General features: G+C 73.4%; 386 protein-coding genes, 13 tRNA genes, 1 other RNA gene, 5 pseudogenes and 2 riboswitches (2 of these 407 running past the window's edge). Of the genes and pseudogenes, 210 read left to right on the top strand and 195 right to left on the bottom strand.

From position 1 onward, the window contains the following. Nucleotides 1-563 carry the 3' portion of a fumarylacetoacetate hydrolase family protein gene (locus IF129_RS04825; protein ID WP_191208105.1) on the top strand. The gene continues 295 nt to the left of window position 1, outside the view, so the window shows 563 of its 858 coding nt (coding positions 296-858); the start codon falls outside the window, past its left edge; it ends in the stop codon at nucleotides 561-563. Between the two features lie 71 nt (nucleotides 564-634). Here the strand turns inward: IF129_RS04825 and IF129_RS04820 are convergent, their stop codons facing one another. The 4 genes from IF129_RS04820 to IF129_RS04805 all read right to left on the bottom strand — a co-directional run bounded on the left by IF129_RS04820 (nucleotide 635) and on the right by IF129_RS04805 (nucleotide 3,911). Then, nucleotides 635-1,702: a Gfo/Idh/MocA family oxidoreductase gene (locus tag IF129_RS04820; protein WP_381480148.1), complete on the bottom strand. Its 1,068-nt coding sequence runs from the start codon at nucleotides 1,700-1,702 to the stop codon at nucleotides 635-637. A gap of 46 nt (nucleotides 1,703-1,748) precedes the next feature. Beyond that, nucleotides 1,749-2,528: an HAD-IIA family hydrolase gene (locus tag IF129_RS04815; protein ID WP_191208103.1), complete on the bottom strand. Its 780-nt coding sequence runs from the start codon at nucleotides 2,526-2,528 to the stop codon at nucleotides 1,749-1,751. An 83-nt stretch (nucleotides 2,529-2,611) separates the two neighbouring features. Then, a complete protein-coding gene (locus tag IF129_RS04810; protein ID WP_191208102.1) occupies nucleotides 2,612-3,244 on the bottom strand; it encodes a class F sortase in 633 nt (210 codons plus the stop codon). Nucleotides 3,245-3,287: 43 nt separating this feature from the next. Continuing rightward, nucleotides 3,288-3,911: a hypothetical protein gene (locus IF129_RS04805; RefSeq protein ID WP_191208101.1), complete on the bottom strand. Its 624-nt coding sequence runs from the start codon at nucleotides 3,909-3,911 to the stop codon at nucleotides 3,288-3,290. Nucleotides 3,912-4,164: 253 nt separating this feature from the next. On the opposite strand from IF129_RS04805, the gene IF129_RS04800 reads away from it, so the two are divergent. From IF129_RS04800 to IF129_RS04790, 3 genes are all read left to right on the top strand, one after another. Further along, nucleotides 4,165-5,202 (top strand): glycoside hydrolase family 6 protein, encoded by a 1,038-nt coding sequence (locus IF129_RS04800; RefSeq protein WP_191208100.1) that lies wholly within the window; start codon nucleotides 4,165-4,167, stop codon nucleotides 5,200-5,202. A 228-nt stretch (nucleotides 5,203-5,430) separates the two neighbouring features. Beyond that, the gene (locus tag IF129_RS04795; RefSeq protein WP_191208099.1) at nucleotides 5,431-7,152 is read left to right on the top strand and encodes a Dyp-type peroxidase; all 1,722 of its coding nucleotides are present in this window, start codon (nucleotides 5,431-5,433) and stop codon (nucleotides 7,150-7,152) included. 191 nt (nucleotides 7,153-7,343) lie between these two features. Then, nucleotides 7,344-9,254 carry a galactose oxidase early set domain-containing protein gene (locus tag IF129_RS04790; RefSeq protein ID WP_191208098.1) on the top strand — a complete coding sequence of 637 codons (1,911 nt, stop codon included), beginning with the start codon at nucleotides 7,344-7,346 and terminating at the stop codon, nucleotides 9,252-9,254. Between the two features lie 105 nt (nucleotides 9,255-9,359). Here the strand turns inward: IF129_RS04790 and IF129_RS04785 are convergent, their stop codons facing one another. From IF129_RS04785 to IF129_RS04775, 3 genes are all read right to left on the bottom strand, one after another. Continuing rightward, nucleotides 9,360-11,315 (bottom strand): radical copper oxidase GlxA, encoded by a 1,956-nt coding sequence (locus tag IF129_RS04785; protein WP_191208097.1) that lies wholly within the window; start codon nucleotides 11,313-11,315, stop codon nucleotides 9,360-9,362. A 118-nt stretch (nucleotides 11,316-11,433) separates the two neighbouring features. Beyond that, on the bottom strand, nucleotides 11,434-13,506 hold the full coding sequence (locus IF129_RS04780; RefSeq protein ID WP_191208096.1) for a glycosyltransferase family 2 protein: 2,073 nt from the start codon (nucleotides 13,504-13,506) through the stop codon (nucleotides 11,434-11,436). A gap of 348 nt (nucleotides 13,507-13,854) precedes the next feature. Continuing rightward, entirely contained in the window at nucleotides 13,855-14,025 is a 171-nt protein-coding gene (locus tag IF129_RS04775) for a hypothetical protein (RefSeq protein ID WP_191208095.1), read from the bottom strand. A gap of 338 nt (nucleotides 14,026-14,363) precedes the next feature. On the opposite strand from IF129_RS04775, the gene IF129_RS26870 reads away from it, so the two are divergent. Further along, nucleotides 14,364-15,365, top strand: coding sequence for an aromatase/cyclase (locus IF129_RS26870; protein ID WP_191208094.1), 1,002 nt, complete (start codon nucleotides 14,364-14,366; stop codon nucleotides 15,363-15,365). 36 nt (nucleotides 15,366-15,401) lie between these two features. Beyond that, a complete protein-coding gene (locus tag IF129_RS04765) occupies nucleotides 15,402-16,673 on the top strand; it encodes an acyltransferase domain-containing protein (protein WP_191208093.1) in 1,272 nt (423 codons plus the stop codon). Nucleotides 16,674-16,742: 69 nt separating this feature from the next. Here the strand turns inward: IF129_RS04765 and IF129_RS04760 are convergent. Beyond that, nucleotides 16,743-16,816: transfer RNA gene (locus IF129_RS04760), tRNA-Lys, on the bottom strand. 266 nt (nucleotides 16,817-17,082) lie between these two features. Between IF129_RS04760 and IF129_RS04755 the strand changes: the two genes are divergently transcribed. Further along, nucleotides 17,083-17,991 (top strand): glycoside hydrolase family 19 protein, encoded by a 909-nt coding sequence (locus IF129_RS04755; protein ID WP_191208092.1) that lies wholly within the window; start codon nucleotides 17,083-17,085, stop codon nucleotides 17,989-17,991. A gap of 214 nt (nucleotides 17,992-18,205) precedes the next feature. Here the strand turns inward: IF129_RS04755 and IF129_RS04750 are convergent, their stop codons facing one another. Both IF129_RS04750 and IF129_RS04745 read right to left on the bottom strand, forming a co-directional pair. Then, nucleotides 18,206-18,964 carry an IclR family transcriptional regulator gene (locus IF129_RS04750; protein WP_191208292.1) on the bottom strand — a complete coding sequence of 253 codons (759 nt, stop codon included), beginning with the start codon at nucleotides 18,962-18,964 and terminating at the stop codon, nucleotides 18,206-18,208. 202 nt (nucleotides 18,965-19,166) lie between these two features. Continuing rightward, the gene (locus IF129_RS04745) at nucleotides 19,167-20,468 is read right to left on the bottom strand and encodes an MFS transporter (protein ID WP_191208091.1); all 1,302 of its coding nucleotides are present in this window, start codon (nucleotides 20,466-20,468) and stop codon (nucleotides 19,167-19,169) included. A 71-nt stretch (nucleotides 20,469-20,539) separates the two neighbouring features. Between IF129_RS04745 and IF129_RS04740 the strand changes: the two genes are divergently transcribed. Continuing rightward, a complete protein-coding gene (locus IF129_RS04740; protein WP_191208090.1) occupies nucleotides 20,540-21,598 on the top strand; it encodes a GlxA family transcriptional regulator in 1,059 nt (352 codons plus the stop codon). Nucleotides 21,599-21,648: 50 nt separating this feature from the next. On the opposite strand, the gene ehuA is transcribed toward IF129_RS04740, so the two are convergent. Genes ehuA through ehuB form a run of 4 tightly spaced genes read right to left on the bottom strand, consistent with a single transcriptional unit; the run spans nucleotide 21,649 to nucleotide 24,779 of the window. Next, nucleotides 21,649-22,473 carry an ectoine/hydroxyectoine ABC transporter ATP-binding protein EhuA gene (gene ehuA / locus IF129_RS04735; RefSeq protein WP_191208089.1) on the bottom strand — a complete coding sequence of 275 codons (825 nt, stop codon included), beginning with the start codon at nucleotides 22,471-22,473 and terminating at the stop codon, nucleotides 21,649-21,651. Next, nucleotides 22,463-23,110, bottom strand: a complete 648-nt coding sequence (gene ehuD, locus IF129_RS04730; protein WP_191208088.1) for an ectoine/hydroxyectoine ABC transporter permease subunit EhuD — start codon at nucleotides 23,108-23,110, stop codon at nucleotides 22,463-22,465. The genes ehuA and ehuD overlap by 11 nt, the downstream gene beginning before the upstream one ends. Continuing rightward, a complete protein-coding gene (gene ehuC, locus IF129_RS04725) occupies nucleotides 23,107-23,856 on the bottom strand; it encodes an ectoine/hydroxyectoine ABC transporter permease subunit EhuC (RefSeq protein WP_191208087.1) in 750 nt (249 codons plus the stop codon). The genes ehuD and ehuC overlap by 4 nt, the downstream gene beginning before the upstream one ends. Next, entirely contained in the window at nucleotides 23,853-24,779 is a 927-nt protein-coding gene (gene ehuB, locus IF129_RS04720) for an ectoine/hydroxyectoine ABC transporter substrate-binding protein EhuB (RefSeq protein WP_191208086.1), read from the bottom strand. The genes ehuC and ehuB overlap by 4 nt, the downstream gene beginning before the upstream one ends. Nucleotides 24,780-25,006: 227 nt before the next feature. Between ehuB and IF129_RS04715 the strand changes: the two genes are divergently transcribed. Further along, entirely contained in the window at nucleotides 25,007-25,549 is a 543-nt protein-coding gene (locus IF129_RS04715) for a hypothetical protein (protein ID WP_191208085.1), read from the top strand. A gap of 31 nt (nucleotides 25,550-25,580) precedes the next feature. Continuing rightward, nucleotides 25,581-25,654 (top strand) — tRNA-Lys (locus tag IF129_RS04710). Between the two features lie 82 nt (nucleotides 25,655-25,736). Here the strand turns inward: IF129_RS04710 and IF129_RS04705 are convergent. The 3 genes from IF129_RS04705 to IF129_RS04695 form a co-directional block, all read right to left on the bottom strand. Beyond that, nucleotides 25,737-26,240 carry a DUF3830 family protein gene (locus IF129_RS04705; protein ID WP_191208084.1) on the bottom strand — a complete coding sequence of 168 codons (504 nt, stop codon included), beginning with the start codon at nucleotides 26,238-26,240 and terminating at the stop codon, nucleotides 25,737-25,739. Between the two features lie 82 nt (nucleotides 26,241-26,322). Continuing rightward, entirely contained in the window at nucleotides 26,323-27,747 is a 1,425-nt protein-coding gene (locus tag IF129_RS04700; RefSeq protein ID WP_191208083.1) for an amidase, read from the bottom strand. 12 nt (nucleotides 27,748-27,759) lie between these two features. Next, the gene (locus IF129_RS04695) at nucleotides 27,760-28,722 is read right to left on the bottom strand and encodes a D-2-hydroxyacid dehydrogenase (protein ID WP_191208082.1); all 963 of its coding nucleotides are present in this window, start codon (nucleotides 28,720-28,722) and stop codon (nucleotides 27,760-27,762) included. Nucleotides 28,723-28,965: 243 nt separating this feature from the next. Between IF129_RS04695 and IF129_RS04690 the strand changes: the two genes are divergently transcribed. Continuing rightward, complete coding sequence (locus IF129_RS04690; protein ID WP_191208081.1) at nucleotides 28,966-29,898, top strand: maleate cis-trans isomerase family protein; 933 nt, start codon at nucleotides 28,966-28,968, stop codon at nucleotides 29,896-29,898. 73 nt (nucleotides 29,899-29,971) lie between these two features. Next, nucleotides 29,972-30,718, top strand: a complete 747-nt coding sequence (locus IF129_RS04685; RefSeq protein ID WP_191208080.1) for a maleate cis-trans isomerase family protein — start codon at nucleotides 29,972-29,974, stop codon at nucleotides 30,716-30,718. Between the two features lie 22 nt (nucleotides 30,719-30,740). Here the strand turns inward: IF129_RS04685 and IF129_RS04680 are convergent, their stop codons facing one another. Then, entirely contained in the window at nucleotides 30,741-32,504 is a 1,764-nt protein-coding gene (locus IF129_RS04680; RefSeq protein WP_191208079.1) for a putative bifunctional diguanylate cyclase/phosphodiesterase, read from the bottom strand. A gap of 309 nt (nucleotides 32,505-32,813) precedes the next feature. Here IF129_RS04680 and IF129_RS04675 point away from each other — a divergent pair, with 309 nt between their 5' ends. After that, a complete protein-coding gene (locus IF129_RS04675) occupies nucleotides 32,814-34,091 on the top strand; it encodes a M6 family metalloprotease domain-containing protein (protein ID WP_381480311.1) in 1,278 nt (425 codons plus the stop codon). 90 nt (nucleotides 34,092-34,181) lie between these two features. On the opposite strand, the gene IF129_RS04670 is transcribed toward IF129_RS04675, so the two are convergent. The 6 genes from IF129_RS04670 to IF129_RS04645 all read right to left on the bottom strand — a co-directional run bounded on the left by IF129_RS04670 (nucleotide 34,182) and on the right by IF129_RS04645 (nucleotide 39,466). Beyond that, nucleotides 34,182-34,255: transfer RNA gene (locus tag IF129_RS04670), tRNA-Lys, on the bottom strand. Continuing rightward, complete coding sequence (locus IF129_RS04665; protein WP_191208078.1) at nucleotides 34,246-34,833, bottom strand: hypothetical protein; 588 nt, start codon at nucleotides 34,831-34,833, stop codon at nucleotides 34,246-34,248. Before IF129_RS04665 ends, IF129_RS04670 begins: the two co-directional genes overlap by 10 nt. Nucleotides 34,834-34,973: 140 nt before the next feature. Continuing rightward, entirely contained in the window at nucleotides 34,974-35,324 is a 351-nt protein-coding gene (locus tag IF129_RS04660) for a hypothetical protein (protein WP_191208077.1), read from the bottom strand. Between the two features lie 82 nt (nucleotides 35,325-35,406). Further along, the gene (locus tag IF129_RS04655) at nucleotides 35,407-36,774 is read right to left on the bottom strand and encodes an AAA domain-containing protein (RefSeq protein WP_191208076.1); all 1,368 of its coding nucleotides are present in this window, start codon (nucleotides 36,772-36,774) and stop codon (nucleotides 35,407-35,409) included. Beyond that, nucleotides 36,771-38,276, bottom strand: coding sequence for a hypothetical protein (locus IF129_RS04650; protein ID WP_191208075.1), 1,506 nt, complete (start codon nucleotides 38,274-38,276; stop codon nucleotides 36,771-36,773). The genes IF129_RS04655 and IF129_RS04650 overlap by 4 nt, the downstream gene beginning before the upstream one ends. Continuing rightward, entirely contained in the window at nucleotides 38,273-39,466 is a 1,194-nt protein-coding gene (locus IF129_RS04645) for a hypothetical protein (protein ID WP_381480156.1), read from the bottom strand. Before IF129_RS04645 ends, IF129_RS04650 begins: the two co-directional genes overlap by 4 nt. Nucleotides 39,467-39,523: 57 nt before the next feature. Here IF129_RS04645 and IF129_RS04640 point away from each other — a divergent pair, with 57 nt between their 5' ends. Beyond that, the gene (locus tag IF129_RS04640; RefSeq protein ID WP_191208074.1) at nucleotides 39,524-40,129 is read left to right on the top strand and encodes a histidine phosphatase family protein; all 606 of its coding nucleotides are present in this window, start codon (nucleotides 39,524-39,526) and stop codon (nucleotides 40,127-40,129) included. Nucleotides 40,130-40,160: 31 nt separating this feature from the next. Here the strand turns inward: IF129_RS04640 and IF129_RS04635 are convergent, their stop codons facing one another. Beyond that, complete coding sequence (locus IF129_RS04635; RefSeq protein WP_191208073.1) at nucleotides 40,161-41,618, bottom strand: hypothetical protein; 1,458 nt, start codon at nucleotides 41,616-41,618, stop codon at nucleotides 40,161-40,163. Nucleotides 41,619-41,839: 221 nt separating this feature from the next. Here IF129_RS04635 and IF129_RS04630 point away from each other — a divergent pair, with 221 nt between their 5' ends. Both IF129_RS04630 and IF129_RS04625 read left to right on the top strand, forming a co-directional pair. Further along, complete coding sequence (locus IF129_RS04630; RefSeq protein WP_224754239.1) at nucleotides 41,840-42,313, top strand: hypothetical protein; 474 nt, start codon at nucleotides 41,840-41,842, stop codon at nucleotides 42,311-42,313. 89 nt (nucleotides 42,314-42,402) lie between these two features. Beyond that, nucleotides 42,403-43,275: a spermidine synthase gene (locus IF129_RS04625; RefSeq protein ID WP_191208072.1), complete on the top strand. Its 873-nt coding sequence runs from the start codon at nucleotides 42,403-42,405 to the stop codon at nucleotides 43,273-43,275. A gap of 52 nt (nucleotides 43,276-43,327) precedes the next feature. Here the strand turns inward: IF129_RS04625 and IF129_RS04620 are convergent, their stop codons facing one another. Further along, nucleotides 43,328-43,948 (bottom strand): hypothetical protein, encoded by a 621-nt coding sequence (locus IF129_RS04620; protein WP_191208071.1) that lies wholly within the window; start codon nucleotides 43,946-43,948, stop codon nucleotides 43,328-43,330. A gap of 50 nt (nucleotides 43,949-43,998) precedes the next feature. On the opposite strand from IF129_RS04620, the gene IF129_RS04615 reads away from it, so the two are divergent. Then, nucleotides 43,999-44,700, top strand: a complete 702-nt coding sequence (locus tag IF129_RS04615; RefSeq protein ID WP_191208070.1) for a response regulator transcription factor — start codon at nucleotides 43,999-44,001, stop codon at nucleotides 44,698-44,700. Continuing rightward, the gene (locus tag IF129_RS04610) at nucleotides 44,697-46,103 is read left to right on the top strand and encodes a HAMP domain-containing sensor histidine kinase (RefSeq protein WP_191208069.1); all 1,407 of its coding nucleotides are present in this window, start codon (nucleotides 44,697-44,699) and stop codon (nucleotides 46,101-46,103) included. Before IF129_RS04615 ends, IF129_RS04610 begins: the two co-directional genes overlap by 4 nt. 88 nt (nucleotides 46,104-46,191) lie before the next feature. Here the strand turns inward: IF129_RS04610 and IF129_RS04605 are convergent, their stop codons facing one another. From IF129_RS04605 to IF129_RS04590, 4 genes are all read right to left on the bottom strand, one after another. Next, entirely contained in the window at nucleotides 46,192-47,622 is a 1,431-nt protein-coding gene (locus IF129_RS04605; RefSeq protein ID WP_191208068.1) for a GH1 family beta-glucosidase, read from the bottom strand. A gap of 110 nt (nucleotides 47,623-47,732) precedes the next feature. Next, nucleotides 47,733-48,641 (bottom strand): carbohydrate ABC transporter permease, encoded by a 909-nt coding sequence (locus tag IF129_RS04600; RefSeq protein ID WP_191208067.1) that lies wholly within the window; start codon nucleotides 48,639-48,641, stop codon nucleotides 47,733-47,735. 10 nt (nucleotides 48,642-48,651) lie between these two features. Further along, complete coding sequence (locus IF129_RS04595; protein WP_191208066.1) at nucleotides 48,652-49,653, bottom strand: carbohydrate ABC transporter permease; 1,002 nt, start codon at nucleotides 49,651-49,653, stop codon at nucleotides 48,652-48,654. 8 nt (nucleotides 49,654-49,661) lie between these two features. After that, complete coding sequence (locus IF129_RS04590) at nucleotides 49,662-51,002, bottom strand: ABC transporter substrate-binding protein (RefSeq protein ID WP_191208065.1); 1,341 nt, start codon at nucleotides 51,000-51,002, stop codon at nucleotides 49,662-49,664. A gap of 398 nt (nucleotides 51,003-51,400) precedes the next feature. Between IF129_RS04590 and IF129_RS04585 the strand changes: the two genes are divergently transcribed. Both IF129_RS04585 and IF129_RS04580 read left to right on the top strand, forming a co-directional pair. Further along, nucleotides 51,401-51,973 carry a M23 family metallopeptidase gene (locus tag IF129_RS04585; RefSeq protein ID WP_191208064.1) on the top strand — a complete coding sequence of 191 codons (573 nt, stop codon included), beginning with the start codon at nucleotides 51,401-51,403 and terminating at the stop codon, nucleotides 51,971-51,973. A 114-nt stretch (nucleotides 51,974-52,087) separates the two neighbouring features. Continuing rightward, nucleotides 52,088-52,699 (top strand): dihydrofolate reductase family protein, encoded by a 612-nt coding sequence (locus tag IF129_RS04580; protein ID WP_191208063.1) that lies wholly within the window; start codon nucleotides 52,088-52,090, stop codon nucleotides 52,697-52,699. Between the two features lie 66 nt (nucleotides 52,700-52,765). Here IF129_RS04580 and IF129_RS04575 read toward each other — a convergent pair whose 3' ends face one another. Continuing rightward, on the bottom strand, nucleotides 52,766-53,455 hold the full coding sequence (locus IF129_RS04575; RefSeq protein WP_381480313.1) for an SACE_7040 family transcriptional regulator: 690 nt from the start codon (nucleotides 53,453-53,455) through the stop codon (nucleotides 52,766-52,768). Nucleotides 53,456-53,548: 93 nt separating this feature from the next. On the opposite strand from IF129_RS04575, the gene IF129_RS04570 reads away from it, so the two are divergent. The 4 genes from IF129_RS04570 to IF129_RS04555 are packed head-to-tail and all read left to right on the top strand — an operon-like array spanning nucleotide 53,549 to nucleotide 59,356. Continuing rightward, nucleotides 53,549-55,165 carry a carboxyl transferase domain-containing protein gene (locus IF129_RS04570; RefSeq protein ID WP_191208288.1) on the top strand — a complete coding sequence of 539 codons (1,617 nt, stop codon included), beginning with the start codon at nucleotides 53,549-53,551 and terminating at the stop codon, nucleotides 55,163-55,165. Nucleotides 55,166-55,212: 47 nt separating this feature from the next. Continuing rightward, complete coding sequence (locus tag IF129_RS04565) at nucleotides 55,213-57,246, top strand: acetyl/propionyl/methylcrotonyl-CoA carboxylase subunit alpha (RefSeq protein ID WP_191208287.1); 2,034 nt, start codon at nucleotides 55,213-55,215, stop codon at nucleotides 57,244-57,246. After that, entirely contained in the window at nucleotides 57,243-58,187 is a 945-nt protein-coding gene (locus tag IF129_RS04560; RefSeq protein ID WP_191208061.1) for a hydroxymethylglutaryl-CoA lyase, read from the top strand. The genes IF129_RS04565 and IF129_RS04560 overlap by 4 nt, the downstream gene beginning before the upstream one ends. Nucleotides 58,188-58,192: 5 nt before the next feature. Further along, the gene (locus IF129_RS04555) at nucleotides 58,193-59,356 is read left to right on the top strand and encodes an acyl-CoA dehydrogenase family protein (protein WP_191208286.1); all 1,164 of its coding nucleotides are present in this window, start codon (nucleotides 58,193-58,195) and stop codon (nucleotides 59,354-59,356) included. Between the two features lie 76 nt (nucleotides 59,357-59,432). Here IF129_RS04555 and IF129_RS04550 read toward each other — a convergent pair whose 3' ends face one another. From IF129_RS04550 to IF129_RS04535, 4 genes are all read right to left on the bottom strand, one after another. Then, entirely contained in the window at nucleotides 59,433-60,197 is a 765-nt protein-coding gene (locus IF129_RS04550) for a class I SAM-dependent methyltransferase (protein ID WP_191208060.1), read from the bottom strand. A gap of 70 nt (nucleotides 60,198-60,267) precedes the next feature. Next, entirely contained in the window at nucleotides 60,268-60,864 is a 597-nt protein-coding gene (locus IF129_RS04545; protein ID WP_224754237.1) for a methyltransferase domain-containing protein, read from the bottom strand. A 57-nt stretch (nucleotides 60,865-60,921) separates the two neighbouring features. After that, a complete protein-coding gene (locus tag IF129_RS04540; protein WP_318153542.1) occupies nucleotides 60,922-61,200 on the bottom strand; it encodes a hypothetical protein in 279 nt (92 codons plus the stop codon). Beyond that, nucleotides 61,193-61,687: an ATP-binding protein gene (locus IF129_RS04535; RefSeq protein WP_345602196.1), complete on the bottom strand. Its 495-nt coding sequence runs from the start codon at nucleotides 61,685-61,687 to the stop codon at nucleotides 61,193-61,195. Before IF129_RS04535 ends, IF129_RS04540 begins: the two co-directional genes overlap by 8 nt. Before the next feature lie 137 nt (nucleotides 61,688-61,824). On the opposite strand from IF129_RS04535, the gene IF129_RS04530 reads away from it, so the two are divergent. Then, nucleotides 61,825-63,156, top strand: a complete 1,332-nt coding sequence (locus tag IF129_RS04530; RefSeq protein WP_191208059.1) for a tetratricopeptide repeat protein — start codon at nucleotides 61,825-61,827, stop codon at nucleotides 63,154-63,156. Between the two features lie 8 nt (nucleotides 63,157-63,164). Here IF129_RS04530 and heR read toward each other — a convergent pair whose 3' ends face one another. The 4 genes from heR to IF129_RS04510 all read right to left on the bottom strand — a co-directional run bounded on the left by heR (nucleotide 63,165) and on the right by IF129_RS04510 (nucleotide 66,214). After that, nucleotides 63,165-63,947: a heliorhodopsin HeR gene (gene heR, locus IF129_RS04525; RefSeq protein WP_318153541.1), complete on the bottom strand. Its 783-nt coding sequence runs from the start codon at nucleotides 63,945-63,947 to the stop codon at nucleotides 63,165-63,167. Between the two features lie 179 nt (nucleotides 63,948-64,126). Beyond that, the gene (locus IF129_RS04520) at nucleotides 64,127-64,564 is read right to left on the bottom strand and encodes a glutaredoxin domain-containing protein (protein WP_191208058.1); all 438 of its coding nucleotides are present in this window, start codon (nucleotides 64,562-64,564) and stop codon (nucleotides 64,127-64,129) included. A gap of 237 nt (nucleotides 64,565-64,801) precedes the next feature. Continuing rightward, nucleotides 64,802-65,320, bottom strand: a complete 519-nt coding sequence (locus IF129_RS04515; RefSeq protein ID WP_191208057.1) for a hypothetical protein — start codon at nucleotides 65,318-65,320, stop codon at nucleotides 64,802-64,804. A 153-nt stretch (nucleotides 65,321-65,473) separates the two neighbouring features. Next, nucleotides 65,474-66,214, bottom strand: a complete 741-nt coding sequence (locus IF129_RS04510; protein ID WP_191208056.1) for a class I SAM-dependent methyltransferase — start codon at nucleotides 66,212-66,214, stop codon at nucleotides 65,474-65,476. Nucleotides 66,215-66,552: 338 nt separating this feature from the next. On the opposite strand from IF129_RS04510, the gene IF129_RS04505 reads away from it, so the two are divergent. The 4 genes from IF129_RS04505 (at nucleotide 66,553) to IF129_RS04490 (ending at nucleotide 69,508) form a co-directional block, all read left to right on the top strand. Further along, entirely contained in the window at nucleotides 66,553-66,831 is a 279-nt protein-coding gene (locus IF129_RS04505) for a hypothetical protein (protein WP_191208055.1), read from the top strand. A gap of 31 nt (nucleotides 66,832-66,862) precedes the next feature. After that, entirely contained in the window at nucleotides 66,863-68,689 is a 1,827-nt protein-coding gene (gene glmS / locus IF129_RS04500; RefSeq protein WP_191208054.1) for a glutamine--fructose-6-phosphate transaminase (isomerizing), read from the top strand. A 101-nt stretch (nucleotides 68,690-68,790) separates the two neighbouring features. Beyond that, on the top strand, nucleotides 68,791-69,060 hold the full coding sequence (locus tag IF129_RS04495) for a type II toxin-antitoxin system Phd/YefM family antitoxin (RefSeq protein ID WP_191208053.1): 270 nt from the start codon (nucleotides 68,791-68,793) through the stop codon (nucleotides 69,058-69,060). Then, the gene (locus IF129_RS04490; protein WP_191208052.1) at nucleotides 69,050-69,508 is read left to right on the top strand and encodes a type II toxin-antitoxin system VapC family toxin; all 459 of its coding nucleotides are present in this window, start codon (nucleotides 69,050-69,052) and stop codon (nucleotides 69,506-69,508) included. Before IF129_RS04495 ends, IF129_RS04490 begins: the two co-directional genes overlap by 11 nt. A gap of 399 nt (nucleotides 69,509-69,907) precedes the next feature. Here the strand turns inward: IF129_RS04490 and IF129_RS04485 are convergent, their stop codons facing one another. Continuing rightward, complete coding sequence (locus IF129_RS04485) at nucleotides 69,908-70,438, bottom strand: universal stress protein (RefSeq protein ID WP_191208051.1); 531 nt, start codon at nucleotides 70,436-70,438, stop codon at nucleotides 69,908-69,910. A gap of 1,006 nt (nucleotides 70,439-71,444) precedes the next feature. Here IF129_RS04485 and IF129_RS04480 point away from each other — a divergent pair. The 3 genes from IF129_RS04480 (at nucleotide 71,445) to IF129_RS04470 (ending at nucleotide 73,523) form a co-directional block, all read left to right on the top strand. Next, on the top strand, nucleotides 71,445-72,686 hold the full coding sequence (locus tag IF129_RS04480) for a helix-turn-helix domain-containing protein (protein WP_191208050.1): 1,242 nt from the start codon (nucleotides 71,445-71,447) through the stop codon (nucleotides 72,684-72,686). A gap of 37 nt (nucleotides 72,687-72,723) precedes the next feature. Then, entirely contained in the window at nucleotides 72,724-73,323 is a 600-nt protein-coding gene (orn, locus tag IF129_RS04475; protein WP_191208049.1) for an oligoribonuclease, read from the top strand. A gap of 127 nt (nucleotides 73,324-73,450) precedes the next feature. Next, nucleotides 73,451-73,523: transfer RNA gene (locus IF129_RS04470), tRNA-His, on the top strand. A 180-nt stretch (nucleotides 73,524-73,703) separates the two neighbouring features. Here the strand turns inward: IF129_RS04470 and IF129_RS04465 are convergent. Next, nucleotides 73,704-74,072 (bottom strand): cupin domain-containing protein, encoded by a 369-nt coding sequence (locus tag IF129_RS04465; RefSeq protein WP_191208048.1) that lies wholly within the window; start codon nucleotides 74,070-74,072, stop codon nucleotides 73,704-73,706. A gap of 165 nt (nucleotides 74,073-74,237) precedes the next feature. Between IF129_RS04465 and IF129_RS04460 the strand changes: the two genes are divergently transcribed. Both IF129_RS04460 and IF129_RS04455 read left to right on the top strand, forming a co-directional pair. Continuing rightward, entirely contained in the window at nucleotides 74,238-75,395 is a 1,158-nt protein-coding gene (locus tag IF129_RS04460) for an acyl-CoA dehydrogenase family protein (protein ID WP_191208047.1), read from the top strand. Between the two features lie 7 nt (nucleotides 75,396-75,402). Then, nucleotides 75,403-76,293: an acyl-CoA thioesterase gene (locus IF129_RS04455; protein ID WP_191208046.1), complete on the top strand. Its 891-nt coding sequence runs from the start codon at nucleotides 75,403-75,405 to the stop codon at nucleotides 76,291-76,293. A 46-nt stretch (nucleotides 76,294-76,339) separates the two neighbouring features. Here IF129_RS04455 and IF129_RS04450 read toward each other — a convergent pair whose 3' ends face one another. After that, the gene (locus IF129_RS04450; protein ID WP_224754235.1) at nucleotides 76,340-77,167 is read right to left on the bottom strand and encodes a phosphatase; all 828 of its coding nucleotides are present in this window, start codon (nucleotides 77,165-77,167) and stop codon (nucleotides 76,340-76,342) included. A 114-nt stretch (nucleotides 77,168-77,281) separates the two neighbouring features. On the opposite strand from IF129_RS04450, the gene speB reads away from it, so the two are divergent. Further along, complete coding sequence (gene speB, locus IF129_RS04445) at nucleotides 77,282-78,262, top strand: agmatinase (protein WP_191208045.1); 981 nt, start codon at nucleotides 77,282-77,284, stop codon at nucleotides 78,260-78,262. Nucleotides 78,263-78,889: 627 nt separating this feature from the next. Further along, nucleotides 78,890-80,221, top strand: a complete 1,332-nt coding sequence (gene gdhA, locus IF129_RS04440) for an NADP-specific glutamate dehydrogenase (RefSeq protein WP_191208044.1) — start codon at nucleotides 78,890-78,892, stop codon at nucleotides 80,219-80,221. Between the two features lie 24 nt (nucleotides 80,222-80,245). Here the strand turns inward: gdhA and IF129_RS04435 are convergent, their stop codons facing one another. Together IF129_RS04435 and IF129_RS04430 are read right to left on the bottom strand one after the other, a co-directional pair. Next, entirely contained in the window at nucleotides 80,246-81,148 is a 903-nt protein-coding gene (locus tag IF129_RS04435) for a helix-turn-helix domain-containing protein (RefSeq protein ID WP_191208043.1), read from the bottom strand. A gap of 86 nt (nucleotides 81,149-81,234) precedes the next feature. Beyond that, nucleotides 81,235-81,531: a DUF397 domain-containing protein gene (locus IF129_RS04430; RefSeq protein WP_191208042.1), complete on the bottom strand. Its 297-nt coding sequence runs from the start codon at nucleotides 81,529-81,531 to the stop codon at nucleotides 81,235-81,237. A gap of 196 nt (nucleotides 81,532-81,727) precedes the next feature. On the opposite strand from IF129_RS04430, the gene IF129_RS04425 reads away from it, so the two are divergent. From IF129_RS04425 to IF129_RS04400, 6 genes are all read left to right on the top strand, one after another. Then, nucleotides 81,728-82,516, top strand: coding sequence for an ATP-binding protein (locus IF129_RS04425; RefSeq protein WP_191208041.1), 789 nt, complete (start codon nucleotides 81,728-81,730; stop codon nucleotides 82,514-82,516). 79 nt (nucleotides 82,517-82,595) lie between these two features. Beyond that, a complete protein-coding gene (locus IF129_RS04420) occupies nucleotides 82,596-86,540 on the top strand; it encodes an ABC transporter ATP-binding protein (protein ID WP_191208040.1) in 3,945 nt (1,314 codons plus the stop codon). Nucleotides 86,541-86,708: 168 nt separating this feature from the next. Then, entirely contained in the window at nucleotides 86,709-88,088 is a 1,380-nt protein-coding gene (locus IF129_RS04415) for an ABC transporter substrate-binding protein (RefSeq protein WP_191208039.1), read from the top strand. Nucleotides 88,089-88,153: 65 nt separating this feature from the next. Further along, a complete protein-coding gene (locus tag IF129_RS04410; protein ID WP_191208281.1) occupies nucleotides 88,154-89,002 on the top strand; it encodes a carbohydrate ABC transporter permease in 849 nt (282 codons plus the stop codon). Continuing rightward, entirely contained in the window at nucleotides 89,002-89,844 is an 843-nt protein-coding gene (locus IF129_RS04405) for a carbohydrate ABC transporter permease (RefSeq protein WP_191208038.1), read from the top strand. Before IF129_RS04410 ends, IF129_RS04405 begins: the two co-directional genes overlap by 1 nt. A 4-nt stretch (nucleotides 89,845-89,848) precedes the next feature. Then, nucleotides 89,849-91,033, top strand: coding sequence for an ABC transporter ATP-binding protein (locus tag IF129_RS04400; RefSeq protein ID WP_191208037.1), 1,185 nt, complete (start codon nucleotides 89,849-89,851; stop codon nucleotides 91,031-91,033). 12 nt (nucleotides 91,034-91,045) lie between these two features. On the opposite strand, the gene IF129_RS04395 is transcribed toward IF129_RS04400, so the two are convergent. Continuing rightward, complete coding sequence (locus IF129_RS04395) at nucleotides 91,046-91,549, bottom strand: NUDIX domain-containing protein (RefSeq protein ID WP_318153540.1); 504 nt, start codon at nucleotides 91,547-91,549, stop codon at nucleotides 91,046-91,048. 140 nt (nucleotides 91,550-91,689) lie between these two features. Between IF129_RS04395 and IF129_RS04390 the strand changes: the two genes are divergently transcribed. Beyond that, nucleotides 91,690-93,135: a S28 family serine protease gene (locus tag IF129_RS04390; protein ID WP_191208036.1), complete on the top strand. Its 1,446-nt coding sequence runs from the start codon at nucleotides 91,690-91,692 to the stop codon at nucleotides 93,133-93,135. Between the two features lie 100 nt (nucleotides 93,136-93,235). Here IF129_RS04390 and IF129_RS04385 read toward each other — a convergent pair whose 3' ends face one another. The 4 genes and pseudogenes from IF129_RS04385 to IF129_RS04365 form a co-directional block, all read right to left on the bottom strand. Further along, complete coding sequence (locus tag IF129_RS04385) at nucleotides 93,236-94,213, bottom strand: ribokinase (RefSeq protein WP_191208279.1); 978 nt, start codon at nucleotides 94,211-94,213, stop codon at nucleotides 93,236-93,238. After that, a pseudogene (locus IF129_RS26125) lies at nucleotides 94,210-96,228 on the bottom strand (ABC transporter permease/substrate-binding protein). The gene IF129_RS04385 and the pseudogene IF129_RS26125 overlap by 4 nt, the downstream one beginning before the upstream one ends. Nucleotides 96,229-96,300: 72 nt before the next feature. Beyond that, a complete protein-coding gene (locus IF129_RS04370; protein WP_191208034.1) occupies nucleotides 96,301-97,881 on the bottom strand; it encodes a sugar ABC transporter ATP-binding protein in 1,581 nt (526 codons plus the stop codon). After that, a complete protein-coding gene (locus tag IF129_RS04365; protein ID WP_318153560.1) occupies nucleotides 97,869-98,852 on the bottom strand; it encodes a LacI family DNA-binding transcriptional regulator in 984 nt (327 codons plus the stop codon). The genes IF129_RS04370 and IF129_RS04365 overlap by 13 nt, the downstream gene beginning before the upstream one ends. 334 nt (nucleotides 98,853-99,186) lie before the next feature. On the opposite strand from IF129_RS04365, the gene recD2 reads away from it, so the two are divergent. Together recD2 and IF129_RS04355 are read left to right on the top strand one after the other, a co-directional pair. Further along, nucleotides 99,187-101,427 (top strand): SF1B family DNA helicase RecD2, encoded by a 2,241-nt coding sequence (recD2, locus tag IF129_RS04360; RefSeq protein ID WP_191208032.1) that lies wholly within the window; start codon nucleotides 99,187-99,189, stop codon nucleotides 101,425-101,427. Nucleotides 101,428-101,594: 167 nt separating this feature from the next. Continuing rightward, nucleotides 101,595-102,911, top strand: coding sequence for a citrate synthase (locus IF129_RS04355; protein ID WP_191208031.1), 1,317 nt, complete (start codon nucleotides 101,595-101,597; stop codon nucleotides 102,909-102,911). A gap of 332 nt (nucleotides 102,912-103,243) precedes the next feature. Here the strand turns inward: IF129_RS04355 and IF129_RS04350 are convergent, their stop codons facing one another. The 3 genes from IF129_RS04350 to IF129_RS04340 all read right to left on the bottom strand — a co-directional run bounded on the left by IF129_RS04350 (nucleotide 103,244) and on the right by IF129_RS04340 (nucleotide 104,294). Beyond that, the gene (locus IF129_RS04350; RefSeq protein ID WP_191208030.1) at nucleotides 103,244-103,462 is read right to left on the bottom strand and encodes a heavy-metal-associated domain-containing protein; all 219 of its coding nucleotides are present in this window, start codon (nucleotides 103,460-103,462) and stop codon (nucleotides 103,244-103,246) included. 79 nt (nucleotides 103,463-103,541) lie between these two features. Then, the gene (locus IF129_RS04345) at nucleotides 103,542-103,739 is read right to left on the bottom strand and encodes a helix-turn-helix transcriptional regulator (RefSeq protein ID WP_191208029.1); all 198 of its coding nucleotides are present in this window, start codon (nucleotides 103,737-103,739) and stop codon (nucleotides 103,542-103,544) included. 210 nt (nucleotides 103,740-103,949) lie between these two features. Next, complete coding sequence (locus tag IF129_RS04340) at nucleotides 103,950-104,294, bottom strand: hypothetical protein (protein WP_191208277.1); 345 nt, start codon at nucleotides 104,292-104,294, stop codon at nucleotides 103,950-103,952. 135 nt (nucleotides 104,295-104,429) lie between these two features. Here IF129_RS04340 and IF129_RS04335 point away from each other — a divergent pair, with 135 nt between their 5' ends. Both IF129_RS04335 and IF129_RS04330 read left to right on the top strand, forming a co-directional pair. Beyond that, nucleotides 104,430-106,514, top strand: a complete 2,085-nt coding sequence (locus IF129_RS04335) for an FUSC family protein (protein ID WP_191208028.1) — start codon at nucleotides 104,430-104,432, stop codon at nucleotides 106,512-106,514. Between the two features lie 49 nt (nucleotides 106,515-106,563). Beyond that, nucleotides 106,564-107,874 (top strand): DUF4185 domain-containing protein, encoded by a 1,311-nt coding sequence (locus IF129_RS04330; RefSeq protein ID WP_191208027.1) that lies wholly within the window; start codon nucleotides 106,564-106,566, stop codon nucleotides 107,872-107,874. On the opposite strand, the gene nhaA is transcribed toward IF129_RS04330, so the two are convergent. Further along, nucleotides 107,858-109,276 (bottom strand): Na+/H+ antiporter NhaA, encoded by a 1,419-nt coding sequence (gene nhaA / locus IF129_RS04325; protein WP_191208026.1) that lies wholly within the window; start codon nucleotides 109,274-109,276, stop codon nucleotides 107,858-107,860. The two genes, IF129_RS04330 and nhaA, sit on opposite strands and share 17 nt — an antisense overlap. A 312-nt stretch (nucleotides 109,277-109,588) precedes the next feature. Here nhaA and IF129_RS04320 point away from each other — a divergent pair, with 312 nt between their 5' ends. The 4 genes from IF129_RS04320 to IF129_RS04305 all read left to right on the top strand — a co-directional run bounded on the left by IF129_RS04320 (nucleotide 109,589) and on the right by IF129_RS04305 (nucleotide 118,388). Continuing rightward, nucleotides 109,589-110,683 (top strand): PucR family transcriptional regulator, encoded by a 1,095-nt coding sequence (locus IF129_RS04320; protein ID WP_191208025.1) that lies wholly within the window; start codon nucleotides 109,589-109,591, stop codon nucleotides 110,681-110,683. Nucleotides 110,684-110,823: 140 nt separating this feature from the next. Continuing rightward, entirely contained in the window at nucleotides 110,824-111,480 is a 657-nt protein-coding gene (locus IF129_RS04315; RefSeq protein WP_191208024.1) for an OB-fold-containig protein, read from the top strand. A gap of 50 nt (nucleotides 111,481-111,530) precedes the next feature. Continuing rightward, nucleotides 111,531-113,462, top strand: a complete 1,932-nt coding sequence (locus IF129_RS04310; protein ID WP_191208023.1) for an SPFH domain-containing protein — start codon at nucleotides 111,531-111,533, stop codon at nucleotides 113,460-113,462. 93 nt (nucleotides 113,463-113,555) lie between these two features. Beyond that, entirely contained in the window at nucleotides 113,556-118,388 is a 4,833-nt protein-coding gene (locus tag IF129_RS04305; protein ID WP_224754233.1) for a DNA repair ATPase, read from the top strand. On the opposite strand, the gene IF129_RS04300 is transcribed toward IF129_RS04305, so the two are convergent. Genes IF129_RS04300 through IF129_RS04290 form a run of 3 tightly spaced genes read right to left on the bottom strand, consistent with a single transcriptional unit; the run spans nucleotide 118,378 to nucleotide 121,296 of the window. After that, nucleotides 118,378-120,327: a M48 family metallopeptidase gene (locus IF129_RS04300; protein WP_191208021.1), complete on the bottom strand. Its 1,950-nt coding sequence runs from the start codon at nucleotides 120,325-120,327 to the stop codon at nucleotides 118,378-118,380. The two genes, IF129_RS04305 and IF129_RS04300, sit on opposite strands and share 11 nt — an antisense overlap. Continuing rightward, nucleotides 120,324-121,103 carry an RNA polymerase sigma factor gene (locus IF129_RS04295; protein ID WP_191208020.1) on the bottom strand — a complete coding sequence of 260 codons (780 nt, stop codon included), beginning with the start codon at nucleotides 121,101-121,103 and terminating at the stop codon, nucleotides 120,324-120,326. Before IF129_RS04295 ends, IF129_RS04300 begins: the two co-directional genes overlap by 4 nt. Next, the gene (locus IF129_RS04290) at nucleotides 121,081-121,296 is read right to left on the bottom strand and encodes a hypothetical protein (protein ID WP_191208019.1); all 216 of its coding nucleotides are present in this window, start codon (nucleotides 121,294-121,296) and stop codon (nucleotides 121,081-121,083) included. The genes IF129_RS04295 and IF129_RS04290 overlap by 23 nt, the downstream gene beginning before the upstream one ends. A gap of 184 nt (nucleotides 121,297-121,480) precedes the next feature. Between IF129_RS04290 and IF129_RS04285 the strand changes: the two genes are divergently transcribed. Continuing rightward, nucleotides 121,481-122,464, top strand: coding sequence for a winged helix-turn-helix domain-containing protein (locus IF129_RS04285; RefSeq protein WP_191208018.1), 984 nt, complete (start codon nucleotides 121,481-121,483; stop codon nucleotides 122,462-122,464). Between the two features lie 5 nt (nucleotides 122,465-122,469). Here IF129_RS04285 and IF129_RS04280 read toward each other — a convergent pair whose 3' ends face one another. From IF129_RS04280 to IF129_RS04250, 7 genes are all read right to left on the bottom strand, one after another. Next, nucleotides 122,470-124,218: an ABC transporter ATP-binding protein gene (locus IF129_RS04280; RefSeq protein WP_191208017.1), complete on the bottom strand. Its 1,749-nt coding sequence runs from the start codon at nucleotides 124,216-124,218 to the stop codon at nucleotides 122,470-122,472. A 132-nt stretch (nucleotides 124,219-124,350) separates the two neighbouring features. Beyond that, nucleotides 124,351-124,737, bottom strand: a complete 387-nt coding sequence (locus IF129_RS04275; protein WP_191208016.1) for an SH3 domain-containing protein — start codon at nucleotides 124,735-124,737, stop codon at nucleotides 124,351-124,353. Between the two features lie 132 nt (nucleotides 124,738-124,869). Then, complete coding sequence (locus IF129_RS04270; protein WP_191208015.1) at nucleotides 124,870-126,690, bottom strand: serine hydrolase domain-containing protein; 1,821 nt, start codon at nucleotides 126,688-126,690, stop codon at nucleotides 124,870-124,872. Between the two features lie 46 nt (nucleotides 126,691-126,736). Continuing rightward, on the bottom strand, nucleotides 126,737-128,029 hold the full coding sequence (locus IF129_RS04265; RefSeq protein ID WP_191208014.1) for an exo-beta-N-acetylmuramidase NamZ family protein: 1,293 nt from the start codon (nucleotides 128,027-128,029) through the stop codon (nucleotides 126,737-126,739). A 20-nt stretch (nucleotides 128,030-128,049) separates the two neighbouring features. Beyond that, on the bottom strand, nucleotides 128,050-129,876 hold the full coding sequence (locus tag IF129_RS04260) for a glycoside hydrolase family 3 protein (protein ID WP_191208013.1): 1,827 nt from the start codon (nucleotides 129,874-129,876) through the stop codon (nucleotides 128,050-128,052). A 53-nt stretch (nucleotides 129,877-129,929) separates the two neighbouring features. Further along, the gene (locus IF129_RS04255) at nucleotides 129,930-130,583 is read right to left on the bottom strand and encodes a peptidoglycan recognition protein family protein (RefSeq protein ID WP_191208012.1); all 654 of its coding nucleotides are present in this window, start codon (nucleotides 130,581-130,583) and stop codon (nucleotides 129,930-129,932) included. A gap of 82 nt (nucleotides 130,584-130,665) precedes the next feature. After that, on the bottom strand, nucleotides 130,666-131,577 hold the full coding sequence (locus IF129_RS04250; RefSeq protein ID WP_191208011.1) for a lysozyme: 912 nt from the start codon (nucleotides 131,575-131,577) through the stop codon (nucleotides 130,666-130,668). Between the two features lie 519 nt (nucleotides 131,578-132,096). On the opposite strand from IF129_RS04250, the gene mgtE reads away from it, so the two are divergent. Both mgtE and IF129_RS04240 read left to right on the top strand, forming a co-directional pair. After that, nucleotides 132,097-133,464: a magnesium transporter gene (gene mgtE, locus IF129_RS04245; RefSeq protein WP_191208010.1), complete on the top strand. Its 1,368-nt coding sequence runs from the start codon at nucleotides 132,097-132,099 to the stop codon at nucleotides 133,462-133,464. A gap of 67 nt (nucleotides 133,465-133,531) precedes the next feature. Beyond that, nucleotides 133,532-134,386, top strand: coding sequence for a metallophosphoesterase family protein (locus tag IF129_RS04240; RefSeq protein WP_191208009.1), 855 nt, complete (start codon nucleotides 133,532-133,534; stop codon nucleotides 134,384-134,386). Here the strand turns inward: IF129_RS04240 and IF129_RS04235 are convergent. From IF129_RS04235 to IF129_RS04215, 5 genes are all read right to left on the bottom strand, one after another. Continuing rightward, a complete protein-coding gene (locus IF129_RS04235; protein ID WP_191208008.1) occupies nucleotides 134,360-135,622 on the bottom strand; it encodes a helix-turn-helix domain-containing protein in 1,263 nt (420 codons plus the stop codon). The genes IF129_RS04240 and IF129_RS04235 overlap by 27 nt on opposite strands. A gap of 191 nt (nucleotides 135,623-135,813) precedes the next feature. After that, nucleotides 135,814-137,163 carry a carbohydrate-binding protein gene (locus tag IF129_RS04230; protein WP_191208007.1) on the bottom strand — a complete coding sequence of 450 codons (1,350 nt, stop codon included), beginning with the start codon at nucleotides 137,161-137,163 and terminating at the stop codon, nucleotides 135,814-135,816. A gap of 90 nt (nucleotides 137,164-137,253) precedes the next feature. After that, a complete protein-coding gene (locus IF129_RS04225) occupies nucleotides 137,254-138,243 on the bottom strand; it encodes a LysR family transcriptional regulator (RefSeq protein WP_191208006.1) in 990 nt (329 codons plus the stop codon). A 38-nt stretch (nucleotides 138,244-138,281) separates the two neighbouring features. Then, nucleotides 138,282-139,931: a sigma-70 family RNA polymerase sigma factor gene (locus IF129_RS04220; protein WP_191208005.1), complete on the bottom strand. Its 1,650-nt coding sequence runs from the start codon at nucleotides 139,929-139,931 to the stop codon at nucleotides 138,282-138,284. A 186-nt stretch (nucleotides 139,932-140,117) separates the two neighbouring features. After that, nucleotides 140,118-140,193 (bottom strand) — tRNA-Arg (locus IF129_RS04215). 305 nt (nucleotides 140,194-140,498) lie between these two features. Here IF129_RS04215 and IF129_RS04210 point away from each other — a divergent pair. The 6 genes from IF129_RS04210 to IF129_RS04185 all read left to right on the top strand — a co-directional run bounded on the left by IF129_RS04210 (nucleotide 140,499) and on the right by IF129_RS04185 (nucleotide 149,273). After that, the gene (locus IF129_RS04210) at nucleotides 140,499-142,085 is read left to right on the top strand and encodes an ATP-binding protein (protein ID WP_191208276.1); all 1,587 of its coding nucleotides are present in this window, start codon (nucleotides 140,499-140,501) and stop codon (nucleotides 142,083-142,085) included. Further along, nucleotides 142,082-144,352: a GTPase gene (locus IF129_RS04205; protein ID WP_318153539.1), complete on the top strand. Its 2,271-nt coding sequence runs from the start codon at nucleotides 142,082-142,084 to the stop codon at nucleotides 144,350-144,352. The genes IF129_RS04210 and IF129_RS04205 overlap by 4 nt, the downstream gene beginning before the upstream one ends. Before the next feature lie 557 nt (nucleotides 144,353-144,909). Then, nucleotides 144,910-146,403 carry a thioester domain-containing protein gene (locus IF129_RS04200; RefSeq protein WP_191208004.1) on the top strand — a complete coding sequence of 498 codons (1,494 nt, stop codon included), beginning with the start codon at nucleotides 144,910-144,912 and terminating at the stop codon, nucleotides 146,401-146,403. Nucleotides 146,404-146,537: 134 nt separating this feature from the next. Continuing rightward, entirely contained in the window at nucleotides 146,538-148,202 is a 1,665-nt protein-coding gene (gene ettA, locus IF129_RS04195) for an energy-dependent translational throttle protein EttA (RefSeq protein ID WP_191208003.1), read from the top strand. A gap of 5 nt (nucleotides 148,203-148,207) precedes the next feature. Continuing rightward, nucleotides 148,208-148,645, top strand: a complete 438-nt coding sequence (locus IF129_RS04190; RefSeq protein ID WP_191208002.1) for a thioesterase family protein — start codon at nucleotides 148,208-148,210, stop codon at nucleotides 148,643-148,645. Further along, nucleotides 148,617-149,273: a hypothetical protein gene (locus tag IF129_RS04185; RefSeq protein ID WP_224754232.1), complete on the top strand. Its 657-nt coding sequence runs from the start codon at nucleotides 148,617-148,619 to the stop codon at nucleotides 149,271-149,273. Before IF129_RS04190 ends, IF129_RS04185 begins: the two co-directional genes overlap by 29 nt. Before the next feature lie 42 nt (nucleotides 149,274-149,315). Here the strand turns inward: IF129_RS04185 and IF129_RS04180 are convergent, their stop codons facing one another. From IF129_RS04180 to IF129_RS04130, 11 genes are all read right to left on the bottom strand, one after another. Continuing rightward, on the bottom strand, nucleotides 149,316-149,720 hold the full coding sequence (locus tag IF129_RS04180; protein ID WP_318153536.1) for a globin: 405 nt from the start codon (nucleotides 149,718-149,720) through the stop codon (nucleotides 149,316-149,318). 75 nt (nucleotides 149,721-149,795) lie between these two features. Then, nucleotides 149,796-150,956 (bottom strand): ABC transporter permease, encoded by a 1,161-nt coding sequence (locus tag IF129_RS04175; RefSeq protein ID WP_224754231.1) that lies wholly within the window; start codon nucleotides 150,954-150,956, stop codon nucleotides 149,796-149,798. Continuing rightward, nucleotides 150,953-151,684 carry an ABC transporter ATP-binding protein gene (locus IF129_RS04170; RefSeq protein WP_191207999.1) on the bottom strand — a complete coding sequence of 244 codons (732 nt, stop codon included), beginning with the start codon at nucleotides 151,682-151,684 and terminating at the stop codon, nucleotides 150,953-150,955. Before IF129_RS04170 ends, IF129_RS04175 begins: the two co-directional genes overlap by 4 nt. Nucleotides 151,685-151,766: 82 nt before the next feature. Continuing rightward, nucleotides 151,767-152,870: an FHA domain-containing protein gene (locus IF129_RS04165; RefSeq protein WP_191207998.1), complete on the bottom strand. Its 1,104-nt coding sequence runs from the start codon at nucleotides 152,868-152,870 to the stop codon at nucleotides 151,767-151,769. Nucleotides 152,871-152,906: 36 nt separating this feature from the next. Then, nucleotides 152,907-154,292 (bottom strand): VWA domain-containing protein, encoded by a 1,386-nt coding sequence (locus tag IF129_RS04160; protein WP_191207997.1) that lies wholly within the window; start codon nucleotides 154,290-154,292, stop codon nucleotides 152,907-152,909. Nucleotides 154,293-154,320: 28 nt separating this feature from the next. Next, complete coding sequence (locus tag IF129_RS04155; RefSeq protein ID WP_191207996.1) at nucleotides 154,321-155,712, bottom strand: PP2C family protein-serine/threonine phosphatase; 1,392 nt, start codon at nucleotides 155,710-155,712, stop codon at nucleotides 154,321-154,323. A gap of 2 nt (nucleotides 155,713-155,714) precedes the next feature. Then, nucleotides 155,715-158,261, bottom strand: coding sequence for a serine/threonine-protein kinase (locus tag IF129_RS04150; protein WP_191207995.1), 2,547 nt, complete (start codon nucleotides 158,259-158,261; stop codon nucleotides 155,715-155,717). Further along, on the bottom strand, nucleotides 158,258-159,559 hold the full coding sequence (locus IF129_RS04145; protein WP_191207994.1) for a coiled-coil domain-containing protein: 1,302 nt from the start codon (nucleotides 159,557-159,559) through the stop codon (nucleotides 158,258-158,260). Before IF129_RS04145 ends, IF129_RS04150 begins: the two co-directional genes overlap by 4 nt. A 69-nt stretch (nucleotides 159,560-159,628) precedes the next feature. Beyond that, nucleotides 159,629-160,696, bottom strand: coding sequence for a glutamate ABC transporter substrate-binding protein (locus tag IF129_RS04140; RefSeq protein WP_191207993.1), 1,068 nt, complete (start codon nucleotides 160,694-160,696; stop codon nucleotides 159,629-159,631). Between the two features lie 17 nt (nucleotides 160,697-160,713). Then, on the bottom strand, nucleotides 160,714-162,135 hold the full coding sequence (locus IF129_RS04135) for a hypothetical protein (RefSeq protein WP_318153535.1): 1,422 nt from the start codon (nucleotides 162,133-162,135) through the stop codon (nucleotides 160,714-160,716). 186 nt (nucleotides 162,136-162,321) lie between these two features. Continuing rightward, a complete protein-coding gene (locus tag IF129_RS04130; protein WP_191207992.1) occupies nucleotides 162,322-162,861 on the bottom strand; it encodes an HNH endonuclease in 540 nt (179 codons plus the stop codon). 273 nt (nucleotides 162,862-163,134) lie between these two features. On the opposite strand from IF129_RS04130, the gene IF129_RS04125 reads away from it, so the two are divergent. The 8 genes from IF129_RS04125 to IF129_RS04090 all read left to right on the top strand — a co-directional run bounded on the left by IF129_RS04125 (nucleotide 163,135) and on the right by IF129_RS04090 (nucleotide 170,859). Further along, nucleotides 163,135-164,097 carry a mechanosensitive ion channel family protein gene (locus tag IF129_RS04125; RefSeq protein ID WP_191208272.1) on the top strand — a complete coding sequence of 321 codons (963 nt, stop codon included), beginning with the start codon at nucleotides 163,135-163,137 and terminating at the stop codon, nucleotides 164,095-164,097. Between the two features lie 88 nt (nucleotides 164,098-164,185). Beyond that, a complete protein-coding gene (locus IF129_RS04120; RefSeq protein WP_191207991.1) occupies nucleotides 164,186-165,466 on the top strand; it encodes a 6-phospho-beta-glucosidase in 1,281 nt (426 codons plus the stop codon). Beyond that, nucleotides 165,457-166,518, top strand: coding sequence for an N-acetylglucosamine kinase (locus tag IF129_RS04115; protein WP_191207990.1), 1,062 nt, complete (start codon nucleotides 165,457-165,459; stop codon nucleotides 166,516-166,518). Before IF129_RS04120 ends, IF129_RS04115 begins: the two co-directional genes overlap by 10 nt. Nucleotides 166,519-166,551: 33 nt before the next feature. Then, nucleotides 166,552-167,298 (top strand): TSUP family transporter, encoded by a 747-nt coding sequence (locus tag IF129_RS04110; protein ID WP_381480182.1) that lies wholly within the window; start codon nucleotides 166,552-166,554, stop codon nucleotides 167,296-167,298. A gap of 34 nt (nucleotides 167,299-167,332) precedes the next feature. Continuing rightward, on the top strand, nucleotides 167,333-167,911 hold the full coding sequence (locus IF129_RS04105; protein WP_191207989.1) for a hypothetical protein: 579 nt from the start codon (nucleotides 167,333-167,335) through the stop codon (nucleotides 167,909-167,911). A gap of 313 nt (nucleotides 167,912-168,224) precedes the next feature. Next, nucleotides 168,225-168,506, top strand: coding sequence for a hypothetical protein (locus tag IF129_RS04100; protein ID WP_191207988.1), 282 nt, complete (start codon nucleotides 168,225-168,227; stop codon nucleotides 168,504-168,506). Next, on the top strand, nucleotides 168,506-170,581 hold the full coding sequence (gene malQ / locus IF129_RS04095; RefSeq protein ID WP_191207987.1) for a 4-alpha-glucanotransferase: 2,076 nt from the start codon (nucleotides 168,506-168,508) through the stop codon (nucleotides 170,579-170,581). The genes IF129_RS04100 and malQ overlap by 1 nt, the downstream gene beginning before the upstream one ends. Nucleotides 170,582-170,628: 47 nt before the next feature. Continuing rightward, nucleotides 170,629-170,859, top strand: coding sequence for a hypothetical protein (locus IF129_RS04090; RefSeq protein WP_191207986.1), 231 nt, complete (start codon nucleotides 170,629-170,631; stop codon nucleotides 170,857-170,859). A 136-nt stretch (nucleotides 170,860-170,995) separates the two neighbouring features. On the opposite strand, the gene pepN (IF129_RS04085) is transcribed toward IF129_RS04090, so the two are convergent. The 3 genes from pepN (IF129_RS04085) to pepN (IF129_RS04075) all read right to left on the bottom strand — a co-directional run bounded on the left by pepN (IF129_RS04085) (nucleotide 170,996) and on the right by pepN (IF129_RS04075) (nucleotide 177,431). Continuing rightward, nucleotides 170,996-173,572: an aminopeptidase N gene (gene pepN, locus IF129_RS04085; protein WP_191207985.1), complete on the bottom strand. Its 2,577-nt coding sequence runs from the start codon at nucleotides 173,570-173,572 to the stop codon at nucleotides 170,996-170,998. Nucleotides 173,573-173,655: 83 nt separating this feature from the next. Continuing rightward, a complete protein-coding gene (locus IF129_RS04080) occupies nucleotides 173,656-174,678 on the bottom strand; it encodes a hypothetical protein (protein ID WP_191207984.1) in 1,023 nt (340 codons plus the stop codon). Between the two features lie 149 nt (nucleotides 174,679-174,827). Next, nucleotides 174,828-177,431, bottom strand: a complete 2,604-nt coding sequence (pepN, locus tag IF129_RS04075) for an aminopeptidase N (RefSeq protein ID WP_191207983.1) — start codon at nucleotides 177,429-177,431, stop codon at nucleotides 174,828-174,830. A gap of 172 nt (nucleotides 177,432-177,603) precedes the next feature. On the opposite strand from pepN (IF129_RS04075), the gene IF129_RS04070 reads away from it, so the two are divergent. Continuing rightward, the gene (locus IF129_RS04070; protein ID WP_191207982.1) at nucleotides 177,604-178,233 is read left to right on the top strand and encodes a mycothiol-dependent nitroreductase Rv2466c family protein; all 630 of its coding nucleotides are present in this window, start codon (nucleotides 177,604-177,606) and stop codon (nucleotides 178,231-178,233) included. Between the two features lie 140 nt (nucleotides 178,234-178,373). On the opposite strand, the gene IF129_RS04065 is transcribed toward IF129_RS04070, so the two are convergent. Both IF129_RS04065 and IF129_RS04060 read right to left on the bottom strand, forming a co-directional pair. Next, nucleotides 178,374-179,018, bottom strand: a complete 645-nt coding sequence (locus IF129_RS04065) for a superoxide dismutase (protein ID WP_191207981.1) — start codon at nucleotides 179,016-179,018, stop codon at nucleotides 178,374-178,376. Nucleotides 179,019-179,161: 143 nt separating this feature from the next. Beyond that, nucleotides 179,162-180,586 carry an amino acid permease gene (locus IF129_RS04060; RefSeq protein WP_191207980.1) on the bottom strand — a complete coding sequence of 475 codons (1,425 nt, stop codon included), beginning with the start codon at nucleotides 180,584-180,586 and terminating at the stop codon, nucleotides 179,162-179,164. 282 nt (nucleotides 180,587-180,868) lie between these two features. Here IF129_RS04060 and IF129_RS04055 point away from each other — a divergent pair, with 282 nt between their 5' ends. The 4 genes from IF129_RS04055 to IF129_RS04040 all read left to right on the top strand — a co-directional run bounded on the left by IF129_RS04055 (nucleotide 180,869) and on the right by IF129_RS04040 (nucleotide 184,935). After that, nucleotides 180,869-181,468 carry a biotin transporter BioY gene (locus IF129_RS04055; protein WP_191207979.1) on the top strand — a complete coding sequence of 200 codons (600 nt, stop codon included), beginning with the start codon at nucleotides 180,869-180,871 and terminating at the stop codon, nucleotides 181,466-181,468. A gap of 209 nt (nucleotides 181,469-181,677) precedes the next feature. Next, nucleotides 181,678-182,796 carry an ICP22 family protein gene (locus IF129_RS04050; RefSeq protein WP_191207978.1) on the top strand — a complete coding sequence of 373 codons (1,119 nt, stop codon included), beginning with the start codon at nucleotides 181,678-181,680 and terminating at the stop codon, nucleotides 182,794-182,796. A 121-nt stretch (nucleotides 182,797-182,917) separates the two neighbouring features. Beyond that, nucleotides 182,918-183,847, top strand: a complete 930-nt coding sequence (locus IF129_RS04045) for a hypothetical protein (protein WP_191207977.1) — start codon at nucleotides 182,918-182,920, stop codon at nucleotides 183,845-183,847. A gap of 152 nt (nucleotides 183,848-183,999) precedes the next feature. Next, the gene (locus IF129_RS04040; protein WP_191207976.1) at nucleotides 184,000-184,935 is read left to right on the top strand and encodes a hypothetical protein; all 936 of its coding nucleotides are present in this window, start codon (nucleotides 184,000-184,002) and stop codon (nucleotides 184,933-184,935) included. A 66-nt stretch (nucleotides 184,936-185,001) separates the two neighbouring features. On the opposite strand, the gene clpX is transcribed toward IF129_RS04040, so the two are convergent. The 5 genes from clpX to IF129_RS04015 all read right to left on the bottom strand — a co-directional run bounded on the left by clpX (nucleotide 185,002) and on the right by IF129_RS04015 (nucleotide 189,814). After that, the gene (clpX, locus tag IF129_RS04035; protein ID WP_191207975.1) at nucleotides 185,002-186,288 is read right to left on the bottom strand and encodes an ATP-dependent Clp protease ATP-binding subunit ClpX; all 1,287 of its coding nucleotides are present in this window, start codon (nucleotides 186,286-186,288) and stop codon (nucleotides 185,002-185,004) included. A 150-nt stretch (nucleotides 186,289-186,438) separates the two neighbouring features. Further along, the gene (locus IF129_RS04030; protein ID WP_191207974.1) at nucleotides 186,439-187,119 is read right to left on the bottom strand and encodes an ATP-dependent Clp protease proteolytic subunit; all 681 of its coding nucleotides are present in this window, start codon (nucleotides 187,117-187,119) and stop codon (nucleotides 186,439-186,441) included. A 94-nt stretch (nucleotides 187,120-187,213) separates the two neighbouring features. Beyond that, nucleotides 187,214-187,819 (bottom strand): ATP-dependent Clp protease proteolytic subunit, encoded by a 606-nt coding sequence (locus tag IF129_RS04025; RefSeq protein WP_191208270.1) that lies wholly within the window; start codon nucleotides 187,817-187,819, stop codon nucleotides 187,214-187,216. A gap of 274 nt (nucleotides 187,820-188,093) precedes the next feature. Continuing rightward, nucleotides 188,094-189,512, bottom strand: coding sequence for a trigger factor (tig, locus tag IF129_RS04020; protein ID WP_191207973.1), 1,419 nt, complete (start codon nucleotides 189,510-189,512; stop codon nucleotides 188,094-188,096). 225 nt (nucleotides 189,513-189,737) lie between these two features. Continuing rightward, a tRNA-Pro gene (locus tag IF129_RS04015) sits at nucleotides 189,738-189,814 on the bottom strand. A gap of 78 nt (nucleotides 189,815-189,892) precedes the next feature. On the opposite strand from IF129_RS04015, the gene IF129_RS04010 reads away from it, so the two are divergent. Beyond that, a tRNA-Gly gene (locus IF129_RS04010) sits at nucleotides 189,893-189,963 on the top strand. A gap of 144 nt (nucleotides 189,964-190,107) precedes the next feature. Here IF129_RS04010 and IF129_RS04005 read toward each other — a convergent pair. Then, on the bottom strand, nucleotides 190,108-190,302 hold the full coding sequence (locus tag IF129_RS04005; protein ID WP_191207972.1) for a hypothetical protein: 195 nt from the start codon (nucleotides 190,300-190,302) through the stop codon (nucleotides 190,108-190,110). A gap of 343 nt (nucleotides 190,303-190,645) precedes the next feature. On the opposite strand from IF129_RS04005, the gene IF129_RS04000 reads away from it, so the two are divergent. Next, nucleotides 190,646-191,809, top strand: a complete 1,164-nt coding sequence (locus tag IF129_RS04000; protein ID WP_224754229.1) for an acyltransferase family protein — start codon at nucleotides 190,646-190,648, stop codon at nucleotides 191,807-191,809. Nucleotides 191,810-191,824: 15 nt separating this feature from the next. Here the strand turns inward: IF129_RS04000 and IF129_RS03995 are convergent, their stop codons facing one another. After that, the gene (locus tag IF129_RS03995; RefSeq protein ID WP_191207970.1) at nucleotides 191,825-192,979 is read right to left on the bottom strand and encodes a PP2C family protein-serine/threonine phosphatase; all 1,155 of its coding nucleotides are present in this window, start codon (nucleotides 192,977-192,979) and stop codon (nucleotides 191,825-191,827) included. A gap of 113 nt (nucleotides 192,980-193,092) precedes the next feature. Between IF129_RS03995 and IF129_RS03990 the strand changes: the two genes are divergently transcribed. Continuing rightward, nucleotides 193,093-194,325 carry a GNAT family N-acetyltransferase gene (locus IF129_RS03990; protein WP_191207969.1) on the top strand — a complete coding sequence of 411 codons (1,233 nt, stop codon included), beginning with the start codon at nucleotides 193,093-193,095 and terminating at the stop codon, nucleotides 194,323-194,325. Here IF129_RS03990 and IF129_RS03985 read toward each other — a convergent pair. Both IF129_RS03985 and IF129_RS03980 read right to left on the bottom strand, forming a co-directional pair. Further along, the gene (locus IF129_RS03985; protein ID WP_191207968.1) at nucleotides 194,313-195,134 is read right to left on the bottom strand and encodes an Fpg/Nei family DNA glycosylase; all 822 of its coding nucleotides are present in this window, start codon (nucleotides 195,132-195,134) and stop codon (nucleotides 194,313-194,315) included. The genes IF129_RS03990 and IF129_RS03985 overlap by 13 nt on opposite strands. Nucleotides 195,135-195,165: 31 nt before the next feature. Further along, nucleotides 195,166-195,654 (bottom strand): ribose-5-phosphate isomerase, encoded by a 489-nt coding sequence (locus IF129_RS03980; protein WP_191207967.1) that lies wholly within the window; start codon nucleotides 195,652-195,654, stop codon nucleotides 195,166-195,168. A gap of 90 nt (nucleotides 195,655-195,744) precedes the next feature. On the opposite strand from IF129_RS03980, the gene folC reads away from it, so the two are divergent. The 15 genes from folC to obgE all read left to right on the top strand — a co-directional run bounded on the left by folC (nucleotide 195,745) and on the right by obgE (nucleotide 214,913). Further along, the gene (folC, locus tag IF129_RS03975; protein ID WP_191207966.1) at nucleotides 195,745-197,292 is read left to right on the top strand and encodes a bifunctional tetrahydrofolate synthase/dihydrofolate synthase; all 1,548 of its coding nucleotides are present in this window, start codon (nucleotides 195,745-195,747) and stop codon (nucleotides 197,290-197,292) included. Then, the gene (locus IF129_RS03970; protein WP_191207965.1) at nucleotides 197,292-197,636 is read left to right on the top strand and encodes a DUF4233 domain-containing protein; all 345 of its coding nucleotides are present in this window, start codon (nucleotides 197,292-197,294) and stop codon (nucleotides 197,634-197,636) included. Before folC ends, IF129_RS03970 begins: the two co-directional genes overlap by 1 nt. 103 nt (nucleotides 197,637-197,739) lie before the next feature. Next, complete coding sequence (gene ndk, locus IF129_RS03965) at nucleotides 197,740-198,153, top strand: nucleoside-diphosphate kinase (RefSeq protein WP_191207964.1); 414 nt, start codon at nucleotides 197,740-197,742, stop codon at nucleotides 198,151-198,153. 318 nt (nucleotides 198,154-198,471) lie between these two features. Continuing rightward, nucleotides 198,472-199,491 carry a rod shape-determining protein gene (locus IF129_RS03960; RefSeq protein WP_191208269.1) on the top strand — a complete coding sequence of 340 codons (1,020 nt, stop codon included), beginning with the start codon at nucleotides 198,472-198,474 and terminating at the stop codon, nucleotides 199,489-199,491. A gap of 127 nt (nucleotides 199,492-199,618) precedes the next feature. Next, complete coding sequence (mreC, locus tag IF129_RS03955; RefSeq protein ID WP_191207963.1) at nucleotides 199,619-200,707, top strand: rod shape-determining protein MreC; 1,089 nt, start codon at nucleotides 199,619-199,621, stop codon at nucleotides 200,705-200,707. A gap of 3 nt (nucleotides 200,708-200,710) precedes the next feature. Beyond that, on the top strand, nucleotides 200,711-201,463 hold the full coding sequence (gene mreD, locus IF129_RS03950) for a rod shape-determining protein MreD (RefSeq protein WP_191207962.1): 753 nt from the start codon (nucleotides 200,711-200,713) through the stop codon (nucleotides 201,461-201,463). Nucleotides 201,464-201,476: 13 nt separating this feature from the next. Beyond that, nucleotides 201,477-203,636 (top strand): penicillin-binding protein 2, encoded by a 2,160-nt coding sequence (gene mrdA, locus IF129_RS03945; RefSeq protein ID WP_191207961.1) that lies wholly within the window; start codon nucleotides 201,477-201,479, stop codon nucleotides 203,634-203,636. Then, nucleotides 203,636-204,823, top strand: coding sequence for a rod shape-determining protein RodA (rodA, locus tag IF129_RS03940; protein ID WP_191207960.1), 1,188 nt, complete (start codon nucleotides 203,636-203,638; stop codon nucleotides 204,821-204,823). The genes mrdA and rodA overlap by 1 nt, the downstream gene beginning before the upstream one ends. Before the next feature lie 194 nt (nucleotides 204,824-205,017). Continuing rightward, entirely contained in the window at nucleotides 205,018-206,943 is a 1,926-nt protein-coding gene (locus tag IF129_RS03935; protein WP_191207959.1) for a TIGR03960 family B12-binding radical SAM protein, read from the top strand. A gap of 5 nt (nucleotides 206,944-206,948) precedes the next feature. Beyond that, nucleotides 206,949-207,509, top strand: a complete 561-nt coding sequence (locus tag IF129_RS03930; protein ID WP_191207958.1) for a GNAT family N-acetyltransferase — start codon at nucleotides 206,949-206,951, stop codon at nucleotides 207,507-207,509. 61 nt (nucleotides 207,510-207,570) lie between these two features. Beyond that, nucleotides 207,571-208,371: a TIGR03936 family radical SAM-associated protein gene (locus IF129_RS03925; RefSeq protein WP_191208268.1), complete on the top strand. Its 801-nt coding sequence runs from the start codon at nucleotides 207,571-207,573 to the stop codon at nucleotides 208,369-208,371. Between the two features lie 239 nt (nucleotides 208,372-208,610). Continuing rightward, entirely contained in the window at nucleotides 208,611-212,480 is a 3,870-nt protein-coding gene (locus tag IF129_RS03920) for a ribonuclease E/G (protein WP_191207957.1), read from the top strand. Nucleotides 212,481-212,742: 262 nt separating this feature from the next. Beyond that, a complete protein-coding gene (rplU, locus tag IF129_RS03915) occupies nucleotides 212,743-213,063 on the top strand; it encodes a 50S ribosomal protein L21 (protein ID WP_191207956.1) in 321 nt (106 codons plus the stop codon). 14 nt (nucleotides 213,064-213,077) lie between these two features. Next, nucleotides 213,078-213,335: a 50S ribosomal protein L27 gene (gene rpmA / locus IF129_RS03910; protein ID WP_191207955.1), complete on the top strand. Its 258-nt coding sequence runs from the start codon at nucleotides 213,078-213,080 to the stop codon at nucleotides 213,333-213,335. A gap of 135 nt (nucleotides 213,336-213,470) precedes the next feature. Then, nucleotides 213,471-214,913 carry a GTPase ObgE gene (gene obgE / locus IF129_RS03905; RefSeq protein WP_191207954.1) on the top strand — a complete coding sequence of 481 codons (1,443 nt, stop codon included), beginning with the start codon at nucleotides 213,471-213,473 and terminating at the stop codon, nucleotides 214,911-214,913. A gap of 3 nt (nucleotides 214,914-214,916) precedes the next feature. Here obgE and IF129_RS03900 read toward each other — a convergent pair whose 3' ends face one another. Continuing rightward, nucleotides 214,917-217,019, bottom strand: a complete 2,103-nt coding sequence (locus IF129_RS03900) for a hypothetical protein (protein ID WP_191207953.1) — start codon at nucleotides 217,017-217,019, stop codon at nucleotides 214,917-214,919. Between the two features lie 312 nt (nucleotides 217,020-217,331). Between IF129_RS03900 and proB the strand changes: the two genes are divergently transcribed. From proB to IF129_RS03875, 5 genes are all read left to right on the top strand, one after another. Beyond that, nucleotides 217,332-218,483: a glutamate 5-kinase gene (proB, locus tag IF129_RS03895; protein WP_318153533.1), complete on the top strand. Its 1,152-nt coding sequence runs from the start codon at nucleotides 217,332-217,334 to the stop codon at nucleotides 218,481-218,483. A 236-nt stretch (nucleotides 218,484-218,719) separates the two neighbouring features. Further along, nucleotides 218,720-219,169, top strand: coding sequence for a hypothetical protein (locus IF129_RS03890; RefSeq protein ID WP_318153532.1), 450 nt, complete (start codon nucleotides 218,720-218,722; stop codon nucleotides 219,167-219,169). Nucleotides 219,170-219,251: 82 nt separating this feature from the next. Next, nucleotides 219,252-220,550 carry a glutamate-5-semialdehyde dehydrogenase gene (locus IF129_RS03885; RefSeq protein WP_191207952.1) on the top strand — a complete coding sequence of 433 codons (1,299 nt, stop codon included), beginning with the start codon at nucleotides 219,252-219,254 and terminating at the stop codon, nucleotides 220,548-220,550. 74 nt (nucleotides 220,551-220,624) lie between these two features. Further along, the gene (locus IF129_RS03880) at nucleotides 220,625-221,224 is read left to right on the top strand and encodes an SCO2584 family spore wall biosynthesis protein (protein ID WP_318153531.1); all 600 of its coding nucleotides are present in this window, start codon (nucleotides 220,625-220,627) and stop codon (nucleotides 221,222-221,224) included. 83 nt (nucleotides 221,225-221,307) lie between these two features. After that, on the top strand, nucleotides 221,308-222,426 hold the full coding sequence (locus IF129_RS03875) for an SCO2583 family membrane protein (protein WP_191207951.1): 1,119 nt from the start codon (nucleotides 221,308-221,310) through the stop codon (nucleotides 222,424-222,426). 18 nt (nucleotides 222,427-222,444) lie between these two features. Here IF129_RS03875 and IF129_RS03870 read toward each other — a convergent pair whose 3' ends face one another. After that, nucleotides 222,445-223,548 carry a M48 family metallopeptidase gene (locus tag IF129_RS03870; protein WP_191207950.1) on the bottom strand — a complete coding sequence of 368 codons (1,104 nt, stop codon included), beginning with the start codon at nucleotides 223,546-223,548 and terminating at the stop codon, nucleotides 222,445-222,447. A gap of 171 nt (nucleotides 223,549-223,719) precedes the next feature. Here IF129_RS03870 and IF129_RS03865 point away from each other — a divergent pair, with 171 nt between their 5' ends. The 13 genes and pseudogenes from IF129_RS03865 to IF129_RS03805 form a co-directional block, all read left to right on the top strand. After that, nucleotides 223,720-223,887 carry a hypothetical protein gene (locus IF129_RS03865; protein ID WP_191208301.1) on the top strand — a complete coding sequence of 56 codons (168 nt, stop codon included), beginning with the start codon at nucleotides 223,720-223,722 and terminating at the stop codon, nucleotides 223,885-223,887. A 40-nt stretch (nucleotides 223,888-223,927) separates the two neighbouring features. Beyond that, on the top strand, nucleotides 223,928-224,557 hold the full coding sequence (gene nadD / locus IF129_RS03860; protein WP_191207949.1) for a nicotinate-nucleotide adenylyltransferase: 630 nt from the start codon (nucleotides 223,928-223,930) through the stop codon (nucleotides 224,555-224,557). A 13-nt stretch (nucleotides 224,558-224,570) separates the two neighbouring features. After that, the gene (locus tag IF129_RS26865; RefSeq protein WP_191207948.1) at nucleotides 224,571-226,481 is read left to right on the top strand and encodes an LCP family protein; all 1,911 of its coding nucleotides are present in this window, start codon (nucleotides 224,571-224,573) and stop codon (nucleotides 226,479-226,481) included. Nucleotides 226,482-226,613: 132 nt separating this feature from the next. Further along, on the top strand, nucleotides 226,614-227,030 hold the full coding sequence (gene rsfS, locus IF129_RS03850) for a ribosome silencing factor (RefSeq protein WP_191207947.1): 417 nt from the start codon (nucleotides 226,614-226,616) through the stop codon (nucleotides 227,028-227,030). Continuing rightward, nucleotides 227,030-227,665 (top strand): histidine phosphatase family protein, encoded by a 636-nt coding sequence (locus tag IF129_RS03845; protein WP_191207946.1) that lies wholly within the window; start codon nucleotides 227,030-227,032, stop codon nucleotides 227,663-227,665. The genes rsfS and IF129_RS03845 overlap by 1 nt, the downstream gene beginning before the upstream one ends. 102 nt (nucleotides 227,666-227,767) lie before the next feature. Continuing rightward, nucleotides 227,768-227,840 (top strand) — tRNA-Ala (locus IF129_RS03840). A gap of 209 nt (nucleotides 227,841-228,049) precedes the next feature. Next, nucleotides 228,050-228,283 (top strand): hypothetical protein, encoded by a 234-nt coding sequence (locus tag IF129_RS03835; RefSeq protein ID WP_191207945.1) that lies wholly within the window; start codon nucleotides 228,050-228,052, stop codon nucleotides 228,281-228,283. 151 nt (nucleotides 228,284-228,434) lie between these two features. Beyond that, nucleotides 228,435-228,507: transfer RNA gene (locus IF129_RS03830), tRNA-Ala, on the top strand. 182 nt (nucleotides 228,508-228,689) lie between these two features. Further along, complete coding sequence (locus IF129_RS03825; RefSeq protein WP_191207944.1) at nucleotides 228,690-229,343, top strand: hypothetical protein; 654 nt, start codon at nucleotides 228,690-228,692, stop codon at nucleotides 229,341-229,343. A gap of 386 nt (nucleotides 229,344-229,729) precedes the next feature. Further along, nucleotides 229,730-230,113 (top strand): hypothetical protein, encoded by a 384-nt coding sequence (locus IF129_RS03820; protein ID WP_224754228.1) that lies wholly within the window; start codon nucleotides 229,730-229,732, stop codon nucleotides 230,111-230,113. A gap of 124 nt (nucleotides 230,114-230,237) precedes the next feature. Continuing rightward, nucleotides 230,238-231,083, top strand: a complete 846-nt coding sequence (locus tag IF129_RS03815; RefSeq protein WP_191207942.1) for a DegV family protein — start codon at nucleotides 230,238-230,240, stop codon at nucleotides 231,081-231,083. Between the two features lie 153 nt (nucleotides 231,084-231,236). Then, the gene (locus tag IF129_RS03810; protein ID WP_191207941.1) at nucleotides 231,237-232,322 is read left to right on the top strand and encodes a ComEA family DNA-binding protein; all 1,086 of its coding nucleotides are present in this window, start codon (nucleotides 231,237-231,239) and stop codon (nucleotides 232,320-232,322) included. Then, nucleotides 232,319-234,835: pseudogene (locus IF129_RS03805) on the top strand (ComEC/Rec2 family competence protein); the annotation flags it as partial. The gene IF129_RS03810 and the pseudogene IF129_RS03805, both read left to right, overlap by 4 nt. Here IF129_RS03805 and holA read toward each other — a convergent pair. Next, complete coding sequence (holA, locus tag IF129_RS03800; protein WP_224754227.1) at nucleotides 234,828-235,820, bottom strand: DNA polymerase III subunit delta; 993 nt, start codon at nucleotides 235,818-235,820, stop codon at nucleotides 234,828-234,830. The pseudogene IF129_RS03805 and the gene holA sit on opposite strands and share 8 nt — an antisense overlap. A 69-nt stretch (nucleotides 235,821-235,889) precedes the next feature. On the opposite strand from holA, the gene IF129_RS03795 reads away from it, so the two are divergent. Together IF129_RS03795 and IF129_RS03790 are read left to right on the top strand one after the other, a co-directional pair. Further along, on the top strand, nucleotides 235,890-236,135 hold the full coding sequence (locus IF129_RS03795) for a hypothetical protein (RefSeq protein WP_191207939.1): 246 nt from the start codon (nucleotides 235,890-235,892) through the stop codon (nucleotides 236,133-236,135). Between the two features lie 128 nt (nucleotides 236,136-236,263). Beyond that, nucleotides 236,264-236,755: a pyridoxamine 5'-phosphate oxidase family protein gene (locus tag IF129_RS03790; protein ID WP_191207938.1), complete on the top strand. Its 492-nt coding sequence runs from the start codon at nucleotides 236,264-236,266 to the stop codon at nucleotides 236,753-236,755. Nucleotides 236,756-236,828: 73 nt separating this feature from the next. On the opposite strand, the gene IF129_RS03785 is transcribed toward IF129_RS03790, so the two are convergent. Together IF129_RS03785 and lepA are read right to left on the bottom strand one after the other, a co-directional pair. After that, nucleotides 236,829-238,721, bottom strand: coding sequence for an AMP-dependent synthetase/ligase (locus IF129_RS03785; RefSeq protein ID WP_191207937.1), 1,893 nt, complete (start codon nucleotides 238,719-238,721; stop codon nucleotides 236,829-236,831). Nucleotides 238,722-239,190: 469 nt separating this feature from the next. Then, a complete protein-coding gene (lepA, locus tag IF129_RS03780) occupies nucleotides 239,191-241,059 on the bottom strand; it encodes a translation elongation factor 4 (protein WP_191207936.1) in 1,869 nt (622 codons plus the stop codon). Between the two features lie 199 nt (nucleotides 241,060-241,258). Here lepA and rpsT point away from each other — a divergent pair, with 199 nt between their 5' ends. Then, a complete protein-coding gene (rpsT, locus tag IF129_RS03775) occupies nucleotides 241,259-241,525 on the top strand; it encodes a 30S ribosomal protein S20 (protein ID WP_191207935.1) in 267 nt (88 codons plus the stop codon). A 228-nt stretch (nucleotides 241,526-241,753) separates the two neighbouring features. On the opposite strand, the gene hemW is transcribed toward rpsT, so the two are convergent. Genes hemW through IF129_RS03760 form a run of 3 tightly spaced genes read right to left on the bottom strand, consistent with a single transcriptional unit; the run spans nucleotide 241,754 to nucleotide 244,640 of the window. Further along, nucleotides 241,754-242,986 (bottom strand): radical SAM family heme chaperone HemW, encoded by a 1,233-nt coding sequence (hemW, locus tag IF129_RS03770; protein WP_191207934.1) that lies wholly within the window; start codon nucleotides 242,984-242,986, stop codon nucleotides 241,754-241,756. A 22-nt stretch (nucleotides 242,987-243,008) separates the two neighbouring features. Continuing rightward, on the bottom strand, nucleotides 243,009-243,860 hold the full coding sequence (locus IF129_RS03765) for a DUF3097 domain-containing protein (RefSeq protein WP_191207933.1): 852 nt from the start codon (nucleotides 243,858-243,860) through the stop codon (nucleotides 243,009-243,011). A gap of 48 nt (nucleotides 243,861-243,908) precedes the next feature. After that, entirely contained in the window at nucleotides 243,909-244,640 is a 732-nt protein-coding gene (locus IF129_RS03760) for an MBL fold metallo-hydrolase (RefSeq protein WP_191207932.1), read from the bottom strand. Between the two features lie 206 nt (nucleotides 244,641-244,846). Here IF129_RS03760 and hrcA point away from each other — a divergent pair, with 206 nt between their 5' ends. The 7 genes from hrcA (at nucleotide 244,847) to IF129_RS03725 (ending at nucleotide 250,895) form a co-directional block, all read left to right on the top strand. After that, entirely contained in the window at nucleotides 244,847-245,863 is a 1,017-nt protein-coding gene (hrcA, locus tag IF129_RS03755) for a heat-inducible transcriptional repressor HrcA (protein WP_191207931.1), read from the top strand. Then, nucleotides 245,864-246,991, top strand: a complete 1,128-nt coding sequence (dnaJ, locus tag IF129_RS03750; RefSeq protein ID WP_191207930.1) for a molecular chaperone DnaJ — start codon at nucleotides 245,864-245,866, stop codon at nucleotides 246,989-246,991. Between the two features lie 70 nt (nucleotides 246,992-247,061). Further along, a complete protein-coding gene (locus IF129_RS03745; protein WP_191208264.1) occupies nucleotides 247,062-248,117 on the top strand; it encodes a nitronate monooxygenase in 1,056 nt (351 codons plus the stop codon). Next, on the top strand, nucleotides 248,114-248,851 hold the full coding sequence (locus IF129_RS03740) for a 16S rRNA (uracil(1498)-N(3))-methyltransferase (protein ID WP_191207929.1): 738 nt from the start codon (nucleotides 248,114-248,116) through the stop codon (nucleotides 248,849-248,851). Before IF129_RS03745 ends, IF129_RS03740 begins: the two co-directional genes overlap by 4 nt. 30 nt (nucleotides 248,852-248,881) lie before the next feature. Continuing rightward, a complete protein-coding gene (locus IF129_RS03735; protein ID WP_191207928.1) occupies nucleotides 248,882-249,235 on the top strand; it encodes a histidine triad nucleotide-binding protein in 354 nt (117 codons plus the stop codon). 57 nt (nucleotides 249,236-249,292) lie between these two features. Then, nucleotides 249,293-250,210 (top strand): ribonuclease Z, encoded by a 918-nt coding sequence (locus IF129_RS03730; RefSeq protein ID WP_191207927.1) that lies wholly within the window; start codon nucleotides 249,293-249,295, stop codon nucleotides 250,208-250,210. Between the two features lie 28 nt (nucleotides 250,211-250,238). Next, nucleotides 250,239-250,895, top strand: a complete 657-nt coding sequence (locus IF129_RS03725) for a maltokinase N-terminal cap-like domain-containing protein (RefSeq protein ID WP_191207926.1) — start codon at nucleotides 250,239-250,241, stop codon at nucleotides 250,893-250,895. Between the two features lie 24 nt (nucleotides 250,896-250,919). Here the strand turns inward: IF129_RS03725 and IF129_RS03720 are convergent, their stop codons facing one another. After that, nucleotides 250,920-252,218: a family 4 glycosyl hydrolase gene (locus IF129_RS03720; RefSeq protein ID WP_191207925.1), complete on the bottom strand. Its 1,299-nt coding sequence runs from the start codon at nucleotides 252,216-252,218 to the stop codon at nucleotides 250,920-250,922. Here IF129_RS03720 and IF129_RS03715 point away from each other — a divergent pair. The 7 genes from IF129_RS03715 (at nucleotide 252,217) to era (ending at nucleotide 258,572) form a co-directional block, all read left to right on the top strand. Further along, the gene (locus tag IF129_RS03715; protein WP_191207924.1) at nucleotides 252,217-253,326 is read left to right on the top strand and encodes a carbohydrate kinase family protein; all 1,110 of its coding nucleotides are present in this window, start codon (nucleotides 252,217-252,219) and stop codon (nucleotides 253,324-253,326) included. The genes IF129_RS03720 and IF129_RS03715 overlap by 2 nt on opposite strands. A gap of 110 nt (nucleotides 253,327-253,436) precedes the next feature. Beyond that, on the top strand, nucleotides 253,437-254,459 hold the full coding sequence (locus tag IF129_RS03710; RefSeq protein WP_191208263.1) for a PhoH family protein: 1,023 nt from the start codon (nucleotides 253,437-253,439) through the stop codon (nucleotides 254,457-254,459). Nucleotides 254,460-254,507: 48 nt separating this feature from the next. Next, nucleotides 254,508-255,005, top strand: a complete 498-nt coding sequence (ybeY, locus tag IF129_RS03705) for an rRNA maturation RNase YbeY (RefSeq protein WP_191207923.1) — start codon at nucleotides 254,508-254,510, stop codon at nucleotides 255,003-255,005. 7 nt (nucleotides 255,006-255,012) lie between these two features. Further along, a complete protein-coding gene (locus tag IF129_RS03700) occupies nucleotides 255,013-256,326 on the top strand; it encodes a hemolysin family protein (RefSeq protein ID WP_191207922.1) in 1,314 nt (437 codons plus the stop codon). 75 nt (nucleotides 256,327-256,401) lie between these two features. Beyond that, entirely contained in the window at nucleotides 256,402-257,169 is a 768-nt protein-coding gene (locus IF129_RS03695) for a hypothetical protein (protein ID WP_191207921.1), read from the top strand. Nucleotides 257,170-257,202: 33 nt separating this feature from the next. Further along, nucleotides 257,203-257,553 (top strand): cytidine deaminase, encoded by a 351-nt coding sequence (locus tag IF129_RS03690; RefSeq protein WP_191207920.1) that lies wholly within the window; start codon nucleotides 257,203-257,205, stop codon nucleotides 257,551-257,553. Between the two features lie 86 nt (nucleotides 257,554-257,639). Further along, nucleotides 257,640-258,572, top strand: a complete 933-nt coding sequence (gene era, locus IF129_RS03685) for a GTPase Era (protein ID WP_191207919.1) — start codon at nucleotides 257,640-257,642, stop codon at nucleotides 258,570-258,572. Nucleotides 258,573-258,647: 75 nt separating this feature from the next. Here the strand turns inward: era and IF129_RS03680 are convergent, their stop codons facing one another. Together IF129_RS03680 and leuA are read right to left on the bottom strand one after the other, a co-directional pair. After that, nucleotides 258,648-259,361, bottom strand: a complete 714-nt coding sequence (locus IF129_RS03680) for a TerB family tellurite resistance protein (protein WP_318153530.1) — start codon at nucleotides 259,359-259,361, stop codon at nucleotides 258,648-258,650. Nucleotides 259,362-259,546: 185 nt separating this feature from the next. Further along, nucleotides 259,547-261,265 carry a 2-isopropylmalate synthase gene (gene leuA, locus IF129_RS03675; RefSeq protein ID WP_191207918.1) on the bottom strand — a complete coding sequence of 573 codons (1,719 nt, stop codon included), beginning with the start codon at nucleotides 261,263-261,265 and terminating at the stop codon, nucleotides 259,547-259,549. Nucleotides 261,266-261,501: 236 nt separating this feature from the next. Between leuA and IF129_RS03670 the strand changes: the two genes are divergently transcribed. Both IF129_RS03670 and recO read left to right on the top strand, forming a co-directional pair. Next, nucleotides 261,502-261,765: a protealysin inhibitor emfourin gene (locus IF129_RS03670; protein ID WP_191207917.1), complete on the top strand. Its 264-nt coding sequence runs from the start codon at nucleotides 261,502-261,504 to the stop codon at nucleotides 261,763-261,765. A gap of 102 nt (nucleotides 261,766-261,867) precedes the next feature. Next, entirely contained in the window at nucleotides 261,868-262,617 is a 750-nt protein-coding gene (gene recO, locus IF129_RS03665) for a DNA repair protein RecO (protein WP_191207916.1), read from the top strand. Between the two features lie 159 nt (nucleotides 262,618-262,776). On the opposite strand, the gene IF129_RS03660 is transcribed toward recO, so the two are convergent. Next, nucleotides 262,777-263,367 (bottom strand): TetR/AcrR family transcriptional regulator, encoded by a 591-nt coding sequence (locus IF129_RS03660; protein WP_318153529.1) that lies wholly within the window; start codon nucleotides 263,365-263,367, stop codon nucleotides 262,777-262,779. Nucleotides 263,368-263,521: 154 nt separating this feature from the next. On the opposite strand from IF129_RS03660, the gene IF129_RS03655 reads away from it, so the two are divergent. Both IF129_RS03655 and IF129_RS03650 read left to right on the top strand, forming a co-directional pair. Continuing rightward, nucleotides 263,522-264,541 carry an aldo/keto reductase gene (locus IF129_RS03655; RefSeq protein ID WP_191207914.1) on the top strand — a complete coding sequence of 340 codons (1,020 nt, stop codon included), beginning with the start codon at nucleotides 263,522-263,524 and terminating at the stop codon, nucleotides 264,539-264,541. 380 nt (nucleotides 264,542-264,921) lie between these two features. Continuing rightward, on the top strand, nucleotides 264,922-265,746 hold the full coding sequence (locus IF129_RS03650) for an isoprenyl transferase (RefSeq protein ID WP_191207913.1): 825 nt from the start codon (nucleotides 264,922-264,924) through the stop codon (nucleotides 265,744-265,746). An 86-nt stretch (nucleotides 265,747-265,832) separates the two neighbouring features. Here IF129_RS03650 and IF129_RS03645 read toward each other — a convergent pair whose 3' ends face one another. Beyond that, the gene (locus IF129_RS03645; RefSeq protein ID WP_191207912.1) at nucleotides 265,833-267,215 is read right to left on the bottom strand and encodes a glycine--tRNA ligase; all 1,383 of its coding nucleotides are present in this window, start codon (nucleotides 267,213-267,215) and stop codon (nucleotides 265,833-265,835) included. A gap of 156 nt (nucleotides 267,216-267,371) precedes the next feature. Here IF129_RS03645 and IF129_RS03640 point away from each other — a divergent pair, with 156 nt between their 5' ends. The 5 genes from IF129_RS03640 to dusB all read left to right on the top strand — a co-directional run bounded on the left by IF129_RS03640 (nucleotide 267,372) and on the right by dusB (nucleotide 271,817). Next, nucleotides 267,372-268,430, top strand: coding sequence for a metal ABC transporter substrate-binding protein (locus IF129_RS03640; protein WP_381480203.1), 1,059 nt, complete (start codon nucleotides 267,372-267,374; stop codon nucleotides 268,428-268,430). A 50-nt stretch (nucleotides 268,431-268,480) separates the two neighbouring features. Beyond that, complete coding sequence (locus IF129_RS03635; protein ID WP_191207910.1) at nucleotides 268,481-269,266, top strand: metal ABC transporter ATP-binding protein; 786 nt, start codon at nucleotides 268,481-268,483, stop codon at nucleotides 269,264-269,266. Then, nucleotides 269,263-270,141, top strand: a complete 879-nt coding sequence (locus tag IF129_RS03630; protein ID WP_191207909.1) for a metal ABC transporter permease — start codon at nucleotides 269,263-269,265, stop codon at nucleotides 270,139-270,141. The genes IF129_RS03635 and IF129_RS03630 overlap by 4 nt, the downstream gene beginning before the upstream one ends. Nucleotides 270,142-270,235: 94 nt before the next feature. Continuing rightward, on the top strand, nucleotides 270,236-270,664 hold the full coding sequence (locus IF129_RS03625) for a Fur family transcriptional regulator (RefSeq protein WP_191207908.1): 429 nt from the start codon (nucleotides 270,236-270,238) through the stop codon (nucleotides 270,662-270,664). Nucleotides 270,665-270,683: 19 nt separating this feature from the next. After that, entirely contained in the window at nucleotides 270,684-271,817 is a 1,134-nt protein-coding gene (gene dusB, locus IF129_RS03620; RefSeq protein ID WP_191207907.1) for a tRNA dihydrouridine synthase DusB, read from the top strand. On the opposite strand, the gene IF129_RS03615 is transcribed toward dusB, so the two are convergent. After that, nucleotides 271,763-273,205 (bottom strand): MGH1-like glycoside hydrolase domain-containing protein, encoded by a 1,443-nt coding sequence (locus tag IF129_RS03615; protein ID WP_381480317.1) that lies wholly within the window; start codon nucleotides 273,203-273,205, stop codon nucleotides 271,763-271,765. The genes dusB and IF129_RS03615 overlap by 55 nt on opposite strands. Nucleotides 273,206-273,941: 736 nt before the next feature. Between IF129_RS03615 and ppdK the strand changes: the two genes are divergently transcribed. Further along, nucleotides 273,942-276,686, top strand: a complete 2,745-nt coding sequence (gene ppdK, locus IF129_RS03610) for a pyruvate, phosphate dikinase (RefSeq protein WP_318153527.1) — start codon at nucleotides 273,942-273,944, stop codon at nucleotides 276,684-276,686. Nucleotides 276,687-276,822: 136 nt separating this feature from the next. Here ppdK and IF129_RS03605 read toward each other — a convergent pair whose 3' ends face one another. The 12 genes from IF129_RS03605 to IF129_RS03550 all read right to left on the bottom strand — a co-directional run bounded on the left by IF129_RS03605 (nucleotide 276,823) and on the right by IF129_RS03550 (nucleotide 291,335). Continuing rightward, the gene (locus tag IF129_RS03605; protein WP_191207906.1) at nucleotides 276,823-277,977 is read right to left on the bottom strand and encodes an alkaline phosphatase PhoX; all 1,155 of its coding nucleotides are present in this window, start codon (nucleotides 277,975-277,977) and stop codon (nucleotides 276,823-276,825) included. 199 nt (nucleotides 277,978-278,176) lie between these two features. After that, complete coding sequence (locus tag IF129_RS03600) at nucleotides 278,177-279,508, bottom strand: transglycosylase family protein (protein WP_191207905.1); 1,332 nt, start codon at nucleotides 279,506-279,508, stop codon at nucleotides 278,177-278,179. A 3-nt stretch (nucleotides 279,509-279,511) separates the two neighbouring features. Then, a riboswitch (cyclic di-AMP (ydaO/yuaA leader) is annotated at nucleotides 279,512-279,689 on the bottom strand. A 451-nt stretch (nucleotides 279,690-280,140) separates the two neighbouring features. Next, nucleotides 280,141-281,091: an aldo/keto reductase gene (locus tag IF129_RS03595; RefSeq protein ID WP_318153526.1), complete on the bottom strand. Its 951-nt coding sequence runs from the start codon at nucleotides 281,089-281,091 to the stop codon at nucleotides 280,141-280,143. 110 nt (nucleotides 281,092-281,201) lie between these two features. Continuing rightward, nucleotides 281,202-281,582 carry a nitrite reductase small subunit NirD gene (gene nirD, locus IF129_RS03590; protein WP_191207904.1) on the bottom strand — a complete coding sequence of 127 codons (381 nt, stop codon included), beginning with the start codon at nucleotides 281,580-281,582 and terminating at the stop codon, nucleotides 281,202-281,204. Continuing rightward, nucleotides 281,579-284,134 carry a nitrite reductase large subunit NirB gene (nirB, locus tag IF129_RS03585; protein WP_263576198.1) on the bottom strand — a complete coding sequence of 852 codons (2,556 nt, stop codon included), beginning with the start codon at nucleotides 284,132-284,134 and terminating at the stop codon, nucleotides 281,579-281,581. The genes nirD and nirB overlap by 4 nt, the downstream gene beginning before the upstream one ends. Before the next feature lie 59 nt (nucleotides 284,135-284,193). Further along, nucleotides 284,194-285,525: an NAD(P)/FAD-dependent oxidoreductase gene (locus IF129_RS03580; protein WP_191207903.1), complete on the bottom strand. Its 1,332-nt coding sequence runs from the start codon at nucleotides 285,523-285,525 to the stop codon at nucleotides 284,194-284,196. A gap of 77 nt (nucleotides 285,526-285,602) precedes the next feature. Next, a complete protein-coding gene (locus IF129_RS03575; protein WP_191207902.1) occupies nucleotides 285,603-286,844 on the bottom strand; it encodes a cytochrome P450 family protein in 1,242 nt (413 codons plus the stop codon). Further along, complete coding sequence (locus IF129_RS03570; RefSeq protein WP_224754223.1) at nucleotides 286,841-288,235, bottom strand: cytochrome P450; 1,395 nt, start codon at nucleotides 288,233-288,235, stop codon at nucleotides 286,841-286,843. Before IF129_RS03570 ends, IF129_RS03575 begins: the two co-directional genes overlap by 4 nt. Continuing rightward, entirely contained in the window at nucleotides 288,232-288,882 is a 651-nt protein-coding gene (locus IF129_RS03565; protein ID WP_191207901.1) for a GTP-binding protein, read from the bottom strand. Before IF129_RS03565 ends, IF129_RS03570 begins: the two co-directional genes overlap by 4 nt. Beyond that, a complete protein-coding gene (locus IF129_RS03560) occupies nucleotides 288,860-289,228 on the bottom strand; it encodes a DUF742 domain-containing protein (protein ID WP_191207900.1) in 369 nt (122 codons plus the stop codon). Before IF129_RS03560 ends, IF129_RS03565 begins: the two co-directional genes overlap by 23 nt. After that, nucleotides 289,225-289,671 carry a roadblock/LC7 domain-containing protein gene (locus IF129_RS03555; RefSeq protein WP_191207899.1) on the bottom strand — a complete coding sequence of 149 codons (447 nt, stop codon included), beginning with the start codon at nucleotides 289,669-289,671 and terminating at the stop codon, nucleotides 289,225-289,227. The genes IF129_RS03560 and IF129_RS03555 overlap by 4 nt, the downstream gene beginning before the upstream one ends. After that, the gene (locus IF129_RS03550) at nucleotides 289,668-291,335 is read right to left on the bottom strand and encodes an ATP-binding protein (protein ID WP_191207898.1); all 1,668 of its coding nucleotides are present in this window, start codon (nucleotides 291,333-291,335) and stop codon (nucleotides 289,668-289,670) included. The genes IF129_RS03555 and IF129_RS03550 overlap by 4 nt, the downstream gene beginning before the upstream one ends. A 566-nt stretch (nucleotides 291,336-291,901) precedes the next feature. On the opposite strand from IF129_RS03550, the gene IF129_RS03545 reads away from it, so the two are divergent. Further along, the gene (locus IF129_RS03545; protein WP_191207897.1) at nucleotides 291,902-292,615 is read left to right on the top strand and encodes a helix-turn-helix domain-containing protein; all 714 of its coding nucleotides are present in this window, start codon (nucleotides 291,902-291,904) and stop codon (nucleotides 292,613-292,615) included. Here IF129_RS03545 and IF129_RS03540 read toward each other — a convergent pair. Then, on the bottom strand, nucleotides 292,605-293,000 hold the full coding sequence (locus IF129_RS03540) for a VOC family protein (protein ID WP_191207896.1): 396 nt from the start codon (nucleotides 292,998-293,000) through the stop codon (nucleotides 292,605-292,607). The two genes, IF129_RS03545 and IF129_RS03540, sit on opposite strands and share 11 nt — an antisense overlap. A gap of 122 nt (nucleotides 293,001-293,122) precedes the next feature. Between IF129_RS03540 and cutA the strand changes: the two genes are divergently transcribed. Both cutA and IF129_RS03530 read left to right on the top strand, forming a co-directional pair. After that, nucleotides 293,123-293,443, top strand: a complete 321-nt coding sequence (gene cutA, locus IF129_RS03535) for a divalent-cation tolerance protein CutA (protein WP_191207895.1) — start codon at nucleotides 293,123-293,125, stop codon at nucleotides 293,441-293,443. Continuing rightward, nucleotides 293,440-293,862: a gamma-glutamylcyclotransferase family protein gene (locus IF129_RS03530; protein WP_191207894.1), complete on the top strand. Its 423-nt coding sequence runs from the start codon at nucleotides 293,440-293,442 to the stop codon at nucleotides 293,860-293,862. The genes cutA and IF129_RS03530 overlap by 4 nt, the downstream gene beginning before the upstream one ends. On the opposite strand, the gene IF129_RS03525 is transcribed toward IF129_RS03530, so the two are convergent. Then, nucleotides 293,846-295,024, bottom strand: coding sequence for a S8 family peptidase (locus IF129_RS03525; protein ID WP_191207893.1), 1,179 nt, complete (start codon nucleotides 295,022-295,024; stop codon nucleotides 293,846-293,848). The genes IF129_RS03530 and IF129_RS03525 overlap by 17 nt on opposite strands. A gap of 230 nt (nucleotides 295,025-295,254) precedes the next feature. Here IF129_RS03525 and IF129_RS03520 point away from each other — a divergent pair, with 230 nt between their 5' ends. Together IF129_RS03520 and IF129_RS03515 are read left to right on the top strand one after the other, a co-directional pair. Continuing rightward, complete coding sequence (locus IF129_RS03520) at nucleotides 295,255-297,282, top strand: hypothetical protein (protein ID WP_191207892.1); 2,028 nt, start codon at nucleotides 295,255-295,257, stop codon at nucleotides 297,280-297,282. Nucleotides 297,283-297,301: 19 nt separating this feature from the next. After that, nucleotides 297,302-298,831: an ABC transporter substrate-binding protein gene (locus tag IF129_RS03515; protein WP_191207891.1), complete on the top strand. Its 1,530-nt coding sequence runs from the start codon at nucleotides 297,302-297,304 to the stop codon at nucleotides 298,829-298,831. Nucleotides 298,832-298,876: 45 nt separating this feature from the next. Here the strand turns inward: IF129_RS03515 and IF129_RS03510 are convergent, their stop codons facing one another. After that, nucleotides 298,877-299,056: a hypothetical protein gene (locus IF129_RS03510; RefSeq protein WP_191207890.1), complete on the bottom strand. Its 180-nt coding sequence runs from the start codon at nucleotides 299,054-299,056 to the stop codon at nucleotides 298,877-298,879. A 185-nt stretch (nucleotides 299,057-299,241) separates the two neighbouring features. Here IF129_RS03510 and IF129_RS03505 point away from each other — a divergent pair, with 185 nt between their 5' ends. Both IF129_RS03505 and IF129_RS03500 read left to right on the top strand, forming a co-directional pair. Continuing rightward, on the top strand, nucleotides 299,242-299,943 hold the full coding sequence (locus IF129_RS03505) for an HD domain-containing protein (protein ID WP_191207889.1): 702 nt from the start codon (nucleotides 299,242-299,244) through the stop codon (nucleotides 299,941-299,943). Nucleotides 299,944-300,032: 89 nt separating this feature from the next. After that, complete coding sequence (locus IF129_RS03500; protein ID WP_191207888.1) at nucleotides 300,033-302,801, top strand: SpoIIE family protein phosphatase; 2,769 nt, start codon at nucleotides 300,033-300,035, stop codon at nucleotides 302,799-302,801. Between the two features lie 29 nt (nucleotides 302,802-302,830). Here the strand turns inward: IF129_RS03500 and IF129_RS03495 are convergent, their stop codons facing one another. Then, nucleotides 302,831-304,936, bottom strand: a complete 2,106-nt coding sequence (locus IF129_RS03495; protein WP_381480319.1) for a molybdopterin oxidoreductase family protein — start codon at nucleotides 304,934-304,936, stop codon at nucleotides 302,831-302,833. A 284-nt stretch (nucleotides 304,937-305,220) separates the two neighbouring features. Between IF129_RS03495 and IF129_RS03490 the strand changes: the two genes are divergently transcribed. The 3 genes from IF129_RS03490 to IF129_RS03480 all read left to right on the top strand — a co-directional run bounded on the left by IF129_RS03490 (nucleotide 305,221) and on the right by IF129_RS03480 (nucleotide 308,744). Continuing rightward, on the top strand, nucleotides 305,221-306,018 hold the full coding sequence (locus IF129_RS03490; protein ID WP_191207886.1) for a sirohydrochlorin chelatase: 798 nt from the start codon (nucleotides 305,221-305,223) through the stop codon (nucleotides 306,016-306,018). A 33-nt stretch (nucleotides 306,019-306,051) separates the two neighbouring features. Next, nucleotides 306,052-307,356: a deoxyguanosinetriphosphate triphosphohydrolase gene (locus IF129_RS03485; protein ID WP_191207885.1), complete on the top strand. Its 1,305-nt coding sequence runs from the start codon at nucleotides 306,052-306,054 to the stop codon at nucleotides 307,354-307,356. 128 nt (nucleotides 307,357-307,484) lie between these two features. Continuing rightward, nucleotides 307,485-308,744 carry an NAD(P)/FAD-dependent oxidoreductase gene (locus tag IF129_RS03480; RefSeq protein ID WP_191207884.1) on the top strand — a complete coding sequence of 420 codons (1,260 nt, stop codon included), beginning with the start codon at nucleotides 307,485-307,487 and terminating at the stop codon, nucleotides 308,742-308,744. A gap of 97 nt (nucleotides 308,745-308,841) precedes the next feature. Here the strand turns inward: IF129_RS03480 and IF129_RS03475 are convergent, their stop codons facing one another. Further along, entirely contained in the window at nucleotides 308,842-309,147 is a 306-nt protein-coding gene (locus tag IF129_RS03475; RefSeq protein ID WP_191207883.1) for a YtxH domain-containing protein, read from the bottom strand. 157 nt (nucleotides 309,148-309,304) lie between these two features. Between IF129_RS03475 and IF129_RS03470 the strand changes: the two genes are divergently transcribed. The 4 genes and pseudogenes from IF129_RS03470 to IF129_RS03455 all read left to right on the top strand — a co-directional run bounded on the left by IF129_RS03470 (nucleotide 309,305) and on the right by IF129_RS03455 (nucleotide 312,341). Beyond that, nucleotides 309,305-309,377: transfer RNA gene (locus IF129_RS03470), tRNA-Asn, on the top strand. A 179-nt stretch (nucleotides 309,378-309,556) separates the two neighbouring features. Further along, nucleotides 309,557-309,633: transfer RNA gene (locus IF129_RS03465), tRNA-Ile, on the top strand. 558 nt (nucleotides 309,634-310,191) lie between these two features. After that, nucleotides 310,192-310,917, top strand: a pseudogene (locus IF129_RS03460) (transposase); the annotation flags it as partial. A 256-nt stretch (nucleotides 310,918-311,173) separates the two neighbouring features. Beyond that, nucleotides 311,174-312,341: pseudogene (locus IF129_RS03455) on the top strand (IS3 family transposase). A 290-nt stretch (nucleotides 312,342-312,631) separates the two neighbouring features. Here IF129_RS03455 and IF129_RS03450 read toward each other — a convergent pair. Further along, the gene (locus IF129_RS03450) at nucleotides 312,632-314,893 is read right to left on the bottom strand and encodes a ParB N-terminal domain-containing protein (RefSeq protein WP_318153525.1); all 2,262 of its coding nucleotides are present in this window, start codon (nucleotides 314,891-314,893) and stop codon (nucleotides 312,632-312,634) included. Nucleotides 314,894-314,895: 2 nt separating this feature from the next. After that, nucleotides 314,896-315,723 carry a hypothetical protein gene (locus IF129_RS03445; RefSeq protein WP_191207882.1) on the bottom strand — a complete coding sequence of 276 codons (828 nt, stop codon included), beginning with the start codon at nucleotides 315,721-315,723 and terminating at the stop codon, nucleotides 314,896-314,898. Between the two features lie 340 nt (nucleotides 315,724-316,063). On the opposite strand from IF129_RS03445, the gene IF129_RS03440 reads away from it, so the two are divergent. After that, nucleotides 316,064-316,597 (top strand): hypothetical protein, encoded by a 534-nt coding sequence (locus tag IF129_RS03440; protein WP_191207881.1) that lies wholly within the window; start codon nucleotides 316,064-316,066, stop codon nucleotides 316,595-316,597. Between the two features lie 448 nt (nucleotides 316,598-317,045). Beyond that, nucleotides 317,046-318,779 carry an ATP-binding protein gene (locus tag IF129_RS03435; RefSeq protein WP_191207880.1) on the top strand — a complete coding sequence of 578 codons (1,734 nt, stop codon included), beginning with the start codon at nucleotides 317,046-317,048 and terminating at the stop codon, nucleotides 318,777-318,779. 78 nt (nucleotides 318,780-318,857) lie between these two features. On the opposite strand, the gene dndE is transcribed toward IF129_RS03435, so the two are convergent. From dndE to dndB, 4 genes are read right to left on the bottom strand one after another with little or no spacing between them, the layout of a single operon-like run. Next, nucleotides 318,858-319,235 (bottom strand): DNA sulfur modification protein DndE, encoded by a 378-nt coding sequence (gene dndE, locus IF129_RS03430; RefSeq protein ID WP_191207879.1) that lies wholly within the window; start codon nucleotides 319,233-319,235, stop codon nucleotides 318,858-318,860. Next, entirely contained in the window at nucleotides 319,225-321,219 is a 1,995-nt protein-coding gene (gene dndD / locus IF129_RS03425) for a DNA sulfur modification protein DndD (RefSeq protein WP_191207878.1), read from the bottom strand. Before dndD ends, dndE begins: the two co-directional genes overlap by 11 nt. Beyond that, the gene (gene dndC / locus IF129_RS03420; RefSeq protein WP_191207877.1) at nucleotides 321,206-322,726 is read right to left on the bottom strand and encodes a DNA phosphorothioation system sulfurtransferase DndC; all 1,521 of its coding nucleotides are present in this window, start codon (nucleotides 322,724-322,726) and stop codon (nucleotides 321,206-321,208) included. Before dndC ends, dndD begins: the two co-directional genes overlap by 14 nt. Continuing rightward, nucleotides 322,723-323,853, bottom strand: coding sequence for a DNA sulfur modification protein DndB (gene dndB, locus IF129_RS03415; RefSeq protein WP_318153524.1), 1,131 nt, complete (start codon nucleotides 323,851-323,853; stop codon nucleotides 322,723-322,725). Before dndB ends, dndC begins: the two co-directional genes overlap by 4 nt. An 83-nt stretch (nucleotides 323,854-323,936) precedes the next feature. Here dndB and dndA point away from each other — a divergent pair, with 83 nt between their 5' ends. After that, nucleotides 323,937-325,079, top strand: coding sequence for a cysteine desulfurase DndA (gene dndA / locus IF129_RS03410; protein WP_191207876.1), 1,143 nt, complete (start codon nucleotides 323,937-323,939; stop codon nucleotides 325,077-325,079). A gap of 492 nt (nucleotides 325,080-325,571) precedes the next feature. On the opposite strand, the gene IF129_RS26675 is transcribed toward dndA, so the two are convergent. Continuing rightward, a complete protein-coding gene (locus tag IF129_RS26675) occupies nucleotides 325,572-325,751 on the bottom strand; it encodes a hypothetical protein (RefSeq protein ID WP_263576193.1) in 180 nt (59 codons plus the stop codon). Continuing rightward, nucleotides 325,748-326,404: a DNA phosphorothioation-associated putative methyltransferase gene (locus IF129_RS26670; protein WP_263576192.1), complete on the bottom strand. Its 657-nt coding sequence runs from the start codon at nucleotides 326,402-326,404 to the stop codon at nucleotides 325,748-325,750. Before IF129_RS26670 ends, IF129_RS26675 begins: the two co-directional genes overlap by 4 nt. A gap of 662 nt (nucleotides 326,405-327,066) precedes the next feature. Here IF129_RS26670 and IF129_RS03400 point away from each other — a divergent pair. Beyond that, nucleotides 327,067-327,135: transfer RNA gene (locus tag IF129_RS03400), tRNA-Ile, on the top strand. Nucleotides 327,136-327,983: 848 nt separating this feature from the next. Here IF129_RS03400 and IF129_RS03395 read toward each other — a convergent pair. Together IF129_RS03395 and IF129_RS03390 are read right to left on the bottom strand one after the other, a co-directional pair. Beyond that, entirely contained in the window at nucleotides 327,984-328,397 is a 414-nt protein-coding gene (locus IF129_RS03395; protein ID WP_191207875.1) for a hypothetical protein, read from the bottom strand. A 281-nt stretch (nucleotides 328,398-328,678) separates the two neighbouring features. After that, nucleotides 328,679-329,284: an XRE family transcriptional regulator gene (locus tag IF129_RS03390; RefSeq protein ID WP_318153523.1), complete on the bottom strand. Its 606-nt coding sequence runs from the start codon at nucleotides 329,282-329,284 to the stop codon at nucleotides 328,679-328,681. Between the two features lie 617 nt (nucleotides 329,285-329,901). On the opposite strand from IF129_RS03390, the gene IF129_RS03385 reads away from it, so the two are divergent. The 3 genes from IF129_RS03385 (at nucleotide 329,902) to IF129_RS26115 (ending at nucleotide 332,766) form a co-directional block, all read left to right on the top strand. Then, the gene (locus IF129_RS03385) at nucleotides 329,902-330,141 is read left to right on the top strand and encodes a DUF7848 domain-containing protein (protein WP_191207874.1); all 240 of its coding nucleotides are present in this window, start codon (nucleotides 329,902-329,904) and stop codon (nucleotides 330,139-330,141) included. Between the two features lie 806 nt (nucleotides 330,142-330,947). Then, a complete protein-coding gene (locus tag IF129_RS03380; RefSeq protein WP_191207873.1) occupies nucleotides 330,948-332,147 on the top strand; it encodes a Cmx/CmrA family chloramphenicol efflux MFS transporter in 1,200 nt (399 codons plus the stop codon). Between the two features lie 187 nt (nucleotides 332,148-332,334). Further along, entirely contained in the window at nucleotides 332,335-332,766 is a 432-nt protein-coding gene (locus IF129_RS26115) for an excalibur calcium-binding domain-containing protein (RefSeq protein ID WP_318153522.1), read from the top strand. Between the two features lie 13 nt (nucleotides 332,767-332,779). Here the strand turns inward: IF129_RS26115 and IF129_RS03370 are convergent, their stop codons facing one another. Next, nucleotides 332,780-333,637, bottom strand: coding sequence for a cupin-like domain-containing protein (locus IF129_RS03370; protein ID WP_191207871.1), 858 nt, complete (start codon nucleotides 333,635-333,637; stop codon nucleotides 332,780-332,782). A 235-nt stretch (nucleotides 333,638-333,872) separates the two neighbouring features. Continuing rightward, on the bottom strand, nucleotides 333,873-334,907 hold the full coding sequence (locus IF129_RS03365) for a beta-ketoacyl-ACP synthase III (RefSeq protein ID WP_191207870.1): 1,035 nt from the start codon (nucleotides 334,905-334,907) through the stop codon (nucleotides 333,873-333,875). 272 nt (nucleotides 334,908-335,179) lie between these two features. On the opposite strand from IF129_RS03365, the gene IF129_RS03360 reads away from it, so the two are divergent. The 7 genes from IF129_RS03360 to IF129_RS03330 are packed head-to-tail and all read left to right on the top strand — an operon-like array spanning nucleotide 335,180 to nucleotide 343,818. Beyond that, the gene (locus IF129_RS03360) at nucleotides 335,180-335,926 is read left to right on the top strand and encodes a phytanoyl-CoA dioxygenase family protein (RefSeq protein ID WP_191207869.1); all 747 of its coding nucleotides are present in this window, start codon (nucleotides 335,180-335,182) and stop codon (nucleotides 335,924-335,926) included. A gap of 14 nt (nucleotides 335,927-335,940) precedes the next feature. Continuing rightward, nucleotides 335,941-337,959 carry a carbamoyltransferase family protein gene (locus IF129_RS03355; RefSeq protein ID WP_191207868.1) on the top strand — a complete coding sequence of 673 codons (2,019 nt, stop codon included), beginning with the start codon at nucleotides 335,941-335,943 and terminating at the stop codon, nucleotides 337,957-337,959. After that, the gene (locus tag IF129_RS03350; RefSeq protein WP_191207867.1) at nucleotides 337,946-338,851 is read left to right on the top strand and encodes an acetaldehyde dehydrogenase (acetylating); all 906 of its coding nucleotides are present in this window, start codon (nucleotides 337,946-337,948) and stop codon (nucleotides 338,849-338,851) included. The genes IF129_RS03355 and IF129_RS03350 overlap by 14 nt, the downstream gene beginning before the upstream one ends. After that, complete coding sequence (gene dmpG, locus IF129_RS03345; protein ID WP_318153521.1) at nucleotides 338,848-339,927, top strand: 4-hydroxy-2-oxovalerate aldolase; 1,080 nt, start codon at nucleotides 338,848-338,850, stop codon at nucleotides 339,925-339,927. The genes IF129_RS03350 and dmpG overlap by 4 nt, the downstream gene beginning before the upstream one ends. A 59-nt stretch (nucleotides 339,928-339,986) precedes the next feature. Then, nucleotides 339,987-342,050: an arginine--tRNA ligase domain-containing protein gene (gene argS, locus IF129_RS03340; RefSeq protein ID WP_318153520.1), complete on the top strand. Its 2,064-nt coding sequence runs from the start codon at nucleotides 339,987-339,989 to the stop codon at nucleotides 342,048-342,050. Between the two features lie 20 nt (nucleotides 342,051-342,070). Next, nucleotides 342,071-342,832: an SDR family NAD(P)-dependent oxidoreductase gene (locus tag IF129_RS03335; protein WP_191207866.1), complete on the top strand. Its 762-nt coding sequence runs from the start codon at nucleotides 342,071-342,073 to the stop codon at nucleotides 342,830-342,832. Continuing rightward, nucleotides 342,829-343,818: an ornithine cyclodeaminase family protein gene (locus IF129_RS03330; RefSeq protein ID WP_381480218.1), complete on the top strand. Its 990-nt coding sequence runs from the start codon at nucleotides 342,829-342,831 to the stop codon at nucleotides 343,816-343,818. Before IF129_RS03335 ends, IF129_RS03330 begins: the two co-directional genes overlap by 4 nt. Before the next feature lie 49 nt (nucleotides 343,819-343,867). Here IF129_RS03330 and IF129_RS03325 read toward each other — a convergent pair whose 3' ends face one another. From IF129_RS03325 to IF129_RS03305, 5 genes are all read right to left on the bottom strand, one after another. Then, the gene (locus IF129_RS03325) at nucleotides 343,868-344,377 is read right to left on the bottom strand and encodes a MaoC family dehydratase (RefSeq protein ID WP_191207865.1); all 510 of its coding nucleotides are present in this window, start codon (nucleotides 344,375-344,377) and stop codon (nucleotides 343,868-343,870) included. Between the two features lie 77 nt (nucleotides 344,378-344,454). Further along, nucleotides 344,455-345,336 carry an HpcH/HpaI aldolase/citrate lyase family protein gene (locus IF129_RS03320; RefSeq protein ID WP_191207864.1) on the bottom strand — a complete coding sequence of 294 codons (882 nt, stop codon included), beginning with the start codon at nucleotides 345,334-345,336 and terminating at the stop codon, nucleotides 344,455-344,457. Then, entirely contained in the window at nucleotides 345,333-346,586 is a 1,254-nt protein-coding gene (locus tag IF129_RS03315; RefSeq protein WP_191207863.1) for an 8-amino-7-oxononanoate synthase family protein, read from the bottom strand. The genes IF129_RS03320 and IF129_RS03315 overlap by 4 nt, the downstream gene beginning before the upstream one ends. Before the next feature lie 46 nt (nucleotides 346,587-346,632). Further along, nucleotides 346,633-347,913 carry a glycosyltransferase family 4 protein gene (locus IF129_RS03310; protein WP_191207862.1) on the bottom strand — a complete coding sequence of 427 codons (1,281 nt, stop codon included), beginning with the start codon at nucleotides 347,911-347,913 and terminating at the stop codon, nucleotides 346,633-346,635. Beyond that, the gene (locus IF129_RS03305; RefSeq protein WP_191207861.1) at nucleotides 347,910-348,989 is read right to left on the bottom strand and encodes a hypothetical protein; all 1,080 of its coding nucleotides are present in this window, start codon (nucleotides 348,987-348,989) and stop codon (nucleotides 347,910-347,912) included. The genes IF129_RS03310 and IF129_RS03305 overlap by 4 nt, the downstream gene beginning before the upstream one ends. 814 nt (nucleotides 348,990-349,803) lie before the next feature. Between IF129_RS03305 and IF129_RS03300 the strand changes: the two genes are divergently transcribed. Both IF129_RS03300 and IF129_RS03295 read left to right on the top strand, forming a co-directional pair. Further along, the gene (locus IF129_RS03300; protein WP_191207860.1) at nucleotides 349,804-350,037 is read left to right on the top strand and encodes an acyl carrier protein; all 234 of its coding nucleotides are present in this window, start codon (nucleotides 349,804-349,806) and stop codon (nucleotides 350,035-350,037) included. Nucleotides 350,038-350,336: 299 nt separating this feature from the next. Next, nucleotides 350,337-350,981 (top strand): TMEM175 family protein, encoded by a 645-nt coding sequence (locus tag IF129_RS03295; RefSeq protein WP_318153519.1) that lies wholly within the window; start codon nucleotides 350,337-350,339, stop codon nucleotides 350,979-350,981. A 39-nt stretch (nucleotides 350,982-351,020) separates the two neighbouring features. On the opposite strand, the gene IF129_RS03290 is transcribed toward IF129_RS03295, so the two are convergent. The 3 genes from IF129_RS03290 to IF129_RS03280 form a co-directional block, all read right to left on the bottom strand. Further along, nucleotides 351,021-352,796 (bottom strand): ATP-binding SpoIIE family protein phosphatase, encoded by a 1,776-nt coding sequence (locus IF129_RS03290; protein ID WP_381480222.1) that lies wholly within the window; start codon nucleotides 352,794-352,796, stop codon nucleotides 351,021-351,023. 145 nt (nucleotides 352,797-352,941) lie between these two features. Next, complete coding sequence (locus tag IF129_RS03285) at nucleotides 352,942-355,101, bottom strand: SpoIIE family protein phosphatase (RefSeq protein WP_191207858.1); 2,160 nt, start codon at nucleotides 355,099-355,101, stop codon at nucleotides 352,942-352,944. An 84-nt stretch (nucleotides 355,102-355,185) separates the two neighbouring features. Then, a complete protein-coding gene (locus IF129_RS03280; protein WP_318153518.1) occupies nucleotides 355,186-355,767 on the bottom strand; it encodes a hypothetical protein in 582 nt (193 codons plus the stop codon). Nucleotides 355,768-355,977: 210 nt separating this feature from the next. Here IF129_RS03280 and IF129_RS03275 point away from each other — a divergent pair, with 210 nt between their 5' ends. The 3 genes from IF129_RS03275 to IF129_RS03265 all read left to right on the top strand — a co-directional run bounded on the left by IF129_RS03275 (nucleotide 355,978) and on the right by IF129_RS03265 (nucleotide 359,067). Next, nucleotides 355,978-356,814 carry an SAM-dependent methyltransferase gene (locus tag IF129_RS03275; RefSeq protein ID WP_191207857.1) on the top strand — a complete coding sequence of 279 codons (837 nt, stop codon included), beginning with the start codon at nucleotides 355,978-355,980 and terminating at the stop codon, nucleotides 356,812-356,814. Between the two features lie 213 nt (nucleotides 356,815-357,027). Continuing rightward, nucleotides 357,028-357,435 (top strand): rodlin, encoded by a 408-nt coding sequence (locus IF129_RS03270; protein WP_191207856.1) that lies wholly within the window; start codon nucleotides 357,028-357,030, stop codon nucleotides 357,433-357,435. Between the two features lie 180 nt (nucleotides 357,436-357,615). Continuing rightward, on the top strand, nucleotides 357,616-359,067 hold the full coding sequence (locus IF129_RS03265) for an FGGY family carbohydrate kinase (protein WP_191207855.1): 1,452 nt from the start codon (nucleotides 357,616-357,618) through the stop codon (nucleotides 359,065-359,067). 13 nt (nucleotides 359,068-359,080) lie between these two features. On the opposite strand, the gene IF129_RS03260 is transcribed toward IF129_RS03265, so the two are convergent. From IF129_RS03260 to IF129_RS03205, 12 genes are all read right to left on the bottom strand, one after another. After that, nucleotides 359,081-360,322, bottom strand: a complete 1,242-nt coding sequence (locus IF129_RS03260) for an RNA polymerase sigma factor (RefSeq protein WP_191207854.1) — start codon at nucleotides 360,320-360,322, stop codon at nucleotides 359,081-359,083. Nucleotides 360,323-360,454: 132 nt separating this feature from the next. Then, entirely contained in the window at nucleotides 360,455-362,377 is a 1,923-nt protein-coding gene (dnaG, locus tag IF129_RS03255) for a DNA primase (RefSeq protein WP_191207853.1), read from the bottom strand. Between the two features lie 55 nt (nucleotides 362,378-362,432). After that, the gene (locus IF129_RS03250; protein ID WP_191207852.1) at nucleotides 362,433-362,897 is read right to left on the bottom strand and encodes a GNAT family N-acetyltransferase; all 465 of its coding nucleotides are present in this window, start codon (nucleotides 362,895-362,897) and stop codon (nucleotides 362,433-362,435) included. A 21-nt stretch (nucleotides 362,898-362,918) separates the two neighbouring features. Continuing rightward, nucleotides 362,919-363,710, bottom strand: coding sequence for an FkbM family methyltransferase (locus IF129_RS03245; protein ID WP_191207851.1), 792 nt, complete (start codon nucleotides 363,708-363,710; stop codon nucleotides 362,919-362,921). Next, nucleotides 363,707-363,919, bottom strand: coding sequence for a Trm112 family protein (locus IF129_RS03240; protein ID WP_191207850.1), 213 nt, complete (start codon nucleotides 363,917-363,919; stop codon nucleotides 363,707-363,709). Before IF129_RS03240 ends, IF129_RS03245 begins: the two co-directional genes overlap by 4 nt. Beyond that, the gene (locus IF129_RS03235) at nucleotides 363,909-364,988 is read right to left on the bottom strand and encodes a DMT family transporter (protein WP_318153517.1); all 1,080 of its coding nucleotides are present in this window, start codon (nucleotides 364,986-364,988) and stop codon (nucleotides 363,909-363,911) included. Before IF129_RS03235 ends, IF129_RS03240 begins: the two co-directional genes overlap by 11 nt. Before the next feature lie 2 nt (nucleotides 364,989-364,990). Continuing rightward, nucleotides 364,991-365,734, bottom strand: a complete 744-nt coding sequence (locus IF129_RS03230) for a class I SAM-dependent methyltransferase (RefSeq protein ID WP_191207849.1) — start codon at nucleotides 365,732-365,734, stop codon at nucleotides 364,991-364,993. Continuing rightward, entirely contained in the window at nucleotides 365,731-367,062 is a 1,332-nt protein-coding gene (locus IF129_RS03225; protein ID WP_191207848.1) for a condensation protein, read from the bottom strand. Before IF129_RS03225 ends, IF129_RS03230 begins: the two co-directional genes overlap by 4 nt. Further along, nucleotides 367,059-371,378, bottom strand: coding sequence for an alpha-(1->3)-arabinofuranosyltransferase domain-containing protein (locus IF129_RS03220; protein ID WP_191207847.1), 4,320 nt, complete (start codon nucleotides 371,376-371,378; stop codon nucleotides 367,059-367,061). Before IF129_RS03220 ends, IF129_RS03225 begins: the two co-directional genes overlap by 4 nt. Further along, on the bottom strand, nucleotides 371,362-372,102 hold the full coding sequence (locus tag IF129_RS03215) for a class I SAM-dependent methyltransferase (protein WP_191207846.1): 741 nt from the start codon (nucleotides 372,100-372,102) through the stop codon (nucleotides 371,362-371,364). Before IF129_RS03215 ends, IF129_RS03220 begins: the two co-directional genes overlap by 17 nt. Before the next feature lie 5 nt (nucleotides 372,103-372,107). Next, on the bottom strand, nucleotides 372,108-373,322 hold the full coding sequence (locus tag IF129_RS03210; RefSeq protein WP_191207845.1) for a glycosyltransferase family 4 protein: 1,215 nt from the start codon (nucleotides 373,320-373,322) through the stop codon (nucleotides 372,108-372,110). Nucleotides 373,323-373,627: 305 nt separating this feature from the next. Further along, on the bottom strand, nucleotides 373,628-374,575 hold the full coding sequence (locus IF129_RS03205; protein ID WP_191207844.1) for a DUF3068 domain-containing protein: 948 nt from the start codon (nucleotides 374,573-374,575) through the stop codon (nucleotides 373,628-373,630). 323 nt (nucleotides 374,576-374,898) lie between these two features. On the opposite strand from IF129_RS03205, the gene IF129_RS03200 reads away from it, so the two are divergent. Both IF129_RS03200 and IF129_RS03195 read left to right on the top strand, forming a co-directional pair. Further along, nucleotides 374,899-375,183, top strand: coding sequence for a hypothetical protein (locus IF129_RS03200; protein ID WP_191208300.1), 285 nt, complete (start codon nucleotides 374,899-374,901; stop codon nucleotides 375,181-375,183). Next, a complete protein-coding gene (locus tag IF129_RS03195) occupies nucleotides 375,180-376,394 on the top strand; it encodes a helix-turn-helix domain-containing protein (RefSeq protein ID WP_191207843.1) in 1,215 nt (404 codons plus the stop codon). Before IF129_RS03200 ends, IF129_RS03195 begins: the two co-directional genes overlap by 4 nt. A gap of 33 nt (nucleotides 376,395-376,427) precedes the next feature. Here the strand turns inward: IF129_RS03195 and IF129_RS03190 are convergent, their stop codons facing one another. Then, nucleotides 376,428-376,886, bottom strand: a complete 459-nt coding sequence (locus IF129_RS03190) for a MarR family winged helix-turn-helix transcriptional regulator (protein WP_191207842.1) — start codon at nucleotides 376,884-376,886, stop codon at nucleotides 376,428-376,430. Nucleotides 376,887-376,981: 95 nt separating this feature from the next. Here IF129_RS03190 and IF129_RS03185 point away from each other — a divergent pair, with 95 nt between their 5' ends. Next, nucleotides 376,982-377,998, top strand: a complete 1,017-nt coding sequence (locus IF129_RS03185) for an NADP-dependent oxidoreductase (protein ID WP_191207841.1) — start codon at nucleotides 376,982-376,984, stop codon at nucleotides 377,996-377,998. Between the two features lie 88 nt (nucleotides 377,999-378,086). Next, on the top strand, nucleotides 378,087-378,512 hold the full coding sequence (locus IF129_RS03180) for an organic hydroperoxide resistance protein (RefSeq protein WP_191207840.1): 426 nt from the start codon (nucleotides 378,087-378,089) through the stop codon (nucleotides 378,510-378,512). A gap of 106 nt (nucleotides 378,513-378,618) precedes the next feature. Here the strand turns inward: IF129_RS03180 and IF129_RS03175 are convergent, their stop codons facing one another. Together IF129_RS03175 and IF129_RS03170 are read right to left on the bottom strand one after the other, a co-directional pair. Continuing rightward, nucleotides 378,619-379,629: an alcohol dehydrogenase catalytic domain-containing protein gene (locus IF129_RS03175; protein WP_318153514.1), complete on the bottom strand. Its 1,011-nt coding sequence runs from the start codon at nucleotides 379,627-379,629 to the stop codon at nucleotides 378,619-378,621. 61 nt (nucleotides 379,630-379,690) lie between these two features. Further along, nucleotides 379,691-380,608: a GDSL-type esterase/lipase family protein gene (locus IF129_RS03170; RefSeq protein WP_191207839.1), complete on the bottom strand. Its 918-nt coding sequence runs from the start codon at nucleotides 380,606-380,608 to the stop codon at nucleotides 379,691-379,693. A gap of 267 nt (nucleotides 380,609-380,875) precedes the next feature. On the opposite strand from IF129_RS03170, the gene IF129_RS03165 reads away from it, so the two are divergent. Then, nucleotides 380,876-381,370, top strand: a complete 495-nt coding sequence (locus IF129_RS03165) for a DUF3145 domain-containing protein (protein WP_191207838.1) — start codon at nucleotides 380,876-380,878, stop codon at nucleotides 381,368-381,370. A 70-nt stretch (nucleotides 381,371-381,440) separates the two neighbouring features. Here IF129_RS03165 and fabF read toward each other — a convergent pair whose 3' ends face one another. From fabF to IF129_RS03140, 5 genes are all read right to left on the bottom strand, one after another. Beyond that, nucleotides 381,441-382,706 carry a beta-ketoacyl-ACP synthase II gene (gene fabF / locus IF129_RS03160; protein WP_191207837.1) on the bottom strand — a complete coding sequence of 422 codons (1,266 nt, stop codon included), beginning with the start codon at nucleotides 382,704-382,706 and terminating at the stop codon, nucleotides 381,441-381,443. 81 nt (nucleotides 382,707-382,787) lie between these two features. Further along, a complete protein-coding gene (locus IF129_RS03155) occupies nucleotides 382,788-383,036 on the bottom strand; it encodes an acyl carrier protein (RefSeq protein WP_191207836.1) in 249 nt (82 codons plus the stop codon). Nucleotides 383,037-383,114: 78 nt separating this feature from the next. Further along, nucleotides 383,115-384,122 (bottom strand): ketoacyl-ACP synthase III, encoded by a 1,008-nt coding sequence (locus IF129_RS03150; RefSeq protein WP_191207835.1) that lies wholly within the window; start codon nucleotides 384,120-384,122, stop codon nucleotides 383,115-383,117. A gap of 13 nt (nucleotides 384,123-384,135) precedes the next feature. Then, nucleotides 384,136-385,074, bottom strand: coding sequence for an ACP S-malonyltransferase (locus tag IF129_RS03145; protein ID WP_191207834.1), 939 nt, complete (start codon nucleotides 385,072-385,074; stop codon nucleotides 384,136-384,138). Between the two features lie 94 nt (nucleotides 385,075-385,168). Continuing rightward, nucleotides 385,169-386,374, bottom strand: coding sequence for a PucR family transcriptional regulator (locus IF129_RS03140; protein WP_191207833.1), 1,206 nt, complete (start codon nucleotides 386,372-386,374; stop codon nucleotides 385,169-385,171). A 115-nt stretch (nucleotides 386,375-386,489) separates the two neighbouring features. Between IF129_RS03140 and IF129_RS03135 the strand changes: the two genes are divergently transcribed. Next, a complete protein-coding gene (locus tag IF129_RS03135) occupies nucleotides 386,490-387,164 on the top strand; it encodes a pirin family protein (protein WP_191207832.1) in 675 nt (224 codons plus the stop codon). Nucleotides 387,165-387,193: 29 nt separating this feature from the next. Here IF129_RS03135 and IF129_RS03130 read toward each other — a convergent pair whose 3' ends face one another. The 6 genes from IF129_RS03130 to aceE form a co-directional block, all read right to left on the bottom strand. Next, nucleotides 387,194-388,006 carry a serine hydrolase domain-containing protein gene (locus IF129_RS03130; protein ID WP_191207831.1) on the bottom strand — a complete coding sequence of 271 codons (813 nt, stop codon included), beginning with the start codon at nucleotides 388,004-388,006 and terminating at the stop codon, nucleotides 387,194-387,196. A 59-nt stretch (nucleotides 388,007-388,065) separates the two neighbouring features. Continuing rightward, nucleotides 388,066-388,986 (bottom strand): DUF4429 domain-containing protein, encoded by a 921-nt coding sequence (locus tag IF129_RS03125; protein WP_191207830.1) that lies wholly within the window; start codon nucleotides 388,984-388,986, stop codon nucleotides 388,066-388,068. A gap of 45 nt (nucleotides 388,987-389,031) precedes the next feature. Next, entirely contained in the window at nucleotides 389,032-389,775 is a 744-nt protein-coding gene (locus IF129_RS03120) for an alpha/beta hydrolase (protein ID WP_224754220.1), read from the bottom strand. Then, the gene (locus IF129_RS26110; protein WP_224754219.1) at nucleotides 389,772-390,290 is read right to left on the bottom strand and encodes a hypothetical protein; all 519 of its coding nucleotides are present in this window, start codon (nucleotides 390,288-390,290) and stop codon (nucleotides 389,772-389,774) included. The genes IF129_RS03120 and IF129_RS26110 overlap by 4 nt, the downstream gene beginning before the upstream one ends. A gap of 85 nt (nucleotides 390,291-390,375) precedes the next feature. Then, nucleotides 390,376-391,047, bottom strand: coding sequence for a TetR family transcriptional regulator (locus IF129_RS03115; protein ID WP_191207829.1), 672 nt, complete (start codon nucleotides 391,045-391,047; stop codon nucleotides 390,376-390,378). 467 nt (nucleotides 391,048-391,514) lie between these two features. Continuing rightward, a complete protein-coding gene (gene aceE / locus IF129_RS03110) occupies nucleotides 391,515-394,247 on the bottom strand; it encodes a pyruvate dehydrogenase (acetyl-transferring), homodimeric type (protein ID WP_191207828.1) in 2,733 nt (910 codons plus the stop codon). Nucleotides 394,248-394,701: 454 nt separating this feature from the next. Between aceE and IF129_RS03105 the strand changes: the two genes are divergently transcribed. The 5 genes from IF129_RS03105 (at nucleotide 394,702) to IF129_RS03085 (ending at nucleotide 398,680) form a co-directional block, all read left to right on the top strand. Beyond that, nucleotides 394,702-395,142: a DUF3052 domain-containing protein gene (locus tag IF129_RS03105; protein WP_191207827.1), complete on the top strand. Its 441-nt coding sequence runs from the start codon at nucleotides 394,702-394,704 to the stop codon at nucleotides 395,140-395,142. 139 nt (nucleotides 395,143-395,281) lie between these two features. After that, nucleotides 395,282-395,740 (top strand): peroxiredoxin, encoded by a 459-nt coding sequence (locus IF129_RS03100; RefSeq protein ID WP_191207826.1) that lies wholly within the window; start codon nucleotides 395,282-395,284, stop codon nucleotides 395,738-395,740. 172 nt (nucleotides 395,741-395,912) lie between these two features. Then, complete coding sequence (locus tag IF129_RS03095; protein ID WP_191207825.1) at nucleotides 395,913-396,488, top strand: TerD family protein; 576 nt, start codon at nucleotides 395,913-395,915, stop codon at nucleotides 396,486-396,488. A 158-nt stretch (nucleotides 396,489-396,646) separates the two neighbouring features. After that, nucleotides 396,647-397,798 (top strand): DUF475 domain-containing protein, encoded by a 1,152-nt coding sequence (locus tag IF129_RS03090; RefSeq protein WP_191207824.1) that lies wholly within the window; start codon nucleotides 396,647-396,649, stop codon nucleotides 397,796-397,798. Nucleotides 397,799-397,921: 123 nt separating this feature from the next. Beyond that, a complete protein-coding gene (locus IF129_RS03085) occupies nucleotides 397,922-398,680 on the top strand; it encodes a Tellurium resistance (protein ID WP_191207823.1) in 759 nt (252 codons plus the stop codon). Nucleotides 398,681-398,701: 21 nt separating this feature from the next. Here the strand turns inward: IF129_RS03085 and IF129_RS03080 are convergent, their stop codons facing one another. Continuing rightward, on the bottom strand, nucleotides 398,702-399,625 hold the full coding sequence (locus IF129_RS03080; protein WP_191207822.1) for a TerD family protein: 924 nt from the start codon (nucleotides 399,623-399,625) through the stop codon (nucleotides 398,702-398,704). Between the two features lie 252 nt (nucleotides 399,626-399,877). On the opposite strand from IF129_RS03080, the gene IF129_RS03075 reads away from it, so the two are divergent. The 3 genes from IF129_RS03075 to IF129_RS03065 are packed head-to-tail and all read left to right on the top strand — an operon-like array spanning nucleotide 399,878 to nucleotide 404,333. Next, a complete protein-coding gene (locus IF129_RS03075) occupies nucleotides 399,878-401,092 on the top strand; it encodes an HpcH/HpaI aldolase/citrate lyase family protein (RefSeq protein WP_191207821.1) in 1,215 nt (404 codons plus the stop codon). Continuing rightward, nucleotides 401,092-403,518: a phosphoribosyltransferase gene (locus IF129_RS03070; RefSeq protein ID WP_191207820.1), complete on the top strand. Its 2,427-nt coding sequence runs from the start codon at nucleotides 401,092-401,094 to the stop codon at nucleotides 403,516-403,518. Before IF129_RS03075 ends, IF129_RS03070 begins: the two co-directional genes overlap by 1 nt. Next, nucleotides 403,515-404,333 carry an HAD family hydrolase gene (locus IF129_RS03065; protein WP_191207819.1) on the top strand — a complete coding sequence of 273 codons (819 nt, stop codon included), beginning with the start codon at nucleotides 403,515-403,517 and terminating at the stop codon, nucleotides 404,331-404,333. Before IF129_RS03070 ends, IF129_RS03065 begins: the two co-directional genes overlap by 4 nt. A 15-nt stretch (nucleotides 404,334-404,348) precedes the next feature. Here IF129_RS03065 and IF129_RS03060 read toward each other — a convergent pair whose 3' ends face one another. Beyond that, the gene (locus IF129_RS03060; RefSeq protein WP_191207818.1) at nucleotides 404,349-404,564 is read right to left on the bottom strand and encodes an FmdB family zinc ribbon protein; all 216 of its coding nucleotides are present in this window, start codon (nucleotides 404,562-404,564) and stop codon (nucleotides 404,349-404,351) included. Between the two features lie 21 nt (nucleotides 404,565-404,585). Further along, nucleotides 404,586-405,851, bottom strand: a complete 1,266-nt coding sequence (locus IF129_RS03055; RefSeq protein ID WP_191208249.1) for a coiled-coil domain-containing protein — start codon at nucleotides 405,849-405,851, stop codon at nucleotides 404,586-404,588. A gap of 144 nt (nucleotides 405,852-405,995) precedes the next feature. Between IF129_RS03055 and IF129_RS03050 the strand changes: the two genes are divergently transcribed. Next, a tRNA-Val gene (locus IF129_RS03050) sits at nucleotides 405,996-406,070 on the top strand. Between the two features lie 73 nt (nucleotides 406,071-406,143). Here the strand turns inward: IF129_RS03050 and IF129_RS03045 are convergent. After that, nucleotides 406,144-406,449, bottom strand: a complete 306-nt coding sequence (locus IF129_RS03045; RefSeq protein WP_191207817.1) for a hypothetical protein — start codon at nucleotides 406,447-406,449, stop codon at nucleotides 406,144-406,146. Nucleotides 406,450-407,036: 587 nt separating this feature from the next. Here IF129_RS03045 and IF129_RS03040 point away from each other — a divergent pair. Both IF129_RS03040 and IF129_RS03035 read left to right on the top strand, forming a co-directional pair. Beyond that, complete coding sequence (locus IF129_RS03040; RefSeq protein WP_224754216.1) at nucleotides 407,037-408,014, top strand: NADPH:quinone oxidoreductase family protein; 978 nt, start codon at nucleotides 407,037-407,039, stop codon at nucleotides 408,012-408,014. Nucleotides 408,015-408,072: 58 nt separating this feature from the next. Then, nucleotides 408,073-408,744 (top strand): TetR/AcrR family transcriptional regulator, encoded by a 672-nt coding sequence (locus IF129_RS03035; RefSeq protein ID WP_191207816.1) that lies wholly within the window; start codon nucleotides 408,073-408,075, stop codon nucleotides 408,742-408,744. A gap of 33 nt (nucleotides 408,745-408,777) precedes the next feature. Here the strand turns inward: IF129_RS03035 and IF129_RS03030 are convergent, their stop codons facing one another. Next, the gene (locus IF129_RS03030; RefSeq protein WP_191207815.1) at nucleotides 408,778-409,932 is read right to left on the bottom strand and encodes a choice-of-anchor A family protein; all 1,155 of its coding nucleotides are present in this window, start codon (nucleotides 409,930-409,932) and stop codon (nucleotides 408,778-408,780) included. Between the two features lie 161 nt (nucleotides 409,933-410,093). Here IF129_RS03030 and IF129_RS03025 point away from each other — a divergent pair, with 161 nt between their 5' ends. Next, a complete protein-coding gene (locus tag IF129_RS03025) occupies nucleotides 410,094-410,597 on the top strand; it encodes a GNAT family N-acetyltransferase (RefSeq protein ID WP_191207814.1) in 504 nt (167 codons plus the stop codon). A gap of 4 nt (nucleotides 410,598-410,601) precedes the next feature. Here IF129_RS03025 and IF129_RS03020 read toward each other — a convergent pair whose 3' ends face one another. Further along, the gene (locus IF129_RS03020; protein WP_191207813.1) at nucleotides 410,602-412,656 is read right to left on the bottom strand and encodes an MDR family MFS transporter; all 2,055 of its coding nucleotides are present in this window, start codon (nucleotides 412,654-412,656) and stop codon (nucleotides 410,602-410,604) included. Between the two features lie 223 nt (nucleotides 412,657-412,879). Between IF129_RS03020 and IF129_RS03015 the strand changes: the two genes are divergently transcribed. Continuing rightward, nucleotides 412,880-413,560, top strand: coding sequence for an HAD-IA family hydrolase (locus IF129_RS03015; protein ID WP_191207812.1), 681 nt, complete (start codon nucleotides 412,880-412,882; stop codon nucleotides 413,558-413,560). A gap of 59 nt (nucleotides 413,561-413,619) precedes the next feature. Here IF129_RS03015 and IF129_RS03010 read toward each other — a convergent pair whose 3' ends face one another. After that, complete coding sequence (locus IF129_RS03010) at nucleotides 413,620-414,204, bottom strand: TMEM165/GDT1 family protein (RefSeq protein WP_191207811.1); 585 nt, start codon at nucleotides 414,202-414,204, stop codon at nucleotides 413,620-413,622. A gap of 391 nt (nucleotides 414,205-414,595) precedes the next feature. Between IF129_RS03010 and IF129_RS03005 the strand changes: the two genes are divergently transcribed. Continuing rightward, nucleotides 414,596-415,273: an HNH endonuclease family protein gene (locus IF129_RS03005; protein WP_191207810.1), complete on the top strand. Its 678-nt coding sequence runs from the start codon at nucleotides 414,596-414,598 to the stop codon at nucleotides 415,271-415,273. 47 nt (nucleotides 415,274-415,320) lie between these two features. Here IF129_RS03005 and IF129_RS03000 read toward each other — a convergent pair whose 3' ends face one another. Beyond that, a complete protein-coding gene (locus tag IF129_RS03000) occupies nucleotides 415,321-415,941 on the bottom strand; it encodes a superoxide dismutase family protein (protein WP_224754215.1) in 621 nt (206 codons plus the stop codon). Between the two features lie 176 nt (nucleotides 415,942-416,117). Between IF129_RS03000 and IF129_RS02995 the strand changes: the two genes are divergently transcribed. The 3 genes from IF129_RS02995 (at nucleotide 416,118) to IF129_RS02985 (ending at nucleotide 418,197) form a co-directional block, all read left to right on the top strand. Further along, nucleotides 416,118-416,750: a DedA family protein gene (locus IF129_RS02995; protein WP_381480237.1), complete on the top strand. Its 633-nt coding sequence runs from the start codon at nucleotides 416,118-416,120 to the stop codon at nucleotides 416,748-416,750. A 67-nt stretch (nucleotides 416,751-416,817) separates the two neighbouring features. Beyond that, nucleotides 416,818-417,342 carry a GNAT family N-acetyltransferase gene (locus tag IF129_RS02990; protein WP_191207809.1) on the top strand — a complete coding sequence of 175 codons (525 nt, stop codon included), beginning with the start codon at nucleotides 416,818-416,820 and terminating at the stop codon, nucleotides 417,340-417,342. 150 nt (nucleotides 417,343-417,492) lie between these two features. Further along, a complete protein-coding gene (locus IF129_RS02985) occupies nucleotides 417,493-418,197 on the top strand; it encodes a hypothetical protein (protein WP_191207808.1) in 705 nt (234 codons plus the stop codon). Nucleotides 418,198-418,236: 39 nt separating this feature from the next. Here IF129_RS02985 and IF129_RS02980 read toward each other — a convergent pair whose 3' ends face one another. Then, the gene (locus tag IF129_RS02980) at nucleotides 418,237-418,563 is read right to left on the bottom strand and encodes an antibiotic biosynthesis monooxygenase family protein (protein ID WP_191207807.1); all 327 of its coding nucleotides are present in this window, start codon (nucleotides 418,561-418,563) and stop codon (nucleotides 418,237-418,239) included. A gap of 145 nt (nucleotides 418,564-418,708) precedes the next feature. On the opposite strand from IF129_RS02980, the pseudogene IF129_RS02975 reads away from it, so the two are divergent. Then, a pseudogene (locus IF129_RS02975) lies at nucleotides 418,709-420,781 on the top strand (bifunctional glycosyltransferase 87/phosphatase PAP2 family protein); the annotation flags it as partial. On the opposite strand, the gene IF129_RS02970 reads toward IF129_RS02975, so the two are convergent. The 5 genes from IF129_RS02970 to IF129_RS02950 are packed head-to-tail and all read right to left on the bottom strand — an operon-like array spanning nucleotide 420,692 to nucleotide 426,348. Then, a complete protein-coding gene (locus IF129_RS02970) occupies nucleotides 420,692-421,573 on the bottom strand; it encodes an ECF transporter S component (protein ID WP_191207806.1) in 882 nt (293 codons plus the stop codon). The pseudogene IF129_RS02975 and the gene IF129_RS02970 overlap by 90 nt on opposite strands. Further along, nucleotides 421,570-423,192 (bottom strand): ABC transporter ATP-binding protein, encoded by a 1,623-nt coding sequence (locus tag IF129_RS02965; RefSeq protein ID WP_191207805.1) that lies wholly within the window; start codon nucleotides 423,190-423,192, stop codon nucleotides 421,570-421,572. The genes IF129_RS02970 and IF129_RS02965 overlap by 4 nt, the downstream gene beginning before the upstream one ends. Next, nucleotides 423,189-424,331: a CbiQ family ECF transporter T component gene (locus IF129_RS02960; RefSeq protein ID WP_191208245.1), complete on the bottom strand. Its 1,143-nt coding sequence runs from the start codon at nucleotides 424,329-424,331 to the stop codon at nucleotides 423,189-423,191. The genes IF129_RS02965 and IF129_RS02960 overlap by 4 nt, the downstream gene beginning before the upstream one ends. Beyond that, nucleotides 424,328-425,017 (bottom strand): SCO2322 family protein, encoded by a 690-nt coding sequence (locus IF129_RS02955; protein ID WP_191207804.1) that lies wholly within the window; start codon nucleotides 425,015-425,017, stop codon nucleotides 424,328-424,330. Before IF129_RS02955 ends, IF129_RS02960 begins: the two co-directional genes overlap by 4 nt. Then, nucleotides 425,017-426,348, bottom strand: a complete 1,332-nt coding sequence (locus IF129_RS02950; protein ID WP_191207803.1) for a prenyltransferase/squalene oxidase repeat-containing protein — start codon at nucleotides 426,346-426,348, stop codon at nucleotides 425,017-425,019. Before IF129_RS02950 ends, IF129_RS02955 begins: the two co-directional genes overlap by 1 nt. Before the next feature lie 147 nt (nucleotides 426,349-426,495). Continuing rightward, nucleotides 426,496-426,651, bottom strand: a riboswitch (cobalamin riboswitch). A gap of 238 nt (nucleotides 426,652-426,889) precedes the next feature. Between IF129_RS02950 and lanKC the strand changes: the two genes are divergently transcribed. The 4 genes from lanKC to IF129_RS02930 all read left to right on the top strand — a co-directional run bounded on the left by lanKC (nucleotide 426,890) and on the right by IF129_RS02930 (nucleotide 433,368). Beyond that, nucleotides 426,890-429,514, top strand: a complete 2,625-nt coding sequence (lanKC, locus tag IF129_RS02945; RefSeq protein WP_191207802.1) for a class III lanthionine synthetase LanKC — start codon at nucleotides 426,890-426,892, stop codon at nucleotides 429,512-429,514. Nucleotides 429,515-429,570: 56 nt separating this feature from the next. Continuing rightward, the gene (locus IF129_RS02940; RefSeq protein WP_191207801.1) at nucleotides 429,571-429,690 is read left to right on the top strand and encodes a SapB/AmfS family lanthipeptide; all 120 of its coding nucleotides are present in this window, start codon (nucleotides 429,571-429,573) and stop codon (nucleotides 429,688-429,690) included. A 179-nt stretch (nucleotides 429,691-429,869) separates the two neighbouring features. After that, nucleotides 429,870-431,570 carry an ABC transporter ATP-binding protein gene (locus IF129_RS02935; RefSeq protein ID WP_191207800.1) on the top strand — a complete coding sequence of 567 codons (1,701 nt, stop codon included), beginning with the start codon at nucleotides 429,870-429,872 and terminating at the stop codon, nucleotides 431,568-431,570. Then, nucleotides 431,563-433,368, top strand: a complete 1,806-nt coding sequence (locus IF129_RS02930) for an ATP-binding cassette domain-containing protein (protein ID WP_191207799.1) — start codon at nucleotides 431,563-431,565, stop codon at nucleotides 433,366-433,368. Before IF129_RS02935 ends, IF129_RS02930 begins: the two co-directional genes overlap by 8 nt. Here the strand turns inward: IF129_RS02930 and IF129_RS02925 are convergent. Then, nucleotides 433,291-433,893, bottom strand: a complete 603-nt coding sequence (locus tag IF129_RS02925; RefSeq protein ID WP_191207798.1) for a LuxR C-terminal-related transcriptional regulator — start codon at nucleotides 433,891-433,893, stop codon at nucleotides 433,291-433,293. The genes IF129_RS02930 and IF129_RS02925 overlap by 78 nt on opposite strands. Before the next feature lie 232 nt (nucleotides 433,894-434,125). Further along, on the bottom strand, nucleotides 434,126-434,806 hold the full coding sequence (locus IF129_RS02920) for a TetR family transcriptional regulator (RefSeq protein WP_191207797.1): 681 nt from the start codon (nucleotides 434,804-434,806) through the stop codon (nucleotides 434,126-434,128). A gap of 253 nt (nucleotides 434,807-435,059) precedes the next feature. Between IF129_RS02920 and IF129_RS02915 the strand changes: the two genes are divergently transcribed. The 3 genes from IF129_RS02915 to IF129_RS02905 are packed head-to-tail and all read left to right on the top strand — an operon-like array spanning nucleotide 435,060 to nucleotide 438,281. Next, the gene (locus IF129_RS02915; protein ID WP_191207796.1) at nucleotides 435,060-436,409 is read left to right on the top strand and encodes a glycosyltransferase family 4 protein; all 1,350 of its coding nucleotides are present in this window, start codon (nucleotides 435,060-435,062) and stop codon (nucleotides 436,407-436,409) included. Nucleotides 436,410-436,467: 58 nt separating this feature from the next. After that, nucleotides 436,468-437,217 carry a class I SAM-dependent methyltransferase gene (locus IF129_RS02910; protein ID WP_191207795.1) on the top strand — a complete coding sequence of 250 codons (750 nt, stop codon included), beginning with the start codon at nucleotides 436,468-436,470 and terminating at the stop codon, nucleotides 437,215-437,217. Next, a complete protein-coding gene (locus IF129_RS02905) occupies nucleotides 437,214-438,281 on the top strand; it encodes a prenyltransferase/squalene oxidase repeat-containing protein (RefSeq protein ID WP_191207794.1) in 1,068 nt (355 codons plus the stop codon). Before IF129_RS02910 ends, IF129_RS02905 begins: the two co-directional genes overlap by 4 nt. Nucleotides 438,282-438,377: 96 nt before the next feature. On the opposite strand, the gene IF129_RS02900 is transcribed toward IF129_RS02905, so the two are convergent. The 3 genes from IF129_RS02900 to IF129_RS02890 form a co-directional block, all read right to left on the bottom strand. After that, entirely contained in the window at nucleotides 438,378-439,271 is an 894-nt protein-coding gene (locus tag IF129_RS02900) for a DUF5336 domain-containing protein (RefSeq protein WP_191207793.1), read from the bottom strand. Nucleotides 439,272-439,467: 196 nt separating this feature from the next. Next, complete coding sequence (locus IF129_RS02895) at nucleotides 439,468-440,397, bottom strand: N-acetylmuramoyl-L-alanine amidase (protein ID WP_191207792.1); 930 nt, start codon at nucleotides 440,395-440,397, stop codon at nucleotides 439,468-439,470. A gap of 1 nt (nucleotide 440,398) precedes the next feature. Next, on the bottom strand, nucleotides 440,399-441,040 hold the full coding sequence (locus IF129_RS02890; protein ID WP_381480242.1) for a class I SAM-dependent methyltransferase: 642 nt from the start codon (nucleotides 441,038-441,040) through the stop codon (nucleotides 440,399-440,401). A 157-nt stretch (nucleotides 441,041-441,197) separates the two neighbouring features. Between IF129_RS02890 and IF129_RS02885 the strand changes: the two genes are divergently transcribed. Further along, nucleotides 441,198-442,055, top strand: coding sequence for a MaoC/PaaZ C-terminal domain-containing protein (locus IF129_RS02885; protein WP_191207790.1), 858 nt, complete (start codon nucleotides 441,198-441,200; stop codon nucleotides 442,053-442,055). 30 nt (nucleotides 442,056-442,085) lie between these two features. On the opposite strand, the gene IF129_RS02880 is transcribed toward IF129_RS02885, so the two are convergent. Then, entirely contained in the window at nucleotides 442,086-442,244 is a 159-nt protein-coding gene (locus tag IF129_RS02880; protein WP_191207789.1) for a hypothetical protein, read from the bottom strand. A gap of 131 nt (nucleotides 442,245-442,375) precedes the next feature. Continuing rightward, nucleotides 442,376-443,722, bottom strand: a complete 1,347-nt coding sequence (locus tag IF129_RS02875; protein WP_224754214.1) for a hypothetical protein — start codon at nucleotides 443,720-443,722, stop codon at nucleotides 442,376-442,378. A gap of 241 nt (nucleotides 443,723-443,963) precedes the next feature. Between IF129_RS02875 and IF129_RS02870 the strand changes: the two genes are divergently transcribed. Genes IF129_RS02870 through IF129_RS02860 form a run of 3 tightly spaced genes read left to right on the top strand, consistent with a single transcriptional unit; the run spans nucleotide 443,964 to nucleotide 446,715 of the window. Further along, nucleotides 443,964-444,821 (top strand): Nif3-like dinuclear metal center hexameric protein, encoded by an 858-nt coding sequence (locus IF129_RS02870; protein ID WP_191207788.1) that lies wholly within the window; start codon nucleotides 443,964-443,966, stop codon nucleotides 444,819-444,821. Continuing rightward, entirely contained in the window at nucleotides 444,818-445,561 is a 744-nt protein-coding gene (locus IF129_RS02865; protein ID WP_191208243.1) for a zinc ribbon domain-containing protein, read from the top strand. The genes IF129_RS02870 and IF129_RS02865 overlap by 4 nt, the downstream gene beginning before the upstream one ends. 8 nt (nucleotides 445,562-445,569) lie before the next feature. After that, complete coding sequence (locus IF129_RS02860; RefSeq protein ID WP_191207787.1) at nucleotides 445,570-446,715, top strand: bifunctional RNase H/acid phosphatase; 1,146 nt, start codon at nucleotides 445,570-445,572, stop codon at nucleotides 446,713-446,715. A gap of 22 nt (nucleotides 446,716-446,737) precedes the next feature. Here the strand turns inward: IF129_RS02860 and IF129_RS02855 are convergent, their stop codons facing one another. After that, on the bottom strand, nucleotides 446,738-448,552 hold the full coding sequence (locus IF129_RS02855; RefSeq protein WP_191207786.1) for an acyl-CoA dehydrogenase: 1,815 nt from the start codon (nucleotides 448,550-448,552) through the stop codon (nucleotides 446,738-446,740). Nucleotides 448,553-448,654: 102 nt separating this feature from the next. Next, nucleotides 448,655-449,476, bottom strand: a complete 822-nt coding sequence (yaaA, locus tag IF129_RS02850) for a peroxide stress protein YaaA (RefSeq protein ID WP_191208242.1) — start codon at nucleotides 449,474-449,476, stop codon at nucleotides 448,655-448,657. A gap of 64 nt (nucleotides 449,477-449,540) precedes the next feature. Between yaaA and IF129_RS02845 the strand changes: the two genes are divergently transcribed. The 6 genes from IF129_RS02845 to IF129_RS02820 all read left to right on the top strand — a co-directional run bounded on the left by IF129_RS02845 (nucleotide 449,541) and on the right by IF129_RS02820 (nucleotide 455,797). Then, nucleotides 449,541-451,010 carry an RNB domain-containing ribonuclease gene (locus IF129_RS02845; RefSeq protein ID WP_191207785.1) on the top strand — a complete coding sequence of 490 codons (1,470 nt, stop codon included), beginning with the start codon at nucleotides 449,541-449,543 and terminating at the stop codon, nucleotides 451,008-451,010. A gap of 25 nt (nucleotides 451,011-451,035) precedes the next feature. Next, nucleotides 451,036-451,443, top strand: an RNA gene (gene rnpB, locus IF129_RS02840) — RNase P RNA component class A. Between the two features lie 450 nt (nucleotides 451,444-451,893). Then, complete coding sequence (locus IF129_RS02835; RefSeq protein ID WP_191207784.1) at nucleotides 451,894-453,207, top strand: hypothetical protein; 1,314 nt, start codon at nucleotides 451,894-451,896, stop codon at nucleotides 453,205-453,207. Between the two features lie 345 nt (nucleotides 453,208-453,552). Further along, nucleotides 453,553-454,488 (top strand): helix-turn-helix domain-containing protein, encoded by a 936-nt coding sequence (locus IF129_RS02830; protein WP_191207783.1) that lies wholly within the window; start codon nucleotides 453,553-453,555, stop codon nucleotides 454,486-454,488. Then, nucleotides 454,485-454,676: a DUF397 domain-containing protein gene (locus tag IF129_RS02825; protein ID WP_191207782.1), complete on the top strand. Its 192-nt coding sequence runs from the start codon at nucleotides 454,485-454,487 to the stop codon at nucleotides 454,674-454,676. Before IF129_RS02830 ends, IF129_RS02825 begins: the two co-directional genes overlap by 4 nt. A gap of 230 nt (nucleotides 454,677-454,906) precedes the next feature. Further along, nucleotides 454,907-455,797 carry a PhzF family phenazine biosynthesis isomerase gene (locus IF129_RS02820; RefSeq protein WP_191207781.1) on the top strand — a complete coding sequence of 297 codons (891 nt, stop codon included), beginning with the start codon at nucleotides 454,907-454,909 and terminating at the stop codon, nucleotides 455,795-455,797. A 26-nt stretch (nucleotides 455,798-455,823) separates the two neighbouring features. On the opposite strand, the gene IF129_RS02815 is transcribed toward IF129_RS02820, so the two are convergent. Together IF129_RS02815 and IF129_RS02810 are read right to left on the bottom strand one after the other, a co-directional pair. Beyond that, nucleotides 455,824-456,069: a hypothetical protein gene (locus IF129_RS02815; RefSeq protein WP_191207780.1), complete on the bottom strand. Its 246-nt coding sequence runs from the start codon at nucleotides 456,067-456,069 to the stop codon at nucleotides 455,824-455,826. A 56-nt stretch (nucleotides 456,070-456,125) separates the two neighbouring features. Beyond that, nucleotides 456,126-456,383 carry the final stretch of a DUF5701 family protein gene (locus IF129_RS02810; protein ID WP_191207779.1) on the bottom strand. It continues 426 nt past the right edge of the window, so the window shows 258 of its 684 coding nt (coding positions 427-684); the start codon falls outside the window, past its right edge; its stop codon occupies nucleotides 456,126-456,128.

Below are 456,383 nucleotides of genomic sequence, written 5' to 3'. Positions count from 1 at the left end.
TGGTCTTCCTCAAGGCCCCGGACACCGTCGTCGGCCCGCAGGACACCGTCCTCGTGCCGCGCGGCAGCGAGAAGACGGACTGGGAGGTCGAACTCGCCGTCGTCATCGGCCGGACCGCCCGCTACCTGGAGACCGACGAGCAGGCGCGTGCCGCGATCGCGGGCTACACGATCACCCACGACGTCTCCGAGCGGGCGTTCATGCTGGAGCGCGGCGGTCAGTGGGACAAGGGCAAGAACTGCGAGACGTTCAACCCGCTCGGCCCCTACCTGGCGACGCCCGACGAGATCCCCGACCCGCAGGCGCTCGGCCTGCGCACGTGGGTCAACGGCGTGCTGCGGCAGGACGGCACGACGGCCGACCAGATCTTCTCCGTGGCCGAGGTCGTGCGCCACCTCAGCCAGTTCATGACGCTGCGTCCCGGTGACGTCGTCAACACCGGGACACCGGCCGGGGTGGCGAACGGCAGGCCGGAGCCCAAGCCCTTCCTGCGGGCCGGCGACGTGGTCGAGCTGGAGGTCGACGGCCTGGGGCGGCAGCGCACCGAGCTGAAACCGGCGTGAGGCCGGCGTGAGGGCGTTCCCGCCCGCCTCCACCGCGGACGGCGGGCGGGGACGGCCGGCGGGCGGCGGCGTCAGGCCAGGGTGACCGTCACCCGGCGGGCCGCCGAGTGCCGGGCCGCCTCCAGGACCCGCAGCGTGTCGGCCGCCTCCAGCGCGGTCACCGGCGGCTCCCCGCCCGAGCGCAGCGCCTCGGCGACGGCGGCGTAGTAGGCCGGGTAGTCACCCGGCAGCGAGGGGACGGGCGCCGCCTCGGCCACGGTGCCGAGCGTGCCCCACGCGGACGGGGGCTCCACACCCCACTCCGGCCCGCCCGGCCGCTCCCCGGCCCGCAGGGCGTCCTCCTGCGGGTCGAGCCCGTGGGTGACGAAGGCCGCCCGGTCGCCCAGCACCCGCAGGCGCGGCCCGTGCTGGGCCGCCAGGGCGCTGACCCACAGGTGGGAGCGGACGCCGCCGGTGTGGAGGATGGCGATGAACGTGTCGTCGTCGGCCTCCGCCCCCGGGCGCAGCACGTCGGACTCGGCGTAGACGGTCGCGGCCGGGCCGAAGAGCGCCAGCGCCTGGTCCACCACGTGGCTGCCCAGGTCGTACAGGAGGCCGCCGACGTCGGCGGGGTCGCCGGACTCGCGCCAGCCGCCCTTCGGCTTCGGCCGCCAGCGCTCGAAGCGGGACTCGAACCGGTGCACGGTCCCCAGGTCGCCCCGGTCGAGCAGGGCCCGCAGGGTGCGGAAGTCGGCGTCCCAGCGGCGGTTGTGGAAGACGGAGAGCAGGAGCCCGCGCTCCTGGGCGAGCGCCGCCAGGCTCTCCGCCTCGGAGGCCGTGGCGGCCAGCGGCTTGTCCACCACGACGGGCAGTGCGGCCCGCAACGCCCGTTCGGCGAGCGCCACATGGGTGCGGTTGGGGGTGGCGACGACGACGAGGTCGAGCGCGCCGGTGTCGGCGAAGAACGCGTCGGCGTCGGCCACCGTCCGGACGCCGGGGTGGTCCTCGCGGGCCTGCCGGGCCCGTTCGGGGCGGGAGGTGACGACGGTGTGGAGGCTCAGGTCCCGGGAGGCCGCGATCAGCGGCGCGTGGAAGGCGGAACCGGCCAGTCCGTACCCGATGAGCCCGACGCGCAGGGGAGATGCGTTCATCGGGCCCATGGTAGGGCGCACCGTCCGGCCCGCGACCGGTGCGCCCCGGGGCGGATCAGGCCAGGTCGACGAGGTCGGCGATGGAGTCCACCACGGTCGTCGGGCGGAAGGGGTAGCGGTCGATGTCCTCCTTGGCCGTCAGCCCGGTGAGGACGAGGAACGTCTCCATCCCGGCCTCCAGCCCGGCCAGGACGTCGGTGTCCATCCGGTCGCCGATCATGGCCGACGTCTCCGAGTGCGCCCCGATGGCGTTCAGCCCGGTGCGCATCATCAGGGGGTTCGGCTTGCCGACGAAGTAGGGCTCCCTGCCGGTGGCCTTGGTGATCAGCGCCGCGACGGAACCCGTGGCCGGCAGCGCCCCCTGGGGGGAGGGGCCGGTGTTGTCGGGGTTCGTCGCGATGAACCGGGCCCCGTCGTTGATGAGGCGGATGGCCTTGGTGAGGGCCTCGAAGGAGTACGTCCGGGTCTCGCCCAGGATGACGAACTCGGGGTCCGCGTCGCTCAGGACGTAGCCGACGTCGTGCAGCGCGGTCGTCAGGCCCGCCTCGCCGATGACGTACGCGGTGCCGCCCGGGTGCTGCTGGTCGAGGAACTTCGCGGTGGCGAGCGCGGAGGTCCAGATGTTCTCGGCGGGCACCTCCAGACCGATCCGGTTCAGCCGGGCGTGCAGGTCGCGCGCGGTGTACATCGAGTTGTTGGTCAGCACCAGGAACGGCTTGCCGGACTCGCGCAGCTTCGTGATGAAGACATCGGCCCCGGGCACCGGCACGCCCTCGTGCATCAGGACGCCGTCCATGTCGGTCAGCCACGATTCGATCGGCTTGCGTTCGCTCATGCGGCCCATGCTATGCACCGCCCCCGTCCCCCGACATGCCCGGGACACATGCCGAGACGGCCACCGCCCCGCGGCGGAGCCCGTCAGGCGGTCGTCGAGCCCGTGAGGTAGGCGGAGACGACGACGTTCGCCGTGTAGGCACCGGCCTTCTCGTCGAACGTGCCCCCGCAGGTGATGAGGCGCAACTCCGCCCGGCCCTCGTGCCGTTCCCCGTAGACCCGCTCCGCGTCGAACCCGTCGCGCGGCACGACCTCGACGTCCTCCACGGTGAACTCGGCGGCCGTGCCGTCGGCCCGCGCCACCCGCACCGCCACGCCCGGCTCCAGGGTGCTCAGCTCGTAGAAGACGGCGCGGTCGGTCTCGGTGTCCACATGGCCGACGAGCAGGGCCGCGCCGTCCTCGCCCGGCGCCGGGCCGCCCGCGTACCAGCCGACGGTGTCGGCCTCCGCCAGCGGCGGCGGATCGACGGCGCCGTCCCGGTCGAGTCCCCGGGGGACGACGACGGCGTCCACCCCCAGTTCGTCGATGACGACCCGCTGCGGCGCCGCCCGCTCCCGGAGGGGCTCGGTGGCCGGGGGCAGGGCGACGCGTCCCTCGTCCCGGACCCGCTCGGAGGTCGCGACGTCGCGGGTGGCGCCGGGCGGCGCCGTGTCGGAGATGTCCTTGCCCCACAGCCACAGGGCCAGCAGCAGCACCGCCCAGGCCGTGCCCGTCATCACCCGCCCGGTGCCCGAGGAGCGCCCCTCGCCGGACACGGCGTCAGCCGTCGGCGCCGCGCCGTGCCACCAGGCGCCGCCGCACGACGGCGAAGCCGGCCAGACCCACGGCACCGGCCCCGGCGAGCCCGAGGGCGACGGACGCCGAGGCGTCGTCGTCCTCGCCCGCCGTGCCGCCCCCGCCCGCGCGGACGGGGGCCACCGGCCGCTCGTGGTGCCCGTCGCGGCCCCCGTCGTGGTGCGTCGGTTCCGGGTGGGGCCGCCCGCCGACGACGAAGACCGAGCCCTCGGCGATCCCGCGCTTGAGGTTGCCCGTCTTGTCGTAGCAGTCGACGGTGATGCCGTAGCGGCCCGGTTCGGCGGCGGCGCGGATGCCCGCGTGGCCGCTCAGGGTCTGGTCGGCGGTCTGCGTGAGCGTCACGGTGGCGACGAAGGCGCGTGAGCGGGCCAGCGCCTTGTCCCCGTCGCAGGAGTCCACCCGCAGCGCGACCTGCCCGCCGGCCCGGACCTTCGCCGGGGTCACGACGACCGACCCGGAGTACTCCGGGTCCACCGGCCCCGTCCGGTCGGCCGCGGCGGGCCCGGCTCCGGACAGCGTGAGGGCGGCGGCGCCCACCGTCAGCAGCGCGGTACGGAACGTCACCCTCGTGGGGCATGCGGTACTCATGGCGAACCTCCGGGTCGATGCCCTTCGACCGTGCCCCGCCCTCCCGGCGGCGGCACGCCCGGCGCGGCCGAACGGGTTTCCGGCCGCCGGTGCCGATCCGCCCGACGGCACACCTAGGCTCGGGAGCGACCGGTCCCGGCGGACACCACCGTCGGGCCGGGTGAACCGGGGCCCGCGCCGGGACGTTCCGGACGGTCTTGCGAGAATCGAGCGACGTGGGGCACACCGCCCCACGTGTGGCGAGGGGGAGTGGATGTACGGCACGGACGCCGCCCGCAGGACGCGCACCGGGGCGCTCGCCGGAACGGCCGCGCTGGCGGCCATGGCGCTGCTGGGCGCCTGCTCCTCCTCGGACGGGGACGAGGACGGCCCGCCCCGGAAGGAGTCGCCCGCCTCCGGGGCGGCCGAGGACCCGGGTCCCTTCTGGGTGAACCCGGAGAGCAAGGCCGCACAGGCACTGGCCGAGGCCCGCCAGGACGCGCCCGGGGAAGCGGAGCTCGTCGAGGCGATCGCCGGGCGCCCCGCGGGGCAGTGGATCGGCACCGAGGACCCGGAGGGGGAGGCCCGTCGGCTCACCGAGGCCGCGGCCGAGGCGGACCGCACGCCGCTGCTCGTCCTCTACAACATCCCCCACCGCGACTGCGGCCAGTACTCCAAGGGCGGGGCCGAGAGCGCGGACGCCTACCGCGCCTGGATCGACCGCGTGGTGTCGGGCATCGGCGACCGGGAGGCGTGGGTCGTACTGGAGCCGGACGCCCTGCCGCACCTCCTCGTCCCCGGCTGCGTCCCCGCCGAGCTGCACGACGAGCACTACGCCCTGCTGTCCGAGGCGGTGGCGAAGCTGGGCGCGCTGCCCGACACCCGCGTCTACGTCGACGCGGGGAACCCGCAGTGGGTGCGCGACCCCGGCGGCATGGTCGAGCCGCTGCGCCGGGCGGGCATCGAGCAGGCCGACGGCTTCTCGCTCAACGTCTCCAACTACCAGACGACCGAGGCCAACGCGGAGTACGGGAAGCGGCTGTCGTCGATGGTCGGCGACAAGCCCTTCGTCATCGACACCAGCCGCAACGGCAACGGGCCGGTGCCGGGGGACGAGGCGGAGGAGGCGTGGTGCAACCCGCCGGGCCGCGCGCTCGGTCGGCCGCCGACGACGGAGACGGGCGACGAGCGGATCGACGCCTTCCTGTGGGTGAAGCGCCCCGGGGAGTCCGACGGCACCTGCCGGGGCGGCCCGCAGGCGGGGGAGTGGCACCACGCGTACGCCCTGGAGCTGGCGCGCAACGCGCGATGACGCACCGGGCCGCGCGCGGAGCGCACGAGCGCGCGGCACCGTCGGCGCGCACTCCCGGCGCTCGCTCGGGCGCTCCGCGGCACGTCGGCGCGGGCTCCACGCCGCGCGCGCCCGCCATGCGGGCGGAACGGCTTGGGCACAGGGCGGATTCCCCGGGAACGGACCCCGCGGGGCGGTGACGGAGGGTAGACGGGGGGCAGTGTCCGCCCACGCCCACGGGAGCCCCGCATGACCATGGAAGCCGTCAGGATCGACTTCGACAAGGAGACCGGGATCGGCCCGGCCGACCGGGAGGGTGCGTTCGACCCGGCCGAACGCCGCCTCATGGAGGACCTCCAGGGCAACATCCTCAAGAGCCACGGCCGGGGGCACAGCCGCCACCTGTTCGTCCGGTTCGACTCGGCCGACTCGGCCGACGCCACGCGCCGCGACCGGGGCCGGGCCTGGCTGGCGGACATGGCCGACCGGGTCACCACCGCGATGAAGCAGTGGGACGACTCCCGCAGGCGGGCCGCCCTGTTCGCCGCCGCCGGCTTCGGGCCGCTGGGCGTCTCCGTCGGCCTCCGCTTCGCCGACGGCCCACGGCTCACGCTCGACGCGCAGGCGGGCCTGTTCGGCGGCTCGGTCGGCGCGGGGCTCGGGGGCGCCCTGTTCGGCGGCACGGCCGGGTCCGGAAGCGACCGCGGCGGCGCCCGGCCCGACCCCGACGGCGGTCACGACGGCGACGGCGGGGGCCGCCTCGTCGATCCGGAGGCCCTCCTGGAGGCGGAGTTGGCCAGGAACCCCAGCGACGTCTTCGTCAACCTCATGCTCTCGGCGTCCGGTTACCGCGCGCTCGGTTTCACCCGGCTCCCGGCGGACGAGGCGTTCGTCCGCGGCAGCCGGGACGCCGCGACGCTGACGAAGCTCTGCGACCCTCCGGTGGAGCAGTGGCACCGGGGTTTCCGGGAGAGCCTGCACGCGTTGGTGATCGTCGCCGACGACGACCCGGAGCGGGTGCAGCGGACGGCGGAGGAGATCCGGGCCGACCTGCTCGCCGCCCGCGCCGGGCGCGTCGTGCACGAGGAGGCGGGCAAGGTGCTCCGGCTGCGTCCGAACGGGCCCGCGCGTGAGCACTTCGGCTTCGCCGACGGCGTCAGCGAGCCGCACTTCCTGGCCAAGGACGTCGAACGGGCGAAGAAGGAGGAGGGGCACAGCGTGTGGCACCCGGGCGGGCCGCTCAGCCTGGTCCTCGCCAAGGACCCGGGCGGTGACGCGGAGACCGGGTACGGCTCGTTCGTCGTCTACCGCAAGCTGGAGCAGGACGTCCCGCACTTCGACGCGCAGCGCCTGAGGCTCGCCCGTGCGCTGGCGGAGGCCGACGGCCGGGCGGAGCCGCACGAGGGCGACAAGGAGCTCGCCGGCGCGTACATGGTCGGCCGCTTCCGCAACGGCACGCCCGTCAACCTGCCGGCCACCGCGGCCGGGGTGGACGCCCCCATCCCGAACGACTTCGACTTCTCCGGCGACCAGGACGGCCTGAAGTGCCCCTACCAGGCCCACACCCGCAAGACGAACCCGCGCGGTGACACCGTCTGGCGGTTCGGCGGCACCCTGGAGGAGGAGCGCAGGCGCCGCATCGCCCGCCGTGGCATCTCCTACGAGGGCGACGGCACCGTCGGGCTGCTGTTCCTCTGTGCCCAGGCGGACATCGCCGAACAGTTCGAGTTCATGCAGGACCGCTGGTGCAACGACGTCGACTTCGTCGCGGGCGGCGTGGACGGCAAGCCCTCCACGGGGCAGGACCCGGTGGTCGGGGTCGGTAGCGCACAGACGCCGACGCACTGGCCGAGGAAGCACGGCGTCGCGGGGGAGAAGGTGACGGTCTCGCTGGCCGAGTCGGTGACGCTGCGCGGCGCCGAGTACTTCTTCGTCCCCAGCCGCAGCTTCCTGCGCGGCGCGCGCGGCTGATCCGTTCGCCGTCCGTCCGCCGCCCCGGCCCGGGCGGCGGACGGACGGCCGTCCACGCGCCACCACCGGGGCGCCGCCTCCGCGACATATGCCCCTGGCGAATGCTTTCTGCACTGTCCTTCTGCGACTTTATGTCGCGTTGTCGTTACCCTGCGTGGCGTATCGCCGCTCGCGCTCCCGAGGAGGAGTCCATGGCCCATCGCACGATCCCGGGCACCGCCACCGCCTGTTCCCTGTTGTCCGCCGCCACGCTGCTCACGGCGCTCACCGCCGGACCCGTCGCGGCCCACGGCGGCGGCGACCACCACGACGAGCCGGCACCGCGCGGCGTCCTGGTGCCGGAGGTCAGCGCGGAGGAGGTGGCGGCGCAGTTCGACCCCGCCGAGGCCGCCGCCATCGGACGGGAGCACGCCGAGGCCCACGCGCGCACCCGGGCCGCCGCGAAGAACACCTCCGACTACCCGCAGACGACCCGCACGAACAGCCTGCGGTGGCTCACCGAGGACCAGCGGAAGAAGAACGCGGCCTTCGCCCCGAAGGAGTTCGGCCGCTTCACCGAGTTCTTCCCCTCGCCCGACTACGGGGTGCACATCGCCCAACTCCCCACGGGCAAGGTCCTGCTCTTCTCCTTCGAGCCGGTCGAGGACAACCCGAACCGGGAAACGGCGCCCACCCAGATCATCGGCGCGCGGAACGCGGGGCGTGCCTTCCTGTGGGATCCGCGCCGGGGCACCGGCCCCGACGCCTTCACCGCCGCCCACCCGCCGGTCATCGACATGCCGGACGGCCGGGGCGAGAAGCGCAGGGCGCCGTTCTTCTGCGCCGGCCACTCCTTCCTTCCCAACGGCATGCTCGGGGTCTTCGGCGGCAACCTCGGCGGCAACGGGGGCTCCGGCGCCAAGCTCTCGCTCCTCTACGACCCGTGGAAGGAGGAGTGGCTGCGCCAGGACGACATGGCCGTCGGCCGCTGGTACCCCACGGTCGTGACGGCGGCCGACGGACGCCAGTACATCTTCTCCGGCCAGTCCGAGCGCGGCTGGGGGACGCCGACCGAGGTCGTCGAGCGCTTCCCGGCGCAGGGGCGTCCCGTGCCCATGAGCACCGGGGCCAGGATGATCGGCGACCCGGTCGAGCGGCTCACCGTCGAGGCCCCCTTCCGCCACGACTACCCGCACACCTTCGCGCTGCGTGACGGCCTCATCCACGCCCTGGGCCGCGACTCCGACCAGCAGTGGGCCTTCGACCCGGTCCGCCAGACGCGGAGGACCCTGCCGAACCTGCCGGACCGCCCGCAGGGCCGCAAGCAGGTGGAGCGCTGGTACGGCTCGGCCGTCCCGCTGCCCAACGGCACGCTCGGCCCCGACTCCGTCCTGTACATGGGCGGCGACGCGAACGACCCGACCACCTACCTGCTCAAGGACGACACCTGGACCAAGTCCGGCTCCAAGGCGTTCGGCCGCACCCAGGACAACACCCTGATCCTGCCCGACGGCAGCCTCTTCACCGTCAACGGTGCCCCCGACATCCGCGACTACGGCAACGGCCCCTACAACCCCAACGCCGACCAGAAGTACCGCAGCACCGAACTGCGCGAGCCGGGCGGCGGCTGGCGCCTGGGGCCCGTCCAGCGGCTGCCGCGCGGCTACCACTCCAACGCGGTCGTGATGCCGGACGGCCGCGTCATGATCACCGGTGACGAGCTCCAGCAGATCGCCAACGACCCCGACATCACCGACGACATGCACGGCACGGTCGAGATCTACGAACCCGCCTACCTGCATCGCGGCGAGCGTCCCCACCTGGGCCGGGCACCGAAGCGGATGCTCCGCTACGAGCAGCACTTCACGGTCGGCTCCCGCACGGCGGGGGACGTGGAACGGGCGGTGATCCTGTCCCCGTCGACGGCCACGCACTCCGTCAACACCAGCCAGCGCCACCTGGAGCTGGAGATCGTCCGGCGCGGCCAGGGCACCCTGGAGCTCAAGGCGCCGCCCTCGCCCGAGGACGCGATCCCGGGCTTCTACATGCTGTTCCTCCTGGACGAGGACGGCGTGCCCAGTACCGCGCAGTGGGTCCGGTTCGGCCCGCCGCGCGCCGGCTGAGCCGCGCCGCCGCCCGCGTCACGGCGGCGTGACGGCAGCGGCACGGCGGCCACGGCGGACGGACCGGTCTCGGGGGCCGGACCGTCCGCCGGTCGCTCAGCCGTCCTACCCCGCGTCCCCGGGGCCGGGCACGTGGACCCAGACCGACTCCGAGGGGACGCCCTCGGCGTCGATGACGTTGACCATGTAGTAGCCCGGGGGCACGAGGGTGGGGTCCTCCGGGAGGGTGACGCTGACCCCGTCGGCCGTCGTCGTGAACTCCAGCTCCACCGAGCGCTGCTCGACGTTCGTCACGTGCGTGAAGGAGCTGGGCCGGATCAGCCGCGCCTCCGCCACCGCCCCCGCGTCCTTCGAACGGAACTCCGCGCTCCCGCCCAGTTCGACGACCTGCGTCTCCTCGGCGTCGTCGACCAGCTCCGGGCGGTCGCCCTGGAAGAGGTAGGGCGGCTCGTACACGTCGATCTGCTGCTCGAACTCGCCGGGCTTGGTGTTCGCCTCGTCGGCGAAGAGCGAGTCGGAGCCGAAGGTCATGACCCGGCCGTCGGGCAGCAGCAGGGCGCCGGAGTGGTAGTTGCGGCCCACCAGCGGTTCGGCCACCGGACGGGAGCTGTTGGTCTCCACGTCGTAGAGCTCGGCCTTGAGGACGTTGCTGTCGCTCAGCCCCCGGTAGCCCCCCGAACCGTTCGTCGTGAGCACGGTGTCGTCGGGCAGGATGACGCTGCTGGGGTAGCGGACGGGCTCGTACAGGTCGGGGCCGTCCTCGAAGCGGGGCAGGTCCTGCTTCAGGTCCACGATGCGCGTCTTGTCGGTGACGGTGTCGCTCTCGCCGATGCCGCCCCCGCCGAGGACCATGTAGCGCTGGTCCTGCGCGGGCGGCAGCAGCACCCCCATGGCGGTCTCCAGCGCGTCGGGGTCGCTGAGGCCGGGGACGGGCTCGAACTCGTCCGTCCGCCAGTCCCACAGGCCCGGCGTGCGGCCCTCGTCGGCCGGGCCGTAGCCGGAGCTGGTGCCGGTGTAGAACAGTTCACCGCCCTGGGCGAGGAACAGGCCCGGGTAGGTGGGGAAGTAGCGCTCGTAGGGGAGGGTCTCCCACTCCTTCGTCTCCGGGTCGTAGACCTCGACCTTCTTGGAGACCTCGCCGATGTCGTCCAGGCCGGAGACGGAGATGACGCGGCCGTCCTCCAGCGTGGTCAGCGTCGGGTACCAGCGGGCGTCCTCCATCGGGTCGACCTTGACGTACTCCTCGGCGATCGGGTCGAACTCGTAGGAGTCGCGGATGCCCTGGAAGTCCTTCTTGTCGAAGGACAGCTTGTTGGCCATCCCGTAGACGTTGCGCTGGTCCTCGCCCTCCAGGCCCATGACGACGTACTGCTCCGTGGCGCCGGTGGAGTACTTCTCGCCCTTCCGCTCGGCCTCCACGTAGATCCGCGCCTGGCTGGCGGTGACGGTGACCTCGCCGGTCTCCGGGTCCTCCGTCTTCTCGGCCCGGGGCACGAGCAGGGAGTCCTGGCTGAGGAAGACCTTCCCGCTGTCCTTGCCCCGGAACTTGGTGCCCTTGGGCAGCGTCATCGGCTCGTCGGGGTTCTCGTTGCTGACGATCATCAGACCGCCGGCCTTCTCGACGTCCCCCTCCAGCGTCTCGTACCGCTTCGTGCCCCCGGCCACGAGCAGGTTGCCGTCGGGGAGCTGGGTGTGCCCGGCACAGAACATGTCGGCGGGGGTGGGGACGTTGGTGAAGGAGTCGTCCTTCGGGTCCCACAGCACGCTGCGGAAGGTCTTGGCGTCGAACTGCTCGGCGTCGTTGCCCGAACCGGCGATGAGCAGCACCTTGCCGGTGTACAGCAGCGCCGCGTGGATGGTGTTGATGCGGTACTCGTCGGGAACGTCCAGCACGTGCCACTTGCCGTTGTCGGCCTTGTACGCGGGCTGGTTGATCTTGTACTCGTGGTACTGCTCCGAGCCGTAGCGGATCAGCCAGGGCGCGTTCATCCCGGCGACGGCGAGCAGCGCGGCCGTCGAGATCGCTATCCGCTTGGTACGGCGGCTCGGACGGTATTTCACGGTTCGGACTCCTGGCGGACGTGCGGTGGCGTGCGGACGGGGTGGTGCGGGGCCCGGTGGGGGCGCGCGGGCCGTGGCGGTGCGCGCCCGGCGCGGGCTCCCCGCGGGGGGCGGCGGGTCAGGCGCGCGGGGCCGGGTGCCGGGGGCGGCGCACGGCGATCTGGATCGTGTCCTCGGGGCTCGCGGCGGGCCGGTGGGGGCCGCCCACCGAGGCGTCCTCGGTGCGGGGGCCGGGCACGGTGGCCTCCGCACCGTCCGGCGCCGCCGCTTCCTCGGCGGCCGGGCCGGTCGGCCCGGACGACGAGTCCGGCCCGGACGACGAGGCCGAGTCCGCCGGGGCGTCCGGCGTCCGGCCCTGCTGCCGGCGCCGCTTCAGCTCCCTGCGGACGGTGACCTGCCAGCCGATGATCGGCGCCGCCGTGATCAGCAGGGCCAGCGCGGCCCAGGTGATCATCGCGGGGTGGTCGTGCCCGAGGAAGAACGACCCCACCAGGGAGCCGCCGAAGACGGCGATGAAGAACAGGTGGATGCGGAAGGTGCCCATGAGCGTGTCGGGGCTGGCCGAGTCGCCCTTGGGCGTCACGACGAACTTGCTCTTGCGGCGCAGCACGGCGTCCAGCAGCGACCGGGCGTAGATGGGCGCGGAGAGCGCCGACATCAGCATGCCCGCGAGACCGCCCGAGCCCTCCGGCTCGTGCGGGGAGACGTTGTGCCGCCGGTTCCAGATGTACAGGCCCACCTGGAGGGCCGAGGCGTTGCCGTAGAGCATCATCCAGATGACCGGGTCGATCTGTACGCCGGAGGCGCCGAGGCCGAGGAAGAGGGCGCAACTGAGCGCCGCCAGAATCCAGTTCAGCGCCGAGATCGGGTAGAAGATGATCATCATCGTGTAGTTGAAGAGCTTCCCCGCGGGCAGGGAGAAGAAGCCCTTCCAGTACTGGCCGAGGATCGTCTCGTAGGTGCCGCGCGACCACCGGAGCTGCTGGGTGAAGAAGTCGGTCCAGGCGTTGGGGCCCTCACCGACGGCCAGCACGTCCGGGGTGTAGACCGAGCGCCACTTCCGGCCGGTCACGGGGTTGCGGTGCCGGTGCATCTCGAAGCCGGTGGCCATGTCCTCGGTGATCGAGTCGTACAGGCCGCCGATCTGCTTGATCGCCTTGATCCGCACGGCGTTGCTCGTGCCGACGAACATCGGGGCGCCGTAGCGGTTGCCCGCCCGCTGGATCAGCGCGTGGAAGAGGAACTGCTGGCTCTCGGCGGCCTTGGTGACGAAGTTGTCGTAGTTGCCGTAGACCTGCGGCCCGATGACGAAGCCGACGTCGGGGTCGCGGAAGTAGCCGAGCATCCGCTCCAGGTAGTTCGCCAGGGGGACGTGGTCGGTGTCGACGCCGGCGAAGAAGTCGTAGTCGTCCCCGTGGGCGTCGAGCCAGGCGTTGTAGTTGCCGTGCTTGGTCTTGGCCCGGAAGGCGCCCTTCGGGGTGTTCCAGCGTTCCACGCCCTTGCGGCTGAAGTGGCGCACCCCCAGCCTCGCGCAGACGGCCTTCACCTCGGGGTCGTCGCCCTCGTCGAGCAGCCACACGTGCATCGTGCCCCGGTGGCGGATCTTCACGGCCGCCTCCAGGGTCTTGGTGACCATGGAGAGGGGTTCCTTGCCGGGCACGAACGAGGTCAGGAACGCCACGCGCGTGCCCGCCTCGGGCACGACGGGCACCGGGTCGCGGGCGACGAGCGTCGCGTGGGAGTTGGAGAGCACGTTGAGCGTGCGGAACAGCTCGATGAGACCGATCGCGACGAGCATGACGACGTCGAGGGCCAGTACCAGGTCCGAGACGGAGCCCTCGTCCCGCTGGGTCCAGTGCTGCGGCTGCATCAGCCACAGGAAGAGGCCGAGGGAGAGCAACGGCGCGGCGGCCAGCAGCAGTCCGGCCCGGACGCGGTGCGGCTCGTCACCCAGCAGGCTGCGGTAGCGCACGCGGTAGGGCGCGTCCGGGTCGGGGCGGGTGAGCGGTCCGGCGAGCCGGCTGTAGTGCTCGTAGTCGTAGCGCGGTGGCGCCTTGCGCGGCCAGCGCAGGCCGCGGCCGAGGGAGTGCTCGCCGGTACGGGAGCCGCGCGGCTCCCGCAGGACGCGCAGCTTCGTCGTCCGTGACGGGTCGTTGTCCGCGGGCGGCCGGGAGTCGCCTGCTGCCGTCATGTGTCCATCCCCCCGCACGCAGGGTTGTGCGTGACGTCGTTCGGGTCTTGCCTCCCCGCCTGTACGAAGACAGGAAACGGGGCGCACCGGTTCCCGGAGACCCCCAGGATGTGGACGGACCCCCACCGCGCATGAGATTCGACCGGTGACCGGCGCGTCAGCTTCGCGAAACCCTCACATGATCGCAAGAGTGTGATGACCTGATTGCGGGTGTTGGCGTGCGAATGCCCGGATGAATGTGATCAAAGTGATGTGCGGCGCCCCCGGCCGCCCGCCCCACCGCGTCTCCCGTACCGGGCCGTGCGGACGGGCGCGGAACCCCGGGGGCCGCGACGCCCCCGGGGCCGGTCAGTCGATGCCGCGCCAGATGTGCGGCTCGCCGCTGTTCTCCTCGTCCTCACCCGCGAGCAGGGCCAGGACCACCGGTGCGGCCTCGATCCCCGTGGCCCCCTCGCCCCCGGCCGCGTACGTGCCGAGCGGCGTGGGGCCGGGCTCGGGCCCGGACGGCCTCGTGGTCACGTCCATCAACGTCACTGCGCGTCAACTCCCTCGGACATACGGTCGGGCAGCACGACTCAGTGTGCGCGAGCGGCGCGTCCGCCGCGACCGGACTCGCGAGAAAAACCGCAGGTGGCACGCAGTGCCGGGCATGGCGGCCCGGGATGCCGAGCAGCAGGTCCACCCGGTTCGGACGGTGGCGCACGCCGGTCGCGAACCGGCCGAAGCCCGGCGGAACGCCCGGCGCGGCAGCCGGTCCCGGATCACTCGAACGGGCGATCGGGTTCGAGTGGGGTTCCATCGTCGGCGGAGACGCTGGTGTGCGCGGGGCCCGTGGGTGAGGCGAAGGGGAGGCCGACGTGACACGACCAGAACCCGGCAGCACGGCGGACGTGACGGTCGACCGCACGGTGGGGATCGACGCGCCCCCCGGCGCCGTCTACCGGCTCATCGCCGACATCACCGGCTGGCCGCAGATCTTCGCCTCCATCGTGCACGCCGAGGTCGTCGAGGACCGGCTCGTCGGCCGGGCCGTGCGGGAACAGACCGTCCGGGTCTGGGCCCTGGCCGGGGAGCGCGTCGAGAGCTGGACGTCCCGTCGCATACTCGACCCGTCCGCCGGGGAGGTCTGCTTCGAGCAGATCGTCACCGCCGAGCCGGTGCTCCGCATGGGCGGCCGCTGGCGGATCGAGCCCACCGACGACGGCGCCACCCGGCTCGTCCTGAGCCACCGCTACCGGACCGTCCCCGGGGACGCCGCCGCGGCCGGACGCGTCGCCGAGGCCGTGGCGGACAACAGCGCGACCAGCATGGCCGCCCTGCGCAACCACGCCGAGCTGGGCGAGCGGCACGACGCCCTCCAGTTCGCCTTCCGCACCGCCGTGGACATCGACGGCAGCACGGAGGACGTCTACGCCTACCTCCAGCAGGCCGAGCGGTGGCCGGAGCGGCTGCCGCACATCGTGCGCACCCGCGTCACCGGGGCCGGAGAGGGCCTCGCCCATCTCGACATGGACTCCCGCACGCCCGACGGCCGCCTGCACCACACCGTCTCCGTCCGCGTCTGCTTCCCCGACCGGCACACCATCGTCTTCAAGCAGCGGCGCCTCCCCGTGGTCATGAGCGCCCACACCGGTCGCTGGCAGCTCGCCGAGGTGCGCGCCGCCTCGGGCGCACCCCGGGTGCGGGCGACCGCCTGGCACACCATCACCCTCGACCCCGAGGGCGTCCGCGGCACCTACGGGGTCGAGGCCACCACCGCCGAGGCGCGGCGGCACCTGCGCGCGGCCCTCAGCACCAACAGCGGCGCCACGCTCAGCCACGCCAAGCAGTACGCGGAAGCCGCCCGCACCGGAGCGTGACCGGAACGGAACCGCTGACTCGACGAGGAGCAGGAGATGACCAGAACCCCGGTCGGTGCCGCAGGGGCGGCGCCGGACGAGGAACCGGGCGCCGAGGCGTTCGGCGCCTGGCTGCTGGAACGGCTCGCCGCCTACCTGGGACGCCCGATCGGTCCCGACACCCCCTTCGCCGAGGCCGGACTGGACTCCGTCGCCGCGCTCGGCCTGTACGGCGACATCGAGGAGAAGTACGGACCCCTCATCGACCCCACCGACATCCAGCTCTACCCCACCGCCCGCGAGCTGGCCCGCTTCCTCGCCCTGCGCACGCCCCGCCCGCTCAACCGCCGCAGCCGGGTGCGGGCCGCCTTCGTCTTCACCGGACAGGGCTGCCAGCACCCGCACCTGACCTCGGGCCTGTACCTGCACTCGACCGGCTACCGGGGGCACCTGGAGGAGGCCGCCGACGCGCTCGTCCCCTTCCTGGGCGGACGCTCGGTGGTCGAGCTGATCCTCAGCGGCGACCCGGCCGTGCACCAGACGGCGTTCACCCAGCCCGTCCTCTTCGCCATCGGCTACGCCCTCGCGCGCATGCTGGAGGAGTCCGGGGCGCTGCCCGTCGCGGTGGCCGGCCACGGAGTCGGCGAGTACGCCGCCGCCGTCGTCGGCGGGGCCCTCCCGCTCCACGACGCGGCCCGGCTCGTGGCGCTGCGGGGCGCCTTCATGCAGCACCTGCCGGCCGGCGGCGGGATGCTGGCCACCGGCGCCACGGCCGAGCGGGCCACCGAGGCGGCGGCCGGCGAACCGGACGTGAGCGTCAGCGCGTACAACGCGAACCGGGCCACCGTCCTGTCCGGCGGCCTGCCCGGGCTGGAGCGCGTCGCCGGGCGGCTCGCCGCCGACGGCGTCGCCTGCCGGTACCTGCGGGTGGCGCACGCGTTCCAGTCCCCGCTGATGGAGCCCGTCGTACCGCGCTTCGCGGCCGTCGCCCGCCGCGTGCCGGGCGGGTCGCCCCGGCTGCCGTTCTACTCGACGGTGACGGGTGCGGCGGCCGACGGCCCCCTGGACGCCGCGTACTGGACACGGCAGATCACCGAGCCGGTGCGGTTCGCCGACGCCGTCCGGCACCTGGTGGCCGAGCACCGCCCGACGCACCTCGTCGAGATCGGGCCCCGGCCCGTGCTGCTGCCCTTCCTGCGCCGGCTCGGCGGTGCCGAGGGCCCGGCGTGCCTGCCCGTCTGCCGGGGGCCGCGGACCAACGCCGTCGACCTCGCCGGTGTCCTCTCCGCCCTGGAGGCGGGCCCCTTCGCGGGGGCACTGGCCGCCTGACCGGCGCCCCGGCGGCCGACGAGGCCGGGCAACGCGAGAGGCCCCCGTCGTGGACGGGGGCCTCAGCGGTGCGCCGCCAGGGACTCGAACCCCGGACCCGCTGATTAAGAGTCAGCTGCTCTAACCAACTGAGCTAGCGGCGCGGACGTGCGTCATCCTACCGCGCCCCGGACGGTGCCAGCGCGTTCCTCTGGGACGTCGTGGTGACTGTTGTGTTGGGTGTGTGGGCGTCATGACGTGGGGTGGGCCGCGAGTTCTCGCACCCTGGTGGACGTCCGGGTCCGGGGCGGGGACGACGCGGTCGGCCGTGCGGGCCCGGCCCCATAGCCTTGGTCTATACCTTGACTGGTACAGACCAATGCCCTTGACTGCCCCCGTCAAGCACGGGGGTCGTGGGAAAGGGTGATCGATGAAGCAGCGGATTCTGGCCTTGCTCGCGGCGGCCGGCCTGATCGGCGCGCTCGCCGTACTCGTACCGAGCTTCACCGCCAGTGCGGCCCCCGCGTGCGAGGCGGCCTGGCAGAGCGGCAAGGTCTACGTCGGAGGCGACGTCGCCTCGCACAACAACACGAACTGGCGGGCCAAGTGGTGGACCCAGGGCGAGACGCCGGGCACCGGCGGCTCGGGCGTGTGGGAGAGTCGGGGCTCCTGCGCCGAGGACGGCAGCACGGACCCCACGCCGGAGGAGCCCGGCGACGGTGAGTTCCTCGTCTCCCAGGCGCAGTTCGAGCAGATGTTCCCGAACCGGAACCGCTTCTACACCTACCAGGGCCTCACGGCGGCGCTGGAGGCCTACCCCGGCTTCACCAACACCGGGAACGAGACGACCCGCAAGCGGGAGGCCGCCGCGTTCCTCGCCAACGTCAGCCACGAGACCGGCGGCCTCGTCCACATCGTCGAGCAGAACCAGGCCAACTACCCGCACTACTGCGACCAGAGCCGGCCCTACGGCTGCCCGGCCGGGCAGGCCGCGTACTACGGGCGGGGCCCGATCCAGCTCAGCTGGAACTTCAACTACAAGGCCGCGGGCGACGCGCTGGGCATCGACCTGCTGAACAACCCCCACCGCGTGCAGAACGACGCGGCGGTCGCCTGGAAGACGGCGCTGTGGTACTGGAACACCCAGTCCGGCCCGGGCACGATGAGCGGCCACCACGCGATGGTGAACGGGCACGGCTTCGGTGAGACGATCCGCTCCATCAACGGGGCCCTGGAGTGCGGCGGCAGGAACCCGGCGCAGGTGCAGAGCCGCATCGACAACTACCAGCGGTTCACGCAGATCCTCGGGACGACGCCGGGGAACAACCTGAGCTGCTGACCCGTCGGCTGACGCGTCGGCGCGCAGCGGGCGCGAGGGCGGTGGCCGCGGGCAGTGCGGCGGCCACCGCCGGGACGGCGAACCCCCGGGCGCCGGGATCGAAGACCCTGATGGCCATCGACTGGTCCTCAGCATCCGTAGCTGGACCAACTCCCGACCTTCGGGCGATGGGGACAGCACGGTCCTTCTCCTGGGGCGGTGGTTGAAGAACAAGCTAGATGCACAGCGACAGCAGGACGGGCGCCGCCTGCTCGTTCAGCTTCCGGGCGGCCGACCGCAGCCGGTGGGCGTGCTGGATGGGCATCGACAGCGCGAGGCAGCCCACCGATGCGCCCGCCGTCAGCGGCACCGCGGCGCACACCGTGCCGACGGCGTACTCCTGCAGGTCGAGCACCGGCACCGTCGGCGGTCGGCTGTCGAGCTCCGAGAACAGCGCCCGCTCGTTCGTCGTCGTCCGGGAGGTCAGGCGGATGGTCTTGTGCCGCGAGAGGTGGTCGCGGCGTCCGTCGTGGTCGAGCTGGGTGAGCAGCGCCTTGCCGACGGCGCTGGCGTGCGCCGCCGCCCGGAAGTCCACCCACTCGGCGACCGGGGGCGCGTGCGCGCCCGCCGCGAACTGGGTGATCCGGACCTCCCCGTCCTCGTAGCGGCTGATGTAGACGGCGGCGCCGATGTCGTCGCGCAGCTCGGCCAGCTTGGACTGCAGTTGCATCCGCAGCTCCCGTCGGTGGTCACCGGAGGCGCTCAGTCGGCTCAGCGCCTCGCCGCAGACGTAGCCGCCGTCCGGCAGCCGTTCGACGTAGCCCTCGGCGCGGAGCATCTCCAGCAGTTGGCCCAGTTCGGCGGGCGGCAGGCCCGCACGCCGGGCCAGCGCCTCCCGCGTTATGCCGCCGCCCGTCCGGGAGACGGCCTCCAGCAGCCGCAGGGCGTACTGGACCGAGCGGAAGGGCGCGGCGGGTACGGGCTTCGGCATCACCACGGTGGCCCCCTTGGAGGTTGTGACCGCTGGAGCTGTGACCGTCAGCGCCGTTGCTGTCGCGTCACGTCACAGGTGTGGCTTTCACGATAACCGCCAACCACCGACCCGGAACCGGTCGTTACGACGATCGGCATATGCCACTGACCAGGGAGGAGACGCGGAACGACCGGAGGGGCCGACCCGGGGATCCGGCGGGGCCTCACGCGGCGGCCGCCCGCCGCACCACGAGGGAGAGCAGCACGGCGGGGGCGCACAGGGTGCCGACGGCCACCCACACGAGGTCGTAGCTGCCGAAGACGTCACGGGCCACACCGCCCAGCACGGCGATCACCGCGGCCCCGACCTGGTGGCCCGTGCTGACCCAGCCGAAGACGATCGCGCTGTCCGCCCCGTAGTGCTCCCGGCACAGCGCGATCACCGGCGGCACCGTCGCGAGGTCGAGCAGCCCGAACAGCACGACGAAGACCATCAGCGGCGGCTGGACCGTCGGCGCGAGCAGGGCCGGCAGGGCGAGCAGCAGGACGCCGCGTCCGGCGAAGTACGCCGCCAGCAGCCGCCGCGCGTCGTAGCGGTCGGTGAGCCAGCCCGACAGCAGGGTTCCGGCGACGTTGCAGAGCCCGAGGGCCGCGAGCAGGGACGCCGCGACGGTCGTGGGCATGCCGTGGTCGTGCGCGGCGGGGGTGAAGTGCGTCCACAGGATGCCGTTGGTCGAGGCGCCGCAGATCGCGAAGGCGCCCGCCAGCAGCCAGAAGGTCGGGGTGCGGGACGCCCGGCGCAGGACCCGCAGGGTGCGTCGCGCGGCGCCGGGGACGGGCGGCGTCCTCGGGACCACCCGGGGCGCGCCGTACGGGGGCAGGCCGACGTCCGCCGGGTGGTCGCGCAGCAGCAGCGCGGCGAGCGGGGCGACGGTCAGGGCGGCCAGCCCCACCGTCACCACGGACGGCCGCCAGCCCAGGTTCTCCGTGATCCAGGCGAGGCCGGGCAGGAAGACGGTCTGTCCCACGACGCTCGCCGAGGCCAGCGCCCCGGTGACGAGTCCCCGGCGGTGGACGAACCAGCGCAGGGTGACCGTCGCGGCGAACGCCATGGCCAGCGAGCCGGTGCCGAGGCCGACGAGCAGTCCCCAGTAGAGGGTGAGCTGCCAGGCGGCCGTCATCGTCGGGGTGAGGGCGGCACCGGCGGCCATGAGGACCAGGGCGCCGCTGACCACGCGCCGCATGCCGAACCGGTCCATGAGCGCGGCCGCGAAGGGCGCGGTCAGCCCGTACAGCACCATGTTGACGGAGACGGCGAAGCCGATGGAGCCCCGGGACCAGTCGTACTCCTCGTGCAGCGGGTCGACCAGGAGCCCGGGGAGTCCGGACAGCGCGCCGGTGACGGTGATCGCGAGCGCCGCCACGGCGGCCACCCACCACGCGCGGTGGAGCCGGGTGCGTCGCGGTCCGGAGGGGGGCTGCGGCGGGGTGGCCGGCGCCGGGGCCGGCGTCGTGAGCGAGGTCATGCGATCGATCCTCGGTTCCGGGCTGCGCCGGTTCGAGTGGCCTGATGGCCATGATGTGAAAGAATCGGGCCATGACCCCCGTGACCGCAACGACCGCAGCGACCCCCGTGACCGCCGTGCCGCCGCACCATCCCGAACGCCCCCGGCACCGGGTGGCCGTCCTCGTCCGGGACGGGCTCCTGCCGATCGAGCTGGGCCTCGTGCACCGGCTGTTCGGCACCGCGGAGGCGCCGGACGGCAGCCCGCTCTACGAGGTGGTCACGTGTGCGGCCGAGCCGGGGCAGGTCCGGACCGACACCGACGTCACCGTCGGCGTGGCGCACGGCCCGGAGATCCTGGAGGACGCCGACACGGTCGTCGTCCCGGCCGCCGACGAGGACTACACGCGCGACGACACCGCGCTTTCCCCCGCCCTCCGCGCGGCCCTGGCCGGGATCCGGCCCGGCGCGCGGGTGGCCTCGATCTGCACCGGCGCCTTCGTGCTGGCCGCCGCCGGGCTGCTCGACGGCCGCCGGGCCACCACGCACTGGAGCTCCGCCGACCAGTTCCGCGGCCTCTTCCCGGCCGTCCGCCTCGACCCGGACGTCCTCTACACCGACGACACCGGGGTGCTCACCTCCGCGGGGGTCGCCGCCGGCATCGACCTGTGCCTGCACATGATCCGCTGCGACCACGGGACGGCCGTGGCCGGCGCCGTCGCCCGGCGCTCCGTCGTCCCGCCGCACCGGGAGGGCGGCCAGGCGCAGTTCATCCAGCGGCCGGTGCCGCGTGAGGTGGGCGCCGGATCGACCGTGCGGGCACGGGCCTGGGCCGCCGAGCGGCTGCACGAGCCGCTGACGCTGCGGCAGCTGGCCGAGCGGGAGGGGATGAGCGTGCGGACGTTCACCCGGCGCTTCCGCGAGGAGGTCGGCGTCTCGCCGGGCCGGTGGCTCACCCAGCAGCGCGTGCTGCGGGCCCGGCACCTGCTGGAGGAGAGCGACCTGCCGGTGGACCGGGTGGCCGCCGAGGCGGGGTTCGGCACCGCCGTCTCGCTGCGGCAGCACCTCCAGGCCGCGCTCGGCGTCTCCCCGAGCGCCTACCGGACGACGTTCCGCTCCCCGGACGGCGCGCCGGCCCCGACGGACGGCTGAGCGCGCGGCCCCACCGGGGTCGCGCGCTCAGCGTGCCGTCCGGGCGCCGCTCAGAGGATGGCGCTCAGGAACTCCCGGGTGCGCTCGTGCTCCGGGTCGTTGAACATCTTCTCCGGCGGACCGGACTCGATGACCTTGCCCTCGTTGAACATCAGCACGTCGTCGGAGATGTCCCGCGCGAAGCCCATCTCGTGGGTGACGCAGAGCATGGTGATGTCCGTGCTGTGGGCGATGTCGCGCAGCACGTCCAGCACGCCCGCGACCAGCTCCGGGTCGAGGGCCGACGTCACCTCGTCCAGCAGCAGCACCTGCGGGCGCATCGCCAGCGCGCGGGCGATGGCCACCCGCTGCTGCTGGCCGCCGGAGAGCTGGAGCGGGTACTTGTCGATGTGCTCGGTCAGGCCCACCAGCTCCAGCAGCTCCCGGGCCCGCTGCTCGGCCTCGTCCTTGGACAGGCCGAGGACGTGCACCGGCGCCTCGGTGATGTTGCGCAGCACCTTCATGTTGGGGAAGAGGTTGAACTGCTGGAAGACCATGCCGATCTTCTTGCGCACCTCCCGGACGTGCTTCTCACCCGCCGGGACGAGCTTGCCGCCCCGCTCCTCGTGGGTGAGGTAGTCGCCGTCGACGGTGATCGTGCCCTCGTCGGGCGTGAGCAGCGTCATGAGCAGCCGCAGGATCGTCGTCTTGCCGGACCCGGACGGGCCGATGAGCGTGACGTGCTTGCCGGCCGAGACGCTGAACTCCAGGTCGTCCAGGACGACGTTGTCGCCGAACCGCTTGGTGACGTTGTCGAAGCGGATCAGCTCGCTGCCCGCCGCTCTGGACTCGGGCTGTGCTGCGTCCTTCTGGGAAGGGGTGAAGTCACTGGACAAGACGACGCTCCAGGGCTCGGATCAGAAGTGAGGCCGGGTAGGCGATGACGATGAAGGCGACGCCCACCACCGCGTAGGCCTCGATGGTGAAGGTGGCGTTGCTGAAGGCGCGGGCCTCGCCCAGCATCTCGAAGGCGCCGATGACCGCGATCATCGGCGAGTCCTTCAGCATGGCCACGACGTAGTTGCCGAGGGCCGGGACCACGCGGCGGAACGCCTGCGGCAGGATCACCGACGTCCACGTGCGGCGGCGCGGCAGGCTCAGCGCGGTCGCGGCCTCCCACTGCCCGGCGGGAACACCGTCGATGCCGGCCCGGTACACCTCGGCGGTGTACGTCGAGTAGTGCAGACCCAGGCCGACGATGCCGGTGGCGAGCGCGGACATCGAGATGCCCATCTCGGGCACCACGTAGTAGAGGAAGAACAGCTGCACCAGCAGCGGCGTGTTGCGGATGAACTCGGTGATCGAGAGCACCGGCCAGCTGATCCACTTGCGGTGCGAGCGCTGCAGGATGGCCCAGACGAGGCCGAGGGTGAAGGCCAGGAGGCTGCCGATGGCGAGCGCCTGGAAGGTGACGACCACACCGTCCCAGAAGTAGGGCATGAAGTCGCTGACGACGTCCCAGTTCCAGTTCATCCCTGGCCTCCCGCCGTGCCGGCCCTCGCCTGTGACATTTCACCCTCGGGGTTCAGCTTCCGGCTCAGCAGACCGGACAGCGGGCCCTTCTTCGGGGTCTGGCCCAGCCCGGCCTTCGCCTTGCGCTCCAGCGCGCGCATGCCGCGCGTCAGGGCGAACGCGATCACGAAGTAGCAGACGAGGAGCAGGGTGTAGGCCGGGGCGCTCTCGCTCGTGGCGAGCCGGGAGAGGTTCCCGGCGAACGTCATGTCCGCCACCGAGATGACCGAGACGAGCGCGGTGCCCTTGAGCAGCTCGATGAGCAGGTTGTTGAACGGCGGGATCATCTCCGGCCACGCCTGCGGCAGCTCGATGCGGCGCAGGCGCTGGCCCCGGGTGAAGCTGAGCGCGATGCCCGCCTCCCGCTGTGCGGCCGTGACGGCCTGGAGCGCGCCGCGCACGATCTCGGAGCCGTAGGCGCCGTAGGTCAGGCCCAGGGCCAGGACGCCCGCCGCCATCGGCACGAACTGCCAGCCGAACATGAGCGGGAAGGCGAAGGCCATCCAGAGCATGAAGACCAGGGCGGAGGTGCCGCGGAAGATCTCGAAGTAGGTGCCGGCGACGAACCGCACGATCCACAGGCGGTGTGTGCGCGCGATGCCGACGCCGAAGGCCACCACGGCGGCCAGGGCGGCGCTGTAGAGCGTCACCTGGATGGTGATCCACACGCCGGGCAGGAACCACTCGGTGAAGATGCCTGAACTCATGAGCACAGCTCCTCGGCGGTGAGGTCAGTCATCTCGGCCTTGGTGAAGCCGTAGGGCCTGACGATCTCGAGCAGCTCCTCGTAGTCGTTCTCCTTGAGCTTGTGCAGTTCCTCGTTGAAGGCGTCGCGGAGGTTCTTCTCCGACAGCCGGAACGCGGTGCCCCCCGCGCCGTAGGCGGGCTCGCCGTCGACGACCGGCTGGAAGGGCTCCGTGGACTCCGCCCGGGGGCTGTTCTCCACCACTCCCTGCACGGTGACGTTCGTTCCGGCGAAGGCGTCCACCCGGCCCTGGACGACGGCGTCGAGCCCGGCGACCTGGTCGGGGAGGATGAGGATGTCCGAGATCCCGGCCGCCTCGGCGTAGGAGACCTGCGCGTACGCCTCGCCGCTGGCCAGCCGCAGGCCCTGGTCGGCGATGTCCTGGTAGCTCTGGATGTTGTTGGGGTTGCCCGCCGGGACGATGAACGCGTCGAGCATCAGGTAGTCCGGATCGGAGAAGAGCACCTGCTCGCACCGGACGGGATTGATGTACATGCCCGCGGACACCACGTCGAACTGCTGGGCGTTGAGCCCGGGGATCAGGGCGCTGAACTCGGTGGGCACCGGCTCGATCCGGGGCACGCCCAGCCGCTCGAAGATCACCTTGGCGATGGCCGGGGCCTCGCCCGCCGCCTCCCCCTCTGAGTTGATGTAGCCGAACGGCGGCTCGTTCGCGATGCCGATCCGGACGTTCCCGCGATCCCGGAGCCTCTCCAGGAGATCGCCACCCTCCACTTCCCCCTCGGCGGGTGCCTTGCTGCACCCGGCTGCACCCAGAAGACCCAGCGCCGCCGCTCCGCCGAGCAGCGTGCGGCGGCTGATGGGTCTTCTCCCGATGCCACTGGATTCGCTCAATGTCTGGAACTTCCTCGGTGGTGGAGCCATGGGCGCGCGGCTACCCAGACGCGTTGAAGATATGCCCATCTCTTTCAGCCGTGATCAGGTGGTAACCCTGTCGTGGCCCGTTCGGGGTACGGGCCCTTCCCTCAGGGGGTGTTGTGGGTCGCGCCCCCACGGCGCGGACGCCGGGAGCGGGTCGCGTCGGCCGTCGCGCGGCACGTCGGCGCGCGCCGTACCGAAGGCGAAACAGCGGCTATGTCATGATTTGGCCCATGCGGACGTCCTGGCAGGCCGACGAGTGCACGGCATCCGACCCCGGGGGAGCGGCGGGCCCCACGGCCGACACGGCGGCGGGACGTCTCCTGCTCGCCCTCCGGCACGGCAACCAGCTCGCCTTCGACACCGGCCTCGCGGAGCTGGAGTGCGACGAGCGCACCCGTGATCTGGTCGCCGCGCTGTGCCGCGTCGCCGGTGACGCCGTCCGCCGCGCCCACCCCGCGCCCGAGGCGGGCGACCGCGTCCTGCGCCGGCTGGCCGCGTCCGCCGCCGCCCCGCCCGGCGAGCGGTGGGTGGAGACGGACGAGGACGCGGCCCCGCACGTGGCCGTCCTCATCGAGGCCGTCGAGCAGAGCGACACCGAGGCCGTCCAGGACCTGGTGCGGGCCACTCCGGACACCACCTTCGTCCTCGGCAAGCTGGTGCACGCCGTGTCCCTCCTGCTCCCCGCCGTGCCCCGGCCCTACCTGCGCCGGGTCCTGGCCGAGCTGCGGGACCGGGACGCCGCCTGGTCACGGGCACCCCAGGACATCGGGTAGGATTTTCCTGCCGGTCACCGCACCGGCGCCCGCGCCGCTAGCTCAGTTGGTTAGAGCAGCTGACTCTTAATCAGCGGGTCCGGGGTTCGAGTCCCTGGCGGCGCACCTGACCGAGGGCCCCCGCTCACGCGGGGGCCCTCGGCGTTGCCCGGAGCGTGGTCCGAGCCGCGGTCCGGCCGCGTGGCTTTCAGGACGCCCGGCGGAACGAGAGGGTCTCGCCGATCGCGCCCGACCGCCACAGGTCCTGGCAGGCTTCCGCCATCCGGTCCAGCCCCTCCACCACGGCGCCCCACACGATGCCGGGCACCCAGCCGGCGTCGCCGTTGATCAGCAGGTTGTTCCGCTCGTAGAACAGCGCCAGGTCCACCACCGTCGCCCGCCCCTGGTGCCGGGCGTCCGTCTCGTAGCCGTAGGACGACGTGCCGAGCTGGACGTCGGTGAACGTGAAGTAGCACAGGTCGCCCGGGATCGGGGTGATCGTCGGGTTCTCCAGCGGCGGCTCCTGCGGGGCGAAGGGCGGCACCAGCGCGTAGATCTCGTTGCGTGCGTACTTGGCGTGGTAGACGTCCCCGCCGAGCGGAAGCGCATCCCACACCGCGGCACAGGTGACGGGCGCGCGGTCGTCCAGCAGCTTGGCGGTGCAGCGCACCCCTCGCTTGTCGAGCGACACCTCGATGAAGCGGTCGGCCATCGTCTCTCCTCGGCGGGTCGGGCGGGTCGGGGAACGGGCGGATCGGACGGGCGGCGGGGCGCGGCCGGGCCGCCGCGAGCGATCAGGGACGGGCCGCGCTCTCGGCCGGCAGCGGGGGCGCGGGCAGCCGGGGGACCGCCGTGCCGTACAGGGCGTGCGCCGCGCGCAGTACCAGCGCGTCGGCGTGCCGGGCCCCGACGAGCTGGACGCCGATGGGCAGCCCCGCCCCGTCCAGTCCGCACGGCACGCTCGCGGCGGGCTGCTGGGTGAGGTTGAAGGGGTAGCTGAAGGGCGTCCACTCCGTCCACCGCCGGTGCGGCGAGCCCTTGGGGACCTCGACGCCGATCTCGAACGCCGTGTCCGGCATCGTCGGCGTCACGAGGAGGTCGTAGCGCTGGTGGAACGCGCCGAGCCGGGCCCCGAGCGCCATCCGGACGTCGACCGCCGCCAGGTAGTCCAGCGCCGAGTGGCGGGCGCCCTCCTCGATCACCTCCCGCAGGCCGGGGTCGAGCCGGGCACGCTGCTCCGGGCCGAGGTGCTGGGTGACGCGGGCGGCCCCGCTGAACCACAGCACGTGGAAGGCGTCGAGCGGGTCCTCGAAGCCCGGGTCCGCCTCCTCGACGTGGGCCCCGAGCTCCTCCAGCGTCTCCACGGCCCGCCGCACGGCGGCGGCGACCTGCGGACGCACCGCCACCCGGCCGCCGAAATCGGGGGAGTAGGCCACCCGCAGCCCGGCCACCCCGCCCGCGAGCTGGTCCCGGAAACTGCCGGGGAACGGCGCGAGCGCCGACCAGTCCCGGGGGTCGCTCGCTCCGATGACGTCGAGCAGCAGCGCCGCGTCCGCCGCGTCCCGCGTCATCGGGCCGACGTGCGCCAGCGTCCCGAAGGCGCTCGCCGGGTACAGCGGCACCCGGCCGTAGGTGGGTTTGAGCGCGAAGATCCCGCTGAACGCCGCCGGGATGCGCACCGATCCGCCGCCGTCGGTGCCCAGGGCCAGCGGCCCGGCCCCGAGCGCGACGGCCGCCGCGCCGCCGCCGCTGGAGCCGCCCGCCGTGCGGCCCGGGTCGTAGGGGTTGCCGGTGGCGCCGTGCCGGGGGCTGTCGGTGACGCCCTTCCAGCCGAACTCCGGGGTGGTCGTCTTGCCGAGGAACACCGCGCCGTGTTCGCGCAGCCGCGCCACGGACGGGGCGTCCTCCTCCCAGGGACCTGCGCCCGGGACCGTCCACGACCCCTTGAAGGTGGGCGCGCCGCGTTGCAGCAGGATGTCCTTGACCGTCACCGGGACGCCGTCCACCAGCCCGGCGGGCGCACCGCGCCGCCAGCGCTCGGCCGAGGCGCGCGCCTGTTCCAGTGCGGTGTCCCCGTCGATGCGCACGAAGGCGTTCACCCGGGGGTCCACGCCCTCGGCGCGCTCCAGCGCCGCCCGCGTGACCTCCACGGGCGAGAAGTCACCCGCGGCGTATCCCGCGACGAGCCGGCCCGCCGTCAGGGCGGTGAGATCGGTCAACGCGTCCTCCCGTCAGTGCGCCGGGACGTAGCCCAGCCGCTTGTCGACGATGTTGAGCAGCGGCCTGCCCGCCGCCCAGTGGTCGAAGTTGTCGCAGAACTGCTCGGCGAGGTCGCGCCGCCAGCCCAGCGTGTCCCCGCTCATGTGCGGGGAGATCCACAGCCCCGGCACGTCCCACAGCGGGCTCTCGGGGCCCAGGGGCTCCTCCCGCAGGACGTCCACGGCGGCCCCGCGCAGCCGGCCGGTGCCCAGGGCGTCGACGAGGTCGGCGGTGACGACGTGCGCGCCCCGGCCGATGTTCACGAACGCCGCCCCGTCCTTCATGCGGGCGAAAGCCTTCGCGTCGAAGAGACCGTCGGTGGCGGGGGTGAGCGGGGCCGCGCAGACCACCCAGTCGGCTTCCGGGAGAAGGCCGTCCAAAGCCTCGAAGCCGTTCACGTGACCGAATTCCGCGTCCCCTTCCCTGGCCGTGCGGCCGACGAGTTCCACCGAGACGCCGAGGGCCAGCAACGTCCGGCCGATGGCCCTTCCGATCGGCCCCGACCCGACCACGACCGCGCGCGTTCCCCCGACCCGCATGGTCTCCCGATGCTGCCATCGGTGGGAACGCTGCAATTCCCATGAACCGGCAAAATCCTTGGCCATGGCCAGGACCCACCCGGTGACGTATTCGGCGATGGGCTGGTCGAAGACGCCCCGGGCATTGGTGATCACCGTGTCCGACCCCGCCAGCTCCGGCAGCAGCCGGTCCACGCCCGCGCTCGCGGTGTGCACCCACGACGGCCTCGGACCGTCCCCGGGCCAGGCGCGTTTCACCGCGTCGGAGAGGAAGTTCCACACCAGCAGGACGTCCGCCTCGGGCAGTGCGGCGGCCAGCCCCGACTCGTCGGTGCGGAGCACCCGCGCCCGCCCCGCCAGCCGCCGGAGATCCGGCGGCGGGTCGTCGTCGAGCACCAGGACGCGGGGTTCTGCCATGGGTGGGAAACCTCTCGGAAACGGAGCGGTGATGGAGTGGTGATGGAGGGGCGGGATACTCGGTGGCACGGCCGGAGTACGGCATCGGGTGAAGGATTGACCACGGTAGGGATCGGAAACTACCTTCGTCAATGAAGGCATCTGATCCTGCGTCTCCGGCTTTCCGCCGGTCTGCGTTTTCTTCTCTGCTTCTCCTCTTGTTGCGGCCATAGGCCATCCCTGCGTCTGTTTGAGGGGCTCGCAATGGATGTCTCGTTTCTCGGCGGTCCCGGTCCACAGCGCGGTGTGGGGATCGTGGCCCCTTTCGATTTCGCGCTGGATCGCGAGCTGTGGCGCTGGGTCCCCGACGACGTCTCGCTGCACCTCACCCGGACCCCGTTCGTGCCCGTGGAGGTGAGTCTCGACCTCGCGCGGCTGGTCAGCGAGCACGCCACGCTGCGCGAGGCCGTCCAGGCGCTGACGGCCGTCTCGCCGGAGGTCGTCGCCTACGCCTGCACCTCGGGTTCGTTCGTGGGCGGGCAGGCCGGGGAGCTGGCGATGTGCACGGCCATGAACCTCGCGGGCGAGACGCCGGCGCTGACCACCTCCGGCGCGCTGCTCCAGGCGCTGCGCGAGATCGACGCCCGGCGCGTCGCCCTCGTCACGCCGTACACCAAGTCCGTCACCGACGCCCTGGAGGACTACCTGGGCGAGGCGGGCATCGAGGTCACCGGCCGCTGCTACCTGGGGCTCACGCGGGAGATCTGGCGCGTCCCCTACCGGGACGTCACCGGCATGGCGCGGGAGGCGACGGCGGACGGCGAGCCGGACGCCCTGTTCATCAGCTGCACCAACCTCCCCACCTACGACGTCATTCCGCAGTTGGAGGCCGAGCTGCGGATGCCGGTGCTCTCCGCCAACCAGGTGACCGTCTGGTCCGCGCTGCGCAGCATCGGCAAGCAGGCGGTCGGCCCCTACCAGGCGCTGCTGGACCCGGTCGCCAGACGCGGCCCGGCCGCGATGTCCGGCCTGCCCTCACCCGCCGCGCCCGAGGACGACGCGCGGGAGGCACCCCACGCGCCCCCCGAGGTCGCCCTCGCGGGCTCGGCCCTGCCCTGCCCGGAGCCGGAGCTCGCCGACCCGCTGGTCGAGCCCGCCTTCCCCGACGACCTGACGGGCGGCCAGCCGCCGCTCTGAGAGCGCGGTCCCGTCCGCGCCGTTCGCCCCCGTCCGCATCCGCACCAGCCCCCACCTGCGACAGGAGTGGTTCATGCAGCACGCCGCCCGGCACCCGGCCCGGCACACCGTGGGGTTCCTGTACCCCGGGTACTCGGCCGAGGACGACTACCCGAGGCTGGAGGCCCTCCTGCGCGAGGCGGGGGCCGACGTCTCGCTGCCGCTGGTCCACACCGACATCGGGGAGGACGCGCACCGCGTGGACGCGCTGCTCGAGATGGGCTCCGCGCCCCGCCTCGCCGACGGCATGACGGCCCTGGCCGGCCGGGGCGCGCACGCCGTGGTGTGGTCGTGCACGAGCGCCAGCTTCGTCTTCGGCTGGGAGGGCGCGCACGAGCAGGTGCGCGCCCTGTCCGCCGTGGCCGGGCTGCCCGCGTCGAGCACGTCCTTCGCGTTCGCGCACGCGGTGCGGGCCCTGGGCGTCAGCCGGGTCGCCGTCGCCGCCACCTACCCGACGGACGTCGCGGAGCACTTCGGGGCGTTCCTCAAGGCCGCCGGGATCGAGGTCGTCTCGCTGCGGGGCAGCGGCGTCATCACAGCGGCCGAGGTCGGCACCTGGGGCCGCGCGGAGGTGCTCGCGATGGCCACCGCCGGGGACCACGAGGCGGCGCAGGCCGTGCTGCTGCCGGACACCGCGCTCCACAGCGCCGACCACCTCACCGAGCTGGAGGCGGCGCTGGGCAAGCCGGTGCTGACCGCCAACCAGGTCACCGTCTGGGAGGGGCTGCGGCTGGCGGAGGTGGCGGTGCGCACCGACCGGCTGGGCGCCCTCTTCCGCTGACGCCCGCCCCGGCCCCGCGCGGTCAGCGCGCGGCGCTGAGGAGGGCGGAGATGCGGTCGGCGGCGACGGGCTTGGAGTAGTGCCAGCCCTGGCCGGTGTCGCACCCGATCCGGCGCAGCCGCTCGGCCTGCGCCGGCCCCTCCACGCACTCGGCCGTGACCGTCAGCCCCAGTTTGTGCGCGAGGTCGACCAGGGACGTCACGATCGTCTCGTCGGCCCGGTTGGTGCGTCGCGCGCTGCCGGGCTGGAAGCCGCGCACGAACGTGCCGTCCAGCTTCAGGGCCCGCACCGGCAGCCGGCTCAGGTAGGCGAGGTTCGAGTAGCCGGTGCCGAAGTCGTCGATGGCGATGCGCACGCCCATCTCGGACAGGGCCTGGAGGGCCCGCAGCGGGCGTCCCGCCGAGCCCATCACCTCGTTCTCGGTCAGCTCCAGTTGCAGCAGGCCCGGTGGCAGCCCGGTCTCGCGCAGGACGTCGGCGACGTCGGCGACGAGGTCGGAGTCCCAGACCTGCCGCACGGCGACGTTCACCGAGACGTACAGCGGTACGCCGCTGTGCTCCAGCTGCCAGCGCCGGGCCTGGCGGCACGACTCGGCCAGCGCCCACCGGCCGAGGGGCACGATGGCGCCGTTCTCCTCGGCGAGCCCGATGAAGTCCTTCGGGCCGATCATCCCGAACTGGGGGTGCCGCCAGCGGACCAGTGCCTCGACGCCGCGCAGCGTCTCGTCGGCCAGACCGACGATGGGCTGGAACTCCAGCGCGAACTCCCCCCGGTCCACGGCGGGCCGCAGGGTGCTGGAGAGGGCCTGCCGGGTCATGCGGTGGGCGTTGCGCTCGGGGTCGAAGAGCGTCCAGCGCGCCTTGCCGTCGGCCTTCGCCCAGTAGAGCGTCGTGTCGGCGGCCTGCATCAGCTCGGTGGCGCTCGTCCCGGTGGTGGGGCGCTCGACGACACCGATGCTGGCGGAGACGGTGTGCCGCTGCCCGGCCAGCCGGAAGGGACGCGTCTGGAGCTCGGCGAGGACGGCGTCGGCGAGGTCCGTCAGCTGCCGCGTCCCGGTCGAACTCTCCACGAGCAGGGCGAACTCGTCACCGCCGAGCCGGGCGACGAGGTGTCCGCCGCGCGGCCCGGCGGCGCAGTGCACCAGCCGCTGCGCGACGAGGTCGAGCAGTTCGTCGCCCGCGCGGTGCCCGAGGGTGTCGTTGACCGCCTTGAAGCCGTCCAGGTCGAGGTAGCACAGGCCGATCCGGCCGGTGGCGCTCTCGGTCAGGGCGGCGGCCAGCCGCTCGAAGAAGAGCACGCGGTTGGGCAGCTTCGTCACCGGGTCGTGCATCTCCAGGTGGCGCAGCCGCTCGCGCAGTTCGCGGTGCTCGCTCACGTCGGTGACGGACAGCAGGGCGGCGTTGCCGGGCGTCCCGGCGGGGGCCAGGCTGATCTCCGCCCACAGCAGGGTTCCGTCGGGGTGCTTGAGCCGCCGGGTGCAGCGCACCTCGGCCCGCTCGCCCCGCAGGACGGCCGCGCAGGCGGTGCGGGTGCGGCGGTCCAGCCCCAGGTGCGTCAGCTCGGTCAGCGGGAGCCCGTCGAGCGTCCCGGCGGGGGTGTCCAGGAGCCGGGTGAACGCCGGGTTGGCGGCGACGATCCGGCCCGCCCGGTCTACGAGGGCCATCGCCAGCCGGGCGCTGTCGAAGGCGGCACGGAAGCACGGGTCGCGGTGACTCTCCGTGGCGGGGTGCGGTGGGGCTCCGGTGGCGTGCGGGCCGTCGCCCGGCGCGTCCAGGGTTGCGTTCACCGATCGCTCCCGGAGGGTCTGGTCACTGGAAAGTCAGCCGATCATAGGGGCTTTCGGGTGGAGCGGGCCAGCAGCGCCCACCGCCGGGACACCCGCAGGGGGGCGGGCGCGCACGCCAGTGCGAGCCCCGCGGGGCGTGCGGACGGCGCACGGCGTGATGACGGTGGGTGATGCTCCGGCCATGGCCCGCCCGGCCTAGTCCAACGCGACGGAGCAGGGCATTTCGCCACAGAGTGGACGAGGAATCGGCATCCCGACCGGGCCTGTTTCTCGGAGGTTCCCGTGCGATCGACGCGCCTCGCACCCCCTGTGCACCGGCTGTTCCGGATACCGGCGGGCGGGCCGCCGCGCCACCGGTCCACCCGGCGCGCGGGCCGGGGACGGCTGCGCCGCTCGGCGGCGGTCCTCACCGTCCTCGCCGCCGTGGCCGGCACCTCCTCCTTCGCGGGTCCCGCCACCGACGCCGACCGGACGCCGCCCTGCGCGCTCCAGCGGACCGACGCCCACCACTCGCTGGGGCTCGACACCTGGAACGACGCCTACGTGCGCCCCGAGCGCACCGTCGACGCGATGATGGTGTTCCTCTCCTTCCCCGACTCCGAACCGCTGATCACTCCGGGCCGGCTCGCCGCCGACCACTTCCCCGCCACCGGCGCCTTCTTCGAGCGCGCCTCCTACGGCCGCTTCGACCTGCGCCTGCACGCGGCCTTCCACTGGGCCGAGATGCCCTCCCCCTCCGAGCGCTACGGCATAGCACGCGACTGGGACGCCGAGGACCGGGCCGCCTACCTCCGCGACGCCATCGACGTCGTCGACCCGCAGCTCGACTTCGGCGACTACGACGTCGTCTACTTCGTGGCCGACCCCGACGCGCCGGGCGTCGAATCCGACGCGACGAAGGTCGTCAACTTCCGCGAGCCCGTCTCCGTGGACGGCACCGAGCTGCGCCGCATCGTGACCGTCTTCGAGCGGTTTCCCGCCGACCGCAACGTCCTCGCCCACGAGACCGGGCACGTCTTCGACCTGCCCGACCTGTACAACCGGCCGCAGGACGGCAAGGGCGACTGGGACACCTACGTCGGCGACTGGGACCTGATGGGCAGCCAGTTCGGACTGGCCCCGGACCCCTTCGGGTGGCACAAGTGGAAGCTCGGCTGGCTCGACGACGAGCAGGTGGACTGCGTCGGCGGCCCCGGCACCTCGATCCACGCCCTGCAGCCGCTGGGCCGCGCGCCGGGCGGCGCCGGCCCGGGCGGCGGGACCCGGCTGGCCGTCGCGCGGACCGGGCCGAGCGAGGTCGTCGTCGCCGAGGTGCGTGAGCCCGTCGGCAACGACGAGCGGCTGTGCCGGCCCGGAGTGCTGGTCTACCGGGTGCGCAGCGACACCGCCTCGGCGGGCGGTCCCGTCGAGGTGCTCGACGGCCACCCGCGCACGGCGGCCTGCCGCAGCACCTCCGTGCACGCCCCGCTCGCGGACGCCCCGCTCGGGGTGGGGGAGAGCCTGTCCGTGGACGACGGCGCGGTGCGGGTCACCGCACTGGACCGCTCCCCGACGGGGGAGTGGACGGTGCGGATCACCCGGACCTGAGGCCCGGCCGGCGGGCGTGCGGACCCGGCCCGGCCATGCCCGGCCATGCGCGAAGGCCCCCCGCTGCTGCGGAGGGCCTTCGGCCGTCTGTGCGCCGCCAGGGACTCGAACCCCGGACCCGCTGATTAAGAGTCAGCTGCTCTAACCAACTGAGCTAGCGGCGCCTGCTGACGTCGTAGACCTTAGCACCAGCATCGCCGGGAGCGGAAATCGATAGGTCCCGCCCGTGCCCCCGACCTGCGCGGACCGTCCGTACCGCCGCCCAGAGCAGCTCCCGGGCGCCCGTGGGGCGGGCCGCGGGCGTGCCGTCCGGGGGGACGAGCCAGCGGGTGCCCGACCCGCCGGGGAGCGGCGGTGCCGGAACGCCCACGACGTCCCCGGGCCCGTAGCCGAGCAGCGCGGGGACGGCCTCCGCGCCCGGCTGGCCGTGCCACTCCTCCCAGCGCAGCAGCGCGGGCAGCCGCCGCGCCGTACCGGGCCGGGCGAAGAACAGCGCCCGCCCCCGGTCCACGGCCACCGGACCCGTCGCCACGCCGCCGGCCGACGCCAGGTGCCCGACCATCCGGCGGCCGAACACCGCCGGGACGCTCACGACGTCGAAGACCGTGCCGCACGGCAGCGGCTGTGGCCGGTCGGGGAACGCGGCCCACAGCGCCCGGACGCTGCGCGGGAAGGGGCTGGCCGAGGCGAGCCAGGCGGCGGTGTCGGGCGGGGGGGCGTCCGCGCAGAAGGAGATGCTCATGACATATACATGTACCCGGAGTGCTCGCGTCCTCACTCAAGATGAGCGAAAGCCGGACACGCCGCCCCCACCTGCGCTACCGTACGCCGCTCCGCCCGCCGCGCCGTATCGGGTGCCGGCCCCGGCCCCGGGCGCCTCGCTCAGGGGCTGCCGTCGGGGGTCGCGTCGCGCAGCAGCTGCTTGCCGAAGGCGACCATGCGGCGCGTGTAGTCCTCCGTCCACTCGGCGCGGTCCGCGATGGCGGCGTCCGGCAGCCGGTCGAAGCGGCGCGGGTCCGCCAGCTGCGCGGCCGCCATCGCCTGGTACTCCATGGCCCGGTCCGCCGCCGCCTGGAAGGCGACCGCCAGCTCCGTCGCACGCGACAGCAGCTCCCGCGGGTCGGCGATCGACTCCAGGTCGAAGAAGTGCTCCGCCTCCTCCGCGCTCGCGGCGGGCTCGAAGATCAGCGGGGCGGGCCGCCGGAAGGAAGGAGCCGAGTCCGGCTCGGGCATGAACGTACCTCCACGTCGTAGACCGACGACCATTGTCCCGCGAACCCCCGCGAACTGTCTGCCCCCGGGGCCCGCCCGTGGTTCAGGCGGGCACCCGGTGCGCGGACAGCTCCGCGAGAACGGCCTGCTGGGCGGCCCAGCCGTCGGGGAAGCGGACGTCCACCCCGAGCTGCACCGGCTCCGCCGAGGGGTGCTCGTCGAGCAGCTCCGCGACGCCCGCCCGGCACACCACGACGCACGCGTGCCGGTGCCGGGAGGCCAGCACGCACAGCCGGCCGGTCTCCAGGTGGAACGCCGTGGCGTCCGGCCGTCCGGACAGCGGGTGCAGCACCACGGTGACGTCGTACTCGCGGCCCTGGAGCCGGTTGGCGGTGTCCACCGTGACGCCCTCCACCCCGCGCCCGGCCAGGGCCGTACGGACCGCCGCCGCCTGGTCGCGGTGCGCGGTGCCCACCGCGACCCGGTCGGCCGTCAGGGGTGCCGGCCCGGTGCCGCGCTCGTCGGCCGTCAGCCCCGCGCGCTCCAGCAGCCGGTGCACGACGGCGGCGACGGCGGCGACGGCCTCCGGGTCCGTGCGCGGCGTGTGGCGGGCGGGCAGCTCCAGCAGCCCCCAGCCCGCGTCGGCGGCCGTGTCCAGCACCCGGTCGACGGCCGAGCCGTCGCCGCGCACGCCGAAGGCCAGCCGCCGGTCCCCGGGCCCGGTGCCGCTGCGGAACGGGGTGTAGGGGTAGAACGCCGAGGACACCAGCGGTGCCGCCGAGGCGGGCAGCCGCCACGACACCGGCAGCCGGTGCTGCGGCAGGCCCGGGTGGTGGGCCAGCAGGGCGGAGACGGCGCTCGCCGACGGGTCGTAGGACAGGCCGGCCCACTGCTCCGTGCCGACCTGGCTGAACGGGTCGAGCTGCCCCGGGTCGCCGACGAACAGGGCCCGCTCGAAGAGCCGGGCGACGGCCAGCAGCGCGTCGGAGCGCATCTGGTACGCCTCGTCGACGATGGCGTGCTGCCACGGCTCGGCGACGGCGCCACCCTGCACGTGCGCCCACTTCGCGGCGGTGGACACGACGACGGCCTGCTCCGCCAGGTCGGCGATCTTCGCCGAGGCGCGGACGGCCGGGTGGCGGTCCAGCGCCGCGTCGTAGGCGGCCGGGTCGCTGCTGTGCAGCCGCCCCACGGGCAGGTCGGGATCGGCCACGGCCAGCCGGTCCACGAGGTCGTCCACCTGGGCGTTCGTCTGGGCGACGATCATCAGCGGGCGGCCCGCGGCGGCCAGCTCGCGGGCGGCGCGCACCACCAGCGTCGACTTCCCCGCGCCGGGCGGCGAGTCCACGACGACGCCGCGCTCCCGCCCGTGCAGGGTGTCGGCGAGGATGGCGGCGGTGGCGGCGGACGCGGCGGCGCCCGGGTCGTCCCCGGCCGTCCGCGCGCCGGTCACGGATGCGGAGACCGTCAAAGCAGGTCCTCCTCGGTGGCGGGGTCGGGGGGTTCGGGCCGGGCCTCGCCGGGCGGGCCGCCGTGCGTCCAGGGGGTGTCCTCCGGGTCCGGAAGGTCGGGGCCGCCGCGCGGGTGGTGCTCGAACAGCGTCCAGCACACGGCCTCGCCCGGCTCCGGGACGCTGCCCGGCGCCGGCTCCTTCCCGCGCCCCATGCCCCCGGTGAGCCGGACGGTGACCAGGCCGGGACCGGGGAGCTCCGCGCACTCGCCCGGCTGGGCCCGGCCGTCGGCTAGCGCCCGCCACACCTTCGTGCCCGCGCCGAGCTGCGGGGCGTCGTCCGTGCGGAGCGTCACCAGGGGACGCGGCATGGGCCGTCTGCCCGTCGAGTACGCCGGACGCACCTCCGTCACCGTGCCGCTGAACGCCTCGCCGGCCAGCCGCCGGGCGGCCATGACCAGCGGATCGTCCAGGGCCTCCTGCGCGGCCAGCCGGGCCTGGTCCCGCTCGCGGGCGGCGAGTTTGCGGGCCGCCGTCACCGCGTCGTCGCGCCGGGGCTGCGGCGGCTCACCCGCCCGCAGCCGGTCGCGGTGGGCGGTGTAGGACCAGCGGTCCCCCTCCCAGCGTCCGGCGACGCGTTCCCCCGGCGGCAGCTCCCGCAGCAGCGCGAGCGCCTCCCACATCGCGTCCCAGGTCGGGCGGAGCTGCCCGGCCAGGGCGTTCCTGATCTCGACGTCCGCCCCGAAGACGCCGGCGTCGTAGCGGGCCACGGCGGGGGCGAGGACCCTGTTGTCGAAGGCCGGATCGGTGGCGGGACCGGCCGGGGGCACCAGCAGCCGCCCCGCCTCGTCCCGTGCCGTCTCGGCCCGCAGCGCGGCCTCGGCGCCCCCCGGCCCGTCGGCGCGGAGCCAGCCGAGCAGGGCGCCCAGATGCTGGTCCTCCAGCGCGCTCTGGCCGGTGGCCCAGTGCCGGGTCAGCAGGTCGGTGGCGGCCAGCAGCAGCGAGGAGCCGGGCACCCGGGACCGCTCGCCGTAGTGCGTGAGCCAGCGTCCGAGCAGCGGCACCCGGGCGGGCGCGGGATACGGCGTGTCCGGATCCTCCTCGGCGGTGCGGCGGAAGCGCATCGAGCGGCCCAGCAGCCGGACGAAGGCGACGCCGCCGGAGTTCGGCACCAGGAGCTGCGGGGCGTCCCGGCACAGCTCGGCCTCCTCGCCGGAGCGCCGGGCGACGGCCTCCACCTCGTCCTGCGCCGACTCCAGGTGCGGCAGCATGACGTCGGCGAGCTCGGCGAGGAAGCGGAACCGCAGGTCACGGTCGCGCGGCTGGGCGACGGTGAGCAGCACCGGCTCCTCGGGGTCGGTGCCGAGCAGGGCGCCGAGCGGGGCCCCGGCCTCACCGGCCGTCGTCAGCGGGACGAGCACCAGCGGCCGGTCGGTCAGGTGGCGGTGCCGGACGGTCGCCAGCGGCCGGGCCCGTCCGGCCGCCGCGGCCTCCATGCGGGCGAGGGTGGCGAGCAGCGTCATCGCACCCCACCCGCCCGGGCCGACGCGCCGCCCAGCGCCTCCGCGCGGAGCCGGGCGGCGCGGCGCAGCGCGGTCACCGCCGGGTCGGCCCCGGCGTCCGGCGTGGCGCCCATCTGGGGGGCGTCCCCGTGGGCGGCGGCCAGCACGGCCTCGATGGTCGTCAGCGACCCGAGCTCCCCCCGGACGGCCCGCCCCAGCACCGTGACGTCACCGGCCTCGCGCGCCCGCGCCCGGCAGTGGAAGGCCAGCTCGCAGGTGGCCAGGCACTCGGGGGCGTAGGCGGCGGGCACCCGGGCCACGGCGTCGGCCAGCTCCTCGCCCGGCCGCTCGGGGTCGAAGGTGACGTCCGGCGGCAGCTCGGCGGCGATGTCCGTCAGCCGGGTCAGCCGCGCGAGCTGGCGGCGGACGGCCGCGAGCTGGCGGCGCAGGTCGACGGCGGCGGCCGTGGGCAGGTTGGAGAAGTCCTTGGGGCACACCAGCAGGACGACGTCCGCGAGCCGGTCGGCGTCCCCGCGCTCCTCAAGGGCCAGCGCGTACACGGCCGCCTGCCGCACCGCGCCGCCGACCTTCGCCGGGTCGGCGGTGCCGTCCAGGATGGGGAAGGACTTGACCTCCACCACCGTGCGGGTGCCGTCCGGCGCGACGACGAGGGCGTCCGGCTCCAGGTGGACGGGCGAACCGGCGACGCGCAGCTCCAGGATCGGGTGCACCAGCACCGTCCACACCCCCGCGCCCGCCGCGTCGGCCTCCGCCAGGGCGAGCGCGGTGCGGGCCGCGCGCCCGGCGGGGCCGTCCGCCGTGAGGTCGGGCTGCTCGACGGCGGCGGGCTCGGGGGAGCGGTCCGCGGTGGCGGCCCGCAGCATCCGCACCAGCGCGGCGCAGCCGTCGGCGTGCACCCGTGCCTCGAAGGCGTGGCCGCGCGAGAAGGCGAACTGGGACTGGCCGAACGGCGCGGGCGCGCCCAGCGCGCGGGCCAGGGCCGTCTTGTCCACCCCGGCGCCGTCCAGCAGGGCCCGGCGCCGGCAGCCGGGGTTGGCGGCCAGCGCGGACAGGGCCCGGGCGTCCAGCGGCCGGGGCGGGTGCCCGTCCCCGCGCAGCCGCGCCAGGCGCCGCCGCAGACCGTCCGTGCCCTGCGCGGGCACGGTGGGCCGGCCGCCATCCGGACGTGGTGAGTGGTTCACGTGCGTCACCCGGGGCAGTCTGGCATCTTCGGCTGACAACGCGTACGACCGGGAGGTTCCCCGCCCATGGCTCCGCGCATTCTGCTCGTCCGGCACGGTGAGACGGAGTGGTCGCGACTCGGCCGGCACACCGGACGCACCGACCTCCCGCTGCTCGACGAGGGCCGCCGGACGGCGAAGCTGCTCGGCGAGCGGCTGCACCGCTCCCCCTGGAACGGGCTGCCGGACGTCGAGGTCCGCACCAGCCCCCTCAGGCGTGCGGCCGAGACCTGCGAGCTGGCCGGTTTCGGTGCCCGCGCGCGGCCCTGGGACGTCCTCATGGAGTGGGACTACGGCCGGTACGAGGGGCTGACCAGCGAGCGGATCAGGGAGGAGGCCGGGCCGGACTGGGTGATCTGGCGGGACGGCGCGCCGGGTGGCGAGACGCTCGCCGAGGTCACGGCCCGGGCCGACGAGGTGGTCGACTGGGCGCGCTCGGCCGACCGGGACGTCCTGGTCTTCGCCCACGGCCACCTCCTGCGGGCGCTCGGCGCGCGCTGGCTCGGCCAGGACATCGGCTTCGGGGCCCGCATCGGGCTCGCCGCCTGCGGCTTCTCCGTGCTCGGCTGGGCCTACGGCGAACCGGCCCTCAGCCGCTGGAACGACACCGGCCACCTGGATCCCCGGAGCTGAACCCCGCGGGGGGAGAGAACGCGGCCGGTGCCTACGCCTCCCGCACGCGGTCGAGGAACAGGGCGACGTCCGGCTCCCGCTGGTGCGGCAGCAGCCGCCGGGCGGTGCGCCGCAGCATGGCCTGGACGCGGGAGGAGCGCACGGACGTCATCAGGTCCAGCGCCCGTGCGCCGTGCGCGGCGGCCTCGTCGGGGGCGTGCGCGGCCGCCAGGTCGTCGGCCAGCTCGGCTGTGAACAGGGCGGTGTTGCGCACGAAGTGCGGCGACTGGAGGGCCACGGCCCGGCGGGCGCACACCTCGGCCCTGCGGTAGTCGCCGAGGGCCGCCCAGCACTGTGCCTCCAGGCCGGCGATCTCCGCCTCGCCGAAGAAGCTCATCCACTCGGGGTCGGCCTCGGAGGGGCCCCGCGCGAACAGGTCGTGCGCCCGGCCCAGGGCCTCCTGGCAGCCGGAGCGGTCGCCCAGCCCGCTGCGCCCGCCCGCCTCACGCAGCGTCAGCAGCGCCAGCAGCCGGGGGGAGCCCAGCCCGGCGGCGGCCCGCCGGCCCGCCTGCGCCGCGCGGACCGCTTCGCGGGGGCGGCCGGCGTCACGGGCGAGGAACGCGGTGTTGCTGAAGGCGTGCGCCTCCAGACCGGCGTCCCCGGCGACCCGGGCGGTGGCCAGGGCTTCGGCGTAGTGCGAGCGGGCGTCCTCGACGCGGCCCGAATCGTGAGCCAACCAGCCCACCGAAAGGGCCAGTTCACCGGCTCCGCTGTGCAGCCGGTCGGCGACCGACTGGCGGCGGACACCGGCGTCGAGCAGCCGGTAGGCGCCGCGCAGCGCGGTGCCCGCCTGCCGGTACAGGGCGCCCGCCCCGTGCTGGTCGTCGATCAGCCGGATGCGGCGCACCGCCTCCTCGACGGCCTCGGCCTCGCTCTCACCGGCCCTGCCGGTCACGCCTGGCGCGGCCCAGGCTTCGGCCTGCCCCGGGTTCGGCCCCAGGGTCGCGGCCAGGGCGGCGGTGCCGCCCGTCATGAACGCGCGACGCAGCACGTCGCTCTCCTCGTCAGTGTGCAGAAGGGTCTGGGTGGGGTCGGGGGCGAGCGGGTCGTCCGTCACCTCCGGCTGCCCCGGTGCCTGGGGAGCACGGGGCCGTGCGGCTGCCGTCCCGTCGGCGTGCGCGCCCCGGCCGCGCGCCCTCCGCCCCCGGACGGCCTCCCGGGGCGCGAACCCCAGATCGGTCAGGGTGCGCCCCGGGAACATGTGCAGGAACACGCGTTCATAGGCGTAGTTGGGGCACCGGATCTCTCCGGCCTCCACCCGCCCGACGTATCGGGCGTCGCACGATACCCGCTCCCCGATCTCGCGCGCCGCCCGCCGGACGGCGGCCGCGAACTCCCCCGGGGAGCGCGGTCCGCGCAGCTCCCGGAACGCGGTGTTGGGCCGCGGTGCCGGGGCGCGGTACGGCGGAACCGGGCCGGAACCCGATGACGTAGAAGGTGACGACGCCATGCCCCGGAAGGTACACGGTGTGAGACCTGCGCCACACCGGTTCGTCCACGCGGGGCATCAACCGGCCGCTTCCCGTGGGCTTCTGCCGTGCTCCGCCGCGTTCTGCCATGTTCTGCCATGAAGCGCCATGCTCCGCCGCCGCGTGCGCCGTAGCCCCGAGGGGGGTCGACCCGTTGGACTCGGCACGAAGCACAGCTGCGTGAGGCGGAGGAGTGGTCCCCTTGCTGGACACCGACGGACCGCGAACCACGGCACGGTCAGGCCCGCACCCGGGCCGCGGTACCGGACCGGCGGACACCGCACGGACGGACGTCGTCCGGCCCAGGCCCCCGCGGCCCGTCGCCGGGGAACCGTGCGACCTGGTCACCGTCCCGGCCCGGGAGGGTCTGGAGGCCGCCGACATCCTGCGGCTGTGGGACAGCGCCGGCCCCGTGCTGCACGACGGCACCGGAGCCACCCTCGGCTTCCTCGTACCACCGGGGACCGCCGACGGCTGGGACGTGCCGGGCAGCGCCTGCGCCCCCACGCACGTCCCGGCCGCCGGGGGCGGGCGTGCCACCCCGCCGCCCGTCACCGGCGCGTGCTGGCTCCTTCCCCCGGAGGGCGCCGGCGCCCCGGCCACCGAACCCGCGCTGCTGCGCGCGGCCCTGCGGGAGGCGGCCCGCGTCATCGAGGTGGCCGAGCGCTGCCGCTGACGTCCGGCGGCGGCCCGCGCACCGACGGCGCCGTCGGCCGGGGCGGGCCCGCCGTGCGCCCGGCGCGCGTCGGCCGGGATACTGGGCCCATGACGAGCAGGTCCGGGCAGCGGCAGCGGGGCGGCCGCGCGGCGGTCACCGAGCGGGTGGCCGGCGGCCTGGCCCGGCTGGAGCCCGACCCGGACCGGCCGCGGGGCTGGACGCTGACGCTCGACGGGGCGCCGCAGTCCGCCGTCGACCTCGCCGACCCCACCCACCTCGGCTTCGCCTACCAGCGCCGCATCGGGCACGCCGCCGACGTCGCCGTGGCGCCCGCGCCGGGACGTCCGCTGCGCGCCGTGCACCTGGGCGGCGGCGCGCTCAGCCTGCCCCGCTACGTCGCCGCCACCCGTCCCCGCTCGACCCAGCAGGTCGTCGAGGTGGACCGGGAACTGACCGCGTTCGTGCGGCGGGCCCTGCCGTGGGACGCCGGCCAGCGCATCCGGGTGCGCGGCGCCGACGCCCGCGCCGGGCTCGCCAAGGTGCCCGACGGGTGGGCGGACCTCGTCGTCACGGACGTCTTCGACGGCGCCCGCACCCCCGCGCACCTGGGCACCGTCGAGTTCCTGGCGGACGTGCGCCGGGCCCTGGCCCCCGACGGGCTGTACGCCGTCAACGTGACCGACGGGCCCCCGCTGGCCCACCTGCGGGCCCAGATCGCCACCGTGCTGGCCGTCTTCCCCGAGGTGTGCGTGACGGCCGACCCCGCCGTGCTGCGGGGCCGCCGCTTCGGCAACGCCGTCCTGCTGGCGGCCGCCCGGCCGCTGCCGGTGGCGGAACTGACCCGGCGGGCCGCCGCCGACCCCCACCCGGCCCGGCTCGAACACGGCCGCGCGCTGGCCGACTTCACCGGCGGCGCCCGTCCCGCCACCGACGCCACCGCCCGCCCCTCCCCGCCGCCGCCCCCGGGCACCTTCGCCTGACGCGGCCCGCCTCCGGGGGCGCCGACGCCCCGCGCCCCGCCGCCGGGTGCGGTCAGCGCTCGTCCACCTGCACGCGGGGCGGTCCGTCGTGCCAGGTGCAGAAGACCGACGAGGACCGGTCGCCCCGGCTGAACGTCACCCGCACCCACTGCTCCTGGGTCCACACCCGCACCTCCCAGCCGGAGTGCGGGGTCGCCGAGACGAGCGACGCCGAGTCGGCGCGCAGGTCGAAGGCGACGCGCCCGCCGTCGGCGGTGTAGCTGCGCACCTCGCCCCGGTCCTCCCCGGGCGCTTGCGCGGGGGCGTCCTCGGGCGTCTCTCCGGCGGTGGGCTCCCCGGTCGGCGTCGTCTGCGAGGTCGCGGACCCGGGGGACTCCTCGCCCGCGCCGTCCGCCCCTTCGCCGCTGCCGGGGGCGCCGTCCCCGTCGTCGGGGGCGGCGGGTGACGCGGGTTCCGGCGGCGCGGGGGAGCCGGGCGGCCGGTGCGTGGCGGAGGAGGCGACGGGCGGCGTCCCCGAGGCCGACTCGGCGGCGTCCGCCCGGGCGACGGGCGTCGTCACCGGCGGGTCGTAGGCCGTGCCGGTCATGACGGTGTGCACACCGAACCACGACAGCGTCACCGCCGCTCCGGTGGCCAGGAGCCAGGCCCCGCCCTGGAGCCATCCTTGTCGCATCGCCTCACCCTAATGGCGGAGCGGTCAGCAAGGTGCGTACCGTGCCGCGCATGGCACGCGTCCTCGTCGTCGAAGACGACCCGTTCGTACGGTCCGCCCTGATCCGCCACCTGGGCGAGGCCGGGCACAGCGTCCGCAGTGTCGGGACGGCCCTCGCGGCGCTGCGCGAGGTCGCGCAGATCGGGTTCGACGTCGTCGTCCTCGACCTCGGGCTGCCGGACCTGGACGGCGCCGAGGCGCTGAAGATGCTCCGGGGCGTCACCCAGACGCCCGTCATCATCGCGACCGCGCGGGACGACGAGGCCGAGATCGTCCGGCTCCTCAACGACGGCGCGGACGACTACCTCGTCAAGCCCTTCTCCGTGGAACACCTCTCGGCCCGCATGGCGGCCGTGCTGCGCCGGGCGGGCGGCGGCAGCGGCGGCCCGGCGGCCGGGACCGTCCTGCGCGTCGGCGGGCTGGCCGTCGACCCGCTGCGCCGCCGGGCCCACCTCGACGGCACGCCGCTCGACCTGACCCGGCGTGAGTTCGACCTGCTCGCCTTCCTCGCGGCCCGCCCCGGCGTCGTCGTCCCGCGCAGGGACCTGCTCGCGGAGGTGTGGCGGCAGTCCTACGGCGACGACCAGACGATCGACGTCCACCTGTCCTGGCTGCGCCGCAAGCTGGGCGAGACGGCCGCCCGCCCGCGCTACCTGCACACCCTGCGCGGCGTCGGCGTCAAGCTGGAGGCACCGGCGGAGGCGGCGCGGTGAGATGGGCGCTGGTGAAGGTGTCGCTGGCGGTGACCGCGATGGTGGTCATCGCCTTCGCCGTCCCGCTCGGCCTGGTCGTGCGCGAGCTGGCCCGCGACCGCGCGTTCGCCGACGCGGAACGCCAGGCCGCCGCCGTCTCCCCGGCGCTGGCCATCACCGCCGAGCACGAGCAGCTCCAGCGGGCCGTGGCGAGCACCCAGGCCGGGGCGGCCGGCCGGCTCGCCGTGCGGGTGCCCGCCGCCGACGGCGGAGCCCCCACGGAGATCGGGACGATGCGCGCCTCGGCCGGCGCTCTGGACGGGAACCGGGCGACGATTGTCGGTGTCGACGGCGGCTACGCCCTGCTGCGGCCGACGGCGGTGGACGCGGGCCGGATCGCCGTGGTCGAGGTCTTCGTGCCGCACGGCGAGGTCGGCCGGGGCGTGACGACGGCCTGGCTGCTGCTCGGCGGCGTCGGGCTCGCCCTCGTCGTCGGCTCGGTGGCCATCGCCGACCGGCTCGGGACCCGGCTGGTCCGCCCCGCCGAGCACCTGGCCGCCGCCGCCCGGGACCTGGGCGAGGGCCGGCTGGGCACCCGGGTGCCCGAGCAGGGCCCGGCGGAACTGCGGGACGCGGCCCTGGCGTTCAACTCCATGGCCGACCAGGTCGTGCGGCTGCTCGCCAACGAGCGTGAGCTGGCCGCCGACCTCTCGCACCGGCTGCGCACCCCGCTCACGGTGCTGCGCCTGAACGCCGCCTCGCTCGGCGGGGGAGACGCCGCCGAGCAGACCCGGCACGCCGTGGCCCAGCTGGAGGGCGAGGTCGACCGCATCATCCGCACGGCGCGCGAGCAGAAGCCGCAGGCGCCGGGCAACGGCGTGAGCGCCGCCTGCGACGCGGCCGAGGTCGTGCGCGAGCGGATGGCGTTCTGGTCCGCCCTCGCGGAGGACGAGGACCGCCGGGTCCGCGTCGCCGGGGTGGAGCGGCCGGTGCGGGTGCCCGTCGCCCGCGCGGACCTGGCCGCCGCCCTCGACGCCATGCTCGGCAACGTCTTCCGGCACACCCCGCAGGGCACCGCCTTCTCCGTGGACGTCCACCACGGCGACGACGCGGTCATCGTGCTCGTCTCCGACGCGGGCCCCGGCATCGCCGACCCGGCCGCCGCCCTGCGCCGGGGCCACGGCGACGGCGGCCCGGGCTCCACGGGGCTCGGGCTGGACATCGTGCGCCGCCTCGCGGAGTCCACCGGCGGCGACGTCCGCATCGGCCACTCGGTCCTCGGCGGGACGGAGGTGCGGGTCTGGCTCGCCCTGCACGGCCCGCACGGCCGGTCGGGCGCCCGGACCCGGGGCGGGCGGGCCCGCCGTCGGGGCACCGGCCCCGGGGTGCCGCGTCCGCCCGTCCCGTCCGGGCCCGCCGGCTGAGGCGCGTCCGCCCGCCGGCCCCCACCGACCGGCGGGCGGACGCCGGGAGGTGGGGCCGCGACCCCCGGCGGACGGCCCCACCCCGGGCTCAGGGCGCCGGCGGCAGCGTCCGGGTGCGGGCCAGCTCGGCGTACCAGGCGGCGCTGGACTTGGGCGTGCGCCGCAGGGTGTCGAAGTCGACGTACACCGCGCCGAAGCGCTTGCTGTAGCCGTAGGCCCACTCGAAGTTGTCCAGCAGCGACCACAGGAAGTAGCCCCGCACGTCGGCCCCCCGCTCCATCGCGCGCAGCACCGCCGACAGGTGGCCGTGCAGGTAGGCGACGCGCTCCGGGTCGTCGACCGTGCCGTCGTCGGCGGGCTTGTCGTCGGCGGCCATGCCGTTCTCGGTGATGTAGAGCGGCAGCCCCGGAGCCTCGCGGCTGAGCCGCAGCAGCAGGTCGGACAGCCCGCTCGGGTCGACGGGCCAGCCCATCTGGGTGAGGGGCAGTCCCTCCGGCCGGTGGAAGGCGATGTCGTCGGCGCCGGGCCACGGCGTGTGCGCGCCGGCCCCGTGCCCGTCGCGCCGCTCGACGTCCCCGGGGCCGTCGGCGGCCGACACCAGCAGCGGGGAGTAGTAGTTGACGCCGAGCGCGTCCAGCGGCCGGTGCGCGGTGTCCAGGTCGCCGTCGCGGACGAAGGACCAGTCCGTGATGCCCGCCGTCGTGTCCAGCAGCACCTGCGGGTAGGCGCCGTGCAGCATCGGCCCCTCGAAGACGCCGTTGGCCAGGGCCATGACGCGGTCCCGGGCGGCGCGGTCGGCCTCCCGGTCGGTGCGGGCGCGCGGCACGGCCGGGTTGAGGCTCACCCCGACCTTCGTCCCCTCCGGGAGGGCGCGGCGCAGGGCCTGGACGGCCAGCCCGTGGCCCAGGTTGAGGTGGTGGGCCGCGCGGAGGGCGGCGGCCGGGTCCGTCCGGCCCGGCGCGTGGACGCCCGAGGCGTAGCCCAGGAAGGCGCTGCACCACGGCTCGTTGAGCGTGGTCCAGTGCTCGACGCGGTCGCCGAGCGCGTCGGCCACGAGCTCCGCGTACGCCGCGAACCGCTCGGCCGTGTCGCGTTCGGGCCAGCCTCCGGCGTCCTCCAGTTCCTGCGGCAGGTCCCAGTGGTAGAGCGTGATCCAGGGAGTGATGCCGCGCTCCAGGAGGCCGTCGACCAGCGCGCGGTAGAAGTCGAGTCCGCGCTGGTCGGCGGGCCCGGTGCCGTGCGGCTGCACGCGGGACCAGGAGACGGAGAACCGGTAGGTGTGGAGGCCGAGCCCGGCCATGAGGTCCAGGTCGTCGCGCCAGCGGTGGTAGTGGTCGACGGCGACGTCACCGGTGTCGCCGCCGAGCACCCGGCCGGGCGTGTGGGCGAAGGTGTCCCAGATGGACGGCGTCCGGCCGTCCGTCGCGGCGGCACCCTCGATCTGGTAGGCGGAGGTGGCGGACCCGAAGAGGAAGCCGCCGGGGAAGCCGCCGGGGGCGGCGGCGGGATGGCTGGTCAACTGAGAGCGCTCCCAAAGCTAGGTGTGAGGTGGTCGGAGGGTCGGTCTCGGGGGATCGGCGCGGGGCGGCCGGGCCCGGGGGGCGGGCCGCGGGCGGGGTGGCCTGGTCCTCAGCCCTTCACGGCCCCCTGCATGATGCCGCCGACGATCTGCTTGCCGAACACGGCCAGCACGAGCAGCAGGGGCAGCGTTCCCAGGAGCGCGCCGGCCATGATCACCGACTGGTCGGGGATGTAGCCGCGCCCCAGGCCCGTCAGTGCGACCTGCACGGTCGGGTTCTGCTGGGTGAGGGCGATGATCGGCCAGAAGAAGTCGTTCCACGCCATGACGAACGTCAGCATGCCGAGGACGGCCATCGCCGGGCGGGCCACGGGGAAGACCACGTGCCAGACGATGCGCAGGCTGTGCGCCCCGTCCACCCGGGCCGCCTCCACCAGCTCGCCCGGCAGGGCCTGTGTCAGGTACTGGCGCATGAAGAACACCCCGAACGCGCTGACGAAGGTCGGCAGGATGACGGCCTGGAGCTGGTTGGTCCACTCCAGCTCCGCGATGGCCATGAACAGCGGCACGACGCTGAGCTGCGGCGGCACCATCATCGTGCCGATCGTCAGCATGAGCAGGGCGGTGCGGAACCGGAACCGCAGCCGGGCGAAGGCGAACCCGGCGATCGTGCCGAACAGCACCGTGCCCAGCGCGATCGATCCGGCCACGAACGCCGTGTTGAGCAGTGCGAGGCCCAGGTTGGCGTCGTGCCAGGCGATGTCCAGGTTCCTCGGCAGGTTGGAGCCGAACCAGAACGGCGGCGGCGACTCCGCCAGCCGCGTGTTGTCGCGGGAGGCGGCGACCGCCGTCCACACCAGCGGGAACAGCGACACCACCGTGACGAGGGCGATGAGCGCGTAGGCGAGCCGGCCCGCGTGGAACTGCCCGCCCGCCCCCTTCGCCCGGGGACGACGCCCGGCCCTCGGCCGGTCACCGGCCGGCGCCGGGCGTGCCGGGGCGTCCTTGAGCAACGTCATGACCGGCTCCTCACTGGCTCTTCCGCAGCCGTCGCGCGACCAGCAGGTTGACCAGCGCGATGAGCAGCAGGATCAGGAACATCATCCAGGCGATGGCGGAGGCCCGCCCCAGGTGCAGGTTCACCCAGCCCTGTTCGTACAGGTACAGCCCGAGCGTCTGGTACTGGTGGTTGATACCGCCCGCCGCTCCGCCGCCGGAGCTGAACAGCAGCACCTCGCCGAAGAGCTGCGTCGCCCCGATCGTCGAGACGACGACGGTGAACAGGATCGTCGGACGCAGCGAGGGCACCGTCACGTGCAGGAACTGCTGCCAGCGCGAGGCGCCGTCCAGCGCCGCCGACTCGTACAGGTCCCGGGGCACGGCCTGCATCGCGGCGAGGTAGATCAGCGTGTTGTACCCCGTCCAGCGCCAGATCACGATCGTCGAGACGGCGAACTGCGAGGTCCAGGTGCCGTTCTGCCAGTCCACGGCGTCGATTCCGACGAAGCCCAGCGCCCAGTTGATCATGCCGTAGTCGCGTCCGTAGAGCATGACGAAGACGAGCGTCGCCGCCGCCACGGACGTCGCGTACGGCGCGAGCATCACGACCCGGAAGAACGTGCTGCCGCGCAGCCGGTAGTTGAGGACGTGGGCCAGCCCCAGCGCCATGAGCAGCTGCGGGACGGTGGACAGCACCCCGATGGTGAAGGTGTTGCGCAGGGCGTTCCAGAAGAACTCGTCCTCCAGCAGCCGGGTGAAGTTGTGCAGGCCGGCCCACTCCATCTCGGTGGGCGCGGTCAGGGACACCCGGTGCAACGACGCCCAGCCGGTGTAGAGCAGCGGGAAGAGGCCGAAGGCGCCGAAGAAGAGGAAGAACGGCGCCACGAACGCGTACGGACTCCACCGCACGTCGCGCTGGTAGCGGCGGCTGCGGCGGGCCCGCCGCCGCTCCTGGGCCGTCGGCCGCTCCTCCGGCGGGGCCGCGCCGCCGCCGGGGCGGGGCGGCGCGGCCGGCGTACCGGTGGTGGTCATGCCGTTCCTCACTCGTCGAGCGCGTTGTCGACGGCCTTGACCGCCTCCTGCCAGGCGTCCTCGGGGGAGAGGCCCTTCTGCTCGACCTGGCGGACGCCGCTGCGGCCGATGTTCTCGGCGATGATCTGGTCCTTCGGGCCGATGATCTGCGTCGGGATGTCCTGGGCGGCACGGGCGAAGATCTCGCCGATGGGGGCGTCACCGAAGTAGTCGTGCGTGGCGTCGGCGACCGCGGGCGTCTCGTAGGAGGCGGGGGCGCTGGGGAAGCTGCCGCGCTCCTCGAAGAGCTTCGCCTGCTGCTCGGGGGCCGTCAGCCACGCGACGAACTTCGCGGCCTCCTCCTTGTTCTTCGCCGTCTCCGGCACGCCGAGGAAGGACCCGCCCCAGTTGCCGGGGCGCGGGGCGTCGGCGACGTCCCACAGGTCCGCGCTCTTGTCGCCGCCCTTGTCCTGGATGTAGCCGAGCATCCAGGCGGGGCACGACAGCGTGGCGAACGTGCCGTTGTTCATCGCCTTGTCCCACGGTGGGGTGAACTGCTCGTGCCGGTCGGTCATCCCCGCCTCGGCGGCGGCCGTGGCGATGTCCCATGCGGCCCGCACGTCGGGGTTGTCCTTGTAGACGACCTCGCCGTCCTCGTCGTAGTAGCGGCTCTCGGAGGAGGAGATGGCGGCGCTGTAGAGGCCGGAGGCGGAGTCGACCCAGGCCACGTCGTCGGGTCCGTCGGCCATGAACGCCTCACCGGTCTCCAGGTACTTCTCCCAGTCGCCGGCCCACAGCTTCGACACCTCCGCGCGCTCGGTGGGCAGCCCGGCGGCCTCGAAGTGGTCCTTGCGGTAGCAGATGGCCATGGGGCCGATGTCGGTGCCGAGCGCGATCGTCCTGCCGTCGGCCGTGGTGCCCTGCTGCCACTTCCAGTCGAACCAGTCGCCCTGGTCGACGCCCTCCTGCCCGCCGAGGTCGACGAACTTGTCGGCCTGGGTGGCGGTCACCTCCGCGATGTTCGCCACCTCCACGGCCTGGACGTCCGCGAGGCCGCTGTTGCTCGCGAGCCGGGTGAGGAGCTGCGGGTAGTAGTTCTCGTTGCGCTCGACGACGCTCTGCTCGATCCTGACGCCGGGGTTGAGCTTCTCGTACTCCTCGTACAGCCCGGCCTCCTGGAACCCGAACGTGCCGAACAGGCCGACGTTGAGCGTGATGTCACCGTCCGAGGCGCGGCCGGTGTCGGAGTCCGAGCCGCCGTCGTCGGCGCACCCGGCCAGGAGCGAACCGGTCACCAGGGCGGACACGCCGATCGCGGCGAGCCGGGTGGGACGTCTGGTGCTTCTGCGGGCTGTGCCGTTCGTGGCCATGCGCGCCGTCGCTTTCTCCCGACCGTGCGGGACGTGAGGGTGAAGAAGGGGTGCACGTGCTTGAGAGCGCTCTCAAGAGTGATGTGCCGAAGAGATTTCCGGAGGACGGCGAACGTGTCAAGGCATGTGACGCGACTGCGGCTTCGGCCCGCTCCCCGGCCCGCCCACCGGGCGGGTCCCGAGGGGCGGTACCGCGCGGGCGCCCGTCCCAACGGCGGTCATTCCCGTGCCGTCTGACGGTGCGGCGGCCAACGCCGTTGAGAGGGGTCCCGCCGCCGCCCGGGGGCGGCGACGGCCCCACTACGCCGTTCGGTCGGTCCCGGCGCGGCAGAAGGTGCGTGCGGGGTCCGCCCTGGTCATCCTCGCAGTGACAGACGTCGAGGCGAGGAGGCGACTCCATGGCGCACACCCGTGGCACGCAGGTCCCCACACCCATCTCCCGGCGGGGGCTGCTGCGCGGCGGCACACTCACGGCGCTCGGGTGCGTACCCGCGCTGGGCGTCGCACACCTGGCCTCCGCCGGGGAGGACGGCGCCCGCGCGCGCCCCCGCGCGGCGGGGGCGCCCTACTCCCGGCCGCTGAACGGCCGTCACCGGGTCTCCGCGCACTACGGCATCCCCGGCGACTGGGCCGCCGGCCACCACACCGGCATCGACTACGCCGTCGACAGCGGGACCCCGGTGTACTCGGTGGGCACCGGCACCGTCGACTTCGCCGGGGACGGCGGCGACTACGGCGACATGATCGTCCTGCGGATGGCGGACGGCCATTTCGCCCTGTACGCGCACCTCTCCCGGGTGGACGTGCGGCCCGGCGAGCGGGTCTCGGGCGGCGACCTGGTCGCCCGAAGCGGCGCCACCGGCCGCGTCACCGGCCCGCACCTGCACTTCGAGGTCCGCACCACCCGCGAGTACGGCAGCGACGTCGACCCCGTCGCCTACCTCGCGGACCACGGCGTCAACATCCTGTAGTTCGCACGGCGGGGCGCGGACCCCGGAACCGGTGGCCGGTGTCCGATGAGTCCCCGCGCCGCCGGACGTCGGTACAGGAGAACGGACACCCCGCCGAAGAGAGAGTGGTGCGCGATGAGGCTCGTACTCCAGACCTTCCTGTCCCTGGACGGCGTCTACCAGGGCCCGGGCTCGCCGGAGGAGGACACCAGCGACGGGTTCACCCGGGGCGGCTGGCTGGTGCCGCACATGGACGAGGAGTTCGAACGCCGGGTCGGGACGTGGCTCGGCACCGCCGACGCCTTCCTCTTCGGCCGCCGCACCTACGAGAACTTCGCGCGGGACTGGCCGAGGATGACCGACCACCCGTTCGCCGACGTCCTCAACGGCTCGCCCAAGTACGTCGCCTCCCACACCCTGACACGGGCCGACTGGAACCCGACCACGATCCTGTCCGGCGACGTCCCCGCCCAGGTCGCCGAGGTGAAGCGGCGGCCCGGCCGCGAGCTGCAGATCCACGGCTGCGGGCGCCTGGCCCAGTCCCTCCTGGGCGCCGGTCTCATCGACGAACTGCGCCTCGTCATCGCCCCGGTGGTCGTGGGCAGCGGGCGCCGCCTCTTCCCGGACGGCGGAGCCCCGGCCGGTCTGCGGCTCCTGAGCAACTCCACGACGCCCGGGGGCCTGGCGATCCACGTCTACGAGACGACCGGCCGCCCGGAGTACGGGACGTACGGCGCCGAGGCGTAGGCCCCGCGCCGGACGGCGGGGCCCCGGGGTCGTCCGGTGGGGGCGGCGCCGGGGCCGGGGCCCGCGTCAGTCGGGGCGGATGCCGTCCGGGGCGGTGCCGTTCCGGACGGCACCCGCCGCGAAGGCGCCCCGGGCGAGGCGGTGCAGCAGGGCGGCCGTCACGGCCTGGTCGGGCAGGGCGGCGGGGCGGCTGAGGCGGGGGGTGGAGTTGAGCAGGCCGAAGACGGCGTGCACGGCGGTGCGGGCCTCGGCCTCGTCCAGCTCCGGGTGGACCTCGCGGACCACCGACACCCACAGCTCCACGTACTCGCGCTGGAGGCGCCGGACGCGCTTGCGGTCGGCGTCGCGCAGCCGGTCCAGCTCGCGGTCGTGCAGGGTGATCAGCGCGCGGTCGTTGAGGGCGAAGTCGATGTGCCCGGCGATCAGGGCGTCCAGCGCCTCGGTGGCGGGGGCGTCGGCGGCGACGGCCTCCGCGAGCCGCATCCGGCCGCCCTCGTGCAGGCGCTCGCTGATGCCGACGAGCAGCTCGGCGAGCATGGCGTCCTTCCCGGCGAAGTGCCGGTAGAGCCCGGGGCCGCTGATGCCCACGGCGGCGCCTATCTCGTCGACCCCCACGCCGTGGAAGCCGCGCTCGGCGAAGAGTCGAGCCGCTTCGCGCAGGATCTGGTCACGTCGGCTGAGCGCCCCGGAGGGGCTCGGCGCGGGGGAGGCCGCGCCGTGGGGCTCCGTGGGGGTCTCGGTGCTCATGGGGGCAATTCTAGACAGCCCGGTTAGCGGACGTTAACCTGAGGAGCGAGGTTAACGAACATTAACCGCAGGACCGCAACCGTGAGCAAGGGGGCTCAGGGCATGCAGCAGGCACCGCCGCTGGCCGGCGCCGTCGACCCGGCGTCGCCGGCCTGGCGCACGAACGAGGCCGCCCACCGGGAGCTGGCCGCAGAGCTTCGCGAGAAGCTGGCCGCCGCCCGGCTGGGCGGCGGGGAGCGGGCCCGCGCCCGGCACACCGCGCGCGGCAAGCTGCTGCCCCGCGACCGGGTGGACGGGCTGCTCGACCCCGGCTCCCCCTTCCTGGAGCTGGCCCCGCTGGCCGCCGACGGGATGTACGACGGGCAGGCCCCGGCCGCGGGCGTCATCGCCGGCATCGGCCGCGTCAGCGGGCGCGAGGCCGTCATCGTCGCGAACGACGCCACCGTCAAGGGCGGCACGTACTACCCGATGACGGTCAAGAAGCACCTGCGGGCGCAGGAGGTGGCGCTGGAGAACCGGCTGCCCTGCCTCTACCTCGTGGACTCCGGGGGCGCGTTCCTGCCGATGCAGGACGACGTCTTCCCCGACCGCGAGCACTTCGGGCGCATCTTCTACAACCAGGCCCGCATGTCCGCCCGGGGCATCCCGCAGATCGCCGCCGTCCTGGGCTCCTGCACGGCCGGCGGCGCCTACGTCCCGGCGATGAGCGACGAGGCCGTGATCGTCCGGAACCAGGGCACGATCTTCCTCGGCGGCCCGCCCCTGGTGAAGGCCGCCACCGGCGAGGTCGTCACCGCCGAGGAGCTGGGCGGCGGCGAGGTGCACACGCGCACCTCCGGCGTCACCGACCACCTCGCCGAGGACGACGCCCACGCCCTGCGCATCGTCCGCAACATCGTCGCCACCCTGCCCGCGCGGGGCACGCCGCCGTGGACGGTGGAACCCGTCGAGGAGCCCGCCGTCGACCCGGCCGGGCTCTACGGCGCCGTCCCCGTCGACTCCCGCACGCCCTACGACGTCCGCGAGGTCATCGCCCGCGTCACCGACGGCTCGCGGTTCCAGGAGTTCAAGGCCGAGTACGGGACGACGCTGGTCACCGGCTTCGCGCGCATCCACGGCCACCCCGTGGGCATCGTCGCCAACAACGGCATCCTGTTCTCCGAGTCCGCCCAGAAGGGCGCGCACTTCATCGAGCTGTGCGACCAGCGCGGCATCCCGCTGCTGTTCCTCCAGAACATCTCCGGCTTCATGGTCGGCCGCAGCTACGAGGCGGGCGGCATCGCCAAGCACGGCGCGAAGATGGTCACCGCCGTGGCCACCACACGGGTGCCCAAGCTGACCGTCGTCGTCGGCGGCTCCTACGGCGCGGGCAACTACTCGATGTGCGGCCGCGCCTACGGCCCCCGCTTCCTGTGGATGTGGCCCAACGCCAAGATCTCCGTCATGGGCGGCGAGCAGGCCGCCTCCGTCCTGGCCACCGTCAAGCGGGACCAGCTGGAGGGACGCGGCGAGGAGTGGAGCGCCGAGGACGAGGAGGCGTTCAAGGCCCCCGTCCGCGCCCAGTACGAGACGCAGGGCAACGCCTACTACGCCACCGCCCGCCTGTGGGACGACGGCGTGATCGACCCGCTGGAGACCCGCACGGTCCTCGGCCTGGCCCTGACCGCCTGTGCCAACGCGCCCCTGGGCGACGGTGGCTTCGGCGTCTTCCGGATGTGAGGGGAGCACAGATGACACCGAGGACGACTTCCGGCACGGCCCCGCGCGTGTTCGACACCGTGCTGATCGCCAACCGGGGCGAGATCGCCGTCCGCGTGATCCGCTCCCTGCGCGCCATGGGCATCCGCTCGGTGGCCGTGCACAGCGACGCCGACGCCGACGCCCGGCACGTCCGCGAGGCCGACACCGCCGTCCGCATCGGCCCGGCCGCCGCGAACGAGAGCTACCTGCACGTGGAGCGCCTGCTGGACGCCGCGCGCGTCACCGGCGCCCAGGCCGTCCACCCCGGCTACGGCTTCCTCGCCGAGAACGCCGCCTTCGCCCGCGCCGTCACCGACGCCGGGCTGGTGTTCATCGGCCCGCCCGCCGACGCCATCGAGCTCATGGGCGACAAGATCCGCGCCAAGGAGACGGTGCAGGCCGCCGGGGTGCCCGTCGTGCCCGGCTCCTCCGGCTCCGGCCTCACCGACGCCCAGCTCGCCGACGCGGCACGCGGCATCGGCATGCCCGTGCTGCTCAAGCCCTCGGCGGGCGGCGGCGGCAAGGGCATGCGCCTGGTGCGGGACGCCGCCGTGCTGGAGGACGAGATCGCCGCCGCCCGGCGCGAGGCCCGCGCCTCCTTCGGCGACGACACGCTCCTCGTGGAGCGCTTCATCGACGGCCCCCGGCACATCGAGATCCAGGTCCTCGCCGACGGCCACGGCAACGTCCTGCACCTCGGCGAGCGCGAGTGCTCCCTCCAGCGCCGCCACCAGAAGATCATCGAGGAGGCCCCCAGTCCGCTGCTGGACGCGGCCACCCGCGCCGCGATGGGCGCGGCGGCGGCCGACGCCGCGCGGGCCTGCGGCTACCGGGGCGCGGGCACGGTGGAGTTCATCGTGCCGGGCGGCGACCCGGGCGCGTACTGCTTCATGGAGATGAACACCCGCCTCCAGGTCGAGCACCCCGTCACCGAGCTGATCACCGGGCTGGACCTGGTGGAGTGGCAGGTCCGCGTGGCCGCCGGGGAGGCGCTGCCCCTCGCCCAGGACGACGTCACCCTCACCGGGCACGCGGTCGAGGCCCGCATCTGCGCCGAGACGGCCCGCGTCACCGGCGAGCGGGTGGACTTCCTCCCCTCGGCCGGTACCGTGCGCCTGCTGCGCGAGCCGGCGGGCGACGGGGTGCGAACGGACTCCGGGCTCACCGAGGGCACCGAGGTCGGCACCACCTACGACCCCATGCTCGCCAAGGTCATCGCGTACGGCCCGGACCGGCCCACCGCGCTGCGCCGCCTGCGCGCCGCCCTGGCCGACACCACCGTCCTCGGCGTCGACACCAACACCGCCTTCCTGCGCGCCCTGCTGGCCCACCCCGACGTCGTCGCCGGCGACCTCGACACCGGCCTCGTCGACCGGGACGCCGCCTCCCTCGTGCCCACCGGGGTGCCCGACGAGGTGTACGCGGCGGCGGCCCTGCTCGGGCAGGCGGCCCTCGCCCCGCGCCCCGACGCCGGAGGCTGGACGGACCCGTTCGCCGTACCCTCCGGCTTCCGGCTGGGCGGCGAGCCCGCCTGGACGGTCCACCACCTCAAGGCGCCCGGCCACGACCCGGTGACGGTCCGGGTGCGGGCGGCGGGCGACGCGGCGCAGGTGCGGGTCGGGGACGCCGAGCCCGTCCACGCCCGACTCGCCGCCGTGGAGCCCGGCCGCGTCCAGCTCGCCTGGGCCGGCGTCACCCACCGCTTCCACCACGCGGGGGACGGCGGCCTGCACTGGCTCGGCCGCGACGGCGCCGGCTGGGCCGTGCACACCCACGACCCGGTCGCGGCGGCCCTGCGCGGTGGCGCCGGGGCGGCGGGCGCCGACGCCCTGACGGCCCCCATGCCCGGCACGGTGACCGTCGTCAAGGCGGCGGTGGGCGACACCGTCGAGGCGGGCCAGGCCCTGGTCATCGTCGAGGCCATGAAGATGGAGCACGTCATCTCCGCCCCGCACGCCGGGACCGTCACCGAACTGGACGTCACAGCGGGCAGCACCGTCGCCATGGACCAGATCCTGGCGGTGGTGGACCCGCACGGGACGGGAGGAGAGGACGCATGACCGACGGACTGCCCATGCGCGTACCGGCGGCCGGTCTCCCGGCCCGCGTCCGCATCCACGAGGTCGGGCCGCGCGACGGGCTGCAGAACGAGCAGGCCGTCGTCCCCGTGGAGGTGAAGGCCGAGTTCATCCGCCGGCTGGCCGCCGCCGGGCTCACCACGGTGGAGGCCACCAGCTTCGTCCACCCGAGGTGGGTGCCGCAGCTCGCCGACGCCGAGCGGCTGTTCCCCGAGGTCAGCGGCCTCGCGCCGGACGTGCGCCTGCCGGTCCTCGTGCCCAACGAGCGCGGCCTCGACCGCGCCCTGGCCCTCGGCGCCCGCGACATCGCGGTGTTCGCCAGCGCCACCGAGTCCTTCGCCAAGGCCAACCTCAACCGGACGGTCGACGAGGCGCTGGCCATGTTCGCACCCGTCGTCGCCCGGGCCAAGGACGCCGGGGCGCACGTGCGCGGCTACCTGTCCATGTGCTTCGGCGACCCCTGGGAGGGCCCCGTCGCCCTGGACGACGTCGTCCGCGTCTGCCGGGCCCTCGCCGACCTGGGCTGCGACGAGCTGAGCCTCGGCGACACCGTCGGCGTCGCCACCCCCGGCCACGTCGCCGCCCTCCTCACCGCGCTCACCGACGGCGGTCTCCCCGTCGACCGGCTGGGCGTCCACTTCCACGACACCTACGGCCAGGCCCTGTCCAACACCCTGGCCGCCCTCCAGCACGGCGTCACCACCGTCGACGCCTCCGCCGGCGGGCTCGGAGGCTGCCCCTACGCCAAGAGCGCCACGGGCAACCTCGCCACCGAAGACCTCGTCTGGATGCTGCACGGCCTGGGCATCGAGACGGGCGTCGACCTCGGCCGCCTCACCGCCACCAGCGCGTGGATGGCCGACCGGCTGGGCCGCCCCAGCCCCTCCCGCACCGTTCGTGCCCTCTCCCACAAGGAGCAGTGACCACCATGTCCCTGGACCACCGCCTCACTCCCGAACACGAGGAACTGCGCCGCACCGTCGAGGCGTTCGCCCATGACGTGGTCGCGCCGAAGATCGGCGACTTCTACGAGCGGCACGAGTTCCCCTACGAGATCGTCCGCGAGATGGGCCGCATGGGCCTGTTCGGGCTGCCGTTCCCCGAGAGTTACGGCGGCATGGGCGGCGACTACCTGGCCCTCGGCATCGCCCTGGAGGAACTGGCCCGCGTCGACTCCTCGGTGGCCATCACCCTGGAGGCCGGGGTCTCCCTCGGCGCCATGCCCGTCTACCGGTTCGGCACCGAGGAGCAGAAGCGCGAGTGGCTGCCCCGGCTCTGCTCCGGGGAGATGCTCGGCGCCTTCGGCCTCACCGAACCGGAATGCGGCTCGGACGCCGGGGGCACCCGCACCACCGCCGTCCGGGACGGCGACACCTGGGTCATCAACGGCACCAAGTCCTTCATCACCAACTCCGGCACCGACATCACGGGCCTGGTCACCGTCACCGCCGTCACCGGCCGCAAGGACGACGGCTCGCCGCTGATCTCCTCCATCCTCGTACCCTCCGGCACGCCCGGCTTCACCGTGGCCGCGCCGTACTCCAAGGTCGGCTGGAACGCCTCCGACACCCGCGAGCTGTCCTTCGCCGACGTCCGCGTCCCCGTCGCCAACCTGATCGGCGAGGAGGGCCGGGGCTACGCCCAGTTCCTCCGCATCCTCGACGAGGGCCGCATCGCCATCGCCGCCCTCGCCACCGGCCTCGCCCAGGGCTGCGTCGACGAGTCCGTGCGGTACGCCCGCGAGCGGGAGGCGTTCGGCCGTCCGATCGGCACCAACCAGGCCATCCAGTTCAAGCTGGCCGACATGGAGATGCGTGCCCACACCGCGCGCCTCGCCTGGCGCGACGCCGCCTCACGCATGGTCGCGGGGGAGACGTTCAAGAAGGAGGCGGCCATCGCGAAGCTGTACTCCTCCGAGATCGCCGTCACCAACGCCCGCGAGGCCACCCAGATCCACGGCGGCTACGGCTTCATGAACGAGTACCCCGTCGCCCGCATGTGGCGGGACTCCAAGATCCTGGAGATCGGCGAGGGCACCAGCGAGGTCCAGCGCATGCTGATCGCCCGCGAACTCGGCGTCGAGGCCGCCTGACCCGCCTCGTTCCGCTTCCGACGACCCGCCGCCTCCGCAGCCGACCGCCCCCTCGGCAGCGGAGGCGGCGCGCGTCCTACGCGCCCCCGGGCTTGCGCGCCTCGACGAGGGTCCGGGTGGAGTGGGCGACGAACGGGCCCTCGGCCTCGATCCTCCCGTGCAGCTCACGCAGGCGGTCGCGGTGCTGCTCGACGGTGAACCCGGGCACCGTCCAGATCACCTTGCGCAGGAAGTAGACCACCGCTCCGACGTCGTGGAACTCCATCCTCAGCCGCTCCGTGCGCAGGTCGACGACCTCCAGCCCGGCGGCACGCGCCGCCGCACCCTCGTCGTCGGGGTGCCGCCTCCGGCGCGCCTCGGGCTGCGGCCCCAGGAAGTACTCCACCACTTCCCACACGCTCGCGGGGCCGACGTGCTGGGCGAAGTACGTCCCACCCGGTCGCAGCACCCGCGCGATCTCCGACCACCAGACCGTCGCCGGATGCCTGCTGGTCACCAGGTCGAACGCCGCGTCCGCGAACGGCAGCGGCGGCTCGTCCGGGTCGGCGACGACCACGACCCCGCGCGGGTGCAGCAGCCTGGTCGCCTTGGCGACGTTCGGCGGCCAGGACTCCGTCGCGACCATCGTGGGCGGCAGCCTCTCCGCCCCGGCCAGGACCTCACCACCACCGGTCTGCACGTCGAGCGCCGCCGACACCCCGGCGAGCCGCCGACTCATCGCCCGCTGGTAGCCCCACGAGGGGCGTTCCTCGGTCGCCCGCCCGTCGAGCCAGGAGAAGTCCCAGCCCTCCGTGGGGGCCGACTCGGCCTCGGCGACGAGCTCGGCGAAAGAACGTGACATTCCGCCATCATCACCCCCGGGTCAGCCGGACGCACACGGATTTCCCCCGAGGGGAGCCGCTGCCCGGCGGTCAGGCCCAGGTGAGGCGCTGCCCGTCGGGGCCGACGTGCAGCCGCATGCGGACGACGGACGGGCGCCCGTCGGCCTGCCACCGGCTGACACGTTCGGTGATCCCGTCCCACAGCCGCGCCGGGCCGCCCTGACGGACCATCCACCGTCCCCCTTCCCGGAAGACGGCAGCCCATGATCCCGCCGCCACGTCGACCACGACGTGTTCCGTCCGGCCGTCCCGATCCAGGGTGAGCCGCTGTGCGCGCGGCGCGGCGAATCCCGCGACGAACCGGGCGGTCCAGTCGTCGAGCACGTCCGCACCCAGCTCCGTCGGCACAGCGTCCCCCTCGCCGAGGTTCGGCAGGATGCCCAGCGGGGGCGGAAGGTGGGGCCGGGCCAGCATGAACGAGACATGACCGCCGAGAACCGGGCCACTGGCCGTGCCGTCGTCGGCGACCGTGAGGCGTACGAGTTCGGACGCGTGCATCCACCCGCCGACCGTGACCAGGATGTCACCGCCGGGTCTGGTCTGCGCGAGCCATTCGGCCGGCACGGTGTGCACACCGCAGGTGGCGATCACACGGTCGTAGGGGCCGCTCTCCGCGTAGCCCGCCAAACCCTCACCCCCACGGGGATTCCGCGACGGTCTCCTTGCGCTCCGAGTGGTCGAACATCATGTCCTCCTTGAAGGGCGTTGCTCTCCGGTGACGTGGTGCCAGATCATGAATTCGAGTTCGGAAAGGCATCTTTCGCAGGCGTGCATCGGTGCGTGCATGCCGTTGAAGGCCGCCGGGCCGATCCAGATGACCGGTACGTCGGCCCGGCGGCAGTAGAGCCAGCACAGTCCGGTGACCCAGCGGTCGTCGCCGGGTTCGGCCCGCGCGGGACGTGGCCGGGAATCGTCCGGGTACAGCACCGCGCCAGGTAGGGGAAAGCGCTGCCGGTCATACACGCGGGGTCCGCACGTGCAGTTCGGCCCGGACGACTTTCCCCCAGGCGCGGACGTCGGTCTCCCAGGCGTCGGCCAGCGCCTCCACCAGGAGGAGGCCGCGGCCGTGCTCCGACCCGAGGTCCGGGGGACGGGGTACCGGGTGCGCGGTCGACCTGTCGGAGACGGAGAGGCGCACGACGTCCCGCTCAGGGCGGGTGACGCCGACGCGGAGCAGGCGACCGCCGCTGTGCTGCACGGAGTTGCCCACCAGCTCGGACGTGATGAGGGTCGCCCGGTCCGACAGCTCGTCGAGCTCCCAGGTGTGCAGCGCGGTCCTCACGAGGTCGCGGGCCAGCCCGGCGGTCCGTGGCTCGCAGGGCCACGTCGCGCTGTAGGCCGGGATGTCGACCGGGTGTGAGGGAGGTCCAGCCGTGGTCGCACAGGCCCTTTCCGGTCGGAACACCGGGTCCGATTCGTCTGCGGAACCGCAAGCCGCTGTCGCGGGCATGCATTCTCCTCGCGGGTTGGGGTCGGTCACCTGCGTTGTCGCAAACGTAACCGCGCGATTACGGACGGCGGTACGGTGGAAGAGCGGGGTGGACTTGAAAGCCCTGAAAGGGCTTTCAGAAATCAGGAGTTGATGCCGTGGGAGCGAAGTGTCCGAATGAGGGACTGCGTCGGGTACTGGTCGAGGCCGACTGGTCGCAGACCCAACTCGCCCAGGCCGTCAACCGCCTGGGTCGTGAATGCGGCATGCAACTGCGGTATGACAATTCGGCGGTGAGTCATTGGCTGGATGGCACCATGCCCAGGGAGCCCGTGCGGCCCCTGGTTCGGGAAGCCTTGGCCAGACGCTGCCGCAGGCCGGTCACGTTCGCGGAGATCGGCTTTGCCGTGGATACATCGGCCTCCCACGCGAGTACCGTGGAAAGCCTGGTCGACCTGGGGAGGCTGGACATGGACCCTTCGCGGCGGGGTGTGCTGGGGGCGGGTCTGTTCTCCGTCGCCCTGACGATCCCGGACTGGCAGGACGTCGTCGGGCGGGTCGAGGCCGTCCAGACAGGGCGGGCGGCCCGGATCGGCTGGAACGACGTCGAGACGGTCACCGCCATGACCGAGCGCATCAGCGACCTGGACGACCAGTTCGGCGGGCGTCACGCCCGGCCCATGGCGGCCTCATTCCTCGTCAACACCGTGGCGCCCTACCTGGCTGCCGACGCCGCGCAGGAGGTCCGGAAGGGCATGCTCTCAGCCGCCTCGGACCTCTGCTATCTCACCGGCTACATGGCGGTGGACGAAGGGCTGCACGGACTGGCGCAGACGTACTACCTGCGAGCCCTGGAGCTGGCGGGGCAGGCCGACGACCACCTCACGTACTGCACGACCCTGCGCGGTATGAGCGTGCAGGCGGTGGACCTCGGCCACGGCCCGCAGGCCCAGCGCCTCGCGGACGCCGCCGCTGCCGCCTCCCCGCAGGCCGGGCCGCGCATGCGGGCCTTCCTGGCCGGCCAGCAGGCCCACTCCTACGCCCAGATCGGCGACCGGAGCAACGCCCTGCACTTCATGGCGCAAGCTGAGCGGGCCATGGATCGGGCGGAATCGCGCGAGAGAACGTTCGGAGCCTACGATCCCGCCGCGCTGAACTACCACTTCAGTCAGGTGCGGTTCGCGCTGGGCGATCTCGCAGGATCAGTGGACGCCATGACGGAGGCGAACCGTCTCATGTGCTCGACTCATCGCCGTACCCGGGTTCGTGAGCGGGCGTTGCTCGCCGAGCGACAGCTGCGGATCGGCAGGTTGGAAGAAGCGTGCGAGAACTGGGATCTCGCCCTGGACGACTACCCTCTCGTCCAGTCCGGCCGGTGTGACGACCGGGTGCGGGACATGCGGGCGCTGCTCCGGCCGCACCTGGGTCACCCCGTCGCCCGGGAGGTCTACGACCGGTCCCGCATGCTGCGCGGCACACGGACGGTGTGACGGCTGGGTCAGCCGGACAGGGAGCCGCCGAAGATCTGCCAGGCCAGCAGGGATTTCGCCACCAGGCTGAGGACCAGGTAGCCCTTCTCCCCGTACGCGTAGTCGGCCCATCGGCCGACGCCCCGGTACTGGAGCCACTGATTGAGGCCGAAGCTGAAGAAGAGGACGGCCTGTACGACCACGATCCCGTACACGAAGCCGGGGACGGTCTCGGCCGCGACGACGTTGTAGACGATCGCCGCCCACGGCGCCAGGCCGACCAGGGTGCCGAACCAGAACGGCAGCATCGTCGTCACCGCCCGCCCCGGCGGGTTCATCAGCTCTTCGAGCCAGCCGAAGAGGATCATCCCGATGTTGGCCCCGGCGACGGCGAGGACGGCGTTGATGCCGGTGATGCCGGAGTAGAAGCCGATGAGGAGCACCATCAGCGTCGCGCTCAGCGCGTACTCGACCCACCGGAACCGGTTGATGCCCCGCCTGAGGTCGCGCTCGTAGGTGGAGCGGCAGACCGTCGCCGTCAGCAGGTGGTCCAGGGCCGCGAGGCCGAGGAAGACGGCGACGGCCCAGCCGATCGGCACGTCGAACAGCGCCTCGGGGGCGGGCGCCTCCGTCCCCGGCGGACCCTCGGGAACGGAGGAGGTGACGGTGATCGAGAAGCCTCCGGCGAGGAGGACGATCGCCACGGCCTGGGCCAGGTGCAGCAGCGTCAGTCCCAGGTTCCATGCCCGGAGCCCGGCGAGGCGTTCGGGGGTGACCCCGCCGGCCACCGGCGTGCCGTCCTCGCTTCTCACGTGTTCCTCCAGGGGTGGGTCGCAGCCGCGTTACGGGTTCATGGTCGTCCTTGCCCCGTCCCGGCCCCCGCAGTCACACCGTCACCTTGCCGAGAGTCCCCCGTATGGCGCCCGGGGGCAGCGGTACCACGTGCCGGGCCCGGGCGACGTCCCGACCCGACCACCTACCTTCGGCTTGATCACGCGGAAGGGGAGAGCTGTTCGCGTACCCACCGGGGGTCGGGGTTGGTGTGCGGCCGGCCCGCCACGACGACGGTGGGCACCGTCTCGTTGCCGTCGTTGGCCGCTCTGACCGCTGCGGCTCCTGCCGGGTCGCGCCAGATGTTCACCCAGTGCAGTAGGCGGGCGCTGCGGCCGAGTCGGAGGCGCAGCCGCATGCAGTACGTGCAGCCCGGCCGCCAGAAGACGACCGGTCGGCCGTCGTCCGCGCTGCGGCGCTGCGCCTCCTCCGCACTGATCGTCTTGGGGAAGATCAGGGGTGAGTTCACGCCGGCGAGCGTGAGGAACGCCAGCAGGAGTCCTGCGGCCGTGCCGGGGTTCCCCTTGAGGACCTGCCCCGTCGCGATGGCCGTGCCGCTGAGCACGAACAGCATCGGCAGGATCCAAGCGCGCATCATGGTCATACAGGCTATCGACCACGTCGAAGGCCGTGAAGGTGAGTCCGCCGCCTGGTTGCCCAGTGCGGTTTCGTGATCTGTCCGGCACGTTCGTAGGTGGAGCGTCGTCGGTGGTGGCTGTCTGTGGTCTCCGGCCACCGCACGATCCTCGTTGTCCCCATACCAACCGGGGATCACGCGGTGACAGTACCCGTTCCCAGCCGGATCGCGACAAGATCGCGAAGTCAGACCTGAGCACTAGCGCGACGGCCGGCCTGCTGCGGTAGACACGGCGGTCTCGATCTCGGCGGCCAGTCGGGCCGCGTCCTCGGTGTATCCGGTCAGCAGCAGCCGTGTGCCCGTGCGGGGCCGGATGACCAGATGCACGTCCCAGCCCATGCGTCGGGCCAAGGCGTGGTTCTGCCCTCGCTGCACCGTGCTGCCGATCCCGGTCCACGGCAGTGTCCTGGTCTCCCCCGTTCGGCGGTACACCAGCCCGTCCTCGCGTAGCACGAAGACCTCGCCGTGCCGTTGCAGGGTGCGGAGCCCGCTGGAGATGCCGCCGTAGAGCCCGACGAGTGCGCCGCCCCACAGCAGTCCGGCGAGCGGTGTCCCGTCGCCGTCCTCGGAGAAGACCGCCACCGTCACCGGGACGGCCACGGCGGCGAAGGCCAGGCCGATCAGCAGGGCCACGATCGCGACGCGGCCGCGCCGGCCGTTGTCCGTCGGGTGGTTGCGGATGAAGGCGCCCAGCGCGCGCTCCGCCTCCGTCGCCATGGAGCCCCCCCCGCCTACTTCTGTCGTGGTGTCAGTCTGCGCAACGGGTCGTGCGCGGCACAAGAGGGGGCCAGGCCGGCCGACACGCTGGAGCCGGGCTCCGCCCTCCGGCGACTTCTCCGCAGCAGGAAAGCGCGCGCCGTCGGGGCGGCGTCAGGCGCGGCAGTGGAGCATCTCCAGCGGGGGGTTGGCGTGGTGGTCGGCCCAGTGGGCCGCGCCGAACGTGCGCAGTCCGGCCTCGGAGACCTTCAGGGGGACCCAGGTCAGCTCCTTGAACCCGGCTGCCCGCAGGCACGTCTCGTAGACCTCGCGGCGCGGCCGGTGGGCGACGAAGGAGACCGGGGGGTCGAGCAGGGCCGTGGTGCGGACCATCGGCCCGGTCTCGCCCTCCTCGCCGGTGAGAACGCTGCGGAAGCCGTACTTCTCGGGGGTGGGCCCGTCGAAGCGGAAGTCGGGCGACTGGTTGAGGGCGAACAGTTCGCCGCCGGGCCGCAGGCTGCGGTGCGCGGCGCGGCACATGCGCTCGGCCGTGGCCAGGTCGTCCGCGTAGTTGAGCAGTTGGACGGCCAGGGCGATGTCGAACCGACGCCCCAGGGGACGCAGCCGGGACACGTCGCCCACCTCGTAGCGCACGCCCAGCGCGTCGCGCTCCTCCACCTGTCGGGCCACGGCGACCATCTCGCCGGAGATGTCGACGCCGAGCACCTCGGTCGCGCCGCGCCGCCTGAGCTCGCGGCTGTAGAAGCCGGTGCCGCAGGCCAGGTCGAGGACCGCCCTGCCGCGCACGTCGCCGACGAGTCCGAGGAAGCTCGGCACCACCACGTACCGCTCCAGCGGCAGGGCCTTGAAGCCCTCGTACGCCTCACCGATCGCGTCGTACTGCTGTCCACCCATCGTGCCGTCCTCCCCTGGTGCCGGTCATGGCGTCGGCCCGGCGGCCGCCTCCCGGGGCGTGCCGTGGCCTTCGGCGGGCAGTCTGTCCGAACGCCGACCGACCGCCGTACTGGCGGAAACGACGAAGATCGGGACCGCGTCCGGGGCGGGTGTACGGACGGGAGGGGGTTTTCCCTGGTCACGGGCGGGGGCGCCGTCGTCTGCGGGTGCCTGCGCGTCGGGACCGCCGAGACCGCGGCTGAAGCGGACGGGCAGGTTCCAGATGTCGAAGGTCGGGAACATGCCCGAAAACGGGCAGGAAACTTGCGTGGGCGCACTCGGGGCCCCAGTATCGGTCCGTGCTCGAACGCCGGACGCCGGCCCACGACGACCTCGTGGACCACCTGACCCGCACCACCGCGCTGCCGCGCGGTGAGGCCGCGCGGGTCGTCCTCGACGTGCTCGCGTACTTCGACGAGACCGCCGAGGACTACGTGCGCCGCCGGCACCGGGAACTGCAGTCCGCCGGGCTGCGCAACCCGGCGATCTTCGAGCGCATCCAAGCGGAACTGCCGTACCGGGCGGTCGCGCCGCCCGAGCTCAGCCTCCGGCAGCTGCGCCGCATCGTCTACGGCTGAGCGACGTGCGACGACGGACGAGGAGAGGCCCATGTGCGGGATCGTGGGGTACATCGGCAAGCGGGACGCGGCGCCCCTGTTGCTGGAGGGGCTGCAGCGGCTGGAGTACCGGGGCTACGACTCGGCCGGCATCGCCATCCACAGCAGCGGCACCGGGAAGAACGCGGGCCTGAAGACGGCGAAGGCCAAGGGCCGCGTCCGTGAGCTGGAGTCCCGACTGCCCAAGCGGTTCGCGGGCGGCACGGGCATCGCGCACACCCGTTGGGCCACCCACGGCGCGCCCAGCGACGAGAACGCCCACCCGCACCTGGACGCCGAGGGCACGGTGGCCGTCGTCCACAACGGCATCGTCGACAACGCCGCCGAGCTGCGCGCCAAGCTCACCGCCGACGGCGTCACCTTCGTCTCCGAGACCGACACCGAGGTCATCTCCCACCTCGTGGGCCGCGCGCAGGGCGCCACGCTGGAGGAGAAGGTCCGCGAAGCCGTGGCCGTCATCGAGGGCACCTACGGCATCGCCGTCCTGCACGCCGACTTCCCCGACCGCATCGTCGTCGCCCGCAACGGTTCGCCTGTGCTGCTGGGCATCGGCGAGCACGAGATGCTGGTCGCCTCCGACGTCGCGGCGCTCGTCTCCCACACCCGCCAGGTCGTCACCCTGGACGACGGCGAGATGGCCACCCTCAAGGCCGACGACTACCGCACCTACACCACCGAGGGCTCGCGGACGTCCGCCACGCCGGAGACGGTGGAATGGGCCGCCGAGTCCTACGACATGGGCGGCCACGACACGTTCATGCACAAGGAGATCGCCGAGCAGGCCGACGCCGTCGACCGCGTCCTGCGCGGCCGGATCGACGACCGGTTCGCCACCGTCCGGCTCGGCGGCCTCAACATGGACGCCCGCGAGGCCCGCGCCGTGCGCCGCGTCAAGATCCTCGGCTGCGGCTCGGCGTACCACGCCGGTCTCATCGGCGCCCAGCTCATCGAGGAGCTGGCCCGCATCCCCGCCGACGCCGAACCGGCCAGCGAGTTCCGCTACCGCAACGCCGTCGTGGACCCGGACACGCTCTACATCGCCGTCAGCCAGTCCGGCGAGACGTACGACACGCTCGCCGCCGTGCAGGAGCTCAAGCGCAAGGGCGCGCGCGTGCTCGGCGTCGTCAACGTCGTCGGCTCGGCCATCGCCCGCGAGACGGACGGCGGCGTCTACGTGCACGCCGGGCCGGAGGTCTGCGTCGTCTCGACCAAGTGCTTCACCAACACCGCTGTGGCGTTCGCGCTGCTGGCGCTGCACCTGGGACGCATCCGCGACCTGTCCGTCGCCGACGGCAAGCGCGTCATCGAGGGGCTGCGCAAACTCCCCGCGCAGATCGCCGAGATCGTCGCGAACGAGGACCGCATCGCGGCGCTCGCGGCGGACTACGCCCAGGCCAAGTCGATGATGTTCGTGGGCCGCGTGCGGGGCTACCCGGTGGCGCTGGAGGCGTCGCTGAAGCTCAAGGAGATCTCCTACATCCACGCCGAGGCGTACCCGGCCTCCGAGCTGAAGCACGGTCCGCTGGCGCTGATCGAGCCCGCCGTCCCGACGGTGGCGATCGTCCCCGACGACGACCTGGTGGACAAGAACCGCGCGACGCTGGAGGAGATCAAGGCCCGCAGCGGCCGCATCCTCGCCGTCGCCCACACCGAGCAGGAGAAGGCCGACCACACGGTCGTCGTCCCCCGCAACGAGCCCGAGCTGGACCCGATCCTCATGGGCATCCCGCTCCAGCTCCTCGCCTACCACACGGCGCTGGCCCTGGGCCGGGACATCGACAAGCCCCGCAACCTCGCCAAGTCCGTCACCGTCGAGTGACCTCCCCCGGGGCCCGGATCAGGTCCGGGCCCCGGGCAGGTGCACCCGAAGCGTGTGCCACCGAGTGGCACCAGGTAGCACGGGGCGCGTATGGTGATGTCATGAGTGCACAGCAGGAGATCACCCAGCGCGACCTGCGGAGCAGGTCCAAGGAGATCATGCAGGCCGTCCAAAGCGGTCAGGCGTTCACGGTGACGCGTGACGGGCACCACATCGGCGAACTGATTCCTCTGCGTCGGCGTCGGCGATTCGTCTCCCGCGAAGAGTTCGCCGGGATGTCCTCCACCGCGCCGACTCCTTCGCTTGACGCCTTCCGCAGGGACCAGGAAGCCACTGCCGACCAGGAGCAGGGGGACCCCTATGCCCGTTGAGCACCGGCAGGGTCTGCTCGACACGAACATCATGATCCTCCGCAGGGCGATCGATCCGGGCGAGCTGCCCGCCGAGGTGGCGATCAGTGCCATCACGCTGGCCGAGCTGTCCGCAGGGCCGCACGAGGTACGAAGGAACGAGGACCAGAGCGACTACGACGAGCACGCCGAGCGTGCCCGGAGGCTGGACGTGCTGCAGCGGGCGGAGAACGAGTTCGATCCCATTCCCTTCGGTTCCGAGGCAGCACGCATCTACGGGAGGGTTTGTGCCGGGGTCATCGGGGCCGGTCGTAAGCCGAGGCGGCGGGTGGCCGACCTGATGATCGCAGCGGTCGCCGTGGCCGAGGAGCTGCCGTTGTTCACCACGAATCCGGATGACTTCAAGGGGCTGGACGACTTCCTGACCGTGGTTCCGGTCACGCGTCCTGCCGTGGTTCCCGGCCGTTGACGTGATGGTGGGGCGCGGCGGCGCCCGCCGCAAGGCAATGCGGCGCCTCGCGTGCGAGCGTCGCTCTCGTGCGTCCGTCTGCGGGCCCCGGCAGCCCAGGACTGCCGTCATCCCGTACGTGACGATGCCCGAGGTGCTCCGACGTTCGGGCCGGCCAACGGAGTTGGGACAAGCTACTCGCTCGTAGCACGTGCAGCGCGCTGCGGAGACGGGCATACACCCGGCAACGCGCTGCCGGCGGGGAAGTGACGGTCTCCGGTACGGCGGCTGGGCTCGGCGTAATGGGCGACGCCGGGCCAGCAGGGCGGCTCCGGGTGCGTATGGTGGCACGCTCCCGGGGCCGCCCTTCGACGTGCGCGGGCGGAGCGGGAGGGACGTGCGGCGAGCCGCTCGGGACCGTCAGGGGATGACGACGACGGGGCGCTGTGCGCGGCGGGCGAGCCGACCGGCCACGGAGCCGAAGATGCGTCCCACGATGCCGTGGGTGGACCCGACGACGATCGCGTCGGCCTCGTACTCGCGGCCGACCTCCTCCAGTTCGTGGCAGATGTCGCCGCCGCGCTCGACGAGGATCCACGGCACCTCGGCGAGGTGGTCCGCGCAGGCCAGTTCCAGCCCCAGCACCTCGGTGCGGTGGTCGGGCACGTCGACGAAGACGGGGGGCTCGCACCCGGCCCACACCGTGGTCGGCAGCCGGTTGGCGACGTGGACGATGATCAGACCGGAACCGGACCGACGGGCCATGCCGATGCTGTACGCGAGGGCCCGCTCGCTGGACAGCGAGCCGTCGAAGCCGACGACCACGCCGTGCTGGAACGCCGGGTCGCACGGGTGGGGGGCCGGTGCGCCGTCCGGCACCGCGTCGGGCAGCGCCGGGGCGTCGGCGACCGGCTTGCGGTCCGCAGGTTCGGGGATCTCGTGTCCGGCCATGGCTGTCTCGGCGAAGAAGTCCTCGGGGTGAGGAGCTAACGGATGGTTGCGGGCTCAATAAAGTCTGGGAACTGCCTTTTCATCCCCCTACCCCCAGGGTACGGCCCTACACGCGCCGTGCCCAGGGCTTCGATCGGTCCGGGGATCGAGGCCGAAGCATGCCCGAGTGCGCGCCCCCGCGCAATGCCGTCTCGCGCGCGCTGGGCGGCGACGGGCCCGACCCCCGCGGCCACCTCGGCGGCCGCGGGCGGCTGCCCCGGTGTCCGGCGCGGCGACCGTCCGCATCGTGGAACGGCACGGAATCGCCTCCGAACTGCCGCTCCGTGCCTCCGTGCGCCCCTGGTGCGCCACCGGTGACGCGGCCGGGGAGCGGCGGAGGACGGGTCGAGCCGTCATCGCGGTGCGGTGGGGGTGCCGGGCCTCGCCGCGGTGACGCCCCTCCTCGCGAGTGGCCGGACACCCGGCCACTCGCGAGGAGGGGCGTCACCGCTGGTCACGGCGGCGGATCCGGCGCGGCGCACCCCGTGGCGGGAGTCGTGGCGGCGGCGCGGACCGGCGCGGGAGCGGGCCGGAGGCTCTGAGCGGCGGTTGTCGGGCGGGCGCCGTGCCGTCGTGCGCCACCGGGCCGCCCCGTGCACCCGCCGTACGCTCGTCCCCAGCACAGCGAGCCCCTGTCAGGCGCTCTTTTCGGCCAACTTCCGAACGTGGTACACACCTTGTCAGAATCGTGGACGTCGGCCGCCCTACCAGGAGTGAAAGGAGTGCAACCCGTGAACGCACCATACGCGGCACCGCCGGGGAGCCTCCCGCCCGCCCACGGGGCGTCGACGGATGCAACGCAACGTGATCGAATGCTTCACGCCACGTTGTGTTGTCGACAAAGCACTGAGTGATGAACTTGTCACTGCGGATGCCTACGACACAGTAGATTCGATCTTGGAGAACCACGGCGGGGGAAACCGTGCAACACCGAGAGGAAAGCGACCACTGAGGGGGGCTTGACCACATGAGCCAGGACCCATCGCACGGCCCCGCGCCCGTCCGGAAACTGACCGCCCGGCGGCGTCGCGAGATCGTGGCGGTGCTGCTGTTCGGCGGTGGGCCGATATTCGAGAGCTCGATCCCGCTCTCCGTATTCGGCGTCGACCGGCAGGATGCGGGAGTACCCAGGTACCGGCTGCTGGTATGCGCCGGTGAGGAAGGCCCCCTACGCACCACGGGCGGCCTCGAACTGACAGCTCCTCATGGCATAGACGCCATCGCGCGGGCGGGCACCGTCGTCGTCCCGGCCTGGCGCTCGATCACCCAACCACCACCGGCGGCCGCCCTGGAGGCGCTGCGCCGCGCCCACCAGGAGGGCGCGCGCGTCATGGGCCTGTGCACGGGGGCGTTCGTCCTCGCCGCCGCGGGCCTGTTGGACGGCCGCCCGGCGACGACGCACTGGATGTACGCGCCGACGCTCGCCAAGCGCTACCCGGCCGTCCACGTCGATCCCCGGGAACTCTTCGTGGACGACGGCGACATCCTCACCTCGGCCGGTACCGCCGCCGGCATCGACCTGTGCCTGCACGTGGTGCGCAGCGACCACGGTGCCGAGGCCGCCGGGGCACTCGCCCGGCGGCTCGTCGTGCCGCCCCGCCGGGGCAACGCCTCCGAAGTGGGCCAGTTGCACCGGTTGGACAGGTCTTTACCCGAGGAGATCGGGACCGACCCGCTGGCCGAGGTCGTCGCCTGGGCGCTGGAGCACCTCCACGAGCAGTTCGACGTGGAGGCGCTGGCCGCCCGCGCGTACATGAGCAGGCGCACCTTCGACCGGCGGTTCCGCGCGCTCACCGGCAGCGCGCCGCTGCAGTGGCTGATCACCCAGCGGGTGCTCCAGGCGCAGCGGCTCCTGGAGAACTCCGAGTTCTCCGTGGACGAGGTCGCGGCGCGCTGCGGCTTCCGTTCACCCGTCGCCCTGCGTGGGCACTTCCGGCGGCAGCTCGGTGCCTCACCGGCGACGTACCGCGCGGCCTACCGGGCGCGCCGCCCGGCGGCCTCCGACGCGGGCGGGCTGGACGGTCCGGAGGGGGGTCCACCCTCGGTTCCCCTCCGGATGCCGCCGGCCCGCTCCGAAGCCCACGGGGCGCCCGGATTCCCGGACGCCGCGCTGGTCGCCGCAGGGGCCGGGGGCGCGACGCACGGCAGGCCGCGCGCCGAGGCGTACGCGGCCAGGGTGCCGGGCCAGCGGGGCCACGGGGCGGGCTGAGGCCGCGCGGCGCGTCCGTCAACGTAGGGTTGCCCGCATGAACGATCGGATGGTGTGGATCGACTGCGAGATGACCGGCCTCTCGCTGACCGACGACGCGCTCATCGAGGTGGCCGCGCTGGTCACCGACGCCGAGCTCAACATCCTCGGCGAGGGGGTGGACATCGTGATCCGTCCCCCCGCCGAGGCGCTGGCGTCCATGCCGGACGTCGTGCGGACGATGCACACGACCTCGGGGCTCCTGGACGCCCTGGACGGCGGCACCACGCTCGCCGACGCCGAGGCCCGTGTCCTGGCGTACGTGAAGGAGCACGTGCCGGAGGCGGGGAGGGCGCCGCTGTGCGGCAACTCGATCGCCACCGACCGCGGCTTCCTCAGCCGGGACATGCCGGCGCTCGACGCCCACCTGCACTACCGGCTCGTCGACGTCTCGTCGATCAAGGAGCTGGCCCGCCGCTGGTACCCGAAGGCGTACTTCAACAGCCCGGAGAAGGGCGGCACGCACCGGGCGCTCACGGACATCCGCGAGTCCATCGCCGAGCTGCGCTACTACCGGGAAGCCGTCTTCGTGCCGCAGCCCGGCCCGGACTCCGACGCCGCCAAGGCCATCGCCGCCCGCCACGCGGGCGGGGCCTGAGCCGCCGGGCGGGCACCCCGAAAAGGCGTGCGCGAGCACCCGCCCCGACCCTGTACACTCGTATCCGGCCGGTGCGGGAAGCCCCGCAGCAGGCGGCCGGCGGAAGCCGGTCGCGTCACCGGACGTGGTGGGCGTAGCTCAGCTGGTAGAGCACCTGGTTGTGGTCCAGGATGTCGCGGGTTCAAGTCCCGTCGTTCACCCTTGAGGGCGAGGCCCCTGTACTGGGAGACCAGGCAGGGGCCTTCGTCGTGTCCGGGGCCCACCGGCGGGACGCGGTGCCGGTCGGCCGGAGCCGACCGTGCGGCGCGGGCGGGCCCGAGGCGCCGTCAGCAGGAACCCGGCCGGGGCGTGTTCGGCCGCGGGCGGTGCGCGGAGGGCGGTCAGCCCTCGGCGCGGTAGCCGGGGACGGAGGGCCAGCGGACCGTCAGCACGACGGACTCCTCCTCCGCGTACCAGGAGTGGTCCACCCCCTTCTCCCAGACGACGTAGTCGCCCTGCTCGGCCAGGGTCACGCTGCGGCCCGGGAACTCCAGCCGGAACCGCCCGCTGATGAGGACGAGGAGCGCGGTGCGGGTCTCGCCGGTGACCCACCGCGTCCGCCGGTCGCCCACGGGGTGCACACCCCACTTGATCTCCACGGCCTCGCTGTGGCGCGGGTCGCCGGCCTCCTTGAAGTGACCCAGCAGCCAGCCCCGGTCCAGTGCGGCGTCCCGGCCCGCGCTGCCCACGTACACCCCGTCGTCGTCCATGTCGGCGGACGGTAGCAGGGGATCGCCGGTGGCGGTGCGGGCGGCCGGGTGCGGCACCGGGCGGACGGGGCGTGCGGCTCTGGACAGCGGGTGGGACCGCTGGGTAACTTCGACTGAGCAAGCGCTTAGACAGGCGTTCGACAGCTACCCGAGGGAGGCGCGTCCATGCGTCGCACGGTGTTCAACGAGGACCATGAGGCGTTCCGGCAGACCGTCCGGGAGTTCGTCGCCAATGAGGTCGCCCCGTACTACCCCGAGTGGGAACAGGCCGGCATGGTGCCCCGCGACCTCTACAAGAAGCTCGGCGAGCTGGGCGTCTTCGGCATCGAGGTGCCCGAGGAGTACGGCGGCGCCGGCGAGAGCAGCTTCAAGTTCAGCGCCGTCATCAGCGAGGAGTGCGCCCGCGCCGGGGTCAGCTTCGGCGGCTCCAGCGTCCACACCGCCCTCTGCCTGCCCTACCTGCTCAAGTACGGCACCGAGGAGCAGCTGCGCCGCTGGATGCCGGGCTTCGTCTCGGGCGAGATGATGACCGCCATCGCGATGACCGAGCCGGGCACCGGCTCGGACCTCGCGGGCATGAAGACCACCGCCAAGCTCTCCGAGGACGGCACGCACTACGTCCTCAACGGCGCCAAGACCTTCATCACCGGCGGCGTCCAGGCCGACCGCGTGCTGGTGTGCGCCCGCACCGCCCCGCCCACGCCGGAGGACCGGCGCAGCGGCATCTCCATCCTCGTCGTCGACGCGCACAGCGAGGGCTACGAGGTCGGCCGCACGCTCGACAAGCTGGGTCTGAAGACCTCCGACACCGCCGAGCTGAGCTTCACCGACGTCAAGGTGCCGGTGGAGGACCTGCTCGGCGAGGAGGGCAAGGGCTTCTCCTACCTCGCCCACAACCTGCCGCAGGAGCGGCTGGGCATCGCCGTCGGCGCCTACGCCCAGGCCGACGCGGCCGTGCGCTTCGCGCAGAGCTACGTCACCGACCGGACCGTCTTCGGTCAGACCGTGGCGTCCTTCCAGAACACCAAGTTCGTCCTCGCCGACTGCAAGGCCGACGTCGACGCCATGCAGGCCGTCGTCGACCGGGCGCTGGACGCGCACGACGCCGGTGAGCTCACCGCCGCCGACGCCGCCTCCGCCAAGCTGTTCACCACCGAGCTGGCCGCCAAGGTCATCGACCGCTGCCTCCAGCTGCACGGCGGCTACGGCTACATGCGCGAGTACCCGATCGCCCGGCTGTACGCGGACACCCGCGTGACGCGCATCTACGGCGGCACGAGCGAGGTCATGCGCTCGATCGTCGCGAAGTCGATGGGGCTGTGAACCAGCGGTGAGCGAGGCCCTGGCGTCCCTGCTCGATCTGCTCGACCTGGAGCGGATCGAGCAGGACATCTTCCGCGGCGCCAGCCGCTCCGCGATCATCCCGCGCGTGTTCGGCGGGCAGGTCGCCGCGCAGGCCCTGGTGGCCGCCGGGCGCACCGTGCCCGCCGAGCGCCCCGCGCACTCGCTGCACGCCTACTTCCTGCGCATGGGGGACCCCGGCGCGCCCATCGTCTACAACGTCGACCGCATCCGCGACGGGCGCTCCTACACCACGCGGCGGGTGGTCGCCGTCCAGCACGGGCAGCCGATCTTCCACCTCTCCGCGTCGTTCCAGGTGGCCGAGGACGGGCTGGAGCACCAGGCGCCGATGCCGGACGCCCCCGACCCGGAGACGCTGCCCACGGCGGCCGAGCTGCTGCCCCGGCACGCGCACCTGTTCACCGACCCCGGCGTCGCCGAGCGGCTGGCGGAGGCCCGGGCGGCCGTGGACCTGCGCTACGTCAACGAGCCGCCCTACGCGGCCGCCGGGAAGGGCCCGGCCGAGCCGCGCTCGCAGGTGTGGTTCCGCACCAACGGCAAGCTGGACGGCGAGCACGACCAGCCGATGCTGCACATCTGCCTGGCCACCTACGTCTCGGACATGACGCTGCTGGACTCGGTCCTGCTCGCCCACGGCCGGGGCGGCTGGACGGTCGGGGACGTGGTCGGGGCCAGCCTGGACCACGCGATGTGGTTCCACCGCCCCTTCCGGGCCGACGAGTGGCTGCTGTACGACCAGGAGAGCCCCACCGCGCAGGGCGGCCGGGGGCTCGGCAAGGGCGGCATCTACACGGCGGACGGGCGCCTGGTGGCCTCCGTCATCCAGGAGGGCGCCGTCCGCGTCCCCCGCTCGCGCTGACGTCCCGGGGCCGCGCGGACCCCGGCCCCGGGCGGCCCGGCGGACGTCAGAGGGCCAGCCCGGCGGCGGCCAGCAGGTAGGCGGTCATGGGTTCGTAGAAGCGCGGGTTCACCACGTGGTCGTCGAGCGGCACCGCCACCGCGAGCGTGCCCTCGGCCTCGGCGAGGAAGAGCGCCGGGTCGTTGCAGTCGGCGAAGCCGACCGTGTCGAGCCCCCGCTGCCCGGCGCACCCGGCCCATCCGTGGTCCGCGAAGACGAGGTCGGGCAGCGGCTCGCCGTGCCGGGGCAGGGCGTCGAGGACGGCCCGCATCGGCTCGGGGGAGTGGGTGTGCCACAGGGTCGCCCCGCGCTCGTGCATGGCGACGTCGGCGAGCTGGACGACGACGCCCTCGTCGGCCACCAGGCCCAGCGGCACGCGGACGACGTGGCACCCGGCGACGCGGAGCGCGGCGGCCACGCTGCGGTGCACGTCCAGCAGCCCGCCCGGGTGGCCGGTGGCGAAGAGGACCCGCTCCCCGGCGTCGGCGGCCTTGCGCAGCCGCACGGCCGCCCGCTCCAGGGCGTCCACGGTGAGGTCCGGGTCGATGGTGTCCTGCCCGGCGCGGTGCCCCGGGTCGTCGACGACCCCCACCCGCTCCGCCATGACGGCCAGCACGTCCTGCTCGTCGGTCCAGCGGTCGCCCAGTTCGAGCCCGAACCAGTAGTACCGGTCTCCGTTGGCCAGTGCCCGGAAGTGCGCCAGGTTGTTCTCACGCGGTGTCGCGACGTCCCCGGCGATGCGGGTGTGCCGCAGGTGCTCGACCAGCTCCGCGCGGGTGGGCACGGGGGGCTGCGGGGGCGGGGGGCCGACGGGCGGTTCCATGGGTGCGGGCATGCCGCCATTGTCGCCCGTACGTGCGGTCGATGGACCATGTGTCCAAAACCCGGCACCTCTCCGCTCAGAAACGTCCATGTCAGGGACGCCCGCGCGCCACCTACCCTCGCGCGTATGAGCAGTGAGACGAGCCCCCACCCCTCCGGCCGTCCCGTCGGTCCCGTCGACTCCTCCCGCGTCCCGCGCTACGCCGGCCCGGCCACCTTCGCCCGGCTGCCGCGGCTGGACGAGGTCGGCGGCGCGGACGTCGCGGTGGTCGGCGTCCCCTTCGACTCGGGCGTGTCCTACCGGCCCGGCGCCCGCTTCGGCGGGAACGCGATCCGTGAGGCATCCCGGTTGCTCCGCCCCTACAACCCGGCTCAGGACGCCTCCCCCTTCGCCCTGGCCCAGGTGGCGGACGCCGGCGACATCGCGGTGAACCCGTTCAACATCGACGAGGCCGTCGAGACGGTGCAGGCCGCCGCCGACGAGATCCTGGACAGCGGCGCCCGCATGATGACGCTGGGCGGCGACCACACCATCGCGCTGCCGCTGCTGCGCTCGGTGGCCCGCAGGCACGGGCCGGTGGCGCTGCTCCACTTCGACGCCCACCTGGACACCTGGGACACCTACTTCGGAGCCGAGTACACCCACGGCACGCCGTTCCGCCGCGCGGTGGAGGAGGGCGTCCTCGACACCTCGGCGCTGTCCCACGTGGGCACCCGCGGCCCGCTGTACGGGAAGAAGGACCTCGACGACGACGAGAAGATGGGCTTCGGCATCGTCACCTCGGCCGACGTCATGCGGCGCGGGGTCGACGAGGTCACCGACCAGCTGCGCCAGCGCATCGGGGACCGCCCGCTGTACATCTCGATCGACATCGACGTGCTGGACCCCGCCCACGCACCGGGTACGGGCACCCCCGAGGCGGGCGGCCTCACCTCGCGCGAGCTGCTGGAGATCCTGCGCGGCCTCGCCGGGTGTCGGCTGGTCTCCGCCGACCTGGTGGAGGTCGCGCCGGCGTACGACCACGCCGAGATCACCTCCGTCGCGGCGTCCCACACGGCGTACGAGCTGACGACGATCATGTCCCGGCAGATCGCGGCGGGCCGCTGACGCGGGGCTCCGACGGTGTCGGCCGTCCGGCGTCGGGCCCGCCGGACGGCCGCATGGGCCGTACGCATGTGCACGGTGCACTGGAAGGCCATGATTTCGGCAGCGTGACCGATGCGTTTCGGCCGTGTTCCCGGCGGCCTGTAAGCCTCCGTTGGCCGTTCCTGTTGGGCATCGTGCCCACCGCTGGTGACATTACCGCTGGTAGGGGGCTTGTGGGCGTTCGGTTACCGACGGGTAGGTGTATTACTTCCTGCCACTCATTTAACACGCAACGTTACTGATTCTGTTCGGTCGATGTGCAAACCGTGGTGATTATCGACCAGACTCCCTCACGCAATCCCGCGGGACGGGGCGTCGAAGACGCTAGGCGGCGGTGCTGGCCCTGTGGGGGGTGCTGGCCCGTCAAGTGCCACCAGCGCGACGCCCCGCCGGAACGGTCCTGGAGAGAGGCCTGACTCTCCGGGGCCGTTCCCTTTTCCCGACCCCCGGGTTTCTCCCCGCCCCCACCCCGGACTTCTCCCGCCCGCCCTCCGGGCGCCCTGTGGGGTGTGCGACAGTTTGGCCCGACGTCCCTCCGAGGCCCCTACGGTCGGCGGAGACGGAGGCCGAGGGAGAGGATGCCACGCGATGCGCGACGACCTGTACGACGAGATCCTGCGGCGCAACCCGGGTGAACCGGAGTTCCACCAGGCCGTCCACGAGGTGCTGGACACCCTCGGCCCGGTCCTGCGGGCCCGTCCCGAACTGGTGGAGGCGCGCATCGTCGAGCGGATCTGCGAGCCGGAGCGGCAGCTGATGTTCCGCGTGCCGTGGCAGGACGACGCCGGCCGCGTCCAGGTCCACCGGGGCTTCCGCGTCGAGTTCAACAGCGCGCTCGGCCCGTACAAGGGCGGCCTGCGCTTCCACCCGTCCGTCAACCTCGGCATCGTGAAGTTCCTCGGCTTCGAGCAGATCTTCAAGAACGCGCTCACCGGGCTCGGTATCGGCGGCGGCAAGGGCGGCAGCGACTTCGACCCGCGCGGCCGGTCCGACGCCGAGGTCATGCGCTTCTGCCAGTCCTTCATGACCGAGCTGTACCGCCACCTGGGCGAGCACACGGACGTCCCGGCCGGTGACATCGGCGTCGGCGGCCGCGAGATCGGCTACCTCTTCGGCCAGTACCGCCGCGTCACCAACCGCTGGGAGGCCGGCGCGCTCACCGGCAAGGCGCCCGGCTGGGGCGGCTCCCTGGCGCGCACGGAGGCCACCGGCTACGGCGCCGTGCTCTTCGCCGCCGAGATGCTGCGGGTGCGCGGGGAGGAGCTGGACGGCCAGCAGGTCGCCGTCTCCGGCTCCGGGAACGTGGCGATCTACGCCGTCGAGAAGGCCCAGGCCCTCGGCGCCCACGTCCTGACCGTCTCCGACTCGGGCGGCTACGTGGTCGACGAGAAGGGCGTGGACGTCGCGTTGCTGCGGCAGGTCAAGGAGGTCGAGCGGGGCCGGCTCGGCGACTACGCGGAGCGGCGCGGCTCCTCGGCCCGCCACGTCTCCGGCGGCAGCGTCTGGGACGTCCCGGCGGACGTGGCCCTGCCCTGCGCGACGCAGAACGAGCTGGACGGCCGGGCCGCCGCCGCGCTCGTCCAGGCGGGCGTGAAGGCCGTCGCGGAGGGCGCCAACATGCCCTGCACGCCCGAGGCCGTCACGGCGTTCACGGAGGCGGGCGTGGCCTTCGGGCCCGGCAAGGCCGCCAACGCGGGCGGCGTGGCCACCAGCGCCCTGGAGATGCGCCAGAACGCCGCCCGGACGCCGTGGACGCACGAGAAGGTGGAGGAGGCGCTGACGGGCATCATGCGCGACATCCACGCCACCTGCCACGAGACCGCCGAGCGGTACGGGGCGCCGGGCGACTACGTGCTCGGCGCCAACGCCGCCGGCTTCGAGCGGGTGGCCGACGCGATGCTCGCGCAGGGCCTCATCTGAGCCGGGCCCGGCTGCTCGCGGGCCTCACAGCTCCGTGAGCAGCCGGCGCAGGAACTCCGTCGTGCGCTCGTGGGTGTCGGCGGCCGCGCACAGGCGGTCCATGACGACCATGTACGTCTCCACCTCGGCCCGCTTGTCGAGGTAGAGGGCGCTGGTGAGCTGTTCCAGGTAGACGATGTCGGGGAGGTCCGGCTCGGTGAACCGCAGCAGCGTCACGGGGCCGCCCGCCGCCGCCAGGCCGCCGATGCTGAAGGGCGCCACCTGGAGGGTGACGTTCGGCCGTTCGGCGATGTCGAGCAGGTGCCGGATCTGGCCGCGCATCACCTCGGGGCCGCCGAGCGGGCGACGCAGGGCGGCCTCGTCGATGACGGCCCACAGCCGGGGGCCGTGCTCCCGCGTCAGCAACTCCTGGCGGCGCATCCGCAGCCGTACCCGGCGTTCGACCTCGGCGTCCCCGGCGCGGCCGTGCCCGAGCAGGGTGACGGCCCGGGCGTACGCGGCCGTCTGGAGGAGGCCGGGCACGAACTGGACCTCGTACGTCCGGATCAGGGACGCGGCCTCCTCCAGGCCGAGGAGCGTTTCCAGCCACCCGGGCAGCACGTCCCCGTACTGGTGCCACCATCCGGGGTTGTTGGCGTGCCGGGCGAGGGTGAGGAACTCCTCGCGCTGCTCGGGGTCGTGCACGCCGTAGAGGGTGAGCAGGTCCGCGACGTCCCGCTCCTTGTAGCCGACGCGGCCGAGCTCAAGCCGGCTGATCTTGGCGTGGGAGCCGCGGATCGCGTCCCCGGCGGCCTCCCGCGTGATGCCGCTGGCCTCCCGCAGCCGCCGCAGGTGGGTGCCGAGCACGATGCGCAGCACCGTCGGCCCGCCGCGCGGCTGGGCCAGGAGCCGACGGACCGAGGAGTCGTACTCGGGTTGGGCTGACATCACGCCTGCTCCTGCGGGCTCTGTGGTGCTGGTGGTAAGGGGACGGTCGCCAAGTCTCCCATTACGGCAGCGGGCTGTACAACGGGTCAGCGACCGGTCACGAGGTCGTCGAACTCGCCGTCCTTGGCGCCCAGGATGAAAGCGGTGATCTCCGCCTCGGTGTAGATCAGGGCCGGTCCGGTGGGGAACCGGGAGTTGCGCACGGCGACGCGGCCGCCCGGCAGTTCGGCCACCTCCACGCAGTTGCCGCTGGGGTTGCTGCGCCGGCTCTTGCGCCACCGGACGCCGAGCAGCCGGTCGGCCGGCACGCCGTTGGCGCCGGTGCCGTCCTCGGGGGTCTCGGTGCCGTGCGCCGCCGTCGTGGGGAGTGCCGTGCCTGTCATACCTGCCACTTCTGCCTCTTTTGTCACTTCAGTACCACCATGATCTCTGGCTGAATACTGCCTCAGGGAACCCCGTAATTGCATCTGTACTTGCATCCGCACTTGCAGCCGTAAGTACAGATGCCACAGGATGGGACACGCAAGAGTGTTCCCAGCGACGTGAGCGCCACGGAGACAACGGCTGCGGGGTTGGACGATGACTCAACCGGCTAGGTGGGCGGCTACCGCTGCCCCCGAAACGTCCGCCGGCCTTTCGTACAGTTCCCCGAACCCCTGCGGACCAGGCGACGCGCACCGCTCGGAGGGGCCCGGCACCTGGCACCCGGCGAAGCCCTCCGTCCGGCCCGCCGCGCTCCCCGGTGCCGCCGCCTCCGTCGACACCTCGGCCTTCGCCGCCTGGACGCTGGAGTGCGGCCCCCGCTCGCCCGGCCAGGCCCGCGCCTACGCCCGCGCGGCGCTGGGCGGCTGGGGCCTGGAGGAGCTGACCGACGACATAGCGGTGTCCGTGTCGGAGATGGTCACGAACGCGCTGTGCCACAGCGCCGAGCCGTGGGACCCGCCCAACGCCCAGCCCGTGATGCTGAGCCTCCTCCGGCAGGGCGGCACCGTCCTGTGCGCCGTCATCGACCCCGGCACCACCGCACCGGCCGTGCGCGACGCGGACGACCTCGCCGAGGGCGGCCGCGGCCTCCAGATCGTGGACCACCTCGCCGACGACTGGGGATGGACGACGCCCGGCGCCAGCGGCAAGGCCGTGTGGGCCCGCTTCTCGGCCCCCGCCGACCGTGACACCGTCGAGCCCGCCGACCACACCGCCGCCGTCATCGCGCCGGACGGCATCGAGTGCGTCGCCGACCTCCAGGACGAGGCCGAGTGGGACGGGCTGACCCGGCTCCTGCTCCTCTCCGAGATCCTCTGCGGCGGCCGCCCCACCTGGCTGGACGCCATGGGTCTGCGGCCGAGCGACGGACGCCCGCGCTTCTGACCGGTCCGCGCCGCCGCCCCCTCCCACCACCACCCGATCGGACCCGCCCGTCCCGACACCACCGATCTGACCAGGTGGAATGAAACCGGGCCCCGGGACGTTGGGGCTTTCCGGCGGGACAGGACGACCGGAAGGGCGGGGCCACGTGACCACGGGGACGGCACCATCGGAGACCGGGACCGGCGACGAGGCCGGTACCGGGACCGAGCACGCGCGCGCGGGCGGCACGGGTGCCGCGGCACCCGGCTGGGCGCGGCGGCTGACGCGCCAGTGCTGGCACTACCGGCGCAACGTCCTGCTGGCCCTCGGCGCCTCGCTCGCCGGCATGGGCGTCATGGCCCTCGTCCCCCTGATCACCAAGGCCGTCATCGACGACGTCGCCGCCGGTCGTACGGCGGACATGCCCCGGTGGATCGCCCTGCTGATCGGCGCCGCCGTCGTCGTCTACGCGCTGACCTTCGTGCGCCGCTACTACGGCGGCCGCCTCGCCCTGGACGTCCAGCACGACCTGCGCACGGACATGTACCGGGCCCTCGTGCGGCTCGACGGCCGCAGCCAGGACGAGCTGTCCACCGGGCAGGTCGTCGGCCGGGGCACCAGCGACCTCCAGCTGGTGCAGAGCCTGCTCTTCATGGTCCCCATGATGATCGGCAACGTGCTGCTGTTCGCCGTCGCGCTCGTCGTCATGGTGATCCTCTCCCCACTGCTCACCGTCGTCTCCCTCGCCGTCTTCCCGCTGCTGTGGTGGATCGCCTCGCTCAGCCGGGCCCGGCTCTTCCCGGCGACCTGGTACGCGCAGCAGCAGGCCGGTGCGGTGGCCTCGGTGGTGGACGGCGCGATCACCGGCGTCCGCGTCGTGAAGGGCTTCGGGCAGGAGGGCCAGGAGAAGGCCAAGCTCCGCGCCGTCAGCCGGGTGCTGTACGCGGCGCGGCTGCGCACCCTGCGCTTCCACGCCCGCTACACCCCGGCCCTGCAGTCCCTGCCGTCCCTGGGCCAGGTCGCCATGCTGGCGCTGGGCGGCTGGATGGCGGTGAACGGCTCGATCACGCTGGGCACCTTCGTCGCGTTCTCCACCTACCTCGCGCAGCTCGTCGGCCCCGTCCGGATGCTCGCGGCCATGCTGACGATCGGGCAGCAGGCCCGCGCCGGCGTGGAGCGCGTCTACGACCTCATCGACACCGAGCCGCAGATGACCGAGCGGCCCGACGCCCACGAGCTGCCCGCCGACGCCCCGGCGTCCGTCGAGTTCGACCGCGTCACCTTCGGCTACGACCCGGACCACCCCGTGCTGGACGGCGTCAGCCTGCGGGTGCGGCCGGGGGAGACCCTCGCCGTGGTGGGCACCAGCGGCAGCGGCAAGTCGACGGTGTCGATGCTGCTGCCGCGCTACTACGACGTCACCGGCGGCGCCGTGCGCGTCGGCGGGCACGACGTGCGGGACCTGACGCTGGCCTCCCTGCGCTCGGCGATCGGCCTGGTGCCCGAGAACAGCTTCCTGTTCTCCTCCTCCGTCCGGGAGAACATCGCTTTCGGCGCTCCCGACGCCACCGACGCGCAGATACGCGCCGCCGCCCGCGCCGCCCAGGCCGACGGCTTCATCGAGGAGCTGGCCGAGGGCTACGACACCGTCGTCGGAGAGCAGGGCCTGACCCTCTCCGGCGGGCAGCGCCAGCGCATCGCGCTGGCCCGTGCGATCCTCACCGACCCCCGGCTGCTGATCCTCGACGACGCCACGTCCGCCGTGGACGCCCGCATCGAGCACGAGATCCACGAGGCACTGCGCAGCGTCATGCGCGGCCGTACGACCCTGCTCATCGCCCACCGGCAGTCCACCCTCGCCCTCGCCGACCGGATCGCGGTGCTCGACCGGGGCCGGCTCGTGGACGCCGGCACCCACGCGGAGCTGACCGCGCGCTGCCCGCTCTACCGCCGGCTCCTCACCGACCCGGACGAGCTGGGCGACGTCGCGCGCGACCCGGCCGGGCAGGCGGCGCACGACGGCCACCGCAGGGTGGACGGCGTCACGCCCGAGCTGTGGGCGCGCCCGGAGGAGTCCGGCGACGCGGACGCGGCCGGGGCGGGGGACACGGGCACCCTGGCCGCGCAGAGCGGGCGGCCCGGTTCCTGGGGTGCCGAGCTGGCGGCCTCACCCGGCAGCCCCGAGCTGCTGGCCAAGGTCGCCGCCCTGCCGCCCGCCACGGACGTCCCGGAGATCGACGAGGAGAGCGCCGAGCGCAGCGGGCCGCAGCGCAGCGGGCCGCAGCGCGAGGAGGGCGGCTACGGCCTGCGGCACCTGCTGGCGGGCTTCGGCCGCCCGCTCACCTTCGCGCTGGTCTTCGTGGCCCTGGACGCCGTGGCCATGCTGGCTCTCCCCGTCCTGATCCGGCACGGCATCGACGAGGGCGTGACCCGCTCGGCCCTGGCGGCCGTGTGGACGGCGGCGGCCTTTGCGCTCCTGGTCGTCGTCGGGCAATGGGCCTCGCAGTACGCCGCCATCCGCTTCACCGGCCGCACCGGCGAGCGGGTGCTCTACGCCCTGCGACTGAGGATCTTCGCCCAGTTGCAGCGCCTCGGTCTGGACTACTACGAGCGCCACCTCGGCGGCGCGGTCATGACCCGGATGACGACCGACGTCGACGCCCTGTCCACGTTCCTCCAGACGGGCCTGGTCACCGCCTTCGTCTCGATCATCAGCTTCCTCGGCATCCTGGGCGCCCTGCTCGTCATCGACCTCCAGCTCGCCCTGGTCGTCTTCGCGACGCTGCCGCCCCTCGTCGTGGGCACGGTGTTCTTCCGGCGGCAGTCGGTCAAGGCGTACGAGCTGGCCCGCGAGCGGGTCAGCGTCGTCAACGCCGACCTCCAGGAGTCGGTGGCCGGGCTGCGCATGGTGCAGGCGTTCCGCCGCGAGCACCTGGGCACCGACCGGTTCGCCCGCCGCAGCGACGGCTACCGCCGGGCCCGGGTGCGCGGGCAGTGGCTGGTCTCGGTGTACTTCCCCTTCGTCCAGCTCCTCGCGGCGCTGGCCACGGCGGCCGTCCTCGTCGTGGGGGCCGACCGCGTCGCGGCCGGCACCCTCACCGCGGGCGCGCTCGTCGCCTACCTGCTCTACATCGAGCTGTTCTTCGCCCCGGTGCAGCAGCTCTCCCAGGTCTTCGACGGCTACCAGCAGGCCGTCGTCTCGCTGGGCCGCATCCGCGAGCTGCTCCGCGAGCGCACGAGCACGCCGGCCCCCGCCGAGCCGGTGGAGCCCGGCCGACCGCGCGGGGAGATCACCTTCGACGACGTCCGCTTCCACTACCGCTCGGCCGACGGCGAGCCGCTGGCCGAGGCGGCCCTCGAAGGGCTCGACCTCACCATCCCGGCGGGCCAGACGGTGGCCTTCGTCGGGGAGACGGGCGCCGGGAAGTCCACGCTGGTCAAGCTGGTGGCCCGGTACTACGACGTGACCGGGGGCCGGGTCCTCGTCGACGGGGCCGACGTCCGGGACCTGGACCTGACGGCCTACCGCAGCCACCTGGGGGTCGTCCCGCAGGAGCCGTTCCTCTTCCCCGGCACCGTGCGGGACGCCATCGCCTACGGCCGCCCCGAGGCCACCGACGCCGAGGTGGAGGCCGCCGCACGGGCGGTCGGCGCCCACGACATGGTGGCCTCCCTGCCCGGCGGCTACCTCCACGCCGTGGGGGAGCGCGGCCGCAACCTGTCGGCCGGCCAGCGCCAGCTCATCGCGCTCGCCCGCGCCGAGCTGGTCGACCCGGCGATCCTGCTGCTCGACGAGGCGACGGCCGCGCTGGACCTGGCCACCGAGGCGCTCGTCAACCAGGCCACCGACCGGCTCGCCGGGCGTCGCACCACCCTCGTCGTCGCCCACCGGCTCACCACCGCACAGCGGGCCGACCGGGTGATCGTCCTGGACCACGGACGGGTGGTCGAGGACGGCACGCACGCGGAGCTGCTCGCCGCCGACGGGCGCTACGCGGCGCTGTGGCGCACGTTCACCGGCGTCCCGGCGCCCTCGCGCGTCTGACGCCTCCCGCAGCGCCTGCCGGTGGCCGCACGACGCGTCAGGGCCGAATGAGCCCTACTGAGGGTGTAGGTCCCGTGACACGTGGCACAGACAGGGGCAGCGTGCCGCGCATCCGGCCGGCACACCGCGAGCGTGTCGCGTCTGCTGGCGCGGGCGAGGAGGCCCGGGATGGTGAAGGCGTGGGGAGCGACCGGGAGGGCGCGGCGTCACCCGCCGCCGAACGGTCCGGCGGCCCGGGGACGGGTGGGGGCCCGTCCGCCGGGCCGCGCCGGCCGCGTCGGGGGAGCGGCGCTGCTCGCGGCCGGTCTGCTCGCCGGCTGCGGCTCGGAGGACGGCGGAACGGTGCTGAACTTCTACACCGCGCCCGAGGAGAACCTCCAACAGGTCGTGGACCGGTGCAACGAGGAGGCGGACGGCCGCTACCGCATCGTCTACAACCAGCTCCCGCGCGAGGCCGACGGTCAGCGTGAGCAGATGGTCCGGCGGCTGGCGGCCGAGGACAAGGGCCTGGACATCCTCGGCCTCGACGTCACCTGGGTCCCGGAGTTCGCCGAGGCGGGCTGGATCGTGGAGTGGACGGGGGAGCGGCGCGAGCAGGCGACCGAGGGGGTGCTCCCGGGGCCGCTGCGCACGGTGGTCTGGCAGGACGCGGTCTACGCCGCGCCGAAGAACACCAACGTCCAGCTCCTGTGGTACGACGACCGCGTCACCCCCGAGCCGCCCCGGACGTGGGAGGAGACGCTCGCGACGGCGCGGCGGCTCAAGGACGAGGGGGAGCCCTACCGCCTGCTGTTCACCGGCGCCCAGTACGAGGGCCTGGTGGTGTTCTTCAACAGCCTCGTCGCCTCCGCGGGCGGGCAGCTGCTCAACGAGGAGGGCACGGAGGCCGTCGTCGACGAGGGCGTGGTGGAGGCGCTGCGCCTGCTGAAGGAGATCACCACCTCCGGGGTCACCAGCCCCTCCCTGACGAACATGCAGGAGGACCAGGTGCGGCTGGCCTTCCAGGCCGGGCAGGGCGCCTTCGAGTTCAACTGGCCGTTCGTCTACGCCTCGTACGCGGCCGAGAAGCCTCAGGAGGTGGAGCACTTCCGGTGGGCGCGCTACCCGTCCTTCGCGGAGGGGGAGGAGAGCCGGGTCACGGTCGGCGGCTACAACCTGGCGGTGAGCACCTACTCCCGGCACCGGGAGGAGGCCTTCGACGCCACGCTCTGCCTGCGCAGCGCGCGGAGCCAGAAGTTCCAGGCCCTGCGCTCCGGGCTCCCGCCGAGCCTGGAGAGCGTGTACGAGGACGAGACGCCGCTCGATCCCTCGGAGCCGGCCGACCCGGAGACGAACCCGACCATGGACATGGCGTATCCGCCCAAGGACACCATCCGGGCCGCCCTGGAGGACGCCGCCGTGCGACCGCTCACCCCCGTCTACCAGAACCTGTCGATCGTGACGGCCAAGATCCTCTCCCCGCCCTCTGCCATCGATCCCGAGGAGACGGCCGACACGCTGCGCGAGGAGCTCGACGCCGCGCTGAAGTCGCAGGGGGTGCTCCCGTGACGTCCACCCGCGTCCGGCGCGGCGCCCACAGCGAGGGCAAGCGGTCCGAGCGGCGCCTGGCCTGGATGCTGTGCGCGCCCGCCGCCCTGGTCATGGTCGCCGTCACCGGCTGGCCCATCGTGTACTCGGTCTACCTCTCCCTGCACCGCTACGACCTGCGCTTCCCCGGGCAGCAGGAGTTCATCGGCCTGGAGAACTACGCCGTCGTCCTCACCAACTCCTACTGGTGGACGGCGTTCGGCGTGACGCTGTTCATCACGGTCGTCTCGGTGGCGATCGAGCTCGTGCTCGGCATGGCCCTGGCCATCACGATGCACCGCACGCTGCTCGCGCGCGGCCTGGTGCGGACGGTGACCCTGATCCCGTACGGCATCGTCACCGTCGTCGCCGCCTTCTCCTGGTTCTACGCCTGGACGCCGAACACCGGCTACCTCGCCGAGGCCGTCACCCCGGGCTCGGCGCCCCTGACCGAGCGGGCGGCGTCGCTGGCCATCATCATCCTCGCCGAGGTGTGGAAGACGACGCCGTTCATGGCGCTGCTCCTGCTGGCCGGGCTCGCCCTCGTCCCCGACGACCTGCTGCGGGCGGCGGCCATGGACGGCGCCGGGGTGTGGCAGCGCTTCGTGAAGGTGACGCTGCCGGTCATGAAGCCGGCCATCCTGGTGGCGCTGCTCTTCCGCACCCTCGACGCGTTCCGCGTCTTCGACAACATCTTCATCCTGACGTCCGGTGCCAACGACACCTCGTCCGTCTCGATGATCACGTACAGCAACCTGATCCAGGGGCTGAACCTGGGCATCGGCTCGACGATGTCCGTGCTCATCTTCATCGCGGTGGCGATCATCGCGTTCGTCTTCGTCAAGCTGTTCGGCACGGCGGCGCCCGGGAGCAGCGCACAGGGAGGTGGGCGCTGATGCCCGTGGAGACCGCGTCGCCCGGCCGGCGCAGGACCTGGTGGACCTTCGTCAACGTGGTGGTGATCGTCTACGCGCTGCTGCCGGTGCTGTGGATCGCCTCGCTCTCCTTCAAGACCAAGGAGACGGTCACCGACGGGAACCTCGTGCCCCGCGACTGGACGCTCTCCAACTACGGGGACATCTTCCGCACGGACGAGTTCGTGCGGGCGCTGATCAACTCCATCGGGATCGCGCTCATCGCCACGTTCATCGCCGTCGCCCTGGCGACGATGGCGGCCTACGCCGTCGCCCGGCTGGAGTTCCCGGGCAAGCGGGCGCTGGTCGGGGTGTCGCTGCTCATCGCGATGTTCCCGCAGATCTCGCTGGTCACCCCGCTGTTCAACATCGAGCGGGAGCTCGGCCTGTTCGACACCTGGCCCGGCCTGATCCTGCCCTACATCACCTTCTCGCTGCCGCTGGCCATCTACACGCTGTCGGCCTTCTTCCGGGAGATCCCCTGGGAGCTGGAGAAGGCGGCGAAGATGGACGGCGCCACGCCCGCCCAGGCCTTCCGCCGGGTGATCGCGCCGCTGGCCGCGCCGGGGGTGTTCACCAGCGCGATCCTGGTCTTCATCTTCTGCTGGAACGACTTCCTGTTCGCGATCTCGCTGACGTCGTCGGAGGCGTCCCGTACGGTCCCGGCGGCCCTGTCGTTCTTCACCGGCTCCTCCCAGTTCGAGGACCCGACGGGCACCATCTCGGCCGCAGCCGTGGTGATCACCGTGCCGATCGTCCTGTTCGTGCTCTTCTTCCAGCGCCGCATCGTCGCTGGGCTGACCTCCGGCGCCGTCAAGGGGTAGCAACATGGCTGAGATCGTTCTCGACAAGGTTTCCAAGCGGTATCCGGACGGCGCGCTCGCGGTGTCCGACATCGATCTGACCGTCGGCGACGGCGAGTTCGTGATCCTCGTCGGGCCCTCCGGCTGCGGCAAGTCGACCACGCTCAACATGGTGGCGGGTCTGGAGGACATCACCACGGGCGAACTGCGCATCGACGGTGAGCGGATGAACGAGCGTGCGCCGAAGGACCGGGACATCGCGATGGTCTTCCAGTCCTACGCCCTGTACCCGCACATGAGCGTGCGGGAGAACATGGCCTTCCCGCTGCGGCTGGCGAAGGCCCCGCACGAGGAGGTGCGGCGCCGGGTCGAGGAGGCCGCCCGCGTCCTCGACCTGACCGAGCACCTGGACCGCCGTCCCGCGAACCTCTCCGGCGGCCAGCGGCAGCGCGTCGCCATGGGGCGCGCGATCGTCCGCGAGCCCAAGGCGTTCCTCATGGACGAGCCGCTGTCCAACCTCGACGCGAAACTGCGCGGCCAGATGCGCACCTCCCTGTCCCGGTTGCAGAAGCAGTTGGGCACCACGACGGTCTACGTCACGCACGACCAGACGGAGGCCATGACGCTCGGCGACCGCATCGTCGTCCTCCAGGCCGGGCACGTCCAGCAGATCGGCTCACCGCAGCACCTCTACGACAGGCCCTCGAACCTGTTCGTCGCCGGCTTCATCGGCTCGCCGTCGATGAACTTCCTGACCGCCGTCGTCGAGGACGGGCACCTGAGGACGCCGCTCGGGGAGGTGCCCCTCACCGACCGGGTACGGCGGCATCTGGAGGCCGCGGACGCGCCGCGCGAACTCATCGTGGGCCTGCGCCCCGAACACTTCGAGGACGCGGCACTGGTCGAGGAACACGTCCGGGAGGAGGGCCGCACCTTCACCGCGACCGTCGACGTGCTGGAGTCCCTCGGCTCGGAGAAGTACGCGCACTTCGCCCTGGAGACGGAAGGGGTGCGGGCCCGGCAGCTCCAGGACCTCGCCGACGTCACCGGCTCCGCCGACCTGGCGACCGGCGGCACCGCGCAGCTCGTCACGCGGCTCTCGGCCACCTCCGGCGCCCGGGAGAACGCCGAGCTGACCGTCTGGTTCGACCCCGACCGTCTCGTCCTCTTCGACCCGGACTCCGGTACCAACCTCACCTACGAGGGCTGAGGCCGCCACGGGTCACGTACCCGGCCGCACCAGCTCGGCCAGGTACGTGTCCACGGTCTGCAACGCGCCGTCGGGCAGCTCCGCCACACCGTCCCACCAGTGCGTCGCCGCGATCTCCTCGGTCGGGGTGAACGCCTCCGGGCGCTCGGTGCGCGCGGTGAACACCGCACCGCACAGGACGGTCTGTTCCGGGCCGATCGCCGTCGTCGCGTACCCGGCGAACCGCAGTGCCCGGGCCGCGGGACGCTGCCCCGTCTCCTCCAGCAGCTCGCGCACCGCCGCCTGACGGGCGCTCTCGCCACATTCGACCTTGCCGCCGGGCAGTTCCCAGCACGCCCGCTCCCGCACCTTCACCAGCAGCAGCGCCTCCCCGTGCCACAGCGCCACCAGGACGTAGTCCGCCTCCCGGGCACCCTCCGCCAGCGGATCGAACCGGAGCAGCCGCATGTTCCGCGGCCCGGTGGCGAGCGCGTCGCCCAGGCCGTCCACGCCGCCCACGTCATCAACGTCGTTCATGGCGCGACCCTATGCCCGGCCACCGACACCGGCACCGGTGTCGACGCCGCCGGCGCCGACGGGCGGGGGGTGGTGGTCGGGCCGATCGGCGGATAGGTTCGCGGCGACCCTACCTACCCACACCCCATGGGGAGTTGTTCATGCGCGCAGCGCTCAGATGGGTGCTGGCCCTCGCCGTGCTGATCGGCACGGCGAGTACCGGTACCGCGTCGGCGGGGGCCGTCACCACGGCAGAACCCGGCGTTCCCGACGTCAAGGACCGCATCCTCGACATCGACGGGATGCGGCTCATCGAGGAGAAGCCGGTCAGCGGCTACCGGTTCTTCGTCCTCGGGTACCAGCAGCCGGTGGACCACCGCCGGCCCTGGAAGGGGACGTTCGAGCAGCGGATCTCGCTCCTGCACAAGTCCGAGGACCGCCCCACCGTCTTCTTCACCTCCGGGTACGGCCTGAACACCAACCCGGCCCGCAGCGAGCCGACGCGGATCGCGGACGCGAACCAGGTCTCCATGGAGTACCGGTTCTTCACGCCCTCCCGCCCCGAGCCGGCCGACTGGTCCAAGCTCGACATCTGGCAGGCCGCCAGCGACCAGCACCGCATACACACCGCGCTGGACGACATCTACGACCGCAACTGGATCTCCACCGGCGGCAGCAAGGGCGGCATGACGGCCACCTACTACCGCCGGTTCTACCCGAACGACATGGACGGCACGGTCGCCTACGTCGCGCCCAACAACACCAACGTCCGCAACAACACGGCCTACGACCGGTTCTTCCGCAACGTCGCCACCGAGGAGTGCCGCGAGCGGCTGAACGGCATCCAGCGCGAGGCGTTCCTGCGGCGTGACGAGATGGTGAACCGCTACGAGAAGTGGGCGGAGGACGGCGGCTACACCTTCGAGCTGTACGAGACGCCGGACCGGGCCTTCGAGGTCGTCGTGCTCGACTTCGTGTGGGCCTACTTCCAGTACCAGGACGAGGCCGACTGCCTGGACGCCCCGGCGGCGGACGCCACGACGGACGAGCTGTACGACTACATCGACCAGATCTCCGGCTTCGCCTTCTACACCGACCAGGGGATGCTGCCCTACACGCCGTACTACTACCAGGCGGCCACCGAGCTGGGCTACCCGACGCTGCGCACCCCCTCGCACCTGCGGGGCCTGCTGCGCTACCCGGACGTCTACCACCCGAGCAACGCGGTGCCCGACGACATCCCCATGCCCCGGTTCGACCGGTACGCGATGAAGGACATCGACCGCTGGGTCCGCTGGCGGTCCTCGGAGATGCTGTTCGTCAACGGTGAGAACGACCCGTGGGGCGCGGAGCCGTTCCGCGTCGGCCCGCGCGCCGACGACTCGTTCGTCTTCACCGCCCCCGGCGCCAACCACGGCGCCAACATCGCCGCGCTGACCGAGGACGAGCGCGCCACGGCCACCGACGCGGTGCTGCGCTGGGCCGGAGTGGCGGACGAGAGCGGTCCGTCGGCCCGCTCGGCGGGCGGCGACGCCGCGCCGCTGGCCCCCTACGACGCGAAGCTGGACACTCCGATGGTGGAACGGACGCCGATCGGCCTTCCGTGACCCCGGCGGGCGGGCCGCACCGGATGCGACCCGCCCGCACCACGCCCCGGCCCCGGCACGCGCGCAGCGTGCCGGGGCCGGGGCGCGTTCCGCGCCGGGCTCACGGGAGGGCGTCGGCCGCCGGGTAGGAGGTCTGCGCTCCGGGACGGGTGACGGACGCGGCCCCGACCCGCACGGCGAACCGCACGGCGCTCGCCAGGTCCTCGCCGAGCGCGAGGCGCCAGGCCAGGGCGCCGGTGAACGCGTCGCCCGCGCCCGTGGCGTCCACCGCCTCGACGGCGGGTGCCGGGACGTGCTCGGTGCCCTGCGGGCCGCAGACCAGGGCCCCCGCCGCCCCGAGCGTGACGACGACGCTGCGCGGCCCGCGGCGCCGCAGTGCCTCCGCCCGGCCGGCCGCGTCGGCGGGTTCGGCGGGGTCCGCCGCGTCGGCGGACCCGGTGGCCGGAGCGCCTCCGGTCGGGGAGCGCAACAGCGCCCGCGCCTCGTGCTCGTTGACGACCAGCGGATCGCACGCGGCCAGCACGTCCGGCGGCAGCGGAGCGGGCGGTGAGGGGTTCAGCACCACCCGCGTGCCGGCGGCCACGGCCGTCCGGACGGCGGCGGCCACCGACGCGGACGGGATCTCCAACTGGAGCGACACGACGGCGGCGGAGGCCAGCACCGCGCGGGCGTCGACCACGTCGGCGGGGGTGAGCCGGCCGTTCGCACCGGGGGAGACGACGATGGTGTTGTCGCCCCGCCCGTCCACCGCGATCAGCGCGACGCCGGTGGGCGCCCCGCCCGTCAGCACCGGGCCGGTGTCGACCCCGGCGTCCGCCAGGGACGCGGCGAGCAGCCGCCCGTGCGCGTCGTCGCCGACCCGGGCCAGCAGCCCGGCCCGCGCGCCCAACCGGGCGGCGGCCACGGCCTGGTTGGCCCCCTTGCCGCCCGGGTGGACGGTGAGGTCGGAGCCGAGCACGGTCTCGCCCGGCGCCGGATGCCGCTCGACGACGGTGACCAGGTCGGCGTTGGCCGAGCCGACGACCAGGACGTCGAGCGGACGGCGCGGGGTGTCCGTCGTGTGCGCCGTGCCGGTCAGAGGAACGACTCCACGTTCTCCTTGGTGACGATCTTCACCGGCACCTTGATCTCCTCGTCCACGTCCTCGTCGCGGGCGAGGCGCGCGGCGTTGCGGACGGCCATGCGGCCCAGCTCGTCCGGCTGCTGGGCGACCGACGCCGCCATCGTGCCGGCCTGCACGGCCTTCAGCCCGTCGGCCGTGCCGTCGAACCCGACCACGGTCACGGTGGACCCGGCCCGCTCGCCCAGGGCCTTCACGGCGCCCAGCGCCATCTCGTCGTTCTCCGCGAAGACGCCGGTCACGTCCGGGTTGGCCTGGAGGAGGTTCGTCATGACGTCCAGCCCCTTGGCCCGGTCGAAGTCGGCCGGCTGCTGCGCGACGACCTCGATGTCCGGGAACCGCGCGATGCCCTTCTCGAAGCCCTCGCCGCGCTCGCGGGAGGCGGAGGTGCCGGAGATGCCGCGCAGGACGACGACCTTGCCCGTCTCGCCCATCTCCTCGGCGAGCTTCTCCGCGGCCAGTTCACCGCCCTGCACGTTGTCGGAGGCCACCGTGGTGTTCACCTCGGCGCCGTTGACGGCGCGGTCGGCCGCGACGACGGGGATGTCGGCGTTCCCGGCGGCCTTCACCGACGGCCCGGCGGCGTCGGAGTCCACCGGGTTGATGATGATGGTGCTCATGTTCTGACTGGTGAAGTTCTGGATCTGGTTGGCCTGGGTGGCCGAGTCGTTCTGGGCGTCCGTGATGGTCAGGTCGATCTCGGAGTCCTCGGCCTGGGCCTCGGCCCCCTTCTGCAACTCCACGAAGAACGGGTTGTTGAGCGTCGATATCGACATCCCGATCTCGATCGTGTCGCTCCCGTCGTCGGCTGCGGAGCCGTCACCGCAGGCGGTGGCCGTCAGGGCCAGGACGGCGGCGACGGCGGCGAGGGGGAGTCTGGTGGTACGCATGGCTACTTGCCTCGATTTCCTTGCTATCGGCGGCTAACAAAGGGAGGTAGTGCACGTGCTGTCGGTACGGATCGATCATGTACGGCGACGGAGTGTATCGACTAGTGCTGCCAGCGCAATAACCGCCCCGATGACAACCTGTTGCCAAAACGCCGACACGCTCAGGAGGTTGAGGCCGTTGCGGAGCACTGCGAGGATGAGCGCGCCGATCAGTGTCCCCGACGCGCGTCCCACCCCGCCGGACAGGCTCGCGCCGCCGATGACGCACGCCGCGATGGCGTCCAGCTCGTACCCGGCCGCCGCCTGCGGCTGGGCCGACGCCAGCCGGGAGGCCAGCACGATGCCCGCGACGGCCGCGAACGTGCCGGACAGGCCGTAGATCACCAGCTTCTGCCGGGGCACCCGGATGCCCGACAGCCGGGCGGCCTCCTCGTTCCCGCCGATCGCGTACATCGACCGGCCGCTGTAGGTGAGGTTGAGGACGACGGCGGCGACGACGGCCATGCCCGCCATCACCAGCACGGGCACCGGGAGCCAGCCGCCGAGTGTCCGCCCCAGCGCCGAGACCGGGTCGGGGAAGGCGATCGGGCTGCCCTGGGAGACCACGAGGGCCAGCCCCCGGGCGACCGAGAGCATGGCGAGGGTGGCGATGAACGACGGCAGCCGTCCGTAGGCCACCATCAGCCCGTTCACCAGCCCGCACGCCAGCCCGGTGCCGAGGGCGAACAGCACGGCCAGCCACACCGGCAGGCCCTGCGACGTCGCCGTCCAGGCCAGCACCATGGCGGACAGGGCCGCCACCGAGCCCACCGACAGGTCGATGCCCGCCGAGACGATGACGAAGGTGACGCCGAACGCCAGGATGGCCGTCACCGCCGCCTGCCCGCCGACGTTCAGCAGGTTGCCGGTGTTGAGGAAGTCCGGGGACATCAGCGCCATGACGGCGACCAGGCCGATCAGGGCCGTCAGCGCGCCGTTGTCCCGGAACACCCGCACCAGCACCGGCGGGCCGCCGGAGGGCTTCTGGCCGGCCTGCCCGCCCGGACCGCCGCCCGGCCCGGTTCTCTTCACGTCGGTGGTCACCGAGGTGCCTCCCCTGTCCATGGTGTGTGTACGAAGCGGGTACGTGCCGCTGACGTCGTGTGTGCGATCCGGTCAGGGCGTCCCGACGGCCAGCGCCATCACGGCGTCCTGTGTCGCCTCGGCCCCGCCCAGCTCCCCGGCGACGCGCCCCTGGGCCATGACCACGATGCGGTCGCTCATGCCGAGGACCTCCGGCAGGTCGCTGGAGATCATCAGCACGCCGTGCCCGGCTGCGGTGAGTTCGTTGACCAGCCGGTAGATCTCCACCTTCGCCCCCACGTCGACGCCGCGCGTGGGCTCGTCGAGGATCAGCACCCTGCTGTCGGCGAGCAGCCACTTGCCGATGGCCACCTTCTGCTGGTTGCCGCCGGAGAGCGTACGCGCGTGCTGGTCGAGCCCGGCCATGCGCACGCCCAGGCGACCGGCCATCGAGGCCGCCGCCCGACGTTGGCCCGCCCGGTCCACCAACCCGGCCCGGGTGGCCCGACGCAGGGTCACCAGGCCCAGGTTCTCCCCGACGGAGGCGTCCAGCAGCAGCCCCTGACCCTTGCGGTCCTCGGGGACGAAGCCGATCCCGGCGGCCATCGCGGCGTTCACGTCGTGCCGGGCCAGCGGGCGGCCGTCCACCTCCACGGCGCCGTGGTCGTAGGCGTCGGCGCCGAAGACGGCCCGCGCGACCTCCGTCCTCCCGGCGCCCACCAGCCCCGCCAGCCCGACCACTTCGCCGCCGCGCACCTCGAAGCCCACGTCACGGAAGGCGCCCGCCCGGGCCAGTCCGGAGACCCGCAGCAGCGGCACACCGCCGGGCCGCACCGGGCCCGGCCGCCTCGGGTACTGCTGCTCGATGCTGCGGCCGACCATGAGCCGCACCAGGTCGTCCCGTTCCGTGTCGGCCGGGACCTCGGCCACGCTGCGCCCGTCCCGCAGGACGGTCACCCGGTCGCCCAGGGCCGCGACCTCCTCCAGCTTGTGCGTGATGAAGACGACGGCGACGCCCTCGTCGCGCAGCCGGCGCACGATGCGGAAGAGCCGGTCGACCTCCTCGTTGGTCAGCACGGCGGTGGGTTCGTCCATGATGAGCACACGCGCGTCGATGCTCAGCGCCTTCGCGATCTCCACCATCTGCATCCGGGCGACGCCGAGGTCGCGCAGCCGGGCCGTGGGCGCGACGTCGACGCCGACCCTGGCCAGCAGCGCCGCGGCGTCCGCCTCCATCCGGGCCCGGTCGACCAGGCCGAAGCGGCGGGGCTGGCGTCCCAGGAAGATGTTCTCGGCCACCGTCAGGTCCGGCACCAGGTTGAACTCCTGGTGGATCGTGGCGATGCCGAGGCGCTCGGCGTCCTGCGCGCCGTGCAGCCGTACCGGCCGACCCGCCATCAGGACGCGTCCGCCGTCCGGCCGACTGGCGCCGGAGAGCACCTTGATGAGCGTGCTCTTCCCCGCGCCGTTCTCCCCGAGCAGGACGTGCACCTCACCCGCACGCACCGCGAAGTCGACCCCGTCGAGCGCGACGACGCCCGGGAAGGTCTTGGAGACGCCTTCGGTGCGCAGCAGCGGCGGGCCCGGCGGGGCGGGTTCGGCGGCGGCGTCCTTGGTCAACGGCTGACCCCTTTCCTGCGGTGGCGTGCTGGGCCGCTCGGCTACTCGCCGCATGACCGGCGGGGGACGAGGTCGGCGGTGAGGGTGACGGACCGGGCCGGGCGTCCCTCGATGAGGCTGACGAGGGCGCGCACCGCGCTGTGCCCGAGCTCCTCGGTGGGCTGGGCGATGGCGGTCAGCGGCGGGTCGGTGTGGAGGAACCAGGGGATGTCGTCGAAGGCGGCGAGCGCGATGTCCTCCGGCACGCGCAGGGCCCGCGACCGGATCTCGTCCATCGCCCCCAGGGCCATGAGGTTGTCGGTGGCGAACACGGCGTCCGGCGGGTCGGGGAGGTCCAGGAAGCGGGCGGTGGCCAGGCGTCCGCTCTCGGCCCGGAAGTCGCCCTCCTGCCGGTAGTGCCCGGGGGTGGGCAGCCCGTGCGCGTCGAGGGCGTCGAGGAAGGCGTCGAGCCGCTCGTTGCCGGTGGTGGTGGTCGACGGGCCGGTGATGACGGCGAGTCTGCGGTGGCCGAGCGCGTGCAGGTGGCCGACGAGCGCGGCGATGGCGGCCCGCCCGTCGGTACGGACGACGGGCACGTCCGGGCAGCCGGGTATCCAGCGGTCCACGAACACCATCGGCACGCCGGACCGGGCCACTTCGGCGACCTGGGACGCGTTGTCGTCCGTGGGGCTGAGCAGCAGGCCGTCGACGCGCCGCTCCAGCAGCGTCCGCACGTGGTGGTCCTCCAGCGCCGGCTGCTCGTCCGCGTTGCCGAACACGACGCTGTAGCCGTGGGCCCGTGCCTCGTCCTCGACGGCACGGGCCAGGGCGGTGAAGAAGGGGTTGAGCACGTCGCTGATGACGAGCCCCAGCGTGCGCGTCTGGTCCGTCCGCAGGGAGCGGGCGACGCCGTTGGGCCGGTAGCCGAGCGCCGTGATGGCCCGGTGGACGCGGTCCCGCGTGTCGGGGCGCACGGCCGGGTTCCCGTTCAGCACGCGTGACACCGTCGCCACGGAGACCCGCGCCTCGGCCGCGACGTCCTTGATGCCCGCGACACCCCCGCCGCCCGAAGAGCCCGTACCGCCCGGAGTGCCGGGTGTGACCGGTCTGCCCGCCACGTCAACAACCTTTTCGTCGTGGGGAGTTCATGGAAACGATTACATGGAGGATTGAAGACGATGACGCCGTCGCGGGGCAAGTCGGGGAAGCGCCCGGGGCCGGCCCCGCGCCCACGGCGTCCCGGACGGTCACCTCCCGCTCACCCCGCGCTCACGCGGCGGCGCCGACCCGGTCCCGCGCGCCCGGCGTGCGGCGCCCGGAGCGCGCGAGGACCCGGCCGCCCCTCGCCCGGTGTCGGCCGTCGGCGCTACGGTCGGTCACATGTCGTTTCAGCCCGCCGTGCTCGAAGGCGTCCTCGAGCGCGTGACCTTCGCCAACGAGGAGACCGGCTACACCGTGGCCCGGGTCGCCCCGCTGCGGCGCAGGGACGCGGGGCACGACGGGGACCTCCTCACGGTCGTCGGATCGCTCCTGGGCGCGCAGCCCGGCGAGTCCCTGCGGATGGAGGGCCGCTGGGGCTCGCACCCGCAGTACGGCCGGCAGTTCACGGTGGAGAACTACACGACCGTCCTCCCGGCCACCGTGCAGGGCATCCGCCGGTATCTCGGCTCCGGGCTGATCAAGGGCATCGGGCCGCGCATCGCCGAGCGCATCGTGGACCACTTCGGCACCGGGACGCTGGAGGTGATCGAGGCCGACGCGGCCCGGCTGATCGAGGTACCCGGGCTCGGGCCGAAGCGCACCCGGAAGATCGTCGCGGCCTGGGAGGAGCAGAAGGCCATCAAGGAGGTGATGATCTTCCTCCAGGGGGTCGGCGTCTCGACCTCCATCGCCGTGCGCATCTACAAGAAGTACGGGGACGCCTCGATCGGCGTCGTGCGGGAGCACCCCTACCGGCTCGCGGCCGACGTGTGGGGGATCGGCTTCCTCACCGCCGACCGCATCGCGCAGGCCGTGGGCATCCCGCACGACAGCCCGGAGCGGGTGAAGGCGGGGCTGCGGTACGCGCTGTCCCAGTCGGCCGACCAGGGGCACTGCTTCCTCCCCGAGGAGCGCCTCATCGCGGACGCCGTGAAGCTCCTCCAGGTCGACACCGGCCTCGTCATCACGTGCCTGGACGAGCTGGCGGCCGAGGAGGAGGGCGTCGTCCGGGAACGGGTGCCGCACCCGGACGACGTCGAGGAGCGGCTGACCGCCGTCTACCTGCCGCCCTTCCACCGGGCGGAGCAGTCCCTGGCCGGGCAGCTGCGCCGCCTGCTGCACACCCGGGAGGACCGGCTGCCCGCCTTCGCCGACGTGGACTGGGAGAAGGCGCTCGGCTGGCTGGCCCGGCGCACCGGCGCCGACCTCGCCCCCGAGCAGCGGGACGCCGTGCGTCTCGCCCTCACCCGCAAGGTCGCCGTCCTGACGGGCGGGCCGGGGTGCGGCAAGTCCTTCACGGTCCGCTCGGTGGTGGAACTCGCCCGCGCCAAGGGCGCCACGGTGCTGCTCGCCGCCCCCACGGGCCGGGCCGCGAAGCGGCTGGCGGAGCTGACGGGCGCGGACGCGTCCACCGTCCACCGGCTGCTGGAGCTCAAGCCCGGCGGCGACGCCGCCTACGACCGCGAGCGGCCCCTGGACGCGGACCTGGTCGTCGTCGACGAGGCGTCCATGCTGGACCTGCTGCTGGCCAACAAGCTGGTCAAGGCCGTCGCGCCGGGCGCACACCTGCTCCTGGTGGGGGACGTGGACCAGCTGCCCTCCGTCGGCGCGGGGGAGGTGCTGCGGGACCTGCTGGCCGAGGGCGGGCCCGTGCCCGCCGTCCGGCTGACGCGCATCTTCCGCCAGGCGCAGCAGTCGGGCGTCGTCACCAACGCGCACCGGATCAACGCGGGAACGCCGCCGCTCACCCGGGGGCTGCCGGACTTCTTCCTCTTCGCCGAGGAGGACACCGAGGCGGCGGGCCGGCTCACGGTCGACGTCGCGGCCCGGCGCGTCCCGGCGAAGTTCGGCCTGGACCCCCGCCGGGACGTGCAGGTGCTCGCCCCCATGCACCGGGGACCCGCCGGCGCGGGGGCGCTCAACGGCCTCCTCCAGCAGGAGATCACCCCGGGCCGTCCCTCCGTGCCGGAGAAGCGCTTCGGCGGCCGGGTGTTCCGGGTGGGGGACAAGGTGACGCAGATCCGCAACAACTACGACAAGGGGGTGGCGGGCGTCTTCAACGGCACGGTCGGCGTCGTCACCGCGCTGAGCCAGGAGGAGCAGACGCTCACCGTCCGCACGGACGAGGACGAGGAGGTCGGCTACGACTTCGACGAGCTGGACGAGCTGGCCCACGCCTACGCGGTCACCATCCACCGCTCGCAGGGCAGCGAGTACCCGGCGGTCGTGATCCCCGTCACCATGGGGGCGTGGATGATGCTCCAGCGCAATCTGCTCTACACGGCCGTCACCAGGGCGAAAAGGCTTGTCGTGCTGGTCGGCTCCCGCCGGGCGCTGGGCCAGGCGGTGCGGACGGTGTCGGCGGGGCGGCGCCACACGATGCTCGATCATCGATTGCGCGCGATGGGCGCCGAAGCGTAGCGTTCGTGCGGCACTCCGTGCCACTCAGGCGCCCTTCGGCCGACCCCGAGTGCACCGTCCGGCAGTTATTGAGCGACAGTGGACACAGTGGACCGGTCAGGGCACTCCGGTTCCACCTCTGAATCCCGAACGACCTTCGGGACGATTCAACAAGAGGGACGACGTCGGTGAGGGATGACGTGAGCGACAGCGGCAACGTTGAGAAGTCCGTAGTACTGCGGCACGGGGACAGCGAGTACAGCTACCCGGTGGTGGAGAGCACCGTCGGGGACTCCGGCTTCGACATCAGCAAGCTGCGTGCCCAGTCCGGTCTGGTCACGTTGGACTCCGGTTACGGCAACACGGCGGGCGTGCAGTCCGCGATCACGTTCCTCGACGGTGAGCAGGGCATCCTGCGCTACCGGGGATACCCGATCGAGCAGCTCGCGGAGCGCGGCACGTTCCTGGAGACGGCCTACCTGCTGATCCACGGCGAGCTGCCGACCGTCGACGAGCTGGCGGCCTTCCGGGGCGAGATCACGCAGCACACCCTGCTGCACGAGGACGTCAAACGCTTCTACGACGGCTTCCCGCGCGACGCGCACCCGATGGCGATGCTGTCCTCGGTCGTCAGCGCGCTGTCCACGTTCTACCAGGACAGCCACAACCCGTTCGACGAGCAGCAGCGCCACATCTCCACCATCCGGCTGCTGGCCAAGCTGCCGACGATCGCGGCCTACGCGTACAAGAAGGCCGTCGGCCACCCGGTGGTCTACCCCCTGAACGACCTGGGCTACGTCGAGAACTTCCTGCGCATGACGTTCTCGGTGCCGGCCGAGGAGTACGAGCTGAACCCGGTCGTGGTCAGCGCGCTCGACAAGCTGCTGATCCTGCACGCCGACCACGAGCAGAACTGCTCGACGTCCACCGTGCGCCTGGTCGGCTCCTCGCAGGCCAACATGTTCGCCTCCATCTCGGCGGGCATCAGCGCGCTGTGGGGCCCCCTGCACGGCGGTGCCAACCAGGCCGTGCTGGAGATGCTGGAGAGGATCAAGCGCGACGGCGGCGACGTCCAGTCCTTCATCCGCAAGGTGAAGAACAAGGAGGACGGCGTCCGACTCATGGGCTTCGGGCACCGCGTCTACAAGAGCTTCGACCCGCGCGCGAAGATCATCAAGGCGGCGGCGCACGACGTGCTGTCCGCGCTCGGCAAGTCCGACGAGCTGCTGGACATCGCGCTCAAGCTGGAGGAGCACGCGCTCAGCGACGACTACTTCGTCTCGCGCAACCTCTACCCGAACGTGGACTTCTACACCGGCCTCATCTACCGCGCCATGGGCTTCCCGACCAGCATGTTCACCGTGCTGTTCGCCCTCGGCCGGCTGCCGGGCTGGATCGCCCAGTGGCACGAGATGATCAAGGAGCCGGGCTCCCGGATCGGCCGCCCGCGGCAGATCTACACGGGCGTCGTCGAGCGCGACTACGTCCCGGTCGAGCAGCGCTGAGCACCCCGAACGGCCCACGACGGCCCCGGCTCCCTCGCGGAGCCGGGGCCGTCGCCGTGTTGTGATCCACATCACACCATCGGGGGTACAACCCTTCGTGGGTCCCCCGGGTCGAACCGGGTGACTGCGACACCCGGCGGAGTTGCGGTCACGGGCTGACGTGTCCGGGAGCTTTGAGCGGCCCTCCGGTCCACGCGCAGCCCGCAAGTACGCCCGGTCCGATCCCGTGGGGGGAATCGGAACCGGGAGGAGGGAACGCCCCGATCGCGAGCCCGTGGGGGGACTCGCGAGGGGGCGTTCTCCTTTTTCCCCGGCTTTTCGGCCGTCGGCCTTCAGGTCCGGCCGACGAGCTCGTAGCCCGCCTCGTCCACCGCCGCCCGGACGGCCGCGTCGTCGGGCTCGGCGGCGGCCGTGACGGTGACCAGGCCGGTGGACGCGACCGCCTTCACCTCCGTCACGTCGTGCAGGGCCGATACCTCGTCGGTGACGGCCTTCTCGCAGTGTCCGCAGGTCATACCGCTGACCCGGTACGTGATCGTGGTCCCGCTCATGGAGCCCTCCAGTCTGTCGCGATGACGTCGTGCGGCTTCATCCTATACCCCCCGCCCGTATGCGTTCCGGTCTACCGGGCTACCCCCGGCGTCCGCCGGCCCCGGGCCGACGGGTGACCCAGTCACGGATGGTGTCCGCGTACCAGAACGGCCGGCCGCCCTCCACGACGTCGGGTGCCGGCAGCAGCCCGTGCTTGCGGTACGACCGGACGGTGTCGGGCTGCACCCGGATGTGCGCGGCGATCTCCTTGTACGACCACAGACGACGGTCGGCCATGTCTCGGGACCTCCACAGGTGTGACGGCTGATGCGCTTCACCCTGTGCGGAAGGCGCGACACACCGTCACCACGACGCCGCCCTGTGCGCCGTTCGTGACCGCCCACCCGCGTAACGGTGACACCCGTGACGAACTGCTCGCCGCACAGCCCGGCCGTCCGTCACCCGTACGGATGCCCTCCGCGTCCGACGGGATCGCGCCGCGTCGGCTCAGGGGCGCCGCGCGGTCGCGTCTTCCGCCGTGCCCGGGCCGTCGAGGAAGCCGAGCAGTACCGCTGCCTCCGCGCGCAGCCGCGTCGCGCGCTCGGTGTACGCGGGCGCGGTCAGTCGCGCCGCTGCCGCCAGCCGCTCGTCGGCCTCCGACCGGACGATCTCCACCACACCGCGCTCGCTCAGCGCCTGCCGTGCCGCTTCGGTGGAGCCGACCCCCACGGGCGTGTCCTGGAGGGCCGCGGCGTGCGGACCGGCGTCGTGCACGGGTACCGCCTCGGCGTTGTCCAGCGCCGCGAGCGTCGTCCGCAGGGCGCTCACCGCCACCCGGTCACGGGCGCGCATGGCTTCGCGCAGTGCTTCACGCATACGAGGTCGCACCGACATGACCGCGACTCTAGAACCGGCGCCCCCGGGACCACCACGCGTTTTCGGTGGCGCACCCGGGCCCGGTGGGCGGGGCGCCGTATGCTCGTGATCATGGGTGGAAGGGCCACGGCCCGGTGGGCGGCGGCCCTGAAGGTCACCGCGCGCTCCGGGCTGCGGATCGAGCGGGCGGCGGTGACACCGCTGCTCGCGTTGCGCGGGACGTGCGGGGTGGCCGTGATCCTGGCCCTCACGCTCTGGCTGGGCTCGCCCGCGCTGGCCGTCTCCTCGGCCTTCGGCGCGTTCGCGTCCGGCATCGCCACCTTCCAGCGCAGCTGGCGTCCGCGCCCGGAGCTGGCGCTGGCCGCGGCGGCCGGGCTGTCGGTGAGCGCCTTCCTCGGCTACGTCCTGGCCGACACGCCCTGGGCGTTCGCGCTGATGCTGGGGCTGTGGTCCTTCGGGGCGGGCATGACGTGGGCGGCCGGGGCGGTGTCGGGCGTCGTCAGCGCGTTCACCGTGGCGATGATGCTGGTCGTCGTGACCCTGCCCGCGAGCGTGCCGGAGGCGGCCCAGCACGCGGCGATCATCGCGCTCGGGGGCGTCGTGCAGGCCGCGCTGATCGTCGCCCTCCCGATCCGCCGCTGGGGCGAGCGCCGGGAGGCGTTGGCCGACGCGCTCGTCTCCGTCGCCGTCTACGCCCGGCGGCTGCGCGCGGACCCCACGGCGCCCTTCGAGCCGGAGGCCCTGATGCAGGCCCGCCGGGCGGCGGCCGTCACGCCCCGGCAGGCCCGGCACCGCCCGCGCCAGTTGCAGGGCTACCGGTTGCTGGCCGACCGCTTTCGGCCCGTCCTGGCCTCGCTGGCGGACCCCGTGGTCGGCGGCGTCCCCGAGGGGCCGCCCCGCGAACGCGTCCGCGAGCTGCTGGACGCCGCCGCGACGGTTCTGGACGCGGTGGCCCGCTCGATCCGGCGCGTGGAGCCGGTGCGTCTGCCCGGGGACGCCCTCGACGTGCTGCGTGTCCCGGCGGACGGCCCGGTCCTCCCGCCCGGCCCGGCCCGCAGGGCGGCGCTGCGGCTCATCGCCCTGAGCGAGGAGCTGGTGGAGGCCGCGCAGGAGCCGGTGGAGGTGACCGGTCCCGGCCACCGCCCCTACCTGCGGCGGCCCGGCGTGCCCGGCCAGCTCCCGGTCCTCCTGCGGGCGCTGCGCCGGGAGCTGCGCGCGTCCTCCCCGGTGTTCCGACACGCCGTGCGCCTGACGGCCGTGGTCCCCGTCGGCTACGCGGTCGGCGAGGTGCTGCCCAGCCGGCACGGCTACTGGGTCGGGCTGACCGTCGTGATGATCCTGCGCCCGGACTTCTCCGGCACGGTCGCGCGCGGCGCGGCGCGGCTGGTCGGCACCGTCACGGGCGTGGCGATCGCCGGGGCCGTCATCGCGGTCACCGGCCCGGGGACGTACCTGGCCGCGGCCTACGCGGTCGGCAGCGTCTTCCTGCTCTACGCGCTCATGCGCACCGGCTACATGGTGATCTCCCTGTGCATCGGTGCCTACGTCGTCTTCCTGCTCGGGGTGGCGGGCGAGGGCTGGGCGCAGACCGTGCCGGAACGCATCCTGCTCACGCTGCTCGGCGGCGTGCTGGCGCTGCTGTCCTACGTGGTCTTCCCCGCGTGGGAGACGCCCCGGCTGCGCGAACGCCTCGCGGACTGGCTGACGGCCGTCACCGCCTACGCGGCGGCGGTGCAGGAGGGCTTCGGCGGGCCCGCAGGGCGTCGGCCCCGCCAGGTGCGGGAGGCCCTGCTGGACACCCGGGCCGCCCTGTTGGAGTGGGACCAGGCGGTCGCACGGGCCGACAGCGAGCCCGTGCGCCACCGCGGCCTGCCCCGGCGCCGGGCGGCCGACGCGCAGCAGGCCCTGGCCACGGTGGGGCGTGCGGCGATGCTGGCGGAGGCGCACCTCCCCCCAGCGCAGGCCGCGCGGGACCCCGGGGCCGCCGCGTTCGCCCGCGCGCTGCGGGACGCGGCCCGGCGGGCCGAAGCGGCGATCCGGGCGGGCGAGGCCACGGACTGGACGCCGGTGCGCGACGCCCTCGCCGCGTGGCAGCGCCATCCCCTCCACCCCGACGGTGTCGCGCTGCGCGCGGCCGAGTTGACCGCGGAGGCGCTGGAGGAGCTGGCCGACGCCGTGCGGCCGGGGCGGCGGTGACCGGCGTCGCAGCGGCACCGCCGCGCGGGGCCCTATCCTGGGCCGCCCTATGGACCGCATCCGGAAACGACGCCTCGTCCGTACCGGCCTGCTGCTGAGCCCGCTCCTCGCGCTGGTCGCCGTCCTCGTGCTGGCCCGCCCGGGCGGTGACGACACGGGGCAGGACCGGGCGCGTGACGCCTGCGCGCCGCTCACCGTCACCGGCTGGCGCGTCGACGCGGCGATGACCGGCGAGTTCGCCCGGTACGGCGACGACAACACGCGGACCGACGACTGGACCGGCGGCGACGGCAGCCGCTCGGTGCGGCTGCCCGACGGACGCACGCTGTGGCTCTCCGCCGACACCTTCCTCGACCGGGTGCACCCCGAGACCGCGCTCGGCGGACCCTCCCGTGACCCGTCGCCGGTCTGGGTGCGCAACGCGGGCGTCGTGATGGCGCCGGACGGCCGCCTGGAGCGGACGCTGCTGGGGCCCGGCCCCGGCGCCCTCTTCCCCGGCCTGGCCGCCGCCGACGGCCGGGAGGTGTGGCGCTGGCCCGCGCAGGGCGTCGTCGAGCCGCGTCGCCCCGGCTCGTCCGAGCGGGTGGTGCGGGTGCTGCTGTGGCAGCGCGAGGAGGGCAGCGACCCGTGGTTCTTCGGCATTCCGCGCGCGACCGAGGTGGCCACCCTCAGCCTGCCGGACCTGGCCGTCGAGTCCGTCGAGCCGATCGACGTCCCGGCGGCGACGGACCCGGCGCAGCGGGTGCTGTACGGGACGTCGGCGGTGCGGGAGGACGGCTGGACCTACGTCTTCGGCGCGGACGAGCGCACCGCGCAGGGCCGCTCGTCCCGGGCCCACGTGGCGCGGGTGCCCGACGGCTCGCTGGCCGACCGCACCGCCTGGCGGTACTGGGACGGCCGGGCCTGGAGCGCCGATCCGGGCGCGGCGGCGCCCCTGCCCGTCGGCGCCGCGCCGGGGGAGGACCCCGGGCGCGGCGCGAGCAACACCTACACCGTGACCCGGCGCGGCGACACCTGGCTGCTGCTCACCACGGACGCGGGCGGCCCGGACGGCCGGGGCATGACGACCGTGACGTCGTACTGGGCCTGCTCACCCCAGGGGCCCTGGCACGGCCCGTCGGACGCGCTCACGCCGCCGCTGCCGGACGGCGGCCGGGAGGCCGGGGCGGTGGTGTACAACCCGCAGGCCCACCCGGCGTTCAGCGGCGGCGGACCGCACGGCGGCCGGGCGCTGCCCGCCGGGGCGGACCTGCTGCTCGGCTACGACGTCAACGTGACGCAGTCGACCGCGGCCGTCCAGCGGGACGTGGAGCTGTACCGGCCGCGGTTCGTCCGGCTGGAGCTCAGCGCTTCCCGCTGACGCCCCCGTCGTCCTCGCCGTCGCGGCCCGAGGCGTCGTCGCGCGCGGCGTTCTCGCGGGCGGTCTCGGCGCGCGCGGCGCCCTCGCGGGCGGCCCGCACGGCGAGCTCGGCCTCCTCGCGCTGGTCGATGTCCGGGATCCCGTCGCCGTCCTCGTCGCGGTTCTCCTCCTCCCAGATCCTGCGGTAGTGCTTGTCGCGGATCTTCAGCAGGACGGCGGCGACGATCGCGGAGAGGAAGGAGGCGACCAGCACGGCGGCCTTCACGTGTTCCGTGGTCTCGGCGTCGTCGAAGGCCAGCTCGGTCACGAGCAGCGAGACGGTGAAGCCGATGCCGGCCAGCATCGAGATGCCCGCCACGTCCGACCACGACAGGTCGTCGCTGAGCTCGGCCTTGGTGAAGCGGGCGGCGAGGTAGGTGCCGCCGGTGATGCCGATGATCTTGCCGAGGAACAGGCCGAGCACGACGCCCACCGCCTCCGGCTCACCGGCCGCCTCGCCCAGGTCGCCCAGCGAGACGCTGACGCCCGCCGCGAAGACGGCGAACACGGGCACGGCGAACCCGGCCGAGATCGGACGCACCTGGTGCTCGATGTGCTCCGCCGGGGACTCCTTCTCACCCGGTCGCGTCTTGACGCGCAGCAGCATGCCCATCGCCACACCGGCGATCGTCGCGTGGATGCCGCTGCCGTGCATCAGCCCCCAGATGACCAGGGCCAGCGGCACGTAGACGTACCAGCCGCGCACGTTGAGCTTCTGGTGCAGCGCCCAGAACACGACCAGCCCGACGATGGCGCCCGCCAGGGCCCACAGGTTGAGCTTGGAGGTGTAGAAGAGGGCGATGACCATGATCGCGCCGAGGTCGTCCACGATCGCGAGGGTCAGCAGGAAGGCCCGGATGCCCGAGGGCAGGTTGGTCCCGATCACCGCCAGCACCCCGAGGGCGAAGGCGATGTCGGTGGCCATCGGCACGGCCCAGCCGTTCATGTCGCCACCGGTGCCGGCGTTCGCGGCGACGTAGAACAGGGCGGGCACGACCATGCCGCAGACGGCGGCCACCACGGGCAGCGCGGCGGCGGCCGGGTTGCGCAGCTCGCCGACGACCAGCTCGCGCTTGAGCTCGATACCGGCGACGAAGAAGAAGATGGTCAGTAGGCCGTCCGAGGCCCAGTGCGCCACGGACAGGTCCAGGTCGAGTGCCGCGATGCCGAAGTGGGCGTCGCTGACGCGCTCGTAGAGGTCGCTGAGCGGGGTGTTCGCGAGGACCAGTGCCACGATCGCGGCACCCAGCAGCATCAGGCCACCGACCGTCTCCGTCCGCAGCGCGTCGGCGAGCAGCCGTCGTTCCTTCAGCCCTGGTCGGGCGAACAGGCGGCGGTTCGGTGTCTGCTGCGTGGACGTCATCGATCGGCCTCCGGGCACAGGTGGTCACTGAGAGTACAAAGCGCGACGTGTCACGCTGCCGACCAGACTTCCCGGCACACCTTGAGAAATGTTGTTGACGCTGCTCCTAGGGCCTCACCGTACCCGCACGTCACGGCTTTACCGCAAGCGGAGATGTGACCTCCGCCGCACTACCGGTAGGTACGGCGGGGCCGGGGGAGGAGGCGGTCACGCCCGGTCAGGGGGCGCCGGTCCGGTCCTGGCTAGGGTGGTCCGTGCGAAGGGAGGGCCGAGGGTCGGCCCTCGGGGGAGGTGTCCGTGCGGCGGTCCGGGATGTCCAGCAGCTACCTGGGAGCCTACCCGGAACTGCTCGCCGAGGTCTCCGTGACCGGGCGGCTGCCCCGCCGGGACGAACTGGACGCCCTGCGCGTCCTCGGGGAGCGCGCCGCCGAGGACGGCCACCGGCTCCGCGAGGTCGTCTCCCTCATCGTCGGCGAGACGCGGGCGCTGTGGGGCACCCTGCCGGGCGTGACGCGTGCCGCCGGTCCGGCCGAGCGGGCCCGCACCGGCGACGCCATCCTGGCCGCCCTGGAGGCGGCCGTCGGGGCGCTGGGCGAGGGGCACGAGCAGGCCCGGCGGCTGGCCGTGCGCCAGGAGGAGGCCGAGCGGCGCGAGTTCATCGACGACCTCCTGCACGGTCGCAGCGACCTCGGCCGGCTGGCCGAGCGGGCCCAGCGGTTCGGGCTCCGGCTGACGCACACCCACGCCGTCGCCGTCTGCGAGGGCCACGAGCAGTACGACGACGTCCACCCGACCGTACGCCGCATCGAGCGGGAGCTGGTGGCCCGCTTCGGCGACCGCGACGCCCTGCTGACGACCAAGGACGGCCGTCTGGTGTGCATCGCCGCCAGCGGGGACGACCGCGCGGTGCTGAACGCCTTCGCGGTACTGGCCGAACGGCCCGGCCCCGGCTACGTCGCGGCACGCCGGGTGGCCCTCGGCCGTGAGCACACCGGGCCCGGCGGTGTCGTGCTGAGCTACGAGGAGGCGCTGGACGCCGTCCACGTGGCCGACCGGCTCGGGCTGACGTCCGTCCGGCTCACCGCGTCCGAGTTGCTGGTCTTCCCCGTCCTCCTGCGGGACCGCAGCGCCATCGCCGACCTGGTCACCACCGTGCTGGGCCCGCTGACGCAGGCGCGCGGCGGCGCCGAGCCCCTGGTGCGGACGCTGATGGCCTGCGCCCAGTCCGGCTACGTGAACGCCGAGGCGGCCCGACGGCTCGGCGTCGGCGTCCGCACCCTCACCTACCGGCTGGCCCGCATCCACGCCCTGACCGGCTACGACCCCGGGAACGCGTTGCAGCGCTACACCCTGGAGACGGCCGCGATGGGTGCCCGCCTGCTCGGCTGGCCCGAAGAGGAGTTCTGAGCCCGGGGCCCTCGGCCCTGATCGGTTGCACTCCGTTTCGGCACACGTGCGCATCGAAACATTGCCGGGATCGGGCAATGCGTCGTGGACACGTCGAGTGCCACCATGAGGGCACACCGCAGCCGGGAGGGGGCAGGACGATGGCTGGTTCCGCAGGGTTCCTGGACGCCGCGCTGGCGTTCCCCGCCGTCCTGTTCGGCTTCGCGCTCGTCGTCGTAGTCGGCTACTGGCTTGCGGTGTTGCTCGGGGGAGCAGGTGTACCCGGGGTCGATGCCGCTGAGGGAGGGGAGGGTATCGGCTCCGGGGACATCGGTCACAGCACCGGCTTCGCGGGCGGTCTCGCCGTCCTCGGACTCGGCGGCGCGCCCGTTGCCGTGGTGCTCTCTCTCCTCATCGCGATTGCCTGGTTCGTGTCATTGAGCGGTACCGCGCTCTTCGCCGCGAGCTGGCAGCGCCTCCTCGTCCTCCCCGTCGCCCTGCTCGCCGCCTGGGCCGGCACGCGCGTGCTCGTCGTGCCGCTGCGCCGTCTGGCGCCCGGCGAGCGCGGGGTGAACCGCGACGACTTCGTCGGCCGGGTGTGCACCATCCGCACCGGCCGCGTGGGCCCGGGCTTCGGTCAGGCCGAGGTGGCCGCCGAGGACGGCTCCACCGCCGTCGTCCAGGTACGGGCCGAGGCCACCGACGCCGCCCGGCTCATGCTCGGCAGCACGGCGCTGATCTACGACTACGACGCCGAGGCCGAGTTCTTCCGCGTCGCCCCCTTCGACCTCGCACCGGAGCCGGAACCCGGCCGCTGACGCCGCCTTCGTCCCGCTCCGCCTCTCACACGCACAGGGAACCCACCGCTATGGATGCCATCACCACGGGATTCGGCGTGCTGATCGCCGTGATCCTGCTCATCGCCCTCGTCCTGCTCCTCATGGTCGGCCGCCTCTTCCGCAAGGTGCCCCAGGGCAAGGCCCTCATCGTGTCCAAGATGCGCACGGTCGACGTGACCTTCACCGGCATGGTGGTGCTGCCGGTGCTGCACAAGGCCGAGGTCATGGACATCTCGGTGAAGACGATCGAGATCGGCCGCACCGGCAACGAGGGCCTCATCTGCCGCGACAACATCCGCGCCGACATCCGCATCTCGTTCTTCGTGCGCGTCAACAAGACGCGGGAGGACGTCGTCAAGGTCGCCCAGGCCATCGGCACCGAGCGGGCCAGCGACCGCGCGACCCTCCAGGAGCTGTTCAACGCCAAGTTCTCCGAGGCGCTCAAGACCGTCGGCAAGCAGCTCGACTTCTCCGACCTCTACACCAAGCGGGACGAGTTCCGCGACCGCATCATCGCCCTCATCGGCACCGACCTCAACGGCTACAGCCTTGAGGACGCCGCCATCGACTACCTCGAGCAGACGCCGCTGGCCAGCCTCGACCGGCACAACATCCTCGACGCGCAGGGCATCCGCAAGATCACCGAGCTGACCGCCGCCGAGCACGTGCGCACGAACGAGTACGAGCGCAACGAGGAGAAGGAGATCACCCGGCAGAACGTCGACGCCCGCGAGGCGGTCCTCGAACTCGAGCGCCGCCAGGCCGACGCCGAGATCCGCCAGCAGCGCGAGATCGAGACCGTGCGGGCCCGCGAGGAGGCCGAGACGGCCCGCGTCCAGGCCGAGGAGCGGCTGCGCTCCCACTCCGCGCACCTGAAGACCGAGGAGGCCCTCGGCATCCAGAACGAGAACCGCGAGCGCGAGGTCTCCGTCGCCAAGCTCAACCGCGAGCGCGTCGAGGCCGTCGAGCGGGAGCGGATCGAGAAGGACCGGCTGCTGGAGGTCATCGCCCGCGACCGGGAGACCGAGCTGCGCCGCATCGCCGCCAACAAGGAGGTGGAGGCGGAGAAGCGGGACATCGCCGACGTCATCCGCGAGCGCATCGCCGTGGAGAAGACCGTCGCCCAGCAGGAGGAGGAGATCAAGAAGCTCCGCACCGTCGAGGAGGCCGAGCGGGAGCGCCAGGCCCTCATCATCGCGGCGGAGGCCCAGGCCCAGGAGCGCCTGGTCACGGACATCAAGGCGGCCGAGGCGGCCGAGCAGGCGGCCAGGCACCGCGCCGCCGAGGAGCTCACCCTGGCCGAGGCCCGGCGCAAGGCCGCCGACCTCGACGCCGAGGCCACCCTGCGGCTGGCCGAGGGCAAGCGCGCCGACCAGGCCGCGAGCGGCCTCGCGGAGGCGGAGGTCCAGGAGCGGATGGCCGACGCCCTCGCCAAGACGCGTCACGCCGAGGCCGAGGCCGCCAAGGAGATGGGCCTCGCCGAGGCCGACGCGCTGCGGGAGAAGCTGAAGGCCGAGGCCGAGGGCCTCACCGACAAGGCCGCCGCGATGGCGGCGCTGGACGACGCGAGCCGCGAGCACGAGGAGTACCGCCTGCGGCTGGAGGCCGAGAAGGAGATCCGGGTCGCCGGGATCGAGGTGCACCGGAAGATCGCCGAGGCCCAGGCCACGCTGGTCGGCGCGGGGCTGGAGAACGCCAAGATCGACATCGTCGGCGGCGAGTCCGTCTTCTTCGACCGGCTGGTCGGGGCGATCTCGGCCGGTCGCGGCGTCGACGCCTTCGTCGGCAGCAGCGAGACCGTCCAGACGCTCGCCGGCGACTGGCTGGCGAAGGACGGCACGACGTTCCCCGAGGACGTCAAGGCCATGCTGAACGGCCTCGGCGCCGACGGACTGCGCGACCTGTCCGCCGCCGGACTGCTGACGAAGCTGGCCGCCGGCAACGGCCGGCCCACCGCCTGAGAGGCCGCGGCCCGGGGGACGCCCCCGGGCCCGGGGAGGGGCGGGTGGGCACCCGCCCCTCCCCCCGCCGCACCCATGACGAGGAGCACCGAGATGACCGGCGCAGCCCGGACGTTGGACACCGCCACCTACGACGTGCTGCGGGCCCGCATGACCACCGCGGCGCGGGACCTCCGCACCCGGGCGCAGGCCCTCAACACCCGTCGTGCCGAGACCTTCGGAGCCGGCGGCGTGGAGCTGGGCCGCAACAGCACCCTGCGGACCGAACAGCCGCGCGTGCCCTGCGACCTCGCCCAGGTCGGCGGGCTGCTCCTGGCCGGGTTCCACACCCCCGCCGCCCGGGCCCGGGAGACCGGGGTCGAGGACGTCTTCGCGCTCTACCGCATCGCGGACGGCGACGTCACCGAGGCGGGCGAGGACGCCCTGCCCGGCCTCCTGGACGGTGAGCGGTTCCGGCGCGACTTCGCCGAGCTGCACCGCTACTACCGGCAGGCCCGACTGCTCCGACTGCGCCGCACCGGCGACCTTCTGCTCGCGGTGTTCCGCACCGGGGACCGGCCGACCGACATCCGCGTCCTGCGCTGGCGCGTCGAGCCCGACGGCACACCCGAGTACGTCGACGCCAAGGGCGAGCGCGACCACCTCACCGCGCCCGCCCACGACGTGACCTGGGTCCCGGCCCGGCGCGAGGACCACATCCCCGGCCGCCACCCGCACCTGTCCGTCGACGGCGGCGCCCTGTACCTCTCCACGGTCGGGGGCGCCCTCACCCTCAAGGCCGACAACGACACCGAGACGGACGAGGGGTTCTACTCCGAGCCCGTGGACAAACCGCTCCAGGCGCTCGCCGACGCCGACGTGGCCCACGCCCGGGTCGGCCCGCTGCTCCTGCTCCGCGTCCGCCCCTACAACGAGGACGCCCACCGCCACCTCGTGTTCAACGAGCGGACGGGCGAGGCCGTCCGGCTCGACGGCATCGGGCTCTCCTGCCGCAGGCTGCCCGACGACGACGGCATCGTCTTCCCCGGCGGCTACTACCTCGCCACCGCCCCGGCCGGCTCGGCCGCCCGCACCTTCGACACCGACACCTCGGGCCTGGAGTACGAGAGCGTCCTGCGCGCCCCAGGTGGCGAGGACGTCCTCTACGTCTTCCACGCCCCGGCCGAGGGCCGCTCCCTGCTGCTGCCCTACCACGTCATCCGCAAGGAGGTCGTCACCCCGATCCCGGCCCACGGGCACGCCGTGTTCGAGGACGGCACCCTGGCGGTGCTGCGCACCCGCGAGGCCGAGCCGTCCCGGGCCCACCCGGTGCAGGTGTGGCGCACCCCCTTCGTCTCCGAGGCGCACGCCGCCGCCGCGCCACCCGCCCCGGGACCGCTCGGGCGGATCGGCAACGCGGAGCTGGTGCGCGGCATCGCCGAGACCCTGTCCGTGGCCCGGATGGCCGACGAACTGGCCCCGGCCGCAGCCGTCTTCGAGGCCGTCACCACCGCCTGCGCCCGGGTCGCCGACGCCTTCCCCTGGCTGGACGCCGAGGGGCTGGAAGGACTGCACGAGCCGCTGGCCGAGCTGGGCGGAGCGGCGGCGCAGGTCATCACCGAGTTCGAGCGGGTCGAGGAGCTGCGGGAGCGCGCCCGCGCCGCCGTCGCGGAGAAGGCCGCCGCCGTCACCGCGCTGGTGCGCCGGGCCCGGGGCGAGATGCCCGGCGGGGCGAGCGGCTGGGTGACCCTGCTGACCGAACTGCGCCGGGCCCAGGGCGGCGTGGAGCCGCTGCGGGAACTGCGCCACGCCGACCAGGACCGGGTGGCGGAGCTCGCCGACGAGCTCGCCGCGTCGCTGGAGGCCACCGGCCGCCGCGCGGTCGCCGACCTCTCCCGTCCGGAAGGCTTCGACGACACCCGCGCCACCGTCGACCGGCTCACGGACGAGGCGGGCCGGGCGGAGAGCGTCGCCGACGCGGACGTCCTCACCGAGCGGATCGCCGAGCAGGCGGAGCGGCTGCAGGCCGTCACCGACGTGGTCGGTTCGCTCCAGATCGCCGACGCCACGGTGCGGACCGGGCTCATGGAGCGGATCGGGGAGGTGCTCGGCGCCGTCAACCGGGCCCGCGCCGTCGTCACCGGACGCCGCCGCGAGCTGCTGGAGCGCGAGGGACGCGCCGAGTTCGCCGCCGAGTCCGCCCTGTTCGGGCAGGCCGTGGCCGCCGCTCTGGCCGCCTCGGGAACCCCCGAGGAGTGCGACGAGCAACTGGGCCGGCTGCTGCTGCGGCTGGAGGACCTGGAGTCGCGGTTCGGGGTCTTCGACGATTTCCTGGCCCGGCTCGGCGAGCGCCGCGAGGAGGTCTACGAGACCTTCTCCGCCCGCAAGCAGGCCGCCCTGGACGAGCGGGCCCGGCACGCCGAGCGCCTCGCCGACTCCGCCACGCGCGTCCTGGCCACCGTCGCCCGCCGCTCCGCCGCCCTGGCCACCCAGGAGGAGGTGGCCGCGTACTTCGCCGCCGACCCGCTCGTCGCCAAGGTGCGCACCACGGCCGAGGAGCTGCGCCGGGCCGGCGACCCCGTGCGGGCCGAGGAACTGGAGGGACGTCTCAAGGCCACCCGGCAGGAGGCGGCCCGGTCCCTGCGCGACCGCGCGGACCTCTACGACGCCGAGGGCGCCGTGCGCCTCGGCCGCCACCGCTTCGGCGTCAACACCCAGCCCGTCGACCTGACGCTCGTCCCGCAGGACGGGGCCCTCGTCTTCGCCGTCACCGGCACCGACTACCGGGCCCCCGTCCGCGACGAGGAGTTCGCCGCGACACGGGCGTTCTGGGACCTCCCGCTGCCCTCGGAGTCCCCCGAGGTGTACCGGGCGGAGCACCTGGCCGCACGGGTGCTCGCGGAGACCGGCGCCCGGGATCTGCACCGGGCCGCGCAGCGGGAGAACGGCCTGCTCGACGCCGTCCGGGCGGTGGCGGAGGCGGCCTACGACGAGGGCTACGACCGGGGCGTCCACGACCATGACGCCGCCGCGATCCTCGGTGCCGTCCTCGGCCTGCACGCGGAGGCGGACCTGCTGCGCTTCCCGCCCGCCGCCCGCGCCGCCGCCCAGCTGTTCTGGGCGTACGGCACCGACGCGGGCGTCCGCGCCGCGTGGACCACGCGTGCGCAGTCCCTCGCCCGCGCCCGCGCCGCGTTCGGGCCCGGACCGGCCGTGCGTGAACTGGCGGACGAACTGGACCGCGCGGTGGCGGACTTCGCACACCGTCACGGACTGCGCCTCGACGGGACGGCCGCCGACGCCGACGGCCCCCCGCAGACCGCCGCCGGCACGGCGGGCACCTACCTCGTCGAGGAACTGGCCCTCGGCGGACCCCGCTTCGCCACCGGTGCCGCCGCGCGGGCCCTGCTGGACGGCTTGCGCGCGGCGCTGGGCGGCGAGGGCTCCACGGAGGCCAAGGAGTTCGCCGAGGACCTGCGCGGCCTGGGCGACGACCTCACCGCCCGGCACCAGCTCGCCGGGGCCTGGCTCGCCGCCTTCGCCGACGCCCGCCGACTCGACGCGGCCGACCTCCCCGAAGCCGTCGCCGTCGAACTGTGCGGCCCCGCTGTGGAGCGCCGCGAGGTCACGGCCGCGCTGACGACCGCGGTACCCGGGCTGCTGGGCTCCCACCCCCGGCTGCGGGACGGGGAACTGCCCCTGCGACTGGACGAGTTCCTCGCCCGCACCGCCGCCTTCCGCACCCGGCACGTGCCCGCCCACCGGGAGTACATCCGGCGCCGCAACGCCCTGCTGGCCGCCGAACGCGACCGGCTGCGCCTGACCGACCTGCGCCCGCGCGTCATGGCGTCCTTCGTCCGCAACCGGCTCATCGACGAGGTCTACCTGCCGCTCATCGGCGACAACCTGGCCAAACAGCTCGGCGCGGCGGGGGCCGAGCGCCGCACGGACAGCCAGGGCGTGCTGCTCCTCCTCTCCCCGCCCGGCTACGGCAAGACGACGCTCATGGAGTACGTCGCCGCCCGCCTGGGCCTGGTGTTCGTCAAGGTGGACGGCCCGGCGCTGGGGCACGGCACGACCTCGCTGGACCCGGCCGCCGCCCCCGACGCCGCCGCCCGCCGCGAGGTCGAGAAGATCAACTTCGCGCTGGACATGGGCAACAACGTCTGCCTCTACCTCGACGACATCCAGCACCTCTCCGCCGAACTGCTCCAGAAGTTCATCCCGCTGTGCGACGCCCAGCGCCGCCTCGACGGCGTCTCCACGACCGACGGCCGACCCCGCACGTACGACCTGCGCGGCAAGCGCTTCGCGGTCGCCATGGCCGGGAACCCGTTCACCGAGTCCGGCAGCCGCTTCCGCGTCCCCGACATGCTGGCCAACCGTGCCGACGTGTGGAACCTCGGCGACGTCCTCAGCGGCCGGGAGCACCTGTTCGCCCTCAGCCACACCGAGAACGCCCTCACCTCCCACCCCGTCCTGGCCCCCCTGGCGGGCCGCGAGCGCGCCGACGTCGACCTCCTGGTGCGGCTGGCCGGCGGCGAGCCCGGCGCCCGGCCCGACTCGCTGAGCCACCCCTACGCGCCCGGCGAACTGGAGGAGATCCTCGGCGTCCTGCGCAACCTGCTCCACGTCCAGCGCACGGTCCTCGCCGTCAACGCCGCCTACATCGCCTCCGCCGGACAGGACGACCGCACCCGCACCGAACCGCCCTTCCGCCTCCAGGGCTCCTACCGCAACACCAACAAGCTCGCCGAGCGCCTCGCACCCGTCATGAACACCGCGGAGCTGGAGGCGCTGCTCGACGACCACTACCAGGCCGAGGCGCAGACCCTCACCTCGGGCGCCGAGGCCAACCTCCTCAAACTCGCCGAGATCCGCGGCCGCCTGACCGACGAGCAGCGCCGCCGCTGGGAGGAGGTCAAGGCCCGTCGGCTCACGGCGTGAACGGGGGCGTGGCGACCGGTGTGAGCCGCGACGAGGGGAGGACCGCCTCGTACGGCAGGCATCGGCCGCCCACCGGCAGCTCCCGCACCCCGCAGTCCGGAGACCGTGAGACACCCGGCACCGGCAGGGGCGGATACGGCCGGACGCCGCTCGGCACCGGCAGGGGCGAGGTGGTGCGGTCGGGCCGGAAGGGGTCCACCGAGGTGGCGGGCAGCGGCCGCACCGGATCGCGCTCCGGCTCCAGCTGACTCCAGCCGAACACCCCCAGCAGGGCGAGCGCGACGACGATGCCGCCCACGTTCACCCGACGCCCCACCTCCCGCGCCGGACGGCGTCCGCGCTCCCGCGCCGGGCGCGGGACCCGCAGCCGCGAGACCTCACCGGTCCGGGTCAGGGCGACGCCGGTGTTGACGCCGCACACCACGAGCAGGAAGCGCAGGCGGGCCGCCGCCGCCGGGTCCGTGACCGCCGCCGCGGCCAACGCGTGCGCCTCCCGGGCCTCCTCGTCGAAGGGGACCAGCACGCCCGGCGACGCCCAGCGCACACTCCACGCCGCCCGGCCCGCCGTCACCAGCGCCTGCCCCACCAGCACGGCCACCGCCCGCTGCGAGGACCCCGGAGCACCCCACCGGGCCGTGCCCCAGTCCGTCGCCGACAGCGCCCCGGCCAACTCCTCCCCGCGCCCCGCCTCCAGCAGACCGAGCACGCCGTCCACCGTCGGGAGCGGTGCCGAGCCCAGGAGCGCCAGCGCCCCGCGCAGGTCCTCCACGGCGCCGATGGCCTGCAACTCCACCGCGTCGTCCAGCCACTCCTCCCACGGCTGCACGACCGTGCGGTGGTCCGTCGGAGTCGGCAGCGCACGCCGGAGAGCGTCCGACAGGCCGCCCTCCAGGGCGCCGCCCTCCAGCAGCACCCGGCCCGGACGCGGGTCCGCCACCGCGCCGGGCGCCGCCCCCGACCGCAGCCGCAGAGCCCGCAGCCGGGCCGGGGTGGGCGGATGCGAGTCCAGCCGGGACCGGTCGCGTTCGGGCTGCTCGCGCCGCCACTCCTCCAGCGCCTCCCCGTACTCGGTGTCCGTGAGCATCGCCGTGAACGCCCGCACGGGATCGTCCGGAACCCGCCCGCGCGCGGCCATCGGGTCCAGGAACCGCTGCCGGAAGTCCCCCCACGCCGCCTCCAGCACGGGAACGGCGGTCAGCGCCGAGGCCATCGCCGCCGGACCCGCCACGGCGGCGGCCGCCGCGTCCGCCTCGAACTCCTGCCGCCGCCGCACGGCCAGCGACACGGCGTCGTACAGCCATCCGTAGGCGCCCAGCACCCGGTACTGGATCCCCGAGTACATCGCCACCACCGGGTTGCGGACCGCCGCCGCCACGATCCCCGACCTGGCCGTGTGCAGCGCCACCGAACCCCGGTAGACGGTGGCACCGAACCGCGTGTGCCGCCGAGCGTAGTGCCCGAGCTCGTGGCAGAGCACCGCCCGCACCTCGTCCGCGCGCAAGCCGGCCAGCAGCGGCAGTCCGATCTCCAACCGCCGCGAGGACACCCGCAGACCGAAGCGCGTGTCCTCGCTGACGGAGGCGCTCACGTCGGGCGACAGCCGGATCTCCGTCGGCTCCGGCGCGCCCACCCGCTCCGCGAGCTCCGCCACGGCATCCCACAGCTTCGGGGCCTGGGCGCGGGAGAGGCGCACGGTGCCCGGCGCCGGCTCCGGGACGCGGCCGCCGGCCAGCAGCCCGCGGAGCACCGCCAACACGCCGGGCAGCCCGAACGCCACAGCGAACAGCGGCATCGGCGACGTCAGCGGCCCCGGCCCGTCCACCGTCCACCACAGCACCCCGAGCGCCAGGGCGCCGTAGCCGAGCACCAGCCCCCAGGACAGCGCGTAGAAGCCCGCCACCAGGGCCAGCGCCAGGGCGCCCCGCCACGCCGCCGTCACTCCCGACCGCCTTGCCCGACGCCGCCCGGCCCCGCCTCGGCCGTCAGGGCGTCCCGCACGCGGGCCGCGACCCGCGGCCCGGCGGCCCCGCACCGGCGCAGCCACCCCTCCGCGACCGCCAGCGCCGCGCCCGCCCGGCCGCGACCGGACGGCTCGGTCCGGGTGGCCCGACCCGGCAGCACCACCCACGGTCCCCGCGGGCCGGAGGTCGCCAGCCCGTCCCGGCCGTCGCGCGGCCCGGCGGAGCTCTGCTCCCGCAGGTCCAGCAGCTTCTCCAGCCTCCTGCGGGCCTTGAAGACACTCGCCGCGACACCGCCCCGGCTGAGCCCCAGCTCCTCGGCGACGGCCTCCTGGGACAGGCCGTGCAGACAGTGCAGCACCAGCACCGTGCGCTGCCTGCGCGGCAGCAGCGCCAGCGCCGCCAGCACGGCGCGGGCCTCCGCCGTCTCCTCCACCCCGGCCGGGGCGGGTAACTCCAGGTCCGCGACGCCCGCATCCGCGCCGCGCATCCGGGCGTCGCGCCGCCCCGTCGCCCACAGGCGCTGCCGCACCACGCGGTAGACCCAGGCGTCCGGGGCGTCGTAGCCGCTCAGCCGTTCCCAGCGCCGGTACGCCTCCGCGTAGGCCTCCTGCACCGCGTCCTCGGCGTCCTGCCGGTGCCCGCACAGCAGCAGCGCCCGCGCGAACATGCCGGTGAACGTCCGGGTGAAGAAGACCTCGAACGGCTCCGCCCGTCCGCACCGGGAGGTGTCCTCAGCGTTCAGCGCGTCGCTCATCGCCGTCCCCTCCTCGGCCGGTCCGGACCGTCAGCCTGGCGTCCCGGTACTCCACGGTCACCTCGCTCCCCCGCGAGCGCAGGGCGCGGGAGAAGACACGCTCCCGCTCCCGGACGGCGAGCCAGTGCACCAGGACTCTTACCCCCGCCGCGCCGGCTCCCACCCCCGCGGTCACCATCAGTTGTTCCAGCATCACCCTGCCCTCCCGTCCGGCGCGTCCTCGCGTGGCCGTCGTGTCTCCCGTCACCCGGTAACAGCGCGCGGAGGGCGATCCGTTTACCGATGGGGGTGACCAGTGGGCGAATCCGCGGGCGGACGGAACGGCGGGGGACCACCGCGCGTCCTCCTGTACGCACCACCGCGCGGTAGGGGGACAGGTGGACAGGGTTTCCGTCGCGGAGCTGGGACGGCTGGACGACGTACGGGTGACGGCGGGCCGCCACCCGCTGCCGAGCATGCTCTCCCTCCTGGCCGACGCGCTCGGCGTCCGGCCCCAGGGCGTCCCGCCCGCCTGGCGCCGGGCCGTGGCGAGCGCCTGCGCGCCGCACGCGGCCGGGGTGCTCAGCCCCGCCGTCGCCCCGGGGACCCTCTGGGTGCCCGACGTCCTCGCCCCCTCGCCCCTGGGAGGCCGCAGGCCGGAGGAGGAGTTCGAAGCCATCCGGGAGACGCCCCCGGAAGCCCTGGCCGCCGACCTCACCGCCGACTTCCCCGAGGGCGTCCCCGTGCGGTGGCAGCGCGTCCTGGACCGCCCCCGGCGCTTCGTCGACGACTACGTCACCCTCATGACGGGGCTGTGGCAGTGGTACGCCCCGCACTGGCGCGGTGCCCGGGAGCTGATGGACCGCGAGGTCGCCCGGATCGGAACGGCCGCCGTCAGCGGCTCCGTCGCCGCCCTGCTCACCACCCTGAGCCCCCGCGTCTCCTTCGCCGACACCGTCCTCACGCTGCCGGACCCCTGCGGCCGGGCCGCCAGCCTCCGCGACCGCCGCGTCACCCTCGTCCCGCTGCTGTCCGGCACCGCCGCCTCCGTGGTCAGCCTGGACCGGGCGGACGCCATCTGGGTCGGCTACCCCCTGCCCGGCCTGCGGGAGGCGTGGGGAACCCGCCCCCGCGCCCCGCTGGCCCCCGACCCCCTCGAAGCCGTGCTGGGGACCATGCGCGCGCACCTCCTGCGGCACGCCCGCCACCACCCCACGATGGGACGGCTCAGCACGCTGCTCGTGTGCGCGCCCAGCGCCGTCACCCATCACTGCGGACTGCTCGAACGGGCCGGGCTCGTCCGGCGGGAGCGCCACGGGCAGCACGTGCGCGTCCTGCTGACCGCCCGGGGCCGCCACCTGCTCGCCCTGCTGACGGACTGAAGGCGTCAGGCCGCCGAGGTCAGGAACTGGGTGGTGGCCAGCTCGGCGTAGAGCGGGTCCGCCGTCAGCAGTTCGCGGTGCGTGCCCACCGCCCGCACCCGCCCGGCGTCCATGACGACGATCCGTTCGGCGCGGGTGACCGTGGACAGCCGGTGCGCCACCACGAGCACGGTCGTGCCGCGCGCCGCGTCCGCCACGGTGTCCCGCAGCGCGGCCTCGTTGACGGCGTCCAGCTGCGACGTCGCCTCGTCGAGCAGCAGCAGCCGGGGTCGGCGCAGGAGGGCGCGGGCGATGGCCACGCGTTGGCGTTCGCCGCCGGACAGCTTCGTCCCCCGGTGGCCGACCAGCGTGTCCAGCCCCTCCGGCAGCCGGTCGACGAGGGAGGCGAGCCGCGTCGTGGCCAGCACGTCCCGCAGTTCGGCCTCCGTGGCCTCCAACGCGCCGAACAGCAGGTTCTCCCGCAGGGTGCCCGACAGCACCGGCGCGTCCTGCTCCACGTACCCGATGGCCGCGCGCAGTTCCGGCAGCGGCCACTCCCGTACGTCCGTACCGTCGAGCAGGATGCGCCCCTTCGACGGTTCGTAGAACCGCTCGATGAGCGAGAACACGGTCGTCTTGCCCGCTCCGGACGGGCCCACGAACGCCGTCATCCCCTGCGGCGGCACCGTGAAACTCACTCCGTGGTGCACCTGGGGCAGGTCGTCGGCGTAGCGGAAGCGCACGTCCTCGAAGGTGACGGAGGCCGGCCCGGCCGCCGGCGCCGGCCGCCGCACCCGCGCGGGCGGTTCGGCGGGCAGCGCCCGCGTCTCCTCGATCCGGGCGATGGCCGCCGCGCCCACCTGGTACTGCGTGACCGCCCGCACGACCTGCTGGATCGGCGACATCAGGTAGAACACGTAGAGCAGGAACGCCACGAGCGTCCCCACGTCGATCGCCCCGGTCGCCACCCGGGCCCCGCCGAACGCCAGCACGGTGATGAACGCGACCTGCATCGACAGACCGGCCGTGTTCCCGGCGAGCGCCGACCACTTCGCCGCGCGGACACTCTGCCGCCACGACTCCTCGGCCGCCGCGTGCACCGCCCGCTCCTCGCGGCCCTCCGCGCCCGAGGCCTTCACCGTGCGCAGCGCGCCCAGCACCCGTTCGAGAGCGGCCCCCATCAGGCCGACCGACGCCTGTGCCTGCTTGCTGGCCCGGTTGATGCGCGGCACGATCAGGCCGATGACGCAGCCCGCGCCGAGGACCACCACCAGCGTCACGGCCAGCAGCGCCGGATCGACGAGCCCCATCATCACGAGTGTGGCGACGAGCGTCAGACCGCCGGTCCCCAGCCCGACCAGGGAGTCCGTCGTCACCTCCCGCAGCAGCGTCGTGTCGGACGTGACCCGTGCCATCAGGTCGCCCGGCTCGGTGCGGTCCAGCGCCGCTATGCGCAGCCGCAGCAGGTACGACGTCAGCGCCCGCCGCGCCGCGAGCACCACCGACTCCGCGGTGCGTTGCAGGACGTAGCCGCCCAGCGCCCCGATGCCCGCGTTCGCGACGATCAGCATCGACATCAGGAGCAGCGCGCCGCCGATCGAGCGGTCGGCGGAGAGGTCGTCGATGAGCCCCTTGGCGACCAGCGGCAGCGCGAGGCCCGTCGCCCCGGTCATCAGCGAGAGCACGGCACCCAGCAGCAGGGCCCCGCGATGCGGGCGGACGTACTCCAGCAGCACCCGCCAGGCGGGCCGGTCGGACGTGGCGGCAGTGGACAACGTGTTCCCCCCGGCGAGCTGGACGCTATGCACCGGATGGTATGCGCTGCCGCGGACACCCGACGGGCCGTGCCCGGCCCGGGACGGGTCCCGCCGGCGGCGTTCCGGCGGGACCCGGTGAGGTGCGGCGGGTCAGCAGCGCTGGTGCACGCCGCCGGTCTCGTCGCCCTTGAGCAGGCCGCCCCAGATCCACTCGCTGTTCGAGAGCTTGACCCACTTGTCGTGCGCGATCCCGTTGGCGGTGACCCAGCCGCCGTGCTTCCAGCACAGGCCGTAGGAGTCGAATCCGGCGGCCACGGTGTAGTTGATGTCGTGGTCGGTCGACGGCCCGTACCGGACGTTGCCGTGGATCCACGTCTCCACGTAGCCGCCCTGGACGCCGACGCTCCCGGCCTGCGGCCCGGCGGCCCCTCCCGCCTCGGCGGCGACGGCCGGGGCCGTCAGACCGGCGGCCGCCAGAGCCCCCGCCCCGACGGCTGTCGCGAGCCGGGCCACGGCCCGCTGACGCTTGCTGCGCATGGGTTCCCCTCCACATCACGCTCCGGGCCGCACGGTTCGTGCCCGCCCCTGTGGCCGCCACGTTCGCAGGGCCGACCCCCGGGCTCCAGACCTTTCCGAATACCTCGAAACGCGCCCGGTACGGGGGCGGCGTCAGGTGCGGGTGGGGGACCAGCCGTCGGCGTGCAGGCGGGCGGCGTCGGCGGGGCGCGTGTCGTCGAAGACGGGTCGGCCGCCGGACGTCACGCGCAGCCGGTCCACGTGGACGCCCCGGCCCTCGTAGCCGCCGTCGACCGCGTACGACCAGCGGACGTGCGTCGTGCCCGGGGGCAGCTCGGCTGAGGCGGTGAGCCAGCGGCGCCCGGAGTAGCCGTGGAAGGTGCCGTCGGTACTCCAGCGGTGCGCGTCCGCCGCGCGGGTGCGCAGGGTGAGGGGAACAGGTGAGAAGGAGGCGCCGTCGTCCGTCGAGGCGGCGAACGTGCCGACGTCGTAGCGGGGTTCGGTGTCGTACCACAGGTCGAAGGTGGCGCTCGCCCGCCCGGGGTGCGGGCGCAGGGGCGCCGTCAGGTGGGCGGCGTCGCCACCGGCGGGGTGGGCGCGCCAGGCCGTGCGGCCGCTCGTCGGGCGGACGGGGACGGCGCGGGCGAAGGCGCGGGTGGGGCGGCGCCGGTAGACGCTGTCCGTGCCGCGCTCGCGGGTGGGGTGGACGCGGTTCGTCAGCAGGACGAACACCATGCGCTGGAGCGGGTCGACGGTGACGCTGGTGCCCGTGTAACCGGTGTGTCCGGCGGTCACGGGCGTGGTGAGGGCGTCCATGTAGAAGCGCTGGTCCACCTGCCAGCCGAGGCCGCGCGGCGAGGCGCCGATGTCGGCGTTGTGGTCGGTGAGCACGGCGCGGACGGTGTCCTCGGACATCAGGCGGGTGCGTCCGTAGCGCCCGCCGTCGGCGAGCGTCTGGGCGAAGACGGCCATGTCGCGGGCGGTGGAGAAGAGGCCCGCGTGCCCGGCGACGCCGCCGAGCGCCCAGGCGTTCTCGTCGTGGACGCTGCCCCGGATCATGCCGCGGCCGGTCCAGGGCTGGTCCTCGGTGGCGGCGACGCGGTCGTGCAGCGCGGGCGGCGGGTTGAACAGCGTGTCGCGCAGCCCGAGGGGGCCGGTGATCCGGTCGGCGACGAGGGCGTCCAGGGGGGAGCCCGTCACCTCCTCCATCAGCACGGCGAGGGTGATCATGTTGAGGTCCGAGTAGGCGTAGCCGGTCCCCGGCGGGCGTTGCAGGGCCGAGGTGTAGATGGCCGCCATGCGGGTCGCGTTGTCGCCGTCGGGGTCGTCGGGCAGCGCGTAGAGGTTCAGCCAGGGCACCAGGCCCGAGCGGTGGACGAGGAGCTGGCGGACGGTGACGGCCGCCTTGGCCGGGTCCGACGCGGCGAAGGGGGGCAGGTAGCGGGCGACGGGGGCGTCGAGGTCGATGACGCCCTGCTCTGCGAGTTGCGCCGCGACGGTGGAGGTGAACAGCTTCGTCACGGAGGCCATGTCGAAGAGCGTGTCCTTCGCCATGGGAACCCACCGGTCGGGCGGCAGTTCGACGGGCTCGCCGCGCCGGTCGTCCCAGCCGGCGTAGCGCAGGGCGTGGCCGCGTGCCTCGTGAGCGACGATCACACCGTCCCGTACGGCGATGAGGGTGCAGCCGGGGAAGGACGGGGTCGGCCGCCCCGGGCCGGGCGTCAGGAACGACTCGGCCTCCGTCGTGATGCGGGCGACGTGGTCGGGCAGGAGCCCGACCTGGCGCGGCGTGCCGTACCGCAGGGGCCGGGAGACGGACGGGAACCGGATGTCGGCGGGGGTGACGGTGGGCGCCGAGCCGAGTGGCCGCGGGGCCGGGTGAGTGGCGGGCCGGCGGGCGTGTGCGGGCGCCGCGCCGAGCGCGCCCGCGGCTCCCGCCGCACCGACGCCGTACAGGAACTGCCTGCGTTTCATGGTCGGATGAGCCTTTCCGGGGGCGTGGGGGCGTGGGGGCGTGGCGTCAGCGGTAGAGGAGGTAGGAGCGGCGCAGTCGGCGGAACGCGCGCAGGTCGTCCTGCCACAGGGCGGTGACGTCGTCCAGGTCGGCGCCCCGCTCGACGGCGAGCCGCACCTCCCGGTCGCCGCTCAGCCGGTCCAGCCAGTAGCTGTCACCGCCGTCCTGGTCGCGCCAGCCGTAGGAGGGGAAGAGGCGCCGCTGGTCGATGACCAGGGCCAGCGCGGTGCGGATCGGGTCGAACGCGTCCGGGTCGGTGACCTGCACCTCCACGCCGCCGCAGGTGCGTCCCGCCCACTTCGAGAACGTCGGCTTGAAGTACGCCTCGCGGAACGCCGCGCCGGGCAGTGAGCGTTCGGTCAGGGCCTCCTGCCAGCGGTGGTCGAGGCCCGGTGCGCCGAGGAGGTGGAACGGCAGGGTCGTGCCGCGCCCCTCCGAGAGGGCCGTCGCCTCCAGGTAGCAGGTGCCGACGTAGAGCTGGGCGGTGGCGGCGGTGGGCATGTTGGGGGAGGGGGCGACCCAGGGCAGCCCGGTGGCGTCGTACCGGTCGCGCCGCCGCCACCCGCTCAGCCTCTCGACGTGCAGGTCGGCCCGCCGTCCGCCGGTGGCCTGCGGGACGTACACGTCGTTGAACAGCCCGGCGAGTTCCCCGACCGTCATGCCGTGCTGCTGGGCGATGGGCTTCAGCCCGACGAACGAGGCGTTCCGCGGCTGGAGGACGGGGCCGTGCGCCGCCCGGCCGGACAGCGGGTTGGGCCGGTCCAGCACGACGAAGCGCAGGCCGAGTACGGCCGCGGCCTCGATGGCCAGGTACATGGTCCAGATGTAGGTGTAGAAGCGGGCGCCGACGTCCTGGATGTCGAAGACCACGGTGTCCAGGCGTAGTTCGGTGAACAGCTCGCGCAGGGTGGCGGCGCTGTTGTAGGCGTTGTACACGGGCAGGCCGGTCTTCTCGTCGACGAAGAAGTCCTCGCCCTGCCCGGCCTGCGAGGTGCCGCGGAAGCCGTGCTCGGGCCCGAGCACGGCGACCAGGTCGACCTGGCCGTCACCGGCCATGACGTCCACGACGTGCCGCAGCCGCGCGTCCACGCCCGTCGGGTTGGAGATGACGCCGACGCGCTGCCCGGCCAGCGACGCGTACCCGCTGCGCCGCAGGGCGTCGAACCCCGTCCGTACCCGGCCCGGCGGACGCCGGGCCGGGTCGGCGGGGGCCGCGGCGGCCGGCGACCCCAGGGCACCGGCCGCCGCCACGGGGCCGGCCAGGACCGCCGACCCCGTGAGCAGACTCCTGCGTCGCATCCCCCGGTGCTCCTTCCCGCTCATCGCCGGTACCCCAGCCCGTGGCCGAAGGGGTACAGCGGTTCTCCGGGATCGTCCGCCGTGGGGATCATCACCGGCAGGGTGCCGCGCGGGGCGACCTCCCCGAAGAGCACGCGGGTGGCGGACTCCAGGGCGACGGCGCCGTAGGAGTACGTCGCCAGGTGCGTCGTCGCCTGCGGGTAGTGGGCGATGTCGTAGGGCCTGCCGACGGCGACGGTCACCACCGGCTTCCCCGTGGCCAGCAGCGCGCGGACGAGTCGCGCCTGGCCCGGCGCCGTGGCCGCGCCGCTGGTGGTGACGACGACGGCGTCGTGGCCCTCGGCCGCCGCCACCGCCCGGTCGACGGCCTCGGGGGTGGGGTCGCCGCCGGCCCAGTGCGCCGTGGCCGATCCGGCCCGGGCGTCGATGCGCTCGGCGAGTCGCGCGGTGGTGGAGGCGCCCCAGCCGGTGACGAGGACGCTGCCGCCGTCGTCGGCCAGCGGGAGCAGCCCGTCGTCGTTCTTCACCAGGGTCGTCGTGCGGTCGCTGATCCGCTGGGCGGCGGTCAGGTGGCGGGGCGGCCCGACCCGTTCGGCCACCTCGTCGACGTCGGCGAAGGGCCGCGCCACGATGCCCTGGTCGTGCTTCAGCTCCAGGACGCGCCGCACCGAGCGGTCGATCCGCTCCTCGGTGAGTTCGCCGGTGGTGACGGCGTCGAGGACCGCGTCGTAGGCCGTCGGCAGGTCCGGCGGCATGAGCAGCAGGTCCACCCCGGCGCGCAGGGCCCGGACGGGGACCTCCGCGTCGGGGTAGGTCTCGCGGACGCCGGCCATGGACAGCGAGTCGGTGACGACGACGCCGTCGTAGCCGAGCTCCTCGCGCAGCAGCCCCGTCATGATCGGCTCCGACAGGGTCGCCGGGGCGCCGGTCGGGTCCAGTTCGGGGAACTGGATGTGCGCGGTCATGATCGCGCCGACGTCGGCCCGCACGGCCTCGCGGAAGGGCGGCGCGTCGATCTCGCGCCACTCCTCCAGGGTGTGGTGGATGACGGGCAGGTCCGTGTGGCTGTCGACGTCCGTGTCGCCGTGGCCGGGGAAGTGCTTGGCCGTCGCCGCGACCCCGGCGCGGCCGGACTGGTAGCCCTCGACCTGCGCGGCCGTCAGCTCCGCCGCGAGGTGGGGGTCGCCGCTGAAGGAGCGCACGCCGATGACGGGGTTGGCCGGGTTGACGTTGACGTCGGCGACGGGCGCGTAGTTCTGGTTGACCCCGACGGCGCGCAGTTCGCGGCCGGCGATCCTCGCCGCCTTCCGGGCGTCGGCCGCCCGGCCGGACGCGCCGAGCGCCATGTTGCCGGGGAACTGCGTGGCGGGCGGTCCGAGCCTGCTCACGACGCCGTGCTCCTGGTCGGTGGAGATCAGCAGCGGCACCCGCGCCCCGTCACCGTCCAGGGCCGCCTCCTGGAGCCCGTTGGAGAGCCCGGCGACCTGTCGGGGCTCGCGCAGGTTGTCCGACCAGGCGAAGTAGACGACCCCGCCGAGGTGGTACTCCTCCACGGCCTCGCGGCCGTTGTCGACGCCGAGCCACTGCCGGTTGCGGGCCACGTCGTCGGGGTCGGTGGTGTCCGCCGTCTCGCCGTAGGCGTAGGTGACGAAGAGCTGGCCGACCTTCTCCTCCAGCGACATCCGGGAGAGCTGCCGGTCGACCCAGCCGCCGCCCGCGCCGCCGCCGCGCCCGCCGCCGTCACCGGCGAGGGCGGGTGCGGCGGTGAGGAGCAGGGCGCCGGCGGCCGCCGCGGCCGTGAGCGATCTGCGGAAGCGGTGGCCTGCTGGCTGCTGCCTGCCGTGCATGTACGGGTTCCTTCCGGGCGTGGGGGAGGGCGTCGGTGGGTGGTGGCGGTGGGTCAGGGGAGCCGGTCGGCCACCTCCTGCCGCAGCCGGGGCAGCATGTCCTGGAGGACGCCGGGGCAGAGGGTGTCGCCGAAGTCCTGGTGGCCGTGGATGCGGTGCGGCGCGATGCCGTACCGCTCGCACACGTAGGCGCACAGGGTGACGAGGACCTCCCACTGGGCGGCGGGCGGTACGGCTCCGTCGTGGTAGGAGCCCTCGTTGGCGATGCCGACGGCGCGGTCGTTCTGCCCGGAGGTGTGCGCCGCCATGACATGGCCCCAGCCCGCCTGGAGGGTGCTCAGGCTGCGGTGCCGCCCCTCGGTGAGCCAGCCGCCCCGGCTGTTGACGAAGTGGTAGCCGGTGTCGAGCCAGCCGTTGCGGTCCAGGTGGAGGTCCTGGACCCAGCGGGCGTGGGCGTGTGCCTGGGCGCGGGAGAAGTCGGAGGTGTTCGCGCTCACCGTGTGGTGGACGATGATCTTGTCGGGGCGTTGGGAGAGCACGCGGACCGTCCCGTTGGGCGGGCGGGCGTTCCACTCCCGCGTCCCGTCGATGTCCGGTTCGACGACGGCCGGTGCCGCGGCGGCCCCGGCGGCCGGCAGACCGGCGGCGGCCAGGCCCGTCGCCCCGGCGATCAGCAGGCCGCGCCGGCTCAGGTGGGGGTGGTGCATGGAGCCTCCCTCGGATGACGCACGCCGGGGCGGGCCGTGGCGGTGGCGACCCGCTCCGGGTGTGCGCCGATCGGTCCGGCGGTCAGGCCGTGTTGTTGGCCAGGGCGAGCAGGCGGCTCATCGAGCCGTTGAACTTGTTGCGGTCCACGTCGCCCGCGACGCCGCCGACCCGGCCCGTCGCGGTGTACTGCCAGATCGTCCAGGTCGGGAAGCCGCTGGGAACGGTGGGGCTGCTGACGCCCCAGTGGGCGATCCACAGCGGGGCCTTGTCGGACATGCCGGTCCACCGCCCGGTGCAGGTGTTCCACCAGCTCGCCGTGGTGTAGATGACCACGTCGCGGCCCGTGCGCGCCCTGTAGGTGGTGGAGAAGTCGTTGATCCAGGTGCGCATCTGCGTGGTGGAGAGGCCGTAGCACATGGCCCCGGAGGGGTTGTGCTCGATGTCGAGGACGCCGGGCAGCGTCTGGTTGTCGCGGGACCAGGCGCCGCCGTTGCTCGCGAAGAAGTTCGCCTGCGTGGCACCGTTGGAGTAGTTGGGCCGTGCGAAGTGGTAGGCCCCGCGGATCAGCCCCGCGTAGTAGGCGCTGGTGTAGTTGGCCCCGAAGCGCGAGTCCTTGAAGCTCGTCCCCTCGGTGGCCTTGATGTAGGCGAAGTCGATGCCCGCGGCCTTCACGGAGTTCCAGTTGATGGAGCCCTGCCAGTGGGAGACGTCGATGCCCTGGACGCCGCTGGTGTCGGCGGGCGCGAGGGTGCCGCCGTCCCGGTCGCCGCCGGGAGGGGTGCCCTGCTCGATGCGGGTGCCGACGCCCATGTAGGCCTCGCCGGGCTGGATCCGCTCGCCCGGGCCGGGCGGCTGGGCGGCGGAGGCGGGGACGGCGAGGGTGAGGACGAGCGCGAGGACGGCGGTGAGCGTGCCGCCGAGAGCGGCCGCGCGGGCGGCCGTCCCGGACCGGGCTCTGCGGCGGTGGGGGGAGCGTGAACTGTTCGCGGGCATGACTGCCTCCTGGCGCGATGTGGGGGTGGGCCGGGATGGTGCGGCGTTCAGCGCGCGCGCCGTTGGCTTTCGCCATGAGCACGCCACGATTACTGCACGCGCGTAGACCGGCGTAAAGAGGCTGCGGGAACGCCCGATGGTCCAGACCTCTGGGGGTTGGCCTGAACAGGACGTACGCGGCCCGCCCGGGGCGAATTTTCGTCCCGCCCGTGCGCGTCGCCACCGCCGCGTGCCGTCCCGCGGCGTCCGCTCACCGGACACCGGACCCGCCGCACCGGTCACCGGACCCCTCGCCCCCGCGCGCGGGACGCGGCGGTATCCTGCAACGGCGTCCCCGAGGTGGTACGCGGTGCACGAACAGGAGGTGGCGTCCATGATCATGCGGAAGTGCGGCGAACCTCCCAGTCGGTCACCGCGCGGCGCCGACCTCCGCTAGCACGGCAGTGCGACAGTGGGCGGTGCCCGCGGTAGGCCCCCGGTGCCCGACCCCGACCACACCGCAGTGCTGAGGACGTTTCCATGCCGCAGAGCCCTGTCGCCGACGACCTCCACCCGGAGCTGCCCGAATCGCTCCAGGACATAGTGGAGAACCAGCACCTGCACACCGCGCTGGAGTGGCTGGAGACCCACCAGCCGCACATCATCGCCGACGAGCTGGCGCGCATGGACAACGTGACCGCCGGCATCGCCTTCCGGCTGCTCGACAAGGACCGGGCGCTGACGGTCTTCGAGGAACTGGAGCCCGTCGACCAGCAGGCCATCCTGGAGGGGCTGCGGGACCACACCTTCCGGGACCTGGTCGAGGGCATGGACCCGGACGACCGCGCGCGGATGCTGCGCGAGGCGCCGGCCAAGGTGGCCAAGCGGGTCCTGGCCGGGCTCAGCACGCACGAGAGGCGCATGACCGCGGCCCTCCTCGGATACCCCGAGGGCTCGGTCGGCCGCTACATGACGCCCGAGGTGGTGGCGCTCTCCCAGGACCTCACCGTGGAGCAGGCCCTGCGCACCGTCCGGGAGAAGGGCGCGCACGCGGAGACGGTGTACACCCTCCCCGTCGTCGACCGCAGCCGCCGCCTCACGGGCATCGTGGAACTGCGGGAGCTGGTGCTGAGCCCCCCGGACGCGATGGTCTCCACCCTCGTCGTCACCCGGCCGACGTTCGCGCGCGCCGCCGACTCCGCCGAGCAGGCCGCCCGCCTCATGCGCGAGACGAACGACCTGAACCTGCCCGTCGTCGACAGCGAGGACCGGCTCGTCGGCCTCCTCACCTTCGACGACGCCGACGAGCTGATCGAGGCGGCCGACACCGAGGACATGGCACGGCAGTCCGGCTCCGCCCCCTGGGCCGGCCACTACATGGCCGCCGGGGTGTGGCAGCTCGCCCGCTACCGCGCCCTGTGGCTCTCCCTGCTGCTGGTCGCCGCCACGCTCACGGTCAGCGTGACGCGCGCCTTCGAGGGCACCCTCGAACAGGTCGCCGCGCTGGCCATGTTCATCCCCATGCTCATCGGCGCCGGCGGGAACGCGGGCGCCCAGGCGGCCACCGCCTGCGTGCGCGCCATGGCCGTCGGCGAGGTGCGCGGCTCGGACCTGCTGAAGGTCATATGGCGTGAGTGCCGCGTCGGAGTGGTGCTGGGGGGCCTGCTGGCCGTCCTCGGCGTGGGGGTGGCGGTCGCCTTCGTCGGCGCCAAGGTCGCCGTCGTCGTCGGTGTGACGCTGGTGCTGATCTGCGCCTGGGCCGCCACGATCGGCGGGACGATGCCCCTCCTCGCCAAGCGGCTGCGCATCGACCCGGCCGTCGTCTCGGCCCCCATGGTCACCACCCTCGTCGACGCCACCGGGCTCGTCATCTACTTCGTCACCGCCAAACTCGTTCTGGGCGTGTGACGTTGGGCGTCCTGGCCGAGGTGGGGCCGGGGTGACGCGGGCGGTGTCGACCACGTAGGTTCGAGGCATGCCGGACGGAAAGCTCTGGGCGATCAGTGACCTGCACGTCGCCTACGAGGACAACCGCAGGATCGTCGAGCGGCTGCGCCCGGAGTCCGACGACGACTGGCTGATCGTGGCCGGGGACGTCGGGGAGATGATGGCCGACATCGGCTGGGCCCTGGACCTCCTGCGCCGCCGCTGGGCCCGGGTGATCTGGGCGCCGGGCAACCACGAGCTGTGGACCCCCAAGCAGGATCCGGTGCGGCTGCGCGGCGAAGCGCGCTACCTGCACCTGGTCGAACTGTGCCGCTCCATGGGGATCCTCACCCCGGAGGACCCCTACCCGGTGTGGACGGGCCGGGGCGGCCCGGTCGTCGTCGCCCCGCTGTTCCTGCTCTACGACTACAGCTGGCGCACGCCCACGGCGCGGACCAAGGAGCAGGCGCTCAAGGAGGCGTACGACATCGGCGTCGTGTGCAGTGACGAGTTCCTGCTGCACCCCGACCCCTATCCGACGCGGGACGCCTGGTGCCGTGCCCGCGTCGCCGCGACGGAGCAGCGGCTGGCCGCCTGCGACCCGCAGACGCCGCTCGTGCTCGTCAACCACTGGCCGCTCGTCCGCCGGCCGACGGACATCCTGCACTTCCCGCAGTTCGCGCAGTGGTGCGGCACCGACCTGACCGCCGACTGGCACCGGCGGTTCCGCACCCACACGATGGTCTACGGCCACCTGCACATCCCGCGCAGCACCCGGTACGACGGGGTGCCGTTCGAGGAGGTGTCGGTCGGCTATCCGCGCGAGTGGCGGCGCCCCCGGCATCCGAGGAACGTGCCCCGGGTGATCGTGCCCGCGTCAGCGGACGGTGAGCTCCAGGTCTGACTCCGGCCGCAGGTCCAGCGGGAGTTCCTGGCGGCGGGAGATGTCCAGCTTGCGGTACACGCGGGTCAGGTGCTGCTCCACCGTGCTGACCGTGACGTACAGCCGGGACGCGATCTCCCGGTTGGTGTAGCCGTGCGCCGCCAGCGCCGCGACCCGCCGCTCGGACGCGCTGAGCAGCGCCGCCGCCCGCGCGCCCTCGTCCGTCCCGCCGGTCCCGGCGCCGGTGCGGCCGGGCTCCGGGGGCGGTCCCCCACGGGCGCCGACCGGGCGGGGGAGCGGGGCCGGGCGGCCCGCCGCCCCCGGGTCGATCGCCGCGCACAGCGCCTCGGCGCCGCACGCCTGGGCCAGCCCCCAGGCCCGCCGCGCCAGGGCGCCCGCGCGGCCCGAGACCCCCTGCGCCCGGAGGGCGGACGCGAGGTCCACCAGCGTCCGGGCCAGCTCCAGCCGGTCCCCGGACCGTCCGAGGGCGTCGGCGGACTGCTCCAGGAGCCCGATGCGGCGGCGCGGTTCCACACTTCCCGCCCACGCCCGCAGGGCCACCCCGCGTACCCACGGCACACACCCCTCCGGGCCCGCCAGCTGCTGCCGCGCCAGCTGCTCGGCCTGCACCGGTTCCCCGATCCGCGCGAGCGCCAGCGCGGCGTCCGAGCGCCAGGGCAGCACCGAGGGGCGGTCGGCGCCGCGCAGCCGTGCGAGCCGTCCGGCCTCCAGGAAGTCGGTCAGCGCCGCGTGCGGCTGACCGGTCGCGAGGGCGTGCCGGCCCCGGGCCCGCAGGTAGGCCGTCCCCGGAACGGAGCCCAGCAGCTCCGTGCGCACCGGCCGGGCCAGCATGCGCGCGGCGGCGGCGTGCCGGCCCATGCCGGTGCGCGCCAGCACGAGGGCGGCCGTCGGCGCGAGGACGAACGCGTCGCCGTCGTCGCCGTCGTCGCCGGGGAGGCAGGACAGGGCCGTCAGCGCCGGCCGCTCGGCGTCGCGCACCCGGCCCTGGCGGAGCAGGAGTTCCGCGTGCAGGGTGCCGAAGACGGCGACCCAGCCGGGCACGCCGCGTCGGGCGGCGAGGTCCTGGAGCTCCGCGCACCGCGTCACGGCGCGGCGCGGTTCGCCGGCGTGGGCCAGGGTGCGCAGCGCACGCGCCAGCCGCCCCACGGTCGGCCCGCCCAGGGGCGTGTCGCGCAGCACCCGCTCGGCGTCGGCCACCTGCCGCGCCGGGCCGTCGTCCCGTTCGCTGAGCGTCATACCGGCCAGCCTGCCCGGGCCGCCCCGTCCGCAGGGTGACCGCGGGACCGGCCCCGGCCGACGGGTGCGTGAACAACGGCCCAACGGCGCGTCCGTCCCCCGGCCCCGGCCGGGGGACGGACGCGGGCATGCGGAACGGCCGGGCCGCATCCCCACATGCGACCCGGCCGTTCACGCCCCTTCGGAAGGGGTCACAGGCGCTGCCAGAGGGCGGGGACGTTCGGGGGCTCCCAGCCGGTCATCGAGCGGTGGCCCTGGAGGCACCGGTAGGTGGCGGAACCGTAGGTGACCGTGTCGCCGGCGCTGTAGTTGGTGCCGGCCGACCACGTGCCGCCCGGGTCACCCGGGTCTCCCGGGTCGCCGGGGTCGCCCGGGTCGGTGGTGGTCTTCAGGGTGAGCCCGTAGGCCTGCAGGATCTCGTTGATGGGCTGGTGGTAGGTCGTACCGCCGGTACGGCAGTTGCCGGAGCCGCCGGAGGTGACGCCCTGGGCCTGGCTGCCCGAGATGTAGGAGCCGCCGGAGTCGCCGGGCTCGGCGCACACGGAGGTGCGGGTGACGCCGGTGATCGTCCCCTCGGGGTAGGTGACGGAGGTGTTGTGCTGCTGGATCGTGCCGCAGTGCCAGCCGGTGGTGGAACCGGAACGGCAGATCGAGGCGCCGACCGGGGCCTGCGTGGAGCCGGTCACCTGGATGTTGGCGCCGCCGGAGCCCTTCACGTACGGGGTGGCCGTCCAGTTGGAGTTGGTGGCGACCCAGGCGTAGTCGTTGCCGGGGAAGGACGAGCCCTGGAAGGAGCCCTGGGAGACCTGGTTGTAGCCGGAGGTGGTCGTGCCGGTCCGGCCGCAGTGCCCGGCCGTGGCGAAGCCCTGCTGCGAGCCGCGCGTCACCGGGAAGCCGACCGAGCAGCGCCCGCTGCCCCCCATGTAGTAGGCGTCGCCGCCGCGCAGGTCGTAGAGCGCCCGCGGCTGCTCGTCGGACCGCACGACCTTGACCAGGTCGCTGTCGGCGCCGCTGGCGGCCACGAAGTCCCGTGCCTGGGCGGGCTTCGGTGAGTGGACGACGACCGCGTTCGAGGTGACGTCGACGAACCAGACGGGCGCCGCCTCGGGCGCCTTCTTGACGGCGGCCCGGTCGAGCTGCGCCTTGACGGCGTCCAGCTCGGCCAGGGTGTGCCCGACGACCTCGGCCCGGGCGCCCTCGGCGGTGATCCGGCCGGCCTCGGCCGCGTCGCTCGTGGCCACGGTCAGCCGGGCGTCGTTCCCGCTGACCCAGGCACCGGCGAAGCTGTCACCGAGCGCGCTGCGCAGGGCGGCCGCGTCCGCGGTGGCCCGGCTCTCGGCGGCCAGGCGCCGCTCGGCCTGGTCCTCGCTGAGGCCGAGGTCGCGCTGGAGCGCCGTGAGCAGCCCGGGGTCGGCGACGGGAGCGGACGGGGGCCTGACCGGGGCGGGTTCGGCCGCCGCTATGCCCGGTTGCCCGGCCGCGACAAGGGCGCCGGCCGTGAGCACGGCCGCGCAGACGCCCTTGAGGGTTCTGTGGAGCATGAGTCTCTCCTCGGTTTTCGGGGGGTGCCCGAAACCGTAGGCGTGGGCACGACAAGTTAAGGAGAGCTCAGCTCACCCCCTGTCCCGGCGTTATGGGTGGGGCGCGACCGCTGCTCCCTTCGAGGCGGCGGCCGAGGGGGCGGACGCAGCGGTGGCCGAGGGGGCGGCCGAGGCGGCCCGGGCGGCCGCCTCGGCGTAGGCGGCGCGGGTGTGGCCCAGCACGGCCTGGGCGGCCTCCTGGTCCTGGGCGTCCGGGTGCCACCCGAGCAGGTGCCGCCAGCGCAGCGGCGCCCCCGCCAGGGGCCGCGTCACGATGCCGGGCGTGGGCGGGAACGTCGCCCGGCACAGCCCGACCGCCCGGCCGACCTGCACGAGGTGCACGCACGACGCCGTGTCCGTCTCGTACACGGAGGCCGGGGTGAAACCGGCCCGGGCGCAGGCGGCGGCGAAGCAGTCGGCGAAGCAGCCGTCGCCCGGCACGTCCACCCAGGAGGCGTGCGCCAGGTCGGCCAGCGCCACCTCCTGCCGTGCCGCCAGGGGGTGGTCGTGGACGAGCATCACGAACACCGGGTCCGTGCCCACCTCCCGCCAGGCCAGCCGGTCGGCGGCGGGCGGTGCGCTTTCGCCGCAGGTGCCGATCAACGCGAAGTCCAACCGTCCCTTTCCGACGCACTCCGCGATCTCCCGCTCCGACCACGACGCCTGTGTGGTGACGGGCACGCCCGGATGCGCGGTCGCCAGCCGGTCCACCAGCCCGCCCAGCAGCGGGCCGTGGGTGCCGCCGAGCCGGAAGCCGGGCACGGGCCGCCGTCCGTGCGCGAACCGCACGGCCTCCTCCTGGAGTTCGGAGACGGCCGGCAGCACGACGCGGGTGCGGTGCAGGACGAGCTCGCCCAGCGCCGTCGGCCGCACACCGTGCCGGGACCGCTCGAAGAGCCGACCGCCCAGCATCCGTTCCACGCGTTTGAGCTGGGCGCTCAGCGCGGGCTGGGCCAGCCCCAGCGCGGCGGCGGCCTTCGTCAGGCTGCCCGCCTCCGCGATGGCCCGGATCGTCCTCAGATGACGCAGCTCCAGCTCCATGACCGGAGCTTGGTCCAGACCATGGAAAACGGCAAGGGTCAGAGCCGGGTTCCGAAGACCTGGGTCCACCACGGGCCGCCCGACGCGCTGTGCTTGCCGACGCCCATCTCCTCGAAGGAGCAGTTCAGGATGTTGGCCCGGTGCCCGGGGCTGTCCATCCACGCCGCCACGACGTCGGACGCGCTCTGCTGGCCCCGCGCGATGTTCTCGCCGTAGGTGCTCCAGCTGTAGCCGGCCGCCGAGATCCGGTCGCCCGGATCGCCGCCGTCCGGGTCCGTGTGGTCGAAGTAGTCACGGGCGGCCATGTCGGCCGAGTGCTGCGCCGCGGCCGTCTCCAGCCGGTCGTTGTGCCGCACCGGACCACAACCGGCCCGCGCCCGCTCGGCGTTGACCAGGTCCACCACCTGCCCGCCGCCCGGCGGGCCCGGGGCCGGCGGCTCCGGCGTGGCGGGCGGCTCCGGACGCTCCGTCGTCTTCCGGGGAGTCGGCGGCGGGCTCGGCGGGCTCGGCGCGGTCCGGCTCGGCGAGGGGGACGCGCTGGGACTCCCGGAGGGCGAGGCCGACGGCGACTGTGAGGCGGGGGAGGACGAGAGCGCCCCCTTCAGCAGCGGCGCCTCCGCCTCCACCGGCGGCTTCTGCGCCGACGGCTCGGGCCCGCCGCCCGGCCCCAGGACGACGACGCCGATCGCGCCCCCGACCACGAGGACGGCCACCGCCGAGGCCGCCACCGTCCGACGGCGTGCTCCCGGCCGCCGCCGGGTCCCCGGGCCGCCCGCGCGGTGCGTCCCGCCCGCCCGGTGCGCCCCGCCCCCGCCGCCGGGCACGGCCGCGCCGAGGGGGCCCACGTCGGACCCGCCCGGCACCTCCGCGTCGTGGGCGGCGAGCACGAGGGAGTCCGTCGCGTCCGGCCCGAGCACCGCGAGCAGCCCCGCACTCACCGGCACCAGCCCCAGCGCCGCCAGCAGCCGCTCGGCGGGCACCAGCCCCGCCTGGTGACCGGAGCACACCGTGCACGCCCGGGCGTGCCGGGCCAGCCGCTTCCGCCACAGCGCCGAGGGCCGCCCGTCCCACCCGGCCACCGCGTCCTGGAGCAGGACGCAGCGCGGCACCGCCGCCAGTGCCCGCACGACCACCCGGGCGATCTCCAACTGCGCCTTCATCCGCTGCACCCGCACGGCCGTGTGCTGCGGGGTGAGCTCCATCGCCCGCGCCACCTCCTCGCGCGTCAGCTCCTCCGCGGCCTCCAGCCACCACAGGGCCAACAGCGCGCGGTCGTCCGGGTCCAGCCACCGGGTGGCCTCCGCCACCTCCTGGCGCTGCCCGGACAGGCCGAGCCGGATGATCGTCAGGTCGACGAAGTCCGCGCCGGGATCGGCGACGTCCCACGCGTCCTGCAGCCCGCCCTCGTCGGGCGCGCTCCGGCGGCCCTGCCGCAGGTCGCGGATCCGGTTGGTCGCTATGGCCACCAGCCACGACCGGAAGCTCTCCGGCTCCCGCAGGGAACCCAGGCCCTGCAACGCGCGCACGAACGTCTCCTGCACCACGTCGTCGACGTCGGCGTGCCCGTTCAGCGCGCGCCCCACGATGTTGTAGACGAGCGGCAGGTACGCGGCGACCAGTTCGTCCTGCGCCTTCGGATCACCCTTCTGTGCCGCCCTGACCACCGCGACGTCGCATTCCCTGCCCACACCCGACCCGCTTCCTGAACCCGTGTCCGTTCGCCGGCTCGCCGACTCCATCATCCGACACAGGGGAGACCCCGCCCCGGAGGCGGGGATAACAGAAATCGCGACGTGGTTTTTCCGGCAGCGGCGCCGGGGCGGGCCCGGACGCGGCCTCGGGTCGACGGACCGGACGTCCGGCCCGACTCTCGGTGGTGCCCCCGGTAGGACTCGAACCTACGGCCAAGTGCTTAGAAGGCACCTGCTCTATCCACTGAGCTACGGGGGCTCGTCATGGTCACGCGTCGGGTGGAGCCCCCGGGACCTTGCTCGCACAAGGATAGGGGTGTCCTTGGCGGCTCCTGGATGCTTCACGCGCGCGCCACGGTGTGGAGGTTCCGTGAAGCGCTCCGATAATCGCAGGCGGGTGCGATTCACGCATCGGTTTGTGCGGCGGGTGCGGCGGGTGTTGTGCACTCGTTATGCCTCGGAGGGGGCGCGCGGCTCGTTCCGCATGGGTCAATATGGGGCATTACCTGTCAAATAGGCTTCAAAAAACTGTCGCATTTGGGCATTCTTCGTCTTGTGGCGATCTTGGAAGCACGGACCGAACTGCTTGACGCGCTCGTGACGCTTCGCGAGCGGGTGGCCGCCGTACGCCTGGCGCTGCCGCTGCCCGGGGCCGAGCGGGCACGTCAGTCCCGGGCCGAACTGCTGGCCCAGCTCGACGACTACCTGGTGCCGAGGCTGCGGGCGCCCGAGGCACCGCTGCTCGCGGTCGTCGGCGGCTCGACCGGCGTGGGCAAGTCGACGCTGGTGAACTCCCTCATCGGACGCCGTGTCAGCGAGGCGGGCGTCCTGCGGCCGACCACCCGCACCCCGGTCCTCGTCTGCCACCCCGACGACCGCGCGTGGTTCGCCGACGCGCGCGTGCTGCCCGGGCTGGCCCGGGCGGCGGCCCCCCAGGACGGCGACGAGCCGCCCGCCGAGGCCGGGACGCTGCTGCTCGAATGCAGCCGCTCGCTGCCCGCCGGGCTGGCCCTGCTCGACGCCCCGGACGTCGACTCCCTCGTCGCCGCCAACCGCGACCTGGCCGCCGAGCTGCTCTGCGCGGCCGACGTGTGGATCCTGGTCACCACCGCCACCCGCTACGCCGACGCTGTCCCCTGGCACCTGCTGCGCGCGGCCAAGGAGTACGACGTCACCCTCGCCACGGTGCTCGACCGGGTGCCGCACCAGATCGCCGTCGACGTCGCGCGCCAGTACGCGGCCCTCCTGGAGCGGGCCGGCCTCGGAGACGTCCCGCGCTTCACGATCCCCGAGCTGCCCGAGTCGGCCGGCGGCGGGCGCGGACTGCTGCCGGGCACCGCCGTCGAACCGCTCCGGGCCTGGCTGGCCCACCGCGCGCAGGACGCCTCGGCGCGCGGTCGCGCGGCCTACCGCACGGCCTGGGGCGCCCTGGACTCGTTGCGCACCCGCGTCCCCGAGCTGGCCGCCGCCTCCGCCGCCGAGCACGCCGCCGCCGTCCGGCTCGCCCAGCACGTCGAGGACGCCTACGACGCGGCCGGGGAGCGGGTACGCCGTCAGCTCACGCGGGGCGAGCTGCTGGCGGGCGACGCCGTCGCCCACTGGCGGGGCTTTCCCACGGACAGCAGTGGTGACGAGCTGCTCGACGCCTGTGCCGAGGGGTTGTCCGCGCTGCTGGCCGGGGCGGTCGGCGGGGCCGAGGAGCAGATCGCCCGCGCCTGGCGCGCCGAGCCGGGTGCCGGCGGCGTCCCCGTCGCCGTCACCGAGGGCGGCGCCACCGCCGCCGACCGCACGGGGCTGGTCGTCCGGCACTGGCGGCGCTGCCTGGAGGAGCTGGCCGACGAGGCGTTCCGGGCGGCGGGCGGCGGTTCGTGCACGGTGGAGGAGGTCGCCGCCCTGCTCGCCGCCGCCCTGCTCGGCGGGGCGCGCGCCCAGGCCGCCGAGGAGGCGTTGCACAGGATCATCGGGGTTCCCGGCACCATCCGGCTCCGGGAGCGCGGCGCCCGCCTCCTGGACACCTCCGTCCACCGCGCGCTGCGCGGCGAGCGCGAACGGCGGCTGGCTCCCCTGGAGGAACTGGACGCCGGGCCCGAACAGCAGGTCGAGCTGATCGCCGCACTGTCCGTACTCCAGAAGGAGCAGAAGGAGAGGTGAGCCCTGTGACGGGATCGCCGGGTGAGACCCGCGAGGGCGGCACGAGCACGCCCCCGGCCGAGACGGAGCCGCAACGGTGGGACGACGGCCTCATCGCCCGCCGCGCCCGGCCGCATCCCGTGCCCGTGCTCGACGGGGGGTACGAGGGCGGCTACGTCGACCGGCGCGCCTGCCCCGCGCCGCCGTCCGATCCGACCCCGCCGCCGGACCCCGCACCCGGGCCCGGTGGTGCGGCGGGGCCGGAGGCGGGCCCGCCGCACGAGAGCGCTTCGTACGGCGGCCCCGCGCCCTCGTACGCCCCCTCGGAGGACCCCCTCGCGGGCTCCGGGGAGGCACGCCCGGACGGATCCGTTCCGCCCCCGGCCGCGGTGACGTCGCCACGGCCGGACGACCCCCTCCCGCCGACTCCGGAGCCGGTACCGGTGACGCCCGTCGCGCCCCGGCCGCCCGCACCCGGACCACCGGCGGGCGAGCCGGACACCGGGGCGCCGGAGCCGCTGCCGCCGCACCTCACCCGGACCGGCCCCGCGCCACGGGGCGCCGGTCAGGAGCCGGACGGCCCGACCCGTCCCGTCGGGCACGACCCGGGACCCGCCCGCAGACCGCGGGCCGAACAGGGCCCGTCCGCGACCGCCCGGCGCGGTGGCCGGGAGGCGGGCCTGGGCGAGCGGTTGACCGCGCTGCGCGAACTGGTCGGCCTGTCCCGGACGCGGCTGGAACCCGACGCGCTCGCGGAGGCCGGCCGCATCCTGGACGAGGCCGACGCCCGGGGCCGACTGTCCCGCGAGTACACCACCGTGGCCATCGCGGGACCTACCGGAAGCGGCAAGTCCACCCTTTTCAACGCGCTCGCCGGGGCCCAGCTCGCCGAGGCGGGCGTGCGCCGTCCGACGACGTCGACCCCCGTGGCCTGCGTCTGGGAGACCGCCACCGACCGCACCGGGGCGGAGGGCCTGCTGGAACGTCTCGGCGTGCCGACGCGGTCCCGCCGCCGCGCCCACCTGCGCGACGCCTCGCACCTGGCGCTGCGCGGCCTGGTCCTGCTCGACCTCCCCGACCACGACTCCGCCGTGCCGGGGCACCGTGAGCAGGTCGACCGGCTGCTGCGCCTGGTGGACGCGGTCGTCTGGGTCGTCGACCCGGAGAAGTACGCCGACGCGATGCTCCACGAGCGCTACCTGAAGGCGTACGCGGCCCACGCCGAGGTGACCTTCGTGGTGCTGAACCAGACGGACCGGCTGGCGGGGGACGCCGCCGACGAAGTCCTCGGCGACGTCCGCCGCGTGCTCGACGAGGACGGCATGGCGCTCGGCGAGCACGGCGAACCGGGCGCCGGCGTGCTCGCGCTCTCCGCGCTCAGCGGCCAGGGCGTCCCCGAACTCCGCTCCGTGCTGGCCGGACTCGTCGCCTCGCGGTCGGCCGCCGCGCGTCGGCTGACCGCCGACGTGGACCTGGCCATGAGCAGGTTGCGGCCCGTCTACGTGACCGACGGCGTCCTGCCGCCGCTGGGCCTGACCGACCGGGTGCGCGAGGAGTTCGAGGAGCGGCTGGGCACGGCGGCGGGGGCGGCGGCCGTCGGCCGGACCGCCGAACGGACCTGGCTGCGGCACGCCGAACGCACCTGCGGCACCCCGTGGGCCGGGCTCGTGCACGGGTACGCCGTCCGCCGCGCGGAGCGCCGCGGGGAACCGTTCGAAGGCCCCGCCGCCGAGGAGGCCACCGAACCCGGCCACCCGGCGGCCCGGCCCGTCGTGGCGCAGGCGGTGCGGACCCTGGCCGCCGACGCCGCACGCGGGCTGCCGGAACCGTGGGCCCGCACGGTGCGGGAGGCCGCGTGGCGCGGGGCCGAGGGACTGCCCGCGGCGCTCGACGACGCGGTGGCGAACGCCTCGCTGCCGCAGCGCCCGCCCCGCCCGCGCTGGTGGACGGCGGCCTCGGCGGGGCAGGCGGCGCTGCTGGCCGTCCAGTGCGTGGGCCTCGGGTGGCTGCTGGGCACGCTGCTCGGCGTCTTCGGCGTCCACCCGTGGGTACCTGCGGGGCTGCTGGCCGGGGGTGCGCTCCTCTCGCCCCTGCTGGCGTGGGTGTGCCGACTGGCCGCACGGGCGCCGGCGCAGGCGTACGGGCAGGCGCAGGAGCGACGCCTCCGGCGGTTGGCGGCGGGGTGCGGGCAGGCCAGGGTCCTGGAACCCGTGGCCGCGGAACTGATGCGCTACCGCGAAGTGCGCGGCCAGTACGTCATCGCCGCCGGGGGGCCGTCGGGGAACTGACAGGGCCTCCGGCCCGGTCGCCGCTCGGAAGGGTCACCACGCGTCGCACGCGGGTGGTGGCCTTCCTCTTGTCACAGCCGCCACACCCTGTGCCGGGGGCAAGGGGCATGCGAAACGGGCGGTACGGACGTTTCTGACGGGGCGTCGGTGACGCCGGAGGGTGACGGAGTTGTCCACAACCGGGCAGTAGTCCACAGCCCCCGGCGTGTCCGTGCCCTTCGCGCCAGCATGGGCCGGGTCGGGTTCGCCGAGGGGCCCGGCCGGACGGAGCGGGGAGGCGGGTCGGCGTGGACGGGACGACGATGGTGGCGGTACTCGGACAAGTCCGCCCGGAGCAGGGCGGGTTGTGTGACGCGGGGGAGAGGGGGAGCGGGCCGCCCTCGGTCGGTCCGCGTGACGGGCCGTCGGTGCGCGGGCTGTTCGGCGTTGTGTCCGCGTTCGCGGCATTCCGCGATAACGATTCCGCTGCGTTGCGCGTGGCACCTGTGAAAATCGGGGATGGTGTTCGGCTTGATCCTTACGATTCCGCAGACCACGGGGTTGACGAGGGGACGGCAATGAGAGCGATACGCGGACGGGCTGCCACCCGTCGCGCGACGGCCGCACTGCTCACGGGACTGCTGGCGGCGGCGGCGACGCTGCTGGGGGCCGGCACTGCGGCGGCGGGGGAAGCCGGCGTCGAGGGACCGCAGTACGAGGGTGCGACGGCCACGCTGGACGGTCTGAAGGTACGCGGGGAAGCCGTCATCCGGTACGACGGCGCGGAGATCGAGACGGGCGCCGGCCTGTTCGAGATGTCCGTCACCGGCGGGGGAAGCCTGCTGACCTACGGCATCGACATGTACAGCTCCACCCAGCAGGACGCCCGGTACGCGGAGGTCCCCTGGCGGTCCTCCTCGCTGCGGGGGAACCCGGACGCGGGCCGCGTCCGCTGGATCGTGGAGCACTCCTATCCGCAGGTGGACGACCTGGTCGCGCTGGCCGAGGCGGCGGGGGCGCGGCGGCTCACCCCGCAGAGCGCCGCCGCCGGCACCCAGGTGGCCATCTGGCGCTACTCGGAACGCTCCGCCTCCGGCGAGCGCCCCGAGGTGACGGCGGTCGATCCGGACGCCGAGAAGCTGGCCGACCACCTGGAGCGGGAGGCGCGCAGCCTGCGGGAACCGGCGCCGTCTCTGCATCTGGAGCGGCCCGCCGCGGCCGGCCGGCCCGGGGAACGGCTCGGTCCGGTGACGGTGCGGACGCCCGCCCGGAACGTCAGCGTGACGCCGGGTCCGGAGGCGGCGCGGCACGGCGTGCGCGTCGTCGACGAGGAGGGGGAGGAGATCACCTCGGCCGGGGACGGCACGCGACTGTGGTTCGACGTCCCCCAGGACGCCGAGGACGGGGGCGGCGCCCTCACGGTCCAGGCGACCACCTCGGTGCCGGTGGGCCGCACGCTCACCGGGGCGGGCACGCACGCCGCGAGCCAGGCCCTCGTCGTGGCCGGCTCCAGCGACGCCTCGGTCACCGCCACGGCCACCGCGGCCTGGGCCGCCGAGGGCGCTGTCCCGGCCGTCTTCGTCCGCCGCGACTGCGCGGCGGGCGGTGTGGGCGTGACCGTCGTCAACCGGGGCGACACTCCGTTCACCTTCACGCTCGGCGAGGAGGACCACGCGATACCGGCGGACTCCGGCGACACGATCACCGTGCCGGTGGGGGAGGACCAGCGGTACGGGATCACCGTGCCCGGCCCCGGCACCTTCGCGCAGACGTTCTCCGGGGTGCTGGACTGCCGGACCATCGCCGCCGCGCCCGAGGAGGAGGCAGAGGAGGGGCTCACCGCCCACAGCGAGCCCGTCACCGTCGGCGGCGCCGGCGGTGACGGCGACCCGAACCTGGCGGAGACCGGCAGCAGCACCGACATGCCGCTGCTGATCGGCGTGGCCGTCGGCCTTCTCGCCCTCGGCGGCCTCGCCTTCCTCATGGTGCGGCGCGGCACGGGCGCCGACGCTGATCCGGACGGCGCCGAAGCCACCGACGGCGAGGGCGGCGGGCGCGGCCACCCGGGGTGACCCGGGGGTCACCCACGGGCGGGAGGGCCGACGGCCGGTTTCCGCCCGGGGCGTCCCGTACGGCAGGATGGAGGACCACCCCCTGCGCGGGACGCCCGCATCTTCACACCTACCAGACTGCCGGACGGTTTCTCTTGGCTGAGTTCATCTACACCATGCGCAAGGCGCGCAAGGCGCACGGCGACAAGGTGATCCTCGACGACGTCACCCTGAACTTCCTGCCCGGCGCGAAGATCGGTGTCGTGGGCCCCAACGGCGCCGGCAAGTCGACCGTGCTGAAGATCATGGCCGGTCTGGAGCAGCCCTCCAACGGCGACGCCTTCATCTCGCCGGGTTACAGCGTCGGCATCCTCCTCCAGGAGCCGCCGCTGGACGAGTCCAAGACCGTCCTGGAGAACGTCCAGGACGGTGTCGCGGACACCAAGGGCAAGCTCGACCGGTTCAACGAGATCGCCGAGCAGATGGCGACCGAGTACACCGACGAGCTCATGGAGGAGATGGGCAAGCTCCAGGAGCAGCTCGACCACGCGAACGCCTGGGACCTCGACGCCCAGCTCGAGCAGGCGATGGACGCCCTCGGCTGCCCGCCCGGGGACTGGCCCGTCACCAACCTCTCCGGTGGTGAGAAGCGCCGCGTCGCGCTGTGCAAGCTGCTCCTCGAAGCGCCCGACCTCCTGCTGCTGGACGAGCCCACCAACCACCTCGACGCCGAGTCGGTGCAGTGGCTGGAGCAGCACCTGGCCAAGTACCCGGGCACCGTCGTGGCCATCACCCACGACCGGTACTTCCTGGACAACGTCGCCGAGTGGATCCTGGAGCTCGACCGCGGCCGGGCCTACCCCTACGAGGGCAACTACTCCAAGTACCTGGAGACCAAGCAGGCGCGTCTGAAGGTCGAGGGGCAGAAGGACGCCAAGCGCTCCAAGCGCCTCAAGGAGGAGCTGGAGTGGGTCCGCTCCAACGCCAAGGGGCGGCAGGCCAAGTCCAAGGCGAGGCTCGCCCGCTACGAGGAGATGGCCGCCGAGGCGGAGAAGACCCGCAAGCTGGACTTCGAGGAGATCCAGATCCCGCCGGGCCCGCGCCTGGGGAACGTCGTCGTCGAGGTGGCGAACCTCTCCAAGGGCTTCGGTGACAAGATCCTGATCGACGACCTGTCCTTCACCCTGCCGCGCAACGGGATCGTCGGCGTCATCGGCCCCAACGGCGCCGGGAAGACGACCCTGTTCAAGATGATCCAGGGGCTGGAGGAGCCGGACTCCGGCGCGATCAAGGTCGGCGACACCGTCAAGATCTCCTACGTCGACCAGTCGCGCGCGAACATCGACCCCAAGAAGACGCTGTGGGCCGTCGTCTCCGACGAGCTCGACTACATCAACGTCGGCCAGGTCGAGATGCCCTCGCGTGCCTACGTGAGCGCCTTCGGTTTCAAGGGCCCGGACCAGCAGAAGCCGGCGGGCGTGCTCTCCGGTGGTGAGCGCAACCGGCTCAACCTCGCGCTCACCCTCAAGCAGGGCGGCAACCTCCTCCTCCTCGACGAGCCGACCAACGACCTCGACGTGGAGACGCTCTCCTCCCTGGAGAACGCCCTGCTCGACTTCCCCGGCTGCGCCGTGGTCGTCTCCCACGACCGCTGGTTCCTCGACCGCATCGCGACGCACATCCTCGCCTACGAGGGTGAGAGCAAGTGGTTCTGGTTCGAGGGCAACTTCGAGTCGTACGAGAAGAACAAGATCGAGCGGCTCGGCCCGGAGGCGGCCCGCCCGCACCGCGCCACCTACAAGAAGCTGACCCGGGGCTGACACACGTGCGCCATCACTACAGCTGCCCTCTGCGCTGGTCGGACATGGACTCGTTCGGGCACGTCAACAACGTCGTGTTCCTGCGGTACCTGGAAGAGGCCCGCGTCGACTTCATGTTCCGGCTCGCGCGGGAGGCGGCCCCCGACGCCTTCACCAGCGGCGCCGTGGTGGCCCGGCACGAGATCGACTACCTCCGGCCGCTGGTGCACCGGCACGAGCCGGTGGAGGTCGAGACCTGGCTGACGAAGATCAGCACCGCCTCGATCACGGTCGGCTACGAGATCAAGGACGCGACGACGGTCTACGCACGCGCCGCGACCGTCGTCGTGCCCTACGACCTGGACCTCGGAAGGCCGCGCCGACTCAGCGAGGCGGAGCGGACCTTCCTGGAGCCCTACCTCGATGACACCTGCCATGTCCCCGCCTCGCCTCACGCTCGCTGACGCCGGGGAGGCGGCCGCGACGGCCGCCTTCCTGCAACGGCTGGTGCGCTGGGAGAAGACGGCCGCCGTCCGCATCCAGGCGGGCGACGGTGTCGTCGCGCTCTTCGCGCGCCCGGCCCGCTTCGAGGTCCTCGCCGTTCGCACGGCCCGGTTGGACGAACCGGCCCGGACGTTCGACACCACCGTGGCGGCGGGCGAACTGCTGGAGCTGCTGGACGAGCGCGCGCGCGTCCTGGCCGTGCCGGCCGCCGTCACCGGGCCGCCGTGGGCCGGTGTGCTGCCGCCCCGCAGCGGCTGGCAGCGGCTGGGGGAGCTGCCGTCGGACGCCGTCCGCTCGGTGGCCGCGGCGGCCGTCGCGGAGTTCCGCCGCCGTGCCGAGGCGCTGACGCCACAGCAGCGCACCCGCGCGGAGCTGGACGCGCTGGCGGACGAGATCTGGTCCCGGCCGCTGGGCCGGACCGGGCTTCCGCTGCGCGCCGCGCACGCGGCGCACGCGCTCGGTTTCCTCGGCGGGCCGGAGCCGCTGGGCCTGCTGTCGAAGGGCCCGTGGCTGCGCCTGGCCACCCCGCACGGCTCGGTCGCCGTGCGCACCGGCCGCGCGGAGGGCCTGTCCGTCAGCCCGGCGTGACGTCCGTGGGCTCCGGCCGTGGCCCCGGCCGGGGGCCGACCGTCAGCCCGGTGTGTTGATCATGGAGTTGGCGGCGTAGACCAGGTAGTCCCAGAGCTGCTTCTCCAGGTCGCCGGGCAACTCCAGTGAGTCCACGGCGTCCCGCATGTGCCGCAGCCACGCGTCGTGCGCGGCCCGGTCGACGCGGAACGGCGCGTGCCGCATGCGCAGCCGGGGGTGGCCGCGGTGGTCGCTGTAGGTGCGCGGGCCGCCCCAGTACTGCATGAGGAACAGCGCGAGGCGCTCCTCGGCCGGTCCCAGGTCCTCCTCGGGATACATGGGACGGAGGAGTTCGTCACCGGCGACGCCTTCGTAGAAGCGCTTCGCCAGTCGTCGGAACGTCTCCTCGCCGCCGACCTGCTCGAAGAACGTCTGCGTCTGCACGGTGCCTCGCGGAATCTCCATCACGTCCCCCATGGTCGCAGATCGCGGAGCGGTCCGGCCGGGCCGGACCGCTCCGGTCACCGCACGGCGCCGGGGCCGTCAGGCGTCGTCCCAGCGGAAGACCCGCCAGGCGATCGTCGTGAAGACGGCGCCGAACAGCAGCAGCCCGCCGATCACGGGCAGCACGTCGCCCCAGCTCTCCCCGCGCGAGAGCACCCCCATCATGGAGTCGTTGAGATAGGTCAGGGGCAGGAACTCCGAGACCGTCCGCAGCCACTGCGGCGCCCCGTCCAAGGGGAAGAACGCCCCGGACAGGAAGGCCATCGGCAGCACGATCATCTGCGCCAGGCCGTTGGCCGCCTCCTCCGTCTTGGCCCAGGCCCCCGCCAGCAGACCGAGGGACATGAACGCCAGGGTCCCCGCGAGGACGAGCGGGACGGACAGCCACCAGTCGCCCGTCAGCCGCAGGCCGTAGTAGGGCAGCGTCGCGACGCCGAGGAAGATCGCCAACTGGGTCAGGGCCAGCACGACGTTGACGCCGACGCGGGCGCCGATGACCGAGGAGGCGTCGACCGGCGCCAGCCACAGGCGTCGCAGGATGCGCTTCTTGCGCCACGCCACCAGGTTGAACGCGGGCCCGAAGACGGCCCCCATGGCCACCGCCCACCCCAGCAGGCCGGGCGTGAGGTACTGGATCGGCTTGATCGACTCGTCCTCGACCTGCTGAGCGGCGAGGGTGTGGGCGGGGGGTTGGCCCGTCGCCGCCTGGTTGGCCTGCTGGACGATGGAGTCGACCAGCGAGCGGACGGTGCCGGCGCGTACGGAGTCGGCGGCGGAGAAGCGCAGCTCCACCTCGTCGGCACGCTGGAACACCACCGCGTCGACGTCGCCCTTGCGGACGTCTTCCAGCGCCTCGTCCAGGGCCTCCTCGGAGCCGTCGGTCTTCTCGACCTCCAGGACGCCGCGCAGCTCGGCCCGCCGCTCGTCGGGCAGCTCGTCCAGCACGGCGACGTCGCCGACCTGCACGATCTCCGACTCGGAGGCGCCCGAGTCCTTCACCAGCGCCCCGAAGAGCACGAGGAACATCAGGGGGAAGAGGAGCATGAAGAAGACGGCCGCCCGGTCGCGCAGCAGGCCCAGGGCCATCGCCCGCGAGAGCGTGCGCAGCGACGTGGCGCCGGAGGGGCCGCGCGCGGCACCTCCGGCGCCGTGTGCCGTCCGGTGGTCCTCCCGGGTGTCCGGTCCGTCCTGCGCCGTCATTCGCGGTACTCCCGTCCGGTGAGCTGGAGGAAGACGTCCTCCAGGGAGGCCGCGCCCAGTTCGCCGATGAGCTCGGCGGGCGGCCCGACGCGCAGGATGCGGCCGTGGTCCATCACGGCGACGCGGTCGCAGAGGGTCTCGGCCTCGTCCATGTAGTGCGTGGTGAGCACCACGGTGCGTCCCTCGGCCTGGATGCCGCGCAGGAGGTCCCAGAGGTTGCGCCGGGCCTGCGGGTCGAGCCCGGTCGTGGGTTCGTCGAGGAAGACCAGCTCCGGATCGTGCACCAGCGCGCAGGCGATCGACAGCCGCTGCTCCTGCCCTCCGGAGAGCTTGTCCTGCCGCACGTCGGCCTTGTCCGTCAGGCCGACGCGTTCCAGCATGGCGTCGGCCCGCTTGCGGGAGATGCCGTAGAGCTCCGCGAAGGTGTGGATCTGCTCGCGTGCGGTGAGCCGTTCGAAGAAGGACGACGCCTGGAGCTGGACGCCGATCCGGGCGAGCAGCTTCTTGTCGCGTGGCCAGGAGGGCTTCCCGAGAAGGGTCGCCCGTCCCTCGTCGGGTCGGCGGAGCCCTTCGACGATCTCGAGTGTGGTCGTCTTGCCCGCGCCGTTCGGTCCCAGAATGCCGTAGAACTCGCCGTGGGAAACCTCGAAGGAGACCCCGTCGACCGCTTGAACATCCCCGTACCGCTGGCGCAGTCCTTCGACTGTGATCGCAGCGTCAGTGGTCATGCTCCTGACGCTATACGGCGTCGATCACTCTGGGCCACCTTCTCACCCGAGCCTTCGCGCGGCCTCGCGCGGCCCGGAACCGTCAGGCCCGGCGCACGGTCAGGGTCGTCCAGGCGCCGACGTGGACGCGGTCGCCCTCGTGCAGGGGGACCGGCACGAACGGCTGGATCGGGTCCTCGCCGCCGTTGATCGTCGTGCCGTTGGTGGAGTCCTGGTCGACCACCGCCCAGCCGCCGTCCGGCTGTTGCACGAGCAGCGCGTGCTGGTGCGAGACACCCGGGTCCTCGGGCGGCCTGGAGAGGTCGATGTCCGGGGCCTCACCGGTCGACTGCCGCCTGCGGCCGATCGAGACCTGCTGACCGCTGAGCGGCACCTGCTGCTCGGGGGAGTAGGCGGGAAGGTTCAGCGTCGCGCCCTCGGGGCCGCTGCGCTGCATCATCGCGGTGAAGTACTCGCGGTCGGGGCCGACGGTGACCATCCACCCGGTGCCCCGCGCCGGCGTCCCCGCTCCGGGGCCCGGGTAGCCGTAGCCGCCCTGGCCGTGGGGCTCCCCCACCGGCGTGGAGGGCGGAGCGATGTTCCAGTCGCCCGGTTCGGGGGCGTGCGCGGGCTGCTGGGGCTGTTGTGACAGCGGCTCGGCGGGCCGGTTCATCTGCGAGGGCCGGGACCGCTCGTACACCGGTGGCGGACCCTGCTGGAGGAAGCCGGGCGGGGGCGCGGGCGGCGCGTAGGCCGTCGGCGACTGGGTGTGGAAGTTGTAGCGGCACTCCTCGCAGAACGGCGCGTGGGGCTCGCGCGGTGTGCGGCACTGCGGGCACAGCTCGGTGTGCTGCGTCGGTCCGGGCGGCACGGGCGCGGCCGGTCCCGGCCGGTCGGGTATGCCGGCGCCGGGGTGCTGCGGCATGCCGGGCCCGGACGGCGGTGCCTGCTCACCGGGGTAGCCGTAGCCGCCGCTGTCCCCCGGCCCGCCGTGGCCCGCGTGCCCGCCGGGGCCGCCGGGGCCGTCGTAGGGAGGGGGCGGCGGGGGAGCGGGGTAGCCGTACCCGTAGCCGTCCGGTGCGGGGGGCGGAGGCGCCGGCGGGGGCGGGGGAACGGCTCCGGGCGCCCCGGGTGCCGTCATGCGGTGTCCGCACACCTCGCACCAGTCGTCGGCCGCCGACCGGTGGCCGTTCGGACAAGTCGGCATGTCGGGCTTCCCCCTCCGTGCGGCGCCGCAGCGCAGTCAGTTGCCGGTCTTCTTGACGCGCACCGTCTTCGTGGAGCGGGTTTCGAGCGTCATCTCGTCGGCCTGGGCGACCTTCGCCTTGAGTCGAACAGTACCCGCCGCCACGTCGACGACGTCCACCACCTTCGCCAGGAGCTTGGCGGTCTCACCGTTGCCGGAGGCGGCCGCGAGCTGCACGGCCCGGCCCAGTTTCGCCGTCGCCCCGCCCTCGTCCCCGGCCCTGCGCGCGTCCAGGCCCTGCTGGATGACGCGGGCCAGTTCCGCCTGACCGGTGTAGTGGGCCACCTGCGCGTTGAGGGCCGTGGACGCGGCGCCGTCGTCCGTCCACAGGGCCCGGACCAGCCCCTGGCCGAGCACCTCGGGAGCGTCGCCGGGCCGGGGGCGGACCAGGGAGACCCGGGCCGCCAGCATCTCCCGGCCCACCGCCGCCGGCGGCACCGCCACGCACACGTGGTAGTCGCGGGACTCGTCGCCCCACGATCCCGTCGGGTAGTCCCCGGCGCGCGGACCGGCCTGCGCCCGGCGGCCGGTGAGGTCCACCACCGTCGGCGCCACCTGCTTGACGAAGGCGATCTCCGCGCCCTGCGGCGTCCACAGCCGCAGCGCCACGTCGCCGATCTCCTTGCCCATGGCGGCCGCCATCATGCCGGTGAAGTCGGTGGCCAGCCCGGCGGGGTCGGCGACGATGTCGGCCGTGCCCAGCAGGGCCGTGGCGATGCCGGTGACCTCGTGGACCTCCCAGTCCGTGCCCACGCCGCGCGCGTCGCAGGTGAACCGCCCGGAGCAGGCGTTCAGCGCCTCCCGGAGCGCCTCGGGGTCCTCGTGCTCGTTGCGTCCGTCGGTGAGGAGGATGCCGTGCCGGACGGCCGCGTCGGAGGAGGCGAGGAGATCGTCCGCGAGCCGCAGCCAGGTCCCGATGGCGGTGCCGCCGCCCGGCGTCAGCCGCCGCACCGCCTCCTTGGCGGAGGCCCGGGTCGCGGCGTCCGCGAGCGCCAGTCGTCCGCCGCCGGGGTAGACCTCCTTCGCCGTGTGCGTCCCGGCGACGACGGCGAAGGCGACGCCGTCGTGCACGGCGTCGACGGCGGCACGCGTCGCCTCCCGGGCGTTGCGCATCTTCGCGGGCGGGTAGTCCATGGAGCCGGAGCAGTCCACCATCAGGACGACGGCGGCCGGCGGCGTGCCCTGCGACCGGTCGCGGGGCGCGTCCACGGGACCACGCGGGGGGCCCGGCAGCGGCAGGCTCCCCGCGCGGCCCCGAGTGCCGCCGCCCGTCGCCGTCACCGTGACGATCGCGTTGACCTCCCGGCCGTGCTCGGGCAGGTAGGGGTTCTGGTACACGTCGACCGAGAACCGCGGCACGTTGGACTTGGCGAAGTTGGCCATCTCTTGCTTCTCCCCCCGGAGTTGCACATCAGGCCGATCCTGCCCGCGGCGCCGTCGCCGGGAACGGGATGACGGCCACTGTTACGTTGTCGTGCCCGCCGCCCCTGAGCGCGTGACCGACCAGCTGCCGGGCGGCCGGGAGCGGCCGGGAGCGGGCGTCCCCGGGCACGGCGTCGGCCATGTCCTTCGCCGACTCGGCGTAGTTCCACAGGCCGTCGGTGCACACCACCACCACACCCGGACACTCCGGGCGGAAGGACGCGGTGTGCGGTTCGACGTCCTCGGCGTCCGCGCCCAGCCAGCCGGTGATGGCGTGGGCGCGCGGGTCGGCGAAGGCCTCGGCCTCGCTCATCAGCCCGGCGGCCACCATCTGCGCGGCCCAGGAGTCGTCCTCGGTGAGCCGGGCGGCCGGGGCGGAACGGTCTTCGGGAACCCAGTACGCGCGGCTGTCCCCGACCCAGCCGACGGTCAGGACGTCCTCGGCCACGACCGATCCGACGATGGTGCAGGCCGGGGCGTTGTGGCCGCCGTCCACCCGGGCGTCCGCCAACGCGGCCACGGCGCGGGCCGCGACGCCCAGGGCCTCGTGCAGGGCGTGCGGTGGCTGGACGCCGCGCGGGAGGGTGTCCAGCATCGCGTCGCGGGCCGCGCACGCGGCGGCGGCCGAGGCCTCGTCGGGGCGGCTGGAGGACGAGACACCGTCGCAGACGATGGCCACCACCGCCGGGCCGGTTCCGGGCCGGGGGGCGGTGGTGATCGCGAAGGCGTCCTCGTTGCGGTGGTGCCGCAGTCCGCGGTCGCTCGCGGCGGCCACGCCGGGCACCTCCTGTTCGAGGTGGTCGCGTCCGTGCGGTCGCGCGTGACCGCAGTGCTCGCAGTAGCCGTCCGCGTCGAAGCCACCGGTGCCGCACCCGGCGCACGTCCCCGTGCGGCCCGCGTCCGGCTCCGGACCGGCGGGGGGAGCGGCGGTGCCGGTGCGCGGATCGGGTGCGCCGGGGGCCGGCCCGGTGTGCGGGGGGCTCGCGGGAGCGGGGTCGGGGTCCTGCGGCCGGGAGTGTGCCGCGGCCGCGGCCGGATCGGTCCGCGCCGCGCCGGGGTCGGGCGGCGCCAGGGTGAAGTCCGGAACGGTGGGGGTGCGCACGGCGGACGCGCCCGTCCGCGCGGGTTCCGGCACGGCCTGCCGCCGGGCCGGTACGGCGGGCGGCGCGGCCGGACGGGGCGGCCTGCCGGGCGGTGGCGGCGCGGCGGGGGGTACGGCGGGCGGTGGCGGCACGGCGGGCGGCGTTGCCGTCGGCGGCGGGGCCGGGGCGTGCGGGGCCGGCGCCGCGAGGTCGCGGCCGCAGCCCCCGCAGAAGAGGTCGCCCTCCTCCAGCGGCTCGGCGCAGCTGGGGCAGGTGGAGTATCGGTCGTGCTGCGGCATCCTCACACCCAAGTCCTGGGGCGGAGACGGTTGGCCCGCTCCACCCATGAGATCCTCTCGCTCCCGCTCTGCGCCAGCCGCGCCAGCCGTCGGCAGGAGTCCTCCAGTCCCAGACGCAGCCCGCTCTCGGTCGGTTCGCTGCCGAGCAGCGGACCGGCTCCGGCGGGGGCACCGGGTGCCGTCGGGCGTCCGGCCAGCACCCAGTCCAGGGCCCGGCCCAGCACTTCGGTGGCCAGCCGTTCCCGGCGTCGGGCGTCGAGGCCGAGCGTCCGGAGCCGTTCCAACTCCCGCGCGGCGGCCTCCACGTCGGGCAGGACGGGCTCGTGGGGGCCGCGCTGCCGCAGCCGCGCGGAGATCGCCGCGACCCGTGCCGCCACGTAGTGGATGGAGGATTCGGGCACCGACTCCAGCGCCGTCACCGCACCCGCCCGGTCGCCGCCGGCCAGTCGCACCCTGGCCAGGCCGAAGGCGGCGCTCACGTGGTTCGGGTCGGTGGACCACACCAGCCGGTAGAACTCCTCGGCGTTGTCCCACTGGCCCAGCAGCTCGGCGCTGACCGCCAGAGCCAGCTTGGGCGCGCACTCGCCGGGGAAGGCGTCGTAGACCGCGTCGAAGGCGAGTGCGGCCGTCTCCAGGTCACCGCCCACCAGACCCGCCAGGCCCCGGTACCAGACCACCCGCCAGTCCTCCGCGTACTGTTCGGAGAGGTGGGCCAGGTCGGCCGCTCCGACCGGCCGTGACGGTGCCACCGGTGCCAGCTCCAACTGCGCCCGCAGGAAGCGCAGCCGCAGTTCCACGGAGTCGGCCGGGGCCGACCGCAGCGCGACGTGCAGGTCCGCCGGGGTGGCGCCGGTGAGTCCGGCGAGGAAGCCGGCGTTCGGGTCCTCCGGGTCCACGGCGGGCATCGGCAGGGCCAGTGCCGCCGCCCGCGGCTCCAGCGGAGTGACCCGCACCGGCCCGACACCCGCCGTCACGGCCCGCGCCGGGTGCCGTCCGCCGCGCCCGCTCGGCGGGCGGGCCCCGAGCAGCGACACGTCCTCGTCGCTTCGGGGCAGCAACTCGGTGCTGACCACGCGCAGTTCGGGGCCGAAGAGGGTGGAGACGGCCGGTCGGGGGCGTCCGCTGCGGACGGCCACCACCTCCCGCAGCACTCCCGTGAGCTGCTCCGCCATCTCGGCCGCCGAGCCGAACCGCCGTTCCGGATCCGGGTCGGTGGCCCGCACCAGGAACCGGTAGAACGACTCGTACCGCGTGAGCACATCCACGCTCTCGGGGTCGGGCAGGCTGTCGACGTACATGTTCGTGTAGCCGCGGAAGTCGAACGTCAGCACGGCGAGCGTCCGGGCGACGGTGTAGAGGTCGGAGGCCACCGACGGCCCCCGTTCGGCGACTTCGGGTGCCTGGTATCCGACCGTCCCGTACACCGCGCTCTCGTGGTCGTCCATACGGCGCACGGCGCCCAGATCGATGAGCTTGAGCTGGTCGTGCTGCTGGATGGCGTTGTCGACCTTGAAGTCGCAGTACAGCAGGTTCCTGTCGTGCAGGTGGCCGATCGCCTCCAGCGCCTCGATGCCGAACGCGCACGCCTGCTCGACGGGCATCGGGTCGCGGCGGCCGTCCGGGCCCCGCCGCTCCTCGGCGAGCTGCTTGAGCGACTTGCCGCCCACGTACTCCATCACGATGTAGCCGTCGAGGCTGCCGGTGCGCTGGTCGAGGTGCTCGACGAAGTTGTAGATGCGCACGATGCCGGCGTGCTCGATCTCCGCGAGGAAGCGGCGCTCGGAGATCGCCGCCGCCATGGCGTCCTGGTCACCGGTGTCCAGCAGCCCCTTCAGCACGACCCAGCGGTCGGAGACGGCCCGGTCCACCGCGAGGTAGATCCAGCCGAGACCGCCGTGGGCCAGGCAGCCGGCCACCTCGTACTGGCCGTGCACGACGTCCCCCGGGTTCAGCTTGGGGACGAACGAGTAGGGCTGCCCGCAGGTGGTGCAGAAGCCCTCCGTGCGACCCGGCCGTCCGGCCCGGGACCGCCCGACGGGGCCGCCGCAGTCCGCGTTGCCGCAGAACCGCTTGCGCTCGGGGACCTCGGCGTTCGCCAGCACGGCGGAGGCCGGGTCCGCGCGCGGTACCTCCGGGACGCTGACCAGGCCGGCGCCGAGCCGGTTGCGGGAGGTGCCGGCGGAACCCGACGCCCGCGAGCTGCGCACCGACAGGGGGCGGGCCCGCAGCGATCCGGTCACCGAACGGGACAGCCGCCCGGAGACCGACCGCCGGGAGGACTGCGAACGCGCGGAGGAGTGTCCCGAGGACGCCCCGGACCGAGGCGCCGGCAGGGCACCCCCCGCGCCGGAACCCCCCGTGCCGGAACCCTCCGCGCCCGGGGAGCCCGAGCCCGACGGCGGCGGTCCGGAGCCCGCCCCGGCCCGGGGCGGCGGGGGCGCCACGACCGGGGAGAGCCCGCACGTGTCGCAGTACAGCTCGCCCCCGCCGACGTCCTCGTACACCCCCTCGCAGCCCCGCTGCTGGCACGTCCGCCGCTGCGCGCTCATCGTCCGCCTCTCCCCGTCACGTCGTTCTCCTCCGCGCCCGCGGCGGGCGGGGACAGCAGCTCCACCGCGAAGCGCTGGTAGCGCAGTACCGCGCGCTCGGCCGCGCGCAGGTCGCAGGGCGCGCTCCACAGCAGGCGCCGGGCGGCGTCGTACCGTTCGGTCAGCAGCGGCTCCTCGGCCAGCCCGTGCCGGGCGACCTTGGCCCGGTACGCGTCCAGCCGCCCGCGCAGCTCCGCCCGCACGGCGAGCGGCGCCGTCACGGCCGCCAACTGGTCCCGGGCCCGCTCCAACTCCTCGTCCGCGCGCTGCTCCAGGCCGTCCAGCAGGGGCGACAGCCGGTTCCACCGGGCCTGCCTGCGGTGTTCGGCCGCCGTGCCGAGCTGCTCGTGCAGCGCCGTCGCCGGGCCGCTCACGGCCGGTACCTCGGACGCCGCGATCTTCGCCAGTACCTCGCCGCGCGCGGTGCGCGCCTCGGCGAGTGTCCGGTCGGCGCGGGAGAGGACGTCGCGTACCCGCATGAGCCGCTGCTCGGCGTCCTGCCGCACGCCGAGCACGGCGTCGATCTCCCGGCGCACGTCCTCCAGGGCCCGGGCGGCCCGGTCGTACCGGGCGGTGTCGGGACGTCCGCCGCCGGGCGCGCTGCTGCCGCCCTCCGCCTGCCAGAAGGCGAGCGGGTCGGTGATGACCTCCCGCCGCAGCGCGGCCAGCTCGGCCGTGATCTCCTCCAGGTCGTCGCCCGCCGGGTGTTCGCCCTGGCGGACGCCGACGGAGTGGGCCAGGGAGCGGATGCGGCCCAGCTCGGCGGCGAGGAGGTCGATGCGCGCGGGCAGCACCGACCAGACGGCGTCGGCGGCCACCACGACGTCCAGCGCGCGGGCGTACCCGGTGTTCATCCGGTCGACGAGCTCCGTCAGACTCAGCCGCTCGGCCAGTCGTCCGCCGCGTGCGCCGGTCTCCCCGCCGAGGGTGACGCCCTGCCCGCGCAGCAGTTCGGACAGGGCGGCGAGGTCCTCCCGAACGGGCCACCGGCGCCTGCCGCGAATCTCGCGGGCGGTGGCGAGGGCGTCGCTGTAGCGCTCGAACTGGTTCCACAGGACGCTGATGGCGGCCTCGGCCGCGGCCCAGCGGTGCTTGGTCGCGCCGGTCAGGTCGGCGCCCTCCAGCAGCCTGCGCCCGGCGTGGTCCTGGAGGGCGAGCAGCGAGGACTCGATGGCCTCGTGCTCCGCGCCGAGCCGGGCCAGTGTCCGGTCCACCTCGTCCCGGTCCGGCACCGCTCCGGAGGATTCCGCGGACCCCATCGACCACCTCGCTGCTCTCGTCCGGACTGCGCCCTGCTCGTACCCGCCACCGTCGCCCGCCGTACGCGCTCAGTCCCGGTACTGCGGGATCGGCGGTTCGGGCGTCCGGTCCGGCATGACGTCGGCGAGCCAGCGGTCGTAGGACGCCCGCCACGCGCTGTCGTCACCGCCGGAGCGGAAGTCGTCCAGCACCTTGTTGACGCGGCGGACCAGGTCCTCGTCCGCCAGGTTCATCGCGATCCCGTAGGGCTCCGTGGTGAACGGCTCGCCCACCAGCTCCACCGTCGGGTCCTGCGCGGCCAGTCCGGCGGCCAGGGCGCTGTCCGTCACCACCGCGTCCACCTCGCCGAGTTGCAACCGCACCAGGCAGTCGAGCTGGTTCGGCACGAGCAGTTGGGAGGAGCCGAAGTCCTCCCGCTCCATGGCCGCCGCCGCCGTCGAGCCCTTGGCCGAGCAGGTGCGCAGGCCCTTCAGCGAGCCGTCGTGCCCGGTGACGTCGGCGGAGCGGGGGGCCAGGATCTGCTGACCGGCCGTGAAGTAGGCCGTGGAGAAGGCCACTTCGGTCCGCCGCTCGCAGTTGATGGTCATGGTGCGCACCACCATGTCGACCTGTCGGTCCCGGATGGCGGGAATGCGCTGGTCGGTGGGGATGGTGCGGTAGACGATCTTCGGGTCGGTGCCGAGGAGATCGCGGCCGACGGCCTTCACCAGATCGATGTCGAAGCCGTCGATGGAGCCCGTGTGCGGGTTGCGGTAGCCCCACAGGTAGTTGTTCTGGTCGACGCCGACGACGAGGTGGCCGCGCTCCCGGATGCGCTCCACCGCCTCGCCCGCCTCGTCCGAAGGACGCAGACTCGCCGCCGCCTCGGTGCCGTCGTCGCACCGCTCCGGAGCCGCCGCGGCGGCGGGAGCCACCGTTCGCGGGCGGGCGTGCGGACGCCCGGCGGCCCCCGTGTCGTCCGCGTTCCCGCCCCGGACGTCCACCGGGGCGAGCAGCGTCGCCGTCAGCGCCGCCGTCAGCAGGGCGGCCGGGACCGGGGCGAGGGCGGCGAGGGCGATCAGCGGCCTCCACCGACGGCGTCCGCCGTGCCGCTCCGCTTCCCCGGCCCCGCCGGACGCCGTACGCCTGGCGTTCATCGTCCCGTCCTCCCCGCTCACCGGTACTCCGCCAGTCGACGTCCGATACCCGCCACGGCTCCCGCCCCGGCGGCCAGGGCCAGGCCGCCCGCGCCCAGCGCCAGCCCCGTCAGCGCCGAGCGGCCCGCGCCGGCGGCGGAGTCGAACTGGTCCTGCTCGTGGGCGATGGCCTCGCGCAGCGCGGCGTCGACCCGGTCGAACGCCTCGCCGGTGCTGTCCTCGGCGCCGATCACCTTGGCCACCGCCGCAGCGTACTCGCCCGAGTTGTCCAACTCGCGTACCTCGGTATGACGTTCGTCCCACTGCCGGGTCTGTTCCCAGGCCGTCTCGACCGCCGTGCGGCCTGCGGGCCCGTCCGCGAGGCGTACGGCCTCGTGGAACAGCCCCGCCTCACGGGGCCCGCTCCCCGAGCCGAGCAGTTCCGCCATGCTCTCCCGGTAGGTCTTCTCGTACTCCGCGCCCGCACCCCGTGCGACGAGCGTCATGCCCTCGTCGCCCCGGGCCTCCAGCGCGGCCACCCGCGCCGCGTTGAGGACCTCCAGGGAGCGGGCGCCGTTCGTGCGGGCGTCGTTCAGCCCGGACCACGCGAGGGCGTGCCCGACCGCGAGCCAGCAGAGCAGGAGGAGCGTCGCGGCGCTGGCGGCGAGGAGCCCCCGGTTGAAGACCCGGTTGGTGCGCAGGAAGTGGCGCCGCTGAGTCCAGCCCAGCACCCCGAGGGAGGCCACGCCGAGCAGCAGTGCCTGCCAGGGCCAGGACGTCGCCTCCTCGTGGTCGCGCTGGTAGCGGGCCGCCTCGGTCTCGTAGAGGGTGCGGGCGGCGGGCAGCAGGACGTCGCGCATCTGCTCGTCGGCGTAGCGCAGGTAGGCGCCGCCGATCGGCAGCCCCTGCCGGTTGTTGGCCCGCGCGGCCTCCACGAGACCGGTGTAGACGGGCAGTTGACGGTTGAGGACGCTCAGTCGGCTGCGGGCCGTCCGGGAGCCCTCCCCGCTCGCGGCCGCCTCGGTGATCAGCTCGGCGGCCTGCCGGATGTCGTCGTCGTAGCGGTCGCCGACCGCGCGGCTCTCCTCGCCGCCCGCCAGGAAGCCGCTGGCCGCCGTGGTGTTGGCGTCGGCGAGCAGCCGGTGGATCTCGGCCGCGTCGGCGCTGAGCGGCTGGCTGCTGCCGATGACGTCGTCCGCCGCCGAGGCCCGCGTCACCACCTGGGAGGCGGTCGCGGCGCCGAAGGCGAGCAGGAGGACGACGAGTACGGCGCCGATGATCCGCAGGCGCCCCGGCTCGGTCGTCGCGGCGGCCTTCATCCGGCGCACGGCCTCGGCCCGCAGCGCGCGGCCGGACGGCTCGGGCGGCACCGCCGCGCCGGGCGGCACCGGCGGCTGGGGCGGGCCCGGCGGCGCCACCGGGCCCGTGGGCGCCGGCTGCACGGTCGGCGGCTGCGTCACGGTGTGGGACCTCCCCCTCGGTCACTCATCGAACCCTCCCCGGTTACGGGGTGCAGTATGACGCGTGGCCGCCCTGGTCGCACGACCCGTCCGGGCTGCGGGCGCCGATCGTGACGACACGGTTGCACGCCCCGACCGGGCAGGGCGCGTGGGGGAGCCGCGGGCGGGCCATGCGAAGGCCCGGGGTCAGGCAGAGGCTCTGCCGTCGATCCGGGCCAGTGCGTCGTCCGCGCCGTACGGTTGCAGATACGGCAACCAGCGCGGATCGCGGTGCCCGGTGCCGATGATGCGCCACGCGAGTCCCGTCGGCGGGGCCGGCTGGTGGCGCAGCCGCCAGCCCAGCTCGGTGATGTGCCGGTCGGCCTTGACGTGGTTGCAGCGGCGGCAGGCCGCGACGACGTTGTCCCAGGCGTGCTGTCCGCCGCGGCTGCGTGGGACGACGTGGTCGACGCTCGTCGCCGTCTGCCCGCAGTAGGCGCAGCGCCCGCCGTCCCGGGCGAACAGCGCGCGCCGGGTCAGCGGCACCGGACCCCGGTAGGGCACCCGCACGAACCGCTTGAGCCGCACCACGCTGGGGGCGGGCACGGCCTGGGTCGCGCTGTGCATCAGGGCGCCCGAGTCCTCCAGGCTGACGGCCTTGCCGTTGAGGACGAGGATGAGCGCGCGGCGGAGCGGTACGACACCGAGCGGCTCGTACGACGCGTTGAGGACCAGGACATGCGGCACGGTGCCTCCTTGTACGTCTGCGGCACGTGGCTCGTGCCGGGACGATCTCCCCTCAGTGTGTCCCGGCGGGGGGTCACCGCGCCACCACGATCACGTAACGCGCTGTCCGTGTTCTGCGCCACATCCCGTGTCGGCTCCCGTGCGGGCCCACCTCGGGCGACGTGCGGGGCCGAGCGCCGGGGGCGCGGCGCGGCGCCCGCTCATCGGGGCGCGGTGGGGGCGCGCAGGGAGTGCGGGGGCGGCGCCGGGTCGCCGTGTGCGCCTGCCGTCCCCCTGCCGGGGCCGCCTAGGCTGGGCGCCGTGGACGACACCGTGAAGGACGCCGGCCGCCGAGCCGACGAAGCGGCGGGCTGGGTGCAGAGCAACTGGGAGAACTGGCTCGGCGCCGGGCTGCGCATCGTCCTCATCGTGGTCATCGCCCTCGTGCTGCGGGCGGTGGTGCGCCGCACCATCACCCGCCTGGTCGCCCGGATGAACCGCCCGGGTGAGGAGGGGGACGGGGCGGGCGGCGGCCTCGGCAGCCTGCTCATCAACGCCGAACGGCGCCGGCAGCGCTCGGAGGCCATCGGGTCGGTGCTGCGCAGCGTCGCCTCGTTCCTCATCCTCGGTACCGCCGCGCTGACCGTGCTGTCGGTGTTCAGCATCAACCTCGGGCCGCTGCTCGCGAGCGCCGGTGTGGCGGGCGTCGCGATCGGCTTCGGCGCGCGCAACCTCGTCACCGACGTGCTGACCGGCATGTTCATCCTGCTGGAGGACCAGTACGGCGTCGGTGACCGCGTCGACGCCGGGGAGGCCGTCGGGACGGTGCTGGAGATCGGTCTGCGGGTCACCAAGCTGCGCGGTGACGACGGGGAGATCTGGTACGTGCGCAACGGCGAGATCAAGCGCGTCGGCAACCTGAGCCAGGGCTGGGCCACGGCGGCGGTGGACGTGCAGGTGCGGTCGGACGAGGATCTGGACGCCGTCCGCCGGGTCATCACCGACGCGGGCCGGGCCATGGCGGGCGTCGCGCCGTGGGACGAGAAGCTGTGGGGTCCGGTGGAGGTGCTCGGCCTGGACGCGGTGACGATGGAGTCCATGACGGTGCGGGTCTCGGTCCGCACGATGCCGGGTGAGGCTCCGCCCGCCGCGCGGGAGCTGCGCTGGCGGGTCAAGCGGTCCCTGGACGCGGCGGGCATCCGGATCGTCGACGACGCCGGGCTGTCCCTGGAGAAGGGCGTACCCCGCCAGGGGTGAGGCGCCGGGCGCGCAGGGACGGGCACCCGTCCGCGTTCCGTTCGCCGTACCGTTGACCCGCGAGTGGTCTAGTCCTATTGTCCGAGTGGTGAAGCTCGCAGTGGTGGGCGGTGGCTCCACCTACACCCCGGAACTCATCGACGGATTCGCGCGGCTGCGGGACGACCTGCCGATCGGCGAACTCGTCCTCATCGACCCGGACGCGGTACGGCTGGAGCGCGTCGGCGGACTCGCCCGCCGCATCTTCGCCCGGCAGGGCCACCCCGGCCGCGTCACACTCACCGACGACCTCGCGGCCGGTGCCGAGGGCGCCGACGCCGTGCTCGTCCAGCTGCGCGTGGGCGGGCAGGCGGCGCGGCTGCGGGACGAGACCTGGCCGCTGGAGTGCGGCTGCGTCGGCCAGGAGACGACCGGAGCCGGCGGGTTGGCGAAGGCCCTGCGCACCGTGCCCGTCGTCCTGGACATCGCCGAGACCGTGCGCCGGGTCGCCCCCGACGCCTGGATCATCGACTTCACCAACCCCGTCGGCATCGTCACCCGCGCCCTGCTGGACGCCGGCCACCGTGCCGTCGGCCTGTGCAACGTCGCCATCGGCCTCCAGCGCACCTTCGCCGGGCTGCTGGACCTGCCCCCCGCCTCCCTCCACCTCGACCACTACGGGCTCAACCACCTGACCTGGGAACTCGCCGTGCGGCACGGCGGCCCCGACGGGCCCGACCTGCTGCCCCGGCTCGTCGCCGACCACGGCGAACGCATCGCCGAGCGGCTGAAGCTGCCGCCCGCGCTGCTCGCCCGCCTCGGCGCCGTCCCCTCCTACTACCTGCGCTACTTCTACGCCCACGACGAGGTGGTGGCGGAACTGCGGGAGCAGCCCGCCCGGGCCGCCGAGGTCGCGGCGATGGAGGAGCGGCTCCTGGAGATGTACGCCGACCCCGCCCTGGACACCAAACCGGAGCTGCTCGCCTCGCGCGGCGGCGCCTTCTACTCCGAGGCCGCCGTCGCCCTGGCCGCCGCCCTGCTCGGCCGGGGCGCACCGGGGACCGCGCCGGGGTCCGTGCAGGCCGTCAACGTGCGCAACGCCGGCACGCTGCCGTTCCTGCCGGACGACGCGGTGGTGGAGGTCCCCGCCCGGGTGACGGCGCGGGGCGCCGAACCGCTGCCCGCCCCCACCCTCGACCCGCTCTTCGCCGGTCTGGTCGCCCATGTCACCGGCTACGAGACGCTCGCCCTGGACGCCGCCCTGCGCGGAGGGCGGGACCGCGTCTTCGCCGCCCTCCTGGCGCACCCCCTGGTCGGCCAGTACGACCGGGCCGACGCGCTCACCGACCGGCTGCTGGCGCACAACCGGGACCACCTGCCGTGGGCCTGAGCGGCGCGGAGACGCCCCGCCGCGTCCTCGCGGTGGACGCCGGGAACAGCAAGACGGACGTGCTGCTCGCCGACACCGACGGCCGCGTGCTGGGCACCGCGCGGGGGCCGGGCTTCCGGCCCGCGACGGGCGCGGCGGACGCGGCGGAGGCGGCGGCCGCCGTGGAGCGGGCCCTCGACACCCTGGCCGAGACGGTCCGGGCGGCGCTGACCGCCGCACCCCCGGGACGCCCCGGCGACCCTGTCCACCACCTCGCCGCCTGCCTGGCCAACGCCGACCTGCCGCGCGAGGAGCGGGCCCTGGCCGCGTCCGTCGCGAACCGGGGGTGGGCGGCGTCCTCGCAGGTCGTCAACGACACCTTCGCGGTGCTGCGGGCGGGCCTGCCCGACGACGGCTCCGCGCGGCACGGCGTCGCGCTCGTCTGCGGCGCCGGGATCAACTGCGTGGGCCGCGCCCCCGACGGCCGGGTGCACCGCTTCCCGGCGCTCGGCGCCCTCTCCGGGGACTGGGGCGGCGGCGGGGGACTGGCCGACGCCGCGCTGTGGCACGCCGCCCGGGCGGCGGACGGACGCGGCGCCCCCACCCTGCTCGCGCGGGCCCTGCCCGCGCACTTCGGGCTCCCCGGTATGCCCGAGCTGATCGAGGCCCTGCACCTGGGGGAGCTGCCGCCCGAACGGCGGCACGAGCTGACCCCGGTCCTCTTCGCCGTCGCCGGGGACGGGGACGGCGACGCCGACGAGGTCGCGGGGCGGCTCGTGGACCGTCAGGCGGACGAGATCGTCGCGCTGGTCCGCGTCACGCTCGACCGCCTCGGCCTGCTCGGGGAGCCGACGCCCGTCCTGCTCGGCGGCGGCGTCGCGGCGGCCCGGCACCCCCGGCTGCACGGCCGCGTGCTGCGTCGGCTCGCCGAGGAGGCGCCGCGGGCGCGGGTCACGGTGCTGTCGGCGCCGCCCGTCCTCGGTGCGGCCCTGCTCGCGCTGGACGCGGCCGGGGCCGCACCGGGGGCCCACGCCGCGCTGCGGCGGCGGTTCGCCGACACCCGGGGCGGCTGAGCCGCGCGCACGGGGCGGGCATAGCCTCACCCCGTGCTGACCGGCTGGGTGTTCCTCCTGCTCCTGGGCGGCGTCGTGTTCTCCGGCGCCGCCGTGCAGCGGCTTGCCGGTATCGGGTTCGGCCTGGTCGCCGCCCCCTTCCTGGTGCTGCTCGTCGGCCCGATGGACGGGGTGTCGACGGCGAACTGCGCGGGTGTCGCGATCAGCGGCCTGGGCCTGCTGGCGACCTGGCGCGGCGTCCGGCTGCGGTCGATGGTGCCGCTGGTCGCGGCGGCGGCGGTCACCGTGCCGCTCGGCGCGGTGACCGCCCGGGCGCTGCCGGAGCCGGTGCTGCTGACGGGCATGGGCGCCCTGCTCAGCCTCCTGGTGCTGCTCCTGGTGCGCGGCGTGCGGCTGCCCGCGCTGCGCGGCACGGCGGGCGCTGTCACGGCGGGTGCGGCCAGCGGGTTCATGAACTCCTCCGCCGGCCTGGGCGGCCCGGCCGTCTCCCTGTACGCCGTGAACGCCGGGTGGTCGGCCCGCGCGTTCGTGCCGAACGCCCAGTTCTACGGGCTGGTGGTGAACGTCTTCTCGATCGCGGCCAAGGGGCCGCCCGCGCTGAGCGGCGGAGCGTGGCTGGTGGCCGGGGCCACCCTGGGCGCCGGTCTCGTGGTCGGGCACCTCGTCGCCGCCCGGACGCCGGAGGGCCGGGCCCGCCGGGTGATCCTCGCCCTGGCCCTCGGCGGCGGTCTGGTGACCCTCGCGAAGGGCTTGTGGCAACTGGTCCCGGCACTCGCTTGACCTGAAGTCGACTTCAACTTCTAGCGTTCGGGTCATGACGCACTCCACCGCACGGTCCTCCGACGCCCCGACGACCGGCACCGCCTCCCCCCGACCGGTGGGGCCCGCCCGCTTCACCCCGCCGACGCCGGGGAGGGCCCCGGCCGCGCCGCCCGAGTACACCGACGAGGAGGTCCTCCGGCAGCCGCTCGGCTACTGGACGGGCGCCGCGAGCGAAGCGATCGTCGGGTTCATCAGCGACAGCCTGGCCCGCGGCGGCGTCCGCCAGCCGCACTGGTGGACGCTGAACCGGGTCCGCGAGGCTCCGCGGGCGCTCACCCGGGACGAGGTGGTCGAGGTCGTGGGCGCGAGTCGCCCCTACGTGGACGTCTCCGACCTGGGGACGGCCGTCGACGAACTCCTGGAGCGCGGCCTGCTCGCGGCCGGGGACGCGGGCGCGCTCGACCTCACCCCGGCGGGCGACGCGCTCGTCGACCACCTCTGGCAGGAGGTGATGACGCCCACCCTCGCCCAGATCCGGGCGGGGATGTCCGACGCGGAGTACGTCACCGTCGTCCGGCTCCTCCACCGCGTGATCCGCAACGTGGGCGGGGACGCCGGATTCCGCCCCTGAGGGCGGCGGTGGGAACGTCCGGGGCCGGCCGCAGGGGGCCGCCGTCCGGCACCCGGTGCCGACCTGCGGTCCCCGGCGGAATGGGCGCGCGGAAGGGGCCCGGCGCGCGCCCCGGGCGTTCGCTGCCGTAAAATCTGGTGTGTCCTGACCGCTGAGCCGTGTGCTGTGCGTTGACAGCCCGGCCCGACCGACAAAATCACCGGTGCTCTCGCGACGTGACCTAAGACACGTTTCGGTGACGATCGCGGATGCCCGCGCCCGCAGTGGGTAGGGCACCGGGTGTCCAGCCTGTCGTCCACGAACGGAGGCCCCCGTGGCCGCGTCCGCCGAACTGCTCACCACCCTCATCCCCCTGCCCAAACAGGACCGGGCGGACGAGGGTGATCCTTCCAAACGCATCCTGGCCGCGCTGTCCCACCCGGACTCCGGCCTCGACGGCTCCTGCACCTGCGGCTGCTTCGAAGCGCCCCTGACCAGTGAGCCCCCGCTCGCCGACGTCGCCCCGCTGACGAGCGAGCCCCCCATCGCCGCCGAGTTGCCGCTGACCAGCGAGCCGACCGGCGCCGGCTTCGGCGCGGAGTACTCGGAGATCTGATGGGCCGCCTGGCCCGGCTTGCCGCAGCACACGGCGTCGCGACCTCCTACGCGCCCGGCCCCGGCCGGACGGTCGACGTACCGCGGGAAACGGTCGTCGCCGTCCTCGCCGCGCTCGGTGTCGACGCCTCCACCCCCGAAGCCGTCCGCCAGGCCCTCGACGCCTACGGGCAGCAGGCCGCCGCTCGCCTGCTGCCCCCCACCGTCGTACTGCGCTCCGGCCAGGACGACCCGGCCGTCGCCCTGCCCCCGCTGCCACCGGGCACCGTACTGCGGGTCGACACGGAGGACGGCGGTCGCCGCGATCCGGGCCCCGACCTGCCGCTCGGCGTGCACACGCTCCGGGCGCACACCCCCGACGGCCGCTCCGCCCGCTCCGCCCTCATCGTCGCCCCCCGCCGGTTAGCCCCGCCCGAGGGCCGCTCGCACGGCCTGATGGTGCAGCTCTACTCGCTCCTGTCCTCCCGCTCCTGGGGCATGGGCGACCTGGCGGACCTCGCCGAACTCGCCGCCTGGGCCGGCCGGACCACCGGCGCCGGGTTCGTCCAGCTCAACCCCCTGCACGTGGCCGTGCCCGCCGACGGCGACGCGGCCACCGACCCCTCGCCCTACCGGCCCTCCTCCCGGCGCTTCGCCGACCCCGTCCACCTGCGCGTCGAGGACGTCCCCGAGTACGCCTACCTCACCGGCCCCGACCGCGACCGCATGGCGCGGCTCACCGAGCGGGCGGCCCGGCTGCGCGACGGCGTCCTGCGCAAGGACGCCCACATCGACCGGGACGCCGTGTGGGCCCTGAAACGCGACGCGCTGGAGCTGCTCCGCACGGTCCCGCTCGGCCCCGGCCGTCGCGCCGACTACTGCGCCTACCTCGCCCGGGGCGGCCAGGCCCTGGAGGACCACGCCCTGTGGTGCGCCCTCGCCGAGCTGCACGGCCCGAACTGGCGCTCCTGGCCCACCGGGCTCACGGACCCCCGCTCCGCCCGCACCGCCCGCGCCCGCACCCAGCACCTGGACCGGGTGGACTTCCACTGCTGGCTCGCCTGGCTCACCGACGGCCAGCTCGCCCGGGCCCAGCGGGCCGCCACGGACGCCGGCATGGCCGTCGGCCTCGTCCACGACCTGGCCGTGGGCGTGCACCCCTCCGGCTCCGACGCCTGGGCCCAGCAGGACGCCCTGGCCGCCGGGATGTCGATCGGCGCCCCGCCCGACGCCTTCAACGCCGCCGGGCAGTGCTGGGGCCTGCCGCCCTGGCGGCCCGACGCGCTGGCCGCCTCCGGGTACCGCCCCTACCGCGAACTGCTGGGCGGTCTCCTGGCGCACGCCGGAGCCCTGCGGGTGGACCACGTCATGGGGCAGTTCCGGCAGTGGTGGGTGCCCGAGGGCGCGCCGCCCGCGCACGGGACCTACGTCCGCTACGACGCGCGGGCGATGCTCGGGGTGCTCACGCTGGAGGCCCACCGCGCCGGGGCCATGGTGATCGGCGAGGACCTGGGCACCGTCGAGGACGGCGTGCGCGAGGAGCTGGCCGGACGCGGCGTGCTGGGGACCTCGGTGCTGTGGTTCGAGCGCGACTACGCGGGGGACGGCAAACCGCTCCCGCCCGCCGGCTGGCGCGACGCCTGCCTGGCGACGGCCACCACGCACGACCTGCCCAGCACCGCGGCCCGGCTCGGCGGCGACCACGTCGAACTGCACCACCGGCTCGGCCTGCTGGGTGAGCCGCTGCGCACCGCCCGCAGGGCGGACGCCGCCGAGCGCGCCGAGTGGCTGGCCCTCTTCGCCCGGCTCGGCCTGCTGCCGGGCGGCCACGGCGACGAGGAGGCCCGCGTGCGCGCCGTCTACCGGTTCCTCGCCGCCACCCCGGCGTGGCTGGTGGGGGTGTGGCTGCCGGACGGGGTCGGCGACCGGCGCCCGCAGAACGTCCCGGGGACGTCCCTGGAGTACCCCAACTGGCGCCTGCCCCTGGCCGACGGTGCGGGGCGACCCGGCACGTTGGAGGAGCTGCTCGCCTCCCCCCGGCTGCACGCCCTCCTCACGGACCTGCGCGCCGCCATGGCGCCCGGCGTCACTCCCTAGCCGACCCCGGGTGAGCGCGCCGCGGAGTCGTTCGCTACGGTCAGACCGTGGTCAAGAACTATGCTGCGCGCGCCGGAGTCGTCGGCGCCGTCACGACGCTGATGCTGCTGACCTCGTCCCCCGCCTTCGCGCTCACGCGCGACGACGGTGACGACCCCGGCACGAAGGGGCTGAGCGTCGCCGAGACGCTGGGCCTTTACGTGGGCGCACCGCTGCTGCTGTTCCTGCTGATCTGCGGTCTGGTCATGGTGGGCGACAAGTCCCGCAAGGAGAGCTGACCCTCCCCGTCTCGCCGAGGGCGCCCCGGGCCGACGCGGCCGGGGCGCCCTCAGGCATGTGCGCGTCCTGCGGGGAGCCGGAGGGGGTGGGACGCGCGGGGTGCCGCGCGTCCCACCCCCTCGGGGTGTCGGCCGGTCAGGCGGTGGCGCGGTCGGCGGCCTGCGCCCGCAGCGCGCGGTCCACGCCCGCCCGGTTCTCGTTCACGAGCCGGCGCAGCGCCGCGCTGGCGTCACCGGCCGAGGCGAGCCAGGCGTCCGTCGCGTCCAGCGTCTCCTGCGAGACCTGGAGTGTCGGGTAGAGCCCGATCGCGATCTGCTGCGCCATCTCGTGGCTGCGGGAGCGCCACACCTCGGAGAGCACCGCGAAGTACCGCTCGGTGTAGGGGGCCAGCAGCTCGCGCTGGTCCGTCTGGACGAAACCGGCGATCACGGCCTCCTGCACCGCGTTGGGCAGCCGGTCGGACTCCACGACCTCGGCCCACGCCGCGGCCTTCGCCTCAGCCGTGGGCCGGGCCGCGCGGGCGGTCGCGGCGTGCCGCTCGCCCGCCGAGGTCGCGTCGCGCTTCAGCTCGGCCGCGATGGCGTCCTCGTCCGCCCGGCCGGTGGCCGCCAGCCGCAGCAGCAGGCCCCAGCGCAGGTCGGTGTCGACGGCGAGGCCCTCGACGCTCTCGCTGCCGTCCAGCAGCCCGGCGAGCAGGCCGAGCTGCTCGTCGGTGCGGGCGGTGGCCGCCATGGCGCGGGCCCAGGCCAGCTGGTGGTCGCTGCCCGGCTCGGCGGCCCGCAGCCGCTCCAGCGCCGCCTGCGACCAGCGGGAGAGCCCCTCCTCGCGCCACTCGGGCGCCGCGTACACGTCGAGCGCCAGCTTGACCTGCCGGTGCAGCGACTGGACGACGCCGATGTCCGACTCCTTGCCGATGCCCGCCAGCACCAGCTCCAGGTAGTCGCGCGCGGCCAGTTCACCGTCGCGGGTCATGTCCCAGGCCGAGGCCCAGCACAGGGCGCGCGGCAGCGACTCGGTGAAGTCGCCCAGGTGCGCGGTGACGGTGGCCAGGGACTGCGCGTCGAGGCGGACCTTCGCGTAGGACAGGTCGTCGTCGTTGAGCAGGATGACGGCGGGCCGCGCCCGTCCGGCCAGCTCGGGGACCTCGGTGACGGCGCCGTCGACGTCCAGCTCGATGCGCTCGTCGCGCACCAGGGCGCCGTCCTTCAGCTCGTACAGGCCCACGGCGATGCGGTGCGGCCGCAGCGTGGACTCGCCCGCCGCGCCCTCGGGCAGCGCCGGGGCCTCCTGCCGGACGGCGAAGTCGAGGATCGTCCCGTCGGCGTCGACGTTGATCTCCGGCCGCAGGACGTTGATGCCGGCGGTCTGGAGCCACGCCTTCGACCAGGCCGTCAGGTCGCGCCCGGAGGTCTCCTCCAGCGCGTTCAGCAGGTCAGCGAGCCGGGTGTTGCCCCACTCGTGCCGCTTGAAGTACGTCTGCACGCCGCGGAAGAAGGCGTCCGTCCCGACGTAGGCCACCAGCTGCTTGAGCACCGAGGCGCCCTTGGCGTAGGTGATGCCGTCGAAGTTGACCAGGACGTCGTCGAGGTCCCGGATCTCGGCCATGATCGGGTGCGTGGAGGGGAGCTGGTCCTGGCGGTAGGCCCAGGTCTTCATCTGGTTGGCGAACGACGTCCAGGCATGCGGCCAGCGGCTGCCGGGTGCGTGCGCCTGGCAGGCGACGGAGGTGTACGTGGCGAACGACTCGTTCAGCCACAGGTCGTTCCACCACTCCATGGTGACCAGGTCGCCGAACCACATGTGCGCCAGCTCGTGCAGGATGGTCTCGGCGCGGGTCTCGTAGGCCGCGTCCGTGACCTTCGAGCGGAAGACGTACTGGTCCCGGATGGTGACGGCACCGGCGTTCTCCATGGCGCCCGCGTTGAACTCCGGGACGAAGAGCTGGTCGTACTTCTCGAACGGGTACGGGTAGTCGAACTTCTCCTCGAACCAGTCGAAGCCCTGCCGCGTCACCTCGAAGATCGCCTCCGCGTCCAGGTGCTCGGCGAGCGACGGGCGGCAGTACAGGCCCAGCGGCACGCTGCGCCCCTCGCCCTCCCAGGTGCTGTGCACGCTGTGGTACGGGCCGACGATCAGCGCGGTGATGTAGGTCGAGATGCGCGGCGTCGGTGCGAACGTCCACACCGTCTCCTGCGGGCCCGTGGGCTTCGGCGTCGGCGCGTTGGAGACGACCGTCCACCCGGCGGGTGCCGTGACGGTGAACCGGAACGACGCCTTCAGGTCCGGCTGCTCGAAGCAGGCGAAGACGCGGCGGGCGTCCGGCACCTCGAACTGCGTGTAGAGGTAGGCCTGCTGGTCCACCGGGTCGACGAAGCGGTGCAGCCCCTCACCGGTGTTGGTGTAGGCGCAGTCCGCGACGACGGTCAGCTCGTTCGCGCCCGCCGCGACGGAGCGCAGGGCGATACGGGAGTCGGCGAACACCTCGGCCGGGTCCAGCGCCTCGCCGTTCAGCCGCACCTCGTGCACGGCCGGGGCGACGAGGTCGACGAAGGTGCTCGTGGCCTCGCTCGCCTCGAAGCGGACCGTCGTCGCCGAGCGGAACGTCCCGCCCTCCTGCGCCCCGGAGAGGTCCAGCTCCACGGTGTACGCGTCCACGGTCAGGACGCGCGCCCGTTCCTGCGCCTCGTCACGGGTCAGATTCGTCCCAGGCACCTGGTGTCTCCCTCATCGGTAGTCTCGGGCTTCATTGCCGGCGGTCCCGCCATCCTTCCACGCCCGCCCCGCCGGTGTGCGGCTCACCTGGGCAGCACCACGAGGTGGGCCGCCGGGTCGCGCTCCTCCCACGTCATCAGGGCCGTGCGCACCACCGCCGCCTGCTCCCGCGGGGCGTCGCGCAGCCGCAGCGGGCACAGCCGCACCACCGCGACGCCGAGCCGCTCCAGCGCCTCCCTCCGGCGGACGTGCTCCGTCCACACGGTGTCGGCCTCCCGGACGTCGAAGCCGTCGAAGCCCTCGCCGTCGTCGAGGCCGCGCCGGACGTCCAGCTCCACGGCGACGGCCTGACCGGGCCAGTAGGCGTCCACGTGGCCCAGGTACGGTCCGGCGGGCAGGCGCAGGTCGACGTTCCAGTACGGGTCCGGCAGTCCGCAGTCGCGCACCATGGCGTACAGCCGCTCCTCGCCGAGCGCGCGTCCCTCGGCGAGGAGGGCGTCGACGGCGTCCACCACGTGCGGCCGCGACAGCACCCGCGCCCGGGTCAGCTCCCGCACCAGGACCTGCGCCTCGCAGTGCCCGCCGCGCACCGCCTCCGTCATCAGCCGCCGGACCGCGACGGCGTCGGTGAGCCGCTCCACGGCGTCGGCCACCGCGCGGGCCACCGGGGCGAGGGGCACGCCCGCGACGTCCTGCGGTTCGGGCACCGCGTGCGCCCGGACGATCCGCGCCCAACCGGCCGAGCGCAGCCGCCGGGTGTGCGGCACGAGCAGGTCGATGCGCTCCAGCGACGGCAGCGGGGGAGCGGACGCCAGTCCGTGCAGGGCCAGCGCCGCCGGACCGGTGATCATCACCGCGCCGGGGGCCGGCTCGCGCCGGGCGTAGAGCAGGACGGCGTGCAGCCGCTCCTCGCTCGTCGGGGGCCCGGCGTGCAGCAGGTACACGCCGGGCAGCGGACGCTGCCAGGGACCGCCGCGACGGCAGCGCTCCTGGGCGAGGGAGGTCGGCACCCCCCGCTCGCGCAGGGTTCGGGCCGTGACGACGCGCCTGCGGACGTCGGAGAGGTCGCCGAGGAGGCGGGGGGTGAGCGGAGTGTCGTGGTTCATGCCGGGGCGATGCCCGGCCGTTCCGGGCCCCCAACCGCTGTTACCGGCCCGTCGACGAACCGGGACGATTCCGTCCTCAAGGACGCCCGTTCGACTGCCGATAGCGGGCCGCGCCACCCCGCCCCACCAGGGACGGAGTGGCGCGGTGCTCAGACCTCGGCCGCCGCGTCGCACGCCTGTCCGGCCAGGGCGCGCGCGAGGTCGTCGCGGGCCTCCAGCACCAGTCGGCGCAGCGCCGGCGGGGCGTCCGCGTGCGACGCCAGCCAGGTGTCCGTCGCCGCCAGGGTCTGCGGGGTGCTCAGCAAGGCCGGGTAGAGCCCGCGCACCACGGACATGCCGATCTCGATCGAGCGCTCCGCCCACACCCGCTCCAGCATCGCGAAGTACCGCTCCACGTACGGTGCCAGCAGCTCCCGTTGGCCGCCCTGCGCGAAGCCGCTGATCGTGGCGCCGACGAGCGCGTTGGACAGCCGGTCGGACTCGACGACGGAGTTCCACGCCTGTTCCTTGACCTCCGCCGAGGGGCGCGCCGCCAGGCAGCGCACCTGGTGCCGCTTGCCGGAGGCGGTGTCGTCGCGCGCCAGCTCGGCGTCGATCGCCGCGGCGTCGGCACGGCCGGCGGCCGCGAGGCGTCCGAGGAACGCCCAGCGCAGCTCCTGGTCGACGTCCAGGCCCTTGATCCGCTGCCCGCCGTCCAGCAGCTCCTGGAGCAGGGTCAGGTGCGCGTCGTCGCCCGCCGTCGCGGCGAAGAACCGCGCCCAGGACAGCTGGTGGCCGCTGCCCGGTTCGGCGGCGCGCAGCTCGCGCTCGGCGCCCTCGGCCAGCTCCCGTGCCGCTCCCGCGCGCGCTCCGGCGGTGACGTAGTGGTCGAGCGCCGTCTGCGTCCAGGCGTGCAGCATCTGGAGCACGCCGACGTCGCTCTCGGTGCCCGCGAAGCGCAGCACCAGGCGCAGGAAGTCCCGCGCGGGCAGCAGCGCGTCCCGCGTCAGGTTCCACACGGCCGACCAGCACAGGGCCCGGGCCAGCGGGTCCTGGACGGCGCCCAGGTCCGTGCGCAGGGTGGCCAGCGAGCGGGCGTCGGGCCGCGTCTTGCAGAACGTGAGGTCGTCGTCGTTGACGAGGACCAGGTCGGGCCGCTCGGCCCCGGCCAGCTCGGTGACGACCGTGCGTTCCCCGGCCACGTCCAGCTCCGCGCGGGCGTACCGGGTGAGCGGCCCGCCCTCGGCCGTCCGGCGGTAGAGGCCGACGGCGACGCGGTGCGGCCGCAGCACCGGGTGCGTCTCGGGGGCCTCCTGGACGACGGCCAGCTCGCGTACGCGGCCGTCCCCGCCGTAGGACACCTCGGGGGTGAGCGTGTTGACCCCGGCGGTCTGGAGCCAGGCGCGGGCCCACTCGCCCATGTCGCGTCCGGAGGTCTCGCTGAGCACGGCCAGCAGGTGTTCGAGGCGGGTGTTGCCGTACGCGTGCCGCTTGAAGTAGCGGCGCGCGCCCTCCAGGAAGGCGTCCCGCCCGGCGTAGGCCACCAGCTGCTTGAGCACGGAGGCGCCCTTGGCGTAGGTGATGCCGTCGAAGTTGAGCTTGGCGTCCTCCAGATCCCGGATGTCCGCCGTGATCGGGTGGGTGGAGGGCAGCTGGTCGGCCCGGTAGGCCCACGCCTTGCGCCGGTTGGCGAAGGTGACCCACCCGGCGTCGAACCGGGTGGCCTCCACCTGGGCGAAGGAGCCCATGAAGTCCGCGAAGGACTCCTTGAGCCACAGGTCGTCCCACCACTCCATGGTCACCAGGTCGCCGAACCACATGTGGGCCATCTCGTGCAGGATCACGTTGGCCCGGCCCTCGTAGGACGCCTCGGTCACCTTGCCCCGGAAGACGAACTCCTCCCGGAAGGTGACGCAGCCGGGGTTCTCCATGGCGCCGAGGTTGTACTCGGGGACGAACGCCTGGTCGTACTTGCCGAAGGGGTACGGATAGTCGAAGTGGTCGTGGAAGAAGTCCAGACCCTCCTTCGTCACCCGGAAGATGTCGTCGGCGTCGAAGTGCTTGGCCAGCCCCCGGCGGCACAGCGCGCCGAGCGGGATCGTCAGCTCGGTGCCGTCGGCCAGGCGGCGGCGGTACCGGTCGGCCACGTAGTGGTACGGACCGGCGACGACGGCGGTGATGTACGTCGAGATGGGCCGGGTGCGCGCGAAGCGCCAGGTGGCCGAGGCGTCGCCGTGCTGCTCGGGGGCGCCTTCCCGGTCCCCGTTGCTGAGCACCGTCCAGGCCGCCGGGGCGGTGACGGTGAAGTCGAAGGGCGCCTTGAGGTCGGGCTGCTCGAAGTTGGCGAAGACCCGGCGGGCGTCGGCGGGCTCGTACTGCGTGTAGAGGTAGGTCTCCCCGTCCTCCGGGTCGACGAAGTGGTGCAGCCCCTCACCGGTGCGGCTGTAGGCGCACGCGGCGTCGACCGTGAGCTCGTTCTCCGCCGCCAACGGGCCGATCCGTACCCGGCTGCCGTCGAAGATCCGGTCCACGGGGAGTTCCGCGCCGTTGAGCGTCACCGAGTGGACGTGCGGTGCCAGCAGGTCGACGAAGGTCTCGGCCCCCGCCCGGGAGCTGCGGAACCGGATCGTGGTGGTGGAGCGGAACGTGCGCGGGCCGTCCCCCGGGGCCGGTCCGACCGCGCCCCGCAGGTCGAGGGCCACCTCGTATCCGTCCACGGTGAGCAGCTCGGCCCGTTCCCGGGCCTCCTCACGGGTCAGGTTCTCTCCGGGCACGGAACGACTCCTTGTGTGACACCTGGTCTCGCATATCGAACAACGGGGGTCAGCATGCCATGACCACCGGCCACCTGGGCAGGCCCGGTTTCCGCCCCCCCGGTGGGAATGGGGACCGCGTCGCGCGGCGTTACGACCGGTGGTAGTGCCGTGACCGATGTGAGGAGACCCGTTGTCCGAGAAGACGACCGCCGACTTCTGGTTCGACCCGCTGTGTCCCTGGGCCTGGCTGACGTCCCGCTGGATGCTGGAGGTGGAACAGGTCCGGCCCGTCTCCGTGCGCTGGCACGTGATGAGCCTGTCCGTCCTCAACGAGGACAAGCTCGACGAGCTTCCGGAGCACTACCGGGAGCTGCTGCACACCGGCTGGGGCCCGGTGCGGGTGTGCGTCGCCGCCGAGCAGAAGTACGGCCCGGAGGTGCTCGGCGCGCTCTACACGGCGCTCGGCACCCGGTTCCACGTGCGCGGTGAGGAGCGGACGGCCGAGACGATCGCCGGTGCCCTCGTCGACGCCGGGCTCGACCCCGAGCTGGTGCGGGCCATGGAGAGCACGGAGTACGACGAGGCGCTCCGCGCGTCCCACGCCGAGGGCATCGGGCTCGTCGGCCAGGACGTCGGCACCCCGGTGATCGCCGTGCCGGGGGCGGACGGCGACCCGCTCGGCTTCTTCGGCCCGGTCGTGACACCGGCCCCGAAGGGTGAGGCGGCCGGTCGGCTGTGGGACGGCACGCTGCTGGTGGCGTCGACGCCCGGCTTCTACGAGATCAAGCGCACCCGTGACGCCGAGCCGGTCTTCGACTGAGCGGTCGCCGCAGCCGAGGAGCGGGGGCCTTCCCGGGTGCGTCGGGCACCCGGGAAGGCCCCCGCACACCTGCCCGTGAGCGGTGAGAAGACGATCACGAGGGCAGGGGACGAGAGGGGTCGGCGGTCCGCCGACCCGGATCAGGGAGCGAGCAGCAGGTTGTTCGCGCGCTCCTTGGCGGCGGTGTAACGCGCCGCGACGTCCTGCCAGTTGACGACGCGCCACATGGCCTCGACGAAGTCGACCTTCTGGTTGCGGTACTGCAGGTAGAAGGCGTGCTCCCAGGCGTCGAAGACGAGGATCGGCACCGATCCCTGACCGACGTTGCCCTGGTGGTCGTAGATCTGCTCCACGATCAGCCGGCCGGTGACCGGCTCGTAGGCGAGCACGCCCCAGCCCGACCCCTGGGTCGTCGCCGCGGCCTTGGACAGCTGTGCCTTGAACTTCGCGAACGAGCCGAACGACTCGGCGATGGCGTCCGCCAGCTCGCCCGTGCCGTCCTTGTCCAGCGGCTCGCCGCCGCCGTCCCCCGTCATGTTCTGCCAGTAGATCGAGTGCAGGATGTGCCCGGACAGGTGGAAGGCGAGGCTCTTCTCCAGCCCGTTGATGCCGCCCCAGTTCTCCTTGTCCCGTGCCTCCGCCAGCTGCTCCAGCGTGTCGTTCGCGCCCTTGACGTAGGCGGCGTGGTGCTTGTCGTGGTGCAACTCGATGATCTCGCCGCTGATCACGGGCTCCAGCGCCACGTAGTCGTACGGGAGTTCGGGCAGCGTGTACAGCGTGGACATGCGCTTGTTCCCCTCGGCCTGCTCTTGCACATCACTTGCAACAAGACACTAACAGCAACAAGGTGCGAGGACAGCGAAAAGGGGGCGGCCCCGGTGGGGCCGCCCCCTTCCCGGGAGCGGGGTGACGGCGCGGCCGGCGGCCGTCAGTCGTTCGCCGTGCGCGCGGCCCGCCGCTGCCGCAGCAGACCCACCAGCGCGAGCGCCAGCGTCAGTCCGCCCGTGGCGGCGAGCTGCTCGCGGGTGTCGCCGTCCCGCAGCATGAGCAGGAAGATGCCGGCGATGCCGACGATCGCCACCCACGTCAGGACCGGGAACGCCCACATCCGCACCACGAGCCTCTCCGGGCTCTCCCGCTCCAGCTTCCGGCGCGTCCGCAGTTGCGAGACGGCGATGAAGCCCCACACGACGAGCACGGCCGCGCCCACCATGTTGAGCAGCCACTGGAAGACCGTGTCCGGCCACCACAGGCTCAGCAGCACGGCGAAGAAACCGAACGCGGACGACGCCAGCACGGCGAGGCGTGGCACGCCGCCGCTGACCCTCCCCAGCAGCCGGGGCCCCTCGCCGCGCCGCACGAGCGAGAAGGCCATCCGGGAGGCGCCGTAGATGTTCGCGTTCATCGCCGACAGCAGCGCCACCAGGACCACGACCTTCATGACCTCCCCCGCCGCCGGGACGCCGATGTGGTCCAGCACCGCGGCGTACGGGCCGCTGGCCAGCGAGGCGTCGTCCCACGGGATGAGCGTGACGATGACGGCCATCGAGCCCACGTAGAAGACGCCGATCCGCCACATCGCCGTCCGCACGGCCTTGGCGACACCGCGCACCGGGTCCTTCGACTCGGCCGCCGCGATGGTGACCGTCTCCAGACCGCCGTAGGCGAACACCGACGCGAGCAGCCCCACGATGAGGCCGTCGGCGCCCTTCGGGAAGAAGCCGCCGTTCCCCGTGAGGTTCGAGGTGCCCGGCGCGTCGGTGCCGGGCAGCGCCCCGGCGATCGCCAGAGCGCCGATGACCAGGAACGCCACGATCGCGAACACCTTCAGCGCCGCGAACCAGAACTCGTACTCGCCGAAGTTCTTCACCGAGGCCAGGTTCGTGGTGCAGAAGACGGCCATGAACAGGGCGACCCACATCCACATCCCGGTGCCCGGCAGCCAGGTGAGCATGATCTCCGCCGCCGCGACGGCCTCGGCCGCCACCGCGACGCACAGCAGCACCCAGAAGATCCAGCCCGCCGTGAACCCGGCCCACGGCCCCAGCGCCCGCTCGGCGTGCACGGAGAAGGACCCGGACGCGGGACGTGCGGCCGACATCTCGCCGAGCATGCGCATGACCAGCATCACCAGCAGCCCGGACACCGCGAAGGCCAGGACGATGGCGGGCCCGGCGGCGGCGATGCCCGCCCCCGAACCGACGAAGAGCCCGGCGCCGATGACGCCACCGAGCGCGATCATCGACAGGTGGCGCTGCTTGAGACCGTGGGTGAGGGCACCCTGCGTCCCCGTGTCGTCCGCCGGGGCGGGCGGAGCGGAGGGGGACGCCTCGTGGGTGGGGGAGGAAGCCATGGGGGTCCAAAGGGGGAGGGGGGAACGAGGGGAGCGGAAGATCGACGCAGGGCCGACGGAGGCGGTCACTCCGGAACGCCCGCCAGTGTGAGCGGCTTCTCACGCGCGCTTCAATGGCGCACGTCACGCTCCGCTGTCCGGACGGTCGGCCTTTCACCTGCGATGTCCGTCCGCACAACTGTAGACGCCCAGCGTTGTCGCCAACGTCACGGACGGCCGCCGCGCGCCTTCGGATAGCGTCGACGGGTCTCCCCCGTCCCCCTCGTCACAGGAGGCTCACGCATGAGCACAGCCGCAGTCGGCGCACGTCCCGGTGCCGTCCTCGCCGACGTCCTGCCCGCCACGACGCTCAGCCGCTCCGTCGCGCGCGACGTGGCCCTGGTGCTCGGCGGGGCGGCGCTCACCGGCATCGCCGCACAGCTCGCCGTCCAGCCCCCCGGCTTCCCCGTGCCCGTCACCGGCCAGACCTTCGCCGCGCTCCTCGTCGGCGCCGGGCTCGGTGCCCAGCGCGCCCTGCTCTCCCTCGGCCTCTACCTCGTCGCGGGCGTCGCCGGCGTGCCCTGGTTCGCGCAGGGCGGCCACGGTGCGGGCATGCCCGCGTTCGGCTACGTCGTCGGGATGCTGCTCGCCGCCGTCGTGGTCGGGGCCCTCGCCCGCCGGGGCGGCGACCGCAGCGTGCTCCGCACCGCCGGCACGATGGCCGTCGGCACGGCGATCATCTACGCCGTCGGCGTGCCCTACCTCGCCGTGGCCGCCGACCTCGGTGTGGGGGAGGCCGTGACCAAGGGGCTCGTGCCGTACCTGTTCGGCGACGCGCTCAAGGCCGCCCTCGCGATGGCGGCCCTGCCCACGGCCTGGAACCTGGTCCACCGCAGGCCCTGACCCCCGGTCAGCACCGCCCGAGGGCCCCGCACCGGACGTTCACCCGGTGCGGGGCCCTCGCGCGCGGTGGCACCGGAGCGCATCGGTGTCGGCGGGCAGGGCCCCCGCGCCGGATGCCCGAGGCCGCTGTACGAGACCGCACCCCGACCCGGAAAGATGTACGGAACGCGTACGCGCATGCAGAGGGCATGCCAGGGGAGGGAAGCACCGTGAGCCACCACCAGCCGCCGCCGGACCAGCCGCCCGGCGAGCCGTCCCGGCCGCCCGGCCCGCCGCCCGCCGGTCCGCCGTCACTCGATCTGCCGCCCGTCACCCCGCCCCCGCCACCGGCGGCCGACCCGCCGGCCGCGTCCGCCCCCTCCGACCAACCGGCCGAGGAGACGGCCGACGTGCCGCCCACCCTGCCGCCGCCCCCGCCCCCGCCCCCGCCCGGCCACGCCCCCGCGGCACCCGGACCGGAGGCCGCGGGGCCCGGGAGGGGCAGGCTCATCGGTCTGGCGGTCGCCGCCGTGGTCCTCGTCGGCGCCGTCATCGCCGGTGTCCTGCTCCTCACCGGAGGGGACGACGACACGTCCGCCGTCGCCGACAGGAAGCCCGGAGCGTCGCAGGACGCCGAGGCGGGCCGGGATTCCGAGGGCGGAGAGGGTCCCGAGGACGCCGACCGGCCGGACGCGGAGCCCGGGACGGAGGACGGGGGCGACGGCGACCGGGAGCGCGACGGCGACTCCCCGTCGCAGGACCCGGCGGACCGGCCCGGCGGCCAGGCGCCCTACGAACTGGTCCTGCCCGAGGGGCTGCTGGACACCTACACGCTCATAGCGGGCGAGGACGGCGGCCTGCCCACCGACACGACCGGCTTCGACGAGGCGATCGACGCGATGCGCGTCGAGGGCGCCCAGGGCACCCAGGGCGCGTACTCCACCTGGGACCCGAGCGACCCGGAGAGTCTCCAGGACCCGAGCGCCCTGGAGTCGATGGAGATGCTCATCGTCGCCGGGGCCTGGGGCGTCGTGCAGGACCCGGAGGCGTCGGTGGACGGCTTCTTCGCCAAGCTGAAGACCGAGCAGCCCGCGGACGCGGACGGCGAACTCCAGGGCACGCCGCAGGCGATGAGCCCGGACGGGCTGGACGGCGCGGTGATGAAGTGCCAGATCATGAGCAACGTCGACTTCGAAGGGCGGGCCCAGGAGACGTCGCTGTGCGTCTGGGCCGATGACAGCACGGTGGCGGTGGTCATGCCGATCCCGATGAGCGGCTCCCGGTCGCTCGCCGAGGGGGCGCAGCTCACCGCGGACGTGCGGGCCGAGCTCCGGGTGGCGGCGGACTGAGCCCGGCATGTGAGGGTCCGGAGCCCAAGCGGTGGCCGCCGGGGACCTTCCGGCTCTTCTCGGCCAAGATGTCGGTAACGCGTCAACGCATGCATGGAGCATGCCCACGGAGGGAAGCGTCGTGAGTTACCACCAGCCGCCGCCGCAGGGCCCGTACGGACAGCAGCCCCAGCAACCGGGGCCCTACGGAGCGGGCCACGGCTCCCAGCCGTACGGCCGGCCCGGCGGCGGCCAGCCCCCCGGCTACGGCTATCCGCAAGCGCCCCCGGCCCAGCCCGGGTACGGCTACCCGGGCCGGCCCGGCCAGCAGCCCTACGGCCCGCCGCAGCCCGGCGGGTACGTCCCGCCGCCCCCGCCGCGCAAGAGCGGCACCGGCAAGGTCATAGCCCTGGCCGTCGGTGCCGTCCTCGTGGTGGGTGCCGTCATCGGCGGCATCCTCTATCTCACGGGGGACGGCGACTCCGACGTCGCCGACGACGGCCCCCACCGACTCGTCGTCCCCGAGGCGGTCGGCGACTACACGCTGGAGGAGAACGACGGATCCGGCACGGGCGGCAGCGGGGACGAGGACTTCCAGAAGTTCCTGCGGACCCTCGGGGTCTCCGACGGCGAGTCCGTCGAGGGCCAGTACACCACCCTGGACACCAGCGACCCGTCGGCGCTGGACGAGGGCAGCCTCGCCACCATGCGCATGGCGTTCTACGGCGGCGTGTGGGGGACGGTCGACGACCCGGAGCAGGCCGTGGACGACTTCTTCACCGCGATGAGGGAGGAGACGGAGCAGGACCCCTCGGACGAAGCCGAACTGGTCGGGGACCCGCAGTCCGTCTCCCCCGAGGGACTGGACGGCGCGGTGATGAAGTGTCAGGAGGTCGAGTCCCAGGCCGACGAGGAGATGCCCACCACCTTCAGCACCTCCCTGTGTGTCTGGGCCGACTACAGCACCGTGGGCATGGTGATGCCGCTGAGCGTCGTCGGGGCCATGTCGGTCGAGGACTCGGCCCAGGTCGCCGCCGACTTCCGGACGGAGGCCCGCGTCAGGGTCGAGTGAACCGGGACGGACGCCGCCGCCCGGGGGCGGGCCCGTTCCCCGGGCCCGCCCCCGCGCCGTCCGCACCGGATGTGACGCGTCGAACGCGTTCCGGGAGGATGAGGGCGACACGTGAGTGCGTGCACGCGGCACGCACCGGGAGGGGAAACGTGATGAGCCATCAGCCGCCACCGCCGCCACCACCACCGGGGCCGTACGGTCAGCAGCCTCCGCAGCCGAACCCGTACGGCGCGCCGCCCGCACCGTACCCGCCGTACGGAAACCCGCAGTCGCAGCCCGCAGGCCCGTACGCCCAGCCGACGTACGGGCACCCGCCCGCAGCGCAGGGCCCGTACGCACCGCAGCAGCCGTACGGGCAGGCCCACCTCCACGGTGGGCAGGCACCGCCCCCGCCGCCCCGGCGGCGCTCGAAGGGCAAGGCCGTCGGCCTGACCGTCGGCGCGCTCGCCGTGGTCGGCGCACTCGTCGCGGGTGTCGTCCTCCTCACCGGCGGCGACGGCTCCACGATCGCCGACGACGGACCCCACCGCCTCGACGTCCCCCAGCAGGTGGGGGACTACCGGCTCTCCGAGGACGACGGCGGGACGGACGGCGCCGCGCGCGAGGACGCCGAGTTCATGGCCGTCATGGAGCGGCTGGGCATCTCGGACGGCACGTCGGTGCAGGGCAGCTACAGCACGCTCGACCCGGACGACGCGGGCACCTCGGGCGAGGACAACCCGCTCGCCGGCATGCGGATGGCGTTCTTCGGCGGTGTCTGGGGCGAGGTCGAGGACCCGGAGCGCGCGGTGGACGACTTCTTCCGCTTCGTGCGGAGCGAGGCGGCGAAGGACGAGGAGAGCACCGCGGAGTTCGTCGGCGACCCGGAGGCGTTCACACCCGAGGGCTTCGAGGGCGCCGTGCTGAAGTGCCAGGAGGTCGCGGACGAGCAGGAGGGCGTCCAGGTGTCCGTGCCGCTGTGCGTCTGGGGGGACCACAGCACGGTGGGGATGGTCATGCCGCTCGCCCTGCTGGGGACGACGTCCATGGAGGCCGGGGCGCAGCTGACGGCCGACTTCCGGGCGGAGGCCCGCGTCCGGGCCGAGTGACGCCCGGTGAACGCCGTGGGGCCCGGGAGCGGCTTGCTCCCGGGCCCCACGCCGTTCGGTGGCGCCTTACGCCGACTTCTCCTGCGGGCCGGACTCCGAGCCGCGGTGACGCGGCACGAGCGTCGGGTTCACGTTCGAGTGGACGACGTCCGCGGTGATGACGACGCGGGCCACGTCCTTGCGGGACGGCACCTCGTACATCACCGACATCAGGACCTCTTCCATGATGGCCCGCAGTCCGCGTGCGCCGGTGCCGCGCAGGATCGCCTGGTCGGCGATGGCCTCCAGCGCCGGACGGTCGAACTCCAACTCCACGCCGTCGAGTTCGAAGAGCCGCTGGTACTGCTTGATGAGGGCGTTGCGGGGCTCCACGAGGATCTTCAGCAGCGCCTCGCGGTCCAGGTTGTGCACCGAGGTGATGACGGGAAGACGGCCGATGAACTCGGGGATCATCCCGAACTTCACCAGGTCCTCCGGCATGATCTCCTCGAAGTGGTTCGCGGACTCCATCTCGCGCTTGGAGCGGATCGTCGCGCCGAAGCCGATGCCCTTCGCGCCCGCCCGCGACTCGATGATCTTCTCCAGCCCGGCGAAGGCGCCGCCCACGATGAACAGCACGTTCGTCGTGTCGATCTGGATGAACTCCTGGTGCGGGTGCTTGCGCCCGCCCTGCGGCGGCACGGACGCCGTGGTGCCTTCGAGGATCTTCAGCAGGGCCTGCTGCACGCCCTCACCGGAGACGTCACGCGTGATCGACGGGTTCTCGCTCTTGCGGGCGACCTTGTCGATCTCGTCGATGTAGATGATCCCCGTCTCGGCCTTCTTGACGTCGTAGTCCGCCGCCTGGATCAGCTTGAGCAGGATGTTCTCGACGTCCTCGCCGACGTACCCGGCCTCGGTCAGCGCCGTCGCGTCGGCGATGGCGAACGGGACGTTCAGCATGCGCGCCAGGGTCTGCGCCAGCAGGGTCTTGCCCGAGCCGGTCGGGCCCAGGAGCAGGATGTTGGACTTGGCCAGCTCGATGGCGTCGTCCTTGCCCTGCGGACCGCCGTTCTCACCCGCCTGGACGCGCTTGTAGTGGTTGTAGACGGCGACGGACAGGGCCTTCTTCGCGGCCTCCTGCCCGACGACGTAGCCCTCCAGGAACTCGTAGATCTCCCGGGGCTTGGGCAGCTCGTCCCAACGGACCTCGGAGGACTCGGCGAGCTCCTCCTCGATGATCTCGTTGCAGAGATCGATGCACTCGTCGCAGATGTACACACCTGGGCCCGCGATGAGCTTCTTCACCTGCTTCTGGCTCTTGCCGCAGAACGAGCACTTGAGCAGGTCGCCGCCATCACCGATGCGTGCCACGAGGTGCTTCCCCTTCGCCTGTCACCGCCGGGGCCCCGGCGATTCCTGGTCCTTGCCTTTCGAAGGTACCTTGCCCAGGCCCTTGAATGGGCCCCCCTTGGAACGACTGACGCCCAAGGGGGGCACCACGGTGCCGGTCTGCCGGGCGGATCAGCCCGCCAGCCCGACCGACGTCTTGCGGGTGGAGATGATCTGGTCCACCAGACCGTACGCCAGAGCCTCCTCCGCGGTGAGGATCTTGTCGCGCTCGATGTCGTCGCGGATCTGGTCGATCGGCTTGGTGGAGTGCTTGGCCAGCATCTCCTCCAGCTGCGTCCGCATGCGCTGGATCTCGTTCGCGGCGATCTCCAGATCCGAGACCTGGCCGCGACCGGTCTCGCTGTACGGCTGGTGGATCAGGATACGCGCGTTGGGAAGCGCCATCCGCTTGCCGGGGGTGCCGGCCGCGAGCAGCACGGCGGCGGCGGAGGCCGCCTGACCCATGCAGACGGTCTGCACATCGGGCTTCACGAACTGCATCGTGTCGTAGATGGCGGTCAGCGCGGTGAAGGAGCCACCGGGCGAGTTGATGTAGATCGAGATGTCGCGGTCCGGGTCCATCGACTCCAGGCACAGCAACTGGGCCATGACGTCGTTGGCGGAGGCGTCGTCGATCTGCACGCCGAGGAAGATCACCCGCTCCTCGAAGAGCTTCGCGTACGGGTCGTACTCGCGCACGCCCTGGGAGGTGCGCTCGACGAAGCGGGGAACGACGTAGCGGGAGTCGGGGGAGGGGCCGGTGTAGCGAGCGTCGGAGCGCTCGTGAAGGCCGGCGCCGGGGTAGTTGTTCATCGGGTGTCCACCGTCCTGGTGATCCTCATGAGGTCTTGCTGCGGGCTGCGGGAGGGGCCGGGCAGGGCCCCGGGCGGCTGGGCGGGGGAGGGGCTCAGGCGCCCGTGCCGCCACCGCCGGGAATGTCGGCCGCGGAGCCGATGACCTCGTCCAGCAGGCCGTACTCCTTGGCCTCGTGGGCGCTGAACCAGCGGTCGCGGTCGGCGTCCCGGTTCCACTGCTCGACGGTCTGGCCGGTGTGCTGGGCCGACAGCTCCGCCATCTTCTTCTTCGTCCGCAGCAGCTGCTCGGCGTGGATCTTGATGTCCGAGGCCGACCCGGCGAGACCCGCGGACGGCTGGTGGATCAGGATCTCGGCGTTCGGCAGGGCGAAGCGCTTGCCCGGGGTGCCCGCGCTGAGCAGGAACTGGCCCATCGAGGCGGCGAGGCCCATCGCGATCGTCACGACGTCGTTCTTGATGTACTGCATCGTGTCGTAGATCGCCATGCCGGCCGTGATCGAACCGCCCGGGCTGTTGATGTAGAGGTAGATGTCCTTGTCCGGGTCAGCGGCGAGGAGAAGCAGCTGCGCGGTGATCTTGTTGGCGATCTCGTCGTCCACCGGCTGGCCGAGGAAGATGATCCGCTCGTTGAGCAGCCGGTTGTAGACCTGGTCGCCGAGCCCGCCACCGAAGTTGGGCTCACCGGCGGCGGAAGGCATCGGAAGCGTCACGTGTCCACCTGCTCGTGTCCGGACGGCCGGGCCGCCGTAAGGCGGCTCCCCTGCCGTCGCTAGCGTCTTCGTGTACATGGACCCTAACGCGCAGGTCCGGCGCGGCCATCCCGGTCCGAGAACTGTTCGCTGTGAGCGCAGGCACCGTTCCGGCTGGTCGCGTGGGGAGGCCCGGAACCGTTGCGCCGTACGCGAACGGGCCCGTGCGCGCGCGTGCGCACGGGCCCGTTGCGGCGGGACGTCGGCCGGGCCGGGAGGGCGGTCAGCCCTCCTTCTTCTCCTCGGTCGCCTGCTCGGCGGCGGGGGCCTCGGCGGTGTCACCGGACGTCTCGGCGGTCTCGGCCGCCTCGACCGTCTCGGCGCCCTCCTCCTCGTCGTCCAGCTCGACGACCTCGCCGTTGCTGTCCTTCACCGTCACGGACTCGACGACCAGGGCCAGCGCCTTGCCGCGCGCGACCTCGCCGACGAGCATCGGCACCTGGCCGCCCTCGACGACGGCCTGGGCGAACTGGTCGGGGCTCATGCCGGAGGACTGGGCACGCCGCATCAGGTGCTCGGTGAGCTCCTCCTGGCTGACGTTGAGCTTCTCCTTGGAGACCAGCTCGTCCAGCACGAACTGGGTCTTGATGCCCTTGACCGCCTGCTCCTTGAGCTCGGCGTCGAAGTCCTCCTCGCTCTTGTCCTGCAGCTGCAGGTACGTGGCGAGGTCCATGCCCATCTGGCCGAGCTGGTGGTTCACGAGGTTGTGCTTGCGGGTGTTGATCTCGTCCTCGAGGAGCTTGTCGGGGACGGGCACCTCGATGAGCTCGATGAGCTCCTCCAGCACCTTCTGCTGGGCCTCGGTCGCCTGCTCGTACTTCTTGTTCTGCTCCAGCCGCTTGCGGCTGTCGTCGCGCAGCTCGGCGATCGTGTCGAACTGGCTCGCCAGCTGGGCGAAGTCATCGTCCAGCTCGGGCAGTTCGCGGGCGGAGACGGTCTCGACGTCCACCGTGACCTCGGCCTCCTGGCCGGCCGCGGAGCCGCCCTTGAGCGTGGAGGTGAAGGTGGCGGTGCCGCCGGCCTCCAGGCCGGTGACCGCGTCGTCGATGCCCTCCAGCAGCTCGCCGGAGCCGATGGTGTAGTCGATGCCCTTCGCGACACCGTCGGGCAGGACCTCGCCGTCGACCTTGGCCTCCAGGTCGAGCTTGACGACGTCGCCCTCGGCGGCGGCGCGCTCGACGGGCGAGGTGGAGGCGAAGCGCTCACGGAGCTGCTCGACGGCCTGGTCCACGTCCTCGTCCGTCACCTCGACGGCGTCCACGGTGACCTCGATGCCGGAGTAGTCCGGGATCTCGATCTCGGGCCGCACGTCCACCTCGGCGGTGAAGGCGAGCAGCTCGTTGTCCTTGAGCTCGGTGATGTCGACCTCGGGCTGGCCGAGCGGGTTCAGCTCACCCTCCTCGACGGCGCTCTGGTACAGCTTCGGCAGCGCGTCGTTGACGGCTTCCTCCAGCACCGCGCCCCGGCCGAACCGCTGGTCGATCACCCGCGCCGGGACCTTGCCCTTGCGGAAGCCGGGCACGGTGACCTGCTGGTTGATCTTCTTGTACGCCGCGTCGAGGCTGGACTTGAGCTCCTCGAAGGGCACCTCGACAGTGAGCCGAACCCGGGTCGGGTTCAGGTTCTCCACGGCGCTCTTCACGGTCGGTCTCCTTGGGGCTGACTGCTCGGGATGGTCGTCCTCGCAACGCACGGTGAGCACGTTCCTCGGACGCTCTGCGGACGTGCGCCAGACCTGCTCCGCAGGTCCGCCTCAGGAGGTCTGCCCTCAGGCTGGAGCGCCCCGCATCCCGACCAGGAGACGTATGGAGACGTATCCCGGCGGAAAAACGGACACGACACAGGCACGCGCGTCTTTCATACTACGTGGTCGGGGTGGCCGGATTCGAACCGACGACCTTCCGCTCCCAAAGCGGACGCGCTACCAAGCTGCGCCACACCCCGCCGGTGCGACACGTAGGGTACATGGCGTACGATGCACTGCGTGCCGCACGGCGGTCGGTGACCACGTGTGAGGCGCTCGCGGGCGTAGCTCAATGGTAGAGCCCCAGTCTTCCAAACTGGCTACGCGGGTTCGATTCCCGTCGCCCGCTCACCACGACCGCAGCCCGGGCCCGCGAGGTCCGGGCTGCGGTCTTTTCGTGGTCTCTTCGTGCTGCTCCTCCGCGCGCACGCGCGGTGCCGCGCGTGCGCGCCCTATGTGGCGCGGTGGGGCCGGCAGGCCGGTGGAGGCCGGCTCAGAAGTTGATCGAGTTGATCGACCGGGCGACCGAGTCCAGGAAGTTCTGGATGGTCGGCGCCATGCCGCTGGAGGCCAGGAAGAAGCCGAGGAGCGCGGCGACGATCGCCGGGCCCGTTTTGATGGAGCCGGCGCGGATCATCACCACGAGGATGATCGCGAGCAACAGCACCACAGAGAGCGAAATGGCCACAACAGATCACACCTTCGGTCGGAACGCCTCGTCACCGGCCTGAGGGTGTCGGTCCGCTCGTGCACCCTCGCCCGCACCATCGTGCCACCAACCGGGTGAGCGCAGGAGCCCGTTGGAGCGGTGAGACCGCGAACGCGGGGAAGGGACACCGGGAAGTGGGTGCGGTGGGCGGGCGTGGCGGCCCGGACACGCGCGAAGGCGAAAAGCGACGAAGTGGGGCCTCATGGGCGCATCATCGGCCGCATGGTCACGGTGTGGACACGAAGTGAAGAATTTTGACCTCTCCAGGCAACCTGACGCCGCTCGTTTTCGTTTCCCCTCTATCGCGTCTATGGTGCGGTGGATGTTCCCCCCTGCTTCCGGGCGGACGGCGTCCCCCACCGCCCCTGCCCAGACGTCCCCCACGACGCGCGCACCGGAGCTCCGCGCGTCCGGTTCCCCGGCCGCCGAAGGGGCCGGGGACAGCCGGGCGAAGCCGCGCGACCCGTTCCTGGACAACGTCAAGTTCCTGACGATCCTGCTGGTGGGCCTGGGCCACGCCTGGGCGCCGTTGACGGGTGAGAACCGGAGCATCGCCGCTCTCTACCTGTTCGTCTACGCCTTCCACATGCCGGCGTTCGTCCTCGTCTCGGGCTATCTGTCGCGGAGCTTCGAGGCGCGCCCCGGGCAGGTGCGCCGTCTCATCACGGGCGTCGCCGTGCCCTACGCGGTCTTCGAGGTCGTCTACACGCTGTTCATGCGTCAGATCGCCGACCCCGACCGCCCCCTGTCCTTCTTCAGCCCCGGGTACGCCCTGTGGTTCCTCGTCGCCCTCTTCATCTGGCGGCTCACCGCCCCCGTCTGGAAGCTGCTGCGCTGGCCGCTTCCCGTGGCGCTCGCGGTCGCCGCCGTCGCGAGCGCGACCCCGGGCATCGGGGGCGAGCTGAACCTCATGCGGGTCCTGCAGTTCCTGCCGTTCTTCGTGCTCGGCCTCCACCTGCGCCGTGAGCACTTCGACCTCGTGCGGACCAGGACGGCGCGCCTCGTCGCCGCCCCCGTGGCCCTGGGGTTCCTCGCCTTCGCCTACTGGGCCGCGCCCGCGATGGACGACGAGTGGCTCCTCCACACCAGCTCCGCCCAGGAACTGGGCGCGCCCTGGTGGGCGGGTCCCGTGATGACCCTGGCGATCTTCGGCTGCGCACTCGCGCTGACGGCCTGCCTGGTGGCGTGGACGCCGGGCCGGACCACGTGGTTCACGGCGCTGGGAGCGGGCACGATCTTCGCGTACCTGCTGCACGTCTACCTCATCCAGGCGGCGCGGGAGTTCGACTGGTACGCGCTCTCGGGCGCCGACACCCCGCTGGGCCACCTCGTCATCTCGGTGCTCGCGCTCGTGATGATGACCGCGCTGTGCGCCGCGCCCGTCCGGCGCCTCTTCCGGCCCGTGGTGGAGCCGAGGATGGACTGGTTCTTCCGCGACACCCCGGGGAAGACCTCACCGGAAAGGGTGAACGCCACCGCGCGCTGAGGGCGTTGCCGTCCGTCAGTCCCGGCAGAGCAGGAGCAGGGCCCGGTCGTCGTTGACGTCGCGGGCCACCCGCTCGATCAGGTGCCAGGCCGCGCCGCGGAATCCGGTGGCGATGTGCGTCTCCGCCGCGCCGGTCAGCCGGTCGATGCCCTCCGTCAGGTCCCGGTCGGGTGCCTCGACCAGGCCGTCGGTGAAGAGCATGAGCACGTCCCCGCGCCGCAGCCGGCCCTTCGCGGGGTGGAACTCCGCCCCGTCCAGGACACCGAGCAGCGGCCCGTCGGCGGTCTGCGGCGTCCAGGTGCCCGCTCCGGCGCTCAGCTGCATCGCCGGCAGGTGCCCGGCGGACAGCAGCTCGAAGTCGCCGGTGTCCAGGTCCAGCACCAGGTGGACGGAGGTGGCGAAGCCCTCGTCCCACTCCTGGCGCAGCAGGTAGGCGTTGGCCGCGGGCAGGAAGGCGGGCGGCGGCAGGGAGCCGAGGAGGCCGCCGAAGGCACCGGAGAGCTGGAGCGCGCGGGACGCGGCGTCCATGCCCTTGCCGGAGACGTCGGTGAGCACGATCTCCAGGATCCGGCGCTCCTTGCCCGTGCGGGCCGCCACGACGAAGTCCCCCGAGAACGACTGGCCCCCGGCGGGACGCAGGGACATCTCGGCGTGCCAGCCGCGCGGCAGTCGCGGCAGCCTGCTCTGCACACCGAGCCGCTCGCGCAGGTCGAAGAGCATCGTGCTGCCGCCGGTCCAGGGCACCCCCACCCGCATCCGGAACTGCGCGATGAGCAGCCCGGCCAGTCCCACGGCCGCCACGACGAGCACGGTGCCGGGCGTCACCCGTCCGGCCCCGTCGGTGTAGGGGCCCAGCACGACCGACTCCACGATCAGCGCGACGGCGGAGGCGGCGTACAGCGTCAGGAGGCTGACCGGTCGCAGCAGCAGCCCGCCCGCGATGACGGGCAGGACCAGCGTCTCGGGCGCGACCCACAGCGGTTGGGCGACCGTCCCCCACGTGAGGAGGACCACGACGAGGAACAGGGTGCCGAAGACGAGCCAGTCCGAGCCGTGCCCGCGGAAGGAGTCGACACCGGAGCGCCGCAGCCGGAGCCGGGCCCGGTGCCACGCCTTACGACTGCGGTCCGTGCGGGCCGCCTGCCCGGCCGAACCGGTACGTCCTGCCATGGCTCGGGAGCCTATCCGGGTGTCCGGCGTGCGTCGATTCCCCACCTCAGCCCATGGTCATCCCGTTCGAAAATCGGATGCTCCGTTCGCATCGCCCTGGTACCTGTGGACGTATGACGACCGAGCTCCGGGCGATGGGCCCCGACGACTGGGACGCGTACTACGGGACGGTGATCCGGGCCTTCGGCGGTGATCCGAAGGAGCCCGCCGAGCGGAGCTCCTGGTACCGCGTGTGGGAGCCCGAGCGGGCGCTCGCCGCGGTCGACGGCGACGACGTCGTCGGGACGGCCACCGCCTACGGCTTCCGGATGACCGTCCCCGGCGGCGCGCCGGTGCCCTCGGCGGCGGTGTCCCTGGTCAGCGTCGCCCCCACGCACCGTCGCCGCGGCGTGCTGACGGGCATGATGCGCCGTCAGCTGGACGACGTCCGGGCCGCGGGTGAGCCGCTGGCGATCCTCACCGCCTCCGAGCCGGCGATCTACGGGCGGTACGGCTACGGCGGGGCCAGCCGCAAGCTGCGCGCCACCGTCGACACGACCCGCGTCACCTTCGCGGCTCCGCCCGAGGCCGAGGACGTCCGGCTGCGCCTGGCGGACCCGGGCAAGGCCCTGCCGGACTGCGAGGCCCTCTACGCCCGTCTGGTGCCCGAACGCCCCGGCATGCTGACGCGGACCTCCGAGGTCTGGGCGCGGCGGCAGATCGAGGACCCGCCGGCGGAGCGGGGCGGTGCCTCACCCCTCCAGTGCGTGCTGGCCGAGCGGAACGGCGAACTCCGCGGCTACGCGCGGTACGCGGTCAAGCCGCAGTGGGACGAGTCCGGTGCCCACGGGAGCGTCCGGGTGTGGGACCTGGAGGCGCTGGAGCCGGGCGCCCGCGCCGCCCTCTGGCGGTACCTGGCCGGCATCGACCTGACCGCGTCGATCGAGCTGGACAGCCGACCGGTCGACGACCCGTTCCAGTACCTCGTCTCCGACCCCCGCCGTTGCCGGCTGCGCGTCGCGGACCAGCTGTACGTGCGGCCGGTCGAGGTCGGCGCGGCGCTGGCGGCCCGCTCCTACAGCGGCCCGCTCGACGTCGTGCTGGAGGTCGCCGACGCCTTCTGCCCGTGGAACGCCGGCCGCTGGCGACTGGGCGCGGACGTCGGGGGAGCCGTGTGCGAGCGCACGGGTGCCCCGGCCGACCTGGCCCTCGACGTCCGGGAGCTCGGCGCGGCCTACCTGGGCGGCGTTCCGCTGAGCGGGCTGGCCGAGGCCGGCCTCGTCCGGGAGCTGCGGCCGGGCGCGCTGGAGGCGGCCTCGACGGCGTTCCGGGGCACGCGGGCCCCCTGGTCGCCCTACGGCTTCTGACAGCCCGGGCACCAGAACAGGTTCCGGCCCGCCAGCTCCGCCGTCCGCACCGGGGTCGCGCACACGTGGCACGGCTGTGCGGCGCGGCGGTAGACGTACACCTCGCCGCCGTGGTCGTCCACGCGCGGCGGGCGGCCCATCGCCTCGGGCGCGTGCTCGGGGCGGACGGTGTCGATGCGGTTGTGCCGCACTCCGTCGGGCATCAGGGCGACGAGGTCGTCCCACAGCGCCCGCCACCGCGCCCGCGTGAGCTCCCGCCCCGGGAGGTAGGGGTGCACGCCGTGCCGGAAGAGCACCTCGGCCCGGTAGACGTTGCCGACGCCGGACACGATCTTCTGGTCCAGCAGCAGCACGGCGATCGGTGTGCGGCTGCGCGCTATCCGCGCCCAGGCGCGGTCGGGGTCCGCGCCCGGCCGCAGCGGGTCGGGGCCCAGCCGGGCGGTGACGGCGTCCTTGTCCGCGTCGGTCACCAGCGCGCAGCGCGTCGGCCCGCGCAGGTCGGCGTAGGCGTCGCCGTGCGCCAGCCGCAGCCGGACGGTCGGGGGCGGGCTGGTGCCGGCCGGGTCGTCCGGCGTTCCGAAGAACACCTTGCCGAACAGGCCGAGGTGGACGTGTACCCAGCCGGTGCCGGGACCGAAGCCCAGGAACAGGTGCTTGCCGACCGCCTCGGCCGTCAGCAGGGGGAGGCCGTCCAGCCGCCCCGCGGCGTCCGCGAACGTGCCCTGCGGGCTGGACGCGCGCACGTCCCGGCCGCCGAAGCGCTCCCGGTAGTCCGCCGCCAGCCGGTGGATCGTGTGGCCCTCGGGCATGTCCGGCGCCGCGTCCTCCGCTCTCGGTGGCTCAGCCCTGCTGAGGGTGGTGGGCCGGGATCGGGGGCAGCTCTCCCGTCGCCTCGTAGCCGGCCAGCTGCTCGATGCGGCGCTCGTGGCGCTCGTCACCGCTGAACGGCGTGGCGAGGAACACCTCGACGAAGCGGGTGGCCTCCTCGGTGGAGTGCATCCGGGCGCCGACGCTGATCACGTTCGCGTTGTTGTGCTCCCGGCCCAGGGCGGCGGTCTGCTCGCTCCACGCCAGCACGGCCCGCACGCCGCGCACCTTGTTGGCGGCGATCTGCTCGCCGTTGCCCGAGCCGCCCACCACGACGCCCAGCGCGTCGCCGTCCGCCACGGTGCGCTCGGCGGCCCGCAGGCAGAAGGGCGGGTAGTCGTCGGCCGCGTCGTAGAGGTGCGGGCCGCAGTCGACGGGCTCGTGGCCGGCTGCCCTGAGCCACTCCACCAGGTGGTTCTTCAGTTCGTAACCGGCGTGATCGGAGCCGAGGTAGACGCGCATGGGCACGAGTGTGACACGCGGCGGCGGGGGTCGTGGCTCCGGGGCGGCGCCCCCGCGAAGCCCGCGCCGGACCTCCGTAGACTGGCCGGCGTGAGCGACACCCCCGGCACCCCAGGCAGTACAGGACCAGAAGGCGACCCCTTCGGGAGCGACCCGTTCGAGGAGTTCGAGGAGATCGTGGGGGAGGAGACCCAGCGCGATCCCGACCTCGCGGTCATCGAGGCGGGCAGCCGCACGCTGCGCACCCAGGCCGGGTCGCTCGCCGCCGACGACGTGCCCGCCCGCCCGGAGGATCCGGAGACCGACCGCGCCCTGCGCGCGGTGGAGCAGGAGCTGCTCGACCGCTGGCCGGAGACGCGTCTCGAACCGAGCCTGGACCGCATCCGGGCCCTCATGGACGTCCTCGGGGAGCCGCAGCGCTCCTACCAGTCCGTGCACATCACCGGGACGAACGGCAAGACGAGCACCGCCCGCATGATCGACGCGCTGCTCCGGGCGTTCGAACTGCGCACCGGGCGGTACAGCAGCCCGCACGTGCAGTCGATGACCGAGCGCATCAGCGTCGACGGGACGCCGCTGCCGGCCGAGGACTTCATCCGCACGTACGAGGACACCAAGCCCTTCTTCGACCTGGTCGACGCCACCCAGGAGCACCGGCTCTCCTTCTTCGAGGCGCTGACGGGCATGGCCTACGCGGCGTTCGCGGACGCGCCGGTCGAGGTCGCCGTGGTCGAGGTCGGCATGGGGGGCAGCTGGGACGCCACCAACGTCATCGACGCCGGGGTCTCCGTCGTCACCCCGATCTCCCTCGACCACACCGAGCGGCTGGGGGGGACACCGGCCGAGATCGCCCGGGAGAAGTCCGGCATCATCGCGCCCGACGCGACGGTCGTGCTGGCCCAGCAGCCCGTGGAGGCGGCTGCCGTCCTCATGCGCCGGGCCGCCGAGCAGGGTGCGACGGTCGCCCGCGAGGGGCTGGAGTTCGGGGTCGTCAGCCGGGAGGTCGCCGTCGGCGGGCAGCTGCTGACCCTGCGCGGCCTCGGCGGTGAGTACCCCGACCTCTTCCTGCCGCTGCACGGCGCGCACATGGCGCACAACGCCGCCGTGGCCCTGGCCGCGGTCGAGGCGTTCTTCGGCGTCGGGGCCGAGCAGGGGCGCACGCTCGACGTGGACACCATCCGCACCGCCTTCGCCGCCGTGACCTCGCCCGGCCGTCTCGAACTCGTGCGCTCCAGCCCCTCCGTGCTCCTGGACGCCGCGCACAACCCGGGCGGTGCGCGCGCCACGGCGGAGGCGGTCTCCGAGGCGTTCGGCTTCAGCCGGCTCGTCGGCGTCGTCGGGCCGAGCGGTGACAAGGACGTGCGCGGCGTGCTGGAGGCGCTGGAGCCGGTGCTCGCCGAGGTCGTCGTCACGCGCAACTCCACCCCCCGGGCGATGGACGTCGACGCCCTGGCGGCCCTGGCCGTCGAGGTGTTCGGGGAGGAGCGGGTCCAGGTGGAGCCGCGGCTGGACGACGCGCTGGAGGCGGCCATCACCCTGGCCGAGGAGGAGCACGAGTTCTCCGGGGCCGGGGTGCTGGTGACCGGCTCGGTGATCACCGTCGGCGAGGCCCGGCTGCTGTTGGGGAAGGACCGCTGATGCGAACGCTGTGTGCCTCCACGTTGCTGGCGGAGTTCTTCGTCATCGGTTTCGCGGGTCTCGTCGCCATGCGGCTGACCGACCACGGAGCGGCCACCGTGTGGACCGTCTCGGGCGTCGCGATGGCCCTGTGCCTGCTGCTGTGCGGCATGCTCGGCCGCCCCGGCGGCGTCCAGCTCGGCTGGGCCCTCCAGGTCGCGCTGATCGCGAGCGGCTTCGTGGTGCCGACGATGTTCGTCCTGGGGGCCGTCTTCACCCTCCTGTGGTGGGTGTCGATCAGGGTCGGGACGACGGTGGACCGGGCGAAGGCGGAGCGGGCCGCCGCGTCCCCGCCGGCTCCCTGAACGACGGCCGCGGGCGTCCGACCGCGTTCGTTGTGTAGCCTCAGCGCGTCCCCCCGTGCCCGTGACGCCCCCGAACGGGCCCGACGAAAGCAAGGAGCGGCCCATGAGCCAGCGCACCCTCGTCCTTCTCAAGCCCGATGCGGTCCGGCGCGGCCTGATGGGCGAGATCATCGGCCGCCTCGAAGCCAAGGCGGGCTGGACGATCACCGCGCTGGAGCTGCGCACGCTGGACCGGGCCACGCTGGAGCAGCACTACGCGGAGCACGAAGGACGGCCGTTCTACGCGCCGTTGCTGGAGTTCATGACGTCGGGCCCGTCGGCGGTGATGGTCGTCGAGGGCGAGCGCGTCATCGAGGGCGTGCGGGCGCTGGCCGGTCCCACGGACCCGATCCAGGCCGCCCCGGGCTCCATTCGAGGGGATTTCGGAACAATTGTCCGGGAAAACCTCATTCACGCCTCGGATTCCGCCGAATCCGCCGAACGTGAGATGAAGATCTTCTTCCCCCGGGGTGCCTGAATCCCTTTTCTGGCGGTGCGTCAGTTGAGACACCGCCACCTCACGCCGCGCGGAGGCGGCCGGGTCCGACCGGCCGCCTCGTGCATATTCGTCGCCCGCGGCGGGAACGAATCACCCGGACGCGACGTCACCAGGGGTAGGTCCGGTCGTCGCCTGCACCACAATGGCGGGGGAACCCGATCCTCGTAGTTCGAATCATCGCGACTACGATGGAGGCCTCCGGAAGACCCTCCGCGATCCGCAGCGCTTCCTGCCCTCTTGCCTGCTCATCCACTTCGCTCCTGCTGGAAGGCCAGACGTATCCTCATGGCGAACAACATGTCGTTCATCGGCCGTGACATGGCGATCGACCTCGGGACCGCGAATACGCTGGTGTACGTCAGAGGGCGCGGAATTGTCCTCAACGAGCCGTCCGTCGTCGCTATCAACACCAACACCGGCGGGATTCTCGCCGTGGGTGCCGAGGCGAAGAAGATGATCGGCCGCACCCCGGGGAACATCGTGGCGGTCCGCCCGCTGAAGGACGGCGTCATCGCCGACTTCGAGATCACCGAGCGGATGCTGCGCTACTTCATCCTGAAGGTGCACCGGCGCCGCTACCTCGCCCGCCCCCGCGTCGTCATCTGCGTGCCCTCCGGCATCACCGGGGTCGAGCGCCGCGCGGTCATCGAGGCGTCCACCCAGGCGGGCGCACGGCAGGTGCACATCATCGAGGAGCCGATGGCCGCCGCGATCGGATCGGGCCTTCCGGTGCACGAGGCGACGGGCAACATGGTCGTCGACATCGGCGGTGGCACCACGGAGGTCGCCGTCATCTCCCTCGGCGGCATCGTCACCGCCCAGTCGATCCGGGTCGCGGGCGACGAACTGGACAACGCGATCATCCAGCACGTGAAGAAGGAGTACAGCCTCCTCCTCGGCGAGCGGAGCGCGGAGTCCATCAAGATCACCATCGGGTCCGCCTACGACCTCGAACAGGACGAGCACACCGAGATCCGCGGCCGGGACCTGGTCAGCGGCCTGCCCAAGACGGTCGTCATCTCGGCCGCCGAGGTGCGCAAGGCCATCGAGGAACCGGTCAACTCCATCGTCGACGCGGTCAAGACGACGCTCGACAAGTGCCCGCCCGAGCTGTCGGGCGACGTGATGGACCGCGGCATCGTCCTCACCGGAGGCGGCGCCCTGCTGCGCGGCCTCGACGAGCGCCTGCGGCAGGAGACGGGCATGCCCATCCACATCGCCGAGGACCCGCTGGACTCGGTGGCGCTCGGCTCCGGGAAGTGCGTCGAGGAGTTCGAGGCGCTCCAGCAGGTCCTGGACTCGCAGCCGCGCAGGTGACCGTGGAGACCGGACGGCGGGTGACCGTACGCCCGTCCGGGTCATACCGGTGGACAGCGCACCGGATCGCACCGAAGGTCCTTAAGGCAGACACGGTTCCGACAAGGGGAAGGCACGGCAGTCGCACGTGAGGGACTCCCGAGAAAGCCGGCTTCTGCTCATCCTCCTCGTAGCCATCGCGTTCGCACTGATCACGGTGGACATGAGGAGTGGTGAGAGCTCGCCGCTCGACAGTGCCCGGGAAGGCGCCGCGTCCGTCTTCGGGCCGGTGGAGAACGCCGTCGCCGGCGCCGTCGACCCGGTGGGCAACGCCATAACGGCCGTCCGCGAGTCCGGCGACCGGCACGACCGGCTGGCCGCCCTGGAACGCGAGAACGCCGAGCTCAAGACGCAGCTCGGCTCCGACGAACGCCGGGACTCCCGCGCCGCCCAGCTGGACAAGCTCCTGCGGACGGCGGCCGCCGGGCAGTACGGCGTCAAGGGCGCGCAGGTCATCGCCATCGGAGCCGCCCAGGGCTTCTCCTGGACCATCACCCTGGACGTCGGCGAGCGCGACGGGATCACCACCGACATGACCGTGCTCAACGGCGACGGGCTCGTCGGCCGCGTCACCACCGTCGGCCCCACGACGTCGACCGTGCTGCTGGCCACCGACCCCGACTTCACCGTCGGTACCCGGCTGGAGGGCAACGACGAGCTCGGCTTCGCCACCGGACGCGGCGACAGCTGGCTCACGGTGCAACTGCTGAACAGCAAGGCCGACGTCAAGAAGGGCGACCGCATGGTCACCTTCGGCTCCAGCGGTGACCGGCCCTTCGTGCCCGGCGTCCCCGTCGGCAAGGTCGTCGAGGTACCCCCGACCACCGGCGGCCTCACCCGCACCATCCGGGTCGAGCCCTACGTCGGCTTCAGCCGTCTCGACATCGTCGGTGTCGTCGTCGAACCGCCCCGTGAGAACCCCCGCGACACCGTGCTCCCCGATCCGCCGAAGGCCGAGCCGACCCCCACCGTCACGGTGACCGTGGGACCGGACGGCGAACCCCTGGAGGAGGGCGCCGAGGGGCAGGACGGTCTGGAGGGCCAGGGCGGCCAGGACGAACTGGACCCGCAGGGCCCTCAGGAGACCGAGCCGGACGTCCCGGCCGATCCGGACGCCGTCGGCCGGGACACCGAGGAAGTGGCCGGAGCGGCCGGGATCGACGAGGGAGTGGAGTAGCCGATGCGCTTCAACCGCATGCTGCTGTCGGCGACGCTGCTCGTCGTGGCCCTGGTCCTCCAGGTCACCGTGCTCGCCCGGCTCCAGCTTCCCGGGGCCACACCCGACCTGCTGCTCCTGACGGTGCTCGGTCTGGCCCTCGTCTACGGGCACACCAGCGGCGCACTCATCGGCTTCACCGCCGGACTCCTGGCCGATCTCGCACCTCCCGCCGACCACGCCGTCGGCCGCTACGCCCTCGTGCTCTGCGTCGTCGGGTACGTCGCCGGGCTGACGAAGCCGGAGAGCGGCCGGCACCGCAGCGCCACCCTGCCCATGCTCGTCGTCGCGGGCGCCGCCCTCGCCTCCACCCTGCTCTACGCGGGTGTGGGAGCGCTCGTCGGCGACGGCGCGGCACGCCACGTGGGCCTGGGGGGACTGCTGTTCACCGCGACGCTGTACGACCTGCTGCTCGCCCCGTTCACCGTGCCGCTCGTCATGGCCCTGGCCCGTCGCGCGGATCCCGACCCCCTCGGCGAGACCGCCGGTGGCACGGGCACGGCGGGGGAGAGCGGCTACGGGCCGCTCGCCGCCGGGGCGGGCGCGCTGTCCCGCGGCACGGTGGGCGGCGGACGGTTCGGCAAGCGCGCCGGTCTCGGGCGTCGCCCGGGCCGGGGCGGCTGGGCCTGGGCCGGCGGCGGGAGCGGCGGACGCGGGCTGCTGGGCCGCTCGCCGCGCACCCGCGCGGGACGCATCAAGGGAGTCAAGCGGCTGTGACGGGGAGGGCCTCATGAGCAACATTCCGGAGACCGGGCGCACGTCGCGCGTCACCATCCGCCTGATCGCCATCCAGATCCTCGTCTTCTCGCTGATCCTCACGCTCGGCGGCCGGCTGTGGTTTCTCCAGATCCGCAACGGCGACGAGTACCAGGAGGAGGCGGCGGGCAACCACGTCCAGCAGGTCGTGCAGCCCGCCCCGCGCGGCACCCTCTACGACGCACGCGGCGTCCCGCTCGCCGACACCGAGACCCGGCTGGTCGTCTCCGCCAGCCGCACCGAGCTGATGAAGATGCGCGACGACGGGGAGGCCGTCCTCGGCCGCGTCGCCGAGGTTCTGGGGATGACCGGGGAAGAGGTCGCCCACAAGGTGCGGCTGTGCAACAACGAGACGCCCCAGCCCTGCTGGAACGGCTCCCCCTACCAGCCCATCCCCATCACGGACGAGGCCACCACCCAGCAGGCCCTCACCATCCGCGAGCGGGGTGAGGACTTTCCCGGCATCACCGCCGAGCCCGCCGCCGTCCGCCGCTACCCCGCGCCCTACAAGGCCAACACCGCCCAGGTGCTCGGCTACCTCTCGCCGGTCACCGACGAGGAGGTGCAGAAGGCCAAGGACACCGATTCGCCGCTCCTGCGCTCCGACCAGGTCGGCCGCTCCGGCCTCGAACGCTCCTACGACACCCAGCTGCGCGGCGACGCGGGCGTCCTGCGCTACGAGGTGGACAAGCTCGGCCGCGTCCTCGGCATGGCCGACAGCGACGAGCCGGTGGCCGGATCCTCCGTCGTGACCAGCATCGACTCCCGGGTGCAGGCCGTCGCGGAGTACCAGCTGAACCAGGCGATGGAGACGGCCCGCAAGGAGACCGACTCGATCACGGGTCGGCCCTACGAGGCGGACTCCGGCGCCGTCGTCGTCATGGAGTCCAAGACGGGCCGGATCGTGGCCATGGCCTCCCAGCCCGACTACGACCCGAACGCCTGGGTGGGGGGCATCGACGCCGAGCAGTACGCCGAGCTCACCGGGGAGAACTCCAACTACCCCCTGCTCAACCGCGCCATCCAGGGCCAGGCGGCCCCCGGCTCGATCTTCAAGGTCGTCTCCTCGATGGGGGCCGTCAACGCGGGCTACCCCTTCGACGACACCTACTCCTGCAGCAGCTCCTACAGCCTCGGCAGCCACAGCTTCGCCAACTTCGAGTCCACCGGCCACGGGCCCATCACCCTCGGCAAGGCCCTGGAGGTCTCCTGCAACACCGTCTTCTACCGGCTCGGGCACACCGAGTGGCGCAAGGACGGTGGCTCCAAGGTGAAGCCCGGCGAGGCCGACGAGCACCTGTACAAGGCGGCCAAGGACTTCGGTCTCAGCAAGAAGACCGGCATCGACCTGCCGAACGAGGTCACCGGCCGCATCCCCGACCGCCAGTGGAAGCAGGACTACTGGGAGGCGAACAAGGACAGCTGGTGCAAGCAGGCCAAGGCCGCCAAGAAGACCGGTGACGAGCAGAAGGACTACGTCGCCAAGCTCGCCCGCGAGAACTGCGAGACGGGCATGCAGCTGCGGGCCGGCGACAGCATCATCTACGCCATCGGCCAGGGCGACATCCTCGTCACCCCGATCCAGATGGCCACCGGCTACGCGGCCATCAGCAACGGCGGGACCCTGTACGACCCGACCGTCGGCAAGGCGATCATCAGCCCCGACGGCCGCGAGGTCGAGACGATCGAGCCCACGGCGCACGGCAAGCTGCCCGCCTCCAAGAAGACGGTCTCCCAGATCGACCAGGCGCTCCAGGACGTCGCCACCCGGGGTACGGCCTCCTGGCGCTTCACCACCTGGCCGCACGACGAGATCCCGATCCACGCCAAGACCGGCACCGCCCAGGTCTACGGCAAGCAGACGACGTCCTGGCTGGCCACGTACACCGACGACTACACGATCGTCATGACGATCTCCCAGGCCGGCACCGGCTCCGGCGCCTCCGGTCCGGCCGTCCGCAACCTCTACGACGCGATCTACGGCGTCGAGGAGGACGGCTCCATCGACCGGAAGAAGGCCCTGCTGCCGAAGCCCGAGAAGGACCTGCCGAGGATCAGCCCGACCGGCACGGTGCAGGCGGAGCGCACCGACCCCAAGCTGGTGAAGTTCTGGCGTGAGGCGGAGTTCAGCTGATGAGCGTCCACTCCTTCGACACCAGCGCCGTCGGACCGCCCAAGAGCCTGTGGTCCCGCGTGACCGCCCGCGGCTCGCTGGCCCGGCGGCTCGACTGGCCGCTGATGCTCGTGCCGCTGCTGCTGTGCGCCGTCGGCGCGCTGCTCGTCTGGTCCGCCACCCGCAACCGCACCGAGCTGACCGGCGGCGACCCGCAGCAGTTCCTCTACAAGCACGTGGTCAACACGGCCATCGGTGTCGCCCTGGCCATCGGCGTCGTCTGGATAGGGCATCAGCGGCTCCGCTCGCTCATGCCGGTCCTCTACACGCTCGCCCTCGTCCTGATCGGTCTCGTCTACACCCCGCTCGGCGCCACGATCAACGGCGAGCGCGCCTGGCTGAACCTCGCCCCGGGCCTGCAGATCCAGCCCTCGGAGTTCATCAAGGTCACCATCATCCTGGGGATGGCGGTGCTGCTGTCGGCGAAGGTCGACGCGGGTGACCGGGAGCATCCCGACCACCGCACCGTCGTCCAGGCGCTGGCGCTGGCCGCCCTTCCCGTCGCCGTCGTCGGCGACCTCGGGCAGGTCATGGTGTGCGTGGTGATCATCCTGGGCGTGCTGCTGGCCTCGGGCGCCGCGAACCGCTGGGTGTTCGGCCTGATCGTCACCGGAGCCGCCGGTGCCGTCGCGGTGTGGCTGTTCGGACTGCTCGACGAGTACCAGCTCAACCGCTTCGCGGCCTTCGCCAACCCGGCCCTCGACCCGTCGGGCGTCGGCTACAACACGAACCAGGCCCGCATCGCCATCGGTTCCGGCGGCCTCTTCGGCACCGGCCTGTTCGAGGGCTCGCAGACGACCGGCCAGTTCGTGCCCGAGCAGCAGACGGACTTCATCTTCACCGTGGCCGGTGAGGAGCTCGGCTTCGTGGGCGGCTCGCTCATCCTGCTGCTGCTCGCCGTCCTGCTGTGGCGGGCGTGCCGCATCGCGCGCGAGGCGACCGACCTCTACAGCACGATCATCGCGGCCGGCATCGTGGCCTGGTTCGCCTTCCAGTCCTTCGAGAACATCGGCATGTCGCTGGGCATCATGCCGGTCGCGGGACTGCCCCTGCCGTTCGTCTCCTACGGCGGTTCGTCGATGTTCGCCGTCTGGATCGCGATCGGCATGCTCCAGTCCGTCCGCATACAGCGCCCGCTGTCGGCCTGAGCCGCACCCCGCACGCGCGGCGGGGGCTCGACGGGTGCGGGACGGGTGGTCCCGTCGGACGGGTTACGCTGGAGGATCACCGCGGCGCCGTGCCGTGGCCCGCGCCGCTCCGGCGGGGCCCCGGCTCCACGACGCCCGGTGGCCCGCCAGCACGGTCCGTATCAGCACAGCCCCCGTACCCGAGGACACCACCCATGCCTGTCGAGTCGGTCTTCCCGCGCCTGGAGGCCCTCCTCCCGCACGTCCAGAAGCCGATCCAGTACGTCGGCGGCGAACTGAACTCCACGGTCAAGGAGTGGGACGAGGCCGACGTCCGCTGGGCGCTGATGTATCCGGACGCCTACGAGGTCGGGCTGCCCAACCAGGGCGTCATGATCCTCTACGAGGTGCTGAACGAGCGCGAGCGCGTCCTGGCCGAGCGGACCTACAGCGTCTGGCCGGACCTGGAGGCGCTGATGCGGGAGCACGGCGTGCCGCAGTTCACCGTCGACGCCCACCGTCCGGTCGGCGCCTTCGACCTCTTCGGCGTCTCCTTCTCCACCGAGCTCGGGTACACGAACCTCCTCACCGCCCTCGACCTCGCGGGCATCCCCCTGGACGCCGCCGAGCGCACCGTCGACCACCCGATCGTGGTGGCCGGCGGCCACGCCGCGTTCAACCCCGAGCCCATCGCCGACTTCGTGGACTGCGCCGTCATCGGCGACGGCGAGCAGGCCGTCCTGGAGATGACCGAGATCGTCCGGGCCTGGAAGGCCGAGGGGCGTCCGGGTGGCCGCGACGAGGTGCTGACACGCCTCGCGCGGACCGGTGGCGTCTACGTGCCGCGCTTCTACGACGTGGAGTACCTGGCCGACGGCCGGATCTCCCGCGTCGTGCCGAACCGCTCGGGCGTGCCGTGGCGGGTCTCCAAGCACACCGTCATGGACCTCGACGAGTGGCCCTACCCCAAGCAGCCGCTGGTCCCGCTCGCCGAGACCGTGCACGAGCGGATGTCCGTCGAGATCTTCCGGGGCTGTACCCGGGGCTGCCGGTTCTGCCAGGCCGGCATGATCACCCGGCCGGTTCGGGAGCGTTCGATCACCGGCATCGGCGAGATGGTCGACAAGGGTCTGAAGAACACCGGCTTCGAGGAGGTCGGTCTCCTCTCCCTCAGCTCCGCCGACCACAGCGAGATCGGCGACGTCGCGAAGGGCCTGGCCGACCGGTACGAGGAGGACAAGATCGGCCTGTCCCTGCCCTCCACCCGCGTCGACGCCTTCAACATCGACCTGGCCAACGAACTGACCCGCAACGGACGCCGCTCCGGACTCACCTTCGCTCCCGAGGGCGGCAGCGAGCGCATCCGCAAGGTCATCAACAAGATGGTCTCCGAGGAGGACCTGATCCGCACGGTCGCCACCGCCTACGGCAACGGCTGGCGCCAGGTGAAGCTCTACTTCATGTGCGGCCTCCCCACCGAGACCGACGAGGACGTCCTCCAGATCGCGGACATGGCGACGAAGGTCATCGCCAAGGGCCGCGAGGTCTCCCGGTCGAACGACATCCGCTGCACCGTGTCCATCGGCGGGTTCGTGCCCAAGCCCCACACGCCCTTCCAGTGGGCGCCCCAGCTCTCCGCCGAGGAGACCGACACGCGGCTGGGCAAGCTGCGGGACGCGATCCGCGCCGACAAGAGGTACGGCCGGTCCATCGGCTTCCGCTACCACGACGGCAAGCCCGGCATCGTCGAGGGGCTGCTGTCGCGCGGCGACCGCCGGGTCGGCGACGTCATCCGCGCGGTCTACGAGGCCGGGGGACGTTTCGACGGCTGGCGTGAGTACTTCAGCTACGACCTGTGGATGGAGTGCGCCGCGAAGACCCTGCCCGGCCACGGCGTCGACGTCGACTGGTACACGACCCGCGAGCGCGCCTACGAGGAGGTGCTGCCCTGGGACCACCTCGACAGCGGCCTCGACAAGGACTGGCTGTGGGAGGACTGGCAGGACGCCCTCGACGAGACCGAGGTCGAGGACTGCCGCTGGACGCCCTGCTTCGACTGCGGCGTCTGCCCCCAGATGGACACCTCCATCCAGATCGGCCCGACCGGCAAGAAGCTGCTGCCGCTGACCGTGGTGAAGTAGCGGCCGTGCCCGAACTCGTCCCGCCCACCGAGCGGGTGCACGCCTCCTTCCTCGCCGCCATGGACGAGCTGCGCGAGGAGGGTCGCGGCGGCGCGGACGACGCCTCCATGATCGGCCGGGACATCCGGCTGTACGCGGCTCGGTGGGGCGGCCCGGAGGGCTTCGCCCAGTACGTGGCGGGCGTCCGCGCGGAGGCCCTGGAGACGACGCCGCGCCCGCCCGGCCACGTCCCCTCCACGACGTGGTGGTGGGTCGACGGCGAGGTCTACCTCGGACGGCTCGCCCTGCGGCACGCCCTCAACCAGCGGCTGCTGGAGTGGGGCGGCCACATCGGCTACGACGTCCGTCCCTCGGCCCGGCGCCGGGGGCACGCCACCGCGATGCTGCGGGCCGCGCTGCCCCACGCGGCGGAGTTGGGCATCGACCCGGTCCTGATCACCTGTGACCACGACAACGTGGCCTCCCGCAGGGTCATCGAGCGCTGCGGCGGCGTCTTCGAGGACCGCCGGGCCGAGAAGCTCCGCTACTGGGTGCCGACGACGTCGCGACCCCGGCCGCCGGACTAGGCTTGCACCCGATCGACCCAGCGCCCCCTCCGGGCGGCGCGTTCAGCAAGGAGAAGGACCCCTGGGGAAGCGACAGCCCGAAGGCCCGCCGCCCGCACCGGCCGTACAGCGCGTCCGACTGCGCTACACGAAGCGTGGCCGCCTGAGGTTCACCAGCCACCGAGACTTCCAGCGCGCCTTCGAGCGCGCGCTGCGGCGCGCCGAGGTGCCGATGGCCTACTCGGCCGGTTTCACACCCCACCCCAAGGTCTCCTACGCCAACGCCGCCCCCACCGGGACGGCGAGCGAGGCGGAGTACCTGGAGATCGCCCTGGCCGACCGGCGCGAGCCGCAGGCGCTGCGCGCGCTGCTCGACGCGTCCCTGCCGCCCGGTCTCGACGTGCTCGACGCGGTCGAGGCCCACACCTCCGGTTTCGCCGACCGCCTGACGGCCTCCCGATGGGAGCTGCGGCTGGAGAGGGTCGAGCCCGCCGAGGCCGAGTCGGCCGTCCGGGCGTTCCTCGACGCGCCGAGCGTCGAGGTGCAGCGGGAGACGAAAAAGGGGTTGCGCACCTTCGACGCCCGTGCGGCGGTGGCCTCGCTGGAGGTCGTCCGGACGCCCGGGGGAGAGGCGCCCGATAGGCCGGACACCACTCCCTGTGCGATACTGCGCCTGGTGGTACGGCACCTGACACCTGCTGTACGACCCGACGACGTCCTGTCCGGTCTCCGCGCAGCGGCCGGCCTGGCGCCGCCGGTCCCCGCTGCGGTGACCAGGCTGGCGCAGGGGCCGCTCGACGAGGAGAGCGGCACGGTGGCCGATCCGTTGGCGCCCGACCGCGACGCTACAAGCGTCGCGACGGCGCCCGGGCCCACCGCGTAGGGCGGCGTCGCGACGCCGCCGACGTGCCAGGCACCAGGGAGCCACCCGGGTACCGCCGGAAGGCCGGCGCACACACCGACAGACTTTCGCCGTAGCCGGGCCGGATGGCCAGGAACCGGCGAGTGAGACAACAGCTCCCGTGCGGCGCCCGCGCCCCGGACCGCGACACCGTCCCGATGCCGCGTATCCGCGGCGAGCGCAGGCGTGGCATCCGGGAGCGTGACGGGAGACACCCGCGCATGCTCGAACCGACAGAATCCGCTCCGGCGGAGCGCCCGGAGAACACCACGCCGAGCGACAACCTCCCCTCGCGCAGGCGACGCAGGGCCGCGACACGGCCCGCCGGTCCGCCCGCCCCCGCCCCCGAGGCCCGGGAGAGCGCCCCCGAGGAGGCCGCCGGACCGGTCGAGGCCCCCGCCGCGACCACCGAGCAGCCCGAGGCGCGGTCCTCGGCCCCCGAGCCGACCGCGGAGGTCAAGCCTCCGCGCGCCCGGCGCCGGGCCACGCGCAAGAGCACCGCCCCGGCCGCCGCCGAGTCCTCGGGCGCCCCGGCGTCCGACGCCCCGGCCGAGGCCGGGGAGGAGCCCGCCACCGAGACCGCCGCCGCCACGCCGCCCGCGGAGCCGGAGAGCTCCGGGCGGCGGAGGAAGCGGGCACCCGCCGCGAAGGGCGAGCCCTCCGCGAAGAGTGAGCCCGCCCCGCAGCGCGAGCCCGAGCAGGCCTCCGAAGAGAAGCCGGAGAAGCCCGCACGACGGGCGCGCAGGGCCGACGCCGCGGACGAGCGTGACGACGCCCCGGCGTCGGCCTCCGAGGCGGTGGGTCGCGGGCGTCGCACCAAGCCGGCCCTTCCGCCCACCGCCGTCTTCCAGCCGCCGGTGTTCACCGAGCCCACCTTCCAGACGCCGCAGAGCGTCGCCGCCTCCGCGGCGGCGGCACAGGCCGAGGACGAGGACGAGACCGAGGACGAGCAGCCCGCTGCCGACGAGCGCCCGACGCGCCGACGCCGTCGCCGCGCCGACGCCGCCGGGAGTGCGGAGCGCCCGGAGTCGGGGAAGGCCCAGGACGCCGGGAACGTCTCGGCCGCCGAGGAGTCCGACGACACCGAGGATTCCGAGGACACGGCCGACGGGAGCGGGGACGGCTCCCGCGAGGACACCGACGAGGCGGGGGAGCGCCCGGCGCGCCGCCGCCGCCGGGGCGGCCGCCGGCGTCGCCGGGGTGAGGCCGGCGACGGCGACGGCGACACGGCCGACCACTCCTTCGAGGACGACGGCTCCGGGTCCGCGCGGGGCGCCGGTGCCGACGCCGCGGGCGAGGGCCGGGACGACAGCGCGGAGGAGTCCGACGGGGGAGACGACGAGGGCGGCACGTCCGCCTCCACCAGCAGCTCCCGTCGGCGGCGCCGCCGCCGTCGGCGCGGTGGGGACGAGGCTCCGGCCGCCGCCGAGTCGTCCGGGGACGACCCGGAGCGCACCGTCGTCAAGGTCCGCGAGCCGCGCAAGAAGAAGGCGGACGAGGGCGACGGCGTCCAGGCGATCAAGGGTTCGACCCGGCTGGAGGCCAAGAAGCAGCGCCGCCGGGAGGGCCGCGAGCAGGGCCGCCGTCGGGTGCCGATCATCACCGAGGCCGAGTTCCTGGCCCGCCGCGAGGCCGTCAAGCGGGAGATGATCGTCCGGCAGAGCGGCGAGCGCACGCAGATCGCGGTGCTGGAGGACGACGTCCTCGTCGAGCACTTCGTGAACAAGGAGCAGGCCACCTCCTACGTCGGCAACGTCTACCTGGGCAAGGTCCAGAACGTGCTGCCGTCGATGGAGGCCGCCTTCGTCGACATCGGCAAGGGCCGCAACGCCGTGCTCTACGCCGGTGAGGTCAACTTCGAGGCGCTGGGCGTCTCGGGCGGTCCGCGCCGGATCGAGACGGCGTTGAAGTCGGGCCAGTCGGTCCTGGTGCAGGTCACCAAGGACCCGATCGGTCACAAGGGCGCCCGGCTGACCAGCCAGGTCTCCCTGCCCGGCCGGTACCTGGTCTACGTGCCCGAGGGCTCGATGACCGGCATCAGCCGCAAGCTGCCCGACACCGAGCGCTCCCGGCTGAAGCAGATCCTGAAGAAGGTCGTCCCGGACGACGCCGGCGTCATCGTGCGCACCGCCGCAGAGGGAGCCAGCGAGGACGAGCTGGCCCGCGACGTCAAGCGGCTCCAGGCCCAGTGGGAGGACATCCAGAAGCGGGCCCAGAAGGGCAACGCACCCACCCTGCTCTACGGCGAGCCGGACATGACCGTGCGTGTGGTGCGGGACATCTTCAACGAGGACTTCACCAAGGTCGTCGTCAGCGGTGACGAGGCCTGGGAGACGATTCACAGCTACGTCACCCACGTGGCGCCCGACCTCTCCGAGCGCCTGCAGCGGTGGACCTCCGAGGTCGACGTGTTCGCGACGTACCGCATCGACGAGCAGCTGATGAAGGCGCTGGACCGCAAGGTCTGGTTGCCCAGCGGCGGCTCGCTGGTGATCGACCGCACCGAGGCGATGATCGTCGTCGACGTGAACACCGGGAAGTTCACCGGCCAGGGCGGCAACCTGGAGGAGACGGTCACCAGGAACAACCTGGAGGCGGCCGAGGAGATCGTGCGCCAGCTGCGGCTGCGCGACCTGGGCGGCATCATCGTGATCGACTTCATCGACATGGTGCTGGAGTCCAACCGGGACCTCGTCCTGCGGCGGCTCCTGGAGTGCCTGGGCCGGGACCGCACCAAGCACCAGGTCGCCGAGGTCACCTCGCTCGGTCTGGTGCAGATGACCCGCAAGCGGGTCGGACAGGGCCTGCTGGAATCCTTCTCCGAGCCGTGTGTGCACTGCAACGGGCGCGGTCTCCTCGTGCACATGGAGCAGGCACACGCTCCCGCCGGGGGCGGCGGCAAGCGCAAGAAGAAGGGCAAGGGCGGCGGCCAGCCGGAGGCGTCGCAGGCCGAGCCCGTCGCGCCGGTCCGGCCCGAGTCCGAGACCGAGCCCGCGGCACGGGAACGTCCCGAGGACCTGGAGCCCGTCACCGAGCAGGCACCCAAGGCGCTGCCCGAGCCGGCCTTCGAGCCCGACGAGGACCTGTACAGCAGCATCGCGGAGGCCGAGGAGGCCGCGTCCCGGCACCGGGGCAGGGGCCGTCGCCGGGTGAGCCGGAAGTCCGGGGCGCCCGCCGCCCCGGCCGGTGCGGAAGCCGTCCCCGCCGGTGCGGACGCCACCGCGGAGGAGCCCGTCTCCGAGCCGGCCGTCGAGCCCGCGCCCGAGGCGGTGCCCGAGCCCGAGCCGGCCGCAGCGCCCGAGCGGGAGACCGCTCGCACGCGTCGGCGTGGCAGCCGCAAGGTGTCCGCGCCGGCGGGCGCGCCGAAGGCGGACGAGGAGTCGGCCGAGGCGGCGGTGACCGTGGTCGCGGCGGCCGCCGAGCCCGTCACCGCGCCCGAGCCGGCGCCCGTCGAGGCCGAGTCGCCGTCGGCCGCAGTCGAGCCCGCACCCCGGGGACGTCGTCGGGTGAGCCGCAAGGTCTCCGTGCCCGCCGGTGCGCCGAAGGCGGACGAGGAGTCGGCCCAGGCCGCGGTGACCGTGATCCCGGCAGCCGGGACGACGGCGGCACCCGGTGACGAGCCGGTCGCGGCGTCGGCCACGCAGCCGCAGCCCGAACCGGCCTCGTCTCCCGCCACTGCCGAGAGCGAGCCCGCCCCGGCCCCTGCGCGTCGACGCGCCACCCGCCGGGTGACCGCCCCGACCGGAGCGCCGCAGGGGGAGGCGGCCGAGGCGATCGTCCTTCCGGCGGCCTCCGGGGCCGAGACCGAGCCTGCGGAGGAGGCCGAGGAGGAGCCGGCGAAGACGGCCGCCAAGAAGGCGCCGGCCAAGAAGGCCACGGCGAAGAAGACCGCCGAGAAGAAGACCGCGGCCAAGAAGGCCACGGCGAAGAAGGCGGCCGAGAAGAAGGCGCCGGCGAAGAAGACGGCGGCGAAGAAGACGACCGCCAAGCGCGCCGCCGCGAAGAAGTCGACGGCGAAGACGGCGGCGACCCGGGCGGCCGCGGCCGAGCAGCCCGCGAGCCCGACCGTGTCGGCCCCCACGGAGGAGTGACGTGGCGGGCCGGGCGGGTTCACCCGTCCGGCCCGCTCCCGTGGTCCGGGGGCCGGTTTGACCGGCCTGGTCAGGGGCCGTAATCTTGACCGCTGGCGTGTCACACGCGCCAGTGCTCCTGAGCACCTCCCTCCCACCCGGCCGGTCAGGCCGAGGGGAGAGGCCGTCGCTCCCTCCCGGGTTGTCGTGGACGTCCTCGCGGACGCCTGCGGACGACGGCTGGCATCAGGGGTTCCAGACGACGAACGAGAGAGAGTTCCGCGTGTACGCGATCGTGCGCACCGGCGGCCGTCAGCAGAAGGTTGCTGTCGGCGACGTCATCGAGGTTGACCGTATGTCCAGCAGCAAGGTCGGCGACACCGTCGAGCTCTCGACCGTGCTCGTGGTCGACGGGGACGCCGTCACCAGCGACCCGTGGGTGCTGGCCGGCGTGAAGGTCCAGGCCGAGGTCGTGGACCACCACAAGGGCGTCAAGATCGACATCCAGAAGTACAAGAACAAGACCGGTTACAAGAAGCGCATCGGTCACCGTCAGCTGCACACCGCGCTGAAGATCACCGGCATCCCCGCCCCGGCGAAGTAAGGGACTGAGTACAGATGGCACACAAGAAGGGCGCATCGTCCACGCGGAACGGTCGTGACTCCAACGCGAAGCGCCTCGGCGTGAAGCGTTTCGGCGGTCAGGTCGTGAGCGCGGGCGAGATCCTCATCCGTCAGCGCGGCACCCACTTCCACCCGGGCGCGGGCGTCGGCCGTGGCGGCGACGACACGCTGTTCGCGCTGGCCGCCGGTTCCGTGCAGTTCGGCACGGCCCGTGGCCGCAAGGTCGTCAACATCGTGCCGGTCGCCGAGTAACGGCACCGCGCACACGTACGACCGGATTCACGTCGAGGGCGGACCGCCTCACCCGCGCGCACGCGCGGGGAAGCGGCTCCGCCCTCGGTGTGTTAGCAAGCCCAAGAGCACCGACCAAGCCGGGAGGCATCCGTCATGACCACCTTCGTGGACCGCGTCGAGCTGCACGTCGCCGCGGGTAACGGAGGCCACGGCTGCGCCTCCGTGCACCGGGAGAAGTTCAAGCCCCTCGGCGGTCCGGACGGCGGCAACGGTGGCCGGGGCGGGGACGTCGTCCTCGTCGTGGACCAGAGTGTGACCACGCTCCTGGAGTACCACCACAGCCCGCACCGCAAGGCCACCAACGGCAAGCCCGGCGCCGGCGGGCACCGCATGGGCGCGAACGGCGAGGACCTGGTGCTGCCCGTCCCGGACGGCACCGTGGTGCTCGACAAGCGGGGCAACGTGCTGGCCGACCTCGTCGGCGAGGGCACGAGCTTCGTCGCCGGTGAGGGCGGCCGGGGCGGGCTGGGCAACGCGGCCCTGGCCTCCGCGCGGCGCAAGGCGCCGGGCTTCGCGCTGCTGGGCGTGCCCGGTGAGGCGCGCGACATCGTGCTGGAGCTGAAGACGGTCGCCGACGTCGCGCTCGTCGGCTACCCCTCGGCGGGCAAGTCCTCACTGATCGCCGTGCTCTCGGCCGCCAAGCCGAAGATCGCCGACTACCCGTTCACCACGCTCGTGCCGAACCTCGGTGTGGTCACGGCCGGGGCCGGCGTCTACACGGTGGCCGACGTGCCGGGGCTGATCCCGGGGGCGAGCGAGGGCAAGGGCCTGGGGCTGGAGTTCCTGCGGCACGTCGAGCGCTGTGCCGTCCTCGTGCACGTCCTGGACACCGCGACGCTGGAGTCCGACCGCGACCCGCTCTCCGACCTGGACGTCATCGAGGCCGAGCTGAACCAGTACGGGCGGGGCCTGGCCGACCGGCCCCGGCTCGTCGTGCTCAACAAGGTCGACATCCCCGACGGCCAGGAGCTCGCCGCCATGGTCCGCCCCGACCTGGAGGCGCGCGGCTACCGCGTCTTCGAGGTGTCGGCGCTCAGCCGCCAGGGGCTCAAGGAGCTGTCGTTCGCGCTGGCCGGCATCGTCGAGGAGGCCCGGGCCGCGCGTCCCCGGCAGGAGGCCACCCGGATCGTCATCCGCCCGAAGGCGGTCGACGACGCGGGCTTCACCGTCACCCGCGAGGCGGAGAGCCTCTTCCGGGTGCGCGGCGAGAAGCCCGAACGCTGGGTGCGGCAGACCGACTTCAACAACGACGAGGCCGTCGGCTACCTCGCCGACCGGCTGAACCGCCTCGGTGTCGAGGAGGAGCTGCTGAAGGCCGGTGCCCGGGAAGGGGACGGCGTCGCCATCGGGGCCGAGGACGACGCCGTCGTGTTCGACTGGGAGCCGACGGTCATGGCCGGCGCGGAGATGCTGGGCCGCCGGGGCGAGGACCACCGCATGGACGGCGTCCGGCCCGCCGCCCAGCGTCGCCGCGACCGCGACGCCGAGCGGGACGAGAGCCGGCAGGAGTACGACTCCTTCGACCCCTTCGACTGAGGGTCAGGCCGTCACGGAGTCCTCGGACTCCTCCGCGTCGCCGGGGACGGACTCGCCCAGGCGCAGGCGGGTCTCCTCGCGGAGGGCGTCCTCCCGCAGGGACTCCTCGCCCCCGGCGGGCTGACGGGCCCGCCGCGCGTCGGCCCGGGCGCACAGGGCCTGCACGGCGGCGTCGAACCGTGCCAGCGAGGGCGGTTCGTCCGGGCCGAGGAGGTGACGCTTGAGCTCCGTACGCGCCTCGGCGAGGGTGTCCCGGGCCGGGTCGCGGACGGCGGCCAGGAGCGCGGGCACCCCGGCGGCGTCCGGCGTGAGGATCGTGGCGGCCCGGACCGTCGGGAAGGCGGCGCGGAAGGCCTCCTCGTCCAGCCCCGAGGTGTTCGCGACCGCGTAGGGCTTCTCGCTGGCCAGGTAGTCCGAGACCACGCTGGAGACGTCGCTGATCAGCAGGTCCGTCGTGTTGAAGCAGGAGTAGAGGCCCGGCAGCGGTCCGTCGACGATCTGGTGCTCCCACTCGGCCACGGAGGCCCAGAACGCCGCCTCGCAGGCCTCCTGCGCCCGGCCGACGGCCTCGGCCCGCCCCGGCTCCGGGAGCGCCTGGACGAGCATCCGCTCGACGTCGTCCGCGTCCGGCCGGAAGACGGCGTCGGCCAGCTCGTTCAGCTCGGCGGTGCGGCGGGCGAGGTCGGCGGCCGCCTGCGGCCCCGGCCGGTCGCGGCCCGGCTCGGCCGCCCGGGCGGCGTTCGCCGCGTCGATCAGCGCCCGGATGCGGGCGTCGGCCTCGCCCGCCCGCGGGTCCACCGAGCCGGTCATGGGGTGCGGCTTGTAGACCAGGCGCACCGTCGGGTCCGCCAACAGGGCCCGGACGAGGTGCTCGCCGGCCAGCATGATCGAGGTGTTGCCCGGGTCGTCGGTCCAGCCCTCCCAGGTGGGGGCGTACAGCACATTCAGGAACGGCCCGGAGGGCGGCCCGGTCAGGGGGCGGATCGGGGCGAGCTGAGGACGGCCGACCTCGACCACGTCCCGGTCGTCGACGCCGATGTCGGCGAGCTGGTAGCGCTCCCGCGCCGCCGGTCCGGCGACCCACACCTCGTCGTAGGCCTTCGCGTACGGGTTGCAGCTGGAGAGCTTGTCGCTCTCCCCGTGGTTGACGAAGGTGTGCTTGAGGGAGGGGATACGCAGGACCTGCGAGGTCTTCCCGGAGTTCGCCGGATGAATCATGATCTTGAGTGGGGAGTGCTCCAGCGCCATCAGGTGCGCGACCTTGGGGAGGCAGACGATCGGGACGTCGGTCGCGGCGATCTTCTGCATCATGAAGCGCTCGCGCAGCACGATCAGGGGACGCCCCTCGACGGCGGCCAGCGTGCCGAGCCACATGTTCGCCTGGTACGCCGAGGAGGAGCCCCCGGAGAAGTACATGGCGTGGGTCGGCCGGTAGGCGGCCAGCCACGCGTCCAGCCAGTCGAGCGTCGTCCGCTCGTCGGGTGCGCGCCGCCCGCGCAGCAGCCACCGGGCCAGCCAGCCCGTGCCGGCGGCGAAGGCGACGACGGTCGCCGCGAGGCCCGTCACGCCCCACACCATGTCGCCCGTCACCACCGTCACCAGCAGGCCCGTGGTGGCGGGCACCATGAACGAGAGCAGGCGGCGGCCCGGCTGCCGGGCCAGTATGCGCGGGGGAGCGGTGCTCAGGCCGAGCTGCGAGGCGTCCACGTTGCGGGTGAGGACGGGCAGCGCCCGGTCACGCCGGACGAGCAGCGCCACCAGCTGGCACGAGAAGTGCGTCGCGTAGGCCAGCAGCAGGCCCGCCACGACCGTCGCCTCGCCGGCGGTGCTGGGCTCGGCCAGGCGCGCCACCCCGACCACCAGCAGCAGGTCGCGCACGAGCTGCCGGGCCGTGATGTCGAACCGGGCCCGGCCGAGCACCGCCAGCAGCCTCGGCTGCCGCTGCTGCACCACGAGGTCGAGCGCCAGCCCGCCCGCCGAGGCGACGACGAACAGCGGCAGGTTGGGCAGCAGCGCACCGGCGAGCTGGGCCGCGTAGAGCGCCAGCAGGGCGAGGAGCGCGTACAGCTGCCCCTTGCGTGCGGAGAGGAGTCCGGCGGATGGCACGGGGCAGGCTCCTGAAGAGGCGGGCGACAGAGGGTGGAGGAGCCGGTCGACCGACGACGGCAGTCCGGACCGCTGACCGAACAGCGACCTGGACAGGGCAAAAGGGTCATCGTGCGTAACCGGCTGATCCTCCATCGTACAGCTCGCGTTCACGCCGTCCGGCGGCCCCTCGCCCGCCCGGCCGGGGGCGGCACCCGACCGGTCGTCCGCCCCGTGGGCCGTGCGAGCGGAACGCGTGCGACCTGACGTAGATTGCCGCCGTACGGCGCGCTCAGGTGCGCATATGTCAGGAACGCACGGCTGGGGGTATCCGTGGCAGCGGCAGCTGGGACACGCGACGAGGTCCTGCGGCACGAGGTCGAGCGGGCCCGGCGCATCGTGGTGAAGGTCGGCTCCTCCTCGCTCACCACGGCGGCCGGGGGCCTGGACGCCGACCGGGTGGACGCGCTCGTCGACGTCCTGGCCAAGCACGGGGAGAGCCGTGAGAAGGAGATCGTCCTCGTCTCCTCCGGCGCCATCGCCGCCGGACTCGCCCCGCTCGGGCTCGACCGCCGCCCGCGCGACCTGGCCCGGCAGCAGGCCGCCGCCAGCGTCGGCCAGGGACTGCTCGTCGCGCGCTACACCGCGTCCTTCGCCCGCTACGGCCGCCGCGTCGGCCAGATCCTGCTGACGTCCGACGACACCAGCCGCCGCGGTCACTACCGCAACGCCTTCCGCACCCTGGAACAGCTGCTCGCCATGGGCGCGGTACCGGTGGTGAACGAGAACGACACGATCGCCACCGACGAGATCCGGTTCGGCGACAACGACCGGCTGGCCGCCCTCGTCGCGCACCTCGTACGGGCGGACCTCCTCGTGCTCCTCTCCGACGTCGACGGCCTCTACGACGGCGACCCCAGCAGCCCGGGCGCCTCCCGGATCGAGGAGGTCCACGGCCCCGCCGACCTCGCGGACGTCTCCCTCGGCAGCGTCGGGGCTGCCGGAGTGGGCACCGGCGGCATGGTCACCAAGGTCGACGCCGCCCGCATCGCCGCCGGGGCCGGCATCCCCGTCGTCCTCACCTCCGCCCGCCACGCGGCCGACGCCCTCGCCGGGCGGGTGACCGGCACGTTCTTCCACCGCACCGGGCGCCGCAGCGCCGACCGGCTGCTCTGGCTCGCCCACGCCTCCAGCCCGCAGGGTGCGCTGATCCTCGACGACGGCGCCGTCGACGCGGTCGTCGGCCGCCGTACGTCCCTCCTCCCCGCGGGCGTGCAGCGCGTCGAAGGCGACTTCTCGGCCGGTGACCCGGTGGAGCTGCGGGACGCGCAGGGACGCCCCGTCGCCCGCGGCCTCGTCAACTTCGACGCCAAGGAGATCCCCCAGCTGCTCGGCCGCTCCACCCGGGAGCTGGCCCGCGAGCTCGGACCGGAGTACGAGCGGGAGATCGTGCACCGCGACGACCTGGTGCTGCTCCGCCCCTGACACCCTCGGCGACCTCCGACCGGCGTCCATCCCGCGCCGCCGCGTCAGCCTTTCCACGGACACCTTCGCGAAAACGGTCACGCGCGTGCCCGGGGACTGGTCAACTGTGGTGCGGCCGTCGGGAGTACGGCCGCCGGGGCCCTTCGTCGAAGGACGCCGAAGGACGTCGACGGACGTTCGACGGACGTTCGACGGACGGAGCCCGGGCACCAGCCAGGACCGCGAAGGAGGCCGCCGTGAGGCGACTGGCCAGCGTCGGTGACGCCCCTCCCCGGCAGGACACCGCGCCGACGGCGACCGTTCCGCAGCCGGCGGACGGCGAGGAGCGCACCGCCGAACCCGAGACGGCCCGGCTGTGGCACGTCACGCTCAGCGTCTCCGGGACGGCCGTGCCGCTCGGTGAGGTGCGCCGGGGGCTGGAGCAGCTCGCGCACGACCACCCGTTTCTCATGACGAGCCGGTACGCCAACGACCACGCCGAGATCCGGTACTGGGAAGAGGCCAGGGACCTGCGGGACGCAGCCGCCGTCGCACTGCGGCTGTGGGGCGAGCACCGGGCGAGCGCCCGGCTGCCGGCCTGGGAGATCGTCGGCCTGGAGGTCGTCGACCGGGACACCTACCACCAGCGCATCGCCGAGGGGTACGGTCCGCCGCCCGCGTCGCCCGTCGGCGTCCACCCCTTCTGAGGGCGCGGCGGTGCCGTGGCCCGCGTCTCGCAGCGTGGACGACGGCGTGAGAAGGCCGCACGACCTGTCATACGCTGACGGCATGACCAGCGCCTCGATGCCTCCCGCGACCCCGGCCACCGCGAACGCGACGGACTCCCCCGTCCTGGACACGGCCCGCCGCGCGCGGGAGGCCGCGACCGTCCTGGCGCCCCTGCCGCGCACCGCACGGGACGGCGCCCTGCTGGCCATCGCGGACGCCCTGGTGGAGCGCACCGCCGAGATCACGGCCGCCAACGCCGAGGACATCGCGAAGGCCCGGGAGACGGGCACGGCCGAGGCCATCGTCGACCGGCTCACCCTGACCCCCGAGCGCGTCGCGGCCATCGCCGCCGACGTGCGGGACGTCGTCGCCCTGCCCGACCCCGTCGGCGAGGTCGTACGGGGCTCCACCCTCCCCAACGGCCTGGAGCTGCGGCAGGTCCGCGTGCCCCTCGGAGTCGTCGGCATCATCTACGAGGCCCGCCCCAACGTGACGGTCGACGCCGCCGCGCTGTGCCTGAAGTCCGGGAACGCCGTCCTGCTGCGGGGCTCCTCCTCCGCGTACGCGTCGAACCGCGCGCTCGTCGCCGTCCTGCGGGACGCCGTGGCCTCCGCCGGGCTGCCGGCGGACGCCGTCCAGCTCGTCCCCGGTCTCAGCCGGGACAGCGTGACCGAACTGATGACGGCACGGGGCCTGGTCGACGTGCTGATCCCGCGCGGCGGCGCCTCCCTCATCAGGACGGTCGTCGAGGGGTCCACCGTCCCCGTCATCGAGACGGGCACCGGCAACTGCCACGTCTACGTGGACGAGCGGGCCGACGTCGACATGGCCGTGGACATCCTGGTGAACGCCAAGGCCCAGCGGCCGAGCGTCTGCAACGCGGCGGAGACCGTCCTCGTGCACGAAGGCGTCGCCGACGTCTTCCTGCCGCGCGCCCTGGAGGCCCTCGCCGCCGCCGGCGTCACCGTGCACGGCGACGCGGCCTGGCAGAAGGCGGGCGCGGACGTGGTCGCGGCCACCGAGGAGGACTGGGAGAGCGAGTACCTCTCCTACGACATCGCCGCCGCCGTCGTCCCGGACCTGGACGCCGCCGTCGCCCACATCCGCCGCTACAGCTCCGGGCACACGGAGGCCATCGTCACCCGTGACACCGCCGCCGCCCGCCGCTTCGTGTCGCTCGTGGACTCCACGGCCGTCATGGTCAACGCCTCCACGCGCTTCACCGACGGCAGCCAGTTCGGCTTCGGGGCGGAGATCGGCATCTCGACCCAGAAGCTGCACGCGCGCGGGCCCATGGGCCTGCCCGAGCTCACGTCCACCAAGTACGTCGTCACCGGCGACGGTCACGTGCGCGGCTGAACCCGGCCCGGGCCCCCGCGGCGGAATGCGCCGATCCGCTGCCCCGGAGCGCCGAACGGGTCTACCCTGGTGGGGTGCCGGACGAGGCGACCGGCCCACCGTCCTTCGACGACGAGGGGCCCGACGACCGCGACCACGGGGCCGAGAACGTCTTCGACGCCGTGGTCTTCGACGAGGACTTCATCCGCGCGGCGGCGGTGCACGAGCCCAGCGCCGCCGAACGGCACCGGGCCGCGGCCCGGGCCAGGGCGGAGGCCGAGGCGGCCGCGTCGCGTGAGGAGGCCCGCGGCCACGGAGGCCCGGACGGGCACCCGGACGACGCCGATGACGCCTTCTCCTCGGAGTACCCGTCCTACGACTACCTCGACGGCGAGAACGACCCGTTCGACGACGACGCCGTCCGCGCCCACCCCAATCCGCACTACGCCGCGTGGGCCGCCGGGCGCTCCGCCCGCCACCGGGCGCCGGTGCGCTGGTACCGGCCGGTCGCCTGGGTGCTGGCCGTCCTCATGGGTGTCGGCGCGGTCGCCATGGCCCTCACCGCCGCACAGCGCGGCGCGCCCGCGCAGCGCGAGGAGCCGCGCAACCCCCCGGCCTCCACGGAGCCGGACGGACTGGGCGCCCCCGCACCACCCCGCCCGCAGGCCCCGGTCGGAGCGGCCGAGGCCCCCTGAGCCGCCGCCCCCGCGGTCCCCCTTCCCGAACTCGACGCGGGGCGGGGCGTGTACACACCCCGCGAGCGGCCTACTCTGTCTGTATGGCCGGGCGTGCAGATTCTCCCGACGGCATACCGGGAGGCAGTGACGACGAGTTCCGTTCGACGGTCTTCGACGAGTCGTTCGTGCGGCAGGCCCGTCTGCAGGAGTACTCGGCGCAGGAACGGCTGGACGACCCCGAGCACCGGGAGCACCCGGTCCGGCGGCAGCCCTCCGGCGTGCTGCGCCTGGGCGGGTCCTCCGTCAAGCAGGGGATCGTCCTGCTCACCCTGGTGGTCCTCGCCTTCGCCACCGCCGTGTACATGGGCATGTCCGGCGCCTACCAGCGGGATCCGGTGGGGGAGGCTCCGCCGCTGCGGGCGTCCGTCGTCCCCCTCAGCCCGCGCGGCCCGGTGCCGGGGGGCACCCCCGAACGTCTGTTCGCCACCGGTCCCGCCGCCGAATTCCGGGTCGGCGCCTCAGGCGTGACGCGGCCCGAACCGACGGCGACCCGGGACTTCACCGAGACGCAGGTTCAGGCCGCCCTCGACCTCGCCAAGAACTACGTCGTCGCCTCGGCGGTGGACTCCCGCGTCCTGAGCGGCAGCAGCCTCACCCCCGTGCGGCGGTTCCTCGTCCCGGACCAGCGCACCGACCTCGACCGGAGCGTGCGCGAGGCGGCGACCACGGGCACCACCACCCAGAGCGCCGGCGGCGCCGACGCCGTCCCGCCCGTGACCGGCTGGCTGGTCCGCTTCGACACCCAGAAGGTGACGCTGTCCGACGCGGGAGTGCGCGTCCGGGGCTCCCTGGCCGTCACCCAGCGCGACCCGAACGCGCTGGAGGTCACGGCCGACCACGTCTTCGTCTACGCCGTGCGGGCCGCCGGCCAGGCCGACGAGGAACGCTCCTCGCTGGTCACCGTGCGGCGCCAGGTGCGCATGGTGATGCGGCGCGCGGACCTGCTGGACCAGCGGCTGCGCCTGGAGCACGTCGTCATGCAGGCCGGCCCGCTGGCCTGCGGCACGCCCCACGCCGACGCGCTGCGGCCGCTCTCCGCGGCCGAGTCGGCCGACGGCGAGGAGGTGACCGGCACCGACCCCTTCGCCGACCGGCCCCTCGGATCGCCCGTGTGCGGGGTGCTGGCGGACGCGGCCCAGCCGGACCCGTCCCGCCGCTGAACGCAGAGGGAGGGCGGGCTACGCGCCCTGCGTGCCGCTTCGGCCGCCGTCCGCCGTACCGTCGGGCGTCCCGGGGTCGTCCGCCCGGCGTCCGCCGCCCGTCGCGAAGTCGCGCAGCCTGCCGCCGAGGTCGCCGGCGCCGCCCGCGACGTCCCGGATGAGGCCCATGAGGGGGTCCTTGCTGTTCTTCACCGAGTCCCGGTAGTGGCCGGCCGACTCCCGGAGGGAGTCCGTCACCGACGTGGCGTCGTCCGCGTCGCGACGCGGGTAGTGGCCGTCCATCAGCCGCTGGTAGTCGCGGCTCTGCGCCCACGCGCGCAGCTCGGCCGCGCGCACCGTGGTGAAGGGGTGGGTACGGGGCAGCACCTGGAGGATCTTGAGCACGGAGTCCCGCAGGTCGCCGTTGGCCTTCTCGTACTCGTCGGCCTGGGCGAGGAAGGCGTCGACGTTCATCTCGTGCAGGTGGTGGCCGCCGGCGAGCTTCATGAGCCCGCGCATCGACGCCTCCAGGTCCTGCCCGACGAGGAGGCCCGCCCGGTCCGCCGACAGCTCCGACTTGCGGAACCACTCGCGCAGCGCGGTCACGAGCGCCATGATCGCCACGTTCCCCAGCGGGATCCACGCGACCTTCACCGCGAAGTTGGTCAGGAAGAGCAAGATGGTGCGGTAGAGGGCGTGCCCGGACAGCGCGTGCCCGACCTCGTGCCCGATGACCGCGCGCATCTCCTCCTCGTCCAGCAGCTCCACGAGGCCCGTCGTCAGGACGATGATCGGTTCGTCGAGACCGATGCACATGGCGTTCGGCTGGGGGTTCTGCGTCACGTACATCGCCGGGACCCGCTCCAGGTCCAGGATGTAGCAGGCGTCGCGCAGCATGTCGTTGAGCTGGGCGAACTGCTGGTCGCCCACCCGTACGGAGTCGGAGAGGAACAGCAGCCGCAGGCTGCGCTCGGGCAGCAGGCCGCTCAGGGTCTTGAAGACCGTGTCGAAGCCCGTCAGCTTGCGCAGCGCCACGAGCGCGGAGCGGTCGGCGGGGTGTTCGTAGGCCCGGGAGGAGATCTGCGGGAAGCGGCGTCGGTCACGGCCCGGCAGGCGCCCGGTCTTGCTGGTGCTGTCGCTCATACGGCCCCCATGTAGCGAGAGTGCGTCAGGCCCGTCCCCTCACAGGCCGCTCCGGTCGGTCTCGGCGACCGGCCCGGCCCAGCCTACGGGGTGGGTGCACCGGCCGCGAGAATCCTCTCCGCTTACGATGTGCTGAACCTCCTGCCCAGTTCCCTCCCGGACAAGGTCCAGATGACGATGACACTTCTCAGCTCCGCCCCCGCCCTGTCCCTGATCGCCTCGGAAGGCGAGGAGCACGGTGCGTACGCCAGCCTCAACCCGTGGCTCATCGGCGGTATCGGCCTGTTCATCCTGCTGCTCCTGCTGTGGGGCACCACCCGCTTCAACCGGGACCGCTGAACGAAGCGGGCGGCGGGGCGACAGCGGTTAGGGTCAGCGCATGGCAGAGCACATAGTGCCGGGCCCGGGCAGGCGCCGGCTCGGCGTGATGGGCGGCACGTTCGATCCGATCCACCACGGCCACCTGGTCGCGGCCAGCGAGGTGGCGGCACGGTTCGACCTCGACGAGGTCATCTTCGTGCCCACCGGCCAGCCGTGGCAGAAGAGCCACCGGCAGGTGTCGTCCGCCGAGGACCGCTACCTCATGACGGTCATCGCCACGGCCTCCAACCCGCAGTTCTCCGTCAGCCGCCTGGACATCGACCGGGGTGGCAAGACGTACACCATCGACACCCTCCGGGACCTGCGGGCCGAGCACCCCGACGACGACCTGTTCTTCATCACCGGCGCCGACGCCCTGGGCCAGATCCTGACCTGGCGGGACGCGGACGAGCTGTTCTCCCTGGCCCACTTCATCGGCGTCACCCGGCCCGGCCACCACCTCGCCGACCCCGGCCTGCCGGACGGCGGGGTGTCCCTCATCGAGGTGCCGGCCCTGGCGATCTCCTCCACGGACTGCCGGGCGCGGGTGGCGCACGGCGACCCCGTCTGGTATCTCGTGCCGGACGGCGTCGTGCGGTACATCACCAAGCGCCGCCTCTACCGGGACGCGTCGGTACCGAACAGCTAGAGGGGCGGCAGGCGTGAACGACCGACAGGAACCGTACGGCGCACAGCGGTTCGTCGGGTACGACGAGTACGGTCGGCCGGTCTACGAGGACCCGTACGCCCCGGGCCCCGACGCCTACGGGGCGAACCCCGCCGCCTACGGTGGGCACGCCGCCACCGAGGCCCCCGGGCAGCCGCTCGCACCGGAGTACGGCTACGGCTCACCGGACGGCTACGTCGCTCCCGAGGGAAGCGGAGCACAGGGGTACGGGTACGACCCCTACCAGGGCGGGCAGGACGCGACGGCGTGGATGCCGCAGCAGCAGGCGTTCCCCGACTCCGCGCAGCAGTCCTACGCGCCCCACCCGGAGGCGTCCGCCACGCCGTACCCGGCGTCCTACCCGGAGACGTCCTACCCGGAGGCGTCGTACCCCGCCGCCCCCGCGTACGACGAGTCGGCGGCGTACGGGCCGTACGGGCAGCAGCCGTCGTTCCCGCAGGAGCCCGGGTACGGGCAGCAGGCCGCCTACGGGACGCACGCCCCGTACCCGTCCGAGCCGGAGGCCGATCCCGCGCCCGCGCCGGGGACGCCGTCACCCGAGGGGATCCTTGACGGCTCCGGTCGCGCCGAGGACGGGGGCGGCCCGCCGCACGCGGCCGAGCGCGCCGGTGAGAGCCCGGCCGACGACGGCGAACCGTACCGGACGGAGCAGTTCTCCTTCATCGAGGAGGAGAGCGGGCAGTCCGAAGACGTCATCGACTGGATGAAGTTCAGCGAGAGCCGGACGGAGCGCCGCGAGGAGGCCAAGCGGCGGGGACGCCACCGCACGATCGCCCTCGTGGTGGCCGTCCTGCTGCTGGTCGTCGGCGGCACCGGCTACCTGTGGTCGGCGGGCAAGCTGCCCTTCATGGGAGAGGACGGGACGGAGGCCGCCGGGGCCGGCGCGGAGCGGCCCGACGTGGTCGTCCTGCACCTGCGGGACATCGACACCGAGAACGTCTCCACCGCCCTGCTCGTCCGCAACGAGGCCGCGGGCGGCAGCACGACCGTCCTGCTGCCCAACTCCCTCGCCCTGACGACGACCGACGGGACCACGACGACGCTCGGGCAGTCCTTCGAGGGGCAGGGCGCGGGAGCCACGCGAGAGGCCCTCGGGACCCTTCTCGGCGCCACCTTCCAGGGCACGTGGCGGCTGGACACCCCGTTCCTGGAGAACCTCGTCGAGGCCGTCGGCGGGATCACCCTCGACGCCGACTCCACCGTCCCGGCGGCGGAGAAGGACGAGCCGCCCCTCGTCGCCGAGGGACCCGACCGCGACCTGGGCGGGCCGGCGGCCGTCGCGTACGCGACCCACCGTGCCGAGGACGAGGAGCAGACGCGGCAGCTCGCCCGTTTCGGGCAGGTGATCCACGCCGTGCTGGAGAAGCTCTCCACCGACCCCGCCGCCGCCACCGAGACCGTCGTCGCCCTGGGGCAGATCCCCGACCCGTCGCTCACCGACGGCCAGCTCGGCGGGGCCCTCGCGGAACTGGCCGCCCATGCCCGAGCCGACAAGCTGGAGACCACCCTGCTCCCCGTGGAGCAGAACGGGACGCTCAGCGACGAGACGGCGCGCGGGCTGGTCAAGGAGGTGCTGGGCGGCACCGTGCGCAACTCCGACCCGGGAGCCGCCGTCAGTGTCAGCGTCCGAGACGCCACCGGCGAGGAGGGCGCCGCCCAGAGCGCCCAGATCACGCTCATCAACGGCGGCTACACCGTGGTGCCCGCGCGACAGGCCGACGCCCCGGCCGACGACAGCACCGTGACCTACGCCGACGAGGCGGACGCGGAGAAGGCCGAGGAGGTCGCGAAGACCCTCGGACTCCCGCAGGACGCCGTCCGGCAGGGGGAGGGCGCCGCCAACGCCGACGTCACGGTCGTCCTCGGGACGGACTTCGATTCCTGACGGAGGGCCGACCGTCCGGGCCCCGTGCCGGGGCGGTGGCCCGCCTCGCACGTGACGTGCGGCGCGTCGTGAGACCCTTGAGGCGTACTTTTCCGTGTACTCCTCCGTGTTCCCGACCGAAAGCCTTCACCTGTGACCGCCACCGACCGCTCCATGGAGCTGATCAACACCGCGGCCCAGGCCGCCGCGGACAAGCTCGCACACGACGTCGTCGCCTACGACGTGAGTGACGTCCTCGCCATCACCGATGCCTTCCTCCTCGCCTCGGCGCCCAACGACCGCCAGGTCAAGGCGATCGTCGACGGTATCGAGGAGCGGCTGCTCAAGGAGCTCGGCGCCAAGCCCGTCCGCCGTGAGGGCGAGCGCGACGGCCGCTGGGTGCTGCTCGACTACGTCGACGTCGTGGTGCACGTGCAGCACAGCGAGGAGCGCGTCTTCTACGCCCTGGAGCGGCTGTGGAAGGACTGCCCCGAGCTCGACCTCCCCGCCGACGCCAAGGCCACCCGCACCAAGGACGTCCCCCGGGCCGACGCGGCGGAGGAGGAGTGATGCGCGGGCGCCGGATCGTCCTGTGGCGGCACGGGCAGACCTCGTGGAACCTGGAGCGCCGCTTCCAGGGTTCCACCGACATCCCCCTCACCGACGAGGGGCGGGGCCAGGCACGCCGTGCCGCCCGGCTCCTCGCCGCCCTGCGGCCCGACGCGATCATCGCCTCCGACCTCGTCCGCGCCCGTGCCACGGCCGCCGAGCTGGCGTCCCTCACCGGCCACGAGGTGCTGCACGAGGACGCCCTGCGGGAGACCTACGCCGGGCAGTGGCAGGGGCTGACGCACGACGAGATCGTCGAGCGGTACGGCGAGCAGTACGCGGCCTGGAAGCGCGGGGAGCCGGTCCGTCGCGGCGGCGGGGAGCTGGAGACGGAGGTCGCGGACCGGGCCGCGCCCGTCGTGGAGCGCAACGCCGACAAGCTGCCCGACGGCGGGACGCTCGTCGTCGTCAGCCACGGCGGCACCATCCGCACGACGATCGGCCGGCTGCTGGGGCTGGAGCCGCACGCGTGGGAGTCGTTGGGCGGCCTGTCGAACTGCTCCTGGTCCGTCCTCGGAGAGAGCCTGCGCGGCTGGCGGCTGCTGGAACACAACGCCGGCAGCCTGCCCGAACCCGTCCTCGGGGACGACGACTGAACCGCCTGTTCCGCTCCGGCCGGATTTCGCGTTTCGGCTGGTCGCCAGGTAGAGTTCTACTCGTTCGCGGCCCCCGGTCACACCGGGTGAAGCCGGGAGCGCGGGGCTATAGCTCAGTTGGTAGAGCGCTTGCATGGCATGCAAGAGGTCAGGAGTTCAATTCTCCTTAGCTCCACAGCGACACTGATCCCGTCCTCCGTGTGGAGGGCGGGATTTCGGCGTCCCGGCACCGGGACGGTCTGCTGTGTTCCGTCGTGACGTGGCAGAATCATCGCCAGCAGGGGGAACAGCCCGAAAGGGAGGGACGCCGCGGTGCCCAGGCGCATCCACCGCCCACGCGAGGGCCAGCTCGCATCCGGACCGACCCCCGAGGCCGGGGCCTGAATGGGCGCACACAGCCGGAAGTGCGACTGGTGCGGCAGCGGCACGCCCATCGTGCGGGACATGGAGCCGCTCAACGCCCGTTACCAGTACTGGTGTGTCGAGTGTGCGCGAGCGTTGATCATCAAGGGCGACCCCATCGAGACGTACCGCGAGCTGGAGGGCGAGCCGATCTACGGCCGCCTGCTGGACGAGCACTGCACGCTCAAGCGCTTCTACTCCTTCGTCACCGTCTGAGCCGCCGCGCCCCGTTCGCCGTCACGCGGGCCGCCTCGTCGGCTCCGGCGCGGCCCGGGGAGGGCCCGACAAGCGATTTGGCGCCGCACCCGTCGATCCGTGTACAGTGGGCTTCGCCGCCGCGGGGGAAACCCTGCGGGGGACCAGACCCGGGGCTATAGCTCAGTTGGTAGAGCGCTTGCATGGCATGCAAGAGGTCAGGAGTTCAATTCTCCTTAGCTCCACAGTTCACACGGCGGGCCACTCCTCGGAGTGGCCCGCCGTGCGTCGCGGCCCCGTCGGGCGCGGTACCCGGGTGATCCCCTAGGGGTCCGGCTGCGGGACCGATCCGGGGCTCCCCCTGCTCGCGCCACCCCCGCAGCCCGTACGCTGGAACCGACGGCAGGCGACGGACGGAAGGCTGGCCATGGAGATCGCTGTTGCGGTGGTGTCCCTGATCTTCCTGGCGCTCGTGGTGCTCGGGGCGATCGCGACCGTCAAAGCCGCGCGTGCGGTGCGGGGCGGTGTCCAGCGCACGACCACCGAGGTCCGCAGGACCATCGACACCACGGCGCTGCGGGCCCGTTCCGCCCAGTTCGGCCCGGTCGGTGAGCTGGCACGGGCCCGGCTCGAACTCCGCTCCTCCATCGACAGCACGCGCCGCGAGCTGACCGCCGCCCGCTCCGGCGACACCTCCCTGGCCGAGGCCGCCACGCTGCTCGACCGGCTGCACGAGCACGCCCTCGGTCTGGACCGGGAGATGGGCGCGCTCATGGACCGCGAGCCCGACCGCGCCCGCATCGCCGCTCGGCTTCCCGAACTGCGGAGCCGTGCGCAGGAGATCAGGGAATCGGCCGACTCCCTGCGGTTCGCGGCGCAGGACCGCGCCCGACGCCACCAGGGGGAGGAACTCGGCACGCTGCGCGATCAGATCGCCATCGAGTCCGGTGCGCTCCGCCACTGGGACCCGCCGCAGCAGCCCCTCGCGGAACCGGCGCCGCACCCCTTGCCGCCGTCCGACCCGCCGCAGAGCCCGCCCCGACCGGGCCTGCGCAAGACGTCCGAATCCGGGGACGGGTAGGACCGTCTTCGGGTAGTCCCCTCCGCCGGTGGTGGAGCGCGCGCGTACCGGGGCGGCGGTCACGATCCGGCCGATCTCGACGGCGCGCCGGGCCCTTGACGGATGTCGTCCGCGCGGACAGGGCGGATACCGCCCGGCTTTCGCCCCGGACCGCGTCGTCCTCGCGAGTACCGCGCTGAGCGGCCGGTTCGGCTCGGTGCGGTGTCCGTCCGCCCGTCAGCGGTCCTCTGCGGGGCATATTCCGCAAGCGTGTTACCGGCCAGCGTCCGTTTGGCGCCTTTCCTTCACCTGTCGCCTGGAATTCCCTCTCCGTGGATAGGGTCACCGATCGCACCCCGCAGCACTCCGGAACGTCGAGTGTCCCTTCGAGAACCGAGGTGATCGCCATGCACGGATGGAAGCTCGCAGGCTGTCTCGCCGCGGCCGCCGCCGCGGCCGTCGTCGCAGCGGGGCCGGCCCAGGCCCAGACCGCGTCCTCCCCCTCCGGAACCACGGCCCGGGTGGGCGCCACCGCTGACGTCCGGCCAGGGCTCTCCCCCGCCGGAGCCCTGGGCATCCACTGCGGTACGCCCAGCCTCAACGACGACGGGTACCAGTGGTACTACGCGATCTCCTGCTCCGTGTGGGGCGGCACCACGTGGTCGGCCCACATCAGCTGCTCCGACGGCAGCACCCGTACGTCGGGGCCCCACTCCGCCTTCTGGAACGTCCGGGTCTACTGCCCGCCGAACACCACGGCGGTCGAAGGCTGGGTGAGCTACTCCGGCTGAGGCCCGGGGGCACGGTCGGCGGGGCCCGTACCCGGCCGACCGTGCCGGCCGCCGGCCCCCGAGGGCGGTGCGGAGGCGGAGGTCAGGCTGCCACCGCCCCGCGCGACGCAGTAATCTCCGGGCCATGGCCCGTCATGTCGCGATCATCACCGATTCCACGGCGTACCTGCCGCCCGAGGCGCTGCGGCGGCACCGCATCACCTCGGTGCCGCTGACCGTCGTGGTGGACGGTGAGCCGCTGGAGGAGGGTGCCGAGATCTCCGCGCGTGCTCTGGTCGAGGCGCTGCGTCGGCGGCGTCCGGTCACCACGTCCCGGCCGGGTCCCGAGACGTTCGCCGCCGCCTACCGGGCGGCCGCCGAGGCCGGAGCCGACGGCGTCGTCTCCCTGCACCTGTCGGCCGAGTTCTCCGGCACCCACGACGCCGCCCTGCTGGCCGCGGCCGAGGCCCCGCTCCCGGTCCGGGTCGTGGACTCGGGCCTGGTCGGGATGGCCCTCGGCTTCAGCGCGCTCGCCGCCGCCGAGACCGCCGGCCGCGGCGGCACCCTCGACGACGCCGTGGTCGCGGCCGAGAAGCGCGCGGCCGACACGTCCACCTACTTCTACGTCGACACCCTGGAGCACCTGCGGCGCGGTGGCCGCATCGGTGCGGCCCAGGCGCTGCTGGGCTCCGCGCTCGCCGTGAAGCCGCTGCTGGAGCTGACCGAGGGGCGCATCGGGCCGCTGGAGAAGGTGCGCACGTCCAGCAGGGCCATCGCCCGGCTGGAAGAACTGGCCGTCGCCCGGGCGGGCACGGCCCCGGTGGACGTCGCCGTCCACCACCTGGACGCGCCCGAGCGGGCCCGGCAGCTCGCCGACCGGTTGCGGGACCGTGTGCCCGGTCTGCGGGAGCTGCACGTCAGTGAGGTCGGAGCCGTCATCGGCGCCCACACCGGCCCCGGCCTGCTCGCCACCGTCGTCTCGCCCTGCTGATCGGGCCGGGCGCGCGGGCCGCGGAGGAGACGGCGTCAACGCGCCGTGGCGCGTTCCCCTGTGTGAGGGGTCGAGTTGTCCACAACCGGCCGGTATTCCACCGGAATGCGTGGAGCGCGGCGAAGGATCGGGAACGTCCCTACCGTCGGGCGCATGAGTCCTCGATCGCTGACCGACACGACGGGCCCGGGGCGGAAGCACGCCGGGCGAAAGTCCGCCGCGCACCGGGCGAACGTCCGCGCCCGCGCCGCCACTCTGCTTGCCGCACCACGGCCCGGGCCCGGGCAGCCGGAGCCGGACCGCCGCGTGGACGCGGTACCCCCGCCGACCGGTTCGGGCGGGGGCGCGTCGCCGGATTCCGTCGCACTGTCGCGGCACGACGCCGTCGCGGCGGCCCGGGACGCCGTCCGGCGCAGCCGGCTCCGGCGGGGCGCCGTGCGACCGTCGCCGGCGGCGGAGCGCCGGCGGCACCGGACACCTCATCCGGGATCGCACTCCCCGCCCGAGCCGCCCTCCCCACCTCCACCGGCGCCGCCCGAGCCGCCGCCCGGCGCGTCGTCGCCCGTGCGCCCCGGCCTGCGCGACCGGTTGCCGCTGTGGCTCCAGACGCGGTGCGCCGTGGAGCCCCGGGCGCTCGCCGCGCTGGTCGTCGTGCTGCTGGGGGCCGCCGGGTTCGCCGGCTGGGAGCTGTGGTCCGGCCGCCCGGAGCCCGTCCGCGTCCCGGCGGCCGTCGCCGCGCCCGCGGCGGACCCCGCCCCACCGTCCTCCTCATCGCCCTCATCGCCCTCACCCCCGGCCGGTGCCGAACGCGGCCACGTCCTCGTGGACGTGGCCGGCGAGGTCAGCGAGCCGGGCGTCCACCGGCTCCCGGCGGGCTCCCGCGTCGCGGACGCCCTCACGGCCGCCGGCGGTGTCCGCAGCGGGACGGACACCGTCGCCCTGAACCGCGCCCGTGTGCTGCTCGACGGCGAGCACATCCTCGTCGGCGTGACACCGCCGCCCGGCGGCCCGCCGGTGAAGGGCGGCGCGGGGCCCGGGCCGGTGCCGGGACCGGTCAGTCTCAACACCGCGACGGTCGAGGACCTGGACACCCTGCCCGGGATCGGACCCGTCCTGGCCCGGAAGATCGTCGACCACCGGACGGAACAGGGCGGGTTCCGCACCGTCGAACAGCTGCGGGACGTCGGCGGCATCGGTGACAGCCGGTTCGCCGAACTCGAGAACCGGGTCGTCCCGTGACCACACCGTCCGCCCGCGCCGGTCGGGCCGCCCGTGCGGAGGCGCATCCCCCGCCGGGACCGACGCCCGCCGCGTCCCGAGCCGCCGCGCACACCGCCTCGGGCCACCGTCTCGGCGCCTCCCACCCGCGCGAAGAGGCTCCGACCGACCTGCGGCTCGTGCCGCCCGCCCTGGCGACCTGGGGGGCGGCGGCCCTGGCCCTGGGGGCCGACGGACCTCTCGTCGCCGCCGGAGCGGGCTGCTGCTGCCTGACGGCCTGCGTCCTCCTCGGCGTCGCGCGGACCCGCCGTCCGGCGCGGGCCTCGCGGGGCGTCCTGCTCTGCACGGCGTTGGCCCTGCTGTGCGCGGCGGCCGGCGGTGTGGTCGCCGCACTGCACACGGCGGCGGTCCGTGCCGGGCCGCTGACGGAGCTCGCCGAACGGCGCGCACACGCCACCGTGGAGATCACCCTCACCGCGGACCCCCGTCTCGCGCGGCCCCGTGCCGACGGAGCCCCGCGCCCCGTCGTCGTCACCGCCGAGGCCACGCGGGTCACCGCGCCGGACGGTGGGGTGACGGCGATCAGCAGCCCGGTGCTCGTCGTGGCCGTCGTCGACGCACCGCACCGCTGGCTCTCCCTGCTGCCGTCGACCCGGCTCCGGCTGCCCGCCCGCCTCTCCCCGCCCCTCCCCGGCCAGGGCGGGCAGCTGGCGGCGGTGCTCCGCCCCTCCGGTGCCGGGTCACCGCGGGTCGTCGCCCCGCCGGACACCGTGCAGCGGATCGCCGGACGCGTCCGGGCGGATCTCCGCGCGGCCTGTGCCGGGCTGCCGGCCGACGCCCGCGCCCTGCTGCCCGCACTGGTCATCGGGGATGCGGCGAGCATTCCGCCGGACCTCCGGCAGGCGGTGGAGGCGGCGGACATGACGCACATGATCGTCGTCAGCGGCAGTCAGCTCGCCGTGGTGCTGACCGTCCTCATCGGCGCCCCCGGCCGGGCCTCGCTGGCCGAACGCGGCGGTCTGGCGGGCCGCCTCGGGGTGCCGCTGCGGATGACCGCCGTGCTCGGCTGCGGGCTCATCCTCGCCTTCGTCACCGTGTGCAGACCCGGGCCCAGCGTGCTGCGGGCGGCCGTCTGCGGCGGCCTGACCCTCCTGGCCGTCGCCACCGGGCGCCGCCGCTCCCTGCTCCCGGCCCTGGCCGCCGCGGTGCTGCTCCTCGTCCTCCACGACCCCGTGCTCGCCCGCTCCTACGGCTTCCTGCTCTCCGTCCTGGCCACGGCCGCGCTGCTGACCGTCGCACCGCGCTGGAGCCGTGCCCTGCGGCGGCGCGGCGTTCCGCACCGCCTGGCGGAGGTCCTGTCCGTCGCGGTCGCGACGCAGATCGCCTGCGCACCGGTGGTGGCCGTCTTCACGGGCCGCGTCAGCCTGGTGGGCATCCCGTGCAACCTGCTCGCCGAGCCGGCCCTCGCACCGGTCACGGTGCTCGGCTGGGCGGCGCTGGCCGTGGTGTCCGCCGCACCGCCACTGGCCGCACCGCTGCTGTGGTGCGCCGCCTGGCCCGCCCGGTGGATCGCCCTGGTCGCCCGCACGGGTGGCGCCCTCCCGGGGGCGGAGCTGGGCTGGCCCGACGGCTGGTCGGGCGCCGCGCTCCTGGCGGCCGCGTCCCTGACGGCGCTCGCACTGGCTCGCCGGGCACTCCGGCGTCCCTGGCCGGCCGCGTGCCTCGCCCTGCTCCTGGTCGTGGCGCTGGTGCGCCCGCCGCCCGTCACCCGGGCCGTCACCGGGTGGCCGCCCCCGGGCTGGCGGCTGGTCGTGTGCGACGTCGGGCAGGGGGACGGCCTGGTGGTCTCGGCGGGTCCCGGCACGGCCCTCGTCGTCGACGCCGGGCCCGATCCACGGGCCATGGACCGCTGCCTGCGCAGGCTCGGGGTCGACCGTGTACCGCTGCTCGTCCTCAGCCACTTCCACGCCGACCACGTGCGCGGGCTGCCCGGTGTCCTCCGGGGCCGATCGGTCGGCGCCGTGCAGGTCACCACCGTCCCGGACGGTTCGGCGCAGGCCCGGTTCGTGGAGCGGACGACGGCTGCCGCGCGCGTACCGCTGCTGACCGCGTCCGAGGGGGAACGCCGCAGCGTCGGCCGGGGGCTGAGCTGGGAGGTGCTGTGGCCGCCCGCCGGCGCCCGGGGGCTGGGCACCAATGACGCGAGCGTCACCCTGCTGCTGCGGACGGCGGGGCTGACCGTCCTTCTGCCCGGCGATCTCGAACCGATCGCTCAGCGGCGGCTGCTGGCCGCCCGTCCGGACCTGCCGCAGGTGGACGTGCTCAAGGTCGCGCACCACGGGTCGGCGCACCAGCACCCGCCGCTGCTCGATCGGCTGGCGCCCGGGATCGCTCTCGTCTCCTGCGGTCGGGACAACGATCACGGCCACCCCGCACCGGTGACCCTGACCGCCCTGCGAAGGGCCGGTGCCGAGATCCACCGCACCGACCTCGACGGCGCGCTCGCGGTGGACGCGGCCGGACGGGTCAGCGCGAGCGGGCGGCGCGGGCGATCGTCACCACCGCCTTCTCCAGTGCGTAGGCGGGGTCGTAGCCGCCGCCCTTCACCGCCGCGTCGGCCTCCGCCACCGCGCGGAGCGCCACCGACACCCCGTCCGCGTTCCACCCCCGCATCTGCTGACGCACCCGGTCGATCTTCCACGGCGGCATGCCCAGCTCCCGTGCCAGATCCCCCGGCCGCATGCCGCCCGGCGCCGAGGCCAGCTTGCCGATGGCGCGCACGCCCTGGGCCAGTGCGCTGGTCACGAGGACGGGGGCGACGCCGGTGGCCAGCGCCCAGCGCAGCGTCTCCAGCGCCTCGGCGGCCCGGCCCTCCACCGCGCGGTCGGCCACCGTGAAGCTCGACGCCTCGGCGCGGCCGGTGTAGTAACGGCCCACCACGGCCTCGTCGATCGTCCCCTCGACGTCCGCGGTGAGCTGGGCGCACGCCGAGGCCAGCTCCCGCAGGTCGCTGCCGATGGCGTCCACCAGGGCCTGGCAGGCCTCCGGAGTGGCCGAGCGGCCGATCGCGCGGAACTCCCCGCGCACGAAGGCCAGCCGGTCGGCCGGTCTGGTGACCTTCGCGCAGGGCACCTCGCGGGCCCCGGCCTTCCGGGCGGCGTCCAGCAGGCCCTTGCCCTTGGCGCCGCCCGCGTGGGCCAGTACGAGGGTGATCTCCTCGGCGGGAGCCACCAGGTACGCCTTGACGTCCTTGACGGTGTCCGCCGACAGGTCCTGCGCCTGCCGGACGACGACGACCTTGCGCTCGGCGAACAGGGACGGGCTCGTCAGCTCCGCCAGGGTGCCCGGCTGCAACTCGCCGGGCGCCAGTTCCCGCACGTCGGTGTCGGCATCCTCGGTGCGCGCGGCGTCGACGACCTGGCGCACGGCGCGGTCGACGAGCAGCTCCTCCTGGCCGACGAGGAGGCTGCACGGCGCGAGGACGTGGTCCGCTGCGGTGTTCTTCGCTTTCGGGGGCATCGCGCCCAGCATCCCACGCCCCTCGGACACCCCCTCGGCCGCAGGCGGCGGACCCGGCACAATGGCCCGGTGAACGACGTACGACACGTGCTCGTCCTGCCCGACCGGGACAGCGCGGAGGAAGTGGCCGAGGAACTGACCGAACGGCTCGGTCTGCCGCAGGAGCCGCAGCTCCTGCGCGACGCGCTGGCCGGTGAGGACGACGCCGAGGACGCCCAGTGGCTCGTCGTGGTGGAGGACCCGGAGGCCCGGTGGGACGCCTCCGCGCTCGACGCGCTGGCCGCCTCCCACGACGGCTGGCTCGAGCGGGACTGACGCGGGCCGGGCCGTGCACGCCGGCACGGCCGCCCCCGGGTCGGGCGTACGGCCGAGGTCCAAGGGCCTACGCCGCGGTGGGCCGGGGGACCGATGTCGGGGCGGCGCGGGCCGTTTAGCGTGCCGCCATGACACACCGCGATCCCGCCCCGCCCCGTCCGGCCGAGCAGCGCAAGCGTGACGTCCTGGAGAGACTGGCGCAGGACGTGGACGTGTGGGTGGCCACCGCCTCCCCGGACGGGGTGCCGTGCATGGTGCCCCTGTCGTTCGCCTTCGACGGTGAGACCCTGCTGCTGTGCACCGGGCGCGGCACCCCGACGGCGCGCAACCTGCTGTCGGGCAGGGCCGCGGGCGGTGCCACGGGCACCGGCGGGCTCGCGCGGCTCGCCCTCGGCCACACCCGCGACGTCGTGTTGGTCGAGGCCCTCACGGAGGCTGTCGCCACCGACGGCCTCTCCCCGGACGAGGGCGCCTCGTTCGCCGCCCGCACGGGCTTCGACCCGCGTGGCTGGGCGGACTGGGTCTTCTTCCGCTGCCGGCCGCGCACCGTGCGCGCCTGGCGTGAGGAGAACGAACTGGCCGGTCGGCTGCTGATGCGCGACGGCCGCTGGCGGGTGTGAGCCGGACGGACGGCGGGGGCCGGGCCGGAGCGTCCGCCCCGGCCCGGCCCCCGCGCCGCTCACGTGACGGGGACTACTTCTCCCGCGCGCCCGCGTACATCTCCTCCAGCAGGTGGCCGAACTCCCGCTCGACGACGGGCCGCTTCAGCTTCAGACTGGGCGTCAGCTCGCCGTGCTCGACGTCGAGGTCCCGCGGCAGGACGCGGAACTGCTTGATCGTCTGCCAGCGCTGGAGGTTCTCGTTGAGCCGCTCCACATAGCCGCCGACGAGCTCCCGCACCTCGGGGGAGGCGACGACGTCCGCGTAGCTCCGGCCCTTCAGCCCGTGCTCCTCGGCCCACCCCATGAGGGCGATCTCGTCGAGCGCGATGAGCGCCGTGCAGTAGTTCCGGTCCGCGCCGTGCACCAGGATGGTGGAGACGTAGGGGCAGACGGCCTTGAAGCGGCCCTCGATCTCCGTGGGGGCGACGTACTTCCCGCCGGAGGTCTTGAACATGTCCTTCTTGCGGTCGGTGATCCGCAGGAAGCCGTCGTCGGAGAGTTCGCCGATGTCGCCGGTGTGGAACCAGCCGTCCGGCTCCAGCACCTCCTCGGTCTTCTCCGGCAGCCCGTGGTAGCCCTGCATGATGCCGGGGCCGCGCAGCAGGACCTCGCCGTCCTCCGCGATGCGGACCTCGCAGCCGGGCAGCGGCTTGCCGACGGTTCCGGTGCGGTAGCCCTCGCCGGGGTTGCAGAAGCTGGCGGCGCTGGACTCGGTGAGCCCGTAGCCCTCCAGGATGTGGATGCCGGCTCCGGCGAAGAAGTAGCCGATGTCCGGGGCGAGGGCGGCCGAACCGGAGATGCACGCGCGCAGCCGTCCGCCGAAGGCGTCGCGCAGCTTCGCGTAGACGAGCTTGTCGGCGATCGCGTGCTTCACCTTCAGCCCGGTGGGCGCGGAGGCCGTTCCGGTGCGCCGGTGGTTGTCCTGCGTCACCTTGGCGTACTCGCGGGCCACCTCGGCCGCCCACAGGAAGATCTTGTACTTGGCGCCGCCGGCGGCCTTGGCCTTGGAGGCGACGCCGTTGTAGACCTTCTCGAAGATCCGGGGCACGGCCGCCATGTAGGTCGGCTGTACGACCGGCAGGTTCTCGATGATCTTGTCGATGCGGCCGTCGACCGCGGTCACGTGCCCGACCTCGACCCCGCCGGTCGTCAGCACCTTGCCGAAGACGTGGGCCAGCGGGAGCCACAGGTACTGGACGTCCTCCGGCTCGACCAGGCCCTGGGCGGCGATGGCCTTGCCCATGTAGGACCAGTTGTCGTGGGGGAGCCTGACGCCCTTGGGTTTGCCGGTCGTGCCGGAGGTGTAGATGAGGGTGGCGAGCTGGTCGGACCGGAGCGCCCGGACGGTCTCGGTGACGGCGTCGGGGTGCTTCTGCAGGTAGCCGCGGCCCCGCGTCATCAGCTCGTCGAGCGTCAGGGCCCAGTCCTCGGGGTCGGCCGGGTCGGTGACCGGTTCACCGGCCGCGTCGATGACCACCACGTGGGCGAGGTCCGGGAGTTCGGCGCGCTTCTCCCGGGCCTTGGCGAGCTGGGCGGTGTCCTCGGCGACCAGTACCCGGCTCTCGGAGTCGGCGAGGATGTAGGCGGACTCCTCGGCGTTGGTGCCGGGGTAGATGGTCGTCGTCGCGGCTCCGGCGCACATGACGCCCAGGTCGGCGAGGATCCAGTCCACCCGGGTGTTGGACATGATCGCGACGCGCTGCTCGGGCTCGATGCCGAGGTCCATCAGACCGGCGGCGACGGCGAACACCCGGTCGGCCGCCTGGGTCCAGGTGTAGGACTTCCACTCGTCCGGTCCGGAGCCCGATGCCGGCGGCACCGGATAACGATAGGCCTCACTCTCCGGAGTGGCTTCGATGCGTTCGAGAAACAGCGCCGCCACGGAGGGCGGACGGGGTTCGATCTGGGATTGCGTGTCGCTCACGACATCCTCCGTGGCCCGCGTCGTTCTGGGGGGTGACTCACGAGTAACTGAAGTGCTGATCAGACTAAGGGCCAGGGCTCGGGGGCGAAAGAGCCTGCGGCGGCGCAACGCTTTCGTTACGCTGCGGCCCGCCCCGGGTTTGTGACCGGGCACAACGTTTCCGGCGCTTCGCCCAGTACGGTCGTGCCGCGTCGACCACGCAGGGAGCGTCGCTGTCCGGTCGCCTCATCGCGTCGCCCTTTCCCCGTCGGTATACGGAGGGAACAACGGTGGAAGGGCCACTGGGGAAACGTCGAAACCGGCCCTTTTCGTCCGGCCGGTCCGCTGTCCCGTCGCGCCTATCCGAATTCCGTGCGTGCGGCGGATTCTTCGGTCGGACAAACGGAACGCGCACCGGTGCGCGCGGGAACGCAAAAGGCGGGAGAGAGCCGGTGGTGAACCCGGTTCGCTCCCGCCTCGTACGAGAGATCTACTTCTTGCTCTTCTCGCCGCCGTCGTCACTGGAGAGGGCGGCGATGAACGCCTCCTGCGGGACCTCGACGCGGCCCACGACCTTCATCCGCTTCTTGCCCTCCTTCTGCTTCTCCAGCAGCTTCCGCTTGCGGGAGATGTCGCCGCCGTAGCACTTGGCCAGGACGTCCTTGCGGATGGCGCGGACGGTCTCGCGGGCGATGATCCGGGAGCCGACGGCGGCCTGGATGGGCACCTCGAACTGCTGGCGCGGGATGAGCTCGCGCAGCTTGCCGGCCATGCGGACGCCGTACGCGTAGGCCTTGTCCTTGTGCACGATGGCGGAGAACGCGTCGACCTTGTCGCCGTGCAGCAGGATGTCGACCTTCACCAGGTCGGCGCTCTGCTCGCCGGTGGGCTCGTAGTCCAGGGAGGCGTAGCCGCGGGTCTTGGACTTCAGCGCGTCGAAGAAGTCGAAGACGATCTCCGCGAGCGGCAGCGTGTAGCGCAGCTCGACGCGGTCCTCGGAGAGGTAGTCCATGCCCTGGAGGTTGCCCCGGCGGGTCTGGCACAGCTCCATGATCGCGCCGATGAACTCGCTCGGCGCCAGCAGCGTCGCCCGCACCACGGGCTCGTGCACCTCGTCCACCTTGCCGGTGGGGAACTCGCTCGGATTGGTGACGGTGTGCTCCGTGCGGTCCTCCATCACCACGCGGTAGACGACGTTCGGGGCGGTCGCGATCAGGTCGAGGCCGAACTCGCGCTCCAGCCGCTCGCGGATGACCTCCAGGTGCAGCAGGCCGAGGAAGCCCACCCGGAAGCCGAAGCCCAGTGCCGCCGACGTCTCCGGCTCGTAGACCAGCGCGGCGTCGTTGAGCTGGAGCTTGTCGAGGGCGTCGCGCAGCTCCGGGTAGTCGGAGCCGTCCAGCGGGTAGAGGCCGGAGAAGACCATGGGCTTCGGGTCCTTGTACCCGGGCAGCGCCTCGGTGGCCCCCTTGTGGAACTGGGTGATCGTGTCACCCACCTTGGACTGCCGCACGTCCTTCACGCCGGTGATCAGGTAGCCGACCTCGCCCACGCCCAGGCCGTCGGCCGCGGTCATCTCGGGGGAGTTGGTGCCGATCTCCAGCAGTTCGTGGGCGGCGTTCGTGGACATCATGCGGATGCGCTCGCGTCGCCCGAGTTCCCCGTCGACGACCTTCACGTACGTCACCACGCCCCGGTAGGCGTCGTAGACGGAGTCGAAGATCATCGCCCGGGCCGGGGCGTCCTTGACGCCGACGGGCGCGGGGACGAGGCGGACGACCTCGTCCAGCAGCTCGCCGACGCCCTCGCCCGTCTTGGCCGAGACCCGCAGGACGTCCTCGGGCTCGCAGCCGATCAGGTGGGCCAGCTCGGCCGCGAACTTGTCGGGCTGGGCGGCCGGCAGGTCGATCTTGTTGAGGACCGGAATGATCGTGAGGTCGTTCTCCATCGCCAGGTACAGGTTGGCGAGGGTCTGCGCCTCGATGCCCTGGGCGGCGTCCACCAGGAGGATGCAGCCCTCGCACGCGGCGAGCGACCGGGAGACCTCGTAGGTGAAGTCGACGTGACCCGGGGTGTCGATCATGTTCAGGATGTGCGGGGTGGCGGTGCCGTCCTCCGACGTCGGCGACCACGGCATCCGCACGGCCTGTGACTTGATCGTGATGCCGCGTTCGCGCTCGATGTCCATGCGGTCGAGGTACTGGGCGCGCATCTGGCGCTCCTCGACGATGCCGGTCAGCTGGAGCATCCGGTCGGCGAGCGTGGACTTGCCGTGGTCGATGTGCGCGATGATGCAGAAGTTGCGGATCAGCGCCGGGTCGGTACGACGCGGCTCGGGCACGTTCGAGGGGGTCGCGGGCACGCGGGGTCCTGTCGAGGTCATGGCTTGCGGTTCGGTACGTCGCCCCCATCGTCCCACGTCCCCCGCGTACGGTCCGATTAGGGCGGTCAACAGCCCTGCTGATACCGTGGGCGACTGTGCCTCGTGCCGCCGTGCGCCCTCTTCGCCGGCCGCCGCGAGCGCACGGAAGAGACATCTCCGATCCTGAAAAGGCTCCTTCGTGGCGAACATCAAGTCCCAGATCAAGCGGATCAAGACCAACGAGAAGGCCCGCCAGCGCAACAAGGCCGTCAAGTCCGAGCTGAAGACCGCCGTGCGCCGCGTGCGCGAGGCCGTCGCCGCCGGTGAGGCCGAGAAGGCCACCGCCGCCGTCGCCGTGGCCGGCCGCAAGCTGGACAAGGCCGTCAGCAAGGGCGTTCTGCACAAGAACAACGCCGCCAACAAGAAGTCGGCGCTGGCCCGCCAGGTCTCCAGCCTCCAGAAGTGATCCGCGGGGCCGCACGGGCGGCCCCGCCGCGGTGACGCGGTGACGGATCGCGGCTGCCCTCTCATCAGCCGCCCGTCCCCGGGGCACCGACGGAAGCACGACGGCGCCGCACGCGGCCTGCGTTCGCCACGCGGGTGCGGCGCACACCGGTACCACCCGAAGGCCCCGCCTCTCCTTCCCCGGGAGGCGGGGCCTTCGGCATGTCCGCGTGGGGCCGGGGGCCCGGCCTCAGTCGACGAGGTCGCGGACCACGGCGTCGGCCAGGAGGCGGCCCCGCAGCGTGAGGGCGGCCCGGCCGTCCGCGTAGGCCTCCGGCCGCAGCAGCCCGTCGGCCAGGGCCCGCCGTGCGGCGTCGGCGCCCTGCGGGGCGAGCAGGTGCAGCGGGCAGCCGTCGGCCAGTCGCAGCTCCAGCAGGACGCGCTCCACGCGCCGGTCCTCCTCGGCCAGCACCTCGCGCCCCGCGCCGGGGGAGCGGCCCTCGGCCAGCGCCTGGGCGTAGCCGCCGGGGTGTTTGACGTTCCACCACCGCACGCCGCCGACGTGGCTGTGGGCGCCCGGCCCGGCACCCCACCAGTCGGCGCCCGTCCAGTACAGCTCGTTGTGCCGGCAGCGCCCGGCCGGGGAGCGGGTCCAGTTGGAGACCTCGTACCAGCTGTAGCCCGCCGCGCTCAGCGTCTCCTCGGCGATGAGGTACCGGTCGGCGTGGACGTCGTCGTCCGTCATCGGTACCTCCCCGCGCCGGATGCGCCGGGCGAGCCGGGTGCCCTCCTCGACGATCAGCGCGTACGCCGAGACGTGGTCCGCCCCGGCGCCGACGGCGGCGTCCAGTGAGGCCCGCCAGTCGTCGTCGGACTCGCCGGGGGTGCCGTAGATCAGGTCCAGGTTGACGTGCTCGAACCCGGCCGCCCGCGCCTCGGCGACGCAGCGCTCCGGCCGGCCGGGGGTGTGCGTGCGGTCCAGGACCCGCAGGACGTGCGCGCGGGCGCTCTGCATGCCGAACGAGACGCGGTTGAAGCCGACGGCACGCAGTTCGGCCAGGTACGCCGGGTCCACGGACTCCGGGTTGGCCTCGGTGGTCACCTCCGCGTCCTCGGCCAGGCCGAACTCCTCGCGGACGGCGGCGAGCATGCGGCCCAGGTCGGCCGCGGGCAGCAGCGTGGGTGTGCCGCCGCCCACGAAGACGGTGCTCACCGGGCGCGGGTCGTCGCCCAGCACGGTGCGGGCGAGCCGCACCTCCTCGGTCAGCGTCGCCGCGTAGGTCTCGCGGGAGGCCGACGCGCCGCCCGCGCCGCGCAGCTCGTCGGCGGTGTAGGTGTTGAAGTCGCAGTACCCGCAGCGGGTCGCGCAGTAGGGGACGTGCAGGTAGAAGCCGAGCGGACGGTCGGCGCTCCCGGCCAGGGCGGCGGCGGGCAGCGCGCCGTCCGCGGGGACGGGCTCGCCGTCGGGAAGTGCGGAGGGCATGCGTCCATTGTCCGTGATCGCGTCAGCCGGTCGGCCCGCCGACCGTGACGTGGTCGATCAGCCGCTCGACCGGGCCCAGCAGCTCGGGCTCCAGGTCCCGGTAGGTGTGCACGGCGGCCAGCACGCGCTGCCAGGCGGCGCCGGTGTTGGGGGGCCAGCCGAGCGCCCGGCACACGCCGGTCTTCCAGTCCTGGCCGCGCGGCACGTCGGGCCAGCGGTCGATGCCGAGCGAGGCGGACTTCACCGCCGCCCACACGTCGACGAAGGGGTGTCCGACGACCAGGACGTGCTCACCGCCCACGGACTCGGCGATGCGGGACTCCTTCGAGCCCGGCACGAGGTGGTCGACGAGGACGCCGAGCCGGGCGTCCTCGCTCGGCCCGAAGCGTTCGACGACGGCGGGCAGGTCGTCGACGCCCTCCAGGTACTCCACGACCACGCCCTCCACGCGCAGGTCGTCACCCCACACCCGCTCGACCAGTTCGGCGTCGTGCCGCCCCTCGACGTAGATCCGCCCGGCGCGGGCGACGCGGGCCCGGGCGCCGGGCACCGCGACCGATCCGGAGGCGGTGCGGCGCGGCGGCTGCGGGGAGGCGGCCCGCCGGGGCCGGACGAGGGTGACGGGGCGGCCCTCCAGCAGGAAGCCGCGCGGTGTCAGGGGGAAGACGCGGTGTTTGCCGAAGCGGTCCTCCAGGGTGACCGTCGGCCCCTCGGCGGTCTTCTCGCAGCGGACGACGGCGCCGCAGAACCCCGTGCCGGCCTCCTCGACGACGAGGCCGGCGTCGGCGGCCACCTCGGGCGCCGGGGCCCGGCGCTTCCACGGCGCGGTGAAGTCGACGTTGTCGTAACGGCTGTGACGGTCGTTGCGGCGCATCCCCGCATTCTGCCCCGGCCCTGCCCGCCGACCCGCGCGGAGCCGTCCTCAGGCGTCTCCGGGCTCGGTGGCGAAGCGGGCACGGAGGGCGTCGCGCTGGGCCCGGACGAAGGCGGCGTCGACGAGCGCCCCGTGGCCGGGCACGTACACGGCGTCCGGCCCGCCGAGGGCGAGGAGGCGGTCGAGGGAGTCGGGCCACGCTCCGGGGTGCGCGTCGGGCCCGGCCTGCGGTTCGCCGGACTCCTCGACCAGGTCGCCGCAGAAGACGACCTCCGGGTCGCCCGGCACGAGCACGGCCAGGTCGTGCGCCGTGTGCCCGGGGCCGACGTTGGCCAGCATCACCTGACGCCCGCCGCCGAGCGAGAGCGTCATCTCGCCGCACACCTGGTGGTGCGGGGCCACCAGGACGTCGACCGCCCCGGCCGCCTCGTCGGGGGCCAGGCCGTGCCGGACGGCGTCGGCGCGCAGCTCGTCGGCGAGCCGGGGGAGCAGGGCCGTCATGCCCACCGCGCCGTAGACCTCGACCCCGGCGAACGCGGCGGTGCCGAGCACGTGGTCGAAGTGGGGGTGGGTGAGGGCGACGTGCGTCACAGGAAGACCGAAGAGTTCCCGGACCTGCCGCCGGATCGCGGCCCCCGCGCGCAGGGACGCACCGGTGTCGACGACGAGGACGCCGTCGCGCCCGCGCACGGCGCCGACCGTCTCGTCCCAGCCGGGCAGCCGCCGCCGCACCACGCCGGGCGCCGGCTCCTCCCACTCCCCGCTCAGCAGTGCCGTCATACGGCCGACGCTAACGGCATGGGGGCCGCCGCGCCCGTCGCGGGGTACGGTCGGTCCGGCCGCCCTTGCCCGGGCCGTGGTACCCGGCCGTACACTGGTCCCGGGAATTGGCACTCGGGCCCCCCGAGTGCCAGGGCGGGAACGACCGGGAACGACCGGGAACGACGACGCAGGACGAGGCACGGCCGGACGGGAGGTGCGCCACCATGCTCAGCGAACGTCGACTCCAGGTGCTGCGCGCCATCGTCCAGGACTACGTGGGCACCGAGGAGCCGGTGGGCTCCAAGGCGCTCACCGAGCGGCACAGCCTCAACGTCTCCCCGGCCACCGTGCGCAACGACATGGCCGCGCTGGAGGACGAGGGCTACATCGCCCAGCCGCACACCAGCGCGGGCCGCATCCCCACGGACAAGGGCTACCGGCTCTTCGTGGACCGGCTGGCGGGCGTCAAGCCCATGTCGGTGCCCGAGCGGCGCGCGGTGCAGCACTTCCTGGACGGCGCCGTGGACCTGGACGACGTCGTCGGCCGCACGGTGCGGTTGCTGGCGCAGCTCACGCGGCAGGTCGCCGTCGTGCAGTACCCGTCGCTGACGCGGTCCACGGTGCGGCACGTGGAGCTGCTGGCGCTGGCCCCGGCCCGCGTCATGCTGGTCCTGATCACCGACACCGGCCGGGTCGAGCAGCGCATGGTCGACTGCCCCGACCCGGTGGGCGAGGCCTCCGTGGCCGACCTGCGGGCGCGGCTGAACAGCCGGGTCGCGGGCCAGCGGTTCACCGAGGTGCCCCGTCTGGTGCAGGACCTGGCGGAGTCGTTCGACGCGGAGGACCGCGGCGCGGTCTCGGCGGTCGTGGCGACGCTGCTGGAGACGCTCGTCGAGGAGACCGAGGAGCGCCTGCTGATCGGCGGCACGGCGAACCTGACCCGGTTCGGGCACGACTTCCCGCTGACGATCCGGCCCGTGCTGGAGGCGCTGGAGGAGCAGGTCGTGCTCCTCAAGCTGCTCGGTGAGGCCACGGACCCGGGCGTCACCGTGCGGATCGGGCACGAGAACGAGCACGAGGGTCTCAATTCCACGTCCGTCGTGTCGGTCGGTTACGGTTCCGGCGACCAGACGGTCGCCAAACTCGGCGTGGTCGGACCGACCCGCATGGACTACCCCGGAACGATGGGAGCGGTACGCGCAGTGGCACGTTACGTCGGACAGTTTCTCGCGGAGTCGTAAGTGGCCACGGATTACTACGCGGTCCTGGGCGTGCAGCGCGACGCTTCGCAGGACGAGATCAAGAAGGCATTCCGCCGGCTGGCGCGCGAGCTGCACCCGGATGTGAACCCGGACCCGAAGACCCAGGAGCGGTTCAAGGAGATCAACACCGCCTACGAGGTGTTGTCGGACCCGCAGAAGAAGCAGATGTACGACCTGGGCGGCGATCCGGCCGGCCCGGGCGGCGGCGCCGGCTTCGGCGCGGGCGGCTTCGGCAACTTCTCCGACATCATGGACGCCTTCTTCGGGACGACCGCCCAGCGCGGTCCGCGGTCGCGCACCCGCCGGGGCCAGGACGCCATGATCCGGCTGGAGATCACCCTGGAGGAGGCCGCGTTCGGCACCACCAAGGAGATCCAGGTCGACACCGCCACGGTGTGCGGCACGTGCAGCGGCGAAGGCGCCGCGCCGGGCACCTCGGCGCAGACCTGCGACATGTGCCGGGGCCGGGGCGAGGTCTCCCAGGTCACCCGGTCGTTCCTGGGCCAGGTCATGACGTCCCGTCCGTGCCCGCAGTGCCAGGGGTTCGGCACGGTCGTCCCCACGCCCTGCCCGGAGTGCGCGGGCGACGGACGCATCCGCTCCCGCCGCAGCCTCACGGTCAAGATCCCGGCCGGTGTCGACAACGGCACCCGCATCCAGCTCGCGGGGGAGGGCGAGGTCGGCCCCGGCGGCGGCCCGGCCGGCGACCTCTACGTCGAGATCCGCGAGACGCCGCACCCCGTCTTCCAGCGTCGGGGCGACGACCTGCACTGCACGGTCACCATTCCCATGACGGCCGCGGCGCTCGGCACGAAGTGCCCGCTGGAGACGCTGGACGGTGTCGAGGACGTGGACATCCGGCCCGGTACCCAGTCCGGGCAGTCCATCCCCCTGCACGGGCGGGGTGTGACGCACCTGCGCGGCTCCGGCCGGGGCGACCTCATCGTGCACGTCGAGGTGCAGACGCCGGGCAAGTTGGAGCCCGAGCAGGAGGAACTGCTGCGCAAGCTGGCGAAGCTGCGCGGTGAGGAGCGTCCCACGGGCCAGTTCCAGCCGGGCCAGCAGGGCCTGTTCTCCCGGCTGAAGGACGCCTGGAGCGGCCGGTGATCCACCGGTGACCGGACACCCACCGCCCCCGCTGAGCGCCCTGTACGCGCACCCGGTCGTGCAGGCGCCGATGGCGGGCGGCGGCTCCGGCCCCGAGTTGGCCGCCGCCGTGAGCGAGGCGGGCGGCCTGGGGTTCCTCGCCGCCGGGTACAAGACACCGGAGGCCCTGTACGCCGAGATCCGGGAGCTGCGGCGGCGCACCGGCCGGCCGTTCGGCGTCAACCTCTTCCTGCCGCAGCCGCCCGTCGGCCCCGGCAAGGACGCCTCGGCGCGGATCGCCGTCTACGCGGAGCAGCTCGCGGGCGAGGCCGAGTGGTACGAGACGGAGCTGGGCGATCCGGAGCTGGGGACCGACGACGGCTACGACGGCAAGCTCGCCGTCCTGCTCGACGATCCCGTCCCCGTGGTCAGCTTCACCTTCGGCTGCCCCGACCCGGCGGTGCTGGAGCGGCTCGCCGCGGTGGGCACGGTGACGGTCGTCACCGTCACCTCGCCGAGCGAGGCCCGCGCCGCGCACCGGGCCGGCGCCGCCGCCCTGTGTGTGCAGGGTGTCGAGGCGGGCGGCCACCTGAGCGTCCACCAGGACGACCCCCGCGCCGACGCCTCGGGGGCCGGGCTCGCGCTGCTGCCGCTGCTGGCCGCCGTCGCCGAGGCGGTCCCGCTGCCGCTCGTGGCGGCCGGCGGCATCATGCGCGGCGGGCAGATCGCCGCCGTCCTCGCGGCGGGGGCGAGCGCGGCGCAGCTCGGGACGGCGTTCCTCGTCTGCCCGGAGTCGGGCGCCCACCCGCTGCACAAGGCGGCGCTGACCAGCTCCCTGTACACGCGCACGGAGCTGACCCGCGCGTTCACCGGACGCCCGGCCCGGGGCCTGGTCAACCGCTTCCTGCGGGAGCACGGCCCCTACGCACCGGCGGCCTACCCGCACCTCCACCACCTCACCGCGCCCCTGCGCAAGGCCGCCGCGGCGGCGGGCGATCCGCAGGGCATGGCCCTGTGGGCGGGGCAGGGCCACCGGCTGGCGCGCCCGTTGCCGGCCGCCGAGCTCGTCGCCCTGCTGACCGCCGAACTGTACGACGCCCGAGCCGCGCTGCCCGGCCCGCGGCCCGAGCCCGGGGGCCGGGCGTGACCGCCCCCGTCTTCGTCGTCGAACCGGGACGGCTCCGGACGGGGCCGGTCCTGCTGGACGGCCCCGAAGGCCGGCACGCCGTCTCGGTGAAGCGGCTGCGCGCGGGGGAGGAGGTCGTGCTCACCGACGGCGCGGGGACGGGAGGCCACGGCACGGTGACGGCCGCCTCCGGGAAGGACCGGCTGGAGGTCGACGTCCGGGAGGTGCGCACCGAGCCCGCGCCGCACCCGAACATCACGGTCGTCCAGGCGCTGCCGAAGGGCGATCGGGGCGAGTTGGCGGTGGAGACGATGACGGAGACCGGCGTCGACGCCATCGTGCCCTGGACGGCGTCCCGCTGCATCACGCAGTGGAAGGGCGAACGCGGAGCCAGGTCGCTGGCGAAGTGGCGCTCCACCGCCCGTGAAGCGGGCAAGCAGGCGCGACGGCTGCGGTTCCCCGTCGTCGCCGAGCCCGTCTCGACCCGGCAGCTCGGGCCGCTGCTGGCCGGGGCCGCGTTCGCCGCCGTGCTGCACGAGGAGGGCGGCGAGCCGCTGGCCCGCGCCGAACTCCCGCCGCGGGGGGAGATCGTGCTCGTCGTCGGGCCGGAGGGCGGGGTGAGTCCGGAGGAGCTGGCCGTCTGCGCGGAGGCGGGCGCGCGCCCGTACCGGTTGGGGCCGACCGTGCTGCGCACCTCCACCGCCGGTACCGCCGCCGCCGCGCTGCTGCTCGGCCGCTCCGGCCGTTGGGGCTGACGCGTGGGGCCGGGCGGTAGAGTCCGGGGCATGGCTGGAGAACCGCAGGCCGACTGCCTGTTCTGCAAGATCGTCGCGGGCGAGGTGCCGGCGACGGTCGTGCGTGAGACCGAGACGACCGTCGCCTTCCGGGACATCAACCCCCAGGCGCCCACCCACGTGTTGGTGATCCCCAAGGCGCACTACCCGGACGCCGCCACGCTCGCCGCCGAAGCTCCGCAACTCGCCGCCGACGTACTGAAGGAGGCCGGTGAGGTGGCCGCCGGGGAGAAGGCCGAAGCGTACCGCCTGGTCTTCAACACCGGTTCGGCCGCCGGGCAGACCGTCTTCCACGCCCACGCGCACGTCCTGGCCGGCCGCGGCCTGCAGTGGCCGCCCGGCTGAGCCCGTTCGCGGCGCCCGCCGCGGCCGTCACCACCACGGAAGTCCGGCACCTTTCGCATGTCCGTACGTGAACTGGTCGTCCTCGGCACCGCGAGCCAGGTGCCGACCCGCCACCGCAACCACAACGGCTACGTGCTGCTCTGGGACGGCGAAGGGTTCCTCTTCGACCCGGGGGAGGGCACGCAGCGTCAGATGGTGCGCGCCGGGGTCGCCGCGCACGACCTGAACCGGCTCTGTGTCACGCACTTCCACGGCGACCACTCCCTCGGGCTCGCCGGTGTCATCCAGCGCGTCAACCTCGACGCCGTGCCGCACCCGGTGACGGCCCACTTCCCGGCGAGCGGGCAGCGCTTCTTCGACCGCCTGCGGTACGCGACGGCCTACCGGGAGCGGGTTCCGCTGCGCGTCGAGCCCGTCGCCGCCGACGGCGTCCTGGCGCGGACCGGCTCCTACACCCTCTCCGCGCGACGGCTGTCCCACCCGGTGGAGTCCTTCGGCTACCGGCTTGTGGAGCCGGACGGACGCCGCATGGTGCCCGAACTGCTGGCCCGTGCCGGGGTGAGCGGCCCGGACGTCGGGCGCCTCCAGCGTGCGGGCGAACTGCGGGGCGTGCGGCTGGCCGACGTCAGCACGCCGCGTCCCGGCCAGCGGTTCGCGTTCGTGATGGACACCCGGATGTGCGACGGGGTCTGGGAGTTGGCCGAGGGCTGCGACCTCCTGGTCATCGAGTCGACCTTCACCGACGAGGACGCCGCACTGGCCCGGGAGCACGGCCACCTGACCGCCGGGCAGGCGGGCCGCGTCGCCGCCGGGTCGGGCGTCCGCCACCTGGTCCTGACGCACTTCTCCCAGCGCTACCCCGATCCCGCGGTCTTCGCCGGGCAGGCCCGCGCGGCCGGCTTCACCGGGGAGCTGACGGTGGCCCGCGACCTGCAGCGCGTGCCGCTGCCGCGCCGCCGGACCGCTTCGGAATAGCCCGCGGGCGTCCCGTGGTTGGGTGATCATGGCAGTGATTCACGCGACGACCATGGACCCCGGCAAGCTCGCCCTCCTCGCCGGATGGCTCCCCGCACAACCCTGGTACGACGGCTCCGCCGGGGCGCCCCGCCTCGCGGTCTCCGGCGGTTTCCGGCTCGACGACCCCGAGGGCGCGGTCGGGATGGAGTTCATGTTCGTGACGGACGCGGCGGGGGCGGAGCCGCGCACGTACCAGGTACCGCTCACCTACCGGGGAGCGCCGCTGGGCGGGGCCGAGCACGCGCTGGTCGGCACCTCGGAGCACGGGGTGCTGGGGAAGCGCTGGATCTACGACGGCGTCCGCGATCCCGTGCTCGGGGCCGAGCTGCTCGCCCTTCTCCAGGGCCGTGCCCGGCCGCAGCACCAGAACGCCTCCGACACCCCGGACGACTCCGTCGTGGTCGTCGGTGCGGCCGGCGACGGCGCCGACGCCGCGCCGCCGCCGTGGCCGGTGACCGACGGGCGCGACGCCAGCGGGGTGCACGCCGGGCCGTACACCCTCACCCTCCTGCGCGTGCTGGGCCCGGAGTCGGCCGCCGCCCGGGACGCCGACGCCTCCGTCACCGGCGGGTGGCGCACGCCGGACGGCGCCGAGCGGCGCGGCCCCCTCGCCCTCCTCCACCGCACCCCCACCCGCCCCTGACCTTCGCGCGCCCGTGACCGGAGGTCAGGGCCACCGGGCGCGGGTGAGGACGCGGTCGGCGACGGCGGGGGAGTCGACCAGGGGGTGCAGGGCGAGGGCCCGCAGAGCGGCGCGGCGGGAACCGGTCGTCGCGGCGGCGATCGTCGCCCGCTCCGCGGCCTTCACCTGGAGCATGAGGCCGAGTTCGGCGGGGCCCGGCGCGGCGCCGGGCAGCGGGCGGGCGCCGGAGCCGGTCACCTCGCACACCGTCTCCACGACGGCGTCGTCCGGGAGCGCCGCGACGGTGCCCGCGTTGCGCACGTCGAGGATCAGCCGGGTCGGCCGGTCGGTGGCGATCGCGCGCATCAGGGCCAGGGCGACGCGGTCGTAGCCCCCGCCGTCGAGGTCGTCGGCGTCGCGCTGCCAGCCGCCGGAGGCGGATCGCGCCTCCGCGAGGTAGGTCTCCTCCCGCTCCCGGCGCGTCGCCTCCCACAGCGCGGCCGCCGCCGCGGGCTCCTCGGCGGCCCGCTCGAAGAAGGCCCCCTGCTGCCGCGCCAGGAACGCGCCGCGCGTCTCACCGGCCGCCCGGGCGGCGGCCAGCGTCTCCCGGCGGAAGTAGTAGTAGTGCAGGTACTCGTTGGGCAGGGACCCGAGGGCGGCGAGCCACGGTGCGCCGAAGAGCCGCCCCTCCTCGAAGGTGCCCAGCGCGGCGGGGTCGGCGAGGAGGCCGGGCAGCAGGTCGCGCCCGCCGCTGTGCAGGGAGCGCAGCCAGCCGAGGTGGTTCAGGCCCAGGTAGTCGTAGTCGACGGCGTCCGGATCGGCCCCGGCCGCCCGGGCGGCGCGCCGCACGAGGCCGACGGGGGAGTCGCAGATCCCGATCACCCGGTCGCCGAGGACCGCCGCCATCGCCTCGGTCACGATCCCGGCCGGGTTGGTGAAGTTGACGACCCACGCCGAGGGGGCCAGGGCCCGTACCCGCTCGGCGATGTGCACGGCCACGGGCACCGTGCGCAGCCCGTACAGCAGCCCGCCCGCCCCCACCGTCTCCTGCCCGAGGACGCCCTCCGCGAGCGCGGCGCGCTCGTCGCGCACCCGGCCGGCGGTGCCGCCGACCCGGATCGCCGAGAAGACGAAGTCCGCGCCGCGCAGCGCGTCGTCGAGGTCGTCGGCGACGTGCACGCGCGGGCCGCCGTCGATCGCGTCCAGCACCGAGGAGATGACGCGCAGCCGCAGCGGGTCGGTGTCGTGGAGGACGACGTCCGTGATGCCGCCGTCCTCGCGGGCCAGCGCGCCGTACACCAGCGGTACCCGGAATCCGCCCCCGCCCAGAAGGGAAAGTCGCATGGGACGGACGGTACCGGGCGTCGGGCACACTGGCGGCATGCTCGATCCACTCGCCGCCGTGCGGACCCCGCAGGACCCGGCCTGCGACGTGTATCTGACCGGGACCGTCTTCCTCGACATCGTCTTCACCGGGCTCGACTCGGCTCCGGTGCGCGGTACGGAGTCCTGGGCCCGGGGCATGGGCTCCAGCCCCGGCGGCGTGGCGAACATGGCCACCGCGCTCGCCCGGCTGGGCCTGCGGACCTGGCTCTCGGCGGCGTTCGGCGACGACGTGTACGGCGCGTTCTGCCGCGAGGAGCTCAGCCAGGGCGAGGGCGTGGACCTGTCCCTCTCCCGCACCGTGCCGGGCTGGCACTCGCCGGTCACCGTCTCGCTCGGCTACGAGGGCGAGCGCACGATGGTCTCCCACGGGCACGAGGCCCCGCCGCCGCGCGAACCGCTGCCCGCCGTGCCGCCGCCGACCCGCGCCGCCGTGGCCTCGCTGACGCCCGGCGCCCCCCAGGGGTGGATCGCGCGGACGGCACGCGACGGCGGGCGCGTCTTCGCGGACGTCGGCTGGGACGGGACCGGCCGCTGGGACCTGGCCGCCCTCACCGAACTGCGGCACTGCGAGGCCTTCCTGCCCAACGCGGAGGAGGCCATGCGCTACACCCGCACCGACTGCCCGCGCGCCGCCGCCCGCGCCCTGGCCGATCACGTGCCGCTGGCCGTCGTGACGCTGGGCCCCGAGGGCGCCTACGCGGCGGACGGCCGCACCGGGCGGACGGCCGAGGTCCCGGGCGTGGAGGTGGAGGTCCTGGACCCGACGGGGGCGGGCGACGTCTTCGTGGCGGGCTTCGTCATGGCCTCGCTCGCCGAGTGGCCGCTCGCCGAGCGGCTGGCCTTCGCCGGACTGGTGGCCTCCCTGTCGGTGCAGCACTTCGGCGGCTCGCTGGCCGCGCCGGGCTGGCCGGAGATCGCCGCCTGGTGCCACCGTGTGCACGGCTGCGCGTCCGTCGGCGCGGACGTCGACTGCCGGTACGGGTTCCTGCGCGCCCTCCTCGCGGACGGTGAGCGCGCCCTTCCGCTCCGGCGCGCGGTGCCGACCATCGGCTTCCCCCGGGCGTAGCGGCGGCGCCGGGCGGAAAACCCGGGGGCGGTGTCGGTGCGGCGGCGTAACCTGGGTAGCGCAACGCATCGCCGCTACGGAGAGGGATGAGCAAGGCCCAGCGCCGGCCCATGACGCAGACATCGACTTCCCAGGCACCACAGGCACAGGCCCGGTTCGCCGTTCCCGCCAAGCACCCGATGGTCACGGTGCTCGGCTCCGGCGACCGCCTCCTCCGCGTGATCGAGGAGGCCTTCCCCGCCACGGACATCCACGTCCGGGGCAACGAGATCAGCGCCACCGGCGACGAGGCGGAGGTCGCGCTCGTCCAGCGGCTGTTCGACGAGATGATGCTCGTCCTGCGCACCGGTCAGCCGATGACCGAGGACGCGGTGGAGCGCTCCATCGCCATGCTGCGGGAGGAGGGCGACGGCTCGGCCGAGACACCGGCCGAGGTGTTGACGCAGAACATCCTCTCCAACCGCGGGCGCACCATCCGCCCCAAGACGCTGAACCAGAAGCGCTACGTCGACGCCATAGACGAGCACACCGTCGTCTTCGGCATCGGCCCGGCCGGTACCGGAAAGACGTACCTGGCCATGGCCAAGGCCGTCCAGGCGCTCCAGTCCAAGCAGGTCAACCGCATCATCCTGACCCGGCCCGCGGTCGAGGCGGGCGAGCGGCTCGGCTTCCTGCCCGGCACGCTGTACGAGAAGATCGACCCGTACCTGCGCCCGCTGTACGACGCGCTGCACGACATGCTCGACCCCGACTCCATCCCGCGCCTCATGGCGGCCGGGACGATCGAGGTCGCGCCGCTGGCGTACATGCGCGGACGCACGCTCAACGACGCCTTCATCATTCTCGACGAGGCGCAGAACACCAACCCCGAGCAGATGAAGATGTTCCTCACCCGGCTCGGCTTCGACTCGAAGATCGTCATCACCGGGGACGTCACCCAGGTCGACCTGCCGAACGGCACCCGGTCCGGGCTGCGTCAGGTGCAGGACATCCTGCAGGGCGTGGACGACGTCCACTTCTCCCGGCTGACCAGCACCGACGTCGTCCGGCACAAGCTCGTGGGCCGTATCGTGGACGCCTACGAGCGCTACGACGTCCGCAGCGGTGACGGAAGCGGCGGCGGCGCCCGGTAAGCTGCGCCCGCCCGCAGGCCGAGACGAGGGAAGAGCACCAGCGCACACATGTCCATCGACGTGAACAACGAGTCCGGGCAGGAGGTCGACGAGCAGGCGATCCTCGACATCGCCCGCTACGCCCTGACCCGGATGCGCATCCATCCGATGTCGGAGCTGTCCGTCATCGTCGTCGACGCCGCGGCCATGGAGCAGCTCCACGTGCAGTGGATGGACCTGCCGGGGCCGACCGACGTCATGTCCTTCCCCATGGACGAGCTGCGTCCGCCGGGGAAGGACGAGGACGAGCCCCCCCAGGGCCTGCTCGGCGACATCGTGCTCTGTCCCGAGGTCGCCGCCCGCCAGGCCGAGCAGGCCCCGACGCAGCACACCATGGACGAGGAGCTCCAGCTCCTCACCGTGCACGGGGTGCTGCACCTGCTCGGCTACGACCACGAGGAGCCCGGCGAGAAGGCGGAGATGTTCGGTCTCCAGCAGGCCATCGTGGACGGCTGGCGTTCCGAGACGGGCCTCACCGGCCCGTCCCCCGCCCCCACCGTGGGCTGACGCGGCCATGACGCAGCTTCTCACCCTCGCGGTCGTCCTCGTCGTCCTCGCCTGGCTCGCCGCCTGCGCCGAGGCCGGACTGGCGCGCACCACGAGCTTCCGCGCCGAGCAGGCGGTGCGCACCGGACGGCGCGGCAGCGCGAAGCTGGCCGCCGTCGCCGCCGACCCGGTCCGCTACCTCAACCTCGCGATGCTGCTCCGGGTCGCCTCGGAGATGGCGGCCGGCGTCCTGGTCACCTACGCCTGCCTGCGCTACTTCGCCGAGCCGTGGCAGGCGCTCGCGGTCGCCATCGGCACCATGGTGCTCGTCTCCTACGTCGCCGTCGGCGTCTCCCCGCGCACCATCGGCATCCAGCACCCCCTGAACACCGCCACGGCCGCCGCGTACGTGCTGCTGCCCCTGACCCGGGTGCTGGGACCGCTGCCGCAGCTCCTGATCCTCCTGGGCAACGCCCTCACCCCCGGCCGGGGCTTCCGGAAGGGCCCCTTCGCCTCGGAGGCGGAGCTGCGCGCCATGGTCGACCTGGCCGAGTCGGAGTCGCTGATCGAGGACGACGAGCGCCGCATGGTGCACTCCGTCTTCCAGCTCGGCGACACGCTGGTGCGCGAGGTCATGGTCCCGCGCACCGACCTGGTCACCATCGAGCGCTTCAAGACGATCCGGCAGGCGCTGACGCTCGCGCTGCGTTCGGGCTTCTCCCGCATCCCCGTCATCGGCGAGAACGAGGACGACGTCGTCGGGATCGTCTACCTCAAGGACCTGGCCCGGAAGGTGCACATCAGTCGCGACGCCGAGTCCGAGCTGGTCTCCTCGGCGATGCGCCCGGCCGCGTTCGTGCCCGACACCAAGAACGCGGGCGACCTGCTGCGCGAGATGCAGGGCGACCGCAACCACGTGGCCGTCGTCATCGACGAGTACGGGTCCACGGCCGGGATCGTGACCATCGAGGACATCCTGGAGGAGATCGTCGGCGAGATCACCGACGAGTACGACCGGGAGCTGCCACCGGTGGAGGACCTCGGTGACGGGCGCTTCCGCGTCACCGCGCGGCTCGACATCGAGGACATGGGCGAGCTGTACGGCCTCACCGGTTTCGACGACGAGGACGTGGAGACGGTCGGCGGGCTGTTGGCCAAGCTCCTCGGCCGCGTCCCGATCGCCGGGGCCTCCGCCGTCGCCGACCTCTCCGAGGACCCGGCCGAGCCCGCGCTCGCCGGGCTGCGCCTGACCGCCGAGTCCACCGCGGGCCGGCGCAACCGGATCGACCGCGTCCTGGTCGAGCGCGTCGACGCCGAGCAGCCGGGCGAGGACGCGCCGTAACCCCGGCCGTCCCGTCTCACCCGGCCGGGTGAACGGCACTGGCCGCCCCCCGGGGCGCGTGCGCCCATGGGAGCCATGCGAGCCATGGAAGCGCACCAGCGCCCGGGCCTCGCCCGCGCGGCGCTCGTCCTGGTCCTGCTGGCCGGGCCGGTCGTGCTGACGGGCGGCTGCGCGGGCAGCACCGGGACCTCAGGACGCCCGGCGGGGCCGACCCTCCAGGCCGGGCGGCTCACCGAGGAAGGGCTGCGGCTGGCCGTGCTCAGCCTCGCCGACCTGCCGGCCGGCTGGGCCGCCGACACCTCCGCCGCCGCCCGGGAGCGCGGCATCGGTGTCCCCGAACCGGGCGAGGGGCCGTGCCGGGTCCTCTTCCGCGGCCCGTCCGGCGGCGGCGAGGCCCGCTTCGCCCGGACCGAGGTCGGCCCCTTCCTGGTGGCCCGCACCGGCTCGCACGCCGACGTCGACGCCGCCAGGGGCGCCCTCGCCTCCTTCCGGGCGGCGGCCGGGCAGTGTCCGGGGTTCCAGCTCACCGAGGGCCCCAGGGCCGCGGGTCACCGGGTCGACTACCACGCCGAACGGGCGGAGGCGCCGGAGCTGGGCGACGAGAGCGTGGCGGTGCGGTACGTGCGGCCGGGGACGGGGGACCGCCCGGTCACGGTCGTCGCCGACGTCGTCCACGTCCGCGTCGGCGCGCACACCGTGCACCTGGCGCAGTCCGGCCGGGAGGACCCGGGCGGTGGGTCGATCGTGCCCTTCGCCCGGCTGGCCCTGGAGAAGCTCCGCGCGGTGGCCGCCGGCGGCACGCCGTCCCCGGCCGGGAGTTTCCCCGGCGCCACGCGGCTGTGAACCGCCGTCAGCCGCCCGAGTAAGCTCGACGCCATGACTGACGCCCAGGCCATCGATCCCGAGGACCGCAAGATCATCACCCTGGCGCGCAGCGCTCGCGCCCGCAACGCCGTGCCCGAGGGCGCGGCCGTGCGCGACGAGACGGGCCGCACCTACGTCGCGAGCACCGTGACCCTGCCCTCGCTGGAGCTGACGGCCCTGCAGACGGCCGTCGCGATGGCCGTGGCGTCCGGCGCGCAGTCCCTGGAGGCCGCCGCCGTCGTCTCGGACGCCGGAGCACTGCCCGGCGGCGACCTCGCGGCCGTGGCCGACCTGGGCGGCACGACGCCCGTCCTGCTGGCCGCGCCGGACGGCACCCTCCGCGCCACCCTGACGGCGGGCTGACGCCCGCGCCGGGCCCGCCCGGTCCGCCCCGGTCCCCCGGGCGGCCGGCGGTCGGGGGCGCCCCGGCGATCAGGGAGAATGGGGGGATGAGCGCCCCTCCCAGCCCACCGCACCGCGCCGGCTTCGCCTGCTTCGTCGGCCGACCCAACGCCGGCAAGTCGACCCTGACCAACGCACTCGTGGGCACGAAGGTCGCGATCACCTCCAACCGGCCGCAGACGACCCGGCACACGGTCCGGGGCATCGTGCACCGCGAGGACGCGCAGCTCGTCCTGGTCGACACCCCCGGGCTCCACAAGCCCCGCACGCTGCTGGGGGAGCGGCTGAACGACGTCGTGCGCTCCACCTGGGCCGAGGTCGACGTCATCGGCTTCTGCCTTCCCGCCGACCAGAGGACCGGCCCCGGCGACCGCTACATCGCGGCCGAGCTGGCCAAGGTCAAGCGCACCCCCAAGATCGCCGTCGTGACCAAGACCGACCTGGTGGACTCCGAGGCACTCGCCGAGCAGCTCATCGCCGTCGACCGGCTGGGCCGCGAACTGGGCATCGAATGGGCCGAGATCGTGCCCGTCTCGGCCGTCGACGGCAGCCAGGTCGCGCTGCTGGCCGACCTGCTCGCCCCGATGCTGCCCGAGAGCCCGCCGCTGTACCCGGACGGCGACCTCACCGACGAGCCGGAGCAGGTCATGGTCGCGGAGCTGATCCGGGAGGCCGCGCTGGAGGGCGTCCGGGACGAACTGCCGCACTCCATCGCCGTCGTCGTGGAGGAGATGCTGCCCCGCGAGGGCCGCCCCGCCGACCGGCCGCTGCTGGACGTGCACGCCAACCTGTACATCGAGCGGCCCAGCCAGAAGGGCATCGTGATCGGCCCCGGCGGCAAGCGGCTCAAGGAGGTCGGCAGCCGCTCCCGCACGCACATCGAGGCGCTGCTCGGCACCCCCGTCTTCCTGGACCTGCACGTGAAGGTCGCCAAGGACTGGCAGCGCGACCCCAAGCAGCTGCGCCGCCTGGGCTTCTGACACCGAGCCACCCGCTGCCCGGGCCTCTCTCCGGGCGCCGCGCGCGGGCCGGCCGGGCGGGCGTCCGCGCCCGGGTCAGCGTGGCTCGGGCGCGGCCACGAGCAGCGCCTGCGTCTGCTCCGGGGTGAACTCCAGCGCACTGCCGAGCGCGGTCAGCACGGCGCGTTCCCCCGGTGAGTACGGGCCGTCCGCCAGTGCGATGCGGGCGCCCTGCAGCAGCAGGCCCACCCGGCCGGGCTCGGCGAGGTGCGGGACGAGGGGGCCGAGCGTGGCGTGCAGCTCGATCTCGACCCCGACGCACGCCCCGGCGGAGGTGTCGCTCCGCAGTGCCGCGCACTGGGCGAGCAGCTGCTCCTCGGTGCAGTCCGGGTAGCCGGCCGCGTGCACGGACGTGACGGCCGCGCGGCGGGCCGCCGGGTGGTCGGTGCCGCCCATGGCCAGCGCGGCCAGCGCGACGCCCTGGACACCGTCCCGCAGCAGCGCGGCCAGCCGTGTCGTCGTCGGGCGGGTCAGGGCCTCGGGGCCGAAGTGCTCCCCGCAGGACGTGCACGCCAGGACCGGCTCCGTCGCGTTGCCCCGCAGCAGGGGCACGCCCAGCAGCTCCAGACGCCGGCGTCCGGTGCGCCGCTCGTAGTTGCGGTCGCCGCCGCACGCGGCGCAGAAGAACTCCCCGTCGGCCACGGTGGTCCACGCGGTGCGGACGCCGGTGCGCAGGCCCGTGCCCACGCGTCCCCAGCCGTCCGCCGGGAGCGCCCCCCGGTGCCTGCCCGCCATGCGCAGTCCGCCCACGCCGCACCTCCGTCGCCCGGCTTCGTCGCCGGTGTCGCCACGCCAGGACGTGATGTTAACCACAGGGACGGGTCGGCGTCAGCCTCCAGTACCGGACAAAATGACGCCCCGGCCGGAACCAGTGGTTCCGGCCGGGGTCGTCGCCGGTCAGCGGCCGTCCGTGATCGGGCGGGCCGTCAACTTCCTCAGCGGGAGGCGCGGTTGACGGCGGAGACGACGGCCTTGATGGAGGCGCGGGTGGTGTTGGCGTCGATGCCGACGCCCCACAGGACCTGGCCGTCGATGGCGCACTCGATGTACGAGGCGGCCTGGGCGCTGGCGCCCTGGCTGAGGGTGTGCTCGACGTAGTCCAGCAGCCGCACGTCGATGCCGTTCCCGGCCAGCGCGTCGAAGAACGCCGAGATCGGACCGTTCCCGGTGCCCGCCAGCACGGTCTGCTCGCCGTCGATGACGGCCTCCACGGTCAGCGCGTCGTGGCCGTCCTTGGTCGTCTCCGACTGGGCGCTGCGCAGGGCGAGCCGGCCCCAGGGGCGGTCGGGCGTGGGCAGGTACTCGTCGCAGAAGGAGTCCCAGATCTGCGACGGAGTGATCTCGCCGCCCTCGGCGTCCGTCTTCTCCTGGATGATGCGCGAGAACTCGATCTGCATGCGGCGCGGCAGGTCCAGGTTGTGGTCGTTCTTCAGGACGTAGGCGATGCCGCCCTTGCCGGACTGCGAGTTGACCCGGATGACGGCCTCGTAGGTACGGCCGACGTCCTTGGGGTCGATCGGCAGGTACGGGACCGTCCAGGGGATCTCGTCGACCGTCGTCCCCGCCTCGGCGGCGGCGGCCTCCATGGCCTCGAAGCCCTTCTTGATGGCGTCCTGGTGCGAGCCGGAGAAGGACGTGTAGACGAGGTCGCCGGCGTAGGGGTGCCGCGCGTGGACCTCCATCTGGTTGCAGTACTCGGCGGTGCGGCGCACCTCGTCGATCTGGCCGAAGTCGATCTGCGGGTCCACGCCCTGGGAGAAGAGGTTCATCCCCAGCGTGACCAGGTCGACGTTGCCGGTGCGCTCACCCTGCCCGAACAGGCAGCCCTCGACGCGGTCGGCGCCGGCCATCACCGCCAGCTCGGCGGCGGCCACCGCCGTCCCCCGGTCGTTGTGCGGGTGGGCGGAGAGGCAGACGAACTCGCGCCGGGACAGGTTCCGCGACATCCACTCGAAGCGGTCCGCGTGGGTGGAGGGCGTGGAGCGCTCCACCGTGGCCGGCAGGTTCAGGATGATCTCCCGTCCCTCCTCCGGCTGCCACACGTCCATCACGGACTCGCAGACCTCCAGCGCGAAGTCCAGCTCCGTGTCGGTGAAGATCTCCGGGCTGTACTGGTAGCCGAAGGAGGTGCGGTCGTCCAGCAGCTTGTCCGCGTACTCCATGACCAGGCGGGTGCCGTCCACGGCGATCTGCCGCACCTGCTCGCGGGTGCCGCGGAAGACCACGCGGCGGAACGTCGGCGCCGTCGCGTTGTACAGGTGCACCGTCGCCCGGCGCGCACCGACCAGCGACTCGACCGTGCGCTCGATCAGCTCCTCGCGCGCCTGCGTCAGCACGGAGATCGTGACGTCCTCGGGGATCGCGTCCTCGTCGATGATCGACCGCACGAAGTCGAAGTCCGTCTGGCCGGAGGCGGGGAAGCCGACCTCGATCTCCTTGTAGCCCATGGCCACCAGCAGGTCGAACATCTTCCGCTTGCGTGCGGGGGACATCGGGTCGATCAGGGCCTGGTTGCCGTCCCGCAGGTCGGTGGACAGCCACCGCGGCGCCCGGGTGATCCGGCGGTCCGGCCAGGTGCGGTCGGGGATGTGCACGGCCTCGTACGGGCCGTACTTGTGGATCGGCATTCCCGAGGGCTGCTGGCGATTGCTCATGGGGTGTGGGCTCCTGTCGCGGCGTGGCTTCTGCAGAAGGCCGACGGTGGCAGCACCGAACTCCGCGGGGAGGGGGTCGGCCGCTACAGGCCCTCACCGCGGCGGCTAAGGAGAAGCAGCCCGAATCGCATGATGGCGGTAGCGTAACCGAGCGTCCTCGGCCCTGCGGAACCTGTATCAATATGCGAGACCTGTCATGCCTTCGCACGGTGCGTACGGTCGGTTACCGTGAGGAGATGGACATTACCGTCATCCGTACCGGCGGCCAGGGCGGTCGTCCCCGCCGGGCGACCCTCCAGACGTCCGACCCGGAGCTGACCGCGCTGGCCCGCACCGCCGTGGCCGAGGGCCACGAGACGCCGCCGGTCGGCGTTCCCGAGGGGTTCACCTACGAGATCACCGTGGACGACGCGTCCGTCTACTGCGCCGACCCCCGGCTCACCTCCGCCCAGTCCTCGCTGATCACCGCCGTCCTCCACGCGGCGGAGCGGCCGGAGTAGGGCGCCCGCCGCGCGTCCACGACGCGCACAACGGGCACGGACCGGCGGCGCGCGTGCCGGGGCACGGGCCCGCGGGTCCGCGGCGGCTGCGAAGATGGGCACATGAGCCTGTTCCGCGACGACGGCATCGTGCTGCGTACCCAGAAGCTGGGTGAGGCGGACCGCATCATCACCCTCCTCACCCGGGGCCACGGCCGGGTACGGGCCGTGGCCCGGGGGGTGCGGCGCACGAAGTCGAAGTTCGGCGCCCGGCTGGAGCCCTTCTCCCACGTGGACGTGCAGTTCTTCGCCCGGGGGAGCGAGCTCGTCGGGCGGGGGCTGCCCCTGTGCACCCAGACCGAGACCATCGCACCCCACGGCCGGGGCATCGTCACGGACTACGCCCGCTACACCGCCGGTACGGCCATGCTGGAGACGGCGGAACGGTTCACCGACCACGAGGGGGAGCCGAACGTCCAGCAGTACCTGCTCCTGGTGGGCGGCCTGCGCACGCTGGCCGCCGGGGAGCACGCGCCGGGGCTCGTCCTGGACGCCTTCCTCCTGCGTTCGCTCGCCGTCGGCGGCTACGCGCCCAGCTTCGACGCCTGCGCCCGGTGCGGCATGCCGGGCCCGAACCGCTTCTTCTCCGTCGCGGCGGGCGGCACCGTCTGCCCCGACTGCCGGGTACCCGGCAGCGTCGTCCCCTCGCCCGAGGCCGTCCGCCTGCTGGCCGCGCTGCTGTCCGGCGACTGGCCGACGGCGGACGCCACCGAGCCCCGCCACGTCCGCGAGGGCAGCGGCCTCGTCTCGGCCTACCTGCACTGGCACCTGGAGCGGGGGCTGCGCTCGCTGCGGTACGTCGACAAGGGCTGACCGGGATGCCCTCGACGCTGATCCCTGCCGACCTCCGAGGCCACGCGGCACGGGAAGTCCTGGCGGCGGGCGGCGCAGGACGAGGGCCGAGGGAGCGGTCGATCCGGGGCGACGATGGCGCGCCTTCTTCGCAGCGCCGCACGCGCGGGGTCGCCGAGGTCATGCGTGTGGTCGGCGTAGCCCTGCGACGAGGAGTCCGGCCATGCGGCGTGCGTCGTAGCGGGTATCGCTCTCCGCGCCGATGCAGAGGTTGCCGACGCCGCGCATGAGCTCGTACGCGTCGATGTCGGGGCGGATCTCGCCGGTGACGGCCGCGGCGTCGAGCAGTTCGGTGCAGACGGGTAGCAGTCGGTCGAGGAAGTAGGTGTGCAGCGCCTCGAAGTCGGCGTTGTCGGGCCGCATTACGGCGGCGAGTCCGTGTTTGGTCACCAGGAAATCCACGAAGAGGTCGATCCACTGCCCGAGGGCTGTGTACGGAGAGCCGGTCGCCAGCAGGGCAGGACCGGCATCGGCGCAGGCGTCGACCTGGTGCCGGTAGACGCCGATGACGAGGTCTGCCCGGGTCGGGAAGTGGCGGTAGATCGTGCCCAGCCCGACGCCGGCCTTGGCCGCGATGTCGCGTACCGGCGCGTCCACGCCTGACGTGACGAAGACCGTGGCGGCCGCGTCGAGCAGGGTTTCCCGGTTGCGCCGGGCGTCCTTCCGCCCGGACGGGGCCGCCCGTCCTGCGCTCTCGCCGCTGTCGCCCACCGCACGCTCCTTCCACTCTGCGCTTGCAAAAGCGGAACAATGTTCCGTATCGTTTCCGGAACAAGGTTCCGCTTTGCTCATGATGTCAGAGCACGGCCCGTTGACCAAGCCATGTGGGACGTCCGCGCTTCACCCCTCACGAGGAGACACAGTCATGCAGTACCGCATCCTGGGCCGCACCGGCGTGCAGGTCGGTAACCTCGCGCTCGGCGCGATGAACTTCGGAAAGATCGGACGCACCACCCAGGACGAGGTCACAGGCATCGTCGACGCCGCGCTGGAGGCGGGGATCAACCTGATCGACACCGCCGACGTGTACAGCGGCGGCGAGTCGGAGGAGATGGTCGGCAGGGCCATCGCCGGGCGACGCGACGACATCGTGCTGGCCACCAAGGCGACCCTGCCGATGGGCGACGAGCGCAATCGGCAGGGCGGTTCGCGCCGCTGGCTGGTCACCGCGCTGGAGGACAGCCTGCGTCGGCTCGGCGTCGACCACGTCGACCTCTACCAGATCCACCGGTGGGACGCGAACACCGGCGACGAGGAGACCCTGTCGGCGTTGACCGACCTGCAACGCGCGGGAAAGATCCGCTACCTCGGATCCTCGACCTTTCCGGCCTACCGCATCGTGCAGGCCCAGTGGGCCGCCCGCGAGCACCACCTGAGCCGATACGTCACCGAACAGCCCGGCTACTCGATCCTGCAGCGGGGTGCCGAGACGCACGTCCTGCCCGTGACCGAGCAGTACGGGCTCGGAGTGATGGTGTGGAGCCCACTGGCCTCGGGCTGGCTCTCGGGCGCGATTCGCGAGGGCCGTGAGATCACCACCAGCCGTTCAACCTTCATGCCGCAGCGCTTCGACACCACCACCCCCTCCAACCGGGCCAGGCTCGACGCCGTCGAGCAACTGGCCAAGGTCGCCGACGAGGCCGGCCTGACGATGATCCAGCTCGCACTCGGCTTCGTGACCGCGCACCCCGGCGTGACCAGCGCCCTCCTCGGCCCTCGCACGCTGGACCACCTGCATGCGCAGATCGCCGCCGCGGACATCACGCTCCCCGCGGACGTACTCGACGCGATCGACGGCATCGTCGCCCCCGGCACCGATCTCGCCGCACACGAGAAGAACGACACTCCGCCCGCGCTGCTCGACTCGTCACTGCGGCGACGCTGATCGGCCCGGCGACAGCCTCCTCGCCCGGCGGCCCGCCAGCGATCCGCCGCCCGCGCGCGAACAGGCGGCGTGTGCCGTCTCCGACGACACGTCGGGTCCAGGCCCGGTGATCGTGGAGTGGCGACACTCTGTGATCACCAGGGGCCTGTGCCAAGGCCGTGCGCGACCGCGACCACACCGCGGCCCGCGACGTCCTCTTCGAAGGACGCTGTATCGTCGCCGCCGGGCGGGCGGAGACACCGAACGCCTCGTGGAGCGCCGGTAGGACCAGGACGAAGGTCCCGGCACAGCACGGTGAAGCAGGAAGCCCGCGGAAGGGTCACCCGACCCAGGCCGCAGTCACTGGCCTTGAGGCCAGGGAGCACGTCAAGGAGTCGAACATGCTGAGCCGGCAGTCGCGCGCGGCCCGTGGCTACACCGCACCCGAACCGCACCCGTCCGGTGCCCGCCCGCCGAAGATCCCCGCCGAACTCGTGCCGAACCACGTGGCGGTCGTGATGGACGGCAACGGACGCTGGGCGAAGGAACGCGGCCTGCCGCGCACCGAGGGGCACCGCATGGGCGAGGCCGTCGTGCTCGACGTACTCAAGGGCTGTCTGGAGATGGGCGTCAAGAACCTCTCCCTCTACGCCTTCTCCACGGAGAACTGGAAGCGCTCGCCGGAGGAGGTGCGCTTCCTGATGAACTTCAACCGGGACGTCATCCGACGCCGCCGCGACGAGATGGACGCCCTCGGCATCCGCATCCGGTGGGTCGGGCGGATGCCGAAGCTGTGGAAGTCGGTGGTGCAGGAGCTCCAGATCGCGCAGGAGCAGACGAAGAACAACCGGGCCATGACGCTGTACTTCTGCGTCAACTACGGCGGCCGGGCCGAGATCGCCGACGCCGCCGCGGCCATCGCGCGGGACGTCGCGGAGGGTCGACTGGACCCGGGCAAGGTCAACGAGAAGACCTTCGGCAAGTACCTCTACTACCGCGACATGCCGGACGTCGACCTCTTCGTGCGCCCCTCGGGGGAGCAGCGCACCTCGAACTACCTGATCTGGCAGAGCGCCTACGCCGAAATGGTCTTTCAGGACGTCCTGTGGCCCGACTTCGACCGCCGCGACCTGTGGCGGGCCTGCCTGGAGTACGCCCAGCGCGACCGGCGCTTCGGCGGCGCCCAGCCCAATGAGGTCCCGACCGGCCCGACCAAGGGCACCTGAGCCGCCGACGCCTCGGCCCCGGCCGCCTGGGGCGGGCCGGGGCCGAGGGGCGGGGCGGGTGGCGCGCGGCCCCGGCCCGACGGGCGTCAGCAGCCGATGAGGCGGCTCGCCAGGTAGGACTCGACCTGGTCGAGCGAGACGCGCTCCTGCTTCATGGTGTCGCGCTCGCGCACGGTCACCGCGTTGTCGTCCAGCGTGTCGAAGTCGACCGTGACGCAGAACGGCGTGCCGATCTCGTCCTGACGGCGGTAGCGGCGGCCGATCGCGCCCGCGTCGTCGAAGTCGATGTTCCAGTGGCCGCGCAGCGTCTGCGCCAGGCCGCGCGCCTTCGGGGAGAGCCGCTCGTTGCGGGAGAGCGGCAGCACGGCGACCTTGACGGGCGACAGGCGCGGGTCGAGGCGCATGACCGTGCGCTTCTCCATCTTGCCCTTCGCGTTGGGCGCCTCGTCCTCGATGTAGGCGTCCAGCATGAAGGCGAGCATCGCGCGGCCCACACCGGCGGCCGGCTCGATGACGTACGGCGTCCAGCGCTCGCCGGCCTCCTGGTCGAAGTACGACAGGTCCTGGCCGGAGGCGGCGGAGTGGGCGTTCAGGTCGTAGTCGGTGCGGTTGGCGACGCCCTCCAGCTCGCCCCACTCCGAGCCGCCGAAGCTGAACCGGTACTCGATGTCAGCGGTGCGCTTGGAGTAGTGGGACAGCTTCTCCTTGGGGTGCTCGTACCAGCGCATGTTGGTCTCGGAGAGGCCGAGACCCCGGTACCAGTTCCAGCGCTGCTCCATCCAGTAGTCGTGCCACTGCTCGTCCTCACCCGGCTTGACGAAGAACTCCATCTCCATCTGCTCGAACTCCCGCGTGCGGAAGATGAAGTTGCCCGGCGTGATCTCGTTGCGGAACGACTTGCCCATCTGGGCGATGCCGAACGGCGGCTTGCGGCGCGCCGTCTGCTGCACCTGGCTGAAGTTGGTGAAGATGCCCTGCGCCGTCTCCGGCCGGAGGTAGGCGACCGAGCCGGAGTCCTGCGTGGGGCCGAGGTGGGTGGAGAGCAGGCCGGAGAACTGCTTGGGCTCGGTGAAGGTGCCCTTGTTGCCGCAGTTGGGGCAGTTGAGGTCGGCCAGGCCACCCTCGGGCGGACGGCCGTGCTTGGCCTCGTACGCCTCCTCCAGGTGGTCGGCGCGGAAGCGCTTGTGGCAGGAGGTGCACTCGGTGAGCGGGTCGGTGAAGGTGGCGACGTGGCCGGAGGCCTGCCACACCTCCGACGCGAGGATCACCGAGGAGTCGATGCCGACCACGTCCTCGCGGGCGGTGACCATCGCACGCCACCACTGGCGCTTGATGTTCTCCTTCAGCTCCACGCCCAGCGGGCCGTAGTCCCAGGCGGCCCGCTGACCGCCGTAGATCTCGCTGCAGGGGTAGACGAAGCCACGGCGCTTGCTGAGGCTGACGATGGTGTCGATCTTGTCGGCGGCCACGGTGCTCTCTTCGTTACGAAACGACGACGGAATAGCTCAGGTTACCGGCGCTTGAGGCCCCCGGATCAAATCGGTGCGGGGGAGGACGACGCCCGGCCGGTCACGGAGCGTGCGAACGCTGTTCGAATTTGACAACGGTTTCCAACAGCGTTGAAAATGAGTGTCATGAACGCTCGACGCCGCCCTCTCATATCCGCCACCGCGGTCGCCGGGGCCTGCACCCTCGCCCTGTCCGCGCTGACCGCCTGCGGATCGGGTGACGCGGGAACCACCGAGGACGGCAAGCTGGCCGTCGTCGCCTCCTTCTACCCGATGGAGTTCCTGGCCGAGGAGATCGGCGGGGAGCACGTCGCCGTCAGCACCCTCACCGGCCCCGGCGTCGACCCGCACGATCTGGTCATCAGCCCGCAGCAGACGGCCGAGCTGACGGAGGCCGGGCTCGTCGTCTACGTCGAGGGGTTGCAGCCCGCCGTCGACGAGGCGGTGAAGCAGTCCGGCGTCGAGTACGTCGTCGAGGCGTCCGAGCTGGCCGAGCGGGCCCCGCGCGCGGAGGGCGGCACCGAGACGCACGGCGCGCCCGCCGAGGAGGACCACGGCCACGGCCACGAGGACGAGGCCGACCACGGCCACGAGGAGGAAGACGACCACGGCCACGAGGGCGAGGGCGACGGCCATGACGGGCACGACCACGGCGGCCTCGACCCGCACGTGTGGCTGGACCCGGTGCAGTACGCCGCCGTCGCGGAGGGCGTCGGCGAGGCGCTGGCCGAGGCCGACCCCGACCACGCGGCCGACTACCGCAAGAACGCCGACGACCTCGTCGCCGAGCTCGGCGAGCTGGACACCGCCTTCGAAGAGGGCCTGGGCAACCCGGAGACGCACACCTTCATCACCTCCCACGCCGCCTTCGGCCACCTGGCCGCCCGCTACGGGCTGCACGAGGAGGCCATCGCCGGGATCAGCCCGGAGGCGGAGCCCAGCGGCGCCCGGATGAAGGACCTGCACGCCGTCGCCGAGCGCGAGAACGTCACGACCGTCTTCTTCGAGACGAACGCGAGCGACGGCACCGTGCGGGCTCTGGCCACGGACCTCAACCTGGAGACGGACGTGCTGGACCCGCTGGAGGGCATCACCGACGCCTCCCGCGGGGACGACTACCTCGAGGTCATGCGCGCGAACCTGGCCGCACTGCAGAAGGCGCTCGGCACCGAGTGACCAAAGCCGGCGACCGGAGCCAGTGACCGGAGCCACGTAAGGAGCACCGCATGGACGTCCCGGCCCCCGGGGGCAGCGCCCCCGTCATATCCCTGCGCGGAGCGCACGCCGTCCTCGGCGCGCGCCCGGTGCTGCGGGGCATCGACCTGACCGTCGGGCGCGGCGAGGTCGTCGCGCTGCTCGGCGCCAACGGCTCCGGCAAGTCGACCGCTGTCCGCGCGGCGATCGGCCGGGTGCCGCTGACCTCCGGTGAGCTGGAGCTGTTCGGCACGCCGCTGCGGCGCTTCCGCGACTGGCGGCGCGTCGGGTACGTCCCGCAGCGGTCCACCGCGGCGGCGGGCGTGCCCGCCACCGTCCGCGAGGTCGTCTCCTCCGGTCGGCTGGCCCGGCACCGGCTGCGGCCGCTGGGCCGCACCGACCGGGCGGCCGTCCAGCGCGCGCTGGAGCTGGTCGGCATGGCCGGGCGCGCCAAGGACTCGGTGAGCGCCCTCTCCGGCGGTCAGCACCAGCGGGTGCTCATCGCGCGTGCCCTGGCCGGTGAGCCGGAGTTGCTGATCATGGACGAGCCGCTGGCCGGTGTGGACCTGGCCAGCCAGCACGTCCTCGCCGACGCCCTCCGCGACCAGGTGGCGTCGGGGGCGTCGGTGCTCCTCGTCCTGCACGAGCTGGGCCCGCTGGCGCCGCTCATCGACCGCTCCGTGGTGCTGCGCGACGGCCGGGTGGAGCGCGTCGCGCGTCCCGAGCAGCTGCACGACCCGGCCTGCCACCCGCACGACAGCGAGGTCGTCCACCCGGCGTCCGCCGTCCCCAGGATCGAAACGGGGCAGCTCTCATGATCGAGATCCTCGACTACGCGTTCATGCAGCGCGCGCTGCTCGCCGCCCTGCTGGTCGGCGTCGCCGCGCCCGCCGTCGGCATCTACCTCGTCCAGCGCCACCAGGCGATCATGGGCGACGGCATCGGGCACATCGCCCTGACCGGTGTGGCACTCGGCTTCCTGCTCAGCACCAACGCCGTCTGGACGGCGGTCCTCGTCTCGGCGGCCGGCGCGGTGGCCATCGAGCTGGTGCGCTGGTACGGCAAGGCCCGGGGCGATATCGCCCTCGCCCTGCTGTTCTACGGCGGCATGGCGGGCGGCGTCATGATCATCAACCTGGCCCCCGGAGGTTCGACCGCCGACCTGCTCACCGCCATGTTCGGTTCGGTCACCACCGTCGCGGCCGAGGACGTGACGGCCGTCGTGCTGCTCTCCTGCGCGGTGCTCGCCGTGTGCCTGGGCCTGCGCCGCCAGCTGTTCGCCGTCTGCCAGGACGAGGAGTTCGCCCGGGTGACGGGGTTGCCGGTGCGGCTGCTCAACCTGCTGCTCGCGGTGACGGCGGCCGTGACGGTCACCGTGGCGATGCGGGTCGTGGGGCTGCTGCTGGTGAGCGCCCTCATGGTCATCCCGGTCGCGGCGGCCCAGCAGGTCACCCGGGGCTTCGCGGTGACGCTCGGCCTCTCCGTCACCCTCGGCACGCTGGTGGCCGTCTCCGGCACGGTGGTGTCGTTCTACGCGGACGTGCCGCCGGGAGCGACGATCGTCCTGCTGGCCATCGCCGTCTTCGCCGCCCTGGCCGCGCTGACGCCGCTCGTCACCCGTCGGCGGGCGGTGCGGGCGGCCGGGGACGAGGCGCCGGCGGGCCTGCTGAGCAGGGAGCCGGCCGGGGGCTGACGGGCCTGCCCGGTCGCCGCTGCCACACCTGGCACAATTGAGCGCGACCAGGGCGAGCCGATTCACCCGAAGGGGTGCCCTTAAGGAGGCAACGGTGGCGACCGCAGGTCCCCCAGTCCGCGGCCGTTCGACCCGGCAGCGCGCCGCGGTGTCGGCGGCACTGAGCGAGGTCGACGAGTTCCGCAGTGCGCAGGAGCTCCACGACATGCTCAAGCACCGAGGCGACTCGGTCGGGCTGACGACCGTCTACCGCACGCTCCAGTCCCTCGCCGACGCCGGCGAGGTGGACGTGCTGCGCACCGACGAGGGCGAGGCCGTCTACCGCCGGTGCAGCACGGACGACCACCACCACCACCTGGTGTGCCGCTCCTGCGGCAAGGCCGTCGAGGTGGAGGGGCCGCAGGTGGAGAAGTGGGCCGACGCCATCGCCGACGAGCACGGCTTCGTCGACGTCGCGCACACTGTCGAGATCTTCGGCACCTGCGGGGAGTGCGCGGCGCGCCCGGACCGGAAGAAGAAGTAGCGGAAAGAAGCCTCAGGCCATGTCCCAGCAGCTCGCGATCGGCCCGCACGCCGTGACGCCCCCCGTCGTGCTCGCGCCCATGGCGGGGATCACCAATGCCCCGTTCCGGACGCTGTGCCGGGAGTTCAGCGGCGGCAAGGGGCTGTTCGTCAGCGAGATGATCACCACCCGGGCGCTCGTCGAACGCAACGAGAAGACGATGCAGCTCGTCCGCTTCGACGCGTCCGAGCGCCCGCGCTCCATCCAGCTCTACGGCGTGGACCCGGTGACCGTCGGCAAGGCCGTCCGCATGATCGCCGACGAGGACCTGGCCGACCACATCGACCTGAACTTCGGCTGCCCCGTCCCGAAGGTGACCCGCAAGGGCGGCGGCTCCGCCCTGCCCTACAAGCGCAACCTGCTGCGCGACATCCTGCGCGAGGCCGTCACCGGTGCGAACGGCCTTCCGGTGACGATGAAGATGCGCAAGGGCATCGACGACGACCACCTCACCTACCTGGACGCCGGGCGCATCGCCGTGGCGGAGGGCGTCACCGCGATCGCCCTGCACGGCCGCACCGCCGCCCAGCACTACTCCGGCACCGCCGACTGGACGGCCATCGCCCGCCTCAAGGAGGCCGTCCCCGAGATCCCGGTGCTCGGCAACGGGGACATCTGGTCGGCGGGGGACGCCGTGCGGATGATGCGCGAGACGGGCTGCGACGGCGTCGTCGTCGGCCGGGGCTGCCTCGGCCGGCCGTGGCTGTTCGGCGATCTCGTCGCCGTCTTCGAGGGCCGGGAGCAGGAGACGGCCGCGCCCACCCTGCGCGAGGTCGCCGACGTCATGGTGCGGCACGCGCGGCTGTTGGGTGAGTGGCTGGGGGACGAGGCCAGGGGCGTCATCGACTTCCGCAAGCACGTCGCCTGGTACACCAAGGGCTTCTCGGTCGGCTCGCAGGCCCGCAGCAGGCTCGCGACGGCGGCGTCCCTGGCGGAGCTGCGCTCCCTGCTGGACGGCCTGGACCTGGACCAGCCCTGGCCGCCGGGGGCCGAGGGCCCGCGCGGTCGGACGCACGGGCGCAACCGCGTCGTCCTGCCCGACGGCTGGCTGGACGACCCCTACGCCTGCGCGGCGGTCGGCTCGGACGCCGAGCTGGACACCTCGGGCGGCTGACCGCCCGTCCAGGGCTCGCCCCGGGTGGCGAGCAGGTCGAGCGTGAGCGCCGCCGTCCATCCGAAGTCGAGCGCGCCGCGCGCCTCCCCGGTGACCGGGTCGAGGTACTCGGCGAACCCGGTGGTGTCCGCGTGCGTCAGCATCGCGGCCCGCAGCGCGTCGGCCCGCCCGGCGTACCCGTGGCGGCGCAGGCCGTGCTCCAGCACCCAGTTCACGTTGAACCAGGCGGGGCCGCGCCAGTAGCGGTGCCGGTCGAACGCCCGTCCGCGCAGGTCGTAGCTGGGCACCATGCCGATGCCCGCGCCGAGCGCGAAGTGCGGCCCGGCGGCGGTCCGGACCAGCGCCGCGGCGACGGCGGCGGGCAGGCCCGGGACGGCCAGCGGCAGCAGCCCGGCCGCGCTGCGCTCGGCGACGAGGGCACCGGCGACCAGGTCGCGCGGGAGGAACTGTCCGCTCTCCGGTGACCACAGGCGCCGCACCATGGCCCCGGTGAGCCGCCGCGCCCGCTCCTCGTGCGCCGCGCGCCGGTGGCCCAGGCCCAGCTCCCGCGCGATGTCGGCGAGCGCGTGCTCGGAGGCGGTCAGGAGCGCGTTGAAGCCCGGGTCCTCCACGGCGAAGGCGAAGGCGGAGCCGTCGTGGTAGCCGGAGTCGCGGTAGTCGGCGGCCAGCCGCACGTAGCGGCCGTAGTCCAGGTCCGTCGGACGGTCGGCGGGGGCGCCGTGGTCGAGGTCGGCGCGCCGGAAGGAGCCGCGCGGGGCGGGCGGGACGCGGGTCAGCGGCGCGTCCCAGCACGGACTGTTGTCCATGCCCGGCTCCCAGGGGTGGACGCAGGTCGCGAGCCCGTGCCCGCCGAGGTCGCGGCGGTCTGCCAGGTAGGCGTGCCAGGCGGCCAGCCTGGGGTACGCGCGGGCCAGGAACGCGCGTCGCCGGGACAGCTCGGGATCGGCCCGGTGCACCAGCCATGCGGCCAGGGCGTGCACGGGCGGCTGCACGATGCCGGAGGTCTCGCGCTCCCGGGGGGCGCCCGCGGGCCGGCCCGCGTCGGAGGACCGCCAGAAGTCGGGGCTGGGGAAGTAGGCCCCGCGCGGCACGACGGGGTTGAAGACGATGTGCGGGACGCGACCGTCCTCCCACTGGGCGGCCAGCAGCGTCTCCAGCTCCTGCTGGGCGCGGAGGGGGAAGCGGTGCCGCAGGCCGATCGCGATGAACGCGGAGTCCCAGCTCCACTGGTGGGGGTAGAGGCTGCGGGCCGGGACGGTCGCTCCACCGATCCGGTTGACGGCCAGGACGCGTGCGGCGCGGCGGGCGAGCACCGTGGGGCGGACCGCCGGGCGCTCGGGCGGGGCGGTCTGGTGCGGGACGGTGGTCAGCGGCGCGGTCTCGGTCACGCGGTCCACGAGGGGCTCCGGTGTCGGATGTCGTTCCGGCGGCGCGGTCGTCGCCGGTGTGGGGTGAACGAACTCGCAGCAGTATGCGTGTCCGGGCCGCGCCGGGAACAGAAGGTAGGTCACACCGGTGAAATCTTGACACACCGGACGGCCGGAACCGTGACAGGGCCGGTGAATCGGACGCCCCCGGTCAACTCCCGCCCGAGGTGGACCGGGAGGGGTGGCGTCCGCCGTGCGTTCCCGCCCGCCCCGCCCGGCGCCGGTCCACCGCGGCGGGTGGGATACCGCACGGGTGTGGCGCACGTCACATCGGATGCGGTGCTCGGGCGGCGCCGGTGACGGAGGGGTGACGTACGTCCGAATCCTGGGACGCGCCGGGGGTGTCTCCGTGATTCTCGCCACGGGTGATATGAAACCTGCTCACATGAGCGCTCCCTTGGTGTGTCCAGTTCTCCAATGAGCGGCACTCAGTGCCACCTCCGTCGGGGTGCCGGGCGGTGGTCATCGTCGCTCACGGTGACCGTGGGGCGTTCGTGAAGCGGCGCTGCGTCATGATGCGTTCACCTCTCGAACGCGACGCGGTCGACTCCTTGGGAGAGCCTTTACTTTCGATCCGCTGGCGGATGGGTGGTTGTGGCCCTGTGACGTGCCGCTACCCCTGCTCATCAGCCTTGGATCTGGGTACGCTCCCCGCCGTCAGGGCAGCTAGGCAGGCCGTACACGAGGAGCGAGTCCCGTGCCGGAAATTCACCACCACGTATCCACGGACCCCACCAAGTTCGTGTACGCCTTCACCGAGGGCAACAAGGACCTCAAGGATCTCCTCGGTGGCAAGGGCGCGAACCTCGCGGAGATGACGAATCTCGGTCTCCCGGTGCCACCCGGGTTCACCGTCACCACCGAGGCGTGCTGCCTCTACCTGGAGAACGGCACCGAGCCCCCCGCGCTGCGGGACGAGGTCGGCGAGCACCTCGCCGCGCTGGAACGGCAGATGGACAAGCGCCTCGGTCAGGCCGACGACCCGCTGCTGGTCTCCGTCCGCTCCGGGGCCAAGTTCTCCATGCCCGGCATGATGGACACCGTCCTCAACATCGGCCTCTCCGACGCCTCGGTCACCGGGCTGGCCGCCCAGGCCGGGGACGAGCGCTTCGCCTGGGACTCCTACCGGCGGCTCATCCAGATGTTCGGCAAGACCGTCCTCGGCGTGGACGGCGAACTGTTCGAGGAGGCGCTGGAGGAGGCCAAGGGGGCCAAGGGCGCCGTCACCGACGTCGAGCTGGACGCCGCCGACCTGCGGACCCTCGTCGACCGGTTCAAGGACATCGTCCGCACCGCGACCGGGCGGGACTTCCCGCAGGACCCCCGCGAACAGATGGACCTGGCCATCCGCGCGGTCTTCGACTCGTGGAACACCGACCGGGCCAAGCTCTACCGCCGCCAGGAGCGCATCCCCGGCGACCTGGGGACCGCCGTCAACGTCTGCTCCATGGTCTTCGGCAACCTCGGCCCCGACTCCGGCACCGGCGTCGCCTTCACCCGCGACCCGGCCAGCGGCCAGCAGGGCGTCTACGGCGACTACCTCCAGAACGCCCAGGGCGAGGACGTCGTCGCGGGCATCCGCAACACCGTGCCGCTCGCCGACCTGGAACAGCTCGACCGGAAGTCCTACGACGAGCTGATGCAGATCATGGAGACGCTGGAGCTCCACTACAAGGACCTCTGCGACATCGAGTTCACCATCGAGCGCGGCAAGCTGTGGATGCTCCAGACGCGCGTGGGCAAGCGCACCGCCGCCGCCGCGTTCCGCATCGCCACGCAACTCGTCGACCAGGGCCTCATCGACGAGGCCGAGGCCCTCCAGCGGGTCAACGGCGCGCAGCTCGCCCAGCTGATGTTCCCGCGCTTCGACCTCACGGCCAAGGCCGACCAGATCGGGCGCGGCATCGCCGCCTCGCCCGGCGCGGCCGTCGGCAAGGCCGTCTTCGACTCCTACACCGCCGTGAAGTGGTCCCGCTCGGGTGAGAAGGTCATCCTCATCCGCCGCGAGACCAACCCCGACGACCTGGACGGCATGATCGCCGCCGAGGGCATCCTCACCTCGCGGGGCGGCAAGACCTCGCACGCCGCCGTCGTCGCCCGGGGCATGGGCAAGACCTGTGTCTGCGGCGCCGAGGACCTGGAGGTCGACACCAAGCGCCGCCAGCTGACCGCCCCCGCGCCGGACGGCAAGGGCACGCTGGTGATCGACGAGGGGGACGTCGTCTCCATCGACGGCTCCACCGGCAAGGTCTACCGGGGCGAGGTGCCCGTCGTGCCCTCGCCCGTGGTCGAGTACTTCGAAGGGCGCATGCACGCGGGCGCGGACGACGCCGACGAGCTCGTGCAGGCCGTGCACCGGGTCATGGCCTACGCCGACCGCGTCCGCCGGCTGCGCGTGCGGGCCAACGCCGACAACGCCGAGGACGCCGCCCGCGCCCGCCGGTTCGGTGCCCAGGGCATCGGGCTGTGCCGCACCGAGCACATGTTCCTCGGCGAGCGCCGCGAACTGGTCGAGCGGCTCATCCTCGCCGACACGGACACCGAGCGGAGCCAGGCGCTCGACGCCCTCCTCCCGTTGCAGAAGGGCGACTTCAAGGAGCTCTTCGAGGCGATGGACGGACTGCCCGTCACCGTCCGGCTGCTCGACCCGCCGCTGCACGAGTTCCTGCCCGACATCACCGAGCTGTCGGTGCGGGTCGCGCTCGCCGAGGCCCGCAAGGACGCCAACGAGAACGACCTGCGGCTCCTCCAGGCCGTCCACCGGCTGCACGAGCAGAACCCGATGCTGGGCCTGCGCGGCGTCCGTCTCGGCCTTGTCATCCCGGGCCTGTTCACCATGCAGGTCCGGGCCATCGCCGAGGCCGCGGCCGAGCGGAAGGCCGCCAAGGGCGACCCGCGCGCGGAGATCATGATCCCGCTGGTCGGCACGGTCCAGGAGCTGGAGATCGTCCGCGACGAGGCCGAGCGCGTCATCGAGGAGATCGAGCGGGAGCACGGCGTCGAACTGAAGCTCACGCTCGGCACGATGATCGAGCTGCCACGCGCCGCGCTGACCGCCGGCCAGATCGCGGAGTCTGCCGACTTCTTCTCCTTCGGTACCAACGACCTCACCCAGACGGTGTGGGGCTTCAGCCGCGACGACGTGGAGGCCAGCTTCTTCACGGCCTACCTGGAGAAGGGCATCTTCGGCGTCTCCCCGTTCGAGACGATCGACAAGGACGGCGTCGGCAAGCTCGTCTCGGACGCCGTGGCGGACGGCCGGGCCACCCGGCCCGACCTCAAGCTCGGCGTCTGCGGTGAGCACGGCGGCGACCCGGAGTCGGTGCACTTCTTCCACGAGGTCGGCCTGGACTACGTCTCCTGCTCCCCGTTCCGCATCCCCGTCGCCCGCCTGGAGGCGGGCCGGGCGGCGGCCGAGAGCGCGGGCAGCGACAGCCGCTGACCGCGGGGGCCGGACCACCGGGGCCGCCGCGCCGCGCACCCTCACCGCGCGGCGGTCCCGGCACCGGAAGGGGGCGGTGCGGCACCTGTGCGGAGGTGCCGCACCGCCCCCTCAGTCTCCGCCGGGGCCGACGGTGTCAGCTGCGGAAGGGCCCGGTCACCTCGTAGGTGATGCCCCCGGACGAACTGCCGCTCGTGCCGCGCTGGCTGGAGAAGTACAGCCGGGTGCCGTCGGGGGAGAAGGCCGGGCCGCAGATCTCGGAGCCCGACTGCCCGTCGATCCGCAGGAACGGTGCCACGACCTCGTCCGGTGTGATCACGCAGATCTCCATGTTCCCGCCGTCCTCGGCGACGAACAGGTCACCACCGGACGCGCCGGTGATGTTGTCGACCCCGGTCAGCGGAGCGCTCCCGCCGACGAGCGAGTCGTCGTAGGCCAGCTCGTACGTGCTCGCCGCCAGGTTCAGCCGCCACACGCGGCCGTCGCCCTTGGTCGTGAACCAGACGACCCCGTCCGCGTAGTGGCAGCCCTCGCCGCCGTCGAAGTGCTTGGCGGCCGAGACCTGGTAGCGCGTGGCGGTGGAGCCGCTCGGGTCGGGCACGTCCGCCCACCCGAACGACCCGGAGGTACCCGAGCCCGCCGTCAGTACCTGGAGCCGGCCGGAGGAGAGGTCCCCCCACGTGTCGGGCACGAAGCGGTAGAAGCAGCCGTTGCCGACGTCCTCGGTGAGGTAGACGACCTCGCGCTGCGGGTCCGCCGCCGCGGCCTCGTGCTTGAACCGCCCCATCGCGGCGCGCCGCACCGCCGCGTTCGTACCGTAGGGGTCGGTCTCGTAGACGTACCCCCGGTCGACCTCCTCGCAGGACAGCCACGTGCCCCACGGCATGGCCCCGCCGGCGCAGTTCTGCCGGGTGCCGGAGAGGATGCGGTAGGCCCCGGTGATCGACCCGGAGGAGTTGAACCGGAGGGCGCTCGCTCCGCCGCCCGGGTTGACCTCCGAGTTGGAGACGTAGATCCAGCCGCTGCCGGAGGGGAAGCACGCCCCGCCGTCGGGAGCCCGGTGCCAGACGTAGGAGGTGCCGCCCACCGTCTGGCCGGAGCGGGCGACGACCCGGCTGCCGAACCCGTCGGGGAGCCGGATGCCGTTGCTGTCGGGGGAGTTGAGCGGACCGTAGGGGCTCGGTCCCGGCTGGGCCGGGGCCGCGTAGGCGGCGCCGCGCATGAGGGTGAAACCGAAGGCGGCGGCCGAACCGCTCACCACGGTGCCGCGCAGGAAGGAGCGACGTTCCACGGATACCTCACCGGAGTCGTCTCTGCCCCGTCGCCCAGGTGGCGCCGGGGTCCAGCCCGCAGGACCCTAGGAGCGCCACGTGGCGTCTTCGCGACGGTCGCCGCAACGGCTCGTCACCGCCGCGTGAACGACGCGGACCGGTCGCGCCGACGAACGGCACGACCGGTCCGGGTCGGGGGAGAAACCGTGGGGCAGGCGCTCAGATGCTGACGCCCTGCGCCCGCAGGTAGGCCAGCGGGTCGATGTCCGACCCGTAGCCGGCCCCGGTGCGGATCTCGAAGTGCAGGTGCGGGCCGGTGCTGTTGCCGGTGGAGCCGACCAGCCCGATCTGCTGCCCGCCGTTCACGCTCTGGCCCGTGGAGACCGAGAGCGAGGACAGGTGGGCGTACTGGCTGTAGCGGCCGTCCGCGTGCTTGATGACGACCTGGTTGCCGTAGGAGCCGCCCCAGCCCGCGGAGACCACGGTGCCCGCGCCGACCGAGCGCACGGTGGAGCCGGACGGAGCGGAGAAGTCCACGCCGGTGTGGTAGCCGCTGGACCAGGACGAGCCGGTGGCGCGGTACGGCGTGCTCGGCGAGGCGTCGACCGGGCGGACCCAGCCGCTCGCCGGGGCCGCCTGCTCGGCCGGCTTCTCGGCCTTCGGCTCGGGCTTGTTCGCTTCCTCGGCCGGCTCCGGAGCGGGCTTCTCGGCCTTGGGCTCCGGCTTGGGCTCCGGCTTGGGCTCTGGCTTGGGCTCCGCCTTCTTCGCGGGCTTCGCGGGCTTCGGCTCCGCCTCGGGCTCGGCCTTGGCGCCCCCGTCCTGCTGCGGAGCCGCCGCCTCGGTCACGTCCAGGCTCAGGCTCTGTCCGGGGAAGATCAGGTCCGGGTCGGAGCCGACGACGCCGCGGTTGGTCTCGTAGACGGCCTTCCAGCCGCCGTCCACCGCGTGCACCGTGGCGATGCCGTAGAGGGTGTCACCGCTGACGACCGTGTAGTCCTCGGCGGTCGCGGCCTTCTTCTCGGCCTTCTCGGCCTTCTCGGCCTTGTCCGGCTTCGGGGCGGGCTTCTCGGCCTTGGGCTCCGGCTTGGGCTCCGCCTTCTTCGCGGGCGTCTCGGCCTTTTCGGCCTTCGGCTCGGCGGTGTTCCCGGCCGGGTCGATCTGCGGGGCGGGACCGTTCTGGGTCAGGCCGGCGCGGGGGCCGCAGACGGGCCAGGCGCCCGGGCCCTGCATCTCCAGCAGACGCTCGGCGGCGGCGATCTGCTGGTCCTTGGTGGCGAGATCGGCACGCGGGGCGTACTGCGTGCCGCCCGCCGCCTCCCACGAGGACTGCTGGAACTGCAGGCCGCCGTAGAAGCCGTTACCGGTGTTGATCGACCAGTCGCCGGTGCTCTCGCACTGGGCGACCTTGTCCCACACGGAGACGTCGGCGGCACTCGCGGAGCCTGCGGCGAGGGGCACGGCGACGCCGCCGGCGGTGGCGATGAGGGACGCACGGGCGACGTGACGGGTTATCAGGGCTTTGCGCGGACGGCGGTGACGACCACGGGACATAGGTGTGTTCCTCTCCTACGCCTGCGAGGTGAGCTGTCGGATTCGGACCGGAGAAGCCCGGCCACTCCCCTCGCGCCGGAACGCGTCGGGTCGTGGCTTCACCCCTAGCCGTACCGGTACGGATACACGGCACGGCGCTTACCTGGTTCCCCCGCTCCTGCCGCCCTGGTCTTTCAGGAATTCCCCCGGCCGGGCGGCAGGATTCGGCGTCCCGGCGGTGGGGCACCGCATCCGATGCGGTGCGGAGGAACCGTAGACACAACGCTTTGCACCAGACAAGCGGCTGGGGCCGGTGACCGGACCGCCGGGAGCGGCCTTCGGCACGGTGAGCGCCGGGGCCGATTCCGAGCGTCAGCGGGGCGGATCTTTCCGTATGTCCGAAAATCCCTGGTCAGCAGGGAAATTGGTGCGGCGGTGAGAACGGTCCCGATCGTCCGGTCGTACGGGCTCCGGGAAGCTGTGAGTCCGGTCACCCGCCCGTCGGCCGCCTCTTTATATCGGTCCAATCCCGGCGTCGTTCCTCTGAGGATGGGTCAGGCGGCCCCGGTCGTCATGTCCGTTTGGATACGTCATGGGTCTTTTCGATGGTTTTCTGGTCCGTCTCCTCCGCGCGGTCGGCGGTGTCGGGCCCCTCACGGCAGGGGAGCGCCGCGTGCCGTCAGCCAGAGCGCGTACCACTCCTCGTGGCTGAGGGCCGGGTGCCGGAGCGCGGCGTCGGCACACGCACGGATGCGCTCCGGCCGCACGCTGCCGATGATCGGCGCCACCCGCGCCGGGTGGCGCTGGAGCCACCACAGCACGACGGTCTCGGCGGTCGTGCCCTTCGCCTCGGCAAGCCGGGTCACCAGCTCCGCCGTCGCCCGCTCGGCCTGCGTCGTCTGACGTCCGGTGTAGCGGCCCTGGGCGAGTGCCCCCCATGCCTGGAGCCGGATCCCGGCGGTCAGGCAGTGCTCCACCGTGCCGTGGGGGAATCCGTTCCCGGTGGCCTCGGGGGTGTTGACGAGGACGCCCGCCTCCAGCCAGTCGCGCCGGTGGAGGCTCATCTCCAGTTGGTTCACCTCCAGCGGCACGTCCGTCCGCGACTGGAGGAGGGCCACCTGCGCCGCGCTCATGTTGGAGACGCCGAAGCGGTGGACGAGGCCCTGCCGGTGCAGGGAGGTCAGGGCCTCGGCGACCTCGTCCGGGTCGGCGAGGGGGTCGGGGCGGTGCAGGAGGAGCACGTCGAGCGCGTCCGTCCGGAGCCGGGCCAGGCTCTCCTCCACCCGCCGTGTGATGCTCCCGCCGCGCAGGTCGTAGACGCCGGGGCGCTCGCCGTCGGCGAGCCGGATGCCGCACTTGCTCTGGAGGGTGATCCGCTCGCGCAGCCCCGGCGTACGGGAGAGGACCTCGCCGAAGACGGCCTCCGCCTTCCCCCGCCCGTAGATGTCGGCGTGGTCGAACGTCGTGATCCCGCTGTCGAGGGCCGCCGCCACGGCCGCCTCGGCCTCGGCGACGTCAGCCGCCTCGTAACCGGCCGCGTTCCAGGCGCCGCCCAGACCCATGCAGCCGTACAGGAGGGGGGCGGTGTTCGTTGTCGTCGTCACCCCGCCAGCCTTCCATGCGCCGGGCCCGGCGCGGCCGCGCGTAGCGGTCGGGCCGGGCCCGGACGGTGGGGCGCCGCCCGATGGACAGGGCGGGGCGGCGCCGGTCGGGGTCACCGCACGCGGGTCGCGTACGCGGGCACCGTGACGGTGTCGTCGTCCAGGCAGTGTCCGCTGGCCAGGTCGAAGCGCTGCTTGAGCAGCGGCGAGGCGACGAAGGGCGCGCCGTCCACCGAGCCGAGCAGGCCCCGGGAGAGCACGTAGGCGCCGGTGAACGGGTCGCGGTTGCCGATGGCGTGGACGGTGCCGGTGCGGTCGAGGAAGAGCGCGATCTGCCCGCCGTCGGGCAGCAGGGCCGCGACGCCGCGTCCGGGGACGAGGTGGTCGACGGCGCACACGGCGGCCCACACGCCGCCGGTCCGCACCTCCACGCGCGCCGTGCCCGTGGCCGTGGTGGTCGCTGCGGGGGCGTTCGGGGTCAGCACGTCGGTCATGACAGGGGTGCTCCTTCGAGGGTGCGGACGGGGAGGTCCGGGCCGGCCAGGATGTCGAGGTCGGGCTTGTTCTGGTCGCGCTCCGGCACGAACCGCACCGAGGGATCGGGCGCGTCCGGGGCGTTGACGAAGGAGACGAAGCGCCGCAGCCGCTCCGGGTCGGCCAGGGTCTCGGCCCACTCGTCCCGGTAGCCCGCGACGTGCTCGGCCATCATGGCCTCCAGTTCCGCGCAGATGCCCAGGGAGTCGTGCACGACGACGTCGCGGACGTGGTCCAGGCCGCCCTCGATGCGCTCCAGCCACACCGAGGTGCGCTCCAGCCGGTCGGCGGTACGGATGTAGAACATCAGGAACCGGTCGATGAGCCGGACGAGTTCGGCGTCGGAGAGGTCCTGCGCCAGGAGGTCGCCGTGCCGGGGTGTGGCGCCGCCGTTGCCGCCGACGTACAGGTTCCAGCCGCCCGCGGTCGCGATGACGCCGAAGTCCTTGCTCTGGGCCTCGGCGCACTCCCGCTGGCAGCCGGAGACGGCCGACTTGAGCTTGTGCGGGGCGCGCAGGCCCCGGTAGCGCAGCTCCAGGTCGATGGCCATCTTCACCGAGTCCTGCACGCCGTAGCGGCACCAGGTCTGCCCCACGCAGGACTTCACCGTCCGCAGCGCCTTGCCGTAGGCGTGCCCGGACTCGAACCCGGCGTCCACCAGCCGCGCCCAGATCTGCGGGAGCTGGTCCACCCGGGCGCCGAACAGGTCGATGCGCTGGCCGCCGGTGATCTTGGTGTAGAGCCCGAAGTCCCGCGCGACCTGGCCGATGACGATGAGCTTCTCCGGCGAGATCTCGCCCCCGGGGACGCGGGGGACGATCGAGTAGGAGCCGTTGCGCTGGAGGTTGGCGAGGTGGTGGTCGTTGGTGTCCTGGAGGGCCGCCTGCTCACCGTCGAGGACGTAGGCCCCGGCGCCGATGGTGGGCGCGAGGGAGGCGATGATCGAGGCGACGGCGGGCTTGCAGACCTCGCACCCCTCGCCGCCGCGCGCCTCGGGGCGGCCGTGGCCGTCCAGGAGCTGCTGGAAGGACGTCAGCCGCAGCGCGAGCACGATCTCGTACAGTTCCTGCCGCGTCTGGCCGAAGCAGGCGCACAGTCCCGGGTCCACCTCGATGCCCTGGGCGGTCAGCTCGGCGTCCACGAGCTGGCCGAGCACCTTCACGCAACTGCCGCATCCGGTGCCGGCCTTCGTGCACGTCTTCACCTCCGGCACCGTGCCGCAGCGGTGTTCGGTCACGGCGGCGCGGATCGTCCCCTTGGTGACGTTGTGGCAGCTGCACACGACGGCGTCGTCCGGCAGCGCGGACGGGCCGAGCTGGGCGGGTGCCCCGGCACCGGCCGGCAGCACCAGCGACTCGGGGGCCACCGGCGGGACGGAGCCGGTCAGCGGCCGCAGCAGCCCATAGGCGTCGGCGTCGCCCACCAGGACGCCGCCGAGGAGCGCGCCGTCCGGGGCGATGACGAGCTTCTTGTAGACGCCCGCGCGCGAGTCGGCGTAGATGACGTCGAGGCAGCCCTCGGCCGTCCCGTGCGCGTCGCCGAAGGAGGCCACGTCCACGCCGAGGAGCTTGAGCTTGGTGGAGGTGTCGGCGCCGGTGAAGCCCTCGCCCGCCGCCGTTCCGGCGATGGCCGCGGCGGCCGCCTCGGCCATCTCGTAGCCGGGCGCGACCAGTCCGTACACCATGCCGTCGACGGCTTTGGCGCACTCGCCGATCGCGTAGACCGCGGGGTCGCTCGTGCGGCACCGGGCGTCCACGACGACGCCGCCGCGCTCGCCGACCTCCAGGCCGCAGTCGCGGGCGAGCTGGTCGCGGGGGCGCACGCCGGCGGAGAAGATCACCATGTCGGTGTCGAGGGTGGAGCCGTCGGACAGGACCATGCCGGTCACCGCACCGTCCGCGTTCGCGGTGATCTCCTTGCCGCCGACGCCGGTGTGGACGGTCAGGCCCATGTCCTCGATCTTGCGCCGCAGCGCGGACCCGCCCCCGTCGTCGACCTGGAGGGCCATCAGGCGGGCGTTGAACTCGACGATGTGCGCCCGCACGCCGAGGCCCTTGAGTGCCCCCGCCGCCTCCAGCCCGAGCAGCCCGCCGCCGACGACGACGCCGGAGGTGGCGTCCTTCGCGAACTCCTCGATGGCCAGCAGGTCCTCGATGGTGCGGTAGACGAAGCAGCCCGCGCTGTCCCTGCCCGGCACCGGGGGCACGAACGGGTACGAACCGGTGGCCAGCACCAGGGTGTCGTAGCGGAACGTCCGCCCGGAGCGGGCCGTGACGGTGCGGGCGGCCCGGTCCACCGTCTCGGCCGGGTCGCCCAGGTGCAGCTCCACGCCGTGCTCGGCGAGGAACGCCTCGTCCGTCATGGACAGTTGCTCGGGGGTGACGCCGGAGAAGTACGAGGTGAGCTGCACCCGGTCGTAGGCCGGGCGGGGCTCCTCGCACAGCACCACGACGCGGGCGCGGGCGGTGACGCCCTCGGCGGCCAGGGCTTCGAGGAAGCGCTGCCCGACCATTCCGTGGCCGACCAGGACGATCGTCGGCTTCGCTTGCGGCTGGGACGAGTGCGACACGGTCACAGGCCTCCATCGTTCGTGAGCAGGTGGAGCAGTGGTGCGGAGGGCAGGGGCTCGTCCCCTTCCCAGGTGCGGGCGAGCGCGCCGACGGTGCCGAGGTCGCCCAGCAGGATGCCGCCGACGAGCCGGTCGCCCCGGACGACGACCTTGCGGTACGCACCCCGGGTGGCGTCGGCCAGGTGCACGACGTCGTCGTCGGGCCGCGGCACGGTCTCCCCGAAGGCGGCCAGGTCCAGGGGCCCGGGGCCGGCGAGGGTCAGTCGGGTCAGGGCACGGGTGCCGGTGTAGGGGCCGCCGGCCCGCGCGGGCGCGGGCGGGGCCGTGGGGGAGGGCGCGGCGCGGGGCGTCGCGGTATCCCGCCCCAGCAGCACGGCGGCCAGGGCGTCGGCCTGCTCCTGCGCGGGTCCGGCGAGCCCGTAGACGGTGCCGCGGTGTTCGGCGCAGTCGCCGACGGCGAAGATGTGCGGGTCGTCGGTGCGCAGCTCGTCGTCGACGACGACGCCCCGGCCGACGGTGAGGCCGGCGGCGTGCGCCAGTCCGGTGCGCGGCCGTACCCCGCAGGCCAGCACGACGAGGTCGGTGTCCAGCGCGTAGCCGTCGGCCAGCGTCACCGAGCGCACCGTGCGGTGGCCGGTGCGGGCGTCGCGTCCCGTGCCCAGGCCGCGGACACGGCACTCGGTGTGCACCTCGACGCCGAGGCCGGTCAGGTGCGTGCGCAGCAGGTCGGAGGCGGTGGCGTCCAGGTGGCGTTCCATCAGGTGCTCACCCTGGTGGGCGAGGACGGTCTGGGCCCCCCGGGCGGCCAGCGCGCGCGCCGCCGAGACGCCGAGCAGCCCGCCGCCGATGACCACCGCCCGGGTGCCGGGCCCGGCCGCCGCGGCGAGCGCCGCGCAGTCGTCCAGGGTGCGGAACGGATGGACGCCGTCGGGCAGGCCCGCCTCGGCGCCGGGGCCGCCCTCGTCGAACAGGCCGCGTACCGGCGGCAGCACCGGGTTCGAGCCGGTGGCCAGGACGAGCGCGTCGTACGCGACGACGCCGCCGTCGTCGCAGACGACCCGCCGCTCGTCCCGGTCGACGCGCACCGCCCGGACGCCCGTCAGCCTCCGCACGTCGGGGCCCGGGGCCGGGAGGGCGATGACGTCGGGCGTGTACTGCCCGGCCAGCACCTCGGCGAGCAGCACCCGGTTGTACGGCGCGTGCCGCTCCTCGCCGATCACGGTGACGGCGTGCCCGGACCGCCCGGGGGCGTCGGCGGCACGGCCGAGCTGCTGCACGAGCCGCGCTCCGGCCATGCCGCCGCCGATCACCACCACACGCTGTTTCGAGGTCATGTCACCCAGCGTGCGGCGTCGCTGTTACCCGGTGGGTTCCCGGCTGTTTCCCCCGGGCAACGCGGGCCTCAGCCCCGTCACGGTGCGGCTGTGAGCCGCACCGGCAGGACGGGCACGCTGTTGCCCACGAAGCTGCCCCGCCGGGGGATCTCCGTCTCGTCCACGGCCACGGTGAGCTGCGGGAACCGCGTGAACAGGGCCTCCAGCGCGAGGGACGCCTCCATGCGGGCCAGCGGCGCCCCGATGCAGAAGTGGGCGCCGTGCCCGAAGGACAGGTGGCGCACCTGGGTGCGGGTGACGTCGAACACGTCGGCGTCCGCGCCGTGCGTCCGGGGGTCCCGTCCGGCTCCGGAGTAGCCGGCGAGCACCGGTGTGCCCGCCGGGATGACCGTGCCGTCCAGGGTCAGGTCCCGGGTGGGGTAGCGGAAGGGGAAGTAGCTGACGGGGCTGTCCCAGCGCATCGTCTCCTCGACGACGTCGCCCCAGTCCGCCGTGCCGGACCGCACGGCGTCCAGCTGCTCGGGGTGGCCCGACAGGGCCCGCACGGCGTTGGTGATGAGGTTCAGCGTCGTCTCGTGACCCGCGATGACCATGAGCATCAGGGTGCCGATCAGCTCCGGCTCGCTCAGCCGGTCGCCGTCCTCCTCGCGGGCGGCGATCAGCGCGCTGGTGAGGTCGTCGCCCGGGTCGGCCGCCCGGGCCGCCGCGACCTGCGCGAGGACCTGGAGCAGCTCCTGGTTGGCGGCGACCACGTCGGCGGGCTTGAGGCTGGTGGAGACGACGCGGTTGGACAGGGCGTGCAGCTGCTCGCCCTGCTCGGCGTCCACGCCCAGCAGCTCGCAGATGACCCCCATGGGCAGCGGCATGGCGAAGTTGCGGCGCAGGTCGGCCGTGCCGTCCTCGCTCTGCGCCGCGGCCCGCTCCAGGTCGTCCAGCAGACGGGCGGCCAGCTCCTCCACCCGGGGGCGCAGCGCCTCCACCCGGCGGGCGGTGAAGGCCCGGCTCACCAGGGAGCGCAGTCGGCGGTGGTCGGCGCCGTCGGCCGTGGTCATGCTCTGCACGGTGGCGAACGTCCGCAGCGGCCAGCCGTCGGGGATCTCGCCGTTCTCCAGCGCCGTGAAGTGGCGGGCGTTCTTCGCCACGTCGGGATGGGACAGGAACTCCTTGAGCTCCTGGTGCCCGAGCACGATCGCACCCTCGACGTCGTCCGGGAGCACGACCCGGGTGACGGCACCCTCGGCGAGGAAGCGGGCGTTCGCGGCGTGCGGGCAGCCGCCCGCCGGGTCGAGGCGGTGCGGCGCGTTGTGGACCTCGGTCATCTTCGCTCTCCCTGGGGGTGGGGCGGATAGGGCACGGGGTGCTGCGCGGGGCGGCCCGCGTGGGCCGACGACGAGGGGGTACGCGGGTACGCCGGAGCGGGGTGCGCGACGACGCCGGGGTCGTGGCCCGGGTCCGCCGGGGCGGGGAGCTGCGGGTCGGCGAAGCGGACCGGCAGGGCGGCCAGCCCCTTGCTCCACGGCGACTTGACCCACGCCAGCTCGTGCTCGTCCACGGCCAGCTCCATGTCCGGCAGCCGGTGCCGGATGGTGTCCACGGCGGTACGGGCGATGAGGCGGGCCGGGTCCTGCGCCGGACAGGCGTGCGGCCCGGCGCCGAAGGCCAGGTGCGCGCGGTTGCCGGTGACCGGCCGCCCGTCGGGGGGCAGGACGGACGGGTCGGCGTTGGCGGCGGCGAGGCCGAGGATCAGCATGTCCCCGGCCCGGATGTGCTGCCCACCGAAGTGCAGGTCCCGGGTGGCGTAGCGGGCGGGGAAGTTCTGCGTCGGGGGGAAGCGCCACAGCACGAGGTCCAGCGCGTCGTCCACGGTCAGGTGACCGCCGGTCAGCGAGGAGCGGAAGGCCGCGTCGGTGAGCAGGATGCGCAAGGTGGTGGCGATCCAGTTGACGGTCGTCTGGTTGCCCGCCACGAACATCACGACGAGGTTGTGCAGCACCTCCTCGTCCGTCAGGCGGGCCGGATGGGCCAGGAGCGCGGACGTCACGTCGTTGCCCGGCTCGCGGCGCTTGTTCTCGATGAGCTGACCGAGGATGGCGCCCATGCGGCGGCTGGCGTTGGCCGAGTCGGCGTTGGCGACGACGGTGCCGGCGATGGCCTGCACGAGCTGCTGCCCGGTGCGTTCGTCCAGCCCCAGCAGCCGCATGATGACCTCCATGGGCAGCTTCCGGGCGAAGTGCGGCACGAGGTCGGCCTCACCGCGCTCGGCGAAGGAGGTGATGAGGCGTTCGGCGGTGAACCGCACGGTGCGGCGCAGTTCGTGCCCGTTGATGCGGGTGAGGGCGTCGGAGACGGCCGCGCGCATCCTGCGGTGCTGCTGGCCGTCGGCGAACAGCAGCGCGGGCCGCCAGCCGACCATGGGCATGATCGGCGAGTCCGCCGGGACCCGGCCCTCGCGCAGCAGCGTCCACCGGCGCGGATCGTGCGAGAAGTCCTGCTCCTCCCGGGTCAGGCGGAGCAGTTCGTGGTGGCCGAGGACGATCCAGGCGTCGATCCCCGGCGCGACGGTCACCGGGGCGACCGGCCCGTGCCGCAGCCGCAGCTCCTCGTACAGCCCCGGCATCGCGTCGCCGTCCAGGTGCGGCCCGTAGAGCGCCGTGGCCGGGCAGCGGCCCGCGCCCGGCGCGGACCTGTGGTCGGGACGTGGGCTCGTCATGTGGGCTCCGCGGCGTTGATGAGGTGGCTGACGAGGGCGATGAGGGCCTGGACGGAGGAGCGGTACTCGCGGGCGTCGCACACCACCAGCGGCGTCTGGGGCAGCAGGTCCAGGGCTTCGCGCAGCCGCTGTTCGCCGTGGTCGGGGCTGCCGGGGAAGGCGTTCACGGCGACGGCGAACGGCAGGCCCAGGTCCTCCAGGTGGCCGAGGGCGTCGAAGGACGCCTCCAGGTCGCGGGTGTCCACCAGGGCGAGGGCGCCGAGCGCGCCGCGCGCCAGCTCCCGCCACGCGGGCAGGAAGCGCTGCTGGCCCGGTGTCCCGAACAGGTAGAGCACGAGCTCACCGTCGATGGTGATGCGGCCGAAGTCCAGGGCCACGGTCGTGGTCGTCTTCGTCCGCTCCCCGCCCCGGTCCACCCGGGCGCCGGCCTGGCTCATGACGGCCTCGGTCGACAGCGGTTTGATCTCCGAGACGGCGCCGATGAGCGTCGTCTTCCCCACGCCGAGCGGACCGACGACGAGGATCTTCGCCGCCCCGGCGACGCTCGACCGCACGTAGTGCTGCTCGGGGTCCGGGCCGCCCCCGGCGCCCGGCTGTGCGGCGTCGTGGGGGACGACCGGCTGGTCAGAGGCGGCTTTCGAGACCATGGAGGACCTTTCTGAGCATGGTCACATCGGTGCGTTCGGCAGCCGGGACGGGTGGACGGGTGGTGATCAGGCCCCAGTCGACGAGATCGCCGAGCAGCACCTGCACGACCGAGGGCGGCTGCCCCAGATGGGCGGCGATCTCGGCGACCGACAGCAGCCCCTGGCAGTGCCCCAGGATGCGCCGGTGCTCGGGCTGCAGCCCGGACGGACCGGCGGGCGGGTCCGCGGCCACCGCCACGACGAGCGTCTCCCACGGCAGCTCCGGGCTCGCCGCGCCGGAACGGCCGCGGGTGATGACGTAGGGGCGGACGGCCGGCGTCGTCCGTTCCTCCCGTTGACCCGTCATCGTGACGGGCTCACCGCATCCCGGGGTTGGGTGCTGAGGTGCGCGCCGATCTTCGCGACGAGCAGTTGCATCTGCTGGGCGACGAGGCCGACGTCGGCCCCCAGATCCGTGGCGACGCCGAGGTGGGCGCCCACCCCGGCGGCCGTGAACAGGACGAAGCCGTGCTCCGACTCCAGCATCAGCTGCCGCACGCCCGTTCCCGGCCCGAACAGCAGCGTCGCCGTGGACCGGCTGGTCATGGTCATCGCGGCGCACGCGGCGGCCAGCGACTCCGCCTCGTCCCGGCCGAGTCGGGAGACCGTCCCGGAGAGCCCCTCGGCGGACGCGTGGCCCAGGTGCAGGCCGTCCTCGGAGAGCACGACGGCGTGCCGCACCCCCGGGATGTCCGTCAGCGGGCGCAACATCCAGCCCAGGTCGGGAAGTCGGGCAATGGTTCCGTTCACGTCGTGCCCCCATCGTGGTGGTCGGTCTGGTCGGAGTCCTGCGCGCCGGTGTGCCGGGCGTGCGGGTCCTGCGCCTCCGCCCGGCCGCGCCGCGAACCGGACACGACGCTGGCCACGGAGGCGCGGGCCGCCTCGGGCGACCAGACCGGTGCGGACGGCCGGGCGTGCTGCGGGTCGTGCGGAGGGTCGTGCGGTGCGGGCCGCGGGTACGGCTGCGGCTGCGCGGGCTGCGCGGGCTGCGCTGGCGACGGGTTGGCCCCGTAGCCGCCCGAGCCCTCCGTCCCGGGGGGCCCGGCGCCGGGCGCCCGTCGCCGGTTGCGGCGGCGGGGCAGCGCGGGGTGGGTGGGCTGGCCGTCGTGGGCGTCCGGGGCGTCGTGGGCGGGGGGCCGCTCCTCGGCGCGTCCCGTGGCATAGGCCGGTGCCGGTGCGCGGGCGGAATCGTGGGGCGCGCCGAGCGGCGGCGGGGCGGCGTAGGCGTGTCCGTCCCGCGCTTCGGGCCGGGCGCGGACCTCGGGACGCGGCGCCTCCGGCACGGGCTCGGTGAGCAGCCGGTGCGGGACGAAGATGACGGCGCGGGTGCCGCCGTAGGCGGAGGCCCCCGTCAGCTCCACGTTGAAGCCCAGCTCCCGGGCCCAGCGTCCGACGCACGCCAGCCCCAGCCGGGGGACGGCGCCGAGCTGGGCGAGGTCGAGGTCGTCGCGGAGCTGCCCGAGCGCCTGGTGCAGCACGTCGGGGGGCATGCCGAGCCCCGCGTCGTCGATCTCCACGACCGCGCCGGCGCCCACCTCCCGTACCGTCACCACGACCTGGGTGCTGGAGGGGGAGAACACGGTGGCGTTCTCCAGGAGTTCGGCCACGGTGTGCATGAGGCCCTCGACGGCGGGCGGGACGACGTGGAGCGTCTGCCCGCCGTGCACGTCGACCCGGCCGAACTCCACGATGCGCGACTGCGCGCCGCGCACGCAGTCGAAGAGCGTCACCGGCCGCGTCTCCCGGCGGGCGGGCCAGATGCCGCACATCACCAGCAGCGTCTGCGCCTTGCGGGTCATCTGCGCCGCCGCGTGGTCGGCCTTCATGACCTCGGACATGAGCCGGGCGTCGCTGATGATCCGTTCGACGTTGTCCAGCACCTGCTGCTGGACGGTCGCCATGGCGTGCATGTTGCGGGCGACGGACTCGAAGGCGGCCTGCACCGAGTCGCGCAGGGCGCGTTCACGGCGTACCGCGTCGTCCGAGCCGAGGCCGCCGACCAGGGCGGCGACGGCGCGGGCGAAGTCCTCGCCGGTCGCCTCCGGGGCCGTGACCGGGCCGGGCAGGCCGTCCAACCGCTGTCCCGCGCGGACGCGTTCGGCGATCGCGGGCATCCGTACCCCGGCGAGATGGGCGACCTCCGCGCCGCGCGCTCCGGCCACGGACTCCGCGCGGGCCTGCGCCGCACGGGCCGCTGCGAGCCTGCCGCGCAGCCGGAACGTCGCCGCCACGCCCACCACGGCGGTGGCCGTGAGGACGCCGAGGGTCACCCGCACCCACGGCTCGGAGCCCGGCGCGGCGGCCCCGGCGGCGCCCAGCACGAGGGCCACGGCCGCCGTGGCGGCCCACCAGGTGTCCCGGCGCTTCGCCCGTCTTCCCCGCTTCCCCGTGCGCTCCACCGGCCGTTTCAGCATGGAGTCCTCAAAGCCACTGCCCCTCCGTAGGACACGACGCGCGTCCTGCACTGCTTCACTGGTCAGAATCTCTCAGATCCTAGGAGTAACTTTCCACATACCAGCCACCCTTCTCCACTTCCGGCCACCCGTCTCATGCTGCGGTACGACGAACGCCCGCATTTGACGGCCGGGTTCACCGTCATGCGGGCGTTCGACTTAACTCTCGGTGAACCCCGGGTGTCGGGCTCGGTCCAGCCAAACCCCGGAGACTGCACCGGACTTGACGAAGTCGCCGACATCGCGCGGCGCCCGTCCCAGTACCTCCCGCACCTCAACGCCCGTCGGACGCGAGTCGTCCCGGCCGCGCAGCGACAGCATCACCACGTGCCTCATACGGGTGCGTCCACACCGCGTGCCCGTACCGCGCTACCCTGCGCGGGTGGACGTACTCGCGGAACCTTTCGACGGCACCCGCGCCCGGGGCGGACTCCCCAGCCGGTGATCCACCCCGACGACACGGGCACCACACCCCGGCGGGTCGGCTACGCCAACGCCTTCGCGCCCGTCACGGCCGGGTGAACGCGATGTACCGGGAACGCCCCTCGGGACTCGGAGGCGGCACCGTCCTGTGGACCCGTACGGCGGACCCCGCGCCGGCCCCGGCCCCGGTGCTCCCCGACGGCTGCATGGACCTCATCTGGCGCGACGGAGCGGGAGGCGGCGAGGGCGGCTCCGGCTTCGTGGTCGCCGGGCCCGACACCCGCGCCCAGGAGGCGCCCGCGCCGCCCGGCACCGCCTGGACGGGCCTGCGCTTCGCCCCGGGCACGGGGCCGGCCGTCCTCGGCGTGCCCGCGCGCGAGCTGCGGGACCTGCGGGTGCCCCTCGACGCGCTGTGGCCCGCCGCTCGGGTGCGACGGCTGGCCGGGGAGGTCGCCGGGGCCGCGGACCGGGGCGCGGCGCTGGAGGCCGTCGCGGCCCGCGCGGCGGTCGCACCGGACCCGCTCCACGGCGCGGTGGCCCGCGCGCTGGCGCGCGGCCGGCCGGTGGCGGACGTCGCCCGCCGGGTGGGGCTGAGCGAACGGCAGCTGCACCGCCGCTCGTTGGACGCCTTCGGGTACGGCCCGAAGACGCTGGCCCGCATCCTGCGGCTGCAGCGGGCCCTGACGCGGGCGCGGGCCGGAGCCCCGCTCGCCCGGGTCGCCGCCCTCACCGGCTACGCGGACCAGGCCCACCTCACCCGTGAGGCCCGCGCCCTCACCGGTCGGCCGGTCGGTGCGCTGCTGCGCGTCACGGGTTGAGCTCGGCGAAAAGGTCCACGCCGTTGCCGTCCGGGTCCTCGACGACGGCGTACCGCTGCCCCCAGAAGGCGTCCCACGGTTCCTTGAGCCCCCGGTACCCGGCGGCCGTCAGCTCCGCGTGGACCCGGTCCACCTCGGCCGGGTCCTCGCAGCGGAAGGCGAGCGACATCCGTCCGGGGCCCCGGGGGAGTTCCCAGCCGGGGTGCATCGAGGCGATGACCTCCACCGTGTCCCAGGCCAGCCGCACGCCGCCGGGCCCGACGGCCTCGGCGTGCGGCGCGGTGTCCGCCTCGGCGGGGATGTCCAGGCCGAGACGGCGGTAGAACGCGAGCGTGGCGGCCATGTCGGCCGTCACCATGCCGATGAGATCGAATCGAGGTGCCATGTCCCGATGGTGACGCCCGCGCGTCCCCGTCGTCTTGAACGGATCGGACGTGGCGCGCCCCGTGCCCGGGTCGGGACCGACCTCACCGGCCCGTCCGGCCGCGTGGTGGATACGGTGCCGGTATGGCCGAACTGCTGACCGTCCTCACCACCACCGACAGCGCCGAGAAGGCGCGGGCCCTGGCCGCCGGGGCAGTGGAGCGGCGGCTCGCCGCCTGCGCCCAGATCGCCGGCCCGGTCTCCTCCGTCTACCGGTGGGAGGGTGAGCTGCACACCGATCCGGAGTGGCAGGTGCTGCTCAAGAGCACCGCCGCCCGCTACGCCGCGCTGGAGGCGTTCCTCCGGGAGGCGCACGACTACGACGTCCCGGAGATCATCGCCACGCCCGTCGCGCGGGCGAGCGAGGACTACGCGCGCTGGGTCGCGGAGGAGACGGCACCGTGACGCCGTCGCCCCGCCTCCCCTTCTTCGTCTACGGCACCCTGCGGCCCGGCGAGCACCACCACGCCCGGACGCTCGCGGGCCGCGTGGCGCGCACCACCCCGGCGACACTGCCGGGGTTCGTCCTCTACGAGGGCCCCGGCTACCCCTACGCCGTCGCCGGGGACGGCGAGGTCACCGGCGCGGTCATCGAACCGGCCGCCGCGCGGTACGCCGAGGTCCTGCGCGCCCTCGACACCTTGGAGGGGTACACCCCCGGCGGCACCGCGAACCTCTACGAACGCGTCACCGCCGAGGCCCGACCGGTCGGCGGCGGCACGGAGACGGTGTGGGTCTACGTCGCCGCGCCGCCGCTGGCCCGCCGCCTGCGCGGGCGGGGCACCCGCATACCGTCCGGCGACTGGCTCAGCCGAGCCCGGTGACGTTCAGCAGCCGGTCGGTGGTGTTCGGCCCGGGATCGACGACGATGCCCTCCGTGGCCGCCCACTTCAGCTGGCGGGCCACCGACGCGGGGCTCGCCCAGGGCCGTGCGCCCAGGTCCAGCGCGGCCGCGCCACTGACGAGGGCGGCGGACGTCGAGGTGCCGGAGAGCGTGACGGTCGCCTGGTCCGAGGTGTGCCACGGCCCGGTGATCCGCGTGCCCGGTGCGAACAGGTCCACGACGCTGCCGTAGCTCGCGAAGCGCGCCCGCCGGTCCTGCTCGTCGGTGGCGCTGACGGTCAGCGCCTCGGCGACCCGCGCGGGGGAGGACGAGCCCGCGTCGGCGTTCGACCCGCCCGCCGCGACGGAGAACGTCACCCCGGCCGCGATGGCGCTGCGGACCGCCGCGTCCAGCGCGGCGTTGGGCCCGCCGCCCAGGCTCATGTTGATCACGGCCGGACCGTCGGCGTTGCGCACCACCCAGTCGATGCCCGCGATGATGCCGGACGTCGTGCCGCTGCCGTGGTCGTTGAGCACCCGGACGGCCACCACGTCGGCCTTCTTCGCCACGCCGTAGGTCTCACCGGCCACGAGTCCGGCCATGTGCGTGCCGTGCCCGTTGCCGTCGTCGGCCACGCCGTCGCCGTCCACCACGTCCGTGCCGTGGGACGCCCTGCCGCCGAACTCCTCGTGGGTGACGCGCACCCCGGTGTCCAGGACGTACACCGTCACGCCCTCACCGGCCGAGGACGGGTAGGCGTAGCGCCCGTCCAGCGGCAGCCGTTCCTGGTCGAGCCGGTCCAGGTGCCAGGGCGCGTCCTCCTGCACCGTGCGGGGGCCGTGCGCGGTGGACGTGCCGCCCACGCCGCCCGTGCCCAGGGCGTGCACCGGGGTGTCCGGCACGACGCGCAGCACGCCCGGCCGACCCGCGAGCGCGCGGGCCTCCGCCTCGGTCGCCCGCACCGCGTAGCCGTCCAGGGCCGCGCCGAAGGACCGCGTCACCTGCGCACCGGTCTCCGTCACCGCGCGGGCGCCGGGGCCCGCGCCGTCGAGCATCACGACGTAGGCGGCCCGTTCGGCCTCCGCCTCCTGCGCCGGGGCGGCCCCGAGTGTCAGGGCCGCCAGGGCCGCCGCCAACAACGCCGCCGTACGTTTCCGTGCCATGGGGGGTCTCCTCCGAGCTGGGGGACGCACACGAACGGCGTGACCCTGCCAGCCGCGGGCGGCCCTGCCAAGACCGCACCCGGCCATAGCTCCGGCGACATCCCTGTCCGCCGACCGGGGCGGGAGTTGACGGTTCGGTCACGAATCGTCACCGTTCGACGGCACGGGGTTGGCGCAGTGTCACCGGGTGTGGAAATGTTCCTGTCACGCTCGGTCGGGGGAGGGACACCGTGGCGGACAGCAGACCGGTCTTCGAACGCAACACGGCGGTACGGGCCGTCCACACGCTCATGCAGCCCGACTACCCGGCCCACCCGGCCGAACGGCGGCCCGTCGTCGTGTTCGAGGGCCCGCACGGCAGCGGCAAGACCGTCCTCCTCGACGTCCTCGCCGACAAGATCGGTCCCCACATCCCGCACGGGCGCGCCGACTTCGGCGACCCGCTCGGCGAGGACCTGCCCGCCACCCTCTCGGCCCTGGCCGCCGGGCTGACCGGACACCGGCCGCGCTACGGCAGGCTCCGCTTCCCACGCCTCCTCATCGGCCTGCTCGTCATGCGGCAGGACCTGACCCACCTCGACTTCGAGCAGGCCCGCCAGGACGTCGAGCAGCTGCTGAAGCAGCGGCGCAACAAGAGCTGGCCCCACCGGTTCCTCCAGGACGTGGCGAACAGCCCGCTGGACCTCGGCCTCACCGCCGGGGTGCTCTCCACCTCCTTACAGCTCCCGCTGCACGGGCTCAGCGCCCTGGCCGGGTTCACCTTCCCCGACCGCGCGCAGCACTGGTACGGCCACCGCGACCGGCAGCTGCCGGACCGCGCCGTCGACACCCTCGTCGCCCTCAACCGGGCCGCGCACGAACTGCGCAGCGAGGAACCGGGCGAGCGGCACCACTTGGCCGCCCGGGCCCGGCTCGACGGCCTGCTCTGCGAGGCGTTCCTCGCCGACCTGCGGGACGTTCCGCGCCGCGTCCGCAGCCTGCCGACGCCCGTCGTCCTGCTCGACAACGCCGACACCCCGGCCGGTCGGGCCTTCCTGCGCCACCTGCTCGACGCGCGGGCACCCCTGCGCGGTTCGGACGCGGCCGAGCCGCTGACCGTCGTCGCCACCGCGCGCGGCGAACTCCCCGGGATGGCCGACGCCGGTTGCGCGCCCCTGGAGAGGGCACTCGAACGGCTCGCCCCCGGCTCCGCGCCACCCGCCGACCCCCCGGTGTGGCTGCGCCACCGGCTGCCCGACTTGACCCGCGCCGACGTCCAGAGCCTCATGGAGGCCCCCACCGGCCGCGCCGACCGCCGGCTGGCACGGCTCGTGCACACCTACACCGGCGGCCACCCGGAGGTCGCCGGACTGCTCGCCGCGCACGCCGCACGGCACCCCGCCGAGCCCGGCGGCGTCGTCGGCCTCCTGCTGCGGCCGGCCCCCGGGACGGGGCTCGACGGGGAGCCGGACGCCGGGACCACCGAGGACCACCTGCTGCGCCGGCTCCTGGCCGCCGAGGGCGCGGCGCCGGACGGCCCGCAGTGGGACGGCATGGCCACCGCCTTCGCGGCCGGTGCCGCCGCCCGCCGGGAGGCGGACGGCCTGTGGCTGAGCCACCAGGACGACCTCGTGGACCCGGCCTGGGCGGCGGCCGTGCGCCAGGCCCGGCTGTGGGACGGCGCCGCGCCGCCCCCCGCCGCCCCGCCGCCCGGCGGCGGGGCGGACGAGGCGACGGGCGCCTCGGCGACGGCGGTCCTGCGCAGGCTGCTGCTGCGCCGCCTCGCCGACCGCCCCGCCGACGACCCCGTCTCCTGGCAGGCCGTGCACCGCCGCCTCGGCGCGTTCTGCCGCGAACGCGACGACGGTCCCGGCACCCTCTACCACCGGCTGGCCCGGGACGAGCTCCCGGCGGTGGCCGCCGAACTGGCCCGGCTGCTCCCCGAGACGACCGGCACGGCCTGGCTGGAGCTCCTGCGGACCGTCGCCACGGCGCCCTGCGGCAGCCTGGAGCGACAACGCATGGACCCCTACGAGCACTTCAGCAGCCTCGTGCAGGACCTCCCCGAGCCCGTGGCCGGGGACGTCACCGGCCACGTCACCCGGCTCCTCGCGGCCCTGCGCGTCGTCGGCGACCCGGCCGGGGGAGTGGAACGCGGCTTCCTGTACGCGCAGTCGTCCCACGCGCTCACGGCGCTGGCGCTGCACTCCCCGGACGGTCTGGTGGCCCTGCACGAAGCGGCCGACGACTACGAGCGACAGGCCCGTTGGTGGATGTGACCCGCCCGAAGGAGCACCCGTGAGCGATTCCGCCGTCGACCACACCGACTTCTCACCCCCCGCCCGCCGCCTCACCCGTCTCCTCGTCATCGCGGGCGTCCTGGTGCTGCTGGCCGCCGGCGTGGCCGCCGTCGTGTGGCTGCCGCCCCGGCTGGCGTGCGACGGGCCGGGCTCGGGCGTCGTCGAGCGGGACGGCGAGTGCATCGGCGTCACCGACGGCGGCCCCGCGTTCCTGCCCGGCGGCGGCGAGGGGCTGCGTGAGCGCTACCGCGCCGTCCAGGAGCGGATCGAGGCCGAGAACGACCGGGTGGCCGACGAGGAGAGCTCGGCGGTCAAGGTGGCGCTCCTCAGCACGCTGTCCGCCACCCCCGACGGTCCGTTGTCGCCCGAGCAGGTCCTGCACTCGCTGCACGGCGCCCACGTCGCCCAGATGCGGGCGAACCACACCCGCGAACTCGGTGATCCCGCCCCGCAGATCCAGCTCTACCTGGCCAACGCGGGCAGCGGGCACGACCAGTGGGAGCCGGTGGTGGACGAACTCGTCGGCATGACCGACGACCGGGCCCCGCTCGTCGCCGTCGTCGGGCTGGGCCCCAGTGTCGAGGCCACCCGCGAGGCCGCCGAGCGGCTGTCCGCCGAGGACGTGCCGATGGTGTCCTCGGTCGCCAGTGCCACGGGCCTGCGCCACGCCGAGATCCCCGGGCTCGTCCGCGTCACGCCCGGCAACACCGACTTCGTGGCCGCCCTGCACGCCTACGTGGGCGAGCGCGACATGCTGGACACGGCGATGCTCGTGCACGACGAGAGCCCGCCGGACCTGCACGTGAAGTCCCTGACCGACGCCTTCACCCGCACCTTCGCCGAGGAGCTCGCGGGCCACGCGCCGCAGCCCTTCCAGGGCCGGAGCGTCTCCGAGGACGTGGCCTACACCTACTTCGACGCCGTCGTGCGCAACCTCTGCGCGGCGGAGGCCGACATGGCCCTGTTCTCCGGCCGTACCGTGGACCTGCGCGAGTTCCTCGACGCCCTGCACGTGCGGCCGTGCCTCGACGAACCCGTCTCCGTCCTCTTCGTGGAGACCGGCCCCGTCATACCGCCCGAGGAGGTCGAGAAGCTCCGCGAGAGCCGCGTCACCGTCGTGCACGCCTCGGCCGCCGACCCCGCCTGGTCGGACGAGGAGCGGGCGGCCGGCCCGGTGCCCGAGGGGTACGCGCCGTTCGAGGCCGCGTTCCGCGCCCGGCTGTCCGAGGTGACGGACGTCGAGGCCGCGCTCCAGGACGGTTACGCCGCCGCCCACCACGACGCCGTCATGGTCGCCGTCCGCGCCCTGCGGCTGACCCACAGCGGCGAGGACGGCCAGGCACCGAGCGCCGCCAGGACGGCCCGCGCGCTCTTCCTCCTCAACGAGGACAACACCGTCGCCGGCGCCAGCGGCACGCTGTCCTACAGCACCTCGCGCGGCGGCGACCCCGGCCGCAAGCCGGTGCCGGTCCTGGAGATCCCCGCCCGGGGCCCCGCCCCCGAGCTCTACGTCACCCCCGCACTGTGAGGGGCCGCTTCCCGGCGTCGCCGCTCGGAGCCCGGCCCTCGGCTCTCAGCCCTCTTCGTAGTCCTCCGGCCTGACGTCCGCCTCCTCCAGCGCCTCCCGCATCGTGCGGCCCGTGGCTCCGTGCTCGGAGTCCTCGGGCCGGGTGCGGCCCGGCTCGTCGGACGGCGTCCGGGGCGCGTTCTCGGTCTTCTCGGTCTTCGGGCGGTTCCCGTCCGGCACCGTCATGGTTCGTTCTCTCCCTGGACTCCGGTTTCCGCCGCCGAGTACCCGCCTGGTCGGCGGTGATGCGCCCGACCGCGCGGCGGACCCGGGCGCGCCGCCACCGGGCGAGGGCGGGTCGGCACGTGCATATGTAGGCGTGCTATCTATAGGGGGCCAAGTCAACGTACCTGCCACGACGGGAGCCCGACATGTCCGAGGCCCACGCGCCCCTTCCGTTCCCCCGCACCGACCTCGCCCTGGCCGCCACGCGCTTCGCCCGGGAGATCGAGCACCCGGCGATCTACCACCACAGCCTGCGCACCTACCACTACGGCCGCGCCCTCGGCGAGCGGCGCGGACTCCTGCCCGACCAGGACTACGACGACGAGCTGCTGTTCCTCGGCTGCGTCCTGCACGACACCGGTCTCAGCGACCACGGCGACGGCGACCAGCGCTTCGACCTCGACGGTGCGGACCTCGCCGTCCGGTTCCTGCGCGCACACGGGCTCGGGGACGACCGGGCCGAGGTCGTCTGGGACGCCGTCGCCCTGCACCTGAGCCCCGAGATCGCGGGACGCAAACGGCCCGAGATCGCCCTGGTGACGGCGGGAGCCGGATTCGACCTCGGTATCGAGGGGCCGGGCCCGCTGCCGCCCGGCTACACCGACCGCGTACACGCGGAACTGCCCCGGCTGCACGCGGCGGCCGTGCTCCACGACACCATCGTCGGGCAGGCCCTCGCCAAGCCCCACAAGGCACCGCCCTTCAGCCTGCCCGGCGAACTCCTCCGTCGGCACACGGGCGGGACGTGGCCGGCCTGGGACCGGTTCACCGGCTGGGGCGACCACGACGGCCACGCGCCGGACGCCGCCCCCGCTCCGGCCACCGGGCCTGTGGATCGTCGCGGGTGAGCGACCGGCCCGGGGCGTCCGCGCGCCGACCTGACCCGGGCGGCGGCCCACGGGGGTCGCCGCCGGGGTCTTGGTGCTAGAAAGGGGGTATGCCTGGGCGTTCTGCTCCACGGAGGCGTGCCACAGGCCGAAGGCCCGCCGGTCCGGACGCCGGAAGGCGGCGCCCGGGCCTCTGGTGGGAGCTGCGCGGACGCAGCGTCGCGGGCCAGGTGCTCCTCCTGCAGGTCCTGGTCGCGGTCCTGCTGATCGCCGCCGCGCTGCTCGTCGTCACGACCCAGGCCCGCAACGACACCGAGCAGGACGCGCAGCGCAGGTCCCGGGCCGCCGCCGCGGCCTACGCGAACGCGCCGGGCGTCGCGGAGGCCCTGCGCTCCGACGATCCGACGCTGCGGCTCCAGCCCTCCGTGGAGGCGGCCCACTGGGGCTCCGGCGTGGACTTCATCGCCGTGATGGCCACGGACGGCACCCGCTACGCCGACACCGACGCCGACCTCGTGGGCGAGCGCACCTCCGGCGTCGAGCGCGCCGCCAAGGGGGAGGCGTTCAGCGAGATCTTCCGGGGCGACCCGACGGACGCGGCCCGGGCCGTCGTGCCGGTGACCGAACCGGACGGCATGGTGATCGGGCTGGTCGCCGCCGGGGTCGAGATCGAGACCGTGGGCGAGTCCGTGGACGGCCAGCTCCCGGTGATCTTCATCTCCGCGGCCGCCGCACTGGCCCTGGCCGTGGGGAGCGCGGCGCTCGTCAGCCGCCGGCTGAGCCGGCAGACGCGCGGCATCGGGCCCAGCGAGATGACCCGGATGTACGAGCACCACGACGCCGTGTTGCACGCGGTGCGCGAAGGCGTGCTCATCATCGGCCACGACGGCCGGCTGGCGCTGGCCAACGACGAGGCCCGGCGTCTGCTGGAACTGCCCCCCGACGCCGACGGCCGCCACGTCACCGAGCTGGGGCTGGACCCGTCCACGGCCGAGCTGCTGAGCTCCCACCGGGCCGTCACCGACGAGGTGCACCTGGCCGGGGACCGGCTGGTGGCCGTCAACACCAGGCCCACGGCCCCGCACGGCGGGCCCCCGGGGTCGGTGGCGACCCTGCGGGACACCACGGAGCTGAGCGCCCTGTCCGGTACGGCGCAGGTCGCCCGCGACCGGCTGAAGATCCTCTACGACGCCGGGGTGCGCATCGGCACGACGCTGGACGTCGTCCGCACGGCCGAGGAACTGGCCGACGTCACCGTGCCGAGGTTCGCCGACTTCGTCACCGTGGAGCTGCTGGAGCCCGTACCGCTCGGCGGGGAGCCGGTCGGCCCGCCGACGGAGATGCGCCGCACCGCCCTGAGCGGTGTGCGCGACGACCACCCCTTCCAGCCGGTCGGCGACCTCATCCCCTTCGTCGCGCCGGGCACCCCCATGGCGGCGGCCCTGGCCGGCGGCCACGCGGTGCTGGAGGCCGACCTCACAGTCGCCGACGCCTGGCGGGCCCAGGACCCGGTCGGCGCGGGACACGCCGTCGCCTACGGCATCCACTCGCTCGTCACGGTGCCGCTCCAGGCCCGCGGCGTCGTCCTGGGCATGACGAACTTCTGGCGCGGGGCCGGCTCGGAGCCGTTCGGCGAGGACGACCTGACGTTCGCCGAGGAACTGGCCGCCCGCGCCGCCGTCGCGATCGACAACGCCCGCCGGTTCACCCGCGAGCACGCCATGGCCGAGACCCTCCAGCGCAGCCTGCTCCCGCACGTCCTGCCCCACCAGAGCGCCCTGGACGTCGCCTACCGCTACCTGCCGGCCCAGGCCCGGGTGGGCGGGGACTGGTTCGACGTCATCCCGCTCCCCGGCGCCCGCGTCGCCCTCGTCGTCGGCGACGTCGTCGGCCACGGCCTGCACGCCGCCGCCACCATGGGGCGGCTGCGCACGGCCGTGCACAACTTCTCCACCCTCGACCTGCCCCCCGACGAACTGCTGGCCTACCTCGACGAACTGGTCAGCCGCATCGACCAGGACGAACCCGGCGGCGAGGGGATCACGGGCGCCACCTGCCTGTACGCCATCTACGACCCCGTCTCCGGCCGGTGCGACGTCTCCCGGGCCGGCCACCTCGCCCCCGCCGTGGTGCGCCCGGACGGCACCGTGGACTTCCCCGAACTCCCGCTCGCCCCGCCGCTGGGCCTCGGCTCCATGCCCTTCGAGAGCACCGAGCTCCACCTGCCCGAGGGCAGCCGGCTCGTCCTCTACACCGACGGCCTCGTCGAGGACCGCGACCGCGACATCGACGCCGGAATCGCGCTGCTCCGGACGACGCTGGCGGACCCGGCGGACCGCACCCCCGAGGAGACCTGCGAGGCGGTGTTCGCCCGCATGCTCCCCGACCACCGCCGCGACGACATCGCCCTCCTCGTCGCGCGCACCCGGCTGCTCGACCGCTCCCGCATCGCCGAATGGGACGTTCCCCTCGACCCCGCCGCCGTCGCGGGCGTCCGGGCCGCGTGCACCCGCCGGCTGGCGGACTGGGGTCTGGAGGACATCGCCTTCACCACGGAACTCGTCCTCAGCGAACTCCTCACCAACGCCATCCGCTACGGCTCCGCGCCCATCCACGTCCGGCTGCTGTACGAGCGCACACTGATCTGCGAGGTCTCGGACGGCAGCAGCACCTCACCGCACCTGCGGCGCGCCGCCATCACCGACGAGGGCGGGCGCGGCCTGTTCCTCGTCGCGCAGCTCGCCCAGCGCTGGGGCACGCGCTACACCCCCACCGGCAAGGTCGTCTGGACCGAGCAGGCCCTGGGAGGCGGCCCGCTGCCCGACCTCGGCCTGCTGCCCGGCCTGGACGCCGACCTCGACGCCGACCTCGGCCCGTGACGTCACTCGTTCCCCCACCACCGAGGTGCTCATCCCGCCGACTCGGCCCCCGCCCGCTCCACCCGCACCGCCGAGACCTTGAACTCCGGCATCCGCGAGGTGGGGTCCAGCGCCGGGTTGGTCAGCGTGTTCGCCCGTCCCGCACCCGGCCAGTGGAACGGCATGAACACCGTGTCCGGCCGGATGTCCCGGGTGACGCGGGCGGGCGCGACCGCCCGTCCCCGGCGCGAGGTGACGGCGACGGGATCACCCTCGGCGATGCCGTGCCGCTCCGCGAGCCGGGGGTGCAGCTGGACGAACGGGCCCGGCGCGGCGGCGTTCAGCTCCGCCACCCGGCGCGTCTGCGCCCCCGACTGGTACTGGGCCAGCACCCGGCCCGTCGTCAGCAGCACCGGGTACTCCGCATCCGGCTCCTCTGCGGACGGCCGGTGCGTGACGGGAGCGAACCGGGCCCGGCCGTCCGGCGTGGCGAACCGGTCCAGGAACAGCCGGGGCGTGCCCGGATGCCGTGTCCCCGCCCCCGTGCCGTCGACCTCCGTGCCGTCCGTTCCCGTGCCATCCGCCCCTGTGCCGTCCGCCGACGCCGGGCAGGGCCAGAAGACGCCGTCCTCCCGCGCGATGCGGCCGTAGGTGATGCCCGAGTAGTCGGCCGGGCCGCCCGCCGAAGCGCGCCGCAGCTCCTCGAACACCTCCTCCGGATCGTCCGGGAACCCCTTCTCCCAACCCAGCCGCGCGGCCAGCGCCCCCAGCACCCACAGGTCGGACCGCACCCCGGGCGGCGGGTCCACCGCCCTGCGCCGCAGCAGCACCCGCCCCTCCAGGTTCGTCAGCGTGCCGCTCTCCTCGGCCCACTGCGTCACCGGCAGCACGACGTCCGCCAGCGCCGCCGTCTCGGACAGCACGACGTCGCACACCGCGAGGAAGTCCAGCGCCCGCAGCCGCTCCTCCACGTGCGCGGCGCGTGGCGCGGAGACGACCGGATTGGAGGCCAGCACCAGCAGCGACCGCACGTCGCGGCCGAGGGCGTCGAGCAGCTCGTAGGCGCTCCGGCCGGGGCCGGGCAGGACGTCCGGGTCCACGCCCCACACCCCGGCCACGTGGGCCCGCGCCGCCGGGTCCGTCAGCAGGCGGTACCCCGGGAGCTGGTCGGCCTTCTGCCCGTGCTCCCGGCCGCCCTGCCCGTTGCCCTGCCCGGTCAGGCAGCCGTAGCCCGAACGCGGCCGACCCGCCCGCCCGGTGGCCAGGGTCAGGTTGATCCACGCCCCCACCGTGTCCGTGCCCTTGGCCTGCTGCTCGGGGCCGCGCGCGGTGAGCACCATGGCCGACTCCGCGTCGCAGAAGTGCCCGACGGCCTCGCGGAGCTGCGGCACGGGCACCCCCGTGATCCGTTCGACCAGCTCCGGCCAGTGCGCCATCGCCGCCGCCCGCGCCCCGGCCCAGCCCGTCGTCCGCTCGGCGATGTACCGCTCGTCCGTGCGCCCCTCGGCGACCACGAGATGCAGCAGACCCAGCGCCAGCGCCAGGTCGGTCCCCGGCCGGGGAGCCAGGTGCAGGTCGGCCAGCTCCGCCGTCCGGGTGCGGCGCGGGTCCACGACGATCAGCCTGCCGCCGTTCTCCCGCAGCTCCGTGAAGTACCGCAGCGCGGGCGGCATCGTCTCCGCCGGGTTCCCCCCGACGAGGATCACGCAGCCGGACCCGGCGATGTCCGCCATCGGCAACGGCAGCCCCCGGTCCAGCCCGAACGCCCGGATGCCGGCCGCCGCCGCCGAGGACATGCAGAAGCGCCCGTTGTAGTCGATCTGCGAGGTCCCCAGCACCAGCCGGGCGAACTTCCCGAGCAGGTACGCCTTCTCGTTGGTGAGCCCGCCGCCGCCGAAGACGCCCTGCGCGTCGGGCCCGTACGCCGCGCGGACCCGCGTCAGCTCCGTCGCGATCCGCTCCAGCGCCTCGTCCCAGCCCGCCGGTTCCAGCGGGCCGCCGGGGGAGCGGCGCACCAGCGGCTCCGTCAGCCGCGCCCCGGAGGACAGCAGCTCCGTGGCGGTGCGGCCCTTGCCGCACAGCGCACCCCGGTTGACGGGGAAGGCGGGCCGCTCGGTGACCTCCAGGCCCGTCGCGCCGCCCGGTCGCAGGCCCATGCCGCACTGGAGCGAGCAGTACGGGCAGTGCGTCTCGACGGAGCCCGGAGCGGATTCCCGATCGGGCTCCCGACCGGGAATCCGGGCTGACGGCACGGGCTGCGGGGCGGGCGTCGCGTTCATGGCGCCCATCGTGCGTCGGGCGTGTTTCCTGACCGCCCCCACCGTGTTACGGGTCCGGTAACAAGCCCCTCCCCGCCGGTCCCCGCACGCCGTGAGGACCGCGCAACCCGCCGTTTCCCCTGCGCAACGGCCCGGCAACCGCCCCCGTTCACCCTGGAGACATGACGGCGACCACCCACCGCACCCCCTCCCTCGGCCCACCGCGCCCGGACGCCCCCACGGACGCCCCCACGCTCGTCGCCGTCGCGCACGGCTCCCGCGACCCCCGCGCCCTCACCACCGTCCAGGCGCTCCTGGCCGAGATCCGGGCCCAGCGGCCCGGCCTGCGCGTGGAACTGGGCCACATCGAACTGGCCGCCCCGCTGCTCGGCGACACCCTCGCCGCCCACGCCCCCGGGGACGTCGTCCTCGTCCCGCTGCTCCTCGGCCGCGGCCACCACGTGGGGCACGACCTCCCCCGCGCCGCCGACGCCGCGCCGCACCTGCGGTCCGTCCCGGCCGCCGCCCTGGGCCCGCACCCCCTGCTCGCCGAGGCCCTGCACGCCCGCCTGACCGAGGCCCGAGGCCGTCGGCACGGCCCGCCCGACGCCGTCGTCCTGGCCGCCGCCGGCTCCCGCGACCCGCGCTCCGCCGCCGACGCCGAGCACACCGCCGCCCTGCTCTCCCGCCGCCTCGGCGGCACCCCCGTCCGGCCCGCCTACGCCACCGCCGCCACGCCCACCGTCCCCCGGGCCGTCGCCGCCCTGCGCGCGGCCGGACACCGCCGCATCGCCCTGGCCTCCTACTTCACGGCGCCCGGCCACTTCGCCACCCGCTGCGCCCGCGCCGCGGGCCCCGGCGTGCCGGCCGCACCGCCGCTGGGCGCCCACCCCGCCCTCGCCCGCCTCGTCCTGCACCGCTACGACGAGGCCCGCGTCCGCGCGCGTCCCGCCCTGTCCGCCCTGCCCGCCGCCGCCTGACGGGACCCGGCGGGCCCGGCTACCGTCGGACCCATGCACGGCACGTACCGCACGTACGACCCGACCGACACCGAGCGCTGGGAGCCCGAGCCGGACAAGCGCCCCGGCCGCACCGCCTTTCAGCGGGACCGGGCGCGCGTCCTGCACTCGGCCGCGCTGCGCCGCCTCGCGGGCAAGACCCAGGTCGTCGCCCCCGGCGGCGACGAGCACGCCTGGGACGCCACCCCGCGCACCCGGCTGACCCACTCCCTGGAGTGCGCCCAGGTCGGCCGGGAACTCGGGGCCGCCCTCGGCTGCGACCCCGACCTCGTCGAGGTCGCCTGCCTCGCCCACGACCTCGGCCACCCGCCCTTCGGCCACAACGGCGAGCAGACCCTCGCGGAGATCGCCGAACCCTGCGGCGGCTTCGAGGGCAACGCCCAGTCGCTGCGGCTGCTCGCCCGGCTGGAGCCCAAACGATTCTCCGCCGACGGCCTCCCCGTCGGACTCAACCTCACCCGCGCCACCCTCGACGCCGCCACCAAGTACCCCTGGCCCCGGGGCGGCCACCCCGACGACCCCGGCTCCCCGAAGTTCGGCGTCTACGCCGACGACGTCCCCGTCTTCACCTGGTACCGGGCCGGCGCCCCACCCGGCCGCCGGTGCTTCGAGGCCCAGGTCATGGACTGGTCCGACGACGTCGCCTACTCCGTGCACGACGTCGAGGACGGCCTGCACGCCGGGCACCTCGACCCCGGCGTCCTCCTCGCCGACCCCGAGCGGCGGGAGGTCTTCGCCGTCGCCCGCGAACGCTACGCCCCGCCCGGCACCGAGGACGCCGAACTGGCCGAGGCCCTCGACCGGCTGCTCGACCAGGAGTGGTGGCCGCACGGCTACGACGGCACCGCCACCGCGCAGGCCCGGCTCAAGGACGCCACCAGCCAGCTCATCGGCCGCTTCTGCCTCGCCGCCGAGCACGCCACCCGCGCCGCCCACGGCAGCGGCCCCCTCACCCGCTACGGCGCCGATCTCATCGTGCCGCGCGGGCCCCGGCTGGAGTGCGCGGTCCTGAAGGCCGTCGCCGACCGCTACGTCATGCAACGCCCCGACCAGGAGAAGCTCCGCGCCGAGCAGCGCGTCATCCTCGCCGAGCTGGCCGAGGTGCTCATCCCGCGCGCGCCCGTCGGCCTCGACCCCCAGTTCCGCGCCCTGCACGCGCGGGCCGCCGACGACGCCGCCCGCGTCCGCGTCGTCGTCGACCAGATCGCCTGCCTCACCGACCCCTCCGCCCGGGCCCTGCACGCCCGTCTCACCCGCCTCCCCGCCCACCCCGCGCACCGAACACGCCGGGCGGAGTGACGGTCACCCCCGCACGGACCGGCCGGTCCGCACAATGGGTGTGCGCCCTTCCCCTGTTCCCGCATGTGCGGGACGCTCCCGGGTGAACCTTCCGGGGGGCGACCGGAACGGCAGCGAGGAGGCACCACGTGGTGGACGCACACGAGACCTTCGTCATCATCGGCGGCGGACTGGCCGGAGCCAAGGCGGCCGAAACCCTGCGCGGGGAGGGATTCGCCGGCCGGGTCATACTGATCGGCGACGAACGCGACCACCCCTACGAGCGCCCTCCGCTCTCCAAGGGCTACCTCACCGGAGACGAGGAGCGCGCGGGCCTCTTCGTCCACGAACCCGCCTGGTACGCCCGCGCCGAGGTCGAACTGCACCTGGGCCAGCCCGCCGTCCACATCGACCGCCACACCCGGTCCGTCCGCCTGGGTGACGGCACCGTCCTGCGCTACGACAAGCTGCTCCTGGCCACCGGCGCCGAGCCCCGCCGCCTGGACGTCCCCGGCACCGACCTGGCCGGCGTCCACCACCTGCGCCGACTGGCCCACGCCGACGGGCTGCGCGGCATGCTCACCCGGCTCGGCCGGGAGAACGGCCACCTCGTCATCGCCGGGGCCGGCTGGATCGGGCTGGAGGTCGCCGCCGCCGCGCGGAGCTACGGGGCGGAGGTCACCGTCATCGAACGCGACCCTTCCCCCCTGCACCGCGTCATCGGCCCCGAGCTGGGCGCCCTCTTCGCCGACCTGCACCGCGAGAACGGCGTCCGGCTGGTCTTCGGCGCCACCCTGGCGGAGATCGTCGGCGCCGACGGGCAGGTGCTCGCCGTCCGCACCGCCGACGGCGAGGAGCACCCCGCCCACGGCGTCCTCGCCGCCATCGGCGCCGCCCCCCGCGCCGCGCTGGCCGACGCCGCCGGGCTGGACCTGGACGCCGCCACCGGCGGCATCGCCGTCGACGCCGCCCTGCGCACCTCCGACCCGGCCATCCACGCCGCCGGCGACGCCGCCGCCGTCCAGCACCCCGTCCTCGACACCCGGCTGCGCGTCGAGCACTGGGCGAACGCCCTGCACAGCGGCCCCGCCGCCGCCCGCGCCATGCTCGGCCAGGACGTCTCCTACGACCGCATCCCCTACTTCTTCTCCGACCAGTACGACGTCGGCCTGGAGTACAGCGGCTGGGCGCCGCCCGGCACCTACGACCAGGTCGTGTGCCGGGGCGACGTCGGCAAGCGCGAGTTCATCGCCTTCTGGCTGCGCGAGAACCGCGTACTGGCCGGGCTCAACGTCAACGTCTGGGACGTCGCCGGGCCCATCCAGGACCTCGTCCGCTCCGGCCGGGCCGTCGACCCCCACCGTCTCGCCGATCCGGCGACCCCGCTCACCGACCTGCCCTCCGCCTGAGGCACACGCCCACCGCCCGCCCACCGCCCGCACGGCGGACACGTGTGGGGCCGGTGCCCGGAGCGAACCGCTCCGGGCACCGGCCCCACACGGCCGTTCAGGTGTTGCTCGTGCCCCAGTCGTCCCCGGCCGAGGCGTTCCGCCGCCCGCCCGCCATCGTCCGCATCCGGTCGCTCACCGAAGGCGGCAGCCGGTCGCCCATCCGGTCGGCCACGGCCGTCCCGGCCTTGCCCGCCGCGTCCCGGCCGCTCACGGCGGCGGCCTCGAAGGTGTTCCGTACGGCCGGGTTCTCGGTGAACCGTTCCGCTGCCTTCCGCAGCTGTTCATACCGCTCACGCCCGGCCTTCGCGCCGGCCACGTAGCCGATCGCCAGACCGGCGAGGAACGTCAGTCGGTACCGCATGCTCGACAACCCTTCCGCTCGTCTTCAACGCTCACTGTCCAGGGTGCCCAGATCCCGCGCGCTTACCGATTTCAAACCACGCCCTGGCATGCGCTAATGTATTGCTCGCAGCGAGGGAGCGCCCCCGGAGGTCGGCGGACGCACCCGCGCAGGGCAGTCCCCTGTAGCTCAATTGGCAGAGCAGCCGGCTGTTAACCGGCAGGTTACTGGTTCGAGTCCAGTCGGGGGAGCACGTCACACGAAGGGCCCCGCGAGGGGCCCTTTTTGGTGATCTTCGCCGATCGTGGAACCACGTCCCACGTGATCGTTGTCTCCCCTCCCGAAGGCCGCAGCCCCGTCCGGGCGGGAGATCGTATAAGGGGCTATGCTGCGGCAGACGGCGCGTACAGATGTACGCGACGCGCCGAACGGGGCGGTAGCTCAGCCGGTTAGAGCAGCGGACTCATAATCCGTCGGCCGTGGGTTCGAGTCCCACCCGCCCCACCAAGCGCAGGCCAGAGATCCGTTCTGACCTGAGTAAATGTGTTTTCGGGGGCCTGTGGGTCGAAGTCTCGCCCAACGGATTCCGCCCCGTTGATGTTACTTCGGTGAACGAGTGGGGCGTGAGTGGTTCCTGGGGCTGTGACCTGCGGGGATGCTGTGGCTGTTGGTGCGGTGAGGTGTGCTGGGGGCGTGCCCAGGGGACACTTAGGGGACACGAGGTTCTTGAAACTACCGTTCGAGTCGATGGCGGGAGGGGCCCGGGCTTCCGCCACACCCGCCCGTACACGGTCGACGAGGGCGGCTTGGGATGCCTTCTCGAGCTGAGGCGCGGCCCGCCTGGGGCGGCCCCCCAGCGCGGTAGCTCGTGGCAATTGACCGGTGCGATGGAGCCTGGCAGCGACCCGCAGTCGTAGAACGGGGTCCGGGGTCGGGGCGCCAACCTCGCGCTTTCACGAGGCGGGCTGTCCAAGAGTTGATCAGAAACACGGAAAGTGCCCTTGACCTGCAACGATAGGACTTGCTGAGGGTCCTGTTGGCTGCAAGGAGAAGAGCGCTTTCCGGGTGAGAGAGCCTATCTCGTCGTACCCACGTGTCCGTTTCCAGGGAGACGGTCGGCAGGTGGTCTCGCAGGCCGGTGCGGTCCTGTTGCTGGAGACGGTCCGCAAGACGGGCCTCGACCAGGCGATATCCGCAGCTTTGGCTCCGTGGCGGAAGCGGCGGGCCCGTCCACGATCCCGGCAAGATCCTCCTGGGCGTCGCCCTGGCGGTCGCACTGGGCGGGGACTGCCTCGCGGACGTCGCCGTACTGCGGGCCGAGCCGGCCGTCTTCGGCCCGGTCGCCTCCGCCCCGACCGTCTCCCGCCTGATCGACACCCTCGCCGCCTCCGGCGAGAAGGCCCTGCAGGCCGTCCGGGCCGCACGCTCCGAAGTCCGTCATCGTGCCTGGTCGCTGGCCGGTGAGAACGCCCCGGACATCCACGGTCAGGTCACCGTCGACCTCGACGGCGTCCTCGGGATCGCCCACTCCGACAAGCAGGACGCGGCCGCGACCTGGAAGAAGACCTACGGCCATCACCCACTGACGGCCTTCGTCGACCACGGACCGGCGGAACCGGCGAGCCCGTCGCCGCCCTCCTCAGACCGGGAAACGCGGGCTCAAACACTGCCGCCCAGCTCGCCCTGGCCCAATTGCCCAAGCGCTACCGACGAGGACGACAGACGCTGATCCGCTCGGACTCCGCCGGCGGCACCCACGGCTTCGTGTCCTGGCTCGCGAAGCGGGGCCGCCAGCATGCCCGCCATCAGCCTCCAAAACCAAAACGGTCCACCGACTCCCTCCGCGGACCGTCATGCAAGATCGAGGCTAGTGGTGTCCGGATTCACCGCACGCTCGCCGTGATCGTGGCTGGCTTGCCGCAGATCTGGTGGATGTCGGCCGACGGGTTGTATGCCTCGCCAACGAAAGATCGGGCTTCAGGGACTGCTGCATGATCGGGTGACACCTGACCTGGCTTGCCGAGAGGCGGCCTGGAGGGATGTCGCAGTGTCCAAGCCGTATCCGAAGGAGTTCCGCGAAAACGGCGTGTGGGTCGCGCGCAACCGCGATCCCGACGTCACGCTGGAGCAGATCGCTGCCGACTTCGGGGTCCACCCGATCACGCTCTCGAAGTGACTGCGCCGCGCCGAGACCGATGAGGGCGCCGGGCCCGTGACGCCGTCGGGTGAGTCCGCCGAGCTGCGCGAGGCCGCAAACGGATCCGGTTGCGGGAGCAGGAGAACTAGGTGCTCAGGAGGGCTGCGGCGTATCTGTCGCAGGCGAATTTGGCGGCAGAATGATGTACCCGCTCGTCCGCGAGCTGGCCGCCGCAGCTGCCCCTCACAGGGTCCCGGTGGCGGTGACGTGCCGGGTGCTCAATCTGGCCCGCCACCCTTGCCCGACCGGTCATCAATGCCAAACTGTCTTAGGCATAACGGGCCGATGCCCTGCTTGACACGCATCGCGACGACCCCGAAGTTCGGCCACCGGTTCCTGCGCGACGAGACGCGCGCCGCTGGCGAGTCGATGGCTGAGCGGACCGCCTGGCGGATCTGCCGGGACAACCGCTGGTGGAGCGCCTCCGGCAAGCGACGGGGCCGCGGCAAGAACGCCAAGGCCGGACCGCCGATCCACGACGACCGGGTGCGCCGCAACTTCACCGCCGACCGGCCGAACCGGCTGTGGCTCACGGACATCACCGAGCACGCGACCGGCGAGGGCAAGCTGTATCTGTGCGCGGTCAAGGACTTGCACTCCGACCGCATCGTGGGCTACTCCATCGACGCCCGGATGAAGTCCCGCCTCGCAGTGGCCGCGCTGGAGTCCGCCGTCGCCCGTCGCAGGGGGCTGAGGGCTGCATCGTGCATTCCGACCGAGGATCGCAATTCCGGTCCCGGAACGGTCGCCGCCGTACTCACCCGGCACACTTGGTCGGCTCGATGGGCGCCGGGTCGGGGCCGTCGGCGACAACGCCGCGATGGAGAGTTTCTTCGCGCTGCTGCAGAAGAATGTCCTCGACCGCCAAGTCTGGGCTACCCGGCAGGAGTTGCGGATCGCGATTTTCACCTGGATCGAGCGGGCCTACCACCGACACCGACGTCAGAAACGCCTGAGCCAATTGCCCCCCGTCGAGTACGAGACCATCATGACCCCACCCGCAGCCCTGGCTGCATGAACCCCGCTGTCACCCGATTATGCAGCAGTCCCAGGCCTGAAAAGCTCAGGCGCCTGGTGGGGCAACCGAGACACCGACGCCCACCGAGCTTCTCCAAGTCGCGTGGATGAACCCATGCAGCTCCTTCCGATGATCATAGGACGGAGCGCGGCTTGTCAGCGTCGCAGGGGGCGCGCGAAGTGGACTACCTCACGCGCCCCGCTCGGGTTCTCCCGGTCACGAGCGGAACGGTGACACGGCTGGTGAAACCCACTGCAGAGCGACCACGCACGCGACGTGAAATCACGCACCTACTCGTCTTCGTCGTTGAGGAGATCCTCGTAGCTGTCCGGATGCGAGTCGGACTCCTCAGCCTCGTCCTCCTCGTCGGTTTCAACGGATTCGCCGATGGCAACCGGAAGCTCAAGAGGTGTTGCCGAAGATTCCGAAGAAATCCATGCCTCAAACTCCGCATCAGTCACAAAGAACCATGTGACCAAGGCCTTGCGAAGTTCCTTCGTGGCTAGTTCCACTGCCGCCTTACGTCGCTGCTCTTCCGTCTGACCGGGGCGTCCGGTCCTGAGCGCCTTGATCCGCTCTTCGACACAAAAGCTTCGGTACATTCGACGAGCGTCGGAGAGCATTCGATCGAACGCGTTGCGCCCGTTGAGCCATTCAGCGACATGTTGCCAGGAGTCGGGGGTAGCAAGCACCTCGAGCCAGAAGTATCGGAAGTAGACGGCCCGCGCAGTTTCGAGCTTGGAGATCAGGTTGATCGGGTTCGTGACCCCCTTACCAAACGCCAAGCGTCGATCCTTCGCTTTCCCCTTTCCGGTCTCATGCAGGAAAAATGCATTCCAGCCACGCGTGAGAGCTTCAGCGAAAGCTGGAAGTTCATCGAGGCTCCAGTTCCCGACTTCCGCCTTCCGCATCTCCCAGAGAGATGCCATGGTCATCACCATGCCGAGTTGACAAGCATGGGTATTGAGAACGGCGTACGACGCCTTGCTGGCCTCACGTTTTTCGGCGGCCGTTGAGCCGAGATACTCGTCTGACCGAAATACCTCGAACTCGCTCTGCTTCTCCTCTATGACTTCCCATGCGCGCAACACGTCGTCGTCGGGCTTGCGCTTGAGCGCCCCATGCGCTTCCCTGGCCTTATCTGTGTAGTGGTCGTAGCTATCCTTCAGCGTCCAATACACACCAACCCCGCCGAACAGGGCGTCACGAGCGAGCGAGGCAAAGATTTCGACGCCATTCCACCCCTCCTGCATGCGCCGCAGCGCGCGCGAGTGTGCGGCGTACGGGGCCACCTTTGACAGGAGAGTGAGGATCGCTCGTCCCCAAGTCTCGGAGAATCGATCGCTCAGGACTGTCGACTGGCCGACCGGGAAATACGTGTTCCCCATGGCGTCACGCCGGTAAGTGAACCCCTCATCCTGAATCTCTGCAGGGAACAGTTCCGCAACTTCGAGCTGCTTTCGCATGAAAGCGTCTCGCTCGGGTTCCTTCTCGCGCCCACTGATTTTCTTAGTGACATCCGTCAGGTATTTAGGGTGGCCGAAGACACAGCGGTTCGCTGCCTCCTTGAGCAGGTGGATATTAGTGAGGACGGACCAACGTGCAGGGCGCGTGGTATTGATCTCAGGATTATCATACTCGACCGCATAGAGGGGAAGCAGGTCACTGTTATCCGCCCCACGCAGTTCGCTCAGCATGCTCCGCGTGAGGACGTTGACGAGTTCAGCGTCCGAAAGGAGGATGATGCGTGACTCGCTGGGCTCCTTGGCTTCTTTGTTGACATCGACGAACAGCGTCCGAGCTGCCTCATGCGCATGCCCGGACTCACCCACGCGGTCTGGAAACCAGCAGACTGTGACGGGAACCTCTACGTTGGAAAGGTCGAGCTGCGATGAAACGCCTCCCTCGGAGAGGTGGCGCTGCACCTGCTTCTCATAGAAGTCTCGGAATTTCTCGCCCTTACTCCCACGCCACTTGTGCGACATGGTGCGATCGATGGCAAGCAATGCCATGGCCCTGTGTTGTCCATCGAGGACAACGAGCCGGGATGCATGTTCATTCCACCGTAGCTGAGCGAGATTCACTGGGTGGTATTTCCCATCCTGATCCACCACCCGGCGAACCGCGAAGGCATCGCCAGCCTGAACCTGCTCCCACGTCAGGTCGTTGTCGTCGACCTCCTCGGCACCCCCAAGATTGGGAAAGTGTGAGGGAGAGCCATCTCTGAAGGGCAGAAGGACTGCCATGATCGGAGGGAAAAACGCCGGCCCCGTCGCGCGGTTCTGAAGAAGATACGGGATCAATCCTGTCGCTACACGGTGGTCATCAAGGTCACGCTGCAGGAGCTGGTTGAAGTCCAGCATCTCTGCGTCCATGACTTCCCGGACCGGCGAAAGGTGCTGGGTCAGCAGCCGCTCCGGGGCAGGCGACTCCTCACCCAGGCGCGCCTTCGTCATAATGTAGTCAACGCGCCCGGCAGGAGTGGTGAAGGTCCCCCAAGTTCCCTGCACGTAGTCGCGAAACGTGCTTTTTCCCGTAGTACGAAACAACACAGTTACTGCCTTCCCAAGACCGGCGCGAACAGACGATGGAGCAGCCACTCGGCTGATTGCGCGCTCTCACGCAATGAATTGACGGAGGTGCTAGATTCCAACCCCTTCAAGTCGATGATCCACGCCTCAAGATTTTCCATAGGGATCCCGCGAGAGGCTGCGCGCTGGCCAAAATTCTTGGCGTCGCCTCGCAATCTCTCCATGTCATTCGGGCTCTTGCGAAGCCATTCCATAGCCCTGCTGTAGTTTGACCGATGCTTCTGAAGACGCTCATTCAGGTTTTCAGCCACTCCGATGTAGAGCGGGGACGAGAATACGGGTGTCGCACGACCGAGGAGTTGAGCCAGTGCGCGGCGCCCTGTCTGCGAGCTGATGGTGTTCTCCAGGGCTTCCCTGTCCCGCTCACGTCGATCATTCTCTCGACGTTCGGCACCACTTTCAGAAGGCTGCGACTGCTTATGGTTGACGCCGTGGTCCAATTCCAGGGTTCCATCCCAGCGCCCTCCATACGGGGCCGAGCCACGCAGGGCTATCGGCAGCGGTTCATAGAAGCTTGCGTACTCCCGAAGAAGGCCAAGGAATCCCTCGATCGAGGCGTCTCGACCGTCGACTGGGTTGGTCTCCCAGTCCTGAACGCTCGCATGGAACTTCACGTACCAGGCATAGATCCCTGGTGATTCCGGCGCCTGTTCTACGTCGAGCATGCCGAACCGGAGGGCCGCCCGGTCATCAGCGCCTGCGTCGGCATCCTCTATGACACCCAACTCTGTCCCCGTCTTCGTCCCTTGGTGTGCGCCTGTCCGTCCCAGGACACAGATCCGGATCAGCATATGCCGCATCGGGCCGCCGACGGGCTCAGATGAGCCATCCAGCGGTTGTGCTCTCGAAGCGAGGTTCCCCAGCCGATGAGAGCTCGATCGGCCGGGTGGACGGTACGTCAAGTCTCAGCAGATGAGCCGAGTTGCTCTGACCTGCGGTGTGAGGGGGTTCGGCGTTGCCCTGTCCCCTATGACATGTGAGCGATCCCCACCGCACTGTCGGAGGGCCGCTCTACAGTGGCAGCACCTGCTCATGCCGGAGTCGACCAGACGGCGACGACGGCCAAAGGGAGAGCGGGTAACAACTGAGTGGGTCCGGCTATAGCAGCCGGGCACCCGGAGAGGAGCTTTGATGCTCCAGCTCGACGACGTGCGCTTCGAGACGATGCGCCGCCTGCACGACATGAACAAAGCACGGCCCTGGGACAGCGAGTACCTCGACGTCCTTGACACGGCGCTGAGCCTGACGCTCGGTGAGGAGCGTGTGGTAGAGAACCCCGACCAGCTCTGCCGGAATGTCATCCGGGACGCACGCCGCACGATTCGGCGGTCCCAGGCCACCTCACGTGAGAACGCCGCGCGTCGTCCACTGGCCGACGCATCACGCCGACGTGTTCTGGCAGTGTCCTTCGACGGGGCACCGGCCGCGGAGATGGTCACGTACGACACCCCGGAGGCCCGTGCCCTCGTTACTGAGACCGTTCGGGAGCTCGCCGCCTTCGCGTCCACTCTCGGTCCGCACGGTGTCGGTTGTCTTCAGGGGATGCTCGACATGATGACCGTCCCGGAATCGGCACAGCACACGGGTGTCTCGGTAGCCACGGTCGAACGTGCCCGGCGCGCCGTACGCAACCACGCCCGCACGCTCATCTGCTTCGCCGCGTGATGGCGTCACACCCCGTCCGGGTCGCTGAACCGTACAGGGGGGCCGCCAGGTCCGCTCTGCGGTTCACCCGGAGCGTCGTGACCATGCAGATCCCGACGGGCACGGCCGGTGCCTACGTGCTGCTGCGGTACTACCCCAACGATGCCCTCCCCGTTTACGACGGACGCTCTGATACCTGCCTGCGCCGTCGGCTGATCCGTCATCCACTGCGCGGACTCGCGAGTCGCTTCCTGGTGGCCCCCACCTGCAATCCCGAACAAGCCTTCGCCGTCGAATCGCCCTGGTACCACCAGTACAGGTCTGAGGGCTTCCCCGTCATGAACCGAATCCACCCGGCAAGCCCGGCTGGCACAGGTCGGCGCTGCCCCTTCTGTCCTAACGGCGCCACTGCGAGGGCACTCGACAGGACGTTCCCGAACCCCGTCCCCTCGATTTCTAGGAGCACGCCATGAGCACTGATGACACGAACATCGTCCCCATCGTCCTCTCCGGCCAGGCCCTCCTGAGCCTCCGCGAGTCCGGCCACAACTTCCCCTCGGCGGTTGGCGAGGTGATCGACAACAGCATCGAGGCCCGCGCGAACCACATCCAGATCATCACCGAGGAGGCGATGAAGAAGAACAAGAGGTCCATTACCCAGGTCTCGTTTATCGACGACGGCGAGGGGATGGACGACGAGACCCTCCAGCATTACCTGCAGCTCGGGTTCTCGCAGAGGTTCATGTCTGAGAAGACCATCGGTAAGTTCGGTGTCGGCGCGAAGCTCGCCGGTCTCAGCGTTGGCATGCGCATCGATGCGTGGTCCCGCGTCGACGGGAGTGACCGGATTCGGCACGTCTTCTTCGACCTCGAAGAGGGTATCGAAGCTGAGAAGCGCGGCGAGAAGGTCGGTATCCGTCCCCCGGATGACGAGCCGATCCCGGCCCACCTGGAGATCTACTTCCCCGAAGGCTCGGGCACGCTGGTGATGTGGTCGAAGATCGACCGTGTCTCTGATGGAGACGGGCGTAGTGCGCCGGACCACGTCCGCGTCGAGATGAACAAGGAATTGTCCCGCATCTTCCGGGAGTTCCTGAGCAGCGGCATCCGCATCACCGTCGACCTCACGGATCTGAAGCCTCACGACCCAACGTTCCTCCGCAAGGGCACGTGGGCTGACCAGGTCGTCACTGAAGAACTCGCTCGCACCAGCGGTCGTTCCCGGGCGGGCGGCCAGCACTTCCCCGGCCAGACCTTCTTCAACAAGGAGGTCAAGGTGCAGAACACAAACCACAAGATCCGCGTGGTCATCACCCTGGCGCCGCCACAGGTCTTGCGCTTCAAGGGTGCTGGCGGCGACGCCTTCGCCAGAAAGCTCCGTATCCCGGAGAACGAAGGCGCCATCAGCTTCATGCGCCTCGATCGCGAGATTAACTACACCCTCGTGCCCCGCTTGTTTCCGGGCGGAGTCCAGACCAAGGACCGCTACATCGGCTTCGAGGTCTACTTCACCCCCGAACTGGACCGCATGATGGGCGTCCGCAACGTCAAGCGCGGCGCGGTTCCGGCAGATGAGCTGCGGGCGACGCTTCGCACCATCGCCGAGAGCGTCATCCCCAACGCTCGTGAGGAGATCGACCGCATCTGGGGCGAGGTAAACCGCGATGACGCCGTGAAGGCGGGTGAGCACGCTCCCATCACGAAGGCGCTCAAGGAAGCGGATCGCACGATGCCGAAGGGTCGGGTCAAGCAGGTTCCCACTCCAAAGCAGCAGGAGCGGGAGTACGAGAACCTTGCAAAGGATGCTGGCCGGAACACGACGGAGGAGGAGAAGGCCGCTTACGTGAAGGAGATCAAGGATCTCCCGTTCGTCATCGAGACGGTCGACATCCCCGGAGACGATCTCTTCCAGCTGACGCACCTCAAGGAGCAGACGATCATCCGGCTCAATGAGCGTCATGTCTTCTACCAGGAGATGTACGAGCCTCTGCAGTTGCTGTCCAAGAACGGAGGCAGCTCGGGCACAGGCCCGGACGCATCGGTGACCGCACGCCGCGCTATCGAAGCCATTACGCTTCTCCTGGTAGCGTACGCGAAGGCGGAGTCCATGCACGAGACTCCGGTGGATCAGTACAAGGAGCTGCGCAAGTGGTGGGGCAGCTTCACGGAGCAGTACCTGACGAAGATCAAGGACGTTCTCTGACGGGAGACTGCGCCGGATGACGAAGGCGGCCGGCTGGGATCGAGTGTCCCAGCCGGCCGCCTTCTGCCCGACGGGTCGTCAGGCGACCGAGAGCTGCACGAAGTTGCTGATGCTCTTCAGATCTCGGCGGCCGTGCAGGTATCCGACTCCGCGGTGGATGTGTACCAGGAGGGTTCGGGACACGGCTTCGTCGGTTGCCTCTTCGCCATCTGTGAGGCATCGCTGCTTCAGGAGCGCCAGGTAGATGTCTCCATGGGCTCCCGCGAAGGTCTTCCAGCTCATCTCGACGTTGGAGTCGGTGACAATGTCCCGTACGAGCGGGGTCGACGGATCACGGAGGGACAATGCCAGCGCCCACCGACACAGGACGTTCCAGTGGCTGATGCCGGTATGCCGCTTGAGCCATACGAGTTGGTCCTTGGCGGTCTGCGAGAGGCGGACTGTCTCAAGCGACATACGCTGCTCCTGAAGTCCACCAGTAGCCGGACTCAACGCTGGTGGCGAGGGTCTTGTCGTCATGCACGAGGGTGTAGGTATGGGCAATGTTGGGCTTGAGCCGCTTGAGGAGCTGTTCGTCGATCTCCTCATCTGTGGAGAGCAGGAGTACCTGCCGACCGGCCTCTGGGAAGTACCGGTCCACGAGGTGCTTCCGGTGCTGGCTGTCCAGGCGTCCGAGGGGGGTGTCGATGATCGTAGGCAGTCGGTTCCCCGCTGCCTTCGCCAGGCCCCACAGAAGCGACACTGCGAGGAGCTGCCGCTCGCCGGCGCTGAGTCGGCGGGGGTCGACCGGCTCGTTGTCCGGGCCGGTCAGGACGAGCGTGTACTTGCTGGTGTCGATCGAGATGTCTCGGATAAGGCCCTGCTTGCGCATGAGGGTGTTGAAGCTCTTAAGAACTGCTGCTTCAACGACCTCGATGTGGTGATCAAGCATCTCGTCGCTGAGTTTGGTCAGTGTGCTGCGGGTCTTGTCCGAGTAGTGGATGACCCGCTTGAGCCATTCCGACCGCCACTCGGCTTCTCGGCGGGACTTGTGGGACCGGTCCAGATCTTCTTTGAGTCGTACGTGCCGGGCTGTGGCCTCGGCATGTATGGCCTCTGCTCGTTTGACCTGTGCTTCGGCCACGGCCACCTTCTCGAGGGCAGCCTGCCGCTCCATCACGAGAGTGCCGATGACCTCGTCGTCGGGTACCGCGTCGACGCGACGCTGGGCGATCTCAAGGTCTTCAGCGAGCTTGCTTGCATCCTTGAGTAGTTCGTTTGCTCGGTTCGTGTCACCGGCCAGAACTTGTTCCAGGGTGATCAGTTGCGTCAACGCATCGTGCGGGAGTCCGAGGTTCTGCGGCAGATCGACGACACCAGCGCGCTTCTTGCGGTCGGCGGCCAACTTCTTCCGTAGAGCCGTGCGCGCCTCGGCAGGCAGCTCCTTGGTGATCTGTTGCAGCAGCCACTTGTCCCGCTGTTCCAGCACGCCGAGGACACGTGAGGCGTCGTCTGCCTCGCGTTCCAGCTCTGCCTGGCGTTTCACTTCTTCGAGCTGCTCCTGGAGCAGAAGGAGGGGAAGAGCGCCTTCTGACAGTGACACGAGCGCCTTGTTCGTGGTCTGAGCCTGGCTCTTGAGAGCATTCCGCGCCGCTTCAAGCTCCTTGCGACGCTCGTACTCGACGCCGCCTGCACGCTCAAACTTGCGCTCACTGTCTTGGAGTTCCTTTTTACATCGATCCAGATCCGACCTCGCAGCGGACGCCATCTGGTTAGCGTCCTCGGCCACCTGCTTGGCGTGGCTGTATTCGTCTTCCTGTTCCCGGATCTTGTCGAGGACATCTTGATGCGCTCCGGAGAGCTGCTGTCGGTTCTCGAACGTTTTCAGGATCTGCCCGAGGCTCTTGACCGCGCTGACACCGAGCAGGGAGTGAATCGCGGACTCGATGACTCGTGCCGCACTTCGCGGGTCAGCGAGTTCCTCGATCTTCTCTCCGTCGAAAAAGAATAGGGCGGCGACGTCAAGGGGAAGGATGGATTCGACGTGGTCTGCCCAAGTCTCGGTGACCGTGCGACTGAACTTTCCGTTTACCAAGACTGTAAGGAATTCACGGAGCGTCTTCTCTCCCGTGAAGAGCCAGTTCCGTACAACTCGGTAGTGCTGCTCCACGCCCTCTACCACGATGGAGAACTCCAATGTGATGGAGGCGCCAGCCTTAGGGTCGGCGTTCCTGTTGATACACTGCTGGAGGTACTCGTTGTACGGGCGGCTACCGCGACCGCTGCATTCAGCTTTGGGTCCGTAGAGGACGAGCTGGATGGCGTCGAGCAGGGTGGTCTTGCCGCAGCCGTTCAACCCTCCGATAAGGACGATGGGACGTCCGGGTTTTGTGCTGAGGTCGAGGCGCTGTTCCCCTTGATACGCCCCGAAGTCGTGCAGGGTGATCTTATGCAGAAGCATTGGTCTTCTCTTCGTCGAACGTGCGGGATTCCACCTGTGGGGCTTTCTCGGCGCGGGCTCCGGAACTCTGCACCTCTTGCTTCAGTTTTGCGAACTCCAGTGCGTCCTGCTCATCCTCGTAGAAGCCCTTCTCGATGACTTTCTCGATGGCTTCGTAGAGCCCTTTACGGCGGGTCTTAGTGCGGTATTCCCGTTCGACAGCCAAGAGCTCGCGGACCATTGTGAAGTGGATTTCGTCGTCGCCGCAGACCTTCTTGAGGAGCTCGATCTCGCTAGCGCGGACGACGAGTTGCTCTTCGAGGTCTTGGCCGGGGAACTTCTCGCCGGTCGCTTCCTCGTAGATTTGCGGCAGGATGTCTTCCACTTCGTGCTTCTTGAAGACCCAGAGTCGGCGGATCTCGTGCAGCTCTTCCATGGTGATGAGTTCGATCGTGCGGGCTTCTTGAGGGCCGTTCTTCCGTACGTATGCCTGGGCCTCAAGGAGCTTGCGCAGCCAGTCCGCGCGCGCCTTCTGCGTATACGGGCCCTGGATGATGCGGTCGTTGAAAAGCTGCACTCGCCCGTTCATGCGCCGGAAGTCGCGTGTCTCCTTCTCGCTGGAGACGTCATCGAGCTCGTTGCGCAGGGCGAGCAGTGGGAGCATCCATCGCTTCTGCTCGGGGTCGTTCTGGATCATGGCGGTCATGGACTTGTCCTGGTCCACGAGAGTGCAGGTCCAGCAGCCGAACCGGCTGTCACCACAGGAGGGTGTGGTGTCGTCGACGACGAGGGGGCACTCCGAGTCGCTGGAGGCACCCTGGTACATCGTGAGCAGGTCCTTGTTGTTGTATCCCCAGGGGTTGGCCTGCTGCATGAGGAACGCCCAGACCTCGTCGTTGGTCCAGTCCTCGATAGGGCTGTACACAAGCGAGTTGGGTAGATTGCCGTTGGGTGAGAGGCGGTCGCGTACACGTCCCTTTTCGTGCTTGGCCATGGCACGGGCACGGGCCTGGCTCTCCGCCTTACGGATTCCCAGCACAAGGATCGCTTCGCCGTGCCGGCGTACCACCGAGCGGATGAAGCGGTTCGACGGCTTGATCTTCATGCGCTCGGTGCACCACCGGAACTTCGGCCGGGGCGCCGGATATCCGCGGCCGATGAGGTTCACCCAGAAGGTGTCTTCGACCTTCGGGGTGAGGCGGTGGGGCTCGATAGGCAGATCCTGTTCGGTCGCTGCCTTCTTCATCGTGTCGAGGGATTGGGAGACCCAGGAGGCGACGATGGGGTTTTCGACGAGTGTGTCAGTGCTGATGACATGCACAGGCTTGGTGCGCTGCGCGGCGGGAAGTTCCTTCAAGGCGAGCCAGACGAGCTGAAGGACGGCAGTTGAGTCCTTGCCTCCGCTGTAGCCGATTACCCAGGGCACCTCGTCCGCGCTATAGAGCTCGCGAACCTCCTCGGTCAGCTCGCTCACGACTTCGGAGAGACCGCGTCCCTGGAAGGGGACAGTCCGTGTGGCGGTGCTCATGAATCTCCTCGCACGTATGCTTCTTCTACACGCTGTTCTTCTGGACTGAGCTGCAAGACCATATGCCGCCGAAGGTAGTTGACCGTAAGGGCCAGGTTCTGATGACTCTTCGATACGCGGCCACCGACGAGAGCCCGGCCCTCCCAGTCGGTGTTGCTTCGGGACCAGTCGACCGTCTTCAGACGGTTCAGTTTTGACTTCCAGCTCTTCTGCGTCTGTGACTCCCTCAGCAGCGTGTTGCCGATTCTGCCGAGCGCGTGCAGGGCGATGCCATGGCTGTGGATAAAGTCGCGACGCACTTCGGGAGCGGTCATCTCACGGCCTCGCACCAGTGCCCATTCGGGCACGACCGTATCGACTGCCTCCCAGTACAGGCCAGCGAGTGCTTCCGCCCGCTCCTTGTCGACCTTGAGACCTTGGAGGAGGGACTGGGTGGCGTAGTAGACGGCGCTGAGGGTGAAGAGCTTGCGGGACCGCTGGGACAGAGTGCTGTTCTCCATCTCGACGTGCCCCTTGAAGACAGGGGACTTCATCGCGAGCAGACGCGCGATGATGGCGAGGTCGTCGCGGTGGTCGTAGAGGACTCCGATCGACCTGGCCGGGCGGACGGCGTGGCGGTTTAGGTCGGCGAACATCTGCTGGCAGCGGGCAAGTCCGGCGTCGTAGAAGAAGACGACGGCGATCGTCTCCTCACCGAGATCTGGGTTCTCCTTGAGGGCCTGCTCGATGGCTGCGCGGCGGTGCTGCCCGTCATTGATGAGGAAGCGGGCTGCCATGGGGATGCGCAGCTGACCGGCGCGCATGCCCACACCGGAGTCCCCGATGCTCTGGAAGTGCATCTCACCGTCGACGGAAGCGGTGAGGGCACTGAAGACGTAGTCGTCCGGATTGTCCACAATGTACCGGGTAAGGGCGGGGAGTCTCCCCTTGTTCAGTACCCGTTGGGCCCGCACTTCGGGGGCCAGTTCGTCTTCGTCGAAGAGGAAGATCTTCGGAATGAGACGAAGCGGACACATGGATACATAGAACTCACGCCCGGCCTGTACCCCTCGAATGGCTGGAAAGATGTAGTCGAAGCCAGAGGATGTGGCGGTGTCAGCGAGCTGCGAAGGTGACGGTGATCCCACCTACGTAACGGTATCGTACTTGTACGTCATTCAGAACACGTACGGCCTGCGTGGCTTTAACGAACAGAAGTGTGGTGGACCCCATGGTTACGTACCTTGATGCGGCAGCGACGACTCGCGTGGATCCGCGAGTGGCCGAGGTCGTCCTGTACTGGATGACCGAGGAGTTCGGCAACGCCGGCAGTCGCACCCACGAGTACGGGACTCGTGCGAAGCGTGCTGTCCAGCAGTCCCGCCAGCACCTCGCTGGCACGTTCAACGCAGACCCGGATGAGCTGATCTTCACAAGTGGCGCCACCGAGAGCAACAACATCGCCCTGTTGGGGCTCGCGGCGCACGGTGAGGCGACCGAGCGGCGTCACATCATCACCTCTGCGGTCGAGCACAAGGCCGTCATCGAGCCACTGGAGCACCTGCAGACCCGTGGCTTCGAGGTTGACTTCATCGAGCCCGGCGCGTCGGGGCGGGTCACGGTGGAAGCAGTCATGGAGCGGCTTCGCCCGGACACGCTGCTGGTGTCTCTGATGCACGTCAACAACGAGACCGGCGTCGTTCAGCCAGTCGCTGAGCTGGCGAGCAAGATCCGTGAGACGGAGACCTTCTTCCATGTCGATGCCGCTCAGGGCTACGGGAAGTTGACGCAGGACCTGACGGCCCCGATCGATCTGATCAGCGTGAGCGGTCACAAGATCGGCGCCCCCAAGGGGATCGGGATGCTCCTTGCACGGCATCGGGGTTGGGACGCGATCCCGTTGAAGCCGATCATGTTCGGAGGCGGTCAGGAGCGAGGGCTGCGGCCCGGCACGCTTCCTGTCCCGTTGATCATGGGGCTTGTGGAAGCAGCGAAGCTCTTCCACAAGGAGCACGCCCGGTGGCTGAAGGAAGCCTCCGCGTTCCGTGACCGCCTGCTGGAGGCACTGGGTAAGACCCGCTTCACTGTGAACGGCGACCAGGAGCACACCCTCCCGCACATCCTGAACCTGTCCTTCGACGGGGTGGACGCTGAAGCACTGATCGTCATGCTCAAGGACCAGGTCGCAGTCGCCACGGGGTCTGCCTGCACGAGCGCCTCGTACACGCCGAGCCACGTACTCACCGCCATGGGCTTGCCGGCAGAGGTAGCCTCGAACGGGCTTCGCCTCTCGTGGTTCCCCAGCCAGACGACCGAGCTGGATCCGGCTGATCTCGTGGAGACCATCAAGAGGCTTCAGCCGGACACGGCTTGACCTCACGAGGACGTGCGCCGCACCAGGCGGTGCCCCCGGAGCTGGCCCCCACAGCGGATGAGTTCTGCCTCCCAGCCGTTCTCTGTGCCGATGAGGTGCGGTGATTCGACAGGCCTGCGCGCACCTCTGATGCGGTCAGTCTCTTGTACCGGTCGACGTCGCGATCGTCCGGAGCGAGGAACTCGTGCTTGCGGTGGAACAATGGGCGGTTCACGGAGTCTGCGTAAGAGGTGTGGGAGGTCTCAAGGCTCTGCAGGTCTACCTGGTACGAAGAGCGGATGCGGGGATGCGGGTCCTTGTCGAAGTCGGGGTAGTTGAGCCAGCTCACGGTACGTCCTCGGTGCCGGAGCTTGGCCACGGTCCACTCCGACGGGCGGCCGGCTGCGATCGATGCGCAGTACTCGTAGAGGCGTAGCACGGTGGGCATGCGGTCGACGGCCCGGCGGTGCACGTATGGGGCGGTTGGGGTCAGCTTCCCCACCGCGGAGGCGTTCATGGCCCCGCGATGTATGTGTCGTCGCGAAGCTTCAGCAGGAGGCGGTCGGCGCGCTGGCACGCTTCCTTGTACGACGTGAAGAAGGCGCGGACGTTGAGTTGGACACTCAGGGGCAGGCTGCTGAAGGGCCCTCGGCCGTTGAAGAGTTCGACGGCCAGAAAAAGCAGCGTGTTCAACGTGCTCTGTTTGCCGCCTCCTTCGACCTTGGCCTGGTCTGCGGAGTCACGGACGAGTCGACGGATCTCGTTGGGACGCAGTTGGCCGAGGAGTTCGGCCATCGGCTGGGGCACCTCTTCCATGGGGGGGGCAGCCGACCGCGCCGCTCGGCATGATCCACGATGGCGGCGATAGCTGATGCCGTGTCCTCGGAAGCGAGCCATTCCTTGTCGGGGATGATGCGCCGCGCGAGGTAGCTGAGTCGCGCTGTCTCATCCTTGAACGCATACACCATGCCGGGAGTTGCCGAAACGGTGCGGACTCCGGTGACTTCCTCGACGTAGTTGCGCAGTTCACTGGCGCCGAAGAGGTGTTGGAACGTCTGCCGGCTAGTGAGCAACCCGTCGCCGAATGCCTCGCCGCGGACCTTGGACTTCTCCCACGTGAGCCGGGCCGATGCGATCAGGACAGTTCCCGCGAGGTCCCAAGCCGCTTTGAGGGTCTTTCGCCGTTCCTGAGGGTCCTCGATGACGTTGAGGACGTACGTCAACAGTTCGACGTCAGCGGGCTGCAGCACGGTGTCCGGCTGGTAGAAGGGATCCCAGCCCGTGACGTGGCAGTCCAGTTGCCGGAGGGCACGCACATCCCCGCCATGTCCGCAGCCGTAGTCCAAAACCGTGCGTCCGGGGCTGACCTGTCTGTCGATAATGGCTGCCGCGCGGGGACGGACAGGCTCGCTCGACTGATTGCCGTCAGCCGACGTTCACTGGCCCAGGTCCTTTGCTCCATGTCCACGCCTCTGCCCAATTCCATGTAGTCCGGAGAGTATCGGGCACGGTAGAGATGCCGTTCCAGAACTGGAGCCTTGTCCCCCTGCCGAGCGTCACCAGCACGGGTCCGGAGCAGCGCGGGGCGGTGGCTACGACCTCGCCGTGCAGCAGCCCGGGAGGAAAGATCCGGTCACGGCGATCCCTGATGTGCTGCCGCTCGAATTCGGTGGCGCGGAGGCAGCTTGAACGGTGCTGCACGTTACGCTGGGGAGCGGTGGCTGACCTGCGAAAAGCCCTTCGGCTCTACCTCCGGTACGAGAGGTGAGAACGTTGCTCCGGTAAGGCTCTCCGCTGCGTGCGGGGTCCAGACCTCGACTTGTCCCGCTGCTCAACCTGCGTAGATCTGTGCAGACACCCCCACGTGACTCCCTCGGGAGGGCTCTCGGAGGACCTCCAGGGGACACGCAGGGGACGGAAGGACCCGGAAGGATCAGGAAAGCCTGCACAGAGCCAGAACGGCAAAATTCCTCTGACCTGCAGTTATGGGAAAGACGGGGCAAGAGCCGGGGCGGATCGGAACAGCCGAAAAGGACTCATAATCCGTCGGCCGTGGGTTCGAGTCCCACCCGCCCCACTCCAGGGCTCCACGATGGGAATCTACCGACCGGCACAACGAGTGGTGAGCGGTCGGGGAACGGGCGGGTGCGGACCTTGCGAAGATCAGCGGCCGGCCCGCTGTCGGCTCGAGCAGCAAACAATCACACATGACGAAGCCCCCGACCAGCCGCAGCTGAACGGAGCTCGACTGTGTCACCGACGGCTCGTGCTCGCCGCCCGGCTGCTCGCGACGAGCGCGGGCGGCCCCTCCCGCCGCCGTCGGCCCGTGTCCGACACGGATCGCCTCATGCCGCGACACCGGCTGCGCATCTCCGTGATGATCGACCCATGTGGGTCGGCCCCGGCGGCGCACTGTCGACTCGGAGGGGCCAAGCTGGGCCAGGCAGGAGGAGGCGTTACCCCGCGCGTGCGGGGATGCTCCGGGGGTCGGGGCCGGTGAGCACGCGCGGAGTCGGTTGCCCCGCGCTCGGGAGGGCAAGACCTACCCAACGTTGGGTAGGTCTTGCCCTCCCGAGCGCGGGGACGCTCTTGACTGCGTCTGCAGGGGGCTGGCCGTCGGGTGATTCGCTCGGCGGTCCAGCCATCCTGTTTTTCCCACTACTCGAACTTGCGCCCAACGAGGAGGCCCCCGCCCAGCCAGAGCTGAGCGGGGGCCTGGGCGTCCGGCTACTGGGTCGGCTGACCGGCGCCGGGACACATGGCCCGATCACCGGCGGGCTGGTGGGGCGGGCAGGGAGTGCCGGGTGGGACGCTCACCCGGGCCCCGCAGGAGCCGCAACCGGACTGGTCAGACATGACTACCTCCTTGATGGATGGTGGTGCAGGTCCGTGCTCAGTGGTGCCTTACGCACGCCCGTCGGTGGTTCAGCGGACGACGCGGGCGTAGATCCTCGCCGTGTCGGCGAAGAAGAAGCTGGCCCCCTCGTTGCCGTCCCGGTTGTCCGGCCGAGAGGACCAGATCACGACATCGACGAGTTCGCGGGAGCCGGAGCGGGCGACGAGCTCGGCGATGAACCGTTCCTCGGGCAGACCACCTGCCGGTACCCGGTCGACGTCGAACGGCTGCTCGGCCTCGGTGACGCGCTCGGGCTCGGTGAACTTGTCCCCGTCGCGGGACTGCGCGATGAACTGGAAGCGCATCTCGCGGCCGTCCACGCGGACAGCCAGCCCGTACGGGTACCGGTCGTCTCCGGCCTCCTTCAGCGTGGTGACGGTGCCGACCCTGGGGTCGTTCTTGGCCAGATCCAGGACGAGGGCCTCGAAACGCTGGGGTCGCATGGTGGTCTTCCTTCCGTCGGCGGCACGTCAGTCTACGAACGCCGTCGGACGTGGGTGGGCGTCGCCGGGCGGACGTCGCTGCGTGTCAGACACCTCGGCGGAGCTGGCCAGCCCTGTCCGGCTCGGGACGGGTGAAGTCACCTCAGCACCTGCCGTCCGGCTCCACAGCGGTGGAAGAAGCGTGTATCCGGTGGCGGCATGAGTGGGTGCCCGCTCGTCGAGCGGTTCGCGGCAGGGTCAGTGCGGCCCCACCCGCTCCTGAGGTCGTGCACTCATGCCCCTCACACGGGCCGTCCGCGCTCCCACAGCTCCTCGGTGCTCTGCGCGAAACGGTCGAACATGCCGTCGTCCTGGTGGCGGCGGAGGTGCATCATTGGGGAGTCGTGGCCCACCAGCCGTGCCAGATGCGGCGTGACCAGCATCTGATCGTCGAAGCGGAACAGCGACAAGCCGACGTGGTGGGGCGCGTCCAAGGTGCTGCTGAAGCGGGCCTCGATACCCTCCGGAGAGCCGAGCTTTTCCAGCGCCTCAAGGGATACGCGGATGCGTGTGGAGACCGAGAGCGTCACGTCCTCGATCTCTTCCCGCTGTCGGGTGACATCGCCGGTGGGGTCACCCAGGAGGAACCGTACGCGGCAGCCCCGACCCGCCTTGGTGCGCAACGTGGACGGGAAACCGGGCTGCGAGGTCCACAGGAAGTAGTTCGTGTACCCGGCGAAGACGATGTCCTGCTCGGCGGCGTGGATCAGCTCGGCCCACACCGATGTGGGACAGGCTGAGCGATACGGATACACGCTGACCACTTCACGGTCCGGTCCGGTCTTGACGACCGTTTGCATCGCCTTCGGCCACAGCATCGGCTCATCAACCCCCAGCACTTCGGCCACGTCCGCGCGGTTCCTCGCGTGCGGGACGAGTTCGGCGTTCCCCAACCACCGTTCCACAGTCTTGGCTGTGACACCCACGTGGGTTGCCAGCTGACGGGGTGACAACTTCCTCTCGCTCATAGCCCGGCGCAGCGCAGCGTTCAAGGCCCCTCCATGGGTCGTTTGGGCGTTTTCGAACCTACCGCCCGGACGGCCCAGCCCGCTGCCTCATGACCAACTCGATGACCTCAGCACACAGCGATGATCTGTTTACTGAAAAGTTGCGAGCAGGGGATCACCGAACATGGCGACACTTGGACATGCTGACGAGCTTCCGTTTCCTCGGGGAACGCTGGTGCATGACGCGTGCACGGGGCGGACCGGACAACTGATGGGGGTGCTGGTGGAACGGGCCGATGACGGTCAGGTCGTGAGTCGGCAGGCTTATCTCCGTCCGGTGGGTGGCGGGCGCGAGTGGGAGGCGCCGGTTGTACGGATTCAGGCGGCTGTGTCGTGATGCTCTGTGCGAACGAGGGAGATGCGGGCGACGAGACGCAGCCGGCTCCCGAGGACGACCTGAGCCGCCGGTGCGACGAGTTGAGCAAGGCCATCCGCAAGCATTTTGAGGAGCTGGGCCGATGAGCCGGGCGACTTACCGCTTCCGGAGCTTTGTCGTGCGGCCGGACGCGGAGCCCGACGTGGAGCCGGTGGCGTACGCCATGCAGTGCGCCGTCTGCGGGGAGTTCGGTCCGGAGGAGGCCGACGCCACGACGGCGTCCGGTTGGGCCTTGGTGCACCTCCGCGGGTTTCCGGAGCACTTCACGTATCGGCATGTGCTCCGCCTGCCGTACCGGATGGTGCCGGGGGAGTGGCTGTGACCATGAAGCCGGGGGGCGACGACCGTTGGGTGTGGGGGCCGTGCTGGGGTTGGTGCGGTCGGCACCGTGCGCGCGTTCTGCGGATCGGCGTTGCCGAGACAACGGGCTACGTCATCGCTGACGTCTACTGTTGCGCCCCCTGCATCGCTGGACTACACGACCGCGTCGTCGCCAACGCTCGGCCGTGATGGCCCAGCTCAGCAAGAAATGGGTTTGTCCGGGCGCAGGGGCAACATATCTGCATGGGCGAACCTGAGCCGTTAGACGACCTGTTGGACGATCTGCGGGAAAACGTGGCACGCCGCAATCGGGCGGAGGCAGCCGAGAGGCTGGCCGTGCGTGGTGAGCGGGGTGAGTTCGCCGTTGCGGCTCGGGCGAGTGCAGACGCGAAGCGTGCTCGGCGGGCAGCCTTGGACTGATCGCGTACGGGCCCGAGGCGGTATCGGTCGGGCAGAGCGGAATAGGTCCCGGCTGTGGTGACGCCGGGGTGCGGCCGGTGTCCGGTCCGACAGCGAGTTTCTGCCGGAGGGACGAGACGGGGTGGGTGGGGGTTGCTAGGTTGGCGTGCGTGTCGAGTCCTGAGGCGGAGAGAAGCGGGCCACCGGTGATCCGGTGGCTGACCGCGTGACCCCCTGACGACCCCTGCTTCCTCCGGCCCCGCGCCGGGCAGCGCGTCGCGCCGATCGCCACGGATCCACCGCATCGCGGGAGCACGTCCGGAATCCGTCCGGGACGCTCCCACGCGACCACCGACCTTCCGTCCGTGCGTCGTGCCCCCTGTTCTGCGATGTCGTGGGAGCTTCTGCATGCCGTTCGCCGTCTACGTTCTCGGGCTGGCCGTCTTCGCCCAGGGAACGTCCGAGTTCATGTTGTCCGGGCTGGTCGAGGACCTGGCCGCCGATCTGGGCGTCTCCTTGCAGGCCGCCGGTTCGCTCACTTCCGCCTTCGCCGTCGGCATGGTCGTCGGCGCGCCGCTCGTCGCGATGCTGAGCCTGCGGTGGCCACGCCGCCGGGCGCTGCTCGCCTTCCTCGTCACCTTCCTCCTCGCCCACGTCGTCGGTGCGCTCACCGACAGCTTCGAGGTTCTCTTCGTCACCCGGGTCGTCGCCGCCCTGGCGAACGCGGGCTTCCTCGCGGTCGGTCTCGCGACGGCGGGGAGCCTGGCGGGCTCCCGTGCCAAGGGGCGGGCGACGTCGGTGCTCCTGAGCGGAGTCACGCTCGCCTGCGTCGCGGGGGTTCCCCTCGGGGCCGTCCTGAGCGAGGTGTGGGGCTGGCGTTCGGCCTTCTGGGGCGTCGCGCTCCTCTCCGCCCCCGCCGTCCTGGCGGTGCTGCGGTCCGTTCCGGCGACGCCCGTCGACCCTGCGGCTCCCCGCGTCCGTCACGAGCTGCGGGCGTTCCGTGCGCCTCGGCTGCTGGTGATCCTCGGTCTGGGCGCGTTGGTCAACGGAGCGACGTTCTGTTCGTTCACCTACCTCGCGCCCGTCTTCACCCATGTGACGGCGCTGGGCTCCGGGTGGGTGCCCGCCGTGCTGGCGCTGTTCGGCATCGGGTCCTTCGTCGGGGTCAACGTGGGTGGACGGTTGGCGGACGCGCGTTCCGGGCAGGTGCTCGCGGTCGGTGGGGCGGCGTTGCTGGTGGGCTGGCCGGTCTTCGCGCTCACCGCCGCGAACCCGGTCGTTGCGCTGATCCTCGTCTTCGTCCAGGGGGCGCTCTCCTTCGGCGTGGGCTCGACGCTCATCGCACGGGCCCTGTACACGGCGTCGGACGCCCCCACGCTGGGCGGCGGCTTCGCCACGGCGGCGCTCAACGTCGGGGCCGCCGCCGGGCCGGCGTTGGGCGGTCTCGCGCTGGGCGGCGGCCTCGGCCACCGCTCGCCGCTCGTGGTGAGCGCCGTGCTCGTCGGCGTCGCCCTGGCCGTGGCGGGGGTGGCGCGGGGTGCAGGGGTCCTCGGCGCCACGGAGTTCGGTCGGACACGGGAGCGGTCGGATGTGCGTGCGCTCAGGTAACCCTCTGAAGTGGTCTGTTGCCGAATGGGTGAGCACGCGCTACGGTCTGCGTGCTTCCGGAGGAAGTACGTTCCAGTCCCCCCACTGCGACCGCTTCGCGCGGTCTCTGGAGCGCGCCCGGAGACAGGACTCCAGGGGGGACGGGGCGGACGCCCGCGTCGCCCGTACGTACAGACGAGAGGTACCCGTGAAGCTCAAGAACTCCCTCGGCGTGGCCGCCGGCGCGGTGGTCCTCGCCGTGCTGCCGACGACTGCTCAGGCACACGACGGCAACCACCCGTTCACGAACTGCACCGAGGCGTACGAGTCCGGCCACGCGAACATCCCGCGGGGCGACGAGCACTACGGCTCGCACCTGGACCGCGACCGGGACGGCATCGGGTGCGACCAGCCGCCCTCGGGCTTCGTGCCCGTCGAGGAGCAGGTCGTCGTCGAGGACACGACGGAGCCGACCTCCGCCCCGGAGGAGCCGACGGGCGGGGAGGGGGCGGAGGACGCCACGGAGCTGGCCGAGACCGGCGGCGACGACGACACCCCGTACCTGGTGGGCGGGGGTGCCGCCGTCCTGCTGGCGGGGGCCGGCCTGGTCGCCCTCGGCCGCCGCCGGGCGAAGGGCTGAAGCCCGGCGCTCCCTACGGCTTCTCCGGCTGCAGGTTGTAGAGGCCGTTCAGTTTGCGGAAGGCGACCTTGTAGAGGGAGTCGGCGAGCATGAGGGGGCGGCGCAGCATCTTCGGGTGGTACAGCCAGAAGTTGAGGTTGATGTTCAGGCCGTCCATCGCGTCGACCTGATGCCACCAGCCCATGGGGAGGTACAGCATCTGGCCCGGCTCCAGGACGATGTCCCGGCGCCGGGCCAGCGCGGCCGCGAGCCTGGGGTAGCGGCCGAGGTCGGCGTGGTCGACGCGGACGCTCCTGGAGGTGTTGGCGTAGCCGTGCAGGGGTGAGCGGACGTAGTAGTTCCGGAAGCCCGGGGGCATCACGACGAACCGCTTCCGGCCTTCGAGCTGGATGTTGAAGTTCTCCAGGTCGTCGAAGTGGTTGCGGGACCGCATTCCGCCGTAGTTCACCCACAGGTTCGCCGAGTTCAGCGGGGCCCGGTAGTCGAACATTCTGGTGGTGTCGAAGCCGAGCAGTGCGCTGATCGTCTCCGCGTGGTGCTTGATGTTGGAGACGACGCGGTAGGTGCCGTCCGTGTTCGAGGTGTAGGGCTCCTTCTCGAAGAATTCCCGCAGGGGTATTTTCGAGACCTCGGCGCGTGTTTCGTTCTCCTTGGTGCGGTCCTTCCGGACCAGTGTCACCGTGGCGTCCCCGAGCTTTTCCAGAACGGCGGTGCGGTAGTGCCCGGGGTCGGGGGAGGGGAGGATGTCGATCACCGCGGGGGTGTCCGCCCTGATGACGGCTTCCGGGCCCCAGGCCAGGAATTCGTCAAGGCTCAACCGGGGATAGGGAACGCTCTTGATGCCGAAGTACGCGGTATCGGTGTCGCTCATCAGGAAATCCCCCCTCTGTGACGGTGACCGCGCTGCGGGGTGGAGTGCCCGCTCCTGGCGAGCAGGTGTCCGCCGCGCGGCCCCCGGGTGCCATGCGTATAGACACTATGGCACGGCACGCACACCTTAAACGATCAAGAGGGCGATCTCCAGCCCTGGTCAGGGGTTGTTCCGCCAGGCCGAACCGACATGCCGCCCCTCGGCGTCGCCCACCTCGGGCCGCGTCGGCGCGGAGCTACCCGAGGTCGGGCCCGGGCCACACGAGGGTGGTGGCGCCCCAGGTCAGCCCGCCGCCGAAGGCGGTCATGAGGACGCGGTGCCCCGGGGTGAGCGTGCCGTCCTGCGCGGCCTGGGAGAGCAGGAGGGGGATCGAGGCGGCGGCGGTGTTGCCGACCCGTCCGATGTTGTGCACGCACCGCGCCGTCGGGATGTCCAGCTCCGAGGCGACGAAGGAGGTGATGCGGGCGTTGGCCTGGTGGGCCACGAGCCGGTCCACCGTCTCCAGCGACCAGCCCGCGGCCGCCACCGCGCTCCGGGACGCCTCGCCCATGCGCTCGACGGCCTGCCGGAAGACCTCCCGGCCCCGCATCCGGAAGTAGCCGTCGGGCGCGGTGTCCGCCGGTCCGTCGGCGCGGCGGCGGGAGCCGCCCGCGTCGACGGCGATCAGCTCGCGGCGTCCCCCGTCGCTGCCGAGCACGACGGGTCCGATCGCCCCGGGCTCCTCGGCGGAGCCGCGCCGCAGGACGACCGCCCCCGCGCCGTCGCCGAAGATCGGCACGGTGGTGCGGTCCTGCGGGTCCAGGAGGGTGGAGAACGTCTCGGCCGCGATGAGGAGCACGCGCTCCGCGGTGCCCGCCGCGATGAGTCCGGCCGCCGTGGCGAGGCCGTAGAGGAAGCCGGTGCACACGGCGGAGACGTCGAAGGCGGCGATGCCCGTCATGCCGAGGCGGGCGGCGACGTCCGGGGCCGTGGCGGGGCAGGGGTGGTCGGGCGTCGTCGTGGCGAGGACGAGGGCCTGGACCTCACCGCCGCCCGCCGACTTCAGCGCCCGGGCGCCCGCTTCCACCGCCAGGTCGGAGGTGGCCGTGTTCGGGCCGGCCAGATGCCGGGTGGAGATGCCGGTGCGGCTGCGGATCCACTCCTCCGAGGTGTCGAGCCGCGAGCTCAGCTCCTCGTTGGTCACGACCGTGGGCGGGAGCCAGTGTCCGAGGCCGCAGAGCACCGCCGCCCGGTCTGCCGGGGCGGTGGTGGGCGGTCCGTCGGCCGTCATCGACGCGTCCCGGAGCGAAGGGAGTTGCGGAGTATCCGTCGCACAGCGCTTACCTCGCCCGTTCGGTCGGTCGTGTCGGCGATCAGTGTAGAGCGGACGGCCGGCGATCCGCAGGTCAGCGCCGTGCGCGCGGCGCGGGCGGCGGCGTCACCCGGGTAGGATGACGACGGCCGCCCCACCCCCGCCCCGAATGCGGGGTGCGGGAACACCGTGAAGGTCCTTTCACCAAAAGCACGTTGATCATGTGGTGGTCCGTCAGTACGCTCGGGCATATGACGCTCAAGGCGCTTACCGCCGCTCAGGCCGAGCAGTTCAGCCGGGACGGTTACTGCATAGTTCCGGGCTTTCTGAGCCCGGAGGACATCACGTACATCAAGGCGTACTACCAGCGTGCCGCCGCGGCCGAGTCCGCGTCGGCCTCCGCTGCGGACGGTACGGCCTGGGATCAGGACGGAAGCGCCGCGCCGGTGCTGCGCCGTGTTCCGGCGCCTTTCGACAACGACGCCGGTTTCCGCGGGATATTCGGTTCTCCGCGTGTTCTTGATCACGTCGAGGATCTGATGGGGCCCCGCATCTACCTGCACTCCTCCAAGCTCATTTTCAAGCCCGCGAGAAGTGGGCGCCGCAAACCGATGCACCAGGATCTCGCGTACTGGACGGACCTGTCGGCGCGGCAGCTCACCCTCTGGTGCGCGATCGACCCGGCGACGCCGGAGCGCGGCGGCATCGAGCTGCTCCCCGGCTCGCACAAGCAGCTTCTGCCGCACGAGGACCTGGACGACTACCAGGTGCGCGAGAACACCCTGGACCTGAGCACGGTCGAAGCGGCCGTCATGGAGCCCGGCGACGCGCTGTTCCTGGACGTCCTGACGGTCCACGCCAGTGCGCGCAACCGCTCCGACCACGACCGGCTCGCCTCGGTCGTCAACTACTACTCGGAGCCGAAGAACGCGACGCAGGTCTCGCGCTACGGCTCGACGCGTCCGCTGCGCGACGCGCCGCTTCCGCAGAACTCCTAGGCGGTCACTCCTCCATGGTCTCCAGCCGGGCCGAAGACGGCCCCGTCGTGCTCGGGATGTCGTGCAGCCACGACGCCTCGGCGTGTCTCCTGCGCGGCGGGCAGGTCGTCGCCGCCATCCAGCTCGAACGGCTCACGCGCGTCAAGCGGGACGGCCGCCCCTACCTCAACACGCGGCTCGCCGCCGACTACTGCCTCGACGCGGCGGGGCTCACGCCCGACGACGTGGACCTCTTCGCGTTCAACACCCAGAACCTGGTCCCAAGTCAGGTGGGGCTCAACTTCCCCTTCGCGGACGAGAGCTTCGACCTGTTCGATCCGGTGGGTGAGCGGTCGGTGTTCGTCTCGCACCACCTGGCCCACGCCTTCGCGACGTTCTTCTCCAGCCCGTTCGACCGGTCGGCCGTCTGGGTGGTGGACGGCTCCGGCGGCAGCGTGATCGGCGCCGACGACCTCCTCCTGCGGGGGCCCGAGCTCGCCGCGTACGCCAACACGCCGATGCCGGTGCCCCGGCCGCCGTACCACGTGGAGTCGGCGTACGTCTTCGACCGGAGCGGCTACCGGCTGGTGGACCGTGCCATGGCGGCGTCCTTCCACCCCATGTGCGGGTCCTCCTCGCTGGGGGAGACCTACGCGGCCGTTTCCCAGTACGTCTTCGGCGACTGGCAGGAGGGCGGGAAGCTCATGGGGCTGGCCCCCTACGGCGACCCGGCGCGCTTCGGGGCGAGTCTGCTGACCCGGGACGACGACGGGGTGTCCCGCTTCGGCAGCGTGTGGAAGCAGGACCTTCGCCGGGCCAACCGGCGGGGCGGCCCCATGGAGTACCGCGACCTGGCCGCGCGGGTGCAGGCCGACCTGGAGGTGGCGCTGACCGAGCGGGCCGCCCGGGTGCTGGAGCGGACCGGTGAGCCCGACCTGGCCTACGCCGGCGGGGTGGCGCTCAACAGCGTCGCGAACCAGCGCATGGTGCGGGAGTCGGGCGTGCGCCGTTTCTACGCCATGCCGGCCAGCCACGACGCGGGTGTCTCCGTGGGTGTCGCGGCGGCCGCGCACTACCTGCTCACCGGTGAGACCAAGCGGGGCCAGGTGCCGCACGACTTCCTGGGCCGCCCCTACCGGCCCGAGGAGGTCGAGGCCGCGCTGGGGGAGCGCGGCGGGTTCCTGGACGTCGCCGGGTACGCGCAGCGGCAGGTCGTCGAACGGCTGGCCGCCGGGCAGGTGGTCGGCTGGTTCGAGGGCGGTTCCGAGTTCGGGCCGCGCGCGCTCGGCCACCGCTCCATCATGGCCGCGCCGTTCGAGCGCGAGACCTGGGAGCACCTCAACCGTTCGATCAAGTACCGGGAGGAGTTCCGGCCCTACGCCCCCATCGTGCCGGTGGAGGTGGCCGATCGGTTCTTCGACATGGGCCCGGATCCGGAGAGCCCGTACATGCTGCGGGTCGTGCCGGTGCGCCCCGAGTGGCGGGACCGCCTCGGCGCCGTGACGCACGTCGACGGATCGGCCCGCGTCCAGACGGTCGACCGCGTCCGCAACCCGCGCTGGCACGCGCTGCTCACCGCGTTCGGCGAGCGGACGGGCGTGCCGGTCCTCGTCAACACGAGCATGAACGTGCGCGGGGAGCCGATCGTCGAGACGCCCGCGCAGGCCGTCGACGTGCTGCTGGCGACGCAGATGGACGCGCTGGTGATCGAGGACCGCGTCGTGGCCCCCGTCCCGCCGCCCTCCGGTGCCGACGCGCTGGAGGACTGCCTGCCGGCCCGGGCGCCGGGCGTGGAGCTGAGTGCCGCGGTCGGCGAGGACGGGCCCGCCTACCGGCTCACCAGCCGGCCCCGGGGCGGTCCGGGCGTGGAGCTGACGTCCTCCGCCTTCCTGCTGCTCGCGCACGCCGACGGCGCCACCCCGCTGCGCGACCTGCTGAAGACGCACTGTCCGGAGGCGGCGCAGCGCGCGGAGGCGCTGCGCGTCGTGCGCGGGCTCTTGGCGGACCGGCTGCTGCTGGCGCGGGGGAGGTCGCTCGCCGATGCCCCGCAGTGAACCCCTGAGGGTCGCCGTCCTCGGTGCCGGGCTCATCGGCATCGACCTCGTCACCAAGATCCAGCGGTCCCCGGCGCTGAGCTGTGAACTGGTGGTCGGGCGCACCGAGGAGACGCGCGGTCTGCGGCACGCCGCCGCGCTGGGCTGCGCGACGGCGGCGGGCGGCGTGGACGCGCTGGTCGCCGGGCGTGAACCGTTCGACGTCGTCTTCGACGCCACCAACGCGACGGCGCACGCCGAGCACTGGGCCCGGCTCGAGCCGCTCGGGACGCTGCTGGTCGACCTCACGCCGAGCCGGGTGGGCCACATGGTCGTGCCCACGGTCAACGGCGCCGACGCGCTGCTGCACCGCAACGTCAACCTGGTGAGCTGCGGGGGCCAGGCCTCCGTGCCCGTCCTCCACGCGCTCGCGCGCCTGTGCCGGCCGCGGTACCCGGAGTACGTCGAGGTGGTCACCACGGCCGCGAGTGTCAGCGTGGGCCGGGCCACCCGCCTCAACCTGGACGAGTACATCGCGACGACGGAGACGGCCGTGCGCACGTTCACCGGTGTCGCCGACGTCAAGGCCATCGTCAACCTGAGCCCCGCGCGGCCACCCGCACCGTTCCGCGTCGCGATGTCCCTCGTCGTGCCCGGCGCGGACGAGGACACCGTCGCGGCGCACGTCGAGGCCGCGGCCGCCGAGGTGCGCCGCCACACCCCCGGCTACCGGGTGACCGCCTGCACCGTCACCGACGAGCGGATCTTCGTCGCGGTCGAGGTGACGGCCGCGGGGGACCGCATTCCCCGGTACGCGGGGAACCTGGACATCATCAACGCGGCCGCCGTGCTGATCGCCGAGCGGTACGCCGCGCGTCGGCCCCGGGCGGGCGCCACGGAGGAGCTGTCGTGAGCCGGACGGTGGACGAGCACGCGGAGGACCGGCCGCGCATCGTGATCCACGACCCCACCCTGCGGGACGGGCACCACGCGGTGCGCCACCGGCTCGACGCGGAGCAGCTGCGCGGCTACGCGGCGGCGGCCGACGCCGCCGGGGTGCCCGTGGTCGAGGTGGGGCACGGGAACGGCCTGGGCGCCTCCTCCCTGCAGGTCGGCCGGGCCAGGCTGCGCGACGACGAGATGCTGGCGGTGGTCCGCGAGGCCCTGCCGAACAGCCGGATGGGCGTCTTCATGCTGCCCGGCTGGGGCACGGGCGACGACCTGCGGCGGGCGGTCCGGCACGGCGCGGACGTCGTACGCGTCGCCGCCCACTGCACCGAGGCCGACGTCGCCGAGCGTCATCTGGACCTCCTCGGCGAGACGGGGGTCGAGGCGCAGGGCGTCCTGCTCATGAGCCACATGGCCGAGCCGGGGCGGCTGGCGGAGCAGTGCGCGGCGCTCGTCTCCTACGGCGCGCGGGCCGTGGGGATCTTCGACTCCTCCGGGCACTACCTGCCCACCGACGTCACGGAACGGATCACCGCGATCACGGCCGCGGTGGACGTGCCGGTGATCTTCCACGCACACAACAACCTGGGCATGGCCGTGGCCAACTCGGTCGCCGCCGCGACGGCGGGTGCCACGATCGTCGACGCCTGCGCCCGGGGGTTCGGCGCCGGAGCGGGGAACACCCAGCTGGAGGTCGTCGTGCCGGTGCTGGAACGGATGGGATTCGACACCGGCATCGACCTCTACGCCCTCCTGGACGCGGGCGACCTGGCCGAGCGGACCCTCATGCCCGCGCCTCCCACCATCAGCTCCGAAAGCATCGTGAGCGGACTGGCTGGGGTATTCTCGGGCTTCAAAAACCGGGTGCTGGACGCCTCCCGCCGCGCGGGGGTCGATCCGCGCGACGTCTTCTTCGAGTTGGGCAGGCGGCAGGTGGTCGCCGGGCAGGAGGACCTCATCGTCGACGTCGTGACGGAGCTGCGGAGCGACACCACGCTCCGCGCGCGTGACGACGGTGGACGGGGAGCCGCTCGGAGCTGACCGTTTCGTGACGGTCCGGACGGACCGGACACACCCACCCGAAAACGACTATTGCTACGGTGCGTGAAGCGATTCCCATGAACGAGTTGGCCAAGCAGAACGAAGCCCGTCGGCACGAGGTGGAGGCCCTGCGCGACGCCGTGCGCGAGCGCCGACGCGCCTCGACGCCGCCGGCCGCCGGGGACTATCCGCTGGCCCACGTCAAGGCGCGCATCGAGCAGGCACTGCGGGAGCGGTCCGGCCGCGACACGCTGGACTGGGAGGTCGACATCCTCGACCGCACCCGCTTCGGCGCCGACCTGGCGGTGCGGTTGACGGGGCTCCTCAAGGAGGGCGGGGCGAAGGAGTACATCGCCTCCCACGTGCCGTGGATCGTCGAGGCGCTGTCGTCGCCGTCGCTCGGCGACGCCGTCGCCGAGGTCAGCCGCAAGGGCATCTACGTCAACGTCCGGCTGACCGACGCCTGGTACCTGGCCGGGGTGGCCTCCGTCGTCGCCCTGGACGGCCGCTTCGGGCACAACGACCGCCGGGCCGACCGCACGCACATCGTCGACTACTCCTCGCCCAACGTGGCGAAGGTGCTGCACGCCGGTCACCTGCGGTCGACGATGATCGGCCACGTGCTGAGCAACCTCTACGAGGCCTGCGGCGCCCTGGTCTACCGGGTCAACCACATCAACGACTTCGGCGGCTTCGGCTTCATGCTGGAGGGCTACCGCCGCTTCGAGCCCCACTTCCCCCCGGACCTCGGCGACAACGAGCGGCTGCTGTCCATCTACGCCATCCGGCGCGGGCTGGAGCGTACCGTCGCGGCGGGCACCGACCTCGACCACGCGGCCGAGAGCGACCGGAAGGTCATCGAGACCTACTTCCCCGGCGTGACCGAGGCGCACGCGCTGCGGCGCACGTACGAGGAGTTCGTCGCCGCCTCCGACGCCCGCTTCCAGCGCCTGGAGGAGGGCGACCCGGAGGAGGTCGGGCTCTGGCTGCGCATGGTCCGGTGGAGCCTGGCCGACTTCCGGGAGTTCTACGCCGCCCTCGACATCGACATCGACTTCACCATCGGTGAGAGCTTCTACCTGGACGCCGGGAACGCCGCCGTCGACGAGGCCATCCGCGGCGGCCGGGCCTACGAGCTGACCCAGGAGATGGTGGACCGCGAGGCCGCCGAGCTCACGGGCCTGGTCGAGAAGGACGAGATGACGCCCGAGGCGCGGGACAAGGCCGTCACCTCCCTGCGGAAGGACCTCGGCGCGATCGTCGTGCCGCTCAAGAAGGGCGAGCGCCTCGTCGTCCGCCGCTCCGACGGCCGGAGCATCTACGCCACCCGGGACGTCGGGGCCATCAAGCTGCGGCGCGAACTGTTCGCGCCGACCGACATCAACTACGTGGTGGGCCAGGAGCAGCGCGTCCACTTCTCGCGGCTGTTCGAGGCCGCCGAGGTCATGGGCCTGGCCGAGCCGGGTGAGCTGAACCTCACGCACACGTGGTTCGGCTTCTACGTGGACGCCGCCTCCGGCAAGAAGCTCTCCAGCCGGGACAGCGTCGCCGGCGTCAACGAGCTGCTGGCCGGGTCCGTCGAGCACTTCCGCGCCAAGACCGCCGAGAGCGGCGGGATGACGGAGGAGGAGATCGACGAGGCCGCCCGCCAGCTCGCCGTCGGCTCGGTCGTCTTCAACGACCTCAAGAAGGACATGAAGGCGTCCGTCAGCATCGCCAAGGACGACCTGAACTCCACCATCGCGGGCTTCGAGAAGGCGGGCGGCGCCTACGTCGTCTACTCCGCCTGCCGCGCCCGGGCGATCCTGCGCAAGTACGACCGGCCGCTGCCGGAGGCCGCCGCCATCGGCGCGTTCGACGTCAGCGACCAGGAGGCGCTGCTGATCCTCCGCCTCCTGGAGTTCCCGGAGAAGGTGGCCCGGGCCGCCGAGGAGGACGACCCGGCCGTCGTCGTCCGGCACCTGCTCGACATCGCCGGGATCTACAACTCGTACTACGCCAGCGCCCCCGTGCTGCAGGGCGGTGAGGCGAACGAGTTCCGCCTGCTCATCACGAAGTCCGTGCAGACGGTCCTCGTCAACGGGCTCGCGATGTGCCACGTCGAGTGCCCCCCGAAGATCTGATGGGGAACGGGGGGCGGGCCGTGGGCCGACTGGACGGGCGGCGGGCGATCGTCACCGGCGGTGCGAACGGCATAGGCCGCGCCATCGCCACGGCGTTCGCCCGCGAGGGGTGCGACGTCTTCTTCACCGCGCTGAACGACGAGCCCGCCGCCCGCTCGACCCGCGCCGAGCTGCGCGGGTACGGCGTCGCGGCGGACTTCACGCTGCTCGACGCCGCCGCGACCGGCGCCGTCGACCGGCTGATGGACGCGGCGGCCGCGGCGGTCGGGCTGCCGGACGTCCTGGTGAACAACGCCGCCACGGCGACCCGCACCGGCTTCCTGGACCTGACGCCGGAGGAGTACGACCGGGTCATGGAGGTCAACCTCCGGTTCCCGTTCTTCGCCACCCAGGCCTTCGCGGCCCGGTTGCGCGCCGCCGGGGCCCCGGGCAGCGTCGTCAACATCAGCTCCCTCAGCGCGTCGAGCGCCGTCAGCGCCATGGCGCACTACCAGTGCAGCAAGGCCGGGCTGTCGATGCTGACGCGGAGTGCCGCCTACGAGCTGGCGCCGTTCGGCATCCGTGTCAACACGGTCTCCCCGGGCCTGACCGCCACGAAGTCCAACGCCGTTCAGTGGCGCGACGATCCGGACCTGTGGCGCGAGCGCGGCAAGGACATCCCCCTGGGCCGCCCGGGCCGTCCCGAGGACCTGGCGGGCGCGGCGGTGTTCCTGGCCTCCGCCGAGTCGGCGTGGATGACGGGTGGCGACATCGCCGTCGACGGCGGCGAGGTCGCCCTGTGACCGGGGCGACGGCGGCGTGGGCCCCGCGGATGATCGACCCGTCCGTGCTGGACCGGGACGACCTGCTGCGCCCGGTCGTCGACGCGCTGGGCCGGGCCTTTCGCGACCTGCGCGGGGGCCGGGCCCACAGCGCGGACCGGACCCTGCTGCAGACGGGCGGGGAACCCCGCAACCAGCTGCTGGTGAGCCCGGCGGCGTGGGAGCGGCAGGGCGTGGCGGGGCTGAAGATCACCACGCTCACCCCCGGCAACCCCGACCGCGGTCTGCCGCTGATCCACGGCATCGTCGCCCTCGTCGACCTGCGGACGGGCCGGGTGGCGGCCCTGCTGGACGGCGCGGCGCTCACCGCCCTGCGGACGGGCGCCGTCGCCGGGCTGGCCACCGAGCTCTGCGCACCGCCGGACGCCGGTGACCTCGCGGTCGTCGGGGCCGGGGTGCAGGCGCGGGCCCTGCTGCGCAGCATGGCGGCCGTCCGCCCGGTGCACACCGTGCGGCTCCACTCCCGGACCCGGCCGCGCACGGAGGCACTGGCCGCGTGGGTGCGCGAGCGCTTCGGCCCGCGCACGCGGGTCACGGTGTGCGACGACGCGCGCTCGGCGGTTCGCGACGCGCAGATCGTCTGCACCGCCACCTCCACGGACGACGCGACGCCCGTCGTGGAGGCCGGGTGGGTGGCGGACGGCGCCCACGTCAACGTGGTCGGCGGCACCCACGAGGACGCCGTCGAGGTCGCCCCGGAGCTGCTGGCCTCGGCGTTCGTCGCGGTCGAGCAGCGGGCCGACGCGCTGGAGGAGGCGGGGGAGGTGCGGGCCGCGCTCGCCGCCGGGCTGATCCGCGCCGACGCGCTGCACGAACTCGGCGCGCTCCTCGACGGTGACGCCGCCCCGCCCGCCGGTCGGACGACGCTGTTCCGCGGCGTGGGACTGTCGATCGAGGACACCGCCGCCGCTGCCGCCGTCCACGACGTCGTCACGGCCGAGAACTGACGCGCGGGCCCCGTGGCCGACGCGCACGCCGTCCACGGGGCCCCACACCTCAGCCCGCGTCCCCGTCGGGCCGGGCCTCGCGCGAGCGGGCCAGGAAAGAGCGCTCGAAGACGATGACGGTCTCCCCGGTGGCCTTCGTCCCGGTGGTCTCCACCGTCACGATGCCCTGGCCGGGACGCGAGCGGGACCAGCGCTTGCTCAGGATGCGGCTGGTCGCGTAGAGGGTGTCCCCGACGAAGACGGGCTCGGCGAGCCGCACCCGGTCCCAGCCGAGGTTGGCCACGGCGCGGGCCGACAGCGCCTGCACGGTCATCCCGCCGACCAGGGCGAGGGTGATCGAGCTGTTCACCAGGACCCTGCCGTACCCGGTCCCCGCCGCGTAGTTCTCGTCGAAGTGCAGCGGGTGCTGGTTCATGAGCAGCAGGGTGAGCCAGGTGTTGTCGGCCTCGGAGAGCGTCCGGCCGGGCCAGTGCCTGATGACCATGCCGGGCTCGAAGTCCTCGTAGTCACCGCCGTGTTCCTCGGTGTACTCGTTCTCACCGGTGCGCCGCAGCGCCATGGGGACTCCTTCGTGCGTCACAGGGGTGGGGAGGGAGGAACGGGCCGGCCCGGCGTCCGCCGGGGACCGGCCGCCCGTCACGGCGTGGCCGGGAGGCCGGGGCGGGCCGTGCCGAAGCGGGCCTGCCACGCCTCCCCCCGGCCCAGCGTCTCGCGGGCCCGGCGCACGAACGGCGGTCCGACCATCCGCCCGTCCACCAGCGTGACGCCGTCCCCCGCCGCGCGGACCGCGTCCACGACCGTGCGGGCCTCCGCCATCTCCTGCGGGCTCGGCCGGAAGGCGGCGTTGATGGCGTCGAGTTCCTTCGGGTGCACGGTGCCCTTGCCGTGGAAGCCGAGCGCGCGGGCCTGGGCGATCTCCTCGTGCAGGGCCGAGGGGTCGGCCAGCTGGAAGTTGCCCGTGTCGACGCACGTGGTGCGGTGCCGGGCGCAGGCCAGGGCCATCGCCTGCCGGGTGGCCAGCAGCCCGGTGGGGTTGATGTCGATGCCGAGGGTGGCCGCCAGGTCCGCCGAGCCGAGGATGAGCCCGTCGCTCGCTCCGGCCACCGCGTCGAGGTCGTGGACGGCCTCGACGGTCTCCACCGTCACGAAGATCTCCGGGCTCCACCCGGCCGAGGCGAGGCACTCGCGCAGGAGCAGCGGCTCCGAGGGGAACCGCACCATGGTCATGAAGACGTAGCCGGGCCGTACGGTGCCGTCCGTCAGGAGCGCGACGTCCCGCACGTGGTCGACCGTGCCCACCGGGTTGATGCGGACGGCGAGGTTCCGGGCGTCGCCCGCCCGGTCCAGGGCCGCGCGGCAGATCGCCCGCGCCTCCTCCTTGGCCGGGGCCGGGACGGAGTCCTCCAGGTCGATCAGGTGCACGTCGGCGTCGTAGGAGCGGGCCGTCAGGACCCGCTCCAGGGACAGGGCCGGTGTGTACAGGAAACTGCGCGGGATCGCGCGCGTCGTGCTCCTCACGCGCCCGGCTCCGTCCGCGTCGCCGGGGCCGGCCGGGCCCCCACCTCCACCAGGACGGAGCACAGGTCGCGGATCTGCTCGTCGGTCTGCCCGGCGCGCATCATCACCCGCAGCCCCGCCGTCCCGCGCGCGACGATCGGGAAGAACACCGGCGACACGTAGAACCCGGCTTCGAAGACGCGCTTGCCGGCCTCCACGACCACCTCGTCGTCCATCGGAACGAGCCGGATGGGGAACGTCGAACCGGACTGCGCGGTCTCCACGTGGGCGTCGAAGAGCGCGATCTTCTCCTGCAACCGCTTCTGCAACGCGGGTAGTTCCTCGCTCCGGTGGATCTCGGCGGACGCCAGCCCCGCGCCGACGGCCGCGGTGTTGAGCGGCTGCGAGTAGCTCATCGCGCCGGCGAAGCGCTCGATGACGCGCAACGTCCGCTTCGGGTGGCCGTCGAGGAGCACCGCGGCCCCGCTGGTCCCGAAGGCCTTGTTCAGGGTGGCGACCACGACGGTGCGGTCGTTCGCGGCGGGGGCGACCGACCGGACGTAGCCCACACCGCGCGGCCCGAACGCCGACAGGGAGTGGGAGTCGTCGTAGTAGACCTGGAGGCCGTACCGGTCCTGCAGCGCGGCGAGTTCGGCGACCGGGGCGTAGCCGCCCAGACTGTCGCTGCCGTCGCAGACGTACCAGACGCGGGAGTACTCCTTGCAGCGCGCCTCGATGAAGTCCAGGTCGTGGTGGCGGCAGGTGACGACCTCCGTCTCGTCGGCGCAGACCGGCTTGGTCTGCGCCATCGAGACGTGACAGTTCTTGTCGAAGATCATCAATGGCCGCTCGCCGTCGCCCACGTGGCCCGAGGCGATCAGCGGGAGCAGGCCCGCGCTGGCCGCGCTGGCCGAGATGGCCGAGACGACGTCCGCCGAGAACAGCTCGCCCAGCGAGTGCTCCAGCTCCAGCAGGGCCGGTATCTGGACCCGGCTGCGGGGAATGCAGTGGTCCAGCACGCCGTACCGGCGCAGTGCCTCGACGGCCCCCTCGATCACCCGGGGATGCGAGTCCAGGTCCAGGTAGGAGCAGCAGCTGAAGTTGACGAACGTGTGCCCCTCCCCGGTGCGCAGGACGCCGTCGTCGAGCTCGGCGACGATGCCGGCGAGGCCGTTCTCCTCCGAGAGGTCCCAGAACGCGTTGCCGATGCCGACCGACTTGTCGTTGTTGCGGTAGCGGTGCGTCGGTTCGATCGTCCTCCCGGCGTTCATCGGACGCCTCCGGACGGGAGGCCGGACGCTCCGGCAGCCGTGTCAGTCACGATGAGATCCTCTCCGCCCGCACCGCGGGCATGTCGGGACGCGGTGGGCCGGACTCCAGCCAGGCCGCGTAGTCGTCCTCGACGAAGGCGGCCACCCGGGCGAAGTCCGCCCGCTGCGCCTCGTCCATCCGGTCCGTCTCCCAGCCGCGCCGGTCGGTGCAGTGGTCGAACAGCGCCACCCGGTCCACCCCGAGGGCTGACCTCGCCCGGGCCGGCCGGGCCAGCACCTCGGCGCGGGCCTCGGTCAACCGGCCGCGCCACGCACGGCGTTCGGTGAGACGCTCGATCCTCTCCCGCGCCGCGCGCCCCAGGCGCTCGCGCAGGGCGGGGGAGCGCACCAGCGACAGGCACGCGTCGACGCACTGCGCGGGCGTCTCGACGAGCAGGGCGCTCTCCGCGGTGAGCAGGTCGCGGATGCCGCCCACCGGGAGAGCCACACAGGGCAGCCCGGCGAGCATCGCCTCCTGGAGCGCCTTCTCGCTGGTGGCGTACGTGTAGGGGTTGAGGGGGTAGCAGAAGACGTCGAGCCCCGCGAGGAAGGCGGCCGGATCGTCCTGGAACCCCAGGAACCGCACGCGGTCGCCGATGCCCAGCCGCCGCGCCTCCGCCCGGTACTCGGACAGGGCGCCGTCTCCGGCGAACACGAAGTCGACCTCGGGGGCCGCCTCGACCACCCCTGCGGCGATCTCCATCATCGCGGCGTGCATCTTGATCGGTTCGACCGTGCCGAGGTAGCCGACGGTGATCCGCCGCTCCTCGCGCCCGGCCGGGTGCCGGACCGGTGCCGGTCCGGGGCCGGCCGTGGCCACCGGTCCCGCCGAGGAGAAGACACACCGGGCGGGCGGCAGCCCGGCACTACGGCGGTTGCTCTCGAAGCGCGGGTTGGCAGCCGCGCTCGGCGTGGTCACCGTGCAGCCGTCGACGCGTGCCAGCAGCCGGTCGCTCGGACACATCCACGGAGCGTCGAAGTGGCCCCGGGAGTGCAGGAGGACGCGGGTCGGCGGCAGGTCGGCGTTGACCAGGAAGTCGTTCACGTGGGGGTTGTTCCACCACTCCACCTGCACGAGGTCCGTCTCCGCCACGGCGGCGCGGGCGGCCTCCTTCCCCGCCAGCACCGTGACCCCCGCGCGCTCGAAGACCGCGCGGTGCGCGGGCCGGGGCGGTAGGAGCGAGACCACGGTGGGCCGCGCGTCCCCGGGGCCGTCGGCGCACATCCGGAGCAGCCCCATGCTGGCTCCGCCGTCGGTCACCTCCTTGATGACGTGGAGGACCCTCACCGGGACCCGCCCCCGGCGCGCCAGCGGCGGAGCAGCTCCGCGCGGGTGTGCGGGAACCCGCCGAACAGGTGCGCGTCGGCCTCCAGCGCCTCCTCGTCGGCGAGCAGCAGGAACTGGAAGAGACGGTCGTCCAGCATGCTCTCCCACCTGCCCAGGACGGCCATGTCCTGGGCCCTGCCGTCGTGGTGCAGCCCGTCGAACGAGCTGCCCTCGCCGTAGGGGCTGACCCGGTTGAGCCCCTCGTCGGTGTGGTCCAGGCCGAGCCGCCGCGAGATGGCCCGCCGCTCGTCCGGGTCGCTGAACCAGGAGTTGAAGGCGATGTAGGTGTGACCGAAGGCCCGCCGCGCGAAGTAGTCGGCGTAGCGCTTCCACAGGTCCAGCAGGTCGCGGATGCGGTAGCGGTAGGCGAAGGCGGGGTCGTCGTCGGCCTGCCGGGCGATGGACGCGGCGGTGTTGGGGAAGTCGCGCAGGACCACGACCACGTCGGAGCGCCGCGCCACCCGGGCGTTGTGCCGGAGGGGGAAGTGGGCCGGGTCGAGGTTCTCGTACCCGACGATCAGGACGCGCTTCCCGGGGTCCACGGGCATCCGACGGTAGGTGTCGCGGTCGACGGTCAGCGTGTCGCCCTCGGTCTCGAACAGGGAGATCTCGGCGCTGTTGAGGTAGCAGACCTCCGCCTCGTCGAAGTGGCCGCGCAGCCACTCGGATATGGCGTGGTTGGCTCCGCGCCGCAGGCCGAAGACGAAGATCGCCCGCTCGAACAGCGGTTGCGGAGGGGGGACGTCCGCTGCGCCGCGTCCGGCCGCCACGGTGGCGGCGGCCGCGTGGACGTCCGCCGCCGACAACCGCCCGGCCCGCAGGTGCTCCAGTCCGGCGTCCACGAAGCGCACGGCGGCGCTCAGCGGCGGCAGCCCGGCCAGCCGGGTCTCCGGTCCGCCCAGGGCGCGCAGGACCTCTTCGAGCTCGGGCGCGGGGAGTACCTGGGTGAGGTCGTGGAGCGCCCGTTCCCGCTCGTTGTCGGTCCTGGCGTGTTCGAGTTCCTCGGCGGTGAACCTCTTGTTCCCCTGCGCGGACATGTTCCCCCTCGGGCGTGGTGGTGGAGACGGTGGCGCGCCCGGCACGGGCACGGGCACCGAGCGGTGTCGCCGGACGCCGCGCCGAAGCCGCGCGGCGACGGGCGGGTGCGGCGACGGGCGGGTGCGTCAGACGGGCTTGCGGGTGCGCGCGCCGCGCACCCCCGCCGTTCCGGTGCACGGGACGTCGACGGATGGTGTCGGTGGTGTGTGCCATGGCGAACCGCCTGTCACGCCGGAGCGCGCGGCGGCATGGGCGATGGTGGGTCTCGATCGCACTGAGATCCCGATCCGGCCGGTCGGCCGCGGCGCTGTCCCCGTCACGAGGGGTCACGTTATCTCCCTGGGGGAGCGGGGGCCAGAGCGGGGCGTGCCGCGCACCGCCGGTGCCGCTCGTCGCCTTCCCGCGCCGTGGTGCAACGCGGCGCGTTCGCCCGGTGGTTGCCTCGGGAGCGGCCACACGGTCGCCGGGTCGGTGCTTCCGTGCGACGTCGGACGCGTGTGGGCCCGCACGCCGCACTGCCGGGGGGCCGCGTTCGACATGCCGTCACGGAGCGGCGGTCGGTGTGGACTTGCCGGGGTCGGGCGGGCAACTCCGGCGGTGTACGGCCGATATGGAACGGCGCGAGCCGGCCGGGCGTGGTAGAACGGGGGCGTCGAGACCGTGTTCGACCGGCCACGGCTCGACGGGTCCGGTCGCGCGCCCGGTGCGTCGGGACGGCCCCGGCGCTTTCCGTTTGCGGGGGCGATCGTCGTGCCATGGTGCCGGGAGGCCGCGTCGCTCCTGGGCTGTGGCCCTTCCCTTCAAGGAGACATCGTGTACGAGCAGCTCAAGACCATTCTCATCACCGATCTCCACGTGGCGGAGGACGACGTGCGGCCGGAGGCCACGCGGGAGGAGGCGGGCCTGGACTCCCTGGCGATGGTGGAGCTGTCGATGGCGCTCGGCAAGCGGCTGGGGCTGGACGTCAGCGACGACGAACTGCTGGAGGCCGCCACCGTGGGGGAGCTGGCCCGGCTCGTCGAGGAGCGTGCCGCACAGGCCGCCTAGCAGGCGGCGAAGCCTTGACGCACATGGTGCGAAAGGTTCAAAATGGACGGTACACCAGGGAGCCGGAGAGCCCCACCGTCGCAGGAGACGTCCTCGACAGAGACTCTCGTCAGGTACTGGCCAGGCCCTCGGCAGTCCCAGGGCACCGGAGCCTCAGCGACGACTGGGGCGGAGGGTGCCGACCAGGACTACCGGGGACTGTTCTGTGTGGGCCCGCGCCCCCTGCGGCGCCGCCCTTTCCCCTCCCGCCCCGGCGTGTGGCCTCCTCCCGCCCCGGCGGTGGCCTCTAGGGTGCTCGCGTGCAGCGTCCTCCGGAGGTGCGTGAACCGGGCAGGGCGGCGGACGAGCGCCTGGTGGCGCTGTCGGACGGCGTCTTCGCCATCGCGCTCACCATCCTCGTCCTCGATCTCTCCGTCCCGCCGGACCTCGGGCCGCAAGCGTTCCACGCCGCGCTGCGCGAGGCACTTCCCGGCATCGGGGCCTACGCGCTGAGCTTCTGGGTCATCGCCCAGCTGTGGTGGGACCACCGCCGCATCCTGGCGGCCATCCCGGAGATCGACGTGCGCGTCGTCTGGCTGACCCTGCTGGGCCTGGCCCTCGTCGCGCTGGTGCCCTTCCCCACCGCCGTCCTGGCCGACTACTCCGAGGAGTCGTCGGCCGTCGCGCTGTACGCGGCCGTGGTCGCGGCCGTCAACGCGGTCCATCTCGCGCTGCTGCTGCTCTCGCACCGCGGCCCGGGGCGGGCGGCGACCCCGGCGGCCCTGCGGCTCCAGCGGCTCGACGACGCCGACGTGGCCGTCGCCGTCGTGCTGTTCGGGCTGGCCGTCCCGCTGGCGTTCGTCTCACCGACCGCCGCGCTGCTGTCGTGGCTGCTCTTCCTCCCCCTCAAACCGGTGATCGGCCTGCGCCAGAAGGCCGCCGCCCGGCGCGCGCGCCGTCGCTGACCACCGTCGCTGACCGCCGGGGCCGACCGTCGGGTGTGCTCAGTCCGACTCCGCCGGGAGCGGGATGTCCTGCTCGGCCCAGACGACCTTGCCCAGCGGGGTGCGGCACGAACCCCAGCGGCGGCACAGGAGGTTGACCAGCTGAAGGCCGCGCCCGCCCTCGTCGTTCAGCGACACGTGCTGGATCTGCGGCAGGTCGGGGCCGGTGTCGGAGACCTCCACCACGAGGCGGCTGTGCCGCAGCAGGCGGAGCCTGCCCGGCCCGCCCCCGTACCGCAGCGCGTTGCCCACCAGTTCGCTGACGACCAGCTCGGTCACGTCCGACATCTCCTCCAGCCGCCACCGGCCGAGCTGTTCGCGCACGAGTCTGCGGGCCCGCCCCGCCGCCGCGCCGTCGCCCGGCAGGTCCCACTGCCGGAGCAGGACGTCACCGCCCGGGCAGGACGCGGAGACGACGGTCACCGCCTCGTCGAAGCGGTGCACGCCCGTCGGTGCGGCGTGGACCAGTTCCTCGGCGCCCAGCATCCGGCCGGCCAGCAGCTCGCCCGCCCGTTTGCGCAGCAGGTCGAGGCAGTGGTCCAGGTCGTCCTCACGGGTCTTGATCAGCCCGTCGGTGTAGAGCACGAGCCGGTCGCCCTCCTCGGCGGACAGCTCGACCGCGTCGTAGGGGATGACTCCGGAGCCGAGCGGAGCGCCGACGGGCATCTCCAGGTAGCGGGCGTTGCCCCGGCCGTCCACGACGAGCGGCGGGACCTGTCCGGCGGCGGCCAGTGTGTACGTCCGGTCGACGGGGTCGTGGACGGCGACCAGGCAGGTCGCGACCTGGTCCTCCTCCAGGTCGCGGGCGGCCAGGTCGAGGCGGCCCAGGACGCGTTCGGGGGCGATGTCCAGGTTCATCAGGGTGCGGGCGACGGCCCGGAGCCGGCCCATCGTGGCGGCCGCCGCCATGCCGTGGCTCATGACGTCCCCGACCACCAGCGCCGTCCGGCCTCCCGGCAGTCCGACGACGTCGAACCAGTCGCCCCCCACGCCCTGCGGTTCGTTGGCGGGCGCGTAGCAGGTGTCGACGGCCAGGCCCGGTGTCTCGGGGGTCGCGCGCGGCAGCAGGCTCCGCTGGAGGGAGACGACGGCCTGCCGCTCCCGTCCGTACATCCGGGCGTTGTCGACGTAGACGGCGGCCTTCGTGGCCAGCTCCATCGCCAGCGACACGTCCGTGCGGGTGAAGCCGGGCCGGGTGCCGGCGCGCACGTAGTCCGCGATGCCGAGGAACACGCCCCGGGCCACCAAGGGCACCGCCATGTAGCTGTGCACACCCGCCCGTTGCATGGCCAGGGCCGCGTTCCGGGTGGGGGCGATCATCTCGTACTCGTGCGGCTCGATCCGGCTGACGAGCACCGGCCGCTGCTCCAGCAGGCAGGGGTTGACCAGGCTGCCGGAACGGCGGGTGGAGAGGTCGCCGACCGGGTCGGGCTCCAGGTCGAGCTCGGGCAGTTCCGAGACGGCCACCGCGCGCGTCACGGGCAGCCGCCCGGCCGGCGGTGTCACGGGTTGCTCGCCGCGCAGGATGCTGTCGAGCACGTCGACGGCCGCTCCGTCGGCCAGTTCGGGCACCGCGTAGTCGGCGAGTTCCTGACAGGTCTGTTCCAGGTCCAGGGTCGTGCCGATCCGGCTGCTCGCCTCGTTCAGCCAGGTCAGCCGGTCGCGGGGGGCCAGCATGGTGCCCAGCGCCTCACGCGTCCTGCGGAGCGCCGCCGAGGCCCCGCGGCCCCGACCGGCGAGCGTCCGGCGGGCCGTGGGCCTGCGCTCGAGGACCACCGCACCACCTCCTGGACCGACCTGTGCCGCGGGCACCCCCTGGCGCTTCCCCATTCTGCCCCGAGACGGCGGAATCGGCCTCCGGGCGGAGCGGATTTTCCGAGGTCGCCCCCGCACCGCGCCCGCCCGGTGCCCTCCCGGCGGGTCAGCCGTCGGGACGCAGGAGCAGGACCGCGATGTCGTCGTGCAGGGAGCGGGAGGCGGCCGGCGCCACGAGGCGGTCGGCGAGGACGTCCAGTGGCAGGTGCCGGTCGCGCGCCAGCTGGTCGGCGATCCGCGTGACCCCTCCGGTGTAGTCGGAGCCCGGCGCCTCCACCAGCCCGTCGGTGTACAGCAGCAGCGTGCCGCCCGGCTCCAGCTCCGTCTCCCACGAGGGGTAGGGCTCGTCGGCGAACGTGCCGAGCGGAGTGCCGCCCGGCACCTCGATGTCCCGCACCGTTCCGTCGGCGCACAGCAGCATGGGGTAGGGGTGGCCGGCGCGTACGATGCGCAGCCGCCGCCTGGCCGGGTCCACCTCCGTGATGACGCACGTCGCGAAGAGGTCGGTGTCCAGGTCGCAGAGCGTGCGGTTGGCCCACGCCATGAGCCCCTGGGCCGAGTGGTACTCGGCGGCTCGGGCGCGCATGGCGGTGCGCATCTGCCCCATGACCGCCGCCGCCCGCGCGCTGTGCCCCTGGACGTCCCCGATGATCAGCGCGGCCCGGCCGCCGGGCAGCCGCAGGACGTCGTACCAGTCCCCGCCGACGTCCAGGCCCTCCGACCCCGGCCGGTAGCGGACGGCGACCTCCAGCCCCGGCAGCTCGGGCAGGTCGCGCGGCAGCATGAGCTGCTGCAGCTCCGTGAGGTGGCCCCGGCCCGAGTCGTAGAGGGAGGCCCGGGTGAGGGCCTGCGCGATGATGCCCGCCGCGGCCGTGTAGACGGTCCGGTCGTCGGGGGAGAAGCTCCGGGACCGCGCGTAGGTGATGACGCAGCTGCCCACGAGGGTGCGGGCGGACATCAGCGGCAGGACCGCCCACGCCTGGGCGTCCCCGCCACTGGGAGAGGCCAGCCGCTCGTCGGGGAAGAGCTCGCGGTACTCGCGCGCGCTCTCGATGAACAGGGGCGTGCCCGCCCAGACGGACCGCAGGAGCGGGTGGTCGGTGCTGACCTCGCCCAGCCGCCGCAGTTTCGGCACCTGCTCGGGGGCGTAGCCCCGGGAGCCCGCCAGCCGCAGGACGCCGTCCTCCTCCCGCAGGAAGACGGCCAGCCGGGTGCCGCCCAGCTCCCGCAGCGCCGCGGCGGCCACGGCGGAGACGACGTCCTCGGTGGACAGGGCGGCGGCCAGGGAGCGGGTGAGGGCGAGGATGAAGTCGCTGCGGGCCTTGCGGGCCGCTTCCCGGTCGTGCTCGGCCGTCCGGTCCTGGACGATGCCGATCATGCGCTGCGGGTTCCCCTCGCGGTTGTAGACGACGCGGCTCTCGGCCGTGATCCAGCGGACGGTGCCGTCGGGGTGCACGACGCGGTAGCTGACGTCGTACTTGCCCGTCCGGTGGCTCTTGGCGACCGCTTCCGCCACCACCGCCCGGTCCTCGGGATGGACGGACCGCTCGAACGTCTCGATGCGGCCGTCGAAGTCCGCGGGGTTGATGCCGAAGAGCCGGCAGGACCGCTCGTCCCAGACGATGCGGCCGGAGGGGAAGTCCCAGTCGAAGGTGCCGATACTGGCGTTGGACAGTGCCATCTCCAGCATCGTCACCCGCCGCTGCCCGGCCGCCAGGGCCCTCGGCGGCAGCCCCTCGTCGCCGGCGGCGACATTGCCCCCGGCCAGGATCCGCTCCCAGCGGTGGGCGCAGGCCGTGGCCAGCGCCATCAGCCGCTGTTCGACCGTGGAGTCCAGCGCGCTGCCCCGGGGCACCCGCAGGCTGACCGCCCCCAGGCAGGTGCCGTCCACGAGGAGCGGGACGGCGACGAACTCCGCGTGGGAGGGCACCGGCGCGCTCCCGGGACCCTCCGGGCGGAGGCCGGGCCCCCCGTACTCACCGGCGGTCGTCCAGACCGGCCGGCTCTCCCGCACCGCGCGGGCACACGGCAGCCAGGAGTCCACGGGGACGACGCGGTAGGCGTCGAGATCGGCGACCGGCAGTCCGAAGGAGGCGGTCAGCCGCAGCGATCCGTCCGCGTCCAGCCGGTACAGGACGCCGACCGCGTCCCGCTCCCGGGGCGCGAGCGCGGTCGCCGCCTCGGCCAGCAGATCGTCCGGCTCGGCACAGGCCAGCAGCCGGACGAGGGCGTCCGCGAACCTGCCGCTGCCGTGCCCTGTGGCCATCTCACGTCCTCGCCGCCGTTCCTCGGCCTGCGCTTGCCATGATCCGGCACATCGCGGCGTTCCGCACGGTGCGCGGGGGGACGTTCAGCCCGCGACGGAATCGTCCCGCAGGCGGGCGATCAGGTCGGCGCGGTGCAGGTCGGCCACCCCGGCCACGAGATCGGGGTGGCGCAGCAGGGGTGCCGCCCGCCGGTCGTGGACGTCGGGGGCCGTCAGCCGCCGGAACTCGCCGAATCCGCCGGACCCGCCGCCGGTCCCGTTGCCCGGGGACAGCGCCGCCACGGCGCTGCGGGCGAGCTCGGGGCAGGACAGCAGGCAGGCCGCCCAGCTGGCGACCACCTCGTCCACCCAGGTCCGCCATGCCCGCTCGGGATCGCCGAATCCGCCGGGACCGTCCCGATCGCCACCCGCCGCGCCCAGCAGCCGGTCCAGCCGACCGGAGCCCCCGGCCCCGGTCAGGGCCGCCAGCGCCGCGTCCACCGCCGTCGGGTAGCGCAGCCAGGCCGCGACGGTGGCCGCCTGGCGGGCCTGCGCCTCGGCGAGGGCCGTGCTCATCGCCCCGCCGACGGCCGGGTAGGCGGAGACCAGCCAGCGGGCGGTGGCGGCGATGAGCGGGGAGAGGTCGGCGGAGTAGCCGGGCACCGCGGGAGGAACGTCATCGGACACGACGGCGGACCTCCGGTTCCGTCCGGACGGATGCGGGCCCCGGACCGTTCGCTGCGGCCGGGCAGGGGCACGGTATCCGGCGGCGCGGACCGGGCGGCATGACGTGGCTCACGCCGCCGACCGGCCGTCGGCGGGGACCGGCCTGTGGCCCGCCCACGGGCGGGGCGGTACGTTGATCGCACAGATCGCATGTGACGTGGCCAACAGGAGATGAACGTGGCGAACGGCGGACCCATAGCCGAAGGCGGCCCGACCGGCGAGGACCCGGCGGCGCTGATCGACAGCAGCGTGCCGCACTCGGCCCGGATGTGGAACTACTGGCTCGGCGGCAAGGACAACTACGAGGCCGACCGGGTGGCGGCGGACCAGTTCGCCGCGGCGTTCCCGGCCATCGCGGCCAACGCCCGCGCCTTCCGCGCGTTCCTGTCCCGGGCGATCCGGTACCTGGCCGACGAGGCCGGGGTGCGGCAGTTCCTCGACGTCGGCACGGGGCTGCCCACCGTCGACAACACGCACGAGATCGCGCAGCGGGTGGCGCCCGACTCGCGCATCGTCTACGTCGACAACGACCCGCTGGTCTTGGCGCACGCCCGTGCGCTGCTCACCAGCACACCGGAGGGCGCGACGGCGTACCTGGACGCCGACCTGCACCGCCCCGCGGCGATCCTGGCCGAGGCCCGTCGCACGCTGGACTTCGAGCGGCCGGTCGCCCTCATCCTCAGCGGCATCCTCGGTCACGTCACGGACGACGAGGAGGCGCTCGGCATCGTCCGCGAGCTGACGGAGGCGCTCCCGTCCGGCAGCTACCTGCTGGTCTGCGACGGCACGGACACCGACGAGACGCTCAAGAAGGCGCAGGAGGAGCACAACGAGGGCGGGCAGGTGCAGTACCGGCTGCGCAGCCCGGAGGAGCTCGGGGGGTTCTTCGCCGGGTTCGACCTCGTCGAGCCCGGGATCGTCTCCTGCCCGCTGTGGCGGCCGAATCCGTCGCAGGTCGGCTCCGCCGTTCCCGTGGACTCCTACGGAGGCGTGGGACGCAAGCCGTAGCACCGGTCCCCAGGCCGCCGTACCACGTTTGGGCGCCTCACGGGTGTTCATGCTTGCGGAAACGTTTCGAGCAGGGACGTCTGGTTGCGGTAGGAAGAATCCGAGAATCGCATCATTGAGCTGTTCGAGTGAAGGGGCAGAACTTCTGCGCCGGATCGTGAGTTGTCCAGTTTGCTCCGGCAGCGGGGCATTCCAGATTCGGAAGGAAAACTCGTGATCAAGAAGGTGCTCGCCACGGCTGCTGTGGCGGCTTCCGTCGTCGGTGTGACCGGTGTCGTTGCGTCCCCCGCTCTCGCGGTCGGCGACGGGAACCAGGAAGCGGCCAGCGGCAACGGCGCGAAGCAGGTCTACGGCAACACCACCACGGGCGGCTACATGAGCCCGAACATGAGCCTGGTCAACGGCTCCCTGAACAAGCCGTGCATCGCGGCGCTGGACGGGAAGACCAACGTGGGCAGCCTCGTGGGCCTCGTGCCGATCACCGTCCAGGACGTCCTGTCGAGCAACAACAGCCAGGCCTGCACGGAGAACTCCACGATCCAGGACGGCGACGACCCGCTGTCGCACATCCTGTCGGACCTCAACCTCCTCTCGGAGAACGGCGCCGCCGCGGTCGACTGAGCCCCGGTGGCACCGGGTGGCCGGACGTCCTCCGGTCACCCGGGCTCCCAGGATGCGCGGGCACCGGGATCTACCTCCTTCTGACCGGCGCTCCGCTCGACCCTCCCGCCCCCGTCCGTGCCACCGCGCACGGGCGGGGGCTCGCTCGTGTCCGCACCCCCATGCGGCATCATCGTGGCCATGGGGATAGCCGCCGGTCTGGACAGCTCGTCCGAGTACACCCGCATCGTCGTCTGCGACACCGACACCGGTGCCGTCATCAGGCAGGGGTACGCCCCGCACCCCGTCCCGCCGCCCGAGGGCGGCGGACGCCGTACGGAGATCGACCCGCAGGCGTGGCTGCTCTCGCTCGGCGAGGCGGCCGGGGGCGGCCTCCTGGAGGGAGTGCAGGCGATCGGCGTCTCCGCGCAGCAGCACGCCGCCGTCTTCCTCGACCGCGTCGGCAACGCCGTCCGCCCCGCACTCGTCGGCAACGATCCGCGTGCCCAGACGGTCGCCGCCGATCTGGTCGACGGACTCGGGGGCAAGGCCGCCTGGGCCCAGGCCGTCGGCCTGGTCCCGCAGTCCGGCAACCCCGTCACGAAGCTGCGCTGGCTCGCCCGCAACGAGCCGGACGCCGCCGCCCGCACCGCCGCCGTCCTCCAGCCGCACGACTGGCTGACCTGGCAGCTCCTCGGCCGCCCCGCCCGCCGCACCACCGACCGGGGCGACGCCTCGGGCACCGGCTACTGGTCCGCCGCCACCGGCGGCTGGCGCCCGGACCTCGCCGAGTTGGCCCTCGGACACCAGGTCGCCCTCCCCGAGGTGCTCGGCCCCGCCGACGTCGCCGGGCACACGCCCGAGGGCCTGCTCATCTCCTCCGGCACCGGGGAGACCATGGCCGCCGCGTTCGGCCTCGGCATCGGGCTGGGGGACGCCGTCGTCTCCCTCGGTGCCTCCGGCTCGGTCTCGGTCGTCCACCACGAACCGCTCGCCGATGCCAGCGGCACCATCACCTCCTACGCCGACGCCACCGGCATGCACCTGCCCGTGGTGCGGACGCTCAACGCCGTCCGCGTCCTGCGCGGCACCGCCGAACTCCTCGGCTGCGACCTGGAGCGGCTCTCCGCCCTGGCGCTCCAGTCCTCACCGGGCGCGTACGGGATGGTCCTGCTGCCCTACCTGGAGGGCGAGCGGACGCCCGACCTGCCGCACACGGCGGGGACACTGGCCGGACTGCGGCGGGAGTCCATGAAGCCGGAGCACCTGGCCAGGGCCGCGTTCGAGGGGATGCTGTGCGGGCTGGCCGACGCGCTCGACGTGCTGCGCCGCCGAGGTGTGGCGGTGCACCGGATCTTCCTGCTGGGCCAGGCCGCCGAGCTGCCCGCCGTGCAGGCCCTCGCGCCCGCCGTGTTCGGCGCCCAGGTCGTCGTCCCGCAGGCCGCCGACTACACCACGCTCGGGGCCGCGCGGCAGGCCGCCTGGGCCCTGGGCGTCGCGCACGGGCACCACACACCGGCGACGCCCCCGCAGTGGCCGGCGCCCGCCGCGACGCTGTGCGACCCCGGCGACGACCTGCCGGTCGGGCAGGCCGTACGCCAGCAGTACGCCGCCGTGCGGGACGAGACCCACCCCGGCGCGTTCCCCGCCTGAGTCGGGTCCGGCGTCAGTCCAGATAGCCGCGGAGCTGTTCGGCGTAGGCGTGGTCGCGCAGCTTGCCGAGCGTCTTGGACTCGATCTGCCGGATGCGTTCCCGGGTGACGCCGAAGAGCCGGCCGATCTCCTCCAGGGTGCGCGGCCGTCCGTCGAGCAGGCCGTACCGCAGCTGCACCACCTTGCGTTCGCGTTCGCCGAGCGTGGAGAGCACCGCGTTCAGGTGCTGCCGCAGCAGCAGGAACGTCGCCGACTCCACCGGCGAGGGGGCGTCCCCGTCCTCGATGAGGTCCCCGAGGTGGACGTCCTCCTCGCCGACCGGCGCGTGCAGGGAGACGGGTTCCTGGGCGAGCCGCAGCACCTCGCTGACCCGCTCCTCGGTGAGGTCCAGCAGCAGGGCGACCTCCTGCGGCGTCGGCTCGTGGCCGCGTTCCTGGAGGATGCTGCGCTGGGCGCGGACCACGCGGTTGATCAGCTCCACGACGTGCACCGGCACACGGATCGTGCGGGCCTGGTCGGCCAACGCACGCGACATCGCCTGCCTGATCCACCAGGTCGCGTAGGTGGAGAACTTGAATCCACGCGCGTAGTCGAATTTCTCGACGGCGCGGATGAGGCCGAGGTTCCCCTCCTGCACGAGGTCGAGCATCGTGAGCCCCCGGCCCACGTACCGCTTGGCGACGGAGACGACCAGGCGCAGGTTCGCCTCGATCAGCCGCCGCTTGGCCAGGCGGCCCCGCACCACGATCCGGTCGAGGTCGAGGGCGAGGCCGCTCTCCAGGTCCGCGGAGGCCGCCAGCTTCTCCTCCGCGAAGAGCCCGGCCTCGACCCTGCGCGCCAGCTCGACCTCCTCGGCCGCGCTCAGCAGCGGGATGCGGCCGATCTCCCGCAGGTACTGCCGGAACAGGTCGGCCGACGGCGCCGCGCCCGCGTCGGGACGCGCCCCCACCGCGCGCACGCGCCGAGGGGCGGGCGGCTCCGGCGGGAGCGGCTCCAGCAGCCCCAGCGGTGGGGCGGTGCCGGGAGCGGGCACCTGCTCGGGGTGCGCGGCGGGCGTCGCGGGCGAGCCGCCGGGGGCGGCCGGGGCGAGGGGCGACGCGGGCGTCGGCGAACCGGTCAGGGTCTGGGTCTGCACGAGGGCGACCTCCAGGAATGATCGCTGCCAGTTGCGGGAACGGCGTGCACGACGAGGACGGTCGCGGTGGCTCGGCGCCGCCGCCCGTCCCCAGTGGTGAGAGCGCGTCGGCTGCTCCACGCGTCGCGCTCGACAACGGGTTGAGACACCGTCAACAGTGTGGGGTACGACACACTGCACTCTGTAGGGGTCTGCGTACGGTTTTTTGGGTTTCCGCTACGGGACGCGGCGGTAGGACTACGCAGGGCGGGGTCAGAGCGCGGACGCGCCCCTGGCCCGCAGAGCCGTCGCGTACTGCTCCAGCACCCACAGCTCCTGCCACACCGCCGCCGACTCCGCCGCCCGCCCCTGGGCGTCCAGCCGCCGGGCGCTGCCCTCCAGCTCCGCCACCCGGGCCCGGACGGCGGCCAGCCGCACCGCGACCAACTGCTCGCCCGCGTACGCCTCGTCGGGCGCGCCGCTGCCGGGGTTGCGCGGGGACTCGACGGCCAGTTCGGTGATGAGCTTGCGCACGGTGTCGTCCGGGGCGGCGTCCCGGACCCGGTCCAGGTAGTCCGCGTCCGCCGCTTCGGTGCCCCCGGCCGCCTCGATGAGCCCGCGCACGACGGCGTAGGGCTCGGCGGTGAACTCGTCGGCCCCGTAGGCGTCGAACGTCGGGGCGACGAGCGCCGGGTACTGCAACGCCAGCTTCAGCAGCTCCCGTTCGACGAGGTGGGCGGGGCTGCGCAGGTGCAGGGACGGTCCGCGCCTGCCGGGCGCGGGGCCGGGGGCCGGCGCGGGCGCGCGGCCCCCGGGCCCCTCCCCGGCCTGGCCGGGACGGGAGCGCTGCTGTCGGCCGCCGCCCTCCCGCTTCCACTTGGCGATCTGGCCGATGCGCCGCACGACGAACTGCGTGTCCAGGACGCCGAGGAGGCCGGCCAGCCGCACGGCGTACTCGTGCTGGAGCGAGGGGTCCTTGAGCTGCGCGACGATGGGCGCCGCCGCCTCCAGGGCCGCCGACCGGCCCTCGGCGGAGTCCAGGTCGTGCTCGTCCACCACGGAGCGCAGGGCGAACTCGAACAGCCGCGAACGGCTGTCGATGAGTTCCTGCACGGCGGTGTCGCCCTTGGCGAGGCGCAGGTCGCACGGGTCCATGCCGCCGGGGCTGATGGCGATGGAGGTGCGGGCGGCGAACTTCTGGTCGTCCTCGAAGGCGCGCAGGGCCGCCTTCTGCCCGGCCGCGTCGCCGTCGAAGGTGAAGATCACCTCGGTGCGCGAGTTGTCCATGAGGATGCGGCGCAGGATCTTGATATGCCCCTCGCCGAACGCCGTGCCGGAGGTGGCGATCGCCGTCGTCACCCCGGCCAGGTGGCAGGCCATGACGTCGGTGTAGCCCTCGACGACGACGGCCCGCCCCTCCTTGGCGATGTCCCGCTTGGCCAGGTCGATGCCGTAGAGCACCTGCGACTTGCGGTAGATGGGCGTCTCGGGGGTGTTGAGGTACTTGGGCCCGTTGTCGTCCTCCCGCAGCCGCCGGGCGCCGAAGCCGACCACCTCACCCGAGATGTCCCGGATGGGCCACATGAGCCGGCCCCGGAACCGGTCGATCGGGCCGCGCCGCCCTTCCTGGGAGAGCCCCGAAAGGACCAGCTCCTTGTCGGTGAACCCCCGCCCGCGCAGGAACCGGGTGAGGTGGTCCCACCCGGCGGGGGCGTAGCCGACGTCGAAGTGCCGGGCCGCGCCCTGGTCGAAGCCCCGCTCGGCGAGGAAGCGGCGGCCCGCCTCCGCCTCGGGGGAGTCGAGCTGCTCGGCGTAGTAGAGGACGGCCGCCTTGTGCGCCTCGATCAGCCGGGTGCGCTCGCCCTGCTGGCTGGCCCGCCCGTAGCCGCCCTCCTCGTACCGCAGCGTGATCCCGGCCTGGGCGGCGAGCCGCTCGACGGCCTCGGAGAACGTCAGGTGGTCGACCTTCATCAGGAAGGCGAGCGTGTCGCCGCCCTCCTGGCAGCCGAAGCAGTGGAAGAGCCCCTTCGCGGTGCTCACGTGGAAGGAGGGGGACTTCTCGTCGTGGAAGGGGCACAGCCCCTTCAGGTTGCCTCCCCCCGCGGGGCGCAGCTGGAGGTACTCGGAGACGACGGTGTCGATCGGGACCGCGTCCCGCACCGTCCGCACGTCGTCGTCGTTGATCCTGCCCGCCACGCGGCAAGTCTACGGTCCGCCCGGATGCCGCCCGCGCGGGCCGCCCAGGCCGGTGTCAGGCGTCCAGCTCCCTGACCAGGACGTAGTGCGGCCCGACGCCCTCGATGACGAACTCCTCGCCGTGCACGCGGTAACCGTGCCGCTCGTAGAAGGCGCGGGCCTCGGCGCGCCCGTTGCACCACAGCACGCGCGCGCCCCGCGCGGCCGCCTCGCGGCTCCCGGCGGCCAGCACGGCCGCGCCGTACCCGTGGCCGCGCGCCGCCTCGGCACTGGCCATGCCCCGGATGCGGTACGCCGTCCCGGCGGGCCCGCCGGGACGCGGGAAGGGCTCGGGGTAGAAGCTGCCGCACCCGAGCACCGCCCCGCCCGAGGGGCCCGGCCCGAACGCGGCGATGTGGAAGGCGCCCGGTCCGGCGTCCTCGGGGAAGGCCGCGGACTCCTGCGGCAGCCCCGGCCGCAGGACCTCCCAGCGCAGCGGGAAGACGTCCGCGAGCGGCACGACGGCGGTACGGATGGCCATGCCGTTCACCCTACGCGGCTCTCAGCGCGCCACGCCGCGCTCGGCCGGGCCGTGCACGCGGGGGCTGCGTCCGTCGGGGAGGAACAGCACGGAGTTGACGTAGCGGCGGTGCGGCAGCACGGTACGGCGCAGCAGCCCGTGCTCGGCGACGTGCGCGGTGCGCTCCTGGTGCCCGGCCAGGTCGAACGCGCCCAGCGGGATCCAGTGCGCGTCCGGCAGCACCCAGCCGGTGTAGCCGTGCCCCGCCAGCAGCTCCAGCACGGGCTCCACGGGCTGGATGCGGACCTCCAGCTCGACGAAGAGGGCCGGTCGGCACCGTGCGAGGGTCCGCTCGGCGCCGCGCAGTACGGCGGCCTCGTGCCCGTCGACGTCGACCTTGACCAGTCGGACGTCGTCCAGCTCCAGTCCGTCGACGCTGACCGTGCGCACCTGGAGCCCCATGGAGTGCAGCCGGTCGCGACGCACCAGGGAGGAGACGCCGCGTTCGCCGCCGCCCGTCGGCAGCCAGAGCGTCGCCGTGCCCTCGCTCTCGGCCGCGGCGGCTTCGACGACCCGCACGTTGCCCGGTGCGGTGGACCGGAGGGTGGCCGCGAGGCCCGGCACCGGTTCGACGGTGACGACGCGGTCCGCGCGCCGCGCGAGGTGGCGTGTCCACGGGCCGTACCAGCCGCCGATGTCCACGGCGGTGCCGCCGCGCGGGCAGAAGTCGGCCAGCCGGCGCAGCTCGGGCTCGAATCGCGGGTACACCCGGGCCGCCGCTCCCGCCACGACACGGGCGGGCAGCAGCGGGCCGAGGCGGGCGGCGAGCGTCATACGGCCTCGGCGCGCTCGCTGAGGCGGGCGTGCTCCTCGTCGCTCACCGGCTCACCGGAGGCGGGCAGGAGCTGGGGCACGCCGTCCACGATCGGGTAGCGGCGGCGCAGCCGCGGGTTGTAGAGGGCCGGCTCGCCCTCCAGCAGGATCAGCGTGCCCTTGTCGAGGGGGCAGGCCAGGATCTCCAGCAGCGGGTCGTCAGGGGACATGGAAGGTGCCTTCCGTGCGGTGGTCGGTTGCCAGGGGGGTCGGGCCGTACGCCTCCGTACGGGCCTGCGGTCTCGGGACGGGCACCGGCCCGTCGGCGGGGTGCGGTGCCGGGCCGTGCCGGGCCGGGTCGTACGGTGCCGCGCCGTGCGGCGCGCTCTCGCGGGGTGCGGGCCCGGTCGGCCCGGCGGCGGGTGGCTCGTCGTGCCGGGGGAGGGCCAGCAGCACGCCGACGGCCAGTAGCGCGCCGCCCAGTCGCAGCGCGAGCCGCAGCGGCTCCTCGGGCAGCGGCTCGTCGAACGCGATCGTGCCGGCGGCGACGGTGAACAGGAACGTGACCGTCGTGCAGACCGGGACGATGAGGGAGGCGCGGCACCGTTGCAGCGCCGTCTGGGAGAGCACCAGACCGGTCGAGCCGGTGCACATCAGCAGGTACGGGTAGGGGGAGCCGAGCACGGCGAGCACCCAGCCGCCCAGGCCGTTGCCCTCCAGCAGACCGGCCACGCCCTTGATGGCCAGCGAGCTGACCCCGTACAGGAATCCCACCGCGACGCCGTAGGGCACGCCGGCCGTGGGCATGCGGTGCCGCCGCCGCGAGCGGCGCTCGGCGGTGCCGAACACCAGGAGGCCGAGCAGCAGCGACGGCACGCAGATGCCCAGCAGCAGCGGCGTCGGCGCGGCGTGGCTGATGGACTCCCCGCCGCCGCGCAGCGACAGGACGATCATCACCAGCGCGGCCAGGATCAGCACCATCGCCGCGCGTTCGCGCCCGGAGGACCTCTCTCCCAGGAACACCGGCGAGAGCAGGAGCAGCATCACCAGACCGGTGACGAACAGGCCCTGCGCGGCCACCAGCGGCAGCGTGCGGTACACGGCGAGCTGGGCGACGAAGCCGAGCCCGAGCGCCCCGGCGCCCAGCAGCCACAGCGGGCTGCGCAGCAGGTGCGCGAGCACCTGCCAGGGGCGCGCGGCTACGAGCGGCGGCAGCCCGGACAGCGCCCGCTTCTCCACCACGAAGCCGACGCTGAACAGCAGGTTGGCCAGCAGCGCCGCGGCGACGCCCACCCACACGGTTAGCCGCCCTCCCGGGGGTCGGGTCCGGCGGCGCGGTCGCGGCGGCGGGCGTGCACGAGCAGGATCGAGGCCAGGGACGGTGTCCGGCACGCCAGGCGGTCCAGGGGCCGCAGCGGGGCCGGGACGTCGTGGTAGGGCGCGCCCGTCATGCGGACGACCTCGAACCCCGCCGCCGGGAGCATCGACCGCAGCGCCCGCGCGGTGTACAGGCGCAGATGGCCGACGACCTGGGCGCCGGGGCGTCCGTGGATGCCCCGCATCGACACCTCCGAGAACACCGGCTGCACGCCCGCGAGCAGCAGCCCGCGGTTGTACCAGGCGGCCAGGTTCGGCGTGGACAGCAGCAGGTGGCCGCCGGGGCGCAGGACGCGGTGCAGCTCGTCCAGGGCGGCGTCCGGGTCCACGAGGTGTTCGATGACCTCGCTGAACAGGACGGCGTCGGCCGAGCCGGTGGCGAACGGCAGCGCCGTCAACTCGCCGCGCACCGCCCGCAGGTGGGCGCCGGCCCGACGCAGCGCGTCCTGGGACCAGTCGCTGCCGACCAGCCGCTTCCCCGGCAGCAGCGGCGCCGCGACGGCCGCCGCCGTGCCGTCCCCGCAGCCGACGTCGAGGACGGTGCCGGGGCCCGGCCCGAGGGCGCGGGCGAGGATGGCGGCCTGCCGGCGGGAGCGGTCGGCGCCGGAGGCGACCGGGGTGGCCGGGTTCTCGTAGAGCTCCTTGAGGCTGTCGGCCGGTGCGCTCATCGTGCTGCCTCCTGTCCGGTGGGACGACCGGCGGCCGGGCCGCCGTGGCCGGAGGCCGTTTCGGCCAGCGTACGGGCGAACAGCTCGCCGAGCCGGTGCCCGGCGGCGTCGTCGAGGCGGCCCCGCGACCAGCGGAGCACCACCTGGAGGCGCCCCCCGGCCGAGATGGTGGTGACCGAGACCCCGCGCGGCATCCGGGCGGGGGCCGAGATCCACGCGGCGGTGGCCCGTCCGGCGCCGTTCCCGAAGTCCATCGGGTAGGCGAGCCGTCCGAGGTTCGACAGCAGCGTGGTCGAGGCCCACGGGCCCAGGCCCCGCCGCAGCGCCCGGGCGGACACCGCCCGCACGCCCACCGGCAGCACCGGCGCCGTCAGCAGCGCGCCGCTGCGGCCCAGTTGCGGCCGGGGCAGCGCCTTGAGCGCCCGGGTGCGCAACGCCGTGGCGCGCAGGAGCTCCTCGACGGCCTCGGGGTCGCCGTCGGCGGCCCGGTGGGGTGTCCCGAAGGGCACCTCCACGAGCCGGGTGCCGTTGCCGATGGGCATGTCGGCGGTCCGGGGCCGGTCGTCGACGGGCATGGTGATGCGCACCGGCCGGTCGCCCCGCCCGTGGTCGCGGTTCCACCGCAGGGCCGTCAGACACGTGGCGACGAGGAGCTGGTCGTTGACGGTGTACGGAGAGCCCTTGGGCCGGGACGGCAGGGGCAGGTCGGCCAGGTGCATGCCGTTGCCGTGCCCCGGCCGGCCGCCACCGTGGTCGGCGGCGAGCCGCGCCGGACGGGCCCAGGCCGAGCCCGGCTCGGGGGGCGCGGACGGCTCCGGGCGGTCCGGCCCGGTGGCGGCGCGGACGGGCGGCGGCGCGGGCGCGTTGTCCGCGCCGCCGTACAGCTCCGCCGCCGTGGCCAGGACCCGCAGGCAGGCCGGTCCGTCCAGGCCGGTGTGGTTCACCGTCGCGAGCAGGACGCACCCGCCGCCCTCGGGGGCGTCCACCACCTCGACGCGCAGCGGCGGCGCGGCGCTCAGGGGCGGGGCGTCCCGCAGCGAGCGGTGGCGGGCCTCCGCCAGTGTGTCGCCGGGGAACCGCACCGGGTCGGTGTCCGGTGTCCCGGGCAGTTCCCAGGCGTACCCGGGACGCCACCAGCGCGGCGGCGCCTCGCGCATCAGGACGCGCGGATGACGGCCGAGCGCATCCCGCACCGCCCTGCGCAGCCGGTCCTCGTCGAGCCGGCCGGGCAGGTGGATCTCGATGTGGACGGTGTCCGGCTCGCGCTCGTCGACACAGTGCCGGGATATCTCGTCCACCACCGGGAACGGGATGCGCTCAGGGGTCATCGGTTCGGTTCCTCCCGGGTGTCGCCGTGGCCGGTGCCGGGGTGGCCGGCGCCGGGCTTGCCGTAGCCGTCCGGGCCCTGCCGCGCGGGGCCCTGCGGTGCCGTGACGGGCGGGCCGTGCGGAGCGGGCCTGCGGCCCGCCTCCTCCTCGGCGCCCTCGCGGTGGCGTCCGCCAGGGCCGGGGCCGACCGTCACCAGCGCCGCGACCAGGGACAGGAGCGCCAGCGCCTGGGCCGCGGGCCCGTAGGCGCCGGTGCCCTCCGCGAAGCCGGAGTCGGCGTGCAGGACGGCGAGGACCGCCGCCACCGCCATGGAGCCGACCGCGAGCGGCACGAGCAGGGCGGGCCGCCACCAGGCCAGCAGGGCCGCCAGCGGGACCACGAGCGCGTACGGCCCGGAGACCAGGGCCAGCACCGCGGTCAGGGCCACGACGCCCAGGAGCCAGCTCGGGGCGGGCACCGGAGCGGCGCCGGCCTCCTCGTCGACGTCGCGGCGCCGGACCAGGGCGAGCGCGAGCAGCCCCAGGATCGCGGCTCCCGCGACCCACAGTCCGACGGTGTAGGTCGTCGCGGGGCCGTACTCCAGCGTCACCGTGCCGCCCTCGCCCTCGGGGACGAGGAAGCCCTGCTGCCAGCCGTCGAGCCGCACGGACTCCAGTTCCTCGCCGTCCAGCGTGGCCGTCCAGCCGTCGTTGACGGCCATGTGGGTGCGCAGGTAGGAGGCGTTGCCCGGCTCCACCTTCACGGAGCGCTCGTCGCCCTCCCAGTCGGTGGCGGTCACGTCCCGGTCCGCTCCGGTGGTCTGGACGTCGCCCCGGGTCAGGGAGAGGTCGGTGACGGCCAGGGCCTCGTCGGCGCCGGTCTCCACCGTGTGTTCACCGGCGTCCAGGGCGACGGACTCGCCACGGCCCACGCCCTCGCCGCACAGCCGGACCTCCACGGGGCGGCGGTCGGTGAGGTCGCGGACGGTGCCCGAGGCGCTGGTGTCGTAGGACGTGCCGTCGATGGTGACGGCCGGACCCTCGCCGCACTCCAGCTCGAACGGCGCCTCCTTCAGCGGCGCCTCGACGCGGAAGTCGTCCAGCCCGGGGATGTAGACCTCGTTCAGGCCCACGGGCAGCTGGAGGTCGCTCCCGGCGACGGGGTTGGCCACGGTGAGGTCGGCCGTCCCGGTGACGGTGATCTCCAGCTGGTCGGTCGTCATCGACTCGAAACGGGCCCAGCCGTTTCGGTCGACGGCCGTGGTCACCGCGCCGTCCGGGGAGGTGATCGTCACCTCGGTCGGACGGGCCGAGACGCCGCCGGCGGCGGAGAGCACGAGGGAGTCGACCGGACGTGCCTGCGGCCAGCTGATCTTGATCACCGGCCTGTCCCCGGCGATCCACGCCGTGGTCAGGTCGCCGTCGACGAGGTTGCGCGGGCTGAGCGAGAGCCCGGTGGGGCTCGTCGACTCGGCGGTCGCCGTGATGCGGCCCTGCGCACCGGGCGCGACCCGGTCCAGCAGTTCGTCGAACGCCGTGCCGGGCACGGGCAGGGCGCTCGCCTCGACGCCGTAGTCGCCGGCCTCGCCCACGGAGAACTGCCGGTGCAGGGCGCGTTCGCTGCCCACCGGGTTCAGGCCGCCGGGGTCGGCGTTGCGGTGCAGGGAGACGACCTCGGCGTCGGCCTCGGCGTCCTCGGGGGCGTCGTCGGGCAGCGACAGCATCCGGGTGACCTCCACGCCCGGGATGCGGATCTCGGAGAAGCCCGCGCCGGTCAGCCCCGGGCGCCGCTCCTCGGTGTCGAGGATCTTCAGCTTCAGCCAGTTCGCCTCCCCCGCGGGAGCCTCGACGGTCTGCGTGCCGGTCCCGTCGAGCGTGGAGCGCACCGCCTTCCGGCTGGTGTCGGTCGCGACGCTGACCTCCGTCGGCGTGGGGCGCAGCCCGTCGTCCGGCAGCGGGGTCAGCTCGATCTCGCCGGGGACGTCGAGCGGCCCCGTGAACTCGACCTTGATCCACTGGCCGGTGCTGTCCTCGGCGCTGCCCTCGGCCCAGCCCGTCTCCGGGTCGCCGTCGAAGGCGTGCACGGGGTCGAACTGCGGCAGGTGGAAGAGCCAGCTGCCGCTGCTGGACGCGGTGACGGACTTCGCGCCGCGCAGCGTGGCCACCGTCTGGTGCCGCGTGCCCTCCACCGGGAGGATCATCTTCGGTTCCTCACCCGCGTCCTGGAGGCTCTCCGGGTGGTTGCGCTCCTCGGTGGTGTAGGTGAAGGAGGTGTTGTTGTTGACCAGGCCGAAGCGGGTGTCGGCGCGCCGCAGCCCGTCCGCCGTCACGTGCAGGTCCGGTGCGTCGACACCGGGGTGGGCGTCACCGGTCAGCACGGCCGGCCGGTTCCCGAAGTCGCGGTCCGCCGACAGCGGCAGCAGGACCTCGGGACCACCGCTGACGCGTGCGGTCTGCGCCACGTCCTGGGCCCGCACCTGCTCCGGCATCGACGGCGCGAAGGTACCGGCGGGCTCGTAGATCTCCACCGACTTCTGCCGGGGGTAGAAGCCCTGGAGCATGACCGGGGTGTCGGCCGGGATACGTCCGGCGGTGGTCAGCGGGCCGAAGCTCTCGACCTTCTCGTAGCCGGACGCCTCCAGCGTCCGCTTGACGGTCTGCGGCGGCACGTAGCCCACCTGGTCCGGATCGAGGTCGTTGCGCACGACGACGTAGTGGAGTCCGGCGCGGTTCAGGTACTGCTGGAGACCGGGGACGGCGCCCCCGCTCATCAGCGCCTGTTCCACCGCGTCCAGCATGCGGCGCTCGCCGGGCGGTCCGAAGGGCACGTAGTCCCGCTGCGCCCAGGGGGAGTCGGCCAGCACGTGCAGCGGCTGGTCGATGGGCGAGCCCCAGGTGTAGACGCCGTGCGCGGTCGCCGGAACGACCAGGGCCCGGGTGTCGCCGGACTTCTCCGCCAGCCAGTCCGCCGTCTGCTCCCAGTGCTTGGGCAGTGCCTCGAACGCGCCGGGCTGCAGCACCGCACCGCTCAGGTACGGCAGCGCGAGCCCGGGCAGCACGAGCAGGGCGGTGAGCGCGGGCACGAGCCGCGCGCCGCGCAGCGCGCCGACGCGGTCCGGACCGGCCGCGCGGGCTCCGCGCCGCCGGGCCACCAGCACGGCGGTGAGGTGGGTGAGGCCCAGGGTGAGGGCCAACGCGAGACCGGGCTGGAACTTGTAGATGTTGCGGAACGGCCGGAGCCAGCCGTCCAGCCAGCCCTGGAACCCCTCGGCGAACGGCGCGCCGAGGGCGCCGCCGTAGCCGGCCAGCATGACGAGCGTGACGGTGACGACGGTGAGCACGAGCCAGCGCCGCTCGGGCATGTCGCGCCGGGCCAGGCCGCCCAGTCCGACGGCGGCCGCCAGCGCGCTGCCGGCGACGGCGAGCGCGGCGGTGGCCATCGTCCAGCCCGCCGGCAGCCAGGCCTCGCCGAAGTTCAGGTAGGCCACCCAGTTGCCCGCGCCGCGCAGCATCTCGAAGGCCGACATCGTGGACGTGGTCGCGGTGGCCTGCTCGACGTACGGCATGAAGTCCTCGCCGTGGGCGCCGAGGAGCAGCAGCGGGATCACCCACCACAGCGTCGCCAGGATCACGCCGGGTATCCACCACGCCAGCAGCGTCAGCCGCCGCCGCCCGGTGCGGGTGATCAGGTAGAGGCCGACCGGCAGGAGCGCCGCCAGGGTGGACGCCGCGTTGACGCCGCCCATGAACGGGATGAGCAGCGCGGAGCGGGCCGCCGCCACCCGGGCGATCGGGCCCGTGCCGTCCGCCTTCGCCACCAGGGGCAGCAGCACCCACGGCAGCATCGCGCCGGGCAGGGCGCCGGCCGAGGTGGAACCGACGATGATGGTGAACGTCGGCCACAGCGCGTAGGCCGCGGCCCCCAGCAGCCGGGTGGAGCGGTTGCCCACGTCCAGCCGCTCGGCCAGCCGCAGCGCGCCCCAGAAGGCGGTGGTCACCACGAGCGACAGCCACAGGCGTTCGGCCACCCACACCGGTGCCCAGTCCAGCAGGGCGTAGAACGGCAGCATCGGGAAGAGGTAGCCGATGTACTGGTCGGCGATGCCGCCGAAGCCGGAGCGGTCCGACCACAGGTTCCCCAGCTCACCGAGGAACATCCACGGGTCGGTGGCGACGCCCAGCTTCGTCTCGAAGGTCATGTTGCCCGGTGCTGCCACCACGAAGGCGACCAGGACCAGCACGTAGGCACCCAGCAGCCACCACCGGCTGCGGGGTGGCCCGGTCGGGTCGGGCCCGACGGCGCTCATCTCGAGCGTGCGGTCAGTGGTCGTCGTCATGGGGGCACCGCCGGAGGATGAGGAGGAGGTTCCAGGTGGCGATCTCACGGAGCACCGGAACCCGGGTGATGGCATGGGCGAGGAAGGGCCAGTAGCGCGACCGCGCGGCGAGCACCTCGACGTCGTCGCGGGCCCGCACGTGGCGCAGGGTGGGGCCGACGTGCACGGCGAACAGGTTCTCGCCGAGGGTGTGCTTGGCCGGGCGGCCGTGCCGCCTGGCGTAGCGGGCGCGCGCCCGCTCGGCGCCGAGGTAGTGCCAGGGGGCGGTCTCGTGGCCGCCCCACGGGGAGTACCAGTTGGTGAAGGACACGTAGACCAGCCCGCCGGGGCGGGTCACGCGCACCATCTCGCTGAGGAACGTCCGGGGGTCGTCGACGTGCTCCAGCACGTTGGAGGAGAAGGTGACGTCGGCGGTCCCGTCGGCGACGGGCAGCAGGTAGCCGTCCGCCAGCACCGCCCCCTGCGGGGTGCGGCCGTGGCCGTGCAGCTCCGCCGGGTCGGGCTCGAAGAGGAAGCCGCGCGCCCCGCGCCGCCGGAACTCGTCGGTGAAGTGCCCGCTGCCGCCGCCGACGTCGATGACGGTCGAGCCCTTCAGCGGGGTGTACCGCTCGACCTGGTCGGCGGCGTCGCGGGCGAGCAGGGAGTAACAGGTCTCGGGGTCGTCCTGCTCGTTCATGAAGGCTCGGAACAGGGCGACCGATCTTCGCAGGGACGGGTCCTTCACTCCGGTCACCTCGGGGTCCCCGGGTACGGCCCGGGCGGGGCGGAGCCGTACCGCCACGCCTCGGCCGCCACCTCGCGGAACGCCTCGACCGTGCGCGTCCAGCCGAAGCGTGCGGCGCGCGCCCGTGCGGCGTCGCCCATGGCGGTGCGGCGCGGGGTGGAGAGGCCGAGGGTGCACCAGGCGGCGGCGAAGGAGCTCTCGCCGCGTGCCAGGAGGCCGGTCTCCCCGTCGGCCACGGAGTCCCGCAGCCCGGGGATGTCGAAGCCCACGGCGGGGGTGCCGCGCGCGGCGGCCTCCATCACCACCAGGCCCCAGCCCTCCACGAGGGAGGGGTGCAGGAGCAGCCAGGACGAGCTGAGCAGCCGGTGCTTCTCCGCCTCCGAGACGTGCCCGGCGAACGTCACCGAGTCCCCGGCCATCGCTTCGAGCCGGGCCCGCTCGGGCCCGTCGCCGACGATGACGAGGCGTCCGCCGGTGACCGGCCGCACCCGTTCCCACAGCCGCAGCAGCAGGTCGATGCGCTTGTACTCGACGAGTCGGCCCATCGCCAGGAACAGCGGCTCGGGCGACTTCGGCGCGGGCGGACCGGGCTTCTCGACCCCGTTGTGGACGATGCGGATGCGGTCGCCGGGGACGCCGATGCCGCGCAGCGCGTCGGCCGTGGAGTCGGAGACGGCGACCGTCAGGTTGTCCCGGTGGGTGCGGGCCAGGGCCCAGTGCTCCAGCCGCCGCCCGATCCGCGCGGCGGGCGCCGGGTAGCGCATCCCCCACAGGTCGGTGTGGACGTGGTTGACGAAGCAGAGCGTCGGCCCCCGGTACCACAGGGGTGCGAGGTAGGGCATGCCGTTGCAGACCTCGACCATCAGGTCGGCCTCGCCGACCTCACGGGTGAAGGTGCGCCGGGCGCGCAGGAAGTGTCCGGCGTCCCCGCCGGCGGAGACCACCCGGTAGTCGCGCTCGGCGGCCGGGCCGCCGCAGACGAGCGTGACCTGGTGGCCCTGCGCGGTGAGACCGGCGGCGATCCGGTCGATGAGCAGCTCGGAACCGCCTGCGGCCGGGTTGCCGATGTCGCGGCGGGCGAGGAAGACGATGCGGCGCGGATACCGGGAGGGGACCGCGTCCGCGAGGGCGGCGGCGACCGCCGTGCCCGCCGGGGCGGGCAACCGCTGCGGCGGTACGGCGGCGGCGTGGGGAGCCACCGAGGGCACCTGCTGGGGCATGGGGCGCTCCACTCGTGTGAGGGTGCGTGGTGGACGAAGGGGTGGTGCTGGGCTTGCGAGGGGGACGAGCCGGTTCTGCGGAGTGCGAGCCTGTCTCGTGCGCGGGGGCCGCGTGGTGAGCGGTGGGACCGAGTGCCGGGAGCCGGGGGCGGTGGCTGGCCATCGGATGGCTCAATTTTCGTCGTCGTGACGGCTGCGGCTACTCACCCGTATGACAAATTCGCCCCCGAATTACCGGCGGGTACACGTCGTGGCGCTCAAAGACGGCCGACCTGCGCCGTCCGCCGCGCTCCGGGAGGCGTACGTCACTGCGCAGGACGCCTGCCGCGCACCACCAGCACGGCACCGGCCGCGGCGAGCAGCACGCCTACGACGCCCGCCCCGATGGGGGCGGTGGTCCCGACCGCCCGCAGCTGCGAGCTGCCCGCGCGGGCCAGCTCCACCTGCTTCTTCTGGGTCTTCTCGTTGAACGTCAGCCCCTCGCTGTGCAGCAGGGTGACGGCCGGCTTCGTCCCGCCCGGCGCCCGCAGCGTCACGTGGGGGCCGGTGGTCGCCCGGATGATGCGGCCGGTGGCCTCGTCGACGACCAGCTCGATGTTGTCGTTCGCGTACCACTCCTCGGCCATCACCTGCGGGGTCTCCTTCATGCCGACCAGCCGTCCGGGCACCTGTCGGGAGCCCGTCCGGGTAGCGTCGACGGTGCCGGTGAACCGCATGCCCTCGTAGCCCTGGACCGTCACGCGGTCGACGTACTCCAGCACGACGGTGTCCCCGAGCGTGCCGTCCCACCACCGGTAGTCCTTCTCCTGGACGTCGAAGGGGAACTTCAGGTAGGCGTCCCCGGCGAACTCGGTGGGGGTCTCGCCGCAGCAGTGGACCGGCTTGTTCGTCTTCCGGTCGGTGACCCACCGCTCGGTCGTCCACTGGAAGGACTTGCGCGGGTCGTCGAGCTCCAGCGTGCGCTCGGTGTCGATGGTCTGGGAGATGTCCCAGACGGCGACGCCGCCGCGTTCGCTCGCGGCGACGTTCCCGAGCACCCGGCGGGTGACGGTGAGCGGTTCGTCGGTCTTCTCCTCGACCGCCTGCTGGTCGAAGTAGTCGCCGGTGCCCTTGAAGACCGTGGTGGTGTCCAGGTCGATCGGGGTGCGCTTGGCGCGCGGTTCCACGTACCAGGCCAGCATCGGGGCCAGGACCAGCAGAAACACGCCGAGCCCCAGCAGGGTCAGCGACAGAGGTGAAGCGGAACGGCGCATGACGGGTGCTCCCGGTGAGATGGGTGGTGCGCGTTCAACGTGCTGCGTGCGGTGCGACGTGCGTCGAGGTGTGCCACGTGCGCCACCGGAGCTGTGGGACGCGCAGCGCGCGGGGCCGGTGGCGCCCCGTGGCGTGAACGTGCCGGGGCAGCCTCCGGTCGTCCGGGCAAGCCCCTGGGCCGGTGACGGTAAGCGAACTCTTGACAGCACGTCAATGCCCTTCCAAACTCGTCAGTAGGAAACTGGTGTCGGGGGCGACAGCTGGTGCCGTGACATGCCGAGAAGAGGTCCCCCGCGCCATGCACAGACTCCTTGCAGCAGCTTTGACCTGCATCTTTGCCGCGCTGCTCGCCGTCGGCGCCGGTGTGGGCATCGTCGCCATGCTGAACGCCGACACCGAGCAGCCGAACGTGCCGCTGGTGCACTTCCCCGATCACGAGCCGGAGGCGCCGAGCCCGCCGGCCGAGTCCGTCTCACCCTCCGAAGCGACCGATCCGTCCGCTGAGCCCGCGGACGGGGCCGAAAACGCTTCCGAGGACGAGGGCGGGGACGAGAGTGCCGAGCCCACCGAGCGGCCGGACGGGCCGGCGGAGGACGGAACCTCGTGACGGCGACCGTGGAGTCCGCGTGGGGGGCGGTCCCCGAGACCCAGGTCCGCACGTTCACCGCGCGGGCCCGGGACGAGATCCCCGTGCTCGCCGCCGACATCCTGCGGGAGATCCGCCGCGCCCACCCGAGCCTGCCCGTCGTCGTCGACGAGACCTCGGGCGAGCCCATGTCGCTCATCGGCATCCGCCGGGCGCTCGAACACTTCGTGGAGCACCTGGCCACCGGTCTCGGCAGCCCGCACGTGCACCCCACCGTCTTCCAGGACTTCGGTCGGGGCGAGCTGCTCCAGGGCCGCAGCCTCGATTCCCTCCAGGCGATCTACCGGCTCGGTGTGCGGCTGGCCTGGCGGCGGCTGGCGGAGATCGGGCAGCAGGCCGAGATCCCCGCCCCGGCGATGTACGAACTGGCCGAGTCGGGCTTCCAGTACCTCGACGGCCTGGTCGCCGAGTCCGTGCGCGGATACGCCGAGGCCGCCGCCCGCCAGGCGGGGGAGCGGCTGCGTCTGCAACGCCGCCTGCTCGACCTGCTGCTCGACGAGAGCGGGCACGGCGGGCGGCTGGAGTCGGTGCTCGCCGAACGCGCGGCCCGGATCGGCTGGCCCGTCCCGCAGACGGTGGCCGTCGCGGTGCTCGTCCCGCCGGCCCGGGAGGCGCTGCCGCCCGCCCTCGGCCCCGAGGTCCTGCTCGACATGGAGCGCGAGCAGCCGCTCATGGTCGTGCCCGAGCCGGACGCCGCGGGCCGGGGCGAACTGCTGCGCCGCGCGACGGCGGGCTGGTCGGGCGCCGTCGGCCCGCCGGTGGGCGTCGCGGACGCCGCGAAGTCCCTGCGCTGGGCGCAGTCGGCGGTGTCGCTGATGGAGCGCGGACTGCTGCCGTCGGGCGGGCTGCTGGACTGCACCGAGCACACCGAGGCCCTGGTGCTTCTGCCGCCCGAGGAACTCATCGACGACCTCGGCCGCCGCCTGCTGGCCCCACTGGAGGAGTGCGGCCCCACACACGCCAGGCGGCTCGCGGAGACGATGCTGGCCTGGCTGGAGACGCGCGGCGGCGCGCCGGAGGTGGCGACCCGGCTGGGCGTCCACCCGCAGACCGTGCGCTACCGGCTGCGGCAGATCCGGGAGATGTGGGGCGAGGCGGTCGACGACCCCGACCGCCGCTTCGAGCTGGAGCTCGTGCTCCGCGCCCGCAGGCTGCGCGGCGACCTCGGCTGACCTCCGCCCCCCGAGCCCACCGAGCCCGCCGCGTCAGCCGGGGGCGTCCGGCGGCTCGCCGGTGCCGAGCATCCGGCGCAGCAGGTCCCGCAGCGTGCGGCGGTCCGCCGCGTCCAGCCGTCCCAGCGGCTCGCGGGCGAAGTCGCCGAGCGACTCCCGCAGCGCGGCCGCCGTCCGTCGTCCCTCGGGCGTGACGGCGGCGAGCTTCACCCGGCGGTCACTCTCGTCGGACCGCCGCTCGACCAGACCGCGCGCGGTCAGCCGGTCGACGATGCCCGTCACGTTCGACGGCTCGCACTTGAGCCGCTGGGCGAGGTGCCGCATGGGCATGGGGGTGTAGGCCAGCAGGGCGAGCACCCGCGCCTGCGCCCCGGTGAGCGAGTGCTGCGCGGCGGCCTTGTCGTACTCCTCGTAGTAGCGGCCCACGACGTCGCCGAGCAGCTCCAGCACCTCCAGGGTGAGCCGGTCGGCGGGGGTCTTGGCACGGGTCATGCCCACCAGCATAGCGACTTACTTGACAACCTGAAATATCTAGGTGCAGTGTTGTTTCAGATGCTGAAGTAATTTCCGTGCTTCGAGGAGCTGAGATGAGCCTGCCCACGACCGGCCGCGCCTGGCACCTGACAGCCCGCCCGAACGGCTGGCCGACTCCGGAGGACTTCGCGCTGCGTGAGGAACCCGTCGCGGCCCCCGCGTCCGGGCAGATCCTGGTGCGCAACGCCGTGCTGTCCGTGGACCCGTACATGCGCGGCCGGATGAACGACGTCAAGTCCTACGTACCCCCCTTCCGGCTCGACCACCCGATGGAGGGCGGCGCCGTCGGCGTCGTCGTGGCCTCCGAGGCCGAGGGCTTCGCGGTCGGCGACCACGTCCTGCACTTCCTCGGCTGGCGCGAGTACGCGACGCTCGACGCCGCGCACGCCCAGAAGGTCTCCGCGGACCTCGCCCCGCTGAGCACCTACCTCGGCGTCATGGGCATGCCCGGCCTGACCGCCTACGCCGGCCTCCTCGACGTGGCGTCCTTCCAGGAGGGTGACGCCGTCTTCGTCTCCGGCGCCGCCGGTGCCGTCGGCAGCCAGGTGGGCCAGATCGCCCGGATCAAGGGCGCCTCCCGCGTGATCGGCAGCGCCGGCTCCCCGGAGAAGGTCAAGCTGCTCACCGAGGAGTACGGCTTCGACGCCGCCTTCAACTACAAGGACGGCCCCGTCGCCGAGCAGCTGCGCGCCGCGGCCCCGGAGGGCATCGACGTCTACTTCGACAACGTCGGCGGTGACCACCTGGAGGCCGCCATCGGCTCCCTCAAGGTCCACGGCCGCGCCACGCTCTGCGGCGCCATCGCCCAGTACAACGACACCGAGGCGGCACCGGGCCCGCGCAACCTCGCCCTGGCCATCGGCAAGCGGCTGCGGCTCACGGGCATGCTCGTGAACGACCACCAGAAGCTGATGCCGCGCTTCCTGGAGGAGACCGCCGGCTGGATCGCCTCCGGTGAGCTGAAGTACCACGAGACCACGAGCGAGGGCATCGAGTCCGCCGTGGACGCGTTCCTCGGCATGCTGCGCGGCCGCAACACCGGAAAGATGATCGTCCGCCTCGCCGACTGACCCCCGCGCGTCAGGCTCTAGACTCGTCCCGCCGGACGGGGCGTGGGCGCGAGCCCGTCCGGTGAATTCCCCACCTAGGAGGAACCGCATGTCCATCCAGCCCGTCGACGTCCTCTACACCGCCGTCGCCACCGCCGAGAACGGCCGCGACGGCAAGGTCGCCAGCAGTGACGGCCAGCTCGAGGTCGTCGTCAACCCGCCCAAGGAGATGGGCGGCAGCGGAGCCGGCACCAACCCCGAGCAGCTCTTCGCCGCCGGGTACAGCGCCTGCTTCCAGGGCGCGCTCGGAGTCGTCGCCCGTCAGGAGAAGGCCGACATCTCCGGCTCCACCGTCACCGCCGAGGTCGGCATAGGCAAGACGCCCGAGGGCGGCTTCGGCCTGAAGGTCGCGATCAGGGCCGACATCCCGAACGTGGACGCGGCCACGGCCCAGGCCCTGGTGGAGAAGGCGCACCAGGTGTGCCCGTACTCCAGCGCCACGCGCGGGAACATCGAGGTCACCGTCTCGGCCTGACCGGCCCGGACCGGCGTGAGGCCGCCACGGCGACCGCCGTGGCGGCCTTCGCCGTTCCCCGTCCGCCCCGCCCCGCCGCGTGGGCCCGCCGGGGCCGGTCGGCCGCTCACGGCCGCAGCAGCACCGCTCCCGTCCTCGGCCGCCCACCGTCGGACGGCGACATCGCCGCGCCGAAGTCCGCCAGCGGGAACGCGTGGCTCACGAGCTGTTCGGCCCGCAGTCGGCCCAGCCGGAAGGCGCGCACCGCGTGCGTCCAGGCGGCGGGCGCGGCTCGCACGGTCAGGGCGTGCGAGGCCGGCCGTGTCGGGTCCGGGCCGCGTATACCCGCCCCCGGACGACCGGCCAGCACGATCCGGCCGCCGGGCCGCGCGAGCAGGGACGCCCCGTGGGCGCTCTCCGGTTCCCCGGCCGTCTCCACCACCAGGTCGCAACGCCCGTGCCAGACGGCGCTTTCCGCCGGCTCGACCGTCCGGTCCGCGCCGAGCCCGAGTGCCTGTTCCAGTCGGTGCGCCCGCCGGTCCACGACGACCAGTTCGCCGGGCGAGGAGACGGCCAGCAGCTGCACCGTGAGCAGCCCGAGGGTGTCCGCACCGTGCACCGCCACCCGCTCTCCGGGCACGGGCGCGCCGGCCAGGGCGGCCCCGGCGGCCACGGCCGCGCGTCCCAGCAGGGCGGCCGTCGGCCGGTCACTGTCGTCGGGCAGCGTGTGGAGGTGCTCGGCGGGCAGCACGAGCACGTCGGCGAAGGCGCCGGGGCCCGACCGACCGGACGGCCGCGCGCACAGATGTGACGACCCTTCACGACAACGCGCGCAGACCAGGCACCCGCCGGGCTCGACGCGGCCCGCGACCGCGCGTCCGAGCAGCCGCTCCGTCACCCCCGCACCGACCGCCTCCACGGTGCCCGACCACTCGCGGCCGGGCGTGACGGGGTAGTGGATCGGGGAGCCGTCGGCCCGCCCCTCGTACACGGCACGGTCGGCCGGGTCGACGAGCGCGGCGGCCACGGCGACGCGGACCTCGCCCGGCGCGGGCTCGGCGACGGGGCCGCTCACCAGCCGATGGGCCCGCGGTCCGTCGACGACGACGGCGCGTGCGGTGCGGACGCTCGGGATCACGACCTCATTGTGCGGCCATGCGGCAGGGCCGAGCGGAGGCGCCGTCGGCTTCCGGCCAGTCTCAGGGCTCCCGCGGCGCCGTCACCCGTTCGTAGGCGAGCTCGGCCAGCACGGCCTGGCCCTTCCTGCTCGGGTGGAACCAGTCCAGGCCGCTGACCTCGTCGGCCGTGAAGCGGTACGCGTGCACGGCGCCGCCGTCGTACCGGCAGCGCTCGGCGGCGTCGCACACCTCCTCCAGCACGGCGTTGTAGGCGTCGACCCGCGCGGAGACCCGCTCGCGGCGCTCGGTGGCCGCCGCGTCGACGGCGGCGGGGTCGCCGAGCATGGTCGGGCAGATGCCCAGCTGCCAGATGCGCGCGGCCAGCGCGTTGTCCCGGCCCTGCGACCACAGCCGCTTCAGGTCGGGCACGCTGGCCACGTACACCTGGGTGTCCGGGGACTCGTGTTCCAGCGTGCGCAGGGACCGCTCGAAGTCCGCCCGGAAGTCGTCGGTCGGCGTCATGGCGGCCACGTCGCGCGCGCAGGCGTCGTTCGCGCCGATGAGCACGGTGACCAGATCGGGCCGGTGGGTGGCGGCCCGGGCGGCCTGGCCGGGCAGGTCGGCCATGTCGGAGCCGGCGACGGCGTAGTTCCACGTCGCGTCCGTCGGGTCCGCCAGGAGCCGCTCGGCGAGGCTCTCGACCTCGGGGGAGGTGCCCGTCGACCAGGACGCCTCCGGGCAGTCCGCCAGCAGCGAGCAGGTGTCGAATCCGATGGTGATGGAGTCCCCGAGGGCCGCGATGGACTCGGGTTCGGTGTCCCAGTCGCCGGTCGGGGTGGGGGAGGGTCGGCCCTCGACGGTCCTGCGGCTGTCGGTCTCCTCGGCCGGCTCCGGCTCGGAACCGCACGCCGCGCCGCCCAGCGCGAGCAGGAGTGCGGCCGTGAGCGCGGCGCCCCTGCGCCCGAACCTCCGGCTCCGGACCCGTTCACCGACCGTCATGCGCTCGCCCTCGTTCCCCGACGCCGTCCTCGCGCTTGTCTACCCGACGGTACGTGATGGCCGTCCCCACCGGGACGCCCACCGGGACGTGGGCCGGGGAGAACGGTTCCGATCACCGGTGACACCCTGACGGCACGTCACGCGACGTCCGATTTGCGGAGAATGACCGTCGATGGTGTTTACTGTTCGTAACTCAGCAACTGGTGGTCACGTTGCCCATGGGGAACAATGGCAGGCGGCGGACTTCGAACCGCACGGGAGGTCCCGGTGACGACACGTGGCGTTCTTTATGTGCACTCCGCGCCGCGCGCGCTGTGCCCGCACGTCGAATGGGCGGTGGCCGGCGTCCTCGGCACCCGCGTGAGCCTCGACTGGATCAAGCAGCCCGCCGCACCCGGTACCTGGCGTGCGGAGCTGTCCTGGCAGGGTGAGCCCGGCTTCGCCTCCAAGCTCGCCTCCGCCCTCAGAGGCTGGCACCTCCTGCGCTTCGAGGTGACGGCCGACCCCTCCGCGGGGGCCGAGGGCGAGCGGTACAGCTCCACACCCCAGCTCGGCATCTTCCACGCGGTCACCGGCATGCACGGGGACATCCTCATCCCCGAGGACCGGCTGCGGGCCGCCCTGGACCGGGCCGCGCTGGGGGAGACGGACCTGGCGGCCGAGGTCTCCCGGCTGCTCGGCAAGCCGTGGGACGACGAGTTGGAGCCCTTCCGCTACGCGGGGGAGGGCGCCCCCGTCCGCTGGCTGCACCAGGTCGTCTGAGCCTCCTGCTCCGAACACGACGAAGGGCCGCACCTCCCGGGGTGCGGCCCTTCGTGCTGCTCCAGGGGTCTCAGACCGAGCGGAAGCCCAGGACGACGTTGTGACCGCCGAAGCCGAACGAGTTGTTGACCGCCGCGATCGTGCCCTCCGGCAGTGCGCGGGCCGTGCCCCGCACGATGTCGGCGTCGACCTCCGGGTCCAGGTCGTCGACGTTGATGGTGGGCGGAGCCGTGCGGTGGTAGAGCGCGAGCACGGAGGCGACCGACTCGACACCGCCCGCGCCGCCCAGGAGGTGACCGGTCATGGACTTCGTGGCGGAGATCGCCACCTGGTCCAGCCGGTCACCGAAGACCTTGCGCAGCGCCTTGATCTCCGCGACGTCACCCTGCGGGGTGGACGTGGCGTGCGCGTTGACGTGGACGCACTGTTCGGGCGTCAGGTCGGTCGCGTCCAGCAGGTTCTGCAGGGCGGCGGCGATGCCGCGCCCGGTCGGCTCCGGCTGCGCGATGTGGTGCGCGTCGGAGGACAGCCCCTGGCCCACCGCCTCGCAGTACACCCGTGCGCCGCGGCGGGCCGCGTGCTCGGCCGACTCCAGCACCACGAGGCCGGCGCCCTCGCCGAGGACGAAGCCGTCCCGCGCGGTGTCGTAGGGCCGGGACGCCTGCTCGGGAGCGTCGTTGTTCTTCGACATCGCCATCATGTTGGCGAAGGCCGCCACCGGCAGGGCGTGGATGGCCGCCTCCGTGCCGCCGGCGACGACGACGTCGGCGCGGCCGGTGCGGATCATCTCGATGCCGTAGCCGATCGCCTCGGCACCCGAGGCGCACGCGCTCACCGGAGTGTGCACGCCCGCCTGGGCGTTGACCTCCAGGCTCACGTTCGCCGACGGGCCGTTGGGCATGAGCATCGGCACGGTGTGCGGCGAGACGCGGCGGGCGCCCTTCTGCAACAGCACGTCGTACTGGTTCAGCAGCGTCTGCACGCCGCCGATGCCGGACGCCACGACGACGCCGACGCGCGCCGGATCGATCGGGGTGCCCGGCTCACCGGCCCCGCTCTCGAACCCGGCGTCGGCCCACGCCTCGCGGGAGGCGACCAGTGCGAACTGCGCGGAGCGGTCCAGCTTGCGGGCCTGGGGGCGGGAGAGAACCTCGGTCGGTTCCACCGCCACCCGGGCCGCGATGCGGACGGACATGTCCGCCGCCCACTCCTCCTCGATGCGCGAGACGCCGGAGCGCCCCGTCGTCAGACCTTCCCAGGTCGATGCGCTGTCGCCACCCAGCGGTGTGGTTGCGCCGATACCGGTGACGACCACGGTGCGATTGGTCGTGTTCACGGAATTCCTGTCTCCACGGGTAGAGGGTTGTGACCCGCCACCCGGTACCCCGGGTGGCGACAAACGCATAACGAGCGGGCGTCAGCCCTGGTGCTCCGCGATGTACGTGACGGCGTCGCCGACGGTCTTGAGGGTCTTGACGTCGTCGTCGGGGATCTTCACGTCGAAGCGCTCCTCGGCGGCGACCACGACCTCGACCATCGACAGCGAGTCGACGTCCAGGTCGTCGGTGAAGGACTTGTCCAGCTGGACGTCCTCCTCGGGGATACCGGCGATCTCGTTGACGATCTCGGCGAGACCCTTGACGATCTCTTCCTGCGTGGCGGCCATGCTTGGCGCTCCTTCTGATGTGTTGCGCTGATGTGTTGCGGTGGACGGCCGGTCGGGCCGACCGGCCGGGTGAACCGACTAGGGGAGCGTAACGACAGTCGCCGCGTACACGAGACCCGCCCCGAAGCCGATGACGAGCGCGGTGTCGCCGCTCCTGGCCTGCCCGGTCGCCAGCAGCCGCTCCATGGCGAGCGGGATGGAGGCGGCCGAGGTGTTCCCGGTCGTCTCCACGTCCCGGGCGACGGTGACGTGCTCCGGCAGCTTGAGCGTCTTCACCATCGAGTCGATGATCCGCATGTTCGCCTGGTGCGGGATGAAGACGTCCAGGTCCTCCGCGGAGATCCCGGCCACCTCCAGCGCCTCCTGGGCGACCTTGGCCATCTCGAAGACCGCCCAGCGGAAGACCGTCTGGCCCTCCTGCCGGATCGCGGGGTACTTCTCCGGCCTGCCGCCGTCGCGGTAGACGTCCCAGGGCAGCGTCTGTGTGATGGTCTCGTGCTTGTCGCCCTCCGAGCCCCACACCGTCGGGCCGATGGCCGGTTCCTGGGAGGGGCCGACGATCACCGCGCCGGCACCGTCGCCGAAGAGGAAGGCGGTGGAGCGGTCCGTCAGGTCGGTGAGGTCGGAGAGCCGCTCCACGCCGACGACGAGCACGTACCGCGCGCTCCCCTCGACGACGAGGCCCTTGGCGATCGTCAGGCCGTAGCCGAAGCCGGCGCAGGCGGCGGAGATGTCGAACGCGGCGGCCTTGCCGGTGCCCAGCCGGTGGGCGATCTCGGTCGCCACCGACGGCGTCTGCTTGAAGTGGGAGACGGTCGAGATGATGACCGCGTCGACCTGCTCGGGGGCCAGCCCCGCGTCCGCGATGGCCTTGCCCGCCGCGTGCAGGGTCATCTCGGTGACCGTCTCGTCGGGCCCGGCCCAGTGACGGGTGGCGATGCCCGACCGGGAGCGGATCCACTCGTCGGAGGACTCGATGTGCTTGAGGATCTCCTCGTTCGGCACGACCCGGGTCGGGCGGTAGCCGCCCACACCGAGGACGCGCGCGTACGGGGAGCCCTGGGCGGGCTTGATCTTCGCGGGCATGGGCTCGGTGCTCCTATTCGGCGGTGCCGTGCTCGGCGATGAGCTCACGGGCGGCGTCGAGCTGGTCGGGGGTCTTGAGCGCCAGGGTCTTGACGCCCGGCAGGGCGCGCTTGGCGAGCCCGGTCAGCGTCCCGCCCGGGCACACCTCGATCAGGGCGGTGACACCCAGCTCGCGGAAGGTGTCCATGCACAGGTCCCAGCGGACGGGGCTGGCGACCTGGCCGACCAGCCGCTCGACGAAGTCGCCGCCGTCGGTGACGACCCGACCGTCCCGGTTGGAGACCAGCCGGACGGTCGGGGCGCCGGGGGCGAGGTCGGCGACGGCCGCCTTGAGCGCGCCCACGGCCGGGGCCATGTGGTGGGTGTGGAAGGCACCCGCCACCTTGAGCTCCCGCACCCGCGCGCCCTCGGGCCGCTCGGCGGCGAGCGCGGCCAGCTGCTCCGTGGTGCCGGCGGCGACGATCTGCCCGGCGCCGTTGATGTTGGCGGGCGTCAGCCCGAGGCCCTCCAGGTGGGCCACGACGGCGTCGGCGTCCCCGCCCAGCACGGCGGACATGCCCGTCCGGGTGACGGCCGCGGCCTCGGCCATGGCCTGCCCGCGCCGCGTGACGACCGCCATGGCGTCCCGCTCGGAGAGCACACCGGCCGTCGCCGCGGCGGTCAGTTCACCGACGCTGTGCCCGGCGACCGCGCCGACGCGGTCCAGGCCCAGCGGGGGGCCGCCGTCGAGCAGCGCGCGGGTGGAGAGCAGCCCGGCGGCGACGAGCAGCGGCTGCGCGACGGCCGTGTCGCGGATCTCGTCCGCGTCGGCCTCCGTGCCGTAGCGCACGAGGTCGAGCCCGGTGATCTCGGACCACTGCGTGAGCAGGTCCGCGACACCCGGGAGTTCGAGCCAGGGATTCAGGAAGCCGGGCGCCTGGGCGCCTTGGCCTGGAGCGACGAGTACGAGCACCCTTCCACTCTCTCTTGGGGGTGAAGGTCCCCGCCGGTGGGGACCGAGACGAAGAACGTTCGTGGGAATTGTGGACCCTGCACAAAGTCGCTCGTCAAGGACGGGCCGGCGGCCCGGCGTCGACGAGCCGTCCCAGAATCAGTGCGATACGCAGGGTGAACGCCGATCGTACGTCCGAAGGCGACCAGCCGGTGACATCAGTCACACGTCGCAGCCGGTAGCGCACGGTATTGGGGTGCACGAACAGCATCCGCGCGGCGCCCTCCAGGCTGCTCGCCTGCTCCAGATAGACGCTCAGTGTTTCCAGAAGAGCCGAACCGGCGTCCTCCAGCGGTCTGTAGATCTCCTCCACCAGCAGATCGCGCGCCGCGGGGTCTCCCGCCATCGCGCGCTCGGGCAGGAGATCGTCCGCCAGCACCGGGCGCGGAGCGTCCGGCCAGGCGGCCGCCGCCCGCAGCCCGGCCGCCGCGGCCCGCGCGGACCGCGTGGCCGACAGCAGGTCCGCGACCACCGGGCCCGCCACCACCGGCCCCGAGGCGAACGGACCGATCAGCGACTTCGCCGCCTTCAGCGGGTCCTCCGCGCCACCGGCGACGACCACCAGCCGGCTGCCGAGCACACCGGTGAGCACCTGGAGCTTCGCGTACCGGGCGGCGCGCCGGATCGCCTCGACCGTCAGCTCGCTGTCCCCGTCCGGGGCGTTCCCCAACACCACGCACACGTGTTCCGGCGCGTTCCAGCCGAGGGCCGCCGCCCGCGACACCGCTCCCTCGTCCGCCTCACCGGAGAGCACCGCGTTCACCACCAGGGACTCCAGCCGCGCGTCCCAGGCCCCGCGCGCCTCCGCCGCCTGCGCGTACACCTGCGCGGTGGCGAAGGCGATCTCCCGGGCGTAGACCAGCAGCGCCTCGCGCAGCACGTTCTCGTCGCCCGGGGCGGCCACCTCGTCGATGGAGCTCTCGACCACCTCGATCGTGGTGCGGACCATCTCCACCGTCTGCCGCAGCGTGATCGCCCGTGTCAGCTCGCGCGGGGCCGTGCCGAAGACGTCGGTGCTGATGGCGCGCGGCGTCTCGGGGTGGCGGAACCACTCGGTGAACGCCGCGATGCCCGCCTGCGCCACCAGCCCGATCCACGAACGGTTCTCCGGGGGCATGACCCGGTACCACGCGAGCTGCTCGTCCATCCGCGCGATCGCGGCGGCGGCCAGCTTGCCGGAGTGCTGCTGGAGCCGACGCAGCGTGGCCGCGTGCGGATGGTCGGGAACGGGGGGCGGCGGGGTCTCAGCGGGTTCGGGCACGGGACAAGCCTGCCTTATCGGTACGACGTCCACGGACCGGCCCCTCGCGACCCCGCCCGGGCCGCCCCGGGGTCCCCGGTGACCGGTCACCGGGGAAGCACGTACCGTGAAACGCATGGTGGATGTGCGCAGAGCGGCCGAGCGGTACCGGGGCGGAGACGCCGCAGCGGGTATCGACACCCGGCACGCCTTCTCCTTCTCCGGACACTACGACCCGGAGAACACCGGGTTCGGGCTGCTCGTCGCGTGCAACGAGGAACGGCTCGTCCCCGGTGCGGGCTTCGCCGAACACCCCCACCGCGACCTGGAGATCGTCACCTGGGTGACCGAGGGCGAGCTGACGCACACCGACACCGCCGGGCACGCCACCGTCGTGCGTCCCGGCGATCTCCAGCGGCTCAGCGCCGGGGACGGGGTGCGGCACAGCGAACGCAACGCCGGCACCGGGCCGTTGCGGTTCTGGCAGATGTGGCTGGTGCCCGGCGTCTTCGGGGTCGCGCCCGAGTACGACGTCGTGCGGGGCATCGCGGACGGCACGCCCTACGCCCTGGACCGTGCGCAGGCGGTGCTGCACGTCCGCCGGCTGCGGGCGGGTCAGCGCTCCGCCGTGCCCGACGCGCCCTGGGCCTACCTCCAGGTGGTGCGCGGCAGCCTGGAGGTGGCCGGCCGCTGGCTGGCCGTCGGTGACTCCGCCCGTGTCACGGACGCGGAGGCGCTGGTCGTCGCCGCCGGGCACGGCGGTGCGGAGCTGCTGGTCTGGGAGATGCACGCCGAGCCCGGCTACGGCTGACGGCTCGGCACCGGCCGGGGCTGTGTCCGTCAGGCCAGCTCGGCCAGGACCGCGTCGGTGAAGGGCGGCCACGCCTCCACCGCCCACTCGCCGAACTGGCGGTCGGCCAGGGCCACACAGGCGGCTCCCGCCACGGGATCCACCCACAGGAACGTTCCTGCCTGGCCGAAGTGCCCGAAGGTGGCGGGGGAGGAGGAGGTGCCCGTCCAGTGCGGGGACTTCTCCCCCCGGATCTCGAATCCCAGCCCCCAGTCGTTCGGCGACTGGTTGCCGTATCCGGGCAGTACCCCGCGCAGGCCCGGGAACGCCACCGTCGTCGCCGCGTCGAGCGTCTGCCGGGCGACGAGCGTGGGGGCCAGCAGCTCGGCCGCGAACAGCGTCAGGTCCGCCGGGGTGGAGACGGCAGCCGCCGCCGGAGTCCCGTTCAGCTCGGTCGCCGTCATGCCCAGCGGCTCCAGGACCGCCTGGCGCAGGTACTCGGCGAACGGGATGTCCGCCGCCTTCTCGATGTGGTCGCCGAGGACTTCGAACCCCGTGTTGGAGTACAGCCTGCGCTCGCCGGGCCCGGCCATGACCCGGTGCTCGTCGAACGCCAGCCCCGAGGTGTGCGCCAGCAGGTGCCGCACCGTCGAACCCTCGGGTCCGGCCGGCTCGTCCAGCTCCACCGCCCCCTCCTCGACGGCCACGAGCGCGGCGTAGGCGGTCAGCGGCTTCGTCACGGAGGCCAGGGCGAACCGGTGGCCGTCCGGGCCGTGCCGGCCCGCCAGGGTGCCGTCGGCCCGGACCACCGAGGCCGCCGCCGTCGTCACCGGCCAGTTGTCGATCATCCGCAGACTGTCCATGGCCCCGAGCGTACGGGACGGGGTGCCGCCCGGAGCCGGACGGGAGGGAGCGGGGACGCTCACAGCTCGGCGAGCAGGTCCGCCTTCTTCACGGAGAACTCCTCGTCCGTCAGCAGCCCGGCCTCGTGCAGCCCGCCGAGGTGCCGGATGCGCTCGGCGATGTCGGCCGGATCGGCCCGCAGCGCGCCCGGCGCCCGGGGCGACGGCCCGCCCGCGCCGCCACCCACCGGCGCGTCGGCGTTCCGCGCCGTCGCCCGGTCCGCCCGGATCGCCGCCAGCACGGCCGCCGCCAGCGGCAGTGACTCGTGCACGAGCCCGTACCCCAGCCCGAAGACGACGGCGGCCGGGTCCTGATCCGGCTCCCCGGGCCGGGACTCCCGGCCCTCCGCGGGCCGCCGGATCAGCCGCAGATGGCCGCCGAGCACCTCCGGGGTGCGCCACTCGACGTCCTCCAGGTCCGCGACGTCGAAGAACTGGTCGCCGGCCTTCCACTTCGCGGACGAGGCACCCGTCCAGAACCAGCGGAACGAGACGGTGCCGCCGTCGAACGCGGCCTTGCCGTCGTACGCCTTGAACTGGAGGGGCGGCTCCGGGGCCCGCACCAGGAACCTCCCGGCCGGGAGCTCCGCGTCCGCGCCGAGGACGCCGCGCAGCTCGGTCGCGTAGAAGTCGGCGAGCGTCTCCCGGTCGGCCGGGAGCACCAACCGGTACGGATCGCAGCCCGTCTTCAGCTGCCCCGCCGCGGCGTCCAGCAGCGGATCGGCCCCCCGGCGCAGTACCGCGCGCAGCGCCACCGTGCCACGTCGTACCCCCGGCGCCAGCTCCACGCGGGCCAGCGCCTCGTACGGAACGCGCCGCTCCCGGAGGACCTGGAACAGCTTCGGCGTGCGGATCCCCCGTTCGAAGCGGATGAGCACGGAGTCGGTGTCGAACTCCCAGGCGGAGTGGATTCCGGCCAGCACATCACCCATGCGGCCCATCGTATGCGCCGGGAGCCCGCACGTCCCCCCGTGCCGCACCCCGCGTCAGCGCAGTTCAGCGGAATGGTAGGCCCCGGTTCCCACCGCCGCGAGGTTCTCCAGGCTGCGGGTGCCCGGCACGAAGTAGTCGGTGTGGCCGGTGGCCCCGCCCGTGCTGAGGCGGCGGGCTCCGAAGGACTCGGACATCGGATCCGCGCCGTGACCGATGCCCGCCACCCGCAGGTGCGGGACGTCGCCGATCCAGTCGTCCGGCGTCCGCATCGCCCACACCCGCACGTCCTCCCCCAGGTCCCGCGCCGACCCCGCGCGGACCCCGGGGCTGGCCGCGACCGCGATGTCCGTGACCCGCTCGGGCAGGTTGCCTGCGGCCAGTCCGCACACCACCGAGCCGTAGCTGTGGCACATGAGTGCGATCCCGCCCTCACCGGGGAGCGCGGCCAGCAGGTCGCGGAGCCGGTCGGCGCCCGCCCGGGCCAGCTCCCCGGTGGCGGTGTCCACGCTGACCCCTCGCGGCGCCGTGTAGTCGGCCCAGGCGATCGTGGCGCTCCGCACGGCGGGAGCGGAGCGCCCCTGCTGGGCGTGGAGCGCCTCGGCCATGCCGGAGGGCGCCGCGTACTTCATGCGGGTGCGCTCGAACGTCAGCAGGTCGACGTCAGCCCCGGGCACGACGACCGAGATCCGCTCCGCGCTCTCCAGGTCCCCGAAGACCTCGGCCGCACGTCCGAGCCCGGTGGGGTCGAACGCCAGGATGTGCCGGCCCTCCTCGCGCAGGGAGAGGAAGCGGTTCATGCGGCGTCCCGCCAGGTGCCGTCCCGCTTCGCTGAACCGGGGATCGACGCGGCGTCCCGCTCCCGCCGCACGGCCTCGCCCAGCGCCGTGCGGTTGGCCCGGTACCGCAGCGTCACCGGGGCGCCGCCCAGGTTGCCCACCACGAGGGGGTGCCGGTCGGCCAGCCGGTGCCGTTCCCCTGGGGAGAGCGAGGCGAAGAACGCGGCGACCCGGTCCGGCCGCGCCCCCGCGTCCGGCAGCTCACGTCCGGCGAACGTGTCCTCCTCCCAGGCGGCGAGCGCCGCCACCCACGCGTTCGGTGGGACGTCGTGGCTCTGCCGGGCGGTCCAGCCGGTCGTGGCCAGCAGCGCGAAGACCACCGCCACCGCCTTGAGGAAGCGGGGGAGGGGGAACGTCAGGGGCCCGTGCGGGCGGGGACGGAGGGGGGAGTAGCCGGGCGGGGAGGGGTGGGAGAAGCTGCGCGGGGAGGGGTGGGAGGAGCCGGGCGGGGAGGGGTGGGAGGAGGACGACGTCACAGGAGCCACACTGGGGAGGACGCCACCACGCGATCAGGTGTGCTGGTGACGTCCGTCACATTCCGCCTCCGGTCGGACGGCGGGTTCAGGTCCAGCGCCGCACGCAGCGCTGCCGGGGCGGTGCCTCCTCCGCGGCCGGACGCCAGGCGTCGAAGAGGGCCGGCGACAGCGCCTCCAGGTAGCCCCGGGCCCCCTCGCGAGCCCCCTGTACGGTCAGGTCCTGGCCCTGACCCCAACTCTGCATGGCCGTGCGCATGGTGGCGGAGAAGGAGGCGACCAGGACCTGCGGCCGGGGGTCGGCGCGCACGTCCAGCCCCTCCCGCTCGGCGATGATCAGGGCCAGCCGGTGCTCCATGTCCATCGCGTTGCGCATCTGGACGGCCGTGAGCGCGGGCGTGGTCTCGATCAGGTGCCACATCCGCATGTGCAGGTCGAGGGGGACGATCCTGGCGACGGCCTCGCCGATGCTGTTCCAGCTGTCCTCGACGGCGTTGCGGAGCGCGGTGATGGGACGTTCGTGCGGCGGGCGGGCCTTCAGGCTCTCGACGTACCGTTCCTGGATCATCACGTCGATGGCGAAGGCGACCTCCTCCTTGCCCGCGAAGTAGCGGAAGAAGGTGCGCTGCGAGACGTCCGCGACGGCGGCGATGTCGTCGACCGTCGTCCGCTCGTACCCCCGTGACACGAACAGCTCGTTCGCCGCGCGCACCAGTGCGTCCCGGGTGCGCTGCTTCTTGCGTTCGCGCAGTCCGGCCACGGTCCACCTCCAGTGTGTTCGAGCTGCTCAGGGTACCCGCGAGCCTTCTGGCAGTCGCTGCCTCAGCGCAATGTCACCAAACTGGCACGGGCTGACACAACACCCCGTGCGATGCGGTCCCGCGTCCCGTCGCCTGTGGAGTACTCGCCGGTTGTGGACAACTGCGCCACCCCGGACGGTGATTCGGTCGGTCCGCTCTTGGCAGGCCGACCCCGCCCGGCCAAGCTGGTCACAGTCCGTGACGGTCGTGACGTCACGGGTCACCATCTCGCGATGCCCGGCCGCGCCGGACCACCGGCGGAACGGAGAAGATCATGCACATCACCACCACGCCCGCGCCCGCCCCCTGCTTCACGCGGGAGCCGGAGCGGGCCGGGCACGCGAACGGCCCCCGCGCCGTGCCCGGTGGGCAGCGGCGCGGGGGCCGTTCGGTCGGAGTGGGTCGGCCCGCGGTCCCTCGGCCGGACCTACGCGTCACCCCCTGCGGGGCCGGGGTCGGCCGCGCGTACGTCGAGCAGCTGGTAGCGGTCGATCGCCTGCTTGAGCGCGGAGCGGTCCACCTGTCCCTCGCGGGTCAGCTCGGTCAGGACCGCCAGCACGATCGACTGGGCGTCGATGTGGAAGAAGCGGCGGGCCGCTCCCCGGGTGTCGGCGAAGCCGAAGCCGTCCGCCCCGAGGGACTGGTAGGTGCCCGGCACCCAGCGCGCGATCTGGTCGGGCACCGCGCGCATCCAGTCCGAGACGGCCACCACGGGGCCCTCGGTCTCGCGCAGTGTGCGCGTCACGTAGGGCACGCGCTGCTCCTCCTCGGGGTGGAGCAGGTTGTGCTCCTCCGTGGCCACCGCTTCCCGGCGCAGTTCGTTCCAGGAGGTCGCCGACCACACGTCGGCGCGCACGCCCCAGTCGTCCGCGAGGATCTGCTGCGCCTCCAGCGCCCAGCCCATCGCCACGCCGGAGGCGAGGATCTGGGCCCGCTGCTGCCCCCGCTCGCCGGCCCGGTAGCGGTGCAGCCCGCGCAGGATGCCCTCGACGTCGACGCCCTCCGGCTCGGCGGGCTGCCGGATCGGCTCGTTGTAGACGGTCAGGTAGTAGAAGACGTCCTCGGCGTTCTCCCCGTACATCCGCCGCAGACCGTCCTTGACGATGTGCGCGATCTCGAAACCGAACGCGGGGTCGTAGGACACGCACGCCGGATTCGTGGAGGCGAGGAGCTGCGAGTGGCCGTCGGCATGCTGGAGCCCCTCACCGGTGAGCGTGGTGCGTCCGGCCGTGGCGCCCAGCACGAAGCCGCGCGCCAGCTGGTCCGCCATCTGCCAGAACTGGTCGCCGGTGCGCTGGAAGCCGAACATCGAGTAGAAGACGTAGACCGGGATCAGGTGCTCGCTGTGCGTCGCGTAGGCGGAACCGGCGGCGATGAGCGAGGACGCGCAGCCCGCTTCCGAGATGCCGTCGTGCAGCATCTGCCCGGTGGGGGACTCCTTGTACGAGAGCAGCAGCTCCCGGTCCACCGACTCGTAGACCTGGCCCAGCGGGTTGTAGATCTTGGCCGTCGGGAACAGCGAGTCCATGCCGAAGGTGCGGTACTCGTCCGGGGCGATCGGCACGAAGCGCTTGCCGATCTCCTTGTCCTTCATCAGGTCCCGCAGCAGCCGGACGAACGCCATCGTGGTGGCGACCTGCTGGTTGCCGGAGCCCTTCCGGAGCGCCGCGTACGCCTCGTCCCCCGGCTGCGGCAGCGGCTCCGCGCGCACGACCCGGGTGGGCACGTAGCCGCCCAGGCCCCGGCGCCGGTCGTGCATGTACTGGATCTCCTCGGACTCGCGGCCCGGGTGGTAGTACGGCGGGAGGCCGGACTCCAGCTGCTGGTCGGAGATCGGGATGTGCAGCCGGTCGCGGAAGCGCTTGAGGTCGTCGACGGTGAGCTTCTTCATCTGGTGCGTGGCGTTGCGGCCCTCGAAGTTGGGCCCCAGCGTCCACCCCTTGATGGTCTGCGCCAGGATGACCGTCGGCTGGCCCTTGTGCTCGCGGGCCGCCTTGTAGGCCGCGTACACCTTCCGGTGGTCGTGGCCGCCACGCCCCAGGTGGAGGAGCTGGTCGTCGGACATGTCCTCGACCATGGCCCGCAGCCGGTGGTCGTCACCGAAGAAGTGGTCGCGGATGTAGGCGCCGGTCTCGGTGGCGTACGTCTGGAACTGCCCGTCCGGCGTCGTGTTCAGGCGGTTGACCAGGACGCCGTCGCGGTCCTGTGCCAGCAGCGGGTCCCAGGAGCGGTCCCAGATCAGCTTGATGACGTTCCAGCCCGCCCCCCGGAACTGCGACTCCAGCTCCTGGATGATCTTCCCGTTGCCGCGCACCGGGCCGTCGAGCCGCTGGAGGTTGCAGTTGACGACGAACGTCAGGTTGTCCAGGCCCTCCCGGGCGGCCAGCGAGAGCTGACCGAGCGACTCCGGCTCGTCCATCTCGCCGTCGCCGAGGAAGGCGTAGACGTGCGAGCGCGAGGTGTCGGCGATGCCACGCGCCTCCATGTAGCGGTTCATCCGCGCCTGGTAGATCGCCCCGATCGGGCCAAGCCCCATGGAGACCGTCGGGAACTCCCAGAAGTCCGGCATGGAGCGCGGGTGCGGATAGCTGGAGAGACCGTTCGGGTAGGCCGACTTCTCCTGCCGGAAGCCGTCGAGCTGCTCCTCGGTGAGCCGGTCCAGCAGGTAGGCGCGGGCGTAGATGCCCGGCGAGGCGTGGCCCTGGAAGAAGACCTGGTCGCCGCCGTCACCCTCGTCCTTGCCCCGGAAGAAGTGGTTGAAGCCCACGTCGTAGAGGGAGGCCGAGGAGGCGAACGTGGCGATGTGGCCGCCCACCCCGATCCCGGGCCGCTGGGCGCGCGAGACCATGACGGCCGCGTTCCAGCGCGTGGCGTTCAGTACCTTGCGCTCGATCTCCTCGTTGCCGGGGAAGAACGGCTCGTCCTTGGTGGCGATGGTGTTGACGTAGTCCGTGCTGCGCATCTCCGGCACGGCCACCCGCTTGGCGCGGGCGCGCTCGATGAGGCGGAGCATCAGATAGCGGGCACGTTCCCTGCCTCGTTCGTCGACGGCCGCGTCGAGCGAGTCGAGCCATTCCTGGGTCTCCTCGGGATCGAAATCCGGGACCTGGCTGGGAAGGCCGCCAATGATGATCGGGTTGCGATCGGATGCGGAAGCCACGCTGTTCCTTCGCTGCTCGGTAGTGCACTGCTGGTGTCGCGCCGACTCCATCGTCCACCGCAGGGCCGCCCGCGTCACCTCTACCCAGAGGTAACCCAGGCGCTCCCCGAGACGTCCGCGAGGACGGCGAGCGCGGGGCCGGCCGCAGCGGTCGGCCAAATCGCAACCTTACGCCCACCCCGGTCCTGTCGCGCTTTTGGGCGGGTAGGGCGACAATCGTGGCCCGCCGGGCCCACCCGGCCGCTCGGCGCGCGGGCGCCGCCCCCACCCGCGGTGCGCGGGCCGCCACCGAGCGCCGCGCCGCGCATGCGTACTGTGCGGGGACACGTCACCGTTTGGGCAGTTCGGAGGGCCGGGTACTTGCGCGATCCGCCCGGCACGTGTGGACTACGGCCAAGTACCTCGCGTACACGCGAGGGTCCCACTACGTTCGAACCATGACAGGAGGCAATCCGTGAGCGCGACCGCGGACCACGCGGAGGAGCGGACCAACCCCGCCGCAAGGCTGGGTTTCCAGCCCGGACAGGTGGTCCAGGAGCTCGGCAACGACGAGGACACCGAGCAGGCACTTCGCGAGGGCATCGAGGCCATCACGGGCACCGAGCTGGTCGACGAGGAGTACGACGACCTGGCCGACGCCGTGGTGCTGTGGTTCCGCGAGGACGACGGCGACCTGACGGACGCGCTGGTGGACGCCATCTCGCTGGTCGACGACGGGGCCCCGATCTGGCTGATGACGCCCAAGACGGGCCGGGACGGCTACGTCGAGGCGAGCGACATCGGCGAGGCGGCGCAGACCGCCGGGCTGCAGCAGACCAAGCCCATGAACATCGGCAGGGACTGGACCGGCAGCCGGCTGGTCACCCCGAAGACGAGCCGCGCGGCCAAGGGCTGAGCCCGACCGCCGGCACGTTTCCCCCGCCCCGGACGGACGCGTACCGGCCGGGGCCGGGGCCTGCGGTGCACGGAGCATTAGGGTGTGGCGAGGCACGTCCAACGTCGTTTCGTCGTCTCCCATCGGAGGATCGCACCCCATGCCCATCGTGGTCGGCACCAAGGCTCCGGACTTCCAGCTCAAGAACCAGCACGGCGAGGCGGTCGGCCTCGCCGACTTCCGGGGCCGCAAGAACGTCGTCCTGATGTTCTACCCGTTCGCGTTCACCGGCGTCTGCACGGGCGAGCTGTGCGCCCTGCGCGACCAGCTCCCGCAGTTCGTCAACGACGACGTCCAGTTGCTGGCCGTCTCGAACGACTCCCCCTTCGCCCTGCGCGTCTTCTCCGAGCAGGAGCAGCTCGGTTACCCGCTGCTGTCGGACTTCTGGCCGCACGGCCAGGTGTCCCGCGCGTACGACGTCTTCGACGAGGAGAAGGGCTGCGCGGTGCGCGGGACCTTCATCATCGACAAGGAGGGCGTCGTCCGCTGGACCGTGGTCAACGGTCTGCCCGACGCTCGTGACCTGCAGGAATACGTCCGCGCCCTCGAAGCGCTGTGACGCCTGCCTGACGGTGCCCGCCCCGCCGCCGACCCCGTGTCACGCCCGCGTACGCGACGTGACGGGGGAACCGGTGGCGGGGGCCGCGGCGTTGTTCCAGACGGCACCCTTCCGACCACACCGATCACGGCCGGGAGCGCGCTGCTCCCGGCGCCACACACCTGGAGGACCTGTGGGAGTCAGCCTCAGCAAGGGCGGCAACGTCTCGCTGACCAAGGAAGCCCCGAACCTGACGGCGGTCCTGGTGGGCCTGGGCTGGGACGCCCGCACCACGACCGGCGCCGACTTCGACCTGGACGCCAGCGCCCTGCTGGCGAGCGGCCAGGGCAAGGTCCTCAGCGACCAGCACTTCGTCTTCTTCAACAACCTCAGGAGCCCCGACGGCTCGGTGGAGCACACCGGTGACAACACCACCGGTGAGGGCGACGGCGACGACGAGGCGATCAAGGTCAATCTGGCCGGTGTCCCGGCGGACGTCGAGAAGATCGTCTTCCCCGTCTCCATCTACGAGGCGGAGACCCGCCAGCAGAGCTTCGGCCAGGTGCGCAACGCCTACATCCGGGTCGTGAACCAGGCTGACGGCCGGGAGCTCGCCCGCTACGACCTCACCGAGGACGCTTCGACGGAGACGGCGATGGTATTCGGCGAGCTCTACCGGCACGCGGGCGAGTGGAAGTTCCGTGCCATCGGCCAGGGCTACGCCTCCGGGCTGCGGGGCATCGCGCAGGACTTCGGCGTCAACGTCTGAGCACCGTCGGGCTTCCGTGCCCGGTCACGGGCGGGCACCGCGCCGCGCGGCGCCCGCCCTACACTTCGGCGTGAACGTCGCGTGGTCCGCGCCGCGGGCTGTGGGCCGGCCCGCGCGGGCGGCGCGGGGGAGCTCCGTGCGACAGATTGGGTGAGCAAGTGGTCCTCAGAACCTTCGGATGGTCCTTCGGCGTGACAGCCGCGGGCCTGGCCTTCGCGGCGTTCTTCTGGGGCTGGGAGGGCTTCGCCGTGGTGGCGATCCTCTCGATCCTCGAGATCTCGCTCTCCTTCGACAACGCCGTGGTCAACGCGGGTGTGCTGAAGAAGATGAACGCCTTCTGGCAGAAGATCTTCCTCACGATCGGCATTCTCATCGCCGTGTTCGGCATGCGGCTGGTCTTCCCGGTGGCGATCGTGGCCGTCACGGCGGGGGTCGGGCCGATCGAGGCCGTCGACCTGGCGATGAGCGAGCCCAAGACCTACGAGCAGATGGTCACCGACGCCCACCCCTCGATCGCGGCGTTCGGCGGCATGTTCCTGCTGATGATCTTCCTCAACTTCATGTTCGAGGACCGCGAGCACAAGTGGCTGCCGTGGCTGGAGCGCCCGCTCGCCAAGCTGAGCGGCGTCAACGCCCTGTCGGTCTGCATCGCCCTCATCACGCTGCTGGTCTCCGCGATGGCCCTGGCCCCGCACGCCCACCAGTACGCCGGGCACGCCGACAAGACCACGACGGTGCTGCTGTCGGGTGTGGCGGGTCTGATCACCTACCTGGTGGTCGGAGGGCTCTCCGGCTTCTTCGAGAACAAGCTGGAGGAGGAAGAGGAGCGCGAGCACGTCGCCGAGGAGGCGGCGGCCCGGTCGGGTCAGCAGGTCACGGCCCTCGGGGTCGGCGGCAAGGCGGCCTTCTTCCTCTTCCTCTACCTGGAGGTGCTGGACGCCTCGTTCTCCTTCGACGGCGTCATCGGCGCGTTCGCGATCACCAACCACATCTTCTGGATGGCGCTCGGTCTGGGCATCGGGGCGATGTACGTCCGGTCGATCACCGTCTACCTGGTGCGCCAGGGCACGCTGGACGACTACGTGTACCTGGAGCACGGTGCCCATTACGCGATCGGTGCGCTGGCGGCGATCCTTCTCGTCACCATCCGCTTCGAGATTCACGAGGTGATCACGGGGCTGCTCGGGGTCACCCTCATCGGTCTCGCGTTCTGGTCCTCGCTGCGCTACAACCGGCTCCACCGCGGGGACGGCGACGGGGGTGAGGGGGGAAGTCCCTCCGAGGAGAAGCGCGTCACCTCCGGAGTATGAACAACGGGCGAATCGGGGTGTCGCGACGCCCCGATTGCGGAAGCCTGTGAGCGGGGCGGCCGTCCGTGCCGGACGGCCGCCCCGCGGGGTTTGTCCGAGCGGACCGGGGAATGGGGGCAGGACGTGGTCTCTCTGTGGGAGCACTGGCGCAGCGGTACCAGGAATCGCGGGCCGAAGTTCGACACGGTGGGCGGCCCGTCGAGCTACGCGGTGGAGCTGACCAAGCGGTACCCGCAGGTGTCGCTCACCCAGCAGGGCGCCCACACCGGCACGTTGCGCGTCAACCTCTCCTGGCGCATGCGCCCGTCGGATCTCCACGACCGGCCGCGTCGCCGCGTCTCCCTGCGCAACCCGCTGGAGATGCTCAAGCCCGAACCGGTGAACGCCCACACGCAGGGCATGGTGAACGTCGACCTGGACCTGGCCTGCATGTACGAGCTGAAGGACGGCTCGAAGGGCGTCGTGCAGCCGCTCGGCGGCCTGGTGGGCGACATGCACGATCCGCCCTACGTGAAACTCAGCGGCGACGACCGGTTCGGCAGTGGTTCCGGGGAGACGATCTACGTCAACCTCGACCACGCCGACGAGATCAAGCGGCTGCTGTTCTTCGTCTACATCTACGACGGCACCCCCGCGTTCGACCGCACGCACGCCATCGTGACGCTGGTCCCCAGCGGCGGACCGCAGGTGGAGGTGGGGCTCGACGAACGGGCACCCGAGGCACGTTCCTGCGCGGTGCTCATGATCGAGCACGACAAGAACGGCAATCTCATCGCCCGACGCGAGGTGCGGTACGTCTACGGGTTCCAGGCCGACCTGGACCGGCTCTACGGCTGGGGCATGGCCTGGGGCCGGGGCTACAAGTCCCCCTCCCGGCGCTGACGACGCCCGGGCCCCGGCCCGTCAGCCTTGGGGGGACGCGAACTGCGGGCCCTGCGGCGGCAGGGTGAACGCCGGCCCGCCCACCGGCTGCGGGTATCCGTAGGCAGGCTGCGGCCCGGCCAGCGGGTGCTGGGCCGGAACCGGCGGGTAGGCCGGTGGTTCCGGCGGCGCGGGCGGCGGCTGCGGTACGGGCCCCGGCCCCGGCGGCTCGGGCTCCGGCACGGGCCCCGGCGCGGGCGGGGGCGGCCCCGGAGCCGGCGGGGGGACGGGCTCGGGCTCCGGTACCCCCGGCTCGTGCGGCGGCTCCGGCACCGTGCCCGGCCCGGGCCCGCCCACGGGTCCCGCGCCGGAGGCGCGCGGCGGCGGGACGTGGGTCGCGTCGCCGTCGGAGTCCCCTCCGTCGACCGACTCGTCGACCGAAACGCCGAAGGCCGTCGCGAGCCCCACCAGCCCGCTGCTGTAGCCCTGCCCGAGGGCGCGGAACTTCCAGCCCGACCCGCGCCGGTACAGCTCACCGCAGATCATGGCCGTCTCGGCGCCGGTCTCCGGGCTGAAGTCGAACGACGCGAGCGTCGTCCCGCTCACCGCGTCCCGCACGAGCAGCCGCATGCCGCCCCCGACCTCGCCGAACGTGCCGCCGTCGGCCGAGGCGGTGAGCATGACGCGGTCGACCGTCGGGTCGAGGGAGGACAGGTCCGCCTCGACGGTGTCGGACAGGCCCTCGGCGTCGCGGGTCTTCGCCCGGTGCCGCACCAGTCCGGAGGGGTGCCGTGGCTGGTTGTAGAAGACGAAGTCGTCGTCCGAACGCACCCTGCCGTCCGCGCCCAGCAGCAGTGCGGAGGCGTCGATGTCCGGTGCGGCCGGGGCGCCGGACCAGCGGAGCACCGCCTGCACCGCGGTGGCCCGCAGCTCGATGTTGGAGCCCTTCGCCATCACCTGGGTCATACGGCCATCCTGCCGAGCCCCCGACCGGCAGGGCAAGCCGGGCGTGCCGCTCGCGGGCCCGGCTCGCCCTGCCGCTCGGGCCCTCGGCGCGGTGCTCCCCTGGCCCGGCGCGGCGGCCCGGATGCCGGGAGGTCGGCCGTCGGTAAGGTGACGTTCATGTGCGCGGGGGCTTCGGACCGGCGTGCGCACGTACGATGAGCCGGCCGGGTTCCACCGCGACGGCCCGGCGCGCACCACTGATACGGGGGTTCCATGCGCCACTTCGGGCACCTCGCACCGTCCGTCCGGGAAGCGCTCTTCCACCGGGAGCCGGTGGAGTTCACCTCCGCGTCCCCCGCCGGGCTCCTCGCCGTCGCTCTCGGCGCGACCCTCTACAGTCCCGCCACCCGGCCGCAGCTCGCGCAGGACGTGCTGAAGATGGCCGACCGCGGCGTCGTCTCCATGGTCCTGTGCCTGGAGGACTCCATCGCCGACGCCGAGGTGCCGGCCGCCGAGGCCAACCTGGTGCGGCAGCTCACCGCGCTGCACGCGGCCGGGCACGACGCCGACGCGGACCTGCCGCTGCTGTTCGTGCGGGTCCGGGAGGCCGGGCAGATCACCCGGCTGACCACGCGGCTCGGCGACGCGGTGCGGCTGTTGTCCGGTTATGTGCTGCCGAAGTTCACCGAGGACCGGGGCATGCCGTTCCTCGAAGCCCTCGCCCGTGCGGAGAGCGACTGCGGGCGACGCCTGTTCGCCATGCCGGTCCTCGAGTCGCCCGAGGTGCTCCACCTGGAGACCCGCGCCGAGACGCTGGCCGGCATCGCGCGCTCCGTCGACAAGTACCGGGATCGCGTCCTCGCCCTGCGGCTGGGCGTCACCGACTTCTGCTCCGTCTACGGGCTGCGCAGGACGCCGCACATCACGGCGTACGACGTCGGCCTGGTCGCCACCGTCATCGCCGACGTCGTCAACGTGCTCGGCCGCAACGACGGCACCGGCTGCACCGTCACCGGCCCGGTGTGGGAGTACTTCCGCTTCTCGGAGCGGATGTTCAAGCCGCAGTTGCGCAGTTCCCCGTTCCGCTGGCGGGGCGCGGACGAGTTGCGCGCCGAACTGATCGAGCACGACATGGACGGCCTCCTGCGCGAGATCCAGCTCGACCGCGCCAACGGTCTGCAGGGCAAGACCTGCATACATCCCTCCCACGTGGCCCCGGTGCACGCCCTGTCCGTGGTGAGCCACGAGGAGTTCAGCGACGCCACCGACATCCTGCGGCCCGAGCGGCACGGCGGCGGGGTCCTGCGGTCGGCGTACACGAACAAGATGAACGAGGTCAAACCCCATCGGGCGTGGGCCGAGCGCACCCTGCTGCGGGCCGAGGTCTTCGGAGTCGCCCGCGAGGGCGTCGACTTCGTGGACCTCCTCGCCGCAGGCCAGCACGACCACGACCACCGGGGCACGGAAGAGGACGGAACACACGCGTGATGTGGACGGGAACCTGGACGGCCGAGCGGCTCGGCGTCGAGCTGAGGGGTGAGGGCATCCGGGATCTGCTCGGCCTCGCCGTGCGCCGCAACCCCAAGCGGGCCCACCTGCTGGTCTCCCAGGTGCTCGGCAAGCACGTCCCGCAGCTGCCCGGTGTCGTCCTGGCCACGGCGCTCGGGCTCGGCCGGCGCGTCCGCGAACTGCTCGGCGAGGAGGACGCCGCGCGCGCCGTCGTCCTCGGCTACGCGGAGACGGCGACGGGCCTGGGCCACGGCGTCGCCGACGGCGTCGGACGCGCCCCCTACCTGCACTCCACCCGCCGTCCGGTGCCCGGGTACGCCCGGGCCGCCGGATTCGAGGAGGAGCACTCCCACCACACCTCCCACCTGCTGCTTCCCGCCGACCGGCGGCTGCTGGCCGGCGCCGGGCCGCTCGTCCTCGTCGACGACGAGTTCTCCACCGGCTCCACCGTGCGCAACACCATCGCCGCACTGCACCGCGCCTACCCGCGCGACCGGTACGTCGTCGTCGCCCTCACCGACATGCGCTCACCGCAGGACACGGCGACGCTGGAGAAGTTCGCCGCCGAACTCGGCGCGCGGGTGGACATCGTGGCCCTCGCCGACGGCACGCTGACGCTGCCGCCCGACGTCCTGGAGCGGGCGGCGGCCCTCATCGCCGAGGCCGAGGCGGCCGACGACCCCGCCGCGACGGACACCGCGACCGCCGCCCGGACCGACGGCGGCCCGGAGGCGGACGCCGCCGAGATCGTCCCGGTGGAGCTTCCCTGGCCCGCCGGGCTCCCCGAAGGCGGCCGACACGGCTTCACCCCCGAGCACCGCGCCCGGCTGGAGGCCGCCCTGCCCGCCCTGGCCGACCCCATCGCCGCCGCGCTGCCGAAGGACGCGCGCCGTGTCCTGGTGCTCGGCACCGAGGAACTGATGTACGTGCCGCTGCGGATCGCCGACGCCCTCACCGGCGCCACCGGCGCGGAGGTCCGCTACTCCACCACGACCCGCTCGCCCGTGCTCGCCGTCGACGATCCCGGCTACGCCATCCGGCACCGCATCGTCTTCCCCGCCCACGACACCCCCGCCGACGGCCCCGGGCCCCGCTACGCGTACAACATCCCCCCGCGCGGCCACCCCCACGACCCCGGCTTCGACGCCATCGTCGTGATCACCGACGCCGCCGCCGACACCCCGGCCCTGCACGCTCCCGACGGTCTCCTCGCCCGGCTCGCGACCCGCACCGGACGCGTCGTCCGGGCGACGCTGCCCTCGGCCGACCCCCTCCCGCAGCCCCTGCGCGGCCCGCGCTTCTCCTCCTACCCGGCCGAGGACTGCGGCTGGCTCCTCCAGGACCTCTCCGCCGTCTCCCTCGAAGCCCCCACGGAGGAGCGGGAGGAGGCCATCCAGCGCGGCGGTGCCCACTACGCGGAGTCGCTGCCCGTCGAGTACCAGCCCAGCCCCGAATACCAGCGGCTCTTCCACACCGCGCTCGACCTCTCCGCCGCCCGCGTCGCCCGCGCGGTGGGCACCGTCACCGAGACCGTCCTGGCCGAGCGCGGCCCGCGCCCCGTCCTGGTCTCCCTCGCCCGGGCCGGTACGCCCGTCGGCGTCCTCATGCGCCGTTGGGCCCGCTACGCCCACGGCCTCGACCTGCCCCACTACGCCGTCTCCATCGTGCGCGGCCGGGGCATCGACACCACCGCGCTGCGCTGGCTCGCCGCCCACCACGACCCGGCCGACGTCGTCTTCGTCGACGGCTGGACGGGCAAGGGCGCCATCACGCGCGAACTGGCCGACGCCCTGCGCCCCTTCCCCGGCTTCGACCCCGACCTGGCCGTCCTCGCCGACCCGGGCGGCTGCGTGCGCACCTACGGCACACGCGAGGACTACCTCATCCCGTCCGCCTGCCTGAACTCCACCGTGTCCGGGCTGATCTCCCGCACCGTCCTGCGCGCCGACCTCGTCGGGCCCGGCGACTTCCACGGCGCCAAGCACTACCGGGAACTCGCCGGGAGCGACCTGTCCGCGCACTTCCTCGACTCCGTCGCCGCGCACTTCCCCGACGTCGCGGCCGCCGCCGCCGCCGATGCCCGCGCCCTGCGCACCGCCGACCGCACCCCCACCTGGGACGGCTGGCGGGCCGTCGAACGCATCAGCGAGGAGTACGGCATCGGCGACGTCAACCTCGTCAAGCCCGGGGTCGGCGAGACCACCCGCGTCCTCCTGCGCCGCGTGCCCTGGCGCATCCTGGCCCGACGCGGCGCGGGCGCCGACCTCGACCACGTCCGGCTGCTCGCCCGGCAGCGCGGTGTGCCCGTCGAGGAGACCGACGACCTGCCCTACACCTGCGTCGGGCTCATCCACCCGCGCTACACCAGGGGCGCCACCGGCGCCGACGGAAAGGCCGCCCGATGACGCCCACCGGACCCCTGCTCGTCGCCAGCGACCTCGACCGCACCCTCATCTACTCCGCCGCCGCGCTCCACCTCGACGTGCCGGACGCCGAGGCACCCCGGCTGCTGTGCGTCGAGGTCTACCAGGGCAAGCCGCTGTCCTACCTCACCGAACGCGCCGCCGCGCTGCTCCCCGAGCTGGCCGCGCGCAGCGTCCTGGTGCCCACCACCACGCGCACCCGCGAGCAGTACCGGCGCATCCAGCTGCCGGGCCCGCCCGCGCCGTTCGCCATCTGCGCCAACGGCGGCCACCTGCTGGTCGACGGCCGCACCGACCACGACTGGCACCGCGCCGTCCTGGCCCGCCTCGACGACGCCTGCGCCCCGCTCGCCGAGGTCCGGGACCACCTGCGTCGCACGTCCGACCCGGCCTGGCTGCTGAAGGAGCGCACCGCCGAGGACCTCTTCGCCTACCTCGTCGTGGACCGGTCCCTGCTGCCCCAGACCTGGATCAAGGACCTGGCGGCCTGGGCCGAGCCGCTCGGCTGGGCGGTCTCCGTCCAGGGCCGCAAGGTCTACGCCGTGCCCCGGCCGCTCACCAAGAGCGCCGCCGTCGCCGAGGTCGCCCGGCGGACCGGTGCCCGCCGAACGCTCGCCGCCGGGGACTCCCTCCTCGACGCCGACCTCCTGCTCGCCGCCGACGCCGGCTGGCGTCCCGGCCACGGCGAACTGGCCGACACCGGCTGGACCGCCCCGCACATCACGGCGCTGCCGGAGGTCGGGGTCGGCGCGGGGGAGCGCATCCTCGACGAGGCCCTGCGCCGCGTCGGGGCGTAGCACCCAGCCCGTCGGTCAGCCGCAGCAGCCGCCCCCGCAGCATCCGCCACCGCCGCCCCGCGCGGCGGGCGCGGGTGCGGCGCTCGTGCCGCCCACCGCCACCGCCGACAGCAGCTTCACCGTGTCACCGTGCCCCCGGGGACAGGACGCGGGCGCGCCGGACTCCGCCATCGGGCGGCTGACCTCGAACGACGTGCCGCACTCGCGGCACCGGAACTCATACCTCGGCATACCCCGCAGGATAGCCGCGGGTCAGCGCTGCCCGCCCCGGCTCTCCCGGATGTCCCGCACCACGGCGGACACCGTCTCCCGGATCGCGTCCAGCTCCGTCAGGAAGTGCCAGTAGTCGGGGTTCCTGCCGCCGCCCTCCAGACCCGCCACCGCCCGTTCCCACCGCGCCACCGCCTCGTCCAGCGGGCCGGCGTGCCGGGGGTCGGGCGTGTTGCGCCCCGCCATGGCCAGCTTCTGCGCGTCCCGGACGGCGAACCGGGTCCGTTCGGCCTCCCGCTCGTGGTTGAACGCCACCTCGTTCAGCCGGTCCAGTCGCTCCCCGGCCGCCGAGACGGCGCTGTCCCCGCTGTTCAGCGATGCCCGGACCGTCGCCAGGAGCGCCGTCGCGTCCGGCCAGCGCTGCGCCCGGCGCGCCTCCTGCGCCTCGCGCAGCTTCTCCTCGGCCCGCCGGGACGCCTCCAGCGCCTGCGCCGGCACGTGCTGGAGATCCTCCCAGCAGGCGGCACTGAAGCGCCGCCGCAGCTCGCTCAGCACCGGCTCGACCGTCCCGGCCCGTGTGGCCAGCGCCTGGGCCCGCGTCCGCAGGCTGGACAGCCGGCGGTCGATCTCGGCGGCCTGCTCCGGCAGCCGACGCGCCTCCTCCCGCACCGCCTCCGCCCGCCGCTGGACGTCCTCCGCCCGGCGGATCGTCTCCGGGACGCCGTGCCGGGCCGCCCCCTCGTTCAGCCGGGTCAGCTCCGGGGCGAGCGCGGCCAGCCGGGCCGCCTGCTCCTCCGCCGTGAAACCGGCCTCCCGCGCGGCGTCCAGTGCCTGCGTCGCCCCCAGCAGGGCCTGCCGCCCGCGTTCCACGGCCGGGGCCACCTGCGCCAGTTGGGCCTCCGCGTGCTGGAGCAGCGGGGTCAGCTCCTGCTCGAACCGCCCCAGGTCGGCGCGGGTCCGCTCCAGTTCCCCCTTGACCCGCTCCAGATCCCGCAGCGCCTGCTGCGCGGCCCCCGGCTCCAACCCCTCCCGGTCCAGGTCGTGCGCGTCCACCGCCCGGATGTAGTCGTGGCTCACCGCGTCGATCCGCTGCCCGAACTCCGCGAACCGCTCCACCGCCCGCCGCCCGGGCCCCGACGCGTCCACGGCGCCGATCGTCTCCACCGAGATCCGCACGTCACGCTGGGCGGTGTCCAGATCGTAGAAGGCCGCCGCGGCGGCGTCCTTCGCGGCCTGCGCCCCGGCCCGCAGCTGCTCCGCGCGCCCGCCGCCCCAGCCCCACCGCCGCGTCCCGCCGCCCCCGCTCATCGCCGCCACACAATCCCCTCCGGGTGTCCGCCTCTGGCCCCACCATTGTTCCACCGCACCCCGCCCGGCACGCAGGCCACGGCACCGCGGGCCGCCCGCTATCCTTTACCCTCGTCGTGCGCCCACCCCCGGGTGCGCGTGTCCGGGCGCATAGCTCAGCGGTAGAGCGCTGCCCTTACAAGGCAGATGTCGGCGGTTCGAACCCGTCTGCGCCCACCAGCCCCGTGGGGCCCGGCCGAGGGCGGTCGGGGCTCCGCCCGTTCGTTCCGACGTCGACGTGCGCGGGTGCGGCTCAGGGTTTCTGGGCCGCGAGGGCGGCGAAGGTCGCGGCGCCGCCGCCCAGCACCACGAGCTGCACGGTGGCGTAGGCGCCTCGGCCGAAGGCGGCCAGCGCGCCCGCGGTGACGACCGCGCCCCCGGCGAGATACCACATGAACTCCCGCGCCAGCCCGGGTGCTTCCGGCGGGTGGCCTTCGTTCCAGCCGTCTAGCCACCCCGTCCACAGGTAGCCCCACAGCAGGCAGCCGACGACCAACAGGTCGGCCAACAGGAGCAGGACGACGGCTGCCACTCTCTGGCCGGTCGTCGGTCGGGTCATGCGCGTCACTCCCGGTCGCGGTGTCGGCGGACGTCGGTCCGGCCCGACCTGTCAGCCTGCCTGCCGGCGGGGGTGTGCGCATGAGTACGCCTACTCATGCGGGCGCACGCCGGGGTGGGCCGGTGGCGTGGGTGGCCCGCACGTGCTTCCCGGCGACTCCGTGCCGTCCTCCGTGCGCCTGTCGGAGGGGGCGGGGCGGGTCCGACCATGGCCGTGTCACAGCGGATCGACGCAGGGCGGAGGGCACCACATGGCGACCAGGCAGTCCAGGTGCGGAGCGTGGACGGAGAAGGGCACCCGCTGTCGGAACCGCGCGATGGTCGGTGCCTCGCGCTGTCATCTGCATCGCGGCGCGTGGTCCTCGTACACGATCGACCAGCGCAAGGCCGGGGCGAAGAGGCGCCGGCGGACCTAGGCCGCGCCGGCCGGCCCGCCGAGGCCCCGCCCCACGGCCCGGCACGGGACCGGGCGGGGGCTCCGCGCTGGGCGGGCGCACATCCCCGGAGCTCTGACGCGTGGCAGGGACGCCTTGTGCTCCCGCCGTGGGTCGGGCGTATGTTGTTGAGCGTTGCTCAACAGGAGGAGGGATGGCCGTGCGGGCGGTGCGGATCGTGGAGCTGGAAGGGCCGGAGGCCGTGGAGGTGGGCGAGGCGGCGGAGCCCGCCGACCCCGGTGCCGTCGTGGTGGACGTGCACGCGGCGGGCGTCGCCTTCCCCGACGTGCTGCTCTCGCGGGGGCAGTACCAGTACCGGCCGGAGCTGCCGTTCGTGCCGGGCAGCGAGGTGGCCGGGGTGGTGCGCGGCGCGCCGGAGGGCTCCGGTTTCGCGGCGGGGGACCGCGTCGTGGGCCTGACCGGGTTCGGCGGGGGCATGGCCGAGGTCGCGACCGTCCCGCCGTCGATGACGTTCCGGCTGCCGGACAACGTCTCGTTCGAGGCCGGCGCCGGGCTGCTGTTCAACGACCTCACCGTGCACTTCGCGCTGGGCCGGCGCGGCGGGCTGCGGGAGGGCGAGACGGTGCTGGTGCACGGGGCGGCCGGCGGCATCGGGACGTCGGCCCTGCGGCTGGCGGGGCCGATGGGCGCCGGGCGGGTCGTCGCCGTGGTGAGCACGGAGGAGAAGGCGGAGGTCGCGCGTGCGGCCGGCGCGACGGACGTCGTCCTCACCGACGGCTGGCGGGACCGGGTGAAGGAGCTGACCGACGGCCGGGGCGTGGACGTCGTCGTCGACCCGGTCGGCGGGGACCGGTTCACCGACAGCCTCCGTTCGCTCGCCCCGGCCGGGCGGGTGCTCGTCATCGGCTTCACCGGCGGCGAGATCCCGACGGTCAAGGTCAACCGGCTGCTGCTCAACAACGTGGACGTGCGCGGCGTGGGCTGGGGCGCCTGGTGGCTGTCGCACCCCGAGTACCTGGCCGAGCAGTGGGCCGCGTACGAACCGCTGCTGGCGTCCGGGGCCCTGCCGGTGCCCGAGCCGGTGCTGCACCCGCTGGACGGTGCGGCCGAGGCCATCGCCTCGCTGGAGCGGCGCACGGCACTGGGCAAGGTCGTCCTGAAGGTCAGGTGACCGGTGGGGGAGCGGGCGGCCCCGGTGGTCACCCGGGCGGCTTCCTAGAATGAGGTCCATGCCCGACTCCCCCTCCCCGCCGGCCCCCGCCCGGGCCCGGCTCAGTGCCGAGGACCGGCGCCGTCAGCTCGTCGGCATCGGGCTGCGGATGCTGACCGAACGGCCGATCCACGATCTGTCGATCGACGAGATCGCGGCCGAGGCGGGCATCTCGCGCGGGCTGCTGTTCCACTACTTCGCCACCAAGCGGGACTTCTACGTGGCGGTGGTGCGGGCGGCCGCGCGCCGTATCCTGCGGGCGGCGCGGCCGGACCCGCAGGCGTCGCGGGCGGTGCAGCTGACCCAGTCCCTGGACGGCTACCTCGGCTTCCTGGAACGCCGCCGGGAGCCGTACCTGGCCCTGCTGCGGGGGTCGGCCGGGGGTGCGGACTACGTCAGTGAGATCTACGAGGAGATCCGCGGCGCCTTCGTGGCGCGGGCGGCGGCCTCGCTGGGCGTCGCCCGGCCGACGCCCCGCACGGAACTCGTGCTGCGGGGCTGGTTCAGCTTCGTGGAGGACACGGCCCTGGCCTGGGCGAAGGACCCCACCGTTCCGCGTGCCGAACTGGTGTCGATCCTGGCCCGCGCGCTGCCCGCGCTCGTCACCACGGCCGAGCCGGGGCTGGCCACCGACCTGTCCCCGGAACTGCTCGCGCACCTGGGCCTGGACACCTCCCGGGACGCGCCCTGAGCGTTCGGGGTGGGGGCCGGTTGCGGCCTTCGGTCAGCCCCGGCCGCCGTCGGCCGTCACGTCGAGATGTCCGGTGCCGGGCCGCTCCCGGTCCCGTCCCCGGCCGCGTCCCGCGCCGGCCCACAGGGCGGCGGCCCCGGCGGCGAGGGCGCCGAGGGTGGCGAAGAGCAGGGCGCGCAGGTGCAGGCCCGCGCCGTCGCCGCCGGCCGCTGCGTCGTCCTCCCCGGCCGTGCCCGTGCCGCCGTCGGGCGGCGTGAGCGGTGTGTCCAGGCAGCCGGTGAACGGCGCGCGCAGGGTGTCGCTGCCCTTGCCCGTGAGCGAGGCGGCGACGACGGTGCCGGTCACCCGCCCGTCCGGGTCGAGTTCGACGGCGGCGTGCGGGGCGAGGACGGAGCCGGGCCAGTGGGCGTCGGCGGGCTGGGTGACGGTGGTGGCGTCCGGGAAGTTCCACAGCAGCCGGCCCGCCGCCCGGCGCCCGTCCCCGTCCTCCCCGGTGGACGTCTCGACGCGGGCCGGGCCGTTCTCGTAGACGGGGCCGGAGACGTTGACGACCGTCGTGGCGCCCTCGGGGACCACGATCAGGACCTTCTGCGCCGATTCCAGCCGGCTCGCGCTGACCGGGAACACGTTGAGGTCCTCGTCCTCGCCCAGCAGCCGCACGACGGTCGCGCCGTCGTTCGTGGTGCGTGCGACGCTGCCGCGTGCGGGCAGTGCGTCGAGACGTTCGGACAGCGCGCGCAGCGAGCGGAACTCGGCGGGGAAGTCGACGGGGGAGCCGCCCTCGGTCGCCTCCAGGCCGGCCTTCACCACCGGCGGACGGCCGTCGAGCCCGCCGTACACGGCGGTGCCGCGCTCCAGGACCGTGAACGTCGAGCTGCCCGCCGCCCCGTTGCGCAGGGTGCCGCCCACGACGAGCGTGGTGTCCTCGGGAACGGAGTCGGTGGGGGCGGGCCGGCCCGCGATGCTGAAGCCGCGGGTGAAGTCGGCGTCACCGCCGGCGGCGACGGCCCCCTCGCTCTCGCCGAAGCGGTCGGTGTCGCCGAGGACGAACTCGGTGAAGCCGTCGGCCGCTCCGAGCTGGGGGCCGCAGGCGGGAGCGGCGACGGCCGGGGCGGGCGTCGCGAGGAGCAGACCGCTGCCGGCCAGTAAGGCGGCGAGCGCGGCAGCGCGTGGGGGGAGGGGCCGCATGCGACGCATGATCGCCACCCCGGGACCGGCCGGTCAAGCGGTGGTGGCGTCCTGCGAGGACCGTGATGAAGCCGTCATGAACGGTTCGCCCCGCCGGCGCGTGCGGCGGCCCGGGGTCGGGCGTGTGCGCCGGGCTCGGCGCCCGGCGGGATACTGGTGGCATGCCGTCCTCATCCGCGCGCCCGTCGTCCCCCCGCCCCGAGCCCGGCTCCGACCGGGTGGTCGCCGAGGAGCCGGTGTCGGCGGCCTCGTCCCGCGCGCTGCTCGACGCCTACGCGCGGGAGGTGGGCGCCGCGATCGGTGTGTCGCCCGCCGACCTGACGGGGACGGGGGCCGACCTCACCCCGCCGAGCGGGGTCTTCCTCGTCGTCCGGATGGGCGGGGAGCCGGTGGCCTGTGCGGGCGTGCGCAGGCTGGACGGGGACACGGCGGAGCTGAAGCGCATGTACGTCGCCTCCGCCGCGCGCGGCCGGGGGGTGGCGAAGGGGCTGCTGGACGCGGCCGAGGAGGCGGCCCGGCGGCTGGGCGCGGCGCGCATGGTGCTGGACACGCGCGCCGAGCTGGAGGCGGCCCGGCGGTTGTACGAGCGGCGTGGCTACGCGGAGGTGCCGCCGTACAACGCGAACGCCATGGCCGGTCACTGGTACGCGAAGGCGCTGCTCTGAGCCGTCAGCCGGGCGGTGCGAGCGGCCCGCGCGGCGCGGGGTGGCGGTCGTCGTCGTGGTGCGGTGTCTCCGACTCGGAGCCGCCGAGGTCCCGGGAGAGCTCGTGGACGAGGTCGGTGAGGTCGCGGGGTCGGTCGGGCGTCCACCAGTCTCCGAGCAGCGTGGCCAGGGCGTTCTCCCGGGCGTGCGCGAGCCGCTCGGCGACGGCGTGCCCGGCCGGGGTGAGGGTGAGGTCCAGCCCTTCGCGCACCGCCAGCCGGCGTTCCTCGGCCTGCCGGGCACCGGCGGAGATGACGCCCCGGTCCAGCCCCATCCGGTCGGCGAGCAGGGCGGGTTCCACGCTGCCGTCGCGGTGCATGCGCAGGATGAGCCAGCCCGACGCCGGGCGCAGGTCGAGCCCGGCGTCGGCGATGAGCCGGACGTAGAGGTCCTTGCGGCCCTCGCGGCTGCCGAGCACGCTCAGGGCGCGGCACAGCTCGTCGTGCGAGGAGCGTTCGACGGGGTTCAGACCGAGCGTCTCGCTGGTGTCGGGCACCTGGACGCCGGCCCGCAGGGGCGTCTCCCGCAGGAGGCAGGCGAGGACGAAGGCGACGAGCATGACGGGGACGGCCCACAGGAAGACGTCGGTGATGGAGTCCGAGTAGGCCTCCAGGGCTCCGGCGCGTTCCCCGGGGGCGAGCCGCGCGACGCCGCGCGGGTCCTCGGAGAGGTTCTGCGGGGTCACGCCGGGGGGTAGGGCGGCGCCCGCGAGCGACTCCTCCAGACGGGGTACGAGCAGGGCGGCGAAGACGGCGCCGAAGGCGGAGACGCCGACCGCCGCGCCGATGGAGCGGAAGAACGTCGCGCCGGAGGTGGCCACGCCCAGGTCCTCGTAGCGCACGGAGTTCTGCGCCACGAGCACGATGACCTGGAGGACCAGGCCGAGTCCGAGGCCGAAGACGAGGAAGTACAGGCTCATCTCCCAGTCGCCGCTGTCCACTCCGAGGTTGTGCAGGAGCAGGAGGCCGACGGCGGCGACGGCGGTGCCGAGCACGGGGTAGATCTTCCACCGGCCGGTGCGGGTGATGAGCTGCCCGGAGAGCGTCGAGGTGAGCAGCATGCCCAGCACCATGGGGAGCATGTGGACGCCGGAGAGCGTCGGGGAGATGCCGTGCACGACCTGGAGGAACGTCGGCAGGTAGGTCAGCGCGCCGAACATCGCGAAGCCGATGACGAATCCGATGACCGCGCAGAGGGTGAAGGTGCGGTTGCGGAAGAGGCTCGGCGGCAGCACCGGTTCGGCGGCCCGCCGCTCGACGCGCACGAACCACAGGAGCAGCAGGGCGGCGAGCACCGCGAGTCCGACGATCTCGGGGGAGCCCCACGCCCAGGTCGTGCCGCCGAGTGAGGTGGTCAGGACGACGGCGGCGGCCACGGCGGCGATCAGGGCGGTGCCGAGGTAGTCGATGCGGTGCCGCTCGCGCAGCCGGGGCAGGTGGAGGACGGTCGCGATGACGAGGAGGGTGAGGGCGCCCAGCGGCAGGTTGATGTAGAAGACCCAGCGCCAGCTCAGGTGGTCGACGAAGAGACCGCCGAGCAGCGGGCCGAGGACGCTGGTGACGCCGAAGACCGCGCCGAACAGCCCTTGGTAGCGGCCGCGTTCGCGGGGCGGGACGAGGTCCCCGACGATGGCCATCGACAGCGCCATGAGCCCGCCGCCGCCGAGGCCCTGGAGGGCGCGGTAGGCGATCAGCTGGCCCATGTCCTGCGCGACGCCGCACAGGGCGGAGCCGATCAGGAAGAGGACGATGGCCGCCTGGAAGAGCCGTTTGCGGCCGTACTGGTCGCCGAGCTTCCCCCACAGCGGGGTGGCGGCCGTGGCGGCGAGCAGGTAGGCGGTGACGACCCAGGAGAGGTGGTCCATGCCGCCCAGCTCGCTGACGATCGTCGGCAGGGCGGTGGCGACGATCGTCTGGTCGAGGGCGGCGAGCAGCATGCCCATGAGCAGGGCGCTGAGGGCGAGGTAGAGCGTGCGCCTGTCCTGGCGGGTGGCGGGCCCGGAGGGCGGCGCGTGCGTCATACGTCCATGGTGGGTGCCCGTTCCCGTCCCGTCCTGTCGAGGGGACGGCGGCCTCCCGGAGGAGTCGGGGCGGCAGGTGGGGAGGGCACGGGGTGGCGCGAGACCCGGCTTGTTTTGTATGGTGCAGAAACAAAGTGGTTCCGCCCGTGCCCGTGGTGACTGTGTGGTCACGGGGCCCCTGACCGGCGGGCGGAGCCACTCCTCTTCGTTTCCTGGAGCCGCCATGCCCGGTACCTCTCCCGGCCTCCGGCTCACGGCCCGCGCCCTGCTGCTCGACATGGACGGCACGCTCGTCGACTCCGACGCCGTCGTCGAGCGCGTCTGGAGCGAGTGGGCCGTGCGGCACGGCCTCGACCCGCGTGACGTGCTGCCCGTCGTGCACGGCCGGCAGGGCTGGGCGACGATGGCCGAGCTGCTCCCGGACCGCCCCCTGGCGGAGCACCACGCGGACAACCGCGCCCTCCTCGCCGAGGAGGCCGCCGACACCGTCGGCGTCGTCCCGATCCCCGGCGCGGCGCGCTTCCTGGACGCGGTGCGGCACGTCCCGCACGCGCTGGTGACCTCGGCCGACACGGCCCTGGCCGGGGCCCGCATGGCCGCCGCCGGGCTGCGCGTGCCCGAGCTGCGCATCACGGCCGAGTCCGTCGGCCTGAGCAAGCCCGATCCGGAGGGCTTCCTCAAGGCCGCGGCCGCCCTCGGCGTCGCCCCGGCCGACTGCCTCGTCTTCGAGGACTCCGCCGCGGGCGTCGAAGCGGGCCGGGCCGCCGGTATGCGGGTCGTCGGCGTCGGCCCGCGTGCGGGGGCGTTCGCGCCCACCGCGCACGTGGCCACGCTGGAGGCGGTGCGGGTCCGCGTCCTGGCCGACGGCGTCGTCCGCCTGTGCCTGACCCCGGCCGGGGAGTGACGGCGGGGCGCGCGTGACGCCCCGGCCGCTCGCGCCGACCGGCCGGGGCGCGCCGCCCGTCAGGCGATGGCCTCGTACAGGCTCCAGACACCGAGCGCGGCCATGATGGCGGCCGCGACGCGGGTGATCAGCCGCAGCGGCACGCGGCGCATCAGGGCCCGGCCGCCGAGGATGCCGAGGGCGGCGACCGACCAGAGCGCGAGGACCGCGCCGACCCCCACCGAGAGCGGGTCCTCGTAGCGGGCCGCCAGGTTGGCCGTCATGATCTGGGTGAGGTCGCCGAACTCCGCGATCATGATGAGGGTGAAGCCGCTGCCCGCGACCTTCCAGAACGACTGGTCGGCGGGTTCCCTCGGCGCCGCCCCGTCGTCGTCCTCACCCTTGTGCCACAGCAGCATCGCCGCGCCGCCGAGGAAGAGGGCGCCGGTCACGGCGGCGAGCAGCCGTTCGGGCAGCAGGGTCAGCACGCTGCCAGCGGCCACGGCGAGGGCCACGTGGACGGTGAACGCGGCGGCGACCCCGGCGAAGACGTAGGACGCCTTGAAGCGCGTGCCGAGGACGAGCCCGGCGAGCGCGGTCTTGTCCGGCAGTTCGGCGAGGAAGACGACGCCGAAGACGACGGCGGTGACGGTCAGGCTGAACACGGATGCGTTCCCCGTTCGGTCGGGCCGTGCCGGGGGGCCGCGGGGGAGCAGGCTTCGGCACGGCAGAGTCCAGGACACTGCGGCCGAAGGTCTCGCCGGCGGCGCCGCGCGTACGCGGGCCGCTCCGGGCGCCGGGGCGGTGTGAGCCGCCCAGTATGTCGACGGTCCGGCGGAGGGCTACTCCCCTTCAGTGCGGCCAGCCTACGACATGCCCGTCGGGGCGCCCGCGCCTCCCCCTCGGTGAGCGGGCGGCCGCACACCTCTTGATTTGACGTGAGCATGTCTTCAGTCTGTAACCCGCGAACCTCCGGTGCGCCATCTGGCGGGAACAGCCTGCCTCCAGGCACCACCGGTCCCCCACTCGCCGCAGGTCTCACCCCAGGGAGCCCGTATGCGCCGCATACGCCTGTCCGCCCGCCCGTCCCGACGCTACGCGCGTCACTCCCGTCCGGTCCTGGCCACCGCCCTCGCGCTCGCCGGCCTCGGCGCGGGGCTCGTCGCCACCGCCCCCACCGCCCAGGCCGCACCCCCCACGCCGCCGAGCGCCGCGACCGCGCGCACCATGCTGGCCGGCCTCACCGTCGACGGTGAGGACTCCCTGAGCGGCTACGACCGGGACCTGTTCCCGCACTGGATCTCCCAGGGGGACAGCTGCAACACCCGCGAGATCGTCCTCCAGCGCGACGGCAGCGGGGTCGTGACGGACTCCGAGTGCCGCGCCGTCAGCGGCCGGTGGTACTCGCAGTACGACGGGGTGACGCTGTACGACTCCTCCGGCATCGACATCGACCACGTCGTGCCGCTCGCCGAGGCCTGGCGCTCCGGCGCCCACTCCTGGTCCTGGAGCAAGCGGCGCTCCTTCGCCAACAACCTCAGCGCCGCGCAGCTCATCGCCGTGTCGGCGAGCTCCAACCGCTCCAAGGGCGACCGGGACCCGGCGGAGTGGCTGCCCCGCTCCGCCTACCACTGCCTCTACGCGCGCTCGTGGGTCTGGGTGAAGAACAACTACGCCATGAAGGTCGACCCGGCCGAGAAGTCGGCGCTCTCCGCGATCCTCAACCGCTGCTGAGACGGCGCCGGCCGGGGCCTGTGGCGTTCCGGGCCCCGGCCGGCCGGTCAGCGGCCCCGGGGGAGGAAGGGGACGGAGATGCAGGCCAGGCGCTCGCCCGCGAAGCCCGCCTCCCCGCGCCCCGTGCGCGTCGCGTGCTGGTGGAGCGTCACCGAACGCGCCTCACCCGCCCGGAACCGCCAGGTCTGCCGGGAGGTGCCGGTGCCGGTGCCCCGCGCGTCGGTGGTGAGGTCGAGCCACACCTCGTTCCACGGGTTGGCGTAGGCCGGGTCGCCGGAGGGCCGCACCGGGTCCTCGACGTGCTGGTAGTGCGGGCCGGGGTCGAACGGCCTCGGCCCGCACGGCCGGGTGTGGACGTGCGCCCCGAACGTCCGGCCCGCCTCCGCGCCCCGGACGGTCAGGCTCACCGTCATGCCGTCGGAGTCCAGCCGCTGCCGCACCGTCACTCCGGCGCCCTCGGGCACCGCCTTCGGCGCGTACGTCACGGCCGAGTGCGTGAGTTGCCGCTCCGCGACGGCGAACTCCGCGCTGCGCGTCATCCGGTACGTGCCGTCCGTCTGAGCCGTCTGAGCCGTCTGAGCCGCCGCACCGGCCGCCCGGTCCGCCGTCGCCGCGGGCAGCACCGCCAGTGCCGCCGCCATGACCGCCGTCGCCGGTCCCTTGAGCATGTCCCGCTCCCTCGCGCCTTGAGTCCTGTCCGAGCCGTACGGCCGACACTGTGCCCGCCGCCCGGGCCGAACGCGCTGCGGGAACGGCGCCACGCGAACCCCTGCGGTCCGTGTGGGGGAACCGCGCGTACGCTGTACGGCGGAAGACGGCTCCCGCCCGAGGAGCGGGACCGGGAGTGACGGTGTTGGAAACGCTGGGAACGTTGGTCTACGAACCGTGGATCTACGTGCTCGTCGTGCTCTCCGTCCTGTTGGACGTCTTCCTGCCCGTCCTGCCCAGCGGCATCCTCCTCATGACCGCCGCCACCGCGGCCGCCGCCGGGTTCGCCGACACCGTCGCCGTGGGCATGGGCTCCCGGTTGCCCGAAACGTTCTTCCTGCTGCTGTGCGCCGCCGCCGCCTCCGTCCTCGGCGACCTGGCCGCCTTCGCCCTCGCCCGGCGCGGAGGTGAGCGGTTCGCCGCCGTGATGGCCCGCTCCGGCCAGTTGTCCTCGGCCCAGCGCAGACTCGGCCACGCCCTGGGGCGGGGCGGCGGCCCGCTGATGGTGCTGGCGCGGTTCGCCCCGGCGGGGCGGACGGTGATGAGCATGGCGGCGGGCGCGACGCGGCGTCAGACTCGGACGTTCGCGGTGTGGTCGGCCGTGGCGGGCTTCGTCTGGGCCGGCTACAGCGTCGCCCTGGGCTACTTCGGGGGCCGGTTGTTCGGCGTCAGCTGGGGCGGCACCCTGCTCTCCCTGGCCGCGCTGTTCGCGGCGGGCTCGCTGGCGGCCTTCCTGCTGCGCCGCCGCCCCGGCGCCCCGCGCGGCTGATCCGGCGCGCGGGCGGACCCGCCCACGCCGACCCGTGAGCCGGGCGCTCCCGTGCGAGGATGCCGCCATGGCTGAGGAGAACTGGCACTTCCGCGCGGAGATCCCGGGCGACACGGTGGACGCCGCGACCGTCCGCCGCATCCTGCGGTCGGCGTTCGACACGCCGCACGAGGCGGAGCTCGTCGACGCGCTGCGCGGCGGCCCGGCCTGGCTTCCCGGCCTGTCGATGCTGGCGGAGACGCCCGAGGGCGAGCCGGTGGCGTACGTGCTGCTGAGCCGCTGTCACATCGCCTCCGCCGAGGCGCTCGCCCTCGCCCCCTGCGCCACCGTCCCCGAGCGGCAGGGCGGCGGCGTGGGGACGGCCCTCATCCGGGCGGCCCTGGACGCGGCGCGGACCGAGGGGGAGGGCACGGTCGTCGTCCTCGGGCACCCCACGTACTACCCGCGCTTCGGCTTCCGGCCGTGCGCGGACTTCGGGGTGACGCCCCCGCCCGGCCACGACTGGCCCACCGAGGCGTTCCTCGCCCTCGCCCTCGACGACCGGCCGGTCCCCGCCGGTGCCGTCAGGTACCCGGAGCCGTTCGGCCTCTGACCCCCCGTCCGGCCGCCCGCCGCGGCGATCCACCGGAGCCGTCACCTCCGTTTCGACCCGGCCCCGCCCCCGCCCGGCCGGGCGGGTGACGGGTGGCACACTGGGCGTGTCGGGGGAGAACGGGCACCGGAGCACAGGGGGACGCACCGCATGGCGAGGCACGGGTACGGACGGCGCACGAGGCTCTTTCACCGCCTGTGGGCCGCCGTGACGGCCGGGGGGCTCCTCGCGGCCCTGGCCGGCTGCTCGGACGGCCCGGACACGGCCGCCCCGGCGGAGGACGAGCGGCCGCCCGCGTCGTCCTCGCCGTCGCCCTCGGCGTCCCCGGAGGAAGCGATCGAGGACCTGGACGACCTGCGCGTCTTCTGCTACGAGCACCAGCGCGGCGGCCAGGGATGGGACCAGGCGGCCGAGTACACCGGGCCGGGGCCGCACCCCATCGTCGTCCACGTGCTCCAGGACCGCTCGGACGTGGAGTTCGACGCCGACGTGGAGGACGGGTACGGGACCTACGAGAAGTGGCTGCCGAAGACCCCCGAGGAGGCGCGGCTCGTCGCCTGCGCCCGGGGTCGGGAGACGGAGGAGCGCATCGGCACGTGCGAGTACAGCGACCGCGTCGCCGCCCTGGAGGGTGAGGCGTACCCGCTCCACGCCCAGCCCTTCGAGGTCACCGTCCACGAGCTGCGCACGGGCCGCGAGGTGACGTCCTTCGACGTGGAGTCGGGGGAGACCTGCCCGGGCCTCATCGAGACGGAGGGCATCCTGGGCGAGGAACCGGCGCTCGTCTACGCGTCCTTCCCCGGCGCGGCGGTGGACGACCTGCTGGCCGACCTGGTGGACGGGCCCGCCCGCTGAGCGCGGGCCCGTCCCGGGCCGGTGCGAACCCGTGAGCGGTCAGCCGTGCTTGGGCGCCGCCTGCTGCACGACCTCGAAGGACCACAGCGTGGACCCGGCGGCGGCGGGCCTCTGCTGCGGGGCGTCCTCACCGCCCCGCTGGTGCGCGGCCTTCATCGGGCCCTCCATCCACGCCTGGAACGACTCCTCGTCGCGCCAGCGGGTGTAGACGAGGTACTGGTCCGTGCCCTCCACGGGGCGCAGCAGCTCGAACCACTCGAAGCCGTCGGAGTTCTCCACCGCCCCGGCCCGGGAGCCGAAGCGCTGCTCCAGGACCTCCCGCTGCTCCTCCGGGACGGTCAGGACGTTGATCTTCACGATGCTCATGTCCCCATCCTGCCCCACCGCCGCGCCGCGCTCCCCGGCACCGCCGCTCAGGTGTCCCGGGGGCGTGCGGCGTCCGGGTGAGGAGCGAACAGTGGGGAAACGTCGGGGAGAATGACGTCCGACAGGACGTACGAACGGGGCGGGTGTGACGGCGGATACGGGAGAGCGGGCCGGTCGGCAGGTCTTCGGGGGCGCTGCGCCCGCCGCCACGGCGCTGCTGTGGCTGCTGGCGGCGGTGCTGCTGGCTCGGCAGGCGGTGGCGGTGCTGCGGCTGCCGCCCGAGCGGCGGCTGCCGGACCTGTGGGTGTGGCTGGGCGAGCGCGGCGTGCTCAGCGGTGACGGATCGCTCTACGGTGACGGGGGCTTCACCGGTACGCCGTTCGCCGGGCTCGTGCTCAGACCCCTGGCCGGGTTCGGGCAGGGGCTGGGCGTCGTGTGGACGGCGACCACCCTGCTGCTCGTGGCAGGGGTCGCCGCGCTCGCCGTGCGGGCGCTGCCGGACGTGCGCGGGCGCCGGACGGCTGCCGCGGCACTGCCCGTCGCCATCGCGGTGCTCATGGTCTCCACTCCCGTCCGCAGCACCTTCTCGCTCGGGCAGACCAGCGTCCTGCCCGTGCTCCTGGTCCTCGCCGGGTTCCTCGGTGCCCGCCGTCGACCGGGCCCGGCCGGGGCGTTCGTCGGCCTCGCCGCCGCGCTCCAGCCGCCGTTGCTGCTGTTCGCGGCCGCGCTGTGGGCGGCGGCGCGGACGGCCGGACCGCCCCGTTCGTCCTGCGGCCGGGCGGCGGCCGCGGCGGGCGGTGTCTTCGCCGTGGTGACGGCGCTGGCCTGGGCAGTGCGCCCGGCGGACTCGTGGACGTACTGGGCGCACCACGTCGCCGGTGTCGGCCTGGGCGGTGCGTCGGACGGCCTGTCCAACCAGTCGCTGCACGGTTTGCTGCTGCGCCTGGGCCTGACCGGCCCGCCGGAGCTGGTGCTGTGGGCGGTGCTGGCCGCCGCGGTGGCGGTGCTCGGCCTGCGCCGTGCGGTCTTCTACGCCCGCGACGGCCAGTGGCTGCTGGCCGCCGCGATCACCGGCTGCGCCGCCGTCGCCGTCTCGCCGGTGGCCTTGCAGCACCAGCAGCTGTGGGTGCTGCTCGCCGCCGTCGGCCGGGTGGGCCGACGCCGCAGCGACCGCTACGTGTGGCCGGTGTTCGTCGTACTGGTCATGACGATGGACGCCGAGGCGCTGGTGCCGCACATCCCCTGGCTCGCCCCGTTCGGCCAGAACGCCCCCCTGCTGGCGGCGGTGCTGGCGGCCTGCGCGCTGCGGTTCGTCCCGCGCGGCTCCGCCCTGTGGTCCCGCCCGGAGCCCTCCGGGGTCTTCAGCCGCCCGAACCTGATGCTGGAGCTCCTCCTCATCCGCGTCGGCTACTTCGTCTACTCCTGGGTGCGGTCCCTGGCCGCCGGCGGGCGCGGGGCGGCCGAGGCGCACGGCGCGCAGATCCTGGCCCTCGAACGGCCGCTGGGCCTGGACGTCGAGCACGGGCTCAACCGGTTCACGGCGGGCTCGCGGGCGCTGACCGAGGCCATGAACTTCTACTACGGCGCCTTCCACTTCCTGGTGCCGATCGCGCTGCTCGTCGTCCTGTACCTGCGCCGCCCGCCCGCCTACCGCTGGGCCCGCACGGCGCTGTCCCTCGCGACGCTGTTCGGGCTCGTCGGCTTCTGGCTCTACCCGCTGGCGCCGCCCCGGCTCATGCCGGGCCTGGGCTACGTGGACACCGCGCACGGTCCGCAGGACTTCGACGACCCGGACTTCGGCGTCCTGACCGGCATCTCCAACCAGTACGCGGCGATGCCCTCGCTGCACGTCGGGTGGTCGCTGTGGGCGACGGTCGTCGTCCTGCGGCTGACGTCGAACCGGTGGCTGCGCGTCGCGGCCGTCCTCTACCCGCTGCTGACGACCGTCGTGGTGATGGGCACGGCCAACCACTACCTGCTGGACGCGGTCGGGGGCGCCGCCGTCGTGGCCGCCGGTTTCGCGGCGGCGCGCCGGTGGCACCGGCGCGCCGCGCCGTCCGCCGGGGAGCGGCCGGTGATACCGGCGCAGCGTGCGGCGCGTCCGGGCGGCGCGGGAAGCCCGGTGGCGTCAGGGAGCAGGGCGCACGCGGTCGTCGGCCCCGGCGCCCTCCGCCGGCCGGAAGGTCACGGCGGCCCCGAAGGCGGCCCGTCGGGTGGCCCGGCGCAGGGCGCGCAGGAGCGAGCCGCCGACCGTGAGGGTGAGGACGACGGTGAGCGCGGCCCGCGGCACGTCCCAGCCCAGTGAGGTGGCGAGCCAGTACGCGGTGAACCGGGCCAGGTTCTCCGCCGCCGGGTCGCCGGGGACGAAGGAGATGCCGGTGGCCAGCCCGGCGATGTAGGGCCAGCCCTGGAGGTTCATCACCAGTCCGTACGCCATCGCGGCGGGGGCGCCGTAGGCGGCGAGCAGCCACAGCTCGCGCCGTCCGCGCAGGGTGTGCGGGCGTGGCAGCAGGCCCGCGCCCATGGTGACCCAGCCCAGGGTGAGCATCTGGAACGGCAGCCAGGGTCCGACCCCGCCGGTCAGGAGGGCCCCGGCGAACATCGACAGGGCGCCCAGCACGAACCCGAAGCCGGGCCCGAGCACCCGTCCGGAGAGGATCATCAGGAAGAACATCGGTTCCAGCCCGGCCGTTCCGGCGCCGAGGGGACGCAGCGCGGCTCCGGCGGCGGCCAGTACGCCGAGCATGGCGACGGCCTTGGCGTCCATGCCGGAGTCCGCGACGGTGGCGACGACCACGGCCAGCAGCAGCGGCAGCAGTGCGGCGAAGAGCCAGGGCGCGTCGGCGGAGTGGGCGAGTCCGGAGGCGGAGTCGGCCAGCAGGGGCCAGCCGAACGCCACGACGCCCGTGGCCGAGACGAGGGCCAGGGCGGCGGCCGAGCGGGGGCCCAGCCGCACCGGACGGTCCTGCCGTCCGGTGCGGGGACGCGGGGTGTCGCCGCGCGCGGTCACGGCGCGCCCTCCAGCGCCCGCCGCACCTGCCCGACCGTCAGCCAGGGCCGGGGGGCGAGGATCTTGGCCGTCTGCGGGGAGAAGGCCGGTGAGGAGACGACCACCTCGGCGGTCGGGCCGTCGGCGACGACCTCCCCCTGGGCCAGGACGAGCACGCGGTGCGCCAGTTCGGCGGCCAGCTCCACGTCGTGCGTGGCCAGGACGATGGCGTGGCCCCGGTCGGCCAGCTCGCGCAGCACGGTGACCAGCCGGTGCTTGGCGGCGTAGTCCAGGCCCCGGGTCGGCTCGTCGAGGAGGACGAGCGGCGGGGCGGCGGTGAGGACGACGGCCAGCGCGAGGGCCAGCCGCTGTCCCTCGGACAGGTCGCGCGGGTGGAGGGTCTCGTCCACCCCGGGCAGCAGCTCGGCGACCAGGGCGCGGCAGGTGCCGGGGGGCGCTGTGGCGTCGCGGTCGGCGTCCCGGCACTCGGCGGCCACGCTCTCGGCGCTGAGCAGGTCGCGGGGGTCCTGCGGGACGAGGCCGACGTGCCGCAGGAGCCGTCCGGGTCTGGTGCGGTGCGGGGTGTGGCCGCCGACGGCGACCCGCCCCCGGGCGGGCTCGTGCAGCCCCACCAGGGTGCGCAGCAGCGTCGACTTGCCCGAACCGTTGCGGCCCATCAGCGCCACCGTCTCGCCCGGGCGCACGGTGAGGCCGACATCGTGCAGGACCGTGCCGCGGCCCCGGCGGACGTCCACCGCCGTGACCTCGGCGACGGGCCCGGCGGCCGTGGGGTCCTGCGGCATGTCGGGCGCGCCGGGCGTGTGCGGGGCCAGCCGCTCCCGCAGCGGGCCTGCGCGGCGCCGGGCGTCCCGCACCGACAGCGGCAGCGGGTGCCACCCCGCGAGCCGGCCGAGTTCCACCACGGGCGGCCGGACGGGGGAGTCGGCCAGGAGCGCCTCGGGCGCCCCGAGCCTGGCGGGCGCGCCGCGTTCGGGCAGGAGCAGCACCTGGTCGGCGTACTGGACGACGCGTTCCAGCCGGTGTTCGGCCATCAGCACCGTGGTGCCGAGGTCGTGCACGAGGCGTTGCAGCACGGCCAGCACCTCCTCGGCGGCGCCCGGGTCGAGCGCGGACGTCGGTTCGTCCAGGACGAGGACCTTCGGGTGCGTGGTGAGGACCGAACCGATCGCCACCCGCTGCTGCTGGCCGCCCGAGAGGGTGGTGATGGCGCGGTCGCGCAGCTCCACCAGGCCCAGCAGGTCGAGCGTCTCCTCCACCCGGCGGCGCATCGTGGCCGGCGGCAGCCCGAGCGACTCCATGCCGTAGGCCAGCTCGTCCTCGACGGTGTCGGTGACGAAGTGCGCGAGCGGATCCTGGCCGACGGTGCCCACGACATCGGCCAGCTCGCGCGGCCGGTGGGTGCGGGTGTCGCGGCCGTCGACCGTGACCCGGCCGGTGAGCGTGCCGCCGGTGAAGTGCGGCACCAGGCCGCACACCGCGTTCAGCAGAGTCGACTTGCCGACTCCGGACGGCCCGACGAGCAGCACCAGCTCGCCCTCGGGCACGGTGAGGTCGAGGCCCGACACGGCGGGCGCGGTGGCCTCCGTGTAGGTCACCCCGACGTTCTCGAAACGGATCACGGCGCGCTCCTTCCGGCGGGCAGCGGGGCGACGAACGCGGGCAGCAGCCCGAGCAGACAGGCCGTCACCGCGCCCACGGGCACCGACGGCGCGGTCAGCGGCACGGCGGGCGGCGTGAGGGCCGCCGGGTCGGCCGCCGCGGCGGCGAGCATCCCGACGGCGACGGCCGCGCCCGAACCGGCCACCAGCCAGGCCCGCACCCCCCACCGGTCGGGCCGGTACCGGGAGCGGGCCGCGCGGCGCCCGCCGAGGCGCAGCCCCACCAGGGCGGCGGCCAGCCCCAGCCCCAGCGCGGGGAGCGCGAACGCCTCGCCGTCCGCCGACAGCAGGCCGTAGGCCCCGACGCACACGCCGAGCAGCCCGCCGAGGGTGCAGGCGGTCGTCGTGCGCCGGACGGCGGGCGACACCCGGGCGGTGCGGCCGTACCCGCGGGCGTCCATCGCGGCGGCCAGCGCCACCGAGCGTTCCAGCGCGCCCTCCAGCACGGGCAGGGCCACCTGGAGGACGGACCGCACGCCCCGGTCGGGCCGGCCGCGCAGCCGCCGCGCGGCCCGGACCCGCCGCACGTCGGCGACGAGGTTGGGGGCGAACGTCATGGCGACGACGACGGCGACCCCCGCCTCGTAGAGCGCGCCCGGCAGGGACTTGAGCAGCCGCGCCGGGCTGGCCAGGGCGTTGGCCGCGCCGACGCACACCAGCAGCGCCGCCAGCCGCATCCCGTCCCGGAACGCGAAGGCCAGGCCCTCCGCCGTGACCCGCCCACCGATCCGCACGCCCTGGGCCCAGTCGGGCAGGGGCACCTCGGGCAGCGTGAACAGCACCCGGGTGCCGCCCACCGGCGAACCCAGCACCACGGCGAACAGCAGCCGCATGGCCAGCACGGCCAGCCCCAGCAGCAGGAAGACCGCGTAGGAGCGGGCCCACGGCGCGTCGGTGCGCCGGGCCGACACGACGTACCCGGCCACCGCCACCAGCAGCGCCAGGAGCAGGGGGTTCGTGGTGCGGGAGGCCGCCGCCGCCAGCCCGAGCGCCCACAGCCACCAGGCGCCCGCGTGCAGGGCGTTGGTGCGGTTCGCCAGCGGGGCGCGCAGGGCGGGCAGCGGCGCGGAGCGGGGCGCCGTGAGCGGGCCGGGGGTCATGACCGACGACGCCGCCGGGCCTGCCACGCCGCCGCACCGCCGAGGAGGACGACGGCCGCGCCCCCGTACACCAGGCCGAACGGGACGCCGTCCTCGCCCGCCGGGCCGGACGCGTCGTCCCCGGCGCCGTCGGCGCCGTCCGTCCCGGCACGCGGCGCCGAGGCGTCGACCTCGGGGCCGCACTCCGTGGCCGGGTACCCCGCGACGGCGCACAGCAGCGCCGACGCGTCGTAGCGCAGCGGCGGCGCGGTGGCGGCCAGGGCGTCGCCCACCGAGGCGTCGGGCGCAACGGCGGCGCAGACCTGCCACGGCTCGGGCGGCGTCTCGCCCTCGGGCGCGTCCGCCGGGGTGCCGGGGTCGATCACGAGCGCCACCCGCTTGCGGCCCTCGCGCGGCGGGGTGTCGGCGCAGACGGTCGCGAAGCCGTCGCGCTGCCGGGGCCGCGTGGCGTCCTCGGAGTTCTCGGTCACCGCGAACCGGAGGCCGACCACCGCGCCGTCGGCGGGACGGAGGGTGGCCGGGCCCTGGGTGGCGTACGCCCAGTCGGCCCCGTCGTCCGCACGCGTCCAGAACGACCAGTACCGGTAGCCCTCCGCGTGCGCGGGGGTGGCGCCGAGCAGGAGCAGCAGCACGCCACCGAGCACGCCCGCGAGCGCGGTGGCGGCCGAGGCGCGGACGCGGCCCATCAGCGCGCGTCCCCGCCCGAGGAGCCGCCCGAGGAACCGCCGGACCCGTTCGCGGACCCGTCGGCCGAGCCGTTCGGGCCCGTGCCGCGCTTGCGCAGGCTCACCAGCAGGCCGACGCCGACACCCGCGACGAAGATCGAGCCGACGACCCACCACACGGCCGTGCCGTTCCCGTCCTCGCCGTCCGCGTCCTCCCGGCCGTCGGACGCCACTCCCTTGGGCTCCTTCGACGGCTGCGGCTCCGGCCCGGTGGCGCTCAGCCGGTCGAGCAGGTCCGTGCCGCCGAACGCCCGCGGGTCGCCGCCCGCCGCGCGGACCGCGAGCACCAGCTGACCGAGGCCCGCCGGGCTCTCGTTCAGGCCCTGCCACTGGTCGTGGTGGTCGGCCAGCCAGTTCAGCGGCTCCTGCGCGGCGTCCGCGTAGCCGCCCGCCGCCAGGGCGATGACGGCCAGCGCCGTCCCACTGTGGTCGGGCTGCGGTTCGGCGCCCGGCATGGCGAACTCCAGGTAGCCGCCGTTGCGCTCCAGCTCGGCGCTGAGGTAGGCGGCGGCGGCCTGCGCGGACCGCTCGGCCGGGAACCGGCCGTCCTCGTCGCACTCGGGGAGCGTCGGCCTCCCGGCGTCCTCCCCGGCGGCCTCGGCCGCGAGGCCCAGGCCCTGCGCCCCGAGCGCGGCGGAGGCGGTGGCCAGGCCGTTCGGCTTCAGGTCGCCGTTCTCCTCGGGGACGTGGGCGAAGGCTCCGGCCTGCCCGTCCGGGGCGTCGCAGCCGAGCTGGAAGGCGCTCAGCGCGGCGGCGGGGGAGTCCGCGCCCGAGCCGTCGCGGCCGGCCGCGTTCAGCGCGCCCGCCACGACGGCCGTGGAGTTGGCGTCGGAGGCCGGGTCGCCCGCGTAGTACGCCCAGCCGCCGTCCTCGCCCCGCACCGACTCCAGCCACGCCACGGCGTCCCCGACCGCGTCCGCGTCCGCTCCGCGCAGCGCCGCCAGGGCCTGCACGGCCATGGCCGTCGCGTTGGTGTCGCGCGGGGTCTGCGCGTCGCAGGGCGCCTGCGGGTCCGCACGGTAGGAGCTGAAGGAACCGTCGTCGCACTGCTGGTCCGCCAGCCACGCGACGGCCGACTCGGCCGGGGTGACGCCGAGCGCGTCCTGCGCGAGCAGCGCCGTCGACTGCCGCCACACCGCGTCGTACTGCGGGTCCCCCGCGCCGTACAGCCCCGCCGGGAGCGTCACCTCGGGGGACGGGGAGGGGGAGGCGTCGGCCAGGGCGGCGGGTGCCGCCGACGCGCTCAGGACGGTGGCGGCGGCCAGGGCCGTGGCGCAGCGGCGCAGGAGCATCGGGTGCCTTTCGGTGGCGGTCGCGCACACCGGCACCACGGGCGGGCCACGCTGGGCGCGCGGCTCTCCGGGCTCGGCATCCGCAGACCTCGACGGTGCCGGCGGCGCGCTGCGAACGCTCCGCCGGGAGCCATGGACCCTCCCGGGGGAGGGGCACGCCGTGGTGCGGGTCTTCCGGCTCGCGGACCGCCGGAGCCGCTCCTCGTGGTGCGGTCCTGCGGTGCCGTTCACGGTTGCGGGTCAGCGCCGGATTCCCACCGGCTTCCCCCGACCAGGGCGGGTACTGCACCGGACACTCTAACGGCGTAGCGGGCCCGGGCCGCGGTGCCGCCGGTCACACCCGTTCGGCAGGGTGGACACGCAGCGTTCTCCTTGGTGTCGCACGGTGACTGGTCCACCGGGGTCCAACACACCATGCGTTTTTCATATCGGTCCTATGACAGCCGTGACTGTTCGGTCACGCAGCGGCATGGAAATGTCTGTGCCGAGCCGGAGGACGGGGCCGAACCCCCGTGGACCGACCCGGAACCGAAGGGGGACGATGGACAGCCGGTACGAGGCCTACTGCTTGGCCGACCCGCACTTCTACGAGACCCCCGACCGTCTCTCCGCCGCGGCCGGCGGGCGGGACGCGACGCTCGACGCCGCCCGTCGCCCGGTCCCCGAGGGCTGGATCTCCGCCCGCAGCGGTGACTGGCTGGAGCTGCGACCGGAGCGGGGCGAGTTCCCCGCCCAGGGGTGGAAGGTGCACGTCTCGGCCACGCTGGGCAACGCCGGCACCGTCGTCGAACAGGTCTGGGACTACTGCGTCCCGCGCGGCGTCGCCTTCAAGTTCGTCCCCGACCTGCACCTGCTCCACCTGCGCAACGCCAAGTACGCCGACCGCGGCCACAGCGGCAAGGCGGTGACCGTCTACCCGGTGGACGAGGAGCAGCTGCGCACCGTGCTGACCGAGCTGGACGCGCGGCTCGCCGGCGAGCCGGGGCCCTACATCCTCACCGACCTGCGCTGGGCCGACGGCCCGCTCTACGTGCGGTACGGCGCGTTCGCCCCCCGGCACTGCCTGGACGAGAGCGGCTTGCTGGTCCCCGCGCTGGAGAACGCCGAGGGCACCCTTGTGCCCGACCGCAGGGACCCGGTGTTCACGGTCCCGGAGTGGGTCACCCTGCCCGCCTGCCTCCAGCCGCACCTGGACGCCCGCAACTCCGCGACCGTCGCCGACCTGCCCTACCGCATCGAGCGGGCCCTGCACTTCTCCAACGGGGGCGGCGTCTACGCCGGGAAGGACACCCGCACCGGCGAGGAGGTCGTGCTCAAGGAGGGCCGCCCGCACGCCGGTCTGGCCGCCGACGGCGCCGACGCCGTGCGCCGCCTGGAGCGCGAGAAGGCGGCCCTGGAACGGCTCGCGGGCAGCGGCGTGGCCCCCGGCGTGCGGGACTGGTTCACGCTGGAGGGCCACCGCTTCCTGGTGATGGACCACCTGCCCGGTCAGACGCTCAACTCCTTCTTCGCCCAGCGGCACCCGCTGCTGACCGAGGACCCCGCGCCGCGTGCCGTCGCCGACTACACCCAGTGGGCCCTGACGGTCCACCAGTCCGTCACCGACGCCGTCGCCGCCGTGCACGCACGGGGTATCGTCTTCAACGACCTGCACATGTTCAACATCATGGTCGCGCCCGACGAGAAGTCCGTCTCGCTGCTCGACTTCGAGGCCGCCGCTCCCGTCGAGGACGACCCCCGGCAGGCCGTCGCGCACCCCGGCTTCCTGGCCCCGGTCGACCGTCGCGGCTTCGCGATCGACACCTACGCCCTGGCCTGCCTGCGCCTGGCCCTCTTCCTGCCCGTGACGACGCTGCTGGCCGTCGACCGGGGCATGGCGGCCCACCTGGCGGACGTCGTCGCCGAGCAGTTCCCCGACGTGCCCCGGTCGTTCCTGGACGCGGCGGTGGCCGAGATCGTGGGCGGCGCACCGAGCGCCCCTCCCGGGAACACGTCCGCGCGCCCCGTGCCGGCCGCCCGGTCCGGTGGCCGGGCGGACGCCGACCGCGCGCCCGGGGTCCACCCCGGTGACTGGCCGCACAGCCGCGACGCCATGGTCCGCGCCATCCTCGCCTCCGCGACGCCCGAGCGCGACGACCGCCTGTTCCCCGGTGACGTCGCCCAGTTCGGGGAGGGCCGGGGTCTCGGTCTCGCCCACGGAGCGGCCGGCGTCCTGTACGCGTTCGCCGAGACCGGTGCGCCCCGCTACCCGCAGGGTGAGGAATGGCTCCTCGCCCACACCGCCGCGCCACCGCGCCGCACCCCGCTCGGCCTCTACGACGGGCTGCTCGGCGTCGCCCTCGTCCTGGACCGGCTCGGCCACGCCGCCCGCGCCGCCGAACTCGTCGAGCGCACCCTGGCCGAGCGGTGGCAGCGCCTCGGCCACGACCTCGACGGCGGCCTCGCCGGCGTGGGGCTGGCCCTGGACCACCTGGGCACCCGGACGGACGACCCCGCCCTGCACGACCACGCCCTGGAGGCGGCCCGCCGCGCCGCCGACCTGCTGGCCGGGGCGCGCGACGAGGACGGCCGCATACCCAGAGCCGGTCTCCTGCACGGCGGCACCGGGCCCGCGCTGCTCTTCCTGCGCCTGTACGAACGCACCGGGGACACCGCCCTGCTGGACCTCGCGGGCGAGACGCTGCGGCGCGACCTCGCGCGCTGCGTCCCCGACGGCAACGGCGCCCTCCACGTGGACGAGGGCTCCCGCACCATGCCGTACCTCGGCGCGGGCAGCGTCGGCATCGCCGCCGTCCTCGACGACTACCTCAGCCACCGGCCCGACGACAGCGCCCTCCACGAGGCCCGCGGGCAGATCCTGCCCGCCGCCCGATCCCGCTTCTACGCGCAGCCCGGACTCTTCCGGGGCCGCGCCGGGATGATCTGGCACCTGGCCCGCACCGCCACCCCCCAGGCGTCGCCCGACGACGTCGAGCGGCAGCTCGACGCGCTCGGCTGGTACGCCATGTCCTTCGGCGGCGGGCTCGCCTTCCCGGGCGACCAGATGATGCGCCTGTCCATGGACCTGTCCACCGGCACCGCCGGATGCCTGCTCGCCGTCGGCTCCGCCCGGCACGACGAGCCCGTCCGGCTGCCGTTCCTCCCGCCGCCATCGCGGCCCCGATGACCTGCCCCGGCCAGGGGTCAGGAAGAAACACCCCGTCCCTACAGAGAGGAAACATCATGGCGCTTCTCGACCTGCAGAAGATGGAGACCCCGGAGACCGGCGGCGACGCGGGCAGCAACGTCAGCCTGCTCGCCTGCGACAAGGTCAGCTCCGCCAGCACCATCCTGTGCCTCTGACACAGCACCGGTGTTCCGGGTGACGCGCTGACGCGTGAGGCGCTCCGGCGCCTCACGCGTCAGCGCACCGGACAGGCCCGGTCCCGGGCGGCGGACCACTCCCGCCCGGGACCGTCCCGGCCCACCGGGGCCGGGCACGAGGCGACCGGCCGAGCGTACGGCCCGAGGAGACCGGCCCGATGACACCCGCCGACCGCGTCCTCCGCGACGCCCTGCGCCACCAGGCCGTCCGCGCCACCCTGCTCGCCCTCGTCACCACGGCGGACGCCGCCGCCGTCCTGCTGCTGCCGGCCGCCCTCGGCCACACTCTCGACCTGCTGCTCGCCGGTGAACCGGCGACCGCCGCCCTGACGGGGGCCGCGGCCCTGCTGGCCGCCCTCTTCCTCCTCGACGCCGTCGAGACCGTGCTGACGGGCACCACCACCGCCCACGCCACCGCCCGCCTGCGCACCCGGCTGATCGGCCACCTCCTGGCCGTCGGACCGGCCGGCGCGGCCCGCTTCAGCCGGGGCGACCTCGTCACCCGCGCCACCGCGCTCGCCGCCCAGAGCGGCACGGCACCGGGCGCCGTCGCCGCGCTGCTGGCCTCCTGCGCCCTCCCCCTGGGCGGTCTGACCGCCCTCGTCCTCATCGACTGGCGGCTGGCGGGGACGTTCCTGCTCGGCGTGCCCCTCCTCGCGCTCGTCCTGCGCGCGTTCACCCGGCGCACCGGCGACACCGTCGAGCGGTACCTGCGCCTCCAGGGGGAGATCGCCGGGCGCTTCACCGAGACGCTCGCCGGGGCCCGCACCATCGCCGCCGCCGGGACGCTGCGCCGCGAACGCGGCCGGGTGCTCGCCGCGCTGCCCGAACTGAGCCGCGAGGGACACCGCCTGTGGCGGGTCCAGGGCCGCTCCAACGCCCAGGCGGCGGTCCTCGTGCCGCTGCTCCAGACGGCCGTCGTCGCCACCGGGGGCCTCCTGCTGGTCGCCGGGGAGCTGAGCGTCGGCACGCTCCTGGCCGCCACCCGGTACGCCGCGCTCGCCGCCGGGATCGGCGTGCTCACCGGACGGCTGGCCGCGCTCGTCCGCGCCCGCCGCTCGGGCGCCCGGCTGGCCGAGGTGCACGCCGTGCCCGTCGCGCCCCACGGCACGAAGCCGCTGCCGCCGGGCCCGGGCCGGCTGGAGCTGCGCCGCGTCAGCGCGGTCCGGGGCGGGCGCACGGTGCTGGACGGCGTCGACCTCACCGTGCCCGGCGGCACGACGGTGGCCGTGGTGGGGCGCTCCGGCTCGGGCAAGTCCGAACTCGCCCGGCTGGCGGGGAAGCTGACCGAGCCCGACCACGGCGAGGTGCTGCTGGACGGCGTCCCGCTGAGCGAGGCCGACCCCGCCGCGCTGCGACGTGCCGTCGGGTACGCCTTCGAACGCCCCGCCCTCCTCGGGGGGACGCTCGCCGGAACGATCGGCTTCGGCCCGCTGCCGCCACCCGACCCCGAGCGGATCACGCGGGCCGCCCGCGCCGCCTGCGCCGACACCTTCGTGCGCACCCTGCCGCACGGCTACGACACGCCCTGCGCGGACGTGCCCCTCTCCGGCGGCGAGATCCAACGCCTCGGGCTGGCGAGGGCGTTCACCCACCGAGGTCGGCTGCTCATCCTGGACGACGCCACCTCCAGCCTCGACACCGCCACCGAACGCCAGGTCACCGAGGCCCTCCTGAACGGGGACCGGCCGGGCACCCGGCTGCTCGTCGCCCACCGGGCCGCCACCGCCGCCCGCGCCGATCTGGTCGCCTGGCTGGAGGCGGGACGCCTGCGCGCCCTCGCCCCGCACGCCCGGCTGTGGCAGGAGCCCGACTACCGCGCCGTGTTCGCCGCCGGGCCGGAGCCCGCCGATGCCTGAACCCGACCCCGGGAGGACCGCCGACGCACCACCGCCCCGGCGCGGCCTGTTCGCCGCCGGGGCGCGCCGGCTGCTGCGCCGCCCCGGGGCCCTGCTGGCCCTGACCGGCTGGTCCCTGCTGGAGGCCGCCCATACCTTCCTGCTCGGCCTGGCCGTCGCCCGCGCCCTGGACGAGGGCTTCCTGCGCGACCGCCCCGCCACCGGGCTGGCCTGGCTCGGGGTGGGCGCCGTGGGCATCGTGGCCGGGGCCTTCGGCACCGGCCGCGTCCACCGGGCCGTGGGCGCCCTCACCGAACCCCTGCGCGACCTGCTCGTCGAACGGGTCGTGGGCGGTGGCCTGCACGCCGCCGTGACGCCCGGGCGTACGGCCGGGGCCGCAGGCGCGGGGGCGGTCTCCCGGCTCACCCACCAGGTGGAGATCGCCCGGGACAGCTTCGCCGGGCTCCTCATGGCCGGACGGGCCTTCGTCTTCACGGCCGCCGCCGCCCTGGCCGGGCTGGCGGCCCTCCATCCGCTGCTGCTCCTGGTCGTCCTGCCGCCGCTGCTGTGCGGCCTCGGCGTGTTCGCGGCGAGCCTGCGCCCGCTGGCCCGCCGGCAGCGCCGGTTCCTGGACGCGGACGAGGCCCTGGCCGCCGAACTGGACGCGACGCTGGGCGGGTTGCGGGACGTCGTCGCCTGCGGGGCCCAGGAGAGGGTGCGGGCCGAGGCGGCGGAGCGCGTCACCGACGAGCGGCGCGCCGCGAGCGCGCTGGCCCGCTGGGGGGCGACGCGGGCCGTGGCGCTCGGGCTCGGCGGACGGCTGCCCGTCCTCCTCCTGCTGCTGCTCACCCCCTGGCTGCTCGACCGGGGCGTCAGCGCGGGCGCGCTCGCGGGCGCCCTGACCTACCTGCTCCAGTCCCTCGCCCCGGCGCTGGAGAGCCTGGTGCACGGCCTCGGCGGCGCCGGGGCGCGGTTGGCCGTCGTCCTCACCCGGCTGCGCGGCGGGCCCACCGACGACGACGGCCCCGTCCGGCACCGCCCGCCACCGCCCTCGGCCGCGGACGCCGCCCTGGAGCTGCGGGCCGTCTCCTTCTCCTACGGCCGGGGCGCGGCCCCCGTGCTGGACGCCGTGGACCTCACGGTGCCGCGCGGGGGGCACCTCGCCGTCGTCGGGCCGAGCGGCATCGGCAAGTCGACGCTGGCGCAGCTGCTGGCCGGCCTGCTGCGGCCCACCTCCGGGCACCTCGCCGCGCACGGGCCGGTGACGCTCCTCCCGCAGGAGGCGTACGTCTTCACCGGCACCGTGCGCGAGAACCTCGGCTATCTGTGCCCGCGTCCGGTGCCGGACGCGGTGCTGCTCGGCGCGGCGGACGCGGTGGGCTGCGCGGAGCTGCTGACGCGGCTCGGCGGCCCGGACGCGGTGCTGGACCCGGCCGGACTCTCGGCGGGTGAGCGGCAGCTGATCGCCCTGGCCCGGGCCCACGCCTCACCGGACCCCGTCCTCGTCCTGGACGAGGCGACGTGCCACCTGGATCCGGCCGCCGAGGCGCGGGCGGAGCTGGCGTTCCGGGCCCGGCCGGGCACGGTCGTCGTCATCGCGCACCGGATCTCCTCGGCGCGGCGTGCGGACCTCGTGCTCGTGCTGGACGGCACGCGGGCGGTGGCGGGGCGCCCGGCCGAGGTCGCGGCGGGCTCGGCGCTCTTCCGGGACCTGTGCGGCGGTTGGGACGCCGCCGGGGGGTCACAACCAGCCGGACCGCTGGGCGATGCAGATGGCGTCCACGCGGTTGCGCGCGCCGGTCTTCCGGGTGATCGCTGACATGTAGTTCCGCACGGTCCCGTTGGTCAGGTGGAGGGAGGCGGCGATCTCCGCCACCGAGGCCCCCTCGGCGGCCAGTGAGAGCACGCTCAGCTCCCGCTGGGTGAGCGGCAGTTGGCTCGCCTGGAGGAAGCCCAGGGCGAGCGAGGGGTCGACGAAACGTTCCCCTGCGGCCACCTGGCGTATCGCGGTGAGCAGTTGGTCGGGGCTGGCGTCCTTGTTGACGAAGCCCAGCGCGTCGGCCTCGAAGGCGTGCCGCAGCGGGCCGGGCCGGCCGGCGGTGGCCAGCACCAGGAGCCGACAGCCGGGTGGGGAGGTGTGGCGCATCAGCTCCGTCAGGTCACGGCTTTCGCCGTTGCGTTCGTCGACGTCGGCCACGCAGACGTCGGTCCGGGTGGCGCGGGCGGCGCGTTCGGCGCTCCGCCAGGGGGTGCAGGTGGCGGTGATGTCCCGTGCCTTGCCGAGCAGTTCGGCGAGTCCGGATCTCAGCAGGCGGGCGTCGTGCACGAGCAGAACCCGGATCACAGGTGTTTCCTTCCGTGGAGCTCAGGTCACGCGTCGGCCAGGAGTGGCCCGGGCGGGGATGACCGGGTACCCCGGGACGGTGGTACTCGCGCAATTGAATCCGGCCCGGACGTGTTCGGACGACACAAATCAAGCCATGGGGGAGTAAAGGGGCGCACACGGGGCGTGAACGCGCGCCTACCGTGCGCCCTCACCCCGTCCGCACGCCTCCCCCATACCCCTCACGCTTCTCTCACACGGCGGAGGGGGGCTGCTCCACCAGCCGGGACACCGTGGTGATGTCCGTGCGCACCTGGTCGAGGGAGGCACGCCCGGCCAGCCAGGTGATGAGGCTCAGCAGCCAGGTGTGTTCGATCACCCGTACGGCGGAGAGCTGGCGCGGTGTCGGCTCCTCCGTCAGCCCCATCGCGTCCAGGACGATCGCCGTGGTGAGCCGCAGCACGGTGTCCACCTCGGAACTCGCCGAACGGTCGGCGAAGGTCAGGGCGCGCACCATGGCGTCCGCGAGGTGCGGTTCCCGCTGCATGGCGCGAAACGCCCGCATCAGGGTTTCGGCCACCCGCTCCGCCGGGTCGCTCTGGGTCGGCGGCCGCCTGTGCAGCGTCGCGAGGAGCTGCTCCAACTGGTCCTGCATGGTGGCCACCAGAAGGTGCACCTTGGAGGGGAAGTACCGGTACAGCGTCCCCAGGGCCACCTGAGCCGACTCGGCGACCTCGCGCATCTGCACCGCGTCGAAACCGCCCCGGCGGGCGAGCTGCGTCGTCGCGCGCAGGATGCGGCGGCGGCGCTCCTCCTGCCGCTCGGTCAGCGGGGGCCCGTCCGGCGGAGCGAGGCCGGCGCGCGGGTACGCAGCCGCGCGTGGGGCCGTCCCCGGGGGCGTTCTCGGATGAGGTCGCGGTGTCGGTGGCGTCATGGTGTGCGGTGTGTCGGTCTCACAGTGCGGGGTCGTCCGGGTGGCGGCGGCGCGGCGGGCGGGACGCCGGTGGCCCGTGCATCCTGTCAGGGTGCGCGCCGTGGTGGGAATCACCGGCTCCGGACGGAACGGCTGGGTGACCGGCCGGTAGATTCAGGGAGGGCAGAGGCCCCGAGGGCAGGCATCTGAAACTTGTTCTACCTTAGCGCGAGCCGTTACGCTCCCGCGAAAGTCCGGCGAGAAGGGACCGCGAGTGACCGCAGAGGCCATACGGGACGCGGCGGCCCGATCCCGTCAGGGCACCGGTGACGGCGACCGCCCCCTGCGCATCGCCCTCCTCAGTTACAAGGGAAACCCGTTCTGCGGCGGCCAGGGCGTCTACGTCCGCCACCTCTCGCGTGAGCTCGCCCGCCTCGGTCACCGGGTCGAGGTGATCGGCGCGCAGCCCTACCCCGTCCTCGACGAGGGCGTCCCCCTCACCGAGCTGCCCAGCCTCGACCTGTACCGCCAGCCCGACCCCTTCCGCACCCCCGGCCGGGGCGAGTACCGCGACTGGGTCGACGCCCTGGAGGTGGCCACCATGTGGACGGGCGGCTTCCCCGAGCCGCTGACGTTCTCCCTGCGCGCCCGCCGCCACCTGGCCGCCCGGCGCGGCGACTTCGACGTCGTCCACGACAACCAGACCCTCGGCTACGGACTGCTCGGCGGCCCCGGCGTGCTCGGTGCCCCGCTGGTCACGACCGTGCACCACCCCATCACCGTCGACCGGCAGCTCGACCTGGCCGCCGCCACCACCCTCCGGCGCCGCCTGTCCGTCCGCCGCTGGTACGGCTTCACCCGCATGCAGCGCCGCGTGGCGCGCCGGCTGCCGTCCGTCCTGACCGTCTCCGGCACCTCCCGGCAGGAGATCGTCGACCACCTCGGCGTGGACGCGGGCCGGGTGCACGTCGTCCACATCGGAGCGGACACCGAGCGGTTCGCCCCCGACCCCGCCGTCCCCGAGGTGCCCGGCCGCATCGTCACCACCTCCAGCGCCGACGTCCCCCTCAAGGGCCTCGTCCACCTGGTGGAGGCCCTCGCCAAGGTGCGCACCGAACACCCCGAGGCCCACGTCGTCGTCGTGGGCCGACGGGCCGAACGCGGCCCGGTGGCCAGGGCCGTCGAACGCTTCGGTCTGAACGAGCCCGACCACACCGGCCGCGTCCCCGTCGAGTTCGTCAAGGGCATCAGCGACGAGGAACTCGTCGACCTCGTCCGCGGTGCCCAGATCGCCTGCGTCCCCTCCCTCTACGAGGGTTTCTCACTCCCCGCCGCCGAGGCCATGGCCACCGGCACGCCCCTGGTGGCCACCACCGGCGGCGCCATCCCCGAAGTCGCCGGACCGGACGGGGAGACGAGCCTCGCGGTGCCGCCCCAGGACCCCGGCGCGCTCGCCGCCGCCCTCACCCGGCTGCTGTCCGACGCCCCGCTGCGCGCCCGGCTCGGCCGGGCCGGCCGGGCCCGGGTGCTGAGCCGCTTCACCTGGCGGCAGGCGGCCATCGGCACCGCCGAGCACTACCGGGACGCCATCGCCCACAGCACCACCGGCCGTCGCACCGGCTGACCGCTCCCGGCACCGGCCGCCTCCGCCCGCCCCGACCCTCACGAAAGCAGAACCCGCTGTGCTGACCGTCGACTTCTCCCGGTTCCCGCTCGCCCCCGGCGACCGCGTCCTCGACCTGGGCTGCGGCGCCGGACGCCACGCCTTCGAGTGCTACCGGCGCGGTGCCCACGTCGTCGCGCTGGACCGCAACGCCGAAGAGATCCGCGAGGTGGCCACCTGGTTCGCCGCCATGCGGGAGGCCGGCGAGGCCCCGGCGACGGCCACCGCCACCGCGATGGAGGGGGACGCGCTCGCCCTGCCCTTCCCCGACGACAGCTTCGACGTCGTCATCATCTCCGAGGTCATGGAGCACATCCCCGACGACAAGGGGGTCCTCGCCGAGATGGTCCGCGTCCTGCGCCCCGGAGGACGCATCGCCGTCACCGTGCCCCGCTACGGCCCGGAGAAGGTCTGCTGGGCGCTCTCCGACGCCTACCACGAGGTCGAGGGCGGCCACATCCGCATCTACCGCGCGACCGAACTCCTGGCCCGGATGCGCGAGGCCGGGCTGCGCCCCTACGGCAGCCACCACGCGCACGCCCTCCACGCCCCGTACTGGTGGCTCAAGTGCGCCTTCGGCGTGCACCGGGACGGCGAGGACGCCGCACTGCCCGTGCGCGCCTACCACAGGATGCTCGTGTGGGACATCATGAAGAAGCCGCTGGCCACCCGCCTCGCCGAGCGCGCCCTGGACCCCCTCATCGGCAAGAGCTTCGTCGCCTACGCCACCAAGCCGCACCTGCCGAGCACCGCCGGGACCGCCGCGTGAGCAGCCCGGAGCGCACCGAACTGCTCACCCTGCCCGGCGTCCTCACCGCCGAGCAGGCCGCCGCCACCGTCGCGGGGATCGCCGCCCAGCAGCGCCCCGACGGCGCGATCCCCTGGTTCCGGGGCCACCACCTGGACCCGTGGGACCACGTCGAGGCCGCGATGGCCCTCGACACGGCGGGCGAACACGCCCGTGCCGAGGCGGCCTACGCCTGGCTCGCCCGCCACCAGCTGCCCGACGGCTCCTGGTACGCCGCCTACGCCGACGGGGACGCGAAGGCGCCCACCGACCTCGGCCGGGAGTCCAACTTCTGCGCCTACGTCGCCGTCGGCGTCTGGCACCACTACCTGGCCACCGGCGACGACACGTTCCTCGACCGCATGTGGCCCGTCGTGGCCGCCGCGACGGGCTTCGTCCTCGGCCTCCAGCAGCCGGACGGCACCGTCGCCTGGAAGCGCGAGCCGGACGGCACCGTCCGCACCGAGGCGCTGCTGACCGGGTGCTCCTCCATCTACCAGGCCCTGCGCTGCGCCCTGGCCGTCGCCGAGCACCGGGAGGAGCCGCAGCCGGACTGGGAGCTGGCCTTCGGCCGGCTCGGCCACGCCGTCGCCCGGCACCCCGAGCGCTTCGCCGACAAGTCCCGCTACTCCATGGACTGGTACTACCCCGTCCTCACCGGCGCGGTCACCGGTCCGGCCGCCAAGGAGCGCATCGAGGCCGACTGGGACCGCTTCGTCGTCCCCGGCCTCGGCGTGCGCTGCGTGACGCCCAACCCCTGGGTGACCGGCGGGGAGAGCGCCGAGCTCGCGCTCGCCCTGTGGGTGACGGGGGAGTCGGACCGGGCCGTGGAGATCCTCCGCTCCATCAACCACCTGCGGGCCGCGAACGGGATGTACTGGACGGGCTACGTCTTCGAGGACGACGCGGTCTGGCCGCGCGAGCAGACGGCGTGGACGGCCGGGGCGCTGCTCCTCGCGGTCGCCGCGCTCGGCGGCGACCCGGCGACCACGGACGTCTTCGGCGTGCCCGCGACCACCCCGGACTTCACCCCGCCCTGCTGCTGAACGCCGTACGCACGACGGTGGCCCCGTCCCCTCCGAGTGGTTCGGAAGGAGGCGGGGCCACCGTCGGTGCGCGGGCCCGGCGCCCGGCGGGGCGCGTCAGCCGCGCTGGATGCCGGAGGTGTCGGCGAGGAGGCCGCGACGGCCGTCCTGGGTCTGCGCGATGAGCGCCTGACCGCGCTGCTCGACCGCCAGGTACCAGGTGCCCGGGGTCAGTTCGGCGATCGGCGTCGGCGAGCCGTCCTCACCGGTCAGCGGGCGGGCGACGGGCACGGCGAACCAGAACGGCTGGAAGTTCGGGTCCGCCGCGGCCTGCGGCGCCTGGGCCTGCTGCGGCGCCTGCGGCTGCTGACCGGGCTGCGGCTGACCGACGCCGGGCTGGGCGCCGGGCTGCGGCTGACCGCCGTAGGACGGGTCCTGGACGCCCGGCTGCGGACCGCCCGGGTACCCGTACCCGGGCTGCGGCTGGCCCTGCTGCGGGGCGCCGGGGTAGCCGTACCCGGGCTGCGGCTGACCGCCGTAGGGCTGGGACTGCTTGAAGCCGCCCGCCGGGATCAGACCGGCGCGCAGCGGCGGCAGCAGCGGCGTGGCGATGGCACCGGCGGCCATCAGGATCACCGCGATGAACGCCATGACCTGGCCCGCGCCGACGTCCAGGGCCTCCTTCGCGCCGAGGGGGTTGGCGAGCAGCGTCCAGAAGCCCGACCACACGGCGAACACGGTGAGCGCGATGCCCCACTGGTCCAGCTTCATGCCGACGATCCGCAGTTCCGCGGGCACGAAGCGGGAGACCACGATCAGGACGGTGGCGATGAGGCCGCCGAGGAAGACGGTCGGCATGACCGGCCACCAGAAGTTCGACCATCCGTTGCGGCTGTCCTCGTCCCCGAAGCCGGAGCCGATGGTGTAGAAGTCGAGGAATGAGGCGATGAACAGCAGGACCGCTGCTCCGATCACCACTGCATCGCCTCGCTGGAGCGAGCGGTTGTTCACGTCAGATCCTTCGTCGATCTCTCGTCGTCATGGTCCGGTCATCACGGGGGCGGTGACCCATCGTACGGACACTCTGATCAGGTTGGGGACGACCCCCACGATTCCCGTCCCGGCGCACGGGGCGCTGCGCTCACCGACGCGGGGCGGCCCGACGGCTTGTCCGGCTCTGTCCCCCCGCCGCCGATACGGTCGCGGCTCAGGCGCGGTCCTCGGTGAGGAACTCCGCCAGGCCCTCGGTGATCCCGCGTGCCGCGCGGTCGCGCCACGCGGCGTCGGTCAGCAGGGCGGCGTCCCGCGCGTTGCGCAGGTTGCCGCACTCCAGGAAGACCTTCGGGACGGTGGAGAGGTTGAGCCCGCCGAGGTCGTCGCGCACGTCCAGCCCGGACTCGGCGGTCCGCGGGCCGAGATAGGTCGCGGGGGAGGTGCCGGTGGCGCGGGCGAAGTGCTCGACCAGACGCGTCCCGAGCGCGCGCGACGGCCCGGTGATCGCACGCGTGTCGGCCTCGCCCTCGTGCACGGCCGCCGGAAGGATGACGTGGAAGCCGCGATGTGTCGGACCCGCCCCGTCCGCGTGCAGCGAGACGACGGCGTCGGCCCCCTCCTCGTTGCCGATGCGGGCCCGCTCGTCGACGCACGGACCGTAGGGGCGCGCCCGCTCCGGCCCCCCGCCCCGGCCGTCGCCCCGGTCGCCGTCCTGGGTGAGGACGACCCGCGCGCCGCGCTCCTCCAGCCGCTCCCGCACCCTGCGGGCGAGGTCCAGGGTGAACTCCGCCTCGGCGCGCCCGGACTCGGTGGCCGTGCCGGTGGTGTCGCACTCCTTGCGGTGGGTGCCCACGTCCACCTGCCGGGAGATGGCCTCCGGGTGCTCGCGGTTGGCGGGGTGGTGACCCGGGTCCAGGACGACGACGGTGCCCGCCAGCGGCCGGGCGTCCCCGTCCGGGGACTGCGGGGACGGTGCCGAGCGCGGGGATTCCGTGGCGCCGGGCGCCGCCGTCGGCTCGGCGGCTTCCGGCCGTGGCGCCGGCCGCCCGGAGTCCGGGCGCGTCAGGTGCGGTACGGCCAACGCGACCAGCGCGCACGGCAGGAGGACGGCGACGGCGAGGAACGCCCTGCGCGGCCGGGACACCTCAGCTCCCGGGCGCGGTGCGGCGCAGCACGCGCAGCGAGCCCGTCCCCGGCTCCTCCGTGAACGCCCCGGAGTCCAGGGCCCGCCGGTACACGCGGTAGGGGGCCTGGCCGCCGTCGGCCGGGTCCGGGAAGACGTCGTGGACGACCAGCAGTCCGCCGTCCGCCAGGTGCGGCACCCAGCCCGCGTAGTCCGCGTGCGCGTGCTCGTCGGTGTGCCCGCCGTCGACGAAGACGAGTCCGAGGGGCGTCCCCCAGAGCGCGGCGGCCTGCGGGGAGCGGCCGACGAGGGCGAGGACGTGGTCCTCCAGCCCGGCCGCGTGCAGCGTCCGGCGGAAGGAGGGAAGGGTGTCCATGAGGCCGACCTCCGGGTCGACCAGGCCGGGGTCGTGGTACTCCCAGCCGGGCTGCTGCTCCTCGCTGCCCCGGTGGTGGTCGACGGTGACGGCGGTGACGCCCGCCTCGCGGGCGGCGTCCGCGAGCAGGATCGTGGAGCGCCCGCAGTAGGTGCCGACCTCCAGCAGCGGGTGTCCGAGCCGGGCCGCCCGCGCCGCCGCCGCGTACAGGGCCAGCCCCTCGTCGCGGGGCATGAAGCCCTGGGCCGCCTCGAACGCGGCGATGATCTCCGGCTTCGGTGTCGTCATGGCGCCCATGCTGCCGCATCGTCGCGGCCCGGCGGTGCGGGGCCCCACCCCGCGCGGGCACCGGAGGTGTTCCCCGGGGCGGGCCGATGCGTTATACAAGGAATCAGCAGAAACTGGAACACGTTCTCTGTCCCGACCGCCCCGGGAGACACGGCAGATGCCCATCGACGTCGCCACCGTCCTCGCGGCCCCGCCCGCGGTCAAGCAGCTCGCCTGGGACCACCGGGACGTGCAGCTGTACCACCTCGGCCTGGGGGCCGGCCTCCCCGCCACCGACCCGGCCGAACTGCGCTACACGCTGGAGGACCGGCTGCACGTCCTGCCGAGCTTCGTGACCGTGGCGGGCGGCGGCATGGCGTTCGTCGACGGCATCGACGCACCGGGCATCGACGTCGACCTGACCGGCATCCTCCACGGCGGTCAGCGCATCGAGCTGCACCGGCCGGTCCCCGTGCGCGGCGCCGCGACCCAGCGCTCCCGCGTCGCGGCGGTCCACGACAAGGGCAAGGCCGCCCTCGTCGTCCTGCGGATGGAGGTCGAGGACGAGGCGGGGCCGCTGTGGACGTGCGACACCCGGCTGTTCGTGCGGGGGGAGGGCGGCTTCGGCGGGGAGCGCGGGGCCACCGAGCGCCTCCCGGTGCCGGACCGCGCGCCCGACCTGACGCTGGAGCGGCCCGTACGGGAGGACCAGGCGCTCCTCTACCGGCTCAGCGGTGACCTGAATCCGCTGCACGCGGACCCGGACTTCGCGCGCCTGGCCGGATTCGACCGGCCGATCCTGCACGGGCTGTGCACCTACGGCATGACGCTCAAGGCCGTCGTCGACACCGCGCTCGGCGGCGACGTCTCCCGGGTGACCGCCTACGGCACCCGCTTCGCCGGGGTCGTCCTCCCCGGCGACACCCTGCGGGTGCGGGCCTGGCGGCTGGACGCCGGACGCATCCAGGTGTCCGTCACGACGACCGGGCGGGACGACGCCCCGGTCCTGACCGACACCGTCGTCGAACACACCTGACGCCGCCGCGCGACCCGCACCGCACCGGCGTCAGTCGGCCGGGCCGCCGTCCGGCTCACCGCCGGGGCGGCGGTGGCGGCCGTGCGGCGGTCCCGCCCGGTCCTCACCGGACGCCGCCGGCCCCCGGTGCCGGCCCTGGGCCCCGTCTCCGTTCCGCTCGCCGTGGGTGGTGCTGTGCTGCTCGGACATACCGAAGGCTCCGTGTGGTTGGTTCACCGGTGTGCGGCCCCGATGATCTCCGCCGCTCCGACGCGGCGTCACACCGGGGTCGCGGGCGGGTCGCGGGCGGGGGCGCGGACCGGCCGTTGGCGGCGCGACGCTCACCGTCCCGCCGCGGCCAGCGGCGCCTGGGCCAGCGGGACCGGACGGCGCGCCGGGCCCGGCCCCGGCGTGGTGTCCGCCCCGGGGGCCCGCCGGCCCGACGGCGCCGCTCCTCCGTCTCCGGGCCCGGCGGCCCGGGGCGCGGCGTGCGCGGCCCGGCGCGGGGCGGCCGGTGGCCCGGAGGGACGCAGCCGGGCCACCGCGCAGCGGACCTCCGGCGTCGCGTAGGGCAGCAGCAGCGCGCCCTCGGCGGTGAACCGCCCGGCCCGCAGCCAGCCGTGCGGCGCGGGGACGTAGCTCACCGCCCGCCACCCCGGCCGCCACAGCGCCAGCCAGGGCAGCGCCGGGTCGCAGGGGCGGTCGGCGCGGGGGACGCCGTCCACCCGCAGGGCCACCGCGCACCGCTCCGGCAGCAGTGCCTGGCCCGGCTGGGCGGCGAAGGGCGTGACCGTGGCGCCCGGCGGGTGCAGGGCCTCCGGGAAGCGGACGGGGCGGTGGCTGCCGAGCACGCCCCAGCCCACGCGGTCGGCGCCCGGCGCGTCCGAGCGCACCAGCAGCAGCCCGCTGTCGGGGTCGGCCAGCAGGACCCGGTCGTTGCTGCCCTCCGCGATCTCCAGGAGGGGGGAGACGGCGCCGCCCCGACCGAGGTCGACCACGACGGCCTTGACCACGCCGTCGTCCCCGCGCCGGTTCAGCGCCAGCATCCGGCCGTCCCGGTCGAGCCACACGCCGTCCGTGCACAGGCCCGGCACGACGGCCACCCGCTCGGGGCCGTCGCCCCCCACGAGCCGCCACAGCACGGTCGTGCCCGCCCCGGCCGCCAGCGCGAAGCCGCCGCGCCCGTCCGGAGCCGGAGGCAGCAGGGCCAGCTGGGCCGCGTCCACCGTCCCGAGCGGCACCTCGCCGGTGCCCGCTCCGGAGGGGTACAGCAGGGAGGGCCGGTACCGTCCGTCCACGCGCCGCAGGATGAGCACCCGGCCGTCGGCGAGCGGGAGCACCTGGCTGTGCGGGTCCTCGGGCTGGCTGCCGGGGAGCGGGACGGCGTACGGCTCCGGCCCGTCCAGCGTCCACCGCTCCGGGCACCACCGGTCGGTGCCGCCCGGCGAGGCCAGGCGGGCCGCGTAGCCGCCGTCGGCGGAGAGCACGCAGGCCAGCGGCCGGTAGGGCGGCGGGGGGAGGACGGGCGAGGGTCTGTCCGCCGGGCTCTCGTCGGCGGGTGCCTCGGCGGGCGCGGGAGCGGGCCCGTCCGGGCAGGGGGCCGCGGTCCTCCCGTCGGCCGTCGCGTCGGTGCCTTCCCCGGGTCGCTCGGACTGGACCGTTCCTGGTCGGACCGCACAGACTGTCATGTGGCGATCACCTCCGGTACCGACGCTAGGGAGAGAACGAAGGTCCGAAGGGGAAGAGTTACCCGACTTCATTCGATCAGGTGGCGGTGCCGGAATTCCCCCCACCGCGCGCGCCGAAGTGTGCTGCGCGGACGCCCGTCCCCGTCGTCGTCCGCCCCGCCCCCGCCGTCCGTCCCGCGCTTCCGGCTCCCGGCCGACGCCGCCCCACCGCCGGTGCGCGGACGGGCGGTAGCCTGGCCCCGTGCCCGCACTGTCCGAAGTCATCGCCGCGCTCGACGCCCTCTGGCCCCCCGCCGGGGCGGAGTCCTGGGACGCGGTCGGCACGGTCTGCGGTGACCCGGAGGCCGAGGTGTCCCGGGTCCTCGTGGCCGTCGACCCGGTACGGGAGGTGGCCGAGGAGGCCGTCGCCCTCGGGGCCGACCTGTTGCTGACCCACCACCCGCTCTACCTGCGCGGTACCACCACCGTCGGCGCCCACACCTTCAAGGGCCGCGTCGTCCACACGCTGATCAAGCACGACGTCGCCCTGCACGTCGCGCACACCAACGCCGACCGCGCCGACCCGGGCGTCTCCGACGCCCTCGCCGGCGCCCTCGGCCTGCGTGTCACCGGGCCGCTCGCGCCCGACCCGGACGACCCGGCGGGCCGCCGGGGCATCGGGCGGCTGGGCGAGCTGCCCGAGCCGATGTCCCTGGCCGCCTTCGCCCAGTACGCCGCCGAGCGGCTGCCGGCCACCGCCCAGGGCGTCCGCGCCGCCGGCGACCCGGACGCCGTCCTGCGCACCGTCGCGGTCTGCGGCGGCTCCGGCGACGGCCTCTTCGACGCCGTCCGGGCGGCCGGTGTCGACGCGTACCTCACCGCCGACCTGCGGCACCACCCCGCCTCCGAGGCGCGCGAGCACGCGCCGCTCGCCCTACTCGACGCCGCCCACTGGGCCACCGAGTGGCCCTGGTGCGCGCAGGCCGCCGCCCAGCTCGACGCGATCAGCGACCGGTACGGCTGGGACCTGCGCACGCACGTCTCCCGTGCCGTCACCGACCCCTGGACCGCCCACGCGACGTCCGGACCCCATCCCGACCACTCAGGAGCCCCCAACTGAACGCCGAGCCCGCCGACCAGATCCGCCTTCTCGACGTCCAGGCCCTGGACATCCGGCTCTCGCAGCTCGCCCACCGCCGCGAGACCCTCCCCGAGCACGAGGAGGTGCGCACCCGCGAGGAGGAGCTGACGCAGCTGCGCGACCTGCTGGTCGCCGCCCAGACCGAGGAGAGCGACACCGCGCGCGAGCAGACCAAGGCCGAGCAGGACGTCGACCAGGTGCGCAAGCGCGCCACCCGCGACCAGGAGCGGCTGGACTCCGGCATGGTCACCAACCCCAAGGACCTGGAGAGCCTGCAGAGCGAGATCGCGTCCCTGGCGCGGCGGCAGAGCACGCTGGAGGACGTCGTCCTGGAGGTGATGGAGCGCAACGAGGCCGCCGCGGCCCGCGTCACCGAACTGACCGGGCGCGTCACCGCCGTCCAGGAGAAGGCCGAGGACGCCGGGGCCCGGCGCGCCGCCGCGAGCGGGGAGATCGACGCCGAGATCGAGACCGTGCGCAAGGAGCGCGAGGTCGTCGCCGCCGCGATCCCCGCCGACCTGCTGAAGCTCTACGAGAAGCTGCGCGGGCAGCAGGGCGGCGTGGGCGCGGCCAAGCTGTTCCAGCGCCGCTGCGAGGGCTGCCGGCTGGAGCTGAACATCACCGAGCTGAACGAGGTGCGCGAGGCCGCCCCCGAGACCGTCGTGCGGTGCGAGAACTGCCGGCGCATCCTGGTCCGCACCCCCGAGTCGGGGCTGTGACGCGGACGATGGCACGGCGTTTCCTCGTCGAGGCGGACGGCGGTTCCCGGGGCAACCCGGGCCCCGCGGGCTACGGCGCGGTGGTCAAGGACGCGGTGACGGGCGAAGTCCTCGCCGAGGCGGCCGAGTTCATCGGCCACGCCACCAACAACGTCGCCGAGTACCGGGGTCTGATCGCCGGGCTGTACGCGGCCCGCGACCTCGACCCGCAGGCCACGGTGCAGGTCCGGATGGACTCCAAGCTCGTCGTGGAGCAGATGTCCGGACGCTGGAAGATCAAGCACCCCGGCATGCGGCCGCTCGCCGCCGAGGCCAAGGAGATCTTCCCACCCGAGGCGGTGCGCTACGAGTGGATCCCGCGCGCCCGCAACGGCCACGCCGACCGGCTGGCCAACGAGGCCATGGACGCCGGGAAGCGCGGCGAGCGGTGGCGGCCCTCCGGCGTCCCCGAACCGGCCGCCGCCCCCTCGGTGGAGGACACCGGTCCGACGGCCCCCGCCGCGCCGCCCCCGGGCTGGTCGGCGGACCTGGGCGCGCCCACGACGTTCGTCCTGCTGCGGCACGGTGAGACGGCCCTGACCCCGCAGAAGCGCTTCTCCGGCAGCGGGGGAGCGGACCCGGAGCTGTCCGGCGCGGGCCGCCGTCAGGCCGAGGCCGCCGCCGCCGCGCTCGCCGCGCGCGGCACCGTCCAGGCGGTCGTCAGCTCCCCGCTGCGGCGCTGCCGGGAGACGGCCGCCGCCGTCGCCGACCGGCTCGGCCTGGAGGTCCGCGTCGACGAGGGCCTGCGCGAGACGGACTTCGGCGCCTGGGAGGGCCTCACCTTCGCCGAGGTCAAGGAGCGCCACCCGGACGACCTCGACGCGTGGCTGGCCTCCGACACCGTCGGGCCGACGGGCGGCGGCGAGTCGTTCGCCGAGGTGGCCCGCCGCGTCGCGCTGTCCCGGGACAAGCTGCTGGCCCGCCACGCGGGGCGCACCGTACTGCTGGTCACCCACGTCACGCCGGTCAAGCAGCTGGTGCGGCTGGCGCTCGGCGCGCCGCCGGAGGCGCTGTTCCGCATGGAGCTGTCGGCGGCGTCCGTCTCGGCCGTCGCCTACTACGCGGACGGCAACGCCTCGGTGCGCCTGCTCAACGACACCTCCCACCTGCGCTGACCGGCCCCGGCGGCCGCCGGGGTCACAGCCAGTCGGGATCGGTGTCGGGGACGGTCGTGTCGCCGCTCTCCAGCAGGGCGAACTGCGCCTCGGTGCGCGGCAGTTCGTGGCGGAAGAAGTAGCGCGCGGCCTGCCGCTTGCCCTGGTGGAAGGCGTCGTCGGACGCCGAGGCCGCCAGGTACTGCCCCAGCCAGACCCACGCCAGGACGACGTGCCCGACGGCCTCCAGGTAGACCGCCGCGTTGGCCAGCGCCCGGTCGGGTTCGCCCGTCGCCCACAGGGCGGCCGTCACGGTGGTCACCCGCTCCCAGGCGGCCGTCAGGGAGGCGGCCAGTTCGGCCGCCTCCCCGCCCCGCGCGGCGGCCTCCCCGGCCGTCGCGGCGACGGTCTCACCCAGTGCCCGCAGCCCGGCGCCGCCGTCCAGCACGGCCTTGCGCCCCAGCAGGTCGAGCGCCTGGATGCCGTGCGTGCCCTCGTGGATGGGGTTGAGGCGGTTGTCGCGGTAGTGCTGCTCGACGTCGTACTCGCGCGTGTAGCCGTACCCGCCGTGCACCTGGATCGCCAGGCTGTTCGCCTCCAGGCACCACTGGGAGGGCCAGCTCTTCGCGATGGGGGTGAGGACGTCCAGCAGCAGGCCGGCCCGTCGGCGTCCGGCCTCGTCCTCGGCCGTGTGCTGCTCGTCCACCAGCCGCGCGCAGTACAGCACGAGCCCGGTGGCGCCCTCGCTGTACGCCTTCTGGGCCAGCAGCATGCGGCGCACGTCGGCGTGCTCGATGATCGGCACCTGCGGCGCGCCCGGGTCGCGTCCGGTCACCGGGCGGCCCTGCGGGCGGCTGCGCGCGTACGCCAGGGACTTCAGGTAGCCCGTGACGCCGAGCGCGGCGGCCCCGGCACCGACGCCGATGCGCGCCTCGTTCATCATCATGAACATGTAGGCCAGACCCCGGTGCGGCTCCCCGACGAGCTCGCCCACCGCGCCCGGCCGTCCCCCCGGGAGGTGCGCGCCCTCGCCGAAGTTCAGCGCCGCGTTCGTCGTGCCCCGGTAGCCCATCTTGTGGTTGAGACCCGCCGCCACGACGTCGTTGCGTTCACCCGGGCTCCCGTCGGGGGAGACGAGGCGCTTGGGGACGACGAACAGCGACAGCCCCTTCACCCCGGGCGGCCCGCCGGGGATGCGGGCGAGGACGAGGTGCACGATGTTCTCGGTCAGCTCGTGGTCGCCGCCGGAGATCCACATCTTGTTGCCCGACAGCCGGTAGGTGCCGTCGTCCTGCGGCTCCGCCCGCGTCAGGACGTCCGCCAGCGAGGAGCCGGCCTGCGGTTCGGACAGGCACATGGTGCCGGTGAACCGCCCGGCCAGCATGGGGCGCGCGTAGCGGTCGACCTGCTCGGGCGTCCCGTGGGCGCACAGCAGCCGCGCGTTGCCCAGGGTGAGGAACGGGTAGGCGGAGGTGGCGATGTTCGCGGCCTGGAACCAGCTGAAGCAGGCCGTGGACACGACGTGCGGCAGCCGCATCCCGCCCAGGTCCTCGTCCATGGTCGCCGAGACCAGGCCCGAGCGGGCGAAGGCCGCCAGCGCCTCCCGCACCTCGGGGATCGTCTCCACCGTGCCGTCCTCCAGGCGGGGTTCGGCCAGGTCGCCCGCGCGGTTGTGCGGGGCGAAGTAGCGCGCGGCCAGCTGCTCCCCGAGCTCCAGCACCGCGTCGAACGTCTCCCGGGAGTGCTCCGCGTAGCGGGGCCGCCGGACGAGGGCCTCGGTGTCCAGCCACGCGTACAGCTGGAAGGCGAGGTCCTTCCGGGACATCAGCAGGGAGGAGTCGGCCGGGGTCGCGGGCATGGGCACATCCGATCCGGAGAGGCAGACTAAGCGGTCGCTTATTCTTGGCCGACGCTCCGCGCCCTGTCAACGGCCCTACGGCACCACGGCCGTACGCCGGGCTCAGCGGACGTCGGTGACGACCACGTCCAGCCGCGTCGGCCGCCTCGGGCGTTCCGGCGCCGTGAGCTCCACCCGGTGGCCCAGCTCCGCCAGCGTTCCCGCCAGCTCCGCCGGCGTGCGCGGCTCCGCGCCCGCGACCAGCAGCGACCGCACGATGCGGCCCTTCGTCGCCTTGTTGAAGTGGCTCACCACCGAGCGCTTCTCGACGCCGTCCACGACCTTCGACTGCAGCACCCGCACGGTCGCCGTCCGCCCGGCCACCTCGCCCTTCGGCTTCCACATCGCCGCGTACGCCGACGACCGCAGGTCCAGCACCAGACCGTCCCCGGCCGCCGTCGGCAGCACCTCCTGCAACGGCCCGCGCCAGAACGCCCCCAACCCGCCGAGCCCCGGCAGCCTGACGCCGCCCGAACAGCGGTAGGAGGGGATCGGATCACCCACCCGGACCACCCCCCACAGCCCCGAGAACACCAGCAGCGTGCGCTCGGCCCGCTCCCGTGCCGCGGCGTCCAGGGTGCCCAGCCCCAGCGCGTCGTACAGCACACCGGTGTAGATCTCCCCGGCGGGGCGCACCGGCGCGCTCTCCAGCGCCGCGTTCCGGGCGATCTCCCCGCGCAGCCCCTCGCTGAGCCCCAGCACCTCCCGGGCCTTCGCGTCGTCCCCGCCCACCGCCTCCGCGCACAGACCGACCAACTCGGTGAGCACCCGCTCCCTGGCCTCCGTGAGCCCCGGCAGCGCCAGCGCGTCCAGCCGCAGCGTGCGGTCACCCGCGCGGGGCTCCGGGGACGCCTTCCCCTCGGACGGCGGCAGCAGCACGAGCACGGTCATCTCTCCTCACGGTCGGGCAAAAGCGGCGACCAGCAGCCTACGGCCCTACGCTCGCCGTATGCCCAGCCGCCATCCGCACATCACCGGCGGTGACGGCGCCGCCCTGCGCGCGGCGCTGGACGACCTGCGCCACCGGATCGGCGTCCCGCACGCCTTCCCCGCCTCCGTCCTCGCCGACGCCGAACGCGCCGCCCGCGCCCCCCGGCTCCCCGCCGAGGACGCCACCCACCTGCCCTTCTTCACCGTGGACCCGCCCGGCTCACACGAACTCGACCACGCCCTCCACCTCGCCCGCACGCCCCGCGGCGGCTTCCGCGTCCACCACGCCGTCTCCGACACGGCCGCCTTCGTCACCCCCGGCCATCCGCTGGACACCGAGGCCCACCGCCGGGCCCTCGCCCTGCCCTTCCCCGACCTGCGCGTGCCCCTCCACCCGCACCGCATCGCGGAGGACGCCGCGAGCCTGCTGCCCGACGTGCCCCGGCCCGCGCTGCTGTGGACACTCGACCTGGACGCCGACGGCACCCTCACCGCCACCGACGTCCGCCGGGCCCTCGTCCGCTCCCACGCCCGGCTCGACCCGGACACCGTGCAGCGGGAACTCGACGACGGAACCGCCGAGGACTCCGTGGCCCTCCTGCGCGACGTCGGCCGCCTGTGCGAGGAGCGGGAACGCGCCCGGGGCGGCGTCTCCCTCAACGCGCCCGAGCAGCGGATCGTCCCGCACGGCGACCGCTACCGCCTCGACCACCGCCCCCTCCTCCCCGCCGAACGCTGGACCGCGCAGCTCTCCGTGCTCCTCGGCACGGCCGCCGCCGCCCTCATGCTCGACGGCGGCACCGGCGTCCTGCGCACCCTGCCGCAGGCCCCGGACGGAGCGGTGGCCCGCCTCCACCGCGTCGCCCGCGCGCTGGACGTCCCCTGGCCCCCGCACACGTCCTACGCCGCGCTCCTGCGCTCCCTCGACCCCCGCCGCCCCCGCCACGCCGCCTTCCTCCAGGAGTGCACGACGCTCCTGCGCGGCGCCGGCTACACCGCCTTCGGCCGAGGCGGCCCCGCCCTCCGGCCGACCGGCCGCCCCGACCACCCCGAGCACGCCGCCGTCGCCGCCCCCTACACCCACTGCGCCGCGCCCCTGGGCCGCCTGGTGGACCGCTACACCGGCGAGCTGTGCCTGGCCGCCGTCGCGGGCACGGAGCCGCCGGAATGGGCCGGCGGCGCGCTGGCCGCCCTCCCCGCCACCATGGAACGCGGCGAACGCCGCGCCGCCGAGGCCGACGACGCCTGCCTGGAGCTGATGACGGCCGCCGTCCTGTGGGACCACGTCGGGGAGGTCTTCGACGGCCTCGTGACCGACGTCCGGGAGGACCGGCCCCACGAAGGCACCGTCCACCTCGCCGAACCCCCGGTCGCGGGCCGCGTCTCCGTCCCGCCCGACGGTCCGCCCCTCCCGCTCGGCGAACCCCTCCGCGTCCGCCTCCTGCACGCCGATCCGGGCAGGTCACCCGTGCGGTTCGGGCCGGCCTGAGCGCGTAGGATGACCCCACGGCAGACGAGCCGTGCGGGCGGCCGCGGCGTGACCTCACCGGTCGCGTCGAGGAACGTCCGGACTCCGCAGAGCAGGGTGGTAGGTAACGCCTACCTGGGGCGACCCACGGGAAAGTGCCACAGAAAGCAGACCGCCGGGGGCCGGAGACGGCGCCCGGTAAGGGTGAAACGGTGGTGTAAGAGACCACCAGCGCCCAGGGTGACCTGGGCGGCTCGGTAAACCCCACCCGGAGCAAGGTCAAGAGGGGCCGTCGCGAGGCGGCCCTGCGCGGACGCATGAGGGCTGCTCGCCCCAGTTCGCGGGTAGACCGCACCGAGGCCGGTGGCGACACCGGCCCCAGATGGATGGCCGCCTCCCGGCCGCCCGCGAGGGCGACCGGAGACAGAATCCGGCGTACAGCACGACTCGTCTGCCGCTTACGCCACGGGCCCATGGCCTGGAGTGATCCCTGGTCAGAAGCCTCTGCCCCCGCTGAGGGAAGCGACGAGTGCGCCTACCGAGCCTTGACGTTCGAATCGGCCAACCGGCTCCGACAACGATGTTGCGCAGAATCACTCGTGTGTGCGATCGCTGTTTCGATCAACTGCTGCGCTTCCGGGCCGTGGACAGCCATTCTCATGATGGTCGCCTCGTTAGTGGTCGCCCGTGGTTCCGAGCAGCCCACGCGACATCTGAAGAGGCTGCATGGGTGGGTGCGGTGATGGGATCATTGCACAGTGGGTACGCGAAGGAGCCGACGCGGTTCCGGAGCTGTCCGATACGTGGCGTGCAACTTCTGGGAGCTGCCATCCCGCGAGCGCGGCCACGCGCCGTTCACGTTCGACATCAGACCTGGGTCACTGTCGGGAACAAGGGGGAAGCGATGGCTGGGGACCGTAAGAGAACCGTGCCCGTGCTGGCGCTGGCGACCGCTGACGTCCACGTGCCGGGGGTGATGAGCGTGGGCGAAGCGATGACGGCCGAGCGCCTGGCTGAACTGCGCGGAGTGCTCGCCGCCCTGGCCGACGACCCGATCGTCACTCTTGAGTTGCATCCGTTGCCCGACACGACGGACCGCGCCCGTGGCATCCCGCTTGACGCGGCGAGCCCTTTGGCACAGAGTCTCTCGCAGCTCATCACACAGGCGTCGCGCAGTTCCCTGACGACGGCCAGAGCCACCGCATCTGGCGAGAACCTCTACCGCATGGTGATCCCGGCCAAGGTCGCCGACCAGTTCGGGCAGGGCATGGTCCGCTCGCTGCCGTCGAAGGGCGCGGCAGGAGGCATCTACGGTTCACTGGTGAACTCGGCGGGGCGCTTCGTCGAACCGGCGACGTTCGTGCCGGTGGGCAAGGCCACGACAGCCGGTGCGGTAGGTGGGGCCGGTGCGACGGCGGGTGCCGCGGCCGCCGGCAGTGTGGCGCTCACGGTGGCTGCGCCGCTCGTGCTCATGGCCGTGGCGGTAGGGGTGAGTGCACACGCCGACAGCAGGCGCCAGCGGGCTATCGACCACATCACTCAACTGTTGGAGCACCTTCAGGAAGAGAAGCTCGATGACGAGCACAGCGAACTCGACGCCTGCCGCAGCGCGATCGACAAAGCCACCGCGGTCCTGCTCGACCAGGGCAAGCTCGGTGTTTCGCTGGGACTCGACTCAGCGGTCCATGCCATTGACACGGCGCTGAGTAGAGCCGGCCGCCGCCTTTCCCGGTGGCAGAGCGCACTCGACGGACTGTCCGAAGGCGAGGCTGTCGGGCTCGGCGCCGTGACCAAGTCGTTCCCTGGCATCGACGGCCATGGCGGCACATTCCGTACGCACGTCGAACTCGCTTCCCTGGCCATTGCGCTGATGCGGCGCGTGGTCGTGCTCCAGGCGGTCGAGCACGCACAGGGCGAGCCCGGCAATCTGTTCGAGAATTTCACCCGCGTCCTTAAGCGTGATCAGGAGCGCCTCGATGAACTGGAGGCCGGTATCGCCGGTGTCCTGGTACGCCTGTCGACACTGGAACTGGCCCGTCCGAACGGTCTGAAGCCCGTCTTCACGCCGGGTGAGGTCGATCGCCTCATGAGCGCGGCGCACCGGATTCACAGGTTGGGCGACGACGTCACGGTCAACGGCCGTGCGACGGATGTAGCGATCGAGATCGTCCGCGACAAGGATGGCTCGGTAGTCGTTCACCCCGCGCTGCCCGCGTAAGCCGGACGGCAGCTCGGAGCCCTCAGTAGTAGGTGTTGATCTCGCCGTCGAAACCCGGCGAGATCAACTGCCTGAACCGCCCCCTTGGCCACGCGACAGCGGCCGGAGTGGAGTCGGCAGGTGTGCCACGAGCCAGACGCGCTGTCGTTCACGGCCGCTGCACGGGGTGGCGGCCCGGGGCGCGGGGGCGTGAGCGTGCGCGGAACCGCGTACGGGGGGTGAGAGTACGTGCACTGAGGGTAGACGGTACCGGTGCGCCTCGGTCACGCTAGGTGATGCCGTGAGTGGCTTCGGTGGCCTTCGCGGTTCAAGCGCGAGGCGCGAGGCACGGAGAGAGGGCGACGGATGGGCAACGCCGAGAGGGTCGGGGCCGGGGTGGGGATTGAGGTCGGAGTCGGGGGTGAGGTCGGGGCCGAGCCCGGCTGGGACACCGACGACGGGCACGCGGGAACCGACACGGAGTGGGAGCGGGAGCCGCACCCCTCGGACAGTCTGCGCACCTTCGGTGCGGTCGTGCAGGCCCTGCGCGAGCACGCGGGCCTGAGCCGCGCCGAACTCGCCGCCTACGTCGGGTACTCCAAGCACACGGTGGCCTCCGTGGAACTGGGACGCCGCATGCCGGACCAGGTGTTCGTGGAACGTGCCGAGGAAGTGCTCGGAAACACCGGCGCCCTGCGCAAGGCCGCCCGCCACCTCACACGGAGCGAGGTGGGACTCGCCGCGTGGTTCCGGCAGTGGGCGCGGCTGGAGCGCAAGGCGGTGAGCCTGTCCACCTACGAGTGCCGCCTGGTGCCGGGCTTGTTGCAGTCCGAGGCGTACGCGTGCGCGGTGTTCGACGGCACGATCCCGGTGCGCAATGACCACGAGCTGGAGGCCCAACTCGCCGCACGCATGGACCGGCAGGTGATGATGCGGGAGCGGCCGACGACCCCGTTCAGCTTCATCGTCGAGGAGCACGTCTTCCGTCGTCGTTTCGCCGAGCGGGAGGTGGTGCGCGAGCTCCTCGACCATGTCCTCGACCTCACTGCCCCGCGCAACGTGACGTTCCAGCTCGTTTCGATTGAGGCCGGGTTGCATGCCTGCCTGGACGGGCCGACGCGCATCCTGGAGACACCGGAGGGGCGGTGGTTCGGCTACTCCGAGGGGCAGCAGAACGGACGGCTGATCTCGGACCGGAAAGAGATGAGACTGCTTTCCCAGCGCTATGAAACACTGCGCTCGCAGGCCCTGAGCCCCATCGAATCCCGGGCCCTGCTGGAGCGACTAAGAGGAGAGCTATGAGCAGCGGTTCGACGGAACTCGCCTGGTTCAAGTCCAGCTACAGCGGCAGCCAGGGTGACGACTGTGTGGAGGTCGCGATCGCTGAACAGGCCGTCCACGTGCGCGACTCCAAGGACGCGACCCTTCCGGCCTTCACCGTCGCCAACGAGGGCTGGAGCCGGTTCGTGCGTTTCGCGTCGGAGCGCTGACCCGCTCGACGCGTCCCGTCCCCGCGTCGGATCATCGGCGCGGCGGACGGCCGTCTCCATGAGGCTGCGGAGGGAGCGGGATGTCCTCCTCTCCCACTCCCCGGGTTCCTCGGCCCGTCGGTCTCGCGGAGCAGCTCGCCCGGTTCGGTGAGCACTGTTCGCGGGGGATCGTCGTCTTCGACTCACGCGGGTCGGGGAATACGGTGCGGGGTCGGTTGGTTGCGGGGAGCATGGGGAACCTCGCTCAGTCTGAAACGGACCGCACCGGCGTCCTGCGCTACACCGCCTTCTCCTCCTCGCCGCAGGGCGGGAACCCGGCCGGCGTCGTGCTCGACGCCTCGGGGCTCGACGAGGCGGCGATGCTCGCCGTCGCGGCCGAGGTCGGCTACTCGGAGACGGCCTTCCTGGTCCCCGCGCCGGGCAGCGACGGCTCGGGGCGGGAGTTCACCGTCCGGTACTTCAGCCCCGTCGCCGAGGTGCCGTTCTGCGGTCACGCCACGGTGGCGGCGGCCGTCGCCCTGGCCGAGCGCATCGGGCCGGGGGAGCTGGTGTTCGCGACGCGGGCGGGTGCCGTGCCCGTCTCGGTGGTGCGGACACCGCTGGGGGAGCTGCGCGCGACGCTGACGAGCGTTCCGCCGTACACCGAGGAGATCGCCCCGGCCGATCTCGCGGAGGCGCTGGCCGCGCTGGACTGGCGGTCCGAGGAGCTCGACCCCGCCCTGCCCCCGCGCATCGCCTACGCGGGCGCCCGCCACCTGGTGCTGGCGGCCGGTACCCGCGAGCGGCTCGCCCGGCTCGACTACGACGTCGAGCGGCTCAAGGCCCTGATGCTGCGGCTCGATCTGACGACGCTGCAACTCGTCCACCGCGATCCGAGGGACGTCACGGTCTTCCACGTCCGCGATCCGTTTCCGGTGGGGGGTGTGGTGGAGGACCCGGCGACGGGCGCCGCCGCCGCGGCGCTGGGCGGCTACCTGCGCGAGCTGGGGCTCGTCCCGGACAGCGCCGTGCTCACCCTGCACCAGGGGGCCGACCTCGGCCGGCCGGGGGAGCTGACGGTGGAGTTGCGGCACGGTGACGCGCGGATCCACGTCAGCGGGTCGGGCGTCCGCATACCGTGACGCCCCACGGGCCGCCCCGGCCCGCCTCAGCCCTCGTCGTCCGGATGGGGCGCGGCGGGCCAGGTCTCCTGCTCGTCGACCCAGTGCACCTGAGCGGGGTCGGCGAGGTCGATGTCGGGGAAGACCTCGCGCAGACGGGGCTCCAGCTCCTCCTCCGTGAGCGGCTCCCAGCCGATGCCGCGCAGCCAGACGAGCCGGTAGCCGTGGTCGGCGTCGCCGAACGACCCCACCACGACCCGGTACTGCGGCTCGGCCGGGCGTTCCGTGTCCATGGCTCCACCCTGCGCACGCCCCGGCGCCCTCCGCATGCCGGAGGCCGCCGAACGTGCTAGGCGCCCTGGTCAGACGGGTCGGGGCCGGACGGTGTCCGGCCCGTGGCGGAGGCGAAGCCCAGCCAGGTGTGGCGGTTGCGCCACCAGCACCACCCGACCTTGGGGGCGCCGCGCCGCTCCCGGCCGTCGCGGCCGGTGCCGTTGCTGATCCAGAGCGCGGGGGTGCGGGCGTCGTAGGTGCCGTTCGGCTTGCGCAGCCGTGAGCCGATGGTCATGAAGCACCGGTTGCGTTCCAGGGCAGCCGGTTGCTGGAG

Source organism: Streptomyces chumphonensis, assembly GCF_014779715.1.
Taxonomy (GTDB): domain Bacteria; phylum Actinomycetota; class Actinomycetes; order Streptomycetales; family Streptomycetaceae; genus Streptomyces; species Streptomyces chumphonensis.
The sequence above is the reverse complement of the archived record's forward strand: the minus strand, read 5'-3'. Positions and strand labels throughout refer to the sequence as shown.

Excerpts from the sequence above, each read along its gene's own strand:
- IF129_RS03790 (WP_191207938.1), top strand. The coding sequence starts at position 236,264 with ATGACACACCGCGATCCCGCCCCGCCCCGTCCGGCCGAGCAGCGCAAG.
- IF129_RS03630 (WP_191207909.1), top strand. The coding sequence starts at position 269,263 with ATGATCGAGATCCTCGACTACGCGTTCATGCAGCGCGCGCTGCTCGCC.
- IF129_RS03395 (WP_191207875.1), bottom strand. The coding sequence starts at position 328,397 with ATGCGACCCCAGCGTTTCGAGGCCCTCGTCCTGGATCTGGCCAAGAAC.
- IF129_RS03080 (WP_191207822.1), bottom strand. The coding sequence starts at position 399,625 with ATGACCCAGGTGATGGCGAAGGGCTCCAACATCGAGCTGCGGGCCACC.
- IF129_RS03075 (WP_191207821.1), top strand. The coding sequence starts at position 399,878 with ATGCGCCACTTCGGGCACCTCGCACCGTCCGTCCGGGAAGCGCTCTTC.
- IF129_RS03935 (WP_191207959.1), top strand. The coding sequence starts at position 205,018 with ATGCCTGTCGAGTCGGTCTTCCCGCGCCTGGAGGCCCTCCTCCCGCAC.
- IF129_RS03135 (WP_191207832.1), top strand. The coding sequence starts at position 386,490 with ATGGTGGATGTGCGCAGAGCGGCCGAGCGGTACCGGGGCGGAGACGCC.
- IF129_RS03350 (WP_191207867.1), top strand. The coding sequence starts at position 337,946 with ATGCCCCGCAGTGAACCCCTGAGGGTCGCCGTCCTCGGTGCCGGGCTC.
- IF129_RS04350 (WP_191208030.1), bottom strand. The coding sequence starts at position 103,462 with ATGAGCGGGACCACGATCACGTACCGGGTCAGCGGTATGACCTGCGGA.
- IF129_RS03365 (WP_191207870.1), bottom strand. The coding sequence starts at position 334,907 with ATGACGGCCGACGGACCGCCCACCACCGCCCCGGCAGACCGGGCGGCG.
- obgE (WP_191207954.1), top strand. The coding sequence starts at position 213,471 with ATGACCACCTTCGTGGACCGCGTCGAGCTGCACGTCGCCGCGGGTAAC.
- IF129_RS03820 (WP_224754228.1), top strand. The coding sequence starts at position 229,730 with ATGCACGGATGGAAGCTCGCAGGCTGTCTCGCCGCGGCCGCCGCCGCG.
- IF129_RS04550 (WP_191208060.1), bottom strand. The coding sequence starts at position 60,197 with ATGTCACGTTCTTTCGCCGAGCTCGTCGCCGAGGCCGAGTCGGCCCCC.
- IF129_RS03120 (WP_224754220.1), bottom strand. The coding sequence starts at position 389,775 with ATGAACCGCTTCCTCTCCCTGCGCGAGGAGGGCCGGCACATCCTGGCG.
- IF129_RS03445 (WP_191207882.1), bottom strand. The coding sequence starts at position 315,723 with ATGCTGATCCGGATCTGTGTCCTGGGACGGACAGGCGCACACCAAGGG.
- IF129_RS04695 (WP_191208082.1), bottom strand. The coding sequence starts at position 28,722 with ATGGCAGAACCCCGCGTCCTGGTGCTCGACGACGACCCGCCGCCGGAT.
- nirB (WP_263576198.1), bottom strand. The coding sequence starts at position 284,134 with ATGGTCGGGCAGCGCTTCCTCGAAGCCCTGGCCGCCGAGGGCGTCACC.
- IF129_RS03635 (WP_191207910.1), top strand. The coding sequence starts at position 268,481 with ATGGACGTCCCGGCCCCCGGGGGCAGCGCCCCCGTCATATCCCTGCGC.
- IF129_RS03810 (WP_191207941.1), top strand. The coding sequence starts at position 231,237 with ATGAGTCCTCGATCGCTGACCGACACGACGGGCCCGGGGCGGAAGCAC.
- IF129_RS02815 (WP_191207780.1), bottom strand. The coding sequence starts at position 456,069 with ATGGACACGGAACGCCCGGCCGAGCCGCAGTACCGGGTCGTGGTGGGG.
- malQ (WP_191207987.1), top strand. The coding sequence starts at position 168,506 with ATGGGCCGCCTGGCCCGGCTTGCCGCAGCACACGGCGTCGCGACCTCC.
- IF129_RS04620 (WP_191208071.1), bottom strand. The coding sequence starts at position 43,948 with ATGCGACAAGGATGGCTCCAGGGCGGGGCCTGGCTCCTGGCCACCGGA.
- IF129_RS04240 (WP_191208009.1), top strand. The coding sequence starts at position 133,532 with ATGCCGGACGGAAAGCTCTGGGCGATCAGTGACCTGCACGTCGCCTAC.
- IF129_RS04650 (WP_191208075.1), bottom strand. The coding sequence starts at position 38,276 with ATGACGCTGCTCGCCACCCTCGCCCGCATGGAGGCCGCGGCGGCCGGA.
- IF129_RS04155 (WP_191207996.1), bottom strand. The coding sequence starts at position 155,712 with ATGCCGCAGCACGACCGATACTCCACCTGCCCCAGCTGCGCCGAGCCG.
- IF129_RS04235 (WP_191208008.1), bottom strand. The coding sequence starts at position 135,622 with ATGACGCTCAGCGAACGGGACGACGGCCCGGCGCGGCAGGTGGCCGAC.
- IF129_RS03670 (WP_191207917.1), top strand. The coding sequence starts at position 261,502 with ATGGACATTACCGTCATCCGTACCGGCGGCCAGGGCGGTCGTCCCCGC.
- IF129_RS03960 (WP_191208269.1), top strand. The coding sequence starts at position 198,472 with ATGTCGTTCATCGGCCGTGACATGGCGATCGACCTCGGGACCGCGAAT.
- IF129_RS03030 (WP_191207815.1), bottom strand. The coding sequence starts at position 409,932 with ATGCGGCCCCTCCCCCCACGCGCTGCCGCGCTCGCCGCCTTACTGGCC.
- IF129_RS03710 (WP_191208263.1), top strand. The coding sequence starts at position 253,437 with ATGACGCAGACATCGACTTCCCAGGCACCACAGGCACAGGCCCGGTTC.
- IF129_RS03070 (WP_191207820.1), top strand. The coding sequence starts at position 401,092 with ATGTGGACGGGAACCTGGACGGCCGAGCGGCTCGGCGTCGAGCTGAGG.
- IF129_RS03040 (WP_224754216.1), top strand. The coding sequence starts at position 407,037 with ATGGCCGTGCGGGCGGTGCGGATCGTGGAGCTGGAAGGGCCGGAGGCC.
- IF129_RS02920 (WP_191207797.1), bottom strand. The coding sequence starts at position 434,806 with ATGACGCCACCGACACCGCGACCTCATCCGAGAACGCCCCCGGGGACG.
- IF129_RS02980 (WP_191207807.1), bottom strand. The coding sequence starts at position 418,563 with ATGAGCATCGTGAAGATCAACGTCCTGACCGTCCCGGAGGAGCAGCGG.
- IF129_RS03000 (WP_224754215.1), bottom strand. The coding sequence starts at position 415,941 with ATGCTCAAGGGACCGGCGACGGCGGTCATGGCGGCGGCACTGGCGGTG.
- IF129_RS03275 (WP_191207857.1), top strand. The coding sequence starts at position 355,978 with ATGAACGTGGCGAACGGCGGACCCATAGCCGAAGGCGGCCCGACCGGC.
- IF129_RS03845 (WP_191207946.1), top strand. The coding sequence starts at position 227,030 with ATGCGCGGGCGCCGGATCGTCCTGTGGCGGCACGGGCAGACCTCGTGG.
- IF129_RS03575 (WP_191207902.1), bottom strand. The coding sequence starts at position 286,844 with ATGACCGAGGTCCACAACGCGCCGCACCGCCTCGACCCGGCGGGCGGC.
- IF129_RS04790 (WP_191208098.1), top strand. The coding sequence starts at position 7,344 with ATGGCCCATCGCACGATCCCGGGCACCGCCACCGCCTGTTCCCTGTTG.
- IF129_RS04225 (WP_191208006.1), bottom strand. The coding sequence starts at position 138,243 with ATGGAGCTGGAGCTGCGTCATCTGAGGACGATCCGGGCCATCGCGGAG.
- IF129_RS04270 (WP_191208015.1), bottom strand. The coding sequence starts at position 126,690 with ATGAAACGCAGGCAGTTCCTGTACGGCGTCGGTGCGGCGGGAGCCGCG.
- IF129_RS04290 (WP_191208019.1), bottom strand. The coding sequence starts at position 121,296 with ATGCTGGAACAACTGATGGTGACCGCGGGGGTGGGAGCCGGCGCGGCG.
- rodA (WP_191207960.1), top strand. The coding sequence starts at position 203,636 with ATGAGCGTCCACTCCTTCGACACCAGCGCCGTCGGACCGCCCAAGAGC.
- IF129_RS04435 (WP_191208043.1), bottom strand. The coding sequence starts at position 81,148 with ATGTCAGCCCAACCCGAGTACGACTCCTCGGTCCGTCGGCTCCTGGCC.
- IF129_RS03725 (WP_191207926.1), top strand. The coding sequence starts at position 250,239 with ATGGCAGTGATTCACGCGACGACCATGGACCCCGGCAAGCTCGCCCTC.
- IF129_RS04275 (WP_191208016.1), bottom strand. The coding sequence starts at position 124,737 with ATGCGCAGCAAGCGTCAGCGGGCCGTGGCCCGGCTCGCGACAGCCGTC.
- IF129_RS04560 (WP_191208061.1), top strand. The coding sequence starts at position 57,243 with ATGACCGACGGACTGCCCATGCGCGTACCGGCGGCCGGTCTCCCGGCC.
- IF129_RS04410 (WP_191208281.1), top strand. The coding sequence starts at position 88,154 with ATGCTGTGCGCGCCCGCCGCCCTGGTCATGGTCGCCGTCACCGGCTGG.
- IF129_RS04265 (WP_191208014.1), bottom strand. The coding sequence starts at position 128,029 with ATGCGACGCAGGAGTCTGCTCACGGGGTCGGCGGTCCTGGCCGGCCCC.
- IF129_RS03580 (WP_191207903.1), bottom strand. The coding sequence starts at position 285,525 with ATGACCTCGAAACAGCGTGTGGTGGTGATCGGCGGCGGCATGGCCGGA.
- IF129_RS03435 (WP_191207880.1), top strand. The coding sequence starts at position 317,046 with ATGAGCACTGATGACACGAACATCGTCCCCATCGTCCTCTCCGGCCAG.
- IF129_RS03970 (WP_191207965.1), top strand. The coding sequence starts at position 197,292 with ATGCGAACGCTGTGTGCCTCCACGTTGCTGGCGGAGTTCTTCGTCATC.
- IF129_RS03240 (WP_191207850.1), bottom strand. The coding sequence starts at position 363,919 with ATGTCCCCTGACGACCCGCTGCTGGAGATCCTGGCCTGCCCCCTCGAC.
- IF129_RS04150 (WP_191207995.1), bottom strand. The coding sequence starts at position 158,261 with ATGAGCGCGCAGCGGCGGACGTGCCAGCAGCGGGGCTGCGAGGGGGTG.
- IF129_RS04390 (WP_191208036.1), top strand. The coding sequence starts at position 91,690 with ATGCGCGCAGCGCTCAGATGGGTGCTGGCCCTCGCCGTGCTGATCGGC.
- IF129_RS04640 (WP_191208074.1), top strand. The coding sequence starts at position 39,524 with ATGGCTCCGCGCATTCTGCTCGTCCGGCACGGTGAGACGGAGTGGTCG.
- IF129_RS03600 (WP_191207905.1), bottom strand. The coding sequence starts at position 279,508 with ATGTCCCGTGGTCGTCACCGCCGTCCGCGCAAAGCCCTGATAACCCGT.
- IF129_RS03700 (WP_191207922.1), top strand. The coding sequence starts at position 255,013 with ATGACGCAGCTTCTCACCCTCGCGGTCGTCCTCGTCGTCCTCGCCTGG.
- IF129_RS03735 (WP_191207928.1), top strand. The coding sequence starts at position 248,882 with ATGGCTGGAGAACCGCAGGCCGACTGCCTGTTCTGCAAGATCGTCGCG.
- IF129_RS04430 (WP_191208042.1), bottom strand. The coding sequence starts at position 81,531 with ATGACAGGCACGGCACTCCCCACGACGGCGGCGCACGGCACCGAGACC.
- IF129_RS02825 (WP_191207782.1), top strand. The coding sequence starts at position 454,485 with ATGAGCAGCGGTTCGACGGAACTCGCCTGGTTCAAGTCCAGCTACAGC.
- IF129_RS03360 (WP_191207869.1), top strand. The coding sequence starts at position 335,180 with ATGACGCTCAAGGCGCTTACCGCCGCTCAGGCCGAGCAGTTCAGCCGG.
- IF129_RS03640 (WP_381480203.1), top strand. The coding sequence starts at position 267,372 with ATGAGTGTCATGAACGCTCGACGCCGCCCTCTCATATCCGCCACCGCG.
- IF129_RS04305 (WP_224754233.1), top strand. The coding sequence starts at position 113,556 with ATGACCGGCGCAGCCCGGACGTTGGACACCGCCACCTACGACGTGCTG.
- IF129_RS03985 (WP_191207968.1), bottom strand. The coding sequence starts at position 195,134 with ATGCCCGAGGGCCACACGATCCACCGGCTGGCGGCGGACTACCGGGAG.
- IF129_RS03560 (WP_191207900.1), bottom strand. The coding sequence starts at position 289,228 with ATGACGGGTCAACGGGAGGAACGGACGACGCCGGCCGTCCGCCCCTAC.
- IF129_RS03690 (WP_191207920.1), top strand. The coding sequence starts at position 257,203 with ATGACTGACGCCCAGGCCATCGATCCCGAGGACCGCAAGATCATCACC.
- IF129_RS03125 (WP_191207830.1), bottom strand. The coding sequence starts at position 388,986 with ATGGGCCGCATGGGTGATGTGCTGGCCGGAATCCACTCCGCCTGGGAG.
- IF129_RS03065 (WP_191207819.1), top strand. The coding sequence starts at position 403,515 with ATGACGCCCACCGGACCCCTGCTCGTCGCCAGCGACCTCGACCGCACC.
- IF129_RS04450 (WP_224754235.1), bottom strand. The coding sequence starts at position 77,167 with ATGCCCGCACCCATGGAACCGCCCGTCGGCCCCCCGCCCCCGCAGCCC.
- IF129_RS04600 (WP_191208067.1), bottom strand. The coding sequence starts at position 48,641 with ATGACGTTGCTCAAGGACGCCCCGGCACGCCCGGCGCCGGCCGGTGAC.
- IF129_RS04795 (WP_191208099.1), top strand. The coding sequence starts at position 5,431 with ATGACCATGGAAGCCGTCAGGATCGACTTCGACAAGGAGACCGGGATC.
- IF129_RS03510 (WP_191207890.1), bottom strand. The coding sequence starts at position 299,056 with ATGACGGTGCCGGACGGGAACCGCCCGAAGACCGAGAAGACCGAGAAC.
- ndk (WP_191207964.1), top strand. The coding sequence starts at position 197,740 with ATGAGCCAGCGCACCCTCGTCCTTCTCAAGCCCGATGCGGTCCGGCGC.
- IF129_RS04490 (WP_191208052.1), top strand. The coding sequence starts at position 69,050 with ATGCCCGTTGAGCACCGGCAGGGTCTGCTCGACACGAACATCATGATC.
- IF129_RS03995 (WP_191207970.1), bottom strand. The coding sequence starts at position 192,979 with ATGGCAGGACGTACCGGTTCGGCCGGGCAGGCGGCCCGCACGGACCGC.
- IF129_RS04230 (WP_191208007.1), bottom strand. The coding sequence starts at position 137,163 with ATGCTCCACAGAACCCTCAAGGGCGTCTGCGCGGCCGTGCTCACGGCC.
- IF129_RS03760 (WP_191207932.1), bottom strand. The coding sequence starts at position 244,640 with ATGACGGCACTGCTGAGCGGGGAGTGGGAGGAGCCGGCGCCCGGCGTG.
- IF129_RS04715 (WP_191208085.1), top strand. The coding sequence starts at position 25,007 with ATGCGGACGTCCTGGCAGGCCGACGAGTGCACGGCATCCGACCCCGGG.
- IF129_RS02835 (WP_191207784.1), top strand. The coding sequence starts at position 451,894 with ATGGCTGGGGACCGTAAGAGAACCGTGCCCGTGCTGGCGCTGGCGACC.
- IF129_RS03190 (WP_191207842.1), bottom strand. The coding sequence starts at position 376,886 with ATGACCCGTGCCAAGACCCCCGCCGACCGGCTCACCCTGGAGGTGCTG.
- hemW (WP_191207934.1), bottom strand. The coding sequence starts at position 242,986 with ATGCCCTCCGCACTTCCCGACGGCGAGCCCGTCCCCGCGGACGGCGCG.
- IF129_RS02855 (WP_191207786.1), bottom strand. The coding sequence starts at position 448,552 with ATGCCCGCGACCCCGGCCGACTCCTCCCTGCTGATGTCCCGGAAGGAC.
- IF129_RS02820 (WP_191207781.1), top strand. The coding sequence starts at position 454,907 with ATGGGGAACCTCGCTCAGTCTGAAACGGACCGCACCGGCGTCCTGCGC.
- IF129_RS03285 (WP_191207858.1), bottom strand. The coding sequence starts at position 355,101 with ATGGCCACAGGGCACGGCAGCGGCAGGTTCGCGGACGCCCTCGTCCGG.
- IF129_RS04805 (WP_191208101.1), bottom strand. The coding sequence starts at position 3,911 with ATGAGTACCGCATGCCCCACGAGGGTGACGTTCCGTACCGCGCTGCTG.
- IF129_RS02890 (WP_381480242.1), bottom strand. The coding sequence starts at position 441,040 with ATGACGACACCGAAGCCGGAGATCATCGCCGCGTTCGAGGCGGCCCAG.
- IF129_RS04105 (WP_191207989.1), top strand. The coding sequence starts at position 167,333 with ATGACGCACTCCACCGCACGGTCCTCCGACGCCCCGACGACCGGCACC.
- IF129_RS03220 (WP_191207847.1), bottom strand. The coding sequence starts at position 371,378 with ATGACGACGACCACTGACCGCACGCTCGAGATGAGCGCCGTCGGGCCC.
- IF129_RS03100 (WP_191207826.1), top strand. The coding sequence starts at position 395,282 with ATGCCCATCGTGGTCGGCACCAAGGCTCCGGACTTCCAGCTCAAGAAC.
- IF129_RS04080 (WP_191207984.1), bottom strand. The coding sequence starts at position 174,678 with ATGAACCACGACACTCCGCTCACCCCCCGCCTCCTCGGCGACCTCTCC.
- IF129_RS04060 (WP_191207980.1), bottom strand. The coding sequence starts at position 180,586 with ATGGCTTCCTCCCCCACCCACGAGGCGTCCCCCTCCGCTCCGCCCGCC.
- IF129_RS03870 (WP_191207950.1), bottom strand. The coding sequence starts at position 223,548 with ATGAGCGACAGCACCAGCAAGACCGGGCGCCTGCCGGGCCGTGACCGA.
- IF129_RS04335 (WP_191208028.1), top strand. The coding sequence starts at position 104,430 with ATGGGTGGAAGGGCCACGGCCCGGTGGGCGGCGGCCCTGAAGGTCACC.
- IF129_RS04425 (WP_191208041.1), top strand. The coding sequence starts at position 81,728 with ATGACTCAACCGGCTAGGTGGGCGGCTACCGCTGCCCCCGAAACGTCC.
- IF129_RS04040 (WP_191207976.1), top strand. The coding sequence starts at position 184,000 with ATGAGCCATCAGCCGCCACCGCCGCCACCACCACCGGGGCCGTACGGT.
- IF129_RS04495 (WP_191208053.1), top strand. The coding sequence starts at position 68,791 with ATGAGTGCACAGCAGGAGATCACCCAGCGCGACCTGCGGAGCAGGTCC.
- IF129_RS04420 (WP_191208040.1), top strand. The coding sequence starts at position 82,596 with ATGAAACCGGGCCCCGGGACGTTGGGGCTTTCCGGCGGGACAGGACGA.
- IF129_RS04665 (WP_191208078.1), bottom strand. The coding sequence starts at position 34,833 with ATGAGCATCTCCTTCTGCGCGGACGCCCCCCCGCCCGACACCGCCGCC.
- IF129_RS04515 (WP_191208057.1), bottom strand. The coding sequence starts at position 65,320 with ATGGCGACGGAGGCGGAGCGCGCGCTGGGCGCCTTCATCCGCAACCAC.
- nirD (WP_191207904.1), bottom strand. The coding sequence starts at position 281,582 with ATGACCGACGTGCTGACCCCGAACGCCCCCGCAGCGACCACCACGGCC.
- IF129_RS02940 (WP_191207801.1), top strand. The coding sequence starts at position 429,571 with ATGGCGCTTCTCGACCTGCAGAAGATGGAGACCCCGGAGACCGGCGGC.
- IF129_RS03920 (WP_191207957.1), top strand. The coding sequence starts at position 208,611 with ATGCTCGAACCGACAGAATCCGCTCCGGCGGAGCGCCCGGAGAACACC.
- IF129_RS04510 (WP_191208056.1), bottom strand. The coding sequence starts at position 66,214 with ATGGGTGGACAGCAGTACGACGCGATCGGTGAGGCGTACGAGGGCTTC.
- IF129_RS02875 (WP_224754214.1), bottom strand. The coding sequence starts at position 443,722 with ATGACAGTCTGTGCGGTCCGACCAGGAACGGTCCAGTCCGAGCGACCC.
- IF129_RS04030 (WP_191207974.1), bottom strand. The coding sequence starts at position 187,119 with ATGAACAACTACCCCGGCGCCGGCCTTCACGAGCGCTCCGACGCTCGC.
- IF129_RS02930 (WP_191207799.1), top strand. The coding sequence starts at position 431,563 with ATGCCTGAACCCGACCCCGGGAGGACCGCCGACGCACCACCGCCCCGG.
- IF129_RS03440 (WP_191207881.1), top strand. The coding sequence starts at position 316,064 with ATGCTCCAGCTCGACGACGTGCGCTTCGAGACGATGCGCCGCCTGCAC.
- IF129_RS04165 (WP_191207998.1), bottom strand. The coding sequence starts at position 152,870 with ATGCCGACTTGTCCGAACGGCCACCGGTCGGCGGCCGACGACTGGTGC.
- IF129_RS02960 (WP_191208245.1), bottom strand. The coding sequence starts at position 424,331 with ATGACCCCCGGCCCGCTCACGGCGCCCCGCTCCGCGCCGCTGCCCGCC.
- IF129_RS04485 (WP_191208051.1), bottom strand. The coding sequence starts at position 70,438 with ATGGCCGGACACGAGATCCCCGAACCTGCGGACCGCAAGCCGGTCGCC.
- mrdA (WP_191207961.1), top strand. The coding sequence starts at position 201,477 with ATGAGCAACATTCCGGAGACCGGGCGCACGTCGCGCGTCACCATCCGC.
- IF129_RS03835 (WP_191207945.1), top strand. The coding sequence starts at position 228,050 with ATGGGCGCACACAGCCGGAAGTGCGACTGGTGCGGCAGCGGCACGCCC.
- nhaA (WP_191208026.1), bottom strand. The coding sequence starts at position 109,276 with ATGACGTCCACGCAGCAGACACCGAACCGCCGCCTGTTCGCCCGACCA.
- IF129_RS03380 (WP_191207873.1), top strand. The coding sequence starts at position 330,948 with ATGCCGTTCGCCGTCTACGTTCTCGGGCTGGCCGTCTTCGCCCAGGGA.
- IF129_RS03185 (WP_191207841.1), top strand. The coding sequence starts at position 376,982 with ATGAGCCTGCCCACGACCGGCCGCGCCTGGCACCTGACAGCCCGCCCG.
- IF129_RS03565 (WP_191207901.1), bottom strand. The coding sequence starts at position 288,882 with ATGGTCTCGAAAGCCGCCTCTGACCAGCCGGTCGTCCCCCACGACGCC.
- IF129_RS04585 (WP_191208064.1), top strand. The coding sequence starts at position 51,401 with ATGGCGCACACCCGTGGCACGCAGGTCCCCACACCCATCTCCCGGCGG.
- IF129_RS04185 (WP_224754232.1), top strand. The coding sequence starts at position 148,617 with ATGTCCCCGCCTCGCCTCACGCTCGCTGACGCCGGGGAGGCGGCCGCG.
- IF129_RS02845 (WP_191207785.1), top strand. The coding sequence starts at position 449,541 with ATGCCCAGCCGCCATCCGCACATCACCGGCGGTGACGGCGCCGCCCTG.
- IF129_RS02885 (WP_191207790.1), top strand. The coding sequence starts at position 441,198 with ATGCCCATCGACGTCGCCACCGTCCTCGCGGCCCCGCCCGCGGTCAAG.
- IF129_RS04615 (WP_191208070.1), top strand. The coding sequence starts at position 43,999 with ATGGCACGCGTCCTCGTCGTCGAAGACGACCCGTTCGTACGGTCCGCC.
- recD2 (WP_191208032.1), top strand. The coding sequence starts at position 99,187 with ATGTCGTTTCAGCCCGCCGTGCTCGAAGGCGTCCTCGAGCGCGTGACC.
- IF129_RS03695 (WP_191207921.1), top strand. The coding sequence starts at position 256,402 with ATGCGAGCCATGGAAGCGCACCAGCGCCCGGGCCTCGCCCGCGCGGCG.
- IF129_RS03650 (WP_191207913.1), top strand. The coding sequence starts at position 264,922 with ATGCTGAGCCGGCAGTCGCGCGCGGCCCGTGGCTACACCGCACCCGAA.
- IF129_RS04765 (WP_191208093.1), top strand. The coding sequence starts at position 15,402 with ATGACCAGAACCCCGGTCGGTGCCGCAGGGGCGGCGCCGGACGAGGAA.
- IF129_RS04535 (WP_345602196.1), bottom strand. The coding sequence starts at position 61,687 with ATGCCCGCGACAGCGGCTTGCGGTTCCGCAGACGAATCGGACCCGGTG.
- mgtE (WP_191208010.1), top strand. The coding sequence starts at position 132,097 with ATGCCGCAGAGCCCTGTCGCCGACGACCTCCACCCGGAGCTGCCCGAA.
- IF129_RS04625 (WP_191208072.1), top strand. The coding sequence starts at position 42,403 with ATGACGAGCAGGTCCGGGCAGCGGCAGCGGGGCGGCCGCGCGGCGGTC.
- IF129_RS03730 (WP_191207927.1), top strand. The coding sequence starts at position 249,293 with ATGTCCGTACGTGAACTGGTCGTCCTCGGCACCGCGAGCCAGGTGCCG.
- rpmA (WP_191207955.1), top strand. The coding sequence starts at position 213,078 with ATGGCACACAAGAAGGGCGCATCGTCCACGCGGAACGGTCGTGACTCC.
- IF129_RS03015 (WP_191207812.1), top strand. The coding sequence starts at position 412,880 with ATGCCCGGTACCTCTCCCGGCCTCCGGCTCACGGCCCGCGCCCTGCTG.
- IF129_RS04705 (WP_191208084.1), bottom strand. The coding sequence starts at position 26,240 with ATGGCCGACCGCTTCATCGAGGTGTCGCTCGACAAGCGAGGGGTGCGC.
- IF129_RS03825 (WP_191207944.1), top strand. The coding sequence starts at position 228,690 with ATGGAGATCGCTGTTGCGGTGGTGTCCCTGATCTTCCTGGCGCTCGTG.
- IF129_RS04745 (WP_191208091.1), bottom strand. The coding sequence starts at position 20,468 with ATGACCTCGCTCACGACGCCGGCCCCGGCGCCGGCCACCCCGCCGCAG.
- IF129_RS04415 (WP_191208039.1), top strand. The coding sequence starts at position 86,709 with ATGGTGAAGGCGTGGGGAGCGACCGGGAGGGCGCGGCGTCACCCGCCG.
- IF129_RS03210 (WP_191207845.1), bottom strand. The coding sequence starts at position 373,322 with ATGCCCCAGCAGGTGCCCTCGGTGGCTCCCCACGCCGCCGCCGTACCG.
- IF129_RS03655 (WP_191207914.1), top strand. The coding sequence starts at position 263,522 with ATGCAGTACCGCATCCTGGGCCGCACCGGCGTGCAGGTCGGTAACCTC.
- IF129_RS03005 (WP_191207810.1), top strand. The coding sequence starts at position 414,596 with ATGCGCCGCATACGCCTGTCCGCCCGCCCGTCCCGACGCTACGCGCGT.
- IF129_RS03325 (WP_191207865.1), bottom strand. The coding sequence starts at position 344,377 with ATGGCGCTGCGGCGCACCGGTGAGAACGAGTACACCGAGGAACACGGC.
- recO (WP_191207916.1), top strand. The coding sequence starts at position 261,868 with ATGAGCCTGTTCCGCGACGACGGCATCGTGCTGCGTACCCAGAAGCTG.
- IF129_RS03550 (WP_191207898.1), bottom strand. The coding sequence starts at position 291,335 with ATGCTGAAACGGCCGGTGGAGCGCACGGGGAAGCGGGGAAGACGGGCG.
- IF129_RS03865 (WP_191208301.1), top strand. The coding sequence starts at position 223,720 with ATGACGATGACACTTCTCAGCTCCGCCCCCGCCCTGTCCCTGATCGCC.
- IF129_RS04590 (WP_191208065.1), bottom strand. The coding sequence starts at position 51,002 with ATGGCCACGAACGGCACAGCCCGCAGAAGCACCAGACGTCCCACCCGG.
- IF129_RS03500 (WP_191207888.1), top strand. The coding sequence starts at position 300,033 with ATGCCTGGGCGTTCTGCTCCACGGAGGCGTGCCACAGGCCGAAGGCCC.
- cutA (WP_191207895.1), top strand. The coding sequence starts at position 293,123 with ATGGCCGAACTGCTGACCGTCCTCACCACCACCGACAGCGCCGAGAAG.
- IF129_RS03875 (WP_191207951.1), top strand. The coding sequence starts at position 221,308 with ATGGCCGGGCGTGCAGATTCTCCCGACGGCATACCGGGAGGCAGTGAC.
- IF129_RS04315 (WP_191208024.1), top strand. The coding sequence starts at position 110,824 with ATGGCTGGTTCCGCAGGGTTCCTGGACGCCGCGCTGGCGTTCCCCGCC.
- IF129_RS04025 (WP_191208270.1), bottom strand. The coding sequence starts at position 187,819 with ATGCCTTCCGCCGCCGGTGAGCCCAACTTCGGTGGCGGGCTCGGCGAC.
- dndD (WP_191207878.1), bottom strand. The coding sequence starts at position 321,219 with ATGCTTCTGCATAAGATCACCCTGCACGACTTCGGGGCGTATCAAGGG.
- IF129_RS03815 (WP_191207942.1), top strand. The coding sequence starts at position 230,238 with ATGGCCCGTCATGTCGCGATCATCACCGATTCCACGGCGTACCTGCCG.
- IF129_RS03475 (WP_191207883.1), bottom strand. The coding sequence starts at position 309,147 with ATGCGGTACCGACTGACGTTCCTCGCCGGTCTGGCGATCGGCTACGTG.
- IF129_RS03715 (WP_191207924.1), top strand. The coding sequence starts at position 252,217 with ATGGGACGGACGGTACCGGGCGTCGGGCACACTGGCGGCATGCTCGAT.
- orn (WP_191208049.1), top strand. The coding sequence starts at position 72,724 with ATGAACGATCGGATGGTGTGGATCGACTGCGAGATGACCGGCCTCTCG.
- IF129_RS03225 (WP_191207848.1), bottom strand. The coding sequence starts at position 367,062 with ATGACCCCTGAGCGCATCCCGTTCCCGGTGGTGGACGAGATATCCCGG.
- IF129_RS03370 (WP_191207871.1), bottom strand. The coding sequence starts at position 333,637 with ATGAGCGACACCGATACCGCGTACTTCGGCATCAAGAGCGTTCCCTAT.
- IF129_RS04320 (WP_191208025.1), top strand. The coding sequence starts at position 109,589 with ATGTCCAGCAGCTACCTGGGAGCCTACCCGGAACTGCTCGCCGAGGTC.
- IF129_RS03305 (WP_191207861.1), bottom strand. The coding sequence starts at position 348,989 with ATGTCCGCGCAGGGGAACAAGAGGTTCACCGCCGAGGAACTCGAACAC.
- IF129_RS02990 (WP_191207809.1), top strand. The coding sequence starts at position 416,818 with ATGGCTGAGGAGAACTGGCACTTCCGCGCGGAGATCCCGGGCGACACG.
- IF129_RS03885 (WP_191207952.1), top strand. The coding sequence starts at position 219,252 with ATGACCAGCGCCTCGATGCCTCCCGCGACCCCGGCCACCGCGAACGCG.
- IF129_RS04595 (WP_191208066.1), bottom strand. The coding sequence starts at position 49,653 with ATGACCACCACCGGTACGCCGGCCGCGCCGCCCCGCCCCGGCGGCGGC.
- IF129_RS03265 (WP_191207855.1), top strand. The coding sequence starts at position 357,616 with ATGGGGATAGCCGCCGGTCTGGACAGCTCGTCCGAGTACACCCGCATC.
- IF129_RS03545 (WP_191207897.1), top strand. The coding sequence starts at position 291,902 with ATGTACCGGGAACGCCCCTCGGGACTCGGAGGCGGCACCGTCCTGTGG.
- ehuD (WP_191208088.1), bottom strand. The coding sequence starts at position 23,110 with ATGAACTGGAACTGGGACGTCGTCAGCGACTTCATGCCCTACTTCTGG.
- gdhA (WP_191208044.1), top strand. The coding sequence starts at position 78,890 with ATGCGCGACGACCTGTACGACGAGATCCTGCGGCGCAACCCGGGTGAA.
- IF129_RS04000 (WP_224754229.1), top strand. The coding sequence starts at position 190,646 with ATGTTCCCCCCTGCTTCCGGGCGGACGGCGTCCCCCACCGCCCCTGCC.
- IF129_RS04255 (WP_191208012.1), bottom strand. The coding sequence starts at position 130,583 with ATGCACCACCCCCACCTGAGCCGGCGCGGCCTGCTGATCGCCGGGGCG.
- IF129_RS03385 (WP_191207874.1), top strand. The coding sequence starts at position 329,902 with ATGAGCCGGGCGACTTACCGCTTCCGGAGCTTTGTCGTGCGGCCGGAC.
- IF129_RS03765 (WP_191207933.1), bottom strand. The coding sequence starts at position 243,860 with ATGCGCCGCAACGACCGTCACAGCCGTTACGACAACGTCGACTTCACC.
- dusB (WP_191207907.1), top strand. The coding sequence starts at position 270,684 with ATGTCCCAGCAGCTCGCGATCGGCCCGCACGCCGTGACGCCCCCCGTC.
- IF129_RS04780 (WP_191208096.1), bottom strand. The coding sequence starts at position 13,506 with ATGACGGCAGCAGGCGACTCCCGGCCGCCCGCGGACAACGACCCGTCA.
- IF129_RS03035 (WP_191207816.1), top strand. The coding sequence starts at position 408,073 with ATGCCCGACTCCCCCTCCCCGCCGGCCCCCGCCCGGGCCCGGCTCAGT.
- IF129_RS04660 (WP_191208077.1), bottom strand. The coding sequence starts at position 35,324 with ATGCCCGAGCCGGACTCGGCTCCTTCCTTCCGGCGGCCCGCCCCGCTG.
- IF129_RS04140 (WP_191207993.1), bottom strand. The coding sequence starts at position 160,696 with ATGAACGCCAGGCGTACGGCGTCCGGCGGGGCCGGGGAAGCGGAGCGG.
- IF129_RS04055 (WP_191207979.1), top strand. The coding sequence starts at position 180,869 with ATGAGCACAGCCGCAGTCGGCGCACGTCCCGGTGCCGTCCTCGCCGAC.
- IF129_RS02955 (WP_191207804.1), bottom strand. The coding sequence starts at position 425,017 with ATGGGCCGCGTCCGCGCCTCGGCCGCCACCGCGCTCGCGGGCGTGCTC.
- ehuC (WP_191208087.1), bottom strand. The coding sequence starts at position 23,856 with ATGAGTTCAGGCATCTTCACCGAGTGGTTCCTGCCCGGCGTGTGGATC.
- IF129_RS04800 (WP_191208100.1), top strand. The coding sequence starts at position 4,165 with ATGTACGGCACGGACGCCGCCCGCAGGACGCGCACCGGGGCGCTCGCC.
- IF129_RS04820 (WP_381480148.1), bottom strand. The coding sequence starts at position 1,702 with ATGGGCCCGATGAACGCATCTCCCCTGCGCGTCGGGCTCATCGGGTAC.
- IF129_RS04295 (WP_191208020.1), bottom strand. The coding sequence starts at position 121,103 with ATGAGCGACGCGCTGAACGCTGAGGACACCTCCCGGTGCGGACGGGCG.
- IF129_RS02830 (WP_191207783.1), top strand. The coding sequence starts at position 453,553 with ATGGGCAACGCCGAGAGGGTCGGGGCCGGGGTGGGGATTGAGGTCGGA.
- IF129_RS04520 (WP_191208058.1), bottom strand. The coding sequence starts at position 64,564 with ATGATGCGCGCTTGGATCCTGCCGATGCTGTTCGTGCTCAGCGGCACG.
- leuA (WP_191207918.1), bottom strand. The coding sequence starts at position 261,265 with ATGAGCAATCGCCAGCAGCCCTCGGGAATGCCGATCCACAAGTACGGC.
- IF129_RS04685 (WP_191208080.1), top strand. The coding sequence starts at position 29,972 with ATGCAGCACGCCGCCCGGCACCCGGCCCGGCACACCGTGGGGTTCCTG.
- dndA (WP_191207876.1), top strand. The coding sequence starts at position 323,937 with ATGGTTACGTACCTTGATGCGGCAGCGACGACTCGCGTGGATCCGCGA.
- IF129_RS03155 (WP_191207836.1), bottom strand. The coding sequence starts at position 383,036 with ATGGCCGCCACGCAGGAAGAGATCGTCAAGGGTCTCGCCGAGATCGTC.
- IF129_RS03505 (WP_191207889.1), top strand. The coding sequence starts at position 299,242 with ATGTCCGAGGCCCACGCGCCCCTTCCGTTCCCCCGCACCGACCTCGCC.
- IF129_RS02880 (WP_191207789.1), bottom strand. The coding sequence starts at position 442,244 with ATGTCCGAGCAGCACAGCACCACCCACGGCGAGCGGAACGGAGACGGG.
- IF129_RS03720 (WP_191207925.1), bottom strand. The coding sequence starts at position 252,218 with ATGCGACTTTCCCTTCTGGGCGGGGGCGGATTCCGGGTACCGCTGGTG.
- IF129_RS03055 (WP_191208249.1), bottom strand. The coding sequence starts at position 405,851 with ATGAGCGGGGGCGGCGGGACGCGGCGGTGGGGCTGGGGCGGCGGGCGC.
- glmS (WP_191208054.1), top strand. The coding sequence starts at position 66,863 with ATGTGCGGGATCGTGGGGTACATCGGCAAGCGGGACGCGGCGCCCCTG.
- IF129_RS03230 (WP_191207849.1), bottom strand. The coding sequence starts at position 365,734 with ATGAGCGCACCGGCCGACAGCCTCAAGGAGCTCTACGAGAACCCGGCC.
- IF129_RS03355 (WP_191207868.1), top strand. The coding sequence starts at position 335,941 with ATGGTCTCCAGCCGGGCCGAAGACGGCCCCGTCGTGCTCGGGATGTCG.
- IF129_RS03490 (WP_191207886.1), top strand. The coding sequence starts at position 305,221 with ATGACGGCGACCACCCACCGCACCCCCTCCCTCGGCCCACCGCGCCCG.
- IF129_RS04250 (WP_191208011.1), bottom strand. The coding sequence starts at position 131,577 with ATGCCCGCGAACAGTTCACGCTCCCCCCACCGCCGCAGAGCCCGGTCC.
- dndE (WP_191207879.1), bottom strand. The coding sequence starts at position 319,235 with ATGTCGCTTGAGACAGTCCGCCTCTCGCAGACCGCCAAGGACCAACTC.
- IF129_RS03045 (WP_191207817.1), bottom strand. The coding sequence starts at position 406,449 with ATGACCCGACCGACGACCGGCCAGAGAGTGGCAGCCGTCGTCCTGCTC.
- IF129_RS04815 (WP_191208103.1), bottom strand. The coding sequence starts at position 2,528 with ATGAGCGAACGCAAGCCGATCGAATCGTGGCTGACCGACATGGACGGC.
- IF129_RS04740 (WP_191208090.1), top strand. The coding sequence starts at position 20,540 with ATGACCCCCGTGACCGCAACGACCGCAGCGACCCCCGTGACCGCCGTG.
- IF129_RS03205 (WP_191207844.1), bottom strand. The coding sequence starts at position 374,575 with ATGCGCCGTTCCGCTTCACCTCTGTCGCTGACCCTGCTGGGGCTCGGC.
- era (WP_191207919.1), top strand. The coding sequence starts at position 257,640 with ATGAGCGCCCCTCCCAGCCCACCGCACCGCGCCGGCTTCGCCTGCTTC.
- IF129_RS04260 (WP_191208013.1), bottom strand. The coding sequence starts at position 129,876 with ATGCACGGCAGGCAGCAGCCAGCAGGCCACCGCTTCCGCAGATCGCTC.
- IF129_RS04400 (WP_191208037.1), top strand. The coding sequence starts at position 89,849 with ATGGCTGAGATCGTTCTCGACAAGGTTTCCAAGCGGTATCCGGACGGC.
- speB (WP_191208045.1), top strand. The coding sequence starts at position 77,282 with ATGAGCAGTGAGACGAGCCCCCACCCCTCCGGCCGTCCCGTCGGTCCC.
- IF129_RS04690 (WP_191208081.1), top strand. The coding sequence starts at position 28,966 with ATGGATGTCTCGTTTCTCGGCGGTCCCGGTCCACAGCGCGGTGTGGGG.
- IF129_RS03990 (WP_191207969.1), top strand. The coding sequence starts at position 193,093 with ATGACGACCGAGCTCCGGGCGATGGGCCCCGACGACTGGGACGCGTAC.
- IF129_RS03980 (WP_191207967.1), bottom strand. The coding sequence starts at position 195,654 with ATGCGCGTCTACCTCGGCTCCGATCACGCCGGTTACGAACTGAAGAAC.
- IF129_RS02985 (WP_191207808.1), top strand. The coding sequence starts at position 417,493 with ATGGCGAGGCACGGGTACGGACGGCGCACGAGGCTCTTTCACCGCCTG.
- IF129_RS02935 (WP_191207800.1), top strand. The coding sequence starts at position 429,870 with ATGACACCCGCCGACCGCGTCCTCCGCGACGCCCTGCGCCACCAGGCC.
- IF129_RS03495 (WP_381480319.1), bottom strand. The coding sequence starts at position 304,936 with ATGGGCCTGCGACCGGGCGGCGCGACGGGCCTGGAGGTCACCGAGCGG.
- IF129_RS02860 (WP_191207787.1), top strand. The coding sequence starts at position 445,570 with ATGGCACGGCGTTTCCTCGTCGAGGCGGACGGCGGTTCCCGGGGCAAC.
- IF129_RS03060 (WP_191207818.1), bottom strand. The coding sequence starts at position 404,564 with ATGCCGAGGTATGAGTTCCGGTGCCGCGAGTGCGGCACGTCGTTCGAG.
- IF129_RS03170 (WP_191207839.1), bottom strand. The coding sequence starts at position 380,608 with ATGACGGTCGGTGAACGGGTCCGGAGCCGGAGGTTCGGGCGCAGGGGC.
- IF129_RS04370 (WP_191208034.1), bottom strand. The coding sequence starts at position 97,881 with ATGCGGCGAGTAGCCGAGCGGCCCAGCACGCCACCGCAGGAAAGGGGT.
- IF129_RS04310 (WP_191208023.1), top strand. The coding sequence starts at position 111,531 with ATGGATGCCATCACCACGGGATTCGGCGTGCTGATCGCCGTGATCCTG.
- IF129_RS04200 (WP_191208004.1), top strand. The coding sequence starts at position 144,910 with ATGAGAGCGATACGCGGACGGGCTGCCACCCGTCGCGCGACGGCCGCA.
- IF129_RS04175 (WP_224754231.1), bottom strand. The coding sequence starts at position 150,956 with ATGACGGCGCAGGACGGACCGGACACCCGGGAGGACCACCGGACGGCA.
- IF129_RS04160 (WP_191207997.1), bottom strand. The coding sequence starts at position 154,292 with ATGGCCAACTTCGCCAAGTCCAACGTGCCGCGGTTCTCGGTCGACGTG.
- IF129_RS03180 (WP_191207840.1), top strand. The coding sequence starts at position 378,087 with ATGTCCATCCAGCCCGTCGACGTCCTCTACACCGCCGTCGCCACCGCC.
- IF129_RS04170 (WP_191207999.1), bottom strand. The coding sequence starts at position 151,684 with ATGACCACTGACGCTGCGATCACAGTCGAAGGACTGCGCCAGCGGTAC.
- IF129_RS03250 (WP_191207852.1), bottom strand. The coding sequence starts at position 362,897 with ATGGCCATCCGTACCGCCGTCGTGCCGCTCGCGGACGTCTTCCCGCTG.
- IF129_RS04555 (WP_191208286.1), top strand. The coding sequence starts at position 58,193 with ATGTCCCTGGACCACCGCCTCACTCCCGAACACGAGGAACTGCGCCGC.
- IF129_RS04145 (WP_191207994.1), bottom strand. The coding sequence starts at position 159,559 with ATGGGGTCCGCGGAATCCTCCGGAGCGGTGCCGGACCGGGACGAGGTG.
- IF129_RS04345 (WP_191208029.1), bottom strand. The coding sequence starts at position 103,739 with ATGGCCGACCGTCGTCTGTGGTCGTACAAGGAGATCGCCGCGCACATC.
- IF129_RS02950 (WP_191207803.1), bottom strand. The coding sequence starts at position 426,348 with ATGCTCCTGCGCCGCTGCGCCACGGCCCTGGCCGCCGCCACCGTCCTG.
- ybeY (WP_191207923.1), top strand. The coding sequence starts at position 254,508 with ATGTCCATCGACGTGAACAACGAGTCCGGGCAGGAGGTCGACGAGCAG.
- mreD (WP_191207962.1), top strand. The coding sequence starts at position 200,711 with ATGCGCTTCAACCGCATGCTGCTGTCGGCGACGCTGCTCGTCGTGGCC.
- nadD (WP_191207949.1), top strand. The coding sequence starts at position 223,928 with ATGGCAGAGCACATAGTGCCGGGCCCGGGCAGGCGCCGGCTCGGCGTG.
- IF129_RS03130 (WP_191207831.1), bottom strand. The coding sequence starts at position 388,006 with ATGGACAGTCTGCGGATGATCGACAACTGGCCGGTGACGACGGCGGCG.
- IF129_RS04465 (WP_191208048.1), bottom strand. The coding sequence starts at position 74,072 with ATGGACGACGACGGGGTGTACGTGGGCAGCGCGGGCCGGGACGCCGCA.
- IF129_RS03745 (WP_191208264.1), top strand. The coding sequence starts at position 247,062 with ATGGCGGGCGGCGGCTCCGGCCCCGAGTTGGCCGCCGCCGTGAGCGAG.
- IF129_RS03150 (WP_191207835.1), bottom strand. The coding sequence starts at position 384,122 with ATGCCCGCGAAGATCAAGCCCGCCCAGGGCTCCCCGTACGCGCGCGTC.
- IF129_RS03485 (WP_191207885.1), top strand. The coding sequence starts at position 306,052 with ATGCACGGCACGTACCGCACGTACGACCCGACCGACACCGAGCGCTGG.
- IF129_RS04340 (WP_191208277.1), bottom strand. The coding sequence starts at position 104,294 with ATGCGCGCCCGTGACCGGGTGGCGGTGAGCGCCCTGCGGACGACGCTC.
- IF129_RS03570 (WP_224754223.1), bottom strand. The coding sequence starts at position 288,235 with ATGACGAGCCCACGTCCCGACCACAGGTCCGCGCCGGGCGCGGGCCGC.
- hrcA (WP_191207931.1), top strand. The coding sequence starts at position 244,847 with ATGCTCAGCGAACGTCGACTCCAGGTGCTGCGCGCCATCGTCCAGGAC.
- IF129_RS04810 (WP_191208102.1), bottom strand. The coding sequence starts at position 3,244 with ATGACGGGCACGGCCTGGGCGGTGCTGCTGCTGGCCCTGTGGCTGTGG.
- ehuB (WP_191208086.1), bottom strand. The coding sequence starts at position 24,779 with ATGGCTCCACCACCGAGGAAGTTCCAGACATTGAGCGAATCCAGTGGC.
- IF129_RS04065 (WP_191207981.1), bottom strand. The coding sequence starts at position 179,018 with ATGTCCACGCTGTACACGCTGCCCGAACTCCCGTACGACTACGTGGCG.
- dndC (WP_191207877.1), bottom strand. The coding sequence starts at position 322,726 with ATGAGCACCGCCACACGGACTGTCCCCTTCCAGGGACGCGGTCTCTCC.
- lanKC (WP_191207802.1), top strand. The coding sequence starts at position 426,890 with ATGGACAGCCGGTACGAGGCCTACTGCTTGGCCGACCCGCACTTCTAC.
- IF129_RS03540 (WP_191207896.1), bottom strand. The coding sequence starts at position 293,000 with ATGGCACCTCGATTCGATCTCATCGGCATGGTGACGGCCGACATGGCC.
- IF129_RS03025 (WP_191207814.1), top strand. The coding sequence starts at position 410,094 with ATGCCGTCCTCATCCGCGCGCCCGTCGTCCCCCCGCCCCGAGCCCGGC.
- IF129_RS04580 (WP_191208063.1), top strand. The coding sequence starts at position 52,088 with ATGAGGCTCGTACTCCAGACCTTCCTGTCCCTGGACGGCGTCTACCAG.
- IF129_RS04395 (WP_318153540.1), bottom strand. The coding sequence starts at position 91,549 with ATGAACGACGTTGATGACGTGGGCGGCGTGGACGGCCTGGGCGACGCG.
- IF129_RS04635 (WP_191208073.1), bottom strand. The coding sequence starts at position 41,618 with ATGGCGTCGTCACCTTCTACGTCATCGGGTTCCGGCCCGGTTCCGCCG.
- IF129_RS03245 (WP_191207851.1), bottom strand. The coding sequence starts at position 363,710 with ATGACGCTCGCCGCCCGCCTCGGCCCGCTGCTGCCCGCCCGTGTCGTG.
- IF129_RS03525 (WP_191207893.1), bottom strand. The coding sequence starts at position 295,024 with ATGGCACGGAAACGTACGGCGGCGTTGTTGGCGGCGGCCCTGGCGGCC.
- IF129_RS04755 (WP_191208092.1), top strand. The coding sequence starts at position 17,083 with ATGAAGCAGCGGATTCTGGCCTTGCTCGCGGCGGCCGGCCTGATCGGC.
- IF129_RS04405 (WP_191208038.1), top strand. The coding sequence starts at position 89,002 with ATGCCCGTGGAGACCGCGTCGCCCGGCCGGCGCAGGACCTGGTGGACC.
- IF129_RS03020 (WP_191207813.1), bottom strand. The coding sequence starts at position 412,656 with ATGACGCACGCGCCGCCCTCCGGGCCCGCCACCCGCCAGGACAGGCGC.
- holA (WP_224754227.1), bottom strand. The coding sequence starts at position 235,820 with ATGCCCCCGAAAGCGAAGAACACCGCAGCGGACCACGTCCTCGCGCCG.
- IF129_RS04480 (WP_191208050.1), top strand. The coding sequence starts at position 71,445 with ATGAGCCAGGACCCATCGCACGGCCCCGCGCCCGTCCGGAAACTGACC.
- IF129_RS03315 (WP_191207863.1), bottom strand. The coding sequence starts at position 346,586 with ATGAACGCCGGGAGGACGATCGAACCGACGCACCGCTACCGCAACAAC.
- IF129_RS04460 (WP_191208047.1), top strand. The coding sequence starts at position 74,238 with ATGCGTCGCACGGTGTTCAACGAGGACCATGAGGCGTTCCGGCAGACC.
- IF129_RS04330 (WP_191208027.1), top strand. The coding sequence starts at position 106,564 with ATGGACCGCATCCGGAAACGACGCCTCGTCCGTACCGGCCTGCTGCTG.
- IF129_RS04570 (WP_191208288.1), top strand. The coding sequence starts at position 53,549 with ATGCAGCAGGCACCGCCGCTGGCCGGCGCCGTCGACCCGGCGTCGCCG.